Source organism: Vallitaleaceae bacterium 9-2, assembly GCA_038396585.1.
Classification (GTDB): domain Bacteria; phylum Bacillota; class Clostridia; order Lachnospirales; family Vallitaleaceae; genus UBA1351.
On record CP121691.1, the window covers coordinates 2,421,103 to 2,882,475 of the forward strand.

General features: G+C 37.2%; 380 protein-coding genes, 9 tRNA genes, 1 pseudogene, 2 riboswitches and 5 other annotated features (2 of these 397 cut by a window edge). Of the genes and pseudogenes, 53 read left to right on the forward strand and 337 right to left on the reverse strand.

Annotated elements, in window-relative coordinates:
• The 5 genes from QBE53_11405 to QBE53_11425 all read right to left on the reverse strand — a co-directional run.
• Positions 1–449, reverse strand: the 5' end (the start) of a protein-coding gene (locus tag QBE53_11405) for a response regulator (protein WZL80410.1). It extends 1,105 nt beyond the left edge of the window; 449 of the gene's 1,554 nt are visible here — the first part of the coding sequence; the start codon lies at positions 447–449; its stop codon lies beyond the left edge, outside the window.
• 126 nt (positions 450–575) lie between these two features.
• Positions 576–1,679: an ABC transporter ATP-binding protein gene (locus QBE53_11410; GenBank protein ID WZL80411.1), complete on the reverse strand. Its 1,104-nt coding sequence runs from the start codon at positions 1,677–1,679 to the stop codon at positions 576–578.
• A gap of 2 nt (positions 1,680–1,681) precedes the next feature.
• Positions 1,682–3,400 (reverse strand): iron ABC transporter permease, encoded by a 1,719-nt coding sequence (locus tag QBE53_11415; GenBank protein ID WZL80412.1) that lies wholly within the window; start codon positions 3,398–3,400, stop codon positions 1,682–1,684.
• Positions 3,393–4,487: an ABC transporter ATP-binding protein gene (locus QBE53_11420; protein WZL80413.1), complete on the reverse strand. Its 1,095-nt coding sequence runs from the start codon at positions 4,485–4,487 to the stop codon at positions 3,393–3,395. Before QBE53_11420 ends, QBE53_11415 begins: the two co-directional genes overlap by 8 nt.
• 12 nt (positions 4,488–4,499) lie before the next feature.
• The gene (locus tag QBE53_11425) at positions 4,500–5,603 is read right to left on the reverse strand and encodes an ABC transporter substrate-binding protein (GenBank protein WZL80414.1); all 1,104 of its coding nucleotides are present in this window, start codon (positions 5,601–5,603) and stop codon (positions 4,500–4,502) included.
• 203 nt (positions 5,604–5,806) lie between these two features.
• Between QBE53_11425 and QBE53_11430 the strand changes: the two genes are divergently transcribed.
• Entirely contained in the window at positions 5,807–8,020 is a 2,214-nt protein-coding gene (locus QBE53_11430; protein ID WZL80415.1) for an AraC family transcriptional regulator, read from the forward strand.
• Here QBE53_11430 and QBE53_11435 read toward each other — a convergent pair.
• From QBE53_11435 to QBE53_11455, 5 genes are read right to left on the reverse strand one after another with little or no spacing between them, the layout of a single operon-like run.
• Complete coding sequence (locus QBE53_11435; protein ID WZL80416.1) at positions 8,015–8,791, reverse strand: ATP-binding cassette domain-containing protein; 777 nt, start codon at positions 8,789–8,791, stop codon at positions 8,015–8,017. The two genes, QBE53_11430 and QBE53_11435, sit on opposite strands and share 6 nt — an antisense overlap.
• Positions 8,784–9,758, reverse strand: a complete 975-nt coding sequence (locus QBE53_11440) for an ABC transporter ATP-binding protein (GenBank protein ID WZL80417.1) — start codon at positions 9,756–9,758, stop codon at positions 8,784–8,786. Before QBE53_11440 ends, QBE53_11435 begins: the two co-directional genes overlap by 8 nt.
• Positions 9,759–9,772: 14 nt before the next feature.
• Positions 9,773–12,025 (reverse strand): ABC transporter permease, encoded by a 2,253-nt coding sequence (locus QBE53_11445; protein ID WZL80418.1) that lies wholly within the window; start codon positions 12,023–12,025, stop codon positions 9,773–9,775.
• Entirely contained in the window at positions 12,022–14,466 is a 2,445-nt protein-coding gene (locus QBE53_11450; GenBank protein ID WZL80419.1) for an ABC transporter permease subunit, read from the reverse strand. The genes QBE53_11445 and QBE53_11450 overlap by 4 nt, the downstream gene beginning before the upstream one ends.
• Positions 14,467–14,518: 52 nt before the next feature.
• Positions 14,519–15,406 (reverse strand): fructose bisphosphate aldolase, encoded by an 888-nt coding sequence (locus QBE53_11455; protein ID WZL80420.1) that lies wholly within the window; start codon positions 15,404–15,406, stop codon positions 14,519–14,521.
• A gap of 174 nt (positions 15,407–15,580) precedes the next feature.
• On the opposite strand from QBE53_11455, the gene QBE53_11460 reads away from it, so the two are divergent.
• Entirely contained in the window at positions 15,581–15,907 is a 327-nt protein-coding gene (locus QBE53_11460; protein WZL80421.1) for a (2Fe-2S)-binding protein, read from the forward strand.
• A 65-nt stretch (positions 15,908–15,972) separates the two neighbouring features.
• Here QBE53_11460 and QBE53_11465 read toward each other — a convergent pair whose 3' ends face one another.
• The 10 genes from QBE53_11465 to QBE53_11510 form a co-directional block, all read right to left on the reverse strand.
• Positions 15,973–17,148 carry a glycoside hydrolase family 88 protein gene (locus tag QBE53_11465; protein WZL80422.1) on the reverse strand — a complete coding sequence of 392 codons (1,176 nt, stop codon included), beginning with the start codon at positions 17,146–17,148 and terminating at the stop codon, positions 15,973–15,975.
• A 30-nt stretch (positions 17,149–17,178) separates the two neighbouring features.
• Positions 17,179–19,170, reverse strand: coding sequence for an alginate lyase family protein (locus QBE53_11470; GenBank protein WZL80423.1), 1,992 nt, complete (start codon positions 19,168–19,170; stop codon positions 17,179–17,181).
• Between the two features lie 32 nt (positions 19,171–19,202).
• Positions 19,203–20,708, reverse strand: a complete 1,506-nt coding sequence (locus tag QBE53_11475) for a HAMP domain-containing sensor histidine kinase (protein ID WZL80424.1) — start codon at positions 20,706–20,708, stop codon at positions 19,203–19,205.
• 13 nt (positions 20,709–20,721) lie between these two features.
• The gene (locus QBE53_11480) at positions 20,722–21,402 is read right to left on the reverse strand and encodes a response regulator transcription factor (protein ID WZL80425.1); all 681 of its coding nucleotides are present in this window, start codon (positions 21,400–21,402) and stop codon (positions 20,722–20,724) included.
• Positions 21,403–21,494: 92 nt separating this feature from the next.
• Entirely contained in the window at positions 21,495–22,358 is an 864-nt protein-coding gene (locus tag QBE53_11485) for a carbohydrate ABC transporter permease (protein ID WZL83302.1), read from the reverse strand.
• 27 nt (positions 22,359–22,385) lie between these two features.
• Positions 22,386–23,282 (reverse strand): sugar ABC transporter permease, encoded by an 897-nt coding sequence (locus QBE53_11490; GenBank protein ID WZL80426.1) that lies wholly within the window; start codon positions 23,280–23,282, stop codon positions 22,386–22,388.
• A 125-nt stretch (positions 23,283–23,407) separates the two neighbouring features.
• The gene (locus tag QBE53_11495; protein WZL80427.1) at positions 23,408–24,724 is read right to left on the reverse strand and encodes a sugar ABC transporter substrate-binding protein; all 1,317 of its coding nucleotides are present in this window, start codon (positions 24,722–24,724) and stop codon (positions 23,408–23,410) included.
• Between the two features lie 187 nt (positions 24,725–24,911).
• A complete protein-coding gene (locus QBE53_11500; protein ID WZL80428.1) occupies positions 24,912–29,396 on the reverse strand; it encodes a DNRLRE domain-containing protein in 4,485 nt (1,494 codons plus the stop codon).
• A 130-nt stretch (positions 29,397–29,526) separates the two neighbouring features.
• Entirely contained in the window at positions 29,527–30,552 is a 1,026-nt protein-coding gene (locus QBE53_11505) for a hypothetical protein (GenBank protein ID WZL80429.1), read from the reverse strand.
• Positions 30,553–30,568: 16 nt separating this feature from the next.
• Entirely contained in the window at positions 30,569–31,444 is an 876-nt protein-coding gene (locus QBE53_11510; protein ID WZL80430.1) for a hypothetical protein, read from the reverse strand.
• Between the two features lie 292 nt (positions 31,445–31,736).
• Between QBE53_11510 and QBE53_11515 the strand changes: the two genes are divergently transcribed.
• Complete coding sequence (locus QBE53_11515; protein ID WZL80431.1) at positions 31,737–33,074, forward strand: sodium-dependent transporter; 1,338 nt, start codon at positions 31,737–31,739, stop codon at positions 33,072–33,074.
• A 76-nt stretch (positions 33,075–33,150) separates the two neighbouring features.
• Here the strand turns inward: QBE53_11515 and QBE53_11520 are convergent, their stop codons facing one another.
• From QBE53_11520 to QBE53_11605, 18 genes are all read right to left on the reverse strand, one after another.
• Positions 33,151–33,951 carry a 3-keto-5-aminohexanoate cleavage protein gene (locus tag QBE53_11520; GenBank protein ID WZL80432.1) on the reverse strand — a complete coding sequence of 267 codons (801 nt, stop codon included), beginning with the start codon at positions 33,949–33,951 and terminating at the stop codon, positions 33,151–33,153.
• 21 nt (positions 33,952–33,972) lie between these two features.
• Positions 33,973–34,698, reverse strand: coding sequence for a GntR family transcriptional regulator (locus tag QBE53_11525; GenBank protein ID WZL80433.1), 726 nt, complete (start codon positions 34,696–34,698; stop codon positions 33,973–33,975).
• 341 nt (positions 34,699–35,039) lie between these two features.
• Positions 35,040–37,676: a family 78 glycoside hydrolase catalytic domain gene (locus tag QBE53_11530; GenBank protein ID WZL80434.1), complete on the reverse strand. Its 2,637-nt coding sequence runs from the start codon at positions 37,674–37,676 to the stop codon at positions 35,040–35,042.
• A gap of 42 nt (positions 37,677–37,718) precedes the next feature.
• Positions 37,719–38,549, reverse strand: a complete 831-nt coding sequence (locus tag QBE53_11535) for a carbohydrate ABC transporter permease (protein WZL80435.1) — start codon at positions 38,547–38,549, stop codon at positions 37,719–37,721.
• Between the two features lie 10 nt (positions 38,550–38,559).
• The gene (locus QBE53_11540; GenBank protein WZL80436.1) at positions 38,560–40,524 is read right to left on the reverse strand and encodes an ABC transporter permease subunit; all 1,965 of its coding nucleotides are present in this window, start codon (positions 40,522–40,524) and stop codon (positions 38,560–38,562) included.
• A 55-nt stretch (positions 40,525–40,579) separates the two neighbouring features.
• Positions 40,580–42,223 carry an ABC transporter substrate-binding protein gene (locus QBE53_11545; protein WZL80437.1) on the reverse strand — a complete coding sequence of 548 codons (1,644 nt, stop codon included), beginning with the start codon at positions 42,221–42,223 and terminating at the stop codon, positions 40,580–40,582.
• Between the two features lie 31 nt (positions 42,224–42,254).
• The gene (locus tag QBE53_11550; protein ID WZL80438.1) at positions 42,255–43,220 is read right to left on the reverse strand and encodes a LacI family DNA-binding transcriptional regulator; all 966 of its coding nucleotides are present in this window, start codon (positions 43,218–43,220) and stop codon (positions 42,255–42,257) included.
• Positions 43,221–43,496: 276 nt separating this feature from the next.
• A tRNA-Thr gene (locus QBE53_11555) sits at positions 43,497–43,569 on the reverse strand.
• A 32-nt stretch (positions 43,570–43,601) separates the two neighbouring features.
• Positions 43,602–44,240, reverse strand: coding sequence for an RNA polymerase sporulation sigma factor SigH (sigH, locus tag QBE53_11560; GenBank protein WZL80439.1), 639 nt, complete (start codon positions 44,238–44,240; stop codon positions 43,602–43,604).
• A gap of 62 nt (positions 44,241–44,302) precedes the next feature.
• A complete protein-coding gene (gene rlmB, locus QBE53_11565) occupies positions 44,303–45,061 on the reverse strand; it encodes a 23S rRNA (guanosine(2251)-2'-O)-methyltransferase RlmB (GenBank protein WZL80440.1) in 759 nt (252 codons plus the stop codon).
• Positions 45,062–45,081: 20 nt separating this feature from the next.
• Positions 45,082–46,686 (reverse strand): polysaccharide biosynthesis protein, encoded by a 1,605-nt coding sequence (locus QBE53_11570; GenBank protein WZL80441.1) that lies wholly within the window; start codon positions 46,684–46,686, stop codon positions 45,082–45,084.
• Positions 46,679–47,104 (reverse strand): ribonuclease III domain-containing protein, encoded by a 426-nt coding sequence (locus QBE53_11575; protein ID WZL80442.1) that lies wholly within the window; start codon positions 47,102–47,104, stop codon positions 46,679–46,681. The genes QBE53_11570 and QBE53_11575 overlap by 8 nt, the downstream gene beginning before the upstream one ends.
• Before the next feature lie 18 nt (positions 47,105–47,122).
• Positions 47,123–48,526, reverse strand: a complete 1,404-nt coding sequence (gene cysS, locus QBE53_11580) for a cysteine--tRNA ligase (GenBank protein ID WZL80443.1) — start codon at positions 48,524–48,526, stop codon at positions 47,123–47,125.
• A gap of 23 nt (positions 48,527–48,549) precedes the next feature.
• Complete coding sequence (cysE, locus tag QBE53_11585; protein WZL80444.1) at positions 48,550–49,257, reverse strand: serine O-acetyltransferase; 708 nt, start codon at positions 49,255–49,257, stop codon at positions 48,550–48,552.
• 60 nt (positions 49,258–49,317) lie between these two features.
• Positions 49,318–49,540: a binding site (T-box leader), on the reverse strand.
• 53 nt (positions 49,541–49,593) lie between these two features.
• Positions 49,594–51,324, reverse strand: coding sequence for a phosphoenolpyruvate--protein phosphotransferase (gene ptsP / locus QBE53_11590; protein ID WZL80445.1), 1,731 nt, complete (start codon positions 51,322–51,324; stop codon positions 49,594–49,596).
• A 34-nt stretch (positions 51,325–51,358) separates the two neighbouring features.
• Positions 51,359–52,741, reverse strand: coding sequence for a tetratricopeptide repeat protein (locus QBE53_11595; GenBank protein WZL80446.1), 1,383 nt, complete (start codon positions 52,739–52,741; stop codon positions 51,359–51,361).
• 24 nt (positions 52,742–52,765) lie between these two features.
• A complete protein-coding gene (locus QBE53_11600; GenBank protein WZL80447.1) occupies positions 52,766–52,918 on the reverse strand; it encodes a hypothetical protein in 153 nt (50 codons plus the stop codon).
• A complete protein-coding gene (locus QBE53_11605; GenBank protein ID WZL80448.1) occupies positions 52,911–54,233 on the reverse strand; it encodes a Mur ligase family protein in 1,323 nt (440 codons plus the stop codon). The genes QBE53_11600 and QBE53_11605 overlap by 8 nt, the downstream gene beginning before the upstream one ends.
• A 128-nt stretch (positions 54,234–54,361) precedes the next feature.
• Between QBE53_11605 and QBE53_11610 the strand changes: the two genes are divergently transcribed.
• Positions 54,362–55,759: a trypsin-like peptidase domain-containing protein gene (locus QBE53_11610; protein ID WZL80449.1), complete on the forward strand. Its 1,398-nt coding sequence runs from the start codon at positions 54,362–54,364 to the stop codon at positions 55,757–55,759.
• Between the two features lie 31 nt (positions 55,760–55,790).
• On the opposite strand, the gene QBE53_11615 is transcribed toward QBE53_11610, so the two are convergent.
• The 9 genes from QBE53_11615 to QBE53_11655 form a co-directional block, all read right to left on the reverse strand.
• Positions 55,791–58,430, reverse strand: a complete 2,640-nt coding sequence (locus QBE53_11615) for a valine--tRNA ligase (protein WZL80450.1) — start codon at positions 58,428–58,430, stop codon at positions 55,791–55,793.
• A 44-nt stretch (positions 58,431–58,474) separates the two neighbouring features.
• Positions 58,475–58,697 (reverse strand) — a binding site (T-box leader).
• Between the two features lie 35 nt (positions 58,698–58,732).
• Complete coding sequence (locus QBE53_11620) at positions 58,733–59,821, reverse strand: hypothetical protein (GenBank protein ID WZL80451.1); 1,089 nt, start codon at positions 59,819–59,821, stop codon at positions 58,733–58,735.
• A gap of 31 nt (positions 59,822–59,852) precedes the next feature.
• Entirely contained in the window at positions 59,853–60,779 is a 927-nt protein-coding gene (locus tag QBE53_11625; protein ID WZL80452.1) for a hypothetical protein, read from the reverse strand.
• Between the two features lie 3 nt (positions 60,780–60,782).
• On the reverse strand, positions 60,783–62,873 hold the full coding sequence (locus tag QBE53_11630) for an Hsp70 family protein (protein WZL80453.1): 2,091 nt from the start codon (positions 62,871–62,873) through the stop codon (positions 60,783–60,785).
• A 6-nt stretch (positions 62,874–62,879) separates the two neighbouring features.
• Positions 62,880–64,511 (reverse strand): Hsp70 family protein, encoded by a 1,632-nt coding sequence (locus QBE53_11635; protein ID WZL80454.1) that lies wholly within the window; start codon positions 64,509–64,511, stop codon positions 62,880–62,882.
• On the reverse strand, positions 64,501–65,739 hold the full coding sequence (locus QBE53_11640; protein ID WZL80455.1) for a hypothetical protein: 1,239 nt from the start codon (positions 65,737–65,739) through the stop codon (positions 64,501–64,503). Before QBE53_11640 ends, QBE53_11635 begins: the two co-directional genes overlap by 11 nt.
• 8 nt (positions 65,740–65,747) lie before the next feature.
• Positions 65,748–67,472: a nucleotide exchange factor GrpE gene (grpE, locus tag QBE53_11645; protein ID WZL80456.1), complete on the reverse strand. Its 1,725-nt coding sequence runs from the start codon at positions 67,470–67,472 to the stop codon at positions 65,748–65,750.
• Positions 67,473–67,479: 7 nt separating this feature from the next.
• Entirely contained in the window at positions 67,480–69,159 is a 1,680-nt protein-coding gene (locus QBE53_11650) for an Hsp70 family protein (protein ID WZL80457.1), read from the reverse strand.
• 18 nt (positions 69,160–69,177) lie between these two features.
• The gene (locus QBE53_11655) at positions 69,178–71,961 is read right to left on the reverse strand and encodes a DUF5717 family protein (GenBank protein ID WZL80458.1); all 2,784 of its coding nucleotides are present in this window, start codon (positions 71,959–71,961) and stop codon (positions 69,178–69,180) included.
• Positions 71,962–72,048: 87 nt separating this feature from the next.
• Between QBE53_11655 and QBE53_11660 the strand changes: the two genes are divergently transcribed.
• Positions 72,049–73,146: a histidinol-phosphate transaminase gene (locus QBE53_11660; GenBank protein ID WZL80459.1), complete on the forward strand. Its 1,098-nt coding sequence runs from the start codon at positions 72,049–72,051 to the stop codon at positions 73,144–73,146.
• Between the two features lie 58 nt (positions 73,147–73,204).
• Here the strand turns inward: QBE53_11660 and deoC are convergent, their stop codons facing one another.
• The 23 genes from deoC to QBE53_11775 form a co-directional block, all read right to left on the reverse strand.
• On the reverse strand, positions 73,205–73,867 hold the full coding sequence (gene deoC, locus QBE53_11665; GenBank protein ID WZL80460.1) for a deoxyribose-phosphate aldolase: 663 nt from the start codon (positions 73,865–73,867) through the stop codon (positions 73,205–73,207).
• A gap of 22 nt (positions 73,868–73,889) precedes the next feature.
• The gene (locus QBE53_11670) at positions 73,890–74,252 is read right to left on the reverse strand and encodes a DUF4234 domain-containing protein (protein WZL80461.1); all 363 of its coding nucleotides are present in this window, start codon (positions 74,250–74,252) and stop codon (positions 73,890–73,892) included.
• Between the two features lie 20 nt (positions 74,253–74,272).
• Entirely contained in the window at positions 74,273–75,754 is a 1,482-nt protein-coding gene (murD, locus tag QBE53_11675; GenBank protein WZL80462.1) for a UDP-N-acetylmuramoyl-L-alanine--D-glutamate ligase, read from the reverse strand.
• On the reverse strand, positions 75,744–77,117 hold the full coding sequence (locus tag QBE53_11680) for a hypothetical protein (GenBank protein WZL80463.1): 1,374 nt from the start codon (positions 77,115–77,117) through the stop codon (positions 75,744–75,746). Before QBE53_11680 ends, murD begins: the two co-directional genes overlap by 11 nt.
• 21 nt (positions 77,118–77,138) lie before the next feature.
• Positions 77,139–77,459: a hypothetical protein gene (locus QBE53_11685; protein WZL80464.1), complete on the reverse strand. Its 321-nt coding sequence runs from the start codon at positions 77,457–77,459 to the stop codon at positions 77,139–77,141.
• A gap of 141 nt (positions 77,460–77,600) precedes the next feature.
• On the reverse strand, positions 77,601–78,275 hold the full coding sequence (pyrE, locus tag QBE53_11690) for an orotate phosphoribosyltransferase (GenBank protein WZL80465.1): 675 nt from the start codon (positions 78,273–78,275) through the stop codon (positions 77,601–77,603).
• A gap of 25 nt (positions 78,276–78,300) precedes the next feature.
• Positions 78,301–79,203, reverse strand: coding sequence for a dihydroorotate dehydrogenase (locus QBE53_11695; protein ID WZL80466.1), 903 nt, complete (start codon positions 79,201–79,203; stop codon positions 78,301–78,303).
• Positions 79,200–80,024 (reverse strand): dihydroorotate dehydrogenase electron transfer subunit, encoded by an 825-nt coding sequence (locus QBE53_11700; GenBank protein ID WZL80467.1) that lies wholly within the window; start codon positions 80,022–80,024, stop codon positions 79,200–79,202. The genes QBE53_11695 and QBE53_11700 overlap by 4 nt, the downstream gene beginning before the upstream one ends.
• Before the next feature lie 3 nt (positions 80,025–80,027).
• Positions 80,028–83,234, reverse strand: coding sequence for a carbamoyl-phosphate synthase large subunit (gene carB, locus QBE53_11705; protein ID WZL80468.1), 3,207 nt, complete (start codon positions 83,232–83,234; stop codon positions 80,028–80,030).
• Positions 83,227–84,297 carry a glutamine-hydrolyzing carbamoyl-phosphate synthase small subunit gene (gene carA / locus QBE53_11710; protein ID WZL80469.1) on the reverse strand — a complete coding sequence of 357 codons (1,071 nt, stop codon included), beginning with the start codon at positions 84,295–84,297 and terminating at the stop codon, positions 83,227–83,229. Before carA ends, carB begins: the two co-directional genes overlap by 8 nt.
• 13 nt (positions 84,298–84,310) lie before the next feature.
• On the reverse strand, positions 84,311–85,234 hold the full coding sequence (gene pyrF / locus QBE53_11715; GenBank protein WZL80470.1) for an orotidine-5'-phosphate decarboxylase: 924 nt from the start codon (positions 85,232–85,234) through the stop codon (positions 84,311–84,313).
• A gap of 10 nt (positions 85,235–85,244) precedes the next feature.
• On the reverse strand, positions 85,245–86,522 hold the full coding sequence (locus tag QBE53_11720; protein ID WZL80471.1) for a dihydroorotase: 1,278 nt from the start codon (positions 86,520–86,522) through the stop codon (positions 85,245–85,247).
• Positions 86,523–86,542: 20 nt separating this feature from the next.
• Positions 86,543–86,743, reverse strand: coding sequence for a hypothetical protein (locus QBE53_11725; protein ID WZL80472.1), 201 nt, complete (start codon positions 86,741–86,743; stop codon positions 86,543–86,545).
• A gap of 131 nt (positions 86,744–86,874) precedes the next feature.
• Entirely contained in the window at positions 86,875–88,086 is a 1,212-nt protein-coding gene (locus tag QBE53_11730) for an S-layer homology domain-containing protein (GenBank protein WZL80473.1), read from the reverse strand.
• Positions 88,087–88,146: 60 nt separating this feature from the next.
• Positions 88,147–88,818: a hypothetical protein gene (locus QBE53_11735; protein WZL80474.1), complete on the reverse strand. Its 672-nt coding sequence runs from the start codon at positions 88,816–88,818 to the stop codon at positions 88,147–88,149.
• Positions 88,815–89,423: an A24 family peptidase gene (locus QBE53_11740; protein ID WZL80475.1), complete on the reverse strand. Its 609-nt coding sequence runs from the start codon at positions 89,421–89,423 to the stop codon at positions 88,815–88,817. The genes QBE53_11735 and QBE53_11740 overlap by 4 nt, the downstream gene beginning before the upstream one ends.
• A gap of 88 nt (positions 89,424–89,511) precedes the next feature.
• Positions 89,512–90,072 (reverse strand): biotin transporter BioY, encoded by a 561-nt coding sequence (locus tag QBE53_11745; GenBank protein ID WZL80476.1) that lies wholly within the window; start codon positions 90,070–90,072, stop codon positions 89,512–89,514.
• Between the two features lie 80 nt (positions 90,073–90,152).
• The gene (locus QBE53_11750; GenBank protein ID WZL80477.1) at positions 90,153–90,488 is read right to left on the reverse strand and encodes a hypothetical protein; all 336 of its coding nucleotides are present in this window, start codon (positions 90,486–90,488) and stop codon (positions 90,153–90,155) included.
• Between the two features lie 15 nt (positions 90,489–90,503).
• Positions 90,504–91,409 carry a 2-thiouracil desulfurase family protein gene (locus QBE53_11755; GenBank protein ID WZL80478.1) on the reverse strand — a complete coding sequence of 302 codons (906 nt, stop codon included), beginning with the start codon at positions 91,407–91,409 and terminating at the stop codon, positions 90,504–90,506.
• Between the two features lie 9 nt (positions 91,410–91,418).
• The gene (locus QBE53_11760; GenBank protein ID WZL80479.1) at positions 91,419–92,021 is read right to left on the reverse strand and encodes a flavin reductase family protein; all 603 of its coding nucleotides are present in this window, start codon (positions 92,019–92,021) and stop codon (positions 91,419–91,421) included.
• Positions 92,022–92,110: 89 nt separating this feature from the next.
• Positions 92,111–92,350, reverse strand: coding sequence for a hypothetical protein (locus QBE53_11765; protein ID WZL80480.1), 240 nt, complete (start codon positions 92,348–92,350; stop codon positions 92,111–92,113).
• A gap of 15 nt (positions 92,351–92,365) precedes the next feature.
• Positions 92,366–93,550 (reverse strand): pyridoxal phosphate-dependent aminotransferase, encoded by a 1,185-nt coding sequence (locus tag QBE53_11770; GenBank protein WZL80481.1) that lies wholly within the window; start codon positions 93,548–93,550, stop codon positions 92,366–92,368.
• A 55-nt stretch (positions 93,551–93,605) separates the two neighbouring features.
• Positions 93,606–94,583 carry a zinc ABC transporter substrate-binding protein gene (locus QBE53_11775; GenBank protein WZL80482.1) on the reverse strand — a complete coding sequence of 326 codons (978 nt, stop codon included), beginning with the start codon at positions 94,581–94,583 and terminating at the stop codon, positions 93,606–93,608.
• A gap of 156 nt (positions 94,584–94,739) precedes the next feature.
• Between QBE53_11775 and QBE53_11780 the strand changes: the two genes are divergently transcribed.
• A complete protein-coding gene (locus QBE53_11780; protein WZL80483.1) occupies positions 94,740–95,165 on the forward strand; it encodes a Fur family transcriptional regulator in 426 nt (141 codons plus the stop codon).
• Here QBE53_11780 and QBE53_11785 read toward each other — a convergent pair.
• The 3 genes from QBE53_11785 to cobU all read right to left on the reverse strand — a co-directional run bounded on the left by QBE53_11785 (position 95,153) and on the right by cobU (position 96,814).
• On the reverse strand, positions 95,153–95,755 hold the full coding sequence (locus QBE53_11785; protein ID WZL80484.1) for an acetate uptake transporter: 603 nt from the start codon (positions 95,753–95,755) through the stop codon (positions 95,153–95,155). The two genes, QBE53_11780 and QBE53_11785, sit on opposite strands and share 13 nt — an antisense overlap.
• Positions 95,756–95,959: 204 nt before the next feature.
• Positions 95,960–96,163, reverse strand: a complete 204-nt coding sequence (locus tag QBE53_11790; GenBank protein WZL80485.1) for a hypothetical protein — start codon at positions 96,161–96,163, stop codon at positions 95,960–95,962.
• Between the two features lie 99 nt (positions 96,164–96,262).
• A complete protein-coding gene (cobU, locus tag QBE53_11795; protein ID WZL80486.1) occupies positions 96,263–96,814 on the reverse strand; it encodes a bifunctional adenosylcobinamide kinase/adenosylcobinamide-phosphate guanylyltransferase in 552 nt (183 codons plus the stop codon).
• 173 nt (positions 96,815–96,987) lie between these two features.
• On the opposite strand from cobU, the gene QBE53_11800 reads away from it, so the two are divergent.
• Positions 96,988–98,478: a phosphomannomutase/phosphoglucomutase gene (locus QBE53_11800; protein ID WZL80487.1), complete on the forward strand. Its 1,491-nt coding sequence runs from the start codon at positions 96,988–96,990 to the stop codon at positions 98,476–98,478.
• Here the strand turns inward: QBE53_11800 and QBE53_11805 are convergent.
• A complete protein-coding gene (locus tag QBE53_11805) occupies positions 98,475–99,353 on the reverse strand; it encodes a LysR family transcriptional regulator (GenBank protein WZL80488.1) in 879 nt (292 codons plus the stop codon). The genes QBE53_11800 and QBE53_11805 overlap by 4 nt on opposite strands.
• A gap of 144 nt (positions 99,354–99,497) precedes the next feature.
• Between QBE53_11805 and leuC the strand changes: the two genes are divergently transcribed.
• Both leuC and leuD read left to right on the forward strand, forming a co-directional pair.
• A complete protein-coding gene (gene leuC, locus QBE53_11810) occupies positions 99,498–100,910 on the forward strand; it encodes a 3-isopropylmalate dehydratase large subunit (protein WZL80489.1) in 1,413 nt (470 codons plus the stop codon).
• A gap of 11 nt (positions 100,911–100,921) precedes the next feature.
• Positions 100,922–101,518, forward strand: coding sequence for a 3-isopropylmalate dehydratase small subunit (gene leuD, locus QBE53_11815; protein WZL80490.1), 597 nt, complete (start codon positions 100,922–100,924; stop codon positions 101,516–101,518).
• Positions 101,519–101,559: 41 nt separating this feature from the next.
• Here leuD and QBE53_11820 read toward each other — a convergent pair whose 3' ends face one another.
• The 7 genes from QBE53_11820 to QBE53_11850 form a co-directional block, all read right to left on the reverse strand.
• Positions 101,560–103,122, reverse strand: a complete 1,563-nt coding sequence (locus QBE53_11820; GenBank protein ID WZL80491.1) for a sensor histidine kinase — start codon at positions 103,120–103,122, stop codon at positions 101,560–101,562.
• Positions 103,123–103,154: 32 nt separating this feature from the next.
• The gene (locus QBE53_11825) at positions 103,155–103,931 is read right to left on the reverse strand and encodes a response regulator (GenBank protein ID WZL80492.1); all 777 of its coding nucleotides are present in this window, start codon (positions 103,929–103,931) and stop codon (positions 103,155–103,157) included.
• Positions 103,932–103,939: 8 nt separating this feature from the next.
• Positions 103,940–105,052, reverse strand: coding sequence for a bifunctional peptide-methionine (S)-S-oxide reductase MsrA/peptide-methionine (R)-S-oxide reductase MsrB (gene msrAB / locus QBE53_11830; protein WZL83303.1), 1,113 nt, complete (start codon positions 105,050–105,052; stop codon positions 103,940–103,942).
• 42 nt (positions 105,053–105,094) lie between these two features.
• Positions 105,095–105,670: a redoxin family protein gene (locus tag QBE53_11835; GenBank protein WZL80493.1), complete on the reverse strand. Its 576-nt coding sequence runs from the start codon at positions 105,668–105,670 to the stop codon at positions 105,095–105,097.
• Positions 105,671–105,683: 13 nt separating this feature from the next.
• Positions 105,684–106,388 carry a cytochrome c biogenesis protein CcdA gene (locus tag QBE53_11840; GenBank protein WZL80494.1) on the reverse strand — a complete coding sequence of 235 codons (705 nt, stop codon included), beginning with the start codon at positions 106,386–106,388 and terminating at the stop codon, positions 105,684–105,686.
• A 173-nt stretch (positions 106,389–106,561) separates the two neighbouring features.
• Positions 106,562–106,822, reverse strand: coding sequence for a hypothetical protein (locus QBE53_11845; protein ID WZL80495.1), 261 nt, complete (start codon positions 106,820–106,822; stop codon positions 106,562–106,564).
• Positions 106,823–106,895: 73 nt separating this feature from the next.
• A complete protein-coding gene (locus QBE53_11850; protein ID WZL80496.1) occupies positions 106,896–107,486 on the reverse strand; it encodes a DNA-3-methyladenine glycosylase in 591 nt (196 codons plus the stop codon).
• A 166-nt stretch (positions 107,487–107,652) separates the two neighbouring features.
• On the opposite strand from QBE53_11850, the gene QBE53_11855 reads away from it, so the two are divergent.
• The 4 genes from QBE53_11855 to QBE53_11870 all read left to right on the forward strand — a co-directional run bounded on the left by QBE53_11855 (position 107,653) and on the right by QBE53_11870 (position 110,803).
• On the forward strand, positions 107,653–108,258 hold the full coding sequence (locus QBE53_11855; protein ID WZL80497.1) for a superoxide dismutase: 606 nt from the start codon (positions 107,653–107,655) through the stop codon (positions 108,256–108,258).
• A gap of 177 nt (positions 108,259–108,435) precedes the next feature.
• Positions 108,436–109,101 (forward strand): hypothetical protein, encoded by a 666-nt coding sequence (locus tag QBE53_11860; GenBank protein WZL80498.1) that lies wholly within the window; start codon positions 108,436–108,438, stop codon positions 109,099–109,101.
• A gap of 57 nt (positions 109,102–109,158) precedes the next feature.
• Positions 109,159–110,175, forward strand: a complete 1,017-nt coding sequence (locus QBE53_11865; protein WZL80499.1) for an FAD-dependent oxidoreductase — start codon at positions 109,159–109,161, stop codon at positions 110,173–110,175.
• Complete coding sequence (locus tag QBE53_11870) at positions 110,159–110,803, forward strand: thioredoxin family protein (protein WZL80500.1); 645 nt, start codon at positions 110,159–110,161, stop codon at positions 110,801–110,803. Before QBE53_11865 ends, QBE53_11870 begins: the two co-directional genes overlap by 17 nt.
• A 74-nt stretch (positions 110,804–110,877) precedes the next feature.
• Here the strand turns inward: QBE53_11870 and QBE53_11875 are convergent, their stop codons facing one another.
• The 11 genes from QBE53_11875 to QBE53_11925 form a co-directional block, all read right to left on the reverse strand.
• On the reverse strand, positions 110,878–111,450 hold the full coding sequence (locus QBE53_11875; protein ID WZL80501.1) for a hypothetical protein: 573 nt from the start codon (positions 111,448–111,450) through the stop codon (positions 110,878–110,880).
• Positions 111,451–111,467: 17 nt separating this feature from the next.
• Positions 111,468–113,186, reverse strand: coding sequence for a dihydroxy-acid dehydratase (gene ilvD / locus QBE53_11880; GenBank protein ID WZL80502.1), 1,719 nt, complete (start codon positions 113,184–113,186; stop codon positions 111,468–111,470).
• A gap of 82 nt (positions 113,187–113,268) precedes the next feature.
• A complete protein-coding gene (locus QBE53_11885; GenBank protein ID WZL80503.1) occupies positions 113,269–113,793 on the reverse strand; it encodes a 3-isopropylmalate dehydratase small subunit in 525 nt (174 codons plus the stop codon).
• A complete protein-coding gene (locus QBE53_11890; GenBank protein WZL80504.1) occupies positions 113,794–115,086 on the reverse strand; it encodes a 3-isopropylmalate dehydratase large subunit in 1,293 nt (430 codons plus the stop codon).
• Between the two features lie 136 nt (positions 115,087–115,222).
• Entirely contained in the window at positions 115,223–116,770 is a 1,548-nt protein-coding gene (locus QBE53_11895) for a DUF1294 domain-containing protein (protein ID WZL80505.1), read from the reverse strand.
• A 111-nt stretch (positions 116,771–116,881) separates the two neighbouring features.
• On the reverse strand, positions 116,882–117,706 hold the full coding sequence (locus tag QBE53_11900) for a sugar phosphate isomerase/epimerase (GenBank protein WZL80506.1): 825 nt from the start codon (positions 117,704–117,706) through the stop codon (positions 116,882–116,884).
• Between the two features lie 106 nt (positions 117,707–117,812).
• Positions 117,813–119,654: an amylosucrase gene (locus QBE53_11905; GenBank protein ID WZL80507.1), complete on the reverse strand. Its 1,842-nt coding sequence runs from the start codon at positions 119,652–119,654 to the stop codon at positions 117,813–117,815.
• 12 nt (positions 119,655–119,666) lie between these two features.
• A complete protein-coding gene (locus QBE53_11910; GenBank protein WZL80508.1) occupies positions 119,667–121,922 on the reverse strand; it encodes a glycosyl hydrolase family 65 protein in 2,256 nt (751 codons plus the stop codon).
• Positions 121,923–121,958: 36 nt separating this feature from the next.
• On the reverse strand, positions 121,959–122,819 hold the full coding sequence (locus QBE53_11915; protein ID WZL80509.1) for a carbohydrate ABC transporter permease: 861 nt from the start codon (positions 122,817–122,819) through the stop codon (positions 121,959–121,961).
• Entirely contained in the window at positions 122,819–123,724 is a 906-nt protein-coding gene (locus tag QBE53_11920) for a sugar ABC transporter permease (protein ID WZL80510.1), read from the reverse strand. Before QBE53_11920 ends, QBE53_11915 begins: the two co-directional genes overlap by 1 nt.
• A 92-nt stretch (positions 123,725–123,816) precedes the next feature.
• A complete protein-coding gene (locus QBE53_11925; protein ID WZL80511.1) occupies positions 123,817–125,061 on the reverse strand; it encodes an ABC transporter substrate-binding protein in 1,245 nt (414 codons plus the stop codon).
• A gap of 189 nt (positions 125,062–125,250) precedes the next feature.
• On the opposite strand from QBE53_11925, the gene QBE53_11930 reads away from it, so the two are divergent.
• Positions 125,251–125,961 carry an AraC family transcriptional regulator gene (locus QBE53_11930; protein ID WZL80512.1) on the forward strand — a complete coding sequence of 237 codons (711 nt, stop codon included), beginning with the start codon at positions 125,251–125,253 and terminating at the stop codon, positions 125,959–125,961.
• A gap of 212 nt (positions 125,962–126,173) precedes the next feature.
• On the forward strand, positions 126,174–127,127 hold the full coding sequence (locus QBE53_11935) for a calcium/sodium antiporter (protein ID WZL80513.1): 954 nt from the start codon (positions 126,174–126,176) through the stop codon (positions 127,125–127,127).
• Here QBE53_11935 and QBE53_11940 read toward each other — a convergent pair.
• From QBE53_11940 to QBE53_11955, 4 genes are all read right to left on the reverse strand, one after another.
• A complete protein-coding gene (locus QBE53_11940; protein ID WZL80514.1) occupies positions 127,124–128,515 on the reverse strand; it encodes a DEAD/DEAH box helicase in 1,392 nt (463 codons plus the stop codon). The two genes, QBE53_11935 and QBE53_11940, sit on opposite strands and share 4 nt — an antisense overlap.
• Before the next feature lie 23 nt (positions 128,516–128,538).
• A complete protein-coding gene (locus QBE53_11945; protein ID WZL80515.1) occupies positions 128,539–129,516 on the reverse strand; it encodes a rod shape-determining protein in 978 nt (325 codons plus the stop codon).
• A 182-nt stretch (positions 129,517–129,698) separates the two neighbouring features.
• Positions 129,699–130,682, reverse strand: a complete 984-nt coding sequence (locus tag QBE53_11950) for an aldo/keto reductase (GenBank protein WZL80516.1) — start codon at positions 130,680–130,682, stop codon at positions 129,699–129,701.
• Positions 130,683–130,695: 13 nt separating this feature from the next.
• Positions 130,696–132,393 carry an FAD-dependent oxidoreductase gene (locus QBE53_11955; GenBank protein ID WZL80517.1) on the reverse strand — a complete coding sequence of 566 codons (1,698 nt, stop codon included), beginning with the start codon at positions 132,391–132,393 and terminating at the stop codon, positions 130,696–130,698.
• A 169-nt stretch (positions 132,394–132,562) separates the two neighbouring features.
• Between QBE53_11955 and QBE53_11960 the strand changes: the two genes are divergently transcribed.
• Positions 132,563–133,468: a LysR family transcriptional regulator gene (locus QBE53_11960; GenBank protein ID WZL80518.1), complete on the forward strand. Its 906-nt coding sequence runs from the start codon at positions 132,563–132,565 to the stop codon at positions 133,466–133,468.
• On the opposite strand, the gene QBE53_11965 is transcribed toward QBE53_11960, so the two are convergent.
• From QBE53_11965 to QBE53_12050, 18 genes are all read right to left on the reverse strand, one after another.
• Entirely contained in the window at positions 133,425–136,280 is a 2,856-nt protein-coding gene (locus QBE53_11965) for a transporter substrate-binding domain-containing protein (GenBank protein ID WZL80519.1), read from the reverse strand. The genes QBE53_11960 and QBE53_11965 overlap by 44 nt on opposite strands.
• A 12-nt stretch (positions 136,281–136,292) precedes the next feature.
• Positions 136,293–137,357, reverse strand: coding sequence for a response regulator (locus tag QBE53_11970; GenBank protein ID WZL80520.1), 1,065 nt, complete (start codon positions 137,355–137,357; stop codon positions 136,293–136,295).
• A 33-nt stretch (positions 137,358–137,390) separates the two neighbouring features.
• Entirely contained in the window at positions 137,391–138,626 is a 1,236-nt protein-coding gene (locus QBE53_11975) for a DUF438 domain-containing protein (GenBank protein WZL80521.1), read from the reverse strand.
• Positions 138,627–138,697: 71 nt separating this feature from the next.
• Entirely contained in the window at positions 138,698–139,234 is a 537-nt protein-coding gene (locus QBE53_11980; GenBank protein ID WZL80522.1) for a thermonuclease family protein, read from the reverse strand.
• Between the two features lie 72 nt (positions 139,235–139,306).
• Entirely contained in the window at positions 139,307–141,382 is a 2,076-nt protein-coding gene (locus QBE53_11985; GenBank protein ID WZL80523.1) for a methyl-accepting chemotaxis protein, read from the reverse strand.
• Positions 141,383–141,409: 27 nt separating this feature from the next.
• Positions 141,410–142,318, reverse strand: coding sequence for a phosphate ABC transporter permease PstA (gene pstA, locus QBE53_11990; protein WZL80524.1), 909 nt, complete (start codon positions 142,316–142,318; stop codon positions 141,410–141,412).
• A 1-nt stretch (position 142,319) separates the two neighbouring features.
• Positions 142,320–143,234, reverse strand: coding sequence for a phosphate ABC transporter permease subunit PstC (gene pstC / locus QBE53_11995; protein WZL80525.1), 915 nt, complete (start codon positions 143,232–143,234; stop codon positions 142,320–142,322).
• A 141-nt stretch (positions 143,235–143,375) separates the two neighbouring features.
• Positions 143,376–144,377 carry a PstS family phosphate ABC transporter substrate-binding protein gene (locus QBE53_12000; protein ID WZL83304.1) on the reverse strand — a complete coding sequence of 334 codons (1,002 nt, stop codon included), beginning with the start codon at positions 144,375–144,377 and terminating at the stop codon, positions 143,376–143,378.
• Positions 144,378–144,563: 186 nt separating this feature from the next.
• Positions 144,564–145,574, reverse strand: coding sequence for an aspartate--ammonia ligase (gene asnA, locus QBE53_12005; GenBank protein ID WZL83305.1), 1,011 nt, complete (start codon positions 145,572–145,574; stop codon positions 144,564–144,566).
• Positions 145,575–145,614: 40 nt separating this feature from the next.
• Positions 145,615–147,618 (reverse strand): methyl-accepting chemotaxis protein, encoded by a 2,004-nt coding sequence (locus QBE53_12010; GenBank protein ID WZL80526.1) that lies wholly within the window; start codon positions 147,616–147,618, stop codon positions 145,615–145,617.
• A gap of 27 nt (positions 147,619–147,645) precedes the next feature.
• Positions 147,646–148,632, reverse strand: a complete 987-nt coding sequence (locus QBE53_12015; protein ID WZL80527.1) for a diaminopimelate dehydrogenase — start codon at positions 148,630–148,632, stop codon at positions 147,646–147,648.
• Positions 148,633–148,721: 89 nt separating this feature from the next.
• Positions 148,722–149,366: a GTP pyrophosphokinase family protein gene (locus tag QBE53_12020; protein WZL80528.1), complete on the reverse strand. Its 645-nt coding sequence runs from the start codon at positions 149,364–149,366 to the stop codon at positions 148,722–148,724.
• Between the two features lie 15 nt (positions 149,367–149,381).
• Positions 149,382–150,263 (reverse strand): diacylglycerol kinase family lipid kinase, encoded by an 882-nt coding sequence (locus QBE53_12025; GenBank protein WZL80529.1) that lies wholly within the window; start codon positions 150,261–150,263, stop codon positions 149,382–149,384.
• Positions 150,264–151,445 carry a class I SAM-dependent rRNA methyltransferase gene (locus tag QBE53_12030; protein WZL80530.1) on the reverse strand — a complete coding sequence of 394 codons (1,182 nt, stop codon included), beginning with the start codon at positions 151,443–151,445 and terminating at the stop codon, positions 150,264–150,266.
• A 39-nt stretch (positions 151,446–151,484) separates the two neighbouring features.
• Positions 151,485–152,726, reverse strand: coding sequence for an MFS transporter (locus tag QBE53_12035; protein WZL80531.1), 1,242 nt, complete (start codon positions 152,724–152,726; stop codon positions 151,485–151,487).
• A gap of 55 nt (positions 152,727–152,781) precedes the next feature.
• Positions 152,782–157,221: a hypothetical protein gene (locus QBE53_12040; GenBank protein ID WZL80532.1), complete on the reverse strand. Its 4,440-nt coding sequence runs from the start codon at positions 157,219–157,221 to the stop codon at positions 152,782–152,784.
• 1 nt (position 157,222) lies between these two features.
• Entirely contained in the window at positions 157,223–157,975 is a 753-nt protein-coding gene (locus QBE53_12045) for a DUF6063 family protein (GenBank protein ID WZL80533.1), read from the reverse strand.
• 3 nt (positions 157,976–157,978) lie between these two features.
• Positions 157,979–159,469, reverse strand: a complete 1,491-nt coding sequence (locus tag QBE53_12050) for a replicative DNA helicase (GenBank protein WZL80534.1) — start codon at positions 159,467–159,469, stop codon at positions 157,979–157,981.
• A 202-nt stretch (positions 159,470–159,671) separates the two neighbouring features.
• Positions 159,672–159,921: a binding site (T-box leader), on the forward strand.
• Between the two features lie 133 nt (positions 159,922–160,054).
• On the opposite strand from QBE53_12050, the gene QBE53_12055 reads away from it, so the two are divergent.
• The 3 genes from QBE53_12055 to QBE53_12065 are packed head-to-tail and all read left to right on the forward strand — an operon-like array spanning position 160,055 to position 162,700.
• On the forward strand, positions 160,055–161,017 hold the full coding sequence (locus tag QBE53_12055) for an ABC transporter substrate-binding protein (protein ID WZL80535.1): 963 nt from the start codon (positions 160,055–160,057) through the stop codon (positions 161,015–161,017).
• A gap of 11 nt (positions 161,018–161,028) precedes the next feature.
• Complete coding sequence (locus QBE53_12060) at positions 161,029–161,934, forward strand: ABC transporter permease (protein WZL80536.1); 906 nt, start codon at positions 161,029–161,031, stop codon at positions 161,932–161,934.
• Positions 161,927–162,700: an ATP-binding cassette domain-containing protein gene (locus QBE53_12065; protein WZL80537.1), complete on the forward strand. Its 774-nt coding sequence runs from the start codon at positions 161,927–161,929 to the stop codon at positions 162,698–162,700. The genes QBE53_12060 and QBE53_12065 overlap by 8 nt, the downstream gene beginning before the upstream one ends.
• An 11-nt stretch (positions 162,701–162,711) precedes the next feature.
• Here the strand turns inward: QBE53_12065 and QBE53_12070 are convergent, their stop codons facing one another.
• From QBE53_12070 to QBE53_12165, 20 genes are all read right to left on the reverse strand, one after another.
• On the reverse strand, positions 162,712–163,143 hold the full coding sequence (locus tag QBE53_12070) for an ACT domain-containing protein (GenBank protein ID WZL80538.1): 432 nt from the start codon (positions 163,141–163,143) through the stop codon (positions 162,712–162,714).
• Positions 163,140–164,456, reverse strand: a complete 1,317-nt coding sequence (locus QBE53_12075; protein ID WZL80539.1) for a phenylacetate--CoA ligase — start codon at positions 164,454–164,456, stop codon at positions 163,140–163,142. The genes QBE53_12070 and QBE53_12075 overlap by 4 nt, the downstream gene beginning before the upstream one ends.
• The gene (locus QBE53_12080) at positions 164,453–165,046 is read right to left on the reverse strand and encodes an indolepyruvate oxidoreductase subunit beta (protein WZL80540.1); all 594 of its coding nucleotides are present in this window, start codon (positions 165,044–165,046) and stop codon (positions 164,453–164,455) included. The genes QBE53_12075 and QBE53_12080 overlap by 4 nt, the downstream gene beginning before the upstream one ends.
• A complete protein-coding gene (gene iorA / locus QBE53_12085; protein ID WZL80541.1) occupies positions 165,043–166,782 on the reverse strand; it encodes an indolepyruvate ferredoxin oxidoreductase subunit alpha in 1,740 nt (579 codons plus the stop codon). Before iorA ends, QBE53_12080 begins: the two co-directional genes overlap by 4 nt.
• Positions 166,757–168,085: a phenylacetate--CoA ligase gene (locus tag QBE53_12090; protein WZL80542.1), complete on the reverse strand. Its 1,329-nt coding sequence runs from the start codon at positions 168,083–168,085 to the stop codon at positions 166,757–166,759. Before QBE53_12090 ends, iorA begins: the two co-directional genes overlap by 26 nt.
• 18 nt (positions 168,086–168,103) lie before the next feature.
• On the reverse strand, positions 168,104–169,570 hold the full coding sequence (locus tag QBE53_12095; GenBank protein WZL80543.1) for a sodium:solute symporter: 1,467 nt from the start codon (positions 169,568–169,570) through the stop codon (positions 168,104–168,106).
• A gap of 188 nt (positions 169,571–169,758) precedes the next feature.
• Positions 169,759–172,767 (reverse strand): diguanylate cyclase, encoded by a 3,009-nt coding sequence (locus QBE53_12100; GenBank protein ID WZL80544.1) that lies wholly within the window; start codon positions 172,765–172,767, stop codon positions 169,759–169,761.
• 135 nt (positions 172,768–172,902) lie between these two features.
• Positions 172,903–174,315 carry a sulfatase-like hydrolase/transferase gene (locus QBE53_12105; protein WZL80545.1) on the reverse strand — a complete coding sequence of 471 codons (1,413 nt, stop codon included), beginning with the start codon at positions 174,313–174,315 and terminating at the stop codon, positions 172,903–172,905.
• 13 nt (positions 174,316–174,328) lie between these two features.
• Positions 174,329–177,433: an alpha-mannosidase gene (locus tag QBE53_12110; GenBank protein ID WZL80546.1), complete on the reverse strand. Its 3,105-nt coding sequence runs from the start codon at positions 177,431–177,433 to the stop codon at positions 174,329–174,331.
• A 13-nt stretch (positions 177,434–177,446) separates the two neighbouring features.
• Positions 177,447–178,448, reverse strand: a complete 1,002-nt coding sequence (locus QBE53_12115; protein WZL83306.1) for a glycoside hydrolase family 130 protein — start codon at positions 178,446–178,448, stop codon at positions 177,447–177,449.
• A 4-nt stretch (positions 178,449–178,452) separates the two neighbouring features.
• Positions 178,453–179,484 (reverse strand): LacI family DNA-binding transcriptional regulator, encoded by a 1,032-nt coding sequence (locus tag QBE53_12120; protein ID WZL80547.1) that lies wholly within the window; start codon positions 179,482–179,484, stop codon positions 178,453–178,455.
• 95 nt (positions 179,485–179,579) lie between these two features.
• Entirely contained in the window at positions 179,580–183,053 is a 3,474-nt protein-coding gene (locus QBE53_12125) for a transglutaminase domain-containing protein (GenBank protein ID WZL80548.1), read from the reverse strand.
• 10 nt (positions 183,054–183,063) lie between these two features.
• Positions 183,064–184,350: an alpha-L-fucosidase gene (locus QBE53_12130; protein ID WZL80549.1), complete on the reverse strand. Its 1,287-nt coding sequence runs from the start codon at positions 184,348–184,350 to the stop codon at positions 183,064–183,066.
• Positions 184,343–185,746 carry a leucyl aminopeptidase gene (locus QBE53_12135; protein WZL80550.1) on the reverse strand — a complete coding sequence of 468 codons (1,404 nt, stop codon included), beginning with the start codon at positions 185,744–185,746 and terminating at the stop codon, positions 184,343–184,345. Before QBE53_12135 ends, QBE53_12130 begins: the two co-directional genes overlap by 8 nt.
• On the reverse strand, positions 185,740–186,789 hold the full coding sequence (locus QBE53_12140) for a glycoside hydrolase family 18 protein (protein ID WZL80551.1): 1,050 nt from the start codon (positions 186,787–186,789) through the stop codon (positions 185,740–185,742). The genes QBE53_12135 and QBE53_12140 overlap by 7 nt, the downstream gene beginning before the upstream one ends.
• 21 nt (positions 186,790–186,810) lie before the next feature.
• Positions 186,811–188,214, reverse strand: a complete 1,404-nt coding sequence (locus QBE53_12145; protein ID WZL80552.1) for an alpha-L-fucosidase — start codon at positions 188,212–188,214, stop codon at positions 186,811–186,813.
• Between the two features lie 112 nt (positions 188,215–188,326).
• On the reverse strand, positions 188,327–189,946 hold the full coding sequence (locus QBE53_12150) for an extracellular solute-binding protein (protein ID WZL80553.1): 1,620 nt from the start codon (positions 189,944–189,946) through the stop codon (positions 188,327–188,329).
• A 73-nt stretch (positions 189,947–190,019) separates the two neighbouring features.
• A complete protein-coding gene (locus tag QBE53_12155) occupies positions 190,020–190,922 on the reverse strand; it encodes a carbohydrate ABC transporter permease (GenBank protein WZL80554.1) in 903 nt (300 codons plus the stop codon).
• 11 nt (positions 190,923–190,933) lie between these two features.
• Positions 190,934–191,884, reverse strand: coding sequence for an ABC transporter permease subunit (locus QBE53_12160; protein WZL80555.1), 951 nt, complete (start codon positions 191,882–191,884; stop codon positions 190,934–190,936).
• A 409-nt stretch (positions 191,885–192,293) separates the two neighbouring features.
• On the reverse strand, positions 192,294–194,168 hold the full coding sequence (locus tag QBE53_12165) for a family 20 glycosylhydrolase (protein ID WZL80556.1): 1,875 nt from the start codon (positions 194,166–194,168) through the stop codon (positions 192,294–192,296).
• A gap of 170 nt (positions 194,169–194,338) precedes the next feature.
• On the opposite strand from QBE53_12165, the gene QBE53_12170 reads away from it, so the two are divergent.
• Positions 194,339–195,487: an MFS transporter gene (locus QBE53_12170; GenBank protein ID WZL80557.1), complete on the forward strand. Its 1,149-nt coding sequence runs from the start codon at positions 194,339–194,341 to the stop codon at positions 195,485–195,487.
• Positions 195,480–196,058 (forward strand): (d)CMP kinase, encoded by a 579-nt coding sequence (locus tag QBE53_12175; protein WZL80558.1) that lies wholly within the window; start codon positions 195,480–195,482, stop codon positions 196,056–196,058. Before QBE53_12170 ends, QBE53_12175 begins: the two co-directional genes overlap by 8 nt.
• On the opposite strand, the gene QBE53_12180 is transcribed toward QBE53_12175, so the two are convergent.
• From QBE53_12180 to QBE53_12210, 7 genes are all read right to left on the reverse strand, one after another.
• On the reverse strand, positions 196,033–197,391 hold the full coding sequence (locus tag QBE53_12180; GenBank protein ID WZL80559.1) for an MATE family efflux transporter: 1,359 nt from the start codon (positions 197,389–197,391) through the stop codon (positions 196,033–196,035). The genes QBE53_12175 and QBE53_12180 overlap by 26 nt on opposite strands.
• A 35-nt stretch (positions 197,392–197,426) precedes the next feature.
• On the reverse strand, positions 197,427–198,149 hold the full coding sequence (locus QBE53_12185) for a CBS domain-containing protein (protein ID WZL80560.1): 723 nt from the start codon (positions 198,147–198,149) through the stop codon (positions 197,427–197,429).
• Positions 198,150–198,341: 192 nt separating this feature from the next.
• Positions 198,342–199,823, reverse strand: a complete 1,482-nt coding sequence (locus QBE53_12190) for an L-fucose/L-arabinose isomerase family protein (protein WZL80561.1) — start codon at positions 199,821–199,823, stop codon at positions 198,342–198,344.
• 11 nt (positions 199,824–199,834) lie between these two features.
• Positions 199,835–201,055 (reverse strand): tyrosine--tRNA ligase, encoded by a 1,221-nt coding sequence (gene tyrS / locus QBE53_12195; GenBank protein WZL83307.1) that lies wholly within the window; start codon positions 201,053–201,055, stop codon positions 199,835–199,837.
• 48 nt (positions 201,056–201,103) lie between these two features.
• Positions 201,104–201,333 (reverse strand) — a binding site (T-box leader).
• Between the two features lie 60 nt (positions 201,334–201,393).
• A complete protein-coding gene (locus QBE53_12200) occupies positions 201,394–202,599 on the reverse strand; it encodes an OFA family MFS transporter (GenBank protein ID WZL80562.1) in 1,206 nt (401 codons plus the stop codon).
• Between the two features lie 114 nt (positions 202,600–202,713).
• Positions 202,714–205,329 carry a TetM/TetW/TetO/TetS family tetracycline resistance ribosomal protection protein gene (locus tag QBE53_12205; protein ID WZL80563.1) on the reverse strand — a complete coding sequence of 872 codons (2,616 nt, stop codon included), beginning with the start codon at positions 205,327–205,329 and terminating at the stop codon, positions 202,714–202,716.
• Positions 205,316–206,215 (reverse strand): tryptophan-rich sensory protein, encoded by a 900-nt coding sequence (locus tag QBE53_12210; GenBank protein ID WZL80564.1) that lies wholly within the window; start codon positions 206,213–206,215, stop codon positions 205,316–205,318. Before QBE53_12210 ends, QBE53_12205 begins: the two co-directional genes overlap by 14 nt.
• Positions 206,216–206,338: 123 nt before the next feature.
• On the opposite strand from QBE53_12210, the gene corA reads away from it, so the two are divergent.
• Entirely contained in the window at positions 206,339–207,394 is a 1,056-nt protein-coding gene (corA, locus tag QBE53_12215; GenBank protein WZL80565.1) for a magnesium/cobalt transporter CorA, read from the forward strand.
• Here the strand turns inward: corA and QBE53_12220 are convergent.
• From QBE53_12220 to abc-f, 10 genes are all read right to left on the reverse strand, one after another.
• Positions 207,378–208,754 carry a HAMP domain-containing sensor histidine kinase gene (locus QBE53_12220; GenBank protein WZL80566.1) on the reverse strand — a complete coding sequence of 459 codons (1,377 nt, stop codon included), beginning with the start codon at positions 208,752–208,754 and terminating at the stop codon, positions 207,378–207,380. The two genes, corA and QBE53_12220, sit on opposite strands and share 17 nt — an antisense overlap.
• A complete protein-coding gene (locus tag QBE53_12225; protein WZL80567.1) occupies positions 208,751–209,434 on the reverse strand; it encodes a response regulator transcription factor in 684 nt (227 codons plus the stop codon). The genes QBE53_12220 and QBE53_12225 overlap by 4 nt, the downstream gene beginning before the upstream one ends.
• A 73-nt stretch (positions 209,435–209,507) precedes the next feature.
• A complete protein-coding gene (locus tag QBE53_12230; protein WZL80568.1) occupies positions 209,508–210,182 on the reverse strand; it encodes an ABC transporter ATP-binding protein in 675 nt (224 codons plus the stop codon).
• Positions 210,175–211,803, reverse strand: coding sequence for an iron ABC transporter permease (locus QBE53_12235; GenBank protein WZL80569.1), 1,629 nt, complete (start codon positions 211,801–211,803; stop codon positions 210,175–210,177). The genes QBE53_12230 and QBE53_12235 overlap by 8 nt, the downstream gene beginning before the upstream one ends.
• Positions 211,804–212,829, reverse strand: a complete 1,026-nt coding sequence (locus QBE53_12240) for a Fe(3+) ABC transporter substrate-binding protein (GenBank protein ID WZL80570.1) — start codon at positions 212,827–212,829, stop codon at positions 211,804–211,806. It abuts the gene before it with no gap.
• Between the two features lie 89 nt (positions 212,830–212,918).
• Positions 212,919–213,062 carry an LDCC motif putative metal-binding protein gene (locus QBE53_12245; GenBank protein ID WZL80571.1) on the reverse strand — a complete coding sequence of 48 codons (144 nt, stop codon included), beginning with the start codon at positions 213,060–213,062 and terminating at the stop codon, positions 212,919–212,921.
• 151 nt (positions 213,063–213,213) lie between these two features.
• The gene (locus QBE53_12250; protein ID WZL80572.1) at positions 213,214–213,669 is read right to left on the reverse strand and encodes a hypothetical protein; all 456 of its coding nucleotides are present in this window, start codon (positions 213,667–213,669) and stop codon (positions 213,214–213,216) included.
• Between the two features lie 14 nt (positions 213,670–213,683).
• Positions 213,684–214,070 (reverse strand): DUF2089 domain-containing protein, encoded by a 387-nt coding sequence (locus QBE53_12255; GenBank protein ID WZL80573.1) that lies wholly within the window; start codon positions 214,068–214,070, stop codon positions 213,684–213,686.
• Positions 214,071–214,253: 183 nt separating this feature from the next.
• Complete coding sequence (locus QBE53_12260; protein ID WZL80574.1) at positions 214,254–214,676, reverse strand: rhodanese-like domain-containing protein; 423 nt, start codon at positions 214,674–214,676, stop codon at positions 214,254–214,256.
• Positions 214,677–214,754: 78 nt separating this feature from the next.
• Positions 214,755–216,191: an ABC-F type ribosomal protection protein gene (abc-f, locus tag QBE53_12265; GenBank protein ID WZL80575.1), complete on the reverse strand. Its 1,437-nt coding sequence runs from the start codon at positions 216,189–216,191 to the stop codon at positions 214,755–214,757.
• 318 nt (positions 216,192–216,509) lie between these two features.
• Between abc-f and QBE53_12270 the strand changes: the two genes are divergently transcribed.
• Together QBE53_12270 and QBE53_12275 are read left to right on the forward strand one after the other, a co-directional pair.
• Positions 216,510–216,953 (forward strand): MarR family transcriptional regulator, encoded by a 444-nt coding sequence (locus QBE53_12270; GenBank protein WZL80576.1) that lies wholly within the window; start codon positions 216,510–216,512, stop codon positions 216,951–216,953.
• A 25-nt stretch (positions 216,954–216,978) separates the two neighbouring features.
• On the forward strand, positions 216,979–217,719 hold the full coding sequence (locus QBE53_12275; GenBank protein WZL80577.1) for an NADPH-dependent oxidoreductase: 741 nt from the start codon (positions 216,979–216,981) through the stop codon (positions 217,717–217,719).
• A gap of 60 nt (positions 217,720–217,779) precedes the next feature.
• Here the strand turns inward: QBE53_12275 and QBE53_12280 are convergent, their stop codons facing one another.
• From QBE53_12280 to QBE53_12475, 40 genes are all read right to left on the reverse strand, one after another.
• The gene (locus QBE53_12280) at positions 217,780–219,783 is read right to left on the reverse strand and encodes a methyl-accepting chemotaxis protein (GenBank protein WZL80578.1); all 2,004 of its coding nucleotides are present in this window, start codon (positions 219,781–219,783) and stop codon (positions 217,780–217,782) included.
• 161 nt (positions 219,784–219,944) lie between these two features.
• Positions 219,945–220,493 carry a nitroreductase family protein gene (locus QBE53_12285; protein WZL80579.1) on the reverse strand — a complete coding sequence of 183 codons (549 nt, stop codon included), beginning with the start codon at positions 220,491–220,493 and terminating at the stop codon, positions 219,945–219,947.
• Positions 220,494–220,511: 18 nt separating this feature from the next.
• Complete coding sequence (gene sdaAA / locus QBE53_12290) at positions 220,512–221,384, reverse strand: L-serine ammonia-lyase, iron-sulfur-dependent, subunit alpha (protein WZL80580.1); 873 nt, start codon at positions 221,382–221,384, stop codon at positions 220,512–220,514.
• A gap of 2 nt (positions 221,385–221,386) precedes the next feature.
• Complete coding sequence (gene sdaAB, locus QBE53_12295; protein ID WZL80581.1) at positions 221,387–222,055, reverse strand: L-serine ammonia-lyase, iron-sulfur-dependent subunit beta; 669 nt, start codon at positions 222,053–222,055, stop codon at positions 221,387–221,389.
• Positions 222,056–222,099: 44 nt separating this feature from the next.
• A complete protein-coding gene (locus tag QBE53_12300) occupies positions 222,100–224,265 on the reverse strand; it encodes a sodium-translocating pyrophosphatase (GenBank protein WZL80582.1) in 2,166 nt (721 codons plus the stop codon).
• A gap of 163 nt (positions 224,266–224,428) precedes the next feature.
• Positions 224,429–225,190, reverse strand: coding sequence for a hypothetical protein (locus QBE53_12305; protein WZL80583.1), 762 nt, complete (start codon positions 225,188–225,190; stop codon positions 224,429–224,431).
• Positions 225,191–225,195: 5 nt separating this feature from the next.
• Positions 225,196–225,441, reverse strand: coding sequence for an SHOCT domain-containing protein (locus tag QBE53_12310; GenBank protein ID WZL80584.1), 246 nt, complete (start codon positions 225,439–225,441; stop codon positions 225,196–225,198).
• 33 nt (positions 225,442–225,474) lie between these two features.
• Positions 225,475–225,657, reverse strand: a complete 183-nt coding sequence (locus QBE53_12315) for a hypothetical protein (protein WZL80585.1) — start codon at positions 225,655–225,657, stop codon at positions 225,475–225,477.
• Positions 225,658–225,860: 203 nt separating this feature from the next.
• Positions 225,861–228,359: an energy-coupling factor transporter ATPase gene (locus QBE53_12320; GenBank protein ID WZL80586.1), complete on the reverse strand. Its 2,499-nt coding sequence runs from the start codon at positions 228,357–228,359 to the stop codon at positions 225,861–225,863.
• Positions 228,332–229,222 carry an energy-coupling factor transporter transmembrane component T gene (locus tag QBE53_12325; GenBank protein ID WZL80587.1) on the reverse strand — a complete coding sequence of 297 codons (891 nt, stop codon included), beginning with the start codon at positions 229,220–229,222 and terminating at the stop codon, positions 228,332–228,334. The genes QBE53_12320 and QBE53_12325 overlap by 28 nt, the downstream gene beginning before the upstream one ends.
• A complete protein-coding gene (locus QBE53_12330) occupies positions 229,222–229,884 on the reverse strand; it encodes a DUF4430 domain-containing protein (GenBank protein WZL80588.1) in 663 nt (220 codons plus the stop codon). Before QBE53_12330 ends, QBE53_12325 begins: the two co-directional genes overlap by 1 nt.
• Before the next feature lie 25 nt (positions 229,885–229,909).
• The gene (locus QBE53_12335; protein ID WZL80589.1) at positions 229,910–231,568 is read right to left on the reverse strand and encodes an S-layer homology domain-containing protein; all 1,659 of its coding nucleotides are present in this window, start codon (positions 231,566–231,568) and stop codon (positions 229,910–229,912) included.
• Positions 231,569–231,600: 32 nt separating this feature from the next.
• The gene (locus tag QBE53_12340; GenBank protein WZL80590.1) at positions 231,601–236,007 is read right to left on the reverse strand and encodes an S-layer homology domain-containing protein; all 4,407 of its coding nucleotides are present in this window, start codon (positions 236,005–236,007) and stop codon (positions 231,601–231,603) included.
• A gap of 179 nt (positions 236,008–236,186) precedes the next feature.
• Positions 236,187–236,365: riboswitch (cobalamin riboswitch) on the reverse strand.
• A gap of 77 nt (positions 236,366–236,442) precedes the next feature.
• On the reverse strand, positions 236,443–237,393 hold the full coding sequence (locus QBE53_12345; GenBank protein WZL80591.1) for a hypothetical protein: 951 nt from the start codon (positions 237,391–237,393) through the stop codon (positions 236,443–236,445).
• On the reverse strand, positions 237,386–237,913 hold the full coding sequence (locus QBE53_12350; GenBank protein ID WZL80592.1) for a sigma-70 family RNA polymerase sigma factor: 528 nt from the start codon (positions 237,911–237,913) through the stop codon (positions 237,386–237,388). Before QBE53_12350 ends, QBE53_12345 begins: the two co-directional genes overlap by 8 nt.
• A gap of 148 nt (positions 237,914–238,061) precedes the next feature.
• Positions 238,062–238,430 (reverse strand): VOC family protein, encoded by a 369-nt coding sequence (locus QBE53_12355; protein ID WZL83308.1) that lies wholly within the window; start codon positions 238,428–238,430, stop codon positions 238,062–238,064.
• 28 nt (positions 238,431–238,458) lie between these two features.
• Positions 238,459–239,163, reverse strand: a complete 705-nt coding sequence (locus QBE53_12360) for an MBL fold metallo-hydrolase (protein ID WZL80593.1) — start codon at positions 239,161–239,163, stop codon at positions 238,459–238,461.
• Between the two features lie 60 nt (positions 239,164–239,223).
• The gene (locus QBE53_12365) at positions 239,224–240,579 is read right to left on the reverse strand and encodes a DUF3788 family protein (protein ID WZL80594.1); all 1,356 of its coding nucleotides are present in this window, start codon (positions 240,577–240,579) and stop codon (positions 239,224–239,226) included.
• A 53-nt stretch (positions 240,580–240,632) separates the two neighbouring features.
• Positions 240,633–241,079, reverse strand: coding sequence for a DUF3955 domain-containing protein (locus QBE53_12370; GenBank protein ID WZL80595.1), 447 nt, complete (start codon positions 241,077–241,079; stop codon positions 240,633–240,635).
• On the reverse strand, positions 241,079–241,555 hold the full coding sequence (locus QBE53_12375) for a sigma-70 family RNA polymerase sigma factor (GenBank protein WZL80596.1): 477 nt from the start codon (positions 241,553–241,555) through the stop codon (positions 241,079–241,081). The genes QBE53_12370 and QBE53_12375 overlap by 1 nt, the downstream gene beginning before the upstream one ends.
• An 83-nt stretch (positions 241,556–241,638) precedes the next feature.
• Entirely contained in the window at positions 241,639–242,520 is an 882-nt protein-coding gene (locus QBE53_12380) for an AraC family transcriptional regulator (protein WZL80597.1), read from the reverse strand.
• Positions 242,521–242,584: 64 nt separating this feature from the next.
• Positions 242,585–245,848 (reverse strand): TrmO family methyltransferase, encoded by a 3,264-nt coding sequence (locus tag QBE53_12385; GenBank protein WZL80598.1) that lies wholly within the window; start codon positions 245,846–245,848, stop codon positions 242,585–242,587.
• A 73-nt stretch (positions 245,849–245,921) separates the two neighbouring features.
• On the reverse strand, positions 245,922–247,301 hold the full coding sequence (locus QBE53_12390) for an MATE family efflux transporter (protein ID WZL80599.1): 1,380 nt from the start codon (positions 247,299–247,301) through the stop codon (positions 245,922–245,924).
• 4 nt (positions 247,302–247,305) lie between these two features.
• Positions 247,306–247,932, reverse strand: coding sequence for a TetR/AcrR family transcriptional regulator (locus QBE53_12395; protein ID WZL80600.1), 627 nt, complete (start codon positions 247,930–247,932; stop codon positions 247,306–247,308).
• A 40-nt stretch (positions 247,933–247,972) separates the two neighbouring features.
• Positions 247,973–249,706: an ABC transporter ATP-binding protein gene (locus QBE53_12400; GenBank protein ID WZL80601.1), complete on the reverse strand. Its 1,734-nt coding sequence runs from the start codon at positions 249,704–249,706 to the stop codon at positions 247,973–247,975.
• A complete protein-coding gene (locus QBE53_12405; protein WZL80602.1) occupies positions 249,699–251,504 on the reverse strand; it encodes an ABC transporter ATP-binding protein in 1,806 nt (601 codons plus the stop codon). The genes QBE53_12400 and QBE53_12405 overlap by 8 nt, the downstream gene beginning before the upstream one ends.
• A 437-nt stretch (positions 251,505–251,941) precedes the next feature.
• Complete coding sequence (locus QBE53_12410; GenBank protein WZL80603.1) at positions 251,942–253,783, reverse strand: TMEM165/GDT1 family protein; 1,842 nt, start codon at positions 253,781–253,783, stop codon at positions 251,942–251,944.
• A gap of 310 nt (positions 253,784–254,093) precedes the next feature.
• Positions 254,094–254,933 carry a sulfite exporter TauE/SafE family protein gene (locus tag QBE53_12415; GenBank protein ID WZL80604.1) on the reverse strand — a complete coding sequence of 280 codons (840 nt, stop codon included), beginning with the start codon at positions 254,931–254,933 and terminating at the stop codon, positions 254,094–254,096.
• Positions 254,934–254,998: 65 nt separating this feature from the next.
• Positions 254,999–255,691 carry a zf-HC2 domain-containing protein gene (locus QBE53_12420; GenBank protein WZL80605.1) on the reverse strand — a complete coding sequence of 231 codons (693 nt, stop codon included), beginning with the start codon at positions 255,689–255,691 and terminating at the stop codon, positions 254,999–255,001.
• Positions 255,681–256,190: an RNA polymerase sigma factor gene (locus QBE53_12425; protein WZL80606.1), complete on the reverse strand. Its 510-nt coding sequence runs from the start codon at positions 256,188–256,190 to the stop codon at positions 255,681–255,683. The genes QBE53_12420 and QBE53_12425 overlap by 11 nt, the downstream gene beginning before the upstream one ends.
• A gap of 93 nt (positions 256,191–256,283) precedes the next feature.
• Entirely contained in the window at positions 256,284–258,932 is a 2,649-nt protein-coding gene (locus QBE53_12430) for an S-layer homology domain-containing protein (protein WZL80607.1), read from the reverse strand.
• Between the two features lie 31 nt (positions 258,933–258,963).
• A complete protein-coding gene (locus QBE53_12435; GenBank protein ID WZL80608.1) occupies positions 258,964–259,206 on the reverse strand; it encodes a DUF2442 domain-containing protein in 243 nt (80 codons plus the stop codon).
• 175 nt (positions 259,207–259,381) lie between these two features.
• Positions 259,382–261,871: a LuxR C-terminal-related transcriptional regulator gene (locus QBE53_12440; protein WZL80609.1), complete on the reverse strand. Its 2,490-nt coding sequence runs from the start codon at positions 261,869–261,871 to the stop codon at positions 259,382–259,384.
• 33 nt (positions 261,872–261,904) lie between these two features.
• Entirely contained in the window at positions 261,905–262,510 is a 606-nt protein-coding gene (locus QBE53_12445) for an HAD family phosphatase (protein ID WZL80610.1), read from the reverse strand.
• Between the two features lie 102 nt (positions 262,511–262,612).
• Entirely contained in the window at positions 262,613–264,652 is a 2,040-nt protein-coding gene (locus QBE53_12450) for a DUF5054 domain-containing protein (protein ID WZL80611.1), read from the reverse strand.
• A gap of 1 nt (position 264,653) precedes the next feature.
• Positions 264,654–267,761 carry a glycoside hydrolase family 38 C-terminal domain-containing protein gene (locus QBE53_12455; protein WZL80612.1) on the reverse strand — a complete coding sequence of 1,036 codons (3,108 nt, stop codon included), beginning with the start codon at positions 267,759–267,761 and terminating at the stop codon, positions 264,654–264,656.
• Between the two features lie 14 nt (positions 267,762–267,775).
• Complete coding sequence (locus tag QBE53_12460; GenBank protein WZL80613.1) at positions 267,776–268,996, reverse strand: CehA/McbA family metallohydrolase; 1,221 nt, start codon at positions 268,994–268,996, stop codon at positions 267,776–267,778.
• 1 nt (position 268,997) lies between these two features.
• Positions 268,998–269,849: a carbohydrate ABC transporter permease gene (locus tag QBE53_12465; GenBank protein ID WZL83309.1), complete on the reverse strand. Its 852-nt coding sequence runs from the start codon at positions 269,847–269,849 to the stop codon at positions 268,998–269,000.
• A gap of 13 nt (positions 269,850–269,862) precedes the next feature.
• Positions 269,863–270,750 carry an ABC transporter permease subunit gene (locus QBE53_12470; GenBank protein ID WZL80614.1) on the reverse strand — a complete coding sequence of 296 codons (888 nt, stop codon included), beginning with the start codon at positions 270,748–270,750 and terminating at the stop codon, positions 269,863–269,865.
• Between the two features lie 26 nt (positions 270,751–270,776).
• Complete coding sequence (locus QBE53_12475; GenBank protein WZL80615.1) at positions 270,777–272,210, reverse strand: extracellular solute-binding protein; 1,434 nt, start codon at positions 272,208–272,210, stop codon at positions 270,777–270,779.
• Between the two features lie 299 nt (positions 272,211–272,509).
• On the opposite strand from QBE53_12475, the gene QBE53_12480 reads away from it, so the two are divergent.
• Positions 272,510–273,631: a GntR family transcriptional regulator gene (locus QBE53_12480; protein WZL80616.1), complete on the forward strand. Its 1,122-nt coding sequence runs from the start codon at positions 272,510–272,512 to the stop codon at positions 273,629–273,631.
• A gap of 2 nt (positions 273,632–273,633) precedes the next feature.
• On the opposite strand, the gene QBE53_12485 is transcribed toward QBE53_12480, so the two are convergent.
• The 5 genes from QBE53_12485 to nrdD all read right to left on the reverse strand — a co-directional run bounded on the left by QBE53_12485 (position 273,634) and on the right by nrdD (position 278,922).
• Entirely contained in the window at positions 273,634–274,749 is a 1,116-nt protein-coding gene (locus QBE53_12485) for a C45 family autoproteolytic acyltransferase/hydrolase (GenBank protein WZL80617.1), read from the reverse strand.
• Positions 274,750–274,828: 79 nt separating this feature from the next.
• Complete coding sequence (locus QBE53_12490; protein WZL80618.1) at positions 274,829–275,689, reverse strand: AraC family transcriptional regulator; 861 nt, start codon at positions 275,687–275,689, stop codon at positions 274,829–274,831.
• 63 nt (positions 275,690–275,752) lie between these two features.
• Positions 275,753–276,163, reverse strand: coding sequence for an SRPBCC domain-containing protein (locus tag QBE53_12495; protein ID WZL80619.1), 411 nt, complete (start codon positions 276,161–276,163; stop codon positions 275,753–275,755).
• 129 nt (positions 276,164–276,292) lie between these two features.
• On the reverse strand, positions 276,293–276,772 hold the full coding sequence (gene nrdG / locus QBE53_12500; GenBank protein ID WZL80620.1) for an anaerobic ribonucleoside-triphosphate reductase activating protein: 480 nt from the start codon (positions 276,770–276,772) through the stop codon (positions 276,293–276,295).
• Positions 276,772–278,922 carry an anaerobic ribonucleoside-triphosphate reductase gene (nrdD, locus tag QBE53_12505; protein ID WZL80621.1) on the reverse strand — a complete coding sequence of 717 codons (2,151 nt, stop codon included), beginning with the start codon at positions 278,920–278,922 and terminating at the stop codon, positions 276,772–276,774. The genes nrdG and nrdD overlap by 1 nt, the downstream gene beginning before the upstream one ends.
• A 326-nt stretch (positions 278,923–279,248) precedes the next feature.
• Positions 279,249–279,421, forward strand: a riboswitch (Lysine riboswitch).
• Between the two features lie 108 nt (positions 279,422–279,529).
• Between nrdD and QBE53_12510 the strand changes: the two genes are divergently transcribed.
• Complete coding sequence (locus tag QBE53_12510; GenBank protein WZL80622.1) at positions 279,530–281,041, forward strand: Na+/H+ antiporter NhaC family protein; 1,512 nt, start codon at positions 279,530–279,532, stop codon at positions 281,039–281,041.
• A gap of 53 nt (positions 281,042–281,094) precedes the next feature.
• On the opposite strand, the gene QBE53_12515 is transcribed toward QBE53_12510, so the two are convergent.
• From QBE53_12515 to QBE53_12535, 5 genes are all read right to left on the reverse strand, one after another.
• Positions 281,095–283,446 (reverse strand): glycoside hydrolase family 31 protein, encoded by a 2,352-nt coding sequence (locus QBE53_12515; GenBank protein WZL80623.1) that lies wholly within the window; start codon positions 283,444–283,446, stop codon positions 281,095–281,097.
• Between the two features lie 12 nt (positions 283,447–283,458).
• Positions 283,459–284,757 carry a TRAP transporter large permease gene (locus tag QBE53_12520; GenBank protein ID WZL80624.1) on the reverse strand — a complete coding sequence of 433 codons (1,299 nt, stop codon included), beginning with the start codon at positions 284,755–284,757 and terminating at the stop codon, positions 283,459–283,461.
• Positions 284,758–284,813: 56 nt separating this feature from the next.
• On the reverse strand, positions 284,814–285,293 hold the full coding sequence (locus QBE53_12525) for a TRAP transporter small permease (GenBank protein ID WZL80625.1): 480 nt from the start codon (positions 285,291–285,293) through the stop codon (positions 284,814–284,816).
• 2 nt (positions 285,294–285,295) lie between these two features.
• Positions 285,296–287,104, reverse strand: coding sequence for a beta-glucuronidase (gene uidA / locus QBE53_12530; GenBank protein ID WZL80626.1), 1,809 nt, complete (start codon positions 287,102–287,104; stop codon positions 285,296–285,298).
• Between the two features lie 141 nt (positions 287,105–287,245).
• Entirely contained in the window at positions 287,246–288,277 is a 1,032-nt protein-coding gene (locus tag QBE53_12535) for a TRAP transporter substrate-binding protein (GenBank protein ID WZL80627.1), read from the reverse strand.
• 360 nt (positions 288,278–288,637) lie between these two features.
• Here QBE53_12535 and QBE53_12540 point away from each other — a divergent pair, with 360 nt between their 5' ends.
• The 3 genes from QBE53_12540 (at position 288,638) to QBE53_12550 (ending at position 291,143) form a co-directional block, all read left to right on the forward strand.
• Positions 288,638–289,642 carry a LacI family DNA-binding transcriptional regulator gene (locus QBE53_12540; GenBank protein WZL80628.1) on the forward strand — a complete coding sequence of 335 codons (1,005 nt, stop codon included), beginning with the start codon at positions 288,638–288,640 and terminating at the stop codon, positions 289,640–289,642.
• A gap of 230 nt (positions 289,643–289,872) precedes the next feature.
• On the forward strand, positions 289,873–290,688 hold the full coding sequence (locus QBE53_12545; GenBank protein WZL80629.1) for a helix-turn-helix domain-containing protein: 816 nt from the start codon (positions 289,873–289,875) through the stop codon (positions 290,686–290,688).
• Between the two features lie 86 nt (positions 290,689–290,774).
• A complete protein-coding gene (locus QBE53_12550; protein ID WZL80630.1) occupies positions 290,775–291,143 on the forward strand; it encodes a VOC family protein in 369 nt (122 codons plus the stop codon).
• A gap of 60 nt (positions 291,144–291,203) precedes the next feature.
• Here QBE53_12550 and QBE53_12555 read toward each other — a convergent pair whose 3' ends face one another.
• From QBE53_12555 to QBE53_12645, 19 genes are all read right to left on the reverse strand, one after another.
• Positions 291,204–291,425: a PC4/YdbC family ssDNA-binding protein gene (locus tag QBE53_12555; protein ID WZL80631.1), complete on the reverse strand. Its 222-nt coding sequence runs from the start codon at positions 291,423–291,425 to the stop codon at positions 291,204–291,206.
• Positions 291,426–291,477: 52 nt separating this feature from the next.
• Positions 291,478–292,653 (reverse strand): DUF5780 domain-containing protein, encoded by a 1,176-nt coding sequence (locus tag QBE53_12560; GenBank protein ID WZL80632.1) that lies wholly within the window; start codon positions 292,651–292,653, stop codon positions 291,478–291,480.
• An 862-nt stretch (positions 292,654–293,515) separates the two neighbouring features.
• Complete coding sequence (locus tag QBE53_12565) at positions 293,516–295,687, reverse strand: hypothetical protein (protein ID WZL80633.1); 2,172 nt, start codon at positions 295,685–295,687, stop codon at positions 293,516–293,518.
• A gap of 488 nt (positions 295,688–296,175) precedes the next feature.
• A complete protein-coding gene (locus tag QBE53_12570) occupies positions 296,176–296,310 on the reverse strand; it encodes a hypothetical protein (protein ID WZL80634.1) in 135 nt (44 codons plus the stop codon).
• Positions 296,303–296,659, reverse strand: coding sequence for a DUF6102 family protein (locus QBE53_12575; protein ID WZL80635.1), 357 nt, complete (start codon positions 296,657–296,659; stop codon positions 296,303–296,305). The genes QBE53_12570 and QBE53_12575 overlap by 8 nt, the downstream gene beginning before the upstream one ends.
• A 274-nt stretch (positions 296,660–296,933) precedes the next feature.
• Positions 296,934–297,326, reverse strand: a complete 393-nt coding sequence (locus QBE53_12580) for a transposase (protein WZL80636.1) — start codon at positions 297,324–297,326, stop codon at positions 296,934–296,936.
• A 942-nt stretch (positions 297,327–298,268) separates the two neighbouring features.
• Positions 298,269–298,424, reverse strand: coding sequence for a winged helix-turn-helix domain-containing protein (locus QBE53_12585; GenBank protein WZL80637.1), 156 nt, complete (start codon positions 298,422–298,424; stop codon positions 298,269–298,271).
• Positions 298,425–298,507: 83 nt separating this feature from the next.
• Complete coding sequence (locus QBE53_12590) at positions 298,508–299,788, reverse strand: topoisomerase IV (GenBank protein WZL80638.1); 1,281 nt, start codon at positions 299,786–299,788, stop codon at positions 298,508–298,510.
• 43 nt (positions 299,789–299,831) lie between these two features.
• The gene (locus QBE53_12595; protein ID WZL80639.1) at positions 299,832–303,155 is read right to left on the reverse strand and encodes a DEAD/DEAH box helicase family protein; all 3,324 of its coding nucleotides are present in this window, start codon (positions 303,153–303,155) and stop codon (positions 299,832–299,834) included.
• Positions 303,156–303,175: 20 nt separating this feature from the next.
• Entirely contained in the window at positions 303,176–304,117 is a 942-nt protein-coding gene (locus QBE53_12600) for a hypothetical protein (protein ID WZL80640.1), read from the reverse strand.
• Positions 304,118–305,656: an AAA family ATPase gene (locus QBE53_12605; GenBank protein WZL80641.1), complete on the reverse strand. Its 1,539-nt coding sequence runs from the start codon at positions 305,654–305,656 to the stop codon at positions 304,118–304,120.
• 18 nt (positions 305,657–305,674) lie between these two features.
• Complete coding sequence (locus QBE53_12610; GenBank protein WZL80642.1) at positions 305,675–306,811, reverse strand: restriction endonuclease subunit S; 1,137 nt, start codon at positions 306,809–306,811, stop codon at positions 305,675–305,677.
• Between the two features lie 2 nt (positions 306,812–306,813).
• A complete protein-coding gene (locus QBE53_12615) occupies positions 306,814–308,277 on the reverse strand; it encodes a class I SAM-dependent DNA methyltransferase (protein ID WZL80643.1) in 1,464 nt (487 codons plus the stop codon).
• Positions 308,278–308,307: 30 nt separating this feature from the next.
• A complete protein-coding gene (locus QBE53_12620; protein WZL80644.1) occupies positions 308,308–308,520 on the reverse strand; it encodes a helix-turn-helix transcriptional regulator in 213 nt (70 codons plus the stop codon).
• A gap of 266 nt (positions 308,521–308,786) precedes the next feature.
• Positions 308,787–310,172 carry a 23S rRNA (uracil(1939)-C(5))-methyltransferase RlmD gene (rlmD, locus tag QBE53_12625; GenBank protein WZL80645.1) on the reverse strand — a complete coding sequence of 462 codons (1,386 nt, stop codon included), beginning with the start codon at positions 310,170–310,172 and terminating at the stop codon, positions 308,787–308,789.
• Positions 310,173–310,194: 22 nt separating this feature from the next.
• Positions 310,195–311,136, reverse strand: a complete 942-nt coding sequence (locus tag QBE53_12630; protein ID WZL80646.1) for an HD domain-containing protein — start codon at positions 311,134–311,136, stop codon at positions 310,195–310,197.
• Positions 311,137–311,147: 11 nt separating this feature from the next.
• Complete coding sequence (locus QBE53_12635) at positions 311,148–311,945, reverse strand: DUF692 family protein (GenBank protein WZL80647.1); 798 nt, start codon at positions 311,943–311,945, stop codon at positions 311,148–311,150.
• A gap of 314 nt (positions 311,946–312,259) precedes the next feature.
• Positions 312,260–312,652 carry a polymer-forming cytoskeletal protein gene (locus QBE53_12640; protein WZL80648.1) on the reverse strand — a complete coding sequence of 131 codons (393 nt, stop codon included), beginning with the start codon at positions 312,650–312,652 and terminating at the stop codon, positions 312,260–312,262.
• Between the two features lie 12 nt (positions 312,653–312,664).
• Complete coding sequence (locus tag QBE53_12645) at positions 312,665–313,840, reverse strand: peptidoglycan DD-metalloendopeptidase family protein (protein ID WZL80649.1); 1,176 nt, start codon at positions 313,838–313,840, stop codon at positions 312,665–312,667.
• A gap of 222 nt (positions 313,841–314,062) precedes the next feature.
• Here QBE53_12645 and QBE53_12650 point away from each other — a divergent pair, with 222 nt between their 5' ends.
• The 4 genes from QBE53_12650 to QBE53_12665 are packed head-to-tail and all read left to right on the forward strand — an operon-like array spanning position 314,063 to position 319,100.
• Entirely contained in the window at positions 314,063–314,578 is a 516-nt protein-coding gene (locus QBE53_12650; protein WZL80650.1) for a GNAT family N-acetyltransferase, read from the forward strand.
• A complete protein-coding gene (locus QBE53_12655) occupies positions 314,551–316,965 on the forward strand; it encodes an endonuclease MutS2 (protein WZL80651.1) in 2,415 nt (804 codons plus the stop codon). The genes QBE53_12650 and QBE53_12655 overlap by 28 nt, the downstream gene beginning before the upstream one ends.
• A 15-nt stretch (positions 316,966–316,980) precedes the next feature.
• Positions 316,981–317,664, forward strand: a complete 684-nt coding sequence (locus QBE53_12660; GenBank protein ID WZL80652.1) for a response regulator transcription factor — start codon at positions 316,981–316,983, stop codon at positions 317,662–317,664.
• Positions 317,664–319,100: a HAMP domain-containing sensor histidine kinase gene (locus tag QBE53_12665; protein WZL80653.1), complete on the forward strand. Its 1,437-nt coding sequence runs from the start codon at positions 317,664–317,666 to the stop codon at positions 319,098–319,100. The genes QBE53_12660 and QBE53_12665 overlap by 1 nt, the downstream gene beginning before the upstream one ends.
• On the opposite strand, the gene QBE53_12670 is transcribed toward QBE53_12665, so the two are convergent.
• Positions 319,088–319,576, reverse strand: coding sequence for a tRNA (cytidine(34)-2'-O)-methyltransferase (locus QBE53_12670; protein WZL80654.1), 489 nt, complete (start codon positions 319,574–319,576; stop codon positions 319,088–319,090). The two genes, QBE53_12665 and QBE53_12670, sit on opposite strands and share 13 nt — an antisense overlap.
• Before the next feature lies 1 nt (position 319,577).
• Positions 319,578–320,042 (reverse strand): chemotaxis protein CheX, encoded by a 465-nt coding sequence (locus QBE53_12675; protein WZL83310.1) that lies wholly within the window; start codon positions 320,040–320,042, stop codon positions 319,578–319,580.
• A gap of 167 nt (positions 320,043–320,209) precedes the next feature.
• On the opposite strand from QBE53_12675, the gene QBE53_12680 reads away from it, so the two are divergent.
• Positions 320,210–320,638: a Fur family transcriptional regulator gene (locus QBE53_12680; protein ID WZL80655.1), complete on the forward strand. Its 429-nt coding sequence runs from the start codon at positions 320,210–320,212 to the stop codon at positions 320,636–320,638.
• A 47-nt stretch (positions 320,639–320,685) separates the two neighbouring features.
• Here QBE53_12680 and QBE53_12685 read toward each other — a convergent pair whose 3' ends face one another.
• The 9 genes from QBE53_12685 to QBE53_12725 all read right to left on the reverse strand — a co-directional run bounded on the left by QBE53_12685 (position 320,686) and on the right by QBE53_12725 (position 331,846).
• Positions 320,686–321,855: an aminotransferase class I/II-fold pyridoxal phosphate-dependent enzyme gene (locus QBE53_12685; protein WZL83311.1), complete on the reverse strand. Its 1,170-nt coding sequence runs from the start codon at positions 321,853–321,855 to the stop codon at positions 320,686–320,688.
• The gene (locus QBE53_12690) at positions 321,855–322,337 is read right to left on the reverse strand and encodes an Lrp/AsnC family transcriptional regulator (GenBank protein ID WZL80656.1); all 483 of its coding nucleotides are present in this window, start codon (positions 322,335–322,337) and stop codon (positions 321,855–321,857) included. Before QBE53_12690 ends, QBE53_12685 begins: the two co-directional genes overlap by 1 nt.
• 17 nt (positions 322,338–322,354) lie before the next feature.
• Positions 322,355–323,356 carry an AIR synthase family protein gene (locus tag QBE53_12695; GenBank protein ID WZL80657.1) on the reverse strand — a complete coding sequence of 334 codons (1,002 nt, stop codon included), beginning with the start codon at positions 323,354–323,356 and terminating at the stop codon, positions 322,355–322,357.
• A gap of 37 nt (positions 323,357–323,393) precedes the next feature.
• Complete coding sequence (locus tag QBE53_12700) at positions 323,394–323,975, reverse strand: S-layer homology domain-containing protein (protein ID WZL80658.1); 582 nt, start codon at positions 323,973–323,975, stop codon at positions 323,394–323,396.
• 231 nt (positions 323,976–324,206) lie between these two features.
• Complete coding sequence (locus QBE53_12705) at positions 324,207–325,472, reverse strand: zinc-binding dehydrogenase (protein WZL80659.1); 1,266 nt, start codon at positions 325,470–325,472, stop codon at positions 324,207–324,209.
• Positions 325,473–325,487: 15 nt separating this feature from the next.
• Entirely contained in the window at positions 325,488–327,377 is a 1,890-nt protein-coding gene (locus tag QBE53_12710) for a PTS mannitol transporter subunit IICBA (GenBank protein ID WZL80660.1), read from the reverse strand.
• A gap of 73 nt (positions 327,378–327,450) precedes the next feature.
• Positions 327,451–328,842 carry a PTS mannitol transporter subunit IICBA gene (locus QBE53_12715; protein ID WZL80661.1) on the reverse strand — a complete coding sequence of 464 codons (1,392 nt, stop codon included), beginning with the start codon at positions 328,840–328,842 and terminating at the stop codon, positions 327,451–327,453.
• Positions 328,843–328,996: 154 nt separating this feature from the next.
• Complete coding sequence (locus QBE53_12720) at positions 328,997–331,078, reverse strand: PRD domain-containing protein (protein ID WZL80662.1); 2,082 nt, start codon at positions 331,076–331,078, stop codon at positions 328,997–328,999.
• A 114-nt stretch (positions 331,079–331,192) separates the two neighbouring features.
• Positions 331,193–331,846: a hemolysin III family protein gene (locus QBE53_12725; GenBank protein ID WZL80663.1), complete on the reverse strand. Its 654-nt coding sequence runs from the start codon at positions 331,844–331,846 to the stop codon at positions 331,193–331,195.
• Between the two features lie 487 nt (positions 331,847–332,333).
• Between QBE53_12725 and QBE53_12730 the strand changes: the two genes are divergently transcribed.
• A complete protein-coding gene (locus QBE53_12730; GenBank protein WZL80664.1) occupies positions 332,334–332,954 on the forward strand; it encodes a hypothetical protein in 621 nt (206 codons plus the stop codon).
• Here QBE53_12730 and QBE53_12735 read toward each other — a convergent pair.
• The 13 genes from QBE53_12735 to QBE53_12795 all read right to left on the reverse strand — a co-directional run bounded on the left by QBE53_12735 (position 332,940) and on the right by QBE53_12795 (position 347,699).
• Positions 332,940–333,653 (reverse strand): 3'-5' exonuclease, encoded by a 714-nt coding sequence (locus QBE53_12735; protein ID WZL80665.1) that lies wholly within the window; start codon positions 333,651–333,653, stop codon positions 332,940–332,942. The genes QBE53_12730 and QBE53_12735 overlap by 15 nt on opposite strands.
• Before the next feature lie 24 nt (positions 333,654–333,677).
• The gene (locus QBE53_12740; GenBank protein ID WZL80666.1) at positions 333,678–334,346 is read right to left on the reverse strand and encodes a GntR family transcriptional regulator; all 669 of its coding nucleotides are present in this window, start codon (positions 334,344–334,346) and stop codon (positions 333,678–333,680) included.
• 2 nt (positions 334,347–334,348) lie between these two features.
• Positions 334,349–335,224, reverse strand: coding sequence for a 4-(cytidine 5'-diphospho)-2-C-methyl-D-erythritol kinase (gene ispE, locus QBE53_12745; GenBank protein WZL80667.1), 876 nt, complete (start codon positions 335,222–335,224; stop codon positions 334,349–334,351).
• Positions 335,225–335,333: 109 nt separating this feature from the next.
• On the reverse strand, positions 335,334–335,591 hold the full coding sequence (locus tag QBE53_12750) for a Veg family protein (protein WZL80668.1): 258 nt from the start codon (positions 335,589–335,591) through the stop codon (positions 335,334–335,336).
• A gap of 214 nt (positions 335,592–335,805) precedes the next feature.
• Complete coding sequence (locus tag QBE53_12755) at positions 335,806–337,551, reverse strand: phospho-sugar mutase (protein ID WZL80669.1); 1,746 nt, start codon at positions 337,549–337,551, stop codon at positions 335,806–335,808.
• Between the two features lie 33 nt (positions 337,552–337,584).
• On the reverse strand, positions 337,585–338,994 hold the full coding sequence (locus tag QBE53_12760; GenBank protein ID WZL80670.1) for a PEGA domain-containing protein: 1,410 nt from the start codon (positions 338,992–338,994) through the stop codon (positions 337,585–337,587).
• A 13-nt stretch (positions 338,995–339,007) separates the two neighbouring features.
• A complete protein-coding gene (locus tag QBE53_12765) occupies positions 339,008–340,762 on the reverse strand; it encodes an O-antigen ligase family protein (protein ID WZL80671.1) in 1,755 nt (584 codons plus the stop codon).
• Between the two features lie 8 nt (positions 340,763–340,770).
• Complete coding sequence (locus QBE53_12770) at positions 340,771–342,006, reverse strand: CCA tRNA nucleotidyltransferase (protein WZL80672.1); 1,236 nt, start codon at positions 342,004–342,006, stop codon at positions 340,771–340,773.
• 1 nt (position 342,007) lies between these two features.
• A complete protein-coding gene (locus QBE53_12775; protein WZL80673.1) occupies positions 342,008–342,985 on the reverse strand; it encodes a class I mannose-6-phosphate isomerase in 978 nt (325 codons plus the stop codon).
• Between the two features lie 21 nt (positions 342,986–343,006).
• Positions 343,007–344,209, reverse strand: coding sequence for an ABC transporter permease subunit (locus QBE53_12780; protein ID WZL80674.1), 1,203 nt, complete (start codon positions 344,207–344,209; stop codon positions 343,007–343,009).
• Positions 344,209–344,997 (reverse strand): ATP-binding cassette domain-containing protein, encoded by a 789-nt coding sequence (locus QBE53_12785; protein ID WZL80675.1) that lies wholly within the window; start codon positions 344,995–344,997, stop codon positions 344,209–344,211. The genes QBE53_12780 and QBE53_12785 overlap by 1 nt, the downstream gene beginning before the upstream one ends.
• Before the next feature lies 1 nt (position 344,998).
• The gene (locus QBE53_12790) at positions 344,999–346,363 is read right to left on the reverse strand and encodes an NAD(P)/FAD-dependent oxidoreductase (GenBank protein WZL80676.1); all 1,365 of its coding nucleotides are present in this window, start codon (positions 346,361–346,363) and stop codon (positions 344,999–345,001) included.
• Complete coding sequence (locus tag QBE53_12795) at positions 346,356–347,699, reverse strand: diguanylate cyclase (GenBank protein WZL80677.1); 1,344 nt, start codon at positions 347,697–347,699, stop codon at positions 346,356–346,358. The genes QBE53_12790 and QBE53_12795 overlap by 8 nt, the downstream gene beginning before the upstream one ends.
• A 176-nt stretch (positions 347,700–347,875) precedes the next feature.
• Here QBE53_12795 and QBE53_12800 point away from each other — a divergent pair, with 176 nt between their 5' ends.
• Entirely contained in the window at positions 347,876–348,100 is a 225-nt protein-coding gene (locus QBE53_12800; protein ID WZL80678.1) for a NifU family protein, read from the forward strand.
• Positions 348,101–348,199: 99 nt separating this feature from the next.
• Here the strand turns inward: QBE53_12800 and proS are convergent, their stop codons facing one another.
• From proS to QBE53_12845, 9 genes are all read right to left on the reverse strand, one after another.
• Positions 348,200–349,636: a proline--tRNA ligase gene (gene proS / locus QBE53_12805; protein ID WZL80679.1), complete on the reverse strand. Its 1,437-nt coding sequence runs from the start codon at positions 349,634–349,636 to the stop codon at positions 348,200–348,202.
• A gap of 53 nt (positions 349,637–349,689) precedes the next feature.
• Positions 349,690–349,897 (reverse strand) — a binding site (T-box leader).
• Between the two features lie 41 nt (positions 349,898–349,938).
• Entirely contained in the window at positions 349,939–351,033 is a 1,095-nt protein-coding gene (locus QBE53_12810) for a hypothetical protein (protein ID WZL80680.1), read from the reverse strand.
• Positions 351,034–351,047: 14 nt separating this feature from the next.
• Positions 351,048–351,752, reverse strand: coding sequence for an HAD family hydrolase (locus QBE53_12815; protein ID WZL80681.1), 705 nt, complete (start codon positions 351,750–351,752; stop codon positions 351,048–351,050).
• A 70-nt stretch (positions 351,753–351,822) separates the two neighbouring features.
• The gene (locus QBE53_12820) at positions 351,823–352,644 is read right to left on the reverse strand and encodes a metal ABC transporter permease (protein WZL80682.1); all 822 of its coding nucleotides are present in this window, start codon (positions 352,642–352,644) and stop codon (positions 351,823–351,825) included.
• 13 nt (positions 352,645–352,657) lie between these two features.
• A complete protein-coding gene (locus tag QBE53_12825; protein ID WZL80683.1) occupies positions 352,658–353,404 on the reverse strand; it encodes an ABC transporter ATP-binding protein in 747 nt (248 codons plus the stop codon).
• A gap of 10 nt (positions 353,405–353,414) precedes the next feature.
• The gene (locus QBE53_12830) at positions 353,415–354,464 is read right to left on the reverse strand and encodes a hypothetical protein (GenBank protein WZL80684.1); all 1,050 of its coding nucleotides are present in this window, start codon (positions 354,462–354,464) and stop codon (positions 353,415–353,417) included.
• Between the two features lie 57 nt (positions 354,465–354,521).
• Positions 354,522–358,040 (reverse strand): transcription-repair coupling factor, encoded by a 3,519-nt coding sequence (mfd, locus tag QBE53_12835; protein ID WZL80685.1) that lies wholly within the window; start codon positions 358,038–358,040, stop codon positions 354,522–354,524.
• A 25-nt stretch (positions 358,041–358,065) separates the two neighbouring features.
• Complete coding sequence (gene pth, locus QBE53_12840) at positions 358,066–358,629, reverse strand: aminoacyl-tRNA hydrolase (GenBank protein WZL80686.1); 564 nt, start codon at positions 358,627–358,629, stop codon at positions 358,066–358,068.
• A gap of 43 nt (positions 358,630–358,672) precedes the next feature.
• Entirely contained in the window at positions 358,673–359,950 is a 1,278-nt protein-coding gene (locus QBE53_12845; GenBank protein WZL80687.1) for an adenylosuccinate synthase, read from the reverse strand.
• 372 nt (positions 359,951–360,322) lie between these two features.
• Here QBE53_12845 and QBE53_12850 point away from each other — a divergent pair, with 372 nt between their 5' ends.
• Positions 360,323–360,997: an adaptor protein MecA gene (locus QBE53_12850; protein WZL80688.1), complete on the forward strand. Its 675-nt coding sequence runs from the start codon at positions 360,323–360,325 to the stop codon at positions 360,995–360,997.
• 76 nt (positions 360,998–361,073) lie between these two features.
• Here QBE53_12850 and QBE53_12855 read toward each other — a convergent pair whose 3' ends face one another.
• The 7 genes from QBE53_12855 to QBE53_12885 all read right to left on the reverse strand — a co-directional run bounded on the left by QBE53_12855 (position 361,074) and on the right by QBE53_12885 (position 366,239).
• Entirely contained in the window at positions 361,074–361,277 is a 204-nt protein-coding gene (locus QBE53_12855; protein ID WZL80689.1) for a DUF1858 domain-containing protein, read from the reverse strand.
• A gap of 122 nt (positions 361,278–361,399) precedes the next feature.
• Positions 361,400–361,651: an HPr family phosphocarrier protein gene (locus QBE53_12860; protein ID WZL80690.1), complete on the reverse strand. Its 252-nt coding sequence runs from the start codon at positions 361,649–361,651 to the stop codon at positions 361,400–361,402.
• Between the two features lie 21 nt (positions 361,652–361,672).
• Positions 361,673–363,040 (reverse strand): fructose-specific PTS transporter subunit EIIC, encoded by a 1,368-nt coding sequence (locus tag QBE53_12865; GenBank protein ID WZL80691.1) that lies wholly within the window; start codon positions 363,038–363,040, stop codon positions 361,673–361,675.
• A 36-nt stretch (positions 363,041–363,076) separates the two neighbouring features.
• Positions 363,077–364,030: a 1-phosphofructokinase family hexose kinase gene (locus tag QBE53_12870; GenBank protein ID WZL80692.1), complete on the reverse strand. Its 954-nt coding sequence runs from the start codon at positions 364,028–364,030 to the stop codon at positions 363,077–363,079.
• Position 364,031: 1 nt separating this feature from the next.
• Complete coding sequence (locus QBE53_12875) at positions 364,032–364,820, reverse strand: DeoR/GlpR family DNA-binding transcription regulator (GenBank protein ID WZL80693.1); 789 nt, start codon at positions 364,818–364,820, stop codon at positions 364,032–364,034.
• Between the two features lie 8 nt (positions 364,821–364,828).
• The gene (locus QBE53_12880; protein WZL80694.1) at positions 364,829–365,275 is read right to left on the reverse strand and encodes a fructose PTS transporter subunit IIA; all 447 of its coding nucleotides are present in this window, start codon (positions 365,273–365,275) and stop codon (positions 364,829–364,831) included.
• Between the two features lie 256 nt (positions 365,276–365,531).
• Complete coding sequence (locus QBE53_12885; GenBank protein WZL80695.1) at positions 365,532–366,239, reverse strand: GntR family transcriptional regulator; 708 nt, start codon at positions 366,237–366,239, stop codon at positions 365,532–365,534.
• A gap of 136 nt (positions 366,240–366,375) precedes the next feature.
• Here QBE53_12885 and QBE53_12890 point away from each other — a divergent pair, with 136 nt between their 5' ends.
• Positions 366,376–367,644: a Mur ligase family protein gene (locus QBE53_12890; protein ID WZL80696.1), complete on the forward strand. Its 1,269-nt coding sequence runs from the start codon at positions 366,376–366,378 to the stop codon at positions 367,642–367,644.
• Here the strand turns inward: QBE53_12890 and QBE53_12895 are convergent.
• Entirely contained in the window at positions 367,639–369,246 is a 1,608-nt protein-coding gene (locus tag QBE53_12895; protein WZL80697.1) for a FapA family protein, read from the reverse strand. The two genes, QBE53_12890 and QBE53_12895, sit on opposite strands and share 6 nt — an antisense overlap.
• Before the next feature lie 181 nt (positions 369,247–369,427).
• Here QBE53_12895 and QBE53_12900 point away from each other — a divergent pair, with 181 nt between their 5' ends.
• Entirely contained in the window at positions 369,428–370,066 is a 639-nt protein-coding gene (locus tag QBE53_12900) for a DUF624 domain-containing protein (protein WZL80698.1), read from the forward strand.
• A gap of 18 nt (positions 370,067–370,084) precedes the next feature.
• Here QBE53_12900 and QBE53_12905 read toward each other — a convergent pair whose 3' ends face one another.
• From QBE53_12905 to QBE53_12935, 7 genes are all read right to left on the reverse strand, one after another.
• Positions 370,085–371,743, reverse strand: a complete 1,659-nt coding sequence (locus QBE53_12905) for a putative manganese-dependent inorganic diphosphatase (GenBank protein ID WZL80699.1) — start codon at positions 371,741–371,743, stop codon at positions 370,085–370,087.
• Positions 371,744–371,759: 16 nt separating this feature from the next.
• The gene (gene udk / locus QBE53_12910; GenBank protein ID WZL80700.1) at positions 371,760–372,374 is read right to left on the reverse strand and encodes a uridine kinase; all 615 of its coding nucleotides are present in this window, start codon (positions 372,372–372,374) and stop codon (positions 371,760–371,762) included.
• Positions 372,367–373,029: an endonuclease III gene (gene nth, locus QBE53_12915; protein ID WZL80701.1), complete on the reverse strand. Its 663-nt coding sequence runs from the start codon at positions 373,027–373,029 to the stop codon at positions 372,367–372,369. Before nth ends, udk begins: the two co-directional genes overlap by 8 nt.
• An 18-nt stretch (positions 373,030–373,047) precedes the next feature.
• Positions 373,048–374,841, reverse strand: a complete 1,794-nt coding sequence (locus QBE53_12920; protein WZL80702.1) for a B12-binding domain-containing radical SAM protein — start codon at positions 374,839–374,841, stop codon at positions 373,048–373,050.
• A gap of 77 nt (positions 374,842–374,918) precedes the next feature.
• Positions 374,919–374,990: transfer RNA gene (locus QBE53_12925), tRNA-Gln, on the reverse strand.
• A gap of 30 nt (positions 374,991–375,020) precedes the next feature.
• Positions 375,021–375,094: transfer RNA gene (locus QBE53_12930), tRNA-Pro, on the reverse strand.
• A 69-nt stretch (positions 375,095–375,163) separates the two neighbouring features.
• Entirely contained in the window at positions 375,164–376,198 is a 1,035-nt protein-coding gene (locus QBE53_12935; GenBank protein ID WZL80703.1) for a 2-hydroxyacid dehydrogenase, read from the reverse strand.
• A 107-nt stretch (positions 376,199–376,305) separates the two neighbouring features.
• On the opposite strand from QBE53_12935, the gene QBE53_12940 reads away from it, so the two are divergent.
• Positions 376,306–376,376, forward strand: a tRNA-Gly gene (locus QBE53_12940).
• A gap of 43 nt (positions 376,377–376,419) precedes the next feature.
• Here QBE53_12940 and QBE53_12945 read toward each other — a convergent pair.
• The 6 genes from QBE53_12945 to QBE53_12970 form a co-directional block, all read right to left on the reverse strand.
• Positions 376,420–377,670: an MFS transporter gene (locus tag QBE53_12945; GenBank protein WZL80704.1), complete on the reverse strand. Its 1,251-nt coding sequence runs from the start codon at positions 377,668–377,670 to the stop codon at positions 376,420–376,422.
• A 65-nt stretch (positions 377,671–377,735) separates the two neighbouring features.
• On the reverse strand, positions 377,736–378,959 hold the full coding sequence (locus tag QBE53_12950) for a MerR family transcriptional regulator (protein WZL80705.1): 1,224 nt from the start codon (positions 378,957–378,959) through the stop codon (positions 377,736–377,738).
• A gap of 36 nt (positions 378,960–378,995) precedes the next feature.
• The gene (locus tag QBE53_12955; protein ID WZL80706.1) at positions 378,996–380,867 is read right to left on the reverse strand and encodes an ABC-F family ATP-binding cassette domain-containing protein; all 1,872 of its coding nucleotides are present in this window, start codon (positions 380,865–380,867) and stop codon (positions 378,996–378,998) included.
• Between the two features lie 309 nt (positions 380,868–381,176).
• Positions 381,177–381,929, reverse strand: coding sequence for an EFR1 family ferrodoxin (locus QBE53_12960; protein ID WZL80707.1), 753 nt, complete (start codon positions 381,927–381,929; stop codon positions 381,177–381,179).
• Between the two features lie 34 nt (positions 381,930–381,963).
• Positions 381,964–382,791, reverse strand: a complete 828-nt coding sequence (locus QBE53_12965) for a hypothetical protein (GenBank protein ID WZL80708.1) — start codon at positions 382,789–382,791, stop codon at positions 381,964–381,966.
• Positions 382,792–383,216: 425 nt separating this feature from the next.
• Positions 383,217–383,792, reverse strand: a complete 576-nt coding sequence (locus tag QBE53_12970) for a GNAT family N-acetyltransferase (protein WZL80709.1) — start codon at positions 383,790–383,792, stop codon at positions 383,217–383,219.
• A 206-nt stretch (positions 383,793–383,998) separates the two neighbouring features.
• On the opposite strand from QBE53_12970, the gene QBE53_12975 reads away from it, so the two are divergent.
• On the forward strand, positions 383,999–384,175 hold the full coding sequence (locus QBE53_12975) for a hypothetical protein (GenBank protein ID WZL80710.1): 177 nt from the start codon (positions 383,999–384,001) through the stop codon (positions 384,173–384,175).
• A gap of 59 nt (positions 384,176–384,234) precedes the next feature.
• Positions 384,235–384,888, forward strand: coding sequence for a GTP pyrophosphokinase family protein (locus QBE53_12980; GenBank protein WZL83312.1), 654 nt, complete (start codon positions 384,235–384,237; stop codon positions 384,886–384,888).
• On the opposite strand, the gene QBE53_12985 is transcribed toward QBE53_12980, so the two are convergent.
• The 6 genes from QBE53_12985 to QBE53_13010 form a co-directional block, all read right to left on the reverse strand.
• Positions 384,885–385,076 (reverse strand): DUF2726 domain-containing protein, encoded by a 192-nt coding sequence (locus tag QBE53_12985; GenBank protein WZL80711.1) that lies wholly within the window; start codon positions 385,074–385,076, stop codon positions 384,885–384,887. The two genes, QBE53_12980 and QBE53_12985, sit on opposite strands and share 4 nt — an antisense overlap.
• Positions 385,077–385,139: 63 nt before the next feature.
• On the reverse strand, positions 385,140–386,402 hold the full coding sequence (locus tag QBE53_12990) for a hypothetical protein (protein WZL80712.1): 1,263 nt from the start codon (positions 386,400–386,402) through the stop codon (positions 385,140–385,142).
• 51 nt (positions 386,403–386,453) lie between these two features.
• Complete coding sequence (locus QBE53_12995) at positions 386,454–386,843, reverse strand: DUF2809 domain-containing protein (GenBank protein WZL80713.1); 390 nt, start codon at positions 386,841–386,843, stop codon at positions 386,454–386,456.
• A gap of 18 nt (positions 386,844–386,861) precedes the next feature.
• A complete protein-coding gene (locus QBE53_13000) occupies positions 386,862–387,689 on the reverse strand; it encodes a DUF2971 domain-containing protein (protein ID WZL80714.1) in 828 nt (275 codons plus the stop codon).
• A gap of 107 nt (positions 387,690–387,796) precedes the next feature.
• Entirely contained in the window at positions 387,797–388,330 is a 534-nt protein-coding gene (locus QBE53_13005; GenBank protein ID WZL80715.1) for a DUF1697 domain-containing protein, read from the reverse strand.
• Between the two features lie 75 nt (positions 388,331–388,405).
• Positions 388,406–388,882: a tetratricopeptide repeat protein gene (locus QBE53_13010; protein ID WZL80716.1), complete on the reverse strand. Its 477-nt coding sequence runs from the start codon at positions 388,880–388,882 to the stop codon at positions 388,406–388,408.
• Between the two features lie 139 nt (positions 388,883–389,021).
• Between QBE53_13010 and QBE53_13015 the strand changes: the two genes are divergently transcribed.
• From QBE53_13015 to QBE53_13030, 4 genes are read left to right on the forward strand one after another with little or no spacing between them, the layout of a single operon-like run.
• Complete coding sequence (locus QBE53_13015) at positions 389,022–389,399, forward strand: hypothetical protein (GenBank protein WZL80717.1); 378 nt, start codon at positions 389,022–389,024, stop codon at positions 389,397–389,399.
• On the forward strand, positions 389,344–389,724 hold the full coding sequence (locus tag QBE53_13020) for a hypothetical protein (protein ID WZL80718.1): 381 nt from the start codon (positions 389,344–389,346) through the stop codon (positions 389,722–389,724). Before QBE53_13015 ends, QBE53_13020 begins: the two co-directional genes overlap by 56 nt.
• The gene (locus QBE53_13025; protein ID WZL80719.1) at positions 389,699–390,205 is read left to right on the forward strand and encodes a hypothetical protein; all 507 of its coding nucleotides are present in this window, start codon (positions 389,699–389,701) and stop codon (positions 390,203–390,205) included. The genes QBE53_13020 and QBE53_13025 overlap by 26 nt, the downstream gene beginning before the upstream one ends.
• Positions 390,202–390,477, forward strand: a complete 276-nt coding sequence (locus QBE53_13030; GenBank protein ID WZL80720.1) for an ATP-binding protein — start codon at positions 390,202–390,204, stop codon at positions 390,475–390,477. The genes QBE53_13025 and QBE53_13030 overlap by 4 nt, the downstream gene beginning before the upstream one ends.
• A gap of 150 nt (positions 390,478–390,627) precedes the next feature.
• Here QBE53_13030 and QBE53_13035 read toward each other — a convergent pair whose 3' ends face one another.
• The 4 genes from QBE53_13035 to QBE53_13050 all read right to left on the reverse strand — a co-directional run bounded on the left by QBE53_13035 (position 390,628) and on the right by QBE53_13050 (position 394,238).
• Positions 390,628–390,852: a hypothetical protein gene (locus QBE53_13035; GenBank protein ID WZL80721.1), complete on the reverse strand. Its 225-nt coding sequence runs from the start codon at positions 390,850–390,852 to the stop codon at positions 390,628–390,630.
• A gap of 229 nt (positions 390,853–391,081) precedes the next feature.
• Positions 391,082–391,606, reverse strand: a complete 525-nt coding sequence (locus tag QBE53_13040; GenBank protein ID WZL80722.1) for a hypothetical protein — start codon at positions 391,604–391,606, stop codon at positions 391,082–391,084.
• Between the two features lie 678 nt (positions 391,607–392,284).
• Positions 392,285–392,770 carry a hypothetical protein gene (locus QBE53_13045; protein WZL80723.1) on the reverse strand — a complete coding sequence of 162 codons (486 nt, stop codon included), beginning with the start codon at positions 392,768–392,770 and terminating at the stop codon, positions 392,285–392,287.
• Positions 392,771–393,026: 256 nt separating this feature from the next.
• Positions 393,027–394,238 (reverse strand): hypothetical protein, encoded by a 1,212-nt coding sequence (locus tag QBE53_13050; GenBank protein ID WZL80724.1) that lies wholly within the window; start codon positions 394,236–394,238, stop codon positions 393,027–393,029.
• Positions 394,239–394,522: 284 nt separating this feature from the next.
• On the opposite strand from QBE53_13050, the gene QBE53_13055 reads away from it, so the two are divergent.
• Positions 394,523–395,664, forward strand: a protein-coding gene (locus QBE53_13055) for an IS3 family transposase (GenBank protein WZL80725.1) whose coding sequence is annotated in 2 segments (ribosomal slippage) — positions 394,523–394,778 and positions 394,778–395,664 — 1,143 coding nt in all. Because the reading frame shifts where the segments join, the coding sequence is not laid out codon by codon here.
• Positions 395,665–396,113: 449 nt separating this feature from the next.
• Here QBE53_13055 and QBE53_13060 read toward each other — a convergent pair.
• From QBE53_13060 to QBE53_13145, 18 genes and pseudogenes are all read right to left on the reverse strand, one after another.
• The gene (locus QBE53_13060; GenBank protein ID WZL80726.1) at positions 396,114–398,324 is read right to left on the reverse strand and encodes a hypothetical protein; all 2,211 of its coding nucleotides are present in this window, start codon (positions 398,322–398,324) and stop codon (positions 396,114–396,116) included.
• Between the two features lie 426 nt (positions 398,325–398,750).
• Positions 398,751–398,927: a hypothetical protein gene (locus QBE53_13065; protein WZL80727.1), complete on the reverse strand. Its 177-nt coding sequence runs from the start codon at positions 398,925–398,927 to the stop codon at positions 398,751–398,753.
• A gap of 68 nt (positions 398,928–398,995) precedes the next feature.
• The gene (locus QBE53_13070) at positions 398,996–399,127 is read right to left on the reverse strand and encodes a hypothetical protein (GenBank protein ID WZL80728.1); all 132 of its coding nucleotides are present in this window, start codon (positions 399,125–399,127) and stop codon (positions 398,996–398,998) included.
• Positions 399,128–399,210: 83 nt separating this feature from the next.
• Positions 399,211–399,837 carry a flavodoxin family protein gene (locus QBE53_13075; GenBank protein ID WZL80729.1) on the reverse strand — a complete coding sequence of 209 codons (627 nt, stop codon included), beginning with the start codon at positions 399,835–399,837 and terminating at the stop codon, positions 399,211–399,213.
• Positions 399,838–399,850: 13 nt separating this feature from the next.
• Entirely contained in the window at positions 399,851–400,606 is a 756-nt protein-coding gene (locus QBE53_13080) for a hypothetical protein (protein WZL80730.1), read from the reverse strand.
• Complete coding sequence (locus tag QBE53_13085) at positions 400,603–401,109, reverse strand: NUDIX domain-containing protein (protein ID WZL83313.1); 507 nt, start codon at positions 401,107–401,109, stop codon at positions 400,603–400,605. Before QBE53_13085 ends, QBE53_13080 begins: the two co-directional genes overlap by 4 nt.
• A 21-nt stretch (positions 401,110–401,130) precedes the next feature.
• Positions 401,131–401,676 (reverse strand): annotated as a pseudogene (locus QBE53_13090) (GNAT family N-acetyltransferase).
• 129 nt (positions 401,677–401,805) lie between these two features.
• Complete coding sequence (locus QBE53_13095; protein ID WZL80731.1) at positions 401,806–402,387, reverse strand: helix-turn-helix domain-containing protein; 582 nt, start codon at positions 402,385–402,387, stop codon at positions 401,806–401,808.
• 98 nt (positions 402,388–402,485) lie between these two features.
• Positions 402,486–404,030, reverse strand: coding sequence for a hypothetical protein (locus QBE53_13100; GenBank protein WZL80732.1), 1,545 nt, complete (start codon positions 404,028–404,030; stop codon positions 402,486–402,488).
• A 194-nt stretch (positions 404,031–404,224) separates the two neighbouring features.
• Complete coding sequence (locus QBE53_13105; GenBank protein ID WZL80733.1) at positions 404,225–405,889, reverse strand: histidine kinase N-terminal 7TM domain-containing protein; 1,665 nt, start codon at positions 405,887–405,889, stop codon at positions 404,225–404,227.
• A gap of 8 nt (positions 405,890–405,897) precedes the next feature.
• Positions 405,898–406,533, reverse strand: a complete 636-nt coding sequence (locus QBE53_13110) for a response regulator transcription factor (GenBank protein WZL80734.1) — start codon at positions 406,531–406,533, stop codon at positions 405,898–405,900.
• Positions 406,534–406,535: 2 nt separating this feature from the next.
• Positions 406,536–407,783 carry a hypothetical protein gene (locus QBE53_13115; GenBank protein WZL80735.1) on the reverse strand — a complete coding sequence of 416 codons (1,248 nt, stop codon included), beginning with the start codon at positions 407,781–407,783 and terminating at the stop codon, positions 406,536–406,538.
• A 137-nt stretch (positions 407,784–407,920) separates the two neighbouring features.
• A complete protein-coding gene (locus QBE53_13120) occupies positions 407,921–409,294 on the reverse strand; it encodes an MFS transporter (protein WZL80736.1) in 1,374 nt (457 codons plus the stop codon).
• 11 nt (positions 409,295–409,305) lie between these two features.
• On the reverse strand, positions 409,306–410,331 hold the full coding sequence (locus tag QBE53_13125; protein ID WZL80737.1) for an AraC family transcriptional regulator: 1,026 nt from the start codon (positions 410,329–410,331) through the stop codon (positions 409,306–409,308).
• A 43-nt stretch (positions 410,332–410,374) separates the two neighbouring features.
• The gene (locus tag QBE53_13130) at positions 410,375–411,418 is read right to left on the reverse strand and encodes a Gfo/Idh/MocA family oxidoreductase (protein WZL80738.1); all 1,044 of its coding nucleotides are present in this window, start codon (positions 411,416–411,418) and stop codon (positions 410,375–410,377) included.
• A gap of 34 nt (positions 411,419–411,452) precedes the next feature.
• A complete protein-coding gene (locus QBE53_13135; protein WZL80739.1) occupies positions 411,453–412,280 on the reverse strand; it encodes a sugar phosphate isomerase/epimerase in 828 nt (275 codons plus the stop codon).
• Positions 412,243–413,340 (reverse strand): Gfo/Idh/MocA family oxidoreductase, encoded by a 1,098-nt coding sequence (locus tag QBE53_13140; protein WZL80740.1) that lies wholly within the window; start codon positions 413,338–413,340, stop codon positions 412,243–412,245. The genes QBE53_13135 and QBE53_13140 overlap by 38 nt, the downstream gene beginning before the upstream one ends.
• A 33-nt stretch (positions 413,341–413,373) precedes the next feature.
• The gene (locus QBE53_13145) at positions 413,374–414,201 is read right to left on the reverse strand and encodes a sugar phosphate isomerase/epimerase (GenBank protein ID WZL80741.1); all 828 of its coding nucleotides are present in this window, start codon (positions 414,199–414,201) and stop codon (positions 413,374–413,376) included.
• 253 nt (positions 414,202–414,454) lie between these two features.
• Between QBE53_13145 and QBE53_13150 the strand changes: the two genes are divergently transcribed.
• Together QBE53_13150 and QBE53_13155 are read left to right on the forward strand one after the other, a co-directional pair.
• Positions 414,455–414,994 (forward strand): DUF6323 family protein, encoded by a 540-nt coding sequence (locus QBE53_13150; GenBank protein WZL80742.1) that lies wholly within the window; start codon positions 414,455–414,457, stop codon positions 414,992–414,994.
• 43 nt (positions 414,995–415,037) lie between these two features.
• Complete coding sequence (locus QBE53_13155) at positions 415,038–415,901, forward strand: DUF6179 domain-containing protein (GenBank protein WZL80743.1); 864 nt, start codon at positions 415,038–415,040, stop codon at positions 415,899–415,901.
• Positions 415,902–416,116: 215 nt separating this feature from the next.
• Here QBE53_13155 and QBE53_13160 read toward each other — a convergent pair whose 3' ends face one another.
• The 4 genes from QBE53_13160 to QBE53_13175 form a co-directional block, all read right to left on the reverse strand.
• Positions 416,117–417,373 carry a hypothetical protein gene (locus QBE53_13160; GenBank protein WZL80744.1) on the reverse strand — a complete coding sequence of 419 codons (1,257 nt, stop codon included), beginning with the start codon at positions 417,371–417,373 and terminating at the stop codon, positions 416,117–416,119.
• Positions 417,374–417,754: 381 nt separating this feature from the next.
• A complete protein-coding gene (locus QBE53_13165) occupies positions 417,755–421,210 on the reverse strand; it encodes a reverse transcriptase domain-containing protein (protein WZL80745.1) in 3,456 nt (1,151 codons plus the stop codon).
• On the reverse strand, positions 421,207–422,052 hold the full coding sequence (locus QBE53_13170; protein WZL80746.1) for a hypothetical protein: 846 nt from the start codon (positions 422,050–422,052) through the stop codon (positions 421,207–421,209). Before QBE53_13170 ends, QBE53_13165 begins: the two co-directional genes overlap by 4 nt.
• Before the next feature lie 87 nt (positions 422,053–422,139).
• A complete protein-coding gene (locus tag QBE53_13175) occupies positions 422,140–422,997 on the reverse strand; it encodes a site-specific integrase (protein WZL80747.1) in 858 nt (285 codons plus the stop codon).
• Between the two features lie 464 nt (positions 422,998–423,461).
• Between QBE53_13175 and QBE53_13180 the strand changes: the two genes are divergently transcribed.
• On the forward strand, positions 423,462–424,703 hold the full coding sequence (locus QBE53_13180; GenBank protein WZL80748.1) for a site-specific integrase: 1,242 nt from the start codon (positions 423,462–423,464) through the stop codon (positions 424,701–424,703).
• A gap of 94 nt (positions 424,704–424,797) precedes the next feature.
• Here QBE53_13180 and QBE53_13185 read toward each other — a convergent pair.
• The 13 genes from QBE53_13185 to QBE53_13245 all read right to left on the reverse strand — a co-directional run bounded on the left by QBE53_13185 (position 424,798) and on the right by QBE53_13245 (position 434,599).
• Positions 424,798–424,869 (reverse strand) — tRNA-Gly (locus tag QBE53_13185).
• Between the two features lie 174 nt (positions 424,870–425,043).
• A tRNA-Phe gene (locus tag QBE53_13190) sits at positions 425,044–425,116 on the reverse strand.
• A 40-nt stretch (positions 425,117–425,156) separates the two neighbouring features.
• Positions 425,157–425,240 (reverse strand) — tRNA-Leu (locus QBE53_13195).
• Between the two features lie 50 nt (positions 425,241–425,290).
• A tRNA-Tyr gene (locus QBE53_13200) sits at positions 425,291–425,372 on the reverse strand.
• A gap of 60 nt (positions 425,373–425,432) precedes the next feature.
• Entirely contained in the window at positions 425,433–425,975 is a 543-nt protein-coding gene (locus tag QBE53_13205; GenBank protein WZL80749.1) for a GIY-YIG nuclease family protein, read from the reverse strand.
• 89 nt (positions 425,976–426,064) lie between these two features.
• Positions 426,065–426,928 (reverse strand): AraC family transcriptional regulator, encoded by an 864-nt coding sequence (locus QBE53_13210; protein WZL80750.1) that lies wholly within the window; start codon positions 426,926–426,928, stop codon positions 426,065–426,067.
• Between the two features lie 72 nt (positions 426,929–427,000).
• A complete protein-coding gene (locus QBE53_13215; GenBank protein WZL80751.1) occupies positions 427,001–427,954 on the reverse strand; it encodes an NAD(P)-dependent oxidoreductase in 954 nt (317 codons plus the stop codon).
• 75 nt (positions 427,955–428,029) lie between these two features.
• Positions 428,030–429,004 carry a Gfo/Idh/MocA family oxidoreductase gene (locus QBE53_13220; protein WZL80752.1) on the reverse strand — a complete coding sequence of 325 codons (975 nt, stop codon included), beginning with the start codon at positions 429,002–429,004 and terminating at the stop codon, positions 428,030–428,032.
• 34 nt (positions 429,005–429,038) lie between these two features.
• Entirely contained in the window at positions 429,039–429,854 is an 816-nt protein-coding gene (locus QBE53_13225) for a sugar phosphate isomerase/epimerase (protein WZL80753.1), read from the reverse strand.
• A gap of 23 nt (positions 429,855–429,877) precedes the next feature.
• Positions 429,878–430,912, reverse strand: coding sequence for a Gfo/Idh/MocA family oxidoreductase (locus tag QBE53_13230; GenBank protein ID WZL80754.1), 1,035 nt, complete (start codon positions 430,910–430,912; stop codon positions 429,878–429,880).
• A gap of 22 nt (positions 430,913–430,934) precedes the next feature.
• Entirely contained in the window at positions 430,935–431,972 is a 1,038-nt protein-coding gene (locus QBE53_13235) for an ABC transporter permease (protein WZL80755.1), read from the reverse strand.
• 20 nt (positions 431,973–431,992) lie between these two features.
• Positions 431,993–433,474 carry a sugar ABC transporter ATP-binding protein gene (locus QBE53_13240; protein ID WZL80756.1) on the reverse strand — a complete coding sequence of 494 codons (1,482 nt, stop codon included), beginning with the start codon at positions 433,472–433,474 and terminating at the stop codon, positions 431,993–431,995.
• Positions 433,475–433,546: 72 nt separating this feature from the next.
• Positions 433,547–434,599, reverse strand: coding sequence for an ABC transporter substrate-binding protein (locus QBE53_13245; GenBank protein WZL80757.1), 1,053 nt, complete (start codon positions 434,597–434,599; stop codon positions 433,547–433,549).
• Between the two features lie 282 nt (positions 434,600–434,881).
• Between QBE53_13245 and QBE53_13250 the strand changes: the two genes are divergently transcribed.
• Positions 434,882–435,886, forward strand: coding sequence for a LacI family DNA-binding transcriptional regulator (locus QBE53_13250; GenBank protein WZL80758.1), 1,005 nt, complete (start codon positions 434,882–434,884; stop codon positions 435,884–435,886).
• An 87-nt stretch (positions 435,887–435,973) separates the two neighbouring features.
• Here QBE53_13250 and QBE53_13255 read toward each other — a convergent pair.
• From QBE53_13255 to QBE53_13265, 3 genes are all read right to left on the reverse strand, one after another.
• Positions 435,974–436,061: transfer RNA gene (locus tag QBE53_13255), tRNA-Ser, on the reverse strand.
• An 8-nt stretch (positions 436,062–436,069) separates the two neighbouring features.
• The gene (locus QBE53_13260; GenBank protein WZL80759.1) at positions 436,070–438,202 is read right to left on the reverse strand and encodes a glycoside hydrolase family 13 protein; all 2,133 of its coding nucleotides are present in this window, start codon (positions 438,200–438,202) and stop codon (positions 436,070–436,072) included.
• 327 nt (positions 438,203–438,529) lie between these two features.
• Positions 438,530–440,917 carry an ATP-dependent DNA helicase gene (locus QBE53_13265; protein WZL80760.1) on the reverse strand — a complete coding sequence of 796 codons (2,388 nt, stop codon included), beginning with the start codon at positions 440,915–440,917 and terminating at the stop codon, positions 438,530–438,532.
• 134 nt (positions 440,918–441,051) lie between these two features.
• Here QBE53_13265 and QBE53_13270 point away from each other — a divergent pair, with 134 nt between their 5' ends.
• Positions 441,052–441,474: a hypothetical protein gene (locus QBE53_13270; protein WZL80761.1), complete on the forward strand. Its 423-nt coding sequence runs from the start codon at positions 441,052–441,054 to the stop codon at positions 441,472–441,474.
• 28 nt (positions 441,475–441,502) lie between these two features.
• Here QBE53_13270 and QBE53_13275 read toward each other — a convergent pair whose 3' ends face one another.
• From QBE53_13275 to QBE53_13295, 5 genes are all read right to left on the reverse strand, one after another.
• The gene (locus QBE53_13275; protein ID WZL80762.1) at positions 441,503–442,462 is read right to left on the reverse strand and encodes an ROK family protein; all 960 of its coding nucleotides are present in this window, start codon (positions 442,460–442,462) and stop codon (positions 441,503–441,505) included.
• A 9-nt stretch (positions 442,463–442,471) separates the two neighbouring features.
• The gene (gene hprK / locus QBE53_13280; GenBank protein WZL80763.1) at positions 442,472–443,449 is read right to left on the reverse strand and encodes an HPr(Ser) kinase/phosphatase; all 978 of its coding nucleotides are present in this window, start codon (positions 443,447–443,449) and stop codon (positions 442,472–442,474) included.
• A 39-nt stretch (positions 443,450–443,488) separates the two neighbouring features.
• Complete coding sequence (uvrC, locus tag QBE53_13285; protein WZL80764.1) at positions 443,489–445,363, reverse strand: excinuclease ABC subunit UvrC; 1,875 nt, start codon at positions 445,361–445,363, stop codon at positions 443,489–443,491.
• Positions 445,364–445,385: 22 nt separating this feature from the next.
• Positions 445,386–447,248: a DUF4981 domain-containing protein gene (locus QBE53_13290; protein WZL80765.1), complete on the reverse strand. Its 1,863-nt coding sequence runs from the start codon at positions 447,246–447,248 to the stop codon at positions 445,386–445,388.
• A 91-nt stretch (positions 447,249–447,339) separates the two neighbouring features.
• Entirely contained in the window at positions 447,340–447,768 is a 429-nt protein-coding gene (locus QBE53_13295; protein WZL80766.1) for a PspC domain-containing protein, read from the reverse strand.
• 148 nt (positions 447,769–447,916) lie between these two features.
• On the opposite strand from QBE53_13295, the gene QBE53_13300 reads away from it, so the two are divergent.
• Positions 447,917–448,951 carry a M15 family metallopeptidase gene (locus tag QBE53_13300; GenBank protein ID WZL80767.1) on the forward strand — a complete coding sequence of 345 codons (1,035 nt, stop codon included), beginning with the start codon at positions 447,917–447,919 and terminating at the stop codon, positions 448,949–448,951.
• Here the strand turns inward: QBE53_13300 and argC are convergent.
• The 10 genes from argC to QBE53_13350 all read right to left on the reverse strand — a co-directional run.
• A complete protein-coding gene (gene argC / locus QBE53_13305; protein ID WZL80768.1) occupies positions 448,946–449,884 on the reverse strand; it encodes an N-acetyl-gamma-glutamyl-phosphate reductase in 939 nt (312 codons plus the stop codon). The two genes, QBE53_13300 and argC, sit on opposite strands and share 6 nt — an antisense overlap.
• A gap of 94 nt (positions 449,885–449,978) precedes the next feature.
• Positions 449,979–451,586: an FGGY-family carbohydrate kinase gene (locus QBE53_13310; protein ID WZL80769.1), complete on the reverse strand. Its 1,608-nt coding sequence runs from the start codon at positions 451,584–451,586 to the stop codon at positions 449,979–449,981.
• A 157-nt stretch (positions 451,587–451,743) separates the two neighbouring features.
• Positions 451,744–454,476, reverse strand: coding sequence for a DUF5704 domain-containing protein (locus QBE53_13315; GenBank protein ID WZL80770.1), 2,733 nt, complete (start codon positions 454,474–454,476; stop codon positions 451,744–451,746).
• Positions 454,477–454,485: 9 nt separating this feature from the next.
• Positions 454,486–455,676: an S-layer homology domain-containing protein gene (locus QBE53_13320; protein WZL80771.1), complete on the reverse strand. Its 1,191-nt coding sequence runs from the start codon at positions 455,674–455,676 to the stop codon at positions 454,486–454,488.
• A 106-nt stretch (positions 455,677–455,782) separates the two neighbouring features.
• Positions 455,783–456,976 carry an S-layer homology domain-containing protein gene (locus tag QBE53_13325; protein ID WZL80772.1) on the reverse strand — a complete coding sequence of 398 codons (1,194 nt, stop codon included), beginning with the start codon at positions 456,974–456,976 and terminating at the stop codon, positions 455,783–455,785.
• Positions 456,977–457,137: 161 nt separating this feature from the next.
• A complete protein-coding gene (locus QBE53_13330) occupies positions 457,138–457,650 on the reverse strand; it encodes a ferritin-like domain-containing protein (protein ID WZL80773.1) in 513 nt (170 codons plus the stop codon).
• Positions 457,651–457,728: 78 nt separating this feature from the next.
• Positions 457,729–458,205, reverse strand: a complete 477-nt coding sequence (locus QBE53_13335) for a glucose PTS transporter subunit IIA (protein WZL80774.1) — start codon at positions 458,203–458,205, stop codon at positions 457,729–457,731.
• 5 nt (positions 458,206–458,210) lie between these two features.
• Entirely contained in the window at positions 458,211–459,581 is a 1,371-nt protein-coding gene (locus QBE53_13340) for a sulfatase (GenBank protein WZL80775.1), read from the reverse strand.
• 2 nt (positions 459,582–459,583) lie between these two features.
• Positions 459,584–460,948, reverse strand: a complete 1,365-nt coding sequence (locus QBE53_13345) for a PTS transporter subunit EIIC (GenBank protein ID WZL80776.1) — start codon at positions 460,946–460,948, stop codon at positions 459,584–459,586.
• Positions 460,949–460,964: 16 nt separating this feature from the next.
• Positions 460,965–461,373 carry the 3' end of a DUF3604 domain-containing protein gene (locus QBE53_13350; GenBank protein WZL80777.1) on the reverse strand. Its footprint extends 1,130 nt past the window's final position, so 409 of the gene's 1,539 nt are visible here — the last part of the coding sequence; its start codon lies beyond the right edge, outside the window; the stop codon is at positions 460,965–460,967.

Below are 461,373 nucleotides of genomic sequence, written 5' to 3' on the forward strand. Positions count from 1 at the left end.
AGTAATAGTTTAAGCACACGCGCACGAATTTGTGTCAGTTCAATTTCTTCTTTTCGTTTGACTTGTGCCTTTTCTTCATCTAGTTTTTCTTTTATTTTTGCTAAAAATGTCTGAATGTTTTCTGTTGAAATCGGCTTAGATAAATAAGCGGCAACATCAAGATTAATCGCTTCTTTAAGATAGCTATAATCATCGTAACCAGATATGATTGCAACTTTTACCGTCGGATACCTTTCTTTTATACTTCGTGTTAGTTCAATACCATCGACGTAAGGCATTTTAATATCTGTAATAATCACATCAGGTGTCATCTCATCTAATAAATCCAACGCGTCATAGCCATTGGATGCTGTCCCAATTATTTCAAAAGCCTCAACTTCTTCAATTTTTGATCCGATGCGTCCACGCACTTCATCTTCATCATCAACTAAAATCACTGTATATGCCATATCTTACCCCACTTTATTTTTTTACACTATACATAATTATACTTGGAAGTTTGTCTGCTGTCCAACCCTCTATAAATATCAAAAAGACCAACATCATCGGATGTTGATCTTTTTTTGAGCTTAGCACTATATTAATTGTCGTTTCATACGTTCTTTTTCAGCCTCACCTCCATCATCTTCATACCACATTGGATTGTGTATATCAACATAGCATGGTTCACCTTCTTTAAACTCATTGTGGTGCGGAGTTTCTATTTGCAATATTTGCTCTCCGACTTTCACCATATATCGGGTACAGTCTGTCATAAAAATTCTTTTTTCGATTTTGCTTTTGAATCCTGTGGTTCGATTCAAAGATATTTCATTCGGTCTCGTGGCAAGAATCATTTTATCATTGGCCTTATCAGGTAACGCCATCGGGATTGCTTGTCGATGATCTCCTGCCGGATAAATTTTGCCATCTTTTAGCTCTACATTAATAAATGTGGATTGCCCTAAAAAACTATGTACAAACCGGTTTTTTGGATTGTTATATAGATTTTCCGGTTTTCCGACTTGCATAATCTTACCCATGTCCATAACCATCATCCGATCAGATAATGCCATCGCTTCAGATTGATCATGGGTTACAAAAATGATGGTAAAATTAAACTTTTTCTGTAGTTCCTTAATCTCAAACCGCATTGATTCACGTAATTTGGGGTCTAAGTTTGAGAGAGGTTCATCTAAAAGCATGACTTTTGGGTTGGTCACAATCGCTCTGGCTAAAGCAATCCGTTGTTGTTGTCCTCCAGATAAATCGGAAGGATACACACGTTCCATTCCTGAAAGCTTTGTATGCTTTAAAGCTTTGGAAACCCGTTCCTTAATTTCACTTTTATTCACCTTTTGTACTTTTAGAGGAAATGCCACATTGTCATATATGTTCATGTGCGGCCATACAGCAAATGCTTGAAATACCATTCCCAAACCTCTATCTTCTGGTGGAACGTATATTTTTTTCCGGTCATTGGACACTGTTTTTCCACAAAGTTCTATCTCACCTTCAGATAAGTCTTCAAATCCGGCAATCATCCGCAAAGTTGTTGTTTTTCCACAACCTGATGGACCTAAGAAGGAAAAACATTCTCCTTCTTCAATTTCTAAGTTAAAGTTATCTACTGCTGTAATGGTTCCTAAGGTTTTTGTCGTAAAATGTTTTGTCACATTTTTTAGCACTATTTGGCTCATGCTTATACCCCTTTCCTATCTTTTGTCACCTGAGTCACGACCACATTACATATAATGATAATAAATATTGCAATCGAAGCTAATGCAGACGCTTGAGGTATCAATCCACTTTCTCGAAGTGAATAAATCGCAACACCTAATGTTCGGGTATAGGGTCCATAAAGTAACAAGGATGTTGTCAATTCTCGTATTGCCGGTAAGAAAATCAAGAAGAACCCTGACACCATTGCTGGTCGAATCAAAGGCAAGGTAATATCGCGCAAGGATTCCAAATGGGTCGCTCCACATGACCGCGATGCCTCTTCTAACGATGAATGTACTTGACGAAGAGCTGCTGACGCACTTTTCATGGAGAAGGATAAGTATCTGGCAATATAAGCAATCAAAATAATCCAAATCGTGTTATACAAGTTAACTTTTAATGCTCCAGACCATGCTAGAATAACTCCGATGGCAAGCACGATTCCAGGAATTGAATACGGTAAAACTGAAATCACTTCTAGTACTTCTTTTCCTTTTGGCTTAATCTTATTAATAACATAGGCAATCATAACTCCTAAGAACATCGTTACAATTCCGGCTGTCACCGATAGGAACAAGGAGTTTTTGATGGAATCTGTCACCATCTTGTTATCAACCAGTACATTGGTATAGTTTCTAAATGTAAAGTTCTCTGGTGTTAATGGTAATCCATATGCCTTTAACATACCGACAAGGAAAATCATAACCAACGGTACCACTACAATAAATATTAAGGTAATAATTGACAAAATCAGTAGAGGATATTTTGCCTTTCTTAATTTAATCAATGTTGGACGCATACTCTTACCTTTGATAATGTCATAACTTCCCGAACGAAGTACAAGTTTTTGTGCAATTAAAGCAATAGCTACAACACCAATTAATAGTATGGATAGAGCTGTCGCTTCTCGAACCCCTTGAAAGTCTCCGGCCGCGCGGCTAATCAAATCATAGATTTTTGTTGGCAAGGTAAAGATATTATTTGTAAAACCTAAAATCTGCGGCACACCAAAGTGGGCTAAGGAGCAGATAAGAATCAGCAACGCTCCTGCAGATATTGCCGGTCTGACCAAAGGCAGCGTGATTTTACGAATAACGTAACCTTGCTTTGCTCCCGCAATTCTTGCCGACTCTTCTAACGTCGGGTCCATGCGCTCAAGAGCAGATACAACTTGCATAAAAACAAATGGAAAATAATACGATACTTCTACAAAAATAATTCCCCACAAGGAGTTCATATTAAATGGTGCACTAGATAGATTAAACGTACTCATCAGCCATGTATTTACATATCCTCCACGACCTGATAACATCAAATCCCATGCCATCGCACCAAAAAATGGTGGAAACATATAGGGGATGGTAAAGAGGCCTCGCATCAATCCTTTTAAGGGAACATCTGATCTTCCCAAAAGCCATGCATAAAAGATCCCCATAATTGTCCCAAGAAGGGTTACCCAGAATCCAATTTGTATCGTATTCCACATCGCTCCTATGTTCTCTTCACGTCCAATAACTCGAATAAACATTGCTAAGTCAAGTTTTCCATCAAGAAATAAGGCATTTGCAAAAATCATTGATACCGGTATAACAACAATAATCACAAGGAGTAGTGCACTTACTATGGTCAGTACTCGATCCAAGCTAAACCTTTTTCCATCGATTCTAGCTAAATCCGAGCCAACTTTTCTTTTACTCATGATCATCAGCTCCTCTCTCACTTGCATCGTAGTAGCTTGGCGCTACAAATTCCAGCCCGACAACCTCTCCATCTAGATAAACTCGTGATTGTTTGACTTCTAATGTACTGCGCTGAACACGCAACTTTTGATCTCCAAATTGTACAAAATAGTTATAATGATTTCCTAAGAAAGTCGCATTGACAATGGTTCCTTTAAAGGGTGAATCATCATTAAACTTGATATTCATCGGACGAATTCCCATAACATTTTTCACGCCCGCAACAAAACCTTTGGGTGCTTTTTTGTCATATTTTAGACCATCATGGCATAAAAAATAAACCCCATCGTTTTTTTCAACCATTGGTATAAAATTACTGACCCCAATAAAGGAGTAGACAAATTTATTAACCGGTTGTTTAATGATCTCTTCATCAATTCCAATCTGACAAATTTTTCCTTCATAATCCATGATAGCTATTTTATCGCAGACCTGCAAAGCGGCTTCTTGATCATGGGTTATATATATAATCGTCGTCCCGATTTCTTTTTGAATCATCTGTATTTCCACAAGCATCTCTTCACGTAATTTTGCATCCAAGTTTGTTATAGGCTCATCTAATATAATCACATCATCTGATGATACTATGGCGCGGGCAATAGCAACACGCTGCTGTTGCCCACCTGAAAGCTGAGCTGGCAAGTGTTTTTCATAGCTACTCATTCTTACTTGCGCTAAGGCATTTTTTGCTCGTTGATATGCTTCTTTTTTAGGTACCTTTTTTTTCTTTAGCGGATACATAATGTTTTCAAGTACAGTAAGATGCGGCCATACGGCATAATCTTGAAAAACCACGCCCACTCTTCTTCGCTCAGGAGACATGTTGATTCGCTTTTTTGTGCTAAACACGCAGGTGTCACCAATATAAATTTCACCCTGTTCAGGCTTGATGAATCCACTAAGCAGTCGAATAAGCGTTGTTTTCCCACAACCTGAGGGACCTACAATACCCATAATTTGACCTTCTTCTACCGTGAGAGAAAAATTATTAAGTATCACATGTTCTCCATAGCGAAAGGTTATATTTTCAAATCGAATGTCTGCCATAATATCTCCTTCCTATTTAAAAATCTTGTCGAACTGTTCTAGAATATTTTTGCTTTTTTCTGCTAATTCTTTGTCATCAACGGGTAAGCTTGCTTCTTCGATTTCCGGAATTGTCATTCCTTCACCTGAACTCATATCACTACGAACCGAATTCAAATTATTGTCCAGTAGGATTTGTTGCCCTTCTGTTGATAAAATATAATCATAAAGTAACTTTCCGTTGGCTTCATTTGCAGCACCTTCAATTAAAGCTATAGGACTTGTTATGGAGATAAGATTTTCTTCCGGATATTTAAATCCAATCGTCGCACCATCTTTAGCCAAGTTTTTTGACACATAGTCAAGACATAGCCCTACTTTATAAGCACCCGCTGCGATTTTATTATGGGTTGCTGTTGTTCCACTCTCAAGCTCAGCACCATGTTCTTTTAACTTCTCAAAAAATTCAAATCCATAATCTTCATGATTTAATAAAGCACTAATCGCATAAAAAGATGTTCCTGATGATCCTGGGTCTGTAATGATGATTTGATCTTTCCACTCAGGTTTTAACAAATCATCCCATGTCTTTGGTGCTTCTTCCGGTGTAACAAGATTCGTATTATATCCAAAACCTGCTACCACAAGTCGAGCCCCTGTGTAATATCCTTCAGGATCTTTAAATTTTGCTCCGATATTTTCAGCTTCTGGAGATTCATATTGGGCTAAGATGCCTTTTTCTTTAAAAGAAATATAGTTTCCCGGATCTCCTACCCAAATAACGTCAGCAGCTACTTGACCGGATTGATTTTCCGTAGCTATCTTAGTTACCACTTTTCCTGTACCTGCAAAATAATAATCCATCTTAATATTAGGATACTTTGCTGTAAAACCATCTTTTAAAGCTTTAAGTTGCGCCTCTTGCATGGACGAATACAACATGACTTCACCTGATGGTCCATTATCGCTTTCTGTTGCTTCGCTCGAATCTGTACTTGCATCATTACTTTGTGTTGTATCCGTTCCTCCCCCTGCTTCATCCCCTGTTTCATTTCCATCGTCTTTACTGCAACCACTAAAAAGCATTACTACGAAAAGACATAAAATTAATACTGTTGCTACACTTCTTTTCTTCATTTTTAATACCTCCATATGTGCTCGTATTTTGCTTACGCTTAAAATCATAGACTGATTTTCATGATATTTATAGTTCAATTTGGTTGTTTTGGATATTTTTATCATTTTATATATTATCATTTTTAGGAAAATGTACTATAATCATATTATGAACTCCTGTATATAGCAAGCGTGTTCAGAATAAAAAGAAAGGTAGTTCAACTATGAAAACAGTCATAAAAAATCGTATGCGATTAAATTCTATAGGTTATTCTTTGTCCACATGGTTAAGGAATATTTTTATCTTGGTCGTTGGATTATTATTAATCGTTATTCTTTTATCCAAAAATTATGAACAAGCCACCATCAATCTTGTCAGTTCTCTTAATGAAGAGTTTTCAATACATGCTGACCAAATGTCAAAGCAAATTCAAGACTCTGTTATCAATTCTGCCATGCAAATTTATTATTCGCCTGCGGTCACTCGCCTGCGTACTTCTGAAAATGTTAGTAACTTTGAAAAAATCCTTGGGATTCGTTCTATGAATGCAGGGATGGTGAGCAATGATCTTATCCATTCCGTCTATGTCTATAATGAAAGTAAAGATTATATCTATACAACTTATGAATCCGGTTCTTTTTATCGGCATGAGTTTTTTGATCACTCCGGTGTCCAACTACTCACTTCACCAACAGACTATCCTAAGCTGACACCTATCCCCAGAGATCTTCTATGGGGTGATGAACGTGAGACCGATCAGGTATACTCTTTTTTAGTCCATGATCCCTCCACCAATCAAGTCGGCAACTCTATGTTGATGAATATATATGCTGAAGCATATAACAATATATTTTTTAGCCCTACAACAAAAGAAGAGGAATACATGCTTATCTTAAATTCCGATGAAGAAATCATCGCCTCCTCCACGTCCTATACAGAAGCCTTGCAAAAAATCGACACCCAAGTATTGACAAATAATTTAGACAATACCTCTACGAATGGATATTTTTATAGTCAACAACGTGGAGAAAAGACAATCTATTTCTATACCTATATGCCCGAATCAACCTGGTACTTTGTAAAGGTCATTCCTTATCAACAATGTATGGTCGGGTTAAACAATATGCTCTATCACGCTATTATTATTGCGCTGATTCTCTTAGCATGCGGAATACTCATTGCCTATATATCTATGCGTCGATTTTATGACCCACTAAAAAAAATCATGTCTTCCTTGTCTTTAGCTGACGAGACAAATATTGATATCTCAACGGATATAATGGGTGACTTTGACCACTTTATTGCCACACAAAAACAAGCCAATGCCGGATATCAGTCCCTCTTAAAAACTGAGGTCTTAAAGCATATGTTGCTCTCGACAAGCTCTGTTGAGCACCATCTAATGAATAAATTTTCTCAATATAATATTAACTTTATTCATGGTCGCAACTATTATATGATTTTATTTGAAGCTCCTTCTGATTTTACTTGCTCAATGAGCGCTTTTTGTGACGATCATTGGGAATTAATAAAAATAGCCGAAAACTCTCTTCTTATTTTACAACCGCATGCGGATGTAACCATCGAATCCGTATGTCATTATTTACTTGAACAAGGAATTGCACTCTGTCTGTATAGCCAAAAAACACAAGATATTTTGACTTTGAAAAAAAGTTATATCCGCTTGCGCGAATTAAAGCAACTCCATGTGTTTTATCCTGATATGCATATGATGAGTGAAACTTGGTTACTGCACAAAAAAAGCGATAATCTACATCAGGATGAACTGGAAACAGAACTTATCACCTCCATAAAATCATTGGATGCCGATAAAGCCATTAACATTTATTTCCAATTAATCAACCAATGTAAAAACTATCGCTTTTCATTGATTCTCTTTAATCTAAAGAGTCTATATTTAACTTTAAATTCCTACTATATCTCTTTGCTTTCAGATACATCCACAACGCCTATAACACCAGACATGGATACCTTTGAAAAAAAGATTCTTCATGCTAGATCACAAACAGATATTGATTGCCTATTTATCGCCTTTATTGAGCAACTTATTGAATTAAAATTTCAAATCACTGAGAAGCAACGAATTCAAGTCAGTCAAAAAGTTAAAGCATATATTGAGTCAAACTATACCGATTATAATCTCACCCTTTCACTCATCGCCTCAACTTTTGACATTCCTTCCAATAAATTAAGCAAAGCATTTAAATATGTGGAAGGCGTTACTATCAATGATTACATCAATACATTGCGTATTGAACGTTCCAAAGAACTACTATCGACAACGCCTTGTACTATCAAAGAAATCACTAAACAAATCGGGATTGAAAACACACAGTATTTCTACACATTGTTCAAGAACAATACGGGTTTAACCCCTTCTTCCTACCGTCAAGTGTCAAGACTTGAAAGCTTATAGCATTGCTTCAAGTAATTTTTTTGTATATGCATGTTCAGGATTTTGAAGCACTTTATCTGTTGCCCCGAATTCAACAAATTCCCCTTGATACATGACGGCGATTTTATCGCACATATGTGCCACCACTTTTAAGTCATGGGAAATAAAGATGTAGGATAACTTTAATTCATCTTTTAACTGCGATAGAAGATTAAGAATCTGTCCCTGGACAGACACATCTAAAGCTGAAACCGGCTCATCACATACAATAATTTTTGCTCGGGTTGCTATTGCCCGAGCAATGATTACCCGCTGATTTTGTCCACCACTTAATTGGTTTGGAAATTTATCTTTTTCGCTATGTTTTAACCCAACAAGAGCAAGTAATCGCTCTACTTCACTATGCATCTTTTCTTCTTCTACAATCTTATGAATACGAAGAGGTTCCAATAGCAATTCTTCAACGGTCATTTTAGGGTCTAAAACTGCATTGGTATATTGAAAAATAATTTGAATATCCTTACGATATTCGCGCATATCTCGTTCACGAATATTCGTAATATCCTCACCAAAAAGATATATTTTTCCATGGCTGGGTTCCAGGAGTTTTAGAAGCAAATTAGCAACGGTACTCTTTCCACATCCACTTTCCCCAATTAGTCCTATAGATTCTTCATTATTTAACTCAAAACTCACTTGATTAACCGCATGAATGATTTCTTTTTTCTTAAAAATACTGGATTGAATAACATAATGCTTAGAAAGATTTTCTACTTTTAAAATACTACTCAACTCGATCCCCCCTTTCATATAATCGGCACCGAACACTTCTTCCATCTATGTCAAGCATTCTCGGGATATCCTTTGTACAGCTTGTCATTCTTTTTTCACATCTTGAATAAAAAGGGCATTGGTCGCTAAATTCTTTGGGCGCTAAAGGTGCTCCGTCAAGAGAGTAAACCGTCGCATCTCCAAAATCCAAAGAGTTTACACATTGAATTAATGCATCTGTATACGGATGCATCGGGTTTTGAAACACCTGTTCTAAGGGTCCCGCCTCCACTATTAATCCTCCATACATTATATGAATACGTTCACACAAATATTTAGCCACATCAAAATCATGTGTAATCAAGATAATCGACATCCCATATTTTTTATTAACTTTTCTTAACAAATCCAAAATTCTTTTTCTAAGCGATGCATCGATTGAGCTTGTCGGCTCATCTGCAATCAAAATATCAGGTCTTGCTAATATGCAAAGGGCAATCATGACCCGTTGATTTTGTCCACCGCTAAGTTGAAATGGATACATATTATACACTGTATCCGGTGTATCGATTCCCACCTCTTTTAACGCCTCGCAAATCCGTTGATAGCTTCTTGGTTGTCCTTGGGCCTTTAGCATCCCTTCAAGTTGCTTTCCAATACGTTTATAAGGGTTTAAAGCTTGAGATGGGTTTTGAAAAATATATGCAATACGTTTTCCACGAATAGGTCGGAGCTGCTTTCCATTAAGCCCCACCAAATCCTGCTCTTGAAAAAGAACATGTCCTGCATCAATCGTACTGATCGATTCATCATGTAACTTCAAAAATGAACTAACGGTCACCGATTTTCCACTTCCTGACTCACCTACAATACCTATGATTTCTCCTTGATATATATGTAAGTCGACACCACGAACCACTTGGAGTTTTCCCTGTTCTTGGTAAAATGAAACTTTTAAGTCGGTAACATCCAAAAGTTTTTCCCGCATCAAATCTCTCCTTATTAATAGTTATTTTTATTAATGACTTCAACAATAATCTCGCCTAATTCATCTAGCGTTCTATCGCCAGACGTCTTTGTCCCAATAATAATAGTCGCTATTCCTCGGTTCCAAAACATTGAATTTGCCGCTTGTGTATTTGTATAATAATGTTCAATCCCAATTTTATTTGATTTTAGCGGTACATGGTCAATATGTTTTTTATCGAAATCCTCTTCAAAAAGATGCCCCATGCTCCAAGCAAACTGCCGTGTTACAGGTGCCTGTTCCAAGCTAAGTTCTAACGTTGCATATTCTGGCTCTGTGATTCTTGTCAGATCAATGTATGCCTTCACTTTTTGAGGACTGTATGGAAAGTTATCTGTCATTGCATATATTCCATGGTATTTATCGCTAATTGTTCCATCCAAAAACATAAAAACAAATGAACGTCTACTCTTTTCCAGCCCACACAGTTGCTCCATAAGTTCCAGATTAAACTGTAGAACTTCCTTGCCTTCATTGTTTATATAATTGTAGTTCAATCCGATGACAATAACTTCATCCTTAAGATAAGGATCCTTTCCTTCATAAAAACCAAATACATCTACACCTTGCGAATCAATCTTCTTCGTATGTGCTGCTAATGTAATAACGGCCTTAGGATTTTGTATCATGGTTTCATATAACTGTCTAGAAATCACTGCAACATACCCATTGTGACGTTTATTCACAAGTGTTTCTTCAAACTTTACCTTATGGGTATCTACAAGTAAAAAGCCTTTAATTGGAACCTCTTGTCCAATGGTCTCCATAAAATAATTCATCGATGCAGTATTGTAGTAAGCCGTGTCTATTACAATGAACTTATCCTTAACCACATAATAATCATCAATATTATATAAATCTTGTCTGGAAGCGTCATACACTTCCCCTTGCACCATCTCTTGATCAAATGATAACACTGAAAAATCTGTTCCTGCCATAAACTCTGTTCTTTTAGTACCTATGTCCATGGACATGCTTTGGGATAACCGATGGTAGACTTCTTGGGTCTCATATACTCTTTGATAACTGTTGTCTTTAAGGGGAACTATACCCAACTCTTGCATTTTATTTTCAATATGCTTTACTGTTGCTTGTGCTTCTGGGGTCCCCATAACCACTTGCTCATAATCTTTAACATGCTGACGGTGATAGTCAAATGAAGATTCTTGGGCATATGTAGAAAAAATAACACCTGCTAATATGAGTACAACCGCTATCATCATTTTATATGCTTTCATCCCAAGCTTTGGCCTTTTTTTGATTTTTTGCAAATCCCAACTTAAGATTTTTCTAATCGTCGGGGTAAAACGGGAATCTCTTTTTTGTACAATCTCTCGAAGCCCTTCTCCAAATAAGTTAAATCCCAACACACTAATAAAAAAAGCAAGGGCCGGAAAAAAAACTGTCCAAGGGGCAACCGTTAACATATTTCTTGACGTACTTAACATGCTTGCCCACTCTGGTTCAAAGCTTACATTATAATATGAATATTGTCCCATACTTGAGTCTTTGATAATCTTAAGATTACCTATAAATACACTAAAAACACCTAGCTGCATCATCATCGACAAGTTTCTGGCAATTTCCATAAAAAACAATATAATAATCTCAGGAATCAGGTGTGGCAGGACATTTTCAGTCGCAATTTTACGACGAGGTTTGCCAATAGCAATCTCTCCACGAATAAATGGTTGTTGATTAATAGCTTCTACCCGTTCCATCAACAATTTTCCAAGCTTTGGCCATCCAACAAATGTAATAACTAAAACAAAGGCCAACATAGAGTAACCCTTACTAAGACTCACAAAAAAATCTAATTGTAAAATGATAATACTGATTAATAACGCAGGTATCGCCGAAAAAATAATGTTACCTTGTAAAATCATCGATTTAAAACTCTTATGGCCAAAACCTCCCATAATCGCCATAGGGATTGCAATAAAAAACTGTCCTAAAGACATGAAAATCCCAAGTAAAATCGTTAACTTCGTTCCATAAACAATATAGCTAAAGATATCTCTTCCAAGATCATCACTCCCAAAAATATAATCTTTTGAAGGCGGATAAGGTGCTGATTCTACCATGAGTTGATTATCTTGAGTTGAAAATCGCATATGTTGAAGCGTATACGGACTTTTGGATGCAATTTTATCCGGAAAAACCATAAGAATAAGAATACCTACAAGTATAATACCACCCAACAGTAATGGCCAATTTATTCTTTTCATTTTCTCCCCTCCCTTTTCAATGGATTAATGACTTTGGTCAACAAACCAATACCATAGACAAAACAACTATAGATAAGCCCAAGTGTAAGCGCCATTGGAACGAAGCGATAGACGTCATTACGCTTATATAGGTAGAGTAAATAATATACAATACCATTATAGTTAAACAGGTATTCCACAATAATCATATTGGAGAGGAGCATCGTCATAATTGTCGGCAAGGAATCTACAACTTTAAATATAACTGCAGGCAGCATTTCCGTCATATAGATTTTTATTTTCGAATATCCTAATGCTTTGGCGGCACGAACATATTCCTTATCCAGTTCATCAAGTATCGTTAAAAAAGTAATCCGCGATATATATACCGTAGGAATAATGGATAATGTAATCAATGGAAATATAAAATCTTTGAGGGGCAGACTTGTTGTCAACCCTTTAAAGTTTTTCGCAATATAGGTATACGTAATGACACCTAACAATACGATTAACACATCGGGAATTGAGAAGAAAACTAATGTTCCTAGGGATCTAATTCCCCCTTTTTTTGTTCGATATCCTTCATACATTCCTCGAAATATTCCAATAAATACGGAAAGCCCCAGTGAAGCACTAATGAGTTTAATGCTCAATACACTTGAGGTATATATGACATCAAACACATTGCCTACGGTATAACTTTGATGAACATCAAAATCAAACATTGTACGCAGATATACGATGCTTTGTTTAAACGTTAAGTATAGCGAAAAATTACTTACCCACTCATGATTAATCACTTTAATATCTGTGTTTTGATGAATGTTGACTAAGAACGTCAGCATAAAACTAACTAAAAAGACAGGTATGATAATGGCAAGTATTTTTCTTAAAAGTACAAAAAGCAACCGGTAATAGTGGGTTTCAATAGGCTGTCCCAAAATATTCTTAGACGGATAGCGTTTATACAAAAATTCAAGTCCCATATTAAAGAAAAGAATGCTTATTATAACCCAAAAAACGACCCATTCCGAATGAGATACATAGTCTATTGGGTTGTATTTGTAAATATCATGTTGAATATAATTAATGACCATTGTCATCGCACTCGATAATGTTTTTGGATTTATTTTTTCTATTGTATCTTCATATGTATTGGGCTGCTTGCTTGCGTCATGAACCATAATTGCAGGAACACCTTCATTGACAAACACGCCTGGAATAGTGCCGTTATAATTTCCCTGATTGACAAAGATATTAGCATCTGCTGCATAATTATACATTTTATCTTTTAGCATTTTGCTGACAATATTTTCCGAAAAAATTGTCAAGCCATCAATAGACTCTTGCCCAATAGCATCTAGATGAATTACTGTGGTCTTATCCAAGGGATAGATCGGATGTTCAATATAATATTTTGCACCTGCATTTTGTTGCAGTGATCCGTTAAATCCAATAAAGACAATAGTTTTATATGGCAAACTCTCTTGCATCGACAGTACCCGAGCAATCTCTAGCATGCCAGCCGCACCGGATATATGGTTATTAGCCCCTGGGAAATATTGTCCCTCTACACCTGTCCCTAATCCATCTACCGTCGCCGTGAGCAATAAAATACGGTCCGTTTTTTTATTGCCTTCAAGCACACCAACAATATTTGCTGTCTCAACGATTGGATAATCAATTTGAATCTGTATTTTTACATCATTAATAATACTTGGGTTCGATTTATCTTTAGATAATTCGCCTCCGACAAGGTTTACAAGTTCTTGATAGCGCTCCAGAGATATATAGCCGACAAAAATAGTCTCCCCTGTCTTTCCTTCAATACCAATGCTTTTTTGACGTTCATATTGATGATTACCGCCATACGCTGCCGTTTCCGAACAGCAAATAATACCTTGCCCTTCGTTTTTCTTTACATAATCAATCCATTTAGGGTTGATTACATCCGCTTCAATAACAACCACACGGTCTTTTATGAGTGCTGGATCGACACGCAGCAAGTTGGTCCCTACCATAAGCAATTCTCCATCAAAATCAACACTACCTCCATCAAAAGAAGGTAGTGCGACATAGTCTTGATACATTATTAACTCTTGATATGTGTTTTTATCTTGGTTGGGAATAGTAAATATCGGGGTTGTATCAATATCTGGAACAATCATAGAAAAGGATTGGAAATAAGAACCTCCCTTTGCGCCTCCATTGATTCCATATGCTTGAAACTGATTTTTAATATAATTAAGCGCTCTTTCATTTTCTGTTGTGCCAGCCAAGCGCCCTTGATAGGTGTCTAACGTCAATTCTTCGATATGTTGTTGGGCGTTACTGGCATCTAAGCTTGTTGCATCAAATGTTTTTTGCATGACACTTTTAAATACAAGGATGCTAACTAATGCTATAAATATAATAATGCTTATTGATTTCGTGTATTTTTTCTTGTGACGAATCTTAGTCATTTTACCGCTCCCACGTTTAATATTTATCCTTTACATAATTCCAATTATTCTTTTACATGATGGATGCATCATAAATCGATTGAATCGACTGATCAAGCATTGTGTTAAATGCCTCATCACTTTGATCAACATTAAGGTCTTGTGTCAAAGCCCTTGAAAAACTTGCAATGAGCTTTGGATTGCGACGTAGCTTTTCATTAGCCACCTCTCGTGAATATCCTCCTGAAAGCGCTACTACCCGAACTACATTTGGATGTTCAATAACGTCTTTGTAAAAATCGTCTTGCTCGGGTAATGTAAGTTTTAACATGACTTGATACTTTGGATCCAAATAGGTCAAATGCTCCAACAACTCTTGCTTAAGCAGTTGTTCCCCTTGTTGTTTGTCCTTCATATATATGTCAATTTCCGGCTCAACAATGGGTATAAATCCTGCATCCACTATGATTTTTGCCAATTCAAATTGTTGACTAACCAGTGCATGAATGCCTTGTTTATTGACTTCTTTTATCACTGAGCGCATCTTGGTTCCAAAGATATGGCGCTTTTTAGCCCGTTCTAACAACGCTTCTAAATCCGGTATCGGCTTCATCAGCATCACACCATCGGCTAATGGTGCCAAACCTTTATCCACTTTTAAAATTGGAACGATGCCTTTTTTTTGCCAAAGATAATCCGAAGTATAGTCATCATCAATTTTCATATCCATTGTCTTTTCAAAAATTATAGCAGCAAGAATTCTATCTTTGGTAAATGCAGGGCTTGTTATAATCCTGGAACGCATATCATGAACGAGCTGAAACATTGTGTCTGCATCTGAGTACGCTTCTTCCAAGATTCCATATGCGGCAAGTGCTTTCGGTGTACTTCCGCCACTTTGATCAAGGGCCGCTACAAAACCACTGCCTTTTTTCATTTGCTCAAATTGTACCATGTCCATCTTAACACCTCCATTTGCTCTTAAACAGTTACGTTTTTATTATACACCTTATTTGATAGAACTGCGAATACAAAAACATGGTTAGCATTGACGCTGTTACATGAATCTGATATAATGACCAGCACGATGCCCAAATATAGGCATCCTAGTAAAAAAATGTTAGGAGAATAAGTAATGGCAAATAACAGAGTAATTTGTACAACAAACAATGTAGAGTATCTTGATATACGAAAAGCAATGGTGCAAGGCGTTAGAACAGTTGAGGAACTTACTAAGCACACCGGTGTCTGTCTTGCTTGTGATGGATGTAAAAATGAAATCGAACCCATCCTCACTTCCGTATGCGGCTGTAAAGAGGTTTCACTGCAGGCTGTCATTGACGCAGTACATGGCGGAGCCGATACGGTTGAAAAAGTAGGAAAAATCACTGGTGCAGGAACAGGTGAAGACTGTGGTCGCTGCCAAATGTTAATTGCAAATGTCATTGAACTTGGCCGGTAATCTGATAAAATAGATAGCAAAAAAAATCACCACATCCATAAAGGATGTTGGTGATTTTTTATTTTTTACCAATAAAGCTTCCAATCTGTTTGCAGTCGAATCAATGCTTCCATATAATAATAGTCTCCCCATGGATTGGATTCATCAACATTACGGTCATTACACGGGTTATGGGGTGATTTTCTGGCATAAACTCCATGAAGTAATACTGCGTTGGAGGTTTTAGGACTTTTTGCCGCATAGTTATCCATAAGCGACTTCATGATTTTTAAGGCTGCATCTTTATAATATGCACTTTTTTCTTCATCTAAGTATTTTGCCATTTCAAGCATTCCACATACTGCAATAGCCGCAGCCGAACTATCTCTTGGCTCGTCGGAGCCTTCTTCAAAAATAAAGTCCCAATAGGGTACTAAGTCACTCGGCAAATGTTCTAAGAAGTAATCGGTTATCTGGAAAAACCGTTCTTTGTATTCTTCATTATGGGTATATTGATAGCTAAGGGCTGTTCCATAGATTCCCCACGCCTGTCCTCTTGACCATGCTGATTCATTGCTATAGCCTTGACGGGTTTCTCCATATAGTGGTTTCCCTGTTCCTTTTTCAAAATAATACGTATGGTATGTTGAACAGTCTTGTCGCATAATCACATTAAGGGAAGTATTGATATGCTTTTTCGCCATGTCGGCATACGTATCATCTCCTAGAATATCTGATGCCCAATATAACAATGGTAAATTAAGGAGGCAATCAATAATCAAACGATAGTTATCCTCTGCATTTACCTCGCCCCAAGCTTGAATAAATTCACCATTCTCCTGATATCGGCTCGCAAGATTTTTTGCTGCTAAAATCCCCGCCTGTTTTCCTTCTTCACTTCCGGTGAGCTTATATGCTGCGACACAAGATAAGCTATATAAAAAGCCCATATCATGATTATTGGTATCTATTTTTTTTTCAATACGTTCTAAAAAGCTTCTCACTTGAATAAGCGCTGCCTCTTTATATTTTTCTTCACCTGTTAATTCATAAGCAATCCACAATTGTCCCGTCCAAAAACCTGTTGTCCATGTTGTATTGTCATGAGGCTTATAAAAATTATCTTCACTTCCATTCGCCTTAAAGTGGTGTGTAAACTTATCCAAATCATAGGAAATCTGTTCAATTGCTATTGTTGTCGCTTTTTCTAGCTCTTGTTGCGTCGGCAACGTATATCGCTCCCATTTATTATTATCTATCATTATGTCTCCTTATTCTTTTCTAAAATCTACTTATCGACTTAATACGCAGTGTTGCACCTTATCATCCTCAATCGTTACAACCGTTACATTTCCGACAAATTGGATGTCACATGCTTCAAACATATTAATACTTGATGCTGTCTCACCATGTGCAAAAAAGACAAGGTATTTTTTTCCGTGCTTCTCGATTTTTACGCATTCCAGCTGATGGGTATCAAAATGTGCCATATCACCAACCGACTTCACATCAACAGCTTCTATTTTTGCTCGAGTTGTCGCCTCTTGATTAAGATCAATGACAAACGTGCTTGCCATACGCGGTCGGTTGCTTTGACTGATTTTTGCCAATGTATGCGTATCCAATTGATTATAAAAAAATGAATGCGGTTGTTGTTCAAGTTCAATTGTGGGCTTTGATAAACATTGAATCTGAACAAAGTTCTTGGCACTTTCATAAAAAACACTTTCCTGCGTTGCTGTGACTTGTCCCTTAGCACTAAAATGCAGCAACTGTGTAAACGTTTTTTCCTCTTGACTGATGACTTCATCACTCACAATATATATATCGGGTTTTATATAGACGATTTTACGATTTACAAACACACCTTGATCCAAATATCCAAGATGACCGCCTTCAATAAACTCAATGGATTGATTAAGGCGATGTGGGCGATGAATCGCTTGCGCTAGTTTTTCATACCCCCATGACCCCTTTGTCTCCATAAATGGTATATCATCAACAATAACCGTATTATGTGCAAAACAACTCTTAAGTTGATGGCGAATCTCTTTATCGACGTAGGTATATCGTCCGCTGTCAATCAACACATCTTCTCCATGTGCAACTAAATCAATATGTAGTTTTTCACAATGTCCATGACCTCCACCAATCGATCCATTACTAAAGTGCAACAGGTGTCCATCTTCTTTCCAACTTGAGCGCATGTAATAGTTCCCACTGCTTGCAAGTTCCGTTGAAATCTCTTCTGGCGCTTTTGTTCCTAACTGATCATATGTGTAAATCGCCTCTTCGCCTAACTCCCAGGCATTCATAAAATCTAGACGTTTATATCCTGCAAACTTCAAAATCGGGTCATTAAACAACAATGCACTTTTACTTAATATGTCACGTAGGTCAAAACTATCACTATCACCTTGACAGAATTCTTCTCCATTAGGTTTCTTCCATTTCATATTAACATGGGCCATTTGATGGATGATACGACGTGAAGCTTCACTAAATTGAATGGCTTCATCCTCACTTTTTTCTATAACCGCTAGTAGACACACCAAGACTTCGTTATGATACATTGGCGATTGCTCCCAATGCACACCATCATTATAGACTTGAACTTTTAATGCCGTTTCTAGGCGTTCTATAGCTGTTTGCATATACTCTGTACGACCAAGGGCAAGACCACCAATATATAGACCCGCATTTTCAATTACACCCCAGTTGCTAATCACGCTAAAGGGGCGTTCAACCCCCATAATATAAGTACAGTGCAATTGAATACTCTCATAAAACATCTCTTGAAATCCTTCATCTATCAGATCACATCCAATAAAGTATCCGTAAGCCTGCAGCCAATAATTTAAACGTAGCCCTGCTTCTATGGATCGCCATGTCGTCGCTTTTTTTGCTTCTGTCAACGGTTGACTCTCAATCCATTGCTCCATCTGGTCTTTAAATGCATGGATATACTTTTTTTGTCCCGTCATTTGATAGGCTTGACCCAGGAAAATCCAGTATCGATGTCGATTCAGCGCAAAAATCCATTCCGGATCATCCGAGGGAATATGCTCCCAATCAATAGCACCTTCAAAACTTACAATATCATGGGTTTGCTCCATGTCCCAATCCATATTAAAAATAAATTGCTGATTGCAAATTAAATCCGCAGTCTCAAGCACTTTTTTTTTCATCTCTGGAAAATGTTCTGAGCAATACTCGCTTATTGTCTGCATATTGCCATGTATTCTATTAACAAACTTATCCATAAAAATCGTATCGTAATTCATAAAATCGTCCTTTCAGTCATGTTCTAACTAGGTTAAAGTATAGGTAATGCTATTGAAAATAAAGTCCCTTTTCCCGGCACACTTTCTGCTGTGATTTTTCCATCATGAGCGGTGACCACTTTGTAGCAAAAAGCAAGCCCTACCCCCCAATTATTCACAGAAGACTTTGTTGTGAAAAAAGGAGAAAATATTTTATTCATATGGTCTTCATCAATTCCACGTCCATTATCTTTTATCTCTATAATCCCCCATCGTCCTTGCTCGCGAATACGTATGGATATCTCGCCATGCGTCTTATCCTCAATCGCTTCATAGGCATTGGCAATCATATTCACTAAAACTTCTGTAAATGCCTCTTCATCGATATATGCCATTGTCACCTGCTTATTTTTTTCATAGATCAGTTCAACATTACCATCCATACTATGAAAACTATCCATGGCATTTTCTATAGGTTTTTCCACCGGAATCAGCTTTAAGTTCAAATGAATGTTTTTTAGCTGCTTATTTGCATTTTCAATACTTGCAAAGCAAAAATCACATGACTCCATAATAAGCTTAGTGCTAATGATTGCCTCTTCATCTGCCTGACAATGTTTTGATAAGTACTGCGCTTCCGATCGTATCCCCTGAATATGGTTTTTGATAGCATGGGTAAACGTATTAACCCCAAGACTTGCAGTATCAATGCTTATACTTATATTGGCATGATCCCTTTTATAATAGCTTTCCATGGTATTATACTTGAGGATGTATATAATTAATAAGATATAGGCTATCAAGAAGACAAAATAATACGTCGGATTATTTAATATCTCGATTTGAAAATTTGGAATCAAATAATTATAATATCCTTTTTTCATGGTGGCTTTAACCAAAACCATCGGATGCCAGCGAAACAAATAGAAGAACAACAAAATAATAGGTGTTATACACAATAAGTTAAATAAGGTATATATCTTAAGAAATTTTATCTTCGGATGTGTGATATAAAAATTGATTAAAATCCCAAGGGTTACCAAACAATATAAACCATTGACTACTTGGAACATATTATTAAAATGCCCTAGCCAAAGATTGTAATCGTCAAAATTCATCAGTGACTGGTTGCTAATATAAAGTTGTATATATTTTTGCACGAGAGGATCAAAAAGAAAAACTTGCAGGAGCGGCGACACTGCCAATAAAAGATATTTTCGATTGTTTTTTTTACTCTCTTTGCTCGTAAATGCAATGGCAAAGCAAATAGCACTGTAGTAAAACAACCCTACACCTACATTAATGCTTCGAATAAGAAGGTCGGGGCGAATATTTACTCGAACAATTAATAGATTCCATATGTCCCTTGTGATATAAAATATGTTGTTGATTTCACGCCAATAATAGTTTTGTTTGCTTAAATACAAGATTAAACTCGCAAGAGAAATAATCCATCCTCCAAAAATTCCCAATAAAAATCGCATCGATATACTTGATCTGTTCTTTAGGAAAGAGGCTAACAAAAAAATAAAAATGACAATTGATAAATATATAATCATACGTCTTTATCCTCTATATATCTTTGATAAGATCAAAAATCTTTAGCTTATTAATAATTTTTAGTACTTCCTTGTAATTGCTTTTATTGAATTTTTTTAAGATACTGTTTATCTGTTTTTTTATTGTATCTACTTCCACACACCTTAATGCAGCGACTTCTTTTCTCGTCTTATTCTCTGACAATAGCTGGAGAACTTTGAGTTCACTTGGTGTAAGCTCTGAGATGATTTTGATTACAAACAATATACTTTGCTCGCTTTCTTTCATGCGTTGAAATTCATCCCGTATTTTTTCAGCAACCATTGGACGTATAGGCGATAGGTTTTTGTGTGCTGAGTAGATGGCATCTAAGATATTATCATCGGTGTCCGTTTTTAGGATATAATCTACGATGCCTGTTTGAAATGCGGCAAAAATAATATTATCATCTTTATGAACGGTCAGCATAATTATCTTAATATCTCCCAGTTTTTCATTGATTTGCTTTGCCGCTTCAATCCCTGCCATGTTATTTTCCATTTGGATGTCCATTAATATAATATCTGGGTGATGAATAGCAGCCATCATAACTGCCTCATACCCACTTCGTGCGGTTGCCACTAATTCTAAATCCGGCTTTTCTTTAATGAGTCTTTCGAGTCTTCGAATATGTACTTCCAAATCATCTGCTATTAAAAGTTTAATTTTTTCCACAAATCTTTTCCTCCTTTTAATACGATCAATGATTCATCCATCTTATCATACTTTTTTTAGTCTAGCCAGTCTAAGATAGGCAAACGCACACATTACCCTTTAACTCCTGTAGCAGCAATTCCTTCTACAAAGAAATCTTGAGCTAATAGATAAACAATAATCGTTGGAATACTCGCACAAACGGCTGCTGCCATAAGCAAAGCATATGAAGAACTTAGTTCTGTCTGTAGATTACGCATACCTAATTGCAATGTCTTCATGCGGTCACTATTAATATAGATAAGTGGACCTAAAAAGTCATTCCATCGATCGACAAACGTAAAAATTGTTAAGCTTGCTGCCGCTGCTTTACCTAATGGTAAAATAACTTGAGCATATATTCTAAATTCACTACATCCATCGATTCGAGCTGCTTCTGACAGTTCTTCCGGTATTCCCATAAAAAATTGTCGGAACAAAAAGACCCCAAACGGATTAAATGCTGCTGTTAATATAAGTGCAAGATGCGTATCCACAAGTCCTAGATTTCTAATAATCATAAACTGAGGTATCATAATTACTTGATAAGGTATCATCATCGTTGATAGATATCCTAAAAAAATCTTATCTCTTCCTGGAAATTCGATTTTTGAAAACGCATATGCTGCCAAAGAACATGTGAACAGTTGAATCACGGTTACCGAACCTGCTATTTTTATCGTATTAAGATAATACGTCATAAATGGCATTTCTGTCCATATCTTTTTATAGTTTTCCCATTTTATCGTCTCCGGTATCCATTGAATGGGGAACGCAAAAACATCAATTTCTCTCTTTAAAGAAGCTGAAATCATCCATAAAAATGGCATAATCATTATTAACGAGATGGCTGCCAAAAAAACATATAACAATACTCTTTTTGTAATCTGCCATGCTTGTTCTTGTTTTACTTTTTTCATTGTATTATCTTTTACCATCGTTTTCAAATTTTTCACCTCTATGTTTTAGTAATTTACCCATTTCTTTTGTCCTCTAAATTGAATGATTGTGATTGTTACAATAATAATTGCAAGTACATAGGACATTGCTGATGCATATCCAAGATTATATTTTTGGAAAGCTTCCACATAAATGTTATATACCAAAACATTAGTCGAATGTCCCGGTCCGCCTCCAGTTAGCGCATAGATTTCTGTAAAGACTTTAAATGAATTAATCAAGGCAATAATCAATGTAAAAAACACGACGGGTGAGAGCATCGGCAAGGTTACATTCGTAAACTTCTCCCATGCATTTGCGCCATCAATTTGTGCCGCTTCATACAGTTGCTTAGGAACGCCCTGTAGTCCAGCTAAAAATATAATCATATAGTATCCAATCATCTTCCAGATATACATAATAATCACTGAAGCCATGGCTGTGCTTGTTGCTGACAACCATTTTGGCGGATTATCCACACCAATAGTCATCAAAAACTGATTAATCGGACCAAGTGTTGGATGATAGAGCAGTTGCCATACGACCGCTACTGCGATAGCTGCTGTTATGTATGGTAGGAAAAAAGCCGCTCTTACAATCTTTATGCCTTTGATTCCTTTGTTTAATAGTATAGCTACTGCAAGTGCAATAATTAAGGTCACCGGAACAGATACCAATGTAAATACCAATGTATTCCACATCGACACTCTAAAAATATCATCTGAAAATAGTTTGACAAAATTATCAATGCCGATAAACTCTAGTTCACCAAAGCCATCCCAACTTGTAAAACTTAATACAAATGACGCCACAATCGGAATAAATGTGAATATTGCAAATCCGATGATATTGGGGACCAAAAACAGATATCCTTTAATGGCATTTCTAACTTTTAAGTTCATTCTTTTTTTTCTCTTTTTCACAATTTTTCACCTTCTAGCTCGTATTCTCACTTCTTAACACAATTAATGTAGAATCTACTCTCGTAAAATAAAGTAGCTTACGTATCCTATTAGCTTGATACGTAAGCTAAGTTGATCTTACTTATTTACTTATTTAATTCTTCTTGAATTCTTTCTTTGATGACTTCAAATGTTTCTTCAACACTTCGTTCCCCTACGAAAGTAAGTTCTGCTTCACGTCCATAGATTTCATCTTTAATAATTCCAACACCAGGAATACTTGGGTTTTCAAGATAAACTTTTGCTTCTGTAAAAATTTCGATATTTTCAGGACGTTGACTTCCGTCACCTACAAAAATATTTTGAATTTCATCATTTGAATACGCTGGAAGGTTTCCATGTTCAGCATATATCTTGGCACCTTGTTCACCCGATACATACTTAACAAATTCCCAAGCGGCTTCTTGCTTTTCGCTATTGATAGCTACACTGATTGGATTAGCTGTTCCATAAGTTGTATTTGGCTCTACACCTTCTGGGTGAGGCATAGGAACGACATCCCAATCAAATGTTACTTCACCTTCTGCTTCTAAGTCTCTTAATTGTGCTACATGGAAGTCACCAATGATATTCATTGCTGTTTGACCTTTAGCAAATTCTGTTTTATAGTGTGCACTTGTCGCTTTCGCATTGGCAAAAGACATAATGGAACCATCCGCTTCAAGATCCATTCTAAATTGAAGAGCTTCCATAAATGGTGTTAAGTCTTCGTCGATAATGCTTGCACCTTTTTGAAGTCCTACACCATACCAAAGTTGTGGCCATGTATGGATATATGCACCTGCAACCGTATCTGTTGTCATTGTCTTAGCTAATTCTCTAAATGCATCCCATGTCATATCTTCACTTGGATAGCCGACTCCAGCTGCATCAAACAAGTCCTTGTTGTAATATAATACCGTTACAGTTTTTCTGTATGGAACTCCAAATAATTCGCCTTCAACTTTAAGTCCATCATAAAGTGGTCCATAAGGTGCTACATCTACATTGTCTTGTTTTACAAGTGGCTCAAGGTTTAACAACTGCCCTTTACTTGCAAGGTCTGCATACTCTGCTGTATTTTTGTGTGTAATTACATCAATATCTGCTCCACCAGCTAATTGAATTGTCAATTTGTCTTTGTACTCTTCTGATGGAAATTCCATTAATTCCACTTTAATGTTTGGATTTTCTTCCTCAAAAGCTGCTTTAATTGCTGTTAATTCTTCTTTTTCATCAGTCCACATCGTCACATTAATAGTTACAGGTTCTTGTTCACTTTCTGTTGTTGCATTGGATTCATCTGTTGTCTGTGTTGATTCTGTTGAATCTGTCGCTTCAGGTTTTTTCTCCTCTGAACCACATCCAGCAAGTAGTCCCATGCTGACTACCAAAATCATTAAACTTGCTAAAAACTTTTTCATTTTCACTTTTCCTCCCTAAATAAATGTATTAAATAGAGTTCAACTCTATACACACATTATAATCTTTAATGTAAGTTTAACTAAGTTGAAACTTTCTTACCCCTCTTTTTTGGCGCTTTTACCATAATCCTATCTGTTTGATAGATGAAGATGGCTTTATTGGGGGAATGAATCATTCCCCCTTGTTTTACTTTGACTCAAAAAGAGAAACTAATGTATCAAGGCGTTGTAAAACCATTGCCATTTCAGCTCTTGTGAGTTCTTTATTCGGACTCATTTTATCATCTGCAGTGCCTTGCAGCAATCCTGTCGCCACACAATATCCAATGGCTTCTTTATACGCGGATTGTTCTATATCGGTATACATCATAGGCGTTTCTTTCTGTGGAAGTTGTTCACCTGTTGCTTCGAATAATACTTGTGCTAATAAGGCTCTTGAAATCGGCTGTCCCTCCAATTGCACTAGCGCTTGAAGCGTTGTCTCTGAAAGTCGTGCGCCCATAGACATCATTGGATAATAAGCCCAATGCTCTTGATCATGGATATAACGCTCAAGCGTCTCCTTTGCCAGTGCATTTTTCACGCCACCTATATCATGAATGAGAAATACCCGGTCTAAAAACGTCATCGTATCTTCAGCTTTTAAAGGTTGGTCTGGATTAAATAATTCAAGACTATAGCCTTTTACAATCCCTTTTTCTGAAAGGGTGCTAATAGCATCGTGCGCCCAATGTTCTTTTGGCATATCAATAAATTCTTTGGCTTCTTCTTTTTGAAGCTTAAGCACTTCAATGGGAATTCCCAGCTCTTTTAAGAGACTTGGCTTTTTTTGTATTTCAATTAATTGTTTTCTTGTGAATTGACCCAATGTTGCTTCTTCTAACTTCTCAAGCGTAAGTGCATCTTCTAAAACCGTATAGGAAAACACTTCAACAAATTGTCGTTGTATGTTGTTGCGATGGCGTACATCAAGGTTTTTCCACGTCTGTTCTACCGTTTTACTTTTGTTCGTATTGGAATGACTCGAATTACCTGTATTGCTTCCCGCTCCATCGCCTTCGCCCGTTTCTTTTTCAACAGTGATTTGACAGCTCGATTGTATTGTAGTATCTGCAACAGCTGTGACAGTTATGGTGACCTGACCCTCACGCAGTGCGTGCACAAGTCCATCTGTTCCCACCGTTGCCACTTCTTCATCACTGCTTGACCATGTCATAGCTTTATTTGTTGCATTTTCCGGTAATATGGTCGCCTTTAATTGATGGTTCGTGTTTTCTTGAAGCGCTAACGTTTCATCAGATAATACGATGCTATCTACGGCTACCACGGGGGTCCTAGAAAATTCATGGGCACCTATATCTGCTTTTTCTCCTACATATAGGTTTGTTCCATATATATCCTGTGTACCTGAATCTTCAATAATGATTCCACCATCAATTGCCGGAGAATTATCTTGAAGCTTAAAGTTGGCAATATTTGCATCCCAAATACTTTGTATCCAAGTATCCATCGTGATGCTCTCAACCTCAGGGCTCACAAGCATTGGATCTTGAGTATTAAGGCCAACATATGGGTTTGGACTTCCCTCAAGTTCTAGAAGTGATTGCGGATACATGATATTGTGGGACATATTTGCTGCTTCATAATTTCCTGACATTTCTGAAAACTTTTCAATTGTACCGTCTACATGGACGAGGTTATTTTTGAAGAACATATTTGCGATATTATCTTCTTGAATAAAATAAGGAAGTGTAATATGTTCACCTACATAAATCGTATTGTTGTAAATTTTAACACGGTCATTCATACAGAAAAAGATTTCATTTCCATTTCCATCATTTTGGCTAATATTATATCTAAAGATATTGCCAACACCTGCACTTGTCATTGTCAACAAAAATCCGCCTTTGTTATTATGGCTGTAATTATACTGATATATATTATTTTTGGTTCCAATATCAAAGTCAAATGCTTCGCCATCATTATATCCATGAACCCCATCATACACCTCGTTATATTGTATAATAACTCCATCGGTCTGGTATAACCACAAGCCGGCATAATTTCTTGATTTTGGACACGTACTGTGTCTTCGAACAATATTTTTTTCTGCAAGTCCCCCTGATGCAATCTCTGCAAGGACAATACCATCTCCATGAATGTCTTCTATGAGATTGTTTCTAAAGACAACATCGTAGTTTTTTATGCTCCCTGTATTGCTTCCATTTCTGTATGTCTTTGTACGAAGCCCTTCAATAGCTACATTTTTTATATGTGAGTCTTCTACGCGTATATCTTTAAATCCTGATGGAATGTCTGTTGCATTTCCTTTCTCATCCCGTGTATCCCCTAAAAAGATAATACCACCGGTTAATTTATCTCCATCACAGTCTGTATTTACATCATGAACATAGACATCATTGATGTAAATGTGCTCTACATAGCCGTTACCACCTGCATACACCATGATTCCGACACGATCTGCGCCGACTATATCAGCGCCTTGGTTTGTCACTTCTAAACCGTTAACCTCCCAGTAAGATACATTGTATAAATGTATCGCACCTTCTGCTGTCACATTAGCTGTTTCTAGGTTGGAGATACCATTACCGTTAATAATAGGTCTGCTTGGATTTTCCCCATATGCATCAACAATGATTGGTGCGTCCGCTGTACCTGAACCTTTCGGTTTAAACTGTCCATTCCAAACGCCTCCACGTTTAAATAGAATTTGAGTTCCTGGTTGAAATTGAATAGCATTTAACTTATCTAATGATTTCCATGCGCTCTCTTCACTTAAGCCATCTGCGTCATCATCTCCATTGAAGCTATCTACATAATACGTCCCTGATATTTGGCTTTCAAGTCTTGTTAGCTTAAATTCTTTTTCAACAACATTTTCTTCTTGGTCAGTTGCAGTGATGCGAACTGTATTTTCTCCTATCATCAGTGGAATATCATATAGATGATCACCTTTTGTGCGAATCTCCACACCGTTGACATCCACTTTAAGATTAACCGACACCGTGTCATTAACGCTTTTTGCCTTGATCAACACATCATAAAGCGTCTCATGTGTATGGACTGAACCTTGTTCGATTCCTGATACTTCTAATGTAGGTGCCGGCAAGCCCTCAACAAAGACTAATTTAGCTGCATTGTCTATGTCCGTTTCTCTACTTGCTAAAAACGCTCCTTTTTGATCATGTCCGTCTTTTACTTCTAGGGCAAAATAAAGCTTGTCAAGCTTTGCTCCTGATGCCAGTTTTTGATTAATAAATGGGGCAATATCTAAATTCATAACCGTTGCATGCCCTGTCCTTTGATAGCTTACCGTTCCTGCTTTTTCTCCAACTGCAGGTGCCGTATTCCAAGTTAATTCATACTCATCAAACTCCGGCACCTCATAGATATTAATCACTTCTGTTGTTCTGTCTGTTCCCATAAGTTCACGCGCATAAAGTTGAATGTTGGCTTCTTTAACATAAGGTTCTTCATTGGCTGATACATCAAATGCAAGATATGTTCGTCGTTCCATATTGCCTGTGGCAGGCTTTTTTAATAATAATCCACGGGAATCGTTATTGCCGATTTTATCCGGATTATGTTTTTCAACATATGTATCTGCTACAACTGGGTATAGCATTGATTGAGAATATTCAACATGATAGGTCAAGGTTTCGCTTATATTACCTGACATATCTTGTGCACTAATCTCAATGACATTATTTCCACTATCTAGAATAATGGTATTCGTCCCATTGACAGCCTCTTGCACTACATTATTAACCACTACATTAATGCTTGGGTTGTCATCATAATTGTCTGCTACGTGTATGTCAAAAGTCAATTCTTTTTTAATCGCTTTGAGTCCGTCATATAAATCTGTCACTTTAAGTGTTGGTGCTAATTCGTCCTTATATTCACCCTGATATATATTTAGATAGGGCGTATAGATGCCTCCATCTTTATATTGTGAAAAGAACTGGATACCCGCTTGATCATTTAATGTTTTGGGGTATATAGCTAGTGCAAACTGCAGGCCAGGATTTTCAACGAGTTCATCTTTTAGTGATGTGATATCTATCTCTACCCATTGTCCTTCATCCTCTGCAAAAAATTCTTGTTCTCCAATAATATCACTGGTATTTAATGTCGGTGTATTGTTCCATGTCCAGTTTTCCTCACTAATGCTAGGCTTACTTGTTTTGTAGATTTGCATTATATCTTGCTTACCACTTCCAAAGTGTTCATGCAAATACATCGTGAGCTTTATTCCTGTTACCTGCTCCCAATCAACATCTGTCGGCATGTCAAACTCCATATATCCTCTTCTAGAATAACTTTCATCTGCCGACCACTTTGCTTGAATAGCTTCTCTTGGAATGGTAGATGAACCTGTTGCCGCCGGAGTATCTGCATGTCTTCCTCCTCGAACGGTCGTCCCATAAAGCGCATTAGCGCGAATCGACCCTCCACTTTCAAGGTCAATTGCTGAAGAAGTTGTTACTTGAGCCTGTACCGCTTTGACAAAGATTTCTTCCTTGTCTTGCTCCTCTTGTTCTAGTAACACCGGCTCAGATAATGTTTCCTCTTGTGCATACATTCCAATACTTTGGAAGCTTAGCATTACCACTAAAAATAAAGCAAGATGTTTTTTTAACTGCTTCATTCCCTTTTCCTCCTTAAATAGTTTAGTCAGTTATTATAATGTACCTATAGAGTATAGTATGCTATTTGCACAAAAATAAGGGGAAGATTTCCTTCCCCCTAGTAAAATCCGATATTTTTTTGTGTAAAAACTATTGCATTTGGATATGATTATACTTTTTAGGATTGAACGTAACAATTGCCTGGTCAACTTTATCTGCCACCATTTGTTCAAAGCGTTCCTCGAATATGCGTTCTTCTATGAATATCTTAGCTTCTTCAAAAAGCACTGTATCGCCTTGTCTACGCTCTAAACAAACCAAAATATATTGCCGTCCATCATGTGTAATTGGTTGACTCATCTCATTTGTATCTAGAAGATATGCTTCTTCTTTTAGGCGTTTTTCTAACGGTGACGTATTTTCATCTTTACTTTCATCTTTTCCGTATTTTATAATTTTGGTTGAAAGCGCTCCTTGTGTTACATATTTTTCTTCAATCTCCCTTAACGTTGTTCCTTTTTGTATATCTTCAATCAACGATCGGACAATATCCTCTTGATTCTTCACATCCAATTCTTCCACTGCTATTTGTAATACTTTTAAGTTATCTGGTGAATTATAGTATGTCGCAACATTTTCTTCATATTTTTCTCTCAATAGATTTTCTTCTACAGGTGCAGCTGTCAACTTGAATCTTTTTTTTACTTTTAATAGAATCTTACTATGGTATAGCATATACTCTTGGAAAGCATCTAGCCCATCCGCACCATAAGCGCTCTCTTCCCGTTGTATTTTCTTTTTTATCTCTTCATATGTGGAGCCGCTTAATACATTGTATTCTTCTGCGATTTTTTGTTCTACCTTTATTTGCACAAGTTTTTCCAAAGCATTCTTTTTTGCATATTCCAAAGGCGTCTCATGATCAAAGTCTGTATTCCAAAATCCTTCATTATATTTCGCATCATATTTAGTACAAAAATGGTTCACCGTAAGTGCCTTTTCATCTTGTAAAAACATCTGAAACTCTTCCTCTTGTATATGTATATCATTGATCGTTAAGGCCGCTTTGCTTTCATGCATTTGCCCAATAAGCTTAATGAAAAAGACCAAACCTACTATACAAACAAATAATGTAACTTTCCATGTCAATTTAAATGTTTTCCCTCTAATTTGCACATTTATCCTCCTAGATTTATGTAAGAATCTTTTTAAGTTCTTGTACTTGATTTTGTTCCCATGTTTTTCTATATGTTTTGTTGACAAATCCGTCTAGGTACTTATCTGTCAAAAGCTTCCAAGCTTTGCTTTCCTTACCGGGTATAACAGGATAGAAGATGATATTGCTGGTACTTGCCACCTTTGCATCCCCTAGAGTATCTCCAATGAGCAGTATATTTTCCTCATCGTATCCTAGTTTTTTTAATTGCTTAATATATCTAGTTTTATCGTCATCATTTTGAGCGTAGAAAAAGTATGCTTCTTCGTCAAGACCTGACTTTTTCCATTCTGATTTTAAATCATACACCGCATTGGAAGATACTACAACAATATCTGCAAATATTTTTATTTTTTTTAAACTTTTGTTTACATGAGGAAAAGGCATTGTTCCATAAATAAGTTCCTGAATACTTCTATCCGCCTCATGAGACCACAATAATGCACGTTCTATAACCGTATCACTGGTTTTATCAAAAGCTTCTTCAAGGCTTGTTAATGTCGGAAAGTCTTCCGTCATTATCCATGCTTTAAGATTTGCTGTGTCTGGTAAATTAAAATAGTATCTATTCAATTCTGGACGTTTTTCCAAAGCCTCAAAGATTAAGCATAGTAGCATAAATCGATTTAACCCTCTATTTTTTGAATATAAGCTCATCTGTTCCGCTTCTTCTCTTACATATTTTGCTATGGGTTGAAGCTCAAAGCATTTAATCAATGCGGGAATTAAGCACTCTTTCCACTGAATCTCTAAAGTATTAAAAATAGAACCCTCCAAATTAATACATACTAAAAAATCTTTTTCTTTATTATATTGTTCTGTCATTTCCATAGGTTTTTCCAATCTATTCATCTATATATTTACTCCTCTCAAAGTACTTAATGCTATATTACTTTATTTTTTTTGTCTTTCATAGTTGAATGTTTTGTTCCCATAGGACAAATAAAAGCCGCTGTCACCCCCACTTGACTTTTATACTATAGTGTGTTAATGTGAAGTACAATGTCATAGTGTTAAGAAAAAGACAAGCAACGGTGGTACCATGAGCTTTCGTCCTTTGTCCCTTAAATTAGGGACAGAGGACTTTTATTCGTCACTGCCATCAGCATAAACTCAACAAAAATTATTATTCAGGAGGCATTTTATGGACATTCAACAAGAACAAAAATCAGGAGGGTTTCGCAGTCGCTGGGGATTTATATTAGCCTCTGTTGGTTCGGCTGTCGGGATGGCAAATGTGTGGGGATTCCCCAATAAACTAGGAAGTAATGGCGGTGGCGCTTTTTTATTATTATATCTTTTGTTTATTTTTATTTTTAGTTATGTAGGTCTTCCTGCAGAATTTGCTATCGGGCGACGTGCTAAGACAGGTACTTTGGGTTCCTATGAAAATGCATGGAGCACACGAAATAAAAAAGCAGGAAAAGCAGGTGGAATTCTTGGGTGGTTGCCGCTAGCAGGTTCTATGTGTATTGCCATTGGGTATGCTGTTATTTTATCCTATGTATTAAAGGCATTATTTAACTCTTTAACCGGAACGCTAATGACTGTAAATACAGCAACATGGTTTGAGTCATTTTCACTCACAACTTACTCTGTCATTCCATATCACATCATTGTTGTCGTTATCACCCTACTTACACTTTTTTTAGGTGCAAAAAGTATTGAAAAAACGAATAAATTTATGATGCCATTATTTTTTATTATCTTTTTGATTTTAGCAATTCGTGTTGCCATGCTCCCTAATGTTATGGAAGGCTATGCTTTTATGCTTATTCCACGCTGGGAAGCACTTAAAAATCCAATGGTTTGGATTGCGGCCATGGGACAGGCTTTCTTTTCCTTATCGATTACAGGAAGTGGTATGATTGTATATGGTGCATATTTAGGTGAGGAAGAAGATGTGGTCTCTATCTCTCGAAAAACAGCTATTTTTGATACTATCGCAGCACTTATAGCCGCTTTAGTTATTATCCCGGCATGTTTTTCTTATCAACTTGATGTAGGCGCAGGACCCGGACTACTTTTTGTAACGCTACCGACAATTTTACAAGATATTCCTATGGGACGTCTTTTTGCTATTATTTTATATGTTGCAATGATTTTTGCTGGAATCAGTTCGCTACAGAATATGTTTGAAGCTGTCGGCGAATCGCTACTTCATAAATATCCAAAACTTAGCCGTAAGGTCGTTCTTTTATTGATGTGTTTGGTCTGCCTAGGTATTGGTGTAAATATGGAAGCTATCTTCCAATGGGGTCCTTGGATGGATCTTATCTCAATATACATTATCCCTATTGGAGCAACATTAGGTGCTATCTCATGGTTTTGGATAATGAAGAAGGACGATCTACTTTTTGAAATTAACAAAGGGACTACTAACCCTCAAGGAAATACTTGGTATTATATCGGCCGATATATCTATGTTCCTTTTGCGATTATTCTCTGTTGTGTTGCACTATTTATGAAAGTAGCCTTTTAGTGCATCACTAAAAGATAAATATCTAAATAATATACTAAAACCGCAATCAGCCTTTTGGCCGTATTGCGGTTTTATGTTATATGCCCATGAGACTTCTTGCCTCTTTTACTGATGCTACCTCTAGACCAAGAACATGTATGATTTCGACAAGCTTTTGAACTAATGCATAGTTATATTTTGCTGTTGTTCTATCATCCATATAACGACTGTCTTCAAATCCAATTCTTACCAAAGAAGCTCCCATCGCTAGTGCCGTTGCAAGAAAACTCCAATCTTGTCTACCATAATGTGTTACACCCCAGATGGCATCTTGAGGTACAAAAGATTGAAATGCATACAAGCTTTGAACTGTTGCTTGCATGCCTCCTTGATGCCCAAAGACTAGATTATACATAATCGGTTCCTTAAAGTTGGTGTGTTCTTCTTTTTTTAACCTTTCAATATTATGAATCATTCCAATATCAAAGACTTCCACTTCCGGAATAATCCCTCGTTTGTAGGACATATTCGCACAATAACGTATATCTGCAAAACAATTGTTATAGATAGCTTCACCTAGATTGGTCGATCCTCCATTAAGGGATGCTGTCTCTGCTTTATCATATTCAAGAGGCTTACATCTTTGTTCAATCGTCATGTTGGATATGCCTCCGGTAGATACTTGAATGACAACATCTGTTTTTTCTCGAATTTTTTCGAAGCACTCTACAAGGTATGTTGTGTCTTCTGATAATTCACCTTCTGGCAAGCGCGAGTGTAGGTGACACATAGACGCGCCCTCTTTTACACATTGTTCTATGTCTTTGGCTAGCGAACCAGAATCAATAGCATCCCCCGCCTTAACCGGGGCCACTGAAATAATGACTTTTCTTTTCATATATTTTCCTTTCTCTTTACTTTAATGTTGAATTTGCTTCCAAAATCTATAATGTCTATTGACAACTTCACTAATTTGATCAACATCTTGACGAAGAATTAAATCCACTATATCTTTATGTAGATTGATAAAACTGTCTTTCACATCTTTTTGTATAATGCACTGGGTCGCTTGCTTTCTCGAAGGAATTGTAATACGGTCAACATAATGATACATACTGATTAACAGTACATTGTCAATCGCTTTTACAATGGACATATGAAAATCAACATCTGCCTTAAGCAACACATCTATATCAATCTCTTCTTTATAGACTTGTACTTCTAGTTCTTCAAGGTATTTTATCACGTCTGCCATGTTGTCTTTATGTAGCTTTTGGCTTGCCACCATAAGCATACCGATATCAAGAACTTTTCTTAATTCAATAATGTCGCTTGCTGAATCTTTTTGCAGTAAAATACCATACAGCATCGGGTCTAGCATCTGTTGTGTATAGGTATTACTTACATACGTCCCGTCAGCCCTCTTAATATGTACAACCCCATAGGATTCTAGAATTTTTATAGCTTCACGTACAGAGTTTCTCCCTACCTGCAACGCATTACACAATTCAACTTCTGTGGGAAGCCTCTCTCCCGGTTTTAGCTCCCCTTGAATGATTGCTTCTGTGATCTGGTCGACAATTTTTGACACAATGGACTTCTTGCTTTGCAATGGGACATCTAATATACCATTATTCTTTTCCATAATTCACCACCTTTTATTTAACATCCAACGTAGGATGTTAGGTTCTACTATTATAATGCCTGATTTATTTCTAAATGTAAATAGCCATCTCTTACAATAATTACGTATCTTTTTGTACACTTTTCCAGATAGTCACACAATTTTTCATCTATCTCTAAGAGCATATTGTTTACTGTATCTTGTAAAAACTCTTTTTTGAATTGGATAATCATCTCTTGTGTATGTTTTGAACAAATCTACTTTTTCCTATTATCTTCTTATTGAAACTTGTGATACCCCTTCCCATTAAAAATACCCACATCGGCTTAAATACTTGATGCGGGTATTTCTATTATTGGACTCTAATTTAAAACATGTATTTCATATTCACCTGCCGTTAAATGAAGTATTGGACTCGCACTGAGATTTTCAATCTCTTTTTCATTAACAAAAAGTTGTTTTATATCTTTTGGAGCTATAAAGTCTGCTTCGCAATCAAAAGGTACTTCAATTTTATATATTGTCTTATCGCTTTTAATCTCCCACTCACTCTTATATCGCCCTGATGGAGAATCATACTTTGTCTTTATCCATGTAAATCTAGAATCTATCTGGGGTCTAATAATCACCTTCTTAAAACCAGGTTTTTCTTCAACCGGGTTAATACCGCCCATATATCTATACATCCATTCAACAACTGATCCATAGGCATAGTGATTCATGCTATTCATTCCTGTATCACTTACAAGACCATTTGGTAATACTGAGTTCCAACGTTCCCACACGGTTGTAGCTCCCATATTTACTTCATAAAGCCAGCCTGGGTATTCTTCATTGAGTAATAAACTATAGGCATGCTCTACATATCCATTTTCAGATAGCACCGGACACAAATATGGTGTTCCTACAAAACCTGTATCCAAATACATATTATTACTCTGTAATTTTTTAACCAAATCTTTGGTAACACTTTTTTTATATTCTTCTGGAACGATATCCATGTATAATGCCATAATCATTGCCGTTTGCGTTTCGATTGTCACCTTACCATCTGAGGTGAAATATTCCTTTTGAAAGGCTTCTTTTATTTCGTCGGATAGTTTTTGATATTCATCGGCTTCATCTTTTTTGCCTAATACTTTTGCTGCCTTCGCTGTTAATCTTGCAGAATAATAATAATACGCTGATGCAACAAAATAAGGATCGGTTCCTCCAAAAGAGCTATTCGGATCGGGGTTATCTAATGCTAACCAGTCAGCGAAATGGAATCCATGTTGCCATAATCTCTTCCCTTCACAATATTTTTCTTCCTGATTTTTTATAAAATCAACCCATTTTCGCATGTTCTTATATTGAGTTTGTAAAAGTGACTTATCACCATAAAAAAGATATAGTGTCCATGGTATAATCGTCGCTGCATCGCCCCACGCACATGAACCATGCTGTACATTCTGTTCTTGTTTTGTGATTTTCATAATCTGGGACAATACATCTGGAACAACATGGGCTACAGACCCATTCAATTGCTCTTGCTCTAAATACATATCATACAAATATTTTGTATAAAATGCCGGTGTGTACATATTAAAGCTCGCTGTCGCTGCAAATACTTGAGCATCTCCTGTCCATCCCATTCGCTCATCACGTTGTGGACAATCTGTAGGTACATCTAAAAAATTCCCTTTTTGTCCCCACAATGCGTTTCTAAATAATTTGTTCACTTTTTTATTCGACGTTTCTATATTTCCTGTACGTTTAAGGTCCGAATGAATAACACAACCTACAAAATCCTCTAAAGACAGATCTTTTATCCCTGTAACTTTTACATATCGAAATCCATAAAAAGTAAAATGAGGACGAACAACTTCTTTTTCTCCATTTGAAATATAGATAAATTCTTGCTTTGCTGTTCTCAAATTTTCATTATAAAAATTATCTTCCTGTAACAATTCTCCGTATTGTAGCTTGATTTGCTCACCCTTTTGCATATTCACTTCAAACTCAACCCATCCCGTAAGGACTTGACCAAAATCAATCACTTTCTCACCTGCCGGTGTATTTAGCAATTGAATCGGCTTAACTTTTTCGATAATTTTCACTTCCGGACTTAATCGCTCCGTTATTTTCGCTTCTGGTTTATCAGCATATATAACCGGCAATAATTCTGTATTGGGTAACATTTTTTTTGACCAATCTATAGCTAGTCGCGTCGCATCGATTACTTCTCCATCATATATACTGCTCTTTAAAATGGAAGATTCATGCCAATGCCAACTTTCATCCGTTCCAATGATCATCTGACTCCCATCAAGAAATTCAATAACAAGATCACATAAAAATTTAAATTCATTTCCATATAACTGGTCTAATTTATCAATAAATCCAAATCGTCCCTTATACCATCCGTTCCCCACAATACTTCCGACGATATTTTCTCCATCCTTAAGGGCTGCGGTAATATCATATGTCTGATATTGTATCCAATGATTATAGTCATTAAAAAAGGGGGTTAAATATTCATCACCTATTTTATGTCCATTGATTTTTAGTTCATATAGCCCAAGACCAATAACATAAGCACGTGCCGATTTTATTTTTTTATCGATGGCAAATCTCTTCACAAACACTGGATGACTTGTTGATGTTTCATTGGTTGTAATCCATTTCCCCAACCATGCTTTTTCCATTTTTCCTGTTTCAAACCAGGCGATCTCACTAATGCCTTGATCGCCATTATCCGCAAAAACCTCTACATTCCAATAATATCGAGTACATGGATGCAGTTTGATATCAACGGCGACTCCAAGCGAATTTAAATCTTGTCGATAACCACTGTCATAAATAATTGTATTAAAGTCTATATCTAGCGCTATTTGTATTTTCGCTTCTTTTTGTTTGGTTCCTGTTGATTGTTCCACCACCCATGAAAAAACGGGGTTTTCTATCATAAATCCTAAAGGATTTTCTATATGATTCGTTCTAAGTTGGTCTATTATCATAATATTTACCTTTCATTCGTTGAATATCGTTGTGTGATTTTTTTACCCTTTAACTGCTCCTGAAGTTAATCCTTCCATATAAAGCCTTGATGTAAAGATAAAAAGTATAAACAAAGGGAGTGTTGCAAAGACAAACCCTGCAACCATTGAACCTAAATCTATACTACCTGTTGCAGATTGAAACACTCGTATAGCTACGGTTATAACCTGCTTTGAATTGTTCTCGATTGCCATTAATGGCCAAATAAAGTCGTTGTAGTAATCAATCATCTTCATAACAACCACGGTGGCGATAATAGGTTTCGATAGAGGAACAGCAATTTTTGCTAATATTCCTAGGTCTGTACATCCATCAATTTTAGCAGACTCAAATAATTCTTTAGGAAGTCCTTGCATAAATGTTCTACAAAGTAAAATCCCAAAAACCTGACCACCGGAAACCCATGGCAAAATTAAGGCAAGCCATGTATTATAAATACCGTATGTCTGAATAAGCGAATATTGAGGGGTCAATGTCAGTACTCCCGGTACCATCATTAATGACAGTACTGCAAAAAAGAGAAAGTTCTTTCCCGGAAACTCCATAGTTGCAAAGACGTAGCCGCCCATTGCCGATAAGACTCCTGTAAGCAAGGTTGCAAGAGTGACGACAATCATTGTATTAATCATATTGGGAATCAACATACTGATAGCTTTATCATAATTAGCCCATTGTATAGGATTAGGACGGGCAAAAAAATCGCCATAAATTTGTACGTTAGATTTTAAGGATAATGTAAGCATTAATATGATAGGAGTAAAGGCCAAGATAAGCATGACTAATGCAGTGATTCCAATGGTTATCTGAAATGTGAGTATCTTTTTTCTTTTCATTTTTCCTCTCCTATTCATACGTCGATTTCATGCGCAGATTAATAATTGTACCGATCATAATAAATAAAAACATGACAACCCCTAATGCACATGCATATCCATATCGACCAAATTTTGTTGCATTATAATATAATTCAAGTCCTGGAACATATGTGCTAGTTCCCGGCCCACCACCAGTCAATATATATATTGACGTAAAATCTTGAACAACGCCTATAAACGTCAATACCAACATCATTTTTATTTGTGGAAAGATCATCGGTATTTGTATTTTACTAAAAACATCAAATCGCCTTGCTCCATCAACTTTAGCTGCTTCAAACAAAGAATGGTCAATATCAATAAATCCACCATAATAAACAAGAAACGCTAGTGCATTAATAAAGGGAAATCCCATAAAAATTATCGCCCAAATGGCCGTTTTTTCATCACCTAACCATACTCGTTGTAGATTTTCTAAGCCTACAGTACCAAGAAGCTGATTAATCAGTCCTATTGTCGGATCGTAGATTTGTTGCCATATTAAAGCTGTAACAACCCCTGGAACAACCATTGGAAGTACAAATAGAAAACGTAAACTATACTTTATTCGATCTGATTTCATAGAAAATACAAGCCAAGCTACAAATATAGGTACCGTAAGAATTTTTAAAAATCCAGTAAACAGTAATAATGCAAGGTTACTAAGCCCGGTTAAAAAATATCCTTCTGCAAACATTAATTTGAAGTTTTCTAACCCTACGAATTTAATTTCAGCAAGTGTATTAAAATCCTTAGACCAGTTGGTAAAAGCTCTAGTAAAGGCAATATAGACTGGTGTATAATTAAAAAAGATAAGCAAGATGAATGTTGGCAAGAGTAACAAATATGCCGTCCTATGTTTTTTTAGAATTGCTATAATTTTTTTGACTTGAACACTAAAACGAGGCACAAGTGTGTAGACACAACCTAAAATTCCAAAAATAACTCCAAAAAGTAATATTTGTAATATACCTTCTGATTTTTTTAAGGCCAAAATCATACTTAGATCATTGGTTTTTAGACGTAAAATGAAATCACCTAATCCCGTTACATATACTGTTCCTTTTTGTATCATAATGTCTGTAATACTATTTTCTGCTTCATAGTGATATATCGGAACGTCCTCTCCATTATAAATATAAATATTACCTTCTTCTGTTCCGACAAAGATATACTCGCTATCACTACTTACAGCTTTTGCTGTTACATCACTCGTTGCTACCGGCACTCCATGACGTACAAGTTCAAAGCGATCATTTATAACATAATACGATCCGTCAATACATAAGGCCAGTGTATGCTCAGATGTTCTTTCTACGTCAACTAATTCATACTTTGTCTGGAATTTTTTTATTTCTTCTCCTTCTTTTGAAATTTCAAGGAGTTCTCCTCGGTTATTAATTAGAAGGATGCTTGCGTCATCACGTCCATATTCAATTCCTTGGATACGAGTCTTATATGAAAAATTATTAACTAATTGACCTTCACTTGAATAAACTAAGATATTATGCTTATTTGTATTTACGCCTGCTGAAACAATAATCTCAGTGCCCGTTGTATTGACATCAATATCATAGATTCGTCTTTGTACATTTATATCGCCAACAATTTCTCCTGTCTCTGTGTTGATAATATATACATGGTTGTCTTCATTCCCCGCATATAGAAGTCCTTGTTCTTCTTTTACCACAATCTTTTTAAAAGGTCCCTTTGCCTTAAGTTCCCATAATTTCTCACCATCTTGATAGGCTAACAAAACATTGTTGTACGTTCCGACGAAAAAGGTATCTGAAACCGGATCATATTCCATACTATAATTTTGTAACTGCGTATCGATATCCATTGGCTCAATAATTTCTAAACCTTGATTAATCTTCAATAAAATACCGACGATAAGGCTTAAAACCAGTGTTAGTACTATACACAAAATTTTCCATTTTTTTTTGTTTTTCATTACACCCTCCTAGTTTAGTAAGATTCCTCTCATGTGAGAGGAATCCATAAAATCATTATTGTCCTGTAGGTGCACTTTGCGGATTTTCCAAATCTGTTTCACTGATTCCCGATGTTTTCATTGCTTCTGGTAAATATGTTTGTATATTTTCCTTATGCGCCTGTAACCATTCGTCAACTGAAATATCTCCATTTAAGTAATCATAAGAGTAGTCATAAAATAAACGATAGGATTCTTGAATATCGCCTTGGCTGCCTGCCATTCCACGAGCTAACATTTGACTGTATCCCTTTTGTGCATTTCCTATAAATTCTAAGTCTGCATATGAGTCCGCAATCTTACTTGGTAATTCAACACCATACACTAAGGATGGTCCGTTTGGAACCATATCTGCATCTACCCCCGCATTGAGGTAAATTGTTTGACCTTCTTTAGATGATAAATACATTAAGAAATCAACGACAAGTGCATCATGTTCCTTATCTTTTTTGATTGCTCCCAAGAAACCATTCGCCACTTCGATCGTTCGCGCCGGTGCCTCTATACCTTCTCCCTCCATCGATGGCATATTAAAAGTTCCTAATTCAAATGACTTTATACCTTCAATCACTTGATCGTCTGCTGTTTTAAGTTCTTCACCTGATGATACCTTGTCCATATCTTTTTGAAAATGAACTAATCTCCAAGCACCGTCTACTGTGATAGCTGCTTTTCCTTGATAAAACAAAGGTATTCCATCTTTTGTTCCAAAAAATGCATCTCCACCAGCATACTGCGGAAATACTTTCGCAAAATTTTCCCATACGGTTTTCATTCCCACTGAATCGGGTGCATATATCCCTTCTTTAACAGCCTTAAAAGCTCGAACAGCATTATAATTGACTTTCCAATTATCATCATTGTATGGATCTGAAGGATCATATTTCCATGTACCGTCAACATCTGGATCATAACAGTAATCGCCTTCTTGAGCCCGAAAAACATTAATCATTGAACGCGTTGTTTGATCTGCATATATCTGAGCTAACCAACCCATTTTTTCCGACCAGAAACTATTAAAATCACCAGGTATTGAAATCGGTTGATAACCTGCTGCATATATTTGTTCACATGCCTTTATAAGTTCATCCCACGTCTGTGGTGCTTCAATACCAACCTTTTCAAAAATATCTTTATTATATAACCAGATAACTTGAACAGAATCTAAACTTAATGCCGTCCACTCGCCACGTGCCAAATCACGAACTTGCATTGAATAATTAAATTGTTCTGTCCATGGGATATCTGAATAAGGACTAATGCTATCTGCATACTCCATAAAATTGATGGATTTTCCAATTGCGGCTGAACCCGCTAAGTTGATATTGATAATATCTGTTGATGGATTTTGTGTTGTAAAAATATTTTGAACCCATTCTCCATAACCTTCTGATGGTTTTAAATCCACAATTACATCAACATTTGGATGCTTTTTTGAATATGCTGCAGCAACAGCATTCCAAGCTTCTTCTACACCTACGCCAGCTTGAGTATTAATTGTTATCGTTTGTTGTTTTGCCTCGGACTCAGCAGCCACCTGTTGAGTGTCTGTTTCTTCTTTTCCTTGATTGCTTTCTGTATTTGAACATCCAGCGACACTTCCAATCGTCAATAGAAAAATTAAAACAATCCCCATAATTTTATTTAACTGTCTTTTCATTAATGACCTCCTTAAAATATTTTCGATAGATTTATTTCTTTTTCCCAATACTCTCTTTACAAATAAACTCTGTTTTTATGATTTGATGCTTTTTAGGTGCGGTGTTGATTGTGTCAATTAGTAATTGCATCAAGTTTTCTCCTGTATTAAATGCTTGTGTATCAATTGTTGATAGCGAGGGTGACATTCTCTTTAAAACGGATATATGGTCACATCCTACAATAGAAACATCTTCAGGTATAGATAATCCCTCTTTTCGTAAAATAGTAGCTGCTCCCATAGCCATTAAATCATTAAGTGCAAAGACTGCAGAGAATTTCGTTTTCTTTTCCAATAAAGTCTCCATAGCAATTTCTCCCGACTCCTCATTTGTCTTTCCATCATTATTAACTTCTATATTTAAATCTGTATCCACTTCTAACCCTTTCGCTTTTAAAGCTTCAACAAAGTATTTGAACCTAAAATTAATTGACGGATCAAGGGTAATTCCACTTAAAAAAGCTATATCTGAATGCCCATTTTTCACCAAACAATCAACCATGTCATACATTGCTTGCTTATAGTCTATAAAAACATAATCTCCTGTTGTCACACATGGTATCTTGATTTTGTGTTTCATTTTAACATTTGGGTTCGCTACCGCCCAAATAACCCCATCAACACCTCTACTTGCTAATTCAAGTACACTTTCTTCATTCGATAAGTCTACAGATATAACCGAAACAATATAGCCTTGTTCTGCTGCTATTTGCTGAGCTCCTTCAAGCATTTCACAGTAATATGGATTTTTTAAATTATCTACAAGCATTGCTACATGTCGCGTCTTTTGCGTCACTAAACTTCTCGCCACCAAATTCGGACGATAATTTAATGCATCGATTGCATCTAATACACGTTGTTTAACTTCAGGTGTTACATTCTTACTTTTGTTAACAACATATGATACTGTTGCAACGGATACCCCCGCCCTTTCTGCTACATCTTTTCTTGTTGCCATCTCAACACCTCCTATATTTTGGTTACGCGCGTAACCAAAAGCTTTAAAAAATAGTTACTCGAGTAACTATGACAGTAAATATGATATCACAATTTTACAAATATGCATATATCTAATTTTAATACATATTTCAACGCTTTATTGTTACTATTGCACAAATATACTTTATAAACATAGTCCAATAACATAAAAAGGCTCAAGTGATTTCTCACTTGAGCCTAAATGGCTAGTTGTATTTTAGGGGTTCCCCCAACAATTAACAAAGAGCCTTCCTTAAGCTCCTAACCGGATTCGAACCGGTGACCTCATCCTTACCATGGATGCGCGCTACCTACTGTGCCATAGGAGCTTATTACCTACTGCCTTTACTATTATACACAATTATACATTTTTTTCAAGTAGTATTTTTTCAACTTTTTTCTTAATACGTTGTAAAGCATTGTCAATTGACTTAATCGGACGCTTCATAATAGCCGCAACCTCAGTATAACTGGTCCCATCGATATATAACTGCAATACTTCTTTTTCAAAAGGACTTAATTTTTTTGTAAGTTCATATTCAATAATATGAAGATTTTCTCGTCCAATTAATAGTTCTTCCGGATCCGTTACTTTTTCGTTGGATACAGAATCAATTAATTCCGGACGGTCCTCTTCATCTTGATACGACGGTTTGTTCAAAGATACATATGTATTGAGCGGCATATGTTTTTGACGTGTTGCTGCTTTAACTGCAGTTATCATCTGTCTAGTAATACATAAATCTGCAAAGGAAAAAAAACTGGCTTCTTTATTCGGATTATAGTCACGAATAGCCTTGAATAAGCCAATCATCCCTTCTTGTATAATGTCTTCTTTGCTTGCTCCCATTAAAAAATATGTTTTGGCTTTTTTTTCAACAAGTAACTTATACTTATTCATTAAAAAATCTATGGCTAAATCATTGTCTTGACGAATCTGCTCAACCAACTCTTCATCTACCATTGACTGAAACGCTTCTAACTGTTCTAACTGCTCCAAGTCATCGCCTCCACTCTAACCTTATCTATTATTCATTCATGTTTAACGTACAGTATAACATGTTACCCTCGGCGTTGTCTATATCCCTCATACATAAGAACGCCAGCTGCAACCGATGCATTCAAAGAAGAAATTTCACCTTGCATAGGAATTTGCGCAACAAAGTCACAATGCTCCCGTACTAATTTAGATAAACCTTCCCCTTCACTTCCAATAACAATCGCAAGGGCACCCTTCATATCTACATCATACATTATCTGTCCATCCATGTCCGCCCCAACAATCCACAGCCCTTTATCTTTAAGCTCTTGTATCGCTTGAGAGATATTGGTCACTTTACATACTGGGGTATATTCAATGGCTCCTGCACTTGTTTTTACTACAGTGTCCGTCAAACCAACTGCGCGTCTTTTAGGGATAATCACACCATGTACTCCAACCACATTAGCCGTACGAATGATTGCGCCTAAATTGTGGGGATCTTCAATTCCATCAAGAATCATAACATATGGCGATTCCCCTTTTTTCTCAGCAATAGCAAGGATATCATCAATAGATACGTAATCATAAGCCGCCACATAAGCAACGACGCCTTGATGCTTATGTGAGCTTGCTCGAGCATCCAAACGTTCCTTGGATTCAAAGTTAATAACAATCCCTTTTTTTCTAGCTTTTGCAATAATACTTTTTAAGGGACCTTCTTTACTGACTTGATCTTGTATAAAAAGTTTGTCAATGCTTCGATCAGCTTTTAAAGCCTCGTTAACTGCATTTCTCCCTTCAATAATGAGGGATGACGAATTGTTCTCTTGTTTATTCATTGTGTTCCTTCTTCCTTCTTCTATATTTTTTTATCTTTGGCAAACCATTCTACCAGCTTATTGCCTCGCGGAATGAGTAAAAGTTCTTCTTCGGAGAATGCTTTTAACATAATCATGGCCACCAAATAGACGATAATGCCAATACACACACTCATCAATAAGGCTGCCGCATTGCTATGAAGCAAAAAATGTATGCCTAGATATCCCAGATACGTAAAGATTCCCATAATTGAAGATGCAATAAGAGGTTTTCCATACGTATGAAAAATGTTCGTTTTTATGTCCACACATTTTTTTATATTATAATAACTAAGAATTGTAATAAGCATATAGTAAATCACTGTAGCCAATGTGACACCGTATCCATTCATTTCTGTTTGAATAAAAAACACATTAAGAATCAATTTAACGAGGGCACTCACCAAGACAATGTTTAGTGCTGTATAGTACTTTGATAACCCCTGTAATATTCCTGTCATTGATTGACCCAAAATCATGAATACCAATCCAACCGCCATAATCTGAAGATAACGATAACCTTCCGGTTCTTGATACACAAAGTTAAGAATCGGCTTGGCAAGAATTGCAATACCAAAAGTTGCCGGTAAAGCAAGTTTTACGGCAATCTCTATACCTTCAATAATTTTTTTCTTAAGCGCATCTTTTGTCTCTCGTGCATTCGTTGCAGAAATGGTCGGTACGATGCTTATAATCAGGGATACACTTAAAACTAAGGGCACATTAATAATGGTCTGAATCTTACCGATAATTCCATTAATGTAGGTCCCTTCCGATAACCACTCCCCCTCCATAAACACCTGTGTATTTAGAAGTTTGGGAAGCGTTGCTGCATCAATGGCCAACATAATGGATAAAGCTGCACTTGCTACCGTAATCGGAACAGCAATCATGGCAATCTTTTTAAACACCTTGCTAAAATGTTCATCTGAACTTTGTGTTCCTACCTTAAGCATAATCTCTTTGTGTTGTTTCAAATATGCCATGAGTAAGAAAAAGGCGGAAAACACAAAGCCTAAGGACACACCTAATGCCGCACCACCAATGGCAACCGGAATATCATAACCTTGTTCTAGGAGTATATACACTAAGCTGATTCCTATAATGACTTTGACGGTATTTTCAATGATTTGTGAAATCGCTGTCGGTGCCATCTGCTGCATTCCCTGCAAGTATCCACGAATAGCCCCTGCAATTGATATAAAAAAAGGTGCAATACCCATTCCCAAAAGTGCATATTGGCTTCCATCATCCCAATCCATAACTTGGCGTATTCCATCTCCTAAAAAGATTAATACTCCTGAAATCAACAAACCAATGGAGCCCGTTATAATTAAAGCATATCGAAAAATATCATGTGCTTTTCGATAGTTATTTTTTGCTATTTCTTCAGCCACTAACTTAGAAATCGAATTTGGAATACCTATCAATGAAGCCGCAGTTAACAAACTATATAGGCCATAAATATTTTGATAATACCCAAGACCAACTGTACCGGTAAAACGTTCGAGAGGCACTTTATAAAATGCACTAATGATTTTTGCAAAAATTCCGGCTAGTGTTAATATCAGTGTCCCTCTAATCAAAGTTGTTGATTGTTTACTCATGTTTAATCCCCTTGACTACACATTCTAGCAGTCGCTGATAGTTTTTTGTCATTGCTAAATATCCTAACAAACATTCAAATGCCGTTGCCATCTGATAGTCACTTCGTGTTGCATGTTTAGGGACTGACTGGCTCTTGGCATTTCGTCCCCATTTAACAATCCGCTGTTCCTCTTTGGAAAGGCTAGGCATAATGTGATTCAAAATCTTTGCCTGTTCAGATGCTTTTACATACTTTTTTGTTAATGCATGTAATTCATTAACTGAACGGTTTCCTTGCTGTACAATATAAAATTTTATCAAAAAATCATAAACAGAATCACCTAAGTAAGCTAATGTTAATGGTGAATATTGTTTGATGTCTATTGCATCAAAATCTTCTCCTGCTTGTTTTAAAAAGGTTTCAATAAACTTCTCCACACACACACCTCAATATGTTTATATACGTTTAAAGCGTACACCTTCACGCGTGTCTTCCAGAACAATTCCCTGTTCTTGAAGTTCATCCCGGATTTGATCAGCTAACGCAAAGTCTCTATTTTTTCTTGCTTGTTGTCTTTTTTCAATAAGCGCTTCAATCTCTTCATCTAAGATGACTTGTTCACGCTTATAAGATACTCCTAGTATATCACAAAGTTGTACAAAACATTCATTAAAATTCTCTATAAAAATCAGGTTCGTTGATGTCTCTAATTCTGTATTAATATATTTGACCATATCAAACAGTGTTGATACTGCATCCGATGTATTAAAGTCATCGTCCATTGCACGCTCAAATTGTTGCATAAACTTGTCCAGAATTTTTTGTTCGTCCATGGATACTGGATGAGACTGCTCATTTTTATTTTTAAGCAGTTGTGTTAATTCTTGAAGATGGTCATAACCTGTTTTAATTCGTTCAAGGCTTCGTCCTGCCGCATCCATAAGCATCTCGCTAAAGTTAATGGGACTGCGATAATGTGCACTGACAATAAAAAAGCGAATCACATCATATGGCACTGTCTGTGCAATATCTCGAACAGTAAAAAAATTACCTTTAGACTTTGACATTTTTTCATTATTCACATTAATAAATCCATTGTGCATCCAATATTTTGCAAACTCTACGCCGTTGGCACATTCACTTTGTGCAATCTCATTTTCATGGTGTGGGAAGACCAAATCAGTACCACCCGCATGAATATCAATACGATCGCCTAAGTAACGCTTCGCCATAGCTGAACATTCAATGTGCCAACCTGGTCGTCCTTGACTCCATGGTGACTCCCAATAAGGCTCATTGTCTTTTTTTGGTTTCCATAACACAAAGTCTGTTGGATTTTTCTTCCCTTCTTCAACAGCTATACGCTTCCCGGATTCTAAATCTTCAATATTTTTTTTCGATAATTTCCCATATCCACTGAATTTATTTGATTCAAAATATACCGTTCCATCGACTTCATAGGCTACCCCTTTATCAATAAGCGCTTGAATCATAGCAATAATACCTTCCATCTCTTGCGTTGCTTTTGGATGGTAAGTTGCAGGTTTAACGCCAAGACGGGATGTATCATGCTCGACTTCACTTATATATTTACTTGCGATCTCATCCGTAGTTAATTGTTCCTCAATTGCACGTTGAATAATCTTATCATCAATGTCTGTATAGTTTTGTACATACGTTACATCATAGCCTTTATATTCAAGATAACGACGTACTACATCAAATATAATAAATGGTCGAGCGTTACCTATATGAATGTAATTATATACCGTTGGTCCACATACATACATTTTTACTTTTCCAGGTTCTAAGGGTTCAAACATTTCTTTTTGACGTGTTAGTGTATTATATATTTTCATCTTTATATCATTCCTTTTCATCTTTAGTTTAGTGACGGATTATCTGGACATAGTTGACACCTTTCATCTTCAAGTGCTTGTAGCATCTCAGCATCCAGCCCTCCACACTTCTTTTCAACATTTTCCAATCGAATAATCAGCTTACATATTTCTTGACGTACAGGGTCTGGAAGATGTACTTGATCTAGCGCATCTTGAGGATGCTTTGCTTTTGCTTCACCACGAACAACACGTCCCGGTATTCCCACAACGGTAGCATTTGGCGGTACAGCACGTAACACCACAGACCCGGCGCCTATTTTTGCATCATCTCCAACCTCGAATGAACCAAGAACCTTGGCACCAGCACTAATCATAACATTGTTACCAATAGTCGGATGACGTTTTCCGTGTTCTTTTCCTGTTCCTCCAAGAGTAACTCCTTGATAAATGGTCACATCGTCTCCAATAATTGTAGTTTCCCCAATCACAACGCCATGACCATGATCAATAAAAAGACCTTTTCCGATTTTTGCTCCCGGATGAATTTCAATCCCTGTCTTATGCAAAGCGCGTTGAGAAATCCATCGTGCAAGAACATAACGTTTATGCACATAAAACCAATGTGCCAGCCTATATCGAAGTATCGCATGAAAGCTTGGATATAAAAACACTTCCATCGTTTTTTTTATAGCAGGATCTCTTTCTTTTATAACATTGATTTCTTCTCTGATGTAACTAAAGATATTCATGTAAACCTCCTAGCTATAGTTGGACTATCCTATAGTAAATAAAAAAGTCTCTTATCAATGATAAGAGACGCTTATGCGTGGTTCCACTCTATTTAAAAGCTGTTAAAATTCAAACACCTTTCACTCTTTCTACGATAACGTGTAGACCTCCGACTATAACTACATCTGCTTCGCTATAGCAGCTCCCGAATGCACTTGGGCAACACTTATCTAGACAACTTCCACCACTGTTATCCTCTCTATGAGATTGGTTGTTGCTTACTTTTTCGTTCATCGCTTTTTATCTTTTTCCTTATCAAATATAATATATAAATGGCTATCTGTCAATAGTTTATGTTACTGGTTTGACCATAAAAACAGTTCACCATATTTCTTTTCGAGGCGCATTTTTATGTCTTTTCCTGACCCCATAAAATAAACCTCACGCATGATTTTTCCCCATTCACGCTTATGCGTTGAATTGACTTCCCATCGTATACGTGCAATCTCAGCTGAGACAGTACTTAATCCGTCAACCCCCAGTGCAATAAACAAAGGAATCAACAAAGGATTGGAAGCAATATCTCCAATAAAATCGATAGGTGTTCCTTCTCGATGGGCGCCTCTAACCATACTTTTTAGTAAACGTAAAAATCCAGGATGAAATTCGTCAAATAAATCATACGTCATCTCATTACTTGGATCAACTCCGGTTGTGTACTGTAGCAAATCATCAAGATCAACATATACAAACCCGAGTTCCTGGGCAAAAATATGTGTGATCAAAGCGACAGAAGGGGTTTCTAAAATCACGCCAAATGAAATGGCTTTATTATATTCTTCATGCTTAACATCAAGCTCTAGCATAGCTTCTTCAATAATTAATCGTATATCAAGAAGCTCATCAATCGATGCAATCATTGGGATTACAAAACGCACATCTCCAAACACACTCGCTCTTAAGATGGCCTTAATTTGAGTCAATAAAATTTCACGGTGGTTTAATGCAATCCGTGTTGAAAGCAATCCAAGGGACGGATTCTTTTCCTCCGGAAAATGAATATATGGCAAATCACTTGTTCCATGACAATCAAAGGTCCGAAAGCAAATCCGCTTACCTTTTGAAGCTTTAACCGCTTCTTGATAATATAAGAACTGTTCTTCTTCATCCGGCATCTGATGACGTCCTATAAAAATCGCTTCTGTGCGAAAAACACCAATATGCTCTGCTCCATGCTTTATTGCCTGTTCAACTTCCTCAATATTTGATGCAATCGCATTAAGCTTCATTCTATATCCATCTTTTGTCTGTGTCTTTGCCGTTACATATTGATCGTAATGCCCTTCATGACTCTCTTTTTTACGGATTTTATTTTGGACTAATCGGATAACCTCAGATGAAGGGCGAATAATAACTTCTCCCTTTTTCCCATCCATAATAATGTCATCTTCATCTTCTATTTTCTCCAAAATATTTTTTGCTTGTACAATACAAGGAATATCCCAGTTCTTAGCTAAAGCTACACCAAAAGAATGCTGAGCGTCTTGTTCAAGAATAATCCCTAGAACATGACCTTGTTCTAATTCAATTAAGTCCGCTGCTGACAATGCATTAGCAACAATAATTTTGCCTTCATGCAATTCACCAAAAAAATGATGTCCTTCATAAGAAAGTTGATGAATCAACCCTTTTGTAACCTTTTTAATATATTCTGCCTTCTTCTTTAAGAAGTTATCATCAACACGATGATAGATAACGTCATATTTATTCTTTACTTCTTCCAAAATCCATTCCGCATTCACCTGTTGATCTCGAATCTGTTTTTTGACACTACTAATAATCACCGATTCTTTCAAAATTTCTAGGTGTTTTTGATATGTTTTGGCTTCTTCTTCACTCAAGATATTCATACTTTTTGTATAAATCTTTGCAAGATATTCTTGATAATTACGTACTGCATCTTCCAGGCGCTTTATCTCTTGGTCAACATTATCAATCGATTGCTTTAACACAGTCTTTGGATACTGCTTTTTTTTAACTATCTTGCCATATACGATGCCCTCTGATACGCCTACGCCTCGAATCATATAAAACTCCTCCCTCATAGAAGCAAATGATTGATTAGTCTAGTTTTCCTCCCAAAATCCGAATTTGGTTTTCTGCCCAACCTCTCGTATTCGAACTTGGGTAATTTGCAAGGAGATATTTAAACTGTTCAATCGCATCTTCCGGTCGGTCTAAAAACTGATAACTACGTCCTAAGTAATAGACGGCATAGTGAGAGTATGTTGCATTCTTTGCATAACGGATAGAGACTTCCAGATGATCAACAGCTTCTTGATATCTTCCACTATTATATGCCGAATACCCTGCATTATATTCTGTCCTAGCCACCTCTGGTAAAATAACTTCTGCCAATTGTGTATACAGATTATTTAATGTACCATCGGTGCTGTCATTAATATTCACATTTGACAAGGCTGCTGCTGCATTGGGCAGGTCATCTTGCAGATAGTAAGTCACACTCATCAGCATTTGCTGTACTTGTCCATCTTTTTGTGATAACTGTTCATTATCCGTAATCGCTTGTTCAAGCTCAGCTTCTAAGGTACGAATCGTTGCCTCGTTTTCACTTTTTTGGGCTTCAAGCGCCTTTGCCTCATTTTCACTTTTTACTAAATCCGTCTGATATTGTTCAATCTCATCATTTAACTGTCCGACACGTCCTGGCATTAATAGGAAGAAAACTAAAGCGGCACCAATAGCCAGTCCAAATACTAATGCTCCAAATTGCTGTACGGACTGATTAATTGCAATCTGACGTTTTAACTTTTTCTTGTTCTTTTTTATTTCTTCTTGAGGCTCAACAACAACCGCCTCTTCTTTGTTGTCATCAAATAATTCTTCATAATATTTACGTGCAGCATAGTTCGTCTTATCAATCAAAAGTACCTTGAGCAATATATTTTTCGCTCGACTAATCTCTTCTTCCTTAATATATAAAAGAGCTAACAGCGTATATGCTTTTACAAATTTAGGATTTAATGAAATCACCTTTTTTAATTGAATAATTGCTAAATCTCTTGAATTTTGATTAATATAGCCTAAAGCTTGATTATATTTTTTAATCGCAGAATTCAAACGATCCAGATTGATTTGATTATCTTGAATGACCTTGAGATAATTAGAAGCTACATTTAACTCTGGCTGAATATTTTGACTAATGACCCACTGACGCAGTGCCATTACCGTCTCACCTAATTCAAAATAAACCAATCCAAGTAAATTTCTTGCATCTACATTACGTTTATCATATTTAATACTACGGTTTAAACTTTCAACTGCACCGCTCAAGTCTCGCATTTTTGATTTTTGAAGGCCTTCGTTGTAGAGACTTTTAGATACTTCTTTAATGAGGCGAAATGAACGATACGTAATATTACATGAATCACAGTGTGATTTTTCATTTAATTTTTGTCCACATTTTGGGCATTGATTCAACATGTTTTTCATCCTTTTCTACGTAGTTTATTTTCTCTTTTCATTGCCGTTCATTTCTTTAATCATTTCTGTTAAAATATCAACGATATCTTTCGTCTGATATGAATATATCGCCTCTTCTGCCTCTTCAATTTCTAAACACGGTTTGAATTTTTTGATTTCCTCTTCAAAATTAATCATTAGCTTCCTCCTCTTGAAGTATTTTTCGTATATCACTCGTTAAGAACAAAGACCCTGTTGCTAATAAACGCAACGCACTTTGTTTATATAATCGTTCCTGTAAAAATTGTTGCAAATCCTCTACATAGTAAACCGAATCAGAGTATTGGCTGACTTCATCATACAGTTCTTGTTTTGAAACTCCAATTCCCCCAGATAACTCCACTAAATAAATGTTCTTAAACCATCCTGATTGTAAAAGCAGGCGAATAACCGCTTTATAATCCTTATGCTGCTTCATTCCCAATAACAAATCATAAGATTTAGATTCACTTAGCAATGCTATCGATTCTAATAATGTCGTTACTCCAAGTACATTGTGCGCACCATCAATATAGATTCCTTCCTGAATACGTTCAAATCTTCCTGGCCAAAAAAAACGATCTAACCCCGACTTGACAGAACTTTCATCTACCAAAAGAACATCTTGTAATACATGTATGCAAAGTAAAGCAATTAACGCATTGTTTATCTGATAATGTGCACTGGTATTTAGATGTAAGCGCTCATAATTATAATACTTGTTATGTACAGAAAAATCAATGCTTTTATCGGTAAAATCCATAATTTCATAGGCATTTGGCTGAATATTATAGACCAGTGCTTCTTTTTTTACCGCGATTTGTCGAATAACCTTCTCTGCCTCTTTATCAATCTTTCCTAAAACTAACCGCCCATTTTTTGGCAAAATACCGATTTTTTCTATAGCAATATCTGTTAACGTATTTCCTAGTATATCCTGATGATCTAAGCCAACAGATGTAATGACACTTAATTCTTTTTTCGGAAGGATATTCGTTGTATCTAATCGCCCTCCTATTCCCACCTCAATAACTAGCACTTTTGCTTTTTTCATATAAAAACAATAAAGTGCAATGGAAAATACCCATTCAAAAAATGTCGGTTCAATGTCTTCTGTCTTAAGTCTTTCACAAATTTTTAGAACTGCCTGATATCCGTCATAAAATAGTTCTCCTGAGACATTGTTGTTATTGATTTGAATTCGTTCTGTAATGACATCAATATGTGGAGATGTAAACAATCCCGTACAATATCCTTGTTCTGTATATATTTCGCTGAGCATCTTACAGACAGATCCTTTCCCATTGGTTCCAGTGACATGTATGACATGCACTGAATTTAGATATTCTACAAGCGGTATTATTGTATTTAATTCCGTTATAATACGTTCAATATTTCGAAGGCCTACTTTTTTTCCATATAATGGAATAGCTTTCATTAATGTATCAAGTTGGTACAATTGTTCTTTATCCATTTTTGTCTCCATCAATCATTGTATTTGTTCATAATTTATTCATATTTTCATCCTTTTTTTGACTAACTATTATATTATAGTATAAACATAGAAAAAAACAAATCATTATCATAAGAAAGGAGCATGATATGATGAACGATAAATTTGAAAATATCGACCCAATTTACCAAAAGGAGGATAACCCCAATGAAAACAATGCAACCTCAGACAATCACTCACCCTATAGATCGTATCCACCTAGCTACAATTACACCTCACCACAAGATGTCGATTATAGAGAGACTCAAGAACCACCTTCAAGTCAAGAACCAAAAAAACGAAAACGTTCATTCCCTCGTTTTGTTGCTCTCTTTGTTGTATTTGTATTCTTGGGTGGAATCGTTTTTGGCGCGGGATACTCAACAGCATTATACCTTGGAGATCAACTGACACCGCAGCTTATACAGGCCCAAGCAAAAAGACTGAGCTTTGATGTTAACCAAATTGAACCTGTCGTAACGACAAATTCGACGCTATATGAATCCGATAACATTGTATCTTCCATTGCTAAGACTGCCGGACCTTCGGTAGTAACCATCACAAGTACTTATCTTGTAAATCAAAACAGCTTTTTTAGCAATCGAACATTTGAAACAGAAGGTACTGGATCTGGAATTATCTATAAGCTTCGCGATGATGATTTACTTGTTATTACAAATCATCACGTCATCAAAGATGCCAAAGGTGTTGAAGTCACTTTTTCAGATAACACCCACTTACCTGGGGAAATTATAGGTTATGACTCACGACGCGACCTTGCAGTTGTCTCCGTATCTTTGGATGATATTGATCAGTCTGAGCTTTCTGATATTACTGTAGCTACCTTTGGCGATTCTGAAGATTTGGAAGTAGGAGAACTTGCTGTAGCCATTGGTAATCCTCTAGGCAAAGAGTTTTCCAACACTGTAACGACAGGTGTCATTAGTGCTGTTAATCGTGAGATTGAGATCTCTGACTCTACGTTAACCCTTATCCAAACCGATGCAGCCATTAATCCAGGAAATAGCGGTGGTGCCCTTGTAAACTCCCGCGGTGAAGTAATTGGAATCAATACCGCTAAGTACGTTGATGAAAGTGTTGAAGGCATGGGCTTTTCCATTCCTGTACATATTGCACTTCCCGTTATTGATAGTATCATTGAAACCGGTTCAGGCGACGATGTAGCGTATGCCATGAGTGATGACAAACCATTTTTAGGTGTCCAAATCAGTGATATAAACGAACAGATTTATAGTGAGACAGGCATGCCATTTGGAATCTATGTCACCGAAGTCTATGAAAACAGTGCTGCTGCCAATGCCGGTATTGAAGCTGGTGATGTGATTTATTCAATTGATGGACAAAAACTCATGAATACAGACGATCTTTTTGATGCATTATCCGATAAGTCTGTTGGTGATACCATTAAAATCAGTGTATCTCGTGGTGATCAAGTCCTTAGCTTTGAAACAATCTTGACCCGTTATGGTGATGTGATTACAGAATAAAAAATAAAAAAGCCGCATATGCGGCTTTTTTTTATTTCAATTTTGATAGACGTTCATTGACTTGTGCCAATAGACCTTCATATTTTTCTTGCTTTTCTTTTTCCCCTTGAACAACAGCTTCTGGGGCTTTACTTATAAATCCTTGATTACTTAGTTTTTTTACAATCCGTGCAACTTCAGATTCAAGCTTTTTCTTTTCCCCCTCCAAGCGTTTAATCTCTTGGTCAATATCAACAAGCTCATTAAATGGAATAAAGATATTTGCCCCCGGTATAATCACCGATACGAAGTCATCTTCAACACCTTGCTTATCTGCTTGAACAACGACTTCACTTGCAAAAGCTAGCGGTTCAAAGAATTTCGTTCCATCTCTAAAGATTTGTCGAACTTTTTCTTGATCACTCACAACGATTGCCTTTGCTGTTTTCTTTGGTGATACATTCATCTCTGCTCGAATGTTACGGATTTGATGGATTGCCTCTTTTAATAAAGAAATACTTTCTTCTTCATTTGGAAAATGATAAGCATCTTCAAATGTCGGCCATTCTGAAACCATAATTGATGCTTGAGTGTTCAAAACTGTTTGGTAGATTTCTTCTGTAATAAATGGCATGTATGGGTGTAAAAGTTTAAGAGCTTGTACAAGGACAGTTTTTAATGTCCACAATGCCGCTTGTCTTGTTTCATCTGCTTCATTATATAATCGTGGTTTAACCATCTCAATATACCAGTCACAGAATTCTTCCCATACAAACTCGGTTAATTTTTCCACCGCAATTCCTAATTCATATTTTTCCATATTATCTGTAACGTCTTTAGCTAAATCATTGGCTTTTGATAAAATCCACCGATCAGCCTCTGTCAATCCACTAAGGTCAATCGTCTCAGGAATATTTTCTATATCATACATCATAATAAATCGAGATGCATTCCAAATTTTATTAGCAAAGTTTCTTGATGCCTCAACGCGTTCATAATAAAAACGCATATCATTTCCCGGTGAGTTTCCGGTAACTAAGCTGATACGAAGGGCATCAGATCCATATGCATTAATCACTTCAAGTGGATCTACTCCATTCCCTAGAGACTTACTCATCTTACGACCTTCGGAATCTCGAACCAGACCATGAATGAGCACTGTATTAAATGGTAATTTTCCAGTGAATTCAATTCCTGAAAAGACCATACGAATAACCCAGAAGAAAATAATGTCATATCCGGTAACTAACACATTGGTTGGATAGAAGTACTCAAGCTCAGCTGTATTTTCCGGCCATCCTAGGGTTGAAAATGGCCATAGCGCTGAACTAAACCAAGTATCTAATGAATCTTCATCTTGCCATACATTGGTACTTCCACATTTTGTGCATGTATGTACCGAAGATTTACTAATCATCGTCTCGCCACAGTCGTCACAATAATATGCCGGAATACGGTGTCCCCACCATAATTGACGCGAGATACACCAATCACGGATGTTTTCCAACCAATTTAGATATACTTTTCCATAACGTTCTGGCACAAATTTAAGCTCACCGGACTTTAATGCTTGGATTGCCGGTTGTGCAAGTTCTTCCATACGTAAAAACCATTGAGATTTTAAAAGTGGCTCAATAACGGTATTACATCGGTCATGCATTCCAACATTATGTACATGGTCTTCTATTTCTACAAGATAGCCCTCGTCTTTAAGCCGAGCCACAATCGCTTTTCTCGCATCATATCGATCCATGCCAGCGTATTCTCCACCATTTTGATTGATAGTACCATCATCATTCATAATGTTGATTTGTTCTAAATCATGACGTGCTCCAACCTCATAGTCATTGGGGTCATGGGCTGGTGTGATTTTTACAACACCTGTTCCAAATTCTTGCTCAACATAATGATCGGCAATAATTGGAATCTCGCGACCAACCAAAGGAAGAATCACTGTCTTACCCACCAAATCAGCATATCGCTCATCGTCAGGATGAACCGCTACAGCCGTATCTCCTAGCATGGTCTCCGGCCGAGTCGTTGCCAGACGTAATCGGCGCTCTTCCCCTTTGACCGGATACTCTACATGATAAAAATGTCCATTTTTTTCGATATGTTCCACTTCAGCTTCTGAAATAGTAGTTTGACAGCTTGGACACCAGTTAATTAATTTGTCCCCTTTATAGATATAGCCCTTTTCATAATATTTTAGGAATACATCCAATACGGCTTCTGAACACCCTTCATCCAAAGTAAAACGTTCACGTTCCCAATCACATGATGCACCAAGTTTTTTTAATTGATCTACAATGGTACCGCCGTATTCTTCTTTCCACTTCCATGCTTCTTCCATAAATTTTTCTCGACCTAAGGATTCCTTGTCAACGCCTTCTTTAGCCAACTTCTCAACAATCTTTACCTCTGTTGCAATGGCCGCATGGTCTGTTCCCGGTTGCCAAAGGGCTTCAAAACCTTGCATACGCTTAAAGCGAATCAATATATCTTGTAATGTATTATCAAGCGCATGTCCCATATGCAACTTTCCTGTAATATTTGGTGGTGGAATTACAATGGTGTACGGCTTTTTTTCTGGATTGGGTTGTGCATGAAAATAGCCTTGTTGTATCCATTCATCATAAATGCGTTGCTCCATTTTTTTTGGATCATAATTTTTTTCTAATTCTTTTGCCATATTGACCTCCACAATAGTATCTGTAAAATAAAAAAAGCCTTCTCGCAAAGGACGAAAAGACCGTGGTACCACCTTAATTTCTGATAATATATCAGACTCTTGTGTGAATAACGACACAAACCGGATAAACCTATCACCATAAGGTGGTTCTTAACTTATCTGCTCCGAAGCTACCTTCCGCTAATCAACTGCAGGAATCTTCCAGCCAATGGATTCCTTTCTCTGAGCCAAATCTTTTAACGTACTCTTCTTCATCAACGCATCTTACATTTGATTTTGTTTATAATCATAATGGATTTTATCTATTTTGTCAATAAATTCTCCAGAACCTCTTTTTCATGTTCTAGTTTTTGCAAATCTTTTTGTAATATTGCTCTTTTTTCTTGATGTTTTTCATATAGACGTTCAAGCCCTTTGGCAGTTGCAAAATATTCTGCATTTTTGGTTACAAACTCGATATCTTCGATTTGCAACTTATTAATCACGTCCTCGATATCGCGACTTAGATTTCGCATGGAGCGATGAATATGGTCATAATTTCTTTGCTGTTGCTGTGCATCTAAGTAATGTTCATAACGAAGTTCAAGAACTTCTGAGCTGTTTACTTGGTATTTTTCATATTCAAAATCAAGAAGTTGCTGATTACGAATATACTTTAATTTTGTTTTATTCAACAGCTTGACGGCACGTTCTTGTAGGAGCTGATTCTTCTTAATTTCATGGACACAGTAGCGTCTAAATACAAACCCCCATATAAATAAAAAGGATACTGTAACAATACTAATTAATGCTGGTAAAAACACATTCTCATTATAGACAACGACCAGTGTTGACAATACAATTCCTACGATCAGTGTAATAAAAACCAACGCCAGCATAAAATACTTTAAAAAAGAAAGGGCACGTCTTAAGTTTCCAAAATGAAAGAGTAAACTTTGCTTTTCTCCTTCTAAAATATCCAAATCTTTTTTTACCATGTTTTGATTTTCTTCATGTTCTTTTAATACATGTATCGCTTTGGCAATATCTTTTGATACCAAGCGAATATGCGGGTTCTCTCGATTTTTTGCCTGGGTGTTTTTTGTTTCTGCTTCTTTTATGGCGACTTTGTATTCAGATAACTGACGGCACAAGTCATGCAAATAACTTTTCGTATCTTCATGGGCCATTTTTATTCGTTCTACGACAATAAACTGATTCATCTGCTGATGATATTGTTGTGATAGTTCTTGTAATCTCACATCATTATCCCGTAGCATATCTTTTATTTTTTCATTCTTATAGGGGTCCTTTAAAAGTGTCTCCACATCCATCCCAAGCAATAGCTCTTCTTCATAAGGCTTAAATCTTGACTTGAGTTTTCCGATTTTTTGTATGATTTTTTTAAACATAAGCTCCTATTCCATTCTATAATATTACACCCTACTGTTTATCCAACGTATAAAATCGTATGGCGTATGCTTGTATTTCTTTTTTGATATAGCGTTCGCGCTGCTTCCATTCATGCACTAACGCTTCCAAATAATGTGTCTCTCTCTGAAAATCCGACCCGACTTCTGCCAGCTTTGCCATATGATAATACGCAAGTACACGTTCTTGGTCAGAAAGTTGTTCCAATAGAATCCTATTTGCCGCTTCAACTGATGATATGATTTGATTCATGGAATAATACGCAAGCGATTGATACAACGCATAATCTGAATTATTATCCGTATACTCTATGACAAATGCATAGGATGAACAGTCTAAATGTGCGCCTAGCAATGCTTTTGTATAGACTTCCGGATATTTTTCTTTTAGATGCTTAATCATGACTTCTGCATATATATCTTTTCCAATACCAATCATATATGCCAGGTAGTAACGTAGCCATTTCAACTGATTTTTTTCGTCTTTTAATTGTAAAAATGCCGTTATGCTATGTTCTGTCTCACCCATAAACTGATAATACCAAACCAGAAAATCAAATGCATCTTCATCCGGGTGATGAGCGATTTTGACAATATACTGATCAATATTTATTGTATCTTCCCATCCAAACACCAGCATACATTTGATATATACATAGAGTACTTTGGGTGATTGATTGTTCTTATATCCATGAATAATACATTGTTGTCCTTCTTGTTCAAAACCATATCTTAAAAGTAAAATCCCCATATTAATCAGTGCTTCTTCATCTTTGTGAAGATATGCTTGCCAATATGCATTAAATCCATAATCGGATCGTTGGGTATCAAATAAATAATCACCAAGATAATGCCAGCGCTTAGCCTGTTGTTCTTCTATTTGCTCAGGATACACAAGGTCACTACCGGCTGGGTTATGTCGGCACAAAAATACCCCCATATCTTACTCCTTCTCCACACGTACGAGCTGTGCAAGCTTATTAGCTATCGCATCAAGAATATCATAAAACGGTTCATCCATAGAATAATAGTGTCCATATTCTCCTACTAAAGGTGAATAGGCTAAGAGACTATCCGGATCTTTTTTTGCAACAACATAACAGATAACGCCTGCATCATTCACTGTTTTTATAGCGTCCTCCAAACCTCGACCATTGTGGGTAGGTATATGTGGCGGAGCATCCGTTATCACAATAAATGCTTTGTATGCATTGGCTACAGGGCGTTTTTTTAGATACTCAACCCCAGTTTCTACCGCTTCAAGGGTTGACTCTGGAATATCACCGCCATAATTTCTCGGCAACTTCTTCACATTTTTACGAAATCGTTCTATATCTTTTGTCCATTTGTATTTTTTAGGCTTTTCACGTTCCCCTAAGTCTCCATAGCCAATTAATCCCAACTGATAGTCAATGCCTTTTTGATGGAGCTGATTTGAAAATTCAATAGCTTTTTCTTTTACTCCGTCTATATACACATCCATACTGCTTGTTGTATCAATGATAAAAACAATGTCCATCCCTGTTATATCCGGTGCAGTTTTTGCCAGCGAATGGTCAATAACCGGAGCACTCTTTGTTCGATCAAAAGCTTGACAGACTTGATGTCCGCTAATCTTGTCCACGACTTCTACTTCAAATAAATTATCTCGGTCAATTTGATAGGTAATGGATAACTGGCTGTCATCGGTAATATTTTCTAAAACGACAGACCCTATATACTTACTCGTCTGTTCATGTCCTTCTTCCCACTGAAAGCAGTCAATCGAAACAGCATGAGCTCCACGCGTCACTTTAAAGCCATCTTCCGTTGCAGTTGATGGAATCTCTGTTCCCATCTTAAGGATAGGAATAAGTGCTTTTTGTCCGGTTGCTTCATTTATAATTGCTCGCGTTCCTATATGCTGACGCATAATTTGTCCAATCTCAACGCTGCTATTTGGCAAATGCATCAGATAATTATAGATAGCCGCTCCCATTGCTACACTTTTTGCCGGATCTTTGGCACGGTAGGGTTCTTTTATATGCCCTGCAATAATACGCTTTACCATAGGCACAAGTGTTGATCCGCCAACTAATATCACTTTATCAATCGTCTCCTTTGTCTCACCAGAACGTTCCAGCGCCAATTCAACCACGTCCATACTTCGCTCAATATATTCACGAATAAGCTCTTCAAACTGATCCCTTGTAATGTCAAAAGTTAATTGATATGGAATGCCATCAACAATAGTGATTGGATGAATATTGACACTCATTTTGTTTGCCTCAGATAGCCCTCGCTTTGCCCGTTCTGCTTCAATGCGTATTTTTTGCATCATTTGTTTTTGTTCAAGCTCTTCAAACTGACAGATGCTTACTCCATGTTGTTTTTCAAAAGCTTCTACCATCGCTTGTACTAACACTTCATCAAAATCATCGCCGCCCAGCTTCATATCACCTACATCCGCCAACTCTTGAAATGAATTGTTCCCATATATATCTTGGGCCACGGATAACACACAAGCATCAAATGTACCTCCGCCCAAATCATAAATCAGAATTTTTTGTACGTAACTTTGCTTATATCCATACTCAATAGCTGCCGCCAGCGGTTCACTTAACAGATGGACTATCTCAAATCCTGCAAGCATACCGGCTTTTTTAGTGGCATATATCTGGCGATCATTAAAATATGCCGGATGGGTTATAACCACTTCAACAATAGGCTCTCCTATTTGTTCTTGGGCTGCGTCTTTTATCTTTTTTAGGATTTCGCTACTAACTTCCTCTGGTAATAGCTCGTATCCTCCCACAGTAATCGCTTCTTCTTGACCCATTTTACGCTTAACTGAAAAAATAGTCTCTTCCGAGTAAATCACCGCACTATTTTTAGCCTCTGTTCCAACCAATATCTCATCCTCAAGATAACAAACGACCGATGGCAGCACTTCTTGTGCACCGTCTGTTTTGACAACATCCATTAAGTCTGTCCGATCATCATAAAGCATTCCTACTGTATTGGTTGTTCCTAAATCAATCCCTAAAAATGCCATATTTACCTACCTTTCGCTTTGTACCACTGTTGTTTGATGTCGTTTTGGTATGAACATCTGCTTAAACCCTGAGGGGGAATAGTTTTGTCCATAACCTAAGTCTTCAACTTCTCCCTGAATTGTTCCTGTCTCTTCATCTATCGACAACGTTACTTTTATCTGTGTTTGACCACGAGGTCTACGTGGTAAGCCGGCAACTTCTACATCACCTATGACACTACATCCATCCACACCCTTATCCTTATGGATGCGCTCAAGTATTCGCACCGATAGATGTGTCATATCCTCTTGCGTCTCTCCATCAATCGTAAATATTTGGGCACGACGTGCTAATCGATATGGAGTCCCTCGACTAATCATTGTATAGAATGTTCTAACTGCATCCACTTCAATCTCAAAACCTATATCATGAGGTACGCACACTTCAAAATTCATATATTGTCGTCCTGTTGTAAGCTCCGTTTGCGTATGCACGCCCATTTTCATCGCTGCATAAATAGTTGCTCCCAAGGATATATCTAACGCGGGACGGTCTGTAACATAAATTTTTTCTTGATCTTGAAAAAGATGAATCATCATTTTTTTGATCCAAGGCATTTGAGAGGAACCACCTGTCAAAAGAATCCGATCAACATCTTCTGGCTTTATGGCTCCTTGATACGCTTCTTGTAATGTTTTTACAACAAACAGTTTCGTCTTATCTATAAAGGCTTGCCCAACCCTCTCTAAATCTTCTCGCGTCATACTCAGTACAAAAGGAGGTACACAAAATGCAAAGGGTACACGTACTTTTTGAGTGCCTGATAATCGTTCTTTTGTCTCACGAGCACGCATCTTTATTTCCGCATGATTTTCCTTGGAAAGCGTCTCTATTGGATGCCCTTTATCTCGAATACACTGCAAGAAATAGTCATACAAAAGCGCATCAAGAATATCTCCACCGTGCTTAGCTTGTCCTCCTTCACTCAGCACTTTTAGTGTTTGCTCACGCGCACTTACCTGCTCAACACCAAACAACGTAATATCCAGCGTTCCACCGCCAAAATCAAAAACCATAACCTTCTCTCCTGGATTAAACGGATGGTGATAGCTATAGGTCAATGCCGCCGCTTTAGGTTCTTCAATTAGACATATGAGTTCATCTTGAATCCCTGCAAGTTGACACGCACTAATCGTTGCCTTCTTTGCCGCATCGTCAAAATCATACGGTACGGAAACAACAATTCCGGCTATTGAACTTTTAGGGTTCATACTTTTTATTTGATTAAAAAGCGCACGTAGAACCATGGCTGATAATTCTTCTGGGGAAAACGATTGACTATTGAGCACGATGGGTTGATTGGTTCCCATAAAACTTTTAATGGACATTGCTGTTGCTTCTGGAAAAATGACATAGGTATTGAGCGCTTCTGTCCCAACAATCCACTCCTCATCTAACTCTTCTTTACGATACTGAATAACACAAGGTAAGGGAATTTTTCCAAAACCATTACTCATATCTATCGGTTCAGGTGTATGCTTTTGTTGGTGCCAATAACTAATCACAGAGTGTGTCGTTCCCAAGTCAATACCCAGTATATATAGATCTTCATCTAATCCTTGTTCTTCAATTATTTTTTTATACTGTTCAATACTCATAGTTCACCTCTTTGATCTGTCCTTCAATACTGATCTCCAACGTCATCGTTACATATGTTGTCGCATGCTTTGGATATATATATAAATTAAACAGATGGGATTCTTGCATATTATCATCATATTTTACAAAAGGGACACTTCGTTGATAATCGGTCAAAATCAGTTCAATAACATAACGCTTTTGATATATCTGTCCCGGTCGAATAAAAACAATACGTCGTCTATCTTGATCAATGATTCCATAGCCCCAATGTGTCTTTGTGCTCGTACACAAATCGCCGTTATGTGTATCTCGATAATTCAAGAATGCTTTAGCCCCTATAAAAAGCATATGTTCATCATATTGGTATCTTCCATCATCCATGAGTTTTTGCCAAAAAATCTCCTGGTTATATCCCCCACTAATGATGCTCTGGGTTAGCTCACTATTCAATGCTATTGTATTTTTTTGAACCCATTGTTCAAAAAACACAATAAACTCCGCATACGTGATCGTTATCTTTTTGGGAGGATAATAAATGGATGTATATAAATTCACATCTTGCTTCGATTGAACTTGACGATATAAAAGCATCTTCTGATCATTATATGTCTGCTCAATGCGCTGTAAATCAATCTCCTTTTTATATATCTTTCTATGTGCAGCTTGAATCGTTTGAAGATAGAACTGATCAATCGCTTCAAGTGCCGTGGGTCTTTGTATTATTTCATCGACATATTCTTTCTCCAAATCGTCTTTTACAAAGTGAAAATGCATACTTTTTGTACTATTAAAATAGGTCAGCCAGGCATCGTTAAGGCCTTGATCGTAACCATAACCTACAAGTGCTTGTTTTAAAGAAATCCATTGAATTTGTATGCTATTTTGCTCTGCTAATTTTTTTTGAACACTTTGACAGTGTTTTGCAGAAAATCCAGCGCCATTCATGAGAATAAGGGAGGTTACTATATCTCCATGATATTGTTGCAAGATTTTATAAAGACAGTGCTGAATAAAATCAGCCGTCCATTCAGGGGTAAGCCCTGCCCAAACCGCATTATCAAACGTATCTGCTTCTTCTCCACAAACGACTGCATCTTCATCTTCAATATACGCTATTTTAAGAGGGATCTGCATTGATCCATATCCACCGGTTAAATCGATATATTCTAAGTTCTCCCCAAAATAATCACCAATAGCGAATGCGCTTTTGTTCTCGCCCAATTCCATCCATACTGTAACCTTCATATCATCTCCTATTTTGCTGCGACAACACTTGCACGTGTGATAATACGATCTTGTATTGAAAAACCACTATTTTTAGTGCGTATAATCTGACCTTTGTTAAAGTCAGAGGATTCTTCAACAAGTATAACTTCATGTATCTTCCCATTGAATTTTTCTCCAGCTTGAGGATAAATTCTCTCAATTTGATACTTTTTTAAGTCCCCAATCATTTTGTCAAATAATTGACAGATTTGTATTCCAAAAGTCTGGACTAACTCCTGTTCGTCTTCCATAATACGAGTAATAGACTGCTCTATAATATCTTCAAAACTTTTGATTTCGAACAAGATGTCTTTATTTAAATGTCTGATTTCACCTTCATAGGCTTCATCCATGGTCTGTAAAACCATTTTATCAAACCGTGCTTGAACTCGTTCAAAGTCCTTACTATCGCCTTGTATTGCTTCTTCTAAGTAATCTGCACATTTTTTTTCAAATTCTTTTCGAAATCCGAGCATCCTATTGGCCACGTCCAGCTGATTGGTTTTTCGCTCCATTTGAAAATCTTCGTTTTTTTCTTTGATGACATCATACTTAAGCATTAAAGTATCAATGACCCCTTTAATAATATTTTGATGATGCTCTGTTTGAACCTGATCATAGTCTGTCGCTTGTATTTTAGCTAATGTAGTTCCCATGTGTTCAATTAATCGAAAACAAATAAGCTCAAACGGATGGCTGATACGTTTAAAATCATTGATTGCTTTTGTACTGACTTTGACTAGTTCATCGTTGACATGCATTAAGAACAAATCAATCGTATTTTGCTTATTCGCTTCAACACCATCCATCAATGTTGACAATTTGGAATTATTCATAATATTTTTTTCGATAATATTTTCAATGTTTTTTATTATAAAATTGTATTCAACTTCATCGCATTGTTTAATCGATTGTTCACTTTCTTCTATCGCTTCACAAATGGACGTATAGGTATGGCGAAGTGGCCAAATAAATTGATGGGTCAGTGTCTCTAACGGTTTTTGCGAATCATCTAAATCACTATTTGATTCATTATTTGAGTCACTGTTCGAGTCAATATTTAGGTCAATATGAATAAAACTTTCAAGTATATTTTTTTGCTCCTGAAGGATTTTTAGATACTCTATTAGATCTGACCGCTTTTCATAATTATTGATCTCTTTTGCATGGTTTTCTACGATGCGTTTTAGGTTATGTTGCATCCCCGAATACGCATCTAGAACAAATGCTTTTAAAATATTTTTGTAGTCATTATATGTACTTATGGGAAGTTTAAACTCTTTAATCGCCTCATCACGTAAACTCTTTAGGGCTTCTTGTGATTTTAGCAAAACCAGCGATTCAATTAATGTACGTTCATATTCCAAAGGATTTTCACGTTCAACAAAAAAAGATTCTCTCTGATCTTCCAATACATCATAAATCATTTTAATAATTTCAAGGCTTTCCATATCTTCAATAGGGTCTAAGTTTTGTGTCAAATAGGTTGTATAACATGATTTTATCTCTTGTATGACATCGTATACTTTTTCCGTGTTTTTTAGCTGGTTAATATTTTCTATATAGAGTTTAACCTGAAGTAATATTCGTGATATCATTTGATCAAAAGCTACCTTAAGGACATCTATGCATCGATCTTCCATTTGATTATGGTTTAAGACATATTCTAATACAACTTTTTCAATTTGTTTTTCTTCAATAAATCTATACATACATTCCTCACTTTCCATACAATTCATCGACAGTCAGTACAGTTGAAATTCCTTCTGTATCTACAGACCAAGCTTCAACCATTAACATATTGTCTTGATTTAATTTGAATTGAATACGGATTTTTTCCTCGCCTTTGGCTTTGGGTGGGATATTTCTTAGTGTTGTCCCTGTCAGGCGTCGCATACTTTGTTCATAGACAAACTTTCGCTTATTTTCATTGGGTTCTAGGTCTTCATATACAATAATAGCCATACTTGTTAATCCATCATAATTTGTCTCAAATGTGTAGGGTGCTTCAACAATGAGTCCGTCATCAGGTATCTCCATATCACGTTGTATAATCTCAAGATAACGTCTCCCAGCCATTTCAATCCCTAATGAATGAATTGTCTTTTCATAAACTTTGGGTCCTTTTGTTGAAGGAAGCATAATTTGATGACAATAATGCGCCGCACCTTGGGATATGCTTAATGCCGGGCTTATCTTTGACCGATAAGGCTCTTGCTGAAAATATGCTTGGATTTTTTCTTCTACAATAGGCAATGCTGATGAACCGCCAACCAAAAAAATATCGGTGATGTCCGCTACATCAATATGTGCGTTAACCAAACACTTTCTCACACTGTCCATAGTACGTTCTACAAGCGTATGTACTGACACATCTTGCATGCGTTCAAATACATATGTTGAGTCATCTAACGGATGCTTACGCTGATGGGCATAAAACATCTCCCGATTAATCTCAAACTGTATATTGACAGGCACGGGTGTTTGAATAAATGGTGCTAATACGACTTTTGCTTTTTGCGTTGTTGACAATTTTTCTTTAACTTGGTTTGCAACATGCTTCATGCGAATAATCGCCATTTTTTTGTCTTGAACCGCAAGTCCATCGTCTATTTCAAAGTTATATAAATCAATAGTATGATGCGTTTGTTCTAAAAAATGTTCATAAATCAAATCCACCATGAGCTGGTCTATATCATTACCTCCCAAGTAATTGTCTCCATAAGTACTTAGAATGGAAATATTAGGTTCATCTTCCGATTCTTCTTGGCGAATATCTAAGACGCATGCATCAAAAGTTCCGCCTCCAAAGTCATAAACCAGCACTTTTTTACTTTTTGAGGATGTTGTGGCATATTGTATTGCAGCTGCTGCAGGTTCTAATCGTAAATACACATTATCTTCATCAAACCCTGCCATTACCGCCGCTTTTTTCATCTTTCTCTTTTGTTTATCGGTTGAGTTGGCCGGAACAGTAATAACACAACCTGAAAAAACTCCGAAAATATTTAATGTATCTCGAATATACTCGTCTGCTTGGGATTTTAAATAGCCAAGAATCTCTGCAACAATCGTTTCCGGCAAAAAACTATAACGGTCTTTATCACAATAAATCTCAATGGGTTCATCCGACTCCAGCTTACGCTTAATGGATGTTACCGTACTTTCGGGGTAAATTACAGCGGACTCTTTCGCTTCTAGACCAAATATTCGGTCAAGCTCTCCTGTTACTGCATTTTTTTCAAATTGAATAACCGAAGGAAACACGGTGTATCCATCAATTTTTAGGGTATGGACTTCGTCTTCATCATAATGGTATATACTCACAACAGAATTCGTCGTTCCAAAGTCAATGCCCATATATAACCCTTTATTAAGTTCTAAACTTAGGACTCCCACATTTACAACCTCCTTGTTTTAAATACGGAATATTTTTTTTATGTTATTACAATGCTCTAGGTATTCGTCAATGAGACCATATGTCCCCTGTCCATCTCCCACTTCCATTGCATATGCAATGAAATCCAACTGTTGCTTTGGAACTTGTTCATATACAATATCTGAAACAACAACAATCGTCTTATGCTCGGATATTTTTTTTGTAATATAATATTCCATATATTCTCCATAGAATACAAATATCGGATGTACAAACAATCCATAAGCTATATGCACCATTTCTTGTCCATGAAACACTTCATCTTCAGCATATCTACAATAAATTTTTATCTCGTCAAAGGGCTCTCCATAATATTGTATACTAGTCTCCAATGTTTTTCCACTCTTTTTACATGCCCAAGGAATCAATATGTTGCGTTTTATAAGTTCGTCGCGACAAGGGTGTTCTGGAAATATTTTTAACAAGGCGAGCAATAACCCATTATCAGGATTTTGTTCATCCGCATAGCACCCTTGAAGAATCTGAGTCTCCTCTTGATTAACACTAACATCGTCAATAAGTATTTGTTGACAAAGGTTTTGGCAAAGCAATGGGCGAACTAACCTTTGTTCTTCGAATCTCAAATGTGCATAAATCTGCATCAATTGTTCATGGGACCGGTTTTGAAGAATTCCTTCTAAAAACGCCGTCAACGACATCGTATTTTTCATGTTTGCCTTATATGTATCATTATCAAGGAAGATAGGCAAAGAAACCTTTGATTGTTCATACCATTGTCTAGCCGGAGCATATATTAACAGGATGCCTTCTGGCTTAATATTTGATTCTATACGTTCATAGAGGGCCTTATTCTGCACTTGTGTTATGCTCTCAAGCGTCACTTGAATAAGATATTCTAAAACCGATTGGCCTGTTGACGTCGTATAAAGATATTGAATAAACGTATCATCCAGCATCGCTTCTAATATATCGAAGTGTTCACCAAACATATGTGCATCGATGTGTGCAAGAATCTGTGTAGCTGCATACATATATTCCGTCTCATGGGTCATCTCTCGAAGATAAACTATGAGTTCTTGATATATTCTCGAAAATCGGCTAAAATCAATGACTTGCGCTTCTATCATCTTTCGATATATATATCCTTTTGCTTTCGTCGATAAATCTTTTATAAACGTCATGTAACGCAACAGGCCAAAGTCAATCGGCTCGTCAAGTTGCGCTGCTGCTTCCACATAATATCGGTCCAGATTTTTTATATATCGCCCTTCACCTAAGCCTACTTTATAGTATTCTAAAGCAAGACCGTCATAACGCTGCTCCTCCATTGCTTTCTCACAACATAAGTCCACCAAAGAAGGCGAAGGATATGTCTTATACAGTTGCATCAATAGCCGACTTGATACATATTTGTTTTTACGTATCCACATCTTTTCCCGCCCTAAGAGACGATGCGCCCATTGCTTTCCCAAGCATTGTTGGTTTAACGCCCATTGAATACACACTGCATAAAATTGATCATCCACCTCCACAAAAATCTCATGTTTGTTCAGGTAGTGCACTGCTTCAGCAAATAAAACTGCATATCTAGTTTTTTGTTCATATAACTGTCGATATATCAAATAACGATCAATTCCTTTTTCAAGGTAGCGGGTTTGAATTAATGTATTTAGACAATGACTGTCTTTTTTTATTTCATTCAATGTCAGATAGCGCTTACTGCTTTTCTTTTGTACTATCGTTTCAAAGACTAAAAAAATCGGATAGTATGGATTTTTTTGAAAATATTCATCGTATTTTCGGATGTACCTGGCTTCTTGTTCATAAGAACGCATGTCCCCCATATCCACTAGTGCCCATAAATAAATTAAACGAAGATCAAAATCCAACTGATTAAAATTTAAGCAGCCTTTTATATGATTGGTAAAGCTAATCCATTCTTTTTTTGGCATTCGCTCTGTAAGAAGCATCAAAAACTGTCGCATGCATTGCACTCGAAGTTGCCGATGCATTTTACGATTCAGAACATTAATGGAGGTCTCATATAAGGGATAGGCTGTAATTATTGTTTTTATCTTCCGTTGTTGGGAAGGCGTATTTTCCCCATCCAAATGAATCCGAAAAGCAATTTCTTCAAATGGTGTCTCCTTAAAAACCACACGCCCAATAATTTTATCCCATGCCGTTTGCTGAATATACCATTCTTGAGTCCATATATCTTTTAGATAAAATTCCGTATTTTTTGGGTGAATCAAATCATGGTCCGATTCAATCATAATACTTTTAAGTTCACCCGCTCCATTAAATAATCGCAACTCTATAGCTTCCTCCAGGCTATAGGTCATCTTTTCAAAAAAAATAGCCACATCATTCGAATGCTGTGTTTTTGTAGACATATTAATAATCTTTGTCTGGTGTTGGATTGCTTGTGTCTGGGTCACCTCACCAAATCTATCTATACTTGCCTTGATTTGAAATTCAATGGTAGTGGCGCCTCCTGGATAGTATAGGGTCACTTCTTCTTCATAACTATACCCAGGAAAAAGTTTTCCTCCATCAATTTCATATTGTATATAATTTGATGTCGGTTTTTTATCCACTTTCAGTTTTATAATTCCTTTTAACGCTTCCATGTATATCCATTGAAAAGATTCTAAATATGGACGCACGTAAAATTCACCATAAAAGATTTGACCATTGTTTATGACAATCTCATTTCTTTTTGGTTCTACTTGAAGTTCAAACTTGGGATGTTTTAATCCATAATTCGCAATGGCTAGCAAACATTCATCTTTTCTCATTCCACTCACATCCATACTAGATTTTTTTACCCTTTATCGTTATAATGATTATAGCATATTCACAAATTGTTTCCAAAGGAGAACCTTATGAAAGAACTGAATAATTTTCATGGTAGCGATGTTGAAAAAGTCGCAAAATTTTATCATCTCGATGAAAAATCTATTATAAATTTTAGCGGCAATGTTAATCCACTTGGTTTATCTGAGCAACTACAAGAGAAGCTCATTGCAAATATTGATTTAGTTACCAATTATCCTGATCCAGACTATCACACATTAAAGGCAAGCATCTCTCAGTATGCCTCAACCCAAAGCGAGTATGTTTTATTAGGTAATGGAACAACTGAACTCATTGCCCATTATATTGATTATGTCCACCCTAAAAAAGCATTGATTATTGGACCGACCTACTCCGAATACGAAAAAAAAATCAGCAGTTGTGATGCCGGTGTTGTCTACTACCCTTTAAGTGAATCCAATGATTTTAAGATAGATATTGAAACCATTATCACGATGTGTACCACTGATATTGATTTGGTTGTTTTGTGTAATCCGAATAATCCTACCGCTTCCTTGATAACGTCTAAGGAGCTTACTCCCTTATTTGACCATCTTAAAGCACTTGGATTACATATCTTGATTGATGAAACTTACATGGATTTTATAGCAAATGCGGATCATATAAGTGCCATTAATCTTGTAGAGCGTTACTCTAACTGTATTGTTCTTCGTAGCTTTTCAAAGTTTTTCTCTGCGCCTGGACTTCGACTAGGTTATGGCATTACTAGTGATTTTAAATGTCATGAATCAATGGAAAAACAACGCCACCATTGGGCAATCAATTCACTCGCTGCTTTTGCCGGCTCTGAATTAATGAAGGACAGCGCTTTTATTGAGCATACCCATCAATTTATTGAATCCGAGCGTATACGTGTTGGAACACTATTATCAACAATCAGCGCCTTAAAAGTTTTTCCAAATTATGGTAATTTCTTTTTTGTAAAAATTATTCATCCTCAATACACGACTCAAAAATTATTTGACCACCTTATTAAAAGACATCTAATGATTCGTAACACCGCTTCTTTTCCATTTTTGCATGGTGAGTATTTCCGTTTTTCACTTTCTACTCGAGCAAATAATGATTTGCTCATTGATGCTCTCCAAGATTTCTTTACTCAATAACTATACATGCAAAAAGCTGTTATACTAACCTCAGTTAATATAACAGCTTTTTTTTTATTTAATAGTCGTCACTACTCGTTTGATTGGTCATAATTGCAACACCCGAGCTAGCCCCAATACGATCTGCTCCCGCTTCAATAACAGCCATAGCATCATTGTAATCTCTTACGCCTCCAGATGCTTTTACCTTTGCATGACCTGCCACGGCTTCTTTCATTAGACGAACATCTTCAACCGTTGCTCCACCTGTACTAAAGCCTGTGGATGTTTTGACAAAATCTGCCTTTGCTTTTACTGCCAAACGACATGCAATCTCTTTTTGTTCATCTGTTAATAAGCATGTCTCCAAAATAACTTTGACCGTTGCACCCGCCGCCGCCTCAACAACAGCCTTTATATCTTCATAGACTTCTTCTTCAAGTCCATCTTTTAAAGCACCTATATTAATAACCATATCAATTTCTTCGGCTCCATCCGCAATAGCCTGCTTTGTTTCAAAGGCTTTTACTTCTTTTGTAACCGCTCCTAGTGGAAAGCCAACAACTGTACAAACCTTGACGTCTGATCCTTCAAGTTCTTTTTTTACCAAGGCCGTATTGTACTGATTAACGCACACCGAAGCAAAATTATACTTTTTAGCTTCTTCACAAATTGTCTTGATTTGGTCTTTAGTTGTCTCCGGTTTTAAAATGGTATGGTCGATGTACTTTGCTAAATTCATAAATACCTCCTTAAAAATCTTATTAGTAAATGGCACTGTTTTGTTCTAATGCCCAAACTCTATTAATGCCTTCTTGCATAATGGCTGCTGATATAATTCCAAACTCTATAATCGCCAAAATCAAACATAAAATACTGTCATCTTTTCCAGGCAAGCCAGCTGCTGTTTGAGCTTTTGCAATACGTTGAGCATATTTGTAAAACCAATACCAACGATAGGGAAATAATAAAATACAAAGAACTAATTCTAATCCGCTATCCATATCTGCTTCACCTAAGTACTCATTAATATCTCGCATTGTAACATAAATCCAATAAAAATAATATATTCCGCATGTGATAATTGAATAAATCACAACAACTGCTGCACTTCTTTGTTGATACATAGACATCTCCTCTTTATCCTTTATTTTCTTTGTCCTTCCTTGTGCACACTGTCTTTAAAATGATCACCTCGTTCTTCAAAGTTTTTATAGCAATTGTAACTGCTTGCCGCAGGTGAAAGCAGGCAACTATACCCAACAGGCGTTAATGCATATGCCAGTTTTACGGCTTCATCCACTGTTTGCACCTGATGCCATCTGTGCAGTACATGTTCTTGGTCGACTTCCTTTGCCCACTGATAAATTTTGTGTCCGGTATCGGGTAAACAAATAATATGCAGTTGCTTAAATGTTAATAGTTTTTTTGTAAAATCAACATAGTCAATCCCTCGGTCAAACCCTCCGATAATCAGTGTTTTGAGTGTATCAATCGCTCCTATTGCTTGCAGTGTTGCTTCTGGGATGGTTGAAATTGAATCGTTATAAAATGTAATCCCTTGATAGGTTGCAACCTTTTCCAGCCGATGTTCTAATCCTTTAAAGGTTCCTATTAATTTTAAGATATCTCTTGACTTAACCTTTTGATAATCTAACTTTCCTTCTTGCTGTAAAAAGTGAATAATATTAATTACAACAAGGCTATTGAGTAAATTATGTTCCCCAATCAATTCTTTTTGAAACTCTTTGGTTCCATAACTTATCTTTTGATTATGGGCATCCGTGTAATAAATCTGGCTGTCTTCCAGAAAAACTCCCGGATGATTGAGCACATTATTTTTTTTATATCCAAAGGTTTCAACTCTTTGATTTTTGTCAAAATCCATCTGTGCAACTCGCTCACGTAACAGTTGATTGTTGGAACCATAGATACACAAATCATTTCCATGCTCCAAAGCAGACTGTGCCAAAAAAAGCTGAAGTTTCGAGTCTTGATACGCTCTATAACTTTCATAGTTATTCAAATGTTCTTCAAAGAGATTTAAGATTACGCGTATATGTGGTCCATGGTGCAAAAACTCAGTTTGAAATGATGACATCTCATAAACGTACATCTGTCCATCTTTGTGATTGACGAGACACTCAAGTGCCGGATAACCAATATTGCCTACAAGATTCACCTGAATCCCTAAACCGGATAATACATGGGCAATCAAGGAACTGGTCGTACTTTTGCCTTTGGTTCCTGTAACTCCAATACTATACGCCCCCATATATTCCATAAAAAGATCTGCTTGCGATAAAATCTTATCTGATGCAATGGTCTTTAACAAAAAGCCTGGTAAACCTGGTGTCTTAAAAATCACATCATATGTATCGAGGTCTTTAAGATAATCTTCCTTTGAAAGAACAACTGTTGTCTCATCTTGTAGCGTTGCCAAAAACCCTTTGGCTGTCGTTGGTTCTTGATCCATAATATATAATTCATAAGGCATAGACAGTTTTTTCAAAAGCCTATATGTACTTATTCCTTCTCTGCCAAAACCTACTATTATAATTTTTTTTTCAAAAAATCGTTTTTCTAATGCCTGTTTGATGTCGTTCCATTGTGTATTGTTATTCGCCACTATTTTCAAGTTCCTTTCTAAGGCGATTAAGATAGTGCAAGGGCACCCTATTGCCTTCTTCATAGTCTGTAGGTTGGTCTGAAAGTGCCGGTCCTTCTATATCAATATAATATTGAATTAATGGCGGGTAGGCTTTTTGAAGATGCTTCATCTTTTGAATAAAAAGATTTAGGGCATGTCGAACTTCCCATATAGTTCCAACACACTCAAAAGGCTTGGTTTCTTTTATGCCGATAAGTTCGTCAAATATGTCTTTTAAGTCCATATCCGAAAAAAGTTCTTTTCCAAAATCATGCTCCAAACGTTCTATAGGAATATATGGACTCAAGATAATATAAACAAATAGACATTTTGCGCATAGACCACACCATTTGTTTTCTTTTTTTCCACGATTACAACTACGATATACAGAATGATATTGGGTATATTTTGAAAACAATTGTCCGATTTCAAGTTCATATAAAGGCCGTAACAAACTAAAATATTCAATATCTTGGGTCAAGTATTGATTGAGGTATGTCGCAAAGTCCTCTTCAAACTCAAAGCTTTTCGAATATTGATGATTAAATGTCGTTCCTATCACACTCGGTTCATTGGCACTGCGTTCATTCGATAACGGGATATATTTTTTTTCAGATAAAAGGGCTCCAAAAGCAGCTATAAAAGCCAGAATCGCCGAAAAGGGAACATGTCCATTCAGATAGCCTTGTTGATTCATTTCAATTAATCGCGGGTCAAAGTACCGCTGCGCCTCTAGATATTCATGATAATGAGCGACCTCAATGCAATCATATGCGGCCTTTGGCGCACTCATGACAAAGGGAAGATTAATGGCATGTTCATCATTTAATATCTCAAGCGTCACAACCGAGTCCTTGCCTCCACCAACAGGGATAAGGCTTCCTTGTGTATTAACATGTATTTGTTGATTCATCAGCGGCTGATCCATTGCACTGACAAATTGAACAAAATTATCTTCTGTAACATATTCTGTCATCTTATTTAGGTAGATAAACTCCCCTAATCCATGATAGAACAGTTTTTTCCACCATCGTTCTTGCTCTTTAGTTAGTTGTCCACAAGCGATATAGATTTCCTTCGGACATGCAAGCTTATAATAGTTAATTGTCTCGATTAATCCAATATGAAAAATAAAATTAATATAGTTTTGAATTTGATTTTTTCGTAAATGTACATCGTTAGTTTCCACATAATAAGATACCCTATGTGTAAAGGGTATCTTCTGCGTATCGGATTCTAACTGATATGAATAAATCAATTCAATCTCTTCATCTTTGACACTATATTCATATGCCGTATATGTAAATCGCTTAAATTGTTGTGATAACATTTTATAATCCATTTTATACCTTCTTTTCTCTATCTATTGCGTTCTTTGGAAAAGTTCTTTTGTATGATGCATCCGCTTAACAACCTCTTCAATATCTGCCTGCACCTCAATACCATTCACTCGTTTAATCAGCTGGTTTAATTCATCAATCATCAGTTGATAGACAATATTCATGTCTTCATCTTCTGTCATCCTATTGGTTAACAATGTCTGAGACAAATCCATTACTTTTTGCTTTAATAGAGTACTCTTTGCTGCAATAGGATTGTGATCTACTGCATGTACCAATTCATTTAATAAACAGTCGATTAACTTTTTATGCCGATGACTAAAAAAATCAAATAATAAGCTCATATCTCTTCGCCAAACAACAGCTGACCTCCTCTATCATTTAAATCTATTTTACCACAAATAAAAACAATCGAAAAGAACAAAAGAAGACACCTGTAAACTTTACAGATGCCTTAATTTTATAAACATTAACATATACTCAACTTATTTTATACCATATATAGAATAGTATTCATCAATACGTTCTTTTATCTCATCGTCAATATAGATAACCCCATCAATAGGGCGGTTATATAAATACTCGATAACTTCTTCCATAGTCACGATGGCCTGAGCTTTTATTCCATATTCTTGTTCAAGCTCTTTTAAAGCACTGATTTCATTTTGTCCTTTTTCCATTCGATCTACGGATATGATTAATCCGATAACATCAACATCCGCTTGCGCCTTTAACAAAGGAATGGTCTCTCGAATCGATGTTCCTGCAGTTGTGACATCTTCAATCAACAATACTTTTTGTCCGTCTTTTAGCGGTCCACCCAAAAGTACTCCTGCATCGCCATGGTCCTTAATCTCTTTGCGGCTAGAACAGTATTGAACATTAGATCCATAGGATATGCTTAATGAAATTGCTGTTGCAACACTTAACGGAATACCTTTATATGCTGGTCCAAATAACACATCAAATTCCGAGCCGAAATTATCTTTTATTGCTTTTGCATAGTAGTCACCCAATCGGTTAAGTTGTCGTCCTGTTCGATAATTTCCTGTGTTAATAAAAAATGGAGTCTTACGACCACTTTTCGTTGTAAAGTCTCCAAACGTTAACACGCCTGATTCGACCATAAATTCTATAAAGTCCAGTTTGTATGCGTCCATTAAAATCTTTCCCTTCGTTTAAGTCTTACTCTATTATACCAACAATTTCATTAATGTCTAGTAAATTATATGATTTCATATAGTTTGTCATTCCATCAAGGACATTCATTGTCGCTCTTGGATCCAGCAAATTAGCGGTTCCAACAGCAATTGCACTGGCACCTGCCATCATAAATTCAATAGCATCTTCTCCGGTCATAATACCACCCAGTCCAATAATAGGAAGATTACACGCTTTGGATACTTGATATACCATTCGCACCGCTACAGGCTTAATGGCAGGACCTGAGAATCCGCCTACTTTTCTTGCGAGCGTCGGCTTGCGTCGGTGAATATCGATTTGCATACCAATAAGAGTGTTGATTAGCGATAAACCATCGGCTCCTGCGCCTTCAACGGCTTTGGCAATCTCCGTTATATCGGTAACATTTGGACTTAATTTGACAATTAAGGGTTGTTTTGCCACCTTTTTTACTTCTGAGGTTACTAAGGCTGCCATCTTTGGATCCACACCAAAAGCGACACCACCTTCTTTGACATTAGGGCAAGATATATTCAATTCCAACATATCGACATCTGCATCGGACAACTTTTCAACCACATCACAGTATTCTTGAATAGTTCTTCCGGCTAGATTGACAATAATCTTCGTGTCATATTGACGTAAAAAAGGGATATCTTCTTTGATAAAAACATCTACACCCGGATTTTGAAGGCCAACTGAATTTAACATACCTCCATAAGTTTCTGCAATCCTTGGGGCCGGATTCCCTTTCCAAGGTGTACTGGCAACACCTTTTACAATCACTCCACCCACTTGGTTTAAATCAACAACCTCTGCATATTCCCTACCCGAGTTAAATGTTCCCGATGCTGTAAACACTGGATTTTTAAATTTTATGCCGCAAAATTCCACACCTAAATTCATGAAAAAATCACCTTTCTATAGTCGAATATCGGACCATCCTTACATACTTTCATATATTCAAAATCTTCATCCTGCTTTATCGCAACGACACACCCTACGCAACCGCCAAAGCCGCATCCCATGCGTTCTTCCAACGAGAACTCTCCTTGATAGTTTTGTCGGAGTCCAAAGGTTTGTAATCCTCTAAGCATAGGTGTCGGTCCACAAGCATATATATAATCAAAGGCTATATCTTTTTGTTCAAGTTCTTGTGCTTCCAGTAGACCAACTACATGACCGTGATAACCTTCTCGACCGGAATCAGTAGATACATAGACTTTGCCATAGGCTCTAAACTCCTGGGCCAAATAGACATCATCTCGAAACCCAAGAATAATGGTTAAGTCCACCTTATCTTGATAGTTACGTTTTAAGGTCTTAGCCAGTTCAAGCAAAGGTGGCGTCCCTACACCACCGCCCACGATTAAAATTTTTGCTGCTTCCTCTTTTGCCTCCCAAGCATCTTCTAAACTAAATCCGTGTCCAAGAGGTCCTAAGACATCGATGGTCTCACCTTCAGACATGTGGGAAAACAGACGTGTTCCACTGCCGACAACAGCATAAATCAAGCGCACCCAACCAGCTTGTTTATCCACCTCACAAATACTGATGGGGCGAGGCAGAAGCTTCGATTGATCCTTACAATACAAGTTAACAAACTGACCCGGTTTTGCCAAGTGGGCAATCTCTGGTGCTTGAATCTGCATTTCATATATTGATGGTTGGAGCATCGTATTTTTAATAATGGTATATTTTTTTCGTTCTAACGGATTATAACACATTGTCTATTCCCCCATATTGTAGACAGCCATTTTACTTTCATCGATTTTTGCTGCCAAAATTTTCAACATTCCTTTTGCCGTATCTAGAGACGTCAAAACTGGTACACTGGCTTCAATGGCTGCGCGTCGAATCATAAACCCTTCCCGCTTGGCATCATTGGCTTTTGTTGGTGTGTTAATAACCATCTGAATCATTCCGCTGCGAATGAGGTCTAGGACGTTAGGAACACCTTCACTAATTTTACGTGTTGTCTCCACTTCGATACCATTGGCACGTAAAACTTTCGCCGTTCCTTCCGTTGCGACAAACTTAAAGCCAAGTTCAGCAAATCCTTTTGCAATCGGGACAAAGTCTTCTTGATCATAAGGCTTAACGGTTGCCATAATGGTTCCTTTTTCTTTGATAACACCCATTCCTGAACCTACAAACCCTTTATATAGTGCTTCTTCAACTGTTTTCCCAATCCCTAGCACTTCCCCTGTCGATCGCATTTCAGGACCTAAGCTCACTTCAACATCCGGTAATTTTTGGGTGGAAAATACCGGTACTTTAATTGCAACAAAGTCTGCTTCTTTATATAAGCCAGTTCCATACTTCATATCAATCAGTTTTTCTCCAAGCATGGCCCGTGTCGCCAGTTCAATCATCGGTACGCCGGTCACCTTACTGATATAGGGCACTGTACGTGATGAGCGTGGATTCACTTCGATAATGAACAACTCTCCTTCATATTCAATGTATTGAATGTTGATCATTCCTGATACTTTCAGGGCTTTCGCCACTTTTGTGGTATCGCTAACAATCTGATCGACAATTTTTTGGGAGATATTTTGTGGTGGATAGATGCTGATACTGTCTCCCGAGTGAACACCTGCTTTTTCAAGATGTTCCATAATTCCGGGAATTAACACACTTTCACCATCGCAGATTGCATCTACTTCTATTTCACGTCCAATGAGGTAACGGTCAATGAGGACCGGATTCTTATGATCGCGTTCAAAGGCTTGGATTAAGTAGCGACGAAGCTGCTTTTCATCATAGGTAATCTCCATCCCTTGACCACCTAATACATAGCTAGGGCGAACAAGAACCGGATAGCCAAGTTTTTCAGCTTCGTCTAGCCCTTCCTCAAGCTTCCAAACGGCTTTCCCTTTAGGACGATTAATATTAAGTGCTTCCATTAAGGCATCAAACCGCTCCCGATCTTCTGCTTCATCAATCTGGTCCGGTTTGGTTCCTAAAATCGGCACTTGCATCTCATCTAAAAAGTTAGCTAGCTTAATCGCAGTCTGACCTCCAAACTGTAATATAACACCATCGGGATTTTCTTTTTCGATAATGTTAAGGACATCTTCTTCCGTTAATGGTTCAAAGTATAGCTTATCTGCCGTATCAAAATCCGTACTGACAGTTTCTGGATTATTGTTGGCAATAATCGTCTCAATACCGGCTTTTTTCAAGGCAATTATGCTGTGTACTGAACAATAGTCAAACTCGATCCCCTGTCCGATACGTATAGGACCCGAACCGATAACCAACACTTTTTTCTTGTCCGAAACCTGTACTTCGTCAAATTCATCGTATGTTGAGTAATAGTATGGGCTAATGGCTTCAAATTCGCCACCGCAGGTATCTACCATCTTAAAGACTGCTTGGATATTCAGTTCTTTTCTCTTTTTATAGATATCAATGGGTGAACACTGCACAAAGTCCGCAATTGCCTTGTCGGAAAATCCTTTTTTCTTAAGCATGCGTAATTGATCGACATCAAGTTCTTCTAAAGAACTGTCTCTTAGTTGTTCTTCTAATTGAACGATACCGTCAATTTTTTCGATGAAGAAGGGATCCATTCCTGTAATCTTGCAAATCTTATCTTTTCGATAACCACGGCGAAGCATCTCGGCAAGGTCAAACAGACGCTCATCATCCGGCACTTGCACTCGTCGCTTCAGTTCGTCCATTGAACGATTTTCCGCTTTTTTATGGTATAAGGAATATTGTCCGATCTCTAGGGACCGTACCGCTTTTAAAAGGGCTGCTTCAAGATTATTCCCGATGGCCATGACTTCACCTGTCGCCATCATTTTTGTCCCCAATGTCTTCTTCGCTCGGCGGAACTTATCAAAAGGCCACTTAGGTATTTTTACAACACAATAGTCAAGCGTTGGTTCAAAGCAAGCTTGTGTCTTTTTCGTTACTGCATTTTGGATCTCATCTAGACGAAATCCTAAGGCCAACTTGGCACTGACTTTGGCAATCGGGTAACCGGTCGCCTTACTCGCTAGTGCGGAAGAACGGCTCACGCGAGGGTTTATCTCAATGACCGCGTATTCAAAGCTTTCCGGATGCAGTGCCAGCTGAACATTACATCCACCAATGATACCGACTTCATTGATAATGTCTAGGGATGCTTTTCGAAGCAACTGATATTCAACATCTGACAGGGTTTGTGAGGGTGCTACAACAATACTGTCTCCAGTATGGACACCAACCGGATCGATGTTTTCCATATTACACACCGTGATGGAGTTTCCCGCTGCATCACGCATGACTTCATACTCGACTTCTTTCCACCCTTTAATGGATTTTTCTAGAAGGACTTGTCCAACGCGGCTTAGCTGTAAGCCTGTAGCTAAGATTTGCTTAAGCTCTTCCTTATCTTCAGCAATTCCTCCACCGGATCCTCCAAGCGTATAGGCCGGACGTACAACCACTGGATAGCCGATTTGATTGGCAAATTCAACGCCATCTTCTAAACTGGTGACAATCTTACTTTCAATAACCGGTTGTCCAATACGTTCCATTAGCTTTTTAAAGTCGTCTCTGTCTTCTCCTTCTTTGATAGATTCAATGGAGGTTCCAATAACCCGTACATTATACTTTTCCAAAATACCTTTGTCATGAAGTTCAACCGCAATATTTAGTCCTGTTTGTCCGCCCATTCCGGCAATAACGCTGTCCGGTCTTTCTTCTTTAATCACCTTTTCTAAAAATTCAATAGTCAAGGGTTCAATATATATTTTATCTGCAACTTCTTTATCCGTCATAATCGTTGCAGGATTTGAGTTCACTAAAACAGTCGTCACACCTTCTTCTCGAAGTGCTTGACAAGCTTGGGTTCCTGAGTAGTCAAATTCTGCCGCTTGACCGATGATAATTGGTCCAGAACCGATAACAAGAACTTTTTTTATAGATAAATCTTTAGGCATGATGTTCTCCTTTCATAAGTGCAACAAATTCATCAAAGATTGGGTCGGTGTCATGAGGACCCGGACACGCTTCGGGATGAAACTGTATGGAATAGATTCGATTGCTGTGATCTTTCATTCCTTCAACCGTTTGATCATTGAGGTTGATATGGGTTACCTCAATGCCTTCTGGTAAAGTCTCGGCTTCTACAACGTATCCGTGATTTTGCGATGTAATCATCACTCGTCCTGTCTGAAGATCTTTAACCGGATGGTTAGCACCACGATGACCAAATTTAAGTTTTGTGGTGTTGGCACCCATTGCTAAAGCCAAGATTTGATGACCTAGGCAAATACCCGTCATTGGTTTTTTCCCAATGAGTTTTTTAACTTCTTTGATGCCTTCTTCTAAGTCTTTTGGATCGCCAGGTCCATTGGACAAAAAGATACCGTCCGGGTTCTCCTTGAGAATCTCCTCTGCTGTAGCACTTGCCGGAAAAATTGTCATTGCACACTGGCGGCTTTGAAAAGAACGTACAATATTATTTTTCATACCGTAATCAATCATCGCTATATGAGGTCCTTCCCCCGGTATATGTGTTACCTCCGGTCGGCTCACTTCTGCAACTGCCCTTGTATTATTAAAACTTTCAATTTTACTTTTGATTTGACTTTCGGTCAGTTCTCGAACAGCAATGATTCCTCGCATGGTTCCAACATTACGAATAATTTTTGTAAGCGCTCGTGTATCGATACCTTCAAGACCAATAATCTTATTTTTTCGCATATAGTCTTCCAGCTCAAATTCACATCGCCAGTTGCTAGGGTTCTTGCAGTTTTCTCGAACAATAAAGCCGCGAACTTTTACAGAGCTTGATTCGATATCATCAATATTGATGCCATAATTTCCAATTAATGGATAGGTCATGGTTACGATTTGTCCATAATAAGAAGGGTCGGTCAACACTTCCTGATAACCTGTCATCCCTGTATTAAAAACAACTTCTCCAATGGTTTCTTTCATATAGCCAAATGCTTTTCCATGAAATACCATGCCATTTTCTAAAATCAATTGTGCTTTCATATATTGTCCTTTCTTATATAACCCGGTTCAAATCATTTTTCATATCAATAACGGCTTGCCGCGATGCCTTTGCAAAATCAACAACCGAAAAGTCCTTCTTGTATTTTGGATTATTGTAAGCTGCAATGATCCCGCGTGATGAATTTACAATTGCCCCTAATCCGTCCTTATTAAAGCATCCAGCCAAATCTTCTGCTGTTGCCCCTTGAGCTCCATATCCAGGAACCAAGAAGAAGGTATGTGGCATTTGTTTTCTTAATGCAATGCCTTGTTCTTTATGTGTTGCTCCCACAACCGCTCCAATTTTTGAAAATCCATAGTCGCCAATCATATCTTGTCCCCATTGGCTAACAAGTTGCCCCACATACTCATACATGTATTGGTCACCGACACGTAAATCCTGGATTTGACCACTGTTAGGATTTGATGTCTTAACCAAGAGGAAAAGGCCTTTGTTGCGATTTTTACATGCATCGAAGTAGGGTTCCACTGAGTCAATACCTAAAAACGGATTCAAGGTGATAAAATCTTCCTTGTAGACTTCAAAGTGTTCTTCTTCAACTTGTACAAGCCCAATATGTCCTTGTGCGTAGGATGTAGCTGTTGAAGCAATATCACTTCGCTTAATATCTCCGATAATCACGAGGCCTTTTGATTTTGCATATTCAATGGTTTCTATATACGCTGCAATCCCTTCAGCACCTAACTGTTCATACATGGCAACTTGAGGTTTGACGGCAGGAATCAGGTCATATACTTCATCGATAATGGCTTTATTAAACGCCAAATAGCTCTGTGCAGCTGCTTTTAAAGTTTTTCCGTACTTATCATAGGCCTCTTCTTTAATATGGTTTGGTACTAAATCTAATCGTGGGTCCAAACCAACCACCGTTGGGTTATTCGTTTCTTTAATTTTTTGAATCATTTGATCAATCATAAGTGCCTCCTTAATCTCTATAAACTATTTTTCCATTGACAATTGTATATTTAATACGCCCATTGACTGTTTTGCCAATAAAAGGCGTGTTTTTGCTTTTGGATGCAATATCTTCTTCTTTAAAAACATACTCTGCATCAGGATCAATGATGGTGATATCCGCAATGCTTCCTGGGGAAAGTGTTCCTTTATCTATACCAAGTATTTTGGCCGGATTATATGTAATCTTTTCTACAAACTGGGTCGGTGTCAACCAACCTTTTTTTACTAATTCAGTAATGCTTAAGGGAATCATAGTTTCTAATCCAATGATTCCATTGGGTGCCTGTGCATAAGCTTGATTTTTCTCATCTATATGATGCGGAGCATGATCGGTTGCTATAACACAAATAACATCCTCTTTGAGTGCCTGTTTGATGGCATCTACATCTTCTTGTGACCGAAGTGGCGGGTTCATTTTTGTATAAGTATCTATTCCATCTACTGCTTGATCTGTGAGGGTAAAATGATGAGGACACACTTCTGCCGATAGGTCTGTTCCTTTTTCTTTAGCCGTGCGGATAAGTTCCACACTATTTTTTGTACTGACATGGCATAAGTGCAAACGGGCTTGAACCGCTTGTGCCAATTGAATATCCCTTGCTGTAATAATGTCTTCTGCTTCATTAGGTATTCCTATAAGACCAAGTTTGTCCGCTTGTTCTCCTGCATTCATCGCCCCACCTGCTAGGGCTTCATCTTCACAATGGGACATGATCGGAATCCCTAGTTCCTTGGCAATAATCATGGCCTCCTTTAACAACTTACTATTCATAACGCTGCGCCCATCTTCGCTGATGCCACAGATGCCTGCTTCATGCATTTCTTTGATGTCTGCCAAGACATCGCCTTGTTGCCCTTGGGTAATCGCCCCGATTTGAAGAACATTTACGATTGCTTCTTTTTTCGCCTTCGCATATACGAAGTCAACCATTGCTTTATTGTCAATCACCGGCTTCGTATTTGGCATCGCACACACCGTTGTTACACCACCCTTTGCAGCACTAAGCGACCCGGTATGCATCGTTTCTTTGTATTCAAACCCCGGTTCTCGTAAATGTACATGTAAATCTATCGCTCCAGGTATAACCCAACAACCTTTGGCATCAATCACCTCATGAGACACACTGTTTTTTTCTACTTCTAGGTTCTTATCAACCTTTATGATTTTTTCATCTTCAATAACTACATCCATTACTGTATCAATATTGTTTGCCGGGTCAATAATACGTCCGTTTTTTATAAGCATCTTTTCTACCTCCTGAACGATTAAAAAGCAATAGAATCAACATACGTTGATACTATTGCTTTCATATATAATGGGAAAACTCCAAAGGAAGACATTGCATCTAAGAAAATAGATACTGCCTCTACTGTTTTTGTGCTTCCCATCTGTATTTTATTGTCGTTGTCTTTTTTCTTTTGCATACCATTTAGGGCATAACAAAAGCACGCACTGATGTCTCGCATCTGAATTCTCCCTTTCTGGTCTCTCTGTACCAAACTTAAAGGTTGTTATGCATACTTGCTTAATCTTTATCGTTTACATTTTTATCAATACTATCATATGTAATTTCAAAAGTCAAGCAAGTATCTTGGTTTTATTCTTCGATAGCGTCAAACAACATTTCTTGTGTATCTATATTCTCGTAGAATAGTGCATTGTATGAAATATAACTCATCATACGACGTGTAAACATATCCGAACTATTTTCTGTATATGCATACGCACGTACATCATCTGCATATAATCCTTCTTCAATCGCTTTTTCAATAGACGCATTCCATACAAAGTCGCCGTCTCGATCAGAATATCCAAGAGCTCTTAACACAAGTGTCGTATATTGAGCTTCTGTCATCTGAGCGCTGGCTCCATATAACGTATCTGATATACCATTAACTAATCCCATATGTTGAAGGTAGTTGATTGTATCTTCTGCCCATGCCGGAACATCTGAAAATCCAGATTCATAATTTGGGTTTTCTTGCGCAAAAGCTTTAATTTCATCTTCTAAACCAAGAAGTCTAGAATACATAATCGCTCCTTCTGTTCGTGTAAGCTCTCTATCAAGCTCTAATCCCAACTCTGTTCCTTTAAGATATCCCATTGCTTCTAATGCTTCTCCATGATAATCACGGCTTGTTAAGTCAAGGTCCAAAGACTCTTCTAACTCACGACGTAATGGGTTTTCACTTGGTGCTATCTCAACGCGAACTTCTAAAAATCCAAACTGACGCTCTGGAGCCTCAGCAAAAATTTCTTCTGTAAAATCCCAAGTATACACATCACCATCAACATCGTCTGCATTGTGATTAATCACTTCAAAATCTGTTTCAAAGGAATAGACAAATGCGCCTCCCATAGCTTTAAACATTGTTGACATATCATCCATCTCTTCATTAGCCACCTCTTCATTAACTTCACTAAGAGGAATCTCAAATCGATAAACGCCATCTCCTTGGTATGTCCAAGATAAATCTTCTGTTTGAGCAATTTCACTAAAAGCAATCAAAGCATCTTCAAACGTAATTGTATATTCTTCTCCAACAAACAACATATCATCTTTGTAATACTCTAGTGGAATCATCTCCATTTGAGCATTCATATCATCCATTTGCGTGCTGTCAAAAAAATCTGATTCCATACCTGTTGTCTCTTCTTCACCCATAAGACTTTGGTTCACTGCCATTGCTACATTCATGCCGCCTGTTCCGTCTTGTTTTAGTGTAAATCCTAAGCGAACATCCATACATCCTGAAAACATCATCATTGCAACAAGTAGTCCAAATACTGCTATTAATTTTTTTTGCATAATTTACCTCTTTCCTTTATTGTATTATCATCTCCACTTGTCATTATAATATGGATACGGCTAAAAATCTATAATTTTATTTTTATTTATCGCTTCAATATTAAAGTTTTTTATTGGTCGAATTGTCCCGTTAAAAGTGATTATTTTGTCCATCTGTATTTCCGCTGTAATGCTACGTATATTGCCCCATCCATCCACCACCAAGGTATAATCCACTATTATTTTTTGGGCCTGTATGGTGTGCACACTACTGCCGGTCACCACATAACCTCCAACCAGACGCTGGTTAATTGTCATAAGTTTAAATTGGGGTTCATTCCATTGTTCAACCTCATCGAGTAAACTGTTCAGATCCAAGTTTTGAATTTCATCTTCTTGCTGTCCCAAATCCATTCTATAGACTTGTGGTATAACATCCCCCATCTGTATATATAATCCATTGTCTTGCACCATCCCATGGATATGGATAAGTTCTACTTCAAGCTGATCGGATGTGACCATCCCTTTGAATCTATGCTCATCATCTTGTTGAAGCCACTCATAGCTTCCCTCCACCTGCATTCCTTCATAATCTAGAGTATAATCAATCTCTAGCCCTTCATAAGATTGTATTGTACTGATTATATATCTTATTCGCTCTTCATCATCAAGCATCCATGGCAAGAATCCTATAAGATAAACCAACGTCATTGCTAACATTAAAAGTGACAATAAACCTATGCCTTTTTTCATGATACCATCACCTCACCGAATAAATATATGATAAAACTTAGGGTCATTGCCGGCATAAACGGTATTTGCGTATGTTTGCCCACCCGTCGACATGCAAATAGTACTACGCAAAAAACTCCATTTAAAACAAAGCTTGTAAATACAATGAGCATGGCTACCTCTACTCCTGTCCACAAAACAAGTAGGCCACACATAATCATATCTCCATATCCAATAACATGGTTAAGGTATCTTTTGACAATCCAAGTGCATAATACAATAGTAATGAATACTACAATATCCATCGTCCGTATTGTTGTCCGTAAAACGCTATGATAAATGATAATAATTGGCGTCAATGCTATAATGGGAAGTATGAGTATTTGTCTGCTAATCATATCCGATATTAATTCAAAAATAATTAATGTAAATAAAATATACATCATTAAATCTTGAGAATCTATATATGAATCCACTATAACAAAACGCAAAACTGCTACTACCATGTAAAATACAATAATATAGTATTTCTTAGTGTTGTGACGCCCTTCTTTATCGATTTGTGCAAAACTCGCTAGAATACATAGTGCCGATAGAATAATCGACATTAGAAAAAAAATAGTCATTATCTCGCCCTCCCGATTAGAGTCTAACAGACTTAAAATCGTTCAGCAAGAGAAAATGACTGTTTGTGCATAATATAGGTCTAAGTCCTTATACTGTTACATAACCTGTGCGCCGTAATATGGGTATAACATAGGTAGCAGAATATGCCGCTAACATTACTAAAACCAAATCCTTAATCATATATGGAAACATAATAACAAAAACTTGAGAAAATGCTATCCCAGATTCACTGAACCATTGAAGTATCCAGTAAAAGTAAATATTTCCGATAAGATATGCCGCAGCATATCCGGCAAGTACAACACCCATTATTGATTGAAAGCGAATACTTCGCAGCTTTTCAATCCCGAGCCCTATAATAGATGCACAAACCATGAAACCAAGAATATATCCAAAGGTACTTTTAAAAATATACTGCACTCCTCCTCCAAGCGAAAACACCGGCATTCCCGCAAGTCCTATAAGGATATAAATAAACTGGGATAAAAATCCTTTTTTGGCTCCAAGTAAAATCCCCGCATATACCGCAAAAAATAATTGGAATGTTAACGGTACTCCAAAGGGTGTTGGAAAGCTTAACTTTGCCCCAACAACCATTAAAGCAGTAAAAAGTCCTATCAAAAGCATATCTCGAGTCGTTAATTTCATATACGTTCCTCCTATAAATTATAGGGATAGTATACGTCCTCTTCGCTCAATTGTCAACCTTTTTATTTTAAGGTTAACAATTAACCATATATTTCATTGATGATAAGAATTTTCCCTCCAGTAGATTGAATCTCCATAGCTAAGTGAGGTGTCTCTTGTTTATATGTCTCGGTATAATTATCCAGTAAAGACAAGCTCATTTTTCCTTTTACCTTTACATACCACTCTTTAGGTACTAGTACGCGAACATTACTGCCTTTAACTGTTAATTTAAGTTTACATGGGCTATTGCCTTTTTTCACATGTCGATAATCTAGTGTTATATTACTTAGGCACACGGATGTATCCACATTGGTATCGACAGGTTTTAGATGGAGATGTTCATGCTTAAGACATTTTTTTATTTTTTTTTGCATTGTCATCATTTTCTCCTAACATAGTTTATATGTGTGACCAGAGCTAATCATAAATTTTTCAAAATCCGGAAATGTTATCTCAAGGGTTTCATCATTTTGATTTGGATGAAACGAAATATTTTGCTCATGATCAAAATCTCGGTCAATATAGACTTCGACTTCATGGTTAACATCATTAATCAAAGCAAATGCGCTTACAGAGCCTGGTTCAACCTGTAAATAGTTGTTTAAGCGTTTGGGTGAAGCAAAAGATAAGCGCCCTAAATCATTGTCTTGTCCAAATTGCTTTAAATTAAATGGACGGTTATGTTCCAGAATAACGAGAAAATGCCTGTCCCCTTTTTTATTCCGTAAAAAAAGGTTTTTGCATTGTTGTGCTTGAATATTAATCTCCATTTTATTGGCCTCTTCCACCGTAAAGACCGGTTCATGTTCATGCTTAGTAAATGCAATTCCATGACTTCCAAGAAAATCATATACTTTGATCTTTTTATAAGGCGCTGTCTCTGAAGAAAATACTTGAATCCCATTATCTGACAATAGTTTTGCCGTAATTCCCATACCTGAAATTAACTGACTGTCAAAAAAACCGCTGTATATATATTGGCTTCCACATGAGGGGCTTTTATCTTTTAGTATTGCATATGCAATGTTATGCTTCTTACAAAGGTTAAGCGTCTGCTTTGCCCCTTCGCTAAACTGTGCAGTAAAATCATTTCCATCTTTTGAATATACATTTTTATGTGCACCCTCGTCTTTTATTTCCATAGGTATCCTTGGTGTAGGCAATCCCGCTATAACCTCCGGACAGACTTTAAGTATTTTGGACGTGGCTAATTCACGTACTGCTTCTTCATTGATCGCTGCCTTACCATCATAGCGGCAGGGATTTCCCATTATACAACTGCTAACAAGAATCATACTTTTCTCCTAACTCTTTGATGTTTTTCTATTTTTTCCTTTTTGTTTTTTCTTTTTTTGAACCGAATATCCGAACTTTCCAAGCGCTTCCCCTAAGCCAAAATACTGACCATGACTATATACTATAGGTTTCGCATGATCCAAATGAAACTTATTATGCTCATCCAAATATTTTTCATCTACATGTACATTAACGACTTTTGCTAAAAACATATGATGGGATCCCAGTTCTTGAACATCCACCGTTTGACACTCAATATTTACCGGACTATCTTTTAGCAAGGGCGCTTTAATAATATCCCCAATATCATACTTTAACCCCAGCACACTTAATTTATCTTCATGACTTCCACTGCGAACTCCACAATAATCTGTAGCAAAAGCCATATCCTGGGTTGTAAGGTTTATTACAAATCCACCTTGTCTTTTGATAATGTCATAAGAGTGTCGTGAGGGTCGAACGGAAATATACGTCATCGGTGGGTTTGTACACACCGTTCCTGTCCAGGCTATGGTTAATCCATTATATTCAGTTTCATTTTCTCCACACGTAACGATTACTGAGGGTAGTGGATATAACATATTTCCCGGTTTCCAAGTTTGTTTACTCATCTATTACCTCCTAGAATTCTAAAAAGCTAGACATTCATAACCAATGAAAGTCTAGCTTTATTAATGAATGTTCGTGACGATGTCAATAACTAGTTAATTTCTTCACGTTGAATAAAAGCAGTTGCACGTTCTTCAAATAGAAAAAAAGCAATAGCATCTTTAGGTTCTGCTTTAAACCCACCTTCTTGTGCAATAATTTTCATAAGCGCAAGAATTTCCATCTGCAAAGTATCGGCTAACATACTAACCGAAAGCTTTTCTTCGTTTTCAACTGCATATACAATATATCCCACCGGTTCGTTTGAAATCTGATATTCTACCTTCGTCATATAATCACTCCAAATCTACTGATATCTTTGCCAAAGTTTTGTAAATGCAGGTAAGGAGTTTTTAACACGTTGATATGAAATGCAGTAAGCTATTCTTACATATCCTGGACAGCCAAAAGCACTTCCTGGGACTAACAACAAGTTATATTCTTTTGCATCTATACAAAATTGTCGATCATCTTCAATCGGAGTTTTTACAAACAAATAAAATGCACCTTGTGGTTCTAGGCAATCAAATCCGGTTTTCGTTAAATGTTCAAAGAGCAAGTCCCTATTTTTTTTATAAATACTTACATCCACTTCCGAGCCTAATGTCTTGGCGATGACACGTTGAAACAGTGACGGTGCGTTGACAAATCCAAGAATACGATTCGCCACGTTTAAACCGCCTAGGGTCTCATCTACATGAGCCATTTGGGGATGAACTACAATATAGCCTATACGCTCTCCAGGCAGGGATAAGGATTTTGAATATGAATAACCGACAAATGTATTCTGATAATAGTTTAAGAGATATGGCACTTCTATATCATCATATACCAATTCTCTATACGGCTCATCTGAAATCAAATAAATTGTCGTATTGTATTGTTCTTGCTTCTCATTGAGGACTTTTGCCATTTGGGTAAGGGTCTGACTGCTATAGATAACACCTGTTGGATTGTTTGGTGAATTAATAATCACAGCCTTTGTTTTGGGTGTGATTACTTCTCTTAGCCCTTCAATATCCGGTTGAAAGGTTTCTGTATTTGGTGGAACCACAATAAGGTGTCCATCATAATTATTTACATAGTGTCCATACTCGGTAAAATACGGCGCAAATGTAATAACTTCTTCCCCAGGATTAAGTATGGTCTTAAGAATAATATTAAGTCCACCTGCGGCCCCCACTGTCATAACAACATGGCGTCCACTAACATCTGTATGATAGTTTTTATTTGTATATGCCGCAATTGCCTCTCGAACATCCTCAAAACCGGAATTGTTCATATATCCATGAACACGATTTGGGGATTCTTCATTGAGAATCTCTATAATTGCATCCTTGACCTCTTTGGGCGGTTCAACATTTGGATTGCCCAAACTAAAATCATATACATTCTCTATCCCGTCACGTTCAGCTAAAAGCTTTCCTTCTTCGAACATGGCACGGATTAACGAACTGCCAGCAACCAGCTTTTTCATTTTATCTGAAATCATGAATAACCTCCAACGCACTTTTCTCATAGTTTATCATATTTTCAGATAATTGTCATTATGACTTTGTGGAAAGCACCTTTTCAAACGCCTCCAAAATCGTTTGAATATTATCAATATATTGTTCTGATAACGGTGCCACTTTAACCGTAGCGCCATTGATTTCTTTAGCAATAGTTTCCGCCTGTGAGCTATCAAACTCTTCTTGATAAAAAACAAATTTAATTTCATTTTCCTTCGCAAAATCAATAACCTCTTCAATACGTTTTGCTGAGGCTTCTTTTCCGTTTTCTTCTATAGCAATCATGTCCAATTCATAATCATCTGCAAAATAACCAAAAGCAGGATGATAAATAATAAATGGCTCATGTGCATACTCTGATAGAGTATCTTTAATTTGCGTATCCAGTCCTTCTAATTCACGAATATATTTTGCACCATTTTGAGCAAATGTATCTGCATGCTCAGGGTATATCTTTGATAACTCATCAACAATCACCTCGATCATGACCATAACTCTTTTTGGTGATAACCAAATATGTGGATCTATGCCTTCATGTTGATGATCATGATCGTCTTCAACATGTTCATCTTCATCATGGTCGTCTCCGTCATGATTTTCTTCGTCATGTTCATCTTCGTCATGATCATGCCCTGCGTCAAACTCCCTTGTTGGATATACTTTTGCAACTTCAGAACATAAATCAACCACTTGAACGTCTTCATTAAAGTCTTCTAATCTCGGCAATATATTTGCCTTTTCCGCTGTCACGCCAATGGCAAAATAGATATCCGCATCTGATAGACCTTGAAGTTCTTTTGGAGACGGTTGATAATTCGTCTCACTATATCCTGGCGGAATCATCACAGTTACATCCACCAAGTCTTTTGCTACGGCCTCGACAAAGTCCTTTTGCGGTCCAATAGATACTGCTACAGAGGCTTTTTTTGCTTCCTCTTCTTGCGTACATCCTATTATTGCCATACTGAGTATGACGATTATTGTCAACAAACCAAATATTTTAAATTTTTCCATAAATCTACATCTCCACCTTTCTAATTGCAAGTCACTTGCATTTAACTTGTTTTTACTATATCACATCTCTTTATTTTGTCAAGTTTCTTTTTTTGCGAAAACACAGTATAATAGGACTATGACAACATTTAATAATTAAGCGAAAGGAGTTCTATCATGGACTTTCAAAATATAAAGGACGTTCTGCAAAAAAATAACTTTAAAATCACAAAACAAAGAGAGTATATTCTTGATGTATTAATCACCAATCAACATACTCTCTTATCTGCCGAAACAATTTTAAATTCAGTTCGGGAAAAATTCCCTTCAATTAATCTTACAACGATTTATCGAAATCTTGATCAACTCACGCTCCTTGGAGTGCTTGCTATGTTTGCAACCGATGATGGTATCGCACGCTACAAATTAACTTGCGCTGATCATCACCATCATCACATCATCTGCCAACACTGCGGCAAGGTAAAAATGATAGACTACTGCCCCTTAGAGACGTTATCTGCTCTAGCGTTAGAACAAGGCTTCCACCTAAGCGACCATAAGATTGAACTTTATGGGCTGTGCGATGAATGCTATACACGATAAAAAGCTTTTCCTAGCGGTAGCACTGTTTTTTTGAACTGCGTATTAATAACAACTGCTGCTGATCCATAAAATGATAAAATAGCAATCAAAAATTCAGCTACTGCTGCCACCATATGCATCGTGTCATGCATAATGCCTAGTGTTGATAAAGACAACCCTAAAAACAAGAAATCAATAAGAACAAAAATGAAAAACAAATTTTTATTTGTTGTTAATGCACCTATTGTCATATACAATGTAAAAATCAGATACCCAATAAATGCAATGCCTAATTGCTTAGTATCCACAGTACTCATGAGCTTTTCCCCAAAGATTCCGGCTTGAATCATCCAAGAAAACGCAACACTATACCAAAAAAACGCATATGCTCCAAAGGCTGTGGCACCAAAGAGATTGTTCTTTTTCGCATCTTGAATGCAAGCATATAGCTGGGCGCTAGCTCCTAAAAAAATCGCCCAAGGAATAATAAATGAAACTCCCGATGTTAATCCTAATTTTTGAGAGGATGCCACAAGTGTTACCATTGCTAATCCAAACAATCCAATAGGTGTTGGATCCGCAACTACAATTTTTCTTTCTTCCATATTCATCTCCATTCTACCCAAAGCGGTAGTTCATTTAGTATGATTCAAAAAATCATCCACAATGTAGTATAATGGCTTTATGTCCATAAATCAAGACATATTGTTTTCATAGGGAAACTTTTTTCACTTTTTAGCAGCACAAAAAAAGAACACAACTATACTCGCAATGGAATATAAATTCTGTTCTATTAATTCATAACATCATGTGTCTTAATTTAAAGCACTTTCACAATACATATTCATCCATATCCTAGACAACTCGTGATCCAGTTCTTCTTCAGTCAGCATTTCAATGAATTCTTCACATGAATGATCTAAAATCGTGTACATATAATCACCTTCATAAAAGATATCCACATTCAATTCATCATAAGCATATTCTACACGTTGTCGCATGTTTTTAAACGTTGGCATATCATCGCTCCCTTATCAACAATGATTATTTTATTAATAGCTTTATGATAGCATATACAATAGTAAATTACAATTACTTTTGCACCTGATTAAAAAAAATTAGGACTTTTTTCTTATGTACATAGGAATTCCACTAACCATTAAAATAACTTCATCGGCTTGACTAGCTAAAAATTGGTTTACCCGCCCCAAAACATCTGTGAACACACGTCCCAGCCGGTATTCTGAAATAAGCGCCATCCCTACTTCATTGGAGATAATGACTTGTCTTCCCGATTTTTTTTTCATGGCTTTGATGATTTCCTTAAAATATAGCAAAAGCTCCTTTTCCATTGCTTCTACTTGTTCTTCAGCTATGTTGTCCCAATCACTGTACTGATCAAACATCCAATTGGTAATAGTTGTCCCTACACAATCTAAAATACTACTGTCACACTCTGCGGCTTCAATAGATGCATCCATCTGCTTATATCCTTCAACTGTAGTATAGCGTTGACCTCTTCGGTTTTTGTGATGTTCTACCCGACGTGCCATTTCATCATCTGTTATCTTAGCAGTGGCAAGGTAGAGAACCTTCTTCTCGCTCTCAAGTAGCTGTTCTCCATAACTGCTTTTGCCACTACGCGTACCCCCTGTAATAAATGTTATCATAGTCTTTCACTCCTTCACATATGGTTTTCTCTATTCGTATTAAAAATTCTATGCTATAATCAGGTAACAGTTCTACACTGAGCATAGAACAATGCGACGGTGTCATCACAACATCCGACTATGTCGCATCATAAAATCAAAAATCTATATTTTATTATTTAATGGAGGTTATTATGTCATCCTATTTAAAGCTTCAAAATGGATCTGACGTTCGCGGCATTGCCCTTGAAGGTGTCCCTGGCGAATCTGTCAATCTAACACATATCGAAACATATCATATTGCCATCTCTTTTGCCAACTGGTTATCCACAAAGTTAAACAAACCTGCTGATGCTTTGAAGATTTCTGTCGGCTGTGATTCAAGACTCAGTGCCAAAAGCCTAAAAAAGGGTATTTTTAGTGGATTGGCATCTTGTGGTGTCACTTCATATGATTGCGCAATCACGTCAACCCCTTCGGTTTTTATGAGTACCGTATTTGAAGAAAGTCAATTTGACGGCGGTATTATGATTACAGCCAGTCACCTTCCTTTCAACAAAAACGGGATGAAGTTTTTCACACGAGAAGGTGGATTAAACAAAACAGATATTCATACATTATTGTCATCTATTGTACCAAAAACCTATGTTGAAGACACCACTAAAGTCAAGCACTTTAATTTAATTGAACGCTACAGTGAACATATTGTACAACTGATTCGTGACGGCGTCAATGCAAGTGATTACAATCATCCTTTACAAGGTATGCATATTATTGTTGATGCCGGTAATGGCGCTGGCGGTTTCTTTGCCGAGCATGTCTTAAAACCTCTCGGTGCGCACACCGTTGGTAGTCAATTTTTGGATCCTGATGGTACGTTTCCTAACCATATCCCTAACCCCGAAGATGGACAAGCCATTGAATCAATCACCCAAGCCACATTAAAGACCAACGCAGATTTAGGTATTATCTTTGATACAGATGTTGACCGAGCGGCAGTCATTGACCATGAAGGACAAGCTATTAATCGTAATAAGCTTATTGCTCTTATGAGTGCAATAACACTTGCTGAGCATCCAGGTACAACCATCGTCACAGATTCTGTAACCTCTGATGGGTTAGAGACTTTTATCAACGAATTAGGTGGACATCATCATCGCTTCAAACGAGGTTATAAAAATGTTATTGATGAGTCGATTCGCTTAAATAATGAAGGAACACCTAGCCACCTAGCTATCGAAACATCAGGACATGGAGCCTTTAAAGATAACTACTTCTTAGATGATGGTGCATATATTGTTACAAAAATCCTCATCATCCTTGCCAAGCTTCGTAAGGAAAATAAAAATATATCCGATCTGATTGCTTCACTAGAAGAGCCACAGGATGCAACAGAAATCCGTCTTACTATTGATAATGAAGACTTTAAATCCTATGGTCAAAAAGTCTTAGATGACTTCATGGAATATGTCTCAACAAACGCACATTATACTTTAGTCTCACCCAACCATGAAGGCGTTCGTGCCAACTACGATTTTGACGGTGTCAAAGGTTGGATTCTCCTTCGCCTCTCTTTACATGATCCGGTTATCCCGATCAATATTGAGTCTACAACCGATAATGGTTGCGAGGTGGCTCGTAAAGACCTCTTTACTTTTTTAGAAGCTTATACCCAACTACATTAAAGAATCTTTTGATTCGTCATAAAATCAATAAATGTCTTTGATGCAATGGAAAGTGAATCGCCCTTTTTATAAAGCAAGCCAATACTTCTTGGTGATAAAGGTGGTTCAACTTTCCATTCAAAAAGACTTTTTTCTTCTAGTTCTTTCTGAACAAAGTCTTGGATAACTGCAGAGACCCCTAATCCAATTTTTGCAAACTCGATCAAAAACTCCATACTACTAATTTCAATGTCGACATTAACATTACCTTGGTACTTTACAAAATGTTCATCATAGTGTTGGCGTGTTGAATTTTTCTTTTCGAGAAGCAACAGAGGATATGTCTCTAAATCTTGAATAGAAAGTATAGGTTTAGGTGGTTTTATTTTTGCCACAAAGGTATCTTGAATTTCCATCAATTCATAATATCGATAGCGTTGACGATCCCCTACCTCACTTATAATCGCACAATCTATCTTTCCGCTTTCTAGAAGTTCCAGCGTCTCTGGACTCGTGCGATTGACAATCTCGATTTTTAGTTTAGGATATCGCTCATGAAAAGTTTTTAAATGTGGTATAAAATAATATTTGCACAAAATATTACTTATCCCTATACGCACACTTCCATAGGTTCTTCCCTTTAATTGACGAATACGTTTTTCTCCCAGTTCAAGCTGCTCAAATGCCTCCTTTACATAATCATACAGCACTTCCCCTTCACGTGTTAATATTACTCCTTTGGGATTACGGATAAACAACTGAACTTCTAGCTCATTTTCCAATGTTTTAATTGATTTTGTCACCGCAGGTTGAGAAACAAACAATGCTTTTGCTGCTTTTGAAATACTTCCATGTTCAACAACTTTATAAAAAACCTTATATTGTTCTGTTGTCATAACTCCTCCAATCTGTCATAACCTTAAGTTATACACTTTATAATATTTTATCATTTTATTTATATCTTTTTTTATTATACAATGGTTCTAAATCAATGTAAAGCCTTTGTCTAAAAAGGATTTATAAGGAAAGGATGAACGAATATGACTGGAAAAACACTCTATGAAAAAATATGGGCTAATCATCTCGTTGACCAAGAAGAAGGAAAACCCGGAATTATATATATTGACCTACACCTTGTACATGAGGTAACCTCCCCTCAAGCTTTTGAAGGATTACGCCTTGCAAATAGACGCGTTCGGCGTCCTGAACTTACTTTTGCAACGATGGACCACAATGTCCCTACCAAAGACCGCTATAACATTAAGGATCCTATCTCAAAAAAACAGATTGAAACATTAGAAGCCAACTGTGCTGAATTTGGTGTTACTTTGTTTGGGCTAAACAGTCCACATCAAGGTATCGTTCATGTTATCGGTCCTGAGCTTGGATTAACCCTTCCCGGAAAAACTATCGTCTGTGGAGACAGCCATACAGCCACACATGGTGCGTTTGGCGCACTTGCCTTTGGTATTGGAACCAGTGAAGTTGAACATGTCATGGCAACCCAGTGTCTTCAACAAAGTCAATCAAAAACAATGAATATCCGTCTTCTCGGTGAGTTGCCTCTAGGTGTCACTGCCAAAGACATTATCCTTGGAATTATCAGTCAATACGGTACGGATTTTGGTACAGGGTATGTCATGGAATTTACGGGCGAAGCAATAAAAAAGACAACCATGGAAGAGCGAATGACTATTTGCAACATGGCAATTGAAGCTGGTGCAAGAGCTGGACTTATTGCTCCGGACGAGACAACTTTTACCTATCTTAAAGAACGTGAATATGCACCAAAAGGTGAAGCTTTTGAACAAGCCGTCGAACAATGGAAGCTACTTGCCTCAGACGCTGATGCAACCTATGATGCTGTCATTGACTTTGATTTGAATATATTAGAGCCTCAAGTGACTTGGGGAACTTCCCCTTCTATGGGTGCAAGTATTAATGACTGTGTCCCCTATCCATCTGACTTTAGTACTAGTGATGAACAAAACTCATGTCAAAAAGCTTTGGATTACATGGGGCTTGAATCCGGAACGCCCATGGATGCAATTCCTATTGATGTTGTTTTTATCGGCTCATGTACCAATGGACGTATCGAAGACCTGCGCGCCGCCGCAACCGTAGCCAAAGGGCGAAAAGTTAATCAAAATGTTACGGCACTTGTTGTCCCTGGGTCGCAAAAAGTTAAGCTTGCTGCTGAAGCTGAAGGCTTGGACCAAATTTTTATTGAAGCTGGTTTTCAATGGCGTGAATCCGGCTGTAGCATGTGTCTTGCCATGAATCCTGATTACTTGCAACCTAAGGAACGATGTGCTTCAACATCGAACCGTAATTTTGAAGGACGCCAAGGACGTGGTGGTCGAACCCACTTAGTCTCTCCTGCGATGGCTGCAGCGGCTGCCATTGCAGGTCACTTTGTGGATGTAAGAGACCTTCGTCAACTGGACGCATAAAAAGGAGGACAATGATGAAACCATTTACAAAAACTACCGGATTGGTGCTACCTATTGACCGTACAAATATAGATACTGATGCTATTATTCCAAAACAATTTTTAAAACGCATTGAACGCAGTGGCTTTGGACAATTTTTATTCTATGAATTTCGCTATGATGAAAATGATCAACCCATTCCTCATTCTGTATTTAACCAAGAGCGCTACCAAGGTGCCTCTATTCTCATCTCACGAGCAAACTTTGGATGCGGTTCTTCCCGCGAACACGCGCCTTGGGCTTTAGAAGATTATGGATTTCGTGTCATTATAGCGCCAAGCTTTGCCGATATCTTTTTTAATAACTGTTTTAACAACGGCATCTTGCCTATTCGCTGTTCAAACGATACTATGGATATTATCTTTGAAAAAGTGGCCGCAACACCTGGATATATGCTGACTGTAGATTTAGAGGCACAAACTTTGTATGATTCAGAAGGTTTTAAAATACCTTTTGAGATCAATGCATTCCATAAAAATAAGCTTCTAAAAGGTCTTGATGATATTGGACTAACCTTATTAAAAGCTGATAAAATTGATGCTTATGAACATAACCATGCCATAGTTTAGTATTATAATTCCTCCAAAGAATATGCAAAGCAAGCGATTATTTACTTTCGCCCTTTGCATATTTTTAATGTAACGGTTGTTCCTATATTTTTTTTCGAATGGATGGATAATCCATAGTCTTGTCCACAAAACAGTTGGATACGACGTTCTACATTTTGAAGGCCTATGCCACCTAACTTCGTTTTATGCGATTTATCTTTTTCTGTTTCTTCTATTTGCTCGTCATATCCAATGCCATCATCGCTAATAAGAATTTGTATATAGTCATTATAGCTTTTTATGGTAATGTCAATTGTTCCTATCCCATCTTTATCTTTAATGCCATGGTAAATAGAGTTTTCAACAATCGGTTGCAAAATAATCTTAGGCACTAACACATCAAGAACCTCTTCATCTGCATGAACTGAATATTCAAGTTTATCTTGATAGCGTTGCTTTTGTATGTATAAATATTGTTGTACATGCTCAATCTCATCCCTTAACGTCGTAACTGCCTTACCTTGATTTAGCGATAGCCTAAAAAATCTTGCTAAGGATTTTGTAATGGCAATGACATCTTCTTTTTTGTTAAATTCAGCCATCCATACAATGGCATCTAATGTATTATATAAAAAATGGGGATTGATTTGGCTATACATGGCCCGCATTTCATGTTGATATATTTCTTGTTCACGTTGTTGAATTTCTTTGGTCAACCCTTTAAGAATCATGCTCGTGACAATCACAACCACAAATATAATGGATATACCTATAACGACCGTTTCAAGAACTTGTCTTCGTAAAACTAGTAATGCATCTAATGAAGACACAGCAACCAGCGTCCAATCTGTATTCGCCATTTTATATTGATTTATAAGTATTTCTGTCTTTTTTTGATAATTGCTCGTGTTTTCCATTAGCTCAACTAATGCTTTTCTTCGCTCCTCATCTTCATAGTATCTTTGGTCCTGATGAAAAACAACATCTTGGTTTGCATTCAGAATATACACAAATCCATCTTCTCCCAAGTGCAAATCCATTAAATACGTCTCTAATGCAGTATATGGAACATCAATAACCGCGACGCCAATATTGGCTCCTGTCGCATCAACAATTTCTTGACTCAAAGAAATCACCCACAAATCTTTATCCATGGAAAATTTTTGCATTCTTGCAGAAGTCAACGTCGGCATTGCATTATGCATCGCTTCAATGTACCAAGATTCCTCCATCATATCTTCTGACATGGACATATCCAGATTTTTTTCATTTGAAAAAAGTTTTCCATCTTTTGATATAAGAATAACCGACTGTAAGGACGTGTCTGATTCCATCAGATTATCAATGAGACGATGTATTCTTTCTTCATAAATCTTAGGTTCAAAAACCATGTTCTCCCCAAAGTATTCGATGACATCTTGATTCGTCCTAAGGCTGTCGGATATTCCTTTTAATTTTTCAATATAAATCTCTAGGTATTTTCCACTTTGATTGACGGCTGTTTCTGTTGACATGATGGATTCATTGACCAGTACATTTGACAAAGAATAGTATAGTACAAATCCAACCAGCACAACACTTGCTATGCCAAAAACTAGATAAATCAATGTGATTTTTCGCTTCATCTGTCATCACCTTCTATACATATTGTCTGTATTTACACTAATTTTCCCTTGTCTTTTTTTAGCATTTTTTTATAGCGATTGGGTGAATTACCATAGTGTTTTTTAAAAAGCGTCGAAAAGTAGTTTGCGTCACTAATCCCAACTTTATCCGCAATCTCATAGTTTTTTAGCTCGGTGGTCAGAAGATAAATTTTACTTTTTTCTAAACGTTCCCGAAGCAGGTATTCGCTAAAAGAAGTTCCAAATAGTTTTTTAAATAGAGTGCTTAAATAACTGTCGTTAAGGCCCATCATATCTGATAATCGCATCAAGGAAAACTCCGGATCACTGATATGTTCTTCAATGATGTTAATGATTTGCTTTTTATATCCTAGTGCGTCCTCTTCGTGATGATCAATTTTTTGGATGCTTTTATACACTTCTTTGACGGCTGCATCCTCGACTGTTTTTGCTATAAGTTTACCGATCACTTCCTGAACATCACTTTTGGATACCGGCTTTAGTACATAATCTTCTACGCCAATTTTTATCGCTTGTTTTGCATAATCAAAATAGTCATATCCAGTAATAATCGCTATTTTTATCCAAGGCCAAGTGGCCTTCACCTCTTTTGCGAAGTCAAGACCATTGACCTTTGGCATATTAATATCGCACAAAATAATATCCGGTTCTTCACGAGCAACGATTTCAAACCCTTGCTGTCCATTTTCCGCTTCAAAAATACTATCAATCCCGAGTTTTTTGTACGCAATCAGGGAGACAATCCCTTGACGAACCAAAGGCTCATCATCAATGACAAGTAGTTTCATAGAACACCTCATTTTTCAATCAAACCTATTAATTCGCCATAGCCTTCTTGTTCCATCTGCTCCAAGGCAACAAAGCGTATGGACGCCGAATTAATACAGTAGCGAAGACCGCCTTGCTCCTTCGGTCCATCTTCAAAGACATGACCCAAGTGGGAGTCTCCAACACGTGAACGTACTTCCACGCGTACCATATTAAAGCTTGTATCCGTTGTATAGTGAACCACTTCTTCTACAACCGGTTTTGTAAAGCTTGGCCATCCACAACCCGAGTCATATTTATCTGTCGATAAAAAGAGCGGTTCTCCGGTGACAACATCAACGTATAGTCCCGGTTCATAATTATCATAATATGCATTTGAAAATGCATACTCTGTGTTGTTTTTTTGTGTGACCTCATATTGAATCTCGGTTAATTGCTCTCGTAAAACCGCATCACTTGGTTTAGAATAATCCTCTGGATTAATAAATACAACGTCTTCTTCAAGTTTTTTCATATCTACATGACAATATCCGTTGGGATTCTTTTTTAAATAGTCTTGATGATATTCTTCCGCCAAATAAAAATTGTCTAAGGGCAGATTTTCAACAACAATTGCTTTGGTATATTTTTTTTGTTCTAAGTCTTGTAGTTTTTCAATGATTGGTCGATCTTCTACTCTACTATAGTATATACCAGTTCGATATTGATTGCCAACATCATTTCCCTGACGATTAAGACTTGTTGGATCAATAATTTTATAAAAATATCCAATCAATTGTTCCAAGGATATTTGTGTTTCATCATACACCACTTTAACCGTTTCCGCATGTCCTGTTTTACGATAGATTACATCCTCATATGATGGATTTTCTGTGGTGCCGTTCGCATATCCACTAACAGCATCATGTACTCCTTCAATGCGGGAAAAATATTCTTCTACTCCCCAAAAACATCCTCCGGCAAAGTAGATGGTTTGCAGATTTTTCTCTTTACCAAGGGCTGTATATATATTTGAATTCACCTCTGATACTTTCATGACTTCTGGTGCATTTGTCATCTCGTCTGAATCAGGCTGCCCTACACATCCTGCCGCAATAAGACCTATGACCATAAGTACGATTAACAAACTGTTTGTTTTCATCATATCACATCCTTTATTCTTCTATGCACTAAAAAACATTTTCTAATAAAATGTAGCTACTTTTTCTATGATTTCCTCATTGGATTTGTGCCCTGGTAATGCTTCTATAATTTTTCCATCGCTCCCTATAAAAACGGATGTTGGAAATGCGCGAACATTCAATTCTTTTCCAAGTTCTGCCTCTGTATCAATAAGTACAGTTATATGCTCATACTCAAGTCCCTCAAACCATTCTCTAAAGTCTTGTTCCGACTGTTCTCCATTAGCTCCTGGAGTTACAACAGTAAACACCTTAAACTCTGTATCCATATTGCTTAACGCATCAATTTCTGATAGACCCGCTAAACATATCGAACACCATGATGCCCAGTATTTCATATAGATTTTTTCACCTTCTAAATCTGACAATCGGTAGGTATTGCCTTGAAGGTCCTTAAGTTCAAACTCCGGCGCCATAACGCCTGAATTTTTTTCTACCATTGCGTTATCCTCTATCATGACTGATTCTGCATCCATGTTCTCGACTGTCTCTGTAGCTTCTTGTACAGGTGCACAAGAGACTGTCACCATTGTTACAAGTATGATACTTGCTATCGTTTTATACATTGATTTTTTCATTTTATATTCCTCCTTAACGTAATAGGTTTTCCACCCATCGAACGATGACCATCAAATTATTTGTCATTAAAACAAGTCCCATAAAAATAATCAAAACACCTCCTGCAATACGGATTTTTTCTGTATGTTTATATAGCGCTTTGACCCGTTTTAAAAGAACATCTGAAAAAATTGCCACCAGCATAAATGGAATCATCAATCCAACAGAATATATAAACATAAGTAATCCTCCATACAGTGCACTGCCTTCACTTGCGGATAATCCAAGTACCGCTACAAGTACTGGTCCGACACATGGTGTCCAGCCAAAGCTAAAGGTTAACCCCAGCAGATATGCCCCTAAGAAGTCGGCTTTTGCAGAACGCGTCAGATGAAGTTTCTTTTCTCGATTCAGCCGTTGTATCTTTAATAGTCCCACTTGATGCAATCCTAAAATAACAACGATGCCACCTGCAATACGGATAAAACCATCACTATATAACAAACTACCAAGTGCTCCTGCTCCAAACCCCAGCAGTACAAATGCCGTTGATAGGCCTAGAACAAAGATAGCTGCCTTGAGCATCGGCTTTGAAACTATTTTCCATTTGTATGTTTTCTCATCCGGATTGGCTTCAGCAAAATAGCCGATGTATACAGGGATAATAGGCAAAATACATGGATTAAAAAAAGACAATACTCCTGCGATAAACACGGTACTCATATATAAGCTTTCCATTAATTCTCACATCCTTTTTCGGTTTGGTATATTTTAATTATAGCTTTCCCTCTATGTTTTTGATATAGATTCTCATTGCTATTTTCTTTAATCTCATTAGATACTCTACTGATTGTACAAAAAAAGCCATCCCTCGTACGAGGGATGGCTTTTAATAATACTATATGTCTTAATTAATAACTTGAAAATCCTGCCGCAATCGCAGCACCAAATAATATAAACACAACTATTTGAAGAACAATAAGTATTACAGTGAAAATCAATGAAGCTTTAAAGAAGTTTGCTTTACATGTAGGTGTTCCGCTACCAAATGCCCATACAAACATCATAATAATGTTTACAATAGGAATAATCATAATGATCATTGAAAGAAACCATTCTCCAACAGTTACCTCTTGATGTTGAGCTCCATTATAATGTTGCTGATTGTCCATATTAAATACCTCCTTATATTTGTTCTATCATTATACAACATTAGAATGCAATTTTCTACTTTTTGTTTATTATTCATCGTGATAAAAATGGATGCCCTTTAATATAAAACCTCCACGGAACATCTTTATATTCTTGTGCATAGTCAATATTTATCCGTGGCCCTGAACACACTTCTACTTTCGATTGCTCAAGCTCAACTACATATAGCTGTGTCCCCAAAATCATATTGCTCCCATTTAAAGACTTATCTACACCAAGCGCTTGACACAGTTTCCCTGGTCCATTAGTTAAATCTTCAAGCTTATTTGATTTTATTTTTCTATTTTCTTGAATATATTCTAATCCTTCTAGCGGTTCTACCGCTCGAATAAGCACCGCTTCCGGTTTATCTTTTTTGGCTGCTACTACATTTAAACAATAATACATCCCATAAATAAGATAAATATACGCATGTCCCCCTTCTAAAAACATTGTCTCTGTTCGCTTTGTACGCTTATTATTATACGCATGGCACCCTTTATCTTCCGGTCCAATATATGCTTCGGTTTCAACAATTCGAGTAATAATTGTCCGCCCATCCATTTCTCGAACCAACCCTTTTCCTATAAGCTCCTTGGCCAACGTTAAAGCATCTTGTAAAAAAAACTCTTGCTCCAGTCGCATACAATCCCTCCTTTGCATTTATCCTACCTATAAATACTTTTTTTTGCAAGGAAACTTTTATGACACCCTTGCATTTCCAATTAATGTATGTTATCATTCTTTTATGATATTGATTATCATTTTCATATAATATATTACTCACATTTCATTAAAGGAGGAAATAACTATGAACTTTGAATTACCTAAATTAAACTATGCATACGATGCATTAGAACCTCACATTGACAAAGCAACTATGGAAATCCATCATAGCAAGCACCATGCAGGTTATACAAATAACTTGAATGCGGCTCTTGAAGGAAAGAATATAGATAAAAATATAGAAGAACTGTTAACCTCAATTCCATCACTTCCAAGCGATATTCAAACAGCCGTTATCAATAATGGTGGCGGATATTATAACCATAAGATTTTTTGGGAGATTATCGGTCCAAATGGTGGCGGCGAACCTAAGGGAGCCTTAAAAGAAGCAATTAATGCTACATTTGGTTCCTTTGAAGCCTTTAAAGACCAGTTTTCTAAAGCTGCTGCAACGCGTTTTGGTTCTGGATGGGCTTGGCTTACTTTTGCTAACGGTCAATTAGAGATTTCCTCTACGCCTAATCAAGACTCCCCTATTTCCGAAGGAAAAGAGGTCATTCTTGGTCTGGATGTCTGGGAACATGCATATTATCTAAATTATCAAAACCGTCGTCCAGATTATATTAAGGCTTTTTGGAACGTTATCAATTGGGACGCCGTTGAACGTCGTTATGAAGATGCTATAAAGTAGTATTAATCCTTTACCCCTCACCTAAAATATGAGGGGTATTTTATGTCACAGCTTATTAAACTATGAACATTCTGTAAATATTTGGGGACGGTACTTGAATTTTCTTTTATCTTCGTGTATGCTATAGATAATCCATAAACAAAGAGGCTAAATAAAGTATGCACAAGGGGTGATGACATGGCAAGAACAGCACGAATTAAAGATGAATTTGGACGTTATTATATTAAACAACATGGCGGTCATAGCCGTTGTCTCTTTCAAACAGATGCAGATCGGTTACGGTTTGCCGATATCCTTAATGCATGTCAGGCAAAATACGGTTTCTTACTCCATGGATATTGTTTAAGTTCGGATAATACTTATGAACTTGTCGTTGATGTAAACGGCGGAGATATATCAAAGATTATGAAAAGCATCAACATCTCCTACGCTATGTATACAAAATGTGAAGGACAATTGTTTAAAGATCGCTTCAAAAGTGAACTTATTGCCTCAGATGAAGATTTATCAAAAATTAAACTAAAGTTTAAACAGCGTCAAAACCATTTGGAGGGTAGACAGTTTACCGTATGTTTTGATAATACCCAAAGTACACCAAAGGAATTAACCTCATTTTATTTTGAGGATTGTCAAAATTGTATTCGTTCCTTTGATTTAGCAAAAGACAAGCTTCAAACCATTACTATCGACCGAGGATTGTCCATAGATGAATTACTTAGAGACAAACCTTTACGCAACGAACTCATTCGTTTATTTAGAAAACATTCAACATTATCATTAAAACAATTAGGACAGCTTTTTGGCAATCTATCTGAATCAACAATTAGCAAATTGTTAAAGTAACTTACAAAATGTGTATACGTCGGAATTCAAGTTCCGTCACCATAAGGAGGCAAAATTATGACATCAAATTTCCAGTTTAACTTTGAGGGTTTTAGTACAAACAAACCTCAAATCAATGAAGATACTCTCTATGATTTTTTGATTATTGGCGGTGGTCCTGCAGGTCTTAACGCTGCGCTTTATGCAAAACGCAAAGGACTTGAGACTGCAATTATCACCAAACAAATCGGTGGACAGATTGTAAATACCTCTACCGTCGAAAATTACCTAGGCACACAAAAAGCTACTGGCGAAGAGTTAGTCAATGAATTCAAGTCCCATGTTCTTGAGCTGGAAGTACCTATCGCTGAATATAACGAAGTCGTTGAAATCATTCCCGGTACCTCTTCTCACAAAGTAGTTTTGGCTGATGGGCAAGTAATTCACGGGCGCACTCTTTTATTAGCTACTGGGACAAATCATCGAAAATTAAATGTTCCAGGTGAAGAACGGCTAGCAGGTCGTGGTGTTGCTTATTGCGCCATATGTGATGCTCCTCTATACAAAAACAAAAATGTTATTATTGCAGGTGGTGGTAACTCAGCTGTTGAAGCTGCACTGGACTTATCCAAAGTTGCCAACCACGTAACATTGGTTCATCGTAGCCAGTTTCGTGCCGATAAGATTCTTGTCGATGAACTCTATCAAAATGACAAAATTGATATTCACCTTGAGACACAAATATTAAGCATTGAAGGCGAAGACTTTTTGAGCCATCTTCATGTTCTTGACAAAAACACTCAGCGTGAATTCGACATCGCCGGTGATGGTGTCTTTATTGAAATTGGGGTCGTTCCAAATAGTCAGTTGTTTATTGACCTTGTTGATATGAATGCATCCGGTGAAATTATTGTCGACGAAAAAGGACAGACCAATGTTCCAGGAATCTTTGCCGCCGGTGATTTAACAACCGTCAGCTACAAACAGATTATAATTGCAGCAAGTGATGGTGCTAAAACAGCTTTAGCCGCCAATGATTATATAAACCTATTAAACGCAAAAGAAAGGATGACTACTTATGAAAATGTTAAATAATGAACTTCAACAACAATTAAGAGAGGTATTTTCTCAACTACAAAACAAAGTGACTATCGCCTTATTTACTGATCAAAATGACTGCTCTACATGTAAAGAGACCAAAGAGTTTATGGAGGAGCTCCTCCCTTTAAGTGATAAATTAGAACTAAAAAATTATGACATCGATAATGACAGCAAATTGGCTCAAGAATATGATGTAAAAATGGTTCCAAGTATTGTTTTACTTGATCAAGAGGGTAACTACAAACGTATTAAATTCAATGGGATTCCTGCCGGACATGAAATCAACTCATTTATTCCTGCACTTATTGAAGTCTCTGGAGCACAAAGTGCACTACCTGAAGAAATGACAAAGGCAATCATGGCCATTAATAAGCCTGTTGATATCAAAGTATTTATCACTCTTGGTTGTCCACATTGTCCGGGTGCTGTACAAAAAGCTCACAAGTTAGCGCTGATGAATGAAAATATACATGCAGAAATGATTGAAGCTCAAACCTTTAATGAACTGTCAAATAAATATAATGTATCCGGCGTTCCAAAAATTGTCATCAACGATACTCATGAGCTCGTAGGTAATCAACCTATTGAAGCTTTCTTAGAAAAAATCGAAAATATCGCATAACAATAGACACCTAGGCTTCCCTCCAACTTTTAGACCTAAAAAATCTAAAAATTGGGGGACAAGTCACTAGGTGTCTATTTGTTTAAATTATAGTCAGTATAAAAATGCTGCATATATAAAGAATCGATGAGCTCATACTTAAATAAATTGGTCCCTTGAACACTTGTTATCTCACCTTGGTTAAATCGGTCTAGAAGTTCTTCAATAGGTATTAGACTTTCAATACCAATCATATAGTCATAGTAGCAAAGAAGCTGCTCAAACACATCATAATCTATGGTACCTTTGTCAAAATAAAATGCCAGGTTGACCTCTTCTTTTTTTTCTGATTTTCCCATGGGTACGCCAAACATTTTTTTCTGCTTGTCTACATATTTATGACGCATGCTATTGGGAATATCTTTATTGACAAATAAACTTATGATACTATTTTGTCCATCTCTTGAGCCAAGCGGCAACTTATCTCGATCACTATTCATCTCAGCCGTTCCTAGTAACTCTGTATCCAGAACAACGAACATGTCATGTGATGCATTGATTTGTTGCAAGATTAAAAACCGTTCCGCTTTGACATCTTTGACACGAGAATACTCCACAATGTACTTTCCTTCTTTTTTACGGTATCTGACCTTTACCTTTTTGTCCATATCACCAAATCCTTTTCCTAATCTGTAACCGCCCCACGATCTGCCGATGTCACCAAGCGTATGTATTTATTTAACACACCACGTTGATAGCGATAAGGCGGTTCGACCCATTCTTTTCGTCTCTTTTCAAATTCTTCATCACTAAGATTGACATAAATTGTATTTGTCGTTATATCTATAGTAATCATATCATAATTTTGAAGAAGTGCAATAGGTCCTCCAACTTGTGCTTCAGGGGCAATATGACCGATAACTAATCCATGACTACCTCCTGAATACCTTCCATCAGTAAGCATAGCCACTTTTCCACCTAAACCTTTACCGATTACAATCGCACTTATAGAAAGCATTTCCGGCATTCCCGGACCACCCTTAGGACCTTGATAGCGAATGACAATAACATCATTCTCAACAATTTCATCCTTCATTAATGCCTCTGTCGCTTCTTCTTCCGAGTCAAAAACTTTTGCTGGCCCTGTCATCGTTTTTACTGGTACCCCTGACATTTTACATACAGCTCCATCCGGGGCAAGATTCCCTTTAAGAACATATAAGGGACCTTCTGGTTTTAATGGATGTTCAAAATCGCGAATGATTTCTTGGTGTACATCCAAATCAGGAAATTCTCGTAAATTTTCTTCCAATGTCTTTCCGGTCACTGTCAAGCATTCACCATGAAGTAATCCTTGACGTAATAATATCTTCATAACACCCGGCAGTCCTCCTACATTACTTAAATCCTGCATAACATATTTGCCGCTAGGTTTTAAGTCTGCAAGATGAGGAACACGTTTGCGAATACGTTCAAAATCATCATAACTTAAATCAACATCCACTGAATGGGCTATCCCCAATAAATGTAAAAATGCATTGGTCGATCCTCCAAGAGCCATAACAACTGTAATTGCATTTTCAAATGCTTTTTTTGTCATGATGTCTTTAGGATAGATTCCTTGCTCTAGTAGTTTAATCACTTGAGCACCTGCCCGAGAGGCTTCATCCGATTTATGGCTATCAATAGCTGAAATGGATGCATTATAAGGTAAAGACATACCCATGGCTTCAATGGCTGATGCCATGGTGTTTGCTGTATACATCCCACCACACGATCCCGGTCCCGGGCACGCATTACATTCAATTTCATGCAATCGCTTTGCATCAATTTCCCCTTTGTTGTATTGCCCTACAGCTTCAAAAGCAGATACAATATCAATCGCCTCTCCATCTAATTTTCCTGGCTGAATTGTGCCTCCATATACAAATATAGCCGGGATATTTAGTCGACCTATTCCAATCATGCATCCCGGCATATTTTTGTCACAACCTCCAATAGCCACCAAGCCATCAAGACGCTCTGCCCCAACGACGGTTTCTATGGAATCTGCAATAACTTCACGACTCGGCAAAGAATAGCGCATACCTTCATGTCCCATTGCAATACCATCTGCAACCGTAATGGTATTAAAAATCATCGGTGCGCCTCCACCTTCTCTAGCTCCTTGTTTTGCATGAAGAGCTATCTGATCGATATGAATATTACATGGCGTAACTTCACTCCATGTACTTGCTATTCCAATCATCGGCTTCTTAAAATCTTCATCCTTAAACCCAACCGCCCTAAGCATGGCTCTATTTGGGGTTCGGTTAATTCCTTCACTTATATCGATACTATTTATTCTTAACTCTTTTTTTTCTAAGGTATGTTCACATTGTTTTTTATCTTGACAACAGCTCATCAATATCATCCTTTCTAAAAATACACAGCGATTATTGTTGTATTCTATTATGGACCAAATGATAATGATTGTCAATTAATGTTTAGTAGTTTTTATCTGCGTATCCAACCCATCCTTCTGCTTCTACAAGTGCTCTGTCAAACCCTTCTAATTTAAAAGGATACACTTTATTGATCGTCTCCGATCGCAAGGTCAAGGTAGCGTTCTCAATATCAACGATTGCTTCTGTTGCTTGCCCAGAAAAACTGTCAAACATGTCCTCAATCTCTTCTGCACTAAACTCTGCAGCCAACATACCACAGTTATACATATTTTGTCGGAAAATCCGTGCAAAATCCACCGCAAATACTGCATTGATGTCATTGACTTCTAACGCCCAAGGTGCATGTTCTCTTGAAGACCCACATCCAAAATTTGAACGCGTAATAATCACTTTTTTATCCAGGATATCTGTTGCTGGATCAAATCCTTCTAGGGTTAAGTCTTCAAGGAGATATGGTTTTAGGGCTTCTTTTGTAATCTCTGTCAAATATTTTGCAGGAATAATCTCATCTGTATTAATATCACTGCGATCTAAAAATAATACACTTCCGCTAAATGATTTCATCTATTGTCCTCCTTCAAATAATGCCGAGTTCACAATAACACCTTCAATAGCCGTAGCTGCTGCAGTTGCAGGACTCATCAAGTGAACCATTCCTCCACGACCCATACGCCCGTTAAAGTTACGATTCGTTGTTGATGCACATGCTTCCCCTTCGGCTAACACACCGTTACTCATCCCAAGACACGCTCCACACGTCGGATTGGTTACGCAAAAGCCTGCTTTCATAAATATATCAATAATGCCTTCCTCTAGAGCCATCTGATAAATAGCTGGTGTCGCCGGAGACAAAACACCGCGTAGTGTGTCACTTATCTTTTTACCTTCCAGTACTTTTGCAGCAATGCGTAAGTCTTCTATCCGCCCATTTGTACATGATCCAATATAAACTTGATCAATTTTTGTCCCTTGCATTTGCTCAACCGGTTTCACTTGATCCGGTTTATATCCAAACGTTACCATAGGGGTTAACTTAGATAAATCATAGGTATATACCGCTTCATATTGTGCGTCTTCATCGGATACCCACTGACTAAAATCTTCTAGTGCCTCTTCCTTTGATGTATAATCTTGTTCGATAAAAGGCCATAAATAGTTGACTGTCGTCATATCCGGATGACATATACCCGACGTTCCTCCAGCTTCAATCGCCATATTACATAAGGTCATACGTGATTCCATGGACATCTCATCGACAATATTGCCTGTGAATTCCATAACACAGTTGGTTGCACCATTAACTCCTATTTGACTAATAATATATAAAATAGCATCTTTCGCATAAACACCTTTCGGTAATTTCCCTGTCAGTTCAAATTTCATGGTTTTGGGTTCTTTAAAAGAACATACACCTTTTAATATCCCAACTTCAAGATCTGTTGTCCCAACCCCTGCCGCAAAAGCCCCAAAAGCTCCATGGGTACATGTATGGCTATCTCCCATAATGATTGTATAGCCCGGACGTACAAAGCCTTTTTCAGGAAAAATCGCATGGCATACACCATTGCGACCAATATCAAAGAAATCTTTAATCTTATGCCGTCTTGCCCAATCTCGTATAATTTTTCCTTGCTCCGCCGTTTTTGAGTCCTTTGCAGGCGTAACATGATCTATAACTGCTTTAATCTTTGTCGGATCAAAAACACGGTCCATTCCTCTAGCCATTAAATCTGTAATTGCAATTGGCGTTGTAATTTCATGGCAAAATACCGCGTCTAATTTTACAATTGTCGTATCTTCAAATGGCTTATCAATTTGATGTGCGTCAAATATTTTTTGTGCAATTGTTTTACCCATAATTTTCTCCTTATATTATATTGTAAACCGCTCTAATTCAACACTTTACCCAATCATAGTTTAAGTGGTTTACCTTGAGATGTCAAGGCAAACCACTTATAATACAAGCATATAATATAACTTTTATTTATACCCCTTATAATACACGTTTTGCACCAATAAAAGGTAATCGACTCATCCACCCAAAGGCCGGAGTAACACGTACGCCAGAAGTTGTTGTCGCATGGATAGACTGTCCATCTCCTATGTAGATCGCTACATGGGATACTCGTCCGGATTTTCCGTAAAATAATAAATCGCCAGGAATCAATGCACTCTTATCTACATAATCGCCCTGTAAGTATTGATCTCTTGAGGAACGATTAAGCTTCACACCAAATGGTGCATAGATTTGTTGTGTATATGAAGAACAGTCAATACCTTTAGTCAGACTTGTTCCTCCATAACGATACGGAGTTCCTATAAATTGTTTTGCATAAGCAATAAGCTGATCCACATCAGCATCGGATTTTTGCTCCATACTTTTTGTCATATTCAACTCTTCTTCATCTAAGATACGAATATAATCCTGATGGGCATATCCTTGAACTGCATTCTGCGTACGTACGAGATACCATTCGCCTTCTTCGCCTTGAATCGTTATACGCTGATTCAAAGTTAATTTTCCAATGATATTATCTGAATTCTCTAGGGATGGTGACGAACGCATTCGAAGGACTTCTGTCGTTACACTTCCAACCGTTTCTGATGAATTATTTGACGCTTTTGTTGTCTCATCTTTTATTGACTTGTCTATAGCTTCTTGCTCTAAAGCGGTAGCTCCAACAAATTCATTAATGTATTTTACAAGTTTCTTATTATTTTCAAATTGTTTAAACAAACGAAGGTTCAATATCAATGCTTCCTCTTTTGTACTTAACGTTTGCGGCTTTAAATAGATTCCTCCATCATCACTTTGTGTTCCACGGACCAATCCATTACTGATAGCTTTATTCATCGCTACCAATGCCCAATCTGATATTTGTTCTTTATCTGTAAATTCAAACTTTGTCGGTGCATCCGATAATACCTCAACCTCTGCACGCAACTCAATCGCATCACTCAAACGAACAAAAATGACAATCATTTCTTCCCTTGTTATTTCCTGATTCGGATAAAAATATCCGTCATTACCTTGTATCAATCCTAAAATGTAGCCTTTAATCACAAACAGATTTTGTGTATCCTCAAATACATTTTCATCTTCTGTTACACTATCTAATGCTCCAAACATCTTTTCAAATGCTGTAACAACAAGCTCTATAAACTCTTCACGTGAAATATTTTCATGTAAGTCATCATACAAATTCTGTGTAATATACCCTTTTTCTTTGGCTTCATCAAACTCACTAATCGCCCATGACGATGGCATAGACTCTGTAGCAAAAACTGGATGCGCAAATGCAAACACAAATAAGTGCAAACATAAAAAGAGTGGGATGGCTACCTTAAATTTCGCTTTTTTTGTTTTGTGACGAAAAAGCTGCATGCCTAATAAACCTCCTATCGGTCCTAAAAAAGCCCATAAAAGCAAGACTTTTTCAGGAATTCTATACTTGTTATTTATTGCCTTTACCTTGTCAATTCCATATATAAAGAAAGTAATTCCGTTTATTATTCCATATACAATTCCTATATCATTCATGCTTCCTCCTTATACAGCACACTGCTTATATTATAACGTAATATAAAAAAAATTGTAAGACCATATGGTAAATACAGTCTTACAATCGTGTTACAGCCCTTTATGATTATATTATTTTAATAATTTTGTTAAAAATTCCTGACTTTTTTTAAGCCCAGAACCTGTTTGTCCTTCAATAATAATATCTAAGCCTGGTTTGTATTTTTGAATCATTGTTTTTATAAAAGAATAATCCATGATTCCATCGCCAACAGGAACCTGAACTAATGTATTGTTTTCAACAATAAAGTCTTTGGCATGAAATACAGCTATTTTGTCACCATAAAGTTCAAAAGCTTCTTGAATAATTTCATTGCATCGGGTGTAGTTATCCATACACAAGAAGTTGTATGGGTCGAGTATGGCAAGAACATTCGTTGAATCCAGTGCATCAATTAATCGTTTGACTTGCTTTGGTGATCCCATTGCATGATGATATGCACCTTCGATTCCAACACACATTCCATGATGCTTGGCTACCTCAACAAGCTCTTGGAAGATTTTTAGAACTGATTGATAAGCTTTTTCCGAGTGATTATCCGGATGGTATGTCCAGTTCTTCATATAGGACCCCGTTTCTGTTCCTACAAGATATCCACCAAGTTCTTTACCATAGACAAGATATTCTTTAAATCGTGCCATCCCTTGTTCAACAACCTCTTCATCCAGTAAGTTAAAGTAACTTCCTATGAGACCAATGTGGATATTGTGCTTTTTAAATGCCTGTCCAATTTTAAACGCCTTTCCTGCCGATAAAAACCCTGCTGTATCTGATACACCTTCAATAGATTTATATGCAACCAGCTGTACCGATTCAAGGCCTTGAAGTTCAAGACGCGCTGCCAAGTCCTCTGCCGATACATTCTCTGCTATATCATGCCCACGTGTTCCAATCATTATAAAAAACCTCTCTTTCATTCATTGTTTCAAATTACTATTATAGCTGAAAAAAATCAGAAAGTTAAGCTTTTTAAGTCAACTTTCTGATTTTTATGAGAATTGTCTATACCAACCATAAACTTTCATATGGAAAAAGTTTAAACTGCGCTTCATTCATTGTAACCATTTTATCTGTAATTAAGTCTGATAAAATAGTTTTATGCGTAATATCCCTAAGCTGATCCACTGAAAAATATTGATGATTTTCACTAAAATTGAATAAACAAATCATCGTTCGTTCCTTGGTCCGCTTAACAAATCCATATACATGTATATTATCAAAGGTCAATATCTCATATTCCGCTTTACTATTAAAAATAGGATGGCCCCTTCGAATTGCACTTATTTTCTTAACATACTGAAAAACACGTCCTTCGTCTGTATGTAAGTCATGACGTTTTTTTGCTCTTTTCCAATCAAACTTTGCACGATGAACCCATCGCCCTTCTGCCTGTTTATGCATATCTTTTTTATAGCTTTGATCATTCAGCGTCGCAATTTCGTCGCCGCTATATAGTAGCGGAATTCCCGGTTGGGAAAAAATCAGCGCCAAAATAAGTTTAATACGATAATGTGCAAGTTCGCGTTCCCGCTCATCATGACGCTCTTTGGCTATTTCAAGTCCTAACAGAGAAGCCAATGTTCCATTTGTGCGCGCATCATGATTCTTTGGATTATACTGATATATCTCTCCTTTGGAAAAGCTTCCTGCAAATCGCCCTGCATAAAAATCAATCAAAAATTGCTTATGTAAATACGGATTCATTCCAAAATATTCAACGGTATCTTCATTAAATCCCCACCCGATATCATCATGACATCGTATATAGTTCATAAAGCATCCTGTTTTTGGAATATGGTAGCGTTGTGCATCGGATGTTAGCAGCCGTGTGTCTCTCGTCGCCAGTGAATTAAACAAGTCCACCATTAAATTTGCATTATATAAAACACCGCACTCAATACGTTGGTGAACGCTTTGTTCCTCCACATGACCAAAATACTTAAAGATTTCATCCGGTTCAACAATGGCTTCTCCAAGTAATGCCACCGAAGGACATGCAATTTCTTTGACTAAATGGAATAGATGCAGTAATTCATGTGCCTGTTTTAAATTTCTACACGTTGTTCCCGGTTCCTTCCACATAAATGCAATCGCATCCAAACGAATCATATTTACACCCAAATTAGCAATAAACAGCATTACATCGACCATCTGTTCAAAAACATATGGATTCTTAAAATTCAAATCCCATTGAAATGAACTAAAGGATGTAAAAACCCACTTGTTTATTTTTTCTACATATGTAAAATTACCAGGGTTCTTATCGGGCAATACCTCCGGGACAAATTGGTCATAAATATCCGGTATTTCGCGATTGTCATACATAATGTACATATCCTGATATTTTTGATCTCCTTCTAAAGCCTTTAGCGCCCATTCGTGGGTGTCTGCTGTATGGTTTAGCACATAATCGATACACACATCAATCTCTTGTTCCCTAAAGGCACTAAGCACCTTTTTAAACTCTGTCAAAGAGCCTAAAGATGGATCAATCTCTTTATAATTTTCTACCGCATATCCACCATCATTTTCTCCTTTTCTGGGCAATAGAAGTGGCATAAGGTGTACATAGGTGATGCCTAACTCCTTTAGGTAGTCTATCTTATCCACTAGCCCCATTAAGTTATCCGCAAACAAATCAACATACAGCATCATTCCAACCATTTTCTCACTCATAAACCAATCATGTTCTCTAAGGTCTAAGCGATGCAATTGCTTTGGACGGCTTTTCATACGGCTGACGATTGTATCAAACAATGCATTGAAACTCGCTTCGTCGCCACCATATTCTCCATATATGGACAGATATTCTTCTTTTAAGTGTTTTACTGCTTCTAAATTCATCGAACCACCTCTTTATTTTGCCTCCATCGGATACCGAATATGGATTTGATTTTCAACGCTATATCTTTGACCATAAACGATAATTTCAACGGGTTTTGATGTATGGAGTGTAATTTGGTCAGCCATAGTGATTGTCACCAGCGCTTGCTGATAGCGAAATCTAAACCGAAGCTTTTTCCACTCTCTAGGCATAATTGGATGAAGACTTATACCGTCTTCTTTAATACGCAAACCTCCAAATCCGTAGACAATGCTCATATAAGCGCCTCCGGCATTGGCAATATGCAATCCATCTTTTGTATTATGGTGCAAATTATCTAAATCCAAACGCACTGTTTTCATAAAAAACGTATAGGCTTTTTCCACTCTATTCAACTTTGCCGCCATGATACTGTGTACACATGGTGAGAGACTTGAATCGTGGGTTGTTAATCTTTCATAGTAGTCATAAGAACGCTCCATAATATCCAAAGGAACATTATCCAACAAAAAATATGCCAATAGCGTATCTGCTTGCTTCAAAACCCGATATCTATAGATAGTCAATGGGTGATAATGTAGTAGCAGCGGATATTTATCTTTAGGTGTATGTTCAAAATCCCAATCCGCCTTATCTTTGAAGGAATCATCTTGCCAAAAAATCCCTAGTTCTTCTGAAAAAGGCAGATACATTTGTTGATAGGCCTTTTCCATCATTCGTAGTTCTTCATTTTTTATCTGTAGACGTTTTTTGTACTCTTGAAACCAGTCTGGATCTGTAATATTTAACTCATCGGCAAATTTTGTCGCCCAATACAAATGGTATCGTGCCATTGCATTTGTATAAAAATTATTATTCACAATTGCGCTATATTCATCAGGTCCTGTCACCGCCGGTATTTTGAACTGATTATCCTTGTCAAAATGACCGATTTCCAGCCAAATTCGAGCTGTCTCAAAAATAACTTCAAAGCCCGCTTGTTTTACAAAATCTATATCCTTTGTGAAAAGATAATATTGAATATAGGCATAAGCTACATCTGCATTAATATGATACTGTGCACTTCCCGCCGGAAAATACGCCGAACATTCCGTTCCCGCAATGGTTCTCCAGGGTATCTTCGCTCCAGTTTTGTGCCCCATCATCACCGACCGTTCTCTTGCTTGATTTAACGTTTGATATCTAAATGCTAATAAGTTTTTAGCTATTTTAGGATGCGTTAGAGAAAAAAAGGGCAGCATATATATCTCTGTATCCCAAAAATAATGCCCTTCATATCCTTCCCCACTTAATCCCTTTGCACAGATATTGGAGAACTTATCCCGACCAGCTGAGGCATATAACTGATATACACTGTAATTTAATGCTTCTTCAACAGATTCATCGCCCTCAAGTTCAATCCTAGCCACTTCCCAAAAGGCTTCCAAATGCTTTTTTTGTTGGCTAAACCAATACGCACTCGAGTGTTGTATTGCCTTATGAATGATCTGTCTTCCACTTTCTTCATATACCGGTGTACGGATGCTATCTGTATATACAAGAAACTTTGAAAATGTCAGGGATTCCCCTTGCTTAATCGAAGCATGTTTAAATGCAACAACACTCTCTTCTTGAACTTCATAGTCCATGTCAATATCATGTGACATCGATGCTGTCACAAACAAATTCGAATGACGCGTCTTACTCGTTATCTGGCCCAAGGCATTATTCTCCACATGCACCTGTTCAACCAATAGCCATCGTTCACGTTCAGAAGACACTCGAGGATCATTCTTATCTGCATAGTTATTGACATGTCCATTTAGCGTCGATAAAATAGAGATATCTCCCGAATAGTTCATCGATGTAATCATATACTCTATGACAGCAAGTTCTAATTGTTCAAAAGATGCCATCTTTCGAATACGTATGACAATATGATGACCTTTTGGAGATATCCACTCTATGTGACGGACATTGTAACCTTCCATAATATTTAGCTTGCGTTCCAACATCACAACCTTTCCATCAAACAAAGAAAATTCTTCATCATCAATGCGCAGAATAATTGTCTGCCCATCTATTAGATTCAGCATTTTCTGGGCTGTCTTTGGAAATCCATAAGCGCTTTCTCCATACTTTATCTCAACATCTTCATAAAAACCATTGATATATGTTCCACGTATCGTTTGAAAATCGCTAGGATATCCTTCTTCAAAGTTTCCTCGTAATCCAAGATATCCATTTCCAACAAATTGCAAACTTTCATCAACGAGTAACTGTTCATTTGTTAACTTTGAATTTTTCATCTGCCCTCTCCTAAACTTCTTTTCAAACATTGATATTTACTTGATTGATCCTGATACCATACCTTTAATAATATGTTTTTGTGCAAGTAAGAATCCGACAATGATAGGGATGGCTGCCATTAAAACCGCTGTCATAATTAAATCCCACTTTTTAACAAAGGATCCTGCAAAGGCCATAATGGCAAGTGGAATCGTCTGAATATCTTGTCCGATACCAAGAATAAGCGATGGTAATAAGAAGTCATTCCAAATCCAAATACCATTTAAGATAATGACTGTAACAAAAATAGGTTTTAAAATCGGTAAAATAATTTTGAAGAAAGTCTGAGGTTTTGTGCACCCATCAATCGTTGATGCTTCCTCAAGTTCAAGAGGAACAGACTTAATAAATCCATGAAACATAAAGACAGACAATGGCGTACCAAATCCAATGTAAGCAAAAATCATTCCATGATAAGTTCGAAGCATTCGTAAGCCCGTAGCTTCATATATCATTCGAAACAATGCAACCAGTGGAAACATGACCACTTGAAATGGAATGATGAGTCCACTTAAAAAAAGTAAAAAGATAAATCCTGATACTTTTGTTTTTGTCCGCACCAAAACCCATGCCGCCATGGCAGAAAAAACTGAAATAGTCACCAAGGATCCAACAGTAATAACCACCGATGAAAAAACACTTGAGGAGTATTCAATGCTTGGCCGACTCCAAATGTCTGCCATATTGATAAATAATTGACCCCAACGTTCTGGTAAGGCTATGGGATCTGTAATAATCTCAAGAGATGCTTTTGCCGCATTAATAACAACAATAAAAAAAGGAAACATGGCAATTAAAAACATTATCAACGTTATAAATGTCAATACAATATTAAGGACTTTTCGTTTTTTAAACATTATATTTCCACCTCTTTCTTCTTGTTATAATGCACTTGTGCCATAGACATAACGGACAATATGACAAAAAATACAATCGCTCTAGCTTGTCCTTCAGCCATATTGTTAAACTTAAATGCCACATTATAAATATGCATCGCTAAAAGTTCAGTCGAATTTACAATTTCACCACGAAAAGTTGCTGATGGTCCTCCATTGGTAAGCGCAACAATAATATCATATTGCTTAAAGGAATTGACTAGGGTTAAAAATGATGTAATTGTAAACGCCTGCGCTATCATCGGCAATGTAATACTTTTAAATCGATGCCAATAATTTGCCCCGTCAATTTCACTTGCTTCAATTAGCTCTTGAGGAACATTTAAAAGCGCCGCCACATAAATCATCATAATATACCCTGCATATTGCCAAGTAAATGCCATAATTAGTCCCATTAATGCCAATTCAGGATCTGCAAGAATAAGCACATCTTCAAGGGCAGATGATCCCACAAGACTTCCAATGGCCGGAACAACACTTTTAAAAATAAACTGCCAAATATATCCCAGTACCAAACCACCAATTAAATTAGGTACAAAAAATCCTGCCCGATAAAAACTTTTAAATTTCACTTCACGGGTAACTAAAATAGCTAGAATCATAGCTACACCATTTACCGTGATAACACTGACAAAAGTAAATAAGAAGGTTCGAATAAACGAGTATTGAAACGCTTTATCCGAAAGCATGTTTTTATAGTTTTCAAAACCAATCCAATTGACCTCTAGCCCTGCAACCGCCGTCCAATCGGTCATTGAATAATAAATCCCCATAATAAAGGGAATAATTACAACAACGCTAAAAGCGAATAATGCCGGTGCTAGAAAAGCCCAAAAGACAATTTTATCCTTTGTATATCTATTCATAAGCTGCTCCTTTACATGTCAGAATGGTAAAAGAGATACGTAATAATTATGAGGGATGTGAGAAATCCCACATCCCTCATCTATCTTTTAAATTATTTTATCTCTTCTATCTGCTTAACAAGTTGATCGATAAATTCTTCTTTTGTCAAATCTCCTTTTGCGAAACTTTCATAAATAGGTCCAAGGGTATTCATTCCAAATCCATCCGGCATATCATTTTGCAACCATGTATAGGAACCGTTTGGTTTTTGTAACCATTCAGCTGCACTTGCTGATAATGGAGTATCCGGTGTCAATGTAACATTTGTAAATGCAGGGACCATCTTCGCTTCATTAACCATATAATCATGACCTGCTTGGTTTGTAGCCATATAGTTTAAAAACGCATTAGCGGCTTCTTTGTTCTCACTATCACTATTAATAACATAGAATGATGGTGCACCGATGAAAATTGCATTATGTTCGCCTTTGACACTTGCATGTGGTGCAAAGCCCATAGGGAAATCAATGCCGTTATCCACTAACCAAGGATCAATCCAGTTTCCTTGATGAATAAATACCGATTTTCCAGTTCCAAACTGTCCAACCTGCGCATCATAGTTACCAGTGATTAACACAGCTTCATCTGCATATTCAAATAATAATTCAACCCAATCTGCATATTCTGTTAGTCTCGCTACATCCGCCTCACCATTGTTTAATTTATCCAAAACTGTTGTATCGCCATATGGCAACCCAGCTGAAAGATATCCATTAAAGTTATGTAATCCTGTTACCCAACGCATATCAGGACCTGCTGCCATCGCAACAACTGAATCAATCCCTAACGTATCTTTCATACCGTCAATTTTTTCAAAGGCTGCACGATATGCTTCTTGAGAAGTTAATGTTGCTGGATCTATGCCCGCTTGACTTAATAAGTCAGCATTATATGCCATTCCCCAAGCCTCTACCGCAACAGGGAATCCATAGACAACACCGTCAACAGTAAATTCAAGGTTTGTTAAATCCATCCACTCTTGATCTTCATAAGGTTCAAGTTTTGAAGACCATGTGTTGTAACCGCCCATACCTTCAATAACAAATATGTCTGGTTGACGATCGGACTGGAATTCCGCTTTTAAGTTTTCAGCATAAGGTGAGTCTCCACCTGATGTCTTCACATCGACTTTGATCCCGGTTTCTTCTTCATAGGCTTTTGCAAATGCCGTGAGCTGCTCGCCAATTTCTACTTTGTTTTGGTAGATAACCACCGATTCTTCAACCTTTTTGCCACATCCTGCAAATACCAGAATTAATAAACTCATGACCAATAGTAACGATAAAGCTTTTTTCATAATACTTCCTCCTTTATAGATCATCGCTTTTGTGTATTTCTTACAATTTGATACTATGTTTATCTTTGTTCTAAGGATTATTTATACATTCCCAAATCCTTGTACTGATAATTATATCTATTTTTCTATATTATTTCTTATGTTTTTCTGATATAATTTGTATATATCTTATATGAAATGAGGGATTGTATGAATCGTTCTCTAATCAAAGAAAAATTAAAGAATATGGACATGGAATATAAGCATCCTCCCTATTCATTAGAGACAAAATTATTAAGTGAAATCAGCTTAGGTTTACTTTCTGAGGCATTGACCACATTAGCTCAGATTAATGGTTTAGACCGTGCGGCTTTATCATCAAATTCTTTACGGTCTATGAAAAACTCAATGATTGCTTCTTGCACAATCTTTACTCGAGCCATTATTCGTGCAGGTGTTACTCCTGAAGATGCTTTTGATTTAAGTGATCACTTTATCAAAAAAATCGAATTGTTCGAAGACATCGAACAACTGGAGGCTTTTGAATATTCGATGGTCAAGGATTTTATTGGCTTAGTTAATGCGACCAAGACCCATCATTATTCCCAAGCCATCTCAAAGGTCATTCGCTATATTTCTGAAAATGCCACATCAAAACTTACGGTAAAAGAACTTGCTGACATGACACATTTATCCGCAGATTACTTATCCAACCTTTTTCACAAGGAAGTTGGAGTATCTATAACCACCTATATACAAGAACGAAAAATAGCTATTGCCAAAAATTTTTTAGAATTTTCAACATTAAAAATAACGGAAATTGCCTACGTACTAGAATATTGCAATTCAGCCTATTTTTCCAATGTTTTTAAAAAACAAACCGGAATGAGCCCGGCCCAATATCGAAAAAACACTTTATAAGTATTAAGTCATTTTATTTTTATCTTGCAAAATAAGAGGAGATGATATAGAATTAAGGTAGTTTAGAGGGAGTAACTTGCCCAACGGTATCAAAGTCGTCATTACGGATTGTATAATCCCGGCTTTGGTGACAAGAATTTGTTTAGTGAGACTCTACAACTTTTAATAGTTGTAGAGTTTTTTTATGTTTTATTTTAAAAGGAGAGTGAATTATGGATATTGTTTTACTCATTATTGGTTTTTTACTACTGGTCAAAGGTGCTGACTTTTTTGTTGACGGCGCCGCCTCTATCGCTAGACGCTTTAATATCTCTACGATGGTTATTGGATTAACCTTGGTTGCTTTTGGAACAAGTGCTCCAGAACTTGCTGTAAGTATTAACGCTGCTCTTGACAAATCAAACGGTTTGGTCTTTGGAAATGTTATTGGCTCCAACATTCTTAACATTTTACTGGTCTTGGGTTTATCAGCGGCAATTACGCCTATTAGCATTCGTCTAAAAACGATTCTAAAAGAAATGCCGTTTGCCATTATAGCTACAGTTGCTACGCTGTTTATGGCTCTTGACCTGACCATTGATCAGACACCTAATGTCATCTCACGTGTTGATGGTTTAATTCTTCTCATTCTTTTTGCCATCTACTTTTATTCTATGCTCGAGATTATTGTCTTAGGCAAAGAAGAAGGAACATTTGAAGAGATCTCTGAGATGTCCCTTCCCCGAAGTCTTATATTAACCGTTATAGGAATGGCGGCCATCATTTGGGGATCAGACTTAACGGTAACAGGCGCTGTAGGTATTGCACGAACTTTGGGACTATCTGAAGTTATTATCGGATTGACCATTGTCGCTATCGGTACTTCTCTACCAGAGCTTATCACCTCTGTTGTTGCTGCTCGAAAAGGCGAAAATGATATTGCCGTAGGCAATATCATCGGTTCAAACATTTTTAATTTACTTCTCGTTCTAGGTGTCTCGGCTGTTATAAATCCAGTCATTATTGATCGATCTAGTATTCTTGATTTAAGCATCTTAACCCTTGCAATGGTTGTTGTCCTTCCCATTATGTACACTGGGAAAAAAATCACACGCAAAGAAGGAATTTTTATGTCTTTAGCCTATGTTGCATATATGGCCAGTCTTGTTTTTCGAATTATCGGTTAAGCTTTTTTCAAAAAGTGCTTTACACGTTGTAACCAAGATAACTTTTGCGTACTTGCCTTAACCGTATTTGCCTCAGTCCCCTCATTATGGGTGGACTGAGTTTTCTTTTTATGGACAATTTCAACTGAAATCTCCGGAACCCGCTTTTTAACTGCATGGGAAGTTTGTTGTGGTTTTGATGTATGTTGATGCTTTGGCATATGTTGGTGCTTTGGCGCACTTTTTGGCTTTGCCGTTTTATGCGTTTTATTCGCTCCAGGTAAAGCCGGCACGTGAACCGGTAATTCAGATTCTTCGATTAAACGTCCAACATGTTCTTCAATTTCATATAAGCTCATCACATCATCCGCTGTAACTAATGATATGGCTTTTCCACTATTGCCTGCACGTCCTGTTCGTCCAATACGATGTACATAACTGTCTTTTTCTACAGGTATATCATAGTTAATTACATGGCTTAACTCGTCAACATGTATACCACGTGCTGCAACATCTGTTGCGACAAGTACTTGAATTTTTCCTTTTTTTAACTTTTGAATGGTTTTTAAACGTTTATTCTGACTAATCGCTCCATGTAATGCTTCAACATTGAATCCTCCATTCGCAAGATATTGCTTTACACGGTCAACCTCACGGCGCATATTACAAAAAACAATGACACCTGTTGGATTTTCTGCACGTATAATTCGTGATAATTGTTTGCGCTTTTCATTTTTTTCAACTCGATAGTAGATTTGTTCTATCGTATCGACTGTTTTGGTCTCAGACTCTAACTCAATAGTCAAAGGATTATCCATATATTTTCGGCAAATCTTTTGTATTTCTGCCGGCATTGTTGCTGAAAATAAGAGTGTTGTTCTTTTTGTCGGAAGATGTTTGATGATTTTTACAATTTGGTCGTAAAATCCCATATCAAGCATTCGGTCTCCTTCATCTAATACCAAAAACTCAATATGTTCAGTTTTTAATGTTCCTCGCTCCATATGGTCAAACACACGTCCAGGTGTTCCTGTCACAATATGTACACCTTTTTTTAATTGTTCAATTTCTGTTTGAATGTTATGCTGACCATACACTGCAGTTGTTGATACTTTTGTTGCTTTTGCCATCATGCGTATCTCTTTATCCACTTGCACCGCTAACTCTCTAGTCGGCGAAAGAATAAGGGCCTGTACGTCTTTTACTTGGGGATTTACACGTTGTGTGATTGGCATACCAAAAGCACCTGTTTTTCCACTTCCTGTTTTTGAACGGACAATCAGGTCTTTTTTACTCAGTATAAAAGGAATACTCTCTTTTTGAACTATCGTCGGTTCTTCAAATCCCATCTCCGTAATCCCTTGAATAATTTCATCCGATACGCCTAACGCTTTAAATTGATTTTCCATAAACACCTTCCTTAAGCTATTTTCTATTTTATCCCTTGTTTTGCAATAATATCCAGTCCAAGACCCACACTCGCCAAAGGTTCTTTTGCCTTGACAATGTCCACGCCTGTTTTTTCATGTATAAACCTATCCATTCCTAATAACATGCTTCCACCACCTGTAAGCATAATTCCATCTAACGATATATCTGCCGCCAGCTCTCCAGGCGTTTTTTCAAGGACGCCTAAAATGGCATCCAATATCTGACTAGCAACAACTTTAAATACCGGTACAGTCTCATTTCGAGAGATTTCTATGCTTTTTGGTAGCCCAGAAACCAAATCTCTTCCGGTAATGGTTATCTTACTATTATCTTCATCCGTAAATAATGCACCTATCGAAACTTTTAATCGTTCTGCCGTTTTATCTCCAATAAGAAGGTTATAGCTGTTGCGAATATATCGGATCATCGCTTCATCAAAATCATTACCTGCCACCTTAAGTGAGGTACTTAAGACAATTCCTCCAAGAGAAATCACTGCAACATCTGTCGTTCCTCCGCCAATATCAACAAGCATGCGCCCCACCGGTTCGCCTATACTTAGTCCACTTCCTATTGCTGCTGCAATAGGCTCATCAACAACTGTGACTTTTCCTGCACCTGAATGGTAGGCAACATCTTCTACCGCTTTTTTTTCAACTTCTGAACCACCACTAGGTGCACATATAATCATTCGAGGCTTTGACTTTCGGCTTATCCCTATTTTTTTTAATAAGAATTCAATCAATTTTTGGGCTGAATCAAAGTCCGAGATCACTCCTTGTGAAAGCGGATGTATCGCTTCAATATTATCGGTTGTCCTTCCCACCATATCTTTTGCTTCATGTCCCGCTGTCAAACAGCGCTTAGTTTTTCGATCGATTGCAATTACTGTCGGTTCATTATAGACTAATCCTTTTTTTGAGTCATATACTAATGTATTGGTTGTTCCAAGATCTATAGCAATTTTCTGTTTAAACATACGACTTCCTTTCCAACGTTCCTTTTCTATTCGTTCTCAAATAATATCATCCACACTTATTTTAGCATCTTTTTTGAAATTAACCAATCAATATTCAAAAAAAGCGTTAAAAAGACTAAATGCATTTGATTATCACAAGCATTTAGTCTTTAAATTAATTATTCACGTTTTTATCTTTTGCCTTACCACAAGTGATGGACATGGGGACGTATCAACGTATCATATACTTTACGCACTTCCATCATCACATCATCTGAGAGCGCTTCAATTTTTGAACTATTTGTATTTTGGCGTACCTGCTCTACCGTTTTTCCTCCAGGAATAACACAACTTACATCCGGATTCATTAGAATCCACTTCAATGCAAACTGTGCCATTGAAATATGTTCCGGCTGAATTCTTTTTAACTGTTCAACCGCTTCAAGACCTACTTCATAAGGAACACCGGAAAAGGTTTCTCCTTTGTCAAATGCTTCCCCTTGACGATTAAAGAAACGATGATCATCTTTTTCAAACGTAGTCTGCGCCGTCATCTTTCCAGTAAGCATCCCACTAGCTAAAGGAACGCGTGCAATAACACCTACATCATTAAGGCGCGCTTTTTCAAAAAAAGTTTCTTCCGGTTTCAATCGGAACATATTATATATGATTTGTACTGTAGCAAGATGTTCATAGTCCATTGCTCTTAAGGCCTCTGACACCTTTTCAACACTGACTCCGTAATGTGCAATTTTTCCTTCTTTGACCAGTCCATCAAGGCCATAGAATAACTCTTCATTTTCATATACTTGAGAGGGAGGACAATGCAACTGAAGCAAGTCCACCCGTTCAACATCAAGGTTCTTCAAACTACGTTCTAAAAATTGACGAATATTTTGTATCGAATATCCGGATGCGATATGCGGATCTAAACGTCGTCCTGCTTTGGTCGCAATATAAATCTTGTCTTTGTGGCTATTCGCCAGTTTTCCAAGCAAACGTTCACTGCGACCATCACCATATACATCTGCTGTATCAAAAAAGTTAACCCCTTGGTCAATCGCTTCTTGTATCGCTCGCATACTGGTATCGTCATCAACCGTTCCCCAAGTTCCTCCAATTGCCCATGACCCAAAGGAAACTTCCGAAATCTCATATCCTGTCTTACCTAAGATTCGATACTTCATATCTACGCCCTCCTTAATTGAAATTATATTGTGTTACAATCGGTTCTCTTTTTTGTGAAATATCTTGAAAATATTCATAATAGCATATTCCTAAAAATGATCCTGAAATATTGACTACATTTTTATAGCCAAGACCTTGCAATGCCATGATAGCGTTATAGCTTCGTTGAGATGATCGGCAATGTAGGTAAACGGTTTGGTCTTTTGGTACTTCATCGATACGCTCACGCAATTCACTTAGCGGAATGTTAATCGCATTTTTCAAATGCCCATAAGCATATTCACCTTTTTCGCGAACATCAATAATCTTTGCATTGTTTTCCACTAAACTTCGCACTTGACTTACCGGAACTTGTTTGACAACTCCGTCTAAAATATTCAAGCCCACAAGTGCTGCAAAATTTACGACATCTTTTGCTGTTCCAAATAATGGTGAATAGCACAATTCCAATTCTTTTAAATCCTCAAGAGTTCCCCCCATGGTAATCATCGTTGCAATAACGTCAATACGCTTATCGACATTCCCTTTTCCAATCGCTTGGGCACCAAGAATACGTCCTGTCGGATATTCAAAAATCAGTTTAAAATGCATCGTACTTGCATCTGGAATTAATCCAACTTTATCTCCCGGCATCACATAGACAAAATCATAGGCTATGTTTGCCTGTTGAGCCGTTTTTTCATTCAATCCTGTTGATGCAGCGTTCATGTCAAATACACGTACAACCGAAGAACCTATAACCCCTTTATTGGTATGCGATTTTCCAAATATATGATCTGCTGCCGCTCTAGCTTGACGTTGAGCCGGTCCTGCAAGTGCTAGGCGTGTAGGTCGGTGTGTCAATTGATGGTAGACTTCGATTGCGTCCCCAACAGCATATATATCCGAATCACTGGTGAGATAATTGTGATCAACTTTGATGCCTCCAGTTTCTCCGATTTCTAATCCTGCCTGTTTGGCAAGTGCTGTTTCTGGGTATACCCCAATGGACATAACCACTAAATCCGCTTCAACTTCCCGTCCGGATTGCAGTCTAATTGAATGGTCGTCTACTTTTTCTATCCCATCACTCACAATAAGATCTATCCCTTTATCTAGCATCTCTTTATGAAGGATTTGAGCCATATCAAAGTCAAAAGGTCCCATTACCTGATTAAGTGCTTCCACCAAACTAACATGAATCCCTGCCATGTGCATATTTTCCGCTACTTCAACACCAATAAAGCCGCCACCCACTACAACCGCTTTTTTCACAGCATTTGCATCGATATAGGCTTTTAATTTTTTGATATCAACAACATTTCGAACCACAAAAACATTTTCATTATGAATACCTTCAATGGATTGTGGCAAAATAGGATTCGCTCCTGGTGATAACACAAGTTTATCATATTCTTCTTCATAAGTTTCTTCTGTCAATTGATTCTTTATGACAATCTTCTTTTCATCTCGATTGATTTCAATAACTTCACTATGAATTCGTGCTTCTATATTGTATTTTGATTTAAATGATTCCGGATCCATCATGACAAGCCAATCACTGTTTTCTACCACACCGCTCAAATGATAAGGGAGTGAACAATTTGAAAAGGACACATGTGGACCTCTTTCAAACATAATAATCTCTGCTGTCTCATCAATTCTTCTTGCTCTAGCTGCTGCTGAAGCACCCCCGGCAACACCACCAACTACCAGTATTTTTTTACGCATCGTACATCTCCTTTGTTTATTTATTGTCTTTATTGTCTTCAAATTTTCATTGACCATTTTTTAACAAATTAGTCTAGGACATTTATCCCTATTATACACCATATATCCTTGTTTTTGTCATAAGAATATATTATTATAATATTACAATCTATTATGACAAGGAGCCTTTATGAATATTGAATATCTCAAATCATTTTACTATATCGCAAACTTAAATAGTATTTCAAAAGCGAGCAAAGTGTTACATATCTCGCAACCCGGCTTAAGCCAGCAGTTAAAAAAGCTTGAAGGTGAAATCGGACACCCTCTTTTAACTCGTACATCTCAAGGTGTCCTTTTGACCTCAATCGGAGAGGTCGTTTTTAAATATGCCACCTCTATTTTTCACTTGGAAAATGACCTTCATGAATCTATTCACAGTCTAATTAGCGCTCAAGATACTTTATCCATTGCTGTTTGCAAAAACTTTGGGTCTTTTTATCTTGCCACAAAAATACATGCTTTTAAGACGCTTTATCAAGATACACATATGATAATTGATACCTACCCATCCCATGACGTTGTGAGTAAAGTATGTAGCCACGACTATAACATTGGAATCACCATGTTTCCTGAACAGCTTCATCAACTTCAAGCAACTCCATTTTTTAAAGATCAACTCGTCTTATGCACTGCCCCAAGCTTTAAGGCTGACACAATTGATGTGAATGATCTGGCTAATCTCCCTTTAATTGTGCGTGAGACAACCTCCAGCACCTATGAACGCATTAAGCTCTTTATTGAAAGTTCCACACTAAATACCATGGATAATTTATCCCCTATATTTTCATGCAATTGCTCAAATATCATCAAAAATACTCTTATCTCTGGTAATGGATTTAGCTTTTTGCCACTCAGCAGCATTCAACACGAATTAAACACCCATCAACTTAAGATCATTCGAGTGAACAACGCACCTTGCCAGCTGCTTTCCTTTCAATACGCCTTTGTACAAAGACCTCAGTATAAGCTCAATACTTATGAACAGGCCTTTAAAGATTTTCTTCAATCTCTACCATCAATTGCCGCATTTTAGGTAAAAAAGCATGCGTTAAATCATGGATTTGTTCTTCGTCTTTGGCTTCGAATGCATATTGGAGATTTTTTGCCAACTGATGCATTTCATGACAGCCAAGATTTCCCAAACTACCTTTAATCTTATGGATCATTTCTCGGCTTTGATTATATTGCTTGCTAGTCACTAGTTTGTTAAAATAATCTACAAAATGCTTGTTCTCCTCATAGAACGCATTAAGTACTTGCTGGTAGAGTTCCTTATTATGGCCAAGTTGCTTCATACCTTCTTTTTCATTAAGAATTTGTGGTTGTATTAGGTCACGGCTTGTCTTAGACGCTTGACGTCTCTTTGCATCTTGCTTATTAATTATTTCATGAATAGTCTTTGCTAATTGGGATGGCTCAAAAGGTTTCCCAATAAAGTAATGCATTCCATGCTCTTCACATTCTTCTTTGACCCCTTCAATCATATCTGCAGTCATAGCTACAATAGGAACATCCGGCGACATACTACGTATGGCTCTTGCCGCTTCATAACCATTCATAATAGGCATATGTAAATCCATAAGTACAATACTCGTCTCATCTTTATGTTTTTGAAAAGTTTCAACCCCTTCTTCTCCATTACTTGCAATAAGAATCGTATATCCGGCTTCTTCCAATAATGAGCCTGCAATCAATTGGTTGGTTACATTATCTTCAATTAGTAAGATGGTATGTGTATTTTCCTCCACTAGGGTAATGCTTTGAGAAGACGTTCTTTCATAATTATGTCCATACAAATCAATAATTCCGTTAAACAGTACCGAAGGAATCAACGGTTTTCCAATACCAATATCAACATCGTATCTTTCCATCTGTTCAAATAAATCTTCACGCATGACTGGTAATAACATAATAATCTTAGGAACTTTACTGATTTTTTCATTGCTTTTTAAGTTTCTTGTAAAATCAAAAACCGATTCCGTATCAATATCATAATCTAAAATAACTAAATCATAAAGATTCTTATGCTCAATCCACATTTTCCCATCGACTATTGTTTCCATGATTTGGCAAGACATTCCAAAGCTTTTTAGATAACTTGTAATGCGTTCATTTAACGGTTCATTATTGGAGATAATTAATGTATGCAAATGGTTTAGATTTGTTTTTTTTATGTTTTCACGATAAGCTTTTTCCCGCTCTTCATCAATTTTTACAGGTAATTCAACCCGAAAAATCGTTCCTTTATCTTCTTCACTTTCAACAGAGACGGTCCCATCCATCGTGTCCACCAGATTTTTAACAATGGAAAGCCCAAGCCCTGTCCCTCCAAAACGTCGATTAATACTCGCATCCGCTTGCATAAAAGGTTTGAATAAATGCTTTAGTTGATCCTGGGTCATGCCAATCCCAGTATCTTCAATATAAAAGCAAAGCTTATGCATATCATCTTCTTCTGATTTATTCACTTCCACAGACACATAGATATGTCCTGTTTCTGTAAACTTAGCCGAATTATTCAAAAGGTTTAATAATATTTGTTCAATCCTCTTCTTATCTCCAATAAACCAATTAGGCAACTCTGGGCTTTTGTTAAGCTGAAGCTCCACATTAGTCTCTTGCAAACGATAGGAAATGATACTTAGAACATTCTGAATAACGGACTCAATATTAAAAGGCATATTTTCAATCTCAACCTTGCCCGCTTCGATTTTGGAAAAATCGAGCAAATCATTGACGATGCCAAGCATTGTATTTGCTGCTTGGGTAATACGGTCTAATTGAACTTTTTGCGCAGCTGTTGCTTGCTTTCTTTTAAGAATATAAGAAAGGCCAATAATGGCATTTAACGGTGTTCGTATCTCATGAGACATCCTTGCCATAAAACTTGATTTTACTTGACTTGCCTTTTCAAGCTCTTTTTGGATCCGTTCACGCTTTTTCACTTCTTTGCGCAAACGTACAATCCAAAACAAAGAAACACCCAGACTTACAAAAGCTATAAAAACAATCCCGATGATAATTCGAAAAAAAGGTCCGTAGTCCACTGCATTGACAACGCCAATCCAACGTTCATGAATTGCAATACGCTCGCTTTCACTAATAGAATCCAATCCTTTATTGATGATGGACTGTAATTGTGGCCAGTCGTTTCGTATACCCAAGTGAAGTCCTAATGGTTTTTCTGTTTCAAAAGTAATATATCGTAAATTGGTCAATCCATTCGAATGAATAATATAATTCGTTGTAGCCAAATTACCCACATAAACCTCTTCATTTCCACTAGCAACGTTAGTTAAAGCCGTCTCAACCGACTCATATAGACTAAGATTAACCTCCCCTTGTTCCATTAGATAACTATGATGGGAACTATTTCTTTGTGTTGCCACCGTATGTTCTGCAAGATCCTCTATTTTTTTTATGTCCTGATTATCCGATTGGGTTACAAGGACCCGCTTAAAGTTATAATATGGATTTGAAAAAAGAAAAAATTCTTCTCGCTGCACAGTTTTTGACAATGCAGGTAGAACATCAATTTCTTTATTTAGCGCTGCATCATATGCCTCTGGCCATGTTAACCCCTCAACGATTTCAAAAGTAATGCCTGTGCGTTCACTGATAAGTTCCAAATACTCTGCTGTTATTCCTGTATAATTTTCATTAATATCTAAATACTCAAAAGGCATAAATTCCGGGTCAATCCCCAAGCGAATCGTAGGATGGGTTTTAATAAATTCTTGTTCTTCTTCTGTAAAAACTATGGCTTCACTATTTAGAGCCATGCTGCTTACACTAAAAAAACACACCATTGCAAACAAACTTAAGATAACATGTACTCTCCTCATCAATCCACCTCATCATTCCATATGATCTTTAATTGCATCCCATAATGTTTCTTCAATATCTGCAAAGATTTCCACTAGATCAGGATCAAAGTGTTTCCCGGCTTCTGCTTGAATCATTTCAATCGCTGTCTCATGGCTAAAGGCTTCCTTATAGACACGTCGACTAATAAGCGCATCATAGACATCTATAATGGCCATTAACCTTCCTGCCAGAGGAATATTATCACCTATTAACCCATAAGGATATCCACTTCCATCAAACTTTTCATGATGTGCGCCCACGACATCCATTGCAGTTTGAATAAATGTTGGTACTCCATTTTTCTCAGGTAGCTCTTTCTTTAATGCATCAACGCCATATATAACGTGTTCTTTCATCAAAGCATATTCTTCAGTTGTTAATTTTCCGGGTTTTAGCAAGATGTGATCTGGAATCCCCACTTTTCCAATATCGTGGAGTGGTGTTGTCATAACAAGTTCTTCAATGCAGTCTTGGGTCATAAGATTGGCGTATTGAGGGAGTGTTTTCATATGATTACACAAAATCCCCATCATTATCTGTGTTCGCGCTGTATGCTTGCTTGATTCAAAATTGCGTATCTCCAACAATCCAACCAAAGCATTAATGGTTATATTTCTGGTAATCACCAGTTCATTCGTACGCTCAGATACCATGGTATCTAAACGTACATTGTCCATTTCCATAAGCGTTTGTGCCTTTTTGAGACGAAGGTGGATATCAATGCGTATCCTTAGTGATTCAATATTTAGCGGCTTTCGTATATAATCGACGGCTCCAAGTTTTAACCCTTTGATTTCATTTTCAATTTCATCCGCATTGGTCAAAATAATGGTACGAACCCCAAGAAATTTTTTATTTTGTTTTAGCGCTGTTAATACCTCAAATCCATTCATTTTGGGCATATTAAGATCTAAAATCATCAAATCAATTGATTGATGATATAAGATTTCCATAGCTTTTTCCCCATCTTCTGCAACGAAAGTCTCATAATCGCTTAGCATATTTTGAATAATTAATCGGTCGGTTATGGAGTCATCAACGATCAGTATTTTCATTTTCTCACCCCTTACTTCTTATTCACAAAGAGACTAAGACATCAGCCGTTTCTCCCCTTTAATATCTTGAATCGGCTTTATGTCCTGTGTAACCTCTAATGTGCCTAAAAACTCTCCCTGTTTACCACGTACTGCATAGTAACGTATCAGTACATACATTTCACCCATTTGGATCCAAAAATCTTCATTATCTTTTTTTCCTGAGCGCAAATCCGCAACAATCTGCTCGACGACATGAACACTTTTGGGGGGATGGCAGTGTTTGACCTCACGCCCAATAATGGTTTTGGGTCGATCAAAAATCCGTTCTTTTCCCTGGGTAAAGTACTTAACTTTATCATCTGCTCCAACAAATGTCATGTCAATAGGTAGCGTGTTAAAGATCGCATTGATTTCTTCAGCGCTCAGACTTCCGGCATCAAAAGGGATATGTCCCACCGGCGCGGGTGTATCCTTGCCATCCTTGGTTGTGGCAGTGGCTTCTTCTTGAGGTCCTCTCCATCTAGACACACTGTTAAGCATGGTAAAACCAATCTCCGCACTGTTTTGCTCAATCGATTGCCATTCTGATGTTTGAAGTGTCTCAAGCGCCATAGGAAAAAGAATGTCTTCTTCCTTAAATATCATCTCGTGAATGTGATGGACTGCACCACGAACAACTTGATTAAGTTCTGCTAGCTGCATTACTTCATGGTCCATGAGTTTTTGAATATTTTTTATGTGTTGGCGAATCTCATCATCAACACCCCACATAACTTGAGGTGGTGCTGTTATATTATATTTTTCTAAATAGGGAAACAATAATTGTTCTTTTCTCGTATAGTGTCGATCAATTGTTTTTAGTTTATCAATGGCACTTCGAAGCAGTTCAGCATGTTGTTCATCATTTGTTTCAGTAAATCGTGATAGATACGGAAGCACTTGTTGTTCAATGAGCATCTCAATCGCACGATTTTCTTTTTTAAATGTATGAATAGGATGCCCTTCATCAAAGTCTTCAATGACAAACCCATCCTCTGCATGAATTTGTTCAATGGATCCTTTAAATACTGATGCATGGACATCACAAAGCTTTTGAATCTGCTCCACAGGTAGACCTTCATTGACTAAGGCCTGTTCCATCTGCGTAATCTCAACTGCTGATATACCATCTGTTAATGCTTCAAACTCCCGCTTTACCTCTTCAACTGTTGCACCTGCATGAAGCTTTCCAATGATTTTTTTTAATTCTTGTTGTCGATACTGTTGATTATTAATAAACTCACTCATATGCTCCCCCTATCTTAAACAGGTTAATTGTCATATGCTTATTTTATCACAACAAAAACTATAAAACAATGTTACTTATATCCCCATATACCTACTTTGTTTTTTTTCGCTTCTTGCTCAAGTTTTTCAAACACTTCTACGTATTTTACATTGGGTGGATATGTCGCAAGTGTTGCATGTCCCTGTTCAAGCAATGTTTTATTGAGCATCTTATCTTCATAATATACATAAGCTAGAACACGTCCATAGCGATCGCGTTCTTGAGCATCGAGTTCAATGCTCACTGTTTTGCCTTCCACCAGCTCTTTGGTAAAGGTACTGGCGATTTCTCCGTAGGGCACATTCTTCTCTGCATTTGGGTGAACTGACTCCGGTGTATCCACACCAATTAAGCGCACACGTTCTTCCACATTATCTATGTTAATAATCAATGTATCTCCATCAACCACCCGTATAACGCTATATTGTTGGTCAAGGGATTGTCCATTATTATCTTGTTGCATAAACTTTGCAATGGTCGTCTCATCAACGCCAAAATAAATAGCAATAATCGCTATAACAAAGCTAATTATTGCTTTTTGTAATTTCTTTTTTTGTGTTGTACTCATAATAATCCTCTCCATTTGTTTAATATTGAGAGCTTATTGTATCATACTTTCTTTGAATAGACTACTGTATTCCTATGAAGATAAAACAAATTGATCGGCTATCTCTTGCAAGCCTTTAGAGAGTTGATTCAAATGCATACTTGATTGAGTAATGTCTTCAAGCATCTGCCTTTGCTGTTGCACCGCCTTAGACATACTGGTTGTTCCTTCTTGATTCTTTACACTGATCTCTACAAGAACTTGTACGCCTTTTTCCATTTCTTGAATACGAGCATTAATTTTTTGCCGCGAATCATGTAATGTTGTCACGTGATTTTTGGCATGGTTTATCGCTGATTCTATATCCATATATGCTGTTTTTGTGTTCTTGACGCTTGTTACTTGCTGCTGATTGATTGTTCGCAGCTCTTTTATCTCATGCTCCACGGCATGGGTATCTGCACTTAATTGTTCGATAATTTGATTAATATCTCGACTATATGCCGTTGATTGTTCCGCCAATTGACGGATTTCATCTGCAACTACCGCAAAACCTTTACCATGTTCTCCGGCTCTTGCCGCTTCAATGGAAGCATTTAGACTTAATAGATTTGTGCGTTTGGCAATCTCCGTAATTAAGCTACTCGCCTTGGCTATATTTTCAAAACTCTTATGCGAATGCACTATACTGGTATATAGACGTTGGCTTGTATCTTTTGCTTGGATATTTACATATGTATTTTCCTCAACCACTCGCATCCCTTCATCAACACTTGTGTTTGCCTCTATGATTTTTTGGACAATGGTTGCCAATTGATTAGAATCATTGTGTATCAGTGTATTAAGTTTAACCATTTCTGTAAAGCTATTTTCCGCATTTTCTTTTTGAACACAAGACCCTTCATCAATCGTGTTGACTTCTCCAACAATTTGCTCAGACGATAACAATGATGTGTAAATATTTTGATGCACTTCATCTGCTGTATGGCGTACATCCTTTGAGAACTCTTGTAGGTTTCCCATTATCTTTTTTAGATTATCTCGAATCGTTATGACGGATTGTTCTAATTGCCCGATTTCATCCAATCGCTGTTTGGTTTGATCAAACTCAACGTTTAAATTAAAATCCGCCAATTGATGCATCTGCCGTGTTACCGTTTGAATCGGGCGACTAATACTTAATGCTATTGCTGTCGCAATACACAGAGCAATGGCTAAAAGAGCAATTGAAAAGCTAATGATGCGTTTTAGCATTTGAGTAACCGATGCAAAAATCTCTTCGACATCCATCTCGACAATTAATCCTGTCGGTGCATTTCCAAGAGAAATAATTTGCATGGTTCCATAGACTTGTTCTCCTGACATTTTTTCATATTGTTGTGAATAAATATAATCTACTTGTTTATCTGTAATCCACTTCGTAATATGTTCCCCAGATGTTTTTTCTAACGTCTCTACATCTTCGGTATTCGTCAAGATACTTCCATCCATATCCACAATATATGCATTGGCACTATTTCCCAACTGTTCAATCCCTTTAACGACAATTTGATGAATGGCCTCCTGGTTTAATACGATATTAATCGTTCCTATAACTTCCCTTGGATTTGAATCTGATTCAAAGATTGGTGTTGCCAATACGAGAATGTCTTCTTGAATAAAGCTATTATAAAAAAAATCCGACCAAGTCTGTTTTCCTGCCATCGCCTGTTCTTTATAGTCTCCAATCGCCACAAGCGGTGCCAGGTCCAAAGGATTATAATTATGGCTATATACAATTTCTCCGTACTTATTGGTCACAAAAACATCGGTATAGCCATAACGTTTAATAGGAATCGAAAAAAAATCTTCAAATGCTTTTTGAATCTGACTAATCTCTGTATTATTGAGCATAAACGTATTTAAACGTTCAAGATTTTTTACAACAATCTGAGAATTTGCCAAGATATCTGCATCCCCTTTACGGACAGATAGGTAATCTTGAATACGATCATTGGTCAATGTTGTGAACATCTGTTGATTCAATCGTATTTCATTTTGAATCGTTTGTGTTGATGCATAGGTAGCATAGCTACTGATAACAAGGATGGGAATTATTGAAATAAGTACCATCATTATAAGTAATTTATATAGTATCCCCATGTCTTTAAACTTATAAGTATAGCGCATGTCTCTCCTCCAAAAATTTTTTATCTTTTAATATCTATTTTGGAATTTATTTCGAATAATAATCGCAAGTGAATTCATAAAAAATAAAGTTAATAACAAAACAACACTCGTTGCTGCTGCAAGGTTTGCATATTCCTTTGTAAGAACCGTGTCAAGTGTCCAATAATAAATCTGAATCGGCAACGCAGTAAAGTCGTCCATAATAGATGTCGGTGTCTTTAATATCAATGTCGGTATCCCCAAAACAACTAATGGTGCCGTCTCACCAATGGCACGTGACAATGACAAGATGGACCCGGTCATAATCCCGGGCAACGCCGCAGGTAAAACCACCTTGCGAACGGTTGTCCATTTTGTAGCTCCAAGAGCATACGATGCCTCACGCATACTATTTGGAACTGCTCGAAGAGCTTCTTGGCTGGATACAACAATAATAGGAAGGACTAATAAGGACATCGTCAAGCCTCCTGCAAGTACACTCGAGCCTAGGTTCAATAACCGTCCAAATACCGTTAATCCTAAAAGTCCAAAAATTACAGAAGGTACACCCGACAGATTTGAAATATTGGTATTAATTAGGTTACGTACAAATCCTTTTTTTGAATATTCTTCCATGTAAATAGCCGTTCCCAATCCCAAGAACAAGGTAACCGGTGCAACGACGGTCATCAGCAACAAGGTTCCTATAATAACACTTTTTATCCCTGCTCGTTCAGCCCTTATGGATAATTTTCCTGTCAAAAAATCCCAATCCAGCCACCCAATACTTTGACTGACCACTTGATATACCAAAATCCCAAGCACAATGAGCGCAAAGATAATCGTCAAAAGGAAAGCTTTTCGTGCAATCTGGTCTAGCATCACACGTCGTCGCATTCGCGCTTGCATTTGTTCATTTGTAACTAGTTTTCGCATTCCATGTTGTATATCGCTCATATTAATATTCCTTTCGATATTTTTTGATAATAAATCTTGCCAACATGTTCATAAGCAACGTAAATATAAACAAGAGCAACCCTACTGCATATAAACTATAGTAGCCTGTTGTTCCACTCCCTGCATCACCACTGGTAAATTCAACGATATATGCCGTCATCGTCTGCATGGGTTGCGTTACATCCAATGTAAAGTTTTTTGCACTACCACTTGCAATTGTTACAATCATCGTCTCGCCGATAGCCCTTGATATAGCAAGAACAAAGGATGCTATGATTCCTGACATAGCAGCAGGTACTATAACCTTAACTGCCGCCTCTAAGCGTGTTGAGCCCATTCCAATCGCCGCTTCTCGAATTCCACTAGGGACTGCACTCATGGCATCTTCAGATAAAGATGTTACAATAGGTATAATCATAATCCCCATAACAATTCCGGGACTCAAGGCATTTTTAGAACCTAGGCTAGGAATTAGCCGCATCAGTAATGGTGTCACGAAAGAATACGCAAAAAAACCATACACAATGGTTGGAATTCCCGCTAGCAATTCAATAATAGGTTTTAAAACTTTTCGCATGTTTGTTGAGGCAAACTCACTTAGATAAATAGCTGCAGATAAGCCAACAGGAACGGCTACAATCATTGCAATCGCTGAAGTGACTATTGTTCCCATAATCAGTGGCAAGAATCCAAATCGAGGATTCTTGGCATTTAGTGGAGCAAGTTCTGTGCTAAAAACTTCACGAAGTGGAACTGCCGCAAAAAAATGGGATGCATCTACAATAAGTGTCACTACAATTCCTATGGTTGTTACTATGGAAATTGATGCAATTATTAATAAAATTATTGGAACCAAACGGTCCCCCCATCGCGATTGTCCTTTTTTTATACTTTTTGGTCGAACGATATCAGACATCAAAACACTCCATTCTTCTCTTAATAATTCTTTATTTTTACACTCCTAAGCGAATAGTAGAAAAGTTCCTTTTGGCATTAGACAAGACGAGAGAATGTTCTCTCGCCTAAATGCTCATCAAATCCCTTAACTTGTGGACTATTATTTAATCCCATCCAACTGCGCTTGATATTGTTCATATACTGAGTCCGGCATTGGTGCAAAGCCATTTTCTCCAGCTAGACGTTTTGCACCTTCTGGTGATACGACATACTTTGCAAAGTCAAGTACTTGAGGTTTTTCTTTTGCATATTGAACATTCAAATAGGTAAATACCGGTCGGGTAAATCCTGCATATGCAAGGTCTTCTCCAATTGTATCAACCGCTGGTTCAACCGGTCCATTCCCAAAATCTATATTCACTGCTGATAATTTATCTGTATTGGACACATAGTATCCATATCCAAAAAAGGCAATGGCATTTACATCATTTGATACAAGATCAACAAGGGTTGAGTATTCTTGTTGTAGATTTGCCGTAGCAACCATATCTTGCTCGTCTAATAAGTTTTCATAGAAAAACTCATATGTTCCATGGTTTTCATTGGGTCCATAGAATTTAATCTCTTGTGCCGGCCATTCTCCACGTATATCTGACCAAAGTACAACATCATCTTCTGCATAGTGCCCTGAGATATACATATTTAAGACTTCATCTTTTGTCATTTCTGTTGCCCAATCATTATCTTTGTTAATAACCATTGTCAAGCCATCATACGCAAGCTTAAACTCATATACATCGTCTCCGAAAGTTAACCCATTTGCTTCAAGTTCTTCAACTTCTGTATCTTTGATTTTTCGAGACGCATCTGAAAAGTCTGTCTCGCCAGGAATAAATTTTTTAAATCCTGCACTTGAACCTGCCCGTCCAACTTGTACACTTACATCTTCTTGTTCATTAATCATATATTCTTCAGCAATATGTGCCATCAACGGATAAACTGTTCCTGAACCATCTACAATAACAGCCCCTTCTAATGCTTGTGTTTGCGCTGTTGTTGAATCATCTTTGTCTGAAGTTGCTCCACCTGAATCTTGGGTTGATGCTTCATCATTTGTTTTTTGCTGTTCATCTTGTCCACATCCTGCAACCGCAATCATCATGACTAAAACCAATACGAATGCTAATATTTTTTTTCTCACTTTTTGTTCCTCCCTAAATCTGTTTTTTAAGTACAAGAACACTATACCACCGGAACGTAAAAACCATATCATTCATATGTAAAGTCTGTGTAAAGAAAAAAGAAGTGTTCTTAGGAACACTTCTTAGGTATTATATTATATTGCTTCTTATAGCAAATGAATATTAAATTCTTTGCATTTTTCAATCATCACGTTCGGCCAAATTGACGACTGTACTTCTCCAATATGTGCTTTTTGAAGGAAAAACATACATAGACGCGACTGTCCAATTCCTCCTCCCATTGTATAAGGGAGTTCACCATCAAGTAGCGCTTTGTGGAAAGGAAGCTCTTGACGGTCTAGACAATTGGCTTTTTCTAATTGGTCATATAATGCTTTTTCATCCACTCGAATCCCCATGGAAGACAGCTCAATGGATCGGTCAAGCAATGGATACCAAAAAATAATATCTCCATTTAGAGACCAGTCATCATAGTCTGGTGCTCGTCCATCATGGGGCTTTCCTGAATGGAGTTTATCCCCAATTTCCATAAGAAAAATTGCCTTATGTTCTTTTGCAGCAATATCTTCTCGCTCTTTTGGTGTTTTATCCGGATACTTATCTTCCAGTTCCTGTGTAGTAATAAATGTAATGTCTTCCGGTAAAAAAGGCTCAACCATAGGATAGATATTCGCGATATAATCTTGTGTATCTTTAAATACTTGGTAAAGAGTTTTTACTGTTTCCTTTAAGGTTTGTTGGGTCCTTTGGCTTGGTAATATTGTCTTCTCCCAGTCCCATTGATCAACATAAATGGAATGAAGATTGTCCACATCTTCATCACGTCGAATTGCATTCATATCCGTGTAAAGACCTTCACCCACTTCAAATTCATATGTCTTTAGTGCCATACGCTTCCATTTTGCCAACGAATGGACGATTTCTACACGCCCATTGTTAATCGCTTTCATTTCAAATGACACCGGGCGCTCGACACCATTGAGGTTATCATTCATCCCTGTTTCCGGTAGAATAAAAAGTGGTGCAGATACTCTTGATAAACTCAAATATTTTGCTAAGGTTTGTTCAAAATAATCTTTAATTTGCTTAATTGCTTTTTCAGTTTCCTTTACCGTTAGTAATGCATTATATTGTTCCGGTAAAAGTAAATTTTCCAATATTTTTTTCATCTATTTGCAACCTTTCTTTCCAATAAACCTATATGCTAAATCGCTTAATCAATTCCATAAGGTCTTGTGCCATTTGCGATAGCTCATTGCTCGCATTAGATATTTCTTCTGCTGATGCTGTTTGTTCTTCAATGGAAGCGGATGCTTCTTGGGTCGCGGCCGCATTTTGTTGAGCTGACGCCGACAACTCATCCACATTGACAAGGACTTTGTCTTTGCTGCGTTCAATAATTTCACTTGCTTGACTCAATCGATGTACCAGTTCTTCCGATTGCGAGGTACCTTTGGCTATTTGTTCAAATGCATTTTTTGTCGAATGAACATTTTTTTCTTGCTGTTTGGCTATTGTCGTCGACTCATCGACTTTCTCAACGGCTTTAAGGGTGCTCATCTGCAATTGTTTTAACATTTCATCGATGATGAGTGTTGTACTTCGTGATTGCTCAGCTAATTGGCGTATTTCATCTGCAACAACCGCAAACCCTCTTCCATGTTCACCTGCACGTGCCGCTTCTATTGATGCATTAAGTGCCAATAGATTCGTCTGATCTGCAATCGCTGTAATTAAGTTACTGGCTTCACTGATCTTATCTGAGCTTTCATTGGTTTGAACAATACTCGTATGCACAATTTCTGATACTTCTGAATTTTTCTTTGTTGTCTGGTCCAATGCGTCAATAAGGGTTAAGCCTTCATTGACTTGCATGTTTATACTTCTTGATATGTTTAGTAATTCTTCATTTCGCACATGGTTTTTTTGAATTTCTTCACTTAATTGTGCGAGCGATACGGAGGCTTCTTGAGTATGTTCTGCTTGCTGATTAGCCCCCCCTGCAATCTCACCCACCGTTTGTGCTACTTCTTCTGAGGCTGTTGCCGATTGTTCTGATGTTGCTGTTAACTCTTGAGATGTTGCTGAAACCCTACTGGCTGCGTCATTAACGTTTAAGAGCAGTTCGCGGATACTTTCTGACATTGTCATCAGCGCTTGTGTCATGAGTCCTATTTCATCTTTTCGGTATATGATTCTTGAAAATTGTTGCCGATCTAATTCAGTAAAGTCTAATTGTTCTTGTCGCTTGACAATCTCTGTCAACTGAACGATTGGCTTTGCAATGGCCTTACCTGTAAACCATGTTAGTCCAAACCCGATGATCATCGCAATCGCCACAACAAGAAGCATGACTTGCATAAGGTCATTAACACTTTTTAGTACTTCATTGGCTTGTGCTGCATTAACTAAAGTCCATTGCGTCCCTTCAATAGGCATATAGGCATTGTACAATTTTTGCCCATTAAAGGAATAATTGCTAATGCCCTTTTTTTCTGCCAAAATCATCTTAAACTCTTCAGCTAAAGGTATTAATGAAGGATCCTCAAGAGACGCATTAATCGGGTCAAACTGATTCATCACATATTCACGATTATGATGAGCAATCACTATCCCCTCTTGATTAATAATATATGCATAGCCATTTTCTCCATATCCCATGCCATCTGTAATTTCAAAAAGAGCATTACCGTCTCTTCTGGCAATCAATACCCCCAAAATTTTACCGTCCTTTTCAATTGGAACAGCAAACATAAGTACCGCTGAATTCGTCACGCGGCTAATTAAGACATCGGATACATTTCTTTCTCCACTTAGCGCCTTTTGTATATACTCTCGGTCAGATAAATCCGCTTCTTTATCCTCTAATATGTATTGAGCAATACCATCGCTTCCAACAATTCCAAAATCTAAAAATCCTAATCGTTCAACATCGTTTTTCAAATTTGCTCTTTGGATTTGAATATTCATTGTCTGAACATTTTCACGGTTTGCAAGCTCTTGAAGAATTCTTAATTGTGTGTCAAGGCTATCTTCCACATCTTTTGCCCCTGTAGTGGATAATGTGGCAAGGGCTTTTTCTACCTCACTCACCATGGCTTGACGACTCATAATTATCGATAATGAACCTAATGCTACACAAACGAATACAAAAAACAAACCAAAACGCAATATAATTGCTCGTGTAATTCCACTCTTCATCCTTATGTCCTTATCCTCTCTCCGGAATTACAGCATACGCTTTCTAAGATCTTGTGCACTTGATGGCGACAAATACCCTGGTGCAATATCAAACACTGTTTTGCAACCAAATTGTTTTTCTTGACTTAGGCGATATGCTGCTCTAGCATAAGCAACCAGTACACTGGCTGTAAATTCCGGGTTTGAATCTAGCTTTAGACTATATTCTATGACATGTCCATGTTCTTTATCCAGTCCGGTCTTACCTGTACGAATAACAAACCCTCCATGAGGTATGCCTGCATGATCAGATGCCAGCTCTTCTTCTGTAATAAAATGTACGATGGTATCATAATCTGCAAAATAGTTTGGCATTTCTTTGATTTCTTTTTCAATGCGTGCAGTATCCGCACCTTCTTCAGCTACAATAAAACACTCGCGTAAATGTTTTTCACGGGTGCTAAACTCCGGGTTGCTGCCACGACGAACAGCTTCCAATGCTTTTTCTACCGGGATGGTATATTGCTTACCATTTTTTACACCCTCAACGCGACGAATCGCATCAGAATGCCCTTGGCTAACACCTTTTCCCCAAAAAGTGTATTCTTTGCCTTCAGGTAAAATAGCTTCAGCATATAAACGGTTTAACGAAAACATTCCCGGGTCCCAACCTACGGAAATAATAGCCACTTTTTCCTCTTCTTTTGCACATGCATCAACGGCTTCAAAGTGCTCAGGTATCTTTGCATGTGTATCAAAACTATCGACTACATTAAATAGTTTTGCAAGTTCCGGGGTTTGTTGTGGCAAATCTTTGGCACTTCCTCCACAGAGTATCGCAACATCAATGTCATCTTTCATTGATGCCAATGCATCCATGGAATACGCTTTGATTCCATCTGTTGCAACATCAACATTACTTGGGTCACGTCTTGAAAAAACACCTATAAGCTCCATGTCTTCATTTTGACGTATTGCGCTTTCAACGCCGCGTCCTAAGTTCCCATACCCTACGATTCCAATTCTAATTGACATATGTGTTTACTCCTTTTTTATAGTATTTTTGCAAGTTATCATTGACATACTTTCTAATTATAACAAACAAGTCGTTTTCATGTCAAAGCTTAGTTTTCCTTATTTTCCTCATTGATAACGCGATATATATCTTGCATTTCTTCATCCAATGCTGCAAGATTTATTGCACAACGCTGCAAGCGGTGATATAAATTATTTGAAACCGGACTTTCTTTCTTATATTTCAACTTATGCTCTAAACTTGCCCAAAAATCCATCGCAATCGTTCTTATTTGTACTTCAACGCGAACAAGTTCTGTAGACTCATATAAAAATATAGGAATGGCAATAATCAAATGTAGACTTCGATATCCATTTTCTTTTGGATTTGATATATAATCTCTTTGTTCAATATAGGTTATGTCATCTTGATTAACTAAAAATTTGGCGATGCTTTCGACATCATCTTTATAGTTGCAGATAACACGCACTCCTGCAACATCCGATAAATTATTGACAATAGAGTCAATCGAGATCTCAAGGTCTTTCTTTTGAAGCTTCTTGACAATACTTTCAACGGATTTTAAACGTGATTCAATATGATGAATCGGATTGTGGTCATACTTGACTCTAAATTCTTCATCCAGTATCTCTAGTTTGGTTCGAATCTCTTTGATTGCAGCTTGATAGAGCTGCTGTTGAATGGAAAATCCTTTTTTTATCTTCGCAAATTCTTCGATAGGTCCAAATTCCATAGCGTCCTCCTTCTATCATAATACGAGAATGGTTAATGCATTTTCTTTAATAGTAACATCCAATTGGTCGTTCCATATAATCTCACCATCTATGTTAATCGGCAAAGAATCTTGGCTTTTAATCGTCAATGATTTTCCCCGATACATTTGTACTTGCTTGATTTTTTCATGTGTTCCGTGAATATACTTTGGCAATAAAAACGGAACTCTTATCTTAGACACACGCTCTATTACACAAAAATCAAGATATCCATCATCAAATACCGCTTTGGGTGAAGGCTTCATCCCTCCTCCATAATACTTGGCGTTTGCCAAGGATATGAGTAAGACTTCTTTTTGCTTAAGCGCCTTACCATCCACTTGTATATTTACAGGATATACTTTAAGTTTCAATATTGTTGCAAAGACACTTATAAGATAGGCAAGTTCTGCACTAAACATCGGCAATCGCTTATACTTTTTCGCATTATGAACAATTTCAGCATCAAATCCCACTGATGCTATATTAATATAGTGGCGTCCATTAAGTACACCAACATCGATTGTTCTTCGGTTACCTTCACGGTATTGATCCAACAAGACCTTGGGATCTCGAATGGATGTAATGCTTTTGATAAAATCATTGCCTGAACCACACGGAATAATTCCAACAATCGTTTCTTTTGAATATTGTGATAACATCACCCCATGGACAACTTCATTTAATGTCCCATCGCCTCCAAGAGAATAGATGATGGTATCTGGTCCTGCATTTTCTTTTGCCAGTTCAATAGCATGCCCAAGATATTGGGTCTGATGAATCTGGGGATTTTCAAAGAGTTCTTCAATATATGGTAGCAACTCTTTTGCCTTGCCTTTTCCGGCTTTTGTATTAACAATAAAAACATGTTTTTTCATTTACTTTCCCTTTTCAATAAATGCGACTTTTAGATAATTACCTTCTGGATACATCGAATGCACACAAAAATCATTTGGTAATGTGAATTCTTCCCGGATTCTATAGGTCTTTGATGTTTCTCTAAATGCTGCTTCAATAAATTTCTTGAATTTTTTCATGTCAAATCCACTATGATTGGTCGATGCAACAATCATGCCGCCTGGTTTTGTGATTGCAATAGCATCTACTAAGAGCTCCACATAATTGGACGCTGCACTAAATGTCTTTTTTTTGGATCTAGCAAAACTCGGTGGATCTAAGATCACGACATCGAATTGCATTTTTTTTCGTTTTGCATATTTGAAATACTTAAAAACATCTTCAACAATAATTGTCTGTGACTCTGGGTCAATTCCATTGATTCTAAATTGTTCCTCAGTTTTAACTAAACTTCGGTTCGCAAGGTCTACGCTTGTTGTGTGTGCTTGGCCCAATGCCGCGAAAATTGAGAATGCCCCTGTATATGAAAATGTATTTAATACACTTTTTTGTTTGGCATACTGTTTTAACAGCGTTTTACGGACTTCTCTTTGATCAAGAAAAAAACCAACCATAGGACCTTCATCTAAATATACAGCAAACTTCACATCATTTTCTTTGACGATAAGTGGCTCCGGGGCTTTTTCCCCCAGAACATAGTCCTGTGTATTTTGCATTTGCTCTGCTGTTTTAAAACGCTTTTTTTCGTATATTCCACGCATATTCGGCATGCTTTCTAGCGCTTTGACAACCAACGCCTTAAACTGATATGCCCCGATACTATACCAATGAATCAGATAAAATCCATCATAATAATCAATCGTTATCCCACCTATACCATCACCTTCACCATTGAAAATACGATATGCATTGGTTTTTTCCAAATCAAACATGCGCTTTCTTTTTTGATCTGCTTTTTCTATAGCCGTCTTAAAAAAGACCTCGTCAATGGGCTCTTGGGGATTTTTTGTAAGCATCCATCCCTGACCTTTGTTTTGTATTCCATAATACCCTCGTCCAAGGAATTGTCCTTGTTCATCAAATAATTCAAGAAGGGTTCCTTCAGTTATTGTTGACGGCTGATGAACAAACGCTTTTTTTTCAATGAGCGGATATCCTTGTTTATATTTACTTGCATATGAATTCTTAATCGTAATTTTCATTTTTTTCCTCACTGTCTCTAAAATCCGACATTCCTCTCTTTAATATAACTTTGGAAATGTCTTTTGATCCAAATAATAATTATAAGCTATTAATCCTACTGTAATAACGCCTACTCCAGCTATGGATGCAAAGGCTACTGAATAATTTGTAGCCTCTAAGATCCAGCCGATAATTACACGCCCTATTCCCGCACCTACAAACCGGGTAATGTTGGCATAGCTATGTATTCGTCCTCGATGGGACGAGGGTACCCGACGTGACATAAACGGCGAGGACCCAAGCATATTGACAATCTCTCCAATAGTAAAGATGAACATCATGATAAAAAATACTTGATAGGTTGGTTGATTACAAATTATTAAAAAACTAAGCCCAATACACAATTGTCCAATAAAAATTTTGGGAATCTCACGTAAGCGCCAAATACTATAGGTAATGATTGGCGTAAAGAAAATAACGACAAAAGCGTTAAAACTCGACAAAAACCCAAAATATTTTGATCCTAAATCCTTCCCAAACAAATCTGTCATATACATAGGCAATGTAAATGTCCACTGATCATATATAAATGAAGCCAATAAATAGATAATTAGCTGCATTAAAATGGATGGGCGTTTCATAAGTATGTTTAGGCTACTTTCTGAAGCGTGCATCCCAAGTTCATACTCATTTTGCTCTTCCTCATCCATCTCACTTACATGAATAACCTTAACAAATACAATAATAAGAATCGTGGATGATATGGTCGTTAATCCATCCAGTAAAAAGGCAAGATTTAAAAAGTTTGCAAAAAGCAATCCTCCAATGGTCGCACCAAACATATAACCAAGGTTGTGCCCTAAATACATCAGCGAATACACTTTTTCTCGGTCTTTTGGCTTTATCACATCAATAACCAACGCATCAAATGCAGGTCCTTCAATATTGGCAAATAATCCTGCCAGTATAAAGAAGACAATCATCCATGTCCCCGGCTCAATAAAAGCACAGAGAATGAAGAAAAATACAGAGATACAATCAAAAATTATGATTAGTTTTTTTCGATTAAATCGGTCCGCTAGTTTGCCCCCCAAAATATTTGCCGGCAAGAATAAAAAGCCGACCACAAGAAAAATGTAGGATATGGTTGTCGGCGAATAACCAATTTTATCCTTTAAAATCAATGTTAACAGCGGCCATATAAACGCCCCCATATTTGTAATCATACGTCCGATAAAAAGAACATATGCCGACTTTGATAGCCCTCGATACTGTGAAAATACTTCAATAAACTTTTTCATCCCGTTTTTCCTTATATTCTATTTTTATTTTTTAATTCCTTAAGATGCGAATCCACTAATCCAAAAAAGAAAGCTGCTCTTTTTCTTCCATCCGCATAATTGATCGAGGCGATTTTTCATGCAAATATGCATAATTGATGAACTTCTCATTGGTCATCACTTGCTTGTCAGCACCACTTACATGGCGTAAGCGTCCACTATAGACCACCGGAAAATAATCGCTGATAAACTTCCCTTCTGCATGCGCGGTCAACGCAATAATCTGAAATCCTAGTTTTTCAGCAATAAAAAACACCGGATCTAACACATGCTTACTGGAAGCTTTCCCAAATGGATTATCTAAAATAACAGTTCTTTGACTTTTTTCACTTTGTGATAAATATTGTTTTTTTTCAGCCAAATAGTTAAGTAATCCTAAAAAGAGCGTCATGTTTTTACTCCATTTTTCACCACCAGACCACTTGTTGGAGCTTTCCCATGCCATTGGAGCTTTGTTGATTTTTAAATCATTGGTCACTTTACGGCATTTTATCTTAATGCTTTTATCATTAAGCACTACGTTAAGCAGGTTCTTGACGCTAAGTTTTTGTTCAATATATTCGCGAAGTTTTAGTGTATCCATGTGCTCTTGTTCAGCTTCATGGTCATACTCATGGACCATTGCCTCAATGTAGTGACGAAGCTGTTGTTTTGCCTCTATACTGTCCCATTGGGGAATATCAAAGATAAAAATCTGCTTACTGACATTATCCACTGTAATACGTGTTTTTCGTTGAATTATATCAAGTTCAACCGCAACTTGCTGTATATACGTCGCTAGATGGGTTAAGAACGTCTGAAGTTCAAGATCGCTTTGGCGTCGGTCCTCTTGTGCTATACGAATATTACGTTCAATAACCCGCGCCATTTGTTCTTGATATTCAACCAGTTCTTCATAGCTTTCTCTTTTATTGACACCATGAATAGCCGCTTGTCTTAGCTTAAATTCTTTGATATGGGTCTCACAATAATGTACAAACTTAAGGCGCTCTTGTTCGACATATTGTTTTTTGTTCATATATGCATTATATGACTGTTCTAATGCTTTCATCCATTGTTTTGCCATTTCTTTTTGTGCATTGACATCTTTTAGCTGTTGAATTTTTTCTTCAATCTGCGGATCACAGGTTAAATCCTCCCCAAATACTAAGAAACTAATACGCGCATTATGCACTTTAAGTTCATGCAGTAGTACATTTTCTTCTTCCATCTGGCTATTCAACTTATCTATTGATACATTGATGTCCTTTATGCTGCGTTTCCACTGTTTCCACTCAGAAACAATCCCTTCTTTTACTTGGTGCAGCTCTTCCTCAAAACTATGTATATAACGATACTTTTTAATCAGTTGTTCTTCTTGGTCTTCTTTTAATGCAATATGACGATTTTTTTCATTTTCTTCATGGTGAATTTTATGTTGCCATTCTTCCATATCTTTGGACAAGCCTTTTAACTTCTGTACCATTTCCGGAAGTTGTGCCTCTGCATATACACCAATAAGCTCTATCGCATAGACAGCTTCTTCTTTTTTTAGTTGCAGCTGTTGCTTAATCTCTAGGAGCCTTGATTGATTTTCTTGTATCTGCACATTAATCAAATCTCTGTCTTGATAGACACCCAACAAGTTTCTCTGAATCTCTTTTCGTTCTTCTTCAAGGGTTTTTATATCTTGTGTCGTATTCATCGGTGCTTGATGACGTGTATCTAAATAGAGCCCTTGATTTTTTATCACTTCTATCTGTGTTAACAACTCGTGTTGTTCCATCATCAAATCCCGAATTTTATCCAGTTGACGGCTATGACGCCCCCCTAATTGCTCATAGGTTTGGCGAAGCTTTAACTCTTCATCTTGTACGTGTTCAAACTTTAGTTCCAAGTCATCTTTTTGTTTTGCCAGCTGAATATATGCGTTCGCTTTTTGAATCTTAGCTGATAAAAGATTTTGTTCTGTCTGTAATGTTTGTATTGTTTGGCGATAATGGGCCTCTTTTTTTGTTCCAGACTCAATGGCTGCCCCAATATCACTCGACGTTTGTTGATGTGCCAATATCTCCGATGTAATATTTTCTAAAGCTTCTTTTAACTCTGTATATTCTTTATACGTATATTTCTTGAAAAACCGTTGTGTCTGATGTTCTAAATCAACCATCTCCTGCAACTGTTTGCTTACTTCTTTTCGGTGTTTTTCACTTTTTTCACTTTCATGAACTAATGCCTTTTTCCAATGGTCAAAATGCGACGGCGTTAGATTCGCTTTCCAATGGTCCGGGTAGACTTCATAGCCAAAGTTCTCTTCTAATTGAATCTGTGCCTGATTCATGCGCTTATGCATCTGCTCTTTTGTAACCAGAAGAAGTGGATATGAAAGTTGGCCGCGATAAGCCTCTATTTTCTCTTTGACAATAGAAAACTCTTCGTCTGTTGTAATTACTGTTTGCGCCCATAGTGGAAAAAGTTCGTATAAGGCATTAAACGACATGTCATAGTGTTCACTGATACTTTGAATATAGACCGTTCCTTGTTCAATAAAACCCACCTGTTCCTTAAGCTCATTGATAATCTGTTTTGCCATAGGTTCAACAAAGAAGTGTTCACTATCGTTATATATATCTTCGTTTTTTTTATGCTTGCGTTCTTGGTGCATGGCCACTTCTAGCTGTCTTTCCATATGTTGTCTTTTTTCTGTCAAACGTTGAATAACGGATTCTTCCTTGGTATAAATCGAGTCTGAAATATAAAGCGAATGACTTCTCGATTCAATATCCAAAATCAAAGCTTTTTGCGCTTGCTCAAATGCATCAAGTTCATACGTGATTTTTAGCTTCGTCTCTGCCAGTTGTGTCATCGTCTGGCGAATGCTTTCTAATTGTTTTTCATATTCTTGTTGTTCTATTACAAGCAGTTGAAGGTGATGTTGTTCATCCTTGGTTTGTTCCATATTTCTTTGTAGACGTTCGCTCCATTGCATATATTCAGAGACAATCGTCTCGGCATGGATATCACTAAGTAAACTGTTAGATACGTCGGTCATTTGCTGTTCAATAGCCTCTAAGGCTCCTTGTAATTTGCCTAAACGATTCGAATTTTGGTGACGTTGATGCGCATGTTGTTCTTTTGATTTTTCCAGCTGCTGAGCACTTAACTGTTCTCTTTCCAACTCGTGTTCATATATTCCTAGTGTTTTTTTAATATCACCAATTGCCTTGTCATAGTATCCTTGAATTTTTTGACTATTGATATCCAGCTTCTTTTGAACCTCTTGAACACCTAGATTTTCGTCCAACGCCTCTAGCGTCCTTTCAAGTTGTGTCACACGTTCCTTAACTTGTTTTGCCTTCTTTTCCAGTATACTCATTTCAATATTTTGTTTACGTGATGCAATCGCATCATATTGTTTACGTATCTGGCTATATTCTTCATTATACCCTTTGATTGTGTCCTCTAAAGATGCGATAATTTGTTCTTTTTGTCGCACTTTAAGGGAAGCCTCTTTATGCTTTAGATGCTCTTCTTGTTTTTCCAACTCAAGCTTTTCTTCAATGACATGTTCTTGTTTTCTCATGTTCTGTTGATAGGACTGTTCTAGATATGTATACATCCTATACATTTGATACTGATGCTTTTCATAATTTTCACGGGCATCATAAAGATTTTTATATTCATAGACATATCCATCAATATGCTCTTTGACCTGTTGGAATTGTTCAATTTCATTGAGCAAGCGTTTATTTGTTTTGAAATGCTCTCTTTGCTTTTCAAAAATAGTAGCAAAATTCCCACTATTTTCACCTTGTATTGCTTCTTCTACGGTCGGAATCAATAGATAATCTAAGAGTTGTTCTGTTGTTTTGCATCGATTAAAAAACTCATCGACATTTCCTTCACCACTATTGATGGTTGCAATTTTTCGCCACTCATTAGGTATGATTTTGAAGGTTTCTTCAATATATTTTCCATAATCCGATATTGTTTTAAAGGTTTTCGCATACGGGCTTTTTGCCTTCATGCGCTCATAATATTCATTGATCTCTCCACGGCTTGCACTTCGACTTTTTCCGGTCTTGGTTTCCACTACAAAAGGCATCTCATCAATACTGTCACTATCTTCACCATCATATTCATATGCATATTTAATTGATTTTAACTCATTATTTTCAATATAAAGTGATGTCGCCGTAACTCCATAGTGACGCGGTTGCTCTCTTAAAATCCATTCTATGGCAATATGGGCAGGATTTCCATCCAAGGAAAGGGTATCTTTAATTTTACGGTCTGCCATATCAATATGCGGGATAACTGCTTGAAGAACGGTTTGAATGAACACCGTTTTTCCTCCACCATTTTCAAGTAAAAATGCTCCATTATGCCCGTCAAAATGAAACGTCATATCGTTATAACGTTTAGCACCATTTTCATATATTACATTTGTCAAACGAATTTTCGATATCGACGGCATCTTAGTCCTCCCCTTTTGTTAACTTAGTATCTGATGATACGGATTCCTTGGCAAACTGATAAATAACTTCAAGGATTCCACGATTATATTCATAGTCCATAAAAAAACGTTGCGTAATGACTTTCGCTTTTTCAGTCAACGTTATTTCTTCATAACCACATTCCTCAACTAAACCTTGATCAAGCATAAATTCTTTGGTAATCTGCATAAAACTCATACGACTATTGGTACGTGCCGTTTGCTTCTTAACCGTCTCTTTTATGATATCCATGGATTCCCAATGGTTTAATAAACCTATCCAGTTATATTCATACTCTTTTTCCAATGCAATGAGCGTCTCTTCATCAATTTGACGCAATCCTAGCAATCGTTCATTAAAGCTATCCATCCACAGATGCATTGAGATAAACTCCCGTGTAGGTTCTTGGCTTTGATAGCTATCATAAAATTCACCAATACATACAATAATAGCCAAATACATGAGATACATATCCATATTCGTCGCACGGCTTGGTAGATAATCACGCTTGATTTCTCGGTTCGTCAGATGATACCTAGAATGTATCGTTAACGGAACTAAATATATAGAATCTCCCGCTGAAATAATACGACAGTCAACCTCATTGGCAAACTCCATCAAAAGTCCTCTGACTTCGTCATCCATATAATGTTTTGCCTCTTGCTTTAACATTTGTCCATTAGCATTCAATTGGGAAAATAATTTGAAGGCTTCCATTACATTTTTTTCATTCATGGCTTAGAACTCCTTGTCTGATAATATGATTTCCATATTGCGAATCGTGTAATTCGGGTCAACATCAACAATACCAACATTTTCTATGGCTTGAATCCACTTATAATGAACGTCTAAATCCTTAAACGCCTCATAAAACACATGGTCAGGTTGCTCTTTAATGGCTTCAAGATCAAGAGGTGACATTTGATGTAATACAATAAAAAAATCATAGGTTTCTCTAACCTGTAAATACTTCTGGTTCATGTGACGACAAATGTTTTGCAGCGTCATCCGTTGTTGTTGCATTAACATAGAAGATATCTCGTTAAATATCTGTTTGTATATCTGTTGTTGCATATGGAGTTGCTTTACCTGTTCACCTTTTTCAGGTTCCAAAAACAAATGCCTCGACACATCTTGTTCTTCCTTTTTCATCCATTGAGGTGCGAACAATGCCATAGGCGACCAAATTTTTGCCTGACTTAATCCCAAATATGGATGTGCTATAACTTTTGTCTCTTGAACCGGCATTGGAATCGTCATGATTTTTCTGGCAATCTCTTGATCAAAATTAAATGATGATACACCAATAAAATATAGCGATTCTCTTGCCGAGTCTAAAGCTGTCATCTTAAGTTCAATGCTCTCTTCAAGCAAGCTTGAGTGCAGGTGATGCACATCCGCCAGTTCATTGTCAATACGAATCACCATGGAAAATGCTAACTGATCTTTGGGAGACAAGATTCGACTCCGTTCATAATGATGCTTCGTCTCTTGAACAAATGTTGCTATCTCTTCAAATTCTTCATGTTCTCTTTTTAGGCGCCGATTGATATCATCAATTAAATCTTTATAGCGATCATAAGTCTCATCCGAGACAATATTTCGCTGAACCTCATGTTTTATCTGAATAATTTTTTCTTTGATTGTATGAACGCCTACCTGCATTTCATCAATTTGGCGAAGTGCACCAACAAACTCGCCTTTTTCCAATTGCTTGCGAAGAATTAATTGGCTAATGGAAATCTGAAATTCACTGTAATACTCTTTGGTTGCAAAAATGAGCTCCAGACCTTGCTCATCTAATGCATAATACTGAACATTCTTTTCTTTGTCCCATCCACTGACTTTCAAAAGGCTGTATTCGACTGCATCTTCTTTTTTTGTTTCATAATTATAAAAATCACGACGGTTACGCCTTCCTGAAGGCGGTCGCATCGCTTCAATTAAACTTCGGGCTATTTCATAAAAATCATTGGCTTCAAAGTGATAATGTTCTTCAAATGTTTGACGCAAAAAATCTGCAAGCATATCTATGCTGATATTTTTATTGCGCTGAAGCATTTTTTCAAAAAAGAAAACCAATGTAAGAAGATACATGCCAAAATAATCAATAGGTTTACCTTCTCTATCCGTTTTTTGCCTTTTATCCATAGTGTAAAACAAGTCAAATAAAGCAATGCGTCCAACACGTTCTTTATAGCCATCCAATATATTTTTAAACTCGTTCATATACGCTCCTTAACTTTTCTAAACGAAAAGACTACGGTCTATTTTACCTTAATTTTTTCGAATACGCAACACGGATACCCTATCTATCCCCCTTAATTTCTCTACTTTTGCCCTTAACGCTTTCCAAGCAAACTTTATTCTTTAAAATTTTTATCTTGACAAAGTTTTTTTTTAAGCGTATGATAAGTACAAATTAATCACATATAAACTATGGAATGAGAAGAGTAGATATGTTCCGATGATTTATAGAGAGTTGCAGGTGGTGAAATTGCAATAATCCTCGTCATATCGAATGGGCTCATGAAGGTGGTAGGAACGGCGATAAGCTTAGTAATGACCAACGGGATTCCCGCCCGTTATCCTAGGGAAACGTATGATTGTACGTATTAAGTGGATGCTTTGCATCAATTTAGGTGGTACCGCAGAAGAGTTAACAAGCTTTTGTCCTATTATTATAGGACAGAAGCTTTTTTTATTCTACAGCCATTTTCTTAACACGAGTAATCTACGAAGCCAAACAAGGCATAGCTTCTGTATTCATGCACTTGATAAATTAAAAATCACAACCACTATGGAGGGAAAAACATGAAAAAAACACGTTTAGCACTATTCACATTATTATTATTAGCCGTATTAGCAACCGGATGCTCTAGTAATTCGATCCCCAAAATAGGCATCTCTCAATATGGCGAGCACGCCTCTCTTGATAATTGTCGCGAAGGATTCATTCAAGGTTTAGTTGAAGCCGGATTATCCGAAGGTGAAGACTTTACCATCGATTATCAAAATGCTGGATTTGACAATGCCATCAACACACAAATTGCTCAAACCTTTGCTTCGAACAATGTTGACTTAATGGTAGGAATCGCAACCCCTTCTGCAACTGCTTTATACGCTGCTACAGAAGGCAAAGATATCCCTGTTGTCTTTACTGCAATCACCGACCCTGTTCAAGCTAAACTTGATAGCGGTAATGTCACAGGAACCAGTGATAAACTTCCCGTTGGTGCTCAACTCGAACTTATTCGTCAGATGCAACCTGATGCAAAAACTATCGGTATTATCTACACGACAAGCGAACCCAACTCTATCTCAGCTATCGAAGAGTATCAAGCCAAAGCACCTGAATACGGTTTTACCATTGAAGCTATTGGGGTTACGCAACAATCTGAAGTCACTTTGGCTGCCGATACGTTAATTGCTCATAATGTTGACGCTTTTTCAAATTTAACGGATAACAATGTTGTGGGCGTACTTCCTGCAATCTTAGATAAAACAACAGCCGCTTCAATTCCTATCTATGGAAGTGAAATCGAGCAAGTCAAAATTGGCTGCGTGGCTGCAGCAGGTATCGACTATTACCAACTCGGTATTCAAACCGGTGCCATGGCTGCAAAAATCTTAACAAACCAAGCAAAAGCAACAGACCTTCCCTATGAAACCATACAAGAATATAGTATCTATACAAACACTCAAGCCCTCGAAGAACTTGGCATGGTACTTCCTTCATCTATAGAAGAAAAAGCTGTTCCTGTACAACTTAACTAGGAGATAAAATTATGTTAAATATCATTGACTTAGCAGTAAATACATTAACTCAAGGATTGATATATGCACTCTTATCCTACGGCGTCTATATCACCTATAAAATACTGGATTTTCCTGATCTAACCGTAGACGGCAGCTTCCCTTTGGGGGCTGCCATTACGGCTGTTTTGCTTACCAATCATATCAATCCTTACCTTACCTTGCTCGTCGCCTTACTCTTTGGTGCATTTGCAGGACTTGTAACTGGATTTATTCATGTACGTTTACATATTCGCGATTTACTTGCAGGTATCATTACGATGACAGCACTATTTTCCATCAATCTGCAAATCGCAGGTTCCAATCTTATCATTGACCGCAGTGTTGATACGATTTTTACAACCGGTGTATTTAACCTTCTTTTTGGCACTGTTCCATTAGTTTATCGCAAGCTTCTGATAACGTTAATCATCGCTTTCGTTTTCAAATTGATTCTTGACTTATACTTTAAGACAAAAAGCGGTTTATTACTTCGTGCTGTCGGAGACAATGATGTTATAGTCACTACTTTAGCCAAAGATAAAGGTTCTGTTAAAATCATCGGTTTAACCATTGCTAATGCTCTTGTGGCTTTATCTGGTGCAATTGTCTGTCAAGAGCAGCGTGCCTTTTCCAGTACCATGGGAACCGGACAAGTTGTTTTTGGTCTTGCCACTGTTATCATGGGAACCACTGTTTTTAAACGCTTTGGATTTGTTAAAGGAACCACTGCCGTTTTAGTCGGTAGCGTTATCTATAAAGCTTGTATCCAAGTGGCACTTAGCTTAGGTTTACCTGCAAATCTCCTAAAGCTTATTACCAGCATACTTTTCTTAGCGATATTGGTGTATGGAAATTATCAAAAAAAACATACAAAAGGAGTGACTTCAAATGCTTGAGCTAAATAATATAACAAAAATCTATAATCCAGGTCTTATTACAGAAATGTGTCTTTTTGATAAATTCAACCTCACCGTTGATGATGGTCAGTTCTTATCTATTGTTGGAAGTAATGGAAGCGGAAAAACCTCTCTCCTTAATATTATCTGTGGAAATATTCCTATTGAGGATGGAGATATTCGTATACATGGAAAAAGCATTGTAAAGATGCCTGAATATAAGCGTCATAATCGTATCGGCCGCGTTTATCAAAATCCTGCCATGGGCACTTGCCCAAATCTAACAATGCTTGAAAACTTATCCCTAGCAGATCATAAGGGAAAACCTTTTGGCCTAAGTCTTGGTGTGAACAAATCACGTATCGATTATTATCGTGAACAGTTAGCATCACTTGGTCTTGGTCTAGAAGACAAGATGGATGTTAAGCTTGGAGCTCTTTCCGGTGGTCAGCGTCAAGCTGTCGCACTCATTATGTCCACATTGACTCCGATTGATTTTTTGATTTTAGATGAACACACTGCCGCTCTTGATCCTAAAACAGCCGAAACGATTATGATCTTAACCGACAAAATCGTTCGCGAAAAAAAATTAACCGCTATGATGGTCACACATAATCTACGTTATGCGGCTGAATATGGCAATCGTATTATCATGATGAATCAAGGCAATATTATCTATGACCGCGCCGGAAAAGATAAAGAGACCATTAAAATCAATGATCTCCTTAATATCTTCAACGAAATAAGCATCGAATGCGGCAACTAGTCTTTGGTATCTTATTGACAGTTATGATAGACTTCCTTTGCTTCAAGAATATCAATATTCTCTTTTTTTAATGTATCAATAGCTTTTTGACAATCTGACACTTTCATAATGACGGATGCATGATTGCCTGCTACATAAGCATACATGTATTCTACATCCACACCACTTTGTGATAAAGCGGCAATTGCATCATGAAGTGTTCCCGGACGATGTTCCACTTTTAGGCAGATAACATTGGTCAAGCTTACCGAAAAACCCTCTTGTTTTAATAATTCAACGGCTTTTTCTCCGTCACTGACAATTAATCGCAACAAGCCATATTCAGAAGTATCTGCGATAGACAAAGCCGATATATTAATCCCGTTGTCGCCAAGCACTTTGGTCGCTTCACTTAAACGTCCCGATTTATTTTCTAAAAAAATGGTTAATTGTTTTATAATCATCCTTCAACCTCCTCATATAAATGGCGTTTATCAATAACACGTTTTGCTTTCCCTTCACTTCGCCGGAGCGTCTTTGGCTCAACCAAAGTTACTTTTACAGAAATACTCAAGGTTGAATCCAAGGCGCTTTTTATTTTTCCTTTAAGCTGCTCAAGTTTTCGAATCTCATCTGAAAAGACTTTGTCATCAACTTCGACCTGTACTTCAAGGGTATCTAAGTTATTCTCCCGATCAACAATGAGAAGGTAATGCGGTTTGGTTTCATTAAGCTCAAGTAAAACCGATTCGATCTGTGACGGAAAAACATTGATTCCCCGTATAATCATCATATCATCGCTTCGCCCTGTACATTTTTTCATTCGCACAAGGGTGCGTCCACAAGCACAAGGACTATAATCAAGGGTTGTCAAATCTCTCGTACGATAGCGTAAAAGTGGTAATGCCTCCTTGGTTACTGTTGTGAACACCAACTCCCCTTCTTCACCTGCGTCAAGTGTCTCTAAGGTTCTTGGGTCTATAATCTCAGGAATAAAGTGATCTTCGAAAATATGCAGGCCCTTTTGCTCCTGACATTCAATCGATACACCCGGTCCAATAATTTCTGATAGTCCATAGATATCAATCGCTTTAATATCTAGGCGCTTTTCTATCTCTTCACGCATGCCTTCCGTCCAAGGTTCTGCACCAAAAATACCTATTTTTAATGGTAGAGATTTTGGATCAATATTCATCTCTTCCAACGTCTCTGCAAGATATAAGGCATAAGATGGTGTCAACGCCATAGCTGTTGTTCCCATATCTTGTAAAAGTTGCACCTGCTTCTTCGTATTGCCCGCCGAAATAGGAACCACGGTTGCTCCAATACGCTCTGCACCGTAATGAACACCTAATCCTCCTGTAAACAATCCATATCCATAGGCGTTTTGTATCATATCATGCCGCTTAACTCCGGCTGCTGTTAGGGACCTTGCAACGACTTCGGAAAATAGCGCTATATCTTTTCGAGTATATCCCACAACTGTGGGTTTGCCTGTCGTTCCTGAGGATGCATGCAGGCGAACCACATCTTCCATTGGGGAAGCAAAAAGTCCGAAGGGATAATTGTCGCGAAGGTCATCTTTTGTTGTAAAGGGCAGTTTATTTAAATCTTTGATACCCGTGATATCTCCTGGTTCTATCCCCATCGTTTGCATTTTTTTACGATAAAACGGTACGTTATAATATACCCGTTCCACCATTTCGATGAGCCGTTCATCTTGGAGTCGGGTTCTATCTTGTCTTGACATGCATTCATGATGTTCATTCCAAATCATGGCGTCACCTCGTTTCGAATAAGTCCATATCCTCGCTCAAAGGCTTTTTGATTGATATCAATGGTCTTTTGAGGAACCGTACATGCAATCACTTCCAGCCATTTTTCTGGATCAATATCCATCTTGGCAGCTAAAACTCCCACCAGCACCATATTCATGGTACGACTATTGCCTAACTCCCTTGCCTCGTTTAGTGCATCAACCGGATAAAAGTTTTTGACTTCTTCACAAAGCACATCCAAGATATTCTCCGGATAGATTGCCTGACCAATGGTTACCGGCATCGGGTTAATCTGTTGCATATTCACTAATAAGATTCCGTCCGGTCGCAGAAAGTGCTTCCAGCGTAAAGCTTCCATTTTTTCAAAAGCAAGGATAATATCTGCTTCACCGACTTCTACTAATGGCGAATAGACTTTTTGTCCATAACGCACATGGGTCACAACAGAACCACCGCGTTGACTCATTCCATGAACTTCGGATAACTTTACGTCATGGCCTTGATTTACCGCTAAATTACCCAACACCCGGCTAGTCAAGAGCGTCCCTTGTCCACCAACACCCACAATTAATATATTTCGAGTTCTCATAATAGAAAATCCTCCTTTTTCTTAATTGCATTGACACGGCATAGCTCAAGACATAATCCGCAATCTGCACATAGATTATCATTAATTACTATATCACCATTCACTTTTGATATTGCCGGACATCCCATCTCGAGACAAAGTTCACATTGGATACAACTCATCGGGTCAACAATGTAGGCCACTCGTGGTCTTTTTTTATCCAATAGCTCACAAGGACGACTTGCAATAATAACGGAAAGGCAATCCGCTTGTGTTTGTTCATATAGAACCTTTTCCACGTCTTCTTGTTCGAATGGATCAACCACACATACATTCTTAACGCCTATTGCTTTGCATAACTCGACCAAGTTAAGAACCGGAGCTTTATTCCCCTTAAGTGTCTTTCCTGTCGTTGGATTATCTTGGTGTCCCGTCATTCCTGTTGTTGAATTATCCAAGATTAATACTGTTGCACTACTATTGTTATACACCATATCCACAAGACCTGTAATTCCTGAGTGTACAAATGTTGAATCCCCAATAATTGCAATCCAATTTTTTATAAAGTCTTTACCCCTGGCTTTTTCTATCCCCAAAAGCATGGATACACTGGCACCCATATCTACACATGTGTCAATGCCGTTTAACGGCGCTAACGCGCCTAAGGTATAACATCCAATATCCCCTGTTGCATGAAGACCAAGGGAATTCATTGCATGATAAATCCCGCGATGAGGACATCCAGGACACATAACCGGAGGTCTGCCGGGAAGTTGCTTGGGGATATCTCGTTGAAGTGTCTCTCCTAATAATTGTTCCCTTAAAAGATTGGCACTATACTCTCCCTGAAGGGTCAACAACTCTTTTCCCATAACTTGTATCCCCCAGGATTTAATCGTATCTTCTATTATAGGTTCTAGCTCTTCGATAACATATAGCCTGTCTACACTTGAGGCAAACGATTCAATACGTCTTCTAGGCAGTGGATGCACCATTCCCAGTTTTAGCACCGATGCCTTTGGGTAGGTTTCTTTGACATACTGGTATGCAAGACCACTAGTAATAATCCCTGTCGAGGTATCCTCCATAACGACACGATTAATGTCAAATGCATTGGCATCCGACGCAATGGTCTCCATGCGCTCTTGAACAACCAAATGACGTAATCTGGCCATTCCAGGCATCATTACATATTTTTTTACATCTTTTGTATATGGCTTGAGCAAACGTTCTTGACGCTCTTGAAGTTCAACCACACTTTGACTATGAGAAATACGTGTTGTTAAACGTACAAACACAGGTGTATCATAAGTTTCACTTATTTCAAAGGCTAATTTTACAAATGCCTTTGCTTCTTGACTATCTGATGGTTCTAGCATGGGCACATGGGCAGACTTCGCATAATAGCGACTATCTTGTTCATTTTGTGAGCTGTGCATGCCTGGATCATCCGCAACCATAATCACCAGTCCTGCATTAATACCCGTATAAGCTGATGTGAACAATGGGTCTGCTGCCACATTAACACCGACATGCTTCATGGAGACAAGGGTTCGACTCCCTGCTATTGCAGCACCTAACCCCACCTCAAGCGCTACCTTTTCATTTGCAGACCACTGCGCATAGATTTCATCATACATTGCTATAAACTCAGTAATTTCTGTACTGGGTGTTCCGGGATATGCCACAGCCACACGCACACCTGCTTCATATGCTCCTCGTGCAACCGCTTCATTGCCTAACATAATTTGTTTCATGATTTTCCTCCTGAATCTTTCTTAAGTCTTTAATACGTTTAGCCTTTCCTTCAAACCGTTGGAGGGTTTTAGGACTAACTAAAGAAACTATAGCCTGTAAATTTAACATGGTTCGTAAACGATGCTTAATTTCTTTTTCTAGGTTTTGAAGATATTGATATGAGTCTAAATTCATATCTGTTTTCAATTCGATTTTTATTTCAAGTGTGTCTAGGTGCCCTTCTTTCCTAAGAAGAATCTCATAATGGGGTGCCAGTTCGTCAAACTCGCCCATGACTTCTTCTATTTGCGTTGGAAAAACATTGACTCCACGAATAATCAGCATATCATCACTGCGTCCCGATATTTTTTCCATTCGCTTTGTGGTTCGACCACAGGCACAAGGTTCTTTTATTAAACGGGTTAAATCTTTTGTTCTATAGCGAATTAATGGTAGCGCTTCTTTATCCAGGGTCGTTATGACCAGTTCCCCTATTTGACCATCCTCAAGAACTTCTTGTGTCACCGGGTCAATAATTTCAGCTAGAAAATAATCTTCATTAATATGCATCCCCATCTTATGCACACACTCTCCACTAACGCCTGGACCGATCAATTCACTCATCCCATAATTTTCTGTTGCCAGAATCCCCCACACATCTTCAAGCTCTTTTCGTACCGATTCTGATGAGCCTTCTCCTCCAAAAAGTCCAATTCTTAACTGTAAATCTTTTTTGGGATCAATGCCCATATTTTTAGCAACCTCACCCATATGTAAGGCATACGATGGTGTGGAAACTAGAATTGTCGTTCCAAGATCTTGCATCATCATCAACTGCTTTTTCGTATTTCCTGAAGAGATGGGTATAATAGTTGCACCTAGCTTTTCTAACCCATAGTGTAACCCAAAAGCTCCTGTAAATAATCCATAGCCAAAAGCTATTTGAACAACATCCTCTTGAGTTGCACCTGCCATTACTGCTAACCGCTTTACCGCTTCGCTCCACATGTCCAGATCATGTTGTGTGTAACCTACGACGGTTGGCTTTCCTGTTGTTCCTGAGGATGCATGCAAGCGTACAATCTGGTCCTTTGCAACTGCAAAAAGCCCAAAAGGATAGTTAATACGTAAGTCTTCTTTATTGGAAAATGGTAATTTGGCTATATCTGACAAATGCTTGATCGCTTCCGGTGTAACCTGTGCTTGTTCCATAAGTCCACGATAATAAGGTACATGATCATATACCCGTTGCACCGTTTGCTTTAATCGCATCAGTTGAATATGTTCCATATCCTTTTTTTCAAGATATTCTATCGTATGCATTGTTCTTCTCCTTTATTTTTATTTGGTTGCGTAGATGTAATTCAAATATCCTTTTTCATGGGGCCGCGTCACAAGACTAACAATACTCATTGGTATAAACGGTAGAACAACCGATAACGCTCCGACAATCGGAATATATGGACTGGATACGCCTCCTTCCAGCAACAAAACACCTGTAATCGTGATTATTAACGCCGTAATCATTCCGGCATAAGCACCGATGAGATTTGCTTTTTTCCAATATAGTCCAAGAATATAGGGTGCCAACAAACATCCAGACACTGTTCCCCAAGATAATGCCGCCAAATTCATTATAGAACTTTCACTCTTAGCCAATAAAAAAGAACCCACAACAAAGACAACAAACATACAACGAAGTATTAACATGTTTTGCTTTGGTTGTATCCCGGGTTTAATTGTCTTGACAAGGTCAACGGCAACTGCAGAACTGGCGGCGATAACTACTGAGGCTAATGTCGACATGGATGCTGATAGGACTAAGACCAACAATACAGCACTCACAGCCAAAGGCAGTGTTTTCTCCATAACCATAGGTATCACTTGATCATAGCTTTCAGGTTTGACATTACTAAGCACAAGGCGGCTCACTGCCCCTGTTAAGTAGGCGCTAGTTGTAATTAAAGCGGCAAATCCTGTCGAAACAACTGCAGCCGTTTTAATCGACCGTTCATTTTTTATGGTATAAAATTTGTGAACCATTTGAGGTAAGCCCCACGACCCTAGGCTCGTTAAAATAACTAAAGACACTATGAGGGCCAATCCCGGTGGTCCAACAGGGCTCACCAGTTGCTTACCTACTTGTGGTATAGCTTCTAGACGACGATAGACGCCTAAAAGTCCACCAACAGCTTCTGATGTCATTACATAAAACACTAACAAAACAGCGCCAACAATCATAATGCATCCTTGTATAAAATCTGCAATCGACGTTGCCATAAACCCACCGACAAATAAATAAAATGCTGTCACACACACCATAATCAGATATACAATATCCATAGGTATACCAAAAATATTTTCAAATAAAAACCCAAGCCCTTTATAGACTCCTGCCGCATACGGCAATAAAAAAATAAAAATAATCAATGCAGAAAACACCTTTATGCCAAGGCTCTCATAACGTATCCCTAAAAATTCCGGCATTGTTGATGCTTTTAAGCGTTGCGTCATTTCTCGTGTTTTTTTTCCCAGAATTTTCCAGGCCAGTAATGTCCCAACAACGGTGTTACCTAGTGCAATCCAGAGAACAGATAAACCAAATCCCCATCCCAACTTTCCTGCATAGCCTATGAAAATAACCGATGAAAAATAAGCTGTTCCATAAGAAAATGCCGACATCCAGGGCGGAATTGATCGCCCGCCTAATAAATAGCCTTCTTCATCCACTAGTTTTTTGCGACTGAAAAAACTCACCGTTAAAATCATAACAATATATAGGATAATGCTGATTACATATACCTTCATTCTTTCCTCCTATGTTTTTCAAGTTAAAGCGCAACGCTTTAAACTGATAAAGCAGATTGCGTAAAAAAAATGCGTGTCGACGTCTTATTAACATTCTACACACATATTAGCCATTATTCAATATCTTTTATAGTTTTTGTATAATTCTTAACATTTATCAGTATTTTTTTGTGCATATTGACCACTACTTATTCTTCTCTTCGAAGCACTTTATTGACAAATACATCGACAATTTCTGGGTCAAATTGGGTTCCTGCACATCGCTTCAATTCATCAATTGCCTCTTCTTTGGTCATCTTGCGTTTGTATGGACGTTTGCCTGTCATGGATTCATAGGCATCAGCAACACTAATAATACGTGACTCCAAAGGAATTTGATGCCCTATTAAACCACTTGGATAGCCTTTACCATCATAGCGTTCATGATGGTATAGCACAATTTCTGCAATACTGGCGTATTCATCCGTATTTTTTAAAATCTGATAGCCCGCTTCCGGATAACGATGCACTTGCTCTATTTCATCTTTTGTTAACGCTTCTTTTTTGTTAAGAAGTTCCGGTGACAAAATAATTTTTCCGATATCATGCAATGTTCCAGCCATATATATTTCTTCAATATCTTCAATCGGGTAGTTCATGGCATCTAGTATTTTGCTGCTAAATTCTGCTACCCGCTCTGTATGGACTTCTTCTGCTTCATAGTTTTTTTGAATATTTTCCATAGCCATACTAATCATCGAAAGCTTCATTTTTTTGCTGGATTTCATTTTATGTTTGTACATATGCTTATCTGCACGTTTTTGAATTTCATTGATATCTTCTGAGCTTTCCACTTTGACACAATATCCAATAGCAATCGATACACTAATGGATTTTACCTGTTCTTGCTTTGCTAACGTTAAAATACGTTGCTTAATGGTTTCTGCATTTTTTGCGGTTGTATTTGGCAAAAGCACCATAAATTCATCTCCGCCGGTTCTTGCAACAATATCTTCTTCTCGGCAAGCCGATTTTATTACTTTGGCTGCTGCTTTAATCAATTGGTCTCCAACTTCATGACCAAATGCATCGTTTGCAATTTTTAATCCATTAATGTCTAGAGCCATAATCGTCAATGGTATATTGCGGTTTGTATTTAAGCGCCGAATAGAATCCTCCATATACCTACGATTGTATAAGCCTGTCAGGTAATCATGAAAGCTTAGCTCTTCAATTTGTCGCTGACGTTCTTTTTGCTCTGTGACGTCTCTAAATGCTATGACAAAACCTTTTGTCGCCCCTTCATTTTCTTCTAAAATAGGCGCAATCGTCTCTTGTATCGGAATCCGATCGCCTTGCTTGGATTCAAGTATAAGCTTATAACTTCCACCCTTTTCATCCCTATTCATATAATCTTCAATAATATTTTCGATAACAAGGTTTCGCTCTTCATCAATAAGCTTATATACACTTTCTAGGGGCTTTCCTTGGACCTCTTCATCATCCCATTTTGTCATGCCTTCGGCCGCTAAATTCATAAAGCTGATTTGTCCATAGACATCCGTTGCAATAACGCCATCGCCAACAGAAAGCAACGTCGTCTTAAAGACTTCTTTTTCCTGAGATAAAGCTTGTTCGACTTGTTTTCTTTTTGTTACATTTAAGATACTTCCAAGCATTCGAACGGGTCCATCTGAGGAATCATCATAAACTAATGCGCCTCGATCCAGCACCCAAATAATCGTTCCATCTGTTCGAACCAATCGATGCTCACTATAATAAGGCTCATCATTTTCAACAGCCTTATTAAGTTTTTCTCTGACTCTCTCTCGGTCTTCCGGGTGGACATAGTCCACAAAAGCTTCTTTGGTGTGATGATCTAACATCGTATCAACACCTACAATCTCACACCATTTTCGGTTATGATAGACCTTCCCGTCAGCCATATTCCAATCCCATATACCTTCGCCGATAACGTCAAGCGTCAAGCGCATCTGCTGTTCACTATGGGCTAATCGACTTTGAACTATAATGCTTTCTGTAATATCATCCATCATGAGTGCAAGTTGATGATAATTTGGCATGTATGCAGAGATACGATACCATTTTTGATTAAAATCCATATATACCTGAAAGGCAAGTGTCGTCTTTTCGTTAACAACATGGTCCAGACTAACAACCCAGCTTTGTTCTTTTCCAATCATTACTTGATCTAAGGCTTTGCCAAGAATCGCATCTTTTTTCATCCCTGTTATTTCTTCAAATGTTCGATTGACATTCTGAAAATAATAAGCAATCTTGCCTTCTTCTGTTAAGCGTTCAATATTAAAAACAACAAATCCTTTGTTCATTTCATTTATCAACTTACGGTTTTCTTGCTCTCGCAAAAGAACATTGTTGCGGGACTCATCAATTTGGCGAACAATAGATTTTGCATATTTTACTACGATGATATCAATAAAAATAAACATAATAACTAGCGCTAGAATGGAATATGCAAAAATTCTGTATTGAACATCTCTTGCATCTCCAAATAGCGCGTCTTCTTCAATTTGAGCATAAAAAGTGCCCTCAAAATTATCAAAGGCTTTTACTACAGTAACAACATCGTGGTCATGAATTAATGTGTTTTCATCCTTGTTGGGCTGAATCCACACATCATAATCTCTGGCATCTATTTTTTCTAGAATTGGTATCATGCTTACACATAAAATATCATAGCCTAGCACATGGTCTTCTTCTGTAATCGGATTTTGTATGATAAGGTTTTGTCGATCATGATCATAATGGACAGTTAACGCTTCTGAATAAGCAATCTCTGTTGTTTGAATCTCATGTATATCTCCAAAACTCACCAAAATCTGATCATCGACCCATCGTGCAACATACGTATAATGGTCAAGCACATGAATCCCATCTTGATATCTGGGATAGGTTACCTGATAGAGTTCATTCCAATTTATTTTTTGATTTTTATATTGTAAAAGCGCTTCACGAATCGTTGAGCGGCTTGACAAGCTTTTGGTTTCACCAATCATTTTTGCGATAAACTCATCAATGACTTGATGTTGATTGGTAACATTTAATTCAAAGTTTTGGACGGTTATCTCTTCTTGTCGTTTTTTTATCGGAGATAGCAAGCTCATATAAACGAAAACAATGATGCAAATAAAAATAACGAGCGTCATAATATTTATACGTTTATTGATAGACTTCATGCAATACTCCTTTCTAATTGATATTAATGACAGCACCTTATATTTTACCATAGAACCCTATAACTTGTATACATAAAAAACCTCTAAAACCTGGCATGGGCTTTAGAGGTTTTCTTACGTCGTATTCAATGCTTTTTAAGATTTCTTTGCCAAGTAATCAGGCATCCTCGGACATGTTGTTAATTGATGGTTATGAACAAAACCATATTCCGGTCTTTTTTCAATCCGTTCTATTAATGCCCTTCTACAAGCATCAATACGCTTTTGCTTCGTGGATGACTCACACTGAATCTGATTGTTTAATTCTTTTGGATCCGCAGACAAATCAAAATACCACTCTCTAGCGCTATAGGTTTCATAAATGTACTTCCATTTTCCATTGGTCAAAAAATGCCACCCTTCTTGTCCATATCCGGTGTGCTCTCCATGAATAAATTCCCGCTCAATTGGGTGAAATAAGTCCATCCCTTCAACACCACCAGGTAATTCTATATCCATTAAATTATATAATGTCGGCAGTATATCAAAGTGGCTAGCGACCACTTCGTTGGGTTGAACTATTTTTGGTTCTAGACCAGACCCCGGCTTAATAATCAAAGGGATTCGTGCCGAACCTTCAAACGGCGTGACCTTTCTATACATATAATGATCTCCTAATAATTCCCCATGGTCTGATACAAACACAATCGTTGTCGAGGAATACAAGTCATGTTCTTTTAGCCAATGCAACATTCTTCCAATCATATGGTCGACATGGGTAATGGATGCATAATATGCTTTGCGCATTCGAATCGACTGTTTATCACTAATTCTTCCGGATGTCGCATCAATCATAACCGTTTTTTTATCTAAGCCTTTGGCCCACGAACCTACTGGAGGTTCTGGAAGCACTTCATCTTCATAATACTTGGTATAAAACTCGGGTGCATCATAGGGCGGATGTGGTCGGTGGAAGCTTAACTGCATAAAAAACGGGCGCGTCGTATCTCGCTTATTCAAGAGTTCTTGAGCTTTAGATACCGTCCACTGACTTGGATGATATTCATCATCTCCTTGCCACGGCAGGGCGACCCAGCTATTATTACTCCACTCCATCGCCGGATCTTTGACGCTTCCCCTGGTCTCCTTTTCAAGCCAAGCATGATAATCACTTATAAACCCAGCATCTAAACGTTGTGGATCGTACAATTCGTTGATTTCAAATCCTAAGTGGTTCCTTTGGGGATAAAAGTGCGTCTTTCCAACATTAATGGTTTGATATCCTGCATCTCTAAACCCATGCATTAGGGTCTTATCATATGTCCATGGAATTTTATCACTATATCCAATCCGCCCACATCCATATGGGCTCTTGCCTGTTGCCAGACAGGCTCTAGCAGGAATACAGCTTGGTGCCTGTGCATAGCACGCACCAAACATAACTCCATCTTTTGCCAAATCATCAAGAAAAGGTGTTTTTACCACTGGATGCCCTAATGAAGATAGACAGTCTCCTCGCCACTGGTCTACAAGTATAAGTAGCACATTCTTATGCCTTGCTTCTCCCATATATTGTTCTCCTCTATTTTCTATAGTTGATCTTATATGTCTTTATCTCGAAAGGTTTGATAACAATATTAAAACTATTTTCGTCATGCTCTATCGCTTGTTCAACTTCTTCAATCAAGTTACACTCTTCAACAGAAATCAGTGTTCCTAAGTTCCAGCGGACTTTTGTTCGGGTTCTAGAGTTCTCATATTCATATATACGAATAATGATTCCCTCATTGTCTTGCGCTTCTTTAATTGTTTCAATCAACACATTAGCATCATCCGTTGTTACAAGTGCTTGTTGATCGCCTAGCGCCTCTCCCATGACCGCATAGGCCTGTTGATTGAACTTATAGGCTTCCTCTACAGTACCCGCTTTTTTCCAATCTCCAGTATGAGGATAGAGTGAATATCTAAATGTATGCTCCTCTTGGTCTGTATTGGGATTTGGCAAAATACCGGATTTTAACAGCGTAAGCCCCATATCGCTTCCGTGAACGGAATGTCCGTATTTACAATCATTTAATAAGCTTACCCCATAATTTCCTTCTGATATATCGATCCATTTTTGTCCACATACTTCAAATCGTGCTTGATCCCAACTAGTATTTTTATGGGTCTTGCGAGTAAGATTTCCAAATTGAATATCAAAAGTCGCTTCATCTGTATGGATATCCATTGGAAAATGGACTTTTAGCAAGTGCTGCTTTTCTCTATAATCGACATAAGTATTAAAATCAATGCGCCGGCTTTGACTATGAAAAACAATTTCTTGACACAGTCTTGACTGGCTAAATGCATATTCCACTTTTAAAACTGCTTTAACCGGTCCTACTTGAGTCCATTCAAACATTGTCAAATCCGTTATATCATAATATTTTTCACTATAGTACATCTCAATGTCCCAATTATCATAATCCATCGGCTTATCTTCATATAGCTTAAAATGGTTTGCAACTTTATTTTCCTGCACCAGTTCCCTTTTTTGTTCACAATCCAAAATAGACACGATTTGTCCGTTCGCATTAAACTGTACTTCATAAAATGGAGTTTTGATACCCCGCTCATGAATTGTAAAGGGATTTTTAATAGATGCCTTTTCATCTGCAGTTAGTTGCAAGACTTCATATGTTGCCTGGGCTTTTGATGGAATATGGGTTAAGTATGCCATACACCCATCCTCCGTTTTTTGTAGTAAAAAACGTTGTCCCTTCTCATCAACTAAACAATCACCATCCACCTTAGGAAGGTGAATAATATCATCTCGTTCAAAGCCCAATTGATTAAAGACGGTCACATGGTTTTCTTTTTTTCTAACTAAGTTGGCAATGCAATGGTCAATGTATTCACGTAGTTTTGCTTCCACATGGTTATATTCTTCCTTTGTCACCTCATACACTTCTTCTATAGATGTTCCCGGTAAAATATCATGAAACTGATTCATTAATACAACCCGCCACATCTGATGCAGTTGTTGACTATAATCCATCCCTGCCAATATGCTATAAAGCTCTAAATCCATTAACAATTGCTCACACCGTCGATTTGATTTTTTATTACGCGCCATGGAAGTATATGTTCCACGATGGTATTCAAAGTAGAACTCCCCTTCCCACTCCGGCAAACGCTTATGCTCTTTTGTCCGGTTGTATAGTTCATCAAAATATGTCCTGGAAAAAGCTTGACGTACTTTTGGAATACCTTGAATCCCTTTTTCCATCCGCTTTGATGTTTCAAGCATTTGGCGTGTAGGTCCGCCACCGCCATCGCCATACCCATAAGAAATTAAGATATCGTTATTCAGTTCCTTATTATTATAGCGTTGCCAGCCACCCATAATCGCATCCGGATGAAGCATACCATTGTATGTTGTAAAAAAGTTCTTTGTGTCTTGTCCCACTCCTAAGGTTGTAATCAAATGCGTAAAAATCTTCGTTCCATCTATACCTTTCCAGTACAGGGTATCATAAGGCATCTGATTCATCTGGTTCCAAGCGAGTTTTGTTGTCATAAAATAGTCAATTCCTGACCTTTTCATAATTTGCGGAAGTGCCCCTGAATATCCAAAAACATCCGGAAGCCACAGGATTTTATTGTCCACACCAAACTCTTCTTTAAAAAAACGTTTGCCATGTAAAAACTGACGTACCAAGCTTTCTCCGCTTGTCAGGTTACAATCCGCTTCAACCCACATGCCTCCTTCTGGTTCCCATCGACCTTGTGCCACTTTTTCCTTGACTTTGGCAAATAAATCCGGATAGCGTACTTTTAAAAACTCATACAACTGTGGTTGACTTGACATAAACTTATAGTCCGGATATTCTTCCATAAACTTAAGAACCGTCGCAAAGCTTCTGCCTACTTTTTCACGTGTCTGTTCTACTGTCCACCACCATGCTACATCAATATGCGTATGTCCAATGCATGTTGCAATGACATCCTCATATCCACTTAGCTCTTGATATAGTGCTTTTTCTATATGTTGCTTCGCCTGGGTAAGGGACTGATAAAATGCTTCTGAATAAGGTTTTCTCAAATCTAATAAATTAACGGTATCATTTAATATTTCCGTCATTTTCAACTTATTTTGATCCATATCATCCATACGATTAAAAGCGGATAGCGGCACATCCATATCATAATATAATTGTTCTATTTGAGCATCAACTTCGATTACATCAACAAACAGTTGAAACTCACTATGAATAATTCCTGTATGCGCTTGTAGATCAAACGTATATACTTCACCTTCCTGCGCATTTGATGTAAGAAAAACCTTCCGATGATTCATATCAATCCCTTGAGTTATCTCTCCATTAACAAATAAAAGAAATTGAGGATTTTTGGCATCATCCCATTCATTAATCTGCGTACGTACATGAATCCACAAGGGCTTATTATGCATCTGCTTAGGTACTGTATAGGTTGTTCTAAACCAATAATGCTTATCCGGTCCATACCAGTGCATCGTTTTGCTGTCAAACGTCTCCCATGGCTCTTTTGCTGCATCTACATCATGGGGATAGACGAAGTTACCTTTTTTATATTCAAAGCTTTCAATTGGAAATTTTTGCTTTGTCGATAAGCGCTTAAGTTCTCGACATATAATACCGACTCGTTTATCTATGTATTTCATTCTAAGCCTCCAATTAAATCTCCAACGGATTGTTTTTCATATAATCCATCAGCTCATCTACAGTGGTAAACGCGATGGAGGTTACCGTATCAGCACATCCATAATATATTGCAATGCGTCCACTGGCAGCATCTGATAACGCGGCACATGGAAACACAACGTTTGGAACGTCACCAACACATTCATACGCTTCATATGGCGCTAAGATATAGTTTTTAGAACGCATGATAACTTTCCACGGTTCATCTAAATCCAAAAGCGCACACCCCATTCGATATACAAAACCATTACATGTATTTAATACACCATGATAAATCATCAACCATCCTTGATCGGTCTCAATTGGAATAGGACCCGGACCAATTTTAGTTGTCTGCCATGCTGAAGTGTCTCCTTTTATCGTTCCCATCACATGACGATGATGTCCCCAATATTCCATATCTTTGCTTTGACTATAAAAAATATCTCCAAACGGCGTATGTCCATTATCACTTGGACGGCTTAACATTGCATAGTAATCCCCTATTTTTCTAGGAAAAAGAACACCGTTACGATTAAACGGTAAAAACGCATTTTCTAATTGGTAGAATGTCTTAAAATCAAATGTGTACGCCACTCCTATAGTCGGTCCATGATAGCCATTACACCACGTAATATAATAACGGTCTTCAATGTAACACACACGCGGGTCATAACGGTATTCCCTTTTTAGAATTTCCTTGTCTTCGCCTTCAAATGATAGCGGTTCATCTTGTATATCCCATTCAATACCATCTTGGCTAAACCCTACAAAAATATCCATGCTAATTGACTTGGAATCACATCTAAAGATACCTGCGTAGCCATCTTCAAAGGCAACTACAGCGCTATTAAAAATACTATTGCTGTTTTTTGTATGGTTTCTCTTGATTACAGGATTCATGGAAAATCGCCATACGGGCATGTCATATCCTTCCGGTTTTTCCTGCCATGGTATTTCAGGTAAATTATTTCCTATTATTTTCGCCATTTTTATCTCCTTAGAAAAGATTACTTGCTCGGTTAGGATGAACAGATTCTCTATAGATTATCTTTCCATTAATCATCGTTGCACCTCTAGATGTTGATTTTTTACGTTCAACACGCCGCTTTACTTTACGTACTGCGGCTTTTGCAATCCCATCTATGTCAACGGCTACCGTTGTAAGTTTTGGATCACATATCTCTGCATAGATATCGTTGTCAAAGCTGACAATAGATATCTCTTCTGGTACTTTAATGCCATGATTTCTCAATGCCTTGATAAATCTATATGCTGTTTCATCACAGTTGCATACAAAGGCTGTGGGCATTTCTTTAGGTAGTTCAAAATCTATTTCTTCATTATGGTAGTCTCTATCCTCAAGTACCCAATCCTTGCGAACCATAATCTTTCTTTCCAAAAGTGCTCGCTGATAGCCTAAAAAGCGATCTGCAATACTTTGAGTCACAAGCACAGAACCAACATACCCAATATAATGGTGGCCTTGGTCTAATAAGTGTCTTGTCAATTCATATGTACTATATATATTTTCTGATAGTACACAATCTGATATTGCTGACACCTCCATACAATCCACATAAATCTTGGGTATAGTTAACTTACGAACACTTTCTAGGAAAGAATCTTCTAAGTTTCCAAGTATCATAATTGCATCGATATTTCTGCTTTCAATTAAAGAAGTCAAGTTTCCTCCACGGTCATCTGGTGTAACCGTTGACAACGTGCCAATATATCCTATTTCATTAAGTTCTTTTGTAATACGTTGATACATATTTACATAAAAATATACTTTTGTACCCTCTCCAAAATACTTATGCGCCATAAAAATGATAATATGTTTGGGTTTGTTGTCTTCCTCGATTACTGCTTTTCTAAAACGGTAACCCATCTCTTCAGCTTTTTTTAATATGTCTTCTTTTAGCTCTTGTCCCACTCCATACTTATCATTAAACGCTTTTGAAACTGTCACTTTACTTATTCCTAACTCATTGGCTATGTCTTGCATTGTCACTTTTTTCTTCTTTTTCATTATACTTGCATCCTTTCAATGAATTATACTTTGTCCTATTATATCATTATCGGAAACTCATCGCAAGAAATTAGCTATTTGTTAGCTAACAAACTCTACACTGATTGAATTAATAGTTGTCCAACACCTACTTGGTACCCACTAAATCCATAATTAACTTTTTGCTCTTTCGTTACCAATATCAACGGCAACCGTTTTTCCATCATGTTCAACCCATGATAATAAGGTTCAATCGCATACTCCTCATCCACAATGATCTCTAGGGACGGCACTGCTGCTAGCGCCTTATTAAGCGTTGGGTCTTGCTTACACTGTTGCTTAGGGATATGTAGCACAATGGTTGCATCCATTTTTTCATATACTTTGGCATGTTCAATAATTTCATTTAATAAGTGTTCTGTCGGTTCTTCACCTGGTGCGAGCCAACAAAGTATGGATGCTTTTCCTGCTCTTTTTTCATGTTGGGTTAGCAAAGGTAAATCTGCTTTTTCGCCACTGGCAGGCATCAACCCAATCTGCTGCGTCCACTTTTTGTCTTTTTTGATTGTAAAGTAGTAGGCGCGAACATGGTTGGATTCATCTACACTTCGATTGGTTGTAACGAGTCGATATGCACCTGGTTCAAGTCGAAGCTCAAATTCCGGGTTTTCTTGGGGCCAGATTCCCTCTTCATAGTCCAGTGTCCGATAATATCCTTCCTCAAGCTTTCCTATAGTAAACTGATGGTAGTATTTTAATGGTTGTCCATCATCCGTTGATAAGCTTAAAGTTCCCATTGCTTTTTTCTTTGTGTCATGGGTTTCATCCAAGAGATGCCATTGGTTTTCATGATAATAACAAAGCTTTCCGTCGGTTTGGTTGATTTTCGCCGCAATCCCCAGCGTACGTGCTATGGCGACAAAAAGTATCTTATGGGATATTGCATTGCCTCCGCCATATGTCAAAACACCCACTGGTGATGTGTTTAAATTAGAGTATTCTGCATCATCGTACTTTCGGATGTGATTATCAATCCATTGCTTAATCGTCGCCGGACATTCTTTAAACCTTCTTTTTTGCTCTTCTTGGAAAAAATCACGAATAAAAACCCTGTAAGGCGTGATCATCTCAATCCATATTCTTGGGTTAAGGACATTCCTTGTGTATATGGATTCATCAAAGGCTTCCTTGTACCCATACGCTTCAACAAAATGTTCTCGAAGAATTGGTGTTGTTATATCGCTTAAATCCTTTTGTGGCAATGCTTGAAGCATTTTTATTTTCCATTGAAGCTCCTGCGCTTGTTCAATCGGTGCATCAAAGTAAAATTCTCGAAGGAAACATTCAATTTCTTTATAGTTCCCCCTTGCTTTCATGAGCAGGTGGGCAACTTCTTCCTCATTGCCGTTAAAGCCATTGAGTTTCTCTTTCCAGTTTTTTTCGTTGTAAAAAGTAGCTTCATATGCACGACGTTTTTTCACAGCTATCTCAACACGCCGAGCATGCTCTTTTTGCTGCGCCGCAGACAATGCTTCTTCCGTTTTTACGCCGCCCTTTGGCGGTACAAAAATCCATTCTTTGACCTTTAATTCATCATGACTTATCGGATGTAACGTCAGCTCTATAGTATGTTCTTTACGGATGTCAACTTTTTTATATCCGACCGCTCCGCCATTATAGGCATATACCATCAAATCTCCTAAACCTGTAACAAATTCTACGTCTCCATTTGCATTGGTTTCTAAGGTGGTAATGGGATAAAACTCACTGTAATTGACCACTTCAAACCTAACCTTTGCACCCTCAACAGGCAAACTATCTTCATCTAAAACTTTAACCGATATACTTTTGGTTTTTGCATAATGCTCAAGCACATTAATCTCTGTCATTCTAGGCGTCTGTCGCGTAATTGTCTCTCCTGAGCATACATCCGATAACACTCTGTTATGGATAAGCATAGCTTTTGATGCCGGTAAGCGAAACCACCCTCGATTTAACTCCATCTCAGGTTCACAAGCGCCTAAGTATTTCCAGCCTTCTTCTGTCAGCACCTCCACCCATGCATGATTGTCATCACAGTGGCTCCATCTTGGTGCATAACATTGTCTAGCAGGGATTGCAACACTTCTAAGTGCAGCTACTACAAAAGTTGATTCTTCTCCACACCGCCCAAAAGCATTTTTAATCGTTGTCAATGGTGATCCCGTCCTTTGATTTGTGGCTTGATACGTCGCCTTTTCAAAGCACCAATAGTTGATTGCAATTGCCGCTTCTTTCATGCTTAGTCCTTGAATAATCGGCATAAGTTCCTCAAAAAACATCCCACTATAAAACTCAATGTGTTCATTATTGATTCTGTATTGCAATACATAGTTTAAAAAATCGCTTTTTTTGATTGTGTCGCCCCAAGGCATCTGTCTTTTTGCCTTTAATCCATGGCGCACGAAGTTTAAAATGAATGTATGCGAATAATCGGCTATATCAGACAGCGGCATATATGCGTACAAAAACTCCATACATTCGCGTTCACTTTTTGACATTGTTTTTATTAATGACATCGGCAATGTTCGCATTTTTTGTTCATAGACGTCAAATCCAATACTCTCAATTTTTCCATCGTCATATAAAAGTATTTTTTCATTGCTTGATGGGGATATTTGTGACAACAAAAAGCTATTGGATGTTACTTCAATCTTTGGAATAACCTCTCCGAGTAATCCTTGATCTAATTGGGATAGCCTGTCTGTAAAAAAACCTTCCTCATCATAAAACTTATGCATCGCATAATAGCATCGCCGCAAATTCCATTTAACTTTCTCCACTTCAGGAACGCCATATTTTTCATCTTCATTTACAAAGAAAACAAAACCCCAAAGTTCTGGATAATGGATATTTATAAGCCCCGTCGGCGCCCAAACCCAGTTTTCTTCTGGATGGTCTTTTTTTACATAAGCTCCACTTTCAGTATCTACATGCCATTGTACCCTTGAAAAATTCACACGGTAATACTCACCACAAACAGGCGGCCTCTTTGACTGGCTTCGTTCTATTAATGCGTGAAAAGGGACGACGACTTCAACGGACCAATATGCATTTTCTTCACTAATTTGATTTAGCCGCCCTTTTATTGCCACTTGCGAACGTAAGCCTTTAATGTCCCATCCATTTAAAGGTTCTGCACCTCTATCGCGGTATGGCTTATTCAAAAACAAATCCCACACTGTATTAAGTGCATTCATCTCAAATTCGAAATATCCATGAGTATCTGAGTCCGGATCAATAAATATCTCAAAATCATTATCATAAAAAATGACACTGTCTCTTTCCGTCAAGTTCGCCCATATTTCTTGTCCATGCAACACAGCTGCAAAATAGAAGTTCTCTTCATCCCATTGCATCTTTGCTTGCGTTTCATAAAATGGTGGCTCTTTTTTATCACCTTCAATGTCCACAAATGCATTGGTAAAAGGGATGTCATCCCAAAACTCTTTAAAAATATTACCATCAAGGGAAAAAGGTTTTGTTCGCCGTTTACAATAATATACCGGTGGGTTAAATTCTATATCCGGTACAGGAATTCTATAGTCCATCGCTTACCTCCTAATTATGGGTGACAACCGCTCCTGAACCCCCATACATATCTATCTTGCCTTCAAGTTCTAGTTTTACGACTGTTGTATTTTTATGACAGTCTTCTTTTGTCAAATCAATCCACGTTGTCCCTGGAATATTAAACCAAGGTACACCTCCATGAATATCATAAGTTAGCTCCTTGCCAGAATGGAGCACACTGACTTTTTTGATTTTATTGCATAACCCTTTTAGACAGATCGACTCTTTAGGTTCATCATGTACAAACAGATATAATGTCTCCTCATCTTCTGAAAGTGTTGAGCCTCCAGGATAGTACCGGGTCATCACGCCATCATGCGTTCCAAAAATCGCTTCCTCATGTGCTTTAACCCATTCACCTAGTCCCAAAAGTAATTGTTGCTCCTGTTCAACAATCGTTCCATCTTCCATCGGTCCAATATCCAAGAGCATATTGCCTCCCATACTAATACAATCACAGAACATATGTATAATTTGATTCAAAGATTTATAATGCTTATCTCTGTCAATATATCCCCAGGAATCATTGACCGTCGTACAAAATTCCCATGGTCCATCCGGTCTTGTTATTGGAAGCCCTTGTTCCGGCGTCTTATAATCTCCATACCCACATAATCTTGAGTTGACGATTAGATCTTGGTTATAGGATTTTAAATACGCCTTAAATTCAGGAAGTCCCCATTGTTCTGCACTTCTTTCCCAGTCACCATCGAACCAGACCAAATCCACTTTTCCATAGTTTCCAAGAACTTCACCTAATTGATTGCGATTAAACGCCATAAAGCGCTCCCATGCCTTCGTGTCTTGCTTGCCATCTGTCGGGCCACTGTATCTATTGGCATTTTCTAAATCCTTAGGTACTTTTCCACCTTCATAGACACTTGCATAATCTGGATGCGACCAATCTATTAGCGAATAATACATACCAACACGTATATCTTTTTCTCGCAAAGCTTGTGCATACTCTTTAACGATATCACGTTTTGCAGGCGTTTTTTTCATAACACTTAAGTCACTATGCTTTGTATCAAAAAGAGCTACCCCATCATGATGTTTTGTCGTAAGTACGGCATACTTTGCCCCAGATTTTTCAATAAGATCTGCCCATTTTTTTGCATCAAAGTTTTTGGCACTAAACCGTTCTAATTGTGACATATACTGATCATAAGGCACTCGGTCATGGTAAAACGACCACGATTCAGACACACTGTCTACAGCGTAAATCCCATAGTGAATAAATATCCCAAGTTTTGCTTGTTCAAACCATTTATGCATAATATAATCTCCTCTTATTTAACCAGTGATATAACGAAAAAATTCCAATTCCCGATGCCACATCTTTTGAATACGCATCCACTATAGGGTATTGTATCGCTGTTGCAGCAATATCTATATGTAGCCAAGGTGTTTGTTGTATAAATTCTTGCAAGAACATAGCAGCCGCTATGGTTGAAGGTTTTCCTCCATTTTTTAAGTCTGCAATCGGTGAAAGAATTTGTTCTTTATACCTATCATCTAAAGGCAACTGCCAAAAGTCCTCTCCCACTGTTTCACCACTTTGAATAAATTCTTGAACCAGCTCTTGCTTATTTCCAAAAACCGGAGTATACAAGCTTCCAAAACATGTAGCTGTAGCCCCTGTTAATGTCGCTATATCTACAACTGCATCCAACGTATAGTTGCCTTGTATATAAGTGAGTGCATCGGCCAAAGTCAATCGCCCTTCTGCATCTGTATTGACAACTTCAATCGTTTTATTTGCCAAAGATGTAATAACATCACCAGGTATAAAACTGTTTCCATCCAGAATATTCTCGCATACTGCAATAACGGCAACCACATTTATTTGACATTTGTTTCGTGCTATTGCATTCATTAACCCGATTACATTGGCAGCCCCTGCCATATCTCCCTTAATATAAGGCATGCTACTAGCGGATTTTAGACAATATCCTCCTGTGTCACATGTAAGTGCCTTACCTACTAAACCTATAGGGTTTTGGTTTTTTACGGGCATATATTCCATTACCACTAGACGCGGTTCCCTTTTGGATCCTTGGGCTACACTTAAAAACGCATGTAATCCCATGGCCTCAAGTTCCTCTTTGCCATAACACTTAACCCTATATCCATAAGCTTGCCCATAATCCGAAACCCATCGCGCAAGTTCTTTTGGAAAAAGTTTATTCGGAGGTTGTGCGATTAAGTCTCTTGCTTGATTAACCCCCATTACTAGATTTTCCATTTGCTGTAAAGCTAACGTTTCCTTCTCGTCATAGCTTTGAACATGTATGGAAACTCTACAAGGCTTTTGCTCGGTTTTATATCCTGCAAAGGTATAACTAGCTAATAAAATTCCTTGAACAGCATTTTCATAATAGTCAAATCCCAACTGATGAAATCCGTGCCTTTCAATCGTTATTGCGATTTTTTCACTTTTTCGAATCCCATGCCATGCTTTAGCATAAGCATTTCTTACACTGCGCTTTGTTATGTTGGCTTTGGCACCTAGCCCTATATATACTCTAGAGGCAGTCGTCTCATCTAGAGATGGAACAAAGAGAATCTCGTCTAATTCCCCTTCAAATCCTTTGCCGACTTGTTTAGCCTCTTCTTGGGTACAGGCCACAAAATGATAATCCGTTTTCGCCTCGACATTGAAATTTAACATTGGACCCTCCTTTGGCAAACATTTTTTTGGCGGCATTGATAAATATAATCCAACAAACTTCCTGTGCGGTCTGTCCCATACTCCCAATACATGATTCCACCTAGTCTTTCCTGCTCCACAAAATCAATCTTATGAGACAAGGACTCTTGATCATCATAGCTAATAAATGTATTTCCATTGAATAAATACGGTGCTTTCGCCTCATCATCCCAATATCTGGTATATCCATTTTTATCAATATAGTCTTTGACCAACTCATGATAAGGCGGACCATATCCTCCCGTGGTTCCTGCCATCTGCATAATACCTTGATCCACATCGGGAACTTTTTGCCACATCCTAGAGTAAAATGCCACGCCTAGAACAAGTTTTTTGCGAGGAACGCCTGCTTGAATATAATCCTCTACAGCTTTTTTAGCACTCGCCCTTGAAAGATCATTTTTATTTGAATACAAGTTCGTATGATGACCTGTTTGTACACTAAACCCTCCACGAAGATCATAGGTCATTAGCTGCACGTAATCTACATATTTTTGTACTTGGTCCATTTGTGTACAGTGAATATAATATTCATCTCCAGCCACAGCAATTGTCAGCATTTTTTCATGAAAGAGATTTTCATCCATCGCTTCACGCAATTCTTTTAGCAACAATGTGAAGTTTGTTTTATCCTTTGGTGATGCTTTAATACCTGCGATGCTTATGCACGGATATTCCCAATCTAAATCAATGCCGTCTAAAGCATATGTCTCTATCTGCTTTAATGCCGAATCTATAAATCGGCGTCGCGTCTCTTGACTCGAGGCCGCTTCCGAAAAGCCTCCAGCGCTCCATCCACCGATAGATAATACTAGACGTATACTCGGCTTCACTTTCCTTATCCAGTCAAGGTACTCTTTGTAATTTGCAAGTTTAGATACAACTTTTCCTTCTTTAATATGGGCAAAAGCTAGATTAATAACTTCCGACTTATATATATCTTCTTTTTTTAATGTAGGTAAATCTTTTATAGAAACATATCCTACAAAATAAGGGTATGTCATGATGTCCTCCTTATATACTGTCTATGTTAAGCAATAACAACGTGCAATCGGCGCTGTCTGTTTTGTATGCTCTTCACACTGAACAATATATCCTTTGTCTGTTTTTGTAAAATTCAATTCTTTTCCTGTTGCAACACTTGTTATTTTTGAAAATGTGTCTGTAATGGGTAGTAAGACTTCTGTCACTACCTCAGCGTCATCGGCGTCAAAGTATTCAATGGCATATACTTTTTCTTTGTTACATGTAAAGGCAATATTGTTAAGTTTATAAGGGGACTTGACCCGGGTCTCATAGATAGCTTCTCCATTTATAGATAACCATTGCCCCATCTCTTTTAATGTTTTTACCGCTGGTTTTGGCAATCTTCCATCGGGCTGAGGAGCCACATTAATGGCAAGGTTCCCCCCCTTTGCAACAATATCAATCAATAGGCCTAGCACTTGACGCACATCCTTATACGTATCATCATATTCATAGCTGAAGGAATTCCCCATAGTTATGCAGCTTTCCCACGGAATATTTAAAGGCTTATCCGGAACACATTGCTCAGGCGTCACATAGTTTTCATAAGCACCACCCACTGTTCTATCTGCACACAACATCCCCGGTTGAACTTTTCTTAATCGATCAATAACCTCACCCAGACGTATGTCTTGATTGTTTTCCTTGCATACCCATCCTGCATCAAACCACATAATATCAATCTTGCCATAGCCTGTCCCTAATTCCATAATTTGATTGTGGGTAAACTGAACAAATCTCTCCCACTCCTCTGGAAATTCCGTTGGATTATAGGAAGGTCCTCGATTTTGATAATTCCGTTTTTCATGATGTGTATTCCAATAGCTGTCAATATGCCAGTCTGCTTTTGAAAAATATGCGGCAATACCTATATTCTGTCGACGAAAAGCTTCAAATAAATGCCCACATATATCTGCATATCGATGTGTGTGAAACGGACAATCTTCTCCAGTAATTTTATAATCTGAATATTGTGTATCCCACATACAAAATCCATCATGATGCTTGGTTGTAAATAAAAAGTAACGTATCCCGGCTTCTTTGGCTATTTTTGCCCATGCATCCGGTTGAAAACGTATAGGGTTAAATGTCTTGTTCAAATCAAAATACTGTTGCTTAAACTCTTCTCCTGTTACTTGCCAATCAATTTGGTGGCGTGACCAATCTGCATCCGCATCACTTAATGCCCATGACTCCACAATTCCCAGCTGGGAATTGATGCCCCAATGCATCATCAGTGCTAGCTTTTGATCCTTAAACCATTCAAGTTTTTGGCGAACACGCTCATCGCTAGGAACTACATAATCTCTCTCACTACTATAGTTATGTACTCCTTGTTCAATCATTTCATCATTAATCAAATCTACATCCTCTTCAGCTTCTGTTATCTTTGAATCAACCATTTTTGTCCTCCTATACACTGTTAAGCCTATTTTGCAATGATATAAAACCGAGATGGATGCCATTAGCACATCCATCTCACCGGTTTTAGTGTGTTGCATCGTCGTTAATGAACTAGTCCATTGGTTTTAATGCGTTTAATCGCATGTCGATATATTCACTTAGTTTGAGTTTCTCAAGTTGTTCTAAATATGTATCCCATTCGCTATCCACATCAGCTTGCCCTGCAATCCATTGTGCTGTCTGTTCTTTAATATAGTCTTCAATAGCGGTCTTGTAATCTGACATTTGTGCACTCTCTTCTTCCGTTGCCCAATAGGATGGAATTGCATCTTTAGCAAGAAATGGTGCATAGACTTCGTCAACATTATCTTTTTCTTTAAACGGTGGATTGACTTCGATAAATTCAAAATCTGTTGGAATATATCGTGGCAATGATTGAGGGTATAAGTTAACCCAGCTATACATTTCCTTTTGTTCCTCTGTTAAGTTTTCTTTATCAATAACATAACCGTCACCTTCTTTAAACACTGCAATGTCTAATGGACCTGCATTGGTTTGAATCGAGTTTTCTAATTCAAACATATTATCCCACCAGCGAATAATTGCAGCCGGATTTTCTGCATTGTCGGTTATAACCACTTGATTTTTAAGCACTGCCGTCCCATAAGTGTCTCTAAACCATGTTGGCGTATCACATTGCTCACTTTTTAAAATCGGAAGCGGAACCCAGTCTGGCATTACCCCCGGATCAAACGGCATGATATCTCCACTTTCATACATCATACATACTCCATAGATATCTGTACTTCCCTTTGCTTTCCATTGCGCTTGGTCTTGAGTAAACATCTCAGGGTCTAGTAACCCTTCAGCATATAAACCTCTAAAGTATTTAATCATATTCTTATATTCTTCTCCATTGGCTCCAAAGGTCAACTCTCCATCGCGCATTCCAAACCCTTCTTCGTTAATTGGGAAGCCAAACCATCCTGCATAATACCCAAGTTTTTTATTAACCGGGTCAAACGCAAAGGGAATTTCATCGGTTGCATCTCCATTGCCATTGGCATCTTGTTCTTTAAACGCTCTAAGAACTTCCGCTAACTCTTCTGTCGTTGTTGGCATGTCCATTCCAACGTTTTCTAACCATCGTGTATTGATGTATGGATTAAAGTCTACTGTTGGTGCTTTTAAAACATAAGGTATCGAATAAATATGTCCATCTGGTGCTGTCATTTTTTCACGTACCCCTTCAAGCTCTAAGATAGCTTGAATATTGGGTGCATAGGCTTCAATATATTCTTCTAGAGGGATGAACGTTCCCATTCCCACACCAAACTTTAGGATGTCTGTCGGGCTTAAAATCCATCCTCCAATAACGTCTGCATAATCTCCAGAATTTAAAGCCAAACTATATTTTTCCTTAGCCACTTCATAGGGAAATAGTTGTACTTCTACTTCAATCCCTGTCTGTTCTTCAAGAACCGGCATTAAATAAAACTCATCGGTTGTTTTATTTCCATCTGTAAAAATCGAAAAACTATACTCCCCTGGATCAACAATCGGTAATCCTTCTTTATAAACGACCCCATCAATTTTCCCTTCGTCATCAACCGTTGTTACAATTTCCTGACTTTTACCATTTCCTCCCGCTTTTTCTCCACCACATCCTGCTAACATTGTTAAGCTCATAGTCCCAATGCACAGTAGGGCAATGATTTTTTTCATCTTCATAAACCTTCCTCCTTAATCTTTTATAATCTATAACTTAACCACTGCTTTATTAAGTTCCACTTTGATTTTTTGTTTATCCCTTAATGGATCCAATCATAACGCCTTTGACAAAATGTTTTTGCACTAACGGATACATAATGAGTACCGGCATACTGGAAACAATAATGAGCGAGTATTTCATCAATTCCATGAGTTGACGCTTTTCTTCCATGGCTTCTTTTTGTGCCGCTGTTGTCACCGTTTGTGCTAAGTGACTCTGATTTTGAACTAGAATGGAGCGTAAGACTAACTGAAGCGGAAATTTTGATTCTGTTTTCATATAAAGTAATGAAGAAAAATATGAATTCCAATGGCCAACACCATAATATAAAATCATAATTGCAATAATTGCTTTTGATAAAGGCAACGCAATCTTAAAAAAGAATTTTGTCTCTGTGCATCCATCAATTGCAGCTGCATCATATAATTCTTCTGATATATTCATCTTAAAAAAAGTCCTTGCTACAATCATGTTGTATACACCAAGCGCTCCCGGAAGTATCAAGGCGCCCATTGTATCCAACAACTGCATATTTTTAACTACTAGATATGTAGGAATCATCCCACCGTTGATAAACATTGTTACCATATAAAACAGTGTCACCGTTTTTTTACCACTGAAGCGATCTCTAGACAGTGCATATGCTGTAGGTAAAGTAACTACAAGGTTAAGCATAACTCCTGAAAAAGTATAGATTAATGAGTTAATAAACCCTCGAACGACTTGTTCATTTTTAAATACTTCTGCATACCCTTTGAAGGTAATCCCTACAGGGTAAAACACAACTTTTCCTGTTGATACCGCTTCGGGATTACTAATTGAAGAAATAATAATAAAATAAAGGGGATATGCAACAACTAAAAATATCACTGTTAATATGAAAAATATAATTCCGTCATAGATTTTATCTTCTTTTGAGCGTACTTTTTTGTTCATCTTTCGTCTCCTTACCACAAGCTAATTCCCGATAGTTTTTTTGAAATTTTATTAACCGATATAAGTAAAACTGCATTGATAACTGAATTAAACAAGCCAATCGCAGCTGAATATGAGATATTGTTATCAATTAATCCCACCTTATATACATATGTGGAAATCACCTGGGACACACTTAAGTTCAAGTCATTTTGCAGTAAAAATACTTTTTCAAATCCAACGGATAAAATACTCCCACAGCTTAATATGAGTAGGATGGTTGCTGTTGGTACAATACTTGGAAAATCAATATATCGAACAATTTGAAACTTTGTCGCTCCATCGATTCTTGCTGCTTCATGCAGCTCGGGACTTACCGATGATAGGGCAGCAAAATATATGACCGAACTCCATCCCATTCCTTGCCAAACCCCAGACCACACATAGATATGTCTCCACATACTTTTTTCTGCCATAAAATTAATGGCATCACCACCAAAAAACTCGATAATATTATTTACAATCCCCACACTTGGTGATAAAAACAATAAAAGCATACCGCACATAACAACTGTTGATATGAAATTAGGTGCATATGTTACGGTTTGAATAACCTTTCGATAACGTCTATGTCTAAACGAGTTGAGCAGCAGGGCTAAGATTATCGGAATCGGAAACCCAGCAATCAACGAATATAGGCTTAGTAAAAAAGTATTGCGTATTGTGCTAAAGAAATACGGAGATTCAAAAAAACGCACAAAATGGTCCATGCCAACCCATGGACTTCCCCAAAATCCCAATCTAGGATTAAAATTTCTAAAGGCTATTTGTACGCCATAAATGGGAATATAACTAAATATAAACGTAAGGATCATACCTGGTAAAACAAACATCCAAAGCGGTAAATCTTTAATCATCTTTTTCTTCAGCGTTCGTTTTGTTTTCTCTGGTTTTTTTGACGTGTTTACCGTTTGTGTACTCATAGCCATTCCTCTTTTCTTTTAAATTGTAATGTCATTATATATAGTCATATAAGTTTTGTTAATCATATTATTTGTTAGCTAACTTTTATTAACTTATGTTAACCATTCTAACTCTATTGGTAATATTTGTCAATAGAATTATCACTTTTTTAATTTTTATGGTCATTTTTCATTTTTCTATGTTTTACTTTGATTTTGTAGTGTTATATGGACAATAGTTATCTAAATGTATCGTTATTTTTGTTTATATTGAAATATTACCCATCAATACTTTTTCAAATAATGTTTGTAATAAACTACATTGTAACTCTATGTTACCTTACTCTGTTTTGTAATTACGCTTTTTAACATAAAAAAAACAGTTGCATTTACAAAAAGCGCTGTAAATACAACTGTTTACTTTTTTATGTTAATGCCATCCGATTTTTCCAGTGGTCATCGATCGAATCGAATTGTTAAAGTGAATCACATCACCTACACCTTCATCGCGCCCATCAACAACCGGAAGTCGAACTTCATCCAATGAAGCAATATGATCAATCTCACCTTGTGTCCATTGTACTAGTTTTCTTTTTGCACTAATAAGTCTTTGTTTTATTCCTGCCATGCGTATTTCCAGAACTTCAAAGCCAATCTCCTTATTTGTAAGTTCCCACTCTTCACGTCTTGCCTCTAACACCCGATCAATTCGTACAATCGCCTCATTAAGCTTAGACTGAATAATGGTCTCCATTTTTTTCATATCGTGTTCATGATATGCTTGATAAATCAACAATCCCAGATCCCACTTATACGCCATAAAGCCATACATTTCCCGGTAAAACTCTTGCGTTTTTTTGAGCACAAGATTTGTTTGTTTTTTTGCCGATGCATCAAAGAAAGCCTCCATCTGAATAAAGCGTTTGGTTAGGTCTTCTTTAACCGATTGTGTGTGAACAACAAAAGGACTTAAAAGTACATCTTCATAAAATCCATACTTCCCAGGCGTTACTGTGGCAGCACTATTGTTAAATTCCGGATATACATTAAGTTCTTGTTGTTTCATGAACTCTTCAAAAGACATCCCTGTATGAAACAATAGACGCTTCTTATATTCATCTTCATCCACTTCAAAGCTGTAGCCATGATCTGCAAATAACTGCAAGCCTAAAAGTAAAGGTGAAACAGGACACTCACATCCATCATCTGCCCATGAAGTTGCTATAACCTGGCGGATATCCGCTTTTTTACATGCACTTAATGCCGCTTTGGTTGTAACAAGCGTCTTCCCATGATGGGGTCCATATCCCATCCATCGCCATGCACCACCGGCAAAAATCACTTCGTGTGCAATCTTTTTTCTCAATTGCAAATTTTGTGCGTAATGTTCTTCAAAGTTATTATAGTAGTCCCAGTATACTAAATCTATACCCTCTGGAATTTTAAATACATCTGTGTCTGCCTTCGAGTAAGAGCTAAAAAACATATCATCCCAAATCATCGGCTTCAAGTCATATTTTTTAGCCAATTGAAGCATGAAGTTCAAGTGCTGATGCATGATTTCTGTTTTTGGAACAAGTCCATGTTCATCTGCATATCGTCCTCTTCCTAGATTATACGCTTCATCCATACCCATATGAATTCTTCGGCTTCTAAACGTCGTTGCCAGTTGCTTGATCATCCGTTCCAATAAGGCATTGACCTTATCTGAACCAACATAAAGGATATTATCAATATCCACATATGCACTTTTTGTTCTTTCCCATGCTAAAAATTGCTCCAGATGGGCTAGCGCCTGAATACATGGGATAAGTTCAACTCCATGGTCATATGCATAATCATCTAATTGCGTTAGTTCTTTTTTTGTGTATTTTCCTCGTAAATATCCAAAGTAAGCTTCGCCTTCAACTTCATATACATCTTCCATGTAGAGCATCATCACTGTATGTCCCATACATGCCATCGTTCGTATCAGTTCTTTTGCATAGTCTAAATTCAATACACCGTTTCTTGAACAATCAACCATAACGCCATTAAAATCAAAATAAATATCACTGCTCGCTTCATACGTAAGTAGTCCCTCACGTTCTTTTCTAATCAGCTCTCCCACTCCACGTAATATCCCCGGTAAATGGGGCGCTTCTACATGCATGGCTTTATCATCCATTTTCACATGAAGTTTTGCCTCATTAATTAAGTAAAGTTCTAGTTGCTTTTGGTTCTTTGAAAGCCCTCCATTGTAGTATGTGTCATATACATGAATGACTTTTTGATACTCATGTGAATGATCGTCTAGTCTTTTCATACCCTTCTCCTTTTTAATCTTATAATTAAACATTAACCTTAAAGATATGTTTTACATTCTATCACATCTTTATCGTTCTATGTATACAAAAAATATTCATGTAGCACCAAGCAATAGAACATGCTACAATAGGATTATTCAGTTAGTTGAAATTATTAAGGAGTTAATTTATGAAAAACGAAAACAAATCTTATATACAATTTAGTACCATCTTTTTCTTTAATTACTTTAGCCTTGCTGCTATTGTTACTTTCCTTGCACCGTATTTTGAGTCTTTAGGATTATCTGGTGCTCAAATTGGAGCGATTAATGGACTACGTTCTTTTGTCACCATTTTCTTTCCACCACTATTTGGTCTCCTTGGTGATCGAACCGGACGCCACAAAAAAGTCCTTTTGTTTACAATGTTTATGTCACTCATTTTATCCATTACCCTACCTTTTTCTACGCACTTTTATACAATTTTGGTATTTTTTACATTGTTTAGTATTTTCCAAGTTTCTACACCGCCACTTTCGGATAGTCTTGGTCTATTTTCTCCTTTTCCCTTTGGTAATGTCCGAAAATGGGGCGCTTATGGCTATGCTATTGCAACACTGGTTACCGGTATTGCCGCAGACTATTTTGGCCTTAAAATTATATTTGTCATCTTTTCCTTCTCACTTATTGTCGCGATTTGGTTTACTACAAAGCTTGAACTGGCAACGACTACTATGCAACACCATATGCTTGAAGACCTAAAAGAACTTATCAAAAACAAAACCTTCATTATTTTGATTTTATTTTCTTTTTTCTTTGGTATCACCATTATGAACAACAATATCTTTTTTAGTCTTCTGTATCAACATGCTGGTGGAACATTATCCGGCATTGGCTTTGCCTTTTTACTTTTCGCATTAAGCGAAGCGCCTGCGATGCAGATTACAGCAAGATATGTCCAACGCTTTGGGACGATTCCAATCCTTATCTTTGCAACGATTATCAACACCCTACGTTGGGGAATATATTCTTTTGGACCACCTACATATATTTTGCTTGGACTCTTTTTCTTGCAAGGATTGTCCATTGGTACTTATCTACCAACTGTTGCTGAACTTATTCGTTCCTTAGTCAAAGAAAGTGTCCGTTCTACCGCAATGACGACGTATTCTGCTGTCTTTATCGGAATCACCGGTGTCGTCGGTTCGTTCATCAGTGGTTACATCTTAGACTTTTCGGGTATTCAAGGAGTATACGTATTTTTCACCCTTTGTAGCTTAATTAGCTTCATATTCCTCTACCTATTAGCAACCCACTTAAAAGGAGAACGGCATGTTTAACCACCCTCAACTCATAGAAACTTTAAATGCACGCATACATAAACACACACCATTTATTATCGGTATCGACGGACGCTCAGCCAGTGGCAAGACGACGCTTGCCCAAGCTATTGCAAAACAGTATGGCGCCAGCGTCATTCATATGGACGATTTCTTTTTACCTGCAAATCTACAAACCCATGAACAATTTAAAAAAATAGGCGGCAATATTGACTTTGAGCGATTTATCACTCAAGTCAAATTGCCGCTGCAATCTGCTCTATCCATTACCTATGATATTTTTTCTTGTAAAGAACAAAAAATCATTCGCACCCAAACCATCGACAATCCAACGATTGTCATTGTTGAAGGAGCTTATAGTCATCATCCACATCTTCGTGATCTATATAACTTGACCATATACTTACATCATGACAAAGATACACAGCAAAAGCGCATCCTTGCACGTAACGGAATATCCGGACTTAAACTTTTTAATCAACGCTGGATTCCTCGAGAAGAAGATTTCTTTTCTTCATATTTAATCAAAGAAAATGCTGAATTTGTTATTGATACACGGAGTCTTTTTTAATATTCACTTCTTTTAATGTTCTTAACACCAATAACGTCATGATAATTAGAGCTACACCTTTTAAAATGGAAGTCCCACTAATGGTCCACCAAATACCGTTAATTCCAAGAGATGTAAATGCTGACAAGAAATATGCTACCGGAATTCTCGATGCATTTAACGTTACCCCAGTTAGTGCAGGTGCCATCGTTCTTCCCAACCCATTCAAACCTCCGGTCAGTGCAATCTCTATGCACATAAATAATTGTGAAAAGCTAATAATCTGTAAATATGTCACGCCCATTGATGTCGTCGGTTCTTCATTGATAAACAACTTAAATAAAGGCTCTGCTCCAAAAAATAACAACAGACTGGTAATAATCCCAATATATGTCATAATACGCGATGCCACCTTAAAGCCTTCAACCACCCGTGCATTTTTCTTAGCGCCATAGTTTTGTCCAATAAATGCGCTTAATGCGGATCCAAAACCTTGTGCTGTCATATAACTGATTGCTTCAATTTGCGTTCCGACTTTTTGGACTGCAATGGCAGAGGTCCCATACATAGCAACAATTCGTGCTACAAACATAGATATAATGGTAAACAAGCCATTTTGAATCGCCACCGGCAGTGAAATACTCAAGATTGCTTTTAAGTACTCAAAGCGTAGCTCAATACGAAATTTGAACTCTTGATACGGACGATTCCCTTGCAATAATGTGGATATAAACGCTATGGTCACGACTGCTTGAGAAAGTATTGTTGCATATGCTGCTCCCTTAACGCCCAATCCAAAAATAAAAATGAATATAGGATCTAAAATAAGATTCATCACTAACCCGATACTATTGACACGAAATGGTGTTTTGCTAATTCCCGCTCCATTAAAGATACCTGATAACACTTGGTTTATAAAATGTAGCGGCATACCAAAGGCAATAATATATAGATAATCAACTGCTAACCCTTCAACGTATGGGTCATTAAGGTTGAAAAAACCTATAATACTCTCTCGAAAAACCCCAACGCCACTTCCATAGCAAACGCCTAATAGGAACGTAAACGTAATGGCTGTATTTGCAAAATAATTACTTTTATTCGCTTCCTTGCTCCCTAGCGTTTGCGCTATTTTCACTTCTGCCCCTACACGTCCAAGTGCTATAAATGCAAAGCTAAGCCACATCAAAAATCCAGCCGTTCCAACTGCCGCTACCGCATCAGCACCTAATCGTCCAATCCATATCATATCCGTTATGTTATATGCCATTTGCAAAAATGACGTTGCCATAATTGGAAGTGCCAAAAATGTTAGTTTCTTTAAAATAGTTCCTTGTGTTAAATCATTGTTCATAATATTTTCCGCCTATTATTCTTTATGTTTATATTTTATGGTAAATAATCTACTTTTAATTCTTTCCAAATCTTAGGATAGTCTCCATGTGTAATGATTCCCATAGGTTTTTCATGTGGACTCCCATTTTGTGTCATAATATAAATCCCTGACGAGGACGGATTTCTTGTGCCCATCTCAATAAATTCATATACAGTTGTTTTTTTATCCAAAAAGCCTACCCGGTCTTTTTTTCCTTCATAAGGGAGTAATTCCCCTGCCGCAACTGCCAATGTTGCCATCCCTTCTTTTTGTATTTCTTCAACATGTTCTGCCATCCATTTTGCAATCATATTGCCACTTAATAACCCCAAAAATTCACTCCCGTCATAAACCGGCATTTGGGAAACATCATAGCGTTTCATCACAGACAATATGTCCAGTAGTTTAACATGAGGATGTAATACTCGAACATTTCTTTCACATAGATCAAGCAATTGTTTGGGTTTTAAGTAACGCTCAACAATTGTTTCTAAAATATGTATGGCCTCATCTGATGGAATAGCATATATTGCATGACCTTGTTCATGCACTAAAACATTACGCAAATCATTGATGCTTTGAAGCGCTGTCTTATGGGTTCGAATAAAAGGATCACGTTTACTTGCCTCATCAATTAATTGAGAAAAAGGCACATGCCATGATTTGTGTAGCGTTTTCTTTAGCGCTTCCTCAAGAATATTAAACTGCTCAATAAATGCCACTGTTTTTTCAATCATATTCCACTCCTGTATTTTGACTTTATAATGACTTAGCTCTATATTATACAATAATTCCTTAAGCTGTCAACGTTTTGTGGTAGACCGTTAAAGTCGAGGTTTCTTATCCCATAAAAAAAAGAAAAAAATTGTACACGGATTCATGACTCCGTGTACAATAACTGACAACATATTTATTAACTTACCTTCAAACTAGCAAAATGGATTTTCTGTTTTATATAGCATTATCGCAGGTTGATTAAAACTGATTTTTTCAACATCTAAATATCTAAACACTTCATATATAGCCTTTCCATGATGCCCAAAAGCAACGGCTCCATGGTGCGGATAGTTATCTTCGATAAGAACATGTCGGTAAAACCGTTCCATTTCTTTAATTGCAAAAATGCCAATGCCGCCAAAGGATCTTGTTGGCACTTCAAGGACTTCGCCCTGGGCAACATATGCTGTTAATCTAGCATCTGCTGTACTCTGAAGTCTGAAAAATGTAATTTCACCAGGAATAATATCACCTTCAAGGGTTCCCCGTGTAATCTTCGGCTCTTGATCTGGTTCTAAGGACCTTGCCATGATTCGTTGATTTTTCATAGTCGCTTCTTTAAGTTTACACGCAGGTGTATTGCCACAGTGGAATCCCATAAAGATATCACTATGCTTATAATCAAAGACATTCTTAATATCTTGCTCATACATATCTGTAGGCACAGAGTTATTAATGTCTAATAATGTCACTGCATCTTGACTGATGCATGTACCGATATACTCACTAAGTGCTCCGTAAATATCCACTTCACATGAGACAGGAATCCCTCTGGCAGTCAAACGGCTATTGACATAACAGGGAACAAAACCAAACTGGGTCTGAAACGATGGCCAACATTTATTTGCAAAAGCCACATATTGTCTTGAACCTTTATGCACTTCCATCCAGTCAAGCAATGTTAATTCATATTGCGCAAGCTTTTCTAATATACCCGGCATCTGATTTCCTTGGCCCAATTCTTGTTCCATATCCTTTACTACCTCAGGAATTCTTGGATCATCTTCATGGGCATTAAACGCTGCAAATAAATCCAGCTCAGAATTTTCTTCGATTTCAACACCTAAATTATATAATTGCTTTATCGGCGCATTACATGCTAAAAAATCTTGTGGTCTTGGACCAAAAGAAATGATTTTTAAATTTTTCAATCCAATAACAGTGGTAGCTACCGGAACAAAATCCCAAATCATCCCTGCAACTTCATGTGCATTTCCAACCGGATATTGAGGTATATACGCTTTTAAATTACGTAGTGCTAAGTTATAACTTGCATTTAGCATTCCACAATATGCATCGCCTCGACCATCAATTAGGTCCTTACCCGACTCTTCTGCCGCAGCGGCAAACATCACCGGACCATCAAAATATTTTGCAATCAAGGTCTCTGCCGTTTCCGGACCAAAGTTGCCTAAGTATACGACGAGTGCCGTTACACCGGCACCATGTACATCTGCAACTGCATTTTGCATATCCTCTTCATTTTCTACTGTTATCGGGCATTCATAAATAGCCCCATAGCTGGATGTATAGGCTTCAACCACCGCTTGACGTCGTCGAACCGACAACTGCATCGGAAAACAATCTCTGCTAACAGCTATAATACCCAATTTAATTTTAGGAATATTATTCATGATCTTCCTCCTTAGAGAATCGCTTTATGGAATATTTTTTTACCTTTTCGAATTTTGACGCCTTCAATCAATTGCTCTTTAGTAATAGATGCATCCATGCTCTTTACTTTTTCATCATTGATTGATAGTCCATTTTGCTGAATCAAACGTCGCACCTCACTACGTGAAGATGCAATCTCACATGCTAATACTAAGTCAATCACATTGATAGCACCATCAACCAACTGCGTGTCCATAAGTTTTGTTGTCGGCATATCAGAATCATCGCCACCACCTGCAAAAAGGGCATGTGAAGCTTTTTTTGCTTTTTGTGCTTCTTCTTCACCATGAATCAACTGTGTTAATTCAAATGCAAGAATCTCCTTCGCTTCATTTAATTGACTTCCTTGCCAAGCATCCATTTTATCAATTTCTTCAACAGGTAAAAATGTTAATAAACGAATACATTTAAGTACATCTGCATCATCAACATTTCTCCAGTATTGATAAAAATCAAATGGCGATGTTTTATTTGGATCCAACCACACGGCTCCATTGGCTGTTTTTCCCATTTTATTACCTTCTGAGTTCATCAAAAGCGTAATCGTCATCGCATAAGCATCTTCGCCCAGTTTACGTCGAATAAGTTCTGTTCCCCCTAGCATGTTTGACCATTGGTCATCACCGCCAAATTGCATGTTACAGCCATATTCTTTATACAAATGATAAAAATCGTAAGATTGCATAATCATATAGTTAAATTCTAAGAACGACAAGCCTTTTTCCATACGTTGCTTATAGCACTCAGCTCTTAACATATTGTTAACCGAAAAATGCGGCCCCACTTCACGTAATACATCAACATATTTTAAATTAAGCAACCAATCTGCATTATTGACCAAAATAGCTTTATCTTCGCCAAACTCAATAAATCGTTCCATTTGTTTTTTAAAACAATCACAGTTATGTTGAATAATCTCAGGTGTCATCATATTACGAAGGTCTGTTCTTCCAGAAGGATCGCCAATATATCCTGTTCCTCCACCTAGAAGTACAACTGGCTTATTCCCTGCCATTTGTAGACGCTTCATAAGACTTAACGCCATAAAATGTCCTACATGCAGCGAGTCCGCCGTGGGATCAAACCCAATATAAAATGTCGCTTTTCCTGTATTGACTAGTTCTTTGATTTCTTCTTCATCGGTTACTTGAGCGATTAGCCCTCTTGCAACTAATTCATCATAAATTTTCATCATTTCATCTCCTTGTATAAAATATAAAAGCCCTCTGTTCCCTAAGGAACAGAGGGCATAATCTGCGGTACCACCTCTGGATTAGAAGCTTCTCACAAAGCTTCCCTTATCGAGTACAAACATACTCTTACGCTATAACGGGCGTTCCCGTCTTACCCTACTTATATTTCAGGCAGCAGCTCCAAGATGTATTCGTATCAGCACACTTATAGCCTTCCACCATCCGGCTACTCTCTGAAAAATGTTGCTCATCTACTTCTTCTTTTCATCACTTTATCTATATTACCTCCTATTGTATAGAACAAAAGCTTTTTTGTAAAGCTCTAATTTAAATATTTTTATGCAACTTCATATTTATCTAATTGCCGGCTAAGGATCCACCCCGTCATTGAAAGAAGACTAACGAATATAAAAATCACCGTGTAATTATTAAAAAGGTCAATCAAAATTCCCGTACTCATTACGCCAACAACCGCTCCAAACCCATAGGCGGTAAAAATGATGCCATAGTTTTTACTATACTTTTTCATCCCATAAAGGGTCATTGTTGTAATTGGCGCAATTGCAAGCCATGCTCCAAGATTAAACCAAAGAAGGCTAAAGGAAAAGACATAAATCCCACCATGTTTTTCTCCCGCCAATAACATGAGTACTGAAGCCATAAAAATAAGTAAAAAAGACGTACGCATAGCTATACTTGGACGAAACCGTTCTGTAATCCATCCAAAGACCGGACGTCCCAATCCATTAAACAATGCAAATATTGTCATCCACCACGCCACCACCGAAGGGCTTAGCTTCGCAACGACGGTTCCAATATTATTGGTTAAGCCAATAATGGTAAGACCTATCATGGTTCCAATGAAAAAGCATGCATAAACCACAAAAAAACTTTTTGTTTTTATCATCACTACATTTAAAGAACCTTCACTTTGATTCGGCTTCTCATCACCTTGTTGCTTTTGTTCGGCGACTTTCGGTGTTTGGATTGTAAAGGAAAGCAATGGGATAAGCACACCAAAAAGCACGCCATAATTAATAAGTGTTTGAACTAGACCAAAAGATTCAATCATCCAATATCCAAAAGGTGCCGTAATTAATGGCGACAAGCCAAATCCTGCAAGTATAATACCTACAACAATACCACGCTTTTTGGGAAACCACTGGGTCATAACATAAATCGGTACGCCATAGGAAACACCCACACCAAATCCAATAAGAATTCCATATGTAATTGTCAACATGATAATTCCTGAGCTTAAGGCAGAAAGTAACCAACCAACTGTAACAAATAGACCTCCACCAATCAATAGTACTCTTGGGGAGTATTTTTCAATGAGAACCCCACCTAACATCATACTTAGTGCATACGTTAATAAAAAAAACATATATGGAAGCCCACTTAACGTCGCTCCTATATTAAAATACGTCTCCACCGGAACCCGAAAAACACTCCAGGAATACACGGTACCATACATCATCATGAGCAACACACTTAAGACTACATAACTCCATCGTTTGACATTATTTTTTTGTACCTTCACAGTCATCTCCATTCATCTTTTGTCATTGTTTAGTAACAGCTTCTTTTTTATAATACTTTGACTATCAAAGTATTTTTATTAGTTTAACACAACCTTGACATCAATGCAATAAAATCATTCCTTGTCAAATGTAATTTTATTATTCACACCTTCGCTTTTTCCGCTGATGCGTTCTTGAATATGCTTATGTACACGTTCAACTTCTTGCCGAAAGTGCTCTGCCGAAAGCCGTCTTGCACCTTTTCCCATGATAATGACTTGTTCTAAAACATCGGATGTTGCCACTGTCACTTCATAATCCGGACGTATTTTTTCAACAAAACGCTCAATATATTGGTCTGCCGTCTCTGCTTCCTTGGTGTAAACTACATCAATCTGGTGATATTTTAATTGTGTTCCCGGATTGTTTACAACACGATATGCGTCAAAAACCACAATGATACGTTCTGTTTTTTGACTTTGGTAATTGCATAAAATATCCAGTAGTTCCATTCGTGCTGCTTCCAAACTGGTCTTAGCTGTTTCCTTCAAATTATCCCACGCAAAGATAATATTATATCCATCCACAAGCAAGTAGTGATCTTTATCTTTACTTTTATTAACCTTCATTCCTTGCGATACAGATGTTTTCTTTTGACCATAGACGACTTTTGCATTATCTGACTCTTGATAACGTTTTTGCTTTCCATGGGTTTGATTTAATATTTGCTCAACTTCATCGGTCGATATCTCCCGCCTCATGGTTGATGATTGATGGGAAGGCATTTGCACAGGTAATAAGCCATCGTTCTCTTTTGTTTCCAAAAATCTGCCTGTATCAATGTGCATATGTTTTTCCACTTGATCCCACGGAACATAAAAACCAGCGCCTTTTTTACAAAATACCGAGCCACTGCGCTCTAGCGGATCATTTTCCGGATCATAGCCCTTCTCCAGAATGACTTCATCCGAATTATGACAAGGTGCATATCCATTCAGTGAAAATAAGCAGCGACCTGCTCCTTTCGTATAAGATAATACCTCTGTTTGGTAGTTCATCATTGTCTTAACCGGAGCTGTACCCTCCAATGTAACCCAATCGTCTTCAAAAACAGGCTCTTCATAGCGCCCATACATACGCTCGATATCCGATAAGGCACGTCCTAAGTATTCTTTTGGTAATTCCATGCGAAACGTATACACAGGTTCCAGCAAAACATTCTCTGCTTGCATTAAACCTTGACGAAGAGCACGATAGGTGGCTTGTCGAAAATCGCCTCCTTCTGTATGCTTTAGATGTCCTCGACCAGCAATCAGTGTAATCTTCATGTCGGTAATCTGGGAACCTGTTAAGACACCCGTATGTTCACGTTCTTTTAAATGGGTCAGAATTAGTCGCTGCCAATTTCTATCGAGTTCATCCTCACTACACTCAGTTACGTATTCCATACCACTACCGGGCTCTTTGGGTTCCATGAGCAGATGCACTTCCGCATAATGTCGCAGCGGTTCAAAGTGTCCCATTCCGATAACCGGATGTTTAATAGTCTCTTTGTAGACTAAATTACCTGTACTAAACTCCACCGCCACCCCAAAACGTTCCAAAATCATGCTTCGAAGTATTTCAATCTCTATTTCCCCCATGACTTTTGCATGGATTTCTTCCAACGCTTCATTCCAGACAATATTTAAATGTGGTTCTTCTTCTTCTAACTTTTTTAAATCTTCTAGCATCTTTGCGACATTGCACCCTTGCGGCAACTCAATACGGTAATTTAAGACCGGTTCAATAAACGGTCGATACGTATATTCTTCAAAACCTAGTCCCTTTCCTGCCCAAGTCCCCATCAAACCTGTTACTGCACATATGCTTCCCGCTTTTATTTCTTGAACACTCTCATATTGTTGCCCGGAATAAATACGTATCTGGTCTATCTTTTCATCTTCAACAATCTCTTTTACACGCAACGTTCCCCCTGTCAACTTAAGGTGTGTCAAACGGTTTCCTTGCTCATCTCTTGAGATTTTATAAATACGCGCACCAAAAATATCCGGATATTTTTTTGGTCGCATATATGTTCCTAATCCAGATAATAGCGTATCTATATCAATGTTTTTTAACGCTGACCCAAAGAAAACAGGATAAATTTTGCGTTTTACAATTAGCTCTTGCATGTCCTCCCTTGCCAATGTTCCGGATTCCAAGTATTTTTCCATCGCCTGCTCATCACTCATGGCCATACTCTCATACTGTTGCTCCCATGATTTTTTTGGCATAAAGTCAATACACTCTTCGCTTAAACGTGTGTGCAGCTGCTCAAGAATATTCTCTCTATCCGTTCCAACTTGATCCATTTTATTGACAAAAAGAAACGTCGGCACATGGTAACGTTCAAGAAGTTTCCAAAGTGTCAACGTATGGGATTGGACACCATCCATTCCATTGATGACCAAAACTGCATAATCAAGCACTTGAAGTGTCCGTTCCATTTCCGAAGAAAAATCAATATGTCCAGGGGTATCTAATAATGTTACATCAAAATCTCCTATTGATAGCACCGCCTGTTTTGAAAAAATTGTAATGCCTCTTGATCGTTCCAATGCATAGGTGTCTAAAAAGGCATCTTGGTGATCGACACGTCCTAAGCTACGAATTTTACCAGTAAGGTAAAGCAGTATTTCTGACAGCGTCGTCTTTCCGGCATCTACATGCGCCAAAATCCCTATAGATATTTTATTATTTTTCATCATGTTCACTCAGTTTCTTTCGTTTTTCTTGCTTCGCTTTCACATTATTTTGCATCTTCTTTGGCTCCATTTTTTTCTTGGCATCATCACGTTTTCCAAAAAGAGTCAAACGGAAAATATTGCCAAGAAGGGCAACCAGTGCAACGATACAAAAACTAATCGTTACAATAATCGCCGGATACTGTCCTGAAAAACCAGTCGCCGATGTATGCTTAATTAAAATGCCAACATAGGCCCACAAAATGACCAAGCCATAAAAGACATCTCTATATTTTGTCATGGTCCATCCGCCAATTAGCACTCCGATTATAGATACAACAATCATCCAAAAATTATCGGATAATCCGAATCCTTCCCATCCGATACCTACTAAAACAACCACAACATTTGCAATGGTTGCAATGGTAATCCATCCAAAATAAACTGAAAAAGGGACATCAATAAACCATTGGTGCTTTGTTCCACGAATATACTTAGCTGTTTGACGTTTTATCATAATGAGTCCAACCAAAATGATAATGATAAGTGCCAAAGACACCACCATCCATTCATTATGCCATGCAATAATCCACAAAGTGTTAGCAATCGATGTCACAATAAATAAAACATTAATGCGTTGTATTTTTAATCGTACATATGATTCGCTGCGTCTTGCCATAAATACCTGATAAATACAATAAAGGCCCAATAAAATGTAGATGACCCCCCAGATGGAAAATGTAATTCCCGCTGGTGCAAACAGATTTGCATATGCATCCGAAATCTCCCCTGTGGTTTGTCCGTTAAACGGCAATATATTTGCTAATGCATTCATGGCAACCATAACCAAGTAAAAAATCGACGTTATGACAGGTACAGTGAAGTCTTGTTTTGACACATTCATTTTCATCCTATTACCTCCATATTTTCTCTTTTTTTTATTTAATAGTATCATTTTAGCCATTGCATTGCAAGATTATTGTATTCGGTGTATATTGAAAACAGACGAATAATTACACCAAAGGAGTATGTTATGATTATTAATGATTCACTCAATTTTTTACATGGCAAAAAAAATGCAAACAATGAGCCTCCCGGGACTTTATCCTATAGCGGTCAACACCATGATGTCAATATCCACATTGAATGCATTGAATATAACAAAAAAAACTACACAAAAAGCAACGTATCAACCATCCATGGTCCCTTTAAGACGGATAGAGTGTATTGGTTTAATATCGTTGGACTGCATAACATTCAATTAATCGAAGACATCGGCAAAGAGTTTAAGCTTCATCAAATGGACCTAGAAGACATTGTCCATGTCTCCCAATGGAGCAAAATCGAAACCAATGAGACCTATTTATTTTCAATCTTTAAAATGATGTACCTAAAAAGTACTGAGATTATTCATGAACACCTAGCCATCGTACATTATGACAATATTATTCTTACCTTTCAAGAAACTCCAGGGGATGTCTTTGACAATATACGTGCCCGAATAGAAAAAGACTATGGAAAGGTTCGTGAATTTGGAAGCGAATTCTTGTACTATGCTTTAATCGACTCCCTCGTAGATCAGTACTTTGGCATCTTAAACCGTCTAGCTTCAGATATTAAGGACATTGAGCTGAAAATTTTTGATAGCGACCCCAAAAGTCGTGCACATATTTATACACTTCGCAAAGAATTACTGCATTTGATTAATTCTGTAACACCTATTCGCGACTCCATCACTGCTCTCGTCAACAAGGAGCATATCCCAAAGGACATGCTCCCTTACTACAGCGACCTGCTTGATCATCTTCATCAAATATCTGATGCACTAAATGCCTACAAGGAGATGACCAACAGCTTACATGAAATGCAGATGGCTAATGCAAGTAATGATATGAATAAAACCATGATGACCCTTACTATTTTCTCTGCAATATTTATTCCTCTGTCTTTTCTTGCCGGTGTCTTTGGAATGAATTTTTCGCATATGCCATGGCTAAATTCTCCAACTGGATTTTATATGTTTGTCGCTATTTGTCTGATTATCACCTTAAGTATGCTTCTTTTTTTCAAATTTAAAAAGTGGGATTAATCGGAATATCAATTGTAAATGTGCTGCCTTCTCCAATGACCGACTCTACAAAGACACGCCCTTTTATACTTTGAATGTTTTCACGAACAATATATAGACCTATACCATCACCTTTAATATCCGCAACACCTGCGCTTCGATAATATGCAGAAAAAATCTTATCAAAATCTTCCTGCATAATTCCCATACCTGTGTCTTGAATGCGCAGCAAGAGTCGGTCATGCTCAAGTTCATAAGATATATTGACGCGTCCCTGTGCTTGGGTATATTTATACGCATTGACCAATATATTATAAATGGATTGACTCAATTTATATTTATCTGTTTTTAGTGTAATCTCTTGAGTTGATAGAATATTTAATTCAATATTCTTCTTCATAAACTGGGCAATCAATCCTTGCTTCATTTGTTTTAACAATGTACTCACTTCAAAAGCTTCAATTTTTATTTCATCTGTATCCTTACTCGCACCAATAAGTGAACTCATATTCGAAATAATTGATGTAATATCACTGATTTGATTTTTAAAGGTTTGTATTTCCTTTTTATCAATTTTTACAACCCCATCCTCAATAGCCTCAATGTGCGATTGTAATATGGTTAAAGGGGTTCTTGTCTGATGAATCAGCTGATCGATAAGAGTTTTTCTCGTTTTTTGTTTTAACTTTAACCGTGCATTTAATTCCATCAGGCTTTCACGGATTCCATTGATTTCTTGAATACCTGAAGATTTCATCTGAACACTTTGCCCTAATTGAATATTGTTGGCCAGTTCCTCAGTATCGTGCATTGATCGACTCATCATTTGGCTAACCACAATCCCAACAAGTGTGGCGATGCCTACGGTTATCGCCACGGCAATCAAACTGTTGGAGAACAATGCATCTTTAAATCGTCTTGCTACAAAAGAGTTTTCTGCCAGGCTATGGGAGGTGATATTCATAATCCCAGCTTTTTCTCCATCAACAATGATCTCATATTGATGAACTTCTTCTGAAGATGGCGTCCACATCTGCCCCATCATGTGCCTTCCCATCATTCCCTCACCCATTTGCGGATTTAGATAGTAATCACTACTTACTTCAAGCAAGTGGTTTCCCTCTGCATCATAAAGCTTCAAGGCGATAATTGGATCATTTAGATGTGACTCCAATTCAATAAGCATATATTCATAAGGAATATCCGCTTTTAACGCAGCCTGAGTATAGTCTAGTATCTGATTAACATGTAAATCATAACTTTCATTTAAATAATCTGAAAAATACCGATCTGTTAGATAAGCAAAAATCCATGTATTAATAGCAACAGAGACTACCGATACAATGACTAAGATAATCAACCACAACTTTCGCAAACTCATTGGTTTCCACCTCCAAATACATATCCCGACCCATATTTGGTCTTTAGGTATAACGGTTGTTTTGGATTCGGCTCAATCTTTTGTCGAATTCGCTTAATATAGGTATCAATACTGCGGTCAAAACCTTCATAATCCATACCAAAAGCTGACTCGATAATTTGCTCTCGTGTAAGCACCTGATTCATATTACGCATCATGACAAAAAGCAACTTAAACTCCGTTGACGTCAATTCAATCTCTTCTTTCCCACGATAAAGTTTCATAGACGATGTGTAAAGCTTTAAGTCTTCATAAGACAAGATGAGTTCATCGTTATCATTATAGATTCGCTTTAAGAACACTTTTATCCGACTTATCAGTTCACGCGGACTAAAGGGCTTAACCACATAATCATCGGCTCCCTCTTCAAAACCTTTGATCCGATCGACTTCTTCTTGCTTTGCCGTCAACATAATAACAGGCACCTCTGAGATTTCACGTATTCTTGCAAGGACTTCAAATCCATCAATTCCAGGCATCATAATATCAAGGACTACGAGATGAAACCGTTCTTCTGAAAAAAGTTCAAGGGCTTCAAAACCATTTTCTGCTAAACGGCCTTCATACCCATTTTTTTCAATATATTTCATCACAATAGAACTAATATCTGCTTCATCTTCAACCACTAATATTCGAAACATGACACCCCTACTTTCTTAACTCATGCATTCACCTACGACAAGTTGATACTTATATTATACAGGATTTAATATGTTATATCCAAAGTTCTTTTTCTGCAATCTCTTTTGCTACCCCTTTTTCAATACGTACAATACGGTTCGCTTTTTCTCTAGCATCTTCAGGATTGTGGGTAACCATAATCGTTGTTATCCCAACCTCAGCGATAATCTCAAAAAGTTCATCACGAATTTTTTGCAGCAAGTGGGTATCTAAGTTGCTAAACGGTTCGTCCAGTAAGAGAATCTCAGGTCTTGGGGCTAGCGCTCTTGCTAGTGCAATACGTTGCTGTTGACCACCACTAAGCTCAAAAGGGTAGCGGTTTTCCATCTCTTCTAAATTGACAAGGGCCAACATTTCTTTTACCCGCTGTCTTTTTTGAACTTTCGTCATCTTAAACATTCCATATTCAATATTTTTATAAACTGTCATGTGCGGAAATAGAGCATAATCTTGAAAAACCATTCCAATCCCGCGTTTTTCCGGAACAACAAATGTATGCTCTCCAATAATCTTGCGTTCTCCAAGATACATGGCACCTTTTTGTGGTTTTTCAAGTCCCGCTATAATACGCAGCAATGTTGACTTGCCTCCACCACTAGGACCTACCACAGCCAAGATATCCCCATCATTCATCGATAAGTCAACACTTTTTAGCGTATCTTCTTTTGCATTGTCATACTTAAAACATATATTTTCTAATTTAATCATGCTTGACTCCATTCTTTATTCGCATCAAAATAATTAGGGCAATCATGCTGACTCCAACAATCAGCAACGAGTAGACGCTGGCTTCATGAATCATCTCATCTCCTGCATAAGTAAATACTCTAGTTGCCAATGTATCAAAATTAAATGGTCGTAAGATCAATGTCAAAGGCAACTCCTTGATTACATCTACAAATGTTAGAATGGCAGCACTGACTAATGCAGGTTTTAACATAGGATAATCGACATAATAGAAGGTTTGCCATTCTCCTCGACCAAGAAGTTTACTCGCTTCATAATAGTTTTTTCCCATTTTACTAAATCCAGATTCAATATTGTTATATCCAATGGCCATAAATCGAATCGTCAACGCGAAAACAAGGACTATAACACTTCCTGAAAGAAAAAGACTTTTTAGGCCTAGAGTATTATATATGCCTGCCAAGCTCCGATCAAGTGCGACAAAGGAGACAAAAACAGCAATGGCAATAATCGACGCCGGAATGGAATACCCCAAAATAACAATCCGAGAATATATTTTTGATAAGAATCCTGGTTTCAGACGATGTAAATTCCCAATCAATATACCGCTGATAATAACAAAAACAGTTACCAAAACCCCCACGAATAACGTATTCGCCATAATAGAAACAAAACGACGCATGACCGATGTCTGTTTAGCAATCAGGCTCCACCATAATAACTGAAGCATAGGAATCACAACAGCAACCGCTATATATAAACTTGTCACACCATAAAAAATTAGTGTATATCCTCGACTCGCTTTTCTTTTTTTACCTCGGTCGGCGACAGCTCTTGGCTGACTCAACTTCCCCCGTCCCCTAAAAAATTGTTCTATTAATAATATAATGATAACAAGGCTCATTAAACTGGCTGCTAATCGAATTGCACTATCCACATCGGATAACCCAAACCATGTCGTATAAATCGCTGTACTAAACGTTTTGATACCAAAATATTCAACCAAACCAAAATCATTAAGCACCTCCAGCATAACCAAAACAATACCTCCCACAAGTGCACCTCTTGCCATGGGTAAGATAACTCGAAAAAAAGTTTGTGTTGGTGTCTTGCCAAGTAGCAATGAAGACTCTTCAATATTTTTTGGCATACGCTCAAAGAAGCCTTTGGTTACAAGCATCACATATGGCATTAGAAAGATGCCGAAAACAAAAATAGCTCCCCCCATTGAGAGAATGTCAATTCGAATCGGTGTTATATTTAATCGGTCTAAGATTCGGTCCAAAGTTCCAAAAGGGGTAAAGATACCTCCATACACATACCCTGCAATATAGGGCGGTATCGCCATGGGTAAAAATAATAGAATCTCTAAAACACCATTCCAGCGCCAGCTATATCTTGAGACTGACCAAGCAAAGAACACCCCAAGTATCCCCGCAACAACGCTGGTTCCAAGCACAAGAATCAATGAGTTTTTAATATAATCCAACAGCACAAACTCTTTAATATGCTGCCACGCTTGTGTCGGCGGGTGAATTAATCGAACAAAGATAAACACCGAGGGCAACACAATACATGCAATAATAATGCTGACAATGATAAAAAGGGGACTAAGTCCCCTATCTTTAAATTTTATAAACAATTATTTCCACCCTATTTCATTAAATATCTTAACGGCTTCTTCATTGTATTCACCTAACAATGATAAGTCAATCTCTTGAATGTCAAAATCTCCAAAGCTTTGAAGTAATTCTGACGGTTCAACTGATGGATTGACCGGATATTCATAGTTTGCATTTGCATAATCGGATTGTGCCTTTTCCCCTGTTAAGAATTCAAGTAGTGCAATGGCAGCCTCTTTATGTTTAGCATGTTGAGTCAGTGCCGCACCACTTATATTAATGTGGGTGCCGTTCGTTTCTTGATTTGGGAAGAACACACCGATTTTTTCACCCACTTCAACTTCATATTTATCTGAAGAGTTTAATAGCTTTCCTACATAATATGTATTCACAATAGCCACATCGCCATCACCAGCAACCACTGCTTTCATTTGATCTCTATCATTTCCTTCTGGAGAACGAGCCATATTCTTAACAATACCTTGTGCCCAAGTTTTTGATGCCTCTTCGCCATTAAGGGCAATAAATGAAGCCAACAGGGACTGATTATATATATTCCCAGATGATCTTACAAGAACACGTCCTTCCCATTCTGGATCTGTCAGTGCTTCATAAGTGGATAATTCTTGAGGTTGAACACGTTCAAGAGAATAAGCTATGATTCTAGCTCGAACCGTAAGCGCAGTCCACATATTGTCTGTTGCTCGAAGGTGCTTAGGTACATTTTCTTCAACGACTGCTGATACAAAAGGTTGTGTTAAACCTCTTGTCCCTGCACGATATAGACGCCCTACATCTGAAGTTATCAAAAGATCTGCTTGCGTGTCTTTACCTTCATTTTCTAGTTTCTCCAAAAGCTCATCGGATCCCGCTTTAAGTACATTAACTGTAATGCCCGTTTCTTCAGTGAATTTATCATAAAGCACCTGATCCGTATCATAATGTCTATCGGTATAAATATTAACGATATCGCCTGTATCTTGGCTACATCCAGCCAAACCAATACTCGCTACTAAAACAAAAATTGCAAAAACAAATTTTTTCATTTTTCCTCCATTATATTGTGGTATTGACAATGATTTTCAATCGCAATTATAAAGGACGAACGCCTTCACGTCAAGTTTTTTTAATTGCATTAATGAATTTTTGATTGATGTTTTTTATCTTCGGTCACTTTTTTTAGTTCACAACAATGCAGTTTGCCCTCACCATACGTGGACTTGTTTTGATCTGCAATTTTATCAAGAAACGCTTTCCATCGTTTTCCAATCTTTTTCATCATCTCACTCCTTTTTATCACAATGATTACACTTTATTATCTCTAGAAAATATGGCACAAATATGACGCATCCTTAAAAATCAAAAAAAACTGCTGCATATTAATCCTATGCAACAGTTTTTTTGCGAAGTTTTTTTTACTACTTTTTTTATTAATCAACATAAATTCGGATTTGTACTAACCCAACCTCTTGATCTTGTATATCGATATTCACAATATCAGGATTCTCCAAAATTCCTTTTTCAATGGATTCAATGATCTTTGCAAAATCCAAACCATTCAAATCAATTCCATTGTTCTTCATGGTATCTTTTGCCTCTTGTGGAATAAGTTTATCAAAGTCTCCAGCTACACTACTCAGCATTTTTACAAGACTTAATGGAATGTTCACATTAATGTTGATTTCTTCTTTTTCTACTACGACACGAATTTTTAATTTTGTGAATCCACTTTTACGAACAGATGTGTTCGCTGTTTCCTCCTGCTTATGATGATAAGAGGATTCTTTTTCTTGGGTTTCGCCTAATGCTTCAATTAAATCCAAGCCTTCCGCCGCCGTAAGTTTTCCCTCTTCAATCATTTTTAAAATACGTTCTTTGTTATTCATCCTTAGTCATCCTCCTAACTCTTTAACGCATTCAATCTTTGTGTTGCCTGTGCCGCATTGATTTTGCCTTGTTCTAGTTCACTTAAGATATGCTCTCGCTCAAGTGCTTGTTCTTGAGCGTCTACTTCTTCTTCTACATGAAACCCTAAGGCTTCAATCAAATTATTCAACTTCCCTTTTACGGTCGGATAACTAATGCCCATTTCCCTTTCAACTTCTTTAATACTACCTTTACACTTAATAAATGTTTTTAAAAAATGTAAGTCCTCTTTTGGTAAACTGCAAAATTCACATGGGTTAAATTGGCCTTCAATATTCGTATGACATTTTCGGCAACTTAGCTTTGTAATCGTTAAGCGCTCTCCACAAACCGGACATTTTCCAGGAGCATTATATTGCATCTTGCCACCTCCATCATTTTTCTTAATCAACTGATTGTTATATAAATCATCATAACGCTTTATAATTATTTTGTCAATATAATACTTGATATATTTAATCCATTAATTAATTATTTTTAATTTATTATTAATAATATTAATATTCTGATGTTCTCAACTAAAAAAAGTAGACGACTAAGTCGCCTACTTGACTATTTCATATGGCCAATCATTGATTCCGCCAAAATCATATACTTGTGTATATCCTTTTTCGACAAGATGTTTTGATGCAATTTCACTACGGTTTCCACTTCGACAATAGACCAAAATGACTTGGTCTTTATTCGGAAGTTTATCTAACTGATCCGCCAAAATCGAATCCACCGGTACAAGTGTTGCACCTTCAATATGCCCCATATCATACTCTTCTTGCGTCCGAACATCAAGCACAATGCTTTGATCGTTGATCATCTCCTTAGCCGCTTCTGGAGATATTTTTTGGTATTTGGCTTGCTGATTTTTTGTATCCTCCAAGATTTCGTCCGGTGTATCCTTGGATGCGCATCCAGCCAAGAAAAATAATGTTAACAATAAAAATAACACATTGAGTATTTTCTTTTTCTCCATTACTACATCTTTCCTTTCTTATATTTATTCTTGTTTTGTTTTATATTTATTCTTGTTTTGTTTTATTTTTGTTTTGATTTATTCTTTTACAATTTGATGTTGTTGAATTGTTAATCGAACCGTTGCAATCGTATCTACAAATTGACGGTCATGGGATACAAATAATACCGTTCGATCAAAATCCGCAATTGCCTCTTCAATAACCTCTAGGCTCGAGATATCCAGATAATTTGTCGGTTCATCAAGAATAAGCATATTAAAATCATCGAGCAATATCTTTGCAAAAGATACCTTTACTCGCTCACCTCCACTTAGCGTCTGTACAGGCTTATATACACTATCTCCTCTAAGTAATAACCGCGCTAAAAAGAGTCGAACAATATTTTCAGGATACACACTTGATTGCATGACATTTTCAAGAATGGTCTTATCTGTCTCGAGTATATCTAACGCTTGATTAAAGTATCCTATTTTTGCTGTTGGTGCTACATAGATCCCCTCTTCTTTATTTAAGATCATCTTGATTAATGTACTTTTACCACTCCCGTTAGGCCCTAAAAGTGCAACCTTTTCTCCATTTTCAATCCGAAAATTTGCATCCCGAAAAATCATTTTTTCTCCAAAAGCTTTATCAATCCCATTTCCTTCAATCAAGATTTTACTATAGGAACGGCTCGTCTCTATGATGTCTAACTTGATTTTCTTTTGTTCTTGTGGCTTTTCTTTTCTTTCTAAATGCTCAATGCGAGTGCGCACATTTTTAGCTGCTTTGCTCAAATTTGCTTTAGCTTTTTGTCCCCCCATTTTATGCAGCCTAGCTTCGGAGTTCCCCATACGTTTAGGTGCATTTCGAACTTTTTTTGCTTTTGCTTTCGTTTGATCAACAACACGTTCAAGTCGTTTTTTTTCATCTATATATTTTTGATATTCAAAGGCTTTGTATTGACGTTGGTGCTCTTTTTGTTCTCTATATGCAGTGTAGTTTCCATTATACTGTATAATTTGACCATCTTCAATCTCAATAATTTGGTTGCATAGCCGATCCAGCAATGTTCTATCATGAGAAATTATTACCAATGCGCCCTCATACGTTGTAAAAAAATATTCCATCGTTGCAATACTCGCTAAGTCCATATTACTCGTCGGCTCATCTGCAAGAATAATCGTATTGGACGCATCTAGAGCTGCCGCAATTTTAAACTTGGTTTTTTCTCCACCACTCATGGACGCATCCCAATCCGCTGCCACATTAAACTTTGAAGCCATTTCATAACTGATATGTTGGCTCGAAGGACCTTCAAATTGGGAGATATACCCTACTTTTCCCTTCGTCTTAACATATCCATCATCGACCTGAATTTTTTGACTAAGTATCTTAATCAGCGTTGACTTACCAACGCCATTTTCTCCTACAATTCCAATGCGATCACTATGCTCTATTTTAAGTTGCTCAAATTCTAAAATGCGTCGTTCTCCAAAAAACTTTTTTATTCCTTTAGCTTCAATTAAGACCATAAAAAAACCTCCCTATTCATAGAGAGGACAGTATTATTGTATAATGACATAACAAAAATACACATATATATACTATACGTAAGCCACTTTAGTCTATGAAAATACCATCCACTCTTATAATGTAATATATTATTATCTACGGAGTGAATTATAACTTCATATCGACAAGTACCTTACCTTTCTTCATATTAAAATCTTACAACACAATTATACGTGGTTTGCTCTATTTTGTCAATTTGACGTTTTTTTTACCCTCCTATTGACTTTAAAGGAATCCCCTGTTATATTTGTATGTACAAACAAGAAAGGTGGCGTATCATGAATAATCCATGTAATTTATCTGATAGTACTTGCCAATTAAATAGTTGCTTATTTTTTTCACTCTCAAAAGTATCTCGAACTTTAAAGAAAGAAGCGGATATGCATTTTGCTGTCACAGGATTATCGCCAAGTCATGCTTTTATTTTATATATTGTTTGTCTAAAGCAGCGGATTCACCAAAAAGAAGTTGGTGATTATCTATTGTTAACCCCTTCTACAATGACACGATTTGTCGATAAATTAGAGAGCAAAGGTCTTGTACGCAAAGAACTCGAAGGAAAGAATGTCTTCTTATGTGCAACTGCTCAAGGCGAAGCTTTAAAGCCTACCGTTATGAATGCCTGGGAACAACTTAATACAGCTATTCATTCAGCCCTATCTGACGATGAAAAACAACTATACATTGAATTAAATAATAAAATTGTATCTAAATTGGATTAATATTTTTTAAAAAAGGAGAATTACTATGAATAAAACTATAGAACTTATTAAAGACCATCGCTCAATAAGAGATTTTAAACCTGACCCTATTGACGAACACATTATTGAAGAAATTGTTCACGCAGCTCAAGCAATGCCTAATTCAATTAACGGTCAGCAAACATCCGTTATTGTTGTTACCAACAAAGAAAACAAAGCTACACTTGCCAATCTAGCCGGTGGACAACCTTGGATTGAACAAGCGCCTTTATTCTTATTATTTGTGATGGATTTTCACAAAACTGAACTCGCTGCAAAGAAAAACGGCTTAACTCAAGTTATTCATGAAAGTGTTGAAGGTACAATGGTAGGTACATTTGATGCCGGGCTAAATATGGGTGCAGCAATTATTGCTGCTGAATCTCTAGGTCTAGGTGTTGTCCCTATTGGAGGTATCCGTAAAAATCCACAAGAACTTATTGAGCTTTTTAACCTCCCGGAAAAAGTTTTCCCGGTTGCCGGACTAGCTATTGGATATCCTAATAGCCCATCAAAGAAAAAACCTCGTCTGCCAATCAATACATTCCGACATGACGAAGTTTATCAACAAGACCATCTACAGCCTGCTATTGACCACTATGATGCACATATGCAGGAATACCTTAAACAAATTAATCGAGAACAAGAGGGTAACTGGAGTCAAAATACTGCTGGCATCTACCAGTATGTTTACTTTCCAGATGTACATCCAACAATGAAAAAACAAGGATTTTTAAATAACAAGTAAAAAAAGGGAGCTGAGCGTTAGCAAATAAATTTGCTAACGCAACAGCTCCTTTTTTATGCTTTATACATTAAAGCGTTTGGTTTCTTCTGCTAACTTAACTATATCTTGATTAAGAATCTCAATAGATTCACCAATTTCTGTTACTCTTGAAAGCTGTTCTTCTGTCGATGCATTGATTTCTTCTGTCGATGCTGCGGACTCTTGGCTAATAGCCGCCATAGACTCTAAGGATTCAATTAAATCGTTTTTCAACACTTCAATATTTTTAGTTTCATCAATAAACTCTTGAATGATTTTTTCCACACGATTTACGCTGTCTACTGTTTTATCAAATACCTCGACAGTCTCATTCAGATTGATTTTTACTGAATCTACGGACTCTTTTGTGTTGTTGACCTTTTCACTGGTCGATGCTACTGTATTCACAATATTTCGAATAATTGCATTAATCTCTTCCGCTGAAGTTGAGGATTGTTCTGCTAGTTTGCGAATCTCCTCTGCCACAACTGCAAACCCTCTTCCAGACTCACCAGCTCTTGCGGCTTCAATCGATGCATTTAATGCAAGCAAGTTCGTTTGATCGGCAATACCTTTAATGGTTCCAACAATTGTCTCAATTGCCTGAGAATTGGCTTCCAGTTCATTAACATTGTTTTCAACATCTTGTGTATTATCAATTGTCGTTTGAAACAACTCTGACAATACATTCATGTAATCAATTCCTGTATGATTTGATTGAACCATCTCTTTAGAGACCACTTCTGCATCAGATAACTTTGAATAAATCTCTGTCACACTATCACCTAATTTTTGTCCGGTTACTAAACGTTCCGTCACATTTTCCGCCATGACTGAGGTTCCATTCGCAATCTCTTCAACAGCTCGCGTCACTTCATTACTTGATATTCTAAGAACATCGACATTTTCTGTTATACGTTCAGATGAAGTCGCCACATTTTCAATACTTGCCTTGGTCTCGTGGATGAGATTACTAACATTTTGTATCATGGTCCTAAAATGCTCTGTTAATTGTCCTATCTCATCTTTTGAGGAATAATTAATAGACACTTGAAAATTTCCTGATCCGACATGTTCCATAGCATTTTGCAGTAGTCTTATCGGCTTTATCACTAATCGATTTAAAAGAAGGCTAATAATTAGAATAAGCAGTACCGTTGTAATCACTAAAACAATAAGGTTGTTGACAACACTATCACTTAGAATATGATCAATCTCTTGCGTTGGATAGGTCACCACTAGCTCTAAATCATTATAAGCTTCTTTCATTATATAATAATACGTTCCATCAATATCTATCGTTGTAAAATGTTCTTCACCCAATAAAAATTCATTTAACCAAGGAATATTTGAAACATTCATATTACTTATACCAAGTTCATCTTTGGCAACAAGACTTCCGTCTTCACTGATAACAACTGCAAACCCTGATGTTCCGATAACCAAATCATTGACACGCTTTTGAAGGTTTAGATTAACAAGCAAATCTTGGATGACTTTAGGTTCAATTCCAACTTGAACAACACCAGGTTCATCTATCCTTGCCACACCAATATATTGAAATAATTGTTTGTCCGTACCCCGTTCAGAGGCTTCTTGGGCGAGAGAACTTCCCGGATTTCCTATAAGATCAAGAAAAGGCTGTGTCTGTTCAGATTCATGAAAATCAAACCCTACAAATTGATCAATACTTCCATATTTTATAACACCATTTCTATCCACTACATGAATTTCAGATACATTTAAGTCTTTAGCCAATTGTGCCATTTTGCTAGTAGATAATAGAGTTGGGTCTGCATCAATCATTTTTGCAATGGATAACGTTAAATCAATATTTTTCTTATCCATCGCTGCTTTGGCAATTCCAACGATTTCATTGGACGACTCTATCGTTTTTTGCAAATTCATTAACTCATCATGCAATTGTAAATTAACATTGTCTGTGAATGCATTGCTGGTAGACATCGTATTGAAAATACCAATAAAAGAGATGGATAAAAGAATAATAACACTGGTGACTAAGAGAACTTTGATTTTTAATTTCATGAACAATCCTTCTTTCTATTTATATAGGTCTCAGATAACCGATACAATAATATCACAGTTCTTATCTTTCATATATATGTAAATAAAAGAGTTTATAAAATGTTCACAGTTTCTCCATATTATGGGCTATTCACCTTCAATTGCATCTCTTTCTTTGCTCACTAAGCGTGATACGTCACAAGTTCTTGAACATCCTTTCGTGGAGGTCCTGCTTTTTTGGATTCTAGCGGATAACCTAGAGCAATTAATGCAACCACACGTTCTTGCTCTGGAACACTCACATATTGATGTATCTTCTCTTCATCAAAAATCCCCAAAATGACACTGCCAACACCTTTAGCATGTGCCGCTAGGCAAAACGTTTGTGTTGCAATACCAGCATCAAAGACTTCCCATCGGTCATTTTGCGGTGTTGAAAAGGTTCCATCGTGTTCATATCCACTCACTTTTTTAAGAACGCTAACGACAACAAGTGCCTTACATCGTTCAATCGTTTTAGCATTATAGCTAAACCCTAAAACACCTTGATCAGCTATCTTTGCTTTTAATTTTTTATCAAAAACAACATGATAGCGCACAGCCTGACTATTTTTCCACGAAGGCGCAAAACGTGCCAAATCTATAATCTCATCTATCGTGTCTTTCGTAATCTCTGTTTCTGTATATTTTCGTACACTTCGTCTATCCTTAATGCATTCTTCTATTTTCATATCGTATCCTTTCTTACACTATGAGAAGATTTCTTTTCTCATGGCAATGCCTGTTTTTGAATTTGCTATACCGCCTGTTCCGGTCTCTCTATGGCACGCAGGCATTAATCCACCCACTTCTTTCATTGCTCCAACCACTTCATCAAAAGGAATATAGGAATACATCTTTGCTCGAATTAAATCTATCGCCATTAAACTATTGGTTATTCCAATACCATTACGTTTTTGACACGGCACTTCTACAAGTCCTGCCACCGGATCACATACAAGTCCCATTAGATTTTTTATGGCAATGGCTCCACCGCTAAAGACTTCTTCCATAGTTCCACCAAGCATATATATTCCCGCACCTGCCGCCATAGCAGCTCCTGAGCCCACTTCTGCCTGGCATCCTCCTGTAGCACCAGAAATCGATGCATTCTTCGCAATAATTGACCCGACCATTCCGGCTACAAAAAGACCTTCTATAATCTGCTCATCTGTCAATTTAAACGTCTCTTGTAACGATAAAAATACACCCGGAATAATTCCTGAAGCTCCGGCGGTAGGCGCTGCAACAATACGCCCCATCGTTACATTGACCTCCATGACAGCTAGTCCATATGCAACAGCTTTAAGCATCCGAGTCCCTGAAGCTGCTTCTTGAGTTGTTGCAAGCTCATAGACGTCTTTTGCTTTTCGCTTAATAATACGTCCCTCTCCTCGCGAGAGATCATATAGTCCTTTATCGATACTTTCCTTCATGATTTCCCAATAGCTTTTCATTTGCATGACTATATCTTCTCTTGATTTATCCGTTAATTCTTGTTCATATGCAAGTGCATATTCAAACAAGCTCATCTTATGTTGCTGACAGTATTCTATTATCTCTTGACTACTTCGCATTTGCATTTTTATTCACCTCTTGGAATCCATGTCACTTTATAGACGTCTTTTTGCTCTTTTAACTTTGCCAACTGTTCTTTGCGAAGGTTTTCATCCACTTCTAAGACCATAATTGCATGTCGTCCTCGCGTCTCACGATACAGTTTCATATAGGCAATATTAATACGCTCTTCAGCAAATATTTTACTTAGTGTCGCAACCATTCCAGGTTGATCTTTATGCACGGTAATAATGGTATCATAAGCACCATCAATCTCAACATCTACTTCATCAATCTTGGTTACTATGGCATTCGCACCACCTATAGAACATCCTTGAACAACACTGGTTTGTCCCGATGCACTCGTCATCGTTATACGCACCGTATTGGGATGCACTTCACCTAAATCTGTTTTTTCAAACTGATAGTCCACTCGCCCTTGTGCAAGTTCAAATGCATCACTAAGTCTTTCATCATTGTGTTTGATTCCAAGTACTCCTGCTAATAAAGCCTTATCGGTACCATGTCCTTGATATGTATCTGCAAAGGAACCATGAAGTTCAAAAAGTACTTTTTTTACAGGCATCCCAAAGATTTTTTGTGCCATAAAGCTTAACTTTGCGGCTCCTGCTGTGTGGGAACTGCTTGGACCAATCATGTCCGGACCAATTATATTAAATATACTATATTGTTTCATTGATTAACTATCCTCTCATTAATTCTATATCGCTGATTATCGTCTTAAAGAAAAAAATTCAAAATATTATATTGACTAAAAACGGACACAAAGACTAACGATACCATCGCCATAATTTTTATTAAGATGTCTAGTGAAGGTCCCACCGTATCTTTTAGTGGATCGCCAACAGTATCTCCCACTACGGTTGATGCATGTAGCGCTGAACCTTTTTTATATCCGTCTATTTTGCCAGACTCCACTAATTTTTTTGCGTTATCCCATGCTCCACCACTGTTAGCTGAAAAAAGGGCTAACATAATGGCGGACAATAACGTTCCAACAATCATCCCGCCCACAAATTCAGCTCCAAAAATAAATCCACTGACTAAAGGTACCAACACTGAAATCATCGCAGGTAGGACCATCTCTTTTAACGCACCTGCTGAGGATATCTGTATACATAGTCGATAATCAGGCTTTTGGGTCCCTGTTAAAATCCCGGGATTTTCCCTGAATTGTCGCCGAACTTCTGTAACCATTGCCCCTGCTGCCTTAGCAACTGATTCAATCAGTAACCCCGAAAAATAATAAGGCAATGCTGCACCGACAAGAGCCCCGGCAAGGGTTAATGTATGTATCATATTAATACTCAACAAAAATCCATAAATGTCTCCGGCATTTGCCTGAGAATACAGATAGGAGGCTATAAGAGATAGTGCCGCAAGTGAAGCTGAGCCTATGGCAAACCCCTTACCTATAGCCGCAGTGGTGTTTCCCACTGAATCAAGCTTATCGGTAATCTCACGTACTTTAGGTTCAAGATTACTCATCTCACTGATACCTCCTGCATTATCTGCAATAGGTCCATACGTATCCACAGATACCGTCGCCGCTACAAACGAAAGCATGCCGATTGCAGCCATAGCAACACCGTAAAGTCCGGCAAAGTAATTAGCTGCCAATGTAGCACTTGCTAGTACCATTACCGGATAGAGGGTAGATTTCATTCCTGCCGACAGTCCTTGGGTAATGGTAAGTGCTGTTCCCTCAATGGATTTTTCTGCAATAGTTTTCGTTGGTTTATAATCATAACTTGTATAGTATTCTGCTAAGAATCCGATAAGAATTCCACTACCGATGCCAAACAAAGCCGCTATCCATGGTGACATAATCCCTATCCTAAACCCTAGGGCAGTCACATCCATGGAACCAAAATAAAACCACGTAAAGCCACCGGTTCCAATAACTGTTAGTCCGGCTGATGTCCATAGTGCATAGTTTAACTCTTTATGAGGGTTTTCCGATATCTGGCGCAAACTTAAAAATAAGATGCCAACCACACAACTCATAAGCCCTATTGCAGCAAAAATCAAAGGATATAGTATAAGCTTTTCAACCAATGTATATGTTAGGTGATTGCCGTTTCCACTTGTTGTATAGTACATGTAGGCAACTAAGACCACTGCTGATATTAATGCCCCAACAAAGCTTTCCAATAAATCTGCACCAAGACCTGCCACATCTCCGACATTGTCTCCAACATTATCTGCAATCGTCGCCGGGTTACGTGGATCATCTTCCGGTATCCCTGCTTCTGTCTTGCCGACAAGATCCGCACCCATATCTGCCGCTTTAGTATATATACCTCCACCGACTCGGTCAAACATAGCAATAATCGAACATCCTAAGGCATACCCTGATACGGTCATGGTAAATGGAATAAAGTTGACCCCCATCCAATTTTCTTGTATCACTAAGTTGGCTTGATCCATTTGTCCAAGCCCATAACCAAAAATAACATATACCATGCCAAGACCCAAAAGTGCAAATCCGCCAACACTTAATCCCATGACTGATCCACCTTGAAAAGCTACCTTTAAGGTTTGCCCAAGACTTTTTGATGTGCGGGCTTTGTTCGCCACGCGTACATTTGCAATGGTTGCAATTTTCATACCTATAAATCCTGCAAGCCCACTCATGCAGGCCCCCATAATAAAAGCAATCCCGACATACCATTCTACAACAATGCCAAGTACGATTGCAATGATTATTGCAAACTTTGATATTACTTTATATTCATGATGAATAAATGCATCTGCTCCATCTTGAATAGCCGATGCAATGTCGCACATCACTTGTGTTCCAGGATCTAGCCTAGAAACCTTGAAAAAGTGATACCCTGCTAAAGCCAGTGCCAATCCTACTGCAATAAAGACCAATACAATCATAGCTCTTACCTCCATATGTTATTTTCATGTCTATACTCTCCAAAAATATTCCTATAAAAAGCGTACCACATATTATATGTTTTTTACATCTTTTTCTTAAACTTTTTCTTAAAAAAAGAGATAACACTTTTCATGTTATCTCTTTATATATAATCTTTGACTTTTAATGATTTTCAATAATCTCTACAAGGTCTGCGTGCCAATCATGATACCAGACTTCTTGGGTATATCCGTTGACACTCAACATGCCATACGGTTCGTTGTCTTTTAAAACATGAAATGTATAATACCCATAAAATTCATGATATGCTTCATCAACACTGAACGTATTGTCATATGCGTCTAAGAAGGTTTGTGCTGCATTATAAGCTTGTTCATAGCCTACTGTATTATCTTCGATAAATCTTGTATCAAATGTACCACGCATATCCTCTCTATATGAATCCATCATTCCATAATCAAAATTGCGTCTCTGCATATGTCCGCGACCCATGTGTCCTTGTCCCATATATCCACGACTCATATATCCACTGCCCATATGCCCACCTTGACTATGCATGCCATATTTTAGATTCCACATCATATTGGGACCATATTCCGGGAAGATTTCTTTTGTGTATGGATTAACTAATAATTCCATAGCCCCTCGATGTGTGTCTTGTTCCACAATTGAAAAATAATATTCACTATCTGAAAAAACGAAGATATCACTAATTTCCAATGCCTCTTCATACCTACCAATATAGTCCTTCACTTCTTTGGTTAATTCATCAATCGAATAAGGCTCTGTGACATCGGCTTGATTCCATATAGTACTATACGTCGTCGGCGTTTCATCTATATTTTGACTATACATATATCCGCCAATACCCAATCCAATGAAAACTAGTCCTAAGACAATGATTGTAAGATGCATTTTCTTCATTATAATTACTTCCTTTCAATCACATTTTTTCGCTTTAGATATTCTTCTTCTGATATATCCCCATTAACATACATGCGTTTTAACGTTTCAATGGCATCTTCATTATTGCTTGCTTTTTTTCGTCCCATCAAAATCAATGCAACAATGATGAGAACAACACCAATAATAATAAAGTATTGCCAAATGCCAAAATAGCCGCCTCCACCAAACATGCAGCCTCCATTATTAAACCAATTATATCCATGCATCATATAAATCACCTTTCCTTTTACATTTTCTATATTCTACTTAATTGTTTCTTTCATTTGAAGATATGTTTTCTCATCAATTTCGCCTTTTACAAAGCGTTCTTTTAATTGCTCCTGCGCACTTTTATGTTGATTGAATGTGATTTTTCCATTTTCTTGATTGAAAAACAGATAATAAATTAATATTGCCAATCCAATCCAAAAGATAATCATCATCATTTCGCCTCCTTAATCTTTTCTATATATACAGTATGCAACACAATTATGACACAATTATGACTGTATAAGCGCATCTTACTACTGTAGACTTATCGTTCAAAGATTTCTTCTTATTTTTTGCAAAAAAATAGCTACGCGCCTGCAATATGCTTTGCAAGTACATAGCTAAATATATGATTATCCTTACTTTGTATTAATCCATTCTACTTATTTACGGCAATCAATCCATATTTTTCTTTAATTCGCTCAAGTTTTTCAAGCATTGGCCGGGCAATTACAAACAAAAAAAACACTGTTGCTACGGCATGAATTAAATCAAAAGGAATTCCTCGAAGATAGGCAAGTACAAACATCTCCTTTGTCGGATGACTTTGAAACATCAACACAGCTGCCGGATTCATTATTCCACCATAAATAAAAAATGTACTTATCCCTCCAAAAATGCATAGTTCAATTGTCTTTTTCCTCAATACACCTTTTTGAAACAAAATACCCGCGATGAATCCGATAATACCAAGTGCGAACATTTGCCATGGGGTCCAAGGCCCTTGACCAAAAAACATATTGGATACAAACGCAATTATGGCACCAACTAAAAAACCTGATTCTCCTCCAAAAGCTACACCAGCAATAATCACAATAGCTACCACCGGCTTAAACTGAGGCACCATAAAAAAAGCCGCACGCCCAGCTACACCTATGGCACATAGAACTGCAATCACAATGAGTTCTCGGGCAAGGGGTTTTCTGTGTTCAAAAATCAATACAAAAGGTAACATCGTCTGTAAGATAATAAGCATACTGATAAAATAGTACTTTCGATCTCCTAAGTAATAGATGCCAATATACATCGTAAGAGGAATCGTCAGAAAAATTATAATCATGGCCAAGAGTGTTCTGGTTGACAGATAGCGTTGATGTATTGGCACTTGCCCTTCATGCTTCTTATCCTTTTTTCGGCTTTGCACATTTTGGGGATATAGAGTTTTTACTTTCTTGGGATATACATGGGAAAAATCCACACTTTCCAAAGGAGTAATATCGCCTCCACATGCACTGATGACATCTTCTGGCGTCATTGCATCTATAATATGTTGACGTGCCATTCGATTTGCTGATGTGGTATAAAAGTTATTGCCTGTAAAAAAATTACGTGTATTATTTTCACTGACAACTTTACCATCAAAAAACAAAGCACACCGCTTCGCATACTTGGCACAAAATTCAATATCATGGCTCACCATAATAATTGTCACGCCTTCTTGTAGCAATCCATGAAGTATACCGGCAAACACACTCTTAAAATGCGCATCTAAACCTTTTGTCGGCTCATCAAGAATCAAGATTTTGGGTTCAAGCAATAAAACCTTAGCCAATGCCAAGCGTTGCTGTTCTCCTCCGGATAAATCATAAGGATGCTTCGTTAGTAGCTTATCTAATTGACATAATTGACTTATGTATTGTACTTGTTCTTGTCGCGTTTTCTTTTCCTTATCGTGTCCCACTCCATCGACAAGATCTTCGAATACTGTTTTGTGGCTAAAAAGCGTCTGGGGGTTTTGCGGCAACATACCTATGCCATTTTCTAAAATTTGATTACGCTTATTACCTACGGCGTGTCCTGCAACGTTTACCGTTCCTCTATATGGCGTATTTTCTCCACAGATGAGCGAAAGCATTGTTGACTTTCCTGTGCCGTTTCCACCTAAAATGGCTAACAGTTCACCTTCATATATTTGCATCGACAATCCTTTAAGAACATCCGTCGCATTTTGTTCATAACGAAACCAAACTTCCTCCAGGGTAATTATTGGATTGTGCGTTTTTTTCTTCTCTTTTTGCGAATATGTTGGCACCAGGTTAAGCGGTCGATGTTGAACGAATGCGTCCAGCCACGTTCTCCCGTCCCGAACAGTTATCGGACATTCTAACTGATTATCCACCCTCGCATATATCTGCATTGGAATTGGCATCGCCAAAAACATACTGTGTCTTATGTTTTTTAGATATGTCCCTATCTCTTGTGGTGTGCCATCACCTATCAAACGTCCTTCATCTAACACTAAAACTCGGTCTGCCAGTGGAAACACCTCTTCTAAGCGATGTTCTGTCATAATAACGGTTACACCTAGTTCACGATTAATCCTTCCAAGCGTTGCTAAAAATTCTGCCGCTGCAATAGGGTCCAACTGACTTGTCGGCTCATCCAAAATAAGAACTGAAGGCTGCATTGCCATAATTGATGCTAAATTTAAAAGCTGCTTTTGCCCTCCTGAAAGTTGAGCAACACTTTTATGAAACCAAGACTCAATTCCAAAAAAAGCGGCAATTTCAGCCACACGCAAACGAATTGTCGGTGTGTCTATCCCTAAGCTTTCTAATCCAAAAGCTAATTCATGCCATACTTTATCCGTTACAATTTGGTTGTCTGGCGATTGCATAACAAAGCCTATAGTAGCGCTTTGAACCCGCTGATCCCATTGTGACAAAGACTTGCCTTCAAATAGAATCTCTCCCTGAACGGTTCCATGTGGCGCAAGTACGGTTTTTAATTGTCGAAGTAAGGTCGTCTTACCACACCCCGAGGGTCCACAAAGGGTCACAAACTCTCCTTTGTTAATCGAAAAAGACAGTGCATCAAGAACCGCTTTTGTTTGTTTTGGATAAAAAAACGTTACCTTTTTAAGCGTATAGCTCTCCATTTTAACTTCTCCTCTATATTTATGCCCACTGGAGCGATACATAAACAAAAATATGTGACATACAGGCTGATAGCATGTGCTTCAACTTGTACCCCTTGTATCGTCGGAAAATACCGCCAATATGTGCCTTTAAAAACAATGCCCATGGTCATATAGATTCCACAAACAATTAAAAAAACAAGTGCATATTGATCACGTCGGTCAAACAGATATATCGAAAATGCACTTCGACCAGGTAACCCATAGCCTCTACTTTTCATTGAATCCGCTGTTTCAATGGCATTTTCCAATGCCCACGTCACCATAATCGAGAGAATTTTTATGCCTTGTTTTGTGCGCTGTATGATATTTCCATAAGACACATCTTTTCCCAACGCTCTTTGTCCTCGAGTAATCCACTGAAGTTGTGTTAAAAAGCGAGGGACAAAACGTAAAACCATGGATAAGATTAAAGAAAGCGAAGGTATGATACGTCCAAATAAATATATAAACTTATCCGAAGTCATGACGACATTATAACAAGAAAACCAGACCATAATTGTCATCAACATCACCGCTGCAGAGATTCCATACACAATAGACTCAAGCGTTAATGGATTCCCATTAGGCAAATAGGTCAAAATAGTCATCCCTTCATGGTTAAATGCAGGATTAATCAGTGCTGTAGCAACAAGTATCGGCAACATATACTTCAAACTAAAATTAAGGGTCTTTTTTCTTCGCAAAAAAAATGCATACGTCAGTGCACTAAAAAAAGAAATGCACTGTAAAACAGGATGCATAAAAAACATCGAAAAAATTAAGACTTGGGAAAAAAACAAAAAATTAATGATTGGATGATATTTTGAAAAGGTATCTCCCATTATTGACCTCCCGTAGCGACATATCCGTCTACATCACGTCCCAAATCCGTGGTATAGACCCATTCAATAACATCCCCATCTTGAAGCTGATAGCGTGAAGCGCCATAATTTGGAAACCATTCATTCACCTTATACATCCAGCCAGATAGTTCTCCTACATCAAACTCATATAGATTATTGATTCCTTGAATATATGCGCTGTTATAAATAGGTGTATTAACAAATTCCATATGAATATTATTTTTTTTCATTTCTCTTTGCAATAAATTAAAGACACTTTCTCCCTCATAAAAAACGACTTGTGTTGCAGGAAAAATGATCCCATCTTCCGGCACCAATTCCCATTTTTCTTTATCCAATGCATGCATATTTTCTAAAATCGTCTTACAAGATACCGAAAGTGTCGCTGTGTATTGGCCATCCCCTAATTGGACGTCCTGAGGTTCTACCGGAAGTGGTTTCCCTTCCGGTACAGGATCTGTAAGATATTCATCTTTTTGACTAATCGCATCATGCGTATCCTTGTTAGCATTAATTGCAAACCCATCATCTACGTGGGTGCCCATATTATTACCAGAGCCCTTCTCCTCCCATATAAATACACTAAGAAGAAGCACTAAGATTACAAACACCACCGCAAATGTTTTTTTATTCTTCTGCATTTTTAAGCTTTCACCACCTTAGGCTTTATAATAGTTGAGATACGTCTAAAAGGTTATATAGCATCTGTGCAACTTCATAACGCTTAATAGCTTCTCTAGGTCGAATCGTTAAATCTTGTTGTGATAAAAGATTCGATTGATAGCAAAAGGCTAAGGATGTTCTTGCCCAGCGCGACGCCTCCATATAATCCGAAAACTGAGCCAACATATCACGCATCTGAACCTCGGAAACGTCGATGTCATTCCCTGTCAATTTTGCCGCCCGTGCAATCATAACCGCCGCTTCCTCACGCGTAATTGTTCCATTAGGATTAAATACCGTCCTTGATTGTCCATGGATAATCCCATAATTATAGGCTGCTCCTACGGATGTTGCATACCAACTTTTAGCAGGCACATCTCTAAATTGATTTGTACTTTGCTTAGGTAAACCTAGTGCTTGAACAATCATAGTTGCAAACTCGGACCGTGTCACATGCATATTCGGTTTAAACTCTGTCTGTGTTTTCCCCTGAATAATTTGGCGAGCCGCAAGGCTATCAATGGCGAGTTTTGCCCGATGCCCTTTAATATCATCAAAGGTTTTTTTCGGTAAGACAACAGGTCTTAGTTGTACATCCGGATGCTTGTCTTTTTTTCCTGCCACCGAAGTTGATGTCAGGGATACTTTATCTCTTTGCTCAACATCCGTCATCCGATAAAGGCTTTGTTTTTTCTGCTGCGCTCTTTGTATGGCAACCAGTGCGTAAAAAGCTTGTTCTGTTGCCATTTGATTAACTCCCGTCCCATCTTCTGTATGCAAAAAGCCTTCCCCTGGTGTGTAAAATTCTAAAAGGTTATCTACAACGGTTTTTCCATTTTTCACAAACCGTTTATCTGTCACTGATACGCCTAATTCTGTCAATGCAACAGCAACTTGAGCGGTACTTTCCACATTTTCTTTACCCCAGCTCGAGTATCCACCTTCATCATTTTGCACCTTTGATAAAAAATCTAATGCTTCGTCAATAACTTTTTTAACATCATTTCGCTTTTGGTATTTTGCCAATGCTTGTAGTGCCATCGCCGTGATATCCGGGTCTGAAACCTGTTTTTTAGTTGATGACGTTTCTAATCCTCCAAAAAGAGAAAATCCACCATCCTCAAGCTGTCTACGCAGTATTTCATCCACATACTTATCCCGTGTCGCTTGAGCCGATGGATTATCACTGTCACTAATTGTATAGGCACCGCTATCCAAAGCGATGAGTGCAAAAATAGGTCCATTAATCCCTTGTTGGATTGTCTTATCAAAATCACTCAGTGGATATGTCAGGTCATAGCCGCCTACATCCCTAGGATCATATCCAATTGCTGTTAACGCCAAAATCAAGCGTGAATATTCTGTGAGTTTGACATGATGTAGAACCCCTTTTTTCTCCTTAACATATGTCTCCACATTATTATAGTACGTCAAGTAGTAGTCATTTGGTACATGGTAGTCACTGCGAGCTAGTCCTAGGACAGCCCATTCTCCACCTACAAATCCAACTTGGGGATTACTCACCGTCTTATGCATGTAAATTGCAGTATCTTCAATCACTTGATCCAGCTGTTGTTCTGAAACAGATACTACACTTATTCTAGTCACGAAACATAAAATCAATACCCACAGCCACAGGCTTTGTCTTTCTATAACCTTCATCTTTTTGCACCTCGCTACTTTCATCCTACGGTTTATTGCTGTTCATATTTTTCAATAAAGCGTCTCAGTATTTCAGCGACCTCTGCTCGTGTTGCTTCACCTGCCGGAGAAAGTGTACTTGATGTACGTCCCGTTATTATGCCGGATTGACTTGCCCATCGCATAGATTCAAGCGCCCACGGGCTTATCTTTGATTGGTCCATATACATAGTCAAGCTAACCTCTCCATCCATGTCATAACCTTTTAACGTTCCATATCGGTAAAGAATGACTGCAATCTGCTCACGGGTTATTTTTTCATTCGGTTTAAAAACTCCATTATCATATCCACTTATGATTCCATTGTCTGCGGCCCATCCTACTGATGTTGTAAACCACGTCCCCTCTGGAACATCGTGGAATTTGACCGGTGAAGCATCGGGTTCTTTCTCCAACTTATGTAACACGGTAACTAACATTGCTCTTGTCATAGGTTGATTAGGGCTAAAGGTCTCTGATGAAGTACCTACAAACAAGCCTTTTTGTGTTGCTACATCAACTGCTTTATAGAACCAATCTTCTGGCTTAACATCCTTAAATCGATGAACAACTGCAGAAGCTTCCAGTTTAACCCCAATGGCATAAGAAGATAAATAGGAGCTATCAAAACTTGCCATATTTGTCTTTGAATTATAGTCTGATTCGATACGTTTCAATTGATTGTTTTCATCTAGACTCCATACATTGACCTCTTCTTTTGTTTCACCTGCTTTTAGTGTATATGGCAAAGCAATCGTTACTTTTTTCTTGCCCAAATCACGTATAGATTCTCCTGCGCTTTCAATGACAATATCATAGACCACATGATGACCGATGGTTTCACGTTGTTTTTCTGTAAGCGTTAAAGCATCCGTCTCTTGTAACTGCACGACTATCGTCTCACCCTTTGCTTGTTTTGCAAGAAGTGCTAACATCGCATTGGACATGTCTAAATGGGCAATGGAAGACTCTATATTTAGGTCTAGACCTTTTTGTTTTGCCACGGATTCTATTGATTTTTTCGGAAGTTCTATGTTAAAGCCCTTCATTTTTTTATTGGTATCTATTTTTATAACAATATCTGATAATTTTTCTTTTTCAACTGCCTTCAAAGCTTTGTCAAAGTGGCGTTTACTTATAGATACCTTCTCTGAGTCTCCATCCACTTCAATAACATAGGCTTTTTTGCTCGCTTTTAAATCCCCGCTCCACTTACTGTTATCTTGTCCTAAGTCTTCACCTAAATCTGTCGTGTATCTCCAGCGCAATACATCGCCTTCTTTAAGGTCATATTGACTTGCACCATAGTCCGGATAACGTCCATTAACACTATACATCCAGCCACTAAGCGGTCCATGGTCAAACTCTCCATCTCCATCTATGGATTGGACATAGACACTTTCGAATTTATCGTACCATTTATAGTCATAGCGAATTTTTCGAGCATCTAACGCTCGCTTAAGCACGGACCATGCTGTATCTCCATCTTGGAGTTCAACATAGGTTGAGGAAATAACATAACCTTTGCCTATTGTTCGCTTGTCTACCGAAAGTTTGACTTTCTTTTCAGGTTCAATAACAACATCATCATCTGCATCTCTGAGCGAATACACGACATAGTCCGTAAAATGTTTTGTCTTGACTATTAAATCGTCTCCACTATCAAAAGCATAGGCATCTTTGCCACTGGCAAGTCCCTCTGCATCATTTGCATATTTTGATAGTAATTCTATATTCTCTCCATTGATTGCAGCAACCAAGTGCCCTGCCTTTTTGGAAAATTGCATATGGACATAACCGTTGAATTCAATCTTATGGTTGCCTCCCATTGTAAATGCTTGGGGGATTTCATGGATTTTTTTATCCTTTGCAATGTGAGGTTCTAACACCGACAAATAGTCTGTCGGTTCTTGATATGTTATTAACTCAATCGATGCGCTATCTTGTGGCGTAACCTGTATACCTTGAGGAAATACCACCTGGGTATTTTCCTTAATCACTTCAATACGTGGCATTGCATCCATTAAAGGCAACTCCAACATAACTTTTGAAGCCATATCTTTTGCAACATTAATACGTATCGTATGTTCAGATGATGCTACCGGAACGATCTGATCTATCCCTTCAAGTAATTGAACATCTACTGTAATGGTATTTTGTTTATCTGGCGCTGGAAGCTGGATGACGTTGATTGGTCTTTTTTTAGCCTGGTTAAATTGCTCATTTGCCCCATTTAATTGGGCAAGTGCATCATTAATTTCTTGTTGCAACGCATCCGCTTTATCAGCAGTGATTTGAGCTGTAGCAAGTGCTGATGTCAATACACTGTGTTCTTCTTGGGTTACCCAGTTTTTTCCTAAGTCAACGTCTTTTCCGTCAACACTTACCGGTGTCTGTTCAAGATTGGATTTGACTTGTGTTATTAATGTATTTAATTTAGCTTTATCTACTTGAGTGTATCCTAGGTCAATCGTGCCTAACTTATACCATGTTGATTGACCTGAGACACTATCTGCTAATGCTACTGAAGCTTGTTTTGTTGACATGAAGACCGCACCCGGGTTATCCTTTTGCCAATCAAATGCTCCTTCTGAATTTTGATAGCTTAGTAATGCATCTATCGGTGTTTTTCCATTGTAATTCCATGCTCCATCTGTTGAGGTTACATCTTCTCCAATGGCTATAAGTCCTTGAATTGCACAAGCGATACTATTGGAGTTTTCCGCATCCCACATACCGCTGCCGCCAAATCCACCGCTTTCTTGTTGCATACTTTTTAAGTATTGTTTTGCTTTTACAATACTTGTATCAACTGTTGGTCCATTTGCTTTTGACAAGGCAACCAAAGACCATCCTGTATAGTCTATCTGGCTAAATGCACCAAAACTACCATCTGGATTTTGCTGAAGAATTAAGTGGTCAACCGCTTTTTCCTTATTGGATGCATTCCATGTTCCGACATCAACGCCTAAGATTTCACCAACATCTAAGGCAACAATAGCCCATATATGCTTACCTAAGCTCCCAAAACTTCCACTGTCTGGATCTTGCTGTGCAGACAATTCTAAAAAGAGATTTCGCTCCGTTTCAAAAGCCTTTGCCGGATTTTTTCCAACGCTTAATAAGCTATAGATATAGTATATATGATCATTGGCGTTGGTCTGTGAATCAAATCCGGGGTCCAATGTTTTCCAGCTGGCATCTTCCCATGGTGAAGTCGATAAGTCTTCCCCCGCTCCCCATAATCCTACAAAGGCCTCCCAAGATCCTGAAGGTGAGGTCAGTTGATTATCTTTGTAATAGTCCGTCAGCTTATTTAACGCAATTTGGGGTGTTACCGGTATATCCGTTGATTTTAATCCGTATTTTTTTGCTGCATTGAAAATATCTGTTGCCTGTGCAAGCGCTTGAACTGCATGATCAATATCTGTCTGTGTTACATCTAAACCGTCTCTTACGGCTTTGGCATCTTTAACTGCATCAAGATATGTCTCTATATCAGATTGGCGCACCCACTGATTTGCTGTATCTATGTCTTTTCCATCGATACTTATGGCGGCGCCTGTAATGTTAGCATGCGCATCAAAAATTGCTGTGTCTAATACCGTTGTATCTACATCCGATGTATCTTGCGGCGATACTATTGTAATCTGATAAGTCTCAGCTAAAACATCTGAAGCACCCGACCATGAATTCATCGTTGGCCATGCAGGGTCTCCACAGATAACGGTTATCACTGTACCATTGGATACCGGAATGCTTTGTGTACGTTTATAATGTGTTCCATCTACAAACGTTTTTATTAAAAAGTTTTTGTTACTTGCTGTAGGTTCAACATCAACCGACGCAATACCTTTGGGCAATTCTAAGGTATAGCTGTTAATCTCTTGATTAAATGAGGGGCTTAATGTCCCTTCACTAAAGCGAATTGACTGAATGGTTTTATCATTATTATCCCATGAACCACCAACATCTTTTCCATAACCGTTTTTTGTATATACCCATCGAACAATATCACCTTGCTCAACTTCGATGTCACCTGCACCTACATGTGTGAACCAGTCGTTTAGCGTTACCATCCAACCGCTTTCACTTCCTCCATCAAATGCATTGACACCGTGGATTCCAGAAATATAGTTCGATTCCATACCAACAACCTCATAGCTTGTTCCCTCAAAGGCTTTGGCTGTTGCATCGATAACGGTGGAATTTGCCGGTACCGTTACCCATTTTTGTACGAGTTGACCGTCCCATGAAGCACCTTGCCCCTGACTAAAGGTTGTATTTTCAACCTCCACAAGAACACTTACTCCAGAAGCTGCATCTACAGTCCACATTGTGTATGGACTAATCACCATAACCAGCATCATCAGCGTTAGGAAAAACGCCATATATTTTTTCAACTTCCTACATATCATCATAACATCCTCCATAATTTTTTATAAAACTTCAAAACCATAACTATCTTGTCTATTCATAATAAAAAAACACCTTTTCTAATATGGATAGAAAAGATGTCTCACAAATAATAACTACTTTTTCATCATAGTTATTCCTATGTCAAAAGTAATACAACGTCCTCCTTCCCATTCCCGTGAGAAATATAGAGCATCTATATGGCAGGTCTCCTGGCTTTGCTTCGTCACACAACTCTCTCCTTCCCATTATATATAACAGTGGATATAAGAGTTTGCTCTGCATTACAGTGGCGGGACCGCGTTGGCATTGCACCAAACTTCCCTCTTAGCTATAAATAGAACCATACAGATATTCTTATTAAATTTTCATATACTAGACATCATAGTTTAGAAGTCAAAGGATGTCAAGTGAGTTATTTTTTTGTCATCCTTGTATTTTTATGAATCCGATTCCAAAACGGCATCTGGAAGGGCATAAGCTTCCACTTCATCGATAAAAATATTTAGTGTTCCATTAAACTTGTCTACATAGTCTTTTGCTTGTTCTTTAGTTTCAAAGCGTCCAAACTCATAGACAAAGCTGTCTTGTGTATCTTTTAAAATATGATAGTCAATATCGCTATGCATTAAGCCTTCTTCTATGATTGCAAAACTTTCTCCTGCAGGGTAAGAATAGCTTCGAACATTATATAATGTCGCTGGTTTTGCTTCCTCTGCTTCAGATGTTGAGAGTTTAATCTCTAGCCTTGCCGGAGAAGCATGTTCAATAACTTCATAGGTCACCTTTGGATTTAAGACAATGTTAAATCGCACCATGCTATCGTCCAATGTAATGACTCGATATACATCTTCAACGAGCGAAGATTGACTTATCACTTCAAAGTCTTTTAGCATATCCATCATTCGTATCCCTGAAATAGTAAAAGCAAGTACATTAGGGTGTTCATAAGCATTGATGGCATACGTCGATGCTAACTCGACTGTTTCATCTTCTGTTGTAAAAGATATAAAAATAGATTCTGTCGTTTCTTGGCTAACTCTTTCCATGTCACTTAGGTTAAGTCCGTCATTAATTTGACCGCCACTTGCTTCATGATCTACAAATGTCAGCGTTTTGACAATATAGCCAATAATCGGAATATCCTCCACGGCCGCTACAAACGTTTTAGATGTATTGCTAAGGGTCCCTAATATAATAATCAGACCTAATACAGCTGCAACTGGTCGTAAATAGCTTGTCATTTTACTATTTTTGACTTTATGGTGCTTAGCTTTATCTGCATCTGCACGCTGGATACCTTTTGCAATGGCTAAATCCAAACCATCAGGTACTGGTATTGAATCAAAACTTTCCTTAATCTTATTTTCTATTCTCATCATATTATCCATTGATTATCCCTTCCTCCATTAACACTTTTAGCTTATCCAAACTTCGATAAAGTGTTGATTTTACAGTGCTTATTGGTTTATCAAGTATTGATGCAATTTCTTTTAACTCATAACTTTCATAAAACCTAAGCATTAAAATAATGCGTTCTGTTGAATTTAATTGATCCAACATTTTTTTCATATCTTCCCTTAATTCCATTTGTTCATATGCATCGAGGTTTTTCGTATGGATATCCACAACTTCTTCTTCTTGGTTTAGTGGAATGACTTTATTGTTATTACGAAGTTGATCTATCGATTGATTTATAACTATACGAATAAACCATGTTTTCATATGCTTGACGGATGTCATTTTTTCTAAAGCTGTATAGGCCTTATATACTGATTCTTGTATAACATCCAACGCATATTGCTCATCTTTTACATATGAAAATGCAATGCGATAAAATTGGGCTTTATTTATTTCCAACATTTCTAAAAATAGCGCTTCATTAGGTTTTTTTTTCTTTTTAACGTTCACATATGCCTCCTTAACTCTTTTATAAATTGCAATTTATATCTATTAGACTTCATCTTTCACTTAAAAGTTTCATAAGTGCAAAAAAAGCCTTGAAAACCTATTCATATTCGTTGAACATGAGTAATGTTTTCAAGGCTAATTTAAGCAATTATCTTGTCGGAACGATTTCTAACCAGTACCCATCAGGGTCAGCGATAAAATATATGCCCATCTTTTTATTTTCATAACAGATGCATCCCATCTGCTCGTGCAATGCATGTGCTTTATCATAGTCGTCTACGCGAAAAGCAAGGTGAAATTCACAATCGCCCAAATTATAAGGTCGATCCCAATCTCTTAACCATGTTAGTTCCAACTCAAACTCGGAATGTTCATTACCTAAATAGGTTATAATAAACGATCCATCGTCTGCTGTTTTTCTTCTTTTTTCTGTTAATCCCAGCGCTTTGTTATAAAAATCAAGGGATTTATCTAAGTCTCTTACATTGTAATTTTCATGAATCATTTGAAATTTCATCATATCCACCTCTCGTTATCGTTTGATGTTATCTATCAATGCTCCACTGTTGCCCTTCTTGGCTGATTTCCATAATCTGTGCATGATTTAAATAGCTGGCTCTTTCCTTCTTAAACTGTTGAATAATGGATGGTTGACCCCAAAAATGCATTGGAAAAACATACTTAACCTGGGCTGTGTTAATGAGCTTTTCTAACCCCAAATAATAGTGTTCTTCTTGCCTTGGGTCTAATGGTGCAAAAGCAATATCAATGGGAATCCCCTGAAGTAATTGCATTTGTTTTAAAAACATTGTTGTCATCGTATCATTATAGTGCTGGGTCTCTCCACTCCAAAGCCACCAGTTTAAGTCTCCTGCAAAATAGATAGTTTTATCCAAATAATGTATCAAAAACGCAACACCGGCATCTGTTGATTGCAACGTCGTTACAATGATTTTTTCTTGTTGATTATCATATAATACATACTCTTGACTATGATGCACATATAGAATTGATTCCGTCTTATTTGTATATGCGATATCAAAAGATAAGACAAATTCGATATTTGGATGTTGTTCGACCAGGGAGAACACAACTGGGTTAAAATGATCATGATGGCTATGGCTGGAAAACACAAAAAGCTTCTTATGGGTATCCAACGAAGGGATCTCCCCTTTGTAATAATCAAATAAAAAATAACAGGATTCCCATTCAATTAAAAATCCGCTATGACTTATATATGTAATCTCCATAAGCTCCCCTTTCCACATTTTGTCCTAGATTATGTTCCTTTTATTATAGTATAGTTCACACTATTTGTACATACGCGCTTTTTTACCTCTTCGAACATCAATCATATGTTTTACATCTTGTAATATAGCATCACTGGAGACTTCAACCATTAACCATTTTTGTCCCATTCCACTCTTCGTGTCACGGTAGAGCTTTTGAGTATATTGGGTAAATAAGGGCAAGGCTCCTTCGATTTTTACAACTTCGCGTTGACCGACAACGACCAGTGCAATAAACCTTCCTACTTCTGGGTATATCGTACAAAGTGCTCGTCCCGATTTCTTATACTTGATATTCCATCCATATTGCATTGAACATTGACTGTATTCGATAGATGGCTTGCTTTGATGTGTTTGTTCCAAATAGTCACATAACTGCTCAAATAAAATATTATCCACAAAATCTTTTAATATTGCCATCGTTGGCTTTTGCTGTTGGTTGGTTTTGTCCCAAACGGGTTGCTTACGTTTTTGAGAGGCTTTTATTGGCATCCAAAGTTCCATATAACTCGATTGTTCTGTCATTTGTTCATAAACCTCGACGGCATAGTTTCCACAAGCTATTTCGTGTTGAACAATCCATTGATTCAAAAACATGGATGCTTTATATATGGCTGAATCAATCAAATCCTGAAAACTCTCTGCTTCAACTTGGCAAACTAGATACTCTCCTGCTTCCAAGGTATATTGATCCAACTGTTGATCTACCACTAACTCCTTAGCTTTTGCTCCTGCTAAATACATAAAGCACCCTTCTCTAGCTTCCCCCTTATACAATAGACCATATTCTTTATCTTTGCATATCTGTTGTCGAATTTTCATTTTCTTTTGATGAAAAGCATCCCACAATTCACCTATAGTTGATACACCTGTTGATTTTCCATAACCTAATTCCGTCTCATCCACCTGTCCTTTAACTCCCACTATCTTGTAGTCATCCTCTATGTATTGTCGTGTGATTTCAATTACAATGCCATCCACAATCAACGGCACATTTTCTTGTGCTTGTTCATAGTGTAAGGATAATTCAGGTTTTACAAAATGGTTGAGGTGCGGTTTTTCTTTTCGATACACTTCCGGCGTAATGCCATATACCTCTTTAAATGCACGCGTAAAGCTTGGATGACTAGAAAATCCATATGTCAATGCAATATCAATAATACGTTTATCCGTATTGATAATCTCATCCGATGCTTTTGCTAGCTTACGCAATTTGACGTACTCGGTTACTGATTGATTCACCAAACGTCTAAATAAACGTTGAAAATAATATACAGATAAATTCACCTTTTGCGCTAGTGCTTCGATTGCAATGTCTTGTTGCAGATGTTCTTCAATGTAATCTAATGATTGTTCAATTGCCTCCCATGAATGCATGTCTACATCCCTCCTTTCTTAATAGATTAGCATATGTCTTTTAAAAAAGCTTATCACCGAGTGCTCTTTCTTCCTCTGCTGGTTTTAATAAAAAACATGATACTCAACGTTATTGCTGATACAATCGCAATCAATCCAAACAGCAAAGATAAAGGAATCAGAGCAAAAGGTTCCACTAGCATACCGTCTGGTGCAACATAACTTCCAATTGCATTGTAAGCAATAGCACTTCCTATACTTGCAACAATTGAAAGTATTAAGACACCTAGTAAAAAAGCCGATACTTTATCTTTTTTCCACTTTTGAGCAATATTTTTAAGTGCATTCGCCTCTTCAATCGAACTTCCCACTTTCAGCTCATAGTCCATTTGTTGAAGTTCTTCCTGACACTTTGGACATATTTTCAGATGTTCTTCCACTAACTTCTTACTTTCTTGACTACATACATCATCATGATATAAGGGTAATAAATCTTTAATAATCTCACAGTTAACTTGCATTATAATCTCTCCTTTATCTTCTTTTTGGCTCGATGGTAAGTGACTCTTGCCCAACTTTCCGTCTTCATAAACAAATTACCAATCTGAAGAAATGATAGTTCTCCAAATACACGTAGCGTAAATACTTCCTTGTAGGGTTCTTCAAGCTCATGCAATATTTTATGAATCTCAATAGCTCTTTCTTTTACGACCAATAGATTTTCAATATCTATCGCATCTGAATATTCTTGTGTTTTATCCGTCGTACTTAGTGTCTTTTTTTGTTTTGTTGAATAGGAAAAATATGTGTTTTTTGCAATTTGGCACAGCCATACATATAGTTTGCATTTCCCATCAAATTTATCAATGTTTTTTAATGCCTTAAAGAAAGTTTCTTGAGTAATCTCTTCAGCAACCACTGCATTTTTACTTAAAGATAAAACATACTTATATACATCTTTAAAATACTCCTTGTATATTTGATCAAAATTCGTCACTCTTTCACCTCGCTTTCCTCTATAAGACTAGACAAGTCAAGATTCGTTACAAACTTTTTTATTTTTTTATCTTTTGCTTAATTCTATGAACTTATAATCGACAAATATATTTCTACCGTTCTTTTACTATTTTTTTCCTCTGAATGTGGATAATGCTCTAATGCAAACCGATGGTCAAGTCTATACCCACTCTCTGGCAACCATTGCATGTACATATAGTTCCAGGCTTCTTCATATTCATCCGGCCCAACACAAAATCTTCCTACCCCATATTTTCCCATGGGAAGATTTAATTGACCGATGTTACCACTAACCTCTAACGCTTGTTCCACGGACATACACACACTTAAACGCAAGTATTCTTCCTCCGTCTCTTGCCCAAAATCATGATAAAGCACAAACCACCTTGTACGCTTTGAGATTAAATCCCGCGCTTTTGCCCATTGATACAGTTGATAAAAAAGTTCAGAAAAAAGCGCACTATCCCCTTTATAGACGCCTGTATTTCGAATATAAATTAGCTTCATAGCTGCTTCTTCTTTAACATAAGTGTCTATAGGTTCAATGCGCATTTCTAGTTTTTGGGATGTATGTAAAATCATGGGAGACGGACATAGACGTGAATATTTTTTCCGGTAAGCACTTCCACTCATTCCATATTTCCCTTGAAAGGCTTTTGCAAACGACGCTTGATGTTCAAATCCAACTCTAGCCGCAATATTGTTAATGGATTGTGTTCTATCTGCAAGTAACATATAAGCAGCTTTTTCTAATCGAAGTCGTTTAATAAAACTATAGAGGCTCTCGCCTACAATGCCTGAAAAAATACGTTGAAAATGATATTCACTAAAGTGTGCAATATTCGCTAGCTCTTTTATCGTTAATGTTTGACTTAAGTGCTCTTCAATATAATCTTGCACTTGATTGATTGGTTTTTGATAAGGGTTTATCTCACGATTATGCATATGTATTCTCCCTATTTTTATTTCATCATATCATATCGTTGATGCGCTTATCAATGCTTGAACCTTATTTCTTTATATAACCGATACGCATAAGTTCTCCTCCTTGATCGCCTCCTTTTGGACCAAGCTCTATCAGATAGTCGCAGTTTTTTATCATCATAGGATTATGCTCAATAATGATAAGCGTCGCTCCTCTTGATTTTAGTCGTTTTAAAACCGCTATGATTTTTTGAGTATCTTCATCACTTAACCCCGTTGTCGGCTCATCCAAGATATATAGTGTTTGAGATCCGCGTTTTTTAACTAGTTCCTTTGCGAGTTTTATTCGTTGTGCTTCTCCACCTGAGAGCGTCGTTGCACTTTGTCCCAGCTTTAGATATCCTAAGCCAATTTGATCGAGTGTTAAAAGATACTGAAAAATCCTATCGTCATGTTCATAAATTTTCAACAACTCTTGAACCTCAACGTCAAGGATATCACCTATGGACATACCTTTTTCTTTTATATTTAGGATGTTGTCCGCGTATCGCTTTCCATGACATTGGCTACAGGGTATATATATATCTTCCATGTAATGCATATTCACAGCCACTTCGCCAAGCCCTTTACACTTCGGGCATTGTCCTTTTGTAGAGTTAAAACTAAAGCTTGCCTTTGTCAAACCTTGAGCTTTTGCTTGTTGCGTACCGGCATAGCGTTCACGTAGCAATTCAAAGACACCGGTATATGTACCTGGTGTGGAGCGCGGATTGCTTCCTATAGGACTTTGGTTGACATAGCATACCTGCTCATATGCTTCAAGTCCAACAACCGCCTCTACTTCACCTGACGCTTCGACGGTTTTACCCATATGTTTTAATATAGCCGGATATAATGTTTTTGCAATCAGGCTACTCTTACCTGAGCCACTAACACCGATAACTGCTGTTAGTTGTCCTATAGGAATCGTCACATCAATATTTTTCAAATTATAGGTTGCAACTTTTTTCATCTGAATAGCTGCTTCTTGCTTCGTATACAATTTAATATCTTCTATTACTTTTACCTCAGCAGACATTGTTTTAGGATGTCTATGTTCTAAAGGAACATTCGAGACAATCTCTCCACCATAAACCCCTGCTCTAGGTCCCATTACAAGATGAACATCTGCAATCTCCAAGAAGCTTTTCTTATGTTCAACAATAAGTATTGTGTTATCTTGTCTTTTTAGCTCCAACAGTGTCTCCATTAAAAATTGATAGTCTTTTGGATGTAACCCCTTAGAAGGTTCATCCATAATATAGGTAATATTACTAAGCCCTGAACCCAATTGACTAGCCAACTTAAGCCTTTGAGCCTCACCGGCAGAGAGGCTTGGTATGCTTCTGTCTATGGAAAGGTAACCAATACCCACATCCAATATACGCTTTAAACGCCGATTCAGTTGAACAAAAAGCTTCTTCGTTTGCTCCTGTTGGTTATGTGGTAAATGCATATACATATGATGGCACCATGTGTGGAGTTCATCACTACTTAACTTAATCACCTTCACATATCGATCTCCCATAATATGCACTAATCGTCCTTCCGGTTGTAACCGTTCTCCTTGGCATTCACTACATATTTGTTTCGTCATATATCGTTGCACTTGTGCATTGGTTTTTGATGAACTTGTCGAGTGCATCAAGCGCTCAATTAAAGGTATAGCTCCCTCTACAGGTCGAACAATCGTTCCGCTACGTCCTTTAGCATTTTTATAATCCAAACGAACGTTTCGACCATTCGATCCGTGAAGCATTTCTTGTTTAAATCGCTCCGGCAATTGATTATATGCAAGTTCTAAATCAACATCTAGATCCGCTGCCAATGCCAGCACTTCGCCTCGAATCCAATTAGCATTTGGATTTTCTCTATGTTTTCTTAAGTTACCATATAGTGATGACGCCCCATCAAGCAAAGATTTTTCTGGCGCTTCAACGATTTTAGATGGATCAATCCCCATCTGCATGCCTAAACCTTTGCAAACAGGACACATATAATCAGGATGGTTCGAACTAAATAGTTGCGGTGTTCGATCAAAGAAAACCTCACCGCAGGATGAGCAAACATTACCTGCATCAATTTCATGGTGACATATCGGACATATACGCTGTCCGATAATTGAAAAAATCAACTTGAGAATATCACCAATTTTTGTAACACTTCCAACACTTGACCTCGGATTTGCTCCTAAAGCTTTTTGATCGATTGCAATAGCTGGCTGTAAACCAGTGATATTATCCACGTAGCGATCCGATAGGGCTACATCCCCCATCGGATTTGATAAAATAAGATCCATAAATTGTCTTTGACTTTCTGCATATAAAATATCGAATGCCAAACTGGATTTTCCACTGCCGCTGACCCCTGAAATCAGCGTAATTTTATTTTTAGGTATTTTAACGGATAGATTTTTCAAATTATGAATATGTGCATTATGAATCTGAATATTCTTGGAATCCTCTTCATGTTCATCCAAAGGAATCTGTTCAAGATCCATGGATAGTTTCTTGAATTTTAAAACCTTTGTTTGCATTGGTCTTGCATCAACCTCTTTAGGCTGTGCAAAGGTTTTTTTCTTTGTCCAATGCGAAACCCAGCTAGGTACACCGGCACTCTTAATACAATCCATTGAAGGTTGATAAAACATCACTTGTAATATTTTACTTCCTATAAAGCCATCAAATCCTATAATCTCAATGAAGCCATCATCATGCCAAACATTATTCACACGAACAAGCGTCGACCCTATCGGATTTGGGCGGACTGGTGAACGTGTAGCAAATACGCCTGTACGGGGAGCATGGTTATACGGTGGCATGCATGTCCTGATTTTTCGAAAATTATCTCCATCAAAGCGATCAAACCACCATAAAACACGTAAGCAGTCTCCTTGTTGAATGTGGTGGATATTTGTATCCGTCTTATTTAATTGAATCCCCATACGCTTGCCATAACGCATGTATTCACCAATGGAGTCCCCTTGGTAATTTATACAAAATCGTTGGACAGGTTCTTTGGCTTCCTCAATAACTTCCTCAATTGAAAAATACGGCTTAATATCAACTAATTCTCCTTTAAACTCATGATTATCCATTGTAACTTTAAAAAGAATCTCAGCTCTATCTAGAGAAATATGAATAATTTCAACACTATAGACTTCAAGTCGGTTATTTGAACGCATGAATAATATACAGTGAGAAAAAAGATCTAGTTTAGTCAATGCTTTGCTATACCCATCTTCCAACTTAAGAATTCCTTCTTGATGTTTACTTTTTCGTTTTACACTTCCTATTTTTAACCATTTCATAAAAAAAGCCCTCCTTATCGACATCCATTATATCAATAAGAAGGGTTAAAGACTTTTCCATTACTGCTATTTTCTACTCAAATACTTTTTTCATTGCCCTTGGCTGATCTGTTTTTTTAAGTATCTTAAATTCTTTGAATACAAGAATCCAAGTCCAGATACATATAATCAAATCTATGCCAAACGCCCCTACATATACTGCAAAAACTCCAAAAAACCTTGGCAGTATTAGCATCAACGGAATGTAGAAGACAACTTGGCGTGCAATACCTATTAAAGAAGCTACATTTCCTTTATTAATTGCCGGGAAAAATGTCATTGCCATAAAGATAACAGGTAATATAGGTAGCAGTGACATAAATAATCGAAAATTCATAAGATCACTGGCTAAAAAGGTGCTTTCCGGCAACATTAGATGAAGGACATTGGCTGGTGCTATCATCATAATTAACCAAAACGGTAACAATAACAATGTTGCTACAACTGCAAACACATAAAAACTTTGAATGACACGACGATATTTTCCTGCCCCATAATTTATACCCACAGCTGGCTGCAATGCACGCATCAGTCCAAATACCGGAGTGAGCATAAATGTAAATATGCGATATGCAACTCCGTAAAAGGCCACATCACTATTGGTTCCATAGGCATTGAGGGCATTTAGCACTAACACCGCTTGAATCAATGTCATGACATTCATAATTAGTGAGGACATCCCCATTGATAAAATACTTTTAATAATCTCCGGATCACGTCGTATAGAAAATGGATTTGATTTGAAGGATGCCTTTTGACGGGCAAAGTAGATAAATGATGTCAATGTATATACAATCATTCCTATATTCGTTCCAATTGCTGCACCTTCAACGCCCATCTTAAACAGAACAATAAGGATATAATTGATAAGAATATTTACAACTAATCCGCTTCCCATCATGACTGCGGCGCGTTTCATTCTTCCTTCTGCCCGAATAATCATATTCCCTGCTAATCCAGCAATCCAAAAGAGTGCCCCATATAAAGTCACCTTAAAGTATGCCACACCATATTCAAGTGCTTCACCTTCTCCACCCATAAAAGCTACAAGTTGACGGGCAAAAATCAACGCTCCTAGGGTAAAGAAAAGACTAGTGATAAGGGTTAAATAATTGGCATTCCCCAAAAGTTTTCTCTGTGTAGCTTCATCATTTTTTCCAATAGCAATACTTAATGCTGAACCTGCTCCCACTCCGATAAGCGACCCTATTCCAAGCGTCATCTGCGTTAATGGATAAGCTAGGGACACACCTGCTAGTGCAGTCTCTCCAACATAACGTCCTACAAAAAACGCGTCAAAAACGGTGTTCATGCCATACAATACCATAGCGATAACAGCTGGCCAAGCCAGTCGAATACTGACTTTCCACATATTATCATGTAATATCTGTTGTTTTTGTGATGTCTGTTCCATTATGCTATATATCCTCCTTCACGATGTTCACATTCGATGGCTTCATGACGATTTTTCGCACAAGAGGCTCAAAGATTGTACGCAGCTGTTGTCGATTGGTTTCTAGTACTTTGGGCTCACGACTTGTGTTTTGCGCCATCATCATCCCATTCATCATACGACTGATAAACTTCAATTCATCGATACATATGTCCAAATCCACTTCAACACGCGACGTCAACCACTCAAAAAACTGTCTTTCTAAAGTCAAAAACACTTCCCATATTTCTTGATCATATAACATTTCACATAAGAACATTGTATAGATCCGCTTTTCATCTGTTTGATAAATAAATTTGTCCAAAATAGCTTCTGTGACCAGCGCAATATTTTCTTCATCTGTATTTTTTGGTTCTATCTGAAGCATATGCTTGTTATATTGCATATAAAATATATTGCCTTGGCGCATCATATCAATAAGAATCTGTTTTTTATCCGCATAATAGTGGTATACACCACCTTTTGATAATTCTGTATGTGCAATGATATCTTCCATCGTTGTTAAGGGATATCCTTTTTCTAAAAAGCTTTTTTGGGCTCCGGCTAAAATCTCTTGTATTCTCTCTTCTCGTGTTTTTCTTGTCTTTGCCATCATATCACTCCTTGATTATCCATTTTCAGATAACATATCATTATTGTTGCAACTGCGCCTTAAGCATTTTTGCAAATATAGAAGGACGCTCTCTAAGTGCCTGTGGATGTCCCATTTCTGCAATTTTTCCTTCTTTTAGTACAACGATTTTATCTGCACCTATAACTGTCCGCATACGATGGGCAATAATAATGACAGTTTTTTCTTTTATCAGCTCACCTAAGGCTTCTTGAATTTTTGTTTCATTTTCAGCATCTAAAGACGCTGTTGCCTCGTCTAGTAGAATAATCGGCGCATCTTTTAATATTGCACGTGCAATGGAAATTCTCTGGCGCTCTCCTCCTGAGAGCTTATCCCCGTTTTCCCCTACATGGGTATCATATCCTTGCGGGAACTTTTCGATGAATTCTTCACACCTTGCAAGACGAGCTGCTTCAATAACTTGCGCGTCCGAAGCATCCTTACGTCCCAAACGAATATTTTCCATAATACTGGAATTAAACAGTGTAACATCTTGAAACACAATGGAATAATTTGACAAAAGTGTTTCTGGATCTATTTTAGATATGTCCTGTCCCCCTAAGGTAATACGCCCCTTATCGATATCCCAAAAACGTGCGGCTAATTTAGCTACCGTACTTTTTCCTCCTCCTGAAGGTCCAATAAGGGCCGTAACTTCTCCTTGTTTGGCTGTAAAACTGATTTCATCTAAAACCGTTTGTTCCTCATCATACCCAAAGGATACCTTTTTAAATTCAATATCAAAGTGTTTGGGATAAAACTCAGCTATTCCTTCTTGTCGTGGCATCTTAAGCATCGATTTCATACGATCAATACGTACTTGTAAAAATAGTAGCGCTGCAAAGTTGTTTAACGCTTCTATAATCGGATTATAAATTCTTGAGGCAACCACCAAAAAGACAATAAAGGTAAACGTACTAATTTCCTTCGTTGAAAGCAGATATATCCCAACCAGCACAACACTTGGCAATCCAAGTTTAAGAACTACATAGGACATATTAATAAAAGCCCCAAGAAGCAGTTCTCCATGAATCAACAGTTCTTCAAGTTTGTCCAAACTCCTCACCATACGGCTTTTAAAATGCCCTTCGCGATTGTATGATTTTATCTCTTGTGCCGAGTCCAAGGATTCTTGCAATAAATCCGAGATGGTGCGCTTATGATCATAAAGCTTCTGATGTACCGATTCTTGAAATTTCTTAGACAAAGTAAAGACAATAAGCGCAACAGGAATAACCCACAACATCGCAACGGCCATTTTCCATTGATACATCATCAAGCTTATTCCAGCTAATACTATAGTAATTGCCGACGCATAAATTTGAGGTACATTATGTGAAAACATTGTTTCTACCTGAGTAGCATCTTCCATAATGGTTGAGGATAAGTCTGCAATATCCTTTTTCCCAAAAAAGGCTAACGGAAGTTTCTTTAATGTCTCTGCAAGATTTATGCGCATTTTTGCACTTTCTTCATAAGTGGTGCTAAATGTTGTATGATATTGAATATATGCTATTACAAACATCACACCAAAAGCAATAAGCGCAAATGCTACATAAAAGCCTATACTTCGCATCATCTGAGGATCTTCATTGTTTTGGATAACCATAATTGCATCTTCTAAAAAAGCAAAACCTAATATTGCCGGTGCAAAAAAACTTAAGTTCAGCAGTGCCGTCCAGAGTATAGCCCGTACTAATTGTTTGCTGCCTTCATAACTTAATGCGTATTTTTCTTGAAAAAATCTATACATTAACAACACCTTCTTCCTGTTTCTGCTCACTGATTTTCCATTCTAGGGATTGTTGATATTCTTGCCACATCTTTTCGTAGATCCCGTGTTGAGCCAGTAATTGTTCATGCTTGCCTGTTTCTACAATCTCACCGTCTTTTACCACAAGAATACGATCTGCATCTTGGACAGTTGTTAGACGATGTGCAATCATCAAGGTTGTTTTTCCATGGCTCAGCTCTTTTAGCGCTTGCTGTATAAGATGCTCATTTTCGGGATCTGCAAACGCTGTTGCTTCGTCTAAGATAACTATCGGAGCATCTTTGACAATGGCCCGTGCTATGGTAATGCGTTGCTTTTCTCCTCCCGATAGATACGTCCCTTTTGATCCTATAATCGTCTCCAGCCCTTGGTCTAGACCATCGATAATCTCTCTTGAGCGCGACATATCAATAGCACTATTTAGGGATTGTTCATCCAGATTAGTTTGACCAAAAGCGATATTATCATAAAGCGTCCCTTTAAAGAGTTGTGTGTTTTGGAAAACCAATGAGATATGATTCATCAGCTCCTCTTTTGGAATTTCTTTTATATTACGTCCGCCAATTAAAATCTCACCTTCTGTAACATCCCAAAATCGTGAAGCCAAACGTGCAATTGTTGTCTTTCCTCCGCCTGAAGGACCAACTAAAGCAACGGTCTCTCCTTGTTGAAGCTTAAAGTTCATCTTCTTAATAACCGGTTCTTTGGACGTCCTATATCCAAAAACAACGTCTTTGAATTCGATACTATATTCATCCAAAGGCTGCTTTGTCTTTTGGAAAGGCATCGTTTCATACTCAAGTAGTTTATCAAATCGATCAATGGCTTGTTCTGCAATTAGCGCATTTTGCTGAAAATGCATAGAACGCATCACTAATACGGTAAACATCGGTGATACTAGAAGATAAAAAATAAAGTCTGTCACTACCAGTTCTAAATTATGTCCTCGTCCCACGAGAAAAATAGCCATCGGAATCAAAAAAAACGCAACTGCTTGCATAATAACCGTATAGAAAACCATTGGTTTTTGGCAACTCAATGTATACGCATATACCATATCCTTATATCGTATAATACTGTCATAAAACCGTTTAAATGAAAATATACTTTGTCCAAATGTTTTTACCACTGGAATTCCACGGATATATTCTACGGATTCAGAACTCATCTCTTCCAAGGCATCATAATAACGTTCTTGAAAAGCTCTTCCCTTACCACCAATCATAAATCCCATTGAGAGAAAACCTAACACAATCGGCACCAATGAAGCTAATCCCATGCGCCAATCAATTGTCAAAATCAGTAGAATCAAAATAACCGGAGCAATAACGCTTCCTGCCATATCCGGAAGTTGATGCGCTAAAAACGAATGGGTCGTTGATGCTTGATCATCAATAATCTTTCGTATTTTTCCGCTGGAATATTCATCAAAAAATCCCAGTGGCATATCCATCATCTTTGTCATCCCTTGTTTTCGCATGCCTACCTCCACACGAAAAGCAGCTAAATGTGATGTTAATAAGGCAATAAAATAGATAAGTACTCCTGCAAATGCTGCTGCAAAAGTCATCCAAGCATATGTTTGAATGCTCCAACCTTCATTGGAAAAATCCGCCGCAAATATTCGCCTAATAATAATCCATATAAATACAAAGGGCAAAATATTTAATATTGCAGATAAGGCTGATAAAAAAAGTGACGTCGGAATCAAGATTTTTTTCTTACCCATAAATGGTGTAAACCGACGGATTAGAGATTTTTTTTGCTTCTTTTTCATACAATACTCCTTTACAATAAATACTTATGCATGAGGTCATCTTAGTTACCGACGTATACGTCGGTAACTGTTAAATTATTAAGGGAGAGAACTCCCTTAATTGATATTGATTTTCGTTATCATTCTAATCGTATTTTTTGTATTTGTCAAGTTTTTGTATTAATTTTAACAATAATTCATTTTACTTTTCTCTAAACCTTTCTACCTATTGACCATGTCCTAAAAAAGTTTCATACTAAATATATTGATAATCTATTTCATTTAACCTTGGTCCGGATTCAGAAGCTTCTGCATATGAACTATTCGACAAATTATCCGAAGGCGGCAAGGTCGTTCAGCCTCTACAAAAGGAATTCTGGGGAGCACTCTATGGATCTGTCACTGATCAATTTGGCATCTATTGGAGTGTGAATTTCCAATTGCCGGCAGAGTAATACTTACTGTAAGGGATGTATTTTGATTTTAGCCAATTTTTCTTCGTTTTTTATTAATTGTTTTTTTACAAATGGATTGCCATGGGATGGATACACTTTTTTATAATTCAGTGTTGCCATCTTCGTCCACGAATGTCTATATTCTTTTAAGTTCTCTATCCAAATAATGACATGATGGCGACTTGGCAATCCATTCATCGTTGCATCTCCACTAAATAAAACTTGCTGTTCAAAAAGTAACCCTATGGAATCTTTGGTATGTCCCGGTAGCTCGACAATTTTTGCCCCCAACTTGTTTTCAATCGCAGGTTTATTGTTCGCATCTGCAATCCAATAGCGTGTTGCAGCATTCACCGGCTGATATTGGTGCTTTCCTTTTCCAAACACTTTCATCAGCTGACAAAAGCCCCAAGCCAAACGACTACTACAACCACCTTCAAAGGAATTTTGCCCTGTCTTTAAGCGTGTGATGGCTTCAGGATGTAAAATAACTTTGGCATGGGTTTTTTCAAGTATTTGGTTTAAAAATCCGACATGATCATCGTGAGCATGGGTCAAAAACACGTAGCGAATATCCTCTAGCTTAATATGCTGCTTTTCTAATTTTTTGTAAAAATCTTCATACTGCTCTGCATACCCTGTATCAATCAACAAATACCCTTCCATAAGTTCTATAAGATATAGATTACTTATTCTATTGCCTAAGTTGATGACTCGCTCCTCAATGGGTTTTCGAAGTTCGTACATTTTTCTTAATTTTTCTGCTGTATCGCTATCTATGGCTAACAATTGTTGAATATAGTCATGAATGTTGACATACGGTTTAATCGAACTTCCAAAAAGTATGCTTTCCATTTGCTGGCGAATAATATGGGCATAGGCTAATTGATTTTCATTATCTACATGCTCAATAATCCAAAGGGTATCGACCAAACTATCATAAACTTTTTCTTTTGAAAAAGGCTTCTGTTCATAATCTGCTTTGATTTTTCCCAAAGCTTCAAGTGCTTCTGTTCCGGTCCGCGCCTTATCGATAACTTCCTTGGCGTGTCCAATAGCACACTGATTTCCTTTACACTGGGTACAATACGTGCCTCCCACACAAATTTTTGTCAGATCTTTATGGATATGCGCATAATAATCATGAAGCATTTTTGCTTGAAGTTTAAAGGCTGTCTGAATATTTTCTTGTCTTTGTTTTACTAACTTGCTCATCAAAAAAAGCACACTTAATGTTAATAACAAAACTGTTGGCACAACATAAATCGGTCGTAAGTAAGCTGTTGGAACGGATGTCGCTAATTTTTGCAGTCCAAAAAACATAAAAATAGTTGCTGCAAATACCTTGATTCCAAACTCAGGTATCTTGTCGCCCATCTTTTTACCTACAAAAATTCCCAACGCCCCTGTAGCAACCATTCCAGACACTGTTCCTACAAGAATAAGCAATGGATAATACGCATCCGTTGCCAATGTAATGGCTGTTAATTGTGTCTTGTCTCCGAGTTCTCCCAAGAAAAAAGCAAGTGCAACTGTTCCAATCGGTCCCATTTGAATAGTTGCTTCCTCTTCATCCTCATCTTCTTCTGTCTTTAGCGTCCATAAGGCAAATCCTACGAAAGCGATTCCTGCAATAATCTGCAACCTGTCTATCGGAATAAAATTAGACAGATAACTTCCGAGTAAGACCGCTAAGCCGTGGTTTAAAAACGATCCAATCGCTATCCCTACCAGAACTTTTTTTACTGGAAATCTTGTGGCAAATGCCATCGCAAGAATTTGAGTCTTATCCCCCATTTCCGCTACAAAAATCAATAAAAATGCTTGTACAATCTCTTGTGTCATCTTTCAAAGCTCCATTTCTTTTTTATTCATAAAGCGACAGCGTCGCATTATCTCATAGAGATATCATTCATCTTAGGAAAATTACCTTGGGCATAATAAAAAAGAGACTTACAGATTAAATAGTAGACTACACCATTTAATCTATAAGTCTCGCTCCATTAACATTCATTAACGTAAATAAGACCAGGATTGCTCCAGTATGTTGACCTTATTTTGGTTTCCCATAGCTACTCCCTTATAGAGTTCTATATCATTCTATCAAGTCATGCATTTATTGTCAATCTATTCACATAAAATAAATATATTGCGATTATACATTTCTGATTTTTTGTAAGAGCATCAGCACACTGATAACGGTAAATGTCGATCCCACAATGGTTAGTAATATGTCTTCCTCTGTCTTATTGGCAAACTTTGCCGCAACTTTTGCTCCCACAACTGCCGAAGCACTTGTAATTGCCATAGCCATGGCTAATAGTAACACATTAACAGATCCCATATGAAAAAAGTGAGATACTCCACCAGTTAGTGCAGTAAAAGTCATAATAAGTACCGATGTTCCAATTGCTGTTTTCATATCATAGTTTAACACACCTGTTAAAACAAATAAAATCATCAATCCTCCACCTGCTCCGACAATACCACAGACCAATCCTAAAAACAGTCCAAGAACAGAAGATAATACCATTGGGTTTATATCTAATTGCGATATTTTGCTGACTTTTTTTTCTTTTTTTTGAACAATACCATTTTTGGCATTTTTCCGCATTCTTAATCCATCTCTTAAGAACTTCAATCCTAGAAGAAATGTCATAAAGCCTCCGACGCCACCAAGTGCTTCATTGTTAAAAAAACTTGAAAGATAGCTTCCTAAAAAGGCACCAATACATGCTGTAATGGTTAAGGCAATTCCATCTTTCATATTAATGTTGCCATTCTTTTTATATGTCAGGAACGAAAAAAATGATGCAAACACATCGGTAATCAAACTCACTGCAATAGCGACATATGCTGAGATTGGGCTAAAACTAACTAAAAGCGGTGTCACAACCGTTGCCGCTGATGCCCCGGCTAAGCCTGTGACAATGCCGGCGCCAAAACCTGCTACGATGAGTAAAACAAAATTTCCAAACTTTAATATTTCGGGCATATAGACCTCCTTTTCTAATTTGTCTCTTTTATTTTATAACATATCAAAGTCTGGCACAAGCAAATTTATTTACTCCAAAAAAGCACATGTCCGGTGTCGGACAAAGCAAATACGTACTCCTGTGATTGAAACAATTGATATTGCCTTCCTTGGGCTTTTTGATTGTAAATCATCTCTCGATAGACATCCCATTCAGGATCTATCGCTTTGGGAAGGTTGTTAAAATCCTTAGCCATTGCTGTTGTTGTTCTTTCTGTAAAAGCTGTAATTCCTGATTGTGTAAGGTTAAAGGACCCATTAACAACATTATTATCCAAATTATAGGTTACATAAATATTCGTTGTATCTTCAGGAAGATTTTCAGGAATCCATCCACGCGTAACAATATCTTGAGCATCTAAATAGCTGATAAATGTATAGGATGGTGTCTCTGCTGCTTTCATATGTCGGATATACCCAATCGAAACCGACAACAACAATACCAGCACGACAAAAATAGAGATAACCATTTTTCTTACTCGACGCACTCTTTTTGAAAATAATCCCACTGCGCTTTTTGAGTTATTCGTTACTTCCTCTTGAATCTTTTCCACGTTTTGCTCTCCTGTACTTTGTTCTGCTTGCAAAGTTTCAGAAAGTTCTCTACATTCTGAGCAGCTTTTTATATGTTCCTCCACAATGTCACTACTCGTTTTTGACAATGCTTGATCATGATACATAGGTAACAAATCTTGAACTAATTCACAATTATATTTCATAGCCGTACTTCTCCTTTAATTTTGCTCTTAACATTTTTTTACCTCTAAAGTAAAACACTTTTGCTGAACTTACAGAAATCTTTTGATGCACTGCAATCGCATTATAGGATTTATTTGTAAAAATTCGCGACAGCACCACTTCCTTCATCGGACTTTTCATCTCAAAGATAACTTTCAATCCATACTCAAGAAGTTCTTTCTTAATCTGGGCATTCTCTATGGACTGCTGTTTATCCTCTGTAAATCCCAAAATCTCTTCTACCGAAAAATCGATATGTTTATTGGCGCGCAAATATCCAAAATATCTGTTTTTTGCTATGCCTAATATCCACGTTCGAATATGGGATTGTCCTTTAAATTTATGGAAAGATAAATACACATGATAAAAAGTCTCTTGTGTTAATTCTTCTGCGATATGATGATTGTAGTGTGTCAGCTTATTTATAAAGTTATATACATCTGCATAATATAACTTATAAATTTCTTCAAAACCATCCATAGTCTCCTCCTTTCTTTTGAAGATATTTGGTTTTCTGTAAATTAGTAGCAAAACTAAAGGAAAAGTTACACTAATTCTTTTTTTATTTATTCTTTAATTTGGTGAAGACTCTATAAGTCTTTTAAGCACAGTTGAAATCTCTCCACGGCTGACTGCCGCTTTTGGATCAAATCGTCCCTGAGTTTTTCCTGTAATAATTCCTGTCACTTGCATATACTCTACTGCTTCTTTTGCCCATGTACTAATGTCTTCATCATCTAAATACCCATGTTCTGTCTGTTGCTTAGGCAACTCAATACCAAAAGCTTTGACATAATTTGCAATGATAACTGCCATCTGCTCACGGGTAAGTGCCTCGTCAGGTGCAAATATAGTGCTAGATAGACCTTTAACAATACCTTCTGTATTTGCCCACTCTATATAGCTGCTATAATAAGCGTCATTTTTAACATCGGTAAAGTGATTTTTAGTATATTGATCAACTTCTGCTTTTGCTAACCTGCCAAGCGCTGTCGTCACCATTCCTCTGGTCATTAATGCATCTGGCGAAAAAGTATTATATCCTGTCCCTTCTAGTATCCCATAATCTGCTACAAAATCAATACTCTCTTTTGCCCAATGCTTTGTAATATCTGTAAAATGAGAACGTAAAGCTACAGATCCCACTGCAAATCTGGAAAAATGGTCTGTGGAAAATTCAACCCTTTGCTCTTTAGCGTTATATGTAGCGTCGGGTATTTTGCTTATCTTATCCTCCTGCTCAACAAAGTATGCCGTTATCCCATCGGGCGTCTCACCCTCTTGCAATATATACCCAATCGATACGAACACCTTGCCACTTCCAAATGTTGTTACTTCGTTTTGTTCCTCTCCAATAATGAAAAGATCATATACAGGACGGTCACCTAGAATTAGTTGTATTTGAGGTGAAAGTGTAGGATTTTCAATTTTTTTCGCTAAAATATTTACATCTGTTTTAAGGTGCATTTGGATTTCTTTTAGAGCTTCCAAATTGATATGCATGTTTATAATATCGCTTGTAATACGTACTTCCCCTACTTTTTCCTTCACCAATGTATCTACACTCGCTTTGGGAAGATTAACGCCAAGATGTTTAACCAAGGTGTTTTGCGGTTCTATATTAATCGCCATGACAACATTTTGTTCATCACTATTATGCTCCCTTGCTTGCTTCTGAGCTTTTTTAATGGCTTCGTTTACCATATCTGTTGATACTGTCGCTTCAATCGTGTTATCAATAACGTTGGTATTTATCGATGGTATGGTTCCTATGATAGGATCATTCGTCAGCACTTCCTTATCCCTATAACTATCACCACTAGAAGAAGAGTCTCCACCACCACTTGAAGCTTTCGATACAACTACATAACATACCGCTTGATAGCCTCCTTCAACCGTTGTCACACTAATTTTTGCTCTCCCCTCTCCGACAGCCTTTACATTCCCGTATGCATCAACTGTTGCCACTAAAGGATTATCACTTGCCCATATAACCGATTTTTCTTTGGCCTCAAAAGGAATAGCTGTCGCTCTAAGCCATGCCGTAGAAGGTAACGCGTTGGTATACAAAGACAAACGCTGACTATCTAGCTCTACTCCAGCCACTTTTATCCCACCAATAGGGATAATCTGTCCATTAACCATCACTGTACCTCCAGTTACAGTGATAAGCCCTGATACAGTTTTTGTCACTTCCACTGTGCCCTCAGATACATTAAGATTACCATTTTTCCCTATGTATCCATTGATTGTGACCTGAGTATGACTCCCACTCACTGTAAGGTCACATTTTAATACTCCATTATTTTCCCCTTCATCACCGGTAACAACCATGCCTCCTGTAATGATAACCCCATTGTTATATCCACATAACGCCCCTAAATTTCCACTCGATTTTGACGTTACCCTTCCACCAGATATAATCAACGCCTTATCAGCTACAATCCCCCCTGTAATTCCTGCATTTGAGACATCCACTACTGCTTCATCCTTTATATAAATATCTTGAGATGCAAAAAGGGTATATCCGGATGTTGTAGGATTGGTTCTAACTTGGGATTTGCCGATAATTTTAATATTACCGCCCTGACAATGAAATCCCTCCCAGTTTCCTTCAATCGTCGACACATATATCTTAGCACCATCCACTATTAAATCCCCATCCACATTAGCTATCCCTATTCCATTTTCTACATCGATATAAGCCGTAATATCTTCAATGACCAGTTCTGAAACTGAAGAAATCCCCGCATTATCTTTGTTCAAAATATTTAGTACTGCGTCTTTGGAACCTTTGATGTCAAGCTCCCCTGAACAAAATATCTTTCCCTTAATATCTACCTCCCCTTCAATAACAATGGTTGCTTTTCCAACACCATTCATAATATCAATTCCATATTCCACTTTGCAATTTGTCAACGTAAGGGTATTTGAACTGGCATCCCAATTCCAACTCCACGCTTTTCCATCTGAATGTGTACCTGAATCCGATTGATTCACTGAAGCATTATACTGAGGTTGTCCAACTTCAAGTATGCCAAAGGCTGCTCCTGTTGTACTTGTCGGCTCTGATGCAACTAAGTTGGGTTCTAAAACCCTCGCTTGTATGCTCTCTTTTGTATCCATGTTTTTTTCCGTTGCACTTATCCCGCTAATTGGCATGATACATACCATGCATAGGGCAAGCGCGAAACTGATCAGTTTTTTCACTTTTTTGTTCATTCTTTATTCTTCCTCCTTTTATGAATCACCTTTATACTTTTCCTGCCAATATGACTTCTATAACTTCCTTTGCCGTAATCTTAAGTCCCCCTTTTTCCCAAAAAATATAATTCCCATCGGTACTGACCGCTTCAAAAATCTCTATATCCTTTAGAATGATATATTTTGCTGAATATAGTTTCGGCTTAAAATCTACAATAAGGATATTGTCATTTGTCATCATCACTTTTAGGCGATAATCCGACAGGGGAATGACCTTTTGAATATAGTCCATCTATTCACCTTCTTTCTTAGGTCTGTAACCTATTTTTATATTTACAATTTTATGGCTTTTCCTCTAATGACACATCACCCATTATGGGGTGATATTGTCACACAAAAATACTTTGGCAAAATTTCACTACAAAAAAAAGTGCCTCCTACAAACGTGGAAGCACTTTTATATGTACTCATAAACTATGTAATTCTTTTTTTGAATTGACCCCTAACTTCGAATAAATGTGTGCAAGATGGGTTTTTACCGTGTTTTCAGAAACAAATAATGTATTTGCAATATCCTTATTTTTCTTTTGAAGTGCCGCCAGTTTATATACCTCGTATTCACTAGGTGTCAGTTCTATCAACGCTTCGTTAGAATACAACGACTTGCTTAACAATTGTACTCCTTTTTTATAACGATTGCACACCTGAGTAACATACAAAGGAACCTCAAGTCCAGTTTCATTTGACACTTTTTTTAATAAGTCATAATTTTCTGCAAAGGGCAGAATAATTTTATCAGGTAGCGCAATATCGAATGCCTTGGATAAATATTCTTGGGCCATCTCTATCTGATTGGCTTGCATCTTAGCAATGGCCATATAGAGAGTAAAGTACACTTTTGTCAACTGACTGTTTAAGGCTTCGGCTACCCCCATCGCTTCTTCAAAAAGCATTTGCACCTCAACATGCTTTCCTTGTAACAACAGCGCTCTAGCGAGCAGACAAAAACCGAACGTACTGCTCATAGGCAAAATTTTATCTATAACTTTTTTTATGGCTTCTTCATGATCGAATTGAACTTGAAGCTGTAAATGCATATGTTCATTAATTAAAACAATTTCACTAAGCTCATAATGAATGGCTCGTGTTTTTTCGCTATCATATAAATACGATTGGCAAAGTTCATACATATGCTTGCTTCCATAAAATATCGCCACACGTTGTAATACAAAGACAGCTGCAAGATAGAGGCTCTCCTGATTCGTACTCCTTGCCTGAGAAATCCCCTTATAACAAAGATTTTCTGCAAGGTGTTCTTCCCCTCGAAACAGTGCAATCTCTGCTCGAAAAATCGTATCCGCCCCCATGCCATGCCCTTTTACCATAGAAGAATAAAGGGGCATACACCGACCCATATCTTCCATATGCTCTTCTAACTTTCCAACAGCACTCCAATACAAAGACACGACACTGGGATTGCCAAACGTCCATGGATCACGGGGCAAAATAGCACTGCTTTTTCCTTGCAATAAGTTATAGGCTTTTTGTTGATATAAACCCATTTTTGCAATATGATTAAAGACGCTAAAGGATTCAATAAGCGCCAATTCTCCTTTAATCTTTTCTATGCTATCACGCTCTATACCTTCATCCTCAATAGCTGCATGAAGCATTTGGCAAATCATCCCATACTCTTCATAACAATTTTGTGTAAAAAATTCAAAAGCAATAAGAATATACGCTAATGGATACAGATAAACCGATTCTTCTATATGTGTCAAAGCAATTTTTCGCAGCCATAAAAGATAACTTTCTTTTGAATAGCGTAAAGAAATATTATCAAAAATTAATGAACTATCGATGAGCGAAAGGACTTTGTTATATTGTTCTATTTTGCAATACATTAAAATTGCATTGGCTATATTTTGAGTGCTAGCATACCACTGGGCTGATTGAAGAACAATCTGTGTTTGATGGGTTTTTGACAACTTAGAAAACTCCAGTTGTAATACTTCCCGCAAAATTGAGTGGAACGTATACGTTGCCTCTTTATCATTGTAGGCGAGCAGTGGAATTTTTTCAAACCGATAATTCGAAGCTTCTATCGAACCATCAAAGTAAATCAACTGTTCTTGTGTGAATGTATCAAAAAATGACAGGGCAATCAATAGCTGCCTTTGCCGTTTTTCAAGTGTATCTAAAATCACATTCTCAATCATGGCATGTATGGCCACTGTAGACTGAAATTCTTGGTGCTTTGAATAATGAAGCAGTTGAAGATATAAAGGAGCAATCCAACCTTCCGAGTAGGTCAATAAAAAATCCAGTTGACTATTTGTCAATATAACCCCAGCTTTTTTAAAATATGCCACAATATCCGTCTTTTTGAATGTCAATTCCTCACTAGATAGGTATAAACATTTTGCACAATGTGTTAAAAACTCGGACTCTCTATGAATAATTTGTGTGAGCACAACAATATGCAAATACTCGGAATTATTAAACAGAAAAGCTTCCCATATGCCTTTGGTAAAGTATTTTTGAATGCATTGAAAGTTATCAAAAACTATATACGTCGGTTCTTCACAACGAATCTCACAAAGTAACTGAGATATTTCATCAATATTATAAAGACTTGGAAGACCAAGTGCCGATAGACGCGTCCCAGTATCGGCATCAATCCTTTTAAGCGTATGGCACCACCTTTCCCATGCTTGTATTGCCGTATCATTCTCACTAAAGCTAATCCAACGTACATCAGCATCGTTAAACGACTTAAAAAAATACCGAATACAAGTTGTCTTTCCATAACCGGAGGCGGCTTCAACCACCGTCACCGGAAACATTGGAATATTATACATTGCTTCTTTAAGCGTCGTTGAAAAATAGTGTATATTGGTTTTTATAGTGGCTTGTTTTTTTAAGGATCGCACATTGTTTTGTCTAGAATGAGCCATTGATCCTCCCCCTCATCTGTAATTGGATTGCTTTTATACGGATATATGATACTGTTCTAACGCCGTCTTTAGCTGTTCATAGTTATCGAATACGATTCCATGAAGACCCGCTTTTTTTGCACCGGCGATATTTTCTTTTGTATCGTCAATAAATACACATTCTTCAGCTGGCACCTGAAGTGAATGTATAACATAATCATATATCTCACGATGAGGTTTCATAAGCTTAAGATCACAAGAACAATATGTTGAGTGAAAGATCTCAAAAAGCTTTAGTTCTTCTTGAATGTAGCGTTTGGCTTCCATGTTAATATTGGACAACAGTGCCACATGTCCTACTGTTGTCCTTAGCCGCTTAATCAGTTCAACCACCTTCTGATTAATTCGCGTCCAACTATGATAATCTTCCGTGACCAATGCCTCAAGTGTTACTGAATCCAAATCTTTTCCACTAATGCGCTGCCAATATTCTTCTTTGTTAATAAGTCCTTCATCATATGCTGTTCGATGATAAAAATACGCTTCCTCAAAGTCTTCAACCTTCATTTGAACAAGTTCTGCCATTGTCTTTACACGCTCTTTATCATGGGGATATCCTATAACTCCTCCAAAATCAAAAATAATGCACTGTATCTTCATATATTTTGCCCTCCCATTTTATCTAAATGCATATTATATTTTCTATGCATCAATTATAGCATAAAATATATGAAGCTCATTATTTTATATACACTATTTTTTCTATTTTGACTCCCATTCAAAGACATAATCTACGCTGATGTCTTCGCCAAACCACATTGGAAAGTTTGTTCCCCATACATTATTGTGAATATTAAAGTAAAATCCTCTATCCAAATCTCCCACGACATTATCAAATTGGAGAAAGTTTGAACTTCCTATTCCAACAAGAGGGGTATGTATAGGCGTTATCTTCATGTGCTTATCTGCTCCATCATAGGTGACATATTCTGTACAATGCAATTTTTTTGCTCCATCACGAACCACGTTATAGCAAGAGACTTCACTGTCTAGTTTATTCAACTTATATTGATATTTGTTATCTATCTTTGGTGCGATAATTAACCATGATGCTTCTGGAATTCGACTGATATCTTTCTTTTTCCATGAGAGATTGATTTCAATCTTATGTGCATAAATACGATATGCTATGTTAATTTCTCGAGGACAGCCATATACCTCACATGCCCGGGGTTCCATTGCAAGCTTCATCACCGCTAAAACATGTGTCTTTTTTTGTTGATAGCACAAATCAATTCCAAAAGGATAAAAACATTCTCGCTCATAAGCATCGTCTACAAATTCATATCCGGGTTTTGAAAAATCTGAGATACACCAACGATAATTCTCTTTTGTATCCATATATTTTCCAAACCAAGCTTCATAATCGGCAACACCTATTTTTTCATACAAAAATCTACCGATAGGGTTATCCGTTCCGGCAATTTCTTGCTCTTTTCCATCGACAAGTTTAATAATACTTCCGTCGGCGCCAAAAACTATTTGATTTTCCATAAATACATATTCTTTTCCCGGGATAATGCTATCAAACCCTTCTGTATTCATGCTATTGTCCGTTTGACATGCTTTATTTGCCTCTTGCTGTTGAGCTATATCTAGGCTCGAAACCGCTTTTTGTATATATTCCCTTTGTTCTTTCCATGACTGCTCAATAACCTTATATCCTCGTTTATTAACCTCGTTATATGTAAAAGGTGTTATAAAACCATACTTATCCGTAACACAGTTTTCTACATCATCTATCGCCCGCGCCCGCATAAAATCCTCTTTTGCATAATGCTTATAATCCGGTAGATATTTTTTTAAGTCCATCCCCCACGTATGTTCACAAACCAGTAGCAGGTTATCCATAAATCCACAATATTGTTGACTGTCTTTGACTATATCTCCATTTTTTATCCATTGGTCTTTTAACTTTAATAACGTCTTGTAGTTGGCTACTTTGATCGGATCCGTTGCGACACCGTGAATCCACGTATCTCCAATCTCTTCAGTAACCACAGGAAGTATATGGCGTTGTTCCCATGCCGCTTTTGCATATGCATCCAATGTCGAACCATAAACTTCACACTCTCCATAGGTTTCTTGCACACGGGCATATTCTTTTTCAATGGTCTGTCTATCCAGATAACCACAATTATCCCCAGCATGGCAAAAAGTCAAAATATCATCTAACCCATCAATACATAAACTTTCGCCATATACATTGGAATAATTCACAATAATTTCTCTTCCTTCTTGGTCACGCCATAAAAAGGCCTTAGGTACATGAGGCATTTTGGATGCAGGATTAACACCAATATGCAGGTATTTAATCCCTGCCTTTACCAAATGTTTTATGATGCCAATCGTGTGTCCCGGAACGTCGGTCATCTTTGCCGCTATGGTTTTTTGGTTAAACATTGCATCTAGTTTTTGACTATAGCTAAGTCCATAATTAAGTAAAGTACTATCCATAAGCTCTGTATGGGTGGTAAAGGGTATACCATGCCACTTAATATATCCTTTTTCCACAGCTTCCCTTAATTGAGTCAACTCATGCTCATCTTTGGATTGAACATAGCGATAGATAAGCCAAGACCCTGTAGTCCATACAAATTTTTTATGGGTCGTATTCATTTCAAAAGCAATCTTAATCGCATTGTCGATATAATTGTTTAGATATTGTTGTTCCACATTTTCTGCAAAATCAGTAAACCCAATATCAAGATGGGTTTTATAAATTATATGTACTTTTTTCATTTTATTTTTTCATCTCCATCTTCAATGTTTTGATTTCATAAGGTGATAGCTCACATATAATATCCTTCGTAGCATTATGCCACTTATCTTCTTCTTCCAATATATTGGAGAATGCGTAGCGACTTATACCAAAACTACTACTTATCTTGATTTTCTCACTACCTCCTCCATACTCATGTAACCGAAGAATCAAAAATTCACCATCTTCCGAGCGTTTAATGGCATCCACTTCAACATTTTTTCCATCAATCTCAACAAGACTTTGACACACTTGGCTTTTTTTCCCAAAGTAAGGCACGAGCTTGTTATTTAACTTTCTAGCTTCACTATTGACTCGCCCCTCGACAAAGTCGCCTCTATGAGGGTATAGGCTATATATAAAGGATTGCTCACCAATATCGGCTTTGACGTCAGGGTGAATCGATGATTTAATTAATGACAGTCGAATACATCCATCTTCAACATCATACCCATATTTGCCATCATTAAGCAAGCTTATACCAAAATCTCTTTGAGATAGGTCCACATAACGAATTGCGCAGGTTTCAAATTTAGCCTTATCCCATGAAGTTGTCCGATGTGTAGGTCTTTTAATATTTCCAAAGGATACATCATGGGTCGCCTCTCGTGCATAGATATTTAGAGGGAATTTCACCTTAACTAATTTTTCTTGGGTCTGCCAATTCATATGTGTCTCAAAATCAATACGATTGGAGTAATTATATATCTTCATCGTTTGTAAAACCGTACTGTTTTTATAGCGGTATCTAAATTCAATGGATGTAAACAAATCGCCTTTTTCTAAAACGGTTACGCTCTCAAGCTCTTTAATAACGTCCATAGTATGAAACGTATCTTCAAGTGTTTCAAGCTTGATTTCCCATGCTTCAAATTCTCCCGGCTTATCATCAAACACCTGAAACTCATTGGCATAACTACCTTCTAGAATCAATTCCCGGTCCAGCTGTTTGCTGTAGATTCTTGTAAGACTTCCTCTTGGTGACCATTGGATAATATAGAGATTATTCTCAAAATATCGTCCATGAATATCCACCTGGGCTGTATTTAAGTGTGGCCTCTGCCCACTAACTACCTTATAATTATTAAATGCAAAAGGCGTCAAGTTTTTGGCATATATCCATGTCCCTTCACGGGTGAGCTGAGATAACAGCACATTTTGATGTTCATCGATGATAGATTCATCAATAAATACATCGTTAAGCAGCATGATATTTTCCCTATCCATAATAGGATTATACACGGTTAACATATTCTCCGCATCAACACTGATTCGACGAAGCATATGGGTTATAATCTCGTCTGCCATGGACGCACTTTGCTGATAATCGCCTAGTGCATCTTCTGCCACTTGCCTTGTACAAGACCCTGGCAAAATGTCATGAAACTGATTCGTTAACAGGATTTTTATTCCTTGTTCAATCTGTTCAAAAGGATATACATTCCAATCCTTACAAAAAAGGCTAGCCGTAGCCGCTACCATCTCTGTGTAGCGATATATACTCTCTAGCTTACGATTCCATTTTTTAATTTTTCCTTGAGTTGTATATGTTCCCCGATGAAATTCCAAGTACAATTCATTATTCCATATTGGTTTCACACCTTCATATGCATTAAAATTAGCTGTTAGCTTTTGGATATATTCTCGTATGGAACTATGCTTAACCTTTGGGAGTGTCGGTATCTGATCAACAATATCAATAGAGTTGACCATCTCCATATTAGCTCCACCACCACCATCACCATAACCATAGGCTATGAGCATGGAAGGATTAATTTGTTTGCTTTGATAATTTTCCCATGTACCTAACAAACTGTTGCTGTCAATCACCGCATTATATACATAATGCTTTTCTCCAAATGGATGTGGTGTGGTGATGAGATGACAAAGAACCTGACTAGCATCCATTCCTTTCCATAAAAAAGTATCTTGCGGCATCTTATTATACTCGTTCCAACTCAATTTTGTTGTCATGATGCAGTCAATATTAGCACTTCGCATCAATTGAGGCAGCGCAAAGTTAAATCCAAAAACATCTGGGAGCCAAATAAAATCTTTTTTATATTGTTCTCCAAATTCTTCCCGAAAAAACTTTTCGCCATAGAGCAGTTGGCGTACAAGGCTTTCGCCATTTGGCATGTTCATATCGCATTCGACCCATAATCCCCCGCCAACTTCCCAGCGCCCTTGTTTGACCCTATCTTGAATTGCCTCATAAAGTCCCGGTTCTGTCTCTTTTATCCATTGATATATTTGTGGCTGACTCTGAAAAAAAACAAAGCTCTCATGTTCTTGCATCATTTTATATACTGTACTAAATGTTCTTTTCGCCTTTTGCTTACTATGTCGGATTCTCCATAGCCAAGCCAAATCTAGGTGTGAGTGGGCGACACAATAAGACTCTATCAAATTATTTTTATTGTACTTACTTAATTGTTCTTTGATATAGTCTAGTGAATTATCCACATTTTCATTGGTGTAGATACTTAAAGCTTGCTTTAGTATCTTTTGATATACATATTTATATGTATTGCTCGCATCAAGACGTTCATACTCATCCAGAATATGCTTCAAATAATAATACAAAGCATTATAGTCCGGACGATACAGCGCAAAAGAAATCTTTTTAAACGTATGCTCTTGCTCTTTCTCCTCGCCTCCGGCTTCAACTCCACTCCATGTCAAAATGTAAAACACATTATTGGCAATATCAAAATTCTCAAGAATAACCTCTTGATGGTTTCTATCTACACCTTGGCATACGGTCCCATCCTTTAAATATAAAAGCCCTTCCATACCCTTTTCAAACCAAACGCCTGTTTTACCTATGTCAAAAAAACACCGAATCGCTTTATGCATATAATTTAATGGCCATTGAACCTTTATCTTAAGCCAGTAATATTGGTCTCGCCCAATAAATGTATCGCCTTTTTTGAAAGAAAAAAAATCACAGGTATCTACCAAGCCAATATCTAAGACCGTGTCACTTGGCTTAGATATTTCTATTTCATCTACTGTGATTTCTTCATAATACCTTGACGCATATATCTCTTGAATTTTATCTCTAAATAGTTTTATATCTTTTTCCATTTTTCGGTCCCACTTTACTTATATATCGGATTGCTTAACAGTATAGTTTCATGTCGATTGGTCACATCTATAAATCGCTTCACTTCTACTCTTAAAAATATATCTGTTCCAAAAGCTTTTTCCATTTGAAACGTCGTCGTATCTCCAATTTCTATTTCTTGATAGCTCTCACTTCCAATGATGTGAACCACATCTGCCTGTGCTACGCCCTCTATCTCTATAGTCACAAACTCATCTGTTGTCTTTTCTCCTATCACATTATGCTCTGTATAAAACTCTAAATGTGTATCAAAGATGGACATATAACTATTTCCTTTTTTCATTGCTTCTAAGATATCGTGTTTGCAATAACTCTGTGCCAACACATACAAACTAGGTATACCATGTTTTACATATATATCATCCCGATGGACATCACTACCACCTACTGCCGGTATTTGATATCCCTCTTGCAACATTTGCTGCCATAATTTTACCGCTTCATAATTATCATTATGCATCGGTCCATTCCAGACCTCTATCCAATCAACTACATCCAAATCAATGGCATACTGCCATGTATTTCCTTTGTGATAGGGGTGATTGATTCCAATATATCCACCTTGTTTTTTCGCTTGCTCAAAAACCGCATATACATCCTCATTATTAAGCACCCTAAAGTCAAAATCAAAGTTTTTGATACCTACGATGTTGCTATGCCCCTTATACGTCGTCAATTCGACTCCTTCAATAAAAATCAGCCCTTTATCTGTTGGCAAATTATTATGATGCGAAACCGTCGTATGGTCTGTACAAATAATAAAATCCATATGCTGTTCATGCATAAGTCTTGAAGCATCATCTAGACTATACTTACCGTCACTATGGAACGTATGTGTATGGGTATCACCTTTTAGCCATTGTCTGTGTTTTTTTACCACATTAATCTCAAGTGTAACCATACACCCATCTTGAGGAACCTCATATGTACCTAATATAACCTCCCATTGTCCTTTCATCAACTCTCCGGAAATATATCCAGGTGTCGCATGGTCTAGACATATATAGAAGTTGTCTCTAGCTCCTCCACTAAAACCACGTATCCTTTTTGGGTCTTTGACGCCGATATCTATTGTCGCATCACGTGCATCGACGCGATAGGCGACTTCAATTTTTTCCACGTCATCATCCACGCTAAAAGGTATCATGACATAATCTTTTTCTTGTTCTTTTTTAATAAACTCTTTTATTATCATTTTATCCTTTCACTGCGCCTGCAAGCAGTCCTTTTGCAAAGTGTTTTTGAAGTGCAAAGTATAGGATGACAAGGGGAAGCATTCCAACGACAACACCTGCCATCTGCACATTGGGGGTAATCAAATTACTTGATGATGTTGCATCATCAAATGCGACTATTGCTTTAATTGCCTGTTGAATCGTGTATTTTTTGGGTTCTGTGATAAATAAAACAGCTGCACTATAATTATTCCATCTCGCCACCGCATCAATTATAATAATTGTCGCAAGACCTGATTTAACCATCGGAAGATATATCTTTTTAAAAATCAACAGATTGCTTGCTCCATCCATTTTTGCCGCTTCTGCCATTTCCTTAGGAACACCCATATAATAGCTTTTCATTAAAAGTATGCTAAATCCTGCCGCCATGTTATAGATAATCATCCCCGATAATGTATTGGTAAGGCTAAATTGCTTATACAAAATATACTGAGGCATCATCAAAATTTGTTGAGGTACCGACATGGTCGCTATTATAAAGATTGTAATTATCTTAGCTCCCGGCAGATTTTTTTGCGCTAGCACATATGCCGCCAAGGAACATGTTACTACATGAAAAAAAGTTCCAAAGACCAAAATAATCGTTGAATTGATAAAGGGTCGTAAAAACCCTACCTGTTTAAATAATTTTACAAATCCTTCAAGACTGAATTCTCTGGGAAAGAGCATAAACCCACCCTTTAACGAATCCTTTGAAGAATCAAAGGCCACCGCAAAAGCTGATAAAATCGGTATTACCAGTACCAATAACAATAAAATCAACATTGCGACTATACCTGCTTGTAGATAAGAACTTCGCTTCATCATCATCACCTATTTTCTCTTATTGATATCTTATGATTCTTTTTACAATCAACACTAACAGCAATGTTCCGATAAATACAATCGAAGCACTTGCTGTTGCAATTCCCAATTCAAACTTAAGTACACCTTTTTCAAATGCGTACACAACAACAGATGTAACTTCTCTATAAACCGATGAATTGGCTAACAGCAGCGATTGATCAAATGTTCGAAGAGAACCCATAAGAATCATAATCGTCATTATTTTTATTGTCGGGACTAATGCCGGCAATGAAACATACCTTGACCGTTGAAAAAAATTGGCACCATCTATGCTCGCCGTCTCATACAGTGTCTGATCGACGGTAGATAATCCTGCAAGATAGATTAATGTCGTATATCCAATATCTTTCCAGACAGTAAGTAATATCAACATCGGTCTTGCGTATTTTTCTGTTGTAAAAAAACCAACAAAAGTTTCCGTAATCCCTGTTCCTACCAAAAAGGAGTTTACTGCACCTGTAGGGGAAAATAAGTTCAAGAAAATACCGATAATAATGACCCAAGAAAATAAATAAGGTACAAAAATCAGCGTTTGAACTGTACGTTTAAACCTTTTAAAGACTAATTCGTTAATCCCTAAAGAGATGATGATAGGTATTGTAACCCCAAAGGTTACAATACCTATCGATATCTTAAGGGTGTTTGTAATCGTCTTTAAAAAGAACTTATCTTGAACCAGCACTTCATAATTGTCCATACCAATATATCCCATCGAGCCCATAAGTCCATATTTTTGCATGCTCATTAAAAATCCATTTACCAATGGATAAGCAATAAAGATCAAGAAAAATATAATTGCCGGTGCAATAAAAAGGTAGAACATTTTCATGCTGATTATTCTTTTTAGTAGACTATGCTTTTTCATGTTTCTCCTTATATCCTTAAATATCGTTAGTCAATTAAGCCGCCATCTTTAAGTTCTTGTTGCATACCGCTAACTGCTTCTTCACCACTAACCTCACCTTTAATTGCTTTAAATCCCCAATACTCAACAATCTTCTTCGCATCATCCCATTGAGCCGGTTGATAAAGCGGTGTGGCATACGCGTTAATGACAACTTCTGCCTCGCTTACACCTGGAAGTGGCGGAAATGGGTGTTCCCAAGTTTTTGACTGTACTCTTGGACTTCCATGATCCATATTGTGTTCAGTCCCAATATCTGTCAACGTATATTCCTCTCCTGACACCGTATAGTCATGCCCTTCAATACCTATAGTTCCTAAAAGATATCCTTTTTCACTGTTCCAAAACTCTAAGAACTTCACTGCCAAATCCACATTTTCAGCATTTGCAGGAATCGCCCAAAGAGAAGAATCTCCTCTTGTTAGGATAATCTCTCCATCCTCTGATGGAACTCCGGCATAGCCTTTCATCTCAAATGTTCCAGCTTCATATCGTTCACTTTCTTGGGCATTAAACAATCCGACCCAGGCATCCCAATAAGCCATTGTTCCATTCATATCACCAAAGATTAGACTTCGCGCTTCACCCGTTCCATTGGTTTCATAATTTGGTTCGAAGTACCCTTTTTCATACATTTCATTAAGCCAATCCCACATAGCTGCCGCTTCGTCACTTGCATAAGGCACCGTAAGCTTACCTTCATCTAAAACCATGGCATCCTTTAAGCCCCAAGCACTCGCCCATGGCTGAATATCATACAATCCGGCAGTTGCAATCCCCCATGCTCCTTTTTCTTCTTTGCAAAGCTTCCAATAGTTCTCCCAATCTTCTAATGTAACCGGCGCATCAATACCAAATTCTTTGAGCCAATCTTCGCGTACAATCGCCAATCTTCCACCTTCATATTTTGATGGTGTTCCATATAACTTTCCATCCATTCTAAACAAATCATATTCCGAAGAAGGAATCACTTGTTCATCAGAAAGCACTGGCGAATCAGCAATTAATTGTGTCATGTCCATTAGTGCCCCTTGCTCTACTAATAAGGGGATTTTTCCACTTACTGTATAGATAATATCGTATTTTTCTCCTGAACCTAACTTTTGAAGCAATACATTGTCGTAGTCGGATGCAGGTTTTGTCATTTCCACGTCCACGCCTAATGCTTCTTCAATTGCTGCTACAAATAGTTCATGTTCTTCAGGATTTTTTCCTCCAACAACATTGGTTAGAATCTTAAGTGTTCTTCCGTCTTCTGCCATCGCATCGTCATCTGTAACTGAACTATCATCCGTTCCAGTTGTCTGCTCTGTTTGCACATCCTGTTCTTCCCCTGTTGTACCTTGTTGTGTCCCCTCTTCTTTTGAACATGCTGTTAACACCATTAACATTACTAATAACAACGGTAAAAATCTTCTCATCATATTCTCCTTCATTCAAATAAAATCTTGGCAATTATTAAGTATGTTTATTCTATATTAGATATACTTAATATTACCTTGGCTTGTTTCATGTTTTTACCTGCACATAAATAATACCAATTTTAACGCCTCAAGTCAACATTTTTCGGTAGTTTTTAACATTTGTTTTACCCTTTTTTTACTTTTTATTAAAAAAACAGTTGAATTATACCTAATTTTGTTTTATAATTAAGTATACTATTAACAATCTCCTAAAAAAAGCAGTTATAAAAAATATATGATGAAAGGATTCGCATGATATGAGCCAAAAATTTTTATATCTTAAAGTGTATAATGCTATAAAAGAGAAAATTACTAATCAAGAATATCTCCCTAACGAAAAGTTGCCAACAGAACAAGAGCTCTCTCAACAGCACCAGGTAAGTAAGATTACTGTTAAAAGAGCTTTGCAAATGTTAAGAGATGATGATTATATTTATAGTATCCGTGGTAGCGGTATTTACGTAATGGGAAGCGATAGTTCACCCCAAAAAAATACGCCTACTCTCCCCCTCACAACAACTGATCATAGCAATATCATTACATTGACTATGCCCTTGAATATGAATGAATCCAGTTTTACAGGAACAATTACAGGCGTATCACAGTATTTAGGTGAAGCCGGATATTTTTTAAATGTTCGAACCGGTTTCAAAACGATCAACGAAGAAAAAGGCATCTTAAATCAGATGTATGATACGAAAGTCGCCGGCATCATTCACTTCCCTCTATTTCCCAATAAAACCATCAATATTCTTAACAAGCTTTTTATTGAGAACTTTCCTATTATTACATTGGACAGGTATGTCGAGTGTTTACCCATTAGTTCAATTACAACGGATAACTTTAAGGGCGGCTATGATGCCGTGCATTATCTACTCCGTCTTAATCATGAAAAAATCGGATTCTTATGTGATGTAGGTCTTGAAAAGTTTGTCTCAATTAGAGATCGCTACTTAGGCTATTGTCAAGCAATGCGAGAAGGCTCCACTTTAAAAAGCGAATGGATTCACGTAGGTTTTAATCATGGCTATCTTCACAAACATAACGAAAAAATCATGTCCAACATCGTTGAAGACTATAAGAAGAATGGCATTACGGCCATTTTTGCCGCTAATGACCGTATCGCATCCTTCTTCATATTATCCGCTTTAAAACTAGGTTATCAAATTCCTGATGATTTTTCTATTATAGGGTTTGATAATGATACAACCCTTAATACTATTCATTCAAAACAAATCACAACGATGAGTCAACAATATGACAAAATCGGAAAACTGGCAGCTCACAACATCGTCAATTTAATTGAAGGAAAAACTGACAACGTCAAAATCACCGTTGAAGCTAAACTTATCGAAAAAGAAACCTGTATCAAAAGATAAGTCTATAGATCGACCATATCAAAAAATAGAGGATTTGCCTGTTCTTGAACATAACATTTTTCAAGGAAATGATCGCTTATTCGTTCGCCCACATCATCGGTTAACTGATATGTCTCCCACCCATTTTCCTCTTCAACAAGCCAATGGATTCTATACGTGCATGTCGTTGTATCCATTACAACGGTCTTAATGGTTCCAAAAAAAGCATCATAAAAGCGAGAAGATAATCCCTTCGGATACCTATCCAAAAATAGGGTTGTTATCTCTTCTTCCCGAAAGCTTTTTTGGCTTTCCATAAAACTTTCTATTGCCTGCAGGCGAACGACGGAATTTTTCATAGCAAACGGTTCGTATTTTTTAAAAGAATCAATAGCAATATGGTTTGTCCCACACAAATATTGTTTTGAGTGTTTTGCATCCATCTTTTCATAGGCAGTTTTACCGTCCATGGTCTCAAAAATACACCCCTGCCCATGTGCATCTGCCAAATAGAGATTAATATTGTATGCAATCGGCATCTTTTGAACCAAAGCCAAGGCTTCCTCCACATTTTTACAATTTTCCAACACACTTCGAATGACCGCCCAAAACTGCAAACCCTTGATTTTTGGTCGCCGCATTCCACTCATATTACTTACAGGCAGGCCGCAAGAGGACATTGACACCGCCAACCCACATTCATTGATCCCTTCACTTCTTCCAAAAAGAACAACACTACCTCCAATATGTGCATATTTTCCTTCCGGTCTTGTCTCAAGCACCATAAGGTCTTCATGTTCCAAATCAAATTCATAATTTCTAAAAAGTTTTGTATGTCCATCTTCCATCATATTCCCTGCAACAATAAGCCCTGAACATCTTGGTATCAGATACGTCATCCACGTATATGCAATATCTCGCATTGGCACTTGACATGCTTTTGCAAACCCTTTCAGTTCACTGACGATTCCCGGACAATACTCTTCGTATAACGTAAGTGCTTCATCAAGCTCTTCTTCACCAAAATTTTTCGGTGCAGCTGCAAGCCCCGGTTTCTTATTTGTTTTTAATGCCATTTGGCGTCCTATCTGTTCATATGTTCCCTCAAGCGTAAAATAAGATATGTTTTTCGTCTTCATAGAATTCTCCTTTCTTATGCCTCCATTCTATAACGAAACCCATATCCTATCTTGTCATTCTTTGCTTTTATATGTCCCATTATTTTTCTATCTTCTTCACCGGCAGCCATATCTCACATGTATAATTTATATCGTTAATATCGCCTGGCTTATACACTTCAATATTATAGCCTGCACTAATCTCATATACTTTGTTGCCTGGCAGCCACTCATTAAAAATACGCGTGTTAAGGGATTGTAGCGATGTAGGCATTGGGCCTATACAAGAAAACTTAACCCACTCTAATGCAGGAATTTCAAGAATTTCCCATTCATTATTGACATGCGCCGCATCAAAATCACCTGCAATATAATACTCAAACATTTGTCCATTTTTTCCTGCATCAACACTAATGCCATATTTCCCCATATTAACTGTAGTTTCTAGGCATTGTTTTTGGTACTGCTTCTGCCATTTTCCCCAATACTTCGGCACTTCATCAAAAGCATTTTCATAGGTGAAGCGCTGCTTAATTCCCATCACTTTAAAGGCTTTAATTGTCTCTAAGGTGTACTCAAGCTTTGTTCCTCCTTTGACAAAAACACTGATTTCAATGGGATGAAAGGTTTTAATTTTATATGGCTGTTTTTTCAATTTCATTGGCGACAAGCCATGAAAACGTGTGAATGCTTTCGAAAAACTCTCCGGTGTCTCATAGCCATATCGATAAGCCACATCGATGACTTTTTCTTTTCCCTCGATTAGGTCAATTGCAGCTAGGTACAGTCGCCTATTCCTAATATACTCACCCATTGCATATCCTGTCATAATGTGAAATGCTTTTTGAAAATAAAATGGTGAGATATGAACATGGTTTGCGAGCGCATCCGCTGACAAGTCTGTATACATGTTCTTTTCAATATATTCAATCGATTCTTTTAATGCTTTTGTCCATTCCATACCTTCTACGTCCCTATCACTTTTTCTAGATCCGAAATATTGATTTTCTTCATTATTCTCTTCCTACGCTTGCTCTACATATTTTTTGAATTGGTTCAGTATTGCCTGCCATCCTTGCTGCTGCAAATCAGCAGATAATGTATCTTCAACATCAAATACTTGTCTAACTAAAACCCCGTCTCGTCCTATTTCAAAAGTTGTTGTCACTTTTCTTTGATCTTCCAAGACATATACAATGCATGTGTTTTGTTCGATTTGTGTGAATTCCCCTGCAAAATCAAAGCCAACACTTTCATCTTTCGCTTCCATCCTATAGATAAAGCGCTTTCCAATCTCAAGGTTTTGTTCTACCCATGGAACCCACCAATCTTCACTCGCAAAATACCATTGCTTTATATGTTCAGCCTTCGTCCATTTTAGCCAAACCGTTTCTATATCACTATTAATAATTACTTCTACTGCTATTGTATCCATAATTTTCCTCCTAATGATATGATCCAATTAAAAATACTGTTACTCTAATTATAACTCAAGTGAAAATCCTTATCAATGCTATACCTTTGAGGATTAAAAAAAGAGCGGTATTCGCTCTTTTTCCCTATACTACATATGAATGATGCGCTGATTACTTGATCCCCTAAACTGTAAGCCAATCTCACTTAGCTCACTCATGAACGGTCCATCCACAACAACATCTACCATTGATAATAATTCATCTGTATATGCTGTGTATTTTCTTCCGCCTTTTATTAAATCCTGATCCAACAGATATCCCGTATATAGCCAGATTGTCTTGTTCGAGAATCTATGTTTAACCTCTTTGAATATAGCTAATAACGCCTCTTGATTTTCCGGCTCCATAGGCTCACCCCCAAGAACCGTCATTCCGCTGATATAACCGGGTCTTAAGCTTTCAATCATTTGCTCTACAACTTCATCCGTTAATACTTGCCCATAATTAAAATTCCAAGTTTCTCTATTAAAACAGCCTTTGCATCCTACTCGACACCCGGATACAAATAACGAAGTCCGTATCCCTTCACCATTGGCAATGTCATTGTATTTAATCTTTCCATAATGCATTATAAATGTAACACTCTTTCTTTAATCTCTTGTGTCCGTCCTTGATTCCAAAACTGAGTTCCTATATACCCACAAGTTCTTCTGGTAACTGACATATGGTCTTGGTCTGTATTCCCACAATTTGGACACTTCCACAATAATTTTTCTTCCGATTCAACGATTTCTATCTCACCATCAAATCCACACTTATGGCAATAATCCGACTTCGTGTTAAGCTCTGCATACATGATATTTTCATAAATATATTGCATCACAGAAATCACCGCCGGGATATTATTTAGCATGTTTGGAACTTCAACATATGAAATCGCTCCTCCCGGACTAAGCTCTTGGAATTTTGATTCAAAACCTAATTTGGTAAAGGCATCGATTTCTTCTGTTACATGCACATGATATGAATTCGTTATATAATTTTTATCGGTAATCCCATCAATAATGCCAAATCTTTCTTTTAACGCTTTTGCGAACTTATATGTCGTTGATTCTAAAGGTGTCCCATATACACTAAAATCAATATTGTGCTTCGCCTTCCATCTTGCACAGGCATCATTCATATATTGCATAACAGACAACGCAAAAGGTTCTGCGGAAGTATCTGTATGGGAACGTCCCGTCATATATTTTACACATTCATATAATCCTGCAAACCCTAAAGAAATAGTTGAATATCCTCCAAATAGCAGATGATCAATCGTCTCTCCTTTTTCCAAACGTGCAAGCGCACCGTATTGCCATAAGATTGGAGCAACATCAGATTTTGTTCCTTTTAATCTATTGTGTCGAGCTAATAAGCCTCGATAACACAAATCCAACCGTTCATCAAAGAGCTTCCAAAACTTTACCAAATCCCCGCCAGAGCTTAGTGCCAAGTCTACAAGGTTTAAAGTCACTACCCCTTGATTAAAACGCCCATAATATTTTGGCTTTCCATTTTCATCTTTATAAGGTGTTAAAAATGACCGACATCCCATACACGTATAGACATCACCATTTTTTAATTCACGCATTTTCTTTTCAGAAATATAATCCGGTACCATACGCTTGGCAGTACATTTAGCCGCTAATTGGGTGATTTCAAAGTATTTTGAGCCTTCTGTAATATTATTTTCTGATAGAACATAGATTAGCTTAGGAAACGCAGGTGTCGTCCAAACCCCTTTTTCATTTTTCACGCCTTTAATACGTTGTTTGAGCATTTCTTCAATAATCAACGACAAATCATCACGCAAGCGTCCGTCTTCAACTTCATTAAGATACATAAACAGGGTAACAAAAGGTGCCTGTCCATTCGTTGTCATTAAGGTAATAATCTGATACTGAATCATCTGAACACCACGGTTAATCTCTTCTTTTAATCGTTTGTGCACCAGCGCATTAAACTTCTCGCTCTCCAGCACAACCCCTGCTATATTCATTTCATTTTCTATGTCCAGCATGATTTTTTTCCTTGAAATATCCACAAAGGGCGCTAGATGACTTAACGATATTGATTGTCCGCCATATTGTGTGCTGGCTACCTGAGCAATGATTTGTGTTGTTATATTACATGCTGTAGCAAAACTATGTGGCTTTTCTATCATCGTTCCACTAATAACTGTACCATTTTGCAGCATATCTTCCAGATTCACTAAGTCACAGTTATGCATATGTTGCGCAAAATAATCTGTATCATGAAAATGAATAAGCCCTTCATCATGCGCTTTAGAAATATCTTCTTCTAATAAAAATCTTCTCGTTACATCTTTACTGACTTCTCCAGCCATATAATCTCTTTGAACTGAAACGACTGTAGGATTTTTATTGGAGTTTTCTTCCTTGATTTCTTCATTTTTAGTCTCAATCAATGTTAGAATCTGTTCATCTGTCGAGTTCGATTTACGAACTAGATCTCTCTTATATCGATATTTTATATAGGTTTTTGCAACTTTAAAAGCACCCTTGTCTAACAAAGCATCTTCAACACTATCTTGAATCGTCTCTACGTGTGTTCCTTCTACGACTTTTGCTGCAACTTTACCTGCAATGTTTTTTATATCCTCAGCCTGAAGCTGGTGCTCTTGCTCTACTTCTTTATTTGCTCCGGCAATGGCTGCTATGATTTTAGTAATATCAAATACTGCGTTGTTCCCATTTCGTTTTAAAATATTCATAATCTTCTCCGTTTTAAATAATTGATTTTTTGGGACATGCACACTACATATAGTGTGCATGTCTTCATTTACCCCCGATAATTTGTGTTTTACATTGTCACGTTACCTACTATATACTAAATATAGTTTTGATTCAAGTCCTTATAAAAAAATGTTTAAATTTTTTTTGCCCTATTCCAAGTATCCATTATTTTATGGTTATAAGTGCATGCATTATACCAATAAAATGGAATAGCTAGAAATCATCTCATCGAAGAATTAATCCTTGACACGGATAAAATATTATGTTAACCTAACATTCGAATTGAATAATCATACCTCATCGTATATGAGGTAGAGGCGCAATGCTTATTAGTAATTTCAGTGAAGCCGGAAGCTATTGATCTGTTATGAAAGGAAGCATTGCCGAAGCATTAAATTCCAAACTTAATGCTGGGTCTGCATTAAACAAATGCAGGACTGTCAATATAGGTGACTATATTGTTGAGCTATCTTAACCAATGCGATGTGATGTATATGTAAATGTATTGCACTTAACTTTGGTTAGGTGCTTTTTGTTTTTTTGGAACACATATTTTGCACTTTGTATATTATAGGAGATATTATTATGAATTGGTTAGCATTACTCCCCCCTTTAATCGCCATTGTTATGGCACTATTAACACGCGAGGTGTTACTTTCCCTCGTTGTTGCTGTTCTTATAGGATCAACAATCATTACCGGCAATCCCATTACCGGTTTTACTGAATTGTTAAACAACTATTTAGTCGGTTCATTAACCGATAGCTGGAACGTATCAATCCTTATTTTCTGTTTACTCATTGGCGGTTTGATTGGAATCGTCGATAAAAACGGCGGGACAAAAGGACTCGCTGATTTATTAGTAAAGCGTGCCGTTACGACAAAATCCGCACTTTTTTCAACATGGTTACTTGGCGTTGCCATTTTCTTTGACGATTATGCCAATTCCCTTATTGTCGGAAACTCCATGCGAGGTATTACTGATAAACTAAAAGTTTCCCGAGAAAAATTAGCATATATTGTCGACTCTACCGCTGCCCCCGTTTCATCGATGGCTTTGATCTCTACATGGGTTGGTATGGAACTTGGTCTTATTCAAGAAGGTCTTGAAAAACTCGGATTGGAGATGGGTGCATATGATGTCTTTCTTCAAAGTATTCCTTACCGTTTTTATAGTATCCTTGCACTAATCTTTGTGCTTATGATTATCTTTACCGGAAAAGATTTTGGTCCAATGAAAAAAGCAGAACTTTTGGCAAAAAGCAAGAGCTATACCGATCATGCACAAGCAGATACTCGCACTGACAGTCACTGGTATAACGCAGTCATTCCTATTGTCTCTGTCATTGTTATCACGATCATTGGATTATACCAAAACGGCGGCGGTTTTGAAGGTGCATCCATTCGTGAAGCATTTTCAGCTGCTGATGCCAGTGTTGTTCTTTTATGGGCTTCTTTTTGCGGCATCATCATTGCTTGGATAATGTCACTTGCCACGCGCACATTAAAAATAACCGAAATTGCAGATGCTTTTGTTGAAGGTGTAAAATCCATGGCTGTTCCTTCAATGATTCTTGCTCTAGCATGGACCTTGGGCTCTATCAATAGCGAGCTTAAAACTGCAGAATTAATGGTGCAACTTATTGGAAATAACTTGCCTGCATTCTTGATTCCGGCGATTCTGTTTATCGTACCTGCCATTGTTGCTTTCTCAACAGGTACTTCTTGGGGAACCAATGCCATCGTTATGCCTATCGCCATTGAGCTAAGTTATCTTACCGGAGGCGCTGAGCTCGTTGTCCCTGCAATCGGAGCTGTTCTTACCGGAGCTGTTATGGGCGATCACTTGTCTCCAATCTCTGATACAACGATTATGTCTTCGATGGCATCTGGATGTGATCACATCGCTCACGTTCGAACCCAAATCCCCTACGCCGCAACGGTTGCCGCTATTGCGCTAATCTTTGGCTTTATCCCGGCAGGGCTAGGATTCAACCCATTTATCTCATTGATTCTTGGAATCGTAGCACTTTACTTTATCCTTAACTTTTTGGGTGATACCTCCGAAGCCACTTCTGCTGCCTATACTTTAGATTAAACAAAGCCCCTAAACATTGTATCTTCAACATATGTTTAGGGGCTTTACATTTTTTAATTAATAACAAGTATTCTCTTATCTTTTGTCCCAAGTTCGTATGCAACTTCTTTATAGGGTAATTCATAGGGTCCTTCAACACGTCGCGTTACTGTGACCGTGTCTTTGGTGCAGATTACTTTTAACGTAACCAATGCATGAACCCCGTTTTTATAATCCATCGTTTTTCCATCATCTTCATAGAAGCTTACCTCAAACTCACCATCTTCCTGAAGAGGAAAAATCCGATACGTTCTCGCTTCTTTTTCTTTGGTTTCAAAGCCTTGAACTGCCGTGTTTAACGGTAGTATGCTACCTGCCCGTAGGAAAAATACTGCTTTCTCCAACGGCGCCTCCACTTCAATCTCCTGACCACCTGCATACCACTTCCCACTGTAATACTCATACCAGCCATTAGCGTCTTTAGGTAAATAGAGCTTACGAGTTGTTTGCCCTTTATTAAATACTGAAGCCACTAAAATATCCTTGCCGACCATGAACTCATCATTTTCTTCAAATGTTTTTTCATCCGTTTCATAATTTAAGAAAGTAGGTCGAATGATAGGCTCATAGTTGGCGTGTGCCTTATAGAGAAGATCATACAAGTAAGGTACTAGCTGCATTCGAAAGATCATCAAGTCTCTGATTGGCTCTAGGTATTCTTTATACATCCATGGTTCATTAACCGTGGCATCATCATTCCATGAATGAATGGTAAATCTTGGATGAAAAATACCATTTTGAATCCATCGTATAAACAATTCCGGCTCTGGCGCATCACCTGCAAATCCACCAACATCATGACCGATATTATAGATTCCGCTAAGACTTAGTCCAATTCCCATTTTCGAATTAAAGCGAATCGTCTTATAATCTGTTCTGTTGTCACCAGACCAGGTTTGAACATAGCGCTGCATCCCCGGGCATCCGGAACGCGATATAAGATAAGGTCGTATATCCCCATTAAATTCTGTCTGAGCTTCAAAGGATGCTTTCATCATAAGAAGGGAAAATAACGGTTTAATCAATTCTACCGCCAGCTCTTGACCAAATCCAAAGGTTTTGGCTTGTCCATCCCATATCTCATACTCATTGTTATCATTCCAGGTGGAGTCGATACCTTTTTTTAGAAGTTGCTGTGTCACTTGATCTTTCCACCATTGAAAAGCTTCCGGGTTCGTAAAGTCTACATATGCTCCGATCTCGTCCCAGAACATAGCCGTCTCTGTCTTTTGACCTGTTGCATCTTTTATAAATAACCCTCGTTGCTCAAGGTCTTTATACATCGGATGATCAATAAGCAGTGCCGGTTTAATATTTGCACAAAGGCTAAGCCCTGCGTCATGGAAACCTTTGCTCATTTTTTTTGCATCCGGTATTTTATCTGTATTCCAGTTAAAGACATAACGCTTGTCGCCAATAGATGTATAGCCTGAAGATAGCTGAAAGGACTGACAAGGTATGTCATATGTCTTACAGTCTTCTACAAATTGCTGAAGTTGTTCTTGAGCGTTAGGCGCGTCAGTATAGTGCATGGTAGAACCTGAATAACCTAGACTCCACTTGGGTGGAAAAATAGTTTTTCCTGTCATCCAAGAAAATGTTTTGGTCACTTTTTCCACTTCAGGACCAAGGATAACGTAGTAATCCAAGTCCCCCGCTTCAGCATAATAATATCTATAGGCACCATGATAGTTGTCTAACTCTTTACCCATGTCAAAATGTGATGTTGCCAAGTTGTCATAAAAAATCCCATAGGCAATCTTTTTTTCATGATTTCTTGTAATATAAAACGGTACATGCTTATAAAGAGGGTCTGTAAACTCAGCATCATATCCCATCGGGTCAACATTTTCCATCTTAAAGCGACTTCCATACTTATCTACATGCCCTGCACGTTCACCTAAACCATAATAGGACTCATTTTTTGTTCTTTGAATATAGTGATAAACTCCCCGTCCAAAGGCTCCATCTAAGTTATAGGCTTGTGTTTTTCGATCTTGGAGAAAAAGTTCTTCTTTTCCCTCTTTTTTGGCAAACCATTCCATTTTCATCCCATCTAGATGAATCACAAGTTTTATACGCGTAGTTTCAATAATTACTCTGGTCTCTTCTTCGACAACTGTAAAATCAGGACATGAAAAAGGACTGATGTCCATTCTCTCTCGACCTTCAAGGGGTATATCTTCCATGCCAGGAGCAATCATCCAGGTTTTGTCAAGAATTGGCTTGTCTTTATAATTCATAACACGAATGATGTTCTCATCCAGTACAAAAACTTTAAAGATTTCCTTACTGTTTTCAAGTCCAAAGGATACACTATGTGCATCCTTTTTTAGTCTTTGAAAATTATATGCTGATAAAATCATAATACATCTCCCCTATATTAATCCAAATAATCTAGGTAATATTAAGCTAATTTCAGGTACATATGTTAGAAGCATTAGTACTGCAACCAGCGCACCAAAGAATGGCAACAGCGGCTTAATAACTTCTTCTATGGTTACATCTCCAATAGAACATCCTACAAACAATACACTACCAACCGGTGGCGTCATGATACCAATACACAGGTTAAATACAAGTACAATACCAAAATGAACCGGGTGCAAACCTAATTGTGTAGCGATTGGTAAAAAGATTGGTGTGAAAATAAGTACTGCAGGAGTTAAATCCATAAATGTTCCTACAATCAATAGAATAATGTTCATGATTAATAGGATGAGAATTTTATTATCTGTTAAGCTAAGAATACCATTAGAAATAGCTTGTGGTATTTTTGTATAAGCCATTACCCATGACATCGCTGATGATGATGCAACAAGGAACATGATAACACCTGTTGTTACCGCTGTTTTAAGAACAATTTCTTTTAATTTATCAAAAGTTAGTGTCTTATAAATCAGCGATAATACAAACGTATAAAGAACCGCAACTGCTGCCCCTTCTGTCGCTGTAAAAGCTCCAAGTACGATACCGCCGATAACAATAATAATTAACATCAAACTTGGTAATGCACGAAGGAATGTCATAAACCCTTCTTTAAATGTGATTTTTTCTGATGTTGGATAATTATTTTTCTTCGCATAACGATATGCTACCACCATAACAGCAAGTCCCATAAGAATTCCGGGGATATATCCTGCGATAAAAAGTGCTGAGATGGATACACCACCTGCAACTAATGAATATAGGATAAGAACACCACTTGGTGGGATAAGCATCCCTGTTGCACAAGATGCAATGTTAACCGCTGCTGAAAATGAAGGCTCATATCCTTCTTCTTTTTCAAGCGGAGCCATAGTACCGCCAATGGCAGCACATGAAGCAACCGCTGATCCTGACAAGGAACCAAAAAGCATATTTCCCATAACGTTAGTGTGTGCTAAGGAACCTGGCATTCTTCCACCAACAACTTTGGCAAAATCAACCAATCTACGGGCGATTCCCCCGTTGTTCATAATGTTACCTGACAATACAAAAAGTGGTACAGCAAGCAATGAGAAACTGTTAATTCCGTTAATCATTTTCTGTGGCATAGTAAATATTGCCACCTCAAAAGGTGTTACAACTAACGCCGTTACGATAGATGAAATACCGATACTTACAGAAATCGGCACACCAAATATTAACAGCATAATAAATACAAAGAATAATATAAGTGCAGCTTTTAAAGCCATGATAAGCTCCTTCCTGAAGAAAATATAAATTGTGGTGTTAATATATCTATCATTGTCTATTCTGCAGTTTTGTTAATCTTAAAATCTTCAACAATGTTCATGACTTGATATATTAGTGTAATGATACCTGCTACAAAAAATGGGGAATACATCCAACCTTTGGAAATATCTAGAATCGGAGTTTTAATATCGATAACATTTTTTGTGGCAATATATCCTCCATAGACAAGAATAACCGCTGTAAAAATAATAATGATGACATCAATAGCCACTGCTATAAATACATGCAACGATCCCTTGGCTCCGTTTTTTAAAAATACAAGTGCCATATGCTCTCTTTTTCCAAATGCATACGCTGCTCCAACAAAAGATGTCCAAAGAAGGATAATTCTTACTAATTCTTCTGTGAAAATACTTGGATCTCCCAGAATATATCGTGTAAATACCTGCCATAAAACCAATCCTGTCATTACAACGAAAAGAATGGATAATGAATAGGATAAGATTTTATCCATGATTTTACGTAATGCTTTCATAATTATCTCCTTTCGAATTTCCAACGCTTTCTTAATTCATGAGCAATCATTTTTGGCTGTCTTTGTCTTGTGAAGACACCTTTTTTATTACCATCTATCCGTACAATATCTTCTCCTGTCATAAAGTCAGCAAAGTTCCACACATGCTCTCCAATGACACAAGGAAGTTCATCAAATATCTTGTGATAGGAATCCAAAAATTCAACTTGGTATTCTTCAGTAAACATAATGCTTGGAAGTTTATGAAGTCCAGGAATCGTATCTACGCCATACTCTGTTACAATCATAGGTTTACCTTCTGCTTCATACCACTGCTCTAACCACACTTTTAATCGCTTGCTTCCAGCTTCTATGTTTCCTCTTTCAGAATACCAGCCAAAATAAAGGTTTAATCCAATAACATCAAAGTATTTTGATACATTACATTTACCTGGTTCAATCAGCATAAGGTTAACATTTAATAATGGTCTGTCATCCATTTTTCTTGTTGCTTCAACAAGTGTCTTAAAATATGGCTCTGCCTTTTCTTCCATAGTTGAAGCTTCATTGGCAAGCGACCACATAACAACCGATGGATGATTTTTATCTCTTGCAATCATCTCTTTTGTCAGTCTGATATGCTCTTTTAATGTCGCATCGTTGATTTTATCTTCACGAAAGACTCCATCAAGTTCACCTACTGCCGGCACTGACTGACCTAACATTCCAACTGCGGGCACTTCACCAATGACAAGAATTCCATGTCTATCTGCAAGGTCCAACACTTCTTCTGCATAAGGATAATGTGACGTTCTAAAGGAGTTTGCTCCAATCCAGTCCATCAACTCAAAGTCTCTTAAGTTCATCGCATGGTCAAGTCCCTTGCCTTTAATATCCATATCTTCATGTTTTCCAAATCCTTGGAAATAAACCGGCTTGTTATTAACTAAAAATTGTCCGTCTTTGATCTCAACTTTTCGGATTCCAATCTCTAAATCATATTGATCAATTAACGTATTCTCTTTATCTAAAGCATCCGTTAGTTCAACTTCCATACGATATAGATAAGCCTTACCTGGTTGCCATAAGTTCGGGCTATCTATTTTAATACTTCCAGATGCACCAAGCATTGTCGCCACTTGCTTATTGTCTTCATCATATATTTTTACTTCTACTTGCATAGATACATCTGTATTATTTATCGTTTTAACATCATATGCAATAATTCCTGCGTGCTCTTGAACATCTGTTTTTACCGTAATATCTTCAATGTAATTTTTAGGTCGAGTATATAAATAAACCGGACGATGAATACCTGCATAATTGAAAAAGTCATGCTGTTGTGTAATTTTTTTATAGGTGTTGCCATACTCATCTTCAATCAGCTTCGTCTCGCCAGGTGGGAATGACTGCCATGTAAGTTCATTATTGACACAGACCACAATGTGGTTTTTTTGATCCCATTGTACATAATCGGTTATGTCTGCTTCATACGGGAGAAAACCTCCGATGTATCTGGTAACTTCTTCTCCGTTAATGTATACAATAGAATTATGTGACGCACTACCAACCCGAAACATAACTTTTTTGTCTGCCCAACTCTTTGGAATATAGGTGTATTTTTCATACCATACATCGCCTACATGATACTTAACATCCTTATTCACAGTAATGTCATTATAGCTAGCAGGGACAGCCATGAGGTCTGCTTCTTCCAGCTTTTTTTGATACCATTTTTCATTTTTACCAATATTATCTTTATCTATCTTAAAATTCCATAAGCCGTTTAAACTCATAACTTCCCTTGTCTGGGATTGTTTCGGATATAGCATTTTCTTAACCTCCAAAAAAACTTTTTAGTATATTATTTGTGTAAATTGAGCCGATTAAATCGGCTCTACTATCAATACGATATATTTCCCGGGTTATTCTTTGTTAATCAACTTATGAATAACCCAGGATTTTCATAAAAATTATTCTAAACCTTTGAATTCATCAAGAAGCGCTTTAACTTCTGGCATTTCTGAAGTATATTTGTCTAACATTGGTTGAACTGCTTCACGGAATGGCGCTTTGTCCACTTCTACAAATTCAACACCCATGTTTGTTTTTGCATCTTCAATCGCTTCATCAATAGCAGTTGCCCATATACCTTTATGGTAATCTGTTGATTCTTTAGCCGCTTCTTTAACAGCTGTTTGTTGTTCTTCGCTTAGTCCATCCCAAATTTTAGAAGAAATAACTAAAATATCAGGAATACGTGTATGTTCGTCATAAGAGAATACTTTGGCAACTTCACCATGCTTACCATTTGTAAGAGCTGTTTCATTACTTTCAGCACCATCGATTACGCCTGATTGGATTGATGTATACACTTCACCATATGCTAATCCTACAGGTGTTCCACCTAGAGCTTCAACCATGTCTGTTTGAGATTGGAATCCCATCACACGTATTTTAACACCCGCTAAATCGTCTGGATGAAGGATTGGTTTATCCACTGTATAGAAAGATCTTGCACCTGAGTTGTAGAATGTAAGTCCCATAAATCCGTTGTCTTTTGTATTTGCATACAAATCTTCAACTGCAGCTGAATTCATGCACTCGAAGTAGTGGTCTTCATCAACAAACACGTATGGAAGTGTAAAAGCATTATAACCATCATTATAGCTTGTAAGTGCAGCCGCTGATACTTTTGTCATCCCAACCGCTCCTGCTTGTAATTGTTCAAGTACTTCTGATTCTGAACCCAATTGTCCGTTTGGAAAAATATCAACTTTTACTGAACCGTTTGACTTTTCTTCAACTCTGTTCGCAAAGTCAACAAGTGCCAAGTGAACTGTGTGCTCTTCATTTAGGTTATGAGCTAATTTTAATGTTTGTGCCTCAACTTCTGAACTTCCCCCGTCAGTCGCTGCTTCATTTTTTGTTTCGCTATTGTCACCACATGCTACAAGTGACATTGCCATTGTTAATACTAGAATTAGTGCTAGAACTTTTTTCATTGTTCTTCCTCCTGTTTTTTATGGTACTAGTACCATGAATAGTTTTTTAAAAAATGGCACTAGTACCATTTTTGTTAAAAAAAAATAATATTTTCTTTTTTTTACACTATTCTTTTAGGTATAACTACCAATTAATTTATTTGACAAAACCAATTATATACGAACATGTCAGTTTTGTAAATAGTTTTTTTAAAAATAATGGCACTAGTTCCATTATCAAAGATTTATATGCGAGTTTTGTTGCCAGTCCCCACTTCACAAGTCGTCAAAAATACTATATAATATTATGCAACCAGATGAGGGGCTATTTACACCCTAATAAAACTCGTCTTGGTAACTTTTAAAGAAGTTGGTGATACGATGAGTTATACAATTTATGACTTGGCCAAAGATGCTGACGTGTCTGTATCTACAGTGTCTAGGGTACTTAACAAAAGTGGTCCAGTAAAAGAATCTACTAAGCAAAAGATTCTAAAAGTAATGAAGGAAAAAAATTACAAACCAAATGTATATGCAAGAGCTTTAAATAATATTGGACTAAAAACGATTGGCGTTGTTGTCAGTGATATTGCCAACCCGTTTTTTGCTGAAGTAATCAAGGGTCTTGACACTATTGCAAGAGAACATGAATATAACCTTGTCCTATGCTCTACCAGCAATAATCCAGAAACTGAACGTAAGGAGTTAACCCTTTTACTTGAAAAACAAATTGAAGGTTTAATCATCATCGGGAGTCGACCAACAGATGACCCCAACCGAGAGTTTCTTCTAAAAATCAGCCACGATTTTCCTGTCGTATTGATTAATAGCTACATTCGTGGCGGCGACAAAATGTATTCTATACTTGTCGATGAAAAAAAAGCGACTTATGATGCATGTCAACATCTCATTGATAGAGGATATGAACGCATCTTTCTGTTAGGAGACCCTGCCTGGGCTACGACTCTAAAAAAACTGGATGCACTAAAAGATTGTCTTAGCGACAATCACTTACCATATGAAGATGAACAGTTTATTGGCACTTACTATAGTTATACAGCAGGTAAACCTGCTGTTAATGAGCTCATTAGCAAGTATAATAAAGAGCGTTTTGCCATCTTTTGCTGTTCAGATATGATTGCTCTAGGCGCACTTAGAGAGTTAAAAGCTATGAATATCAGTGTACCTTCTCAAGTTGCTGTTGTTGGCTATTCCAACACCCCTGTATCCGGTTTAACCTCCCCCTCGCTTACAACGGTTGATCAGAGGATGAATGAATTAGGTGAAAAGGGAATGCTACTTTTTATTGACATTCTTAAGGGAAAAAAACCAAAGCATCGTAAAACGTATTGTGACTATGAATTAGTCATCCGTGAAACAACTTAATACCCTCAAAAAACCTAGATTCATTCATAGAATCTAGGTTTTTTTATTAGCATTCAAAATTGACTACTTTCATCTCTATACATTTTATTCTCACATGATAACATATCCTTTGTCAATTATTCTATTTAAAGAGAATGCTATTTGTCAGAAACAGGGGTATATGGTAAAATTTCTCTTATATAATAACTATTATGTAGTAATCATTTGCTTTTTAGTCAAAGGAGCCCTGAATGAACTATCAAACGTTTAAACCACATCCAGATTTAGAATCCTTGGTAAATATATATTGGACTTTAGAAGTACCAAGGGAAGATAACGCAAAAAAGCAGCGTATCATTCCCGATGGCTGCATTGAGATGGCTTTTATCTTGGGCGAGGATATTAAGAGATATACTTCAGAACATGATTATATTCTACAGCCTCGAGCCATGGTGCTTGGACAAACCATTAATCCTTTTTATATTCAGCCAGTAGGATACGTTGATACCTTTTCAGTAAGTTTTTATCCCTATGGTTTTGCAAATTTTATTTCAGAGCCTTTACAGCATTTAGCGAACAAAGAAACACCTTTGCATCATGTATTTGAAGAATTCATTGCCAAGGAACTTGAACAAAACATCATACATGCACATAGCACAAAAGAAAGAATAGCAATTATTGAAAAATTTCTTTTTGATAAATTAAACGACGAAGTAACCATTCACTCTATTGTAAAAAATACCATTGATACACTTTTATCCACCAAAGGAAATGCAAAAATCAATAAAATTCTACAACAAGATTTATACAAACAAAGACAACTCGAAAGAAAGTTTTTAGAACAAATAGGAATCAGCCCAAAACAATTAGCCAAAGTCATTCGGCTACAATCCGCTTTAAAACTATTACTTAATGCGGATGCACAAAGCCTAACGAGTATTGCATATAAAAGCGAATACTATGACCAATCACACTTTATCAAAGACTTCAAAGAGTTTACAGGCATTAGCCCAAAAGAGTTTTTAGGAAATGAACATATGGCTCTTTCTTCCCTTTTCTACAAATAACATATAGCTGTCGCATTTTTACAATTTTTTATTACATGACTTGTATATACTATGATTGTATCACCATAAAAAGGAGGAGAATTACTATGAATAGCTTTGTTCCAATTTTTGAGATTCCTGCACTCGACCTATCACGCGCTATTGATTTTTATCAATCCATTTTAGATATTAAAATCGAAAAAATCGACATCCCCCAAATGCAAATGGGACTCTTCCCAACTCAAGAGCAGATGTCGTTTGGCGTTATCATGCAAGGAGAGGGATATATTCCTTCGTCAAACGGTGTCACCATCTATCTTGATGGCGGAGATGACCTTCAAATCATTCTAGATAAGATTGAAAAAAAAGACGGCAAAATCTTAACTCCGAAGACTCTTCACGCTGATGAAAGTGGATATTTTGCAATATTTATTGATTCAGAAGGCAATCGGCTTGGACTACATTCGCCAAAATAATTCTAGATAAATATGTAAAAAATCCAAGTAAAAAGCGATAGGAGATCCTATCGCTTTTTACTATAATTCAATATTATTCAGTATATCTTTTAGTGCAATAACTTCTTCTTTCGAAAGCGTTACACCTTTACCCATCTTATCTCCCTCTGGAGACCAATCCCGAATATCATATTTAGATTCACGTTCATTCCAACTGATACTTCGAAATTCTTTTGTCCATCCTTTTGATGTTTGTGATAGAACACCATGTTTTTCTGTTACTTCGTATTTAAAATCAGCCATATAAATCCTCCATATTCAGGACCCTGATTCATGAATCACTACATAGTTTAAATCAACCTATCTTTTTGCCCTCATATAGTTTTTTCCAGTCATCAAACAAAGGATTATCCCACGTTGTTCCATCAAATGTCTCATAAGAGACAACAATTGCTTTAAAAGTTTCAATTGTATGATGTTCATCCAACTCAAAACCCGACTCACTTCCATAAGTATTTCCTGGAACTAAATTAATATCACTATAATTTACAAGCTTAACATAAGACCCATCAGAAAAATCCATATTTCCTTTTATTTTCACCGGCAATTTATTTTCATCCCAAGCAACAAAGGCTATTACAGCATTCTTAATGTCAAACTCTGTATCATTTTTAAGCACTGCTTGTAAAAGGTCTGGGTACAGGCTTTTATAATTTTCATCTTGGATTGTATATTTCGTTTCAGTAACTTTTAACTCTTGTTGCTCTAACTGTCCAAGTAGCTCTGCTTCTGAAGCCTCGTCATTTGTACTCTCTTGAGATTCTTCTGCATCAGATTTCTCAAATACATGCTGTGATTCGTCAATAATTACTTCAACCTTCATATCTTCAACGAGTTTTTCACCTTCAAAGAGTGCTGTCCATTCATCATAATATGGATTCATCCATGAATCGCCATCAAATGTTGTAAAACTTACTGGGACTACTTTAAAAGTTGAAATTTTAATGCTTTCTGCTACTGCAAATCCGTAGCCTTCGCCAAAATTGGAACCTGCTGCAAGATTAATATCACTATAATTAACTTCTTTTATATATGTACCATCAGCAAAGTCAATATTTCCTTTTATTTTCACCGGCAAATTATTTTCATCCCAAGCAACTATAGCAATAACAGCATCTTTAATATCTTGATCTGTATTATTTAGTATAACTGTTTCTAGTAGGTCCGGATAAAGTGATTTATATTCATCATCTTGAACTACATAATTTGTCGAAACAACTGCTAATGGTAGCTTTGTAAGTAACTCTTCAAAATCGATAGCACTCATCTCTATTGCTTCAACTTGAGTTGTTTCTGTTTCATTTTCTGTATTTTCACTTTCTACATTTTCACTTTCCACATCAGCTGAACCACTTACTTCATCTGAAGTAGAAGCTGTATCCTTTGCTGGCGCATCACTCACTTTTGCGCAACCTGATAAAAAAGTCATCAGACTAAACACCATTACAATTAGAAATACTCTTTTTTTCATTTTTAATACTCTCCTTCTTTACACTTATTCATTTTAATTAACCCGAATTATTCATCGAGCTGTTCTTAATTGCGCCTAATGGCGCATCGTTACAATGTTTTTACTTACATTTGCATTTCACTGAATTCTCAAAGAAAAGCAATAGAAAAGAGTTTCGACTTTGATAGAATGAACTTACCTCAACAATCATATGCAAAGGAGAAACTATATACATCTAGTTTAACTGTACCTCTATCAAAAAGCAATAGAAAAAACAAAATATATTTAGATTTTATAATTTCTACCGCTTTTATGACGTCACTTCCTTTGCGGATACATTTATACACTTTTGATTAAACTTCTCATATGTTTTTTTAGCAAGTTGTTTTACTTAGATGGTCAAGCTTTTGTGTTACACTAAGACTGAAAAGTTATTAAATTATTGATGCCTCTTTTCAAATGGTGTAAGTTCTCCATTTGATGAACGTGGTCTTATATGATTGTAATATCCAAATACATAATCATTTGTTTTTTTATTCAATATCTCTTCCGTTTCAAACTAGTACATCCAAATAAATTCACCTTTAAATGTTCCGCGAAAACTTTCCATAGGAATATTATCATAAGGACATCTAGCTCTACTCTTGCTTTGGGTTACTATTCTAGTGAAACAAAATTGTAATACCGAGGGTTTAACAACTTTATTGTATCAGAACAAATGAAAAGAGATAGCACAATACAAACTATCCCTAGAATGCTTCTGTTTTAAAGAAATTTCATTTTGTTTTTCTCCTTTATATTTTCAAAGTATCAAATCATGCTTTGAATCCATACTCTTCAACAATATTAAAAGGGCAGACGATTGTATCTGCCCTATTAAAAACTATATTGTGATAAACATTTTATTAACTATATCAGTCATAGCATTTCCTATTTCCTCGAGAACAATGTAATCAAATTTCTGTGAGGTAAATATCTTTAAAAAAGATTCTTGTAACATTCTCATTGTTTCATCGTATCCTAAAGGCTTATTATATATTTTAGCAAGATGTTTTTTAATTTCATTATTGCCATATGATAGTTTAAAAGCTACTTTATCAATTACCATATAATATTTACCACTCTTCATGAAATAATCTTTAAATATCACATGTAAAATCTGCATGTATCTCTCGTCATCAGACATAGCCTTTATCAACACAGGATTTATGTCATCAAAGGCAATAGCTTTGTACTTGTCTTCACTATCTAATTGCTCTATCAAATTATGCAATTCTTCTGTACAAAGGTTGCCTACCACTGTTTCTATCGCTTGATTTTCATATAATGACATCATATGGGGAATATTTTCATTTAGAACTTTTCTCAACATAGCTTTCATATTTATACTAAAGTTGCCATATACCCTCGCTCTAGTTGTATGTCCAAGTCCAATTTGAAGTTTCCTCCAATAGGTTGTAACACTTCTACCATTTATAGTGTACTCTGTTCTAATCTGATAGCCATTAACAATTTCAACGTCTTTAGTGAGTCTATACTTCATATTATCCAAGACATCTGACATTTTCTCTTTACCTAAAGCAATTTTTACCGCAGGAAAATTGGGTTCATTTGCAGTAACGAAAATTGGTTTTGTGATACCATCTGGCAAAATTCGTTTCTGAGTATCCTTCGCAATGTAATCTATAACCTTATATAATCCGATAGGTTTAAAATTATCAATTCGATCATCCATATTGTTTCTTAATGCCTTTTGAACTGGATCAATTTTTTCTTCCAAGTATCTCAAGGAAAGCCAATTTACACTTTGACTAGAAATTCCTTCAAGGTATCTTTTAATATCCATTTCCACTTCTGTAATTACTTCTAAAACATGTCCATCATAATCCTCTTGAGATAATTCTACATTACTATCATTTCTGCTATTTTTTTTCTTATAGATTTTATTCCCAATAATGCGATCTGCCTTAGTAAATATTACATTAATCGGGATATCCATCTTTTTAGCTTTTAATAATTTATCTTTAATTGCCTTACAACTTTCAGCTAAAATATCATCTCTTTCTTCTAAACTTAGTAGTAAAAGAATGCTATCAGGACTACAATTCAATGCCACATCTAATGCATTTTTAATTGATACGCTATCCATACCTACCTGAGTTAATCCCATTGTATCTCGGAGACAAAATCTTGTTGGGATACTTTCCTCTCCCATTTTTATAATTTCTTCTCTGGGACGACAAGATAGTGTTAAATCATTAATTATAAGACTATATGGTTGAAATGGATCAAATAAATTTTGTAACACGTTCCCCCCATATTGTAGATCATCGTGTTCATCAACACTTAACTCCAATATGTTTTCATCTTGCAACTTTTCGCCTAACAAATCCTTAAGTTGTGTTTCAATCAAATCACCGATTCCCTCAAGCCATTCAATGTAATCTACTTTTAGTTCTGGTTCTATTTCATTCCACACTTCTTCAAAAACAATTTTACGTACTTCAGATATACTTATTTTTTGTTGGCTCAACTCTTTCTTTTTCATTTTAACTCTGCTCGAAAAAGATGGTTCAACCATTTCAAAAGCTTCAAAAATTTTTTCCATAGCCTCTTTAAAAGCATCAATAGAAATTGAATCAGCTAATTTCCCGAGATGAAAAGATGCTTCTTCCGGTTCTAGAACTGAATATAACCATTCCGCATTAATCGATTCCACTGTATCTTCCATGTCAGCACCATTGCTCACATAGAGTTGTGTTAGTTTCTCAAGAACAATGATATGAACTGCTTTTGAATCAAACTCTTTTGTCTTCACACAAATAGCGAATTGTTCATTTTTTTCAATTCTTGAATCAAACACAAAATCACATGGAATAATTGTTGTCTGGCTTTTATCGCCAATTCCAATAGATATATAACCTATAATTTTATGATTAACCAATAAGTATACTAAAGTGCTTTTCCCTGATGTCGATGGTCCGATAACCACAACTGATGGTGCTGTACTACTTCGTTTCAATGCATCATTTGAACTTAATTTTTTTTGCTTCATAACAAAAACCTCCTTATTGGATATGTTTAAGACATAAGTATCCAACAAGGAGGTAAAATAAAAAAACTATGCACGGATGCACAGTATCAATTCACGCTCTCATGATCACTCCGCACATAAAATCCCTCGAATTTAAGGACTATGTATCAGTATAAATTTCACTCACCGTTTCCGTATTTCGGTTCTCGTGGAACTTACATCTTTTCAATAACTTTAGCATATTTTACCACCTAGGTCAACTCTATTTTCACTTTACTTATATTTATAATCTCATCAACTTACAAAGCTATAGAAAATATATCCTATTCCCCAATAAGGTATTAATGCAATCTTTCCAGTATAATCCAATCGCATGTAGCTAAGGTATATCACATTTGCCAGTCTTCCACCATCCTCTGTATATCTTCTACGAATATAGATATAACCACTCTTTTCTAATCGCCAAAGATTTTTGCGTACAGTTGTTTTATATCCCCCAAGAATCTTATTTAGCTTTTTCTGTGATATCTGTGAACACCACCTTCTCTATTTGCTAACTTGCTTAATAGCATATAGATCATTTTAGCCGATACCCTAGAATTTATTTTCCCTGCTATTTTAAATTGATGAATACCATCAGTCATGTTTTCTCCTCTCCATCCCATAGACATACTTGTATTTCTTTTGTCCAAATTGATATCTAATAATAAAGCACATCTGAACAACAACCGATATGTTGGACTTATCTTTAGTTAGCATACGAACAGCTCCTGATACAGCGCCCAACATAAATACAATGATGATTACCGTATTTCTTGTTAAAAAGAACTGTAAAGAAGACAAAGATTGGCTTATGGAATTGATACCAGGTAGGGTGTCCATATACCTTTTAGCATAAAGCACCATTGGTACAAGCCCTTCTAAAAGGGCGTCTACATAAACGAAACCATCTGATAAAATAGCACTTATAAGGAGCATAATTACAACTTCCAAATGTCCGCCTCTTACATATTCTCTTAAGTCTATTCAAAGTGATAAAACACTGAATAAATGTATACGGTAACTAGTCGCTACTAACCTTTATATAAGCCTCCACCAGTGGCTTGACGGTTAACTATCTTAGTTTTTGCCTTTCATAAGGTTCCAGTTCTGACACTTCGTTATCCTGGTGATATATGACAGCGATCTGTTTAAATGTCTGATAGGCAATGGTTGCCTTCTCATTTTACTTCTTTTCTTTTGGTAAAGCCTTAGCATCAGAGAATCGTCAGCTGCTGTGAGCCCAACTTCCTGCAAAGGTAATATAAGAATTTTCCTTATCCAACTTTTTATAGGCTGAATATCCACCGGTAACAACAATACCTTTGAAGTCTTTAATGAACTCCTTGGAATGGTCGCTCTTACTAGTTTTCTGATAGTCATACAGGATAATGGGGCTATTATTGTAATGTTTACAGGTTCGGTAAACCCACATGTAACTGGTATTGTTTGCCGGTCGACCGTCTTTTGAAACTTTTCCCGGCGTTTCCTCTGCCTGTAATACATGGAATGTATACATTTCAGCATGAAGTCGGTCATATACGGTCCCGAGATATCTATCACCACATTGGATCATCCAATTGACCATCACTTGCTTAGCTACATGAATATCATTTCTCAACTATTCCTGGCTGATTCGGTACAATAGCATTCCATTTACAAATTTCGTCCGTCAGTTGTGGACCAACGGAAGCCACCAACTTCCCCCTTCTTATATAAAAGCCAAAATCCGTTCCTTCCCAAAGCAATCCATTCAGGTGGTCCATTCTTCTCCCGCAGAAGAAAAAAAGGTATTCTTCTCAAAAGGATCAAGATTGAAATAATTCTTAACGATGGTTGCCACGCCATAAATCTGTACGCCAGTGGCAAGATGTATTTTACGTAAACCTTTTGCATCATTGAACATTAGCAAGGGCTCTAAGAAGTCGTTGTATAAAAGGTTCAGATGCTGTTTCGAATAATTCAATCCTACATCCATTGACCTGAATGATTACGACAATGTTATTTACAAAGAGTTGTTGAGAAACAACTGGCGTATGCGCCGTCAACTCAACGAAGTTTCCAGTAGCAGGGGGCAACGAATATTCAGACTAGACTTGAACCGCCTGTTTTCGAATACATCTTTGCCAATAATAGAATACCTTTTCATGGACACCATTTTGCAATACCATTCTTTTTTGGTCATTCCTCTGTTATTACATTCTTTAATTATTAGTTGCCAATGATTAATCCGCATTTCTGTGTTATTTTGTCTATAAAGTAACCCCCTAGATAATTTTTCATCTATTATCTCACGAAGGTGGTTAGTTGACACGGCACCTATAATTTACCGTATACAAAAAATTATAGGGATTTACCAAAAAAGTCCTCCCCATCTATAAATTGAAAATAGATAGGGGGGGGACCGAAAATATTTTGTTTTACTCTCCGTCAAAATGATCTGTGTCGCTTTTTTTTAATCAAATATGTATTTTCTATTGAAACACCAAGATTGTGTTTCACCATAAGTGCGGCTAAAGAGTTAACATCAATTAAGATAATTTTGATCTACAATCTCTGAAACCTAAGTCAGTGCCCATCCTATTCTGTTTTTATAAACCAATTGTTTACCACTTGGCAGCCACTCTTCAAGTTCTTCCTCAGCTAATTGAAACTGCATTGCCAAAACATTATACATATCTACACGCTTATGGATTTGAATATCTTTCAATAACTCCAATACAGGTTCATAAATTCATGATATTTTGGTATTGCTACAGAACCTTGCCTCCTGTCTCCTCATATATTTCGTTCAATTTGACCTTATAAGTGTCCTAATTCCATTGACTCATTAAGGTAATAATATTTTCCATCTTTGATAATAATCTGAACGTCTTCATCGTATAAATTTTTTGAACTATTAACCATTAATCGATTCTCCGCTCTTTGTCTATTTATTTTATCTAATAATCCAACTGCAAGCTCATTGTATTTCAAATCCTCATTGACCACTCCAAGAGCAGTTGCAAAAAATCCTTTTTTCATAACTCTATTCTTATCAATTTCTATACCAAGGTGCCCGACTTGTTCTTCATGCCATACCTCTAGCATTTCCATCGTTTGATTGGATTGGTTTAAATAAGTATTATAAATAGAGTAACTCATTTCATTTGATATTTCGCCTTTGCCTAATAAGTATGTCAACTTGCATATTTCCTCTAAAAGATTGATTAAAATTCTCTGATATTCAACTAAAATAGAGAACTCATCTACTTTCACTTGATAAGTTTTATAATCCAGTTTATGATTCTTATTTATTAATTCGCTAATCGTTAAATTCACTTGTTGGAGTAATTGAGTTCCTTCACCTTCTAAGTCATCCAAAGTCTGCAACTTAAGAATTCCCAACTCATCATTCTCTAGAATTTCCATACTATAATTAGAAATTTTTTCAACTCTTGTAATCAGTGACAAAATACGACTTTGAAACTCACGATTTTGAAACTCACTAATTTGACTAATGCTATTACTAATACTTTCAAGCTTTGAGCTAATCTCTGTCATGTAATATTGTCCCACGACCAAAGAACCCACAGACATTATGTTTGCAACCCCATTAGCCATCGTACTCATTTTCGAGGTTTTTTGAGGATTCGTTTTAACAAAGTTAGCATGTCCTTTTATGCTATTTTTACCTCTGTAAAATCCTCTTGATGCACCTTTCATTTGTTTTGAATCAACAAGCGATACACCACTAGGTATAACCGCTCTGTATAATTCAACTTTATCTAAAGCCCTATTATTCATTGTTTTTGCAAGTTTATCTGCAGCAGTAGGTATCGTTTTAGAGATTCGTGCAATAACATTTTTGTCTTTAATCTCAAATAGCATTTTATCATCAATGAAATGCGTCAAAGACAATTGTTCTAATTTGACAATAGCACTACTTTGAAATCGTTCTTCTTCAGGTAAATTAATCTCAACAAGTCCTTTTGCATTGTCGCCCTCATCCCTTGAAATCGTTGTTTCTGTTCTTTTCCTTTGGACAACGAAAATCAAAGCAACTATTAAGATTGTTATTATTCCGATTAGAAAATACTCCATGATTTTCACCTCTCATTTTGTACAACCAATACTGTTAGGTTTTCTAAACACTTAGCCTACAATTAATCTGATCAATAGCACCAATAATACGCTTTGCCACATCAAGCTTACCATCAAATAGGTTCATCACATTACCACGCTTATTAAAGGGATGCTCATTGAGAACCCGCTTGTCTAAGCTACCGTTTTTAATCATATAATTAACCACTAACTTCACAAATTCCATTTGATTGATATTAAGGCTTTCGTCAGATAAGAACTCTGAAAATACTTCATTGGCTGCTTGTGGGTCTAAGCCTACAATTTTACTCACCAGTTTGAGTAGTGGCTCATCACCAAATTCTTTGACATAGTCGTCTTTTGTTCCTAAGTCTTGCCATAATACTTTTTCTAGGTATTTGATATCTTCTTCTGTTAAAGGATTATTATTTCTAAGCTTGTAGATGACCAGATCATTTTGATGCTCCATCAAATACTTATTCACCTTTTTACGGTAACTTTGCATATCATTCACGGAGTACTCCCCTGGCCTTTCCTTGGATTCCATAATTTCATCCATAAAATTGGTATAGTAGATTTCACCAGATTTGCTGTCTAAAAACTTAATCAATTCTCTAAAGGCTTCACGGACTTCTTCATGATCAAAGATATCTGCTTCTTCCCAGTGTTCATTGGTCTGAACTTTATATATTAATGCTTCCTGCTTCTTTACCTTTTCAATAGTTCCCTTAAAAGTTAGCTTCTCTGCTGTTGTTACCACTCGGTTTTTCGGTTTTGATGCAGGGACTCTTTTTAAGTCTGCATATTCAATGGTATACATCAAATAATCAAACCGCTTCGCCAGTTCGTCATCATCTATGGCTGGTACAAGTAGTGCAACATGTTCTTCTAATTCTCTGACATCAGCATCTGTTAAACTTTCAAAAGCACTCTCCTGATTGAATTTGTGTAGGAATTGAAGCTTCATTCTGGCATTGAATTTTGTTTCATCAATAGCCTTCACTTCTTTCAAAATCCCTTCAATCAATGCCTTTCTGTGATTTATATACTCATCTGTTTGATAATCCAAGTTTTGAAGCTCTTTAATAATGCCTATGCGGATATTGAAAAGATTTTCTGTCAGTGACTTCATCATCTTGGCTTCTTTACCATTTTTATTGGTTCTAAAAAATTCAAAATTACCACAGTAATCAAAGATTCTAAAGCTTTCTTTATCAATTCCAGCACCATACAAATCTTCGCATAGTCTGGTACCACGGCCAATCATCTGCCAAAACTTAGTCTTTGAACGCACCTTCTTAAAGAAAACAAGATTAAGAATCTCAGGAATATCAATCCCAGTATCCAGCATATCTACCGATACAGCAATCTGAGGCAGTTTGTTTTTCACTTCAAAATCATCCATGGTACTTTCCACATAATTAACACCGGTATAAACTGGTTTTGCAAAATCACCTTTATACTCCGGATAAAGTGCATTAAAGCGCTTTACTATAAAATCTGCGTGTTTCTTATTCTTAGCAAAGATAATGGTCTTCCCTAATTTGTCCCCTCCTTCTACTTTAAGACCTTTTTCCATTAATTCCTGTATAACTGTATCAATGGTATTGTCATTGAATAAGAATGAATTTAAAGCTTCACCACTGATGTCTTTTACATCATCATCAAAGGTCTCTTCAAACATTTCTTTTTCTTCTTCTGTAAGGTCATCATAATGAATGCCTTGTTCTAAAAACTTCATCTTTGTCTCAATGGTATGATAAGGCACCAAATACTCATCTTCGATGGCTTCACCTAACTCATAGGCATAGGTTGGCACATTGTTTTCAAGTTCAAAAATAGTATAGGTATTTTTATCAAGGTCACTTTTAGGTGTTGCTGTTAAGCCTAGTAAAATGGCATCAAAGTAATTAAAAATATCCTGATATTTTTTATAAATGCTTCGGTGACTTTCATCAATTATAATCAAATCAAAGTGACCACTGGTAAATAGCTTTTCACTACGTTTGTTCTTTACATCATCAATGGCATTCATCATAGTTGGATAAGTTGAAAATATCATTCTGCTCTCAGGGTTATCTTTACTATCTAAAAGATTACACAGAGACAGTTCCGGTAAAAGTGCCTTAAAATTCTTCTTTGCTTGCTTCACAAGGGCTGTACGATCTGCAAGAAATAGAATATTTTTTACCCATCCTCTTTTAATCAGTACTTCCACGGTTGATATAGCAGTTCTTGTCTTACCCGAACCTGTTGCCATAACAAGTAGCGCCTTACGATTGCCTTTTTCAAGGGTATCGCACACTGCTGTAATGGCCATCTTTTGATAGTGACGATTGGTGATATCATCGTTGATTACAGGGTCTTTTAAAGACACTTTGTTTTGTCTTTTGAAATGAAGCCACTCTAGCTCTTCCTTGGTGTAAATACCTGAGACTAAGCGCTCTGGATAGCTGGCATCATCCCATAAATAATATTCAAAGCCATTCGTATAGAAAATAACCGGTCTTACTTTATATTGCTTTTCCAAACAATCTGCATAGCGCTGGGCTTGTATCTGGCCAACACGTGGGTTCACACTGGTTTTCTTAGCTTCAATAACCGCCAGTGGTTTACCATTATCTCCAAATAGGACATAATCTACATAGCCTAAACCTGCCTGATTAGGCATGCCTTCTACTTCTACTTCTTCAAGGCAATCCTTACCGATTATCCAACCGTTAAGCTCAATTTCTAAATCAATATACATTTTCCGTGTCTTGAATTCAGAAATTTCATCAACCTTAAAGTCACGGTTTTTCTTATTATCAACACGCTTTGCAGCGTTCTCACGTCTTAGATTTTCATTTTCCTTAATGATTTCTTCAAGTTTACGGTCTTTAGCACCCAATCGGTCATAAAGGTCTTTAAGCTCATCTCGAGTCTTTTTCTCTTTTTCGTTATCCCCGAGTAGACTTTCATCAAAGGCAATCTCAACATATTCATCTGAATAACAGTAATCTATCCAAGACACAAATTCAAATAGATTATGAAGGGCAAGGACTGCCTGCTCTCTTGTGATAGGCGCAGCCGAATGAACCGTTTTATTACCGATTTGTTGAATATATTTAATCATTGGAAAGAGTTTCGTATCAATGATCCCTTTGAACCGATAATCATGAATCAAGGAAGCTAAATTATCCTGATATGGTGCTTCTAGTTCATGGTCGTAAGAAAAAACCCACTTTACAGCCAATTCCAAAGCTCTACGTGCAAGAATCGCTGTACTGGCATAGGAAATCACCAAGCTCTTTTCAGCTTCGATACAGGCGTATGTAAAGTCCTTATATTTATCTTCTTTTTTTAGGAAATCAAAGTTGTAGCACATGGTATTCCCCCTTATATAATCTATAATGCTTCTAAAGCCGCTTTCTTAATAAATTTATGATCTTGCATTTTATTTGATTTACATCTTTCTATTTCAGCATTTTTAGCTGTTTCTAAATCAACATTGTATAATCCAACAGCTTCTGAGACATTTGACACCCATCCACTAAGATTATCTTCAGCATAATTTTTAATTCTGTCTTTAACGTCAAATACTTTATCCCAAGTCTCTACCTCTTCATGAAAATGCTGAGTAATAATTTCAATATTTTCAATTACACCTGTTCTAATAGTAAAAACAGGTTCACAATCATTATCGTCTCTCATAAATGGATAGAATACTTTACCATAATCTCTAGGATTCTTGTCACCTTTATATGTAGAATTACATGTATGGCAAATAGGAAAAAGGTTCTTCCTAAGCAATGAAACAAAAGGATATTTCGATCTTGGTAAATAGTGATCAAAAGCTTCACGAAATTTGTCCTTTGATGTTAACATAGGACCTATTCCGCAAAATGGGCATACATATTCTATTGACTCATCATAAAATTTTTCATAATAATTCTTGAGCGTTCCTACTTCTTCAACAAGGCCCTTTAATTTCAATAAATTATCATATAAATAATCCTGTATCATTTTTAAAGCACTTATACATCGTATAAAATCTTTGCTTGAGCCATTTAGTAAATCTTCATAAGAAACTGGATCAACAGTCATATTACATACATTTTCAACTTGAATATTCTTGCTGAAGGCATCAATTAACTTTTCTCTTTCCTCTGGGCGACTTAACTCAAACGCACCTTTAAACGCTTCAAAATCACTTTTGAGTTTGATCTCATTCATCCAGCTTGGATACTCAAATACTACCGATATGAAAATATCGGTAAATACACTATTGATTTGATTTATAAGGCCCTCTAATTCTTCATTTTCAAATTCATTGTAAAAGTACCACATTTACGTCATCCTCTTTTGAATCTCAATAATCAACATCAAGCGTTCTGATGAATCCCCTAGAGTATTTTCAATTTCACGTTTAAGTTCTTCTAATTCCTGATCATTAGTAGCTTGATTAATTTTACTTCTAAATATGCTTATTTCCTGTTTAGCCAATTCTGCTACAGTGTTTCTCTTGTCAAATAGATTAGCACTAATCATATTCGGATTAGCACCAAAAGTCTCAATTTGCAAACTGCTTTGTAAGCCTCGTTTCATACTCACAACACTTGTTTTTCTTAAGTCTGTTATTACTTCAGGATTATGAGATGAAAATATAGCCTGTGACATCGGATCAAGCATAGACTTTACCTTTGAGACAAATAAAGACTTCCAACTCGGATTAAAATGTGTCTCTGGCTCATCTAACAAAAATAGAATGTTACTTCCGTAAAAGATATTGAGTATGCTAATTAGTTGGAGCACTTGATACTCACCATCAGAAAAGTTTCTCAAATCCAGTTCAGACCCGCTTTCTGTTACAAAAGTCATTTCAAGTAGTTCAAACACTCTATTATTTGCTATGTTCCAATCTACTAAAGATTTCTTGTTTTTTTCATTTCCATATATAATTCTGTTTCGAGTCCTTTTCTTAATCTTATAAATATTGTAGTCATAAAGTCTTTGTAATCCTTCAAAAAAGGCTAATAAAGACATTTGTTCACGTTCTCTATTCTCTGGTACATGAAACTCATAATACTTAAATCCGTTTTCATTTACATGACCTGTATTTGCATAACTCATAATTTCATTTAACAGATACAATGCCTTCTCATCGAAGTAAATATCTTCATCATATATATCTTTCTTATCAAGTCTTATTTTAAATGAAGTAACTAACGCATTCTCAAAGAACTCTGACAGAACTTCTTGATTTTCAGACTCAAACATAAATGACGTAAGGATTCCCAATTTACTTATCGTATCATCAAAATAGTAAAACAGCTCATTATAGCGATCAAGTATACCCTTATTAATAACCTCGCCATAATTGTTTCTCTTAACCTTTTGACTGTCTTTTTCTGCCAAAGAATAAAGCTTATAGTTAATGATTTCATCGCTAACCCCTTCATTATGGCCAGATGAGTAAACCACAATCTTTCTGGGAAAGAATACATAATGCATGTTAATATTTCCTATTTCAAACTCATTGTTTCCATTTGAAATAGTCATTTTAAAATTCTGAGATTTATTTTCTAACTTAATCAACACATGATCAGTATCTTCCCATTCTCCACCTATTCCTATTAGAACACTTTCAATCATATGGTCTTTCTGTAATGAATAAGTAGCTTCATAACTTATATCACTTGAGTAATTCTCTTGAGTTATTTGATTACTGGCATCAACAAATATCTTGGATATCAGTTCAAGAAGAATTGATTTACCACTACCATTTATTCCAACTATTCCAAGGGTGGAGTCATCGCCAAAAATAAACTCTTGATTTTGCTTGAAAATCTTATAATCACTCAGCAATTTTATTTTTACTAATCTCATCACTCCCCCCCGTTTCCCTTAAAATAATTTTCCAACGAATGCCTTTTGCAAAATTGAAGAATAATTATCTTCATAATTTCTTATTGATTCACTAAGTTTTTTTCTTTCTTTTTCTATTCTAGATACAATATCTGCGAAATCATTCTGCACATCTATTGGTGGCAGATTTATTCTTATCTTCTTTAGCTCTTCAGCATTAATATTAGCCATTCCAACAATACTTTTTGCCATATTTAATAAAGTAGCCTTGCCATGTTGAGAATTCAAGTATGCAGAAATATACTCGGTATTCCCTTTTGTGTTTGTTATAAGTTTGACCAAGTATCCTGCATACGCCATCGGTTTACTTTCTCTATAAACAGCTGTCTTGCCTACTAACTCTTTGCTATTAGTCCTGTTAAATAATAGTTCCCCTTCATAAACCAAGTACTTTTCTAACTCGTTTTCATCTAAATCAACATACTTTAGACTTGAAAAATCCCAGCCGCCCGTATAAGAAATATTATTCATTCTTAGCATAGGATACTCACCACCAGTCTCATGTGCCTTTTTACTTGTTCCATATTGTGTTTTTAAAGTTAAATCATTAATAGTTCCAGTTTCCCACCCTTTCGGATTCGTCACAGGATCACCAAACATCTCATAAAACACCGACTGAATCAACTCATCCATCAACCTAATTTGCTCTTTTCTTGCATCAATAAGCCCCTGAGCCATGTCCAAAACTTCAACGATTTTCTTTTGGGTTTCTAGTGGTGGTAGTGGGATTGATAGATTTTCTAATACAGTCTTACTAATATGAGGTATAGTTGCACCCGTACAATTGTCTCTTAAATACTGAAACTTTGATTGAAGAAATCTTGCTGCATAATATGGATTGACTTTATTATTTTTCAACTCAAGTCTCGCTAATGTGCTTCCAATAACACCTTCCAATCCAACACCTATTGTTCCGGCATTAGCACCATCCCAAGCAATAATTAAATCATGTTTATTTACATATACACTTTTCTTATTAGGAATACAGTACTTAAGATTATCATTATGGCGCAAATCTTCAATTTGAATATATCTTGGAGAGAGCCTAGATTCATTTTCTGTCTCTTCTTCCTTCTTGCCTTTTGATATTTTAAATATTTCTTTTAATGCTACCATCTCTACACCATCCTCTCAATGTCATTAAGACCATTAAGAATCTGCTGTTCCAGTTCTTTGATTCTTTGTATAATCACTTTTGGTGCTTCATATTGCACTTCATCATATTCAACTTCTTTATATCTATTGATAGACAAGTCATAATCATTCTTTACAATTTCCTCTTTAATAACAAAGAACGACTTCTCTGTACGCTTTCTGTCCTCTTCATTCTCAAGATTATGATAACGACTGATAATATCTGGAATATCGTTCTCTTCAACTAGTTGACGCTTATCATCAAGGGATAAGCCATCTGCCTGCATATCATAAAACCAGACTTTATCCGTGCCACCAGCACCCGTCTTAGTAAAGATCATAATAGCAGTAGAAACACCTGCATAGGGTTTAAATACGCCACTAGGCATGGAGATAATTGCTTGTAATTGATGGTTCTCTACAATCTCCTTACGAATGGATTTATGGGCATTAGAACTACCGAATAATACACCATCTGGTACAATTGATGCACATCTGCCACCTTTTTTAAGCGTTCTTAAGAAAAGGGCTAAAAACAATAGCTCTGTCTTCTTAGTTTTAGTTACTTTAAGTAAGTCTGCTGATACACTGTCATAGTCTAGTGATCCTTTAAATGGTGGATTGGCAAGAACAAGCGTGTATTTTTCTCTGTCTTTATTGGTTTCCGATAAGGAATCTCTATATTCGATATTAGGTCTATCTACACCGTGAAGCATCATATTCATTGCGCCAATACGAAGCATGGTTCTGTCCATGTCATTACCAAAGAACATATCTCTATGATAGTGGTCTTTCAGTTCTTTTATAGTGAACATATCCTCATTATTTCGCTTTAAATACTCCCCTGCCTCAACAAGGAATCCTGCCGAACCAGCTGCAGGGTCAACAATAATATCCGTTGGTGTTGGTTGCATCAAGTCCACCATCATTTTGATGATGTGTCTAGGTGTTCTAAACTGACCATTGGTACCTGCGGTTGCTACCTTAGAAAGTAAATACTCGTATAAATCCCCTTTGGTATCATCCGTTGTATTACCTTCTTTAATTGGTAGTCCATCAATATTCGTCACAATTTTTTCTAACATTTGAGGTGTTGGGATCATAAAGATGGCATCGTCCATATATCTTGTAAATGCTGAATCCTTGTTCCCATGCATGGTTTTGATAAATGGGAATACTTTCTTTGAAACCATATCATACATGTCAGAAGCACTCAGTTGTTTAAACTTATGCCATCTCAGATTTTCTTGCTCGTCGCTAAAAATTTTATCTACTTCAATCCCAAGCAGCTCCGCATTTTTTTCTAAATCCGTTTGTTTTTCGTCCAGTCCCTTTATAAATAAAAGGTAGGTAAACTGCTCAATAACAGACAAGGGATTGGTAATCCCACCTGTCCAGAATATCTCCCATATTTTATCTACCTTGCTTCTTAATTCACCTGTAATCATTGTTGTTCCTCCCATAGTCTTTCATCTATTTTAATAATCCAATAAATGCTTAATCATTTCTTCTTCAAGTCCCTTTGTTTTACAAAAATCATAAAGTGCCTTTTTTGCCATTCTATTGGGACTGTTTTTACCATTTTCCCAGCGGTTGACCGTGGCAAAGCTCACTTGAAGCTCTCTTGCCAGTTGTTCTTGACTCATATTCAGTTTACTTCTGATTTCTTTAACCATTTGAGCAAATTCCACTTTATACACCTCCAGCTCGTCACTTTATATTATAACAAATGTTATAATATAATCATACGATAATTTGAAAATTATCCCAAAGAAAAATCCACCGATAATATACCAGTGGATTCACATTTATTATTCAGTTTCTTATGTCCCTACATTTCACATCCAAAAGCCAAGCCTTACAACAATTTCATCTGTCAGTTCCTTATTGCGATAATTCAAGACATCTGTCTTAAACATGAAAAGCTTTGTTTTTAGGGGTATTTGGGCAAATACAATTAGTTTTTTTTGTATAGTGCTACTATAGTCTCCACATGTGTCGAATGGCTAAACATATCTACCCCACACCATTTATCAATAGCATAACCACTTTGATTTAATATTTTCACATCTCTAGCAAGTGTTGCTGGGTCACAAGATACATAGACGATTCGCTGTGGATTCATCTCTATAATAGTGTCTAACAGACTCGTATCACAGCCTTTTCGTGGTGGGTCCACGACTACAACATCAGCAGTGATGCCTTCCTCTTGATAAAGTTTTGGGGCAATATCCTCAGCTTTACCTGCGTAGAAGGAGGTATTAGAGATCTTATTGATATCCGCATTGGCTTTGGCGTCTTCAATAGCCGCTTCGACGATTTCTACTCCGTAGACATGCTTAGCTTGCTGGGCCAAGAACAAGGAAATGGTCCCGATGCCACAGTAAAGGTCATAGACAATCTCTTCACCTGTAAGCATAGCGTATTCAAGGGCTTTGGCATAGAGTTTTTCTGTCTGTATCGGATTAACCTGATAAAAGGAAAGAGGAGAAATCTGATATTCTATCTCACCTATTTGGTCGCGTAAATATTCTTGTCCATACAGATGAAGTACTTTGGAACCTAATATCGCATTAGTTTTTTCTTGATTAATATTCAGACTAATGCCTACCACACGATCGAGTTGTGTTAGCGTATCTATGAGTTCCTGCTGATGAGGAAAGCTCTGCCCATTAATAACTAAGGTTACATGGAATTCTTCACGATGATGCGACTTACGGATAACAATATGACGCAACAGTCCCTTATGCTTATTCTCGTCATAGACCGAGATATCCCGCTTAGTGATAAAGTTACGAAGCACATCAATAATCTGTTCATTATATCTATCTTGAATATAACAAATTGGCGTCTCAATAATCCGATGGGAACGCTTGGCATAGAATCCAATGAGCAGCTTTCCACTCACTACTTGTACAGGAAACTGAACCTTGTTGCGATAAAACCACGGCTCATCCATACCGATAATCGTCTCTTCTTTTTCTTCTAGCATCTGTCGATCTTGTTCACCAATACGTTCGAGGGCATCTAATATATGTCCCCGTTTATATTGAAGCTGCGCTTTATAGTCCATATGCATCAAACTACAACCGCCACATTGCTTGGCTATCGGACATCGGGGTTCCACACGGTCTATTGAAGGTTTAAGTATCGTCACTAGACGACCAAAGCCATAGTTCTTCTTGGCTTTGATAACCTTAACTTCGATGTGATCACCTGTCATCGCTCCATCCACAAAAAGGGTATAGCCGTCGATACGACCTACCCCTTCTCCGTTGGCTCCGATTCCGGTAATCTCCATCGTATAAATTTGATTTTTTTCTACTGGGCATACCTGTTTCATCGTTCACCTCTATGTCATTTGTTTAATAACGTGTTTTTCGTATATTTGTTTCAAATAATCGCTGATAACCTGCCCAATCATCTTGTTCTTCAGATTGTGCCATAATCGTTGAAAATGTTTTTACTTTTGCATCGATATTATCTGCATAATGAAGTAATATCGCTTCTAATATTGCCGGCTTTTTAGGCGAACCGTATTCCAACTCTCCATGATGTGCCAAAACAACGTGCTTAATAATTGAGGCTAGGGATTTTGGAAATCCCGGAATCTCGGCTACTTTTTCATTAATCCATTCAACTGCAATAATAATATGGCCTAATAATTGTCCTGAATCCGTATATTCAACCATTGGAAGCTCTGTCATCTCTTCCGTCTTTGCTATGTCATGAAGCAAAGCGCCTGCAATCAAAATGTCACGATCCACTTCTTTATAACTTTTTGCCAAAAAATCACATGTACGTAAAATTCCAAGCGTATGTTCCAATAAACCGCCGTAATAGTTATGATGCACGGATTTTGCCGCTCCATGAGCTTTAAAGCGTTTGGCAAGGGTTTTATCTTCAACAAAAAACTTCTCCAGCAGTTGTTTGACATAATTATTATCTACACTCTGAATAAACCCAAGCAGTTCATCATACATCTCGTCAACATTGTATTCAGACATGGGAACATAATCAATCGGATTGTATTCTCCTTCTTGACATTTTCGAACACGACGTATATTCAGCTGCAGACCACCTTGAAAGGTTACCACAGAGCCGTCAATCTTGACATAATCCCCTGCTTCAAAATGTCCTATTCCATCGTTTAAATCCCATATCTTACCCTCAATAGTTCCTGTCTTATCTTGAAGCCGGACAGAATAATATGTTTTTCCGGCACGCGTCTTTAATATTTGTTTGGATGAACATAAATAGTGGTCTACTACTTCATTACCTTCACGAATTGTTTCAATAAATTGCATAATAACTCCTTCTACATAAAAATTGTTTTTAGCTGATGTATTTGATCTGTAATTGCCTTAGGATCTGTGCTTCCTGCAACAATCGTACCATATTCTAGGGTAATCATCTCAAGATGATTGGATGGTAAGTGCTCTAATCGTTGTTGAAGATATCTTGCAATACGATAATCTTCTGCCTCCATTATACCATGGACATCTATAACGCCAAGTTTTTTATCAAACTTCGTGCCTGAAAAATGGATTTCCCGTATCTTCTCAAGAGGGAGCCCCTCTAAGTAGGTCTGGATATCCATCCCTAGCTGATAAGCAGACACTTTGGCATGGGATATATCCAGCAATAATCCAAGTCCTGTTTGTTCAATGAGCTCACGAAGGAACCAAGGTCTAACCGTATCAACCAATGTGGTCGGATATTCATAATAAGGGTTAAAATCCATGTTTTCAATAAGCAACTCTGTATGAATCTGTTGATCAAATCTATGAAACTGTTGAATCATATATTCCAATACACTCTCACTTTGAATTTTTTTGGCATCTTCTGGAAAACATAAGCTATGAATTCCAATAAATGGCGACTTGTACTTATGAATATACTGATTTATTTTATCATAATCAATCTCTTTTGTCGAAGGCATTCCTCCCCGTTCATGCCACCCAAATCCATGAATCAGTAAAGGTTTTAATGTATATGCTTGATCTAACATATCTTTGGTGGCTCCAAAAGCACCAATTTTTATATAATCACAAATCGACGGATTTTTATTTAATAATTCAATCAGTTCATAGGATATATTACATGCATACTTCATATTCAACCTCCCTATTAGCTATATGACAATATTTTCAAGGCTAAAGACTGTAGTCCATTTTTTTCGAGCAATAAAAAAATGCTACTTTAATTGTAGCATTTATTCACCCATTTTTTTAGTGTTTTTATTAATAATCTGACCTTATTACAAGGTTTTTTCTTTTCTGTGTAAAATGATTGTTCTCTAACGTTATACTCCATATTAATTATCACACTCCATAACAAATCAAATTATACTTTTGACATTGAATCTACTTCTATTATAACCGTATTATTTTAACAGAATGTGAACATGCTATAAACAATCTACATATTTTAATTTTTCTTATCTTTTTTGTTTGTATCACTAGATGCTTTCGATTTGTCCGTCATTGTAAAGCTACCATTTAAGATGGCGCCATCATCAATAATAATCGAACCGCAATGAATATCACCAAGTATACTTGCTGTCTTGTTCACATGTAATTGATGGGTTACATCCACTTGTCCTTCAATAGTTCCGGCAACAAGTAAGAAAGCCGCTTTCACATTCCCTACCACTTTTCCTGTCTGTCCAACGACAACACTTGCTTCACATTCAATGTTTCCATTTAGTACTCCATTGACTTGAACGGATGATTTTGACTTCATTAAACTGCTGTCAATCACTGTGTCTTTGCCAATCAAGGTTGCTGGGCGTTCATAGTTTGGTTTCTTTGATGATAACATAAACTGTCCTCTCTAGTATATATATTCAGCCGGATTCACCGGTTCTCCATTCAATAGTACTTCATAATGCAAATGTGGACCTGTACTTCTACCCGAATCACCGGATTTTGATATAACGTCTCCACGTTCAACTTGTTCTCCCACACTTACATATAATTCAGAGTTATGTGCATACTTCGTCATCAATCCATGTCCATGGTCAATAACCACTGTATATCCATATCCTGATAGATATTCTGATACGACAACTTCACCTTCTGCCGTTGCCGATACTTTTTGATATCGTGCCTTAAGATCGACACCTGTATGAAACTCACTGCTTCTTCCGCCAAATGGATTACTTCGATATCCAAAGGGGCTGGTAATATATGTATTCTTAATCGGCCAAACACTTGGATACGCTTCCAAGTATGGAATCATTTCCTCTAAAGATTCATTGGTATCTGCAAATCGACCTGAGTCTTCATCAACTTTAGATGAAGCAAATCGGAGAAAATCCGTAATCTTTTTTATCTCAGAGTCAAACTCTGCCTCAAATGTCTCTTCATCTAGGACGATGTTATTGACAATTTCATCGGCTTTAACTAACTGTTCTTCTTTTATCATGGTTATATCATGCGTTGCTGGCGCTGATGTTGACAGCACACGCTTTTTTTCATAATTCGGGTCTATCTGTAATGTATACTCTTTTAATAAGTCTTTTTCTTCATCTGTCTGAGCTTCTGTATCACTGGATTTTGGTGCATTATATGTACCAAGGTTTGTGTCAATCTCAGATTTGAATTCTTCCATCTGTTCACGATAAGCTTCTAAGTCTTCAATCTTGATGCCAAGTTCAATGGCCAAAGTCTTTAATTCTTCTAGTTTTTCATACCGTTTTGTTACGGATGAAGCAATCTCTTCTTCTAATTCCTTGATTCTTGCTTCTTTTGCCTGTCTGTCGCTAATCTCATCTTGAACGGTTTCTTGTTGATATGCGACTTGTGCTTCAAGTGATTCTACATATGAATATATATCTAGTGATTTCCATACAAGCATCACTGCAAGAATTAATGCTGGAAACCGAACCCACTTAGGAATCTTAACTGCTTTTGCGCTTTTAGTAGCATCTGTGATAAACATCATGGTGAGATATTCTTTTCCGCTAGCCTTATGCTTATTACGAATGCGAGGTTTTTTAAACTGCATTTTCATATACCTGCTTTCTCTAATTTCGTAATTCCAAGTGCTATTATAACATAAATTGTAATGATTTTGTAATAATTCATTTCATCACGCATAGTACTTTAGTCCTATTTTACACCACATTATTTAAAATAGCAAGGACAAATCTCCTCCTTGGAAATGGGCAAAATAACTCTTTTATTCTTCTCTCGTTTCATGTAAAATAGAGGATAAAGGAGGTTTGACATGAATACATCATTATCTATTCATTCGAATCGTATTATTTTTGTGTCTACAAGTAAATATCATGCGTCCTTTAAGCGCCTGTCACAAACCGATGCATATTATCGCTTTGCCTTTGACAGCGCACTTAATCAAGATGGTCTCAAAGAAAAAGACCTTGAAGATGCAGATGCGTTGCAGTATGATATTTTTACCAATAACAAAGTCATCTTAGGTGTTTTAAAGTGTTATTATCCAGTAAAAGATTCCAACTTATGGATTCAGACATTAATCATTCGCAAAGAATTTGCGCGTAGTGGTTATGGAACTTTAATCTTTAAACGCTTTGTTGAAACATTAATACGGCAATATTCGATCAAAAAAATTTTCTTAACCTGCCATAAGGATAATGTAGCAGGAATAAGTTTTTGGCAACAACAAGGGTTTGTCCGTCAGGATGAACCCATAAAAAATGATTACTATCTGTTCGTTGCTAATATAAGGAGTTTATCATGCATAGAAAAGTATTTAACACACTAGAATTTAACAAAGTACTGGATCTAATTGCAAACTACGCATTAAGTCCAATGGCAAAATCAAAAATCATGGCTCTTGAGCCTTTTGAGCATATTGAGGATATTCAAAGAGCTCTTAACGAGACGACGGATACAACCCGCTTATTGGTACAAAAAGGGGATCTTCCGCTAAGAGGTATTAAAGACATAAAGGCCATTATTAAACGCCTAGCTATTCAAGGAACTTTGTCTATCGTAGAAATCTTAAATGTCGCAGATGTCTTACGTTCTACAGCTCAAGCCAATGCATATTATAATGCTGCCAAAGATTATATTAATACGCTTAGCCTTGCGCCGTATTTTCAAACCCTTGACCCAGTACCTGCTCTCGCCAAAGAAATTAACCGCTGTATCGTCTCTGAAGACGAAGTGTCTGATCAAGCTAGCCCACGTCTATATGATATTCGTCGCGATATTAAAGCTAGCAGCTCAAAAATCAAAAGTCAGCTAAATAAAATCATTCATTCTGCTAGTCAATCCGGAATGCTTCAAGATAATAATTATACCATGCGTAATGACCGCTATTGTGTTCCACTTAAAGCAGAATACCGCAATCAGTTTAAAGGAATGATTCACGATCAGTCTTCTACCGGCTCAACACTTTTTGTCGAACCATTCGCCCTTGTTGAACTCAATAATCACTTGAGCGGGTTATACTTGGATGAATCCAAAGAAATTCAAAAGATACTTATGGATTTAAGTGAACGTATTGCCGTATATAAGGACGTTCTTGAAGAGAATATTGCTATGCTCACACATTTAGATTTTTTATCCGCCAAAGCAAACTATTCCATTCATACCAAGTCTTCTTGTCCGACATTTAATGTGGATTACCATATATATTTGGAAAAAGCTCGTCACCCGTTACTCGATCCTGAGACCGTTGTTCCTACGACTATATATATAGGTAAGGATTTTACTACGCTTGTTATTACAGGACCCAATACAGGCGGTAAGACAGTCACTCTAAAAACCATCGGTCTCTTGTCACTTATGGGTCAAAGCGGTCTTCACGTTCCTGCTGCAGACGGTGCTAAACTGACTGTTTTGGACAATATTTTTGCAGATATCGGCGATGAACAAAGTATTGAGCAGTCCTTAAGTACATTCTCATCACATATGACCAATATCACACAAATCTTAGAACAAGTGACGGACCGTTCCCTCGTTCTCTTTGATGAACTAGGTGCCGGAACCGACCCTACAGAGGGTGCAGCTTTGGCTATGGCTATTTTGGAAAATCTTAAAGCGGCGAATATCCTTACGATTGCCACAACCCATTATTCTGAACTAAAAGTTTATGCCCTCTCGACTGCGGGCGTTGAAAATGCCAGCTGTGAGTTTGACGTTAACACATTACGTCCGACCTATAAACTCTTAATCGGCATCCCCGGAAAAAGTAATGCCTTTGCTATCTCCAAAAGGTTAGGTTTATCTGATATAATAATAGATGAAGCCAAAGAACTCTTAAGCGGACGTGAGATTCGCTTTGAAGATCTCATCACGGATTTAGAGACCAACAAAAAAACCGCATTACTTGAAAAAGAGCGTGCTCAACAGTACCGCAAAGAAGCTGAAGAGCTCCAACGTCAAGTTGAACAGCAAAAAAAACACCTTGCATCCCAAAAGCAACAGATTCTTCACGATGCCAAGATGAATGCTGCACGTGTACTAGAGACTTCCAAAGCCGAAGCTGATGCTATCATTCGTCGAATGAACGAGCTTGTTAAAGATGGAACAGGCATGAATATGTCTGAACTTGAAGCACAGCGCTCTGCATTAAGAGAAAAAATCAATAAAGCTACTAAGACCAAGAAAAATTCACAAGTGTCACGGAAAAAAGTTCGTGTTGAAGATTTAGCGATTGGCTCCAGCGTTTTTGTATCTTCTCTAAATCAAAAAGGAACTTTGATTCATATAAATCCGCATAAAAAAGAAGCCACTGTACAATTAGGCATTATGAAGTCCACTATTCCTTTTAAAGATTTAGAACAAGCCGATGACAATATGAGCTACACACCTGCACAAAAAGGAACCGCAAGAAAATACACCATTGCCAAAGGCAACAAAAACAAAGGCACCACTTCAGTATCTGCTCCTAGTCATGTCAAAACAGAACTCGACTTGCGTGGATTAATGATTAGTGATGCAATTACTGTCTTAGATAAATACATTGATGACGCATATCTTGCCCACCTTTCACAAGTGACGATTATTCACGGAAAAGGAACCGGCGCATTGCGACAAGGCGTTCATCAGTTCTTACGAACAACAACACATGTAAAGGACTATCGCTTAGGCGAATACGGCGAAGGCGATAGCGGGGTAACTATTGTAACATTCAATGACTAGAAAAGAGGGATATTTATGGAGACCAAAAACAGAATTCTCATCGTTGATGACGATGAAAATATTAGTGAACTTATTGCGCTCTATTTAGAAAAAGAAAGTTATGCAACAAAAATTGTGGACAATGGCAACGATGTCATTGACGCTGTCAAGTCCTTTAATCCAAATCTTATTCTTTTAGACTTAATGTTACCAGGAAAAGACGGATATGACGTCTGTAAAGAAGTCCGTCAAATGAGCACCGTGCCTATCATCATGTTAACTGCCAAAGGAGAAACCTTTGATAAAATCCTTGGACTGGAATTAGGGGCTGATGATTATATGGTCAAACCCTTTGACAACAAAGAGCTTACGGCGCGTGTAAAAGCTGTCTTGCGCCGCTACACTCCTCAAGAAAGCAAAGGGAAACAGATTAATCTGCCAAACTTAACGATTAATTTGTCAAACTATAGTGTATTGCATAATGACAGCAAAATCGACATGCCTCCAAAAGAATTGGAGCTACTATACTATTTAGCTTCCAATCCCAATCAAGTATTCACTCGCGAGCAACTTTTAGATCGCATATGGGGTTATGAATACATTGGAGATACAAGGACCGTCGATGTCCATGTAAAACGTATTCGGGAAAAAATTGATGAAAATGATTATTGGGGACTAAAAACAGTGTGGGGAATAGGATATAAGTTTGAGGTGAAATAATGTTCAAAACATTTTCCGGAAAATTTTTAGCTATCTATATTTTGACAACAATTGTCATTTTTCTGATACTGTTTGGTACATTGTCTCAAACAATTACCAATCATTTTGTAAGTTCCCGTTATCGGAAAATGTTCAATGAAATACATTCGATTGAAGCAGAATATTATGACTCATATATTCAAGGCACTCTTGAAAAATCAATGTTTCACAATCAACTCTATACATATAGCTATCGCGCAGGATCAAGGATTATTATCATTGATCCTGATCAGCGCGTTATTTTTGACAGTGAACCGTCATCACTTTCTCTAGTCAATACCATCATCACCCATGAATTTGCCACCCGCTCAATCCTTGGTGAGACGGTCACCAAAATCGGTTCATTTAAACCTTATGAAGCTGATCAAGTGATCGCCGTTGCCCACCCGTTGGAGTACAATGGCACCCGCTATGGCGCCGTCCTTCTGGTCTCGCCTTACCCTTCAATAAAAGAAGATATCCGTTATGTGTATAATCTCATTTTGGTTAGCTTCTTCGTTCTTATTTTTGTTACCTTCATTTCCAATTATGTCTTTTCAAGGAGTATAAGTCAGACTTTTAGGTCCTTTAATGCGACCGCCAAATCTATTGCTAGTGGTGATTTTTCTGCCCGGATTGAAGACTCCAACTTTAGTACTGAGGTCATCGAATTGGCTGAGAGTATGAATTATATGGCTGAAGAGCTTGAAAAACTCGAAGACCTTCGCCGCGATTTTATTGCCAATATCTCTCACGACTTTCGTTCACCATTGACATCTATTCGTGGATATGTGCAGGCGGTTATGGATGGAACCATTCCACCGGAAAAGTACGACAAATATCTGACGATTGTTCTTAATGAAACTGATCGCCTAACGAAGCTAACCAACGATATATTGCTTTTGACAAAAATGGAAAATGAAGTGCTTAAACCTGAAATGGAAGATTTTGATTTGCACGAGACACTGCGCAATACACTGCTGCAGTTTGAGCAAAAAATTCTTCAAAAAGAAATCAAGATGACCCTTATTATTGAAGAAGAAGATATTGTTGTTCACGCAGACTATAACCAAATCCAACGTGCACTAACCAACTTAATTGATAACGCCATCAAATTTTGTGAAACTGGTGATGAAGTCATTATCGAGACAACTCTTTCTGGAAACCAAGTACACGTCTCTGTTAAAGATACCGGTCCTGGTATCGCTGAAGATGACCTGAAAAATATTTGGACCCGTTTTCATAAAGCTGATCGTTCCCGAGGAAAAGATAAAAAAGGTGTCGGACTCGGATTATCGATTGTTCGAGAAATAATCAAAGCCCACCACCAGACGATTGAAGTATATAGCCAACTAGGAAAAGGGACAACCTTCACCTTTACCTTGGCGATTGCTAAAAAGAATCATCACCATGCATAACGATGAAGTTGCCCTTCATTTTCTAGATCCATAAAATTATTTTGTCGTAATGCTTCATAAAGTACAATAGCTACTGAATTAGATAAATTCAGTGAACGTGTGCCTTCTGCCATCGGAATTCGGATGGCAGTTTCTTTATGTTTTAGCAAAAGTTCTTCTGGAATCCCTTGCGTTTCTTTTCCAAACATAATAAACGCATTGGGATCATAGGATACTTGTGCATAGGTTTGCTTTGCTTTTGTAGTTCCCATGTATACAGTCGGATGGTTATTCTTTTCCATAAAGTCATCGAAGTTTTCATACACATGCAAATCAACATCTTTCCAATAATCAAGTCCTGAACGTCGTACACTTTTTTCATCAAGTGAAAACCCTAGGGGTTTGATTAAATGAAGGGATGTATTGGTTGCCACACATGTTCGTCCGATATTACCTGTGTTATAAGGAATCTCTGGTTCAAGTAGTACAATATTCATCTTATGCTTCCTTTATCGCTATATTAATCTCTAATGTATAGTCATTAAATGTTAACGGTACACAAATCGTTTTTGAGTCGCTTACGGAAAAACTCAAATTATTACCCAACGTAATTGTAGGAGGTGTAATATCAAGCGCTATGTTCTTCGTTGAGAAAATCGTTGCTGCGTTACCAAGGATCATATTGGACATCTCGCTCACTGCGCTTTTTGCCATATCATTTAGTTCAGGTACCGGCATCCCCATCATCATCTTTGAAGCAATATAGCATGCTGTACCTGTCTCCATAGTAAAAATTACTTGTCCGCGAAGTACACCTGTAATTCCAATAATGACCGCTAGGATATCCCCTTCATACGTCGCTTGTTTAAGATAAGGTTTTCCCATAGATGACTCAATTTGACTAAAATCCTTAAGTACTGTTTGTGCCGCACTTATAAACGGATTTATATATTCTACATTAATTCCAGCCATATTTTGACCTCCTTTATTTTCTTATGTTTATTTTACCATCAATTGTTTTTATCGTCAAAATTATTCTCTTATTGAACACCTTGACATTTATTGCTTTTTATTATAAAATGATACATATTATCATTTGATATTTGTTATCTAATAGGAGGAGGTTTCTGATGGAACAACTCGCAGAAATTCTAAAAACTAAGAAACTCAAAGTCACTCCACAACGTTTAGCAATATACAAAGTCCTATACGAAACGACATCACATCCTACTGCCGAAGATATCTACACTGCTCTTAGGCAAACCCATCCAACAATGAGCTTAGCAACTGTATACAAAACACTTGATGCCCTAAAAAAAGCAGATTTAGCTACAGAACTAAACATTGGTGATGATAGTTCCAGGTATGATGCAACCATTAAGTCACATCCTCACATGATTTGTTTATCCTGTGGTAAGGTCTTGGATTTACATACACAATCGTTACAGGCTTTTAAAGAAAACGTACAAAAAGAAACAGACTTTGACATCGTTAGTGAAAAAGTATATTTTTATGGAACATGCACGGACTGCAAAAAAGATAAGGCATCAAAAAACTGACTCTAGTATATAGAGTCAGTTTTTTTGTCTTAATCTCTATAGCTCTCTTATTTTTTTTCTCGAATTTCAAGAACGAACTCTTCAATACGTTCAAGTGCCACTTTTAACTCTTCCACCGAATAAGCGTAACTGCATCGGATAAATCCTTCGCCTGAATCCCCAAAAGCTGTCCCAGGAACCACCGCTACTTTTTTCGATTTCAATAATTGTGTTGCAAATTCTTCTGACGTCAACCCGGTACTTTGAATCGATGGAAAAACATAAAATGCACCCTGAGGTTCAAAGCACTCAAGCCCCATATTATTGAAATATTCGACCATTAACCGTCGTCTTTGGTCATAGGCTACTTTCATCTCATCGATATCCTTATCTCCGTTTTTAGCCGCTTCAAGAGCTGCATATTGGCTAGTTGTCGGTGAGCACATAATTGCATATTGATGAATAATCTTAAGGACATCAATAAACTGTGCCGGTGCCACAACATACCCAATTCGCCATCCGGTCATCGCATAAGCTTTTGAAAATCCACTTACAATAATCGTTCGTTCTCGCATACCTTCCAAGGTTGCAATACTAACATGTTGGTCGCTATATGTCAGTTCTGCATAGATTTCATCAGAGATAACAATCAAGTCATGCTCTATGGCCACATCAGCAATCGCTTGCAAGTCTTCACGACTCATAACAGCACCTGTTGGATTATTTGGGAAAGATAAAATAATTGCTTTTGTCTTATCTGTCAGATGCGCTTCAACCTCTTCTCGTGTGAGACGAAACTCATTTTCAACCTTTAAAGCAATGGGTACGGGTATCCCTCCTGATAATGAGACACACGGTTTATAACAGACAAATGATGGCTCAGGAACTAACACTTCATCTCCTGGATTTAAAATCGTTCTAAGGGCAACATCGACCCCTTCACTTCCGCCCACTGTCACAACAATCTCTGTGTCATGATGGTAATCCAGTTCAAAGCGGCGTCTTAAATAATTACAAATCTCTTGACGTAATTCAACAAGTCCAGCATTCGATGTATAAAAAGTTCGTCCACGCTCTAAACTATAGATACCTTCTTCACGAATATGCCAAGGTGTATCAAAGTCCGGCTCACCCACACCAAGTGAAATAGCGTCCTTCATCGTTGTAACAATATCAAAAAACTTTCGTATACCTGAAGGCGGAATATTGACCGCCGTTCGGTTCAATTCACGATTCATCATGGTGTCACCGCCATTCGTTCATCTTTGCGCTCTTCTTCAAAAATAACACCATAGTCTTTATACTTTTTCAATACAAAGTGGGTCGCCGTACTTAAAACCGAGTCTAAAGGGGCTAACTTCTGTCCGACAAAGAGTGCAACTTCTTTCATCGTTGCTCCTTCAATAATTACTGTAAGGTCAAAACCACCTGACATCAAATATACAGACTTAACCTCTTCAAACATATAGATACGTCGTGCAATTTTGTCAAAACCTTCGCCTCGTTGAGGAGTTACGCGAACTTCAATTAATGCTGTAACTTTGTCTGTATTGGTTTTATCCCAATTAATGAGTGCGTGGTATCCACAAATAATACGTTCTTTTTCCATCTGAGTCAATTCTTGGCTAATGATATCTTCAGAGGTACCAAACATGGCGGCTAAATCTTTAACCGTTCTTTTGCTATGATTTTCTAGTGCATACAATAATTGTTCTTTCATTCATGATCCCTCCATATCTATTTTTGTGCACATCGTTCTAATGCTTTATAAAGTTCATCCGATTTAGGCGGAACAATAGAGCGATATGTATCTTCAAATTTAATGCGTTTATGATGCCCTTCATCGACTCGACCAATGATTGTTGCCAATACACCGGCTTGTTTCATATCTTCAACCATCTTATGCCCATCTTCTGTTACAATGAGTAATGCTCCACTGCCAATGAGCATATATGGATTCAAATCAAAGTATTCACATATTTCAACGGTTTCTTGCTGCACTGGTATTTTTGACTGATCAACAGTCAATCCATAATCTATCTTTTCTCCAAGTTCCCATAAGGCTCCAAATATCCCGCCTTCGGTAACATCATGCATCGCATATACTTTATATTTCATGGCAATCTGACTTTCTTTAATAATGGAAAGATACTGGTTGAAAGATTTTGCTCTAGATATAAGTTGGGAGTGGTAGTATTCCTTTAGCAACGCTTCTCCTGCATTTGCAATAATTGTCGTTCCTTCAAGTCCTGCCCATTTGCTCATCACGATATCCATGCCCGGTTTAACCAGTTCTTGGCGCAGCATTTGTTCTTTTTTAATTTTACCAATGCCTGTTACACTAACAATCGGTTGAATTACTGCATCCGTTACCTCGGAGTGTCCTCCGATAATCTGAACATTGTGTTTTTGGGTCTCTTGACTAATCTCACCCATCAACACTTTAAGTGCATCTTCCGTATATCCATCAGGCAACAAAAGGGTAATAAGCAGACCAATTGGCGTAGCTCCACTTGCTGCCAAGTCATTTAATGTAATATGTACCGCCAAAGCCCCTATCTCATGAGCTGCTCCTGTAATCGGGTCCGTTGATAAGACAATAACCTCATCCGGGGCTATCTCAACTATACCGCAGTCTTCTCCCACACCAGGGCCTACGAGTACTTCTTCTCTTTTCACTTGCAATTGCTTAAAAATCGACCGTTTTAAAACTGTTTCAGGTATTTTACCAATGTTCATATGTCCCTACCATTCTTTGAAAGTGTGCTGTCATAACTTAATTTGTCGTTTTTACCAAAAGAGTATCCCATACAATCAAAGCCATCTCTCCACGTGTGACAATTTGTGTCGGGTCTGTTTGACTACTCATCGGAATCACACCCAGCTCTTTGGCTTTCGTAATATAGTTCATCGGCCATTCACCAACTAGCTGATCTTTGTACCCGAGAGTATTGACCATAATAGCCACAACCTCTTGATATCGAATATTGGCCTCTGGTTGAAAACTTTGGTCCGGATACCCTTGAATCATATTTAAACGATAAGCATTTTGAACATGGTTATACGCCCAATGCGAATCATTAATATCTGTAAAGTTCATTGTCTCACCAGCAACATTTCCATTAGCATATCCACGAATTCTAACCATCATTGTTGCAACTTCAGCACGGGTTATCTTTCGATCAAGTCCCAAACTTCCGTCAGCATACCCTGTTAATACGCCTAACTGTTGAAGCTGATTTCCTGCATAACTTTGATCATTGGTCGCTGCTAATAAAGAAGGACCACTTATCATACTTGCTATCAGTATGAGTACAACCATATATGTGTAATAGTTTTTCACTTTTTGTAATCGCATAATTTCCTCCTAGATGACTATCAATACATTATGTGTATTTTACCATAAAGTGTGAAAAAAGCAAATAAGATAAATCATAGAAACTGATTTATCTTATTTAATGGAAGATTATGTATTTTTTGCGTTATGTTTCTTCAACGCATCTATGACTAATCAATCAAAACGCTGTGTTTAAGCATATTAGCCTTGGGGTGCTTCTATACTTTATGCATCTTAATTGTGTCATACCTCTTAGTAAGAACGTTTTTTGCCATTTTCAAGTAAATAACGTTCCGCTTCTAGATTCCATAATCCATTGGTTTTAGCTACGCATTGCGCAAGTCCTTTAAACAACGGATCCGTTTCACCTAGCTTCTCAAAATCCTCAATGGCTGTCATCGGCATCTCGATATCATTATAGACAATCTTTTTTCCTCCCGGAATGTTTGGAAGATTAAGAATAGTGTCAATAGCGCTATCGATTCCCCCAACATGTGTCAACATCACTGATGGGTTAATCAGTCCCTTTGATGACATCGCCAATGATTCTTTCATATCATCATCATTGCCCCCTGTCGATCCCATAATATGGGTTGGCGTATAATGAACATTATAAAAATTCACTTTTGCACTAAATGTGTTGTCCGAAGGCCCTGCAAAAAAGTTTAAGCAACCATCTTTACCCAGTATTGCATCCGCTTGTTCAACCACTGAAACAACCGGTGCATAGGCAAACACATCATCATAGCCTGTTTGGGAAGATAATTGCATTAATGTATCAATGGCATCGCCTGCTGCTGTATTTACATAATGCAGTTCCACACCTTGAGCTTTTGCGTCTTCAACGCCAAACAGTCGCTCGGCTCGTTTTAGCCGTTCTTCATTTATATCTGTAACAACAAGCAGCGATGGTCGTCGGTCACAATGGAGTGCATAATCAATTGCCCCTAGTCCCATTGGTCCCACTCCGGCTAATAGCGCCATCTTGCCCCCTTCTTTAATTCCCATATGATGTACATATTTTCCAGTTTCGGTATGATAATTTGCATGAAAGCCTCCAATAACACAACTCATCGGCTCTGACAAGGAGGCATCATAATAACTTTCTCCATCATAGTGAAGTAAAAAGCCTAGTTCCATGACCTCTTGTGGAATTACACAGTATGTTGTCAATCCACCGAAAAACTCAAAAGAGTACCCCGGTGCATAAGGACTTCCCTTATAATTTAATGCTGGTTGAATGGCAAATTTTTCTCCCGGTTTGAATTCTCCTTGCCATTTTTGACCGACTTCAACAATTTCTCCGGCAAACTCATGCCCCATAATTGTTGGATTTGTAGCTATATTTTCTGGAACGCGTTTATGCTTTGACCCTTGAATGACCGCCTTGTATGTGGACATACATATACTATTGCTAATGACCTTCACCAGGATTTCATCCTCTTTTATTGCCGGCAGTTCAAATGTCTCTAACTTTAATGTATTTACATCGTATAATCTCACTCCACTTGTTTTCATCGTTCAACCTCTTTCTTAAAATACTTGATTAGTAAATTGTTTATATACATAGTCTACATCTTGTGTACGTCTAAGTAACTCTACCTTTGCTTCATCTTCAACAATCTCCGCCAAATTTGATAAGATAACCAGATGTTCATTGCCTATGCCTGCAATGCCTACAACTAAATACACCGGATTGCCTCCAAAATCGACCCCATCCGGAAATTGAAGAACGCTAATTCCCGTTCGTTTGATGTTCTTTTTGGCCTCACTTACTCCATGCGGAATGGCGGTACCATTTCCGATGTATGTCGATAGTTCACTATCGCGCTGAACCATAGCATCAATATATTCATGTTCTACATATCCTTGTTCATAGAGAATCTGCCCTGCCATGCGTATTGCTTTTTCTTTGGTCACCGTTGTCAGACCTAGCTTTATATTTTCTTTTTGAAGCGTTGGTTTTTCTTCTAAACTGTTCATATGTTCACCGGGTTCATCTGTTGAACCCATCTCCTTTTCCAATACTTGCGCTAATTGTTCATAGAGTGTTGTCATCAAAAAATCTGAAATCGATAAATGTATCTTCTCCGGACACATCTGCATTGCACGTGCAGTCAATAGCTGATGGGTTATCACCACATCCGTATCCTTAGGTATCTGCTCAATAGGTTTGTTAAGCACCTCTACCTCAATATTTCTTTGGCGCAGTGCACTTCTAAGCTTACTTGCTCCCATCGCTGAAGACCCCATCCCCGCATCACATGCAACAACAATTTTATGAATGCCCTGTAACACGTTACTCTCAATTGGCAATCTATCTATATTCATCCTTTGAACTATGGACGACTGTTTTCCTTTTATCATTTGCATTTTTTCCTGCGCTGTGTTAAGGCTATGTTCATCTTGCTCTACTTTACGATCCATTAATATTGATGCTATCAAAAATGTCACCACTGTGGAAAAAACAATACCTAAAAAAACCGGAATTGCGCTTCCTTTAGGCGCCATGATTAACAGGGCAAAAACACTTCCTGGAGACGGTGTTGCCACAAGTGCAGCTCCTGTCAGTACAAAGGTTAAAATCCCTGTTGCTCCCCCTGCAATGACGGCAAAAATCAGCTTAGGTTGCATCAATATATAAGGAAAATATATCTCATGAATGCCTCCTAAAAAATGAATGATAATAGCTCCTGGCGCTGACTGTTTGATCATGCCTTTCGAAAACACAAAATAAGCTAATAAAATGCCTAGGCCGGGTCCAGGATTCGTTTCTAAAAGAAAATAAATTGATTGTCCTGTTTTAGCAGCCTCTTCAACACCTAATGGTCCAAGAACTCCATGATTAATCGCATTATTTAAAAATAGGACCTTGGCAGGCTCTATAAATACAGAAGCAAATGGCAATGCATTTGCTTGAACGACTGCCTCAACAGCAACACCTAACCCATGATTTAAGCGTTCTACAATAGGTCCTATACCCACATAGGCGCTTAAGCTTAAAACCGTTCCCACAATTCCTGCAGAAAAATTAGCAAAAAGCATTTCAAACCCTACCGGAATTTTGTCTTCAAACAATCGATCTACTTTTTTGATGCACCATCCGGCAAAAGGTCCCATAATCATTCCGCCAATAAACATGGGAATCGTTGTTCCAATGATAATTCCCATCGTCGCAATGGCTCCAAGGACACCCCCTCGGACGTCACTTACAATTTTTCCTCCTGTATATCCAATAAGTAACGGCAATAAATAGGTGATCATCGGATCTATGACAAGAGCAAATTTTTCATTTGGAATCCATCCTGTCGGTATAAATAGAGCAGTTATTAATCCCCAAGTAATAAATGCGCCTATATTTGGCATAACCATGCCACTTAAAAACCGTCCGAATTTTTGTATTTTTTGACTGTATGCTGCCATCACAATCCTCCATTATGTTTTATACATATGATTCATAATGTGCCTATGACACATTATGAATCATAACATACATCTATTCGCTTAATTCTTCAATTAATTGATCATAAGCATCGGTCATGATAAAATCTTCTATCGAAATATGACGCGCTCTTGGCACTACAGCCTTAGCCCTATTGGTTAATTGCTTATGTGTAATAACAATATCTACATCTTCTGGCAATGCATCAATTGATGTATTAAGCACCTCGATATCCAAGCCCGCCTTTTTAACTTTATTGCGTAACTTGCTGGCTCCCATTGCTGAGGATCCCATACCTGCATCACATGCTACAATGATTTTCTTCACGTTCGATACTTTAATAACTGTTGATTGTTTTCCCTTATTTTTTAATGTTTGTTCTTTTGCTTTCGAAAAAGAATCTTCACCGACACCTTTTTTACGCTTAATCAACACAGATGCGATTAAAAAAGACACTGTGGTTGATATTACCACTCCAAGTAATACCGGCAACAGCCCTCCTCTAGGTGCCATAGCCGACAACGCAAAAATACTTCCTGGCGATGGTGTTGCTACTAGTCCCGCTCCAGTTACAACAAACGTAAATACGCCTGATGCGCCTCCTGCAATGACTGCTAAAAGTAGCGATGGCTGCATTAAAATATATGGAAAATATATTTCATGTATTCCACCCAAAAAGTGAATGATAATAGCTCCTGGCGCTGATTGTTTAATCATTCCTTTGGAAAATACCCAGTATGCTAATAAAATTCCAAGGCCTGGTCCCGGATTGGTCTCTAACAAGAAGAAAATAGACTGTCCGGTTTCTGCTGCCTGTTCAATTCCTAAAGGACTGAGCACACCATGATTAATTGCGTTATTCAAAAACAAAATTTTTGCAGGTTCAATGAAAACCGATGCAATCGGAAGTAATCCTGCACTTACAATAGATTCCACCGCAGACCCTAAAAAATTGCTTAAGCTTTCAACAACAGGTCCAATACCTAAATACGCAAATATTGTCAACACCCCACCAATAATCCCTGCTGAGAAATTATTGACTAACATCTCAAATCCTGCTGGTATTTTTCCATCAATGGATTGGTCAAATTTTTTAATGCACCAACCGGCAAGAGGCCCCATAATCATTCCACCGATAAACATAGGAATTGATGTACCTATAATAACTCCCATAGTTGCTATGGCTCCAAGAACCCCTCCGCGTACATCAGCAACTATTTTTCCTCCTGTATAACCAATGAGCAATGGTAATAAATACGTAATCATCGGTCCGACAAGTGTTGCAAGATTTTCATTTGGAATCCATCCTGTCGGTATAAAAAATGCTGTAATCAATCCCCACGCAATAAACGCTCCAATATTTGGCATTACCATTCCGCTTAAAAATCGTCCGAATGTTTGAATTTTTTCCCGTGAACCAACGTTACTTTTAACTGCTTGATCCATAACATACCTCCATTATTTAATATAAAATTAAGTTGTCCACTGATCAATGGTATGCTTTCATTATGCGCCTACTTTAACTAAAAATAAAGCAATAGACCTTTAACTTTGTCTATTGCACTAAGTGACATAAATGGGACAAAGAAAAAAGAAAGCTTTAGACGCCTAAAACTTTCTTTTGAAAAAACTTATCCAGCATTTGATATAACTGGGTTTGCACCACATCCGCCGTTCCCGTTTGAATCGTATCTGACATTGTAGTTGATATAATGCCATGGGTGATTTCAGATAATACTTCAAGGATTTTTTCATCATACCTAAGGGGACCTACCATAACAACCACTGTATGAATGCTTTTATTTTGTATCGGTTCACTTAATCGAAGAATATTAACACAGATTTCCTTTGTAATATCTGCACGACAATGCAACAAAATCACGCCTTTTTTGTTTAGTATCGTCGCCCCTTTTTCCTCTCTTTCATGAAACGCTTTCTCAAGAACCTTGATTTCTTCATTCGAAGAAGCAATCTGGTGGCTAACATAAGCAATCAACTGCTTGTAAGATTGCATCTGAACTTGGTCGCTAAACCTATAGTTTTCAATTACCTCTAAGATAATATCTGCATACCGCTTTAGGTGCACATATTTTTCATAAATACTATCTGGACTTTTTATTGATTCCGGTTCAGGTCTTGGCTTGGTGCGTTGCAGTGCCTGATTAATCTTATGCAAATCCTTTTCTTGTAAAATCGAGCCGACAACAACATAAGGAACGCTGACTTCTTTAGGCTCAATGGTTGTCACCAGCAAATCCACACCATCTTTTTGCATCCTTTCTTCAATATTATCAAAGACACTTACCACATCACTAATGACAATATTAGAGAAATTTTTTTCTAATTGTGAAATTAGAAGATGGGACGCTCCGATACCATACATGCATGCGACGATTACTTTATATTTTTTTACAATTTCACGTGTGCCTTTATGAATAGCCGCCCCGATATGGGTTGCCAAATACGCGATTTCATCTTCTGGAACTTTTAGTTTTTCTTTTTCTTCAATAACCCGAACACTTTTTTTTACACTATCATAAAGTTTAGGATACATTACATGGATTTCTGTGAGCAAAGGATTGATAATGTCCAAATTCATCTTCATGCGATATAATGCGGGCCTCAAATGCTTTACAAGCCCAAAAATCAACTGGTCATTATCCGAAAGATAAATACCGGTTTCTTTTTCAACCGATTTGATAAACTCTTTTGCTAACTGGATGACTTTAAAATCATCTGTCATGCTCATCTTAAATTCTGCACCAGTTTCTCGAAGTTTACTCCCTTTAATGTGCATCACTAAATATAAGCGTTCATCTTCCGGTAGTTTTTTGAATGGATTGTTTGGCAAATCCTCCATCCATTCTTCAAGCAACTGATTAACCGGATCTTTTCGAAGTTGCCGTTTTAATCGCTCATCCAATATATTTTTTTGCCAAAACAATTCTCGCTTAAGTGTTATACTAAAGCGGATAAAAAGTGCAATATATGCATTGTCTGCAAAATAATAAAAATGCTCTTTTTCTAAACGCGTGATTAACTCCTTAATGTACGTCAAACTATCTAGATGCAACAAATCAAGAATCGAACGATTGATATATTTTTTAAACACACTGATACTTAAATGTTTTTGCCGACTTTCTGTCATCAGCTCAAACAAATCCACAAAATGAAAATGTTCATAAATCAAATTGACAATCGCTTTTCTCTTTGCCTTTTCATCGCCTTCGAGTAATATCCCTAATCCGGGGCGTCGAACAATATATAAGTCATATTGAGCAAACCATGGTTCAATTTGCTGCAAATCATTACTAATCGTCCCTTCTGTCACATCCAGCAAGACCGTCAGTGAATATATTTTTGTCACGTCAGTCATTTTAAGTAATTCGGCCTTAAGAATAATCTGGCGCTCCTGTGGTGTATAGATGATATTTCCTTTTTCTGAATAAAGGGTCGTCAGCAATGTCTCTCTAACTGTCGTTGATACTTCAACTTTTAACCCTCGTCCTTTTTTCTTTCGAAATGGAACCTTTTGCTGCAAAAACCACGTCTCAACCGCGTCTAGCTCACGTAACACCGTACGTGAGCTTACTTTTATTTCATCTGCAATTTGCTGAATTGTTATATACGCGTCGGCCTCAAGTATCTGGACAATAATCTCCTTGGTTCGCGATGTCAACATTTTTTTCACCTCATGGAATGTATTTTACAGAATCATCTTCTTCCATTATAGCAGTTTTTATCATGAAACTAAAAGGAGTTCCTTAAAAATGTCACTTAGATCAAGTGACACTTTTTATATTAATGTCAAAATCATGAAAAAGTGACATGCACTTCCTGCCATGACAAACAAATGAAACACTTCATGAAATCCAAACCATTTTCCTTTAAGTTTTGGCCACTTCGTTCCATAGATTAAACCGCCGATTGTATAGATAACCCCTCCTGCCACAAGAAGGAAAAAACCAGCCGATGTCATTGTTTTAAACAATGGATAGATGGCAAAAATAGCAATCCAACCCATTAAGATATACTGGAGCGTCGAAAGCCATCGCGGTGCATTCATCCAGAATAATTTTAAAAATATACCTAAAATCGCTGCAATCCATACAACGACAAGTACTGTCAAACCTGTGCGTCCACCATTGGTTGCCTGCAAAGGAATCAGACAAACAGGAGTATATGTACCTGCAATCAATACAAAAATCATCATATGATCGATGCGCTTCATAATACGACTCATTTTTTTGGGTTGTTCCATAATATGATACGTAGTACTTGCAGAATACAATAGGACCAAACTGAGTCCAAAAATCCCAAAGCCAATCATATGTAGTGTTGTCCCTACATAGTATGCTTTTATAACTAAATATGTAACGGCCACTAGCGAAAGAATCGCCCCTAAAAAATGTGTAAGTGCACTAATAGGATCTTGAATTTTAACTGTCATTTTTCCACCTCTACCTCTAATCGTTATATATGTTCTTTGATGTGGTTATCAATACTACTTATTGTTATATGATATCACAGCTACATATTTTGTCAAGATTTTTTTGAAGAACAAAGCGACTCTGTCGCGTTATCTCAAAGAGATATTGTTCGCGGAGGGAAAGGTCCTTGACGCTTTCTGCTGCGTTTCAAAGCAGAAAGCTCAAGTAAGACTTTCCTGGAGAACAAAAAAAGTTGCCAAAGGCAACTCTTTACATCATATATGGAGCAATCATTCCTATAATCAACGCCATAATAATAACCGCTGATACAACAACTGCGGTTCTTTTTATTAACTTTCTATTTGTAAAAAACACCAAATCACTCCATTTCTTTAACTGATAACATCTGTATGTTCGCCTAAGTCGCTTTGACACTTAAAGCATATACATAGTATAATATAGTCTATCTAGATTATCAAGTTCCATTAACATATAAGGAGGCAAATCATGTCTTTTCCATCCATTTTTATAATTTTTATCATTCTTGTAGCATTATTTCAGCATCATCTTAGAAAGAATATGCGTCAAGAAAACCAAAATCGTGCACAATTTTGGTCCAAAGAAGAAAAATCATTATCCACTCGACGCAAGGAACTTCACCCAGAAGATTACATCACTCCCAATCTGACATGGTTAACCCTACCGGATATACCTTCACTTGAAGCCGGTCAGAAAATTCATTATCAACAGGTAAGTAAGCATCTTCAAGAATTATCAACTATGGACATGATGAACTTTTCTAATTTAACCAATACAGAAGTTCGTATTCGATTTGGAACGGCCAATCAAACCATCATTACTCAAAATGAAGCCAACTATAACCATTTTTTAAAAGCTCTTGCTGAGTACGGACATTTGATGATTGAGCTTGAAGAGTATCAAGAAGCTATCCACGCCTTTGAAGAAGCCATACGTATTGGAAGTGATTATAGTGATCACTATATAACCCTTGCCAAACTCTACGCACAACATCATCAACATCAAAAACTGTCCGATTTAAAACACAAAGCTTCTTCTTTAGATTCTCTTAATAAAACAATGATTGAGAAAAAACTAGCAGCCTTTTAGAAAGCGAATTCGGTCAATATATTGACTTGCTTCACTTTTAGTCAATGCTTCCACAGCAACGTCTTCAAAGACACGATGTTTCTTAATCAATGCATTCAGATATGACTTTTGCCTTGGGGTAATCGGCGAACTCTTCTTAGCCCTCCAGTGCAAAGGTTTTGCATCAAAAATCTTTTGGTCCATATCCGAAAATTCTTTTTTGAACACTTCAAACAATTCATAAGTTGCTAACGCATCGTGGTAAGCACGATGCGCTTTTTCACGCTCTATTTCAAAGTGTTCAATCAAATATGTTAAACTTCGACTTTTTAAGGCTGGTAAGCACAACTTGGCTATCTCTAGTGTATCGATTCCTGTATGTTCAAACGCATACCCACATTGTTGACAATGATACTTTAAAAAAGAAAAATCAAACAAGATATTATGTCCTATTAATGGAAGGTCTTCAACAAATGTTAAAAACTCTGGAATAACTTCCTCAAAGCTAGGTGCATTTTCTACCATGGCATTATCTATACCTGTAATCTGTGTTATCTGTGGAGAGATTGACACCTTTGGATTAATCAGTTGACTATACTGCTTCTTCACCTGACCATCAATAATTTTTACCGCACCGATTTCTGTAATATAATTACTTGTCGGATTAATACCGGTTGTTTCAATATCTACAACTACATAATTCCAAGGTCCAATATGCATAACATCTCCTACTTTTCTCTAACTCTATAGATTAAAAAGCTCCAAAACGCTTTTTTCTTGGTTTTCAATATGGCGAAGCGCAATCGAAGATGCATCTAAGCCCCTTCGCTCCTTCATCGCATTGACAATCTCATCATGTTCTATGACTAGTTGATCATAATTTTCCATTTTATAGATATATTCGACACGAAAACGATAAATCTGTTCACGCAAGTTATTAATTATCTGAATTAATTTTTCATTGTCTGATGAATGAAAAATAATGTCATGAAATTCAACATCCTTGTTGATAATCATCTCGACATCTTTTTTTGCCGCAGCAATCCTAAACTCTTCATTAACCTCAACAAGTTCATTTAACTCTTCATCTGACATTTTTTTGCATGCCAATCTAACCGCTAGAGCTTCCAAGGTTGCTCGTACTTCTAGTACATCAATAATATCTTTGTTGGTAATACTAGCAACCTCTGCACCCTTGCGCGGAACCATAATAACAAGTCCTTCTAATTCAAGTTTACGGATAGCCTCACGAATCGGTGTACGACTAACGCCCATGCGTTCTGCCAATTGTTTTTCCATTAATCGTTCGCCTGGTGCAAAATCTCCCTTTAATATCGCTTCTCTAAGCGTATTAAAAACAATGTCGCGTAATGGTAAGTATTCGTTTAGATTTACTTTTAATTTTTGTTCCATAACTAATCCCTCTTTCGATTATATATTGTGGTTAGATAGACAAACTGTAAATTATGTTCTTTACGTAATCTTTTTTTTGCCTGTTCAGCTTTCTTTTTATCTGTAAACAGACCATATACTGTCGGTCCACTTCCGCTCATAAGTGATCCTTGGGCTCCTAGCATCAACATATCCACTTTAATCTTTGCAATCTCCGGATGCATCTCAATCGTAACACTTTCAAGAACATTGCCAAGATGAGCACATATTTTTTGAATATTTTGCTCTTGGATTCCTACCAAAAGTGTATCCGTATCTGGATGTTCCTGTGGCAGTATATCATCATAGCGTTGATATACTGCTGGTGTCGATACACTAAAACGTGGCTTGGCAATAAGTACATATGCCTTTGGAAATGGATCAAGTACTTCTAGTTGTTCTCCTAATCCTGATGCCAACACGGTTCCTTGCATAATGCAATATGGGATATCTGCTCCAAACTGTTCTCCGATATCCATCATTTCATTTTGTGATAATCTTAATTGAAAAAGCTTGTTCATTCCGATAATTGTTTGTGCCGCATCTGAACTTCCACCCGCCATGCCAGCGGCTACTGGAATCATTTTATAAAGATCCACATACACACCATCATCAATGGCGTACTTTTCTTTCATAAACTGTATGATTTTATATACCAAATTACGCTCGTCCACAGGCAAATAAGGTAAATTCGTATGTATCGTGATTTGATTTTCTTTTTGCTTTCGCAAAAGCAATTTATCATATAGATTAATGGTTTGCATAATCATTAAAACATCGTGGTATCCATTATCTCTGCGCCCGATAACATCTAGGGAAATATTAATTTTTGCTCTTGCTTTCAATTTGATTTCTCGCATTTTCTTCTCCAATGTACTTTGTATACTTCATATTATATACAAAAAAGAATCAGTACGCAATAAAAAAAGCGACCTATTGGCGCTTTTTCACAATTCTTATGGATTTATTCTATGATACGATCTCCTTACACAAGGATAATTCAACTGTATGTGTCAATACATCTGTATAGCTATAGGATACTACCCTTTCTGAACGGTGAAATCTATCATAGACTTTTACAACAAAAATACTTGGATATGTGTTTTCAATAATCCCTTCTTTAACCACAATTTTCTTTCTACCCTTATTGGCTCGAATCTTTACTCGACTGCCTACATAATTATTAATCTCCTGCTTGACTTGAAAAAGATCATCTCTTCCTATCATATCACACCTCACCTTTGGCAAACATATGTTTTGACTGTATTGTATACATTATACCACAATACGTGAAGATAGTCAATTTAACTGATTATGATAACAAATTCGCTCTTACATGTCAACCTTTTTTCCCAAGTTTTTTTCAAGAAAAAACCCCTAGTTTATAGGGGTTTCAAAATTTTAATGAAATCTATTCTATTTTACCAATAGGTCAAAACTACTATTTGGATTGAATAATTTGATCTATATACTTCATTACTTCTTCTTCAAGCTGTTGGCGTAATGTTAATGCTGCTTTTTCACTTTCGCCTTTAACACCAAAATAAAATTTAACTTTAGGCTCTGTTCCTGATGGTCTTACGCAAAACCAAAGGTCATCCTCAAGTTCATAGTAGAGTACATTCGATGAAGGTAACCCTGTAGAAGTGGTTTCACCTGTCACAAAGTTCTTAATCACACCCTCTTCATAGTCTCTCGCCGCAAGAACTTGCTTTCCGCCAAAACTTTTAGGAGCATTTTCACGAAGTTGTGAAAGAATGTATTGAATCGTCGCCACACCCTCTACACCTTTAAGTGTAATACTTTGTAGGGACTCCATATAATATCCGTATTTTTCATAGAGTTCAATCAATGCTTCATATAATGTTAGCCCCTGTGACTTATAATATGCCGCTAGCTCCGCAACACCCATCACAGCTACAACTGCATCCTTATCCCTTGCATGTGTACCGATTAGGCAGCCATAGCTTTCTTCAAACCCAAAGAGATATTCGTGTGACCCTGTTTCTTTAAACTCTTTGATTTTTTCACCTATATATTTAAATCCAGTAAGGACTTCCATAAATTCTACATCATATGCTTTTGCTATCGGACGCGACATATTTGTCGATACAATGGTTCCAATAACAGCTCCATTATCCGGTAATATGCCTTTTTCTTTTTTGCGCTTTAAAATATATTCCATGAGTAACATGCCTATATTATTACCGGAAAGCGGAACGTAACTGCCATCTTTAGCTTTCGCAAGGACCCCTAAACGGTCTGCATCTGGGTCTGTTGCCATAATAACATCTGCATCTTTTTCTTTTCCTAACTTAAGTGCCAATTCAAAGGCTTTAATATCTTCCGGATTCGGATAGCTTACTGTAGAAAATTCGCTGTCGGGCAATTCCTGCTCTGCAACAACATACACATGTTCAAATCCGATTTCATCTAAGATTCGACGCACAGGGATATTGCCTGTTCCATGTAGTGGTGTATAGACAATTTTGAAGCCTTTTGCTTCTTTTTTTATGACTTGTGGGTCAATAATTAATTTTTTTAGTTCTTCGATATAAGCATCATCAATTTCCTTACCGATAACATGATAGCGTCCGGCACTCTCAGCCTCTTCACGCCCCATTGTTGCAATCGTTTCATAATCCGTAATTGAATTGACTTCATGAATAATCGCTTTATCTTTTGGCGACGTAACTTGCGCGCCATCTTCCCAATACACTTTATACCCATTATATTCAGGAGGATTATGACTTGCAGTAATAACAATACCCGATATTGCATTGAGTTGGCGTACTGCATAGGATAATACAGGTGTTGCTCTTAAGGATTCAAAGACATAAGCTGTAATATTGTTAGCTGCAAGAACGCGTGCCGCTTCATCCGCAAATTCCGGTGAAAAACGTCGAGAATCATAAGCAATAACAACGCCACGTTTCATGGCTTCTTCGCCTTCTTTTTTGATATAGTTTGAAAGACCTTGTGTTGCTTTTCGAATGGTATAAATATTAATTCTATTGGTTCCCGCACCGATAACACCACGCAATCCACCCGTACCAAATTCTAACTCCCTATAAAATCGATCTTCAATCTCTTTTGCATTGTCTTGAATCGCTCTTAATTCTTGTTTTGTTTCCTCGTCAATAGCTGGATTCGTTAACCACTCTTGATATTTTTCCATATAGCTCATCCATTTTCCTCCTTTGTTTATCTACTCGGGTATTTAATTTCCATATACATCTTGGACTGGATTTGTCGTCCCTGTTCCATCATTTTGATTCGCGTTAGGTTGGGTCGGATCATTAGGTGTCTGTCCATTGCCTTGGTCAGGTGTTGGAACAGGAACCGTAGGAATCTCCGTCATCGACGAAACCGTATAATAATAATCTTCACCTGTATCTTCTATGAACACATTACGTTCCCATGTGTTATAGTCTGTTTTACGTAATTGGAGCGTATGTCCGCCTGGAGTAATAGGTACTCCAAGGGGTTTATTTGCTTCAAGTGTGCCTTTTAACACATTATCAACATAAAAATTAGCTCCCGCAGGTCCACTAATATAAATATATAACGGTTCAACTTCCATGTCAATGCGCTGAGCAATATAGGCTTGGTCCACAACCAATATCCCTTCCCAAGACACATATCCCGGACTTTCAACACGAACTGAATACTCTCCATAGTCCAGTTGGCGCTCCTGCGTCGGGTTGTCAATTTTTTTATCATCAATATAGACGGTCGCATCGGGTTGGACAATTTCTAGTCGAACAGTTGCCACTCTAGGTGCCAACTCGCCAAGGTCCACAACGAACTCTTCGTTTTCTTCTATAAAGACCGATGCCGAATACGGTGTCATCTGTTCATTTGTAACTACAATTTGATGCACGCCGGCTTTAATAGGCACTTTCATATCCCTTACGATGGTATGGGACTCACGGTTTCCTATTTCTAAGCGTCCATCAATATAGGACTCATAGTTTTTTAGAACCAAAAATCCATGTCCATTTTCCACTAAAATCGACCAAACCTTACCTTCATGTGCACGAACGACAATATCATCTGCTACACTTAGCTTGGAAATCTCAACAGGTCCTTCACTGTTTTTCACTAAAACATTATGGTCATATTCAAAAATATCACTTCCAATTTGAATCGTCTTTAATTCTTCATTGGCAACAAAGTTATCAATATTACGAATGGTTTGCACTTGTGCCGCAATCTTAATTGACTCTGTTACATAATCATCCACTTCATATTTGACATTAACCAAGTACCCAGGAATAATCTTTTCGAGCACAATATGTGTTCCATACTCATCTTCAATGGATGTGGCTGCTGTAACTTTTAAGGTTAAACTGGTACTGGTATCCACATCCACAATGACCATCTTCTGATTTAATTTATCAACTTCTGTCACTAATCCTAAGCCACGGGTATATGTTTTGTCTTTTTCCGCGTCTTGACTTAGTTCTTCATCACTCTCTTGTGTTGGAAGCGCACTCGTAACTTTGCCCTTATCCTCTGTTTTTAAAGAGCTAGCAAAGATAATGCCTCCAATAATAATAATGGTTAGCCCTACAATTCCAGCGATAATCATCTTTGTCAATATATTCTTTTCTACTTTTAGTTTCATAGCATCTCCAAACTTATTCCATAACCGCATCATATAAACGATGGGTCATGTTAATTCTTCTTGTCATCTGCGGTGTTAGGCTAAACTGAGCTTTATGCTTAATGTTATAGCTATTGCCACGTTCTTTTTCTAGTTGCTCCAATTCATATTCTAGTCTAAATATTTCTGAAAATAAACTGTCGTCTTTTGATAGCGTCCCGGCTTCATAACGTCCATGTAATATAAGATAGGAAATATCAAGGTGTCTGGCATAGTTTTCTATCCACAACGGCGCTAATTTTTTGCATTGATATGAATAAAACAAACTCTTTTTTAAATCTCCACTATTATAATAGTATTCTCTCAAAAATGCAAATCCTTCATAATAATAGGCATTTTGCTCAACAAAGCGCTGCACCTTTGCATCAAAGTCCTCTTCTTGGTTATGTCCCTCATGTATCCATCCTGTCATCGCCTTCGTATAATACGGATACGCTTCTAGTGCTTTTTCATACTCACCTTGATATGTATATATAGCAGGAATTAAAAAATATGCATACGCCATTGTTAAGATGACAACCCATGCTCCTATGAGATATCTAGCCGCTGTCTGCAGTCTAAAACTCTTGATTGCTATATTATCGTCAATGATTAGCACCAACATATACAAAAAAATAACATATGCGATAAACTGAACATCAAAATCTGCAAAAGAATGTAGGAAAAATCCTGTAATTCCTATAAACCCTATTGCTTTTTCTATTTTCTTTTGTCGAATGCTTTGAAGTATTTTATTCAGAAAGAATACGAGCTGTCCAATGAAAAGTCCCCCTGCAAGAATTCCATAATCTAAACTTGCCTGTAAAACAGAAGAATGAATGTAACGCACATGATAGGTTGCTCCTGTTTGAAAAAAACGTTGTGTATAATAATACCCCATGTAGCCATAGCCACGAAGTCGTTGACGAATCATACTTATTCCGTCTTCATAATATAGTAATCTTGATTGAAATTCGCTTGCATTCATATCCAAGTCATATGAACGATAAACGTTGAATTCAGGTAATAAAAAATATAGAATACCTTGGCTCAATATAAATCCAAGTCCCATCCAAAAAATGTCTTTTCGATGCTTTGGTAAAAAAAAGCAAAGAATAAGCGAATATACACATAAGACAACAAAGGTCATACGACTTTGACTTAGGGCAATCATCATCGTGAATATCATAAGCAAACTACGGCGAAGACGTGTTGGTGGATTTTTATAGATGACAAGGACAATGGCTCCAAATATATAAATCCCAAAGGTATTGGCATATTGAAAAAAACCGCCTAGTCGGCTCTCCTGAATAAAAAAGCTACGTACTACATGCGGGTTTGGCAACACGACAATACTTCCTATAACAATAAGCGCCATGAACGTTGCTGAAATAATAAACGTAGTTGCCACCTGATGATTGACTTGTTTTTCGTCTATCGCCTTAAAACTGTCGTAACATAATATCACCATAACAGGAACTAGATTACGCAATATACCAAAAGGCTGCATCCCTATATCAATCGCCGAGTCGAAGTTCAGTAAGCTCAATATAAAAAGACCAATTACAAATAAGCGCACACCATCAATACGAAAGGTGAATTTTCCCGATACAATCACAACCACAAGCACAATACTGTGTATCACTCCAAAACCCAAAACAGCGTAGTTAAAATACCCTCCTTGAATAAAAGGAAGAATAAAAAGGCTTAATAGCCAAATTCTGTAGTTTATTCGCATGACAGCATTCATTGTAATACCTACTTCATTATTTTTTGAACATATTTTATAAGTATATCTTTTTGATTGTTCTTGGGATAAGTTAACACATACTCCAATAGTTCTTCTAATACTTGACCGATACGTTGCCCTTGATTAATTCCCATCCCTATGAGATCTTTGCCACTAATATCAAGGTCTTTAATAGATAAGCAATCCTGATCTTGAACAATTGTATCCAGAAGCTCTCGAATTCTCTCGTGTTCTTTCGGTAAAATCAACCCTTTTGCTTCTTTATAGCATAACAAGTCATAAAGCATGGGCGGAGTCAATAAACTTGCATGGCGACGAATGCTGAGCTTATCCACAGAGATTGTCGTTTTCTCTTGTGTTATCAACATTTTTACCTTTTCACTGGTCTTATTGTCAAACCTTAATGCTTTTAAAATCTCTGTAATAATTTTAGCTTGATTTGGATGATGCTGATATGCCGATAAGATTCCTGACAAATATATCGCCCAACGTAAATGTAATGCTGGTGGTACTCGCATCAAGGCTTCATAGATGCTTGGATCTTCAAGGTGCAAAATATACTCTGACAAAATATGTTGAATCAATCCACAGTTTGCAAGTTCTTCAATGCGCCACGGTTCTTTTGATAGCAACGTCTTTGTTATTTCTGTATATATTCTTTCAGCACTGACATATTCAATGAGGTAGGCATATTTTTTCATTGCTTCATAGGTTGCCATCTCAATATCAAAATCTAATTTAGCACTAAATCGAATGGCTCTAAGCATTCTTAGAGCATCTTCATTGAACCTATCTTCTGGATGTCCAACACATCGAAGCACCTTCTTTTGAATATCTTCCTGACCACCGTACAAATCTATAATTCCTTCAATGGGATTATAAGCCATCGCGTTAATGGTAAAGTCGCGACGCAGCAAATCTTCATCCAGAGAACGGGTAAACACCACTTCTGTTGGTCGGCGATAGTCCTCATACTTACCTTCAATTCGGTACGTTGTCACTTCATAGCCTACACCGTCAATTAAGACGGTCACCGTCCCATGCTCTAAGCCGGTATCAATCGTTTTTCGAAAGAGACGTTTGATATGCTCTGGCTGGGCTGAAGTGGTAATATCATAGTCCTCCGGTTCCATGTCCATTATAATATCACGTACACAGCCTCCGACAATATATGCTTCTTCACCACTTTTATGGATTTGCTCTAAAATATACTCAACATTTTTTGGTATTTTAAACTGCATCATTTTAAGCCTTCTTTTCTATATATGTTCTTACGAGTTTCCCATGTCCTTTCAATGCATACTTTTGCAGTGCTGCAGGTATCATAAACACATCTCCTTTGGAAGCGTTGATGTGTCCACCTTCGTAGTCTAGTTCCATCGTTCCTTCGACACACATATATATCTCAAAATATTGACCTCGGCCTGAGGATGTAAAGCGATCATGAACGTGAAGCTCTTCTAGTACAAAGTATGGATTGCGTACAAACGTTTTTAAGGTATATGTATCCATTGTTTGGACCGAAGGCTTGGCAAGCTCTGTTGAATGCTTCCCGGAAAAGTCACTCACTGCAATGGACGATTCAATATGAAGTTCTCTTGGTTGTCCATCTAGCCCTACTCTATTCCAATCATATACACGATAGGTGGTATCGGAGTTTTGTTGAACTTCTGCCAATAAAATCCCGTTACCAATCGCATGAATTAAGCCCGCCGGAATATCCAAAACATCTCCCGCTTGAACTTGAACCTCGTTAAGCACATCTTCTAATTGATTGGCCTCTAATTTTGACGTAAATACTTCTCGCGTTGTTCCGGGCTTTAACCCTGCAATTAATGTTGCCCCTGGATCTGCCTGAAGAACATACCATGCCTCACTTTTACCATACTCTCCATTTTCATGTATGTTTGCATATGCATCGTCAGGATGTACCTGCACAGACAACTTTTCTTTTGCATCAATGAACTTTATTAAGAGCGGGAACTTATCACCTGGCAAAAAGGGCTCTCCTATCACGGCTTCGCCTTCTTGAATCAAAAGTTCTTCCAACGTCATTCCTGCATATTGTCCGAGGCGAACCTTCGATTGTCCATTATCATGGCAAGCCACTTCCCAGCTCTCTCCTGTATGTGCAAATGGAATGGTTTTATTTAATTGTGTCGAAAGTTTTTCTCCTCCCCACACACGTTCTTTAAAGTCTGGATCAAAAAAAATAGGTTCCATAGTATTCCTCCATTATGTCAATCAGTTGAACATTATTTTTTCATGATTAAAAGCAAGGGTTATTAGCTTTAATAAAATTCCAATCAATACTAATGACACCCCTACGGTAACTCCAAATTCCATATAAGACAGCTCTTTTAACAATAGTTCTTTGATCGCAAATACATTACCCATGACTGGAATAAAATAATTGTAAAGCTTCACATCACCAGTGGTAAAGACTGTCCCAAAAGCCGAGATCATCACCAAAATATAAATTGGCGAAATATAGGTCCCCGCTTCTTTAACACTTTTTGCAATAACAGAAATAAGGCATATCAATCCAACAAAAACACCGACTTGAACAATTAAAATGACCAAAAGCATCAAATAATCCATACCTGTAAAAGCCAAACCTGCTATAGACACTTCGTTGCCTGCCGCTAAAAGTGCTGACGCGTTGGGAAGAGATGCTATGATTGCACCAAACGTACAGATAGCACTTACAATAGCAACAATCCCCAGACTAATAACTTTTCCCATTGCAATCGTCTCACGGTTGACAGGGGTCAAAAGCATCGTAGCCATTGTGCCTCGCTCCTTCTCCCCTGCTATTACATCAATACCGATGCCCATTGCACCAGCAAACAGCATGATATTTAGAAGCATCGGCATCATAAATGCCAAAGAAAACCCTGCTTCCTTACCCGGTTGCGCTATCTTGCTCTGCTCATTATCCCGATCAATTGTAAATGCAGTAAAAGCATTTATCCCATCAAACCTTTGTGTTAATAACATCGTTTCATATTCTGGTAACAGTGTATATTCAAAGGTATTTTTTGCCGATTGAGAATACTCTTCTGACGGATTATAAAAAGTATGAATATCAGGTTTGTCGGCTGTTGCATACTCTTGAATAGTTACTTCAAAGTTTTCAGAAAATACAAGAAGAAGCTCTGTTGTTCCTGTAAGAATCTCTTCCTTTGTCGTATCTAATGCCTTCATGTCAATATATTCTATCGGTATCGATTGGGTCGCCATATATTCACGAAAAGATTCTGGTGCATTAGCCGCTTTAACTGTAGGAATATTTTCTTCAATGGATTGGGTCATATTTCCAATCATTTTACCCATGAGCGAATACAAAATAAAAATACTAAGTGCAGGCAAGATAAATGCTGAAAAGACCAAGCGTCGATCCGTAAAGACACGTAGCAACTCCTTCTTCACCACAACAAACAGCATTATATCATCCCCTCCTTTGTATCCCCATGATGCCATTCATAGAGTTTAAAAAATGCATCTTCTAAGTTCATCGCATCCAAGGACTGACAGATATCATCTATATTCCCTTGAGCGACAATTTTACCTTCAATAATAATTCCGATGCGATCACATAATTTTTCTGCCACATTCATGATATGCGTTGAAATAATAATAAGCTTTCCCTCAGCTCTTAGACGTATAAGGTAATCTGTCACAGCTTTTGCCGTAATAATATCCAATCCGTTTGTAGGTTCATCAAAAATAATAACTTCTGGGTCATGAATTAAACTCACTACAAGTGAAAGCTTTTGTGTCATTCCTGTAGATAATTCACTGATTTTTTTGTGCTGATATTCTTGAATACCAAAGTACTCAAAAAGTTCTTGGCGCCGCTTTTGAATCTGGTTTTTTTTCATGCCATGCAATTGGCCAAAATACTCGACTGTATATGCCGGAGTAAAATGTTTATCTAATTTTAGTTCATTGGTAAGAAAGCCAATTTTACTACGGACACTTTTTTCATCTACGACCACATCAATGCCTTGAACACTAAGTTTTCCTTGTGTGGGTTTAATCAAAGTTGATAGGGTACGTAGTGTCGTTGTCTTTCCGGCACCATTAGGTCCCAACAATCCAAAGATTTCACCATCATAGGCTTTAAAACTAATTTGGTTCACAGCTTTTTTATATTTTTCTTGAGTTTTTAATTCATTACGTTGCTTTTTCCCTAATCGATAAATTTTAGAAAAATCAACTACCTCAATCATTTTACATCTCCTTTGACAAAATCCTTGCGACATGTATTCCACTGGCTGCCGCTTGTGATAACGAATGGGTCACACCCGAACAATCGCCTAAAACATACAGCCCTTCGACAGATGTCTCTAAGTTACTATCTACTTTAACATTTGAGTTATAGAACTTCACCTCAACACCATAAAGCAACGTATCTTCATTCGCCGTTCCCGGTGCAATTTTATCAAGTGCATAGATCATCTCAATAATATCATCCAGTTGACGCTTTGGAATAACTAAGCTCAAATCTCCAGGCGTCGCATCCATTGTCGGACGGGTAAAGCACTTGCGCATACGGCGTTCGCTACTGCGACGCCCTTTAACCAAATCGCCAAACCGTTGCATAAGAACACCGCCACCTAACATGTTGCTTAAGCGTGCAATAGATGCTCCATACTCATTACTGTTCTTAAATGGCTCGGTAAATCGATTGGTAACAAGTAAAGCAAAGTTTGTATTTTCAGTATGCATTTTGGGATCGGCATAACTATGTCCATTAACCGTTACAATATCTCCATAGTTTTCTGTAACCACTTCTCCATATGGATTCATGCAAAACGTTCGGACCAAATCATTATATTTTTGTGTTTTATAGACAATCTTACTTTCATATACATCATCCGTAATGTGCTTAAAAATAAGTGCAGGCAATTCTACACGAACACCAATATCAACACGATTATTTGTCGTTGGTATATTAAACTTTTCGCACAGCTTTCCAATCCAGCTTGAACCTGTACGCCCTGTCGCTACAATAAGCTTTTTACCCTTAAATGTATCTTTGTTAGTTTCGATTATAAAATGGTCATCCATTTTTTCTAGATTCGTTACTTCATTATTGAAGCGTATATCCATCTTATCTTTAATATAGTCATACATATTGGATGCAATGACCAAGTTTCTGTCGGTTCCTAGGTGACGTACTTGGGCATCTAAAAGGTGTAAATCATGACGCAATGCTTTGCGTTTTAGATCGCCATTTGTCGTTGAGTAAAGTTTTGCATCTTCTCCACCCATCTTCAAATTGATTTTGTCCACTTCCCACATCAATTCCAATGCCTTTTCAGCTCCGACATACTCAAATAAATCGCCGCCAAAGTTGTTGGTGATATTATATTTACCATCTGAAAAACCACCAGCTCCATAAAATCCTTCCATAATAGAGCATGTTTTACATTTACATTCCCTGACACCATGGGTTTTTTTTGGGCAACTACGCTTATCCAATGGAAGCCCTTTTTCAATCATCAAAATCTTTTTGTCCGGAGAATTTTTTACTAATTCATATGCACAAAAAACCCCAGCTGCTCCTGCTCCAACAATTACAATATCATACATCTTCTTTTTCCCTTTCTTGCTTATGCTCACTTTTGTTCGTATACATGCGTTCATCTGCTGCTCGTGTTACTGAATCCACATCAACACCATCTTCTGGATACATTCCATAACCAATCGCCGGTGAAATATGAATCGAATATTGCCCAAAGGCAAAGGCATCTTCAAAAGATGCTTCTATACGTTTTATAAACTCTTTAATCACTCTTGGCGACGTAATATTGGGCAACACAATTAAGAACTCATCTCCGCCAATACGAAATACAACGTCTTTACTTCGACAATGTTCATTAAGGACTTGCGCCGTCTTTTTTAATACTTCATCACCAATCAAGTGTCCATAGGTATCATTGACATCTTTAAAATCATTCAAATCAATCAGTACAAACCCTATATCTTCTTTTGATCTACGCGCTTCTCCAATCACAATTCCAATATATTCATCAAAAAAATGACGATTGTACATTCCTGTTAAAAAATCTCTGTTGGCCATTTTTTCTAATTTTTGGGTCGCTTGAAGATTATACCAAATGCCGATTCCAATGGCAATGCTTATGAGCAAACTGATAACAAATCCACCCAATAACGTCAGCGAATGTTCTTGCCACCCCTTTTGAGGAATAACATATATGTCTTGGTCCATGCGTTCAGTTCTAAGTTCAAACACCAGTGGTTTTTTTTCTAAAACTTCTGCGTCCCCATAAACAACTCCTCGATCATGTTTGGATACAATATGTACACGAATATCATTTCGTCTTGCTATCTTATAAATCTCACGAACATATTCCGCTCGATCAATCACAAGACTTAATTGACCCCAATAGCTTCCATCTTCATATAATATAGGTAGGCGAATAATATATCCTTCCCCTCCTTGAACCAATTTGACCGGTCCTTGAAAATAATTGACCCGTTCTTCTTTTACCGTTAAAACTCCACGGCTTTGACCGCTTACTTTAGCCAAGTCAATTCCCACTGTTCCCTGCCCATCTGCATAAGGAAACGACCACCGAACAGTTGTATCTTCAAGAATTCCAATGGTTCGTATCATTTTTTGTTCTTGGGGTACAATGGATTCCAGATATGCATAGATCTCTTCATCGGCTAAATTCATATCTTTAAATGTAATCAATGATATAATTCCATTCATTAACATGACTTTTTGGTCAAGTATACTTGTCAGTTCGTATTGAAATGTCGAATATCTTCCTGCCGTCATTAATCGTTCAGCTTCTTGGCTTTTTGCTATTTGACTATCTACAACCATACTTAACGTTAAAAATATAATAATACTAATAATATAAGGCAATGATCTTCTTATCCATTTATTATTAATCATACAATCACCTGCCTCTCTATTTTTTATGCACATGTGGAACCTCTTGTAAATCAATTATAGCATTGGTCCATTACTTGAACAAGCAAAAACTCGCGACTTGAAATTGACAAAACGAATGAAAGCGAGTATCATATAGTAGTTATAGAAAACAATGACCATGAAGGAGTTTTTATATTATGGAAGAACAAATCAAATTAGCTCTTGAAGATGTACGCCCTGCATTACAACGTGATGGTGGCGATGTCGAATTTGTTAGCGTTGACAATACAGGAATTGTATCCTTACGATTATTAGGCGCTTGCGGTGGATGCCCAATGTCAACAATGACGTTAAAGAACTTTATCGAAACGGTATTAATCGAGCAAGTTCCGGGTGTTAATGGCGTTATTCAAGTCCAATAGACAATCTAAATGAAAAAGATGCTCATCGGAGCATCTTTTTTTTGTGCTATAGAAAAGTTCCACATAAGCGGCATCGTACTGCGACGAGAAAGCTTTTGCTTAATATGCTTTTCCCCAGTACACCATAGTTGTTGCAGGTTTTCCACAACATACACATGTATCCGATATATGCTCTTGTTCAAAAGGCATACATCTTGATGTCGCTCCTGTCTCTTCTTTGATTTTGTTCTCACACGCTTCATCTTCACACCACATTGCTTTGATAAATCCAGGATTTTCCTCAAGGATTTGACGCATTTGTTCCATGGATGTCGCTTCGTATGTATGTGCGTTACGATGCTCCGTTGCTTTTTTTAATAAGCTTGCTTGTACATCTTCAAGCACTTGAGCTACTTTTTCTTCCAATTCATCAAGATTAACAAAGATTTTTTCTCGATTATCACGTCGTACAATAACCGCTTGATTATTTTCAATATCTTTAGGTCCAAGTTCAATACGAATTGGAACCCCTTTCATTTCATATTCACTGAACTTCCAACCCGGACTTTTATTGGAATCATCTAATTTTACACGATACTGCTTTGCCAGCATTTGTTCTAATGCACTCGCTTTTTCCAATACCCCTTCTTTTCGTTGCATAATTGGGATGATTGCCACTTGGATAGGCGCCACTTTTGGAGGTAGAACTAACCCATTATCATCGCCATGTACCATAATAATTCCACCAATCAAACGTGTTGACACACCCCATGATGTTTGGTGTACATATTGTAATTGATTGTTTTCATCTGTGTACTGAATGCCAAAGGCTTTTGCAAATCCATCTCCAAAATTATGCGTCGTTCCGGATTGTAATCCTTTACCGTCATGCATTAGGCTTTCAATCGTATATGTTGCATTTGCACCTGCAAATTTTTCTTTTTCCGTCTTGCGTCCTTTAATCATTGGAATGGCTAATACATTTTCACAAAATTCTGCATAGACGTTTAACATCTTGATAGTTTCTTCTTGCGCTTGTTCAGCCGTTGCATGTGCCGTATGACCTTCTTGCCATAAAAATTCCAAGGAACGTAAAAATGGACGTGTCGTCTTTTCCCATCGTACAACGGAACACCATTGGTTATATAGGCGTGGCAAATCTCTATGGGATTCAATATCCTTAGAATAAAATTCGCAGAATAAGGTCTCTGATGTTGGACGAACACAAAGGCGTTCTTGTAATTTTTCACTTCCGCCATGTGTCACCCACGCTACTTCAGGAGCGAAGCCTTCCACATGATCTTTTTCTTTTTGCAAGAGACTCTCAGGAATAAACATTGGCATATACACGTTTTCATGCCCTGTCGCTTTAAACCGACTGTCTAACTGCTGTTGAATCAATTCCCAAATACGGTATCCATACGGCTTGATTACCATACAGCCTCTTACACTTGAGTAATCGACTAACTCCGATTTTTTTACTACATCTGTATACCATTTTGCAAAATCTTCACCCATGGAGGTGATTGCTTCTACCATTTTCTTTTCTTTTGCCATTTTTCTCACCTTTCTTTGTATAACATGTGTAGAACACAAAAAAACTCCCTCCCCTAAGGGACGAAGTTATATCATCGTGGTACCACCCTAATTTATGCAGTGTCTGCATATCTTTAGACCTTGATAACGTAAGGCATACGCCATGCTTTCACACGGGACTCATAGATAGGTTCCATAAAGGTTACTTTAAGAATCTTCCAGCCAATGGATTCTCTCTCTGAAAAAGACCAAATATGTACTCGTTCTACTCAACGTCATTTGCTTTTATTCGATTTTATCCGATTCCTAATCGCTTGTCAAGTCTATCTCAATTCCTTTTTTAATATCCTTGCAAACATGACAAGAAGTCCTGTCAATAAAATACTTGCAAAAGGAACACCAAAGGCTACACTGTAGTTAATTCCAAATTGTACATCCAATAAATTTTTTACAAATCCAAGGTTAATCGTTGTGCAATAAGCTAAAATAAATGAAACAAAGCTAAAACTTAGTGCAAACCAAACCAGCTCACGCAAGTAATGTTCTTTTTTTATTCGTAACACTAGTACCAACAATAATAAGAAATATAGCACGATAAAAGTAATACGAAGAGGTAATGATAACATTGTAAAACTAATATCAATCTGTGCCATCTCCATAAGCTTTGTCAATTGTTCACCAAATTCAACGGATATCCCCATTAATGTAAACATGATATACACTGCCAGGTTTGGCAACAGTGCAATAACAGCCGCAATAATCAATAGAATATTTTCTGTATATCTTCCTAATAAAAGAATCGTTCCCACAAGACCAATAACTATCCCTAGTCCAAGAAGAATTCTTAAAAGGATACGTGCACTTTTAAATCCAGCAGAAAATTCTTTATTATAATTTAAACTGATAAAAAACTGGATGCAGATAACAATAATAAACGTCATCACAAAGTTCTTTAACGACGCAAACTGATAACCTAATCCAAGAATTTCTCCTTGTGTAATTATAGAGTAACCTGTTAATAAAAGAGAAAAAACAGCTGCTGAACATACGTATACAACGAATTCAATAAATCCAAAAGTTTTGAGTTTGTTTTCTCGTCGATCAGCTAACCAAAAAGCAATAATTGGAATCAATGCAAAAATCAATGCACCAATATGAAACTCACTTCCATTTTGTATCGTTCCGCCACCATTAAACACGCTGATGTTCATAATAAAACTAGTTACCCGAATAAACCTTGTGAATGAAAATGTAATCTGTTCACTTAGTGAGCCATTAACCCATTGGTTTATCTGCCCTATAAAAAACCCATTGATGATGAGCGATAGCAAAACTCCAAAGCCAAAGTCAATGACAAATGCCCAAAGCCCAATACGCAAACCTTCTTTTGCCTTTTTAAGCACAACATTATTTTCCATACTCTGCTCCCGTCCTACAGTTCAAGGATTTTTAAGATCTCATCTTCCTTGATTGTATATGTCGCTTTCGTGTCGTTAAGCGGTTCTTCATCTTTTCCTATGATATGTACCGAATCAAGTCCAATATGTGCTGCTCCATCGATATTTTCTTGATAGTTTCTTCCGATAATCAATGTCTTTTTATCTTTTAGCCCTTGATTTTCTATAAAGGATTCAAATGCCTTATCGTTCGTCTTTTTAAGACGTGTATTTGAACTCATAACAATAGTGTCAAATGCATCATACAATCCGACTGCTCGAAGTTCATTTTTTGCAAATGTCGCTTGTCCATTGGCAAAAATATAAATGTTTTTATCCTGTTCTTTTAGCTGTTCAATCAATTGATTCACGTAAGCTTTAATTTCTAAGTTTTCTGTTATAAGCAACAAGAATACTCGAGCAGCTTCACGAACAAGTTTGTTTTTTGGCTTCACGTTTTTTTTCTTAAACAATTGGAAAAAGATATCTTCAATATCGATATCAACATGTTGATCATCGGCATCATTTTCTCTGATTTTCCCTAAATATTTTTCAAATTTCTCCTTAAATTCATCTGAATCATAACATGCTCCATGAAAGCAGTAAAGTTGGCTCATTTTTTCCCATAAATATTCATGGTTCCAATTTTTTTTCGTATCAATTAGTGTTCCATACAAATCAAAAACATAATTTTTATACATACACGACACCTTTCTTCTTTTCATTCGTTACTTTTCAGTATTACACATTCTTATTTAGAATGCAATAGCTTTAATGTGAATTTGGTTTTGGTTTAATCCCTTTTAACATATAGGCAATAATATAGCACGTTACCGATACGATAATAATCGTCGCACCTGAGGGAATATCAAAATAATAAGAGAATATTAATCCCATCACACTAACTAAGGTTCCAACAAAAATTGATAACAGCATAATTTTTTCCAATCGATTTGAAAACAATTTTGCAATCGCTGGCGGAATGGTTAATAATGCTATGACAAGAATAATGCCAACCACCTTAATCATAATAACGACCGCCATTGCAATCATTATAAAAAGCACATATTCGTACAACCTTACGTTTAAACCAAGTACAACCAAGTATTCTTCATCAAATAAATATCCTTTGACAATTTTAAACTTCCCGATAATGACAAAAATAATAACTAGCGCCAAAATCATAATCAAATATAAATACGTACTAGATACCGTCAGTATATCTCCAAAGAGATAAGAGGTCATGTCCGGTGGATATCCTGGTGTCAATGTTATAAATAAAATTCCCAGAGCCATACCAACAGACCAGAACATTCCAATTAATGTATCCGTATATGTATTTGCACGCCGTCGAATAGTCACGATGGCTATTGCTGCCATTATTGCAAATGCAAAACCTCCAATAATCGGCTCAATCCCTAACAAATATCCTAACCCAATTCCACCAAACGATGTGTGGGCAATACCTCCACTCATGGAGACCAATTGCTTTTCAATAATTATGGTTCCGATAATTCCACATACAATGCTGGCTAGTAGAGCCGCAATAAGCGCGTTTTGCATAAAACTATAATTCATAATTGCATTCCACATAGTCGTCTCCTTATCATTTCTCTACCTTTTCGTGCTCCTTGAATATTCGAACTGGACACCCTGGATACAATTCATCATGAAGATTTTGCATATCTTTGGTCAGGTGCTTTGCCAAATGTGTCTCATCACGGTGATAGTAGTGAGCTGTCGTATTAACACAGAACACACTATCTAAATAGGGCATCAACGATTCTACCTCGTGACTAACAATTACGATTGTCTTTTCTTGATTGAGCTCCTGCAAAAGATTATATATCTCCATCTTCGTCTTCGCATCAATGCTTGCCGTCGGTTCATCCATAGCTATTAAATCCGGATCGTTCATCAGCGCTCTTGCAATAAGGACCTTTTGCATCTGTCCTCCTGAAAGTTGCCCAATTTGACGATGGCGAAGTTCATAAATGTTTAAAAAGCGCATTAATTCTTCACTTTTGTCATAGGATGCTTGGGGCGTTCGATAGAACCATCGTTGTTGCTTTTTGGCTTCTCCCATTAACACAACTTCTTCCACTGTGGTTGGAAATGATTTTTCAAATGAAGTAAATTGAGGAACATATCCTATCCTCAACCCTTTTTTTATTTCAACAGTTCCATTTGTTGGTTCAATTAAGCCAACAATTGTTTTGATCAATGTCGATTTTCCACCGCCATTAGGACCGATAACGCCCAAAAACTCTTTGTTTTCTATTGCTAGATTCACTTTATGCAGCGCATTGACTTTTCCATAATGTACGCACAAATCTTTTACAATAACATCCATAGGCAACCCCCTATTCAAAATCAAAATCTACTTTTTCCCATTGTTCACGGTCAACATCCACAATCGTGTTGCGCCGCCACTCATCATATACTACATCAAAATGTTCTGACTTTAGTTGTTCAATCGTTTCCGTGCGAATCTTTTGTTCGTATTCAATAAAATTTTCATTAAAGTCAAGTAATTGCGCAGGCGATGGTTCTTCGATATTCATCATCTTAAAAAGATAGTAGCCATCCTTATCATCAAGTATTGTACTGACTTCCCCTTCACTAAGCTGCGCTAATTCAAAAGCAAAAGCTTCAGGAAGTAATGCTTTTGAATATGTTTGTTCCATCACATCACTTTGATTGTAGGTTATGGCAAGTTCTTCAAAATCTACACCTTCAATAATCTGCTGATAGATGTGTTCTATATTATCCAGCGCCGTTCCTTGCGCATCATCGGCGACAAATATTTGCCAAACGGTCATTTGCGTCAAAAAGTCTTTCGGGGCTGTTTCAACGAGCTTTCTGTACTCACTGTTTTCTAGCATGACTTGCTCAACACTTTCTTCGTCCGGATTGAGGTCACTGGTCAAGTCATTATATACACTTCGGGCTCTAGCAAACTCTATAAAAACCTTGTGTACTATCTCTTCTGTAATCCCATGTTCTTGTCTAAAGGCTTCTGGTAATTGAAGATAGTACTTTGAACCTTGTGTGCGACTGATACGCACTTGCTCTTCAGACAATTGAATACGAAATTCATCTGCTTTTTTTTGGATGGTCTTTATACGTACGATGTTTTTTAGAACGGCCTCTGCCGCCACATCTAAAGCACTTTTTCCTCCACTAAAATCTTCAAATTCCCAAACGTTTTCTCCACCTATATTGATAAATTCTTCATATACCTGATATGCATATACCATAACCTCAGCTTCATCAACAGGCATTTCATCAATTTTTAGCATGTATGTCTCTTGGGTTTCTTCCTGTTTTGAGCATGACAAAAAACTACTTAATAAAAGTAGTAAAATCATAATACGTATCACATGAATATGTACATGGTAGCTTCTGTCCATAGCTTTTTTCTCCAGTCACTACTCCCATCAAGCGCCTATTATTCTTATTATACGTGTTCATCGCTTAGACTTCAATTCTTTTAAGTCATGTAATAAAGATTTAATATAGTTAAACCTCTCTCGATATTCTTGCTTATTTAATAACAAGGTAAAGTATGGTCTTTGATTTACCGTAAAACGTCGTCGCTTTTCATCCTTAGCAATAACTTCCGGTATCTTTATTGGATCAATTGCTGCATCTTGTTTCATTTCAAAGAGGATATTCGTACCTTTTTCTTCAACAGAGGTTATGTAAAGTTGGTTGGATAGATTTTTGATTAATGCAATTTCTAATAAATTTTCAACGGATTTAGGCAAGTCCCCATATCGGTCGATTAATTCATCTTGCATATCTTCATAATCCTCTAAAGATGCAATAGAAGCAATCTTTTTATAGCTTTCAATTTTTTGCACTTCATTTTTAATATAAAATGGTGGAATAAATGCATCTACAGTCAATTCAATCGTTGTTTCAAACCGTTCTTCATAATGCTTACCTTGTTGTTTTTTCACAGCATCTTCGAGTAATTTACAATATAAGTCATACCCGACAGCATCCATATGCCCATGTTGACTTTGTCCGAGTATATTTCCCGCGCCGCGTATTTCCAGGTCACGCATAGCAATACGAAATCCCGAACCAAATTCTGTAAATTCTTTGATGGCTTTTAAACGTTTTTCCGCAATTTCTTGAAGCACTTTATCCCGCTTATATGTAAGATATGCATAAGCCAAGCGACTTGAACGTCCCACCCTGCCGCGTAATTGATACAACTGCGATAAGCCCATGTGGTCCGCATTTTGAATAATGATCGTATTGACATTTTGAATATCAAGTCCCGTCTCAATAATCGTTGTTGATACCAAGACATCGATTTCTCCATTAATAAAGTCCACCATAATATCTTCCAGCTCGCGTTCACTCATTTGTCCGTGGGCAAATGCCACATTCGCTTCTGGAACCATTGCGCTAATCTTAAGCGCAACCTCATCAATGTCTTTAACACGATTATGCACATAGTATACTTGACCTTCACGGGACAATTCACGATATATAGCATCTTTGATAAGTTCATCATTATGCTCCAGAACATAGGTTTGAATGGGTTGGCGTTCTTCTGGCGGCTCTTCAAGGACACTCATATCCCGAATACCAATCAGACTCATATGTAAGGTTCTAGGTATGGGCGTCGCCGTTAATGTCAAAACATCCACATCTTCTTTAATATGCTTAATCTTTTCTTTGTGCGCAACCCCAAAGCGCTGTTCCTCATCAACGATTAACAAACCTAAATCTTTAAATTCAATATCCTTTGATACAAGGCGGTGGGTTCCGATAACTATATCGACCAAACCTTTTTTCAAACCTTCAATGGTAATTTTTTGTTCTTTTTTAGTTCGAAATCGTGACATCATATCAATACGCACCGGAAAGTCCTTCATGCGTTGAATAAAATTATTATAATGCTGTTGAGCTAAAATCGTTGTCGGTACAAGATAGACAACTTGTTTGCCATCTTGAACCGCTTTAAATGCTGCGCGTATAGCTACTTCCGTTTTTCCATATCCGACATCTCCGCAGATAAGACGGTCCATGATTTTTGTACTTTCCATATCTTTTTTAGTATCAATAATGGCATTCATTTGATCATCCGTCTCATCATAGGGAAACATCTCTTCGAACTCTTGCTGCCATAGACTGTCTTTACTATATACAAAACCTTTTGTTTCTTGGCGCCTCGCATATAGCTCAATCAACTCCGTAGCAAGTTCTTCTACAGCGCCCTTGACCTTAGCCTTTGTCTTTTTCCATTCTGCCGTTCCAAGTTTATTAAGCTTGGGTGCCTTGCCTTCTGCACCAATATATTTTTGAATAGCGTCTAGTTGGCTAGTAGCGATATACAAACTACCATTGTCCCGATAGTCAATCTTGATAAAGTCTTTGCTCACATTATCAATCTCAATCGTCTCAAGCCCTCGAAAAACTCCAACTCCATGGTGCTCATGCACTACATAGTCGCCTACTTTAAGTTCTGAAAAATGGTCAATCTTGCTACCGCCAGAATATTTACGTTTTTTAACTTTTTTCTTTGTTCCTGCCATATCTGTTTCTGCAAGAATCGCAAACTTTGCATCCGGATAGTCAAATCCTCGGTGGATCTGACCTACGCCAATATTAATTACTCCACTTGGAAGCTCTTGTTCATAGTCCTTGATAACCTGACTTTTAATATCATGTTCTCCAAGTAACTCATGCAGGCGTTGTCCCCTGGTACGCGACGCAGTTACCAGAAGCATCTTGTAATTTAGATTCAGATAATAGTTGATGTCTTTTATCATTAAATCAAAGTTCTGATGATATACATTAATCGATTTGATATTAAACTGCAAGTGTTCATCATAAGACAGAATTTTTTTTGTTGAGAAAAGACTGCTCATCATAATGGTCTGATAAGTCCCTATTTCATCTATGATATGATTAAAGCGATGCCCCAACTCCAACTGTTTGGGCAATAATTGTCCTTTTTCAAAGCGCGTCTGCATACTATCATTATATTCATGGGTCATGCCCTTGATGCGTTCTGCTATGTGCACCGGTTCAACCAATACAATCTTGGGATCCGTCAGATAATCAAGAATACTATGGATTTCATCATAATAATAAAAGACATAGCTTTCAATACCATTAAAATTTCCGTATTGGCTGATTTTATCGGTCAGTATTTCATATGTTCGCTTTAACTCACCTATTTCATCCAATAGGTCTTTACTTTTTAATTTTTTGTAGTGTTGCTCAAAATCCTTTGTCGATTCTTCAAGTGCTTTTTTTATGGTCGCATCATCAACTACAATTTCCCTAGCCGGAAGAATCATTGCTTCATCAAGCATGGTAATCGAACGCTGCGTCTCATGGTTGACTAAACGTATCGAGTCCACTTCATCGCCAAAAAATTCTATACGAACGATATCATCCATATTCATAGGAAAGACATCGACTAATCCACCTCGAAGCGCAAATTGTCCTCGACTTTCCACAAGGTCAACGCGTTCATATCCTAAGTAGACAAGTTCTTTGGCTAATTGTGTGACCGACGTTTCTGTCCCAATTGTAAACGTCAATACTTTAGCCTTAATTTTTTCAAAAGAAATCAAAGGATCCACAAGGGCTTCTACCGACATAACAAGCGTAACATCATTGCCTTGAATCAGTTGTTCCAAAATCAGCATTCGCGCACGTGTAATATCATTACTATGCACATCGGCACTATAAAAAATCAAGTCTTTTGAAGGATAAAAGAGTACATGTTCTCCCCCTTCGCCTTCAAAAAACTTCATATCTTCAACAATTTCTTTTGCTTTCTTCTCATTAGGTGTAATAATTACTTTTGTTCCAACGGGCAAAAGGCCACTCACTAAGTGACTGACCTGAGAATCCGATATACCGGAAATATTCAAATGCGAATTTTTGTATTTCAAATGCCGTAAAGCCGCTTCAAACACTTCAAGAGACTTTAGCGGGTTAATAATATTTTGCACATAATCACACTTTCATAAGTTGATTTTATTTTTTGTTATAGTTATTCATCGCATAGTTTAGACCTTTATTCAAGATTGCTTCCACCGCATCAGCAGTATGTTCAATACTTTGTGTCATTTTTTCAATTTCACTTTTATTGAACCTGTCTAATACAAAATGTTCTGCTTTTACATTAGCCGGTTGCGGTCCTACACCAACCTTTAAACGTAAAAACACATCATGACCTAGGTGGTTGATGATATTTTTAATCCCGTTATGCCCTCCGGCACTACCTTTGTCACGGATACGCAGCGCACCTAAATCCATACTCAAATCATCATAGATGACGATAATCTCTTCTGCGCTGAGTTTATAAAAATCTAATACTTCGCGAACACATTCCCCACTTAAATTCATATACGTCAAAGGCATCACAAGCAGGACTTTTTCTCCTGCTATGATACCTTGACCTACAATCGCTTTAAACTTGCGCTGATTCATGGGAATGTTATGTCGATGTGCTAATAACTCAATCACTTCAAAACCAATGTTATGTCGTGTCTGAGCGTATTTGAGCCCTTTATTGCCTAGGCCTACTATTACCTTCATATGCATTCCTTCCTATGATACCCTTAACGATTTATACTAATAATTATGCATTCACATAAATGTTTTGATCACGATTTGGACCTACGCCAACCATTGATACCTTGGCTCCACAAAGCTCTTCTACGCGTTTTACAAAAGCTTTTGCAGCATCAGGTAATTCTTCATAGTTTCTAATATGGTCAATCGGTCCCCATCCTTCAAGCTCTTCATATACCGGTTCACATAAAGCCAATTCTTCCAGACTTGCCGGGAACTCATGAATGATCTCATCACCTTTTTTATATGCCACACAAATTTTTACTTTATCGATATTGGCAAGTACATCAATTTTATTGAGTGCGATACTTGTTAATCCGCTTGTTCTAACCGCAAACTTTCCGATAACCGCGTCAAACCATCCACAACGTCTTGCACGTCCAGTCGTCGTTCCAAACTCATGACCTGTATCGCGTATTTGTTCTCCAACTTTATCAAAAAGCTCTGTAGGGAAAGGTCCTTTTCCTACACGGGTTACATAACCTTTCATAACACCGATACATTCATCAATCATTGTTGGACCGATTCCAGCACCCACACACACACCACCTGTGATCGGATGTGAACTAGTTACGTAGGGGTATGTTCCCAAATCAATGTCTAATAACGTCCCTTGAGCACCTTCGAATAACACTCTTTTGCCTGATTTAATCGCATCATATGCCAACACTGTTGTATCTTCAACATATGGAGCTAGACGTTTAGCATATTCTTGGTATTCAGCAATGACTTCATCTGCATCAAATTGAATTTCTTGATTATAGACATGTTTAATAATTTTATTTTTAATCTCAACATTTTCTCGTACTTTCGCTGAGAATACTTCGTCGTTGTACAAGTCACAAATACGAATACCTGAGCGCTCCACTTTATCCATATAGCATGGACCGATTCCTTTTTTTGTCGTACCAATGTCATTGGCTCCTCTTGCCTCTTCCTTGATTCCATCTAAGGCTTTATGATAAGGCATAACTACATGAGCACGTTTACTGATTTTTAAGCGTTCAAATGAAATACCACGCTTTGCCAATCCATCCATTTCCTCTAAGATCCCTTTAGGATCGATAACCACACCGTTACCTACAATACAATCCGTTCCCGGATAAAGTACTCCTGAAGGAATTAGATGGAATTTATATACATTATCATTAACTGCAACTGTATGGCCTGCATTATTTCCACCTTGAGATCTTATGACAACCTCAGCTTCTTCAGACAAGATATCGATGATCTTCGCTTTACCTTCATCTCCCCATTGTGCACCTATAATAACTTTTGTTGCCATAAAATTTCTCCTTCCAAAACACATTTTTATTGACAGGATAGTATCCCATTGATATAATATCCGTTACATTCTATTATATATAATAACTTGATTGTGCCCATGGCACAGTCCTTTAATATATTATCAAAACAATTCATAAAAAGCAAGCATTTCCGAACATTATTCGTATTTTCTTTTTTAATGTTCGGTATAATTGTGTGACAAAGCTATTAAGTTTTTATGAATTTTTAGAAAAAGCTTATTATTTAGGGTGTTTTTACCGAAAATTATAACACAAACAACTTTACAGAACACTGTAAAATCAGGTATACTATAGTTAGAAGAGATATATTTATTTATCTTCTAACACTTGTATTGGAAGGAAGTGATCCTATGAAAATCGAAAAGATCAATAACAATCAAATCAAATGCGTTCTTAGTAAAAGTGATTTAACTTCCCGACAAATCAAAGTAAGCGAGCTTGCATACGGTACGGATAAGGCTCAAGAACTTTTTAAGGATATGATGATGCAGGCAAGTGATCAATTTGGTTTCGAGGCCAATGACGCTCCATTAATGATTGAAGCTGTTCCATTATCATCAGATAGCATTATGCTTATTATTACAAAAGTAGACAATCCTGATGACATTGAAGATAAATTTGCGAATCTCCCAGTCCCTACAACTCGGACATTTAAGAAAAAAACATCAACGGAAGATAATTTTGTCGAAGAATCCGCTCTCGAAAAAGAACGTATCAAAGATGAACTTATTGATGTCTTTTATGTATATATTTTCAATTCATTAGATGAAGTTTCGCATGCTGCACAAAAGATTAATGACTTTGATTTCACACGCAGTTCACTGTTTAAGAACACCGAAACCAACCAATACTATCTTGCAATTATTGCAGATAACATTCCACGTTGGGCTAACCGCGTTATACGCGGTACCTTATCTGAATACGGTGAAGCCGCTGTTCATCGACATACAGCTTTAAGTTATTTTGAAGAACATTTTGATTTGCTTATCAAAGATAATGCTGTAAATATTATGAGTCAGCTTTGATTTGATTTTAAAAAAAGGTTGTGTACCTAGGTACACAACCTTTTTATGTTACATCTTTTTATATTATGTCATTATATTATCTGTCTTGTAAAAATGTATTCATTTGATCCAATAATGGATCTAGCTCCATTCCATGGACAAAACAAGCTTCTTCAAGTGTTTCCCCTTGGGATGATGGGCAACCGACACAATGCATGCCATTGGACATCAATATTGGAATGAGCTCCTGATCGACACGAATAATATCTGCAATAATCATATCTCCGGTAATTTTAGCCATATTCAAGCCTCCTATCATTTCTCATTGTATGATAAGTATCATACGCATAATATTATAATACATTTAGCTTCATATAGCAAGCCAATTGATAAAGATTATCATCTTGTCGATTCATGATACATTTAAGCTTGAAAAAACTCTTTCAAACTCTCTGCAACTTTTGCTTCATCCGCACCATCTACAACTACTTCAACTTCATCGCCATGTCCTGCCCCAACAGTTAAAACCCCCAAGATACTCTTTGGATTAACAGACTTACCATCCTTAATCAATTGAACATCTGAAGCTACATTTTTAATTAAATTAACAAGTTGTGTTGCCGGTCTTGCATGAAGCCCTTCTTCAAATGGTACTTTTGCTTTAAAACTAATCATAACTTCCTCCTTAATTTTGTCTTATGCTGTTTTTTTCTTAAGAAAGCCAACCATAAAAGCGGACACAATTGTGCCAATTATAATGGCTAACAAATACATTATAACATTTTCTACAGCAAAAAACACGAAAATTCCTCCATGTGGAACAGATAATGTTGCATTAAACGCCATCGATAGCGCTCCCGTCACTGCACTTCCTACCATAATCGATGGAATAACGCGTAATGGGTCAGCTGCCGCAAAGGGGATTGCTCCTTCTGTAATAAACGCAAGACCTAATACAACAGCAGCTTTTCCCGCTTCTTTTTCACTATTTGAAAATTTGTTTTTAAATAAAATAGTAGCTAGTGCAAGTCCTAATGGCGGAACCATTCCCGCTGCCATAACAGCTGCCATGATTGGCGATCCAGTTCCTGCGGCCAATGTTCCTACGCCAAAGGCATATGCTGCTTTATTTACAGGACCTCCCATATCAAACGCCATCATCAGACCAATAACTAATCCCAATACCACTGCATTTGTCCCGCTCATTCCTTCTAGAAAATTATTCATCGCTGTGTTGATTGCAGCCACAGGTGTTCCAATTACATAGAAGAAGACGAGCCCAACAACCAGCGAACCGACAACCGGAATAATAAGTACGGGCATAATTCCTTGCAATGTCTTTGGAAGTTTAATGGTTTTTTTAATGAATGAAACCACATATCCGGCTAAAAATCCGGCTAAGATAGCACCCAAAAATCCGGCATTTAACTGTGTCGCCACCGCACCACCAATCATACCAGGCGCAAGACCGGGGCGATCCGCAATAGAATAGGCGATATAACCTGCAAGAATAGGAATCATTAAACCAAATGCACCTGCGCCTCCGCCAATGTTCATCAAATATGCTGCTAAAGTTCCTTCAGCTTCAAATGCATCATATCCAAACAAGAAGCTTAACGCAATGGCGATCCCCCCTGCTACAACAAATGGTATCATAAAGGATACACCATTCATCAAGTGTTTATATACACCTTTTCGTTCTTCACTGCGTTTTGCCTTAATCTCAGCCACATCATCCGCCAAATTTTTATTTGCTTTATATTCCGGTGCTTTTAGAGCTTTTTCAATCAAAGAGCCCGTGTCTTTTAGGGCATCACTAACAGATACAGAAAGCAATTTTTTCCCAGCAAACCGTTCCATGGGAACTGCCGTATCACAAGCTAAGATAATCGCATCTGCTGCATCAATTTCATCTTGTGTTAATTCGTTTTCAACCCCTACCGAACCACGTGTCTCAACTTTTACTTCATAGCCCTTTTCCTTAGCCGCTTCCTCAATAGCTTCCGCAGCCATATACGTGTGCGCTATTCCTGTGGGACAAGCCGTTACTCCTAAAATTTTCATACATAAACCTCCTCTTAACTCTTATATTAATATGTTTCACCCCAAGTTTGTTACTAAAACCTTTTGACTCCTTTCTAATAATTTTTCTTTTGAAAATTGCACATGGTCTTGTGTCTCAATGGCAATTGAACTACTTGCCGTTGCACATTGCATTGCTTTTTTCAATTTTATTAATTCATCTTCATCTGAAAATGTTTTTAATCCATAGATAAAACCAGCAAGCATGGAGTCGCCTGCACCTACTGTACTAACCACTTTCACCTTTATAATATCCGCTTTGATACAATGTTTTTGACTTACTAAAAGGCTTCCATCTTCTCCCATGGATACCAAAATATATGTTATTGCGTAGTTTTTAATTAATTCACGACATTCGCTTTTAATCGCATCGAGTGTATCCAGCGTTTTACCTACAGCCGCTTCCAGTTCATGAATGTTGGGTTTAATCAAATAGGGACCTTCTTGAATACTTTTCATCAAAATCTCTTGATCTGCATCAACAACCATATGCGTCTTGGTCTTTAACTTCTTAACAAGCTCTGCATAATACGATTGCCCTACTCCCTGAGGCAAACTTCCACTTAAAACCACAAATTCACTTTCTCCATATTCATGAATGATCTTATCCGTCATCGCTTCTAATTGCTCTTGTAAAATCATACATCCCGGTTCATTTAAATCGGTTGTCCGATAGTCGTTGTCCGGTTCAACAACTTTTACATTCGTTCGTGTGCTTCCATCAACACGAATCATATCGATATCTATGCCATCCAATTGGGCATACTTTTTTACCTGTTCTAGGTTCTCCTCACCGACAAAGCACACCGCTTTATTAGCTATCTCAAGTCCCGACAATACCCGCGAGACATTAATACTTTTACCTCCAAGTGTCTTGACCATATTGGATATGCGATGCACCTTACCCAAAGACATCTGCTCTATCTCAACAATTTTGTCAATTGCCGGATTTAATGTTACCGTCGTTATCATGTTATCCCTCCACTTCTTTACGCACTTCGACAAGCGTTATCCCTTCTTTTTCACATGCACTTCGTACAGCTTCATCATCGATGGATGAAGTAATAATCATATCAACGTAACTAAGTGGCGCAATCTCAGATAATGCAACTTTGCTAAACTTAGTACTATCTGCCAAAATAAACCGTTCCCGACCTTGATTAAGTATATGACGCTTGATCTCTGCCTCTTCAAAGTCCGGCGTGGTTAATCCATATTCAGGTGAGATGGCATTAACTCCAATAAATACCTTGTTCATGTGCAGTCTGCGAACCATATCAACGGCGACAGCCCCAACAACACTTAGTGTTGTATTTCGAATCTTTCCTCCCACTACAAACTGTTCAACATTGGGATTATTAGACAAGTACATTGAAAAATGGGGTGCATTGGTCGCAACAAAAACATGAATCCGACTTCGTCCGATAAGTTTTGCAAGTTCAAGCGTTGTTGTCCCTGCATCAAGAAAAATCGTGTCTCTATCACGTAAATGTTTAAACGCTTCCTGTGCTATCCACTGTTTTTCTCGTGTATAGGCGCCTTCTTTTTCTCCAAACGTCTCTTCTTTTTCAACCGGTGTATTGGACCGCATAATAGCTCCACCACGAACGCGTTCGAGTTTGTTCTCGTCATCCAAGATACCCAGATCTCGTCGTATTGTCGCTTCTGATGCTTTTAACTCTTGACATAAGTGCGTCACTGTCGCACTTTTATTTTGATGTAAAATACTTAAAATCTTGGTTCTTCTCTCTTCTGGCAGCATATATTCACCTACAATATTTCACTTTCTTTTAAAAGCGCAAGCAATTGTTCAGAAGAAGTTGCTTCATTAAGCGACGCCCTAAAATCTTTTTTCATAAGCTTTCTTGATAATTTGGCTAAAATCTGTAGATGCGTATTCCCTGAAGCTTCCTCTGGAACGCCTATGAGAAATACATTATATACCGGTTCATCATCAAGCGCTTTCCAATCAATTCCCTGTACACGCCCAAAAGCTAAAAAAGCTTCTGAGACAGCATTGGTCTTACCGTGAGGAATTGCCACACCAAAACCGACTGCTGTTGAATATTCTGCCTCGCGTTCCATCACAGCATCAAAGTAACCGTTTAAATCTGTTATGCGTCCTTCTTGTTTTGCCTTTAATGCTAAAGCTTTTACAACTTCTTCCTTTGTCTTTTGTTCCATATTTAAATCAATCAATGCGCTGGTTATTAACATCTTTTTTCCTCCTCGAAGTTTTCATATAATCTATTGAGGTTTTTATCACCTTTTGATTGGTTTCCTGCTATCAGTATATCATTCCAATCATTTCCAATCAATATCAATCACTTCTTTGCGAAGTTTTTTAGTATTTGTGTCTATTTTTTTTATTTTTCTTCGACATATTGATTAATCAATCACGCAAACCCATATAAAAAAATCACTTTCAATCATCAAATTTGATTGAAAGTGATTTTTTTAGTAATCATTCTATTTATGAACGCCGCATAATGTCAACATGATAATTATACAAGTCTGATCGATATAAAGATTCTTCATAGAACAATTTACGATCCGTTTGATCAATCGTTACGCCCGATACTTTTAACAACGCTGTCGTCTTATTTAAATCAAAGATTTTTGCATAAATCGGATTAGCAATCTGAGCTTCCATTGTATAGGAGACACGCTTCACATGAATATTGTAAACTTCTTCTAACAGTTTATATAATGACATCGTCAAATCATATCCTTCTAGATTTGGACAATATATTTTGGGAATATATAATGTCTCTAACGCCATAGGAATATCATCTCCATAGCGAAGACGTTTGACTTTAAGCAGCGTCGTATCCGGGGGCAAGTTCAGTTGCCTAGCCACCATATCCAGTCCATAAATAAAATGGAGTTCTAATATTTTAGTTCTTGCTCTATACCCCATGTTACCTATGGTTTCAGTAAAGCTCCCTACATTATTTTGGGCAAATGCCGGTGCTTTTACATATGTTCCGCTACCTTGCTCCCGGTGAACTACGCTCTGTTGTTCTAGAAGTTTTAGCGCCTGCCTTGCCGTCATTCGGCTAACCTCATACTGTCTTGCCAGCTCCCGCTCAGAGGGTAAACGGTCTCCCGCTTTATATACGCCTGCCTTTATTTCTCTTGCCAGTTCTTTTGCCAATTGTTGATATATCGGTTTTGACATATTCACCCACCTCTTTTACCAATATTTTTTCCTAATTATAGCACTCTATATAAGCCATGTATAGTTTTCATTGCCTCTTTTGATAGATTCCGCTATAATTAATGGCATAAATATTCCCAGCATATAAGGAGCAACTATGGACGATCAAACTACGATGAACTATATAACTTTTTTAGACAGTATTCCTCCCTTTTCTGATAAAATGGATCTTATCGGGATGCATAACATGCTCAATCTTCTTGATAATTTTCACGAAACACTCTCCGTAATTCATATTGCAGGAACTAACGGAAAAGGCTCGTGCGCCTCTATGTTAGCTTCCATCTATGGTGCAAGCGGTTATCATGTCGGAGCCTATCTGTCCCCATATATCGATGATTATCGTGAATGCATCCATATTAACGGCTCTCTTGTCAGTATCGATACAATGAATGCTGCCACACAAGTTATTCAAAAAGCATATCATACCTTAAGGCAAAGCAACCTTCAGCTCCCAACACAATATGAATGCCTAACATGTATCGCTCTATATGCAATGCATCTTGAACGTGTTGACCTTGCAATCATCGAGACACTTATGGGCGGACGCAACGATGCCACAAATGTCTTTCCAAGCATAAAAGCCGCACTTATTACTTCCATCGGCTATGACCATATGGAGTTCTTAGGCGATCGTCTGGTTGATATTGCTATGCATAAAGCAGGTATTGCCAAACCTAAGTGTCCACTCTTTATAAATCCAAACGCTCCTGAAGTGATTGATACAATCGCTGCATATGCACAGTCTATCGAGGCACCTTACTATATAAGCCACGCTTATTTGTCGATGCTAAACATTGACTATCAGCGCTTTTTACCACTCCCTTTAAACGGCAAGCATCAAATCGATAATTTTTTTGGTGTATTAAGTGTTCTCACATATTTACATTCGGATTATCCTGTTACCAACGATAGTATTTTCAAAGGACTCGCTACATTACACCATCCTTGTCGCATCGAAAATTTTAACATTAACGGTCATCTTATTACAATAGACGGCGGTCATAACACCGAAGGACTGAGCGCTTTATATGACTATCTTGTTGAACAAGATTCCACCGATGCACTACCGATATTACTTGTTTTTGGCTCTTTAAAAGGTAAAAAAAATCAGCAGGGTCTTGCATTGTTAAGTTCACTTGCATCCGAGGTCATCACCACAACACCTAAAAGCCCCCGAGCCCTTAAAGCCACAGACTACACGCAGCCAAATTATACTCCTGTGCCTTCACTTGATCATTGTATCGATCTCATCAAAGAGCGCATAAAAAAAAGAAACCCACGTACACATATTGTCATATGCGGGTCCTTTTATATTGCCCATCCATTTCGCATTGCGCTGGATGCGCTATCCCATCAACTATAAATCATTCATAATCTGATTGTTTTTATAATAATAGCATGTATTTGCATTTTCCGGCTTTCGAATACGAATCATCTCTTTTTTTAGCATCAGATCCACATTAGGATAGATTATTTTTTGGGCACGTATTTCCCCTTCACCTTTTGTCTGAAGATATGAACGATAGTTTTTCTTTCGTTGAACATATAGCTTCAACGTTTTTTGACACCGTTCATACTCTCCTTCAAGTTTCTCAAGGGCTTTTGCCTCTTCTTCTTCCAAACTCAGCTTTCCGCTACTTGTATAGATAATCATTTTTTGCTTTAAGAGCTGCCCCATTTTCATTAACTTATCCACCGTCGCATCAATAGAATCATATTCTTCACGCATGGTTTGACGATTAAACCCACGGACCCATATCTGAGTCGCAGTCTCAGCTCGGCTTCCGATTTCGCCTGCACATACACGTACATCTGCTTCAATCTCGCCACCGATGATTCGACTGTTATATCCTTCAAGAATCACTTCTTTTGCTTTGATTTTTGCATTTATGGCATAGTATCCTATATGCACCGTTCCTTGGCAAACAATCTCACAATCGGCTACAAATTTGGTGAACAAATCTCCTTCACAAGTAATAACCGCCTTATTTTGTCCGGCTATTCCTCCACGAATATAGATACTTCCTCCACGACTTTGAATATGTTCTACTGCACCGACACCAAGATCTCCCATAATTTGAATATCATTATCCGCACGTACCGAAAAATTATCTTCTACAGAATCTTTAATGTCTACATATCCATCAAAATCCACATTCCCTGTCTTAAATGAAACTTTTCCATCAATCTCAAGATAATTACAAACACTTAGAACACCATTTTCATAGACCACTGCTCCAACACGTTTTGCTCTTAAAATTGTCTTTCCATGCTCCATATCTGTAACCGCCTGTATGGACTTACGATCATAGATGAGTTTTTCTTGATGTCCTTGAACAGCAGGTACAATCTCCCCATACACTGTCCGTCCGGGAATTCCATCTTTGGGTTCGATGCGCTCACCAACCCACTCACCTTCTTCAACTTTATTAATTAGATTAAGTTCATAATGATTTACTTTGCCATCTTGATATATCTGAGGCTTTGCTTCTTCTATTTCATACAGACGGATGATGGCATCTTCGCCTTGTAACGGATGCATTCCACGTGCAATGACAAAAGGATTGAGCGGTTGGATATTTTCCATCACTTCAGAGACATCCATACCATACTCAATATTGGCAGCCTTTGCGATCTTAATAAGCTCATCAATAAGAACTTCTTTTTTGGCTTGAGTATATTCTTCCGGTGTCAAATTAATAATCCCATACGCTGTAAATCGATCTTTTGATACTTCAATTTCAATTAAAGGCTTGTACTGCCCGATAGCGACATACTTGTCAATCCCATGTAAAATCGCACTTTTTAAATGGGCAAATTGTGTTACTTTTACTCTTGGAATACCTTGAATAAAGGTTTTAAAATCATTGACTTCATAACCTTTTTCTTTGACTTTGATATAAACCAGTTTTTCTTCTTCTACTAATGAAAAAAATTCATTTGAATACAACATATGCTCAAACATTCATCCACCTCATATATTCTAATAACTCCTCATATGTCTATTATAACGGGTCTTTAGTCCTATGACAAGGTAAATTTAGGCAGATTCACTCATAACAACACCTTCCCATTCGTTTTATCCTATGATATAATACTTTACACAAACAGATTATTTTTTATTACTTACAGAAAGAGGTTATGTTGTGAAAATTTTTGATTTAGACGGACCATTTCAACGCTACGGGACGATTGTCTTTGATGTTTTGGTCTTAAATATTGTTTGGCTATTAATTACTGTATTCAGTTTTGGAATATTAAGCGGACCTGCTTTAACCGGCTTGTATTCAGGTATGTATGCAGGTGTTGTATCGGGCGAAGGCTATCCCTTCAAACAGTTTTTCAAACGTTTTGGAAAGCGCTTTTTGACCTCTTTGCTCGTCGGACTATTTACAATGTTTTTTGTTGTTGTAAGTTTGTTTAACATCTTCCTTATTTGGACTAACCAATTTGGAAGCGTGTATATTTTACCTTTTTATCTTTTTGTTTTTATTGAGATTTCATTTATCTCAACATATGCCTTTCCTTTATTGGCACATTCAAATTTGAAATTCCTTGATATCCTCAAGAATTCATTTTTACTTGCTAACAAGCACCTACCTTGGACAGTTGTGGCTTCTTTATTAAATACCGTTGCCGTTATTGTTATTGCACTAATTTTCTTAGGGGCTGTTGAACTGTTTGTCTTCATGTTCTTTGGAATGGGTATTATTGTATGGCTAAACAGCATCATTATTACAAAAAAAATACTTACTCAATATGATAATTTTATCAATGTCGAGTAAGTGCTAGCTTCACTAAATTTATAATTTAGCTGCATTCATTAACTTAGGTACTACCTGTTTTTTACGGCTAAATACACCTGGCAAGAAAATGCTTTGATCATCTTCCTCAAGATGGAAAGCATTTTCTGCTATCCATCGATCTTGCCCCACGGCAATCAACTCTGTTCCACCAAGCACAACATCTGTTACAAGTAGAACAACCAAGTGTAACCCTTCTTTTTCAACCATTTTTTCCATTTCTTGTATAATATGATTATACACTTCAAACAATCCTTGATAATCCCCTGTATTTATCTGAGAAATCGAAACTTTATACTCTCCAAACATAAATCGCTTACGATCATACGTCAAGATATGTTCAGGCGCTTCTTCTTGCATGCTTGATCCTGCACGAATCATCTCCATACCATACAACTGCATATCCACATCAATGATTGCACTCAAACGCTTAGCCATTTCTTTGTCAAATTCTGTGCATGTCGGCGAATGAAACAACAACGTATCCGATATGATGGCACTAAGCATCAATCCAGCAATCTCTTTTGGTATCTCAATACCTTGTTCTTCATAGATTTTACAAATAATTGAACAGGTACACCCTACCGGTTCCACTCGAAAATATAACGGTGTTACTGTGGAAATGTCGGATACACGGTGATGATCGATGATTTCTAAGATATCAATATCTTCGATACCTTCAATCGATTGTCCGCGTTCATTGTGGTCCACTAAAATCGCTTTCTTTTTATTGATATCGATAAGATCACTTCGAGAAATCATCCCAATGACTTCACCTTTTTCTGTTACTACCGGGAAGCGTCGAAACTTTGATGACAACATGTTGTTTTTGACATCGTCAATCGTCTCATAGGTCACAAAATACTCTAAGTCTTTTTTGACAACGACATCACGAATCGGTGCCGTCTGAGCAAGGGGCTTGACGAGTTCAAACACACTTTTATCTGATATAAAGCATCGCGTAGATATATTTTTTTTACGTGCTATGGCTTGATAGCTTTCCACAAGCTTCTCTTTGTGTTCTTCTGTTTCAACACCACTCACAATAATAACCGACGCATGTTCTACATATGTTTCAAATTCAAAGCGGTTACAAAGAACAAGATCTTGTTTTTGAAGTTTTTTACGATATTTTTCATCTTGTAAGTCCGTTGATATATGAACATATCCTTTTATATATTGATTCGTTTTATCATCGGATATCTCTTCAAGCTTTAAATCTTCAATAACATTATCAATTGGCGTGTTTGTCAACTTTAAGACATCTTTACTTCCTAGATTAAGCATCCGCGGAATAAGATCTGATATGGATACAACACCAATCAAGCGTCCCTTTTTATCCGATACCGGTGCCATACGTCCAACTTGATTCGTAATCAAAAGCAATGCTTTTCTAATGGAATCCGTCTCATATAGCAATAAAAATTCCGGCAAATTAATATCTAATACTTGTGGTTTTAGACTCGATACAATACGTGGTGCCTTAACGCCAAAATAATTCAACGCAAACTTTGTCTCTTTATTGACACCTTTTAAAGCAACCGGCTCATAGGCATGGCTATCATCCAATTGATTTTTTAAATAACTATAGCTGATTGCTGCACATATGGAGTCTGTATCTGGGTTTTGATGTCCAAATACATATACCTTTTCTTTCATTCTATCCCCTACCTCTCTAACGCAATAATGTCCGAATCTGTTCAACCAGCATATTCACGGCAACAACGTTATGCCCGCCTTCTGGTATGATGACATCTGCTTTTCGCTTACTTGGCTCGACAAACTCATCATGCATGTGTTTTACTGTTGTCAAATACTGCGTGATTACAGAATCCAAGCTGCGTCCTCGTTCTTTTACGTCTCGAATAATGCGTCGAATAATGCGAACATCTGCATCTGTATCTACAAAAACTTTTATATCCAACTCATCAACAAGCTCTTTATTTTCAAAAATCAAAATCCCTTCTACAATAATGACACGCTTAGGTTTTATCTCTAAACATTCTTTTTTTCTTGTGTATTCCACAAAATCATAAATCGGACAGTGAATTGTCTCTCCGTTTTTTAATTGTCGCAATTGCTCTGTCATCAATTCTGTTTCAAAGGAATTGGGATGATCATAGTTTTGCTGTTTTCGCTCTTCCAATGACATGTGGGCATTGGCTTTATAGTAATAGTCATGACAAATTGTAACAACTTGGTCTTCAAGGACAGATTTTAATCGATTGACCAGGGTTGTCTTCCCAGACCCCGTTCCTCCCGCGATTCCAATTACAACAGGTTTATTCATCTTCTTCCTCCAAATCTTTGCTTCGTTTTTCTAATCCCCATGGACACTGCGCCAACAAGAAGCATTCCTCACAATTTGGGTTTCTTGCCATGCAGATTTGACGCCCATGCGCAATAATCTGCGTATTATATCTTAACCAGTGTTCTTGTGGCAGTTCATCCATTAATGCATATTCAATCTTCACCGGATCTTCCAAAGAGGTGAAGCCTAGCTTATTAGAGATTCGCTTGACATGGGTATCCACAACAACACTTGGAGAGTTATAGATATGCCCTCTGACAACATTGGCCGTCTTGCGACCGACACCTGATAACGCTGTTAAAAGCTCTATATCTTCCGGAATAACCCCATTATGTCTTTCAATAAGTTCGTTGGCACACGCCTTGATGTTTTTCGCCTTATTACGATAAAACCCTGTTGAATGTATATCTTTTTCGAGTTCTTTGATTTCTACACGGGCAAAGTCTTCAAGGGATCTATATTTTTTGAAGAGCTTTTCCGTAACCATATTAACCCGTTCATCTGTACACTGTGCACTAAGCATCGTTGCAATCAAAAGTTCATACGGCTCTTGATGATTCAAGTAGCAAATATATTCTTCTCCATAGTATTCATCTAACATCGTTAAAATTTTTGCTTTTCTTTTTTTATTCATTGCCATCCCTTTTCAAAGTCATTCAAGGTTAATACATACCAATTCACCATTATTATGAATAAAATCTCGACGTCCATAATTCACTAAAATATATGTTCCATTTTCACCTTCTCTAGCCACTGCATCAATCTGATAACGAAAAGGCAACGCACTAAAGAGCTCTTTGTGCTCAATTCGATCGATGTGGTACATACGTGATAACTGTTTTGTTGTATATTCCTTTGCTTCTTCTTGCCATACTTGATTTTGCTCAAGGACTTCAAGCAAATACCTCTGTAACGTTGACTCAACAAACGTCATCGTCATCCAATCTGCTTTTTTCTTTGGTTTTTCATTAAAAATATAGTCCATTTGCAACCACTGGACATAGGTGTCTTTATTATCTTTTGTACACTCTAGTTGCTGTATAAACGCATAGATAAACTGATATAACCCTAGTTTATTGTGTTTGACATGATGCATACCTTGCTTAATCCAAAAAGCTCCCAAAGCTTCATATAAATTATACGACCGGGAGTACTCCTTGACAAGTCGTTTTATTGTTTGGTTGAATAATCCACTATTGTAAAATGTCTCCACCATTTCTTCCACTCTTTTTAACTGCATCACATCTTCAAAAGGCAATACTCGTGTTGATAGCACTTCATAGGGTGGATAATCTCTATACTTTATTTTATACTCCTTGGCAAGGTAGTATAACCCTGCCCCTTTTAAGATCTTTAAAAAACCCAACTGAAATTGGTCAGGCTCCATGGCATATACATAATCAAAAGAGTCTTTGAAGGTTTTTAGGTCTTCTTCCGGCAATCCTGCAATCAAATCCAAATGGATATGCGTATTGCTTAGTGCTTTGACCCGTTCAACAACCCTAGGAATCAAAGCCAAATCATTTTTTCTTTGTATAATGGAAAGTGTTGTCGGATTTGACGATTGTACACCAATCTCAAGTTGAAACAATCCCTCTCGCGCCTTTGCCAAACAGGTCAAAAAAGCTTCATCAATTAACTCTGGTGCCACCTCAAAGTGAAAGTTTGTTATCCCTTGATCTTTTTCCATGATATATTCCATAATGGATAATGCGTGTTCACGTTTAGCATTAAAAGTTCGGTCTACAAGTTTAACTTGTGTGACTTTTGCATCAATGAAAAACTGCAATTCTTTTTTTACCAACGCTAACGGTCTAAATCGTACGCCCTTTTCAACTGAAGACAAACAATATTGACAATTAAACGGGCACCCTCTACTCGTCTCATAATATATAATCCGATGCTCTAATTGGTCTAATTGGGGTTCATACGGAAAGATGACTTCTGAAAAATCCATTCCCATACAGCAAGGCTGATCAATAATCTGGTCTTCTTGTCTATAACTTATCCCCTTTACCTCACTAAGTGCATCAAAGTTTTTTACAATATCTGCAAATATTTTTTCCCCTTCGCCTTTGACAACAATATCCACGTAGGGATTTTCTTCAAGTTCTTGAACCGATGTATATGTTACTTCCGGTCCACCATAGACAATACATACCTTTGGACGAATCAACTTAATATTGCGACTTAATCGGCGGACCATTTCTATATTCCACAAATAACATGAAAAACCGATAATATCCACATCTGTCTTCATGATCTCGTCTAGAATATATTCTAGATCTTGATTGATGCTAAACTCTTGAAAGGTAATGGAACTTTTTTCATGTACATGCTCATAATTATCTATGTGTTGCTGTTCCACATATTTTTGTATATAGCGAATGGCTAAATTGGAATGTATATATTTTGCATTAATGCCAATGAGAAGTGAATTTTTCATGTAAACCACCTTATTTTTCACTGATAAACGATTAATTAGTAGAAAAAAAGCTGTAATCTATGCGATTACAGCTAGAACTGGGCATGCTGGATTCGAACCAGCGAATGCAGGAGTCAAAGTCCTGTGCCTTACCGCTTGGCGAATGCCCATTATGATTTAAATAAACTTACATGTATCCATCGGGATAACAGGATTCGAACCTGCGGCCTCATACTCCCGAAGCATGCGCTCTACCAAACTGAGCTATATCCCGGCACATGATGTTTTCAATCATGCAAATGATATTCTATCATTATTTTAAGATACTTGCAAGTAGATTTTATCAAAAACATCGGCCATTTTCTTTTTTATTACATTTTGTTCCTCCCTGAGGACAGTGGTAGCATACTTCGTTCTCAAGTGGTGCATCATTTTTGTATGCTCGGATATTATCAAGGGTTGTCTGAGCGATATTACTAAGAGCTTCTTTGGTCAAAAAAGCTTGATGAGAAGTCACAAGTACATTGCTAAAGGACAAAAGTCTTGCCAAAATATCATCATCAATGATTTCTGTCGAAAAATCTTCAAAGAAATATTCACTCTCTTCTTCATAAACATCAAGCCCTGCGGATCCGACCTTCCTTGATTTGAGCCCTTCAATGAGGTGCTCGGTTTGAACCAACGCTCCCCGTGAGGTATTAATAAGCATCACGCCATCTTTCATTTGTTTTATTGAATCCTGATTAATCAAGTAATGGGTTTCTTTGGTTAAGGGACAATGCAGCGATATAATATCCGACTTTTGATAAAGCGTGGATAAATCAACGAAAGTCACCCCTTCTATGTCCACCGGGTACATATCATATGCCAACACATGCATCCCTAGTCCTTTGCATATATCAATAAAAATACGCCCTATTTTTCCTGTTCCGATTACACCAACGGTTTTTCCATGGAAATCAAACCCAGTCAATCCATTAATATTAAAGTTATTGTCTCGAGTTCGAACAAATGCACGATGGGTCTTTCGGTTTAAAGCAAACATCAGCGCGACAGCGTGTTCTGCCACAGCATAAGGCGAATATGCCGGCACCCGAACAATATGAAGCTTTTGGTAAGCCGCCTCAAAATCAACATGATTATAGCCTGCACACCGAAGTGCTAGGAGTCGAACGCCCATATCCACCAGTGCATCAATTACAGCTTGATTAAGTGTATCATTAACAAATGCACACACCACTTCTGAACGCGCGGCAAGTGCAACGGTATCTTCATTTAACTTTGCTTCAAAGTACTTTATCTCAACATCATAGTTGCTTGCATATTGATCAAATGACTGACGATCATATGGTTTGGTATCAAAAAATGCAACTCGCATAAACTCACTTCCTATCTAAACTTATGATTATGTTTCAACTTCTTAAAAAAAGTTTTAATTTTCTCTTGCCTTTTTTTTCTTCATCGTGTATAATAGGCTTTGCCGTTGCGGGTGTAGTTCAATGGTAGAACACCAGCCTTCCAAGCTGGATACGTGGGTTCGATTCCCATCACCCGCTTTTTTTTATGCCCTTTTTTACCTTAGCCTCTCGCAATTCTCCCCTAATCCTTCCTATTTAGTATAAAATTAATCCCTAGTGTAATGATTGCTCCAATCATTGGTAAAATAATAATTGGAACGTACTTCACTAAGTATCCCGACACCAAAAGAGCCATTGGTAATACCAGCTTAACGACACTCATGCTCACTCCAAATACCACGCCACGTATGTCCGGTGGGATTTCATTTTGCATGATTGTAATCACCGGAATATCCACATAAGATATCCCAATACCTACCAACAGACAAAGACTTGAAAAATATATGGTATGACCAAAGGTATTCATGGCTTCTTGGAAAAAGACAGGAATGCCTAACAGGGATACCAAGACTGAAATCGCTGTAACGGTATAGGGTAAAATAGTTGAATAGTTCATTCTTCGGGTTAGCTTTTCAACAGTTAGCGCCCCTAGAATTAATCCAATCGATATCATAGCATTAATTATACCGTAAAGTTTCGGTGACAACAATAGTATTTCATTGACAATATAGGGTAGTGGTATGTTCAACGAAAATCCTAGCAAAAAATTCAATACAATAAACATAAAAAACATTTTTCTAAGAACTTTTGAATCAAAAATATAGCTTATTCCCATCTTAAGATGCTCAATGAAAACCATTTTATGCACAACCCTTTTCTGCTGTGGTTCCACATAAAATTCATAGTCAATGAAGAACTCGGATATGGCCGATAGCACAAAGGATATGCCATTAAGTAACATAAACACTCGAATATCCATCAGGGCAATCATAACTCCACCCAAAATCGGTCCCAGAATTGTTGATAAAGAGTCAATCAGCTTACTTAATGAATTAACTCTTATTCGCCGCTTAGGATAAGTTAGTCCTGGTTTTGCCGCCTCCATAGTGATTCCATAAAAACTGGTGACAACGCTTAACAAGAAGCTGGATGCATAAATATGTCCTAAAGATAAGGGTTGATTATGACTCATATAGAATAACAGAAAAAACAATGCCCCATTTAGCAAATCTGTACCGACAATCATCATTTTTTTGGGGAAACGGTCAGCAAGCACCCCTGCAATCGGATTAATAAGAATCATTGGAACCACATTCATCATAATCGTTACTGCATAACTAAGCGCCGACCCAGTTATTGTAAGGACATACAGACCGATAGCAAATCCATACACCGAACTGCCAAACATGGATACGGCTTTTCCACAGAGAAACAGAACAATATTTCTCTTTTCCTCTTGATCTTTTTTTAATGATAATAAGGCCTCTGTCATATATACTTCTCCTTTGTATTTTTCTTAAATTCAAGAAAAGTATATAATATGGTGTCGACCCTATATCAAGATTTTTTTCCTATATATAAATAATTGTATATTTTTTCCCCTGGGACAAAAAAGTTTTCACCTGGTCCTCCTTGACTTACAGAAGGCGTTATAAAAGTCTCCTCTACTTGCAGTCCTATATCAGACAAGGTTTTTTCGACATGCTCTTGTTGAAACCATTGTCGGCTTTCCTTTTGAATAATTGTATCAACGGAAAAATTTTCAAAAAGCAAATAGTGACCTTGAAATGTCCCTCCAACTTTTAAATGCTCTATTAATGTACTAGCTAAAAAATCCTCATGTTCAAAAGCATAATTCGTACTTCCTGTCGCATCAATCATATAATCAACCGATTGAACTTTTAATGGAATCTGCTTAAAATCACAACATAAGAAGAGAATTTTATGTTCTTGACCAGCTACAGCCATCGCCTTTTGCAGCCATCTATGCGCATGTGGATTATGGTCTATCGCTATATACAGCATATTTTCAGACAACTTTTCCAACATATTTCTTAGAAAAAAACCTCGACCTGAACCAAGTTCTAATGTAACCCCTCCATGGCTTCCTTCAAAAATATTATGCTCCTTTGTCCACTGTAGTGTACGGTGCAAGTTTTTCAAATAATCTACGTGGGTCGTCTGAATGTATTCTTCAATAAATGTGTCATCACACATCGGAGCCATACTTGGATCCAATGCCTTATGACCGTAAGCAATCCCCTCTCGAATCTCCAATGTGCTTCCACACGAACATTGCAATGTTCCCTGCATAATCTCACCATGTTCTATCTGTCCATCCAAAAGCTGATAGGGACTTTTACATTGTTGACAAGACAATACTGATAACGCCTCAAGAGGGACCCCAACCAAAGTAGCTTGGGTATTATCAAGCACAGGTATTGCCTCTATTTCTTCTTCTAGTTTTTTTTGCATTACATCTAATCGATTGCGTTCTTGTCGAATCCATTCGAGCTTATTATTATAAAACGCTCGATAGGTTTTTCGCTGATGATACCCTGTATGTCTTCCAACTCGCTCAAACAACATCAGGGTCTGAATCTCCGATAATAAAAAACCTAATTTTTTTAAAGATGCTATCACCTCATAATCTTTTTGGCACTGCGCATCAAACATATAGTAGCCATTGATTTTATCGGGGTTAAGGATGGACATCTCCATATAGTGGCGAATAGTATCAATGGTTGTTCCATTATGCTTTGCAAATGCTCCGATTTTCACTCTACATCCTCCCTTCCTGCAACTTTTTATTTCCCTTTACTCTATGAAGCTAAAATACTGCTCCATCAGTGTCTCTAGCTTTTCTTCTGCTACTTCAATCTGTCGAGTATATTCAAGCGCTTGCTCATAGTCTGAACCAGCTGTATGCAAATGCGCTCTTAGCTTTGATAGTTCTTGTTCAATGGCTTCAATATCCGCTTCCATTTCACGGACCTTCCATGGATTTTGATTGTTTTTTTGCACTTTATTCGTCTTTTGTTCCGTCCATTGTTTTACTTCTTGTTCTCTATGACGCTGTGCTTGCAACTGACGTTCTTTTTCCTTTTGGCGCTCTTGTCGATAATACTCATAATTTCCCACATAGGCGATGAGTTTTTGGTCACGTATTTCCACGATTCGTTCTGCCAATCGGTTCAGAAAATATCGGTCATGGCTAATAAAAATCAACGTTCCATCAAAATCAAGCAATGCTTTTTCAAGGATCTCTTTGGTCTTGATATCAATATGATTGGTGGGTTCATCCAGTAGCATAAAGTTCACTTTTGAAAGTACGATAATGCACAACATTAATCGAACACGTTCTCCACCTGATAGGGTCTCCACACGTTTAAACACATCTTCACCTTTAAACTCGTACTTGGCCAAACGTTGTCGAAGTGTTGTTTCATCCGAAGGATGATAATGTCTTAAGGTCTCAAGAACCGTACCCCCTTTTATATCAAAGGTTATATTTTGCTCAAGGTAGCCAACAACTGCGCTTGGACTAATGTGTTTAGAGTTTAAAATACTACGAATCAAGGTGGTCTTACCACATCCGTTCGCTCCAATCAAGCCGATACGCTCTCCTGCCATGACTTTGAGATTCGCCTGATCAATTAAAAGACGCTCCCCAATGGATACTGATGCATTCTCCATATTGAGCATACACTTACCCGCTTTAGTCTGGGTCTCAAAAGCCAACCGCATATGATTTGCATCCTCCACGGGTTTATCTATTTTTTCCATGCGTTCCAGACGTTTCTCCATAGACTGGGCCCGCTTGAACATTTTCTCATTATCACCTTGCTGCGCCCATATACGCATTTGTTTTGCCGCATCTTCCATCTGCTTACGCTTTTTTTGTTGTACTTCATAGTGCTTCACTCGATTTTCATAGCGCTCTTTACGTTCTATTAGGTAGTCTGAGTAGTTTCCGTGGTAGACATCTGTCGTGCCGTTTTTAATCTCATAGGCTTTTTGCATAACTTGATCTAAAAAATAGCGGTCATGAGATACGATAACAATGGATCCTTGATAAGCTTTTAGATAGTTTTCAAGCCACTGCGCCGTCTCAATGTCCAGATGATTCGTCGGTTCATCCAGTAAGAGCACATCCGGCTCTTCAAGTAATAGCTTTGCTAGCGCAACACGCATCTGCTCGCCTCCACTAAGCGTATCAAAGCGATGATTTAACAATTCTTCCAGCTGCATACCTATCGTGATTTTTGAGAGCTTTTCATCGATTGCATAACCATCCATTGTCTCATACTTCACCTGCAGCTGCCCAAGCTTATACATATTTTCTTCCACATCACACTCAGACTCAAGCAATCTTTGCATCTGCTGCATCGCTTCATAAATTTTTAGTAATTCATCGAATGCTTCAAAAAGAACTTCCCTCACCTTTTTTTGCTCATAGACAAGTACTTGTTGACGAAAATATCCTACTTTGATACCTTTTCGAATAAAAATCTCTCCATAATCATGCTTTTCTTCTCCCATGATCATTTTAAAAACCGTCGTTTTTCCGGTCCCATTGTCCCCAAGTAACCCTACACATTCTCCTTGCTTAACTTCTAATGAAACATCCGTAAACACCGGATTGCCAAAATATGTTTTCCCGATTGAATTTATTGTAATATCTAACATAAGTAACCTCTTTCTTCATCATGATTTTCTAATGAAATATTTTTACGTTTAACCATAAAATGGTTCAAAAAAAACAGCCTGCCTTCTATTGAGCAGCCTGTTCTACTTTCACTAGGAATCACGCATCGTGAAGAAAAAAGGACAGACTACTCCCGTAACTTAGCAAAACCGTGTACGATACCGGCTGCTGCAAGAGGGCTTCTGTCTAATTGGATACTTCTTCTTCGCTCTATTTGCATTGTATTCTCCTACATATATTTTTAATTAGTTTAGCATCTTAACGGATATGTGTCAATATCTATCGCTCTATCATATTCCTTTATACTGTTCTTTGACTTCATGATGAATAAGAACTGTAATCGCTTTTTCAGGACATAAATTGACACAACGATAACATAATGTACAGACACCTTTTTGTTGCACTCCATTCTCACTCATCTTCAAATTACGCATTGGACATCGACGAACACAAAGACCACATTGAATGCATGTCTCTCGAATTCGTACGTCTTTTTGTGCTTTTTTTTCCAATGGTCCTAGGTATGCACGTTGAGTTAAGAAGCCTAGATATTTTGAAACCACATTAAACCCTTGACGACGTGATTGTTGATTACATATAGCTTTTACATCTCTTCGAATTCTTTTTTTTACTTTTTTGATCCGCCGATCAATCTTTGGATGATTATTCACCGATAACACCGGTAAATTGCTAATATTGTTCGGCATCATTAGATGTCTTGCATAGATTACTTTGTGATTGATTCCCTCCAGTAAATCTGTAAATCGTCTCGCCCCATCTCCCGAAAAAACCATCTGAGTACAATAGATGATCATCTGTTTACCACTTAATTGGCGTCGATAAGTATCGATAAAGCGACGCATGATCATCGGTACATCTGAACAGTACACCGGATAGAAAAAAGCCACTGTTTCATTTTGATTAAGTATTCCATCAAAGTCCACTTTTTGTTCAATACTATACACCGGGCATTTCATGCATCCGGCAAAATATTTGGCTGCAAATTGTGTGTTACCTGTTCCTGAAAAATAAATAACTACCATTAAATCCCCCATCTCTAACGTTAAATCCATCGTTTTACTGTTCGTCATTAATAATATAGGTTTTTCGCTCGCTTCCAATATAGTATATCATCTCATTGTCGTCCACCCACTTGGGTTGAAACATATTGGTCATTGCTGCATCCACCATAATTTGTTCTTGTGTTTCTAGATTATAGAGATGCAGTGTCGTCATGCGTTCGCTATCCATATATTGTTCAAAGGCCATTATATCTAATATCACGGGATAATCACTATATACAACCCATCCCGTATTTGGATTTAGACTATATTCCTGGGTTTTAAACTCCATATCCTCATATAACCTTTGTTCCCAAGTGTTTGTATCCACCGCAACATATGCTACCGTAACAAAGGTTTTATTAAGACAATACCATAGTGTCGTGGCGTCCCTCGACCATTGTTCCAATTGGATATCATAATATCCTCTGTAATGTTCCGGTTTTTCAATCGTTGTTATCTTTGCCCCATCTGTATTGAGTATATGAATCACATTATCAAGCTCAACAGCAATCCATGCATTATTCGAACTCACTCGAAAATCCAGTCCTTGCCCTTGTGCAATGAGTTTTCTATCGTCATTGGGGCTAAAGCACCACAATTCATCTGTCCATTCTATTTCTTGGTCGCTACGCCTATATAATGCATAAGTCCTATCGCCATGTTGTTCAAAATTATGATATGCATTGCTCCTAAAAAAATATTCATCTGTCTCTTGTGCTCGTTGCTGAACTGGCTGTACAGCTCCTGTTATCTGCTCACTATTGAATGCGCTGTTTGACACACAAGATGCTATCGTCAAACTGCAAATAACGCTCAGTAAAATGGCTTTTATTTTCATCATCAGACCCTCTCTCATAAATGAAAAACAAATACATACACTTTAACACACCTTAAATTTAGTTGTAAATTAATGGATGAAATTTATTATGAAATTTTTGCATTGTAACACTACCTATTCATCCCCGTTATTATTTTTTCCCTTCACTATATATTGTATCACAAAATTGTAATTCTACCAGCAAAAATTATGCGTATCAAAAGACCTCTTGAAGTTTTTTTCTCCAAGAGGTCTTTTATAAGCCTATGAAAAACTTAATCTTGTGTCATTTCTGCGGAACTTGTACATACGTGATGTCTTGCCACCCATCTTTTCAGCTGATTCAGGTGTCAACTATTGATTCCATACAAATTCTCATTCACCATCTAATGCTTGTACTCGCGCTTCTGAAACAGAATGCGCCCCTTTGGTATATACACTTACGACGTCTATCTGCTCATCGTTACATCACTAGTTTCTTTGATCCGTTCTTTTTCTACATCAATAATCCACACCATATGGTGCCAATCTTCTCCCCAATAATCTTTTAATAGATATGCAGGTTCTCCGAATTTTTTTAGCCATATTTTTTGTGCTGTTTGGTAGCCACTGTCAAAGCATACTTCGTGTATGCCTCGGTTCGAAAGCTCATTAAACATCGCCCTTAGCATCGCTTTTCCAATGCCTCGTCTATGATAATCCGGGTGAACAAACACAGTTCCTACCTCCGGCATGTGACTAAGCTCGCCATTCGTACATTCATTCATAAAATCATCGGATGGTCCATATTCAATACTTGCAATAATCTCCTCATCAATTTTTGCAATCAAAAAGCATCGCTCTTGTCCTTTCGTTTTAAAAGATTGTTCAAGATATAGACGCTTATCTTCAATCTCTTCATTCAGTAACTCCACCGCATCCTTGATACCATTTGTCTCAAAAGTGTATCGTAACACCCGTTCAAAAAAACAATTGATTTTATCTCTGTCTTCATATAATGCCTTATCGATTCGAATATTTTCCATAATACGCTACGTCCTCCTGTTGTCGACCTTTACACTCTCTTTTTTGTTTGTATTAAGAGCCATTTTATAATAATACATAATTTTTTTTAATATTGCAATAAGATATAAATTTTAATAATTATTTCAATAGATTTTAAGATTTATCTGTTAAAATAAGTTTATAACCGATAATTATACAGAAATCTAAAAAACAGGAGGACAATATTATGAAGCATATTCCGATTATGTTAGCACTCGCACTAAGTGTAAGCCTAACAACATTTGATGATAATACAGTACAGCATACAAATACTACCAGTATTACTGAGACAGCATCTGTTACGATAAATACAATAGAATCTAATGAAATAAGCAAACAATCAAATGGAAAGGTAAAACAATGAAAATCAATAGACTCGACATTGCAAAGCAAATTATAAATGATAATATCAATGACCCTTCGATGACAGAAGCCGAGAGATTCAACGCCATCCGTCAGCAATTATTGCCAATCCAAGAGCTGATGTCTTATTATCGGTGCGCCATCATGGAAGTAGAGACAAAGTTTAATGTACTTAATGAGGAGATGTCGATTCTATATGACCGTAATCCTATTGAATCCATAAAAAGCAGAGAAAAATCTTTTGAAAGTATTTTTATGAAATTACAACGTAAAGGTCTGCCTATGACAGAAGCTTCTATCGTAAACCATATCAATGATATTGCAGGGATACGCGTTATCTGTTCCTTTCAAGAAGATGTCTATAAGCTCACAGATGCTTTGCTTCAACAAGATGATGTGACATTAATTCTCAAAAAAGATTATATTCGTCACCCAAAGAAAAATGGCTATCGAAGTATGCATTTGATCATTGAAATTCCTATTTTTCTTGCTGAAGCAAAAAAGATGATGCGGGTTGAAATTCAGCTAAGAACTATTGCCATGGATTTTTGGGCAAGTCTCGAACACAAACTTAAATACAAGCAAGATGTTGAAAACTCTGCCCATGTTATCCAGGAATTAAAGGATTGTGCCGACATCATTGCACAGGTTGATCACCGAATGGAGGCCTTAAGACATGAGGTTAGTTTAAACCCTAAAGAGCGTACACCCTAATTAATACGCTCTAAAGTTTCGATAATTTTTTGTTTTTCTCCGCTTGCATTTGTCGCCAAGCGGAGTATTTTTAAATCAATTTTTTTCATAATAGAATCTTTAATTCGATCACGTTCGTATTGCTCCGTTCCTTTTTTATGATAATCGTATCCGTCCACTTCAATAACTAAAACGGGACATGGGTACAATATGTAAACTTTTTAGACGCTTTATTTTTATCTGATATAGACACTTTGTATTTTATCATAGAACTACTGGGTCATCTCATATTTTTCAATAAAATAATTAGATGATATGTGATAAAACATACTTTTATCAATCTTTTTAATTAATTCTATTTGTTGCTGATTATTATTCATGTTTTTTAAGACAAAAAGCATATTATACTTATCTCCATCTGTTCCAATAATGTCAAACGCAACTATTTTCACCTTAATATTCAAATCTTTCTCAAATTCTTTTATCAATGAACTTTCATTTTTTATCAGTAGCTCGTTCATTTGTATTGACTGTATGTAATCCGCATGGAAGAGTGCACCTAAAGAATAACTAAGATTAAAACTACTAAAAAACAAAATACCAATAGGACATAGGAGTAAAAGAATTAAAATATTCAATATTTTGTTTTTAATAGATGCTTCTTTTTCTTTTTTAAAACCACCCTTTAATGTGTTTTTCCTTTTTTTAAAAACTTTGTTTTCTATCGGCGTTATCAAAAGGATATCAAAAATGGATATTGCAAAAAAGGAAGTGTAAAATATATTGATACTATGCAGTGTAAATACACTACTTTTCTTAAGAATTATTATAGAAACCAACGTAATTATAAAAATTGTTATTTTTAACTTATTCTTTCCAGTAATCTTCCCATCCTTATCTTTTAATAAGATATTTAAAATCTCAGGTAAAATGAACAGCAGTATTAGAATGGAGGCTATAATCAATTCTTGCAATTTACTATCTTTAAATATCCAGATTATAATCATTGATAAATGGAACCACATTACAATCAAATGAAAAAAATACCTAGTCGATAATTGTGCAACCCCTTTATAATACAAAAAGAAGATACCTGCAATAAAGATCAGCATAAGAATGAGTATCATCAAATATATACTGGTCTTTGTTCCATATATAGACTGCATAGTTAATGTTATAAAGAAATAAAAAATTAGCATAGATATAAAAGCTGTAGCAAATTTTTTTTTCACAACTAAGTATGCGGTCCAAGTTGAGACAACAATTATAATTATGTATTCAATCCCAAACACAATATTCATTTCTGTAGAAAAACTAGTATAATCTAAAATCATGTCCTTAGACATTGCAAAATCATTTATAACACCAGACAAAATAATTCCATTATAAAAAAAACGACCTGATAGTACCAAAATAGTACCAATAACACTAAACACAACTGTAATTAAAAATCCTAAAAGCAAGTCTGTATGCTTTGTAATAAATGCCAGTATTTTTTCTTTTGAAATTAACACTCCTATTTCTTTATTATCCATCAATACCTCTCCCCGTATATTTGCTCTTTCCTCATCTTCCAATTTCATAGACTACAAATAAGATATATCTTTTCTTAAAGCTTGTTCATACCCTAATAATAAAAGCATACCTACAAAATAGCTTATAACGTCACGAACATCGAAAACACTGCCTAAAACAATGGTTGCTATCGGATATTGATCTAGTCCAAGAAGTTGGGTAAAATTAACTAACTGCAGGAACTCGATAGCAACCGCAAACCCAAACAGATAATAGGGCAATCGCTTAGTCGGTTTTCCTATAAATGCCTTGATAAAGCTATACATTAAGAACATGACAATAACATCCCCGACATAGGGACGGATAAAGTCGTCATGAACATAAATAGCTATGATAACTTCAAGTATAAAAAATATACTTGCCAAAATAAAGTATTTTGGAGAAAATCGAAATGTCTTCATAATGTGTTTCCTTTCTTTTTACTTCACTTTTATAACATTAGGTATCCCGTTATCTAACATTAATCTATAAATCTCCACGTCGCTATATTTGAGCAGATTTCTTAATGCACTCATATATACATCTGGAAAATCCAAACCACAAAAAACTGCTTTTAACGAATTATTTATGTTGATGAAATAGTCGGGTTTTTTATTATCGGTCAATAAGAGTAGTCTATACTCAAACTCGTCTCTCCAATCACTGTTCTTCGTAAAAAACAAGTCTTCCCTATACTTAATCAAGTGTTCTGATATAAAAAACTCTCTGAAATCATGTAGTGCGCCTTCGTTGAGCTCAATGTGATACGCTTGACGCATATCCGATGAAGAATCCTTGTATTTAATATCGCCCCGATATAACTTAAACGAACTGTAAACCTTCTTGATATCCATAACCAAACGATCGCGGGAAAATGCCAGGCATAAGCCACGATGCAGATCGCCATACTGTGCCCACATGCGCATCTTAAAAAAACCGGTCTTGTAGTATAAATCTGCATCTAGGACCGAACTCCCTGTCTTGGTAATAACCCCAGCATTTTTAGAAAAACATAAAAGCTTACTCTCATCTTGACGAATACAGTTCACTTCTTTTTGGTAACGATCATAATCAATCAACGCTTCATCGATAGAATTACGATTTGTCCAATTCAAAGATAAAGATTGATACCCTCTCTCATGCGGGTCATTCACATTTTTAAATGATGAAAATCTTAACTGCATGGCTGTCAATATCAGTTCCATTGCTGTCTCAAGTCTTGTATAGTGAAACAACATGTCCGTTCCAAAATAACGTTCTTCAATCACCTAATCCCTCCTTGTCTCAATTAGCTGTCCATCATCTGCTTTACAAACTCTATAGAATGTTAAATAAATGTGGCACCTCCTGTATAGAATTTGACCACCTACATTACTCATTGGCTATCATTTTCACTTAAAAACCTAGCCGTATTGATATTTCTAACTGTCATGAATGGATACACCTCGTGCCCCACCAATTTATTCAGCTGACTTTTATTTTGATTTTCTCGCAACACATGCCACACAATTGCCCCCTTAATATATATAAGGTCCAGGTATTCACGTTGCATCGGTAATGTCATCAAGGTTTTCTCTGCATCAATCTCAGGAAATAAGTATGCCACATCTGTCTTCTGCTCTTTGTTATTTTGCCACTCTTTTGGAATAGCCGCAAGGATTGCCTGCATCTCTTCCTGACTTTTGACAAGTATAGGAATCGCGAATCCAAACTCCTGTTCAACGGCCTTGGTAAGACTTTTCTCAATATGTGTTCGGTCATCATCAGAGTCAAATAGCGCGTTACCTGAATTAAGATATGTCATAACATTAGAATACCCTAAAGATACGAGAAGATTCTTTAACCGCTTCATCTCAACTTTACGTCTTCCACCGACATTGATGCCTCTTAACAACGCTATATATCTCATAGTTTCCTCCTAATACTAAGGCTTCTGATAGGTTTTCATTAAGTCACACCTTATCTTTTTTGTTAACTTTGAACGTTACCATACTCGATTCAAATCATCTGAATAAAATGAAATCGCTCTATTAAATTTTTCTATATCTTTATCCGAGGATGAGTTTGCTAACAACTTTAATAATATGCTTACAGATTTTTCATACTCTTTAAGATTATATAGTGTCATTGCATAAAATACTTCTAGTGCCTTATTGTCATATTTATCAATGCTACTTTCTAATAAAGTCTTGGATTCATTGTACTGACCTATGGTTCTATATGTACTCGCCAATCCGATGATTGCTTCAACTTGATCTTCTTCACTCAATCCTAACGATATAGCTTTTTCATAATACGCAACAGCTTCCTTTTCATACTCCAAAACATCATAACACCACGCTAACTGATAATTTACTTCTGCATTTTCATTATCCTTGTTTAACAACAATTTTAAAATATCAATAGCTTCTTCTACCTGCCCATTTTCTCTATATTTAATTGCTCTATCTAGTTCATTCATACTTTAACTCCTTTCTATCTATATTTTTGGTAAAATAGATTTGAATATTTCGGCAAAACAAATTAAAAAGTAATTGCCAGTACATTCACAATCAAATATCCTTTTAAGTACACCACATACTTGGAAGGAGCGAGAGGACGTGCTGACAATTACTCAAATAGATTATATACGAAAACTGTACTTTGATAAAGGACTTTCTGTAGATGAAATCCATAAACGTACAAATCATGCCAGAAACACCATCACTAAATATCTTGAAATGGAGGATTTTAACCCTCCAAAATACGCACGAACTAAGGATCGTAAGTCGGATCTGATTAGACCCTTTGTCCGTCAGATTCTTCTGGAGAACAAGAATAAACGTAAGAAACAACGTCATACGGCAAAACGTATCTACGATAGAGCCATTCAAGAAGTGCCTGATTTATGCCTTGTAACCGAAAGAACCATGCGATACATTGTTGCTGAGGAAAAAGCCAATAATTTATACCGAAAAAGAATGCTTCTTAGACCTTAATCATCCAGGTGGTGAAGCTCAAGTTGATTTTGGTGAGATTGATGTCTATAAAGACGGCAAACTCATCAAAGCCCACGAGTTCGTAATGACACTTCCGGCAAGCAATGCTGGGTTTTGCCAAGTTACCTTCAGTGAAACCATGGGAGCCGTTTGCCAAAGTATGGAAAAAATCTTTGAACATATCGGAAAAGTACCCAAACGCATCTGGTTTGACCAGATGGCAGCTGCCTGCCTACGGCAGAAAGATGTCAACGGAAATGTTATTCCTAATCCGAGGTTTCATGCCTTTGCTGTTCATCATGGTTTTGACATTGTCTTTTTGTAATCCTTATTCAGGGAATGAAAAAGGATCTGTCGAAAACAAAGTCGGTTACTTCAGAAACAATCTATTCATACCTGAACCGGTTATTAATGATATCAATGATTACAATCAACATTTTTTAAAACGTTGTGATAAAAATAATCAGCGTTATCATTATAAAATACATGCATCAACATTAGCATCGCTTCTGATTCAGGAAAAAAAGCTAATGCATGATACCAACCTTACTCCCTTTGATTATTCAAAGGAAGTAAAATACAGATTATATAAAAACGGTCATATCAAAGTTGATTCTAATGAATACTCTGTTTCACCACAACACTGGCAAACCTACGTAGCGACACTTGATAAAGATAACTTACGTGAGGCTTTATATTTCCTCAAACATTGTCTTATTGAAAAGGATATGGCCTTCGCAAATGAGGTTGTTAAAGAAAATATGAAGCAGCACGTTATGGAACCGGAAGCAGTGAACGATTTATGAAAAAGCTTAAAAAGGCAGATCTGCTTATATTAGATGAATGGGGATATCTTCCACTTCATCAAGAAGGTGCCAGGTTACTCTTTGAAGTCATTAGTATGTGTTATGAACAAAAAAGCATTATCATAACAACAAATATTGAGTTCAGTCATTGGAAAAACTTTCTTTTCGATGAAAAACTAACGGCTGCTATTATCGATAGAGTCATCCATCATTCGCATTTATTAGTATTTGATGGTCCCAGTCACCGAAAGCAGAATGCACTTTTAAAATAGTAACCCATTAACCGAATGTACTGATCAAAATGTTTTGCCATTTTATTAAAATATCTATTGCCAAATACAATTTAAGTGTAGCAAAATCGAATTCCATAGTAATATAGGCGTAATTAACTCATATATATGTTAGTTTATCTTAAAAAATGCTCATCGTTTCCAGTCATATTTAGTACGTACTGTTGTATTTATAAACGCATTCAAGCCGTCTCCCTGTTGCGCTAAAACTTTCATACGTTCAACATTATTTACACCTGCACTCTTATACGAATAACAATATACGCCACCACCTTTAAATTGAACTGTTACAGAATCGTGTCCAATTTCATACGATTGAACACCTGAATTTTTGTCAACATCTTTATATTTAATCATCTTTCCATCTCCTATCAATGAGAAACTATCACCTATATTACTATACAATTGTCAAGGAAAAATCAAGAATTAATATCAAGATCTAATCCTCTTTGTGCTATTCAACATGTTCACACTTTGGGCATGGTGGAAATTTATCAGAAACACCGCTTAACACAACCTTATCTCCGTAATCACTTATTTAAACAACACAAAAATTCTTTAGGAAAAATTATATGTTACACAATGTCTAAAAACCGAACATCTCGTCAATGTTGTTGGCTCTTATCTTTATTGTATTATCATTACCCTTTTTCTTGTCACTTCGTGCTGTTCCATAAATATCAAAATCCCAATGGCCTTTAATAAATCTAAGCTTTAGTGACTGTGGCTTATACTTGTCCTTGCGTTCCAAATCAATACAACTTCTTACAGTTTCCCTATCAAGTAGTAAGAGTTTGCTTTTATTTAAATCTTCTTCTCCACATATACAGCAAAACACAAATGTTCTTTCTGTCATTAAAATTTCATTTAATTCGTCTACTTGATCTTCTGTGTATGGAAATGACCATATCTTACGATTATTCGCCTTACTTTTACTAGTAGGTTTACCAATGTACTTCACATATACACGGAAGTCCCCCTCGTTTGTTGTAAAATCATATACTTTGCGACCAACAGTATTACGACCTTCAAACAATGCAGGTTTTACTCCATTATTTAGGACATATGATAAAAATGCACCTGTGTAAAAATCTTCTTTCCGTAAATCCATAAATCTCTCCTTTCTTAAGCTAATTGAATGTTGCGGCTAGTGCTTCTATTATCGAAGTAAATGATTTCAGATAACGTTCCCGCAGTTCCCGACTTGTGCATCCTCCGATTTCCTGTACATGTTGGGAACTGGCGTGTTAGATGATGCTATCAATCGTCCTACAGAAACAATCTCCAAATCTAGCAATCGTGATTTCTTCTTTAGAACATTGATTAAAAGCCTAATACAATAAACAACAAGTATAATTATTAGAATAAGTACAGTAACTGCTATTAGTTGAAATATGACTTGGATTAATGTTTGAAAATCAAATCCTAATATTCTAGTATTATCCATATATAAATTCCTTTCAGTTTATAAAACAGATTGGTTTAATCAATTACACTCATATCTTAAATTTCAATTTGACGCTGAGTTAACTATTTATTCATAGTCTATATCGAATTACTAGAAGCACCAATTACAACGGTAGTAACTGGTACTTCTTACAAATGTTCTGTGATTTTTCCTGATGTGAATTTATATAGCTTTTTAAAGCTTTAATCATTCACTTGGAAATTTCAGAAAATTTTATCACAGATACTACAAGGGTTACCTCTTGTAGTAATAATAACTTTGTTTTGTTACGCACTGGGTAGGATAATGTAGTCCCCCACCATCAAATAGAATTTTCTAATTCTATTCCTCGCATATTAATCCTGCCTTAATGTATTCTGCCTTTAAAATCGAGTATACTACTTCATAATTATCATTCAGATACTCTATATCGATTAACTGGCTTTCATTGATTAATAAAGACTCTACATCCATCGCCTCAAAATCATAGGTCATATTTAACACAATATAATTACTCTCAATTTCACTACTATAGCTAAATCCACTAAAATCAAAAATTTCGTTAGAAAAGGTTTTATCCGCTAACTCCTTTTTCATTTTTAAATCATCATACTTGCCATCTATTAATTCGTATTTATCCATAACCACAGTTTTAATAACGATATCATCAATATGATAAACTTCAACCTGATATGAATTTTTTACCTTCGACTCGTAAATATTAGTCTCAGTAGGTTCTATGCTGAATTTAGAAATCACTTCTTCGTTTGAAGTACATCCACACAATATAAATATTACAAATATGCATATACTTAATATTTTTTTCATGTAATTAATCTCCTGGTCTTATTTTCACAGCCCATTTCCAACAGTTAACTGAAGGTCAAATCAAATTTTAACATTCACTATTTGCAATCACTTCATATCAACCTAATACTAGCACTACATGGACGTAGTGCGGAAACTACATGGTAGGGTTTCATCTAACGTTCCCGCAGTTCCCGACGTATATATTCTCCTTACTCCTGCACATGTTGGGAACTGGCTTGTTAGCTGGCGTTATAACCGCCCTCTGTGCAATACATTAATTATCATTAACATATATGCCAAATTTATCTCTTCCAACGATTATATTATTATGCCTTATAGTACATTGCATATAATGATGTCCTTTATAGGCTGTTGTTTCAAGACAATATAAAACCCCTCTGTATCTCTCTACTTCAAACTCTAATCCTGATTCCGAATTAGAAGCCTCTATGCCTCTGTTAATAACGCTCCATTCTATATCATAATCTTCAAAATTATCGAGGCCAAGAATAGAGAACTTTAAATCTATCCCTTTTTTAATGGATTTGCTATTGGCTATGTAATCCTCCAGGTTATTTGAATCTTCACCATATTTGCACTGCAATTCTATATTACTAAAAATGTCATTTTTAGGTACAAAGCTAAAAGTTCTAATATATTTCTCCCATTCAAATTGAAACATCTTATATCTCAACTCATTTCGATTTACTATGTACCTATCACTTTTAATCTCTCCATCAACTTGCTTCTTTTTAATGCTGATAAACTCTTCTGGAATATCTAAATGTGTTAAGATATTCTGTCCAATCATAATTTTATTAGCCGAACATTTACCTTGTAGTTTTGCAGCTAAATCAGTATGTAGACTTGTTGTTGTCGTTTCACTACAGTCACGTATTCCGTATTTTGACCATAAAACATCTTTGTCGTAACCAAGATCTAAACCTACCCTTAACTTGATTGGTTCAATACCTTCTTGTTCAAACTGAATCTTAAGGTGTTCATTTATATAAGCCTGTAAAATCGAACAAGCATTGAGCGCATTAATAACTGCATTGGATATGGTTGAGGCTCTATCGCCGAAATATCCGAATATAGCATCCCCCTGGAGCCTATGTACATGACCATCACACCCCTGAAAAATCTCTATAGCTATTGACAGAATACGATTTTTTATCATCCTTACTTTTGACAAATCATATTTAAAAGCAAGGTTTGTTGAACCTTGTATATCAACAAAAACACTTATTACATATTGGTTTACTTCTTCACCTTCACTCATCTCTAAAAAATCTGGATGTGTTCCAATTCTTTCATTATATTCTCCTGATTTGTTTAACAAAGTCCTAATATGTTCAGTAACAGATTTTCCAAGTCTAGGCACTAAAGCTGATTCAGAAAACGCTCTCTTTTCAATACCATGCTCTAGATCGAATGAAAAAATACTCCCTCCATCAGCTATATTAAATAATTCATTTAGATACATATTCTCCCCCCTACAATGTACAAAATAATATTAATATCCACGGCATTACTGCACCAACAATGAAGACTATTATTGATGCTCTCAGGATATTATGTTTATCAGTTGAAATCTTAGCTACTTCAACTATCTGACTTACTATATCATCTTCAAATGAGTACCCATCTGATGATATATATTCTTTATAGTATTGATGTCCCTTTTTTGCTATTGTTCTGATACAATAAAGTTGTAACACCAAGAGCGAGTTTGATGATATAATTCAAACTTGAAAAGGAGTTACGATTATGGCAAATAACAAATATGATAAGGTCCTCCAGGACAAAATTATCCGTCTTCATCTTGAAGAAGGAAGAACCATCAAAAGTTTAAGCGACGAATACAACTTAGGTAATGGCACACTCAGATATTGGCTGAATAAGCACCGTGAAGAATGCAAGAACAACCCACAGTTACAAAGCGAAACAAATCAAATGCTTGAAATTCAACGCTTGAAGAAGGAACTTGCCGAGACCAAGAAAGAGAATGATTTCTTAAAAAAGGCAGCAGCATTCTTCGCGAAGGAAATCGACTAAAGAAGTACGAGTTTATTCGTGAGTATCATCTAGAGTTTGGCGTAAACTGGTTGCTAAATAAACTTAGCCTTTACCCAAATGACTACTACAATTACCTAAAAGACCGCAAAGCAGCCTATCGTCAGCAAAAAGAAACATTGAAGCAACAGATCAAAGATGTGTATCACGAACTTAACGGAGCCATTGGTTACCGAATGATCTGCGATTTACTGAACCGTAAAGGGATTCAGTGCTCTTATGGTACCGTTTATTCATACATGCGTGAAATAGGCATTAAAGCCATTGTACGTCGCAAGAAGAATCCGTATATCAAAGGTTATCAGCATCACATTTTTGATAACCTGTTAGGACAAAACTTTACTGCTGCAAAGCCTAATCAGGTTTGGTGTACCGATTTTACATACCTTAGTCTGAAGAATGGTTCTAAACGCTACAATTGTAGCATTATCGACCTATATGACCGCAGTATTATAGCTAGTCTCAACAGTAAATGGATTGATTCTAACCTTGCCATAGAGACCTTGGAGGTTGCACTAGAGGCAAATCCTGTAAGGGATGAATTGATTCTCCACAGCGACCAGGGGTCGCAATACGCCTCAAGGGATTTCATTGCCTACTGTGCTAATAATGAGATTACTCAAAGTATGAGCAGAGCCGGCAATCCGTATGACAACGCTCCGATGGAACGTTTCTATAATACATTGAAAACAGAGTTCGTATATCAGTACTCTTTTGAGACCGATGAAGATCTTAACCAAGGCATCTATGAATACATCTTCGATTGGTATAACCATCGTAGACCACACTCATATAACGGTGGTAAGACGCCATTTGAAATGAGACATTCAAACTAGCCACTGGTATGACAATTTTGCTTGACTAGAACATATAGTCATAAAAAACATTGCTGTATCAATTTCGTTTATATTCTTCTTAGACTTAAATATTGGATATATAGAATATAGTGAAAGTAATGCAGATATTATGATACTAACAAGGCTACAATATATAAGAAAACGTATAAAACAATTGCTAGTTGCAATATTTTCTAAAATACTATAGTTAGTTACCATGCCCCCTATTATAAAGGTATTAATTCCCAAAACTATTGTGGATTTTGTATTTGTATTTGATATGGAAGTATCAATTCTTTGAATAATAAATTTCATTTCCTCTATATCCATTGTTTTCTCCTTAATATATTTATTAGGTTACGAAGCAAAGCTTATAATGTTAGCTAACGTCCTGTGAGTTGACGACGTGGACATTCTTCCAATTTCCTGTCCATGTTGTCAACTCGCTGTTATGCGAAGTGATTAACGGTAGTTTCTGATAGACCTTTAACTGATAGATATAATCTTTTTATCTCTTCTATAGACATATCAACAATTGGTTCATACATAAACGAATTAATATGTATATTCTCAGATGTAATTATTAGTACCTTATCAATAATCTCCTTAACCTTTTTATCTTCATCTGTTGAGTCAAAGGTAATCAGCCCTCTTAATTCTCTGGTTTGATTTCCAGGAATCTGATTAACCGCTGAAGTATCATCTATTCTTTTTATCATATACTCTTCCGTAAGAAGTCTACATGCCATTGATAAAGTAATCTTAAATTCGATCTGTTCCCTGCGAATATCATTAGTAATAATCCTCTCTGATTCACTCTTGATTAAGTTAATTACGCTCTCATCAGTACGCTGCTCAAACTTAGATATATCTCTTCCCCAAGCAGCACAATATATGTCAATTAAATCCCTAATAAGAATATCATTGGTATTCTTAATCCCCTCCGCTGAATTGTTCTTGATATGCAGTAAATTCGTCAACTGATTATACAACTGTGAGTGTCTTCCCTTTGTATATTCTATGATATTTCTCACAAATGGAATTGCTGAAATATAAATGATATTATCTTTATAAACTCGATTCCTCCATGAATCGAAAACATTTTCAAAATATTGACCATGTTCTAGTATAAGTTCATCTTCACTTCGTACAACAAAGTGAGAACTCCTCTTAATATTTAGCCTACCTGCAACAGTCCTATAGAAATCAAAATTGTGAGTCAATATAATTGGATAAAACAAATGCTCTTCAACGATATCTTTAAGATACTCGATAATTGCATACTTGTTTCTGTAATCGAATGAATCTGCAACATCATCAAACACCAAAAGAGTTTTATTACCTATCTCTTTCCTAGCTGCAATCTCAAACAGAATATTCAACAGATATAGAGCTTTCTTCTCGCCATTACTGAGTCTAGAAATCAATTGCTGTTCAGTGATAACTGTTTCTTCACCCCTATTCTTATATTTAAACGTTACTGATGGAACTTCACTTCTCAATACAACATCTTCTTTATTAACAATAATAATTTCGAATGGCATATTATTGAATCTACTATTAAATTCGTTAACAACTGTATGCCATCTTGAGGATTGCATTTTTGCTTTCTCAATAATTTCCTTAATTCTAAGCTTATTAGCCTTATAGGTTGTAACCATATCCTGAAAAACATCATAATTCATAAGCAAATATGACAACCATAATTTCCTCTTAAATTCTTCAAAATCCATTAATTCAGGTATTATATCTTTGTTATCTCTTATAGTTTCTCTCAAGAATCTTAAGGCTTGGTTCTTACTCAGGAGCTTGTCAATTTCATTGAATTCTGCTGATAATTCATTATCAATAATTCTTCTCTTTTCCTCTTGGATCACAGCCTTGAACTCATCTTCTCCAATGGACACCTCATTTCCACTCAAAACGACTCGGTGATCTGCTTTAAAGAAACCATCCTTTGATAGAGATTTTAGAACATTTTCAGCATTGGTATGATTAAAATCACTCTGAAAAACCTTAGATTCACTTAGCAACTTCTCATATAAATCAATATACTTTCTAATAAGCATTCTTAACTTTTCATCACTAAATATTTTTTCTGCATCCGGTGTAATCAATTTACCATATTTAAAACTAGAGAAATCATCTATATTTTCTTTAGGATATTCATCATATATCATCTCCAAGCTTTCATTGACATCCTTAGGTTTGAACTCAAAATCAGTTGCAAACAACCCAATAGAAGACTGCTTTCCTGCAGGCTTATCAATACACTTGAATAAGTAATCGACTTTATTTTCGATTTCATCGTGAAGCCTATCAAACTCCTTCTTTAAATCCTCATCAGCGAGTAATACGATAACATTCTCAGATTTATAACTTTCTGAATAAGAATTAATCACAAGTATCTCATCATCTCTTAAATCTGCTCCAGAAAAGCTATCTTTCTTAACAACTCTTTTGGTTACTCTTGATGGATAAATTAAATCCTTCGTCTCTCTACCTAAACATATGTCTTCTATTGTATTTGCAAACGATGTCTTCATAACACCATTAGGCGCATATATTAAATGTGCTTTTAATGAGTCATTATACTCAAACAAATGTGTTAATTTCGCGATGCCATAACAGTTCTCTAAATCTATATGTACTTTAAACATCTTTTCCTCCTCCAAAAATTAGTTGATCACTTCGCATAACGGACCGCCAGTTTACGACGACAGGGCGCTTACAGGATGAGCTTATGGCTGTGAGCTTGCGAACGCCCTATGCGATTCCGACTCGGTTTGCAATCTGTTTGACGTAAACTGGGTGTTATACGCCGCTTATCCTATTCTCTTCAGGTGGTCCATATCTCATCCTTCAGCTCGATTGCGTCAATATCCAATAGCTATCATCGGTTTGGACGCTCACGGAATCGAGTTGATGAATAAGTCGTCACCTTCGTTTCGTTGAGTTCTTAACGGCTATATTATAAGTCTTAAAACTACAGTACTTCGTTAAGAACGATGGTATAACTTTGATGTACGTCATCGCGACAAGCTTTATCTTGTTTATCAACGACTTCTTTATGTTCCGACAAACTGTCAGTTCCAGCAATCCTCATAAGGCGTACGTTGATTCTTGCGGGTACAGCTTACTTCTTCAAGCACTTCTTGCATCGATATACTAAAATATATATTCGGTTCATCCTCCGCAAGAATCCATGGGATCAGTTGCGTATAACTCCACTGTTTACGCATTGCGCCAACACTGCTTCCCACTTTCTTCTTTCTTCTCTCTATCTTCCTGCACTACCATATATTTTCATACGCAAAGAAGACCAACTGCATTATGGAATAAATAGTAATGCCTTGGCTATACTTTTATTCAGCGTTGGTCTATATGCTTTATATAATCTATATGTTGTTGTGATATTTTTTTTGGTTATAAATGGTTGCTCTATTGCTATTAAGCTTGGCATCTTGATTATCCCCCATCAATAATTTACCCTTCGCTTAATATTTTACCATACTTTGTATCCGCTTCCAACAATGAATGCCACTTTTATCGAATAAAGTTTGTCCGTTCACCACTGTAGAGCTTAGGCTCTTCTATGCCGTGCTTGCGACCGAGGGCGATGCACTCCATCAACCATGTCATGTTGATAGCAATGTTACGCACTGTTTGAAGACCTTCCAGGTCTTGAAGCACTTCTTGAGGTGTGTTGCCGTGGACGCCGTTCCAATAGGATGAGGAGACGATTGGCATGTTAGAGATAGTAAAGTACTTGTTTAAGACGTCCATGGACGCTGTGGTACCTGCACGTCTAGCCGAAGCAATCATCGCCCCCGGCTTATTGGCTAGGCTTTTGCCACCTGCATAGAAGACACGGTCAAGAAAGGATAGAATGCGTCCCGATGGATGTGCATAGTATACGGGAGTTCCAAAGACAATACCATCAGCCTCTTTGGCTTTCTCTAAAAACGCATTGACCGGATCATCATTAAAGATACAGGCGTTATCAAGCTTACGACACTGCCCACACGCCGTACAGTCACGAATGGGTTGCTTTCCCAGTTGGATAATCTCCGTCTCCACACCTTTGTCCTGATAGACTTTTGCCATAGCTTCTAGTGCTGTATAAGTACACCCATCTTTTCGCGGACTTCCGTTTACCATTAAGACTTTCATTGTATACTCCTCCTTAAATCTCTGCTAAGCGTTGCTTGGCATCTTGGACCATTGCAAGTTTGTTCCCTTTTGCGATAACTTGTTGTAGTTGCTCATGAGCCGTATCTGTATGCCCAAGGTGTAGATTGGATAGTGCCATGATATAAGCAATCCCTGCATGATGACGATTTCGAAGACCTTTTACAAAGTCTTTTTGACTTAAGAGTTCTTCATAATAATCGATACACGCTTGATATTTTTTTAGATAATAGTATCGCTCTGCCGTAAGTAACTGCATCGATTTTTGCATCTTCTTACCTGTGGGTAGCAAGAGACCGACTTCCTGCTCATAGAGACGTTCTGCTTGTTCAATTTCGCCCAGTTCATAATAGGCAATAATAAGATTGACGACATAGACCATCTTAAGGGAAGGATTCTTGATGTATTTTTGCTCTATCTCTAAAAGCAGTTTTCTCGCTTCATCGGGTTTATCCATACATAAATATGCCGCACTTTGGTCAAGCTTAAGAATCACATCACTTTTTTTATGACTACCTGTTAATTCTTGTTGCTTAAGGGTCTTTTGCAAAAAGGCTTCTGGGTCACAAGCATCGTTTAATAGCGCTAAGCGTTTGCTACGACGATATATACTACTACCCAAAAACATTCCAAACATAAGTATATACGTAATTCCCATAATGATTGCCATTGAATCAATAAACTGTTGCAGTGTTACCATTATAATGATACCGATAATTACAAATATAAAAAAGTTCCTCGCACGTTTCATAATACTTTTTTCTCCTCTGCCTGTGCACGTACATCTGTCATCACATGTCTGACGCCCTGTCCATCTAATATGTCTTGTAAATGTTCTTGATAAAAATTCGGATAAGCATGATACTCTCCAATCCGATCTAAGGGTAGCCAGTGCATCTCTTCCTTAACTCCGTTGGTGTAGCTATTGCTTTTTAGCGTTTGGCTTCCTCTTGGCTGCATCAAGTAGTAGTAGGCAATCTCATGGCAATCATACCCTGCAAGACTCCCTGTGCCTGTAAAAAAGTTCTCATGGACAAATGCCAAACGATCTATGGCATACTCTACGCCTGTCTCTTCAAGCACTTCACGTCGGACCGCATCTTCAGATTTTTCTCCTAGATGTACACCGCCACCGATCGAATAATAATAGTTATCCACCGGATTTTTGCCAAATAACACGCATCCATCTTCAATAATAATCGCACATGCCCGATAGCGAAACCACTGTCGCCCCATAGTCCATCCACAGTCCATCGCTTCTGCTTTTTCATTGAGATAGTCTTCACGAATCAAACCATACCATGCAGCGTCACAGATACCTTGATTATTACGATCAGTTTTTCTTAATGTGCCTTCATAGGTCATCCCACTCTTAAGCATAACACGACCAGAGCCCGGATTCATTGGATCATGTCTTGAATCTACACGGTTAAGTCCAACCTCTACCAGTAAGAAGCGAATAACCTCGCGTAAAGCCTCTGTCATAATGCCCTGTCCCCACCATGGACGTCCAAGAGCGTATCCAATATGGGCAGACTTAACATTGTCATCATAACGCACCGATCCTATTGTCCCAATGAGTTGCCGAGTTGCTTTTAGTTCAATTCCCCAATCATAGGATTGATTGCTTTCATATGCTTTTTGCAGGATTTCGATATAAGCATACGATCCCGCTTCTGACCCATGAGAAGGCCATGTCAGATAACGCGTCACCTCATCATCACTCGCCCAATTCTGGTACATGTCAAAAGCATCTGTCAATTCAATGCGACGTAGTATCAACCGCTCGGTTTCAAGTCGCTGCGTCCCTAGATGTTGCATATGATTACCTCCTTAACTCTTCACCTGTTTTCCCTAAAAAATACTACTCCTCAAAAATGTTAATATCCATTCTATCTGAAAACACAAAAAAAAGCCAGTAGAAAACTGACTTTTTAAGTACCCTCTTTTCTAGATAATGGTTCTATATAGACCATGTCTGTTGCAGTAGATATACAGGTATCCGTGTCCCCGTTTTGCCAAGCGACACTCTACATTCTGTTCAGGATATAACTTGACCATCTCAACACGATTACTCGTGACGAAAGCGACAAAAGAAATATAATGGGTTTTACTCATAGGATGCTCCATATGTACATAATATTCTCCATCGATATCTTCGACACAAATCTCATGTTCCAAATCGTTTTCTTCAACGGTTGCCACTGGTAAGTGAATGCCACAACAGCTGTAAGACCCTACACCTATACTTTGAATTACATTGCCGCATATGGGGCAGATGTAAAAGTTCAGTTTTTTAACGTTGGCTGAAGGATTATCATTTTCTATGACTTCTCCCATCAATAGCTCTGCTACTGATACCCCCAAGACCTCGGCCAATCCACTGATAAGACTAACATCTGGAAGACCTCTATCCGTTTCCCATTTTGATACGGTTTTATCGCTAATCTGAAGCAACTGCGCTAAATGCCTCTGGGTATATTTTTTCTTTTCTCTTAATTCTTTGATTGTTTTTCCGGTTACATAACTCATGTTTGTTCCTCAACTTTCTCATGACTTCGTTTCTTATATTTTATGTTATCTTGGCAGATATGCCAACCTACGTAACGTAGAGTTGAGGACAAACTTCATTACCACATTTGCATCATTGTGTCCATGTCGACTTCTTGAAATTCAATGTCTGCAGGCGGCATGAATGTATCTGCATTATACTTTACATTATCATGAATCTTTGTTACCACCATATCGGTCATAATTGTCTCGCCCATAATTATTTGATACTTTAATGGTGTAGCATATTTTTCTGAATACCACATCTTCACAAGAATCTCCCCTACTTCATCATCTGATTGGGTCGCTTCAATATAGATGACTTCTTTACCACCTAATTCTTCTATATATTCTATACTCGTGGTGATATCCTCTGACCCTCCATCAACTAGCGTCTCCAATATAGATGTATCCATCATCATCCCCATCTGTTGAGCGCCTTCAAGGGTAGCTCCTGTAATCTTAACTCCTGTAGACTCCCCATAAACATATTGATACATAACTTCTTGATTGGGAATATGAATCATGATGCTCATTGGCATGTCTGGCATGCTCACTTCCGTTTTGGATTTATTGCCATCATAATATGTCGTCATCGTTGTTGTAGTGCCAAACGCAGTGATGTCTGCAGTTACACTCAATGTATCCGGTCGCTCAGTAGCCATTGAACTAATTAAGCTTGTTCCATTCTCATCTGTTGCCGGCTCTACAGAAAACACAATATTGTTCAAATTATTGAAGTCGCTGATATTAGGTCTTACCGTCATATAAAAATCGTTGATCGCTTCTGGGACATAATAGGATACAATTCCCGTCTCAGTTGTATTGCTTTCAATGGGCCAATTAGTAAACGTCCACTCATTGACCGCCGTATTCAGTTCTTCTCCCTCTGCTGTATATACTCCATCAATTTCAAAACCTAATGCCGACGCCTCGGAAGCATTATTGGTCATGGACAACGTAATCAACAAAATGTCTAGACCTTCCTTATCGGATGGCTTTCTATCAACCTCCGTAATCTCCATATCAAACCTTTCAGATAAAACCGGAACCCCTACAGTGAATTCACTTACTACACCAATTGTTTCAAATATTTCAGGGTATGTTTTGCCAATATCTTCTGAGGTTATAGCAATCGCTTGATTAAGTTCAAAATCATTACCGATGCTCAACGTATAATCACTCGTTTCAATATCCGTAACATCAAAAGCCACATCACCCTTTAACTTATTATTAGGTGTGATGACTCCGTCTAACTTTCCAATCATCATATTCCAACTACATTCTTCACCATTGGCATTAAGCAGTTCTAATCGCGTCATCGGACTAAAACTAATATCCTTATCCGAATTATTCAGCACTTCCATACTGAGAACTAAGTGCTTTGTGTTCCCATCTTCTCTTAACTGTACTTCATACACATTATAGCTTAGGTTCTGTGCGTTATACGCATCACCGCATGCTGTAAGATTGGTTCCACTAACGCCTTGTGCAACAACTTGCTCTACGTATTCTCCCCCCTTTTCTGTTAGGGTTTGTCCGACTTTTTTCACCTCATCTTGTGTACATCCCATACATGAAAGCATTAGCATAAGTACACCTAGCCACATCACTATTTTTTTCATTGTCTCCTCCTTTACCCTTTCTACTAAGAATAATCTTTAAAAAAACTCTCGATAAGTTCAGTATAAGCATATACTTCTTCAGCTTACTTCGCCATATCCTAGTAGTCATTTTGGGTTGGTCACAAAGCCAATATTTATAGCCACATGGTTATTGCCACTTTTTCTGGGTCATGGTATGGACTCAACAAGAAAACTTATATCTCAAACGGAATGCATATATTACTCACAAAACCTTCTTCCGGAGCTGTTGTATATTTTGCACTTCCACCAACAAGTTCTACCCTTCCATCGATGCCTGTGAGTCCATTGCCTTTGGTAAGGCATGGATTCCCTTTTCCATTGTCCATCGTCCGTAAGATGAGTCTTTTGTCGGCAATGGTTATGGATACAAGCATCTGGGTTGCTTTAGCATGCTTTAATGTGTTGGTCACAAGTTCGGTGACAATCTTTTTTAAAGTGTCATAGATTGTTTCATCTAATAGCATTTTGGTCCCTCGCAAATAAAAATTCACCTCAATTCCACTTACTGCAACAATAGTAAGCATACTTTTTAATTCTTTTTCTAAAGCAGTTGTGTTATATATCAGCGCATTGTCTTTATCTTGAATCGTCTTCATGCCTTCGAAACCTTTTTGAATGGATTTAACCGCATTATCCAAACTCTCCATCGCTCGTTGCCTATTGGTTTTATAGTATAATCGACTTACTTCAAGCAGTTTTATGGTAACGACAAGAGAGTGTCCTAAGATATCATGCAGTTCTCTTGCCATGTAATTTCTTGCCCCGACTTGTGAGGTCTGCTTTAACATCTCAATCTGATTTTCCAGCTTTGTATTGGATAAAGCAAGCTCTTTATTCTCTTTATTAACCTCTTCCTTGGCTTTTTCATACATGGTTATGTCTGTAAAGCAAACAATAGATTTTATCCCTCCATAGCTTTTATGCTGATTCAAGCAATAGTAATAATATTTATCGCCTAATTGTATGACTGTGTCTTTTCCTTTTTTGATTTCATCAATAATCGTTTTTATGGCGTTTTCCATTGTTTTTTCAAACTCTGCATTTGCATAGACTTTGGTATATCGCTTATCCATTACAAGGACAGGATTGTCAAGTTTTTTGGATACTTCATGCTTCATAATCGGATTGACATAAAAAAACTCATACTTAAACGTAGCATAGACAAAGATAAGAATCGACCAAGTATATACAATCGGTGTCGTATCAAAAATCTGGATATTCAAATAGTCAAACACCGCTTCAAGCATTCGTGTTATGTAGATAAAATTAAACACCAGCGGCACTAATATTGCCATAAAAATAAGGTTTTGTTCTATTTTACTTTTATTTTTGACCTGTTGTTTAAACTTGATACTACACATAAACATGCCCGTCAATATAAAGAGGTAATTGATAACGACATGCACATAAAAAAGTGGACCAAACTCATCTCCCCAAAAGTCAAAGATGCTGTAGAATTTGTAATGCAGTGGATTGGTTGCTACGATGACAAATTGGATGAAGCCTATTGCATAAATTATCCATTTTACTTTTTTATCCAACTTTTTTTCTTTGAGATAAATATATGCAAACTCAAAAAAAGCGACTTCCAACAAACAGATTCCAAGGTAATAAAAAACGATGAAAAACCACCTAAGCTCTACTGTTGGCGAGACTGTTTTGAATATTTTTCCAACCAACCATATAATCATTCCTGCTTGAACAACAAAAAAAGCTTTTAAGGTTATGTTTTTGTTGGCTTTCATATGCATAATTACAAGCGCACCAATATTGATTATTAGTGCGACAAAATTCCACAAAACAATTGTTGCCACTTTTACTTCAGCGCCCAACTCCATAAACTCACCTACACAATCCCATTTTCGATAGCAAAAATAGCAATCTGCATCCGATCCGATACTTCCAGTTTTTCTAATATTTTGCTTATGTTGTTTTTAATTGTCCCTTGAGAAAAATTAAGTTCAGCTGCGATTTCTTTATTGCTAAGCCCTGCAGATATCAGCCTGATAATATCAATATCCCTATCCGTCAGCACCTCTTTATATCGACTTTTATATTCACTCAGTCCTTTGAATCTATCCATCATTATCTGTTTTACACTCTTATGAATAACCGTCAACCCATTATTAACACACTTGATGCTTCTTACCAAATCCTTATGCGAAATATTTTTTACGATATAGCCATCTGCATCATTGATAAATGATTCCATAATGTTATCTGGATTCTCAAATGTCGTTAAGATGATAATCTTTACCTCTGGATACCTTTCTTTTATAATTTTTGTCGCACTAACACCATCAAGCTTTGGCATCTCAATGTCAATAAGCGCAACATCCGGTCTATAGACTTCACATAGCTTTATGGCTTCGTGACCATTTTCTCCCATAGCTGCCACACTAATCTCCTCATCACTTTCTAAAAGCATCGAAATCGATTCTCTTAGAAGTTGCTGATCATCCACTAAAATTACTTTGATCATATTTACCCTCCATAATATTCTCTATAGTGTGTCACTGTATCTCTAACCGCTTCAAGCAGTTCATTGCTCTTGTCTATGGATATCTCAATATAATGTTCAAAGGTTTTATCATCCATCTTCGCCTTGGTATCCTTGATGAGATTTGTCAAATAGCTCATCTGCTCGTCCCGGTTGATTATGACTTCTTCTAAAAGCTTGTTGATTGTTTTTTCTTTTTCAAGATGATAGACTACCTTGGAGTAATTTTTCAGTTCATCGTTCAGCTTTTTAGATTCCCTCTTCTTTGCTTCCAAAGCATTTAACAAAAGTACCAGCTCTGTAATATTGGTAATCGTGATAATCTTTCCTATATCTTTTTCAAGATGATGTAGTTTTTTTATGGTATAGGAAAAGTAAAATTCCTGCTCTTTTTTTTTGATTTTGATGCATGCTTGCCCCCGTTGGCTATAGGTTTGGACAAAGTCACATTGAAAAATCTCAGATATATTTTTAATCTTTGTGACTTCTCCAAAAAACTCAGATTGTTTGGCTACATGGTTCGAGTAGATGACTTTACTCCAATGATCGACAACAAATATATAGTTGGTACTGATATTGCCTATTTTATCAAATGCTAATAGTGCATTGGAACGCTCCGAATTCAGTGAAAAAATTATATTCAGATAGACGATCACCGATTGCGAAAGTACGAGTTCCATATAACATATCCCAGAGTGATTTAACATCAACATATATACATATATGCCTAGCGGCAATAGAATACATATACCTTTGTATATATACGCTTTTTTTTCTAAAAGCAGATAAGCAGAACTGACGACGAGCAGCAAAAAAACGAGGATTTTGTATGTTCCTATGTAGATTATATTGTGAAAATCATATGTTTTGAGGAAAATGGTTGAATGTATCGCTAAGAACCCCATAAGTGGGATAAGAAAGCAAATAGCTTTATAGTGTCGTTCTATAACCTCTTTTGAGAGTATGCATAAGATAAGTGCAGCAAGCAACAGTACACCTTGTACTTTTCTAAGTTCAAGTGCCCAAACAAGATTTGGTATAACGGTTTCAACAACACGACCGATTAAAAATAAAAGTATGATTATCGAAGGAATGAAAATATATAGAATATTCAATCCTTTGTTTTTTTTGTAATAAAATGACAACACGCTCACTACCGATACCGTCGTTAGCATGGTCAAAAGTACTATATCAAAAAACTGAAAATAGGTGTAATATCTTCCATCGCCCATATACCTTCTCCTCTCCATCATAATGTTAGGAAAGTCCTTCTTTAATTATACACTAGCCACTTGTCCATTAACAGTGCTGAGTGTCCTATAGATATAAAAAGCCGGAGCCTTTGTTCAAAAGGTTCCAGCTTTGCTTGTTATGCCTCGTGGGCCATTCTTCTTTGTGCAAGTTCATATTGCATCTGATCTTGCTCCTTATCTAACTTATAAAATAATAGTAAAACAATGGCTACAATATAAGCAATGATTGGCATCCATATAATATTAAAGCGGATTCCTGCAAGTGCTGCTTCTGTCTGCTGTGTGCCTGCTATATAGCCTACATACCCAAGAATTGCTGCACTCAGTGCACCGCCAATTCCCATTCCAAGTTTTACACCAAAGCTTGAAGCCGCATACAAAAGCCCCTGTGCTCGAATGCCCGATTTCCACTCTCCATAATCTACTGTATCTGCCATAACAGCAAATAATACACCTGCTGTAAAACCTACACCAAAAGAACCTATCACATTACCGGCGATTAATAGCCCGATATTATTTGTGCCTGCTGCAAACATAATAAGTGTACCTATAATAGCGATAATGTTTCCGACTATCATTGTATTACGCTTACCTTTGACTAATTTTGAAAGTGCAGGTGATAGAGCGATTGCCGGAAGCATTCCCGCTGTTATTGACAGCATAACTAACGGAATCATATCTTCTCTACCGATATTATAGATCATATAATAGACAATCGTACCTGTTTTCATGGTCATTCCAACCCAGAACACAAAGTTAATCAAGAGTGATATCAACCAAGGCAGATTCCCTTTTATCGCCTTAAATCCATCGCGTACCGTTTGTTTTTTATCTTGCTTAAAGTTAACTCTCTCCTTCGTGCTGGCAAAGGTAATCAAAAACAAGACAACGGCAATAGATGCAAAAATAATCATAGTCATCTGAAACCCTTTTTCATTATTGCCATTACCTAGTGCATTAACCATGGGCATGGTCAACATATTGACAATTAGTCCACCAATCATTGCCATGATCATTCTCACTGCATTGACCTCTGTTCTTTCTTGGACATTACTTGTTAAACTGGGTAAAATAGCAGAGTATGGAATGTTGATTCCTGTATAAATCATGCCCAATCCAATATAAGTAACATAAGCATATATGATTTTTCCATTCATAGACAAATCGGGTACTGTAAAGGTTAAGATAGCTATAATGCCATAAGGAATCGCCAACCACAGAAACCACGGACGGCATTTTCCCCATTTTGTATCCGTTTTATCCACTACAATTCCCATAATCGGGTCATTAATCGCATCCCATATTCGAGCGACTAAAAAAAGTGTTGCGACTACAGCCGGTGCTAGACCAACGACATCTGTATAAAAAAACATTAAATAAGTTGTTACCAGTGTAAATGTCAGATTTGATGCTACATCCCCAAGCGAATATCCAAAACGTTCTTTGTTGCTAACCATGTTTTTTGTATCCGTATTTATAACATAATCCATATTCTTCTCCTTTAACCGGGTAAATTAATCCAACCATATTTTTGTTGGATTTGCTCAACTTTCTTCATAATCAGTTCTCTGTTTTTCTCAGAGACTTCCCCCATAAGCGCTCTACGCGAATCAATCTCGATTGCATGTGACGTCGCCGAAAATTTTTTCCTGTAATTTAACGGCGTGGTCCCATAACGCTTTTTAAAAAGTTTATAAAAATTATTCACATCTGAAAATCCGCACTCATAGACGACATCTATGATTTTCATATCTGTGTTGATTAGCTTTTCCAACACAGCTTCAAATCGAACATCGGTCAGGTACTGCTGAAATGAAATTCCCAGATTGTCATTGATAAAATGCGATAGATAATGCAGGTTCAAATGTTCTGAATCCGCAATCTCATGAAGTGTCAGTGTATTTTGATAATTATTATTGATATGGCTAATGATCCGCTTTAAGCGTTCCATGTTTTTATAAGCAATCTTTCGATGCACCTGCTGAGCACTATCTTCAACAAAATTACGCAGTAATTGATAAATTAAAATACTTAGCCAGCTTTCAACCAAAAGCTCCTTATATGCTTTACCATTATTTATCGCCAGCATCATTCGGGATATAATCATTCGGATAAGATCATAGTCTTGTTCTGAATGCTTTGATTCAATTTTGGTGTTGCACTTTAAGGTTACATCATCAAAATCTTTACAATGGTCTTCAAAAAGCTTTTTATTCATCTGAATACAGATAAACACCGCGCTCTCATTCCCCGTCGCACTTGTGGTATGCAGTGCATTACTATTAAATAAAATGAGATCGTTTTTTTGCATCAAATAGTCCTGATGTTCACAGACCACTTTAATCTCACCTTTAATCACATAGATAATCTCCACTTCAGTATGCCAGTGCAATTGGTTTTTTGGCATATAGACATAATCCTTATCTTCTTTTATCGGTTGTAGCGAAAGGCTCATTGGATATTGAAGACAAAAGAGTTTTATGGGAATGGATGCATTGTATCTTATAAATTCATAGGGATAATTCATCTGATCTTCACCTCTTAGCTAATGATAGTCTACTCTAAGTGTATCACAGTTTTACCTGTCTCCCTATAGTAGATGACGTATATGCACCATCAATTATTTTGCTAAGCTCATATGCCTGTTCAGCTGTAGCTCTTGGCTCCAAATCATGAACGATGCATTCAACAAAATGTTCGCATTCTCCTATGCTAGCAACACGTTCATTCAATCTAGGTATGACATCCACACAAACACCATTTAACTCTGTGTATATCTCAAGTTGGTTATCAATGAACGTCACGCCTCCTTTGGTTCCTTTTAATTCATAGTAGAAGGATTCTTTTTTGATGTTCGACGCCCAACTAAATTCATAGCTTAAGGTACAGCCATTGTCTAGACGAACATGCCCTACGGCCATGTCCTCTACATCAAACACGCCTTCTTTGGAACCATTATATCCATTCCTATCGCGTGTATGGCTTTCATTGAATTTTTGATATGCTGATCCATCAACGGCTATAGGTATCGGATAATCCATCAAATACATGGTCAAATCCATCATATGCACGCCTAGGTCGATTAGAGCTCCACCACCAGATTTTTGCTTGTCTGTAAACCAACTGCCTCGCCCAGGAATACCTGCTCTTCTACGCCATCCACACTGGCTGTGATATATCTCGCCAAGAAAATCAGCGTCAATACATCGCTTGATGTACTCAGTCTCTGGCGTAAAACGCTTGTTTAACCCAACGAGAACTTTTTTTCCTGTGCGATTTTTCGCCTCAATAATCGCCTCAATCTCCTTTGGATTTAAGGCCAAGGGCTTCTCACAGTGTACATGTATTCCCGCTTCTAATGCAGCTTTTACCATTGTTGCATGAAGATTATTGGGTGTACAGATGCTGACAAGGTCCAGCCTCTCCTGTCGAAACAGTTCTTGATAATCCGAGTAAACCTTAGCAATTCCAAACTTACTTGCCGCCTGCTTCGCTTTCTCACTATCAACATCGCACACAGCTACCATCTCAATGGATTCCACCATTGCGTACTGCTTTAAGTGTTTTTTGCCTGCAATTCCACCAATCCCAATGCACGCATATCTTAACTTCATTATTTTGGCACCTCCAACATCTATAATCATCCAATTAAAAAAGCATTTTTTTAAAGTAATTGACTGTAAATTCGATGCTTTTAACCTCGCGTTTACCTGTAATATATGATGAGTGTGGCTCTATACTTAAGCCCGCATCGTATCCCTTGGCATATAACAGCGACATAAAAAGCTGCCAATTGGTCTGATCCATACCTGGAATTGGTTCGTCAATTCGCTCTCCCCCCATGGCAAAAGAACCTTTTAGATGCACATGATAAAACCGATGCCCCCAATCCTTCACTTCTTGTAGATAATCTTCTCCTGCATAGATTCTATGTGATGGGTCATACTTAATCCCAAGCTCCGGCAAATGCCCGTGAATCACTTGCCAAGCTGTAGGATTGTTCACAAAGTTATTTTTGTAGCAGGTTGCTGATGATATTCGTACATTCTTTTTAGCACCATAAGCAATTAATCTTGAGTAGAAATCAATGGCTGACAGACAGTTATCTAGATAGCTTCGAGATTGGATATAATTACACCCACTGACAAAATTACTACATCCTAGGGCAGCAGCCGCGTCAATTAAATTAAAGCAAATCTGAAGTTCTTCTTCGATAACGTCACCAGCTTCATCAATTCTATCGGTTTTCCATCGTCCCACAGAACCAATACCAACGCCTGTCTCTTCAGACCATTGCTTCAATTGGTCAACCTTAGCAACAAATTCCTCGCCATCATCCCCGATATCTACTGTGAATTCGAGAAAATCCAGCCCTATTCTCTTGGCTTCAATAAATGCCTGTTCCTGTGCCCCTGCAATCCTACCCAATGTCATCATCTTAGAAGTACACCGCCTTTCCTGTTTTCTCTGATTCATAAATGGCCTCAAGAATTTGTGTAACGACATAGGCTTGTGTCGGTTTTACACATGGCTCTGTATCATTATGAATCGCATCAAGCCATTGTCTAACTTCTCTTGTCGATTCTGAATCGCTTTGATCTTCACTAAAGTATGCGATTTGAGCTGCTTTTGCTGGTTTTGTCTCAATAAGTTGTCCGTTCTTTTCACTGTTAATGTTGTATGTCATCGTTCCGTCAAATGCTGAACCTGTCATCTCAAATCCAGCTTCGGTTCCAGATAAGCTAAACATCGCTTCTCTCGTGTCCGTTGTATTAAGTGCCCAGGACGCCTTTAGGAAAATAGTTGCTCCGTTCTTCATCTTGATAAAGCCAAAAGCTGAATCTTCTACGTCAAATGTCTTAGGATCCCATGGTCCAAACATATTCGCCTCTGGTTTATCTGTTAACTTACTAAATGTTGATCCCACAACAATTGCAGGCTCATAGTTATCCATCATCCAAAGCGTTAAATCAAGGGCATGCGTTCCTATATCAATCAGTGGTCCTCCACCTTGCTTTTCTTTGTCCATAAATACGCCCCAGGTAGGAACTGCTCTACGTCGAATAGCATAGGCTTCCCCATAGTAGATATCCCCAAGTTCCCCAGCACTACATACTTTATGTGCAAACTGTGCATCATCTCTATATCGGTTTTGATACCCGATGGTTAACTTTTTACCTGTTCTTTCTGCAGCCTCAATCATCTTCTTAGCTTCTTGAGAATTAATCGCCATCGGTTTTTCACATAAGACATGCTTGCCTGCCTCTAAGGCTTCGACTGTAATGAATGAATGCGACACATTTGGTGTACAGACATGTATAACATCAATTGTCTCATCCTTGAGCAGTTCTTGATAGTCTTCATAAACGGTTGCATTATCTAGTCCATATTCTTTTTTTGCTTTTTGGGCACGTTCAACGATGATGTCACACAGTCCAACAATCTCTACTTCTTCGTTTAAGTATGTTAGCGCAGGTAAGTGTTTTTGGTTGGCAATGCCTCCACAGCCGATAATTCCAAACTTTAATCGTTTCATCTTTCTTCTCCTTACTTATCCACCATTAATTGTCTATGCCATTATTTTCTTAAGATTCTTAAGACTAATCTCTACGCTTTCAAGAGATGGAAGTGTCGACATATCTACTTCAACAATAATGTATTCAACGCTGTCCATTTGATTAACTTGATTCACAATTGCCTTAATATCCATAGTTCCTGTTCCGATCTCCGTAAAGTTCTCAGGCTTCATAACCGGTAAAACGGTATCCATTGTTATCTCACCTTCAACGTGATCGAGAATATTCACATCTTCTGGTGCTAAGGATTTATTGATATCTTTTTGGTGTACTATCTTACAACGCTCACCAATCTCTTGAAGATACTCCACCGGATTTACCCCACCCCGTTGTGTCCAATAAGTATCCAGCTCAAAATTAACGTATGCTGGTGATGTATTGTTAATCAATATCTCCATAACCGTCTCACCTTCAAACTTTTCAAACTCTTGGAAGTGATTATGATAGTAGAAGTTCAAGCCTGCATCGGCACATTTTTTCCCAATTGCATTCAGCTCTTTGGCATAAGCTACCGTTTGTTCCTTGCTGTTAAAAAATGCCATCGGCATAACGATTCCGCTGCTACCTATCTTTAAGTTGTAGTCAATAAATCCATCAATATCCGAATCACACAAATGACTACAAATAACTTTTAGTCCTAAACGGTCAAGGTGTTTTTTTAGTTCTACAGGATCTGGCAATTCTGCCTCAAATTCCTTACCTGCATTATGATTTGCAAACTCAACGTACTCAAACCCCATCGCTGCAACTTTTTCAAGTGTCCCCATGTAATCCTTTACCAATTCATCTCTTACTGAAAATAACTGCAATCCAATCTTCATCTTCTTCCATCTCCTTTTTGAAATAAGTGTTTGTTCTGATGGTCTTAGTTTAGCACCTACCCCTTAACTTCTTCTATGCAGTACTTGGTCAACTTATTGGTATTTTTTGCTGTTTTAAAAAAAAGCACAAAAAAAGAGCGGTTTTTCCGCTCTTTTATAGTTCTATATTACCACAAAATCGGCTTTTTTTCAAGTCTTGTACTGAATCGCCAACGGTTATATAATATCTTATCACTAGGATGGGAGGTTAATTATGGATAATGATTTATTAGTCATACTATCATCAACTCTTTCTAAAAACGAACGCAATAAGATTGAAATAGTCAATCAAAAAACCCTTGCCTTTGGGCTCCAATTATCTCAGAATGAGATATCAGAACTTATCTTGGCACGAAATGCAAGTCTAAAAAAATATCAAAGGATTGAATTAAATGACGGTATATTGGACAAACTTATTTACACCTTTTGTGACTCTCCTTATATTGACTCAAATAATTATGCTATGACTTTATATGAACTTGAAGATCTTTTTTACGCCTTCAAAAATGAGTGTAATGACCAGATATCTGACGATGAATTATTCACTTTTATGCGGGAACAGTTTGATGAGATTTGCTATGGCGATATAAACTATCTTCGTGATACCTGCCTTACTCGCTTTTCAGAAGCAATACGTAAGGGGTACAAAGACTTTATCAAAAATCAAGGTGAAAATGAAGACGCCAACTTATCACAAGAAACTCGCTGGGATCCAGACCTTTATCAATCGATTTTAAAAGATTTATTTTGGTAGACATTTCTTTGCATATTAGGATTATAAGGGAGAAGAAAAATTAATGAACTATACTCAAGAAGACCTTCTACATTTAATGGGCATCGTAAAAAAACTTGCAAAAAAATATACATCTAATGATAGTAGCTCCATCACTTATACTACCACCAAAATGTTAATGGAAGCGGTTCAATATACCATATCTTTGAGTTTAATGAATGATGATATGAATGTACGTGTTTACAACGAAGCTTTTGATTATGAAAAACTTTACACTATCGGCCAATCAAAATTACAAGAGCTACTGGCAGATACTCTTGAACAATATCAGCAATTCCTAGAAAGCTTTGACGACTTTGGCATTTGCAATTACCGACAAACTGTTGTTGATGGACTTAGCGCCTTTTTTTTGCACTATAACTTTCAATATCGTCCCCACGATCACCTTTTAACATTGGATTATCCTATACTTCATGATGACATTGACCTTAACGGTATTCTCCGAATCAAGCATTATTTACACGGAATCCTTCTTGAAAATAAAGTATTGACACTTTACCCTCGTGAAGATATTATTCAACGAATCGCCAGTTCGACGTCAACAAGGTATACATATTTTATGGATAATATCTGTTATCCCGTTCTTCTGAATATATTAAGTTCCCTTCTGATTCAGAAACCTATCGACACTCTACAAATGACATCAAAAGATATTGACCAGTTAGATCTATATCTCGCCACCTGCACTTATGATCAACTTATAGACCAGTTGACCCTTCATTTAAGCGAAGTATTAAACGCTTTAGACATTACCAAAAGCTTTAATTATTTTAAACCAGTGATTGGGGACTTTGCTATTCGATTGATGCATAGCTATAATCATTCGAATTCATCTGTCGATATCTTTTTCCCCACTCATTTTTCATGATCGTTTTTTTACGCGTAAAAAAGCCCAAAATCCTAATTGCTTGGAATCTTGAAACTTCTGAGAGCGCGAGATGGGATTCGAATGATGCTGATTTCCTATAAGTGCAAAACTTGATTCCAATACATTATGATCAATTCTTTATTGATTGTAGTTATCGCATTCCTTTGAGATTTCAATACTTCTTGCTTTATATTTTCTAGCAAATTTGTATAAACTTAATTAATTGATAATAAATTAAGTTCTTCAACCTCAACAGATAATATTTTGTATTCACCATTTACAAACTGCATTATAAAAGTCGCTTGATGTTCACTTGTTGGATTTTCTTCAATATTATCTGTTAATATACTTGTAAATATTACTATTTCAGCATCAACAATTACTTCACCAATCAATATATCATAATAAAATTCTCCCATAAACGGATAATAGGAATATGTATCACTATTTTCAGAGTAATCTTTAATTTGCGAGTAATCCACTACGGTATTAAACTTGCTTGATATATACTCATTAACTATATTTGCTGGCACCGTAATCATCCCTGTATCGTTATCAAAGTATTGATAAATCTCTGGTCGCATACTCCAACTCATAAAACTGTCAGAAGGCTTAACAATATACATAGCATCAATTATTGAAAGACTGGCAAACCATGACGAATCAATTTCATCATTTGAAATAAGTTGTTCAACAACGCTTACAGGAATAGTATATGTAGCTGTATCTAAATCATAATATTCGTCAAAAAGTATCCAATATTCAAATGTCTTTATAGGATATGTACCGGCACTCATCATGTATTTTAACGCAACTTTATAGTCTGTAACATCTTGCTCATAAAACGATGATTCAAAGTCAAATACTAGAAAATAACTGCGTACAATTTCTGTAAGAATTGCATTGTTTAATTCATGTATATTATCTTTTATTAATCGTTCTGAAACTTCCGTTTCAATATCATCTGCTATATTGATTTCTTTATTTACTTCATCAACAATTAAAGTTAAGAACTCCTCCGGAAAGTAATAGGTACTTCCATTAAAATAATCATATAATCCATCATTTATAGTATAATCTACAATGTCTCCATATGCGATATCACCAAGCAATTTTATCATTGTCCCATTATTAAAAGATATATAATACTTTGGAACCGCTGGAATTTCTTCTTCAAAAGGGACTTCTTCCCATTCTTCACTTGTCAAAGTTTTGATTATTTTTACAATAAGACCTTTATCCTCAATATCACAAATCACTTCTAATTCATTATCTTGCAAAGCGTCATCTTGCCATTTAAGCACAGTTATTTTATCTGTTTCAACTTTAAATCTACTGTCTTCAATGTCATCTTCAACTTGTGTTTTGACATTATCTCCATTTTCTATCTCATTATCATTATTAATATTACACCCAGTAAAACCGAGTACAATTACGAAAACTGCTACTATACCCTTCTTTATTCCTTTCATTATTTACCCTCCTGTTTAACTGCTTATCTTTATCTATTAATCCGATTATATCACTGAATTCAATTTCTATAAATATGTCATCTCAAATAACTATATATAACGGTATCCAATCGACTTCTTGTTATATCTTTATAAATACGCTCTTGTAGGTGTCTTCGTGCCTTTGCATATATAACTCCCTCGCTCTTCACATCTACATAATCCTCTTTTTTGCACGTAAAAAAGCCCCAAAACCCTAGTTGTCTAGAATCTTGGAACTTCTGAGAGCGCGAGACGGGATTCGAATGAATCACGCCTCGCGTATATACCGAAGAAAGGAGCGTTTCGGTACGTTGTTTTTTTATGGACTCAGGTGGGGACTCAAAAAATCTCATACCTAAATTATGAAATAAAATCTTTTAAATCATCAAAATCTTCTGGGCGTAATATTGTAGTATCACGTAACACCAATTTTACTTCAAATGAAGTATCAAAATAACTTTGAACATCATTTAGATAAACTTGTAGGCTACTTAACTCATTTATCAACCATTTATTCTTTGTATTAAACCATTTACAAATAAAATTACATTTTTTTTGATTACACTGTTCTTGATTGCTCTTTATATCTAAGACAACTTCATTGTTACCTGTATAATTTTCCATTCCTACATAGCTACACTTATCCTCTTCACCTACTTCAACCGTTGTCAGTTGATTAATATTTATATCAATAACTAAGGTTATAGTTTCCTTTATAGCTTTAGGTCTTAGATAACTGGAATTTTCCTTTTCATTTAATTGATAGTCATTCTTAAACATATAACTCCCAGTAATTAGATGAGAAATCCAATGAAACCTTGATACAACTGACATATTTTTCTTATTATTATAAAATATAGGTAATGATACTCTATTTTCATTCATATCAAGTAAATCAGCTAACCTCAATAAAATCATCATGAATTTCAAGCTTATTCTCCTATCAGAAGCATTTGATTTTAAATGATATATATTTCTCGAGTCCATACCATGGCCATATGAAACATCAGCAATATGATCTATAATACCAGCATTGATAAAATTTAAATCATTAGATTTTCTTATAAATTTTGCACTATTGTATGCATGCTTATCTCTAACTTCTGCTTCAAAAAGTCCTTCAATATTTTTATATATTTCAAGTACACTTTCCTTCATTTTAATATACTGATCTGATATCATAGAAGTGCTTTGATTTAACTTCTTTAGATGTGCATCTATTATTTTATTCACATCATTCCACTCAGGATCATAAAATTTATCATAGTTTGGGTATAAAACCATAGATATATCATGTAAGTAACATGCTGCATATAAAATATAATAATCTAATTTCGATATTTTCAAATAATCTATTGATTTCAATATGCTATTTGTACTTTCAATCAACTCAATTGCATGTGACTGATTATGCAATGTATAAAAGTGCATATATTTAGAACCGTTTTCCCATAACTCAGCAGTATATTTATGAATCAATATCAAATCATCTATATTTTTAGATTCTTTGACAAATGTTCTGAAATAATATAATGCTTCAAAAATGGAGTAATCAATTGTCCTAAACTTCGATTTATTTAACTTGTATTCATCTAAATATTCATTTAATATTTTGACCAGAAGTTCAAAATCAACATTTACATTTCTTACTACTAATACAATTCGTAACTCGTAATAATTTAATAACCTTTTTGTTTTCCTAGAAATAAAGAAATTATCATTTAGTTCAATCCCAAGTATCAACGAAACATATGCATTATATACTAATTTCAATAAATATCTTGAACGTTTTGTCCAATACATAATCGGTTCAATAAATTCTGGCAATAGACTATCCTCATAGCCATAATATTCAAAAATATGATTTATCAATTTTTTGCTGTTTATTAAGCTAAGTAGTTCTTTCAACTCTTCTTCTTGATAAGTTCTATGCTTATTAGCACCAATTGCTAATCTAGAAATCATTTTTTCTAAATTTTTATATTTGTTTTGCTTGTCTCGATAGCTCTGTCTCGTAGATGAAAAAACTTTATTATAATAAAAAACACTATTTACATTCTTGTCGTTATTAAAAGGTTTCGTTTCAAGGTTTCTTAAATTTTCATAGATTTTAATTATTTTATCATTGTTCTTTATTCCAATTCTTGTTTTTTTCAAAAACAGTTGATTAATTATAGACAATTTAATTTCAAGAATGTTTTCATCCAATTGTTCTATCAACTGTTCATCTTCCAACTCTGCCAATTCATCTATAATTTCATCAAATGTATCATCAGATTTTTGCATTTGAACTTGAAAAACTCTATACTGAAAAAAACGTTTAAATCTATATAACTTACTCATATAATCAGTATAATTATTATATTTTACACACGTAATTTTACACTCATCACAATTTTCACACTCGCATTTCCCCTCTGTATATAATAATTCTCGTTTCTGCTCACTTAGCTCAACCTCTTTATCAATTGCTTTTATAACCGTACTAAATTTCTCACTCAACTGGATTTCTTGATTATCATCAAATGTAGTCCCCATATCAAACGAACCCATAGATGCCAATCTACTCATAAATAATAAATACATATAACCAATTTTCGTATCACTTATTAATTGATAGTGACTTTTTCCTTTTTCATGCACTTCTATTTTATAATTACATGAATTCATATTTTCATTTAATGAATAATTATTAAGGCGATTTTTAAAATATTCATTTGTTTCTTGGCTAAATCTCAAAGACTCTTTTTCTAATAATGCATTTAAATCACTCAACATATTTTGCAATTTAGTATCAGTCATTTCTTCCTTTATATATAACACTGAATCATCAACATAAAAATAAGCTTCACCTGCAAAGACCTCCTTATATACCTTTGCAATATTCACCATTATTAAGTTGCCAAAGAAATATGATTGTGGTAAACCTTGTGGAATACCTTTAGTAATAAATATCTCTTTAGATGCATCTATTTTAACAAAACTGCTTATCGTATTTTGATCATAATAATTTTGCTCAATAATATCTCTAAATCCATTTTGAAAATTTTTAACTTCAAAGATTAGTAGTTTATATGTGATTATCTTCAAGAGTTCAAAATCTTCATTATCAAATCGAACTTCTAACGCTTTAATAATGAAGTCAAACACTAATTTAGGATTAACAGAAGGGAAAAAATTAACAAGGTCTAATACAATTTCAGATTTATATTCATTACTTTCATGATATTTAGTAAATTTTTCATTTGTAATCTCTGAATATTCTTTATATTTATTCTGCCATTTTTCAAAAAGTCTTTCAGGATTTTTAGATGGAATATTCCCATAGAAATTATTCGGAATTAATTTGGATAAATTTGAAAACTTCATTTTATAATTCTCAGAATCATCCGTCATATCAAATATTAATATATGCAACATAGATACCATTGCAATACTATCTATAATGCTTCCAGAATGTAATGGCCTATACTTCTTTTCACTTATATCCTTAATTTTAAAATGTACGTTAACTTTAAATAGTTCACTATCTGAATCAATAATAGCTTTAATCTTGCGTCTAACATATTCAATCAAGCCACCATTAGTCAGTATATCTTGAACGAGATTGTCATCATTTATATCCAAAAAATCAATTTTAGGGTTGCGAAATAATATTTCCCAATTGAATTTATCATTTAATTTATTAAATAATATAACATCTTCATCATCAAGTAATTGAGGATTAAATATATATGATTCAAGTGATAAAATAGCTTTATATATGTTTTTTTCACTTAAAAGTATTTTTTTCAACTTGCTTAGTTCTTTTTTCATATTTTCTCCTCTTGCAGGAATTCATCCCCGATTTTTTTCTTTATTAACTCAATATTATCTAAATTATCTATATCAAATTTATATTCTTTTTTTGAACTCGAAATAATTATTTTATTCAAGTCTCCACTTTCCATTTCCTCGAAGCTTACACTATCACACCCCAGTAATTCCGATTTAACTCCTTCTGAAAAGCAAATACTCATGTTTTCATCAACTATAATTTTAATTGAATAATTTTCTTTAAGAATACTATTTAAAGTGATTAGATTTCGAAATCTTTCAGTACCAATTTTTTCTTCAGTTATAGTTTTGTATGAATCTTCAAAAAATTTTACCGTTAATAATTGTTGATTGTTTTGAAATTTTTCATCTTCATAGAATCTTCGAGTTAATTCAAGATTTTGAAATTTCAACTTAATCGTAACTTCAATATCAAAATCATTATTTTTTACTATACGCTCCCATTTATGCGGTTTTACTGATCCAATAATTTTAACAGGATCTTCATCATTTATTTTTGTGATATCACAATACAATACATTATCAAAAAGTAAGGCAAAAGATACTTTGCCTTCAGACAGCTCTATCTTTTGAAATTCATTTTTCAATATCTTATTCTTCTTTAAATTATTTAATATTCTTAAACATTTTTTCAAATATTTTTCATGAGCCATCATTGCATTTTCAAAGTCTTCAATATAACTTACCATGAATTTATAATTGTATTTATAATCTTTATTAAATTCATCTAAGTAAGCTGAAAATGCTTTTAGTGTTTGATGAATTTTCTCTGAACTCAATGGCAATTTTTCAAATAATTGATATCTTATTTTTTCATCCATACTTTCTCCTCATTCATATCTATTAATTATTCTAGTTTTATATTATCACAAATATATAACATACGTAAAATTTTATAATTATAGATTTTACTTCAAATAATTGTAAACAACAACATCTAACCGATTATGCCCTAAATCCTTAGTAAGTTCTTTCAAAACCTTTTTGTCATGCCCTCTATAATCTTTATCATCTTTACGTTCACCCAATATTTCTTGATATCTATTCTTAGCATATTCTCGCCTAAATGCATGATTATCAATTTTTGATGTATATCTATCAAACAATGGCTTACCCATTTCCTTATTTTCCAAAACACTTTTCAAATCTTCCTGATATTTCACCAAAATATGAGCATCTCGCTCTTTCCCGCCCTTTTCAATAAGATGTACCTTAATTGGCACTCCATCTTTCCAAGTAAAACATTCTGTCGTAACCACTAGAACACTTTCCCTTCGACAACCGCATGCTTTAGCAAACATAATCTGATCTTTATAATTGTTCGGATTATATTTCTTATCATTTTCTGTATACAATCGACTTCTTGTTATATCTTTATAAGAACGCTCTTTAATTCCAGCTTCTTTCTTTGTCACAAAGAAATTGAAAAGCTTATTTAGTGCAGCCATATCCTTGCTTATGGTATAGGCAGATTTTTCGTCCTGTTGACGGTATTGTAGATATTCGACCACGTGTTCCTCTTTGACCTGTCTTACATCTTTGATGTCTTTATACTCTTTCTTCATATATTTTGAGAATTCAATACTGGTTTGTTTATACGCATCATATGTCTTAAAACTATGAATGCCTACCGTTCTATTATGTGTTTCTTCTTTTCCCATCATATCTTTGTATTCTTGTTTTGCTTGATGTCGGCTTTCATTTGGACAAAACATCTCCTGCATCCGACAATATAGTTGATAGTCCATCTTTGACATTCTTGCCATAAATACCACTCCCCTCAAATCTGTGCATAACAAATACACCTCTAGTTAAGTAAATTTGCTTTCTTTCATGACTAAGCTTAAAGTCTGTAACGCCCTTAAAACCTGCTATTTCCACTCCATTCCTTCCTATTTTTTGCTCGGGTCAGTCCGCTGGGGTTTATATTCCCCTTCCGAGTAATATAACCCCCAGCGTCCGCATCTCATGCATCCCATATCAATTCACTCCATCCCTTCCTATCAATCAATTAAACTGCACCAGCTACATCTCTATATATGAAACTGCACAAGCTACATTAAATCTTCTTAGTATTCCAAATTAGTCGGAAAATCAATTAAATCCATGTTGCCCATACCTTATAAACAATCATTCAAATCAAAGTCAAGAAAAATATCACCTGATTTTTTGATTTTTCTTTTTACATTCGTAAAATGCCCTCTAACTTAAACGAAAGAAGGCGATTTTTATGAATATAAATGAAACAGATAAATTACTTTTGATGGAATTGATTAATGATGGTACACTGGTATCAGACAACGTACCGAAACAATTATATGAAATGAAAAAGATAAAAATTGATGCAGTACATCCATATGACATCACTGAACCAAAAACTGAGAAAGCACGTTGGCAAACCTATCTTCCAAGTGATACTGGTACAAGAGGTAAAAAAGTTTCTGCTACTACCGAAGAACGTCTTTACCAGAAGCTATATGATTATTATTTCGTTAATAACCGCTCCAAAGTGACTTTAGAGACACTTTATCCTGAATGGCTGAATAAACGTAACGAAATGAATCTTAGCGACCGTACAATACACCGTGATACAAACCGATGGGATAAGTATTATAAGGAACATCCAATTATCAAACGTCCTGTTGCCAAAATTAAGCCAGAGCATTTGGAAAAGTTCTTTCACCAATGTATTAAGGACTTCAGTTTAACCAAGAAAGAGTTAGATAGCATGAAGTTCATCATGAAGGAATTAATTGGAATGGCTCTGAAAAAGGAAATTATCAGCAAGAATCCTTTTGATCTGGCTGATATTACGACTTACGGCTGTAAGAAACCGACAAAGAAAAATGACCGAAGTCGTGTATATCTACCCAGTGAAAAAGAAAAGATGTTCATGGCTCTTAATATGGACTTATTGGAACATCCAGATGTTACCGATGCTTATGCAGTTTTTCTGTTATTTAAGTTGGAACCCAGAATCGGAGAAGTTGCTGCACTCAAAGGACAGGATATCGATTTCAAAAACAAAGAAATTCATATCCAGCGGATGGAAAGTAAGAAAGAAGACGAAAATGGTAAGCTTGTACCTGTTGTCGTTGAATATACGAAAACTGAAAGTAGTAACCGTTTCTTAGATCTTGATAAATATGCTATGGATTTGTTAACAACAGTGATGGCTATTAACAAAGAACTAGGTTACGATGACGATGATTTCATTTTTGTAGATGCTAATGGTAGAACAAAGATCAGAGAAATTGATAATCGAATCAGAAAGTGTTGTAAGTCAGCCGGCATTGAGGTTAAATCCGCCCATGATATAAGACGTACAGTAGCTTCAGAATTGCATGCCAATCATGTTCCTATTGAAATAATTAGAGATTTAATGGGACATTCTGAAATCAGCACGACCTACGGCTATATCTATGACAACAACAAAAGTCTGAACGGAAGAGAATTATTCATGAAGCCTTAAGCTCAATGAACGGACTCAAGGGGACTCAAATCTCATAATAATAAAAAAACCCCAAAACCCTTGATTTATCAAGAATCTTGAAGCCTTTAATTAGAGCGCGAGACGGGATTCGAACCCGCGACCCTCGCCTTGGCAAGGCGATGCTCTACCACTGAGCCACTCACGCATATAGTAAATCATGTTTATGGAGACTTGATAGATAATTCAAGCTACTGGGCTTGAATTAGAAATCTTAGTCGCAATTAACGGTATTTACGTCTTATAGTAAATCATTCTTACAATGACTTCGGAGACAAATCGAACTATTAGGTTCGAATTCAAGCCACCTCTGATTTACAAATGCCCAGAGGCGGAATCGAACCACCGACACGAGGATTTTCAGTCCTCTGCTCTACCGACTGAGCTATCTGGGCATATCTAGATGTTGTATCTATGATATGCTTTGTTGCTAACTGCCCGAGACCGGAATCGAACCGGTACGATTTTTACATCGCAGGATTTTAAGTCCTGTGCGTCTGCCAATTCCGCCACTCGGGCATGAAGTATCTTAATAACTTCATGATCAGTTAAGATTTATCCTAACTTAATGGAGGGAGAAGGATTCGAACCTTCGAAGTCGTAGACAACAGATTTACAGTCTGCCCCCTTTGGCCACTCGGGAACCCCTCCGTAGCGACAAGATATATAATATCACATCTACAGAATTTGTCAACAGCTTTTTTGCATAATTTATGAAATACTTTTAATTTCTACATAGTACTCACGTGTACTGGATGCCAACTTGACTAAACGTATCTTTTTTTGGTGCTCAAGCATCTCTTCTTCTGTGATATGATCAAGAATAACTTCCAAATCACTCGTTCCTAGACCTAGGGCCTCGACCATGTCTTTATAAAAGTATTTTCCATCATTAATCTGTTGTATAAACCCTAAGAAAGCTGTCTTATAGACCAGCAGATCCTCTTCTGAGATATTGTGATAGTTAAGTGTCGCCGTTGTATTGTAGCCATTAAGCCATACATCATGTTTATATGCTTCTTGACTCTCTCGTCGCCGCAGCTCTTTTTCATCATCCGAGACTAGAACAATGTCAAAGCGAAAGTTCATCCCGCCAAACTGATGATAATCATCAACCATCTGTCGGTTACCTCGTCTTTGTTCTAAGTCCGTTCTTATCGTGTCCCATTCATGTTCTAAGTCTCGGCTTATTCCAACGTATTTCTTTTTATTCGCTGTGTTTGTTATAACATAAACTCCTTGAATCCCTCGCATGTAATTACCTCTCTTTATTGGCATTTTCCATTAATAATATTATACCTAATATCCTCTTGGAATGCAATAAAATAAAGGTTTAGACGCCATTAGTCTTTCTTCTGCACCGGAATCCAAATCTCACAAAAACACTCGGCTGCATTCTCTGTCGGATAGAGTTCAAAGTCAATATCATCAAGCATATTATATCCTGATCCAGGCAAAAACTCTTTGTATATACGATCCCATGTCTCACCTATACACTGTCCATCAGTACCAATACACTGGAATACTGCCCATTGATTTGCCTTGACTTCCCATACGTCAAACCCACTTGGCACCTCTCCACCTGCATACAGGCTACCAATCCCATACTCAAAGTGTGTCTCTTCCTTGGATAAGGGTGCACAAGCTCCATACACATCTCCATTAACACGGTGTGCTTTTAATACGTCAAAAGTATCATCAGCATTACATCGTTTCCAAAAATCAGGAATCAGCGTGTTCTCTTCTTCGCCGACAATTTCATTGTCAAATTTTTCCACTTTAACCAATAAATTAAACTTTTCTTTTTCTACAATCTTGTACTCCATAATTGTACCGCCTTCCGTTTGAATTTTTATGATAAGGCGATTAAAAATTTGTAAATGTGTCCCTGAACGTTTAGCTACACTCGGCGTTACTCCATGAAACCTTGAAAAAGCTTTTGTGAAGCTCTCTGGCGTCTCATAACCATACTTAAATGCAATGTCAATAACTTTGTTCTCCGATAATACAAGTTCTTGTCCAGCCATCGACAGCTTCCGATTTCGAATATATTCATTGGCAGTCATTCCGGTTATCATGCTAAACAATCGATGAAAATGATAATTTGACATATATAGATGCTGCGCAACATCTTCATAAGTTATCTTCTCCATCATATGGGTTTCCATATACTCAATGGCCTGTTGAATACTGCAAATACAATCCATGTTCATCACCTCATGCTTCTAGTATATGACGATACACCCTCTTTGTCCTGTCTGTCCTTGTTCATTTTTGTCTTAGCTATCTACACGATTAATCGGCTGTCCATTAGCGAATGCCTTGATATTGTCTCCAATCAGCTTTACAAGACGCCTACGCGTCTCTAAACCTCGCCACCCCATATGTGGTGTAAGAATAACATTATCCATCCTATACAGTGCACTGGCATCATCTAGTGGCTCTACTTCTTGGACATCTAGCCCTGCTCCGGCAATTGTTCCTTGATTTAGCGCTTCTATCAATGCCTTTTCATCAACAAGCCCTCCTCTAGCCGTATTAATGAGGTAGCTTGAAGGCTTCATCATAGCTAGTGTTTTGGCATTAATCATATGTCGGGTCCCATCATTAAGAGGGCAGTTCAACGAGAGAAAATCACTCTGCTTAAGCACCTCTTCCAAAGACTTAAAACTTACCTCTGCAGTATCGTTTCTTGGCGTACGCGTTGATACGATGACATCCATGCCTAATGCAACAGCTACCTTGATGAGGCTTTTTGCTATATGACCATATCCGATAACCCCTAGCGTCTTGCCATTAAGTTCAACATGATCGACCATCAGATGTTCATGAAAGTTGTCATGATTGCCTTGTGCCAGCATCTGCATCTGTTTTTGCATGGAACTAGCCAAACTCAACATCAATAAAACCGCTGTATGGGCAACACGTTCTGTGCTATATGCCGGAATATTACATACGATAATCTCTTTTTCCCTAGCCGCTTCTAGATCAATATTGTTATATCCGGTTCCCGCTTCACAGATCATCTTAACACTCTCCGGGAACTGTCGAATCACTTCACCTCGTAACGGCATTTCTTTTGTGACAACCACTGTAAATCCCTGTACACGCTCTATAATTTTATCTTCTGGTGTCGTATCATGGATGATGACTTGGGATGCAATCTGTCCGTAGTCAACTTTCCCATCATAGTTTACCAGACCTCCATTTAATACGACGGTTTTATCCTTCATTGTTGCTCCTCCTTGCCCATTTAACTTTGTATTTATTATAGCATATCTATGAAAAGAGCAAAGCAAGAACCTTTTCTATGTGTTTTTATTAATCTCTTCGAGTACTTCAAGTACGCTCAGGAGTTGTTCATCACTTACATAAGGAGTCTTTTTATTTTCTTCTATACATGTTAAAAAATGCGTTAATTCATTATAATACCAACCTGTTGGCGGTACATTAATCCCTGTGGCAATCAGATTTTCATCTTCTATATTATAGTGAATAGGATCTTCTTGATAGGGGTATGCTATCAACGATGAACCATCATAAATAACCACTGCATTTTCAAAAACAATCCTCCACTGTGCTCGAAATGGAATACTTGCATGAAACCATGCCGCTTCGGCTACTACATTAACCTTTGGATAGGTATAGATCATGCGATAATGTTCTACATAACTAGATTCTTCACGTTTATTGCCAAAGACTTGAACCTGTTCTGGTTTTCCAAAAAGACTGACAATCAAATCCAGGTCATGTATATGCAAATCAAAAGGCAGCAATCCACTTTTACTCTTGTCAAAGAGCCATCCTCCTTGCGCCCATTGAGGACTTGCTGACAGCCGTTCAAAGTATGCGTCTAGTGGCTTTCCAAAGGTTTCTTTTGCAACAAGTTCTCGCAAGATACCCACTTCTTTGGTAAATTGAAGCACCTGAGCGACAAAGAGCAGACAGTTGTTTTTCTTTGCCATTTCCATCATTTCTTGAGCATCAGCCTTTGATAGTGTCATCGGTTTTTCAACAATCGTATGCTTTTTATGTCCTATACTTTCTAAGACATTGTCCTTATGTAAAAAAGTGGGAGTACATACATCGACCACATCTATGTCTTGGTTTGTAATCATCTCTGTTATAGAACTATATAATGGAAGGTTCCATTCTTGTGACCGAATCTGATCTTGTTCGCTAAATCCTACAAGGGCAACAACTTCACAATGGTCAATATGCTTATAATTACTATAATGCACTGTCCCCATGCCTCCTGCCCCTACAATACCTATCTTTAACATCGCTTGCCTTTCCTTTCTATATCTAAGCGTTGAGCTATATCTGCAACCCAATAGATTTTAAATACGCGTACGAAGTTGCCACTGCTTCATTAATCTCTTGCAAATCTTTTGGACCTGCCTTTGTAAATTCAATCTCTACACTAAAAGGACATGCGTTTTGTGCTTGTTCTAATTTTTGCTTAATGGTTAAAAAATCAATCTCTCCTTGCCCAAGTGCCGGAAAGTTCCACTCAGTCACTTCTCCTGCCTTGTCCTTGATGTGCATATACTGAATCTGATCAATACATCCATCCAGGTCGTCCATTAAGTTGACATTACCAAAAAAGATGGCATTGGCCGTATCATAGTTAATACCGATGCGTTCAGATTGTATTTGATCTACAATCGCTTTTATCTTTTGTCCACTGCCATGTTCTTGTCCATGAACTTCTAAAACCAATGTTAAATCATAAGTCTCTAAGTGTGGTATCAATTCCTTAAGCCGCTTAGCCGTCTCCTCATCAGTTGCCACCACATCATTATCTAAATGCGCCTCGCCGATTGAAGACACTATATATTGGCATCCAAAATAATTCGCCAATCGCATATTATCAACAAAGTCCGGTATACGACTTTCATCCATCAAATTACAATGTCCACTAAGAGCAATAGGCGTCACGCCTTTCTCTTGACATCTTTGCTTTACCTTTGCAAGGTAGGACAAGCTCATCGACGGAAAAACATGTTCAGTCCAGCCCTTTGTAGCTGTCAGTTCAATATAACCAAACCCCGCTTGGCTTATACCGTCAATCGCTTCTTCTATAGAATATCCATGATAACAATTTGAATTTACTGCAACAATTCTTTTCATATTAAACCTTCTTCCCTTATGTTCTATTTTATCTTTACCGCTTTTCCCGTCCTAGAAGATTCCACACTTGCAAAAACAGCTTTCATGGCTGCAAGCGCTTGTTCTCCAGAATTTTCCTGTGATTCTTGTGTCACCAGACATTGGGCAAAAAGATCAATGACGCCGGATGCCGTTTGGTGGTCATTGGTCTGAATCTTATCAATCTCATAGTAGATATTTTCACCTTCTTTGGTCGTAATCGTAATGGAATATGTGGGGTCATCATATATATGCATAATGCCTTTAGTTCCATATAAGACCGTTGCATTATCTTCCTTGCCATAATATGTCCAACTGGCGGTCATCGTACCTACAATCCCGTTTTCCATTGTGTAGATACTGATGGCATTATCATCAACACCTATAAGATTTCCCGTGGCATCTTTTTTATCTAGAGTCACAATCTTTGCCATCACTTCTGTAATTTTTTGCCCTGTTAAAAACTGAATAACATCCGTTTTATGTATCCCTAGATCTCCTACGGCTCCAAGACGTGCCAGGTCTTTGTCAAAAAACCATATATTTTTACCCGGATCGATACTCCAAGTCTCCGGTCCTTTATGCCCAAAAGTGGTTCTAAACGAGATAATATCGCCGATACTACCTTCCTCAATAAGTTGTCTTGCTCTTCGATGCGCCTTGGTCAAGCGTTGATTGTGTCCAATCATTAAAAACCGCTCTTCTTCTTTGGCTACGCGAACCATTTCTTCACATTCTTCCAACGTGATGGCCATCGGTTTTTCACAAAGCACATGTTTACCTGCCCGTAGCGCTTCGATCGTTATACTGGCATGAGTGTGGTTAGCTGAACACACACTGACAGCATCAATCGATGGGTCTTTTAGCATAGCTTCATAACTGTCATATGCCTTTACCCCAAACTTTGTTGCAAGTTCTTGTGCTCTATCTTGTCTCAAATCATAAAAGCCTGCTAATTCTGTATTTGAATTTGCCATGTATTCTGGTATATGTCTTACTTGCGCAATTTTTCCACAACCGATTATTCCTATTTTATACATATAGCTCCTCTTAATTCTCCTCTTAATTCTCTTCTTTTTTCTGCAACAATACAGCTCCAATTACAATCATACCTTTGAATGCTTCTCTTAAAAACGGAGGCACACCCAGTAAGTTCAATAAATTATTCATTACTGCAATTATTAGCATACCAAGGACTGCGCCCATAACTGAGCCTTTACCACCCGACATAGATACACCACCGACAATAACTGCCGCGATGGCATCCATCTCATAGCCACTACCAGCATTGGCATAGTCCATAGACCCGATTCTAGACACCTGCAAAATAGCTGTTACACCTACGAGCATACCAATCAAGGCATACACTTTTCGCTTAACTTTGCCTACATTAATCCCTGACAGTTTTGCTGTTCTCTCATTGGAACCAACCGCATAGACATATCGACCAAAAGCAGTTTTCTTCGATACAATATATAATATAATCGCGATAACCAGCCAATATATGATGGGCATAATCAATAGATTTCCCATTTTTAAACTTGCAATTTGCAAAAATCCGGTGGGTACTTTTGGTGAGTTCGTTTGCATAAAATGCTGAGTAACACTTCGTAAAATTTTCATCATCCCAAGCGTTGCTATAAATGGTGGCAACTTTCCTTTGGTTACCAAAACACCTGTCAACTGGCCTAATCCACACCCCATAGCAATAGCTACAACGATACCTATAATGTATAAAGGTACACCTGTGATTCCCGTTGATGCCAAAAGCGCATTCGGTCCATTATCAATAATCATCATAAGAACTGCACCGACAGCTACCATCGTCGAGCCAACTGCCAAGTCGATTCCACCAGATATAATGACAAATGCCATTCCAAGGGCTACAATACCAACCCCTGCATTGTTTCTCAAAATGTTGATCCAGTTATTAGCCCAGGTCGCAAACCATTCTCCAAAAGAATCAAATTCAAATCCCAGCGCGACTGTTTGCAAGATGACCATGACAAACAACGCAACACCTGTGCTAAACAGCGCGCTTTCCGTCCAGTTTTTCTTAAACCATGTTATAAAGTTGAACTTTACTTTTGTCTTTTCCATCTGTATACCTTCCTATTCTCCTATTTGCCACCTGTTGCTAGACGCATAATCTTTTGTTCATTCATATCTTCTCCAGAGACTTCCCCTACAATCGCACCGTGATACATCACAAGACTTCGATCACAAACCCTGATAATCTCCTGCGCTTCACTTGAAAGCACAATAATCCCAACACCTTGTCCTGCAAGTTTTAAGATAATATCATAGATTTCTTCCTTAGCACCTACATCAACGCCTTGTGTCGGATTGTCCATAATCAAAATTTTAGGATTGGACGATAACCATTTTGCTAATACAATCTTTTGCTGATTTCCTCCAGATAGACTCGTAATCAAATCCAATTTTTTCTCCATCTTGATTTTTAGACTGTCTTTTTGTACGTCAAATTCAGTATTTTGCTTTTTTCGATCAATAAAAAAGCGTTTTTGCAAGCGTTTTAATGTAACAAGTGAACCATTTTCCAAAATGTTCATATCTTTTATGATGCCATTTTCTTTTCTGTTTCTTGGCACATATGCAATACCAAGATCTAGACCTTTTGTTGTTGAATCAATCTTCACCTGTTGATTATCGATATAGATGTCTCCTGTATACTTAGGTCGATCCCCAAAAACAGCTTGAAACAACTCACTTCGTCCATCTCCCAGCAGTCCGGTTACACCTAGTATCTCACCTTGCCTTAAGTTTAAGGATATATCCCGAAAATGTGTGGCATCAGTAAGCCTCTCAAGCCTAAGAACCTCATTACCTATTTCCTTGTCTCGCTGCAGGCTTTCCGTTCGCACATCATGCCCTACCATATGCTTTGCCAAGTCATCGGTTGTGACATCTTTTATCTCTCCTGTGGCAACCATGTTTCCATCTCTAAGTACAGTATACTTATTACATATTTCAACGACTTCTTTTAATTTGTGTGAGATAAAAACCATGCCAACACCATGACTTTTTAATACATTCATCATTGCAAAGACCCTTTTGATTTCATGCTCCGTTAAGGATGTTGTCGGTTCATCCATGATGATAATCGACGCATTCATCATTAGTGCTCTTGCAATCTCTATGAATTGTTTATAGGAGGTATCTAAGTCTCGAACCATCTGTTCAGGGTTCAGTTCCAGTCCTATTTTTTCAAATATTTCCTTTGTTTTTTTTATCATTGTTTTTGCATCTAAAAAACCATATTTGTTTTTCAATTCTCGACCGATAAACATATTCTCAAAAATAGCTAGGTCATTGACAAGATTTAATTCCTGATGAATAAATGCAATTCCCGCTTCAAGAGAATCCACAGGATTTTTAAATTCTATCGGCTTCCCGTCGATGAGAATCGTACCTGAATCACTGTTAATGACTCCGCCTAAAATATTCATGAGCGTTGATTTTCCGGCACCATTTTCTCCAAGCAATGCACATATTTCACCACCACTTAGAGAGATATCCACACCTTTTAACACATTGTTTGCTCCAAATGATTTGTATATATTTTGCATTTCTAATTTCATATTCCTTAATACCTTTCTTCTAAAAAAGGCTATGACATCGCCATAGCCCTCTTATTGTTTCGCCTTCTACTCTTAGTATGGAGAATTTTCGTCCAAATACTCTTGATAGTTATCTTTATCAACGATGGTTGTAGGAATAATTTTTACTGGCTCAACGGTTTCCCCTTTTAATAGAGATACTGCCATATCTACCGCATCTTTAACCATTGCCGGGCTATAAAGTGCAGATTCAATCCAGATGTCGTCATTTTCAGGCATCATGTTAAAGTACTCTTGCGCTCCACCACCACCTGTAACAACTTTAATATCTGTGCGTCCTGATTCAGTAATCGCTTGAAGAACACCGATAGATGTCTCATCATCCATGGAATATACTGCATCAATTTTAGTATTTGCTGTTAAAATATCCGACATATCTTTTAATCCATCTTCTCTAGTAAAAGCTGTCGCATAAGTAATTAGCTCCATATCCGGTGCAATCTCTGCCATTGTTTCTACGAATCCTTTTTCACGTAACTCAGATACTGATCCAGCGGATGGAACGTTAAGTACAACAACCGTTCCTTCTGTTCCGATTTTATCAACGATGTATTTTGCTCCTTGAACACCCATGTCTTCATTATCTCCTGATACACGGTATACACCTTCTGTATCAATTGCGATGTCAAAGTTTACGACTTCAATCCCGCTATCAATAACTGACTGAATCGGTACTTCCATACCCTGCCATTGTGGAAACGCGACAATAGCCTCAGCTCCCCATGTTCTTAAGTCATCAAGTTGTGTTGTCATCTCTTCTGCATTGACCGATGTATAAAGCTTATAATCAACTTCATCGGATAGCTCTTTACAACGTGCTTCTGCATTGTATGCTACAGCTGCAACCCAACCATGTGTTACTGCAGGTGCTAAGATACCAATTTTCATCTTTTCTTTTGCAGGTGCTTCTGGTTCTGTCTCCGTCTCAGTTTCAGTTTCCCCTTCTGGTTCTGTTGTTGTCTCTGTAACGGCTTCACCTGTGTCCCCTGTTCCCCCTGTTTCTTCTACTTCCTTTGATCCACATCCTGCCAGCATCGCTACTGCCATTGCCAATACAAGGATATACGCTAATACTTTCATTTTCATCCTGCCTTCCTCCTATCTTCCACTTAATCTTTACTGTAAATTTTCTTTTTTTCTGAAACTTTACAATCACATCTTACTATTTTTATTAGGTTGTGTCAATTAAAATAATTTATATTATTTATTTTTGTGCATAATGTATATTGTTGTGTGTTGTGGATTTGTCATTTCTTTCTTTTTTTGTAAATTTACATGTTTTTTTCATTCTTTTTACATTTTGCTTTACAATTAAAGGTTTTATTCGTTATAATGGGAATATCTACAATGCGTATAGGAGAATATGAAATGGTTGAAAATAAAATCACTATTGAAGACGTTGCCAAAAAGGCAAATGTATCTATAGCTACAGTATCTAGAGTTATCAATAATAAAAATAATGTCAAAGCAGAGACCAAGCAACGTGTTGTAGCCGTCATGGAAGAGTTGAATTTTTCTCCAAAAACACCGGCTACGCTTTCTGATGTCAACAGCAACATTATATTAATGTGCGTTCCGGACTTTGATAATCCTTTTAATGGTCCTGTCATTGAGGGGATTCAAAAATCCGCACGTTCTGAAGGCTATCATGTACTCCTCATGCAAGATTTGAGCCACTATGCAGGCAGAATAAATTATGAGGAGATATTAAAAAATAATTCCATTGCTGGAATTATTATTTTCTGCTCTGTTCCAAATTCAAAGTTTTTAGAGGACTTGACCTTCCGTTGTCCTGTGGTCATGTGCTCTGAGCATGCCGAAAATTATAACGTGTCTTATGTGAACATCGATGATGTCAAGGCTTCAACTCAAGCCGTCAATTATCTAATTTCAACTGGTTGCAAAAAAATCGGATTGATTAATTGTAATATGAATTTTAAGTACGCAAGACACCGAGAAAAAGGATATCGCCAAGCTTTGACAGCTGCCGGACTTCCGATTAACCCTTCTTGGATTCTCCACCTGTCTTCTGTTACTTACAGTGTGGCTTATTCAAACATTCTTCACCTTTTAAGTCAACCTGATCACCCGGATGCTTTTTTCGCTTGTTCTGACGTCTATGCTTTTGCTGCAATCAATGCTGCGAAAAAATTGGGCTTTAGGGTTCCAGAAGATATCTCCGTTGTCGGATTTGACAATGTATATCTATCAACCATGTCCGATCCGCCCATTACAACAATCGAACAGCCAAGCTACCAGCTCGGTCTCCAAGCGTGTGAATTGTTATTAGAAAAAATCAAGTTTCCACAGGTGCCCAACAAACACATCATTTTGGAGACAGAACTCATCGTACGTGGATCAACCAAACTATAAATTATAGGTTGAACAATTGTTTGTTGAACGCAAAAAACCTCGCTTGCAATCAAGCGAGGTTTTCTTATTGTTCTCATTATAATCAAACGGAGAAGGAGGGATTTGAACCCCCGCACGGCGCAAGCCGCCTACCGCATTTCGAGTGCGGACCCTTCAGCCACTTGGGTACTTCTCCATGAAGCATTATTCATAATCATGTGAAAAATGCTTACATTTAAATATTTTAGCACTATTTTGCGTTAAGTCAACCTTTATTTTCCCTTTTTTTACATTATATTTTTGCGCCGCCGTTGAATGTCCCTCTCGCGTCGTTTCAATCACTTGCTGACAAACCGATGAATTACTCACTCCAATCTCCCAGACCGGAATCTCCACCGTCTTATCATGATTGTTGTTATTAATAACGACAACGACCTGGTCATGATCGTCAAACCGTCCATAAGCGATTACATTATATTCTCCATATAAGAATTTTAATGATCCGGTTCGTAGCGCCGGAATCGCTTTTCGTAGACTAATCAATGAACGGTGTAGTGCAATAAGCTCCGTGTTTTCATTGCCCCACGGATAGGTTCTGCGATTATCCGGATCTGTCCATCCGGCAACCCCAGCTTCATCTCCATAATAAATCGTCGGCGCTCCAACCCATGTCATCTGAATTACAACCGCTTCTTTCATCACTGCAAAATCCACATTTGCATTGGCTGCCTCAGCACCCACGGTGTGTGTTCGCCCAACAGTACGATTGGTTCGAGTCAAGAACCGACTATGATCGTGGTTTGACAACTGGTTCATCGCCACTTGCAACGATTGAGTGTGAAACCTTGCCATATTATACTTCATCGCATCAAAAAACGAATGATGATTACCCAAAAGGTCTTCTCTAAATTCATCACTATGTTTTTGCATTCCTGTAAGGAACCAGCTTACCGGCTCCATAAAAGCATCATAATTCATCACCGTATCCCACTGATCTCCATGAATCAACCAATCCGACGGATCTCCATAATGCTCAGCAATAATAATCGCATCCGGTTTGACACTTTTAACTTCTCGCCTAAAGTCCTTCCAAAACTGGTGGTTAAACTCTTTACTATATCCTAAATCAGCTGCAACATCCAGACGCCATCCATCTGCATCATATGGCGGTGACATCCATTTTTTAGCAATATCCATTACATATTTATAGAGTTTTGGCGATCCTTCATAGTTAAGCTTAGGAAGTGTATCATGTCCCCACCATCCATCGTAATAGGGATTATCCGGCCATGCTTGTTTGTTGTGAAAGTGAAAAAAAGAATAATACGGACTGCTTTTTGCACCATATGCCCCAACAGGATAGTTGTGAGAATTTGCATAGAATTTTTCACGATCCATCCATTTATTAAAAGAGCCACAATGATTGAACACACCATCTAAGATAACTTTCATATTACGCTGATGTGCCTCATGGACCAGATTGGCAAAAAGGTTATTACTTGCCTCCAGATTCACGGTTTCCGTTGTACGCGTAATGTATTTTTTTGCATCATTGTTGTCTTTATCAGCTTGATCAAGAACTTCTTGTGCATCCTTAATAACCACACCATAGTGCGGGTCGACATAGTCATAATCTTGAGTATCATACTTATGGTTAGATGGAGATACAAAAATCGGGTTAAAATAAATCACATCCACTCCAAGCTCTTTGAGATAATCCAACTTTTCCAAGACACCCTTTAAGTCTCCACCATAGAACTCACCCACTCCGTCTTGATCGGGTAGTTTATTCCAATCGGTTACTCGTCTGGCCGGTTTATTGATATACATATATTCATTATCTACTACATCATTAGACGGATCTGAATTGTTGAATCGATCCACAAAGATTTGATACATGACTGCATTTTTTGCCCAATTAGGCGTCCGAAATCCGGGCATGATTTTAAAATCAAAATAATGATCCGGTTCACGCATGATTCCTTTTTTATTGTAATATATTGTCAATCGACCTGTCGTCAACTTGAAAAAATAAGTAAAGAGCTTTTCTCCCACTTTAAGTGTATATTCATAATAGTCAAAATACTCATCTGATGAGATAACGTCCATTGCATAACATTCGCCCTGATAGCACACATATGCATGATCAAGATTATTCTTTGCTGCACGAAGGCGTATCACTACCGGAGAATTCATCGATGGTTCTGCCGGTATGCGATAATTTTCCGTTTCATCAGAAAAGATGGCTTTTTCATCAAGAATCTGTTGTCGTGTTGAAAAATAGGTAAACATTTTTTGAGTACGATTCATTTGTTCAAATGGTATTTGAATACTCATGATTTTACCTCCTTTGTCATCATTGTAAAGCTATACTTAATTTTAAACTACTGCCCTTAAGAATGCAAGCCAAAAGCTATAGTTGCGCTTCTTATATTGCAAATGAAAAAAGGACAGCTATCCGATCGCTGTCCTTTTAAGGAGAAGGTATTTGTTCTTATGGGGTGTAGCAAAAACTTAATATATATATTGTATTGGGGGGGTTTTACAATAATAATTATAGCAAGATTTGAAAAATAAGTGTGCATAAACATGTTTTTTTTTTGTCATTTTTCTTAGCCATTATGACGAAGGCCTATTTAAGAGTTTTTAATAATTATAGAATAATCAACAAGTTCTTGTCCAAAATTCCTGAAGTTTTGATTTGAGCTCATTTTCATCAAAAACCGTCTCCATATGAGACCATTCCACGGGATATAGTTCTTGGTAACGCTTTGTCCTAAATCGCTTGTCAATTAACAAGACACTTCCTTGATCATTTTCCGTTCGTATGACTCGCCCTGCCGCTTGCAAGACTTTGTTCATTCCCGGATACGTATAAGCATAATCAAACCCTGATCCCATAGTTTGATTAAAATAATCTTTGATAATATCTTGCTCAAAACAGATCATCGGCAAACCCACTCCAACAATGACAGCGCCTAAAAGTTTTTCTCCTATGAGATCAATCCCTTCCCCAAACATGCCACCAAGCACTGCAAATGCCACGTAACTCTTTTCTCCATTAGATGTAGAAAACCGATCAATAAAGGCTTCTTTATCCGCTTCCCGAAGATTTTTTTCCTGAATAGCGCACTCCACTTGATGTCCATAGATATGCTCAAACACTTCATATGCCTTGTTCATGTATGTATACGATGGAAAATACACAAGGTAATTGCCATGGCGTTGTTGAACAAATGCACCTATTTTTTGGATCAAAGAACCCATCGATTGATCTCTATCAGCATATTTTGTAGACAGGCGCCCATCCACCATAAGCTTAAGGTTTTCTTGCTTAAATGGCGAGAGCAAGTCAAGCCCAAAACTTTGTTCATCACCTCCAAGCAGGTAGCGATAATAAGGCATCGGCAATAAGGTTGCACTAAAATATACGACTCCTTTCATTGTTAAAAGAATCTCGCGAAGATTTGTCCGGGGATCGACGCAAAACAGCTTCATTACTAATTCTTGGCCCTCTCTCAAGTAGTATGTCCGATAGTTAGGACCATACATTTCATATTTTTTGATAAAATCATAGGCCAAAAAATAAAACTCCAAAAGTTCATCCATATGTTCCCACTGTTTATGAAGCTTAAAGATTTTTTCGATACGATATATAATACCGCGTAAGTGCGTTTCTATAGATAGCGGAGCTTCCACTTCAACTCGCTGCTTTTGATCTAAAGCTTTCATCTCTTTGCGCATATCAATAAATACCTGATTGACTTTTGTAAAGTATAAATGTAGACGTTGGTCAAGTTCTTTGACTTTGCGCTTCATATCCATGACCTGACTTTTTTTGATTTCGGCTGAGTACATACTTCGGCTACGATCGACTAAATTATGCGCTTCATCAATAAGTAAACTATATCGACCGGTTCCTTCCGCAAAAAACCGCTTTAGCATAGCACTGGGATCAAATGCATAATTATAGTCACAGATAATAACTTGTGATAACGTCGCCAAATCTAAGGATAGCTCATAGGGACACAATTGATACTGTTTGGCATAAGCTTCTATAACCTCTTTGCTATATCCATCCGCATCATGATATAGGGCTTTAATACCTTCGTTCACTCGGTCATAGTGGCCCTTGGCATAAGGACAATGTTCCGGGTTACAGTTGACTTCTTCATGTATACAAATTTTTTCTTTTGCAGTAATCACAACATACTTTAATACAAGACCCTTTTCTTTCATCTTTTCTAACGTTTCAACGGCCACCTTTTTTCCGATGGTCTTTGCCGTTAAGTAAAAAAGTTTATCCGTGCAGTCTTGCCCAAGGGCTTTGATACCGGGAAACAAAGTTGCGATTGTCTTTCCTGTTCCTGTAGGCGCTCGACTAAATAAAATATTGGCCTCCATAATGGTTCGATAAACCCCTTTCATAAGCTTATCTTGACCGCTACGAACTGTATCAAATGGAAACTCAAATGCCTTTATGCTTTGGTGCATCCGGCGTTCATACGTATCCACCATTTTTGCATACGCACTGTAATGCGTTAACACTTCTGCAAAAAAATCTGCCAATTCACCAAACTGGATTTCTTGCTCAAACTGCTTATGCTGCATACTATCCAACTCAATATACGTCAATCGACACGCTATGCGATCACATGGATATTGCAATGCATACAGATAGGCATACACCTTCGCCTGAGCCCAATGCACGAGTTGTCCCTGTTCAATCTCGCTAAGCGCCCGTGTCGTCGATTTAATCTCATCAATAAGAATATGTGTCTCTTCATTTTCCTTGGTGAGGATAACCCCATCAATTCGACCACCTAGATGATACATCACTTCATCTTTTTCAAAAGTATAACTTACAGATACCTCACTTTCGTAAGGTCCTTTTTCAGCTTCTGCCTTTTGAAATCGTTGGTGCGCCTTCGTACCATCAACCATACGGCGATGGCTTAAACTTACCGAGGTAATATCACCTGAGCGAAACACCATCTCAACAAGTTCACGCACGGACACTTTATGTATATATCGTTCATTCTCTTTTTTCATGACTGCCCCTTTTTTTTGCGTACATATGTTCTACCCCTATTATACAAGATAGCTTCACGAAAATAAAGCAAATAAAAGACAAACTGCGTAAAATATGATACACTATCGTTATCTTATTTTTTTGGAGGCGTTACATGGCAACAATTACCAAAGTTAGTATCATGATTTTTTTAATTATTCTAGGTATTTCCATGAGTTCAAACAATTATATTCACCGATTTATTGTGACCCATATTTTCTTTCATCAACCTTTAGCTACAAAGATGTTACGTCCTCTTGGTATTATCATTGCTATTAGTTCTGTTTTATACATTACACCCTATCTGTATGTTGGTATATTATTGAATCTAGTTATTGCAATGTTTTTAATTTTTAATTACATCCGAAGCCAAAGCGCTGTACGTAAGCATACCATCAGCCCAAGAGAAAAAGCCATCCAATCTTATCAAATGGAGATTTTGGCTAAGCGACAACATATTAATCGGTTAAAATCAGATATAGCTAAACAAAATCGTAACAAAGAGCTAAAAACAACACTTACTGAAAAAAGCGACTAGAATATCTAGTCGCTTTTCAATAATCTTTTTACTTGTCATACATTTTATACAGCATCGCTGCACCAATAATTCCTGCATCATTCCCTAACTCACACACAAGTAATTCTGTCTTAAGTGAATCTGCTCCACCATATATTTCTGTAAGGACTTTTTCTCTTAAAGGAACTAATAGGTTTTCTTTTTGTGCAGATACACCTCCACCAAGAGCAATGGCTTGTGGTTGGAAAATGTTAATTACATTCACTAAACCAACGGCTAAGTGGTGAATATACCAATCAATCACTTCTTGCGCAATTACATCTCCAGCTTGCGCCGCATCAAAAGGAATCTTTGCATTCATATTTTCCAGGTTTCCTTCTACAAGTGTGTTCAATGTTGACTCCGGGTGGGCTGCTGCAGCTTCTTTGGCTTTGCCAATTAAAGCTGTTGCTGAGGAAAAGGCCTCCCAACATCCACGGCGTCCACAACTACATGTTGCTCCGTTCATATCAATAACCATATGTCCAAGCTCTGCACCGCCATGGTAAGATCCTGTAATAATATTTTCCTGTACAATAATTCCACCACCGACGCCTGTACCCAACGTTACAGCAACAAAGTCTTTATATTTGCGTCCAACACCTGAGATAAACTCTCCATAAGCAGCTGCGTTGGCATCATTTTCAATATATACAGGGATATCAAAATACTTAACAAATTCTTCACGGATGGGTGTATTATTGAACTTTAAATTATTCGCATAAACGATTAGCCCTTTTTCTGTATCCGGCGTTCCTGGACTTCCAATCCCGACAGAATGAACGTCTTCGGGCTTAATACCTTCATCTTCAATCACTTTTAGTGCTAGCATCGCCATATCTTTAACGATAGCCGTATAATCCCGCTCACGTAATGTAGGCACTGAATCTTTTCGAATAATCGTGCCTTGTTCATCGACTAACGCCGCTGCAATATTTGTCCCACCTAAATCAATTCCAATATTATACATAAATCCTCCTTAGTTGTTTGTTCCTTTTTCTTCTAAATTTTTGCGCTCTTGTGTACGTTTTGCCAAGTTATTGGTCACTCGATTATTCAGCTCAATCGCTGCATTATACCCCATCGCTTTTTGTCGATGGTTAATCGCCGCCGACTCTACAATAATCGCCAAGTTTCGCCCTGGACGAATGGGAATCGAATGTGACACGATTTGATTGCCAAGAATTTCCATGTATTCTTCATTTAAACCTAAGCGTTCATATTCCTTATCTGGATTCCAATCTTCCAGTCGTATCGCTAAATCTATGTTTTGACTTTCCTTAACCGACTCGACTCCAAAAAGGGTCTTGCAATCAACAATCCCCACTCCGCGCACTTCTATAAAGTGACGAATAATATCTGGACTTGTTCCTTGCAAAATATCATCATTAATTTTTTTAATTTCAACAACATCATCTGCAACCAGACGGTGCCCCCGCTTAATCAACTCCAAAGCAGTCTCTGATTTTCCAATACCGCTTTCACCCGTAATAAAAACCCCTTCACCATAGACATCTACAAGTACACCATGTAAAGAAATCCGTGGTGCAAGTTCTGTTTTTAAGTATTGGTTTAATTCTGAAGAAAAATATGAAGTTGGTCTGTGAGATTGTAATATCGGAACCCCCGTCTCATGTGCCACTTCATTGAGGTCATCCATTAGCTCCAAACTCCGTGACAAAATCAAGCACGGTATCTGACTTTTAAATAGGCGCTCAAGAATAGCACGACGTTCAGAGGCAAATAAGTTTTGTATATAGGTGTACTCCACTTTTCCAATGATCTGAACACGTTCAGAATCAAAATAATCAAAAAAACCTGCAAGCTGTAATGCCGGTCGATTTAAGTCACTTTGATTGATGCGTATATCTTTGGTCGGTATTTCCGGCGTCAAATTCTTGAGTTTCATTTTTTTGATGATATCATCAAGACAGACATAATAATTTTCATGATCCATGGTCGCCCTCCAGTTTGCTTTCCTGCATTTTATCTTACACTATAGTATCACATCTTTATGGAAAAATCTATAAACCGCTTCACTACTTTTTTGATTCATCCCATTCACTTGATTAAGCTCCTCTACTGAAGCTTCTTTTATTTTTTCAATATTGCCAAAGGCACGCATTAGGTTTTTGCGTCGCGTAGGACCAATGCCCGCTATATCATCTAAAACCGACCTCACTTGTATCTTGGAATGGGTTTTACGGTGATAATCAATGGCAAAGCGATGGGCTTCATCTTGAATTCTTGCCACAAGTTTAAACGCTTCACTTCGCACGTTCAGCGCAATCTCTTGATTATTAAAGTATAATCCTCTTGTTTGATGCTTGTCATCCTTGACCATTCCGCAAACCGGAATGGCTAATCCTACTTCTGTCAGCACTTGAAGGGCAATATTAACCTGTCCTTTTCCTCCATCCATAAGGATAAGATCCGGTAGTTTTGTAAACTTACCTTGAGCGGCATCCAGGCCTTTTATCAACAGTTCCTTTTGTTCTTCCAGTGCATGGGTAAACCGCCGGGACAGAACTTCATTCATTGAGGCATAGTCATCTGGTCCATTTCCATATTTAATTTTAAATTTACGGTAATCACTTTTTTTAGGTTTTCCCTGTTCAAAAACAACCATCGATCCCACCGTTGCCACGCCTTGATGGTTGGAGATATCATAAGCTTCAACTCGTACTATCGCCTCGTCCAGCCCGATGGCTTGGCGCAGTTCTTCCATGGCTCCAATCGTCCGTTTTTGCTCTTTACGAAGACTGTCACCAAATTGCTCAAGGGTAATGGCCGCATTTTTTGCCGCGAGAGCTATCAGCTTGTTCTTGTCCCCTTTTTGCGGCACTCGAATATACACTTTTTGTCCTCGTTTATCCGATAACCAACGTTCAATGATATGAGCCTCAGTCAGATTGTTTTGCAAGATGAGCTCCTTGGGAATAAACGGCGTCCCCGAGTAGAATTGTTTAACAAAAGCTGTCATAATCTCCTCGCCATTTTGCTCCTCAATATTTTCCATGCGAAAATGCTCACGTCCAATAAGTTTACCATTGCGGACAAAATACACTTGAACCAACGCTTCTTGTTCATTTTTGGCAAAGGCTATGACATCCTGATCATTTTGCGCCGATTTAACTATTTTTTGTTTTTCCATGATTGCCTTGATGGCACTGATATAGTCTCTTGCTTCTGCCGCCTTTTCAAAGTCAAGGCGCTCTGAAGCTTCGAGCATTTGCTCTTGTAGTTCATTCATCACCGGCAGGTAGTCCCCTTCAAGAAATTGAATGACACGTTCAATCTGCTTACCATAATCCGGCGCACTAATATACCCCATGCACGGAGCGTCACATTGCTTGATATGGTAATTCAGACATGGACGCTCTTTTCCAATATCACGTGGCAACACACGATGACAGGTCCTTATCTTATACATCTTACGTACAAGGTCAATAATCTCCTTAGCTGCATAAGCATTGACATAGGGTCCATAGTACTTTGCCTTGTCTTTTTTCATTTCTCGTGTATAGATAATACGCGGAAAAGCTTCATCTACCGTCACTTTGATATACGGATATGTCTTATCATCTTTGAGCATTGTGTTATATTTGGGCCAATATTTTTTAATAAGATTACACTCAAGGATAAGTGCTTCTAGTTCAGAATCTGTCACAATATATTCAAACGAATGAATTAGTGAAACCATTCTTTTGATTTTATTTGAATGATTCGCTGACTGATGAAAATATTGACGCACACGATTTTTCAAAATCTTTGCTTTGCCGACATAGATGATATGATCATTTTTATCTTTCATTAAGTACACACCGGGTTTATCCGGCAAGTTCTTTAGCGCTTCTTTTAAATCAAACATGTATCCACCTTCACTTATTTTGCTATACTTCCATTTTTATCGTTGGCATCGTCCCTACAAATTCAAATTCGATATCTGTAAACTGATTTACATCTTTTTTTATTTTACAATGACATGTCGTTGAAGGGCTAACTTCAAATTCATAATCCCCGATGGTCATCCACTGAACATCACACCGCTTAATATCTACTCGCAATGCGTCTATGTCAAAAATCCCAAGGTATGCCCCTTCATTATACTGTAGCGTATTATCATCGGGTCCTTTGCCAAAATATGAAATTGCATCTCCCGAATCATTAAGCCGTAAAAAAAGGTGTGTTGCTTTTAACGGCACTGTCTCTGAAGGCTTTATTTGCATAATAACTTCATTTTTACCATTCATCAAAAAGATGACTTCAAGACCACCTTTATAACCTTTGATTTTATAAGAACATATAACTTCTGTTCCATTATCTACCGCATGCAATGTATACCCTTTAAATTGAAGTGCATGGGATTTTTCTTCTTCACCAATTCGACACTCCATTCTCAAGGGTTTTAGAAAAAGCTCTTTGGACCCTAGGGCAAAGTTAAGGATTTCTCCTGTCTGTCGACTAATATTACAACTAAACCGCTCTCCCTCTAAGAATAACTTTCGATGCTTTGCCTGAACACGCATTGGTAAACCCGAAGGCGCTATCTCCATCATTTTTTGGGATGTTCTTAATCGAAACTGTTCCATAGCAAAAATATAGCCTGCTTTTTCATAATCTGTATCCTGAGCCAACGTTGCAAATACATTCAAATCATATTGACAATTCATGTTAAAATCAATTGCACTCAAATCTAAACGCAGGCGATATTGGCTTTTCGGTTGAATATCTAAAGGTTCTTCTATATTTTTATATACACTGATTCCATCTTCTAAGACTTCATATCCCAACAAGAAACCCTGTGTATCTATATATGCATAGTGACTTTTTATAAGGATCTCCATTTGATCGAGATTGAGCTCAAACTGCAGACGCTGCTGCTCTTTTTTTATCACCCGAGTAATTGGACGGCTTTGATTCAAAGAATTAAAAAGCCAGCCACTATCTTCTATCTGAGGTAGTCCTGATTCTTCGTAGTCCCTTGATTGTCTAAATCCCCGATTCCAAGGCATTATTGAAATATCTGGATACTCTCCAATATCAATACGGTTTTTCGAAGTAATCTCTTTGACCAAATAATAATCCGACTTTGTCATCAGCGGAGACACAATATAACGTTCAATACATGGATGGTTAGAATACAACCCATAGTACTCTTCAATCTGATAAATACTTTGAGGTTTTATCTCAACATAAGGCAAGACATCAATGACTTTGATTCCATAGGTATCGCAAAGATTATAAAATGCTTCTTGCTTCTCCCAGGCACAATAATATATTTTTTGAATGTTTAATTGCTTCATACACATAATGTCATCAAAAGCACTTGAACCGCTTTCATGATAATACACAATCGCTTCTTGACGCTCTACAAATGGCTCTTGACCTGCAAATCCCATATAGGTCATATGACTATCTAATACTTCACCCAGTGCATTATATATTGTGACCTTAACATCATATCGCACCGGAGTCTCTGTCGACCATTCTATAGGGGCACTCACAATCTCATGAATGTTAAAATGATTAATCTCTTGTTGGTCAAGCACCATATTTTCTTCCATAGTTTTAAAGCCCGCATCTTCATATGAAATCTCTATGCGCGCTTTGATTGGTATTTTTTCATTCCAATGATTTTCTATAAACATGCTAAAACTTGTTGTCCACTTTTTATCCTCAGAAACCTCATGGATGTTTTCATGTTGTCTTGTTTTAATGTTTATCCACTTAATGCGAATCTTTTTTTCTTCCATAGGGCACCTCTCATATATCACTATTCTTCTTCCATTATAATCGAAAACCCTCATAATAAAAAGACGTGTTTTTAGAAAACTAAAAACACGTCTAACTTTGCTTAGGACTGACCAAGAGATATACACCCACAAGAATAATTCCTAACGACCAGATTGTACCTCGGTTCATCCAATCCAAAAACTGGTCCGCAAGCATTAAAACTCCAAGCCCAACAATCACAACACCGATGATTTGTTTAGTTTTTTTTTGCGTCGAGTGTTCATATTCGGGTGTATGCTCATCTTCCTGCGTCGCATCATGCCCTTCATATGTTGTTTGATCTTCGATATAATCGTAAGGTCTTTCCGGAATAATAATGGCACATAAGATATACGCTAAAACTCCTGTTCCATAAGCGAAAACAAAAATTGCAAAACCTAATCGAACGATTGTAGGGTCTATATCAAAATATTCTGCAATTCCCGCACACACACCTGCTAGCATTTTATCCTGTCTTGAACGAAATAATTTTTTTGACATTGCCGTCACCTCTTTCTTAAAGTATATATTGATTATAACGAGTGAAGTTTATAGCCAGCTTCCAAAATGATTAAAGGTTCATTAAAATCTTGCTAATTTTCTCTTTTTCATCTACAATGTCTGTATTAGATATCATTTGGAGGCTTTTATGAAAAAAAATATATTATTGTCACTACTACTAGGTTCCACACTATTACTTGGTGCTTGCGAAGTTTCACCTATACAGAGCAACAGTTCAAACCCTAACGCTCCCTTAGATGCTTCCACCACAAGCGAAAGCACCGTATCTCCCCCATCGTCATCTGATACTACCACTAATGACGTACCACTTGACACAGAGGCGATTACTGAGGCACCTGATGCATTCAACATTTTCGATGAAATCGATTGGACCAATCGAACCATCCTAGAAGTCTCATCAGATAATACAACCGGTTATCACGATGCACTTGACCCTATTAATGTTGATCAACTAGGCTTAACCCCTGAGATGATTTTGGAAAACGAAGACTTACGTCCTCTCGTTCAACATCTAGTCAACAATAAATACAATTATACCTATGGAGCAATCGGGTATGTTCAAGATGCTGATAGCATCTATACGTTAAGTAATAAATTGAATCATCTGCCCGCCGACTATGTTCCTGCCGATCTCGTTGAACCTGATATTGATTTTTATTTTGCTGAGTTTCTCGAGAAAAAGCAATTGCGCTCTGAAGCTGCTATGCATATGGAAGAACTATTTTCCGCCGCTAAAGAAGATGGCTACACTATCCTTGGTGCTTCCGGTTATCGTTCCTATCGCACGCAAAAAGGGATTTATGAACGTAATGTTGCCAACCGTGGACAAGAAGCTACGGATAAAGTCAGCGCCCGGCCAGGCCACAGCGAACATCAAACCGGACTAGCATTAGACGTAACACTTCATGCACTAAATTATCGACTTGTCGATGAACTCGGTGAAATGAACGAAGGCATCTGGCTTAAAGACCACGCCCATGAATTTGGCTTTATCATTCGCTATTCTCAAGAAGACACCGCAATTACCGGATATAGTTATGAGCCTTGGCACTTACGTTATATCGGAAAAGACGTTGCCACTTTCATATATGAACATGACTTAACGGTTGAAGAATTATATATGTATATTGAATCACTTATTGAAGAAAACACCGGCTTATAAGCCGGTGTTTTCTTCAAGTCCAAGCATAATATTCATATTTTGAATCGCTGCCCCTGATGCGCCTTTTCCCAAATTATCAAGACAGGCAATGCACTGCAACTGTGTATCATTGCCAAAGACAAAGATATCCAAATAATTGGTATAATTATTCATCTGAATATTCATGCGATTTTCTATAAGCGACGCGTCATCATCTGCACAATGTACCCGAACATAATGCGCATCTTTATAATGTTCTTGTAATATACTTGCACACATCTGTTTTGTCATCGTCTTTTTAAATGCATCAAGCGTCAGTGGAACAGTCACAGCCAGTCCCCGCTCAAAGTTGCCGACAATCGGCATAAAAATAGGGCGTTGCTTTAATCCTGCCTGCACCATAATCTCCGGAACATGTTTATGACTCAGATTCAATGCATACTGCATCGGTGCTTGATATGCCATATCTGTCGTTGTTTGATAGGTTTCAATCATTTGCTTGCCACCGCCTGAATACCCTGTCAATGAGAAGAAGGATAAACTTTTGTCAGCATCAAGTATTTTTGCTTGAATCAATGGATACAGAATAGAAATCGCCGCTGTTGCATGACATCCCGGATTGGAGAGACGCTTGCTTGTTCGAATCGCTTGACGATGTTCATCGGACAACTCTGCAAAGCCATATGTCCACTCTGCATGGGTTCGGTGGGCTGTCGAAGCATCAATAACTTTTGTCATTGGGTTAGTTATCATGGCTACGCTTTCTTTAGCTGCCAAATCAGGCAAACATAAAAATACTATGTCTGCCTCATTGAGCAACGCTTTACGTGCTTCCAGATTATGACGTTCATGATAATCTATCTTTAACAAACTGACATTGGGGTGGTTTTCTAAGCGCTCATTAACAAGAAGTCCTGTTGTACCATGTTGTCCATCAACATATACTTTATACATTTGTATTCTCCTTTTCCACTATCGACTTTTCGTATTTTTATTCTCTTTTTTGAATTATTATACACTTAATCGAATCCAATGTCAATTCTAGGGTTTATCTATGGTTTTCTACTGCTGCACGTTCAATCGCCAATCCACTTTTATATGTTTCCATAAAGCGCTCAAAGCCTTCAACGTCTTCATCAGTTGCACTTAATGTCTCACCTTTTTGAGATCCAAACACTCGCTCATCAAGATATTGTTCAAGTGTCTCACCCTCTTGCTTATTTTTCAAGTAAGCCGCTAATAGCGCAACGCCCCATGCACCACCTTCACCTGCAGTCTCCATTACCGTTACCGGTGCATTAACTGCCGCCGATAGGAACCGTTGCCCCACACCTTTTGTTTTAAATAAGCCTCCATGTCCTAGAATCTTATCTAACTGAACCCCTTCCCCTTTTAACAAAATATCCAAGCCAATCTTTAATGCGCCTAATGAGGTATAAAGGTTTGCACGCATAAAATTAGCAAGATTAAAGTGGTTTTGTGAGGAACGAACAAATAGCGGTCGTCCTTCTTCAAAATGGGTCATATGCTCTCCTGAAAGATAACCATATGAAAGAAGTCCGCCTGCATCAGCATCTCCTTCCAAAGCTTTTGTATACAGCGTCTTAAAGAGGGTCGTCTGATCAACTTCAACACCAAACGCCTTTAGAGTCTCATCAAATAAATTTACCCATGCATTCAAATCTGATGTACAGTTGTTTGAATGTGCCATGGCTACAAGTTTTCCAGAAGGTGTTGCCACTAGGTCAATCTCTGAATAGACTTTTGATAATTCTTTTTCAAGAACAATCATTGCAAATACGGACGTTCCTGCCGAGACATTACCTGTACGTGCGGCAACACTATTTGTCGCTACCATTCCTGTTCCTGCATCGCCTTCTGGCGGACACATGATAATACCTGGTTGAAGTAACCCTGTCGGATCAAGGAGCTTTGCCCCTTCCCGGGTTAAACTTCCTGCATCTTGTCCAGCAACTAAGGCCTTAGGTAAAATATCTTGAACTTTCCATGGCATATTATTGTCTGCTGCCAATGTATTAAATTGTTCAATCATACGCGCATGATAATCATGGGTATTCAAATCAACAGGGAACATCCCTGCAACGTCTCCGATTCCAAGAACTTTTTCACCGGTTAGTTTCCAGTGCACATAACCTTCTAACGTTGTTAAATAGTTAATTCTTGATACATGCTCTTCCCCATTAAGAATCGCTTGATATAAATGCGCAATACTCCAGCGCTGAGGCACCGGATATTGAAATAAGTCTGTTAAGGCTTTTGAAGCTTCTCCTGTTATGTTATTGCGCCATGTGCGAAAAGGCACTAATTGTTGATCGTCTTGATCAAAGACAATATATCCATGCATCATCGCACTGATACCAATAGCTCCGACTTTAGACAATTTCACCCCGAACTTATCTTCAACATCGGTCACCATCTTTTGATAACTATCTTGAACACCAACCCATACTTCTTCTAAATCATATGTCCAGACTCCATCAATAAGACTATTTTCCCAGTCATGACCACCAGATGCAATTGGTTGATGATTGTCATCAATAAGAACTGCCTTAATTCGTGTTGACCCTAATTCAATTCCTAATGCAGTCTTCCCGTCATTGATCATCTGAATAATTTGTTCTTTTTCCATAACCATGTTCAAACCCTCCATACGTTGATCATTTGATTTGTTTCTTTAATAATAACTGATAAGTAGGCTCCAATGCAATAGAATATCGCAAATAAACACAGAAAGACAAAGAAAATACCACATAACGGTTGTTTTCTTTGTCTTTCTCAATAGGTTTTCAATTTTATCGATAGGTTTGACTTGCACGTCGGCTTGAACTATAGATGGCTATATCGCCTAACTGATATGTCTCCATACCTTGACGCGTCTTAAAGCCCTCCTCTGTCCAACCATTGTTATATCCTAAGTAAGCACCCTTACCTTGTTTATGCATCACCATCTTAAATCCTACAACAATATAACCATCATGCAAAAACGGGTCAGCTCCTAGATTGATATGTCCCAATCGGGTGATATCCGTTCCCTTCGGTAAAAAATACGCCATGTTCGGCAAGTGGAACCTTCCCTTCCATTGTTGCACTGAACGCTTTTTCACCCCTTGATCCATTGACGTCGGTCCCCACGACGTATCTCCTATAAATATTCGATCCTTCGCCGTTAAAGTCACCTTGCCTTCAAAAGCTACCACTTGATCATATCGACTCACATAGACATCGACGGCTTGTCTTTGACTATAGTCTGCTACCCCATTACGTACAGGGACATAGGTATAATAAGGCTCAATCGAAAGCGTGTCTTCCGGATAGTACAAATCCCCGTTTGTCCTAACATCAAAGACTATGGGATACCCCAGCATAATCCCTTCCTTGGGAGTTCCCACCCGCCTTGTATCCTTAGGTTTTATAGGTAGGTCTATGGCGCGATACGGTGCTTCCTTTGATACATGGTCTGTCCAATAATCATCCGGGCATGCTGTCACCTGAAAATCATAAAGCTTACTGGATAGCTTAAATGCCATGGATTCCACTGCCTTGTACTTTGTAATATCTCGATTCGCATAGTATTCATATGGATCTGTTAAGATATCTTGATGGTTGATGGGAATGGAGCGAAACATAATCTCCCCCTCCAACTCTCGCTCCCATGCCGGAATAAAGAACGTCGCTTCCAGGCTGTTAAAGTTCCCCCAGGTATTTTTAGGAAAGTACAGTCCATCATATCCGGTGCCCACATAGACGTCAAACGGAAATGCCACTTGCTTAACCTCAAAGTAGGCACTATAATCTCGGTCTCCATATCCTCGCGCCTCCATATGCTGCCCCTTCTTCGGATAATCGATATGAAATCGTTCTCCGATAACCAGTTGGCGTGGCTCCGGATCATATGTCAGTTGCTGGGTTTGCTTACTGATTACATCAAGAACAGGATAGCAGACCACTGGCGTATGCACCGTTACATCGTTGATCTGTTCAATCGCTTCCCTACGCCCATTGCTTTCTCGGGTATCAATGACTGTCTTATATACCAACTCACCTTCAGATGGCTTCAATCCATTCGACATAGTCGCCGGTATATGTAGTCCGCCTTGATACAGATCCTCCGTACTATTAAGTGATGCGGGTGGAATCGGTCGCGGAACGGGTGTTTTTGTTTCATAAAGCCCATTATCCAGAAGTACTTCCCCATTAAAGGTTAAACCATCATTCTTGACACGTATCTTTCCCACCGCCGCCTCTGCTGTCGGACGGAAGTTTTCATTTGGAATCGATGGATAGGACCGTCGGCTTTTACTTCCCAATGTCTTTTGCGGAAGATTAATAACAATAGGGTCTGAGACCGGATCAATGATATGCTCCTGAAGTTCGCCGCCTCTTTCCATCACTACCTGAGGTGGCTTCACTGAGCTTTGAAGTGTATGTTGTCCTCCCGGCAAGGCTTCGTTGGTCACTATCCCTTGGTCAAGAGCAAACACACTTAGATTTTCAATCCGATAAAAATCATATGTCCTTGGAATCGCATAGGTTTTACTGCGTGTGGTCGTTCTTGATACGCGCCGTACTTCTCCCGTCTCCTTATCCTTAACCCCTTTTACCAGCTTATAACGTCGACTCACGGTCACAGAATAGTTCTTCGTTCCATAGACATGTTGATAGTCTAAGGCGTGAAGATACTCCATCCCCTGTATCTGGACATAGAGAGGGTCTGATGCAGGTACTGCAACCGATGCATCAAAAGCTTCATTACCTCGTGGATCTGCCTGAATCACCGCCGTTGCCTGACTATCTAACTGTGATGAAGGAATGTCCACCCGGTCTTCTCCCTCTTCTTGGGTGATCTCCTCTATAACATCTTCCATCGCCCTTAGGTTGACGGTAATGTACCACTCTTCGGCGACACCATCTTTATTGGAGTCCCACTTATGCATATATTTGATGACACCACTGCCTGTTGAAGATGCAGGAACAATAACGATGGCATTATCCAACCAACCACTCGGGTCCTCGGTTTCATCAAAGCGTGGACCGTATTCGGTTTCAAGAAAATAAAATATTTCATTTTCATAAAACGCCTGATCCTCGGGTGATGTGATATATTGATTGATATCTGTTTTCCAATCTGTATTTTCTTGCCAATCATAGGTATTGATGATTGCTGAGCCACTATGATCATCTGGATACTTTGGATTATTGATTAAGTATCCATCAGGATTATAACCGATATAACGGTACTCACCCACCTCACGGTTGTAGCTATTAGGTGAACCATCGGGCTCTTTCAACCCAGCCAAGCTAGAAGGAAATGTACCTACATTATTAACTACCAAAACTTCATATGCATTCCATACATCTATATCAAAGGCTTCTATTGGTGCTATCCAATCAGGTTTTTGAAGCATTACCTCATCATATGCTCTTTGCATTTCACTAGGTACTTCTACTGCTGTTACTTCCGATGATAGTACTCCATTAAGTAGCAACAAAAGAATTAAGACGGTGACTATACTATACTTTTTCATTTCTACCTCCTACCGATAAATGACGACATCAGTATATGGCATAATCTGGGTAATATTCTTCTCATAGGTATCAATAAAGTTTTGATCTCGATACCAAATATTAAAGTTCACCGCAATAGCTTGTTCATATTGTGTTTCTTCAAATGTAACGATTTCATGTAACCGCACTAAATATCTATCATTATCTAGGTAAAAGAAGGCTTCATCATGTTTTAGATATGTATATTTATCTGTTTTTTGCGCCAAATAATCCACGACAATATCCACTTGATCTTGTGGCATTCGTCGTTGAAGTAGGCGTTCAAAACTTTCAATATGACCCTCTAACGGTCCATTTTCATCATATTCAAAAGCTCCTTTCGCATAATCTATGCTTTGTTGAGAAACAGAATTTGTTTCAACTTGATATTTAGTGGGAGAATATCCCATATTGCCTGTAATAAGACTCCAATCTTCTGCGGCATTCTCAGCATCACTTGCTGCCACAGGATCTACCCAGTTGGCACCTCCTAGAAGATGAGATTCCATGCCTGAGTGTTGTTCGTTATACTGTTCTTCATAATCAAATGTAGGACGTGTGTCCGGGTCAATTAAGCGTACTACAACTGTACTGGCTTCTGCCCTTGTTAACACCCCTTGGGGTTTAAAAGTATGGTCAGGATAACCTGTGATGATCCCTAGCTTATACGTCTTCATAATATCTTTGTTGTATTTAAAAGAAAAATCTTCGGAGTCTGTGACCACTTGGAGCACCTGTGTCAAGTCGGTGAAGGTTTGTTCCCCTTCTAGGCGTTCTACCGCACGTATAATAATCATACACATCTCTTCTCGTGTAATCACTTGTTTGAAGTTCACAGGTCCCAAATAAGAATCAAAGTCTTCTTCTTTGAGTATTCCAAGCTCCATCGCCTTATCGATATAGTTCTGCGCCCAGTAGCCTTCGCTATTACCTGGTTCTTCTCCTAGTGCACGCACCACCATGGTAATAAACTGGTCACGTGCCAACTTCGTCTGGGGACGAAAGGTTCCGTCTGGATAACCAACAATAATCCCTCGGTCATCTTCACTTAAGCGTTCAACTGCATTATAAAACCAGTCACTGGTATTCACATCCGTACTTCTTGCTCCATAAATGGGGGTAAAAAAAGACAACATGATTAAACATGTCAAGACATAAGTCGTTCCTTTTAACGTATTCATAATTCTCTCCTCAATATTATATTTTTTATTTTACTCCTACACTTCTCTATTAGATTACAGAAAATGTCATGTGCATGCAATAGGACGATAGTCTTAAAGATTTACACTATCGATAAATGATGACATCAGTATAAGGCATAATCTGGGTAATATTCTTCTCATAGGTATCAATAAAGTTTTGATCCCGATACCAGATGTTAAAGTTTACTTCCATTGCTTGTTCATATTCTGTTCCTCTAAAAGCTAATACTTCATCCACTCGTACTAAATACCTATCATTATCTAGGTAAAAGAAGGCTTCATCATGTTTTAGATATGTGTATTTATCTGTTTTTTGCGCCAAATACTCCATGACAATATCTACTTGATCTTGTGGCATTCGTCGTTGAAGTAGGCGTTCAAAGTCTTCTATGTGCCCTGCATAGGGTTCATTTTCATCATACATTAAAATCCCCGATGCATAATCACTAGATTGTTGTGTTTTTACTCTATTTAATTCAAAAGAAGTTTTGCTTGGTAAATAATCCATATCACTTGTAATCAGATCCCAATCCGCCTTGGCATTATCATAATTACTCGCTGCCACAGAATCTACCCAGTTGGCGCCTCCTAATAGATGAGATTCCATGCCTGAGTGTTGTTCGTTGTACTGTTCTTCATAATCAAATGTAGGACGTGTGTCTGGGTCAATTAAGCGTACCACAACTGCACTGGCTTCTGCCCTTGTTAACACCCCTTGGGGTTTAAAGGTATGGTCAGGATAACCTGTGATGATTCCTAGCTTATACGTTTTCATAATATCTTTGTTGTATTTAAAAGAAAAATCTTCGGAGTCTGTGACCACTTGGAGCACCTGTGTCAAGTCGGTGAAGACCTGTTCCCCTTCTAAACGTTCTACAGCTCTTATAATAATCATACACATCTCTTCTCGTGTAATCACTTGTTTAAAGTTCACAGGTCCCAAATAGGAATCAAAGTCTTCTGCTTTGAGTATTCCAAGCTCTATCGCCTTATCGATATAGTTCTGTGCCCAGTAACCTTCGCTATTACCTGGTTCTTCTCCTAGTGCACGCACCACCATGGTAATAAACTGGTCACGTGCCAATCTCATCTCGGGACGAAAGGTTCCGTCTGGATAACCGACAATAATCCCTCGGTCATCTTCACTCAAGCGTTCAACTGCATCATAAAACCAGTCACTGGTGTTCACATCCGTACTTCTTGCTCCATAAATGGGGGTAAAAAAAGACAACATGATTAAACATGTCAAGACATAAGCCATTCCTTTTAACGTATTCATAATTCTCTCCTCAATATTCCATTTTAATTTTACTCTGAACCTCTCCATATAGATTACAGAAAATATCATGTGCACGCAATAAGACATTAGTCTTAAAAAAGCCAAGCCAGATGGCTTGACTTTTGGGGTCTATATAGTGTGACATTGGTCACAACCTTGTTCTATAATCTCAACTTTCTAATGTCCTCTTTTAATCGATGTAAATCTGCAAGAAAGTCTTCAATGTCATGTTCATGCTCTAGTTCATCATTAAGAATCTGTGTTGCCATTTGATATGTAGAGTAATCCTTACCATCCGTATACTCAGCAATATCTTCATATCGCTGAATCGCACACCGTTCACCTTTTAGATTCTGCTCAAGGACAACTTCAATATATGGGTCTATCGGTTCTTCATAATCACACTTTGCAAATTCAACCCACTTATTAGGGTTTAAAATCGGTGTCCCCCCTAGCTGGATAATACGTTCTACAATAAGCTCTGCATGTCCAAGTTCTTCATTGGCATGTAGCAAAAGCTCAGGCTCTACTTCACTACGCATCGGACCTTCTATCATGCGTGCTCCAATCCAATATTGATAATAAGCTAACCATTCTTCTGCAAGTGCTTCGTTCAACATCTGTATTAATTTGTCTACATCAAGTCTTGAAATTTCAACAGCTTTTTTTCCCACTTTACACCCTCCTAAAAGCAATAAACATGAATAGTTTCTACTATTATGTTAACTCTTTTTAAGAGATTTTGTCAACTGCTATAATGCTTCTCCTCGTTGATATTTTCTATATTCCAGCTTCTCTAAAATCTCAGATACATCCACTTCATTTGTAAACACAAGCATGTTAACAACATCAATACCTGCTGCTTCATATTCTGATAAGTCAATGGTTAACATTTTTTCACCTTTTTTGATTTTTTGCCCTTCACTAATATGGCACTGAATCCCTTTCCCTTTAAGCGACACAGTATCTAATCCAAAATGATATAGTATCTCAATGTTTCTCGGTCCGATTAATCCGATTGCATGTTTAGTTGGAAAAACATTATTGATTTTCCCTGTGATAGGTGATACGACAGTGACAATTTTTTCATTTGGTACCATCGCAACCCCTTCTCCTAAAACCTTTTGTGAAAACATTGTATCCTTCACCTTATCAATAGGAATCAGTTCTCCTTGAATCGGTGCCACAAGTTCAATTTCTTTTTTTTGAGAGAAAAAACCTTTTAACATCTTTTTCACCTTTCTATATCTTCTATACTTCTAATTGATGGATAAATACACTGTTTTTTATTAACCTTATACTTTCCGACATACTCTTGCTTATCCCACATCTTATCTTTTGATATAATCTGCCATTCATGAAGTTGTTGTTCCAATTCTTTTGCAATTTTTTCATACCTTTTTTTTCCGTATAGATTATTTTTTTCATACGGATCAAAATATAAATCATATAACTGCATTTGCTCCTTATTATGGTCTTGCCATCCAGATTCAATTAATAACGACTTTGCATCTGATTCGTCGCAATTGGAGAGATTATATTTTTTCCAGTTTGTATCCAAAAATTTTATTAAGCGATACCTTTGGGTTCGAATACTTCGTACCGGTTCATAAGAAGTATGAAAGTTTTGTTCGCAAAACACTTCTTTACGGTGCGTCTTTTTAGGACTGGATAATAATTCATAAAAACTTTTTCCTTCTAAATAATCTGGTGGCTCCAACTGAAGTATATCACATAGGGTTGGAAACCAATCGATTTGGGAAATCAGTGCATCGCTGATTATGCCATGCGTTTTTTTATGCTGCGGGCTTCTTAGCACAAATGACACCTTGGTTCCAGCATCATTGAGATTCCCTTTAGCAAATGGATTAGCAAGTCCATGGTCAGTTGTATATAGAATAATCGTTTCTTCATATATTCCTTTTTCCTTTAAGGCTCGAATTACACGTGAAAAGTTTTCATCAAAACGATATAAGGATTCATGCAACTTTTGTGTGTCTCTTCTGTTGGTTTCGTTTGAATGTAGAGTATGAGGTATATGAACGTTTTGATTTGCTGCGCTTTTACATTGGTTAATATCAGGATACTGTCTATGTGTTGAGAACAGTCCATAGGACAAAAAAAATGGTTGCTCATGAGAATAGTTACGAATAAACGCTTCTATGTTTTTTGCATTTTGCTCATCCCAATCCATATAAGCATTCCCATCATTTATTTCGCCATCATATGAAGTGATATTTAATTCATATCCTAGGTGTTGAGCACTCTTATACGCTACTTCTTTAGGAAACCAAAATTGTTCTTCATGTTGAATCCCTGCCAACACTGTCATATATCCATTTCTTTGCAAAAACCAAGCCAAATGCTCGGTTGGTCTGTCTAGAGAAAAGCCTCGATGCGCTAAACCAACCAAACCATTATTATGCGGATATTGTCCTGTCATCATGGCTCCCCTGCTTGGGGAGCATGTTGGTGACACGCAAAAGACATTCTGACCAACAAATGCCTCTTGCGAAAATTGTTTTAATGCTTCTGTCGGAGCATCAATTCCATAAGCACTATTATATTGTCCTGTATCATGGGTATGAATCATTACAATATTCATGATTATACTTTCTTCCTTCTAAGGTAGATGGTTGTCAGTACAAAAGGTACACTTAAGGTGATTAAGCTTTGTATAATATAAATGGTCAAATCACTACTATTGCCAATGTAATATAACAATCCGGGTATTCCAGCGGTTCCCATACCAGGTGCTGCCAAGTGTGTGATTGCACCAAACATACCGCCAAGTCCACTTCCTAGCATTCCAAATAAAAACGGAATTCCATAGACAAGGGTCACCCCAAAAATTGCTGGTTCTGTTATCCCAAACATCGCGCCCACTGAAGCTGTCAATGCATTAGATTTAATCATTTTTTCACGTGCAAAAACCGCAAAAGCCAATGCCGCACCCGCTTGTCCTAGAACTGATGCATTACGAATAGGTTGATACATATTCATTCCTGTCTCTTCTAAGAAGTTAATGTCAAGTATCCATAACCCATGATGCATCCCTGTAATAACTAACGGTTGTTGTAATGCGCCTGTTATGAATCCTCCGATTCCATAAGGGATAGTTAATACAAATTCGTAAAACATGATTATAAGTTCTTCAGCATATTGTACCATTGGACCAATTCCAAACAAGATGACAAACAGTGTTATGGTAAATGTAAGTATTGGTGTAAAAATCATATCGACTACATTGGGAACAATTTTACGCACTTTATCTTCCACAAAAGCTAGTATCCATCCTCCCACTACAGCAATAAGTATGGATCCTTGATAACCTTTTAGAAAAAAATCAATCCCAAAAAGTTGAACATTGAGTGGTTCCGCCAACCCCCGTCCTACGGCACCACCACTAGGTAGGTTACTAGAAATCAACATCATCCCAAGGACAAATCCCATCGCTGGGTTTCCACCGAATTTTTTAGCAGATGACCATGCGACAAGCGCTGGAAGGACTGCAAATCCAGTGTCAATTAGTATCGCAAAAATTTTATACCATGCGCCATCCGTCGCCAGTATTCCCGCACTGGTAAAGTATGTTCGAACACCCATCAACAAACCACTTGCAATGATAACTGGAATAATCGGTATAAAGATATCTCCAAAAATTCGACTTAATCTTTGAAAAAGATTACCACCTTTTTTTTCAATTTGCTCTTGCCCTTCAACATCAAAAAACTGTCCTATAGCTTTATACACTTTATTGACAATTCCCGTTCCAAGTATGATTTGCAATTGCCCATTGCTATCATTAATTCCTTTGACAAATTCAATCTGCTTAAGCATTTCTTCATCAACACGTTCACGTTCTTTTAAGTCTAAACGTAAGCGCGTCATACAATGTTGTATGGAACGAATATTGTCTTTGCCCCCTACAGCTTCAATAATTTTTCCCGCTACATCTGCATAATTGGCCATACCATAAATCCTCCTTTTATTTTTTAATCCAAATAGGTGATGTCCAAGCTGTATCACCATTTGTTTGAATTATTTTCACATAAAAATTATCTTCACTACGATAAATTTTATTGATCGGATATTGAATATTTCTCTTATAACTCTTTTCGCTATATGCTTTATGCATTAATATTTTGTATGCATTATGCCACCAAGCATCTTCTCTATAATAATCATCAAATCCAAAACGCTGTGATAAGAGCACTTGCGCCGTATCTAGTTCTGCTTCCAATACAGCTTGTTGCAACAAGGTTTTTATCGGTACACTATAGTGCTTATCATTAATGGTTATCTCCACATTATTTTCTATATGGTCCTTTACTTCTATAATCAACGATTGGTTTTGAATATATGGTGTCAGGTAATTTTTTTGCCCTAACTTATTA

Excerpts from the sequence above, each read along its gene's own strand:
- QBE53_11410 (WZL80411.1), bottom strand. The coding sequence starts at position 1,679 with ATGAGCCAAATAGTGCTAAAAAATGTGACAAAACATTTTACGACAAAA.
- QBE53_11415 (WZL80412.1), bottom strand. The coding sequence starts at position 3,400 with ATGAGTAAAAGAAAAGTTGGCTCGGATTTAGCTAGAATCGATGGAAAA.
- QBE53_11420 (WZL80413.1), bottom strand. The coding sequence starts at position 4,487 with ATGGCAGACATTCGATTTGAAAATATAACCTTTCGCTATGGAGAACAT.
- QBE53_11425 (WZL80414.1), bottom strand. The coding sequence starts at position 5,603 with ATGAAGAAAAGAAGTGTAGCAACAGTATTAATTTTATGTCTTTTCGTA.
- QBE53_11430 (WZL80415.1), top strand. The coding sequence starts at position 5,807 with ATGAAAACAGTCATAAAAAATCGTATGCGATTAAATTCTATAGGTTAT.
- QBE53_11440 (WZL80417.1), bottom strand. The coding sequence starts at position 9,758 with ATGCGGGAAAAACTTTTGGATGTTACCGACTTAAAAGTTTCATTTTAC.
- QBE53_11445 (WZL80418.1), bottom strand. The coding sequence starts at position 12,025 with ATGAAAAGAATAAATTGGCCATTACTGTTGGGTGGTATTATACTTGTA.
- QBE53_11450 (WZL80419.1), bottom strand. The coding sequence starts at position 14,466 with ATGACTAAGATTCGTCACAAGAAAAAATACACGAAATCAATAAGCATT.
- QBE53_11455 (WZL80420.1), bottom strand. The coding sequence starts at position 15,406 with ATGGACATGGTACAATTTGAGCAAATGAAAAAAGGCAGTGGTTTTGTA.
- QBE53_11460 (WZL80421.1), top strand. The coding sequence starts at position 15,581 with ATGGCAAATAACAGAGTAATTTGTACAACAAACAATGTAGAGTATCTT.
- QBE53_11465 (WZL80422.1), bottom strand. The coding sequence starts at position 17,148 with ATGATAGATAATAATAAATGGGAGCGATATACGTTGCCGACGCAACAA.
- QBE53_11470 (WZL80423.1), bottom strand. The coding sequence starts at position 19,170 with ATGAATTACGATACGATTTTTATGGATAAGTTTGTTAATAGAATACAT.
- QBE53_11475 (WZL80424.1), bottom strand. The coding sequence starts at position 20,708 with ATGATTATATATTTATCAATTGTCATTTTTATTTTTTTGTTAGCCTCT.
- QBE53_11485 (WZL83302.1), bottom strand. The coding sequence starts at position 22,358 with ATGGTAAAAGATAATACAATGAAAAAAGTAAAACAAGAACAAGCATGG.
- QBE53_11495 (WZL80427.1), bottom strand. The coding sequence starts at position 24,724 with ATGAAAAAGTTTTTAGCAAGTTTAATGATTTTGGTAGTCAGCATGGGA.
- QBE53_11500 (WZL80428.1), bottom strand. The coding sequence starts at position 29,396 with ATGAAGCAGTTAAAAAAACATCTTGCTTTATTTTTAGTGGTAATGCTA.
- QBE53_11510 (WZL80430.1), bottom strand. The coding sequence starts at position 31,444 with ATGAATAGATTGGAAAAACCTATGGAAATGACAGAACAATATAATAAA.
- QBE53_11515 (WZL80431.1), top strand. The coding sequence starts at position 31,737 with ATGGACATTCAACAAGAACAAAAATCAGGAGGGTTTCGCAGTCGCTGG.
- QBE53_11520 (WZL80432.1), bottom strand. The coding sequence starts at position 33,951 with ATGAAAAGAAAAGTCATTATTTCAGTGGCCCCGGTTAAGGCGGGGGAT.
- QBE53_11525 (WZL80433.1), bottom strand. The coding sequence starts at position 34,698 with ATGGAAAAGAATAATGGTATATTAGATGTCCCATTGCAAAGCAAGAAG.
- QBE53_11530 (WZL80434.1), bottom strand. The coding sequence starts at position 37,676 with ATGATAATAGACCAACTTAGAACGAATCATATAGAAAATCCTTTAGGA.
- QBE53_11535 (WZL80435.1), bottom strand. The coding sequence starts at position 38,549 with ATGAAAAGAAAAAAGATACTCACATTTCAGATAACCATTGGAATCACT.
- QBE53_11540 (WZL80436.1), bottom strand. The coding sequence starts at position 40,524 with ATGAAAAACAAAAAAAAATGGAAAATTTTGTGTATAGTACTAACACTG.
- QBE53_11545 (WZL80437.1), bottom strand. The coding sequence starts at position 42,223 with ATGAAAAGACAGTTAAATAAAATTATGGGGATTGTTTTAATTTTTCTA.
- QBE53_11550 (WZL80438.1), bottom strand. The coding sequence starts at position 43,220 with ATGGCAACAAGAAAAGATGTAGCAGAAAGGGCGGGGGTATCCGTTGCA.
- rlmB (WZL80440.1), bottom strand. The coding sequence starts at position 45,061 with ATGAATAAACAAGAGAACAATTCGTCATCCCTCATTATTGAAGGGAGA.
- QBE53_11570 (WZL80441.1), bottom strand. The coding sequence starts at position 46,686 with ATGAGTAAACAATCAACAACTTTGATTAGAGGGACACTGATATTAACA.
- cysS (WZL80443.1), bottom strand. The coding sequence starts at position 48,526 with ATGAAAATATATAATACACTAACACGTCAAAAAGAAATGTTTGAACCC.
- cysE (WZL80444.1), bottom strand. The coding sequence starts at position 49,257 with ATGAATATCTTTAGTTACATCAGAGAAGAAATCAATGTTATAAAAGAA.
- ptsP (WZL80445.1), bottom strand. The coding sequence starts at position 51,324 with ATGATTCGAGGCGTAGGCGTATCAGAGGGCATCGTATATGGCAAGATA.
- QBE53_11595 (WZL80446.1), bottom strand. The coding sequence starts at position 52,741 with ATGTTGAATCAATGCCCAAAATGTGGACAAAAATTAAATGAAAAATCA.
- QBE53_11600 (WZL80447.1), bottom strand. The coding sequence starts at position 52,918 with ATGATTAATTTTGAAGAGGAAATCAAAAAATTCAAACCGTGTTTAGAA.
- QBE53_11605 (WZL80448.1), bottom strand. The coding sequence starts at position 54,233 with ATGGATAAAGAACAATTGTACCAACTTGATACATTAATGAAAGCTATT.
- QBE53_11610 (WZL80449.1), top strand. The coding sequence starts at position 54,362 with ATGATGAACGATAAATTTGAAAATATCGACCCAATTTACCAAAAGGAG.
- QBE53_11615 (WZL80450.1), bottom strand. The coding sequence starts at position 58,430 with ATGGCAAAAGAATTAGAAAAAAATTATGATCCAAAAAAAATGGAGCAA.
- QBE53_11620 (WZL80451.1), bottom strand. The coding sequence starts at position 59,821 with ATGTTTAAAAAAATCATACAAAAAATCGGAAAACTCAAGTCAAGATTT.
- QBE53_11625 (WZL80452.1), bottom strand. The coding sequence starts at position 60,779 with ATGGGGGTATTTTTGTGCCGACATAACCCAGCCGGTAGTGACCTTGTG.
- QBE53_11630 (WZL80453.1), bottom strand. The coding sequence starts at position 62,873 with ATGGCATTTTTAGGGATTGATTTAGGAACAACCAATACAGTAGGAATG.
- QBE53_11635 (WZL80454.1), bottom strand. The coding sequence starts at position 64,511 with ATGAGTATTGAACAGTATAAAAAAATAATTGAAGAACAAGGATTAGAT.
- QBE53_11640 (WZL80455.1), bottom strand. The coding sequence starts at position 65,739 with ATGAAGGTTACAGTATGGATGGAATTGGGCGAGAACAAAAGCGCATTC.
- grpE (WZL80456.1), bottom strand. The coding sequence starts at position 67,472 with ATGTATAGATTTATTGAAGAAAAACAAATTGAAAAAGTTGTATTAGAA.
- QBE53_11655 (WZL80458.1), bottom strand. The coding sequence starts at position 71,961 with ATGAGAAAAGATGAATGTTTGCTAGCCATTGCGAATTATGGATTAAAA.
- QBE53_11660 (WZL80459.1), top strand. The coding sequence starts at position 72,049 with ATGAAAGAACTGAATAATTTTCATGGTAGCGATGTTGAAAAAGTCGCA.
- deoC (WZL80460.1), bottom strand. The coding sequence starts at position 73,867 with ATGAATTTAGCAAAGTACATCGACCATACCATTTTAAAACCGGAGACA.
- QBE53_11670 (WZL80461.1), bottom strand. The coding sequence starts at position 74,252 with ATGTATCAACAAAGAAGTGCAGCAGTTGTTGTGATTTATTCAATTATC.
- QBE53_11680 (WZL80463.1), bottom strand. The coding sequence starts at position 77,117 with ATGGATTATAAAATGTTATCACAACAATTTAAGCGATTTACATATACG.
- QBE53_11685 (WZL80464.1), bottom strand. The coding sequence starts at position 77,459 with ATGAGCTTATTATTTGATTTTTTTAGTCATCGGCATAAAAAGTTAATC.
- pyrE (WZL80465.1), bottom strand. The coding sequence starts at position 78,275 with ATGGACGCATACAAACTGGACTTTATAGAATTTATGGTCGAATCAGGC.
- QBE53_11695 (WZL80466.1), bottom strand. The coding sequence starts at position 79,203 with ATGAATTTAGGTGTGGAATTTTGCGGCATAAAATTTAAAAATCCAGTG.
- QBE53_11700 (WZL80467.1), bottom strand. The coding sequence starts at position 80,024 with ATGTGTTATAATCCGTTAGAACGAAAAAAATATACCATTATTAAAAAT.
- carB (WZL80468.1), bottom strand. The coding sequence starts at position 83,234 with ATGCCTAAAGATTTATCTATAAAAAAAGTTCTTGTTATCGGTTCTGGA.
- carA (WZL80469.1), bottom strand. The coding sequence starts at position 84,297 with ATGAAAGCACAATTGATTTTAGAAAATGGCATGGTATTTCATGGAAAA.
- pyrF (WZL80470.1), bottom strand. The coding sequence starts at position 85,234 with ATGATTGATCAAATGATTCAAAAAATTAAAGAAACGAATAACCCAACG.
- QBE53_11720 (WZL80471.1), bottom strand. The coding sequence starts at position 86,522 with ATGCTTATAAAAAACGGACGTATTATTGACCCGGCAAACAATATTGAT.
- QBE53_11725 (WZL80472.1), bottom strand. The coding sequence starts at position 86,743 with ATGCGAGACATCAGTGCGTGCTTTTGTTATGCCCTAAATGGTATGCAA.
- QBE53_11730 (WZL80473.1), bottom strand. The coding sequence starts at position 88,086 with ATGCAAAAAAAATTAATAGCAGTATTTGGACTACTTGTTGCAATGATG.
- QBE53_11735 (WZL80474.1), bottom strand. The coding sequence starts at position 88,818 with ATGAAAAAAGGCATAGGTTTATTGTCACTTTTAATGTTAGCAATGACG.
- QBE53_11740 (WZL80475.1), bottom strand. The coding sequence starts at position 89,423 with ATGACTATTTTTTTTCTAATGTCGATTATTCTATCGGCACTATGTATT.
- QBE53_11745 (WZL80476.1), bottom strand. The coding sequence starts at position 90,072 with ATGAAATTAACGACTCGAGATATGCTTTTGATAGGACTTTTTACTGCT.
- QBE53_11750 (WZL80477.1), bottom strand. The coding sequence starts at position 90,488 with ATGCAAAAAAAAATAAAAAAATGTCTTAAGCATGAACATCTCCATCTA.
- QBE53_11755 (WZL80478.1), bottom strand. The coding sequence starts at position 91,409 with ATGATTCTTGTTAGCAGTTGTATAATGGGAAATCCCTGCCGCTATGAT.
- QBE53_11760 (WZL80479.1), bottom strand. The coding sequence starts at position 92,021 with ATGAGTAAACAAACTTGGAAACCGGGAAATATGTTATATCCACTACCC.
- QBE53_11765 (WZL80480.1), bottom strand. The coding sequence starts at position 92,350 with ATGACGAAGGTAGAATATCAGATTTCAAACGAACCGGTGGGATATATT.
- QBE53_11770 (WZL80481.1), bottom strand. The coding sequence starts at position 93,550 with ATGATTTCAGATAAAATGAAAAAGCTGGTTGCTGGCAGTTCGTTAATC.
- QBE53_11775 (WZL80482.1), bottom strand. The coding sequence starts at position 94,583 with ATGGAAAAATTTAAAATATTTGGTTTGTTGACAATAATCGTCATACTC.
- QBE53_11780 (WZL80483.1), top strand. The coding sequence starts at position 94,740 with ATGGACTTTCAAAATATAAAGGACGTTCTGCAAAAAAATAACTTTAAA.
- QBE53_11785 (WZL80484.1), bottom strand. The coding sequence starts at position 95,755 with ATGAATATGGAAGAAAGAAAAATTGTAGTTGCGGATCCAACACCTATT.
- QBE53_11790 (WZL80485.1), bottom strand. The coding sequence starts at position 96,163 with ATGCCAACGTTTAAAAACATGCGACAACGTGTAGAATATGCTTATGAT.
- cobU (WZL80486.1), bottom strand. The coding sequence starts at position 96,814 with ATGATAACATTTATTACAGGGGGTACGCGTAGTGGCAAAAGCAGTTAT.
- QBE53_11800 (WZL80487.1), top strand. The coding sequence starts at position 96,988 with ATGTCATCCTATTTAAAGCTTCAAAATGGATCTGACGTTCGCGGCATT.
- QBE53_11805 (WZL80488.1), bottom strand. The coding sequence starts at position 99,353 with ATGACAACAGAACAATATAAGGTTTTTTATAAAGTTGTTGAACATGGA.
- leuC (WZL80489.1), top strand. The coding sequence starts at position 99,498 with ATGACTGGAAAAACACTCTATGAAAAAATATGGGCTAATCATCTCGTT.
- leuD (WZL80490.1), top strand. The coding sequence starts at position 100,922 with ATGATGAAACCATTTACAAAAACTACCGGATTGGTGCTACCTATTGAC.
- QBE53_11820 (WZL80491.1), bottom strand. The coding sequence starts at position 103,122 with ATGAAGCGAAAAATCACATTGATTTATCTAGTTTTTGGCATAGCAAGT.
- QBE53_11825 (WZL80492.1), bottom strand. The coding sequence starts at position 103,931 with ATGAAACTACTTGTCATTGATGATGAGCCTTTGGTTCGTCAAGGGATT.
- msrAB (WZL83303.1), bottom strand. The coding sequence starts at position 105,052 with ATGAAAACAAACAGTTTGTTAATCGTACTTATGGTCATAGGTCTTATT.
- QBE53_11835 (WZL80493.1), bottom strand. The coding sequence starts at position 105,670 with ATGAAAAAATCAATGTATAAAACGATAGCAAGTATCATACTTGTAACA.
- QBE53_11840 (WZL80494.1), bottom strand. The coding sequence starts at position 106,388 with ATGGAAAGCTTATATATGAGTACCGTGTTTATCGCAGGAGTATTGTCT.
- QBE53_11845 (WZL80495.1), bottom strand. The coding sequence starts at position 106,822 with ATGGACAATCAGCAACATTATAATGGAGCTCAACATCAAGAGGTAACT.
- QBE53_11850 (WZL80496.1), bottom strand. The coding sequence starts at position 107,486 with ATGCGACTGGAGCAAGAGTTTTTTTTACAAGATGCTTTAACGTTGGCC.
- QBE53_11855 (WZL80497.1), top strand. The coding sequence starts at position 107,653 with ATGAACTTTGAATTACCTAAATTAAACTATGCATACGATGCATTAGAA.
- QBE53_11860 (WZL80498.1), top strand. The coding sequence starts at position 108,436 with ATGGCAAGAACAGCACGAATTAAAGATGAATTTGGACGTTATTATATT.
- QBE53_11865 (WZL80499.1), top strand. The coding sequence starts at position 109,159 with ATGACATCAAATTTCCAGTTTAACTTTGAGGGTTTTAGTACAAACAAA.
- QBE53_11870 (WZL80500.1), top strand. The coding sequence starts at position 110,159 with ATGAAAATGTTAAATAATGAACTTCAACAACAATTAAGAGAGGTATTT.
- QBE53_11875 (WZL80501.1), bottom strand. The coding sequence starts at position 111,450 with ATGGACAAAAAGGTAAAGGTCAGATACCGTAAAAAAGAAGGAAAGTAC.
- ilvD (WZL80502.1), bottom strand. The coding sequence starts at position 113,186 with ATGAGCTGTTGTCAAGATAAAAAACAATGTGAACATACCTTAGAAAAA.
- QBE53_11885 (WZL80503.1), bottom strand. The coding sequence starts at position 113,793 with ATGAAATCATTTAGCGGAAGTGTATTATTTTTAGATCGCAGTGATATT.
- QBE53_11890 (WZL80504.1), bottom strand. The coding sequence starts at position 115,086 with ATGGGTAAAACAATTGCACAAAAAATATTTGACGCACATCAAATTGAT.
- QBE53_11895 (WZL80505.1), bottom strand. The coding sequence starts at position 116,770 with ATGAATGATATAGGAATTGTATATGGAATAATAAACGGAATTACTTTC.
- QBE53_11900 (WZL80506.1), bottom strand. The coding sequence starts at position 117,706 with ATGATTGGAACACGTGGGCATGATATAGCAGAGAATGTATCGGCAGAG.
- QBE53_11905 (WZL80507.1), bottom strand. The coding sequence starts at position 119,654 with ATGAATTTAGAAGCAGTAAAACACTTAAAAGAAGAATATCTGTCCATA.
- QBE53_11910 (WZL80508.1), bottom strand. The coding sequence starts at position 121,922 with ATGAAAAATTCAAAGTTAACAAATGAACAGTTACTCGTTGATGAAAGT.
- QBE53_11915 (WZL80509.1), bottom strand. The coding sequence starts at position 122,819 with ATGTTTAAAAAACGAAAAGTCCTTAATATTGTATTGACATTTATAACG.
- QBE53_11920 (WZL80510.1), bottom strand. The coding sequence starts at position 123,724 with ATGAATAGATATACAAAGGATAAAATTGTCTTTTGGGCTTTTCTAGCA.
- QBE53_11925 (WZL80511.1), bottom strand. The coding sequence starts at position 125,061 with ATGAAAAAAGCTTTATCGTTACTATTGGTCATGAGTTTATTAATTCTG.
- QBE53_11930 (WZL80512.1), top strand. The coding sequence starts at position 125,251 with ATGAATCGTTCTCTAATCAAAGAAAAATTAAAGAATATGGACATGGAA.
- QBE53_11935 (WZL80513.1), top strand. The coding sequence starts at position 126,174 with ATGGATATTGTTTTACTCATTATTGGTTTTTTACTACTGGTCAAAGGT.
- QBE53_11940 (WZL80514.1), bottom strand. The coding sequence starts at position 128,515 with ATGGAAAATCAATTTAAAGCGTTAGGCGTATCGGATGAAATTATTCAA.
- QBE53_11945 (WZL80515.1), bottom strand. The coding sequence starts at position 129,516 with ATGTTTAAACAGAAAATTGCTATAGATCTTGGAACAACCAATACATTA.
- QBE53_11950 (WZL80516.1), bottom strand. The coding sequence starts at position 130,682 with ATGAAGTATCGAATCTTAGGTAAGACAGGATATGAGATTTCGGAAGTT.
- QBE53_11955 (WZL80517.1), bottom strand. The coding sequence starts at position 132,393 with ATGCGTAAAAAAATACTGGTAGTTGGTGGTGTTGCCGGGGGTGCTTCA.
- QBE53_11960 (WZL80518.1), top strand. The coding sequence starts at position 132,563 with ATGAATATTGAATATCTCAAATCATTTTACTATATCGCAAACTTAAAT.
- QBE53_11965 (WZL80519.1), bottom strand. The coding sequence starts at position 136,280 with ATGAGGAGAGTACATGTTATCTTAAGTTTGTTTGCAATGGTGTGTTTT.
- QBE53_11970 (WZL80520.1), bottom strand. The coding sequence starts at position 137,357 with ATGAAAATACTGATCGTTGATGACTCCATAACCGACCGATTAATTATT.
- QBE53_11975 (WZL80521.1), bottom strand. The coding sequence starts at position 138,626 with ATGAGTGAGTTTATTAATAATCAACAGTATCGACAACAAGAATTAAAA.
- QBE53_11980 (WZL80522.1), bottom strand. The coding sequence starts at position 139,234 with ATGAGTACAACACAAAAAAAGAAATTACAAAAAGCAATAATTAGCTTT.
- QBE53_11985 (WZL80523.1), bottom strand. The coding sequence starts at position 141,382 with ATGCGCTATACTTATAAGTTTAAAGACATGGGGATACTATATAAATTA.
- pstA (WZL80524.1), bottom strand. The coding sequence starts at position 142,318 with ATGAGCGATATACAACATGGAATGCGAAAACTAGTTACAAATGAACAA.
- pstC (WZL80525.1), bottom strand. The coding sequence starts at position 143,234 with ATGTCTGATATCGTTCGACCAAAAAGTATAAAAAAAGGACAATCGCGA.
- QBE53_12000 (WZL83304.1), bottom strand. The coding sequence starts at position 144,377 with ATGATGATTGCGGTTGCAGGATGTGGACAAGATGAACAGCAAAAAACA.
- QBE53_12010 (WZL80526.1), bottom strand. The coding sequence starts at position 147,618 with ATGAAGAGTGGAATTACACGAGCAATTATATTGCGTTTTGGTTTGTTT.
- QBE53_12015 (WZL80527.1), bottom strand. The coding sequence starts at position 148,632 with ATGTCAATTAGAATTGGAATCGTAGGGTATGGGAACTTAGGACGCGGC.
- QBE53_12020 (WZL80528.1), bottom strand. The coding sequence starts at position 149,366 with ATGGAATTTGGACCTATCGAAGAATTTGCGAAGATAAAAAAAGGATTT.
- QBE53_12025 (WZL80529.1), bottom strand. The coding sequence starts at position 150,263 with ATGAAAAAACATGTTTTTATTGTTAATACAAAAGCCGGAAAAGGCAAG.
- QBE53_12030 (WZL80530.1), bottom strand. The coding sequence starts at position 151,445 with ATGAAAATTACGATTAAGAATTCATATGCAAGTAAATATAAACAAGGA.
- QBE53_12035 (WZL80531.1), bottom strand. The coding sequence starts at position 152,726 with ATGAAAAAGTTTATTGAAGTATTTTCACAGTATCGAGGGCTATCAAAG.
- QBE53_12040 (WZL80532.1), bottom strand. The coding sequence starts at position 157,221 with ATGCCGTCGATATCGAAAATTCGTTTGACAAATGTAATATATGAAAAT.
- QBE53_12045 (WZL80533.1), bottom strand. The coding sequence starts at position 157,975 with ATGAATGAAAAAAATGTAATGGAAGCCTTCAAATTATTTTCCCAATTG.
- QBE53_12050 (WZL80534.1), bottom strand. The coding sequence starts at position 159,469 with ATGAACGAGTTTAAAAATATATTGGATGGCTATAAAGAACGTGTTGGA.
- QBE53_12055 (WZL80535.1), top strand. The coding sequence starts at position 160,055 with ATGAAAAAAACACGTTTAGCACTATTCACATTATTATTATTAGCCGTA.
- QBE53_12060 (WZL80536.1), top strand. The coding sequence starts at position 161,029 with ATGTTAAATATCATTGACTTAGCAGTAAATACATTAACTCAAGGATTG.
- QBE53_12065 (WZL80537.1), top strand. The coding sequence starts at position 161,927 with ATGCTTGAGCTAAATAATATAACAAAAATCTATAATCCAGGTCTTATT.
- QBE53_12070 (WZL80538.1), bottom strand. The coding sequence starts at position 163,143 with ATGATTATAAAACAATTAACCATTTTTTTAGAAAATAAATCGGGACGT.
- QBE53_12075 (WZL80539.1), bottom strand. The coding sequence starts at position 164,456 with ATGATTTGGAATGAACATCATGAATGCATGTCAAGACAAGATAGAACC.
- QBE53_12080 (WZL80540.1), bottom strand. The coding sequence starts at position 165,046 with ATGAGAACTCGAAATATATTAATTGTGGGTGTTGGTGGACAAGGGACG.
- iorA (WZL80541.1), bottom strand. The coding sequence starts at position 166,782 with ATGAAACAAATTATGTTAGGCAATGAAGCGGTTGCACGAGGAGCATAT.
- QBE53_12090 (WZL80542.1), bottom strand. The coding sequence starts at position 168,085 with ATGCATACGATAGAATATCTTGAAAAAAAGGATATGGAACATATTCAA.
- QBE53_12095 (WZL80543.1), bottom strand. The coding sequence starts at position 169,570 with ATGAAGGTATATGTAATCAGCATTATCCTATATATTGTTATGATTTTA.
- QBE53_12100 (WZL80544.1), bottom strand. The coding sequence starts at position 172,767 with ATGAAGTCTATCAATAAACGTATAAATATTATGACGCTCGTTATTTTT.
- QBE53_12105 (WZL80545.1), bottom strand. The coding sequence starts at position 174,315 with ATGGGAGAAGCAAGGCATAAGAATGTGCTACTTATACTTGTAGACCAG.
- QBE53_12110 (WZL80546.1), bottom strand. The coding sequence starts at position 177,433 with ATGAAATACATAGATAAACGAGTCGGTATTATATGTCGAGAACTTAAG.
- QBE53_12120 (WZL80547.1), bottom strand. The coding sequence starts at position 179,484 with ATGAAAAAGAAGAAAAAAGTGACAATGCAAGACATAGCCAATGAGTTA.
- QBE53_12125 (WZL80548.1), bottom strand. The coding sequence starts at position 183,053 with ATGGACTATAGAATTCCTGTACCGGATATAGAATTTAACCCACCGGTA.
- QBE53_12130 (WZL80549.1), bottom strand. The coding sequence starts at position 184,350 with ATGCATAAATGGTTTGAACAAGCAAAACTTGGGATATTTATTCACTAT.
- QBE53_12135 (WZL80550.1), bottom strand. The coding sequence starts at position 185,746 with ATGTTAAATTTCAATGTCGAGGCGAAAACGGATTATCATTTTGTGGCC.
- QBE53_12140 (WZL80551.1), bottom strand. The coding sequence starts at position 186,789 with ATGACATACCCTTATTTTGTAGGATATGTTTCTATAAAAGATTTACCT.
- QBE53_12145 (WZL80552.1), bottom strand. The coding sequence starts at position 188,214 with ATGGTTGATTCAAAGATAACAGAAGCTGAAGAGGATGTAGATTTGATT.
- QBE53_12150 (WZL80553.1), bottom strand. The coding sequence starts at position 189,946 with ATGAAGATGAAAAAAATCATTGCCCTACTGTGCATTGGGACTATGAGC.
- QBE53_12155 (WZL80554.1), bottom strand. The coding sequence starts at position 190,922 with ATGAACAAAAAAGTACGCTCAAAAGAAGATAAAATCTATGACGGAATT.
- QBE53_12160 (WZL80555.1), bottom strand. The coding sequence starts at position 191,884 with ATGAGTACACAAACGGTAAACACGTCAAAAAAACCAGAGAAAACAAAA.
- QBE53_12165 (WZL80556.1), bottom strand. The coding sequence starts at position 194,168 with ATGAAAAGACTAGACGATCATTCACATGAGTATCAAAAAGTCATTCAT.
- QBE53_12170 (WZL80557.1), top strand. The coding sequence starts at position 194,339 with ATGAAAAACGAAAACAAATCTTATATACAATTTAGTACCATCTTTTTC.
- QBE53_12175 (WZL80558.1), top strand. The coding sequence starts at position 195,480 with ATGTTTAACCACCCTCAACTCATAGAAACTTTAAATGCACGCATACAT.
- QBE53_12180 (WZL80559.1), bottom strand. The coding sequence starts at position 197,391 with ATGAACAATGATTTAACACAAGGAACTATTTTAAAGAAACTAACATTT.
- QBE53_12185 (WZL80560.1), bottom strand. The coding sequence starts at position 198,149 with ATGATTGAAAAAACAGTGGCATTTATTGAGCAGTTTAATATTCTTGAG.
- QBE53_12190 (WZL80561.1), bottom strand. The coding sequence starts at position 199,823 with ATGAATAATATTCCTAAAATTAAATTGGGTATTATAGCTGTTAGCAGA.
- tyrS (WZL83307.1), bottom strand. The coding sequence starts at position 201,055 with ATGAAAATTTATGATGAATTAGTTGCAAGAGGGCTAATCGCTCAAGTA.
- QBE53_12205 (WZL80563.1), bottom strand. The coding sequence starts at position 205,329 with ATGATGAAAAATAATAAAATATCTATAGGGATTTTGGCGCATGTAGAT.
- QBE53_12210 (WZL80564.1), bottom strand. The coding sequence starts at position 206,215 with ATGAAAATGAATGTGTCAAAACAAGACTTCACTGTACCTGTCATAACG.
- corA (WZL80565.1), top strand. The coding sequence starts at position 206,339 with ATGATTATTAATGATTCACTCAATTTTTTACATGGCAAAAAAAATGCA.
- QBE53_12220 (WZL80566.1), bottom strand. The coding sequence starts at position 208,754 with ATGAGTTTGCGAAAGTTGTGGTTGATTATCTTAGTCATTGTATCGGTA.
- QBE53_12225 (WZL80567.1), bottom strand. The coding sequence starts at position 209,434 with ATGTTTCGAATATTAGTGGTTGAAGATGAAGCAGATATTAGTTCTATT.
- QBE53_12230 (WZL80568.1), bottom strand. The coding sequence starts at position 210,182 with ATGATTAAATTAGAAAATATATGTTTTAAGTATGACAATGCAAAAGAA.
- QBE53_12240 (WZL80570.1), bottom strand. The coding sequence starts at position 212,829 with ATGAAAAAATTTGTTTTTGCAATTTTTGTTTTAGTAGCGAGTATTGGT.
- QBE53_12245 (WZL80571.1), bottom strand. The coding sequence starts at position 213,062 with ATGAAAAAGATTGGAAAACGATGGAAAGCGTTTCTTGATAAAATTGCA.
- QBE53_12250 (WZL80572.1), bottom strand. The coding sequence starts at position 213,669 with ATGAATAACAAAGAACGTATTTTAAAAATGATTGAAGAGGGAAAACTT.
- QBE53_12255 (WZL80573.1), bottom strand. The coding sequence starts at position 214,070 with ATGCAATATAATGCTCCTGGAAAATGTCCGGTTTGTGGAGAGCGCTTA.
- QBE53_12260 (WZL80574.1), bottom strand. The coding sequence starts at position 214,676 with ATGGAGAAAAAGAAAATACTCAATGTGTTATTTTTATTGTTAACATTA.
- abc-f (WZL80575.1), bottom strand. The coding sequence starts at position 216,191 with ATGGTCTTAATTGAAGCTAAAGGAATAAAAAAGTTTTTTGGAGAACGA.
- QBE53_12270 (WZL80576.1), top strand. The coding sequence starts at position 216,510 with ATGAATAATCCATGTAATTTATCTGATAGTACTTGCCAATTAAATAGT.
- QBE53_12275 (WZL80577.1), top strand. The coding sequence starts at position 216,979 with ATGAATAAAACTATAGAACTTATTAAAGACCATCGCTCAATAAGAGAT.
- QBE53_12280 (WZL80578.1), bottom strand. The coding sequence starts at position 219,783 with ATGAAATTAAAAATCAAAGTTCTCTTAGTCACCAGTGTTATTATTCTT.
- QBE53_12285 (WZL80579.1), bottom strand. The coding sequence starts at position 220,493 with ATGAAAATAGAAGAATGCATTAAGGATAGACGAAGTGTACGAAAATAT.
- sdaAA (WZL80580.1), bottom strand. The coding sequence starts at position 221,384 with ATGCAAATGCGAAGTAGTCAAGAGATAATAGAATACTGTCAGCAACAT.
- sdaAB (WZL80581.1), bottom strand. The coding sequence starts at position 222,055 with ATGAAACAATATAGTATATTTAATATAATTGGTCCGGACATGATTGGT.
- QBE53_12300 (WZL80582.1), bottom strand. The coding sequence starts at position 224,265 with ATGATTGTATTGGTCTTTATTGCAGTAGGATTGGCACTGGCTTTAGCA.
- QBE53_12305 (WZL80583.1), bottom strand. The coding sequence starts at position 225,190 with ATGAAGAAAATGCATCTTACAATCATTGTCTTAGGACTAGTTTTCATT.
- QBE53_12310 (WZL80584.1), bottom strand. The coding sequence starts at position 225,441 with ATGATGCATGGATATAATTGGTTTAATAATGGAGGCTGCATGTTTGGT.
- QBE53_12315 (WZL80585.1), bottom strand. The coding sequence starts at position 225,657 with ATGATGATGATTATCTTTTGGATTGGATTGGCAATATTAATTTATTAT.
- QBE53_12320 (WZL80586.1), bottom strand. The coding sequence starts at position 228,359 with ATGGAGAGCTATACGCTTAAAAAGGTAACGTTTTTTTATCCAAAACAA.
- QBE53_12325 (WZL80587.1), bottom strand. The coding sequence starts at position 229,222 with ATGGGAGATACCTTTTCAAAATATCATCCAATCATTAATTTTTTGTTT.
- QBE53_12330 (WZL80588.1), bottom strand. The coding sequence starts at position 229,884 with ATGCAGAAGAATAAAAAAACATTTGCGGTGGTGTTTGTAATCTTAGTG.
- QBE53_12335 (WZL80589.1), bottom strand. The coding sequence starts at position 231,568 with ATGAAGGTTATAGAAAGACAAAGCCTGTGGCTGTGGGTATTGATTTTA.
- QBE53_12340 (WZL80590.1), bottom strand. The coding sequence starts at position 236,007 with ATGATGATATGTAGGAAGTTGAAAAAATATATGGCGTTTTTCCTAACG.
- QBE53_12345 (WZL80591.1), bottom strand. The coding sequence starts at position 237,393 with ATGGATAATATGATGAGAATAGAAAATAAGATTAAGGAAAGTTTTGAT.
- QBE53_12355 (WZL83308.1), bottom strand. The coding sequence starts at position 238,430 with ATGAAATTTCAAATGATTCATGAAAATTACAATGTAAGAGACTTAGAT.
- QBE53_12360 (WZL80593.1), bottom strand. The coding sequence starts at position 239,163 with ATGGAGATTACATATATAAGTCATAGCGGATTTTTAATTGAATGGGAA.
- QBE53_12365 (WZL80594.1), bottom strand. The coding sequence starts at position 240,579 with ATGCATTCATGGGAGGCAATTGAACAATCATTAGATTACATTGAAGAA.
- QBE53_12370 (WZL80595.1), bottom strand. The coding sequence starts at position 241,079 with ATGCAAGTTAACTGTGAGATTATTAAAGATTTATTACCCTTATATCAT.
- QBE53_12380 (WZL80597.1), bottom strand. The coding sequence starts at position 242,520 with ATGCATAATCGTGAGATAAACCCTTATCAAAAACCAATCAATCAAGTG.
- QBE53_12385 (WZL80598.1), bottom strand. The coding sequence starts at position 245,848 with ATGAAATGGTTAAAAATAGGAAGTGTAAAACGAAAAAGTAAACATCAA.
- QBE53_12390 (WZL80599.1), bottom strand. The coding sequence starts at position 247,301 with ATGGAACAGACATCACAAAAACAACAGATATTACATGATAATATGTGG.
- QBE53_12395 (WZL80600.1), bottom strand. The coding sequence starts at position 247,932 with ATGGCAAAGACAAGAAAAACACGAGAAGAGAGAATACAAGAGATTTTA.
- QBE53_12400 (WZL80601.1), bottom strand. The coding sequence starts at position 249,706 with ATGTATAGATTTTTTCAAGAAAAATACGCATTAAGTTATGAAGGCAGC.
- QBE53_12405 (WZL80602.1), bottom strand. The coding sequence starts at position 251,504 with ATGAAAAAGAAGCAAAAAAAATCTCTAATCCGTCGGTTTACACCATTT.
- QBE53_12410 (WZL80603.1), bottom strand. The coding sequence starts at position 253,783 with ATGACACAAGAGATTGTACAAGCATTTTTATTGATTTTTGTAGCGGAA.
- QBE53_12415 (WZL80604.1), bottom strand. The coding sequence starts at position 254,933 with ATGCCCGAAATATTAAAGTTTGGAAATTTTGTTTTACTCATCGTAGCA.
- QBE53_12420 (WZL80605.1), bottom strand. The coding sequence starts at position 255,691 with ATGAAATATAATTGTGAATTAGTTCAAGATTTGTTACCTATGTATCAT.
- QBE53_12425 (WZL80606.1), bottom strand. The coding sequence starts at position 256,190 with ATGGATGGTTTTGAAGAAATTTATAAGTTATATTATGCAGATGTATAT.
- QBE53_12430 (WZL80607.1), bottom strand. The coding sequence starts at position 258,932 with ATGAACAAAAAAGTGAAAAAACTGATCAGTTTCGCGCTTGCCCTATGC.
- QBE53_12435 (WZL80608.1), bottom strand. The coding sequence starts at position 259,206 with ATGGACTATATTCAAAAGGTCATTCCCCTGTCGGATTATCGCCTAAAA.
- QBE53_12440 (WZL80609.1), bottom strand. The coding sequence starts at position 261,871 with ATGGCTCATTCTAGACAAAACAATGTGCGATCCTTAAAAAAACAAGCC.
- QBE53_12445 (WZL80610.1), bottom strand. The coding sequence starts at position 262,510 with ATGAAGATACAGTGCATTATTTTTGATTTTGGAGGAGTTATAGGATAT.
- QBE53_12450 (WZL80611.1), bottom strand. The coding sequence starts at position 264,652 with ATGAAAAAAGTACATATAATTTATAAAACCCATCTTGATATTGGGTTT.
- QBE53_12455 (WZL80612.1), bottom strand. The coding sequence starts at position 267,761 with ATGGAAAAAGATATAAAACTATTTAGAGATAAAATTCAAGAGATATAT.
- QBE53_12460 (WZL80613.1), bottom strand. The coding sequence starts at position 268,996 with ATGATAATAAAAGAGTTTATTAAAAAAGAACAAGAAAAAGATTATGTC.
- QBE53_12465 (WZL83309.1), bottom strand. The coding sequence starts at position 269,849 with ATGATGATGAAGCGAAGTTCTTATCTACAAGCAGGTATAGTCGCAATG.
- QBE53_12470 (WZL80614.1), bottom strand. The coding sequence starts at position 270,750 with ATGAAAAAGCATAGTCTACTAAAAAGAATAATCAGCATGAAAATGTTC.
- QBE53_12475 (WZL80615.1), bottom strand. The coding sequence starts at position 272,210 with ATGAGAAGATTTTTACCGTTGTTATTAGTAATGTTAATGGTGTTAACA.
- QBE53_12480 (WZL80616.1), top strand. The coding sequence starts at position 272,510 with ATGAGCCAAAAATTTTTATATCTTAAAGTGTATAATGCTATAAAAGAG.
- QBE53_12485 (WZL80617.1), bottom strand. The coding sequence starts at position 274,749 with ATGAAGACGAAAAACATATCTTATTTTACGCTTGAGGGAACATATGAA.
- QBE53_12490 (WZL80618.1), bottom strand. The coding sequence starts at position 275,689 with ATGGAATGGACAAAAGCATTAAAAGAATCGATTGAATATATTGAAAAG.
- QBE53_12495 (WZL80619.1), bottom strand. The coding sequence starts at position 276,163 with ATGGATACAATAGCAGTAGAAGTAATTATTAATAGTGATATAGAAACG.
- nrdG (WZL80620.1), bottom strand. The coding sequence starts at position 276,772 with ATGCATTATGGAAAGATTAAATACAATGACATTGCCAATGGTGAAGGG.
- nrdD (WZL80621.1), bottom strand. The coding sequence starts at position 278,922 with ATGAATATTTTAAAACGAAATGGGAACAACGCAGTATTTGATATTACT.
- QBE53_12510 (WZL80622.1), top strand. The coding sequence starts at position 279,530 with ATGAATTGGTTAGCATTACTCCCCCCTTTAATCGCCATTGTTATGGCA.
- QBE53_12515 (WZL80623.1), bottom strand. The coding sequence starts at position 283,446 with ATGATTTTATCAGCATATAATTTTCAAAGACTAAAAAAGGATGCACAT.
- QBE53_12520 (WZL80624.1), bottom strand. The coding sequence starts at position 284,757 with ATGGCTTTAAAAGCTGCACTTATATTATTCTTTGTATTTATTATGCTG.
- QBE53_12525 (WZL80625.1), bottom strand. The coding sequence starts at position 285,293 with ATGAAAGCATTACGTAAAATCATGGATAAAATCTTATCCTATTCATTA.
- uidA (WZL80626.1), bottom strand. The coding sequence starts at position 287,104 with ATGCTATATCCGAAACAATCCCAGACAAGGGAAGTTATGAGTTTAAAC.
- QBE53_12535 (WZL80627.1), bottom strand. The coding sequence starts at position 288,277 with ATGAAAAAAGTTCTAGCACTAATTCTAGTATTAACAATGGCAATGTCA.
- QBE53_12540 (WZL80628.1), top strand. The coding sequence starts at position 288,638 with ATGAGTTATACAATTTATGACTTGGCCAAAGATGCTGACGTGTCTGTA.
- QBE53_12545 (WZL80629.1), top strand. The coding sequence starts at position 289,873 with ATGAACTATCAAACGTTTAAACCACATCCAGATTTAGAATCCTTGGTA.
- QBE53_12550 (WZL80630.1), top strand. The coding sequence starts at position 290,775 with ATGAATAGCTTTGTTCCAATTTTTGAGATTCCTGCACTCGACCTATCA.
- QBE53_12555 (WZL80631.1), bottom strand. The coding sequence starts at position 291,425 with ATGGCTGATTTTAAATACGAAGTAACAGAAAAACATGGTGTTCTATCA.
- QBE53_12560 (WZL80632.1), bottom strand. The coding sequence starts at position 292,653 with ATGAAAAAAAGAGTATTTCTAATTGTAATGGTGTTTAGTCTGATGACT.
- QBE53_12565 (WZL80633.1), bottom strand. The coding sequence starts at position 295,687 with ATGAAGCAAAAAAAATTAAGTTCAAATGATGCATTGAAACGAAGTAGT.
- QBE53_12570 (WZL80634.1), bottom strand. The coding sequence starts at position 296,310 with ATGACTGATGGTATTCATCAATTTAAAATAGCAGGGAAAATAAATTCT.
- QBE53_12590 (WZL80638.1), bottom strand. The coding sequence starts at position 299,788 with ATGGAGTATTTTCTAATCGGAATAATAACAATCTTAATAGTTGCTTTG.
- QBE53_12595 (WZL80639.1), bottom strand. The coding sequence starts at position 303,155 with ATGTGCTACAACTTTGATTTCCTAAAAAAAGAAGATAAATATAAGGAC.
- QBE53_12600 (WZL80640.1), bottom strand. The coding sequence starts at position 304,117 with ATGTGGTACTTTTACAATGAATTTGAAAATGAAGAATTAGAGGGCCTT.
- QBE53_12605 (WZL80641.1), bottom strand. The coding sequence starts at position 305,656 with ATGAGATTAGTAAAAATAAAATTGCTGAGTGATTATAAGATTTTCAAG.
- QBE53_12610 (WZL80642.1), bottom strand. The coding sequence starts at position 306,811 with ATGGTAGCATTAAAAGAAATATTTAAAATATCAAAAGGCAAGAAGGAA.
- QBE53_12615 (WZL80643.1), bottom strand. The coding sequence starts at position 308,277 with ATGATTACAGGTGAATTAAGAAGCAAGGTAGATAAAATATGGGAGATA.
- rlmD (WZL80645.1), bottom strand. The coding sequence starts at position 310,172 with ATGAAACAGGTATGCCCAGTAGAAAAAAATCAAATTTATACGATGGAG.
- QBE53_12630 (WZL80646.1), bottom strand. The coding sequence starts at position 311,136 with ATGCAATTTATTGAAACAATTCGTGAAGGTAATGAAGTAGTAGACCAC.
- QBE53_12635 (WZL80647.1), bottom strand. The coding sequence starts at position 311,945 with ATGAAGTATGCATGTAATATATCCTATGAACTGATTGAATTATTAAAT.
- QBE53_12640 (WZL80648.1), bottom strand. The coding sequence starts at position 312,652 with ATGTTATCATCAAAGAAACCAAACTATGAACGCCCAGCAACCTTGATT.
- QBE53_12645 (WZL80649.1), bottom strand. The coding sequence starts at position 313,840 with ATGCAGTTTAAAAAACCTCGCATTCGTAATAAGCATAAGGCTAGCGGA.
- QBE53_12650 (WZL80650.1), top strand. The coding sequence starts at position 314,063 with ATGAATACATCATTATCTATTCATTCGAATCGTATTATTTTTGTGTCT.
- QBE53_12655 (WZL80651.1), top strand. The coding sequence starts at position 314,551 with ATGCATAGAAAAGTATTTAACACACTAGAATTTAACAAAGTACTGGAT.
- QBE53_12660 (WZL80652.1), top strand. The coding sequence starts at position 316,981 with ATGGAGACCAAAAACAGAATTCTCATCGTTGATGACGATGAAAATATT.
- QBE53_12665 (WZL80653.1), top strand. The coding sequence starts at position 317,664 with ATGTTCAAAACATTTTCCGGAAAATTTTTAGCTATCTATATTTTGACA.
- QBE53_12670 (WZL80654.1), bottom strand. The coding sequence starts at position 319,576 with ATGAATATTGTACTACTTGAACCAGAGATTCCTTATAACACAGGTAAT.
- QBE53_12680 (WZL80655.1), top strand. The coding sequence starts at position 320,210 with ATGGAACAACTCGCAGAAATTCTAAAAACTAAGAAACTCAAAGTCACT.
- QBE53_12685 (WZL83311.1), bottom strand. The coding sequence starts at position 321,855 with ATGAATCGTGAATTGAACCGAACGGCGGTCAATATTCCGCCTTCAGGT.
- QBE53_12690 (WZL80656.1), bottom strand. The coding sequence starts at position 322,337 with ATGAAAGAACAATTATTGTATGCACTAGAAAATCATAGCAAAAGAACG.
- QBE53_12695 (WZL80657.1), bottom strand. The coding sequence starts at position 323,356 with ATGAACATTGGTAAAATACCTGAAACAGTTTTAAAACGGTCGATTTTT.
- QBE53_12700 (WZL80658.1), bottom strand. The coding sequence starts at position 323,975 with ATGCGATTACAAAAAGTGAAAAACTATTACACATATATGGTTGTACTC.
- QBE53_12705 (WZL80659.1), bottom strand. The coding sequence starts at position 325,472 with ATGAAAACAAGTGGAGTGAGATTATACGATGTAAATACATTAAAGTTA.
- QBE53_12710 (WZL80660.1), bottom strand. The coding sequence starts at position 327,377 with ATGGCAGCATACAGTCAAAAAATACAAAAATTCGGACGGTTTTTAAGT.
- QBE53_12715 (WZL80661.1), bottom strand. The coding sequence starts at position 328,842 with ATGGATCAAGCAGTTAAAAGTAACGTTGGTTCACGGGAAAAAATTCAA.
- QBE53_12720 (WZL80662.1), bottom strand. The coding sequence starts at position 331,078 with ATGTTGACATCGCGAACCAAGGAGATTATTGTCCAGATACTTGAGGCC.
- QBE53_12725 (WZL80663.1), bottom strand. The coding sequence starts at position 331,846 with ATGACAGTTAAAATTCAAGATCCTATTAGTGCACTTACACATTTTTTA.
- QBE53_12730 (WZL80664.1), top strand. The coding sequence starts at position 332,334 with ATGTCTTTTCCATCCATTTTTATAATTTTTATCATTCTTGTAGCATTA.
- QBE53_12735 (WZL80665.1), bottom strand. The coding sequence starts at position 333,653 with ATGCATATTGGACCTTGGAATTATGTAGTTGTAGATATTGAAACAACC.
- QBE53_12740 (WZL80666.1), bottom strand. The coding sequence starts at position 334,346 with ATGGAACAAAAATTAAAAGTAAATCTAAACGAATACTTACCATTACGC.
- ispE (WZL80667.1), bottom strand. The coding sequence starts at position 335,224 with ATGCGAGAAATCAAATTGAAAGCAAGAGCAAAAATTAATATTTCCCTA.
- QBE53_12750 (WZL80668.1), bottom strand. The coding sequence starts at position 335,591 with ATGATAGGAAGAGATGATCTTTTTCAAGTCAAGCAGGAGATTAATAAT.
- QBE53_12755 (WZL80669.1), bottom strand. The coding sequence starts at position 337,551 with ATGAGCTATATGGAAAAATATCAAGAGTGGTTAACGAATCCAGCTATT.
- QBE53_12760 (WZL80670.1), bottom strand. The coding sequence starts at position 338,994 with ATGAAACTAAAAGTAGAAAAGAATATATTGACAAAGATGATTATCGCT.
- QBE53_12765 (WZL80671.1), bottom strand. The coding sequence starts at position 340,762 with ATGAATGCTGTCATGCGAATAAACTACAGAATTTGGCTATTAAGCCTT.
- QBE53_12770 (WZL80672.1), bottom strand. The coding sequence starts at position 342,006 with ATGATGCAGTTTAAAATACCAAAAAATGTTGAGTATATTTTAGAGCAA.
- QBE53_12775 (WZL80673.1), bottom strand. The coding sequence starts at position 342,985 with ATGGAACCTATTTTTTTTGATCCAGACTTTAAAGAACGTGTGTGGGGA.
- QBE53_12780 (WZL80674.1), bottom strand. The coding sequence starts at position 344,209 with ATGCTGTTTGTTGTGGTGAAGAAGGAGTTGCTACGTGTCTTTACGGAT.
- QBE53_12785 (WZL80675.1), bottom strand. The coding sequence starts at position 344,997 with ATGATTGAGGTAGTTGATTTTTCTAAAATTTATCGATTAGGGAAAAAG.
- QBE53_12790 (WZL80676.1), bottom strand. The coding sequence starts at position 346,363 with ATGTATGATATTGTAATTGTTGGAGCAGGAGCAGCTGGGGTTTTTTGT.
- QBE53_12795 (WZL80677.1), bottom strand. The coding sequence starts at position 347,699 with ATGATTAATAATAAATGGATAAGAAGATCATTGCCTTATATTATTAGT.
- QBE53_12800 (WZL80678.1), top strand. The coding sequence starts at position 347,876 with ATGGAAGAACAAATCAAATTAGCTCTTGAAGATGTACGCCCTGCATTA.
- proS (WZL80679.1), bottom strand. The coding sequence starts at position 349,636 with ATGGCAAAAGAAAAGAAAATGGTAGAAGCAATCACCTCCATGGGTGAA.
- QBE53_12810 (WZL80680.1), bottom strand. The coding sequence starts at position 351,033 with ATGGAAAATAATGTTGTGCTTAAAAAGGCAAAAGAAGGTTTGCGTATT.
- QBE53_12815 (WZL80681.1), bottom strand. The coding sequence starts at position 351,752 with ATGTATAAAAATTATGTTTTTGATTTGTATGGAACACTAATTGATACG.
- QBE53_12820 (WZL80682.1), bottom strand. The coding sequence starts at position 352,644 with ATGTGGAATGCAATTATGAATTATAGTTTTATGCAAAACGCGCTTATT.
- QBE53_12825 (WZL80683.1), bottom strand. The coding sequence starts at position 353,404 with ATGGATGTTATTGTAAAAGATTTGTGCGTACATTATGGAAAAGTCAAT.
- QBE53_12830 (WZL80684.1), bottom strand. The coding sequence starts at position 354,464 with ATGGACAGAAGCTACCATGTACATATTCATGTGATACGTATTATGATT.
- pth (WZL80686.1), bottom strand. The coding sequence starts at position 358,629 with ATGAAGGTAATAGTAGGCCTAGGCAATAAAGGGCTCAAATACGCTCAG.
- QBE53_12845 (WZL80687.1), bottom strand. The coding sequence starts at position 359,950 with ATGGCAACAAAAGTTATTATAGGTGCACAATGGGGAGATGAAGGTAAA.
- QBE53_12850 (WZL80688.1), top strand. The coding sequence starts at position 360,323 with ATGAAAATCGAAAAGATCAATAACAATCAAATCAAATGCGTTCTTAGT.
- QBE53_12855 (WZL80689.1), bottom strand. The coding sequence starts at position 361,277 with ATGGCTAAAATTACCGGAGATATGATTATTGCAGATATTATTCGTGTC.
- QBE53_12860 (WZL80690.1), bottom strand. The coding sequence starts at position 361,651 with ATGATTAGTTTTAAAGCAAAAGTACCATTTGAAGAAGGGCTTCATGCA.
- QBE53_12865 (WZL80691.1), bottom strand. The coding sequence starts at position 363,040 with ATGAAAATTTTAGGAGTAACGGCTTGTCCCACAGGAATAGCGCACACG.
- QBE53_12870 (WZL80692.1), bottom strand. The coding sequence starts at position 364,030 with ATGATAACGACGGTAACATTAAATCCGGCAATTGACAAAATTGTTGAG.
- QBE53_12875 (WZL80693.1), bottom strand. The coding sequence starts at position 364,820 with ATGCTGCCAGAAGAGAGAAGAACCAAGATTTTAAGTATTTTACATCAA.
- QBE53_12880 (WZL80694.1), bottom strand. The coding sequence starts at position 365,275 with ATGTTAATAACCAGCGCATTGATTGATTTAAATATGGAACAAAAGACA.
- QBE53_12885 (WZL80695.1), bottom strand. The coding sequence starts at position 366,239 with ATGTCAAAACCGATATATCAACAATTGGCAAAAGAACTGGCAAGAGAA.
- QBE53_12890 (WZL80696.1), top strand. The coding sequence starts at position 366,376 with ATGGACGATCAAACTACGATGAACTATATAACTTTTTTAGACAGTATT.
- QBE53_12895 (WZL80697.1), bottom strand. The coding sequence starts at position 369,246 with ATGTTTGAGCATATGTTGTATTCAAATGAATTTTTTTCATTAGTAGAA.
- QBE53_12905 (WZL80699.1), bottom strand. The coding sequence starts at position 371,743 with ATGAAAGAAAAGGTATATGTATTTGGACATCAAAACCCAGATACAGAC.
- udk (WZL80700.1), bottom strand. The coding sequence starts at position 372,374 with ATGAATAAACCTGTTGTAATTGGAATCGCGGGAGGAACGGGGTCTGGG.
- nth (WZL80701.1), bottom strand. The coding sequence starts at position 373,029 with ATGAATAAAAAAAGAAAAGCAAAAATTTTAACGATGTTAGATGAATAC.
- QBE53_12920 (WZL80702.1), bottom strand. The coding sequence starts at position 374,841 with ATGAAAAATTCACTTCTCATTGGCATTAATGCAAAATATATACATTCC.
- QBE53_12935 (WZL80703.1), bottom strand. The coding sequence starts at position 376,198 with ATGCGAGTTGCATTTTTTGATACCAAACCATATGATCGTCAGTCATTT.
- QBE53_12945 (WZL80704.1), bottom strand. The coding sequence starts at position 377,670 with ATGACAGAGGCCTTATTATCATTAAAAAAAGATCAAGAGGAAAAGAGA.
- QBE53_12955 (WZL80706.1), bottom strand. The coding sequence starts at position 380,867 with ATGTTAGATATTACAATAAATTCAATCGGGAAAACATATTTTGGCAAT.
- QBE53_12960 (WZL80707.1), bottom strand. The coding sequence starts at position 381,929 with ATGGTAGTTATTTATTTTTCAGGAACAGGTAACACACAATTTGCAGCC.
- QBE53_12965 (WZL80708.1), bottom strand. The coding sequence starts at position 382,791 with ATGATGAAAATAAAAGCCATTTTACTGAGCGTTATTTGCAGTTTGACG.
- QBE53_12970 (WZL80709.1), bottom strand. The coding sequence starts at position 383,792 with ATGGAAAATATTCGAATCGATAAGGCATTATATGAAGACAGAGATAAA.
- QBE53_12975 (WZL80710.1), top strand. The coding sequence starts at position 383,999 with ATGAAGCATATTCCGATTATGTTAGCACTCGCACTAAGTGTAAGCCTA.
- QBE53_12980 (WZL83312.1), top strand. The coding sequence starts at position 384,235 with ATGACAGAAGCCGAGAGATTCAACGCCATCCGTCAGCAATTATTGCCA.
- QBE53_12990 (WZL80712.1), bottom strand. The coding sequence starts at position 386,402 with ATGGATAATAAAGAAATAGGAGTGTTAATTTCAAAAGAAAAAATACTG.
- QBE53_12995 (WZL80713.1), bottom strand. The coding sequence starts at position 386,843 with ATGAAGACATTTCGATTTTCTCCAAAATACTTTATTTTGGCAAGTATA.
- QBE53_13005 (WZL80715.1), bottom strand. The coding sequence starts at position 388,330 with ATGAGATATATAGCGTTGTTAAGAGGCATCAATGTCGGTGGAAGACGT.
- QBE53_13010 (WZL80716.1), bottom strand. The coding sequence starts at position 388,882 with ATGAATGAACTAGATAGAGCAATTAAATATAGAGAAAATGGGCAGGTA.
- QBE53_13025 (WZL80719.1), top strand. The coding sequence starts at position 389,699 with ATGGTTTTGACATTGTCTTTTTGTAATCCTTATTCAGGGAATGAAAAA.
- QBE53_13030 (WZL80720.1), top strand. The coding sequence starts at position 390,202 with ATGAAAAAGCTTAAAAAGGCAGATCTGCTTATATTAGATGAATGGGGA.
- QBE53_13035 (WZL80721.1), bottom strand. The coding sequence starts at position 390,852 with ATGATTAAATATAAAGATGTTGACAAAAATTCAGGTGTTCAATCGTAT.
- QBE53_13040 (WZL80722.1), bottom strand. The coding sequence starts at position 391,606 with ATGGATTTACGGAAAGAAGATTTTTACACAGGTGCATTTTTATCATAT.
- QBE53_13045 (WZL80723.1), bottom strand. The coding sequence starts at position 392,770 with ATGAAAAAAATATTAAGTATATGCATATTTGTAATATTTATATTGTGT.
- QBE53_13050 (WZL80724.1), bottom strand. The coding sequence starts at position 394,238 with ATGTATCTAAATGAATTATTTAATATAGCTGATGGAGGGAGTATTTTT.
- QBE53_13060 (WZL80726.1), bottom strand. The coding sequence starts at position 398,324 with ATGTTTAAAGTACATATAGATTTAGAGAACTGTTATGGCATCGCGAAA.
- QBE53_13070 (WZL80728.1), bottom strand. The coding sequence starts at position 399,127 with ATGCCAAGCTTAATAGCAATAGAGCAACCATTTATAACCAAAAAAAAT.
- QBE53_13075 (WZL80729.1), bottom strand. The coding sequence starts at position 399,837 with ATGAAAGTCTTAATGGTAAACGGAAGTCCGCGAAAAGATGGGTGTACT.
- QBE53_13080 (WZL80730.1), bottom strand. The coding sequence starts at position 400,606 with ATGAAACGTGCGAGGAACTTTTTTATATTTGTAATTATCGGTATCATT.
- QBE53_13085 (WZL83313.1), bottom strand. The coding sequence starts at position 401,109 with ATGGACTGTGGATGGACTATGGGGCGACAGTGGTTTCGCTATCGGGCA.
- QBE53_13095 (WZL80731.1), bottom strand. The coding sequence starts at position 402,387 with ATGAGTTATGTAACCGGAAAAACAATCAAAGAATTAAGAGAAAAGAAA.
- QBE53_13100 (WZL80732.1), bottom strand. The coding sequence starts at position 404,030 with ATGAAAAAAATAGTGATGTGGCTAGGTGTACTTATGCTAATGCTTTCA.
- QBE53_13105 (WZL80733.1), bottom strand. The coding sequence starts at position 405,889 with ATGGAGTTGGGCGCTGAAGTAAAAGTGGCAACAATTGTTTTGTGGAAT.
- QBE53_13110 (WZL80734.1), bottom strand. The coding sequence starts at position 406,533 with ATGATCAAAGTAATTTTAGTGGATGATCAGCAACTTCTAAGAGAATCG.
- QBE53_13115 (WZL80735.1), bottom strand. The coding sequence starts at position 407,783 with ATGGGCGATGGAAGATATTACACCTATTTTCAGTTTTTTGATATAGTA.
- QBE53_13120 (WZL80736.1), bottom strand. The coding sequence starts at position 409,294 with ATGGATTATGTTATAAATACGGATACAAAAAACATGGTTAGCAACAAA.
- QBE53_13125 (WZL80737.1), bottom strand. The coding sequence starts at position 410,331 with ATGAATTATCCCTATGAATTTATAAGATACAATGCATCCATTCCCATA.
- QBE53_13130 (WZL80738.1), bottom strand. The coding sequence starts at position 411,418 with ATGAAGTTAAGATATGCGTGCATTGGGATTGGTGGAATTGCAGGCAAA.
- QBE53_13135 (WZL80739.1), bottom strand. The coding sequence starts at position 412,280 with ATGAATCAGAGAAAACAGGAAAGGCGGTGTACTTCTAAGATGATGACA.
- QBE53_13140 (WZL80740.1), bottom strand. The coding sequence starts at position 413,340 with ATGAAACGATTAAAGTTTGGAATTATCGGCTGTGGAGGCATTGCCAAC.
- QBE53_13145 (WZL80741.1), bottom strand. The coding sequence starts at position 414,201 with ATGAAGATTGGATTGCAGTTATTTTCAGTAAGAGATGAATTGGTAAAG.
- QBE53_13150 (WZL80742.1), top strand. The coding sequence starts at position 414,455 with ATGGATAATGATTTATTAGTCATACTATCATCAACTCTTTCTAAAAAC.
- QBE53_13155 (WZL80743.1), top strand. The coding sequence starts at position 415,038 with ATGAACTATACTCAAGAAGACCTTCTACATTTAATGGGCATCGTAAAA.
- QBE53_13160 (WZL80744.1), bottom strand. The coding sequence starts at position 417,373 with ATGAAAGGAATAAAGAAGGGTATAGTAGCAGTTTTCGTAATTGTACTC.
- QBE53_13165 (WZL80745.1), bottom strand. The coding sequence starts at position 421,210 with ATGAAAAAAGAACTAAGCAAGTTGAAAAAAATACTTTTAAGTGAAAAA.
- QBE53_13170 (WZL80746.1), bottom strand. The coding sequence starts at position 422,052 with ATGGATGAAAAAATAAGATATCAATTATTTGAAAAATTGCCATTGAGT.
- QBE53_13175 (WZL80747.1), bottom strand. The coding sequence starts at position 422,997 with ATGGCAAGAATGTCAAAGATGGACTATCAACTATATTGTCGGATGCAG.
- QBE53_13180 (WZL80748.1), top strand. The coding sequence starts at position 423,462 with ATGAATATAAATGAAACAGATAAATTACTTTTGATGGAATTGATTAAT.
- QBE53_13205 (WZL80749.1), bottom strand. The coding sequence starts at position 425,975 with ATGCGAGGGATTCAAGGAGTTTATGTTATAACAAACACAGCGAATAAA.
- QBE53_13210 (WZL80750.1), bottom strand. The coding sequence starts at position 426,928 with ATGGATTGTATTTGCAGTATTCAACAGGCCATTGAGTATATGGAAACC.
- QBE53_13215 (WZL80751.1), bottom strand. The coding sequence starts at position 427,954 with ATGAAGGATAAAACCGTCGTATTAAATGGAGGTCTGGTAAACTATGAT.
- QBE53_13220 (WZL80752.1), bottom strand. The coding sequence starts at position 429,004 with ATGTTAAAGATAGGTATTGTAGGGGCAGGAGGCATGGGGACAGTGCAT.
- QBE53_13225 (WZL80753.1), bottom strand. The coding sequence starts at position 429,854 with ATGAAAAGAATTGTTGCAGTAAATTCAAATTGTTATCATGGATATTCT.
- QBE53_13230 (WZL80754.1), bottom strand. The coding sequence starts at position 430,912 with ATGTATAAAATAGGAATAATCGGTTGTGGAAAAATTGCGCAAGTAAGA.
- QBE53_13235 (WZL80755.1), bottom strand. The coding sequence starts at position 431,972 with ATGGAAAAGACAAAAGTAAAGTTCAACTTTATAACATGGTTTAAGAAA.
- QBE53_13240 (WZL80756.1), bottom strand. The coding sequence starts at position 433,474 with ATGAAATTAGAAATGCAAAATATATACAAATCATTTGGAGCAAACAAT.
- QBE53_13245 (WZL80757.1), bottom strand. The coding sequence starts at position 434,599 with ATGAAAATGAAAGTATTAGCGTATATCCTTGTATTGGCAATGGCAGTA.
- QBE53_13250 (WZL80758.1), top strand. The coding sequence starts at position 434,882 with ATGGTTGAAAATAAAATCACTATTGAAGACGTTGCCAAAAAGGCAAAT.
- QBE53_13260 (WZL80759.1), bottom strand. The coding sequence starts at position 438,202 with ATGAGTATTCAAATACCATTTGAACAAATGAATCGTACTCAAAAAATG.
- QBE53_13265 (WZL80760.1), bottom strand. The coding sequence starts at position 440,917 with ATGAAAAAAGAGAATGAACGATATATACATAAAGTGTCCGTGCGTGAA.
- QBE53_13270 (WZL80761.1), top strand. The coding sequence starts at position 441,052 with ATGGCAACAATTACCAAAGTTAGTATCATGATTTTTTTAATTATTCTA.
- QBE53_13275 (WZL80762.1), bottom strand. The coding sequence starts at position 442,462 with ATGTATAATATTGGAATTGATTTAGGTGGGACAAATATTGCAGCGGCG.
- hprK (WZL80763.1), bottom strand. The coding sequence starts at position 443,449 with ATGGATCATGAAAATTATTATGTCTGTCTTGATGATATCATCAAAAAA.
- uvrC (WZL80764.1), bottom strand. The coding sequence starts at position 445,363 with ATGTTTGATTTAAAAGAAGCGCTAAAGAACTTGCCGGATAAACCCGGT.
- QBE53_13290 (WZL80765.1), bottom strand. The coding sequence starts at position 447,248 with ATGGAAGAAAAAAAGATTCGCATTAAGTGGATAAACATTAAAACAAGA.
- QBE53_13295 (WZL80766.1), bottom strand. The coding sequence starts at position 447,768 with ATGTCAAAAAAATTATTTCGTTCAAGACAGGATAAAATGCTAGCAGGT.
- QBE53_13300 (WZL80767.1), top strand. The coding sequence starts at position 447,917 with ATGAAAAAAAATATATTATTGTCACTACTACTAGGTTCCACACTATTA.
- argC (WZL80768.1), bottom strand. The coding sequence starts at position 449,884 with ATGTATAAAGTATATGTTGATGGACAACATGGTACAACAGGACTTCTT.
- QBE53_13310 (WZL80769.1), bottom strand. The coding sequence starts at position 451,586 with ATGGTTATGGAAAAAGAACAAATTATTCAGATGATCAATGACGGGAAG.
- QBE53_13315 (WZL80770.1), bottom strand. The coding sequence starts at position 454,476 with ATGAAAAAGTATAGTATAGTCACCGTCTTAATTCTTTTGTTGCTACTT.
- QBE53_13320 (WZL80771.1), bottom strand. The coding sequence starts at position 455,676 with ATGAATACGTTAAAAGGAACGACTTATGTCTTGACATGTTTAATCATG.
- QBE53_13325 (WZL80772.1), bottom strand. The coding sequence starts at position 456,976 with ATGAATACGTTAAAAGGAATGGCTTATGTCTTGACATGTTTAATCATG.
- QBE53_13335 (WZL80774.1), bottom strand. The coding sequence starts at position 458,205 with ATGTTAAAAGGTTTTTTCTCTCAAAAAAAAGAAATTGAACTTGTGGCA.
- QBE53_13340 (WZL80775.1), bottom strand. The coding sequence starts at position 459,581 with ATGAATATTGTAATGATTCATACCCATGATACAGGACAATATAATAGT.
- QBE53_13345 (WZL80776.1), bottom strand. The coding sequence starts at position 460,948 with ATGGCCAATTATGCAGATGTAGCGGGAAAAATTATTGAAGCTGTAGGG.